The 455,727-nt window shown below is 61.3% G+C and carries 421 protein-coding genes, 8 tRNA genes, 1 other RNA gene, 2 pseudogenes and 1 riboswitch (2 of these 433 only partly in view); of the genes and pseudogenes, 200 read left to right on the forward strand and 232 right to left on the reverse strand.

The genetic code is table 11. The features are described 5' to 3' along the window. The 7 genes from rsmD to DVU_RS07245 all read left to right on the forward strand — a co-directional run. On the forward strand, positions 1 to 275 hold the final stretch of the coding sequence (gene rsmD / locus DVU_RS07215) for a 16S rRNA (guanine(966)-N(2))-methyltransferase RsmD (RefSeq protein ID WP_010938823.1). 298 nt of this gene lie to the left of the window's left edge; 275 of the gene's 573 nt are visible here — the last part of the coding sequence; its start codon lies beyond the left edge, outside the window; its stop codon occupies positions 273 to 275. Then, entirely contained in the window at positions 251 to 811 is a 561-nt protein-coding gene (gene coaD, locus DVU_RS07220) for a pantetheine-phosphate adenylyltransferase (protein WP_010938824.1), read from the forward strand. The genes rsmD and coaD overlap by 25 nt, the downstream gene beginning before the upstream one ends. Beyond that, positions 808 to 1,737: a tRNA (adenosine(37)-N6)-dimethylallyltransferase MiaA gene (miaA, locus tag DVU_RS07225; protein ID WP_010938825.1), complete on the forward strand. Its 930-nt coding sequence runs from the start codon at positions 808 to 810 to the stop codon at positions 1,735 to 1,737. Before coaD ends, miaA begins: the two co-directional genes overlap by 4 nt. A gap of 149 nt (positions 1,738 to 1,886) precedes the next feature. After that, positions 1,887 to 2,399: a YeeE/YedE thiosulfate transporter family protein gene (locus DVU_RS07230; RefSeq protein WP_010938826.1), complete on the forward strand. Its 513-nt coding sequence runs from the start codon at positions 1,887 to 1,889 to the stop codon at positions 2,397 to 2,399. Continuing rightward, a complete protein-coding gene (locus DVU_RS07235) occupies positions 2,399 to 2,920 on the forward strand; it encodes a YeeE/YedE thiosulfate transporter family protein (protein WP_010938827.1) in 522 nt (173 codons plus the stop codon). Before DVU_RS07230 ends, DVU_RS07235 begins: the two co-directional genes overlap by 1 nt. 130 nt (positions 2,921 to 3,050) lie before the next feature. After that, the gene (locus tag DVU_RS07240; RefSeq protein WP_014524423.1) at positions 3,051 to 4,181 is read left to right on the forward strand and encodes a transglycosylase SLT domain-containing protein; all 1,131 of its coding nucleotides are present in this window, start codon (positions 3,051 to 3,053) and stop codon (positions 4,179 to 4,181) included. A 129-nt stretch (positions 4,182 to 4,310) separates the two neighbouring features. Beyond that, positions 4,311 to 4,877, forward strand: a complete 567-nt coding sequence (locus tag DVU_RS07245) for an OmpH family outer membrane protein (RefSeq protein WP_010938829.1) — start codon at positions 4,311 to 4,313, stop codon at positions 4,875 to 4,877. A 263-nt stretch (positions 4,878 to 5,140) separates the two neighbouring features. Here DVU_RS07245 and DVU_RS07250 read toward each other — a convergent pair whose 3' ends face one another. From DVU_RS07250 to DVU_RS07270, 5 genes are all read right to left on the reverse strand, one after another. Then, the gene (locus DVU_RS07250) at positions 5,141 to 5,665 is read right to left on the reverse strand and encodes a hypothetical protein (protein WP_010938830.1); all 525 of its coding nucleotides are present in this window, start codon (positions 5,663 to 5,665) and stop codon (positions 5,141 to 5,143) included. Positions 5,666 to 5,767: 102 nt separating this feature from the next. After that, entirely contained in the window at positions 5,768 to 6,751 is a 984-nt protein-coding gene (glpX, locus tag DVU_RS07255; RefSeq protein ID WP_010938831.1) for a class II fructose-bisphosphatase, read from the reverse strand. Positions 6,752 to 6,942: 191 nt separating this feature from the next. Next, positions 6,943 to 7,797 (reverse strand): formyltetrahydrofolate deformylase, encoded by an 855-nt coding sequence (gene purU / locus DVU_RS07260; RefSeq protein ID WP_010938832.1) that lies wholly within the window; start codon positions 7,795 to 7,797, stop codon positions 6,943 to 6,945. Positions 7,798 to 7,902: 105 nt separating this feature from the next. After that, a complete protein-coding gene (locus DVU_RS07265) occupies positions 7,903 to 8,304 on the reverse strand; it encodes a hypothetical protein (RefSeq protein ID WP_010938833.1) in 402 nt (133 codons plus the stop codon). A 177-nt stretch (positions 8,305 to 8,481) separates the two neighbouring features. Further along, positions 8,482 to 8,709, reverse strand: a complete 228-nt coding sequence (locus DVU_RS07270) for a hypothetical protein (protein ID WP_010938834.1) — start codon at positions 8,707 to 8,709, stop codon at positions 8,482 to 8,484. Between the two features lie 208 nt (positions 8,710 to 8,917). Between DVU_RS07270 and hrpB the strand changes: the two genes are divergently transcribed. Further along, a complete protein-coding gene (hrpB, locus tag DVU_RS07275) occupies positions 8,918 to 11,461 on the forward strand; it encodes an ATP-dependent helicase HrpB (protein ID WP_010938835.1) in 2,544 nt (847 codons plus the stop codon). 304 nt (positions 11,462 to 11,765) lie between these two features. On the opposite strand, the gene DVU_RS07280 is transcribed toward hrpB, so the two are convergent. The 3 genes from DVU_RS07280 to DVU_RS07290 form a co-directional block, all read right to left on the reverse strand. Further along, entirely contained in the window at positions 11,766 to 14,189 is a 2,424-nt protein-coding gene (locus tag DVU_RS07280) for a mechanosensitive ion channel family protein (RefSeq protein ID WP_014524422.1), read from the reverse strand. Positions 14,190 to 14,428: 239 nt separating this feature from the next. Beyond that, a complete protein-coding gene (locus DVU_RS07285; RefSeq protein WP_014524421.1) occupies positions 14,429 to 21,745 on the reverse strand; it encodes a DVU1545 family biofilm structural adhesin in 7,317 nt (2,438 codons plus the stop codon). 394 nt (positions 21,746 to 22,139) lie between these two features. Continuing rightward, positions 22,140 to 23,765: a PAS domain-containing protein gene (locus tag DVU_RS07290; RefSeq protein ID WP_010938839.1), complete on the reverse strand. Its 1,626-nt coding sequence runs from the start codon at positions 23,763 to 23,765 to the stop codon at positions 22,140 to 22,142. A 150-nt stretch (positions 23,766 to 23,915) separates the two neighbouring features. Between DVU_RS07290 and DVU_RS07295 the strand changes: the two genes are divergently transcribed. Continuing rightward, positions 23,916 to 25,130, forward strand: a complete 1,215-nt coding sequence (locus tag DVU_RS07295) for an OmpP1/FadL family transporter (RefSeq protein WP_010938840.1) — start codon at positions 23,916 to 23,918, stop codon at positions 25,128 to 25,130. A gap of 308 nt (positions 25,131 to 25,438) precedes the next feature. Further along, complete coding sequence (locus tag DVU_RS07300) at positions 25,439 to 26,182, forward strand: class I SAM-dependent methyltransferase (RefSeq protein ID WP_223294685.1); 744 nt, start codon at positions 25,439 to 25,441, stop codon at positions 26,180 to 26,182. An 81-nt stretch (positions 26,183 to 26,263) separates the two neighbouring features. Here the strand turns inward: DVU_RS07300 and DVU_RS07305 are convergent, their stop codons facing one another. The 11 genes from DVU_RS07305 to DVU_RS07355 form a co-directional block, all read right to left on the reverse strand. After that, complete coding sequence (locus DVU_RS07305) at positions 26,264 to 26,920, reverse strand: histidine phosphatase family protein (RefSeq protein ID WP_010938842.1); 657 nt, start codon at positions 26,918 to 26,920, stop codon at positions 26,264 to 26,266. 57 nt (positions 26,921 to 26,977) lie between these two features. Beyond that, the gene (locus tag DVU_RS07310; protein WP_014524418.1) at positions 26,978 to 28,405 is read right to left on the reverse strand and encodes an NTP transferase domain-containing protein; all 1,428 of its coding nucleotides are present in this window, start codon (positions 28,403 to 28,405) and stop codon (positions 26,978 to 26,980) included. A 137-nt stretch (positions 28,406 to 28,542) separates the two neighbouring features. Further along, complete coding sequence (locus DVU_RS07315) at positions 28,543 to 29,673, reverse strand: XdhC family aldehyde oxidoreductase maturation factor (RefSeq protein WP_010938844.1); 1,131 nt, start codon at positions 29,671 to 29,673, stop codon at positions 28,543 to 28,545. Between the two features lie 17 nt (positions 29,674 to 29,690). Continuing rightward, positions 29,691 to 31,040: a DVU_1553 family AMP-dependent CoA ligase gene (locus DVU_RS07320; RefSeq protein ID WP_010938845.1), complete on the reverse strand. Its 1,350-nt coding sequence runs from the start codon at positions 31,038 to 31,040 to the stop codon at positions 29,691 to 29,693. After that, positions 31,037 to 32,671 carry a radical SAM (seleno)protein TrsS gene (gene trsS, locus DVU_RS07325; RefSeq protein ID WP_405083358.1) on the reverse strand — a complete coding sequence of 545 codons (1,635 nt, stop codon included), beginning with the start codon at positions 32,669 to 32,671 and terminating at the stop codon, positions 31,037 to 31,039. Before trsS ends, DVU_RS07320 begins: the two co-directional genes overlap by 4 nt. Beyond that, positions 32,668 to 33,120 carry a DVU_1555 family C-GCAxxG-C-C protein gene (locus tag DVU_RS07330; RefSeq protein ID WP_010938847.1) on the reverse strand — a complete coding sequence of 151 codons (453 nt, stop codon included), beginning with the start codon at positions 33,118 to 33,120 and terminating at the stop codon, positions 32,668 to 32,670. Before DVU_RS07330 ends, trsS begins: the two co-directional genes overlap by 4 nt. A gap of 4 nt (positions 33,121 to 33,124) precedes the next feature. Next, a complete protein-coding gene (trsM, locus tag DVU_RS07335; RefSeq protein ID WP_223295084.1) occupies positions 33,125 to 33,976 on the reverse strand; it encodes a DVU_1556 family methyltransferase in 852 nt (283 codons plus the stop codon). 50 nt (positions 33,977 to 34,026) lie between these two features. Then, the gene (locus tag DVU_RS07340) at positions 34,027 to 34,242 is read right to left on the reverse strand and encodes a DVU_1557 family redox protein (RefSeq protein ID WP_010938849.1); all 216 of its coding nucleotides are present in this window, start codon (positions 34,240 to 34,242) and stop codon (positions 34,027 to 34,029) included. Further along, entirely contained in the window at positions 34,239 to 36,632 is a 2,394-nt protein-coding gene (locus DVU_RS07345; protein ID WP_010938850.1) for a pyridine nucleotide-disulfide oxidoreductase/dicluster-binding protein, read from the reverse strand. The genes DVU_RS07340 and DVU_RS07345 overlap by 4 nt, the downstream gene beginning before the upstream one ends. Positions 36,633 to 36,702: 70 nt before the next feature. Beyond that, the gene (locus DVU_RS07350; protein WP_010938851.1) at positions 36,703 to 39,423 is read right to left on the reverse strand and encodes a molybdopterin-dependent aldehyde oxidoreductase; all 2,721 of its coding nucleotides are present in this window, start codon (positions 39,421 to 39,423) and stop codon (positions 36,703 to 36,705) included. Between the two features lie 118 nt (positions 39,424 to 39,541). Then, positions 39,542 to 40,561 (reverse strand): molybdopterin-binding protein, encoded by a 1,020-nt coding sequence (locus DVU_RS07355; protein ID WP_010938852.1) that lies wholly within the window; start codon positions 40,559 to 40,561, stop codon positions 39,542 to 39,544. A 230-nt stretch (positions 40,562 to 40,791) separates the two neighbouring features. Here DVU_RS07355 and DVU_RS07360 point away from each other — a divergent pair, with 230 nt between their 5' ends. Further along, positions 40,792 to 41,163 (forward strand): winged helix-turn-helix domain-containing protein, encoded by a 372-nt coding sequence (locus DVU_RS07360; protein ID WP_010938853.1) that lies wholly within the window; start codon positions 40,792 to 40,794, stop codon positions 41,161 to 41,163. A 58-nt stretch (positions 41,164 to 41,221) separates the two neighbouring features. On the opposite strand, the gene DVU_RS07365 is transcribed toward DVU_RS07360, so the two are convergent. Continuing rightward, positions 41,222 to 44,116: an HD domain-containing phosphohydrolase gene (locus DVU_RS07365; protein ID WP_010938854.1), complete on the reverse strand. Its 2,895-nt coding sequence runs from the start codon at positions 44,114 to 44,116 to the stop codon at positions 41,222 to 41,224. 254 nt (positions 44,117 to 44,370) lie between these two features. On the opposite strand from DVU_RS07365, the gene DVU_RS07370 reads away from it, so the two are divergent. Then, complete coding sequence (locus DVU_RS07370; protein WP_010938855.1) at positions 44,371 to 47,490, forward strand: ATP-binding protein; 3,120 nt, start codon at positions 44,371 to 44,373, stop codon at positions 47,488 to 47,490. Positions 47,491 to 47,740: 250 nt separating this feature from the next. Beyond that, complete coding sequence (locus tag DVU_RS07375; RefSeq protein WP_164561458.1) at positions 47,741 to 48,058, forward strand: NifB/NifX family molybdenum-iron cluster-binding protein; 318 nt, start codon at positions 47,741 to 47,743, stop codon at positions 48,056 to 48,058. 114 nt (positions 48,059 to 48,172) lie between these two features. Here the strand turns inward: DVU_RS07375 and DVU_RS07380 are convergent. The 4 genes from DVU_RS07380 to DVU_RS07395 form a co-directional block, all read right to left on the reverse strand. Then, positions 48,173 to 48,249 (reverse strand) — tRNA-Arg (locus tag DVU_RS07380). A 19-nt stretch (positions 48,250 to 48,268) separates the two neighbouring features. Beyond that, a tRNA-Arg gene (locus DVU_RS07385) sits at positions 48,269 to 48,345 on the reverse strand. A gap of 32 nt (positions 48,346 to 48,377) precedes the next feature. After that, positions 48,378 to 48,454, reverse strand: a tRNA-Arg gene (locus DVU_RS07390). 47 nt (positions 48,455 to 48,501) lie between these two features. Further along, positions 48,502 to 48,939, reverse strand: a complete 438-nt coding sequence (locus tag DVU_RS07395) for a pyridoxamine 5'-phosphate oxidase family protein (protein WP_014524415.1) — start codon at positions 48,937 to 48,939, stop codon at positions 48,502 to 48,504. A 76-nt stretch (positions 48,940 to 49,015) separates the two neighbouring features. Here DVU_RS07395 and DVU_RS07400 point away from each other — a divergent pair, with 76 nt between their 5' ends. Continuing rightward, a complete protein-coding gene (locus DVU_RS07400) occupies positions 49,016 to 49,690 on the forward strand; it encodes a phosphoadenosine phosphosulfate reductase family protein (protein WP_014524414.1) in 675 nt (224 codons plus the stop codon). Between the two features lie 9 nt (positions 49,691 to 49,699). On the opposite strand, the gene DVU_RS07405 is transcribed toward DVU_RS07400, so the two are convergent. Next, positions 49,700 to 49,912, reverse strand: a complete 213-nt coding sequence (locus tag DVU_RS07405; protein ID WP_010938858.1) for a dual CXXC motif small (seleno)protein — start codon at positions 49,910 to 49,912, stop codon at positions 49,700 to 49,702. Positions 49,913 to 50,075: 163 nt separating this feature from the next. Here DVU_RS07405 and DVU_RS07410 point away from each other — a divergent pair, with 163 nt between their 5' ends. From DVU_RS07410 to DVU_RS07420, 3 genes are all read left to right on the forward strand, one after another. Beyond that, positions 50,076 to 50,585: a ferritin gene (locus DVU_RS07410; protein ID WP_010938859.1), complete on the forward strand. Its 510-nt coding sequence runs from the start codon at positions 50,076 to 50,078 to the stop codon at positions 50,583 to 50,585. 72 nt (positions 50,586 to 50,657) lie between these two features. Beyond that, positions 50,658 to 52,394: a 2-oxoacid:acceptor oxidoreductase subunit alpha gene (locus tag DVU_RS07415; RefSeq protein ID WP_010938860.1), complete on the forward strand. Its 1,737-nt coding sequence runs from the start codon at positions 50,658 to 50,660 to the stop codon at positions 52,392 to 52,394. Continuing rightward, on the forward strand, positions 52,391 to 53,245 hold the full coding sequence (locus DVU_RS07420) for a 2-oxoacid:ferredoxin oxidoreductase subunit beta (RefSeq protein WP_010938861.1): 855 nt from the start codon (positions 52,391 to 52,393) through the stop codon (positions 53,243 to 53,245). The genes DVU_RS07415 and DVU_RS07420 overlap by 4 nt, the downstream gene beginning before the upstream one ends. A gap of 454 nt (positions 53,246 to 53,699) precedes the next feature. Here DVU_RS07420 and rho read toward each other — a convergent pair whose 3' ends face one another. The 8 genes from rho to hslV all read right to left on the reverse strand — a co-directional run bounded on the left by rho (position 53,700) and on the right by hslV (position 59,711). Continuing rightward, positions 53,700 to 54,989, reverse strand: coding sequence for a transcription termination factor Rho (rho, locus tag DVU_RS07425; RefSeq protein WP_010938862.1), 1,290 nt, complete (start codon positions 54,987 to 54,989; stop codon positions 53,700 to 53,702). A gap of 287 nt (positions 54,990 to 55,276) precedes the next feature. Then, entirely contained in the window at positions 55,277 to 55,792 is a 516-nt protein-coding gene (locus DVU_RS07430; protein ID WP_010938863.1) for a CarD family transcriptional regulator, read from the reverse strand. 114 nt (positions 55,793 to 55,906) lie between these two features. After that, positions 55,907 to 56,512 carry an aminoacyl-tRNA hydrolase gene (gene pth, locus DVU_RS07435; protein WP_010938864.1) on the reverse strand — a complete coding sequence of 202 codons (606 nt, stop codon included), beginning with the start codon at positions 56,510 to 56,512 and terminating at the stop codon, positions 55,907 to 55,909. Between the two features lie 114 nt (positions 56,513 to 56,626). Continuing rightward, positions 56,627 to 57,199: a 50S ribosomal protein L25/general stress protein Ctc gene (locus DVU_RS07440; RefSeq protein ID WP_010938865.1), complete on the reverse strand. Its 573-nt coding sequence runs from the start codon at positions 57,197 to 57,199 to the stop codon at positions 56,627 to 56,629. 49 nt (positions 57,200 to 57,248) lie between these two features. Continuing rightward, positions 57,249 to 58,187 (reverse strand): ribose-phosphate pyrophosphokinase, encoded by a 939-nt coding sequence (locus DVU_RS07445; protein ID WP_010938866.1) that lies wholly within the window; start codon positions 58,185 to 58,187, stop codon positions 57,249 to 57,251. A 42-nt stretch (positions 58,188 to 58,229) separates the two neighbouring features. Then, a tRNA-Gln gene (locus tag DVU_RS07450) sits at positions 58,230 to 58,305 on the reverse strand. Positions 58,306 to 58,308: 3 nt separating this feature from the next. After that, complete coding sequence (gene ispE, locus DVU_RS07455; RefSeq protein ID WP_010938867.1) at positions 58,309 to 59,169, reverse strand: 4-(cytidine 5'-diphospho)-2-C-methyl-D-erythritol kinase; 861 nt, start codon at positions 59,167 to 59,169, stop codon at positions 58,309 to 58,311. Beyond that, positions 59,166 to 59,711, reverse strand: a complete 546-nt coding sequence (gene hslV / locus DVU_RS07460) for an ATP-dependent protease subunit HslV (protein WP_010938868.1) — start codon at positions 59,709 to 59,711, stop codon at positions 59,166 to 59,168. The genes ispE and hslV overlap by 4 nt, the downstream gene beginning before the upstream one ends. Before the next feature lie 36 nt (positions 59,712 to 59,747). On the opposite strand from hslV, the gene DVU_RS07465 reads away from it, so the two are divergent. After that, entirely contained in the window at positions 59,748 to 59,897 is a 150-nt protein-coding gene (locus DVU_RS07465) for a hypothetical protein (protein ID WP_014524412.1), read from the forward strand. Here the strand turns inward: DVU_RS07465 and DVU_RS07470 are convergent. The 7 genes from DVU_RS07470 to DVU_RS07500 are packed head-to-tail and all read right to left on the reverse strand — an operon-like array spanning position 59,873 to position 67,229. Next, positions 59,873 to 61,318: a beta-barrel assembly-enhancing protease gene (locus DVU_RS07470; RefSeq protein WP_010938869.1), complete on the reverse strand. Its 1,446-nt coding sequence runs from the start codon at positions 61,316 to 61,318 to the stop codon at positions 59,873 to 59,875. The genes DVU_RS07465 and DVU_RS07470 overlap by 25 nt on opposite strands. A 5-nt stretch (positions 61,319 to 61,323) precedes the next feature. Continuing rightward, positions 61,324 to 62,781 (reverse strand): cysteine--tRNA ligase, encoded by a 1,458-nt coding sequence (gene cysS, locus DVU_RS07475; protein WP_010938870.1) that lies wholly within the window; start codon positions 62,779 to 62,781, stop codon positions 61,324 to 61,326. A 16-nt stretch (positions 62,782 to 62,797) separates the two neighbouring features. Next, on the reverse strand, positions 62,798 to 63,241 hold the full coding sequence (gene rpiB, locus DVU_RS07480) for a ribose 5-phosphate isomerase B (RefSeq protein ID WP_010938871.1): 444 nt from the start codon (positions 63,239 to 63,241) through the stop codon (positions 62,798 to 62,800). A 13-nt stretch (positions 63,242 to 63,254) separates the two neighbouring features. Further along, positions 63,255 to 63,605: a hypothetical protein gene (locus DVU_RS07485; protein ID WP_010938872.1), complete on the reverse strand. Its 351-nt coding sequence runs from the start codon at positions 63,603 to 63,605 to the stop codon at positions 63,255 to 63,257. A gap of 14 nt (positions 63,606 to 63,619) precedes the next feature. Then, on the reverse strand, positions 63,620 to 64,459 hold the full coding sequence (locus tag DVU_RS07490) for a hypothetical protein (RefSeq protein WP_010938873.1): 840 nt from the start codon (positions 64,457 to 64,459) through the stop codon (positions 63,620 to 63,622). Continuing rightward, positions 64,456 to 66,144, reverse strand: coding sequence for a tetratricopeptide repeat protein (locus DVU_RS07495; RefSeq protein ID WP_010938874.1), 1,689 nt, complete (start codon positions 66,142 to 66,144; stop codon positions 64,456 to 64,458). Before DVU_RS07495 ends, DVU_RS07490 begins: the two co-directional genes overlap by 4 nt. 14 nt (positions 66,145 to 66,158) lie before the next feature. Beyond that, positions 66,159 to 67,229: a sigma-70 family RNA polymerase sigma factor gene (locus tag DVU_RS07500; protein ID WP_010938875.1), complete on the reverse strand. Its 1,071-nt coding sequence runs from the start codon at positions 67,227 to 67,229 to the stop codon at positions 66,159 to 66,161. A gap of 205 nt (positions 67,230 to 67,434) precedes the next feature. On the opposite strand from DVU_RS07500, the gene DVU_RS07505 reads away from it, so the two are divergent. The 12 genes from DVU_RS07505 (at position 67,435) to DVU_RS07560 (ending at position 80,917) form a co-directional block, all read left to right on the forward strand. Next, positions 67,435 to 69,849, forward strand: a complete 2,415-nt coding sequence (locus DVU_RS07505; RefSeq protein ID WP_010938876.1) for a homocysteine S-methyltransferase family protein — start codon at positions 67,435 to 67,437, stop codon at positions 69,847 to 69,849. A 26-nt stretch (positions 69,850 to 69,875) separates the two neighbouring features. Continuing rightward, on the forward strand, positions 69,876 to 70,343 hold the full coding sequence (locus DVU_RS07510) for a TlpA family protein disulfide reductase (RefSeq protein WP_010938877.1): 468 nt from the start codon (positions 69,876 to 69,878) through the stop codon (positions 70,341 to 70,343). After that, a complete protein-coding gene (locus DVU_RS07515) occupies positions 70,343 to 70,807 on the forward strand; it encodes an N-acetyltransferase (RefSeq protein ID WP_010938878.1) in 465 nt (154 codons plus the stop codon). Before DVU_RS07510 ends, DVU_RS07515 begins: the two co-directional genes overlap by 1 nt. Before the next feature lie 80 nt (positions 70,808 to 70,887). Beyond that, on the forward strand, positions 70,888 to 71,418 hold the full coding sequence (hpt, locus tag DVU_RS07520; RefSeq protein WP_010938879.1) for a hypoxanthine phosphoribosyltransferase: 531 nt from the start codon (positions 70,888 to 70,890) through the stop codon (positions 71,416 to 71,418). Between the two features lie 30 nt (positions 71,419 to 71,448). Then, positions 71,449 to 72,237: a zinc-ribbon and DUF3426 domain-containing protein gene (locus DVU_RS07525; RefSeq protein WP_010938880.1), complete on the forward strand. Its 789-nt coding sequence runs from the start codon at positions 71,449 to 71,451 to the stop codon at positions 72,235 to 72,237. Positions 72,238 to 72,249: 12 nt separating this feature from the next. After that, positions 72,250 to 73,620 carry a DNA repair protein RadA gene (gene radA, locus DVU_RS07530; RefSeq protein WP_010938881.1) on the forward strand — a complete coding sequence of 457 codons (1,371 nt, stop codon included), beginning with the start codon at positions 72,250 to 72,252 and terminating at the stop codon, positions 73,618 to 73,620. A 316-nt stretch (positions 73,621 to 73,936) separates the two neighbouring features. Next, positions 73,937 to 75,679 carry a methyl-accepting chemotaxis domain-containing protein gene (locus DVU_RS07535; RefSeq protein ID WP_010938883.1) on the forward strand — a complete coding sequence of 581 codons (1,743 nt, stop codon included), beginning with the start codon at positions 73,937 to 73,939 and terminating at the stop codon, positions 75,677 to 75,679. A 26-nt stretch (positions 75,680 to 75,705) separates the two neighbouring features. Further along, positions 75,706 to 76,068 carry a response regulator gene (locus tag DVU_RS07540; RefSeq protein WP_010938884.1) on the forward strand — a complete coding sequence of 121 codons (363 nt, stop codon included), beginning with the start codon at positions 75,706 to 75,708 and terminating at the stop codon, positions 76,066 to 76,068. Between the two features lie 67 nt (positions 76,069 to 76,135). After that, positions 76,136 to 78,262: a chemotaxis protein CheA gene (locus DVU_RS07545; RefSeq protein WP_010938885.1), complete on the forward strand. Its 2,127-nt coding sequence runs from the start codon at positions 76,136 to 76,138 to the stop codon at positions 78,260 to 78,262. A 23-nt stretch (positions 78,263 to 78,285) separates the two neighbouring features. Next, positions 78,286 to 79,161 carry a CheR family methyltransferase gene (locus DVU_RS07550; RefSeq protein WP_010938886.1) on the forward strand — a complete coding sequence of 292 codons (876 nt, stop codon included), beginning with the start codon at positions 78,286 to 78,288 and terminating at the stop codon, positions 79,159 to 79,161. Positions 79,162 to 79,163: 2 nt separating this feature from the next. Continuing rightward, entirely contained in the window at positions 79,164 to 80,237 is a 1,074-nt protein-coding gene (locus DVU_RS07555) for a protein-glutamate methylesterase/protein-glutamine glutaminase (RefSeq protein ID WP_010938887.1), read from the forward strand. Between the two features lie 23 nt (positions 80,238 to 80,260). Continuing rightward, complete coding sequence (locus tag DVU_RS07560; RefSeq protein WP_010938888.1) at positions 80,261 to 80,917, forward strand: nitrite/sulfite reductase domain-containing protein; 657 nt, start codon at positions 80,261 to 80,263, stop codon at positions 80,915 to 80,917. A 395-nt stretch (positions 80,918 to 81,312) separates the two neighbouring features. Here the strand turns inward: DVU_RS07560 and DVU_RS07565 are convergent, their stop codons facing one another. Beyond that, positions 81,313 to 81,657, reverse strand: coding sequence for a DUF190 domain-containing protein (locus DVU_RS07565; protein WP_010938889.1), 345 nt, complete (start codon positions 81,655 to 81,657; stop codon positions 81,313 to 81,315). Between the two features lie 44 nt (positions 81,658 to 81,701). Beyond that, on the reverse strand, positions 81,702 to 82,076 hold the full coding sequence (crcB, locus tag DVU_RS07570; protein ID WP_010938890.1) for a fluoride efflux transporter CrcB: 375 nt from the start codon (positions 82,074 to 82,076) through the stop codon (positions 81,702 to 81,704). Between the two features lie 38 nt (positions 82,077 to 82,114). Between crcB and DVU_RS07575 the strand changes: the two genes are divergently transcribed. The 4 genes from DVU_RS07575 (at position 82,115) to aat (ending at position 86,162) form a co-directional block, all read left to right on the forward strand. Continuing rightward, the gene (locus DVU_RS07575; protein WP_010938891.1) at positions 82,115 to 82,726 is read left to right on the forward strand and encodes a class IV adenylate cyclase; all 612 of its coding nucleotides are present in this window, start codon (positions 82,115 to 82,117) and stop codon (positions 82,724 to 82,726) included. Between the two features lie 90 nt (positions 82,727 to 82,816). After that, positions 82,817 to 83,131 (forward strand): ATP-dependent Clp protease adaptor ClpS, encoded by a 315-nt coding sequence (locus DVU_RS07580; RefSeq protein ID WP_010938892.1) that lies wholly within the window; start codon positions 82,817 to 82,819, stop codon positions 83,129 to 83,131. Further along, positions 83,131 to 85,461 (forward strand): ATP-dependent Clp protease ATP-binding subunit ClpA, encoded by a 2,331-nt coding sequence (gene clpA / locus DVU_RS07585; RefSeq protein WP_010938893.1) that lies wholly within the window; start codon positions 83,131 to 83,133, stop codon positions 85,459 to 85,461. The genes DVU_RS07580 and clpA overlap by 1 nt, the downstream gene beginning before the upstream one ends. After that, positions 85,458 to 86,162, forward strand: coding sequence for a leucyl/phenylalanyl-tRNA--protein transferase (gene aat, locus DVU_RS07590; RefSeq protein ID WP_010938894.1), 705 nt, complete (start codon positions 85,458 to 85,460; stop codon positions 86,160 to 86,162). The genes clpA and aat overlap by 4 nt, the downstream gene beginning before the upstream one ends. Before the next feature lie 6 nt (positions 86,163 to 86,168). On the opposite strand, the gene DVU_RS07595 is transcribed toward aat, so the two are convergent. Next, a complete protein-coding gene (locus DVU_RS07595) occupies positions 86,169 to 86,654 on the reverse strand; it encodes a hypothetical protein (protein ID WP_011792331.1) in 486 nt (161 codons plus the stop codon). A 92-nt stretch (positions 86,655 to 86,746) separates the two neighbouring features. Between DVU_RS07595 and uvrB the strand changes: the two genes are divergently transcribed. From uvrB to DVU_RS07625, 6 genes are all read left to right on the forward strand, one after another. Continuing rightward, positions 86,747 to 88,780, forward strand: coding sequence for an excinuclease ABC subunit UvrB (gene uvrB / locus DVU_RS07600; RefSeq protein ID WP_010938896.1), 2,034 nt, complete (start codon positions 86,747 to 86,749; stop codon positions 88,778 to 88,780). 5 nt (positions 88,781 to 88,785) lie between these two features. Continuing rightward, positions 88,786 to 89,829: a potassium channel family protein gene (locus DVU_RS07605; RefSeq protein WP_011792329.1), complete on the forward strand. Its 1,044-nt coding sequence runs from the start codon at positions 88,786 to 88,788 to the stop codon at positions 89,827 to 89,829. Continuing rightward, positions 89,830 to 90,576 (forward strand): glycosyltransferase family 2 protein, encoded by a 747-nt coding sequence (locus DVU_RS07610; protein WP_010938898.1) that lies wholly within the window; start codon positions 89,830 to 89,832, stop codon positions 90,574 to 90,576. It begins immediately after the preceding gene. 53 nt (positions 90,577 to 90,629) lie between these two features. Then, a complete protein-coding gene (gene ligA / locus DVU_RS07615) occupies positions 90,630 to 93,029 on the forward strand; it encodes an NAD-dependent DNA ligase LigA (protein WP_010938899.1) in 2,400 nt (799 codons plus the stop codon). A 161-nt stretch (positions 93,030 to 93,190) separates the two neighbouring features. After that, on the forward strand, positions 93,191 to 93,970 hold the full coding sequence (dapB, locus tag DVU_RS07620; RefSeq protein ID WP_010938900.1) for a 4-hydroxy-tetrahydrodipicolinate reductase: 780 nt from the start codon (positions 93,191 to 93,193) through the stop codon (positions 93,968 to 93,970). Beyond that, entirely contained in the window at positions 93,971 to 95,650 is a 1,680-nt protein-coding gene (locus DVU_RS07625) for an NAD+ synthase (protein ID WP_010938901.1), read from the forward strand. A 176-nt stretch (positions 95,651 to 95,826) separates the two neighbouring features. Here DVU_RS07625 and DVU_RS07630 read toward each other — a convergent pair whose 3' ends face one another. Then, positions 95,827 to 97,755 carry a molybdopterin-dependent oxidoreductase gene (locus DVU_RS07630; RefSeq protein WP_010938902.1) on the reverse strand — a complete coding sequence of 643 codons (1,929 nt, stop codon included), beginning with the start codon at positions 97,753 to 97,755 and terminating at the stop codon, positions 95,827 to 95,829. A gap of 280 nt (positions 97,756 to 98,035) precedes the next feature. After that, complete coding sequence (locus tag DVU_RS07635; protein ID WP_010938903.1) at positions 98,036 to 98,467, reverse strand: ACT domain-containing protein; 432 nt, start codon at positions 98,465 to 98,467, stop codon at positions 98,036 to 98,038. 221 nt (positions 98,468 to 98,688) lie between these two features. Here DVU_RS07635 and DVU_RS07640 point away from each other — a divergent pair, with 221 nt between their 5' ends. Then, positions 98,689 to 99,747, forward strand: coding sequence for an FAD-dependent oxidoreductase (locus tag DVU_RS07640; protein ID WP_010938904.1), 1,059 nt, complete (start codon positions 98,689 to 98,691; stop codon positions 99,745 to 99,747). Between the two features lie 13 nt (positions 99,748 to 99,760). After that, entirely contained in the window at positions 99,761 to 100,291 is a 531-nt protein-coding gene (locus DVU_RS07645) for a 4Fe-4S dicluster domain-containing protein (protein ID WP_010938905.1), read from the forward strand. Positions 100,292 to 100,702: 411 nt separating this feature from the next. Here the strand turns inward: DVU_RS07645 and DVU_RS07650 are convergent, their stop codons facing one another. Then, on the reverse strand, positions 100,703 to 102,010 hold the full coding sequence (locus DVU_RS07650; protein ID WP_010938906.1) for a phenylacetate--CoA ligase family protein: 1,308 nt from the start codon (positions 102,008 to 102,010) through the stop codon (positions 100,703 to 100,705). A gap of 185 nt (positions 102,011 to 102,195) precedes the next feature. Between DVU_RS07650 and DVU_RS07655 the strand changes: the two genes are divergently transcribed. From DVU_RS07655 to DVU_RS07670, 4 genes are read left to right on the forward strand one after another with little or no spacing between them, the layout of a single operon-like run. Continuing rightward, positions 102,196 to 102,789, forward strand: a complete 594-nt coding sequence (locus DVU_RS07655) for a nitroreductase family protein (protein ID WP_010938908.1) — start codon at positions 102,196 to 102,198, stop codon at positions 102,787 to 102,789. Positions 102,790 to 102,801: 12 nt separating this feature from the next. Continuing rightward, on the forward strand, positions 102,802 to 103,206 hold the full coding sequence (gene rsfS, locus DVU_RS07660) for a ribosome silencing factor (RefSeq protein ID WP_010938909.1): 405 nt from the start codon (positions 102,802 to 102,804) through the stop codon (positions 103,204 to 103,206). Next, a complete protein-coding gene (gpmI, locus tag DVU_RS07665; protein WP_010938910.1) occupies positions 103,203 to 104,738 on the forward strand; it encodes a 2,3-bisphosphoglycerate-independent phosphoglycerate mutase in 1,536 nt (511 codons plus the stop codon). Before rsfS ends, gpmI begins: the two co-directional genes overlap by 4 nt. Positions 104,739 to 104,742: 4 nt before the next feature. Then, positions 104,743 to 104,985, forward strand: coding sequence for a hypothetical protein (locus DVU_RS07670; RefSeq protein WP_010938911.1), 243 nt, complete (start codon positions 104,743 to 104,745; stop codon positions 104,983 to 104,985). Positions 104,986 to 105,086: 101 nt separating this feature from the next. Here DVU_RS07670 and DVU_RS07675 read toward each other — a convergent pair whose 3' ends face one another. The 3 genes from DVU_RS07675 to DVU_RS07685 form a co-directional block, all read right to left on the reverse strand. Next, on the reverse strand, positions 105,087 to 105,509 hold the full coding sequence (locus DVU_RS07675) for a hypothetical protein (protein WP_010938912.1): 423 nt from the start codon (positions 105,507 to 105,509) through the stop codon (positions 105,087 to 105,089). A gap of 145 nt (positions 105,510 to 105,654) precedes the next feature. Further along, a complete protein-coding gene (locus DVU_RS07680; RefSeq protein WP_011792318.1) occupies positions 105,655 to 106,128 on the reverse strand; it encodes a hypothetical protein in 474 nt (157 codons plus the stop codon). 52 nt (positions 106,129 to 106,180) lie between these two features. Beyond that, positions 106,181 to 106,990 carry a phosphoribosylformylglycinamidine synthase subunit PurQ gene (locus DVU_RS07685; protein ID WP_010938913.1) on the reverse strand — a complete coding sequence of 270 codons (810 nt, stop codon included), beginning with the start codon at positions 106,988 to 106,990 and terminating at the stop codon, positions 106,181 to 106,183. Positions 106,991 to 107,246: 256 nt separating this feature from the next. Between DVU_RS07685 and DVU_RS07690 the strand changes: the two genes are divergently transcribed. From DVU_RS07690 to DVU_RS07755, 14 genes are all read left to right on the forward strand, one after another. After that, entirely contained in the window at positions 107,247 to 108,890 is a 1,644-nt protein-coding gene (locus DVU_RS07690; RefSeq protein ID WP_010938914.1) for a CTP synthase, read from the forward strand. 69 nt (positions 108,891 to 108,959) lie between these two features. After that, entirely contained in the window at positions 108,960 to 109,781 is an 822-nt protein-coding gene (kdsA, locus tag DVU_RS07695; RefSeq protein WP_010938915.1) for a 3-deoxy-8-phosphooctulonate synthase, read from the forward strand. Next, entirely contained in the window at positions 109,771 to 110,298 is a 528-nt protein-coding gene (locus tag DVU_RS07700; protein WP_010938916.1) for a KdsC family phosphatase, read from the forward strand. The genes kdsA and DVU_RS07700 overlap by 11 nt, the downstream gene beginning before the upstream one ends. Beyond that, complete coding sequence (gene lptC / locus DVU_RS07705) at positions 110,295 to 110,939, forward strand: LPS export ABC transporter periplasmic protein LptC (RefSeq protein ID WP_010938917.1); 645 nt, start codon at positions 110,295 to 110,297, stop codon at positions 110,937 to 110,939. Before DVU_RS07700 ends, lptC begins: the two co-directional genes overlap by 4 nt. A gap of 9 nt (positions 110,940 to 110,948) precedes the next feature. Then, positions 110,949 to 111,539: an LptA/OstA family protein gene (locus DVU_RS07710; protein ID WP_011792315.1), complete on the forward strand. Its 591-nt coding sequence runs from the start codon at positions 110,949 to 110,951 to the stop codon at positions 111,537 to 111,539. Then, entirely contained in the window at positions 111,536 to 112,261 is a 726-nt protein-coding gene (gene lptB / locus DVU_RS07715; RefSeq protein WP_010938918.1) for an LPS export ABC transporter ATP-binding protein, read from the forward strand. The genes DVU_RS07710 and lptB overlap by 4 nt, the downstream gene beginning before the upstream one ends. Positions 112,262 to 112,404: 143 nt before the next feature. After that, on the forward strand, positions 112,405 to 113,835 hold the full coding sequence (rpoN, locus tag DVU_RS07720; RefSeq protein ID WP_010938919.1) for an RNA polymerase factor sigma-54: 1,431 nt from the start codon (positions 112,405 to 112,407) through the stop codon (positions 113,833 to 113,835). A gap of 58 nt (positions 113,836 to 113,893) precedes the next feature. After that, positions 113,894 to 114,433 carry a ribosome hibernation-promoting factor, HPF/YfiA family gene (hpf, locus tag DVU_RS07725; protein WP_010938920.1) on the forward strand — a complete coding sequence of 180 codons (540 nt, stop codon included), beginning with the start codon at positions 113,894 to 113,896 and terminating at the stop codon, positions 114,431 to 114,433. A 9-nt stretch (positions 114,434 to 114,442) separates the two neighbouring features. Next, on the forward strand, positions 114,443 to 114,892 hold the full coding sequence (locus DVU_RS07730) for a PTS sugar transporter subunit IIA (RefSeq protein WP_010938921.1): 450 nt from the start codon (positions 114,443 to 114,445) through the stop codon (positions 114,890 to 114,892). 8 nt (positions 114,893 to 114,900) lie between these two features. After that, entirely contained in the window at positions 114,901 to 115,812 is a 912-nt protein-coding gene (rapZ, locus tag DVU_RS07735) for an RNase adapter RapZ (protein ID WP_010938922.1), read from the forward strand. A 28-nt stretch (positions 115,813 to 115,840) separates the two neighbouring features. Continuing rightward, positions 115,841 to 116,278 carry a PTS sugar transporter subunit IIA gene (locus DVU_RS07740; protein WP_010938923.1) on the forward strand — a complete coding sequence of 146 codons (438 nt, stop codon included), beginning with the start codon at positions 115,841 to 115,843 and terminating at the stop codon, positions 116,276 to 116,278. Position 116,279: 1 nt separating this feature from the next. Beyond that, entirely contained in the window at positions 116,280 to 116,741 is a 462-nt protein-coding gene (locus DVU_RS07745; protein WP_010938924.1) for a PTS sugar transporter subunit IIB, read from the forward strand. A gap of 25 nt (positions 116,742 to 116,766) precedes the next feature. Beyond that, the gene (locus DVU_RS07750; protein WP_010938925.1) at positions 116,767 to 117,438 is read left to right on the forward strand and encodes a PTS sugar transporter subunit IIC; all 672 of its coding nucleotides are present in this window, start codon (positions 116,767 to 116,769) and stop codon (positions 117,436 to 117,438) included. Positions 117,439 to 117,572: 134 nt separating this feature from the next. Beyond that, positions 117,573 to 118,493, forward strand: coding sequence for a manganese-dependent inorganic pyrophosphatase (locus DVU_RS07755; RefSeq protein WP_010938927.1), 921 nt, complete (start codon positions 117,573 to 117,575; stop codon positions 118,491 to 118,493). Positions 118,494 to 119,163: 670 nt separating this feature from the next. Here DVU_RS07755 and DVU_RS07760 read toward each other — a convergent pair. Further along, entirely contained in the window at positions 119,164 to 119,760 is a 597-nt protein-coding gene (locus tag DVU_RS07760; protein WP_010938929.1) for a flavodoxin family protein, read from the reverse strand. Positions 119,761 to 119,965: 205 nt separating this feature from the next. On the opposite strand from DVU_RS07760, the gene DVU_RS07765 reads away from it, so the two are divergent. Then, positions 119,966 to 120,898, forward strand: coding sequence for a phage tail tape measure protein (locus tag DVU_RS07765; protein WP_014524408.1), 933 nt, complete (start codon positions 119,966 to 119,968; stop codon positions 120,896 to 120,898). 95 nt (positions 120,899 to 120,993) lie between these two features. Here DVU_RS07765 and brnA read toward each other — a convergent pair whose 3' ends face one another. Together brnA and DVU_RS07775 are read right to left on the reverse strand one after the other, a co-directional pair. Beyond that, entirely contained in the window at positions 120,994 to 121,236 is a 243-nt protein-coding gene (gene brnA, locus DVU_RS07770; RefSeq protein WP_010940650.1) for a type II toxin-antitoxin system BrnA family antitoxin, read from the reverse strand. After that, positions 121,214 to 121,486: a BrnT family toxin gene (locus DVU_RS07775; protein ID WP_014524407.1), complete on the reverse strand. Its 273-nt coding sequence runs from the start codon at positions 121,484 to 121,486 to the stop codon at positions 121,214 to 121,216. Before DVU_RS07775 ends, brnA begins: the two co-directional genes overlap by 23 nt. A 44-nt stretch (positions 121,487 to 121,530) precedes the next feature. Between DVU_RS07775 and DVU_RS07780 the strand changes: the two genes are divergently transcribed. Then, positions 121,531 to 121,854: a DUF2590 family protein gene (locus DVU_RS07780; protein ID WP_010938931.1), complete on the forward strand. Its 324-nt coding sequence runs from the start codon at positions 121,531 to 121,533 to the stop codon at positions 121,852 to 121,854. A gap of 20 nt (positions 121,855 to 121,874) precedes the next feature. On the opposite strand, the gene DVU_RS07785 is transcribed toward DVU_RS07780, so the two are convergent. The 3 genes from DVU_RS07785 to DVU_RS16820 are packed head-to-tail and all read right to left on the reverse strand — an operon-like array spanning position 121,875 to position 122,688. Next, the gene (locus DVU_RS07785; RefSeq protein ID WP_014524406.1) at positions 121,875 to 122,177 is read right to left on the reverse strand and encodes a HigA family addiction module antitoxin; all 303 of its coding nucleotides are present in this window, start codon (positions 122,175 to 122,177) and stop codon (positions 121,875 to 121,877) included. Positions 122,178 to 122,216: 39 nt separating this feature from the next. Next, positions 122,217 to 122,534 (reverse strand): BrnA antitoxin family protein, encoded by a 318-nt coding sequence (locus DVU_RS07790; RefSeq protein ID WP_014524405.1) that lies wholly within the window; start codon positions 122,532 to 122,534, stop codon positions 122,217 to 122,219. Further along, positions 122,521 to 122,688, reverse strand: a complete 168-nt coding sequence (locus DVU_RS16820; RefSeq protein WP_223295082.1) for a BrnT family toxin — start codon at positions 122,686 to 122,688, stop codon at positions 122,521 to 122,523. The genes DVU_RS07790 and DVU_RS16820 overlap by 14 nt, the downstream gene beginning before the upstream one ends. Before the next feature lie 155 nt (positions 122,689 to 122,843). On the opposite strand from DVU_RS16820, the gene DVU_RS07800 reads away from it, so the two are divergent. Then, on the forward strand, positions 122,844 to 123,032 hold the full coding sequence (locus DVU_RS07800) for a hypothetical protein (protein ID WP_041722636.1): 189 nt from the start codon (positions 122,844 to 122,846) through the stop codon (positions 123,030 to 123,032). Positions 123,033 to 123,497: 465 nt separating this feature from the next. Here the strand turns inward: DVU_RS07800 and DVU_RS07805 are convergent. The 3 genes from DVU_RS07805 to DVU_RS07815 form a co-directional block, all read right to left on the reverse strand. After that, positions 123,498 to 123,574 (reverse strand) — tRNA-Pro (locus tag DVU_RS07805). Positions 123,575 to 123,659: 85 nt separating this feature from the next. Further along, entirely contained in the window at positions 123,660 to 124,775 is a 1,116-nt protein-coding gene (locus tag DVU_RS07810; protein WP_010938933.1) for a permease, read from the reverse strand. Between the two features lie 5 nt (positions 124,776 to 124,780). Continuing rightward, a complete protein-coding gene (locus tag DVU_RS07815) occupies positions 124,781 to 125,125 on the reverse strand; it encodes an ArsR/SmtB family transcription factor (RefSeq protein WP_010938934.1) in 345 nt (114 codons plus the stop codon). Between the two features lie 158 nt (positions 125,126 to 125,283). On the opposite strand from DVU_RS07815, the gene DVU_RS07820 reads away from it, so the two are divergent. Continuing rightward, positions 125,284 to 125,727: an arsenate reductase ArsC gene (locus tag DVU_RS07820; RefSeq protein WP_010938935.1), complete on the forward strand. Its 444-nt coding sequence runs from the start codon at positions 125,284 to 125,286 to the stop codon at positions 125,725 to 125,727. Positions 125,728 to 125,952: 225 nt separating this feature from the next. On the opposite strand, the gene lysA is transcribed toward DVU_RS07820, so the two are convergent. The 8 genes from lysA to xerD all read right to left on the reverse strand — a co-directional run bounded on the left by lysA (position 125,953) and on the right by xerD (position 136,273). Continuing rightward, complete coding sequence (lysA, locus tag DVU_RS07825) at positions 125,953 to 127,191, reverse strand: diaminopimelate decarboxylase (protein ID WP_010938936.1); 1,239 nt, start codon at positions 127,189 to 127,191, stop codon at positions 125,953 to 125,955. A 73-nt stretch (positions 127,192 to 127,264) separates the two neighbouring features. Next, positions 127,265 to 127,705 carry a lipoprotein gene (locus tag DVU_RS07830; RefSeq protein ID WP_010938937.1) on the reverse strand — a complete coding sequence of 147 codons (441 nt, stop codon included), beginning with the start codon at positions 127,703 to 127,705 and terminating at the stop codon, positions 127,265 to 127,267. Then, positions 127,689 to 130,406 carry a DNA mismatch repair protein MutS gene (gene mutS / locus DVU_RS07835; protein WP_010938938.1) on the reverse strand — a complete coding sequence of 906 codons (2,718 nt, stop codon included), beginning with the start codon at positions 130,404 to 130,406 and terminating at the stop codon, positions 127,689 to 127,691. The genes DVU_RS07830 and mutS overlap by 17 nt, the downstream gene beginning before the upstream one ends. A 163-nt stretch (positions 130,407 to 130,569) precedes the next feature. After that, positions 130,570 to 131,694, reverse strand: a complete 1,125-nt coding sequence (locus DVU_RS07840) for a tetratricopeptide repeat protein (protein WP_010938939.1) — start codon at positions 131,692 to 131,694, stop codon at positions 130,570 to 130,572. Between the two features lie 14 nt (positions 131,695 to 131,708). Next, a complete protein-coding gene (locus DVU_RS07845) occupies positions 131,709 to 132,080 on the reverse strand; it encodes a LapA family protein (RefSeq protein WP_010938940.1) in 372 nt (123 codons plus the stop codon). Positions 132,081 to 132,090: 10 nt separating this feature from the next. After that, entirely contained in the window at positions 132,091 to 132,591 is a 501-nt protein-coding gene (locus tag DVU_RS07850; RefSeq protein WP_014524404.1) for an HIT family protein, read from the reverse strand. Positions 132,592 to 132,677: 86 nt separating this feature from the next. Further along, positions 132,678 to 135,392, reverse strand: coding sequence for a CBS domain-containing protein (locus tag DVU_RS07855; protein ID WP_010938942.1), 2,715 nt, complete (start codon positions 135,390 to 135,392; stop codon positions 132,678 to 132,680). After that, positions 135,389 to 136,273 carry a site-specific tyrosine recombinase XerD gene (gene xerD / locus DVU_RS07860; RefSeq protein WP_010938943.1) on the reverse strand — a complete coding sequence of 295 codons (885 nt, stop codon included), beginning with the start codon at positions 136,271 to 136,273 and terminating at the stop codon, positions 135,389 to 135,391. Before xerD ends, DVU_RS07855 begins: the two co-directional genes overlap by 4 nt. Positions 136,274 to 136,546: 273 nt before the next feature. Here xerD and DVU_RS07865 point away from each other — a divergent pair, with 273 nt between their 5' ends. From DVU_RS07865 to fsa, 4 genes are all read left to right on the forward strand, one after another. Further along, positions 136,547 to 137,713 carry an LL-diaminopimelate aminotransferase gene (locus DVU_RS07865; RefSeq protein WP_010938944.1) on the forward strand — a complete coding sequence of 389 codons (1,167 nt, stop codon included), beginning with the start codon at positions 136,547 to 136,549 and terminating at the stop codon, positions 137,711 to 137,713. A gap of 20 nt (positions 137,714 to 137,733) precedes the next feature. Then, a complete protein-coding gene (gene folK, locus DVU_RS07870; protein WP_081428870.1) occupies positions 137,734 to 138,213 on the forward strand; it encodes a 2-amino-4-hydroxy-6-hydroxymethyldihydropteridine diphosphokinase in 480 nt (159 codons plus the stop codon). Positions 138,214 to 138,237: 24 nt separating this feature from the next. After that, entirely contained in the window at positions 138,238 to 138,537 is a 300-nt protein-coding gene (locus tag DVU_RS07875) for a hypothetical protein (protein ID WP_010938946.1), read from the forward strand. A 257-nt stretch (positions 138,538 to 138,794) separates the two neighbouring features. Next, a complete protein-coding gene (gene fsa / locus DVU_RS07880) occupies positions 138,795 to 139,442 on the forward strand; it encodes a fructose-6-phosphate aldolase (protein WP_010938947.1) in 648 nt (215 codons plus the stop codon). Positions 139,443 to 140,104: 662 nt separating this feature from the next. On the opposite strand, the gene DVU_RS07885 is transcribed toward fsa, so the two are convergent. After that, positions 140,105 to 140,181: transfer RNA gene (locus DVU_RS07885), tRNA-Met, on the reverse strand. Between the two features lie 97 nt (positions 140,182 to 140,278). Beyond that, positions 140,279 to 141,076 carry an undecaprenyl-diphosphate phosphatase gene (locus DVU_RS07890; RefSeq protein ID WP_010938949.1) on the reverse strand — a complete coding sequence of 266 codons (798 nt, stop codon included), beginning with the start codon at positions 141,074 to 141,076 and terminating at the stop codon, positions 140,279 to 140,281. A gap of 209 nt (positions 141,077 to 141,285) precedes the next feature. Here DVU_RS07890 and DVU_RS07895 point away from each other — a divergent pair, with 209 nt between their 5' ends. The 3 genes from DVU_RS07895 to DVU_RS07905 are packed head-to-tail and all read left to right on the forward strand — an operon-like array spanning position 141,286 to position 143,744. Then, the gene (locus tag DVU_RS07895; RefSeq protein ID WP_010938950.1) at positions 141,286 to 141,480 is read left to right on the forward strand and encodes a hypothetical protein; all 195 of its coding nucleotides are present in this window, start codon (positions 141,286 to 141,288) and stop codon (positions 141,478 to 141,480) included. A 30-nt stretch (positions 141,481 to 141,510) separates the two neighbouring features. Further along, positions 141,511 to 142,665 carry an LPS export ABC transporter permease LptF gene (gene lptF / locus DVU_RS07900; protein WP_258312757.1) on the forward strand — a complete coding sequence of 385 codons (1,155 nt, stop codon included), beginning with the start codon at positions 141,511 to 141,513 and terminating at the stop codon, positions 142,663 to 142,665. Continuing rightward, positions 142,662 to 143,744 carry an LptF/LptG family permease gene (locus DVU_RS07905; protein ID WP_010938952.1) on the forward strand — a complete coding sequence of 361 codons (1,083 nt, stop codon included), beginning with the start codon at positions 142,662 to 142,664 and terminating at the stop codon, positions 143,742 to 143,744. Before lptF ends, DVU_RS07905 begins: the two co-directional genes overlap by 4 nt. A 118-nt stretch (positions 143,745 to 143,862) precedes the next feature. On the opposite strand, the gene yihA is transcribed toward DVU_RS07905, so the two are convergent. Continuing rightward, entirely contained in the window at positions 143,863 to 144,513 is a 651-nt protein-coding gene (yihA, locus tag DVU_RS07910; RefSeq protein ID WP_010938953.1) for a ribosome biogenesis GTP-binding protein YihA/YsxC, read from the reverse strand. 144 nt (positions 144,514 to 144,657) lie between these two features. On the opposite strand from yihA, the gene DVU_RS07915 reads away from it, so the two are divergent. From DVU_RS07915 to lolA, 4 genes are all read left to right on the forward strand, one after another. After that, positions 144,658 to 145,125, forward strand: a complete 468-nt coding sequence (locus DVU_RS07915) for a type II 3-dehydroquinate dehydratase (protein WP_010938954.1) — start codon at positions 144,658 to 144,660, stop codon at positions 145,123 to 145,125. Between the two features lie 40 nt (positions 145,126 to 145,165). Continuing rightward, positions 145,166 to 145,723: an elongation factor P gene (gene efp, locus DVU_RS07920; RefSeq protein WP_010938955.1), complete on the forward strand. Its 558-nt coding sequence runs from the start codon at positions 145,166 to 145,168 to the stop codon at positions 145,721 to 145,723. 72 nt (positions 145,724 to 145,795) lie between these two features. Beyond that, complete coding sequence (locus DVU_RS07925; protein ID WP_396897306.1) at positions 145,796 to 148,183, forward strand: DNA translocase FtsK; 2,388 nt, start codon at positions 145,796 to 145,798, stop codon at positions 148,181 to 148,183. 17 nt (positions 148,184 to 148,200) lie between these two features. Beyond that, positions 148,201 to 148,878 carry an outer membrane lipoprotein chaperone LolA gene (lolA, locus tag DVU_RS07930; RefSeq protein ID WP_010938957.1) on the forward strand — a complete coding sequence of 226 codons (678 nt, stop codon included), beginning with the start codon at positions 148,201 to 148,203 and terminating at the stop codon, positions 148,876 to 148,878. Between the two features lie 179 nt (positions 148,879 to 149,057). Here lolA and DVU_RS07935 read toward each other — a convergent pair whose 3' ends face one another. After that, a complete protein-coding gene (locus DVU_RS07935) occupies positions 149,058 to 149,936 on the reverse strand; it encodes a pseudouridine synthase (RefSeq protein WP_010938958.1) in 879 nt (292 codons plus the stop codon). Beyond that, entirely contained in the window at positions 149,933 to 150,571 is a 639-nt protein-coding gene (gene yedF, locus DVU_RS07940; RefSeq protein ID WP_010938959.1) for a sulfurtransferase-like selenium metabolism protein YedF, read from the reverse strand. Before yedF ends, DVU_RS07935 begins: the two co-directional genes overlap by 4 nt. A 111-nt stretch (positions 150,572 to 150,682) precedes the next feature. On the opposite strand from yedF, the gene DVU_RS07945 reads away from it, so the two are divergent. From DVU_RS07945 to DVU_RS16700, 5 genes are all read left to right on the forward strand, one after another. Beyond that, on the forward strand, positions 150,683 to 152,488 hold the full coding sequence (locus DVU_RS07945; RefSeq protein WP_010938960.1) for an ABC transporter ATP-binding protein: 1,806 nt from the start codon (positions 150,683 to 150,685) through the stop codon (positions 152,486 to 152,488). Continuing rightward, entirely contained in the window at positions 152,485 to 153,111 is a 627-nt protein-coding gene (locus DVU_RS07950; RefSeq protein WP_010938961.1) for a lysophospholipid acyltransferase family protein, read from the forward strand. Before DVU_RS07945 ends, DVU_RS07950 begins: the two co-directional genes overlap by 4 nt. Then, complete coding sequence (locus DVU_RS07955) at positions 153,108 to 154,052, forward strand: lysophospholipid acyltransferase family protein (protein ID WP_010938962.1); 945 nt, start codon at positions 153,108 to 153,110, stop codon at positions 154,050 to 154,052. The genes DVU_RS07950 and DVU_RS07955 overlap by 4 nt, the downstream gene beginning before the upstream one ends. A 579-nt stretch (positions 154,053 to 154,631) precedes the next feature. Beyond that, positions 154,632 to 155,282 (forward strand): LexA family transcriptional regulator, encoded by a 651-nt coding sequence (locus DVU_RS07960; protein ID WP_011792241.1) that lies wholly within the window; start codon positions 154,632 to 154,634, stop codon positions 155,280 to 155,282. A gap of 58 nt (positions 155,283 to 155,340) precedes the next feature. Then, positions 155,341 to 155,505, forward strand: coding sequence for a hypothetical protein (locus DVU_RS16700; protein WP_010938964.1), 165 nt, complete (start codon positions 155,341 to 155,343; stop codon positions 155,503 to 155,505). Positions 155,506 to 155,745: 240 nt separating this feature from the next. Here the strand turns inward: DVU_RS16700 and DVU_RS07965 are convergent. The 4 genes from DVU_RS07965 to rimI form a co-directional block, all read right to left on the reverse strand. Further along, positions 155,746 to 155,832, reverse strand: a tRNA-Leu gene (locus DVU_RS07965). A gap of 12 nt (positions 155,833 to 155,844) precedes the next feature. After that, a complete protein-coding gene (secG, locus tag DVU_RS07970) occupies positions 155,845 to 156,195 on the reverse strand; it encodes a preprotein translocase subunit SecG (protein ID WP_010938965.1) in 351 nt (116 codons plus the stop codon). 37 nt (positions 156,196 to 156,232) lie between these two features. Further along, a complete protein-coding gene (gene tpiA, locus DVU_RS07975; protein ID WP_010938966.1) occupies positions 156,233 to 156,988 on the reverse strand; it encodes a triose-phosphate isomerase in 756 nt (251 codons plus the stop codon). Between the two features lie 19 nt (positions 156,989 to 157,007). Then, positions 157,008 to 157,502 (reverse strand): ribosomal protein S18-alanine N-acetyltransferase, encoded by a 495-nt coding sequence (gene rimI, locus DVU_RS07980; protein WP_010938967.1) that lies wholly within the window; start codon positions 157,500 to 157,502, stop codon positions 157,008 to 157,010. Positions 157,503 to 157,524: 22 nt separating this feature from the next. Here rimI and DVU_RS07985 point away from each other — a divergent pair, with 22 nt between their 5' ends. Beyond that, a complete protein-coding gene (locus DVU_RS07985; protein ID WP_010938968.1) occupies positions 157,525 to 158,061 on the forward strand; it encodes an NUDIX hydrolase in 537 nt (178 codons plus the stop codon). Here the strand turns inward: DVU_RS07985 and DVU_RS07990 are convergent. From DVU_RS07990 to DVU_RS08000, 3 genes are read right to left on the reverse strand one after another with little or no spacing between them, the layout of a single operon-like run. After that, the gene (locus DVU_RS07990) at positions 158,019 to 158,810 is read right to left on the reverse strand and encodes an inositol monophosphatase family protein (RefSeq protein ID WP_010938969.1); all 792 of its coding nucleotides are present in this window, start codon (positions 158,808 to 158,810) and stop codon (positions 158,019 to 158,021) included. The genes DVU_RS07985 and DVU_RS07990 overlap by 43 nt on opposite strands. 18 nt (positions 158,811 to 158,828) lie before the next feature. After that, on the reverse strand, positions 158,829 to 159,851 hold the full coding sequence (gene mreB / locus DVU_RS07995; RefSeq protein ID WP_010938970.1) for a rod shape-determining protein: 1,023 nt from the start codon (positions 159,849 to 159,851) through the stop codon (positions 158,829 to 158,831). Next, complete coding sequence (locus tag DVU_RS08000; RefSeq protein ID WP_010938971.1) at positions 159,851 to 160,885, reverse strand: GAF domain-containing protein; 1,035 nt, start codon at positions 160,883 to 160,885, stop codon at positions 159,851 to 159,853. The genes mreB and DVU_RS08000 overlap by 1 nt, the downstream gene beginning before the upstream one ends. Before the next feature lie 268 nt (positions 160,886 to 161,153). Here DVU_RS08000 and DVU_RS08005 point away from each other — a divergent pair, with 268 nt between their 5' ends. The 7 genes from DVU_RS08005 to DVU_RS08035 all read left to right on the forward strand — a co-directional run bounded on the left by DVU_RS08005 (position 161,154) and on the right by DVU_RS08035 (position 168,697). Continuing rightward, positions 161,154 to 162,890 carry a hypothetical protein gene (locus tag DVU_RS08005; RefSeq protein WP_010938972.1) on the forward strand — a complete coding sequence of 579 codons (1,737 nt, stop codon included), beginning with the start codon at positions 161,154 to 161,156 and terminating at the stop codon, positions 162,888 to 162,890. Between the two features lie 38 nt (positions 162,891 to 162,928). Beyond that, positions 162,929 to 164,017, forward strand: a complete 1,089-nt coding sequence (gene gcvT, locus DVU_RS08010) for a glycine cleavage system aminomethyltransferase GcvT (protein WP_443678324.1) — start codon at positions 162,929 to 162,931, stop codon at positions 164,015 to 164,017. Positions 164,018 to 164,068: 51 nt separating this feature from the next. Beyond that, a complete protein-coding gene (locus tag DVU_RS08015; RefSeq protein WP_010938974.1) occupies positions 164,069 to 164,818 on the forward strand; it encodes a 16S rRNA (uracil(1498)-N(3))-methyltransferase in 750 nt (249 codons plus the stop codon). Further along, the gene (locus tag DVU_RS08020) at positions 164,815 to 166,050 is read left to right on the forward strand and encodes a replication-associated recombination protein A (protein WP_010938975.1); all 1,236 of its coding nucleotides are present in this window, start codon (positions 164,815 to 164,817) and stop codon (positions 166,048 to 166,050) included. The genes DVU_RS08015 and DVU_RS08020 overlap by 4 nt, the downstream gene beginning before the upstream one ends. After that, positions 166,047 to 166,754: a glycosyltransferase family 2 protein gene (locus tag DVU_RS08025; protein WP_010938976.1), complete on the forward strand. Its 708-nt coding sequence runs from the start codon at positions 166,047 to 166,049 to the stop codon at positions 166,752 to 166,754. The genes DVU_RS08020 and DVU_RS08025 overlap by 4 nt, the downstream gene beginning before the upstream one ends. Continuing rightward, complete coding sequence (locus DVU_RS08030) at positions 166,751 to 167,560, forward strand: lysophospholipid acyltransferase family protein (RefSeq protein WP_010938977.1); 810 nt, start codon at positions 166,751 to 166,753, stop codon at positions 167,558 to 167,560. Before DVU_RS08025 ends, DVU_RS08030 begins: the two co-directional genes overlap by 4 nt. A gap of 561 nt (positions 167,561 to 168,121) precedes the next feature. Next, the gene (locus DVU_RS08035; protein WP_011792236.1) at positions 168,122 to 168,697 is read left to right on the forward strand and encodes a TetR/AcrR family transcriptional regulator; all 576 of its coding nucleotides are present in this window, start codon (positions 168,122 to 168,124) and stop codon (positions 168,695 to 168,697) included. A gap of 299 nt (positions 168,698 to 168,996) precedes the next feature. On the opposite strand, the gene DVU_RS08040 is transcribed toward DVU_RS08035, so the two are convergent. Next, positions 168,997 to 169,392 (reverse strand): hypothetical protein, encoded by a 396-nt coding sequence (locus DVU_RS08040; RefSeq protein WP_010938981.1) that lies wholly within the window; start codon positions 169,390 to 169,392, stop codon positions 168,997 to 168,999. Positions 169,393 to 169,562: 170 nt separating this feature from the next. Continuing rightward, on the reverse strand, positions 169,563 to 170,567 hold the full coding sequence (gluQRS, locus tag DVU_RS08045) for a tRNA glutamyl-Q(34) synthetase GluQRS (protein WP_014524403.1): 1,005 nt from the start codon (positions 170,565 to 170,567) through the stop codon (positions 169,563 to 169,565). An 88-nt stretch (positions 170,568 to 170,655) separates the two neighbouring features. Here gluQRS and DVU_RS08050 point away from each other — a divergent pair. Further along, positions 170,656 to 170,732, forward strand: a tRNA-Arg gene (locus tag DVU_RS08050). A 98-nt stretch (positions 170,733 to 170,830) separates the two neighbouring features. On the opposite strand, the gene DVU_RS08055 is transcribed toward DVU_RS08050, so the two are convergent. Genes DVU_RS08055 through DVU_RS08080 form a run of 6 tightly spaced genes read right to left on the reverse strand, consistent with a single transcriptional unit; the run spans position 170,831 to position 173,289 of the window. Next, positions 170,831 to 171,040 (reverse strand): TraR/DksA C4-type zinc finger protein, encoded by a 210-nt coding sequence (locus DVU_RS08055; protein ID WP_010938983.1) that lies wholly within the window; start codon positions 171,038 to 171,040, stop codon positions 170,831 to 170,833. Positions 171,041 to 171,055: 15 nt separating this feature from the next. Further along, the gene (locus DVU_RS08060) at positions 171,056 to 171,565 is read right to left on the reverse strand and encodes a tail assembly protein (protein ID WP_010938984.1); all 510 of its coding nucleotides are present in this window, start codon (positions 171,563 to 171,565) and stop codon (positions 171,056 to 171,058) included. After that, positions 171,558 to 171,926, reverse strand: coding sequence for a hypothetical protein (locus DVU_RS08065; protein ID WP_010938985.1), 369 nt, complete (start codon positions 171,924 to 171,926; stop codon positions 171,558 to 171,560). Before DVU_RS08065 ends, DVU_RS08060 begins: the two co-directional genes overlap by 8 nt. A 2-nt stretch (positions 171,927 to 171,928) precedes the next feature. Then, positions 171,929 to 172,186: a hypothetical protein gene (locus DVU_RS16825; RefSeq protein ID WP_223295081.1), complete on the reverse strand. Its 258-nt coding sequence runs from the start codon at positions 172,184 to 172,186 to the stop codon at positions 171,929 to 171,931. Positions 172,187 to 172,193: 7 nt separating this feature from the next. Beyond that, positions 172,194 to 173,003: a hypothetical protein gene (locus DVU_RS16830; RefSeq protein ID WP_223295080.1), complete on the reverse strand. Its 810-nt coding sequence runs from the start codon at positions 173,001 to 173,003 to the stop codon at positions 172,194 to 172,196. 34 nt (positions 173,004 to 173,037) lie between these two features. Further along, complete coding sequence (locus DVU_RS08080) at positions 173,038 to 173,289, reverse strand: hypothetical protein (protein WP_164928129.1); 252 nt, start codon at positions 173,287 to 173,289, stop codon at positions 173,038 to 173,040. 987 nt (positions 173,290 to 174,276) lie between these two features. Between DVU_RS08080 and DVU_RS08085 the strand changes: the two genes are divergently transcribed. Both DVU_RS08085 and DVU_RS08090 read left to right on the forward strand, forming a co-directional pair. Continuing rightward, positions 174,277 to 175,524 (forward strand): MBL fold metallo-hydrolase, encoded by a 1,248-nt coding sequence (locus tag DVU_RS08085; protein WP_010938989.1) that lies wholly within the window; start codon positions 174,277 to 174,279, stop codon positions 175,522 to 175,524. Between the two features lie 80 nt (positions 175,525 to 175,604). After that, positions 175,605 to 176,591 carry a hypothetical protein gene (locus DVU_RS08090; protein WP_014524401.1) on the forward strand — a complete coding sequence of 329 codons (987 nt, stop codon included), beginning with the start codon at positions 175,605 to 175,607 and terminating at the stop codon, positions 176,589 to 176,591. A 358-nt stretch (positions 176,592 to 176,949) separates the two neighbouring features. Here DVU_RS08090 and DVU_RS08095 read toward each other — a convergent pair whose 3' ends face one another. The 8 genes from DVU_RS08095 to DVU_RS16835 all read right to left on the reverse strand — a co-directional run bounded on the left by DVU_RS08095 (position 176,950) and on the right by DVU_RS16835 (position 185,718). After that, entirely contained in the window at positions 176,950 to 177,672 is a 723-nt protein-coding gene (locus DVU_RS08095; RefSeq protein WP_223295079.1) for a M48 family metallopeptidase, read from the reverse strand. Positions 177,673 to 177,679: 7 nt separating this feature from the next. Beyond that, a complete protein-coding gene (locus DVU_RS08100) occupies positions 177,680 to 180,979 on the reverse strand; it encodes a type I restriction endonuclease subunit R (RefSeq protein WP_010938992.1) in 3,300 nt (1,099 codons plus the stop codon). Between the two features lie 178 nt (positions 180,980 to 181,157). After that, positions 181,158 to 181,391, reverse strand: a complete 234-nt coding sequence (locus DVU_RS08105; RefSeq protein WP_319417547.1) for a DUF2188 domain-containing protein — start codon at positions 181,389 to 181,391, stop codon at positions 181,158 to 181,160. Positions 181,392 to 181,411: 20 nt separating this feature from the next. Continuing rightward, positions 181,412 to 182,662, reverse strand: coding sequence for a restriction endonuclease subunit S (locus DVU_RS08110; RefSeq protein ID WP_010938994.1), 1,251 nt, complete (start codon positions 182,660 to 182,662; stop codon positions 181,412 to 181,414). Positions 182,663 to 182,711: 49 nt separating this feature from the next. Continuing rightward, the gene (locus tag DVU_RS08115) at positions 182,712 to 182,879 is read right to left on the reverse strand and encodes a hypothetical protein (RefSeq protein ID WP_206215570.1); all 168 of its coding nucleotides are present in this window, start codon (positions 182,877 to 182,879) and stop codon (positions 182,712 to 182,714) included. A 44-nt stretch (positions 182,880 to 182,923) separates the two neighbouring features. Then, on the reverse strand, positions 182,924 to 183,937 hold the full coding sequence (locus tag DVU_RS08120) for a virulence RhuM family protein (protein WP_010938996.1): 1,014 nt from the start codon (positions 183,935 to 183,937) through the stop codon (positions 182,924 to 182,926). A gap of 2 nt (positions 183,938 to 183,939) precedes the next feature. Beyond that, positions 183,940 to 185,460 (reverse strand): type I restriction-modification system subunit M, encoded by a 1,521-nt coding sequence (locus DVU_RS08125; RefSeq protein ID WP_010938997.1) that lies wholly within the window; start codon positions 185,458 to 185,460, stop codon positions 183,940 to 183,942. 12 nt (positions 185,461 to 185,472) lie between these two features. Further along, positions 185,473 to 185,718: a restriction endonuclease subunit S gene (locus DVU_RS16835; protein WP_223295078.1), complete on the reverse strand. Its 246-nt coding sequence runs from the start codon at positions 185,716 to 185,718 to the stop codon at positions 185,473 to 185,475. A gap of 60 nt (positions 185,719 to 185,778) precedes the next feature. On the opposite strand from DVU_RS16835, the gene DVU_RS16840 reads away from it, so the two are divergent. After that, positions 185,779 to 186,255, forward strand: coding sequence for a hypothetical protein (locus DVU_RS16840; RefSeq protein ID WP_223295077.1), 477 nt, complete (start codon positions 185,779 to 185,781; stop codon positions 186,253 to 186,255). Between the two features lie 442 nt (positions 186,256 to 186,697). Here DVU_RS16840 and DVU_RS08135 read toward each other — a convergent pair whose 3' ends face one another. The 17 genes from DVU_RS08135 to DVU_RS08215 all read right to left on the reverse strand — a co-directional run bounded on the left by DVU_RS08135 (position 186,698) and on the right by DVU_RS08215 (position 200,627). Then, positions 186,698 to 188,110, reverse strand: a complete 1,413-nt coding sequence (locus DVU_RS08135; protein ID WP_014524400.1) for a hypothetical protein — start codon at positions 188,108 to 188,110, stop codon at positions 186,698 to 186,700. Positions 188,111 to 188,268: 158 nt separating this feature from the next. Then, on the reverse strand, positions 188,269 to 188,904 hold the full coding sequence (locus DVU_RS08140; protein WP_010939001.1) for a hypothetical protein: 636 nt from the start codon (positions 188,902 to 188,904) through the stop codon (positions 188,269 to 188,271). A gap of 8 nt (positions 188,905 to 188,912) precedes the next feature. Beyond that, positions 188,913 to 191,006, reverse strand: a complete 2,094-nt coding sequence (locus tag DVU_RS08145) for a hypothetical protein (RefSeq protein WP_010939002.1) — start codon at positions 191,004 to 191,006, stop codon at positions 188,913 to 188,915. 172 nt (positions 191,007 to 191,178) lie between these two features. Further along, positions 191,179 to 191,766, reverse strand: a complete 588-nt coding sequence (locus DVU_RS08150) for a hypothetical protein (RefSeq protein ID WP_010939003.1) — start codon at positions 191,764 to 191,766, stop codon at positions 191,179 to 191,181. A gap of 41 nt (positions 191,767 to 191,807) precedes the next feature. Beyond that, the gene (locus DVU_RS08155; RefSeq protein WP_010939004.1) at positions 191,808 to 192,152 is read right to left on the reverse strand and encodes a hypothetical protein; all 345 of its coding nucleotides are present in this window, start codon (positions 192,150 to 192,152) and stop codon (positions 191,808 to 191,810) included. Positions 192,153 to 192,163: 11 nt separating this feature from the next. After that, complete coding sequence (locus DVU_RS08160; protein ID WP_010939005.1) at positions 192,164 to 192,565, reverse strand: hypothetical protein; 402 nt, start codon at positions 192,563 to 192,565, stop codon at positions 192,164 to 192,166. Between the two features lie 56 nt (positions 192,566 to 192,621). Then, a complete protein-coding gene (locus tag DVU_RS08165; RefSeq protein WP_010939006.1) occupies positions 192,622 to 193,554 on the reverse strand; it encodes a major capsid protein in 933 nt (310 codons plus the stop codon). Between the two features lie 4 nt (positions 193,555 to 193,558). Then, positions 193,559 to 194,398, reverse strand: a complete 840-nt coding sequence (locus DVU_RS08170; RefSeq protein WP_010939007.1) for a hypothetical protein — start codon at positions 194,396 to 194,398, stop codon at positions 193,559 to 193,561. Then, positions 194,395 to 194,727: a hypothetical protein gene (locus DVU_RS08175; RefSeq protein WP_010939008.1), complete on the reverse strand. Its 333-nt coding sequence runs from the start codon at positions 194,725 to 194,727 to the stop codon at positions 194,395 to 194,397. The genes DVU_RS08170 and DVU_RS08175 overlap by 4 nt, the downstream gene beginning before the upstream one ends. Then, positions 194,727 to 196,379, reverse strand: coding sequence for a portal protein (locus tag DVU_RS08180; protein ID WP_010939009.1), 1,653 nt, complete (start codon positions 196,377 to 196,379; stop codon positions 194,727 to 194,729). Before DVU_RS08180 ends, DVU_RS08175 begins: the two co-directional genes overlap by 1 nt. Then, positions 196,380 to 196,733, reverse strand: coding sequence for a hypothetical protein (locus tag DVU_RS08185; RefSeq protein ID WP_010939010.1), 354 nt, complete (start codon positions 196,731 to 196,733; stop codon positions 196,380 to 196,382). Continuing rightward, the gene (locus DVU_RS08190) at positions 196,730 to 197,284 is read right to left on the reverse strand and encodes a hypothetical protein (protein ID WP_010939011.1); all 555 of its coding nucleotides are present in this window, start codon (positions 197,282 to 197,284) and stop codon (positions 196,730 to 196,732) included. The genes DVU_RS08185 and DVU_RS08190 overlap by 4 nt, the downstream gene beginning before the upstream one ends. Next, positions 197,281 to 198,885: a hypothetical protein gene (locus tag DVU_RS08195; RefSeq protein WP_010939012.1), complete on the reverse strand. Its 1,605-nt coding sequence runs from the start codon at positions 198,883 to 198,885 to the stop codon at positions 197,281 to 197,283. Before DVU_RS08195 ends, DVU_RS08190 begins: the two co-directional genes overlap by 4 nt. Continuing rightward, positions 198,872 to 199,480, reverse strand: a complete 609-nt coding sequence (locus DVU_RS08200; RefSeq protein WP_010939013.1) for a hypothetical protein — start codon at positions 199,478 to 199,480, stop codon at positions 198,872 to 198,874. The genes DVU_RS08195 and DVU_RS08200 overlap by 14 nt, the downstream gene beginning before the upstream one ends. A 135-nt stretch (positions 199,481 to 199,615) precedes the next feature. Then, positions 199,616 to 199,864 carry a hypothetical protein gene (locus DVU_RS08205; protein ID WP_010939014.1) on the reverse strand — a complete coding sequence of 83 codons (249 nt, stop codon included), beginning with the start codon at positions 199,862 to 199,864 and terminating at the stop codon, positions 199,616 to 199,618. Next, positions 199,861 to 200,211, reverse strand: a complete 351-nt coding sequence (locus tag DVU_RS08210; protein ID WP_010939015.1) for a hypothetical protein — start codon at positions 200,209 to 200,211, stop codon at positions 199,861 to 199,863. The genes DVU_RS08205 and DVU_RS08210 overlap by 4 nt, the downstream gene beginning before the upstream one ends. After that, a complete protein-coding gene (locus DVU_RS08215; RefSeq protein WP_010939016.1) occupies positions 200,211 to 200,627 on the reverse strand; it encodes a hypothetical protein in 417 nt (138 codons plus the stop codon). Before DVU_RS08215 ends, DVU_RS08210 begins: the two co-directional genes overlap by 1 nt. 270 nt (positions 200,628 to 200,897) lie before the next feature. On the opposite strand from DVU_RS08215, the gene DVU_RS08220 reads away from it, so the two are divergent. From DVU_RS08220 to DVU_RS08240, 4 genes are all read left to right on the forward strand, one after another. Further along, positions 200,898 to 201,176, forward strand: a complete 279-nt coding sequence (locus DVU_RS08220; protein ID WP_010939017.1) for a type II toxin-antitoxin system RelE/ParE family toxin — start codon at positions 200,898 to 200,900, stop codon at positions 201,174 to 201,176. 9 nt (positions 201,177 to 201,185) lie between these two features. After that, entirely contained in the window at positions 201,186 to 201,491 is a 306-nt protein-coding gene (locus tag DVU_RS08225) for a HigA family addiction module antitoxin (protein ID WP_010939018.1), read from the forward strand. Between the two features lie 601 nt (positions 201,492 to 202,092). Beyond that, entirely contained in the window at positions 202,093 to 205,893 is a 3,801-nt protein-coding gene (locus DVU_RS08230; RefSeq protein ID WP_014524399.1) for a hypothetical protein, read from the forward strand. Between the two features lie 147 nt (positions 205,894 to 206,040). After that, positions 206,041 to 206,235 carry a hypothetical protein gene (locus DVU_RS08240; protein ID WP_010939024.1) on the forward strand — a complete coding sequence of 65 codons (195 nt, stop codon included), beginning with the start codon at positions 206,041 to 206,043 and terminating at the stop codon, positions 206,233 to 206,235. Positions 206,236 to 206,341: 106 nt separating this feature from the next. Here DVU_RS08240 and DVU_RS08245 read toward each other — a convergent pair whose 3' ends face one another. The 3 genes from DVU_RS08245 to DVU_RS08255 are packed head-to-tail and all read right to left on the reverse strand — an operon-like array spanning position 206,342 to position 207,382. Further along, positions 206,342 to 206,560 carry a hypothetical protein gene (locus tag DVU_RS08245; RefSeq protein WP_010939025.1) on the reverse strand — a complete coding sequence of 73 codons (219 nt, stop codon included), beginning with the start codon at positions 206,558 to 206,560 and terminating at the stop codon, positions 206,342 to 206,344. Between the two features lie 2 nt (positions 206,561 to 206,562). Beyond that, a complete protein-coding gene (locus DVU_RS08250; protein WP_150103621.1) occupies positions 206,563 to 206,751 on the reverse strand; it encodes a helix-turn-helix domain-containing protein in 189 nt (62 codons plus the stop codon). Beyond that, positions 206,738 to 207,382, reverse strand: coding sequence for a tyrosine-type recombinase/integrase (locus tag DVU_RS08255; protein ID WP_010939026.1), 645 nt, complete (start codon positions 207,380 to 207,382; stop codon positions 206,738 to 206,740). Before DVU_RS08255 ends, DVU_RS08250 begins: the two co-directional genes overlap by 14 nt. A gap of 83 nt (positions 207,383 to 207,465) precedes the next feature. On the opposite strand from DVU_RS08255, the gene DVU_RS17045 reads away from it, so the two are divergent. After that, a complete protein-coding gene (locus tag DVU_RS17045) occupies positions 207,466 to 208,515 on the forward strand; it encodes a putative phage abortive infection protein (RefSeq protein ID WP_241158699.1) in 1,050 nt (349 codons plus the stop codon). 14 nt (positions 208,516 to 208,529) lie between these two features. On the opposite strand, the gene DVU_RS08270 is transcribed toward DVU_RS17045, so the two are convergent. Further along, positions 208,530 to 208,931, reverse strand: coding sequence for a hypothetical protein (locus DVU_RS08270; protein ID WP_010939028.1), 402 nt, complete (start codon positions 208,929 to 208,931; stop codon positions 208,530 to 208,532). Beyond that, on the reverse strand, positions 208,928 to 209,404 hold the full coding sequence (locus tag DVU_RS16845; RefSeq protein ID WP_223295076.1) for a hypothetical protein: 477 nt from the start codon (positions 209,402 to 209,404) through the stop codon (positions 208,928 to 208,930). The genes DVU_RS08270 and DVU_RS16845 overlap by 4 nt, the downstream gene beginning before the upstream one ends. A 964-nt stretch (positions 209,405 to 210,368) precedes the next feature. On the opposite strand from DVU_RS16845, the gene DVU_RS08280 reads away from it, so the two are divergent. Then, positions 210,369 to 210,608, forward strand: coding sequence for a type II toxin-antitoxin system Phd/YefM family antitoxin (locus tag DVU_RS08280; RefSeq protein WP_010939030.1), 240 nt, complete (start codon positions 210,369 to 210,371; stop codon positions 210,606 to 210,608). A 5-nt stretch (positions 210,609 to 210,613) separates the two neighbouring features. Here the strand turns inward: DVU_RS08280 and DVU_RS08285 are convergent, their stop codons facing one another. Together DVU_RS08285 and DVU_RS08290 are read right to left on the reverse strand one after the other, a co-directional pair. Then, positions 210,614 to 211,087, reverse strand: coding sequence for a hypothetical protein (locus tag DVU_RS08285; protein WP_164561408.1), 474 nt, complete (start codon positions 211,085 to 211,087; stop codon positions 210,614 to 210,616). 47 nt (positions 211,088 to 211,134) lie between these two features. Beyond that, complete coding sequence (locus DVU_RS08290) at positions 211,135 to 211,407, reverse strand: helix-turn-helix domain-containing protein (RefSeq protein WP_319417548.1); 273 nt, start codon at positions 211,405 to 211,407, stop codon at positions 211,135 to 211,137. A 36-nt stretch (positions 211,408 to 211,443) separates the two neighbouring features. Between DVU_RS08290 and DVU_RS08295 the strand changes: the two genes are divergently transcribed. From DVU_RS08295 to DVU_RS08350, 12 genes are all read left to right on the forward strand, one after another. Further along, the gene (locus tag DVU_RS08295) at positions 211,444 to 211,983 is read left to right on the forward strand and encodes a helix-turn-helix domain-containing protein (RefSeq protein ID WP_010939033.1); all 540 of its coding nucleotides are present in this window, start codon (positions 211,444 to 211,446) and stop codon (positions 211,981 to 211,983) included. A gap of 234 nt (positions 211,984 to 212,217) precedes the next feature. Continuing rightward, positions 212,218 to 213,327 carry a DNA cytosine methyltransferase gene (locus DVU_RS08300; RefSeq protein ID WP_010939034.1) on the forward strand — a complete coding sequence of 370 codons (1,110 nt, stop codon included), beginning with the start codon at positions 212,218 to 212,220 and terminating at the stop codon, positions 213,325 to 213,327. 40 nt (positions 213,328 to 213,367) lie between these two features. Next, on the forward strand, positions 213,368 to 216,313 hold the full coding sequence (locus DVU_RS08305) for a sensor histidine kinase (RefSeq protein ID WP_010939035.1): 2,946 nt from the start codon (positions 213,368 to 213,370) through the stop codon (positions 216,311 to 216,313). After that, complete coding sequence (locus DVU_RS08310; protein ID WP_014524394.1) at positions 216,300 to 218,066, forward strand: response regulator receiver domain; 1,767 nt, start codon at positions 216,300 to 216,302, stop codon at positions 218,064 to 218,066. The genes DVU_RS08305 and DVU_RS08310 overlap by 14 nt, the downstream gene beginning before the upstream one ends. A 437-nt stretch (positions 218,067 to 218,503) precedes the next feature. Beyond that, a complete protein-coding gene (locus DVU_RS08315; protein WP_164928131.1) occupies positions 218,504 to 219,070 on the forward strand; it encodes a GIY-YIG nuclease family protein in 567 nt (188 codons plus the stop codon). Between the two features lie 28 nt (positions 219,071 to 219,098). Beyond that, the gene (locus DVU_RS08320) at positions 219,099 to 219,419 is read left to right on the forward strand and encodes a hypothetical protein (protein WP_014524392.1); all 321 of its coding nucleotides are present in this window, start codon (positions 219,099 to 219,101) and stop codon (positions 219,417 to 219,419) included. A 370-nt stretch (positions 219,420 to 219,789) separates the two neighbouring features. Further along, positions 219,790 to 220,029, forward strand: coding sequence for a hypothetical protein (locus DVU_RS08325; RefSeq protein ID WP_010939040.1), 240 nt, complete (start codon positions 219,790 to 219,792; stop codon positions 220,027 to 220,029). Next, positions 220,016 to 220,192 (forward strand): hypothetical protein, encoded by a 177-nt coding sequence (locus DVU_RS08330; protein ID WP_014524391.1) that lies wholly within the window; start codon positions 220,016 to 220,018, stop codon positions 220,190 to 220,192. The genes DVU_RS08325 and DVU_RS08330 overlap by 14 nt, the downstream gene beginning before the upstream one ends. A 90-nt stretch (positions 220,193 to 220,282) precedes the next feature. Then, complete coding sequence (locus DVU_RS08335) at positions 220,283 to 220,690, forward strand: helix-turn-helix domain-containing protein (protein WP_010939042.1); 408 nt, start codon at positions 220,283 to 220,285, stop codon at positions 220,688 to 220,690. Further along, on the forward strand, positions 220,687 to 220,929 hold the full coding sequence (locus tag DVU_RS08340) for a hypothetical protein (protein ID WP_010939043.1): 243 nt from the start codon (positions 220,687 to 220,689) through the stop codon (positions 220,927 to 220,929). The genes DVU_RS08335 and DVU_RS08340 overlap by 4 nt, the downstream gene beginning before the upstream one ends. 10 nt (positions 220,930 to 220,939) lie before the next feature. Continuing rightward, positions 220,940 to 221,182: a hypothetical protein gene (locus DVU_RS08345; RefSeq protein ID WP_014524389.1), complete on the forward strand. Its 243-nt coding sequence runs from the start codon at positions 220,940 to 220,942 to the stop codon at positions 221,180 to 221,182. Positions 221,183 to 221,323: 141 nt separating this feature from the next. Further along, a complete protein-coding gene (locus tag DVU_RS08350) occupies positions 221,324 to 221,587 on the forward strand; it encodes a hypothetical protein (RefSeq protein WP_010939044.1) in 264 nt (87 codons plus the stop codon). Here DVU_RS08350 and DVU_RS08355 read toward each other — a convergent pair. After that, positions 221,559 to 222,680, reverse strand: coding sequence for a tyrosine-type recombinase/integrase (locus tag DVU_RS08355; protein WP_010939045.1), 1,122 nt, complete (start codon positions 222,678 to 222,680; stop codon positions 221,559 to 221,561). The genes DVU_RS08350 and DVU_RS08355 overlap by 29 nt on opposite strands. A 345-nt stretch (positions 222,681 to 223,025) precedes the next feature. Between DVU_RS08355 and DVU_RS08360 the strand changes: the two genes are divergently transcribed. Next, positions 223,026 to 223,733 (forward strand): DUF4851 domain-containing protein, encoded by a 708-nt coding sequence (locus DVU_RS08360; protein ID WP_010939046.1) that lies wholly within the window; start codon positions 223,026 to 223,028, stop codon positions 223,731 to 223,733. 164 nt (positions 223,734 to 223,897) lie between these two features. On the opposite strand, the gene DVU_RS08365 is transcribed toward DVU_RS08360, so the two are convergent. Beyond that, the gene (locus DVU_RS08365; RefSeq protein WP_010939047.1) at positions 223,898 to 224,266 is read right to left on the reverse strand and encodes a winged helix-turn-helix domain-containing protein; all 369 of its coding nucleotides are present in this window, start codon (positions 224,264 to 224,266) and stop codon (positions 223,898 to 223,900) included. A gap of 638 nt (positions 224,267 to 224,904) precedes the next feature. Continuing rightward, a complete protein-coding gene (locus tag DVU_RS08370; RefSeq protein ID WP_010939048.1) occupies positions 224,905 to 225,489 on the reverse strand; it encodes a TetR/AcrR family transcriptional regulator in 585 nt (194 codons plus the stop codon). Positions 225,490 to 225,737: 248 nt separating this feature from the next. Between DVU_RS08370 and DVU_RS08375 the strand changes: the two genes are divergently transcribed. From DVU_RS08375 to DVU_RS08410, 8 genes are all read left to right on the forward strand, one after another. Next, positions 225,738 to 226,196, forward strand: a complete 459-nt coding sequence (locus tag DVU_RS08375; RefSeq protein ID WP_010939050.1) for a YccF domain-containing protein — start codon at positions 225,738 to 225,740, stop codon at positions 226,194 to 226,196. Positions 226,197 to 226,989: 793 nt separating this feature from the next. Beyond that, positions 226,990 to 227,259 (forward strand): TM1266 family iron-only hydrogenase system putative regulator, encoded by a 270-nt coding sequence (locus tag DVU_RS08380; RefSeq protein ID WP_010939052.1) that lies wholly within the window; start codon positions 226,990 to 226,992, stop codon positions 227,257 to 227,259. Between the two features lie 27 nt (positions 227,260 to 227,286). After that, positions 227,287 to 228,681: a [FeFe] hydrogenase H-cluster radical SAM maturase HydG gene (hydG, locus tag DVU_RS08385; RefSeq protein ID WP_010939053.1), complete on the forward strand. Its 1,395-nt coding sequence runs from the start codon at positions 227,287 to 227,289 to the stop codon at positions 228,679 to 228,681. Further along, positions 228,668 to 230,080, forward strand: coding sequence for an aspartate ammonia-lyase (locus DVU_RS08390; protein WP_010939054.1), 1,413 nt, complete (start codon positions 228,668 to 228,670; stop codon positions 230,078 to 230,080). Before hydG ends, DVU_RS08390 begins: the two co-directional genes overlap by 14 nt. Positions 230,081 to 230,085: 5 nt before the next feature. Next, the gene (hydE, locus tag DVU_RS08395) at positions 230,086 to 231,045 is read left to right on the forward strand and encodes a [FeFe] hydrogenase H-cluster radical SAM maturase HydE (protein ID WP_014524386.1); all 960 of its coding nucleotides are present in this window, start codon (positions 230,086 to 230,088) and stop codon (positions 231,043 to 231,045) included. A gap of 4 nt (positions 231,046 to 231,049) precedes the next feature. Next, positions 231,050 to 232,282: a [FeFe] hydrogenase H-cluster maturation GTPase HydF gene (gene hydF / locus DVU_RS08400; RefSeq protein ID WP_010939056.1), complete on the forward strand. Its 1,233-nt coding sequence runs from the start codon at positions 231,050 to 231,052 to the stop codon at positions 232,280 to 232,282. 152 nt (positions 232,283 to 232,434) lie between these two features. Continuing rightward, positions 232,435 to 233,700: a [FeFe] hydrogenase, group A gene (locus DVU_RS08405; RefSeq protein ID WP_010939057.1), complete on the forward strand. Its 1,266-nt coding sequence runs from the start codon at positions 232,435 to 232,437 to the stop codon at positions 233,698 to 233,700. A gap of 11 nt (positions 233,701 to 233,711) precedes the next feature. After that, on the forward strand, positions 233,712 to 234,083 hold the full coding sequence (locus DVU_RS08410; protein WP_010939058.1) for an iron hydrogenase small subunit: 372 nt from the start codon (positions 233,712 to 233,714) through the stop codon (positions 234,081 to 234,083). A 252-nt stretch (positions 234,084 to 234,335) separates the two neighbouring features. On the opposite strand, the gene DVU_RS08415 is transcribed toward DVU_RS08410, so the two are convergent. Continuing rightward, positions 234,336 to 236,156: a 2Fe-2S iron-sulfur cluster binding domain-containing protein gene (locus tag DVU_RS08415; protein ID WP_010939059.1), complete on the reverse strand. Its 1,821-nt coding sequence runs from the start codon at positions 236,154 to 236,156 to the stop codon at positions 234,336 to 234,338. A gap of 23 nt (positions 236,157 to 236,179) precedes the next feature. Continuing rightward, positions 236,180 to 238,201, reverse strand: coding sequence for an FAD-dependent oxidoreductase (locus DVU_RS08420; protein WP_010939060.1), 2,022 nt, complete (start codon positions 238,199 to 238,201; stop codon positions 236,180 to 236,182). A gap of 498 nt (positions 238,202 to 238,699) precedes the next feature. Between DVU_RS08420 and DVU_RS08425 the strand changes: the two genes are divergently transcribed. Then, a complete protein-coding gene (locus DVU_RS08425) occupies positions 238,700 to 239,581 on the forward strand; it encodes a PilZ domain-containing protein (RefSeq protein WP_010939062.1) in 882 nt (293 codons plus the stop codon). A 262-nt stretch (positions 239,582 to 239,843) separates the two neighbouring features. Here the strand turns inward: DVU_RS08425 and ribB are convergent, their stop codons facing one another. The 7 genes from ribB to DVU_RS08460 form a co-directional block, all read right to left on the reverse strand. Beyond that, positions 239,844 to 240,488, reverse strand: coding sequence for a 3,4-dihydroxy-2-butanone-4-phosphate synthase (gene ribB / locus DVU_RS08430; protein WP_010939063.1), 645 nt, complete (start codon positions 240,486 to 240,488; stop codon positions 239,844 to 239,846). Between the two features lie 94 nt (positions 240,489 to 240,582). Then, a riboswitch (FMN riboswitch) is annotated at positions 240,583 to 240,730 on the reverse strand. A gap of 231 nt (positions 240,731 to 240,961) precedes the next feature. Next, positions 240,962 to 241,606 (reverse strand): carbonic anhydrase, encoded by a 645-nt coding sequence (locus tag DVU_RS08435; protein ID WP_011792222.1) that lies wholly within the window; start codon positions 241,604 to 241,606, stop codon positions 240,962 to 240,964. Between the two features lie 22 nt (positions 241,607 to 241,628). Further along, entirely contained in the window at positions 241,629 to 243,074 is a 1,446-nt protein-coding gene (locus tag DVU_RS08440; protein WP_010939066.1) for a cation-efflux pump, read from the reverse strand. 315 nt (positions 243,075 to 243,389) lie between these two features. After that, positions 243,390 to 243,662, reverse strand: coding sequence for a DUF1653 domain-containing protein (locus tag DVU_RS08445; protein ID WP_223295152.1), 273 nt, complete (start codon positions 243,660 to 243,662; stop codon positions 243,390 to 243,392). A gap of 217 nt (positions 243,663 to 243,879) precedes the next feature. Next, positions 243,880 to 244,545 carry a LutC/YkgG family protein gene (locus DVU_RS08450; protein ID WP_010939069.1) on the reverse strand — a complete coding sequence of 222 codons (666 nt, stop codon included), beginning with the start codon at positions 244,543 to 244,545 and terminating at the stop codon, positions 243,880 to 243,882. Then, positions 244,538 to 245,965, reverse strand: a complete 1,428-nt coding sequence (locus DVU_RS08455) for a LutB/LldF family L-lactate oxidation iron-sulfur protein (protein WP_010939070.1) — start codon at positions 245,963 to 245,965, stop codon at positions 244,538 to 244,540. The genes DVU_RS08450 and DVU_RS08455 overlap by 8 nt, the downstream gene beginning before the upstream one ends. Further along, the gene (locus DVU_RS08460) at positions 245,958 to 246,710 is read right to left on the reverse strand and encodes a (Fe-S)-binding protein (protein ID WP_010939071.1); all 753 of its coding nucleotides are present in this window, start codon (positions 246,708 to 246,710) and stop codon (positions 245,958 to 245,960) included. The genes DVU_RS08455 and DVU_RS08460 overlap by 8 nt, the downstream gene beginning before the upstream one ends. Before the next feature lie 171 nt (positions 246,711 to 246,881). Here DVU_RS08460 and DVU_RS08465 point away from each other — a divergent pair, with 171 nt between their 5' ends. Next, complete coding sequence (locus DVU_RS08465; protein WP_010939072.1) at positions 246,882 to 247,643, forward strand: SDR family oxidoreductase; 762 nt, start codon at positions 246,882 to 246,884, stop codon at positions 247,641 to 247,643. Positions 247,644 to 247,846: 203 nt separating this feature from the next. Beyond that, positions 247,847 to 248,449, forward strand: coding sequence for a MarC family protein (locus DVU_RS08470; RefSeq protein ID WP_010939073.1), 603 nt, complete (start codon positions 247,847 to 247,849; stop codon positions 248,447 to 248,449). 559 nt (positions 248,450 to 249,008) lie between these two features. Here DVU_RS08470 and DVU_RS08475 read toward each other — a convergent pair. From DVU_RS08475 to DVU_RS08545, 15 genes are all read right to left on the reverse strand, one after another. After that, a complete protein-coding gene (locus tag DVU_RS08475) occupies positions 249,009 to 250,067 on the reverse strand; it encodes a GGDEF domain-containing protein (RefSeq protein ID WP_010939074.1) in 1,059 nt (352 codons plus the stop codon). Between the two features lie 32 nt (positions 250,068 to 250,099). Next, positions 250,100 to 250,795, reverse strand: coding sequence for a thermonuclease family protein (locus DVU_RS08480; RefSeq protein WP_041722621.1), 696 nt, complete (start codon positions 250,793 to 250,795; stop codon positions 250,100 to 250,102). 158 nt (positions 250,796 to 250,953) lie between these two features. Next, positions 250,954 to 252,726 (reverse strand): RNA polymerase sigma factor RpoD, encoded by a 1,773-nt coding sequence (gene rpoD, locus DVU_RS08485; protein ID WP_010939076.1) that lies wholly within the window; start codon positions 252,724 to 252,726, stop codon positions 250,954 to 250,956. Next, positions 252,719 to 254,437 carry a DNA primase gene (dnaG, locus tag DVU_RS08490; protein ID WP_010939077.1) on the reverse strand — a complete coding sequence of 573 codons (1,719 nt, stop codon included), beginning with the start codon at positions 254,435 to 254,437 and terminating at the stop codon, positions 252,719 to 252,721. Before dnaG ends, rpoD begins: the two co-directional genes overlap by 8 nt. Positions 254,438 to 254,469: 32 nt before the next feature. Next, positions 254,470 to 256,785, reverse strand: coding sequence for an endonuclease MutS2 (locus DVU_RS08495; protein ID WP_010939078.1), 2,316 nt, complete (start codon positions 256,783 to 256,785; stop codon positions 254,470 to 254,472). Positions 256,786 to 256,791: 6 nt separating this feature from the next. Continuing rightward, a complete protein-coding gene (locus DVU_RS08500) occupies positions 256,792 to 257,241 on the reverse strand; it encodes a GatB/YqeY domain-containing protein (RefSeq protein ID WP_010939079.1) in 450 nt (149 codons plus the stop codon). Positions 257,242 to 257,356: 115 nt separating this feature from the next. Beyond that, positions 257,357 to 257,560, reverse strand: coding sequence for a 30S ribosomal protein S21 (gene rpsU, locus DVU_RS08505; RefSeq protein ID WP_010939080.1), 204 nt, complete (start codon positions 257,558 to 257,560; stop codon positions 257,357 to 257,359). Positions 257,561 to 257,676: 116 nt separating this feature from the next. After that, on the reverse strand, positions 257,677 to 257,880 hold the full coding sequence (locus DVU_RS08510; RefSeq protein ID WP_010939082.1) for a hypothetical protein: 204 nt from the start codon (positions 257,878 to 257,880) through the stop codon (positions 257,677 to 257,679). A gap of 10 nt (positions 257,881 to 257,890) precedes the next feature. Next, positions 257,891 to 258,163: an HU family DNA-binding protein gene (locus tag DVU_RS08515; RefSeq protein ID WP_010939083.1), complete on the reverse strand. Its 273-nt coding sequence runs from the start codon at positions 258,161 to 258,163 to the stop codon at positions 257,891 to 257,893. A 201-nt stretch (positions 258,164 to 258,364) separates the two neighbouring features. Continuing rightward, a complete protein-coding gene (rsmA, locus tag DVU_RS08520; protein WP_041722933.1) occupies positions 258,365 to 259,165 on the reverse strand; it encodes a 16S rRNA (adenine(1518)-N(6)/adenine(1519)-N(6))-dimethyltransferase RsmA in 801 nt (266 codons plus the stop codon). A 91-nt stretch (positions 259,166 to 259,256) separates the two neighbouring features. Next, positions 259,257 to 259,772: a DUF2062 domain-containing protein gene (locus tag DVU_RS08525; protein ID WP_010939086.1), complete on the reverse strand. Its 516-nt coding sequence runs from the start codon at positions 259,770 to 259,772 to the stop codon at positions 259,257 to 259,259. Positions 259,773 to 259,778: 6 nt separating this feature from the next. Continuing rightward, on the reverse strand, positions 259,779 to 261,827 hold the full coding sequence (gene fusA / locus DVU_RS08530) for an elongation factor G (protein WP_010939087.1): 2,049 nt from the start codon (positions 261,825 to 261,827) through the stop codon (positions 259,779 to 259,781). After that, complete coding sequence (locus DVU_RS08535) at positions 261,820 to 262,767, reverse strand: hypothetical protein (protein WP_010940655.1); 948 nt, start codon at positions 262,765 to 262,767, stop codon at positions 261,820 to 261,822. The genes fusA and DVU_RS08535 overlap by 8 nt, the downstream gene beginning before the upstream one ends. Positions 262,768 to 262,807: 40 nt before the next feature. Further along, entirely contained in the window at positions 262,808 to 263,011 is a 204-nt protein-coding gene (locus tag DVU_RS08540; protein WP_150103619.1) for a hypothetical protein, read from the reverse strand. Between the two features lie 22 nt (positions 263,012 to 263,033). Next, positions 263,034 to 264,203 (reverse strand): hypothetical protein, encoded by a 1,170-nt coding sequence (locus DVU_RS08545; RefSeq protein ID WP_014524383.1) that lies wholly within the window; start codon positions 264,201 to 264,203, stop codon positions 263,034 to 263,036. 227 nt (positions 264,204 to 264,430) lie between these two features. Between DVU_RS08545 and DVU_RS08550 the strand changes: the two genes are divergently transcribed. After that, positions 264,431 to 265,291 carry an esterase/lipase family protein gene (locus tag DVU_RS08550; RefSeq protein WP_010939089.1) on the forward strand — a complete coding sequence of 287 codons (861 nt, stop codon included), beginning with the start codon at positions 264,431 to 264,433 and terminating at the stop codon, positions 265,289 to 265,291. A 30-nt stretch (positions 265,292 to 265,321) separates the two neighbouring features. On the opposite strand, the gene DVU_RS08555 is transcribed toward DVU_RS08550, so the two are convergent. Both DVU_RS08555 and DVU_RS08560 read right to left on the reverse strand, forming a co-directional pair. Beyond that, positions 265,322 to 266,410, reverse strand: coding sequence for a glycosyltransferase family 4 protein (locus tag DVU_RS08555; RefSeq protein ID WP_010939090.1), 1,089 nt, complete (start codon positions 266,408 to 266,410; stop codon positions 265,322 to 265,324). Next, a complete protein-coding gene (locus tag DVU_RS08560) occupies positions 266,410 to 268,239 on the reverse strand; it encodes a glycosyltransferase family 4 protein (protein WP_010939091.1) in 1,830 nt (609 codons plus the stop codon). The genes DVU_RS08555 and DVU_RS08560 overlap by 1 nt, the downstream gene beginning before the upstream one ends. A gap of 169 nt (positions 268,240 to 268,408) precedes the next feature. On the opposite strand from DVU_RS08560, the gene DVU_RS08565 reads away from it, so the two are divergent. Next, the gene (locus DVU_RS08565) at positions 268,409 to 269,872 is read left to right on the forward strand and encodes a GGDEF domain-containing protein (RefSeq protein WP_010939092.1); all 1,464 of its coding nucleotides are present in this window, start codon (positions 268,409 to 268,411) and stop codon (positions 269,870 to 269,872) included. A gap of 235 nt (positions 269,873 to 270,107) precedes the next feature. On the opposite strand, the gene mgtE is transcribed toward DVU_RS08565, so the two are convergent. Next, entirely contained in the window at positions 270,108 to 271,478 is a 1,371-nt protein-coding gene (gene mgtE / locus DVU_RS08570) for a magnesium transporter (protein ID WP_010939093.1), read from the reverse strand. A 143-nt stretch (positions 271,479 to 271,621) separates the two neighbouring features. Here mgtE and nadC point away from each other — a divergent pair, with 143 nt between their 5' ends. The 3 genes from nadC to nadB are packed head-to-tail and all read left to right on the forward strand — an operon-like array spanning position 271,622 to position 275,181. Then, positions 271,622 to 272,509 carry a carboxylating nicotinate-nucleotide diphosphorylase gene (gene nadC / locus DVU_RS08575; RefSeq protein WP_010939094.1) on the forward strand — a complete coding sequence of 296 codons (888 nt, stop codon included), beginning with the start codon at positions 271,622 to 271,624 and terminating at the stop codon, positions 272,507 to 272,509. Beyond that, positions 272,506 to 273,582, forward strand: coding sequence for a quinolinate synthase NadA (gene nadA, locus DVU_RS08580; protein WP_010939095.1), 1,077 nt, complete (start codon positions 272,506 to 272,508; stop codon positions 273,580 to 273,582). Before nadC ends, nadA begins: the two co-directional genes overlap by 4 nt. A gap of 12 nt (positions 273,583 to 273,594) precedes the next feature. After that, a complete protein-coding gene (nadB, locus tag DVU_RS08585; RefSeq protein WP_010939096.1) occupies positions 273,595 to 275,181 on the forward strand; it encodes an L-aspartate oxidase in 1,587 nt (528 codons plus the stop codon). Between the two features lie 110 nt (positions 275,182 to 275,291). On the opposite strand, the gene DVU_RS08590 is transcribed toward nadB, so the two are convergent. The 15 genes from DVU_RS08590 to DVU_RS08660 all read right to left on the reverse strand — a co-directional run bounded on the left by DVU_RS08590 (position 275,292) and on the right by DVU_RS08660 (position 290,261). Beyond that, positions 275,292 to 275,714, reverse strand: coding sequence for a DUF4079 family protein (locus tag DVU_RS08590; RefSeq protein ID WP_010939097.1), 423 nt, complete (start codon positions 275,712 to 275,714; stop codon positions 275,292 to 275,294). A 17-nt stretch (positions 275,715 to 275,731) separates the two neighbouring features. After that, entirely contained in the window at positions 275,732 to 276,595 is an 864-nt protein-coding gene (locus DVU_RS08595; RefSeq protein ID WP_010939098.1) for a UbiA family prenyltransferase, read from the reverse strand. Positions 276,596 to 276,638: 43 nt separating this feature from the next. Further along, positions 276,639 to 277,919 carry a cytochrome c oxidase subunit II gene (gene coxB, locus DVU_RS08600; RefSeq protein ID WP_010939099.1) on the reverse strand — a complete coding sequence of 427 codons (1,281 nt, stop codon included), beginning with the start codon at positions 277,917 to 277,919 and terminating at the stop codon, positions 276,639 to 276,641. A 9-nt stretch (positions 277,920 to 277,928) separates the two neighbouring features. After that, positions 277,929 to 278,222, reverse strand: a complete 294-nt coding sequence (locus DVU_RS08605; RefSeq protein ID WP_010939100.1) for a cytochrome C oxidase subunit IV family protein — start codon at positions 278,220 to 278,222, stop codon at positions 277,929 to 277,931. A gap of 8 nt (positions 278,223 to 278,230) precedes the next feature. Beyond that, positions 278,231 to 278,860: a cytochrome c oxidase subunit 3 family protein gene (locus DVU_RS08610; RefSeq protein WP_011792207.1), complete on the reverse strand. Its 630-nt coding sequence runs from the start codon at positions 278,858 to 278,860 to the stop codon at positions 278,231 to 278,233. Next, entirely contained in the window at positions 278,853 to 280,478 is a 1,626-nt protein-coding gene (gene ctaD / locus DVU_RS08615) for a cytochrome c oxidase subunit I (protein WP_010939102.1), read from the reverse strand. The genes DVU_RS08610 and ctaD overlap by 8 nt, the downstream gene beginning before the upstream one ends. A gap of 23 nt (positions 280,479 to 280,501) precedes the next feature. Then, entirely contained in the window at positions 280,502 to 281,524 is a 1,023-nt protein-coding gene (locus DVU_RS08620; RefSeq protein WP_223295151.1) for an SCO family protein, read from the reverse strand. A 174-nt stretch (positions 281,525 to 281,698) separates the two neighbouring features. Then, positions 281,699 to 282,010 carry a c-type cytochrome gene (locus tag DVU_RS08625; RefSeq protein WP_010939104.1) on the reverse strand — a complete coding sequence of 104 codons (312 nt, stop codon included), beginning with the start codon at positions 282,008 to 282,010 and terminating at the stop codon, positions 281,699 to 281,701. A gap of 151 nt (positions 282,011 to 282,161) precedes the next feature. Then, positions 282,162 to 283,250, reverse strand: a complete 1,089-nt coding sequence (gene secF / locus DVU_RS08630) for a protein translocase subunit SecF (protein ID WP_010939105.1) — start codon at positions 283,248 to 283,250, stop codon at positions 282,162 to 282,164. Between the two features lie 12 nt (positions 283,251 to 283,262). After that, entirely contained in the window at positions 283,263 to 284,861 is a 1,599-nt protein-coding gene (gene secD / locus DVU_RS08635; protein WP_010939106.1) for a protein translocase subunit SecD, read from the reverse strand. A gap of 130 nt (positions 284,862 to 284,991) precedes the next feature. Next, positions 284,992 to 285,357 carry a preprotein translocase subunit YajC gene (gene yajC, locus DVU_RS08640; RefSeq protein WP_010939107.1) on the reverse strand — a complete coding sequence of 122 codons (366 nt, stop codon included), beginning with the start codon at positions 285,355 to 285,357 and terminating at the stop codon, positions 284,992 to 284,994. Between the two features lie 500 nt (positions 285,358 to 285,857). Further along, a complete protein-coding gene (locus DVU_RS08645; RefSeq protein WP_010939108.1) occupies positions 285,858 to 286,613 on the reverse strand; it encodes a GltB/FmdC/FwdC-like GXGXG domain-containing protein in 756 nt (251 codons plus the stop codon). A 2-nt stretch (positions 286,614 to 286,615) separates the two neighbouring features. Further along, the gene (locus DVU_RS08650) at positions 286,616 to 287,710 is read right to left on the reverse strand and encodes a class II glutamine amidotransferase (protein WP_010939109.1); all 1,095 of its coding nucleotides are present in this window, start codon (positions 287,708 to 287,710) and stop codon (positions 286,616 to 286,618) included. Between the two features lie 14 nt (positions 287,711 to 287,724). Further along, positions 287,725 to 289,248, reverse strand: coding sequence for a glutamate synthase-related protein (locus tag DVU_RS08655; protein ID WP_010939110.1), 1,524 nt, complete (start codon positions 289,246 to 289,248; stop codon positions 287,725 to 287,727). Positions 289,249 to 289,466: 218 nt separating this feature from the next. Then, positions 289,467 to 290,261 carry an alpha/beta hydrolase gene (locus DVU_RS08660; protein ID WP_011792203.1) on the reverse strand — a complete coding sequence of 265 codons (795 nt, stop codon included), beginning with the start codon at positions 290,259 to 290,261 and terminating at the stop codon, positions 289,467 to 289,469. Between the two features lie 152 nt (positions 290,262 to 290,413). On the opposite strand from DVU_RS08660, the gene DVU_RS08665 reads away from it, so the two are divergent. The 6 genes and pseudogenes from DVU_RS08665 (at position 290,414) to DVU_RS08690 (ending at position 297,643) form a co-directional block, all read left to right on the forward strand. Continuing rightward, on the forward strand, positions 290,414 to 291,742 hold the full coding sequence (locus DVU_RS08665) for an amidohydrolase (protein WP_010939112.1): 1,329 nt from the start codon (positions 290,414 to 290,416) through the stop codon (positions 291,740 to 291,742). Between the two features lie 139 nt (positions 291,743 to 291,881). Further along, positions 291,882 to 292,154, forward strand: coding sequence for a PxxKW family cysteine-rich protein (locus DVU_RS08670; RefSeq protein WP_010939113.1), 273 nt, complete (start codon positions 291,882 to 291,884; stop codon positions 292,152 to 292,154). Positions 292,155 to 292,281: 127 nt separating this feature from the next. Beyond that, a complete protein-coding gene (locus DVU_RS08675; RefSeq protein WP_010939114.1) occupies positions 292,282 to 293,505 on the forward strand; it encodes a M20 family metallo-hydrolase in 1,224 nt (407 codons plus the stop codon). A gap of 2 nt (positions 293,506 to 293,507) precedes the next feature. Next, positions 293,508 to 295,397 (forward strand): tRNA uridine-5-carboxymethylaminomethyl(34) synthesis enzyme MnmG, encoded by a 1,890-nt coding sequence (gene mnmG, locus DVU_RS08680; RefSeq protein ID WP_010939115.1) that lies wholly within the window; start codon positions 293,508 to 293,510, stop codon positions 295,395 to 295,397. 260 nt (positions 295,398 to 295,657) lie between these two features. Next, entirely contained in the window at positions 295,658 to 296,722 is a 1,065-nt protein-coding gene (locus DVU_RS08685) for a PilZ domain-containing protein (RefSeq protein WP_010939117.1), read from the forward strand. Positions 296,723 to 296,816: 94 nt separating this feature from the next. Beyond that, positions 296,817 to 297,643 (forward strand): annotated as a pseudogene (locus tag DVU_RS08690) (hemolysin family protein). Positions 297,644 to 298,437: 794 nt separating this feature from the next. Here the strand turns inward: DVU_RS08690 and DVU_RS08695 are convergent. From DVU_RS08695 to DVU_RS08705, 3 genes are all read right to left on the reverse strand, one after another. Beyond that, complete coding sequence (locus DVU_RS08695; RefSeq protein ID WP_010939119.1) at positions 298,438 to 302,013, reverse strand: PEP/pyruvate-binding domain-containing protein; 3,576 nt, start codon at positions 302,011 to 302,013, stop codon at positions 298,438 to 298,440. Between the two features lie 143 nt (positions 302,014 to 302,156). Continuing rightward, complete coding sequence (locus tag DVU_RS08700) at positions 302,157 to 305,861, reverse strand: pyruvate carboxylase (protein ID WP_010939120.1); 3,705 nt, start codon at positions 305,859 to 305,861, stop codon at positions 302,157 to 302,159. Positions 305,862 to 305,945: 84 nt separating this feature from the next. After that, the gene (locus DVU_RS08705) at positions 305,946 to 306,878 is read right to left on the reverse strand and encodes a biotin--[acetyl-CoA-carboxylase] ligase (RefSeq protein ID WP_010939121.1); all 933 of its coding nucleotides are present in this window, start codon (positions 306,876 to 306,878) and stop codon (positions 305,946 to 305,948) included. 49 nt (positions 306,879 to 306,927) lie between these two features. Between DVU_RS08705 and DVU_RS08710 the strand changes: the two genes are divergently transcribed. Continuing rightward, positions 306,928 to 308,079, forward strand: a complete 1,152-nt coding sequence (locus tag DVU_RS08710) for a tRNA nucleotidyltransferase (RefSeq protein ID WP_010939122.1) — start codon at positions 306,928 to 306,930, stop codon at positions 308,077 to 308,079. A gap of 100 nt (positions 308,080 to 308,179) precedes the next feature. Here the strand turns inward: DVU_RS08710 and DVU_RS08715 are convergent, their stop codons facing one another. The 13 genes from DVU_RS08715 to DVU_RS08775 all read right to left on the reverse strand — a co-directional run bounded on the left by DVU_RS08715 (position 308,180) and on the right by DVU_RS08775 (position 318,054). Continuing rightward, positions 308,180 to 308,911 (reverse strand): outer membrane protein assembly factor BamD, encoded by a 732-nt coding sequence (locus DVU_RS08715; RefSeq protein ID WP_011792195.1) that lies wholly within the window; start codon positions 308,909 to 308,911, stop codon positions 308,180 to 308,182. Continuing rightward, a complete protein-coding gene (locus DVU_RS08720; protein ID WP_010939124.1) occupies positions 308,904 to 309,827 on the reverse strand; it encodes an NAD(P)/FAD-dependent oxidoreductase in 924 nt (307 codons plus the stop codon). Before DVU_RS08720 ends, DVU_RS08715 begins: the two co-directional genes overlap by 8 nt. Then, a complete protein-coding gene (trxA, locus tag DVU_RS08725) occupies positions 309,827 to 310,150 on the reverse strand; it encodes a thioredoxin (protein WP_010939125.1) in 324 nt (107 codons plus the stop codon). The genes DVU_RS08720 and trxA overlap by 1 nt, the downstream gene beginning before the upstream one ends. 112 nt (positions 310,151 to 310,262) lie before the next feature. After that, on the reverse strand, positions 310,263 to 311,348 hold the full coding sequence (gene tsaD, locus DVU_RS08730; RefSeq protein WP_010939126.1) for a tRNA (adenosine(37)-N6)-threonylcarbamoyltransferase complex transferase subunit TsaD: 1,086 nt from the start codon (positions 311,346 to 311,348) through the stop codon (positions 310,263 to 310,265). Positions 311,349 to 311,389: 41 nt separating this feature from the next. Further along, entirely contained in the window at positions 311,390 to 312,403 is a 1,014-nt protein-coding gene (gene fbp, locus DVU_RS08735; protein WP_010939127.1) for a class 1 fructose-bisphosphatase, read from the reverse strand. A 92-nt stretch (positions 312,404 to 312,495) separates the two neighbouring features. Continuing rightward, positions 312,496 to 313,452 carry a lipoprotein gene (locus DVU_RS08740; RefSeq protein WP_010939128.1) on the reverse strand — a complete coding sequence of 319 codons (957 nt, stop codon included), beginning with the start codon at positions 313,450 to 313,452 and terminating at the stop codon, positions 312,496 to 312,498. Between the two features lie 45 nt (positions 313,453 to 313,497). After that, positions 313,498 to 314,451 (reverse strand): tetratricopeptide repeat protein, encoded by a 954-nt coding sequence (locus DVU_RS08745; RefSeq protein WP_010939129.1) that lies wholly within the window; start codon positions 314,449 to 314,451, stop codon positions 313,498 to 313,500. After that, a complete protein-coding gene (locus DVU_RS08750; protein WP_010939130.1) occupies positions 314,435 to 314,764 on the reverse strand; it encodes an FtsB family cell division protein in 330 nt (109 codons plus the stop codon). The genes DVU_RS08745 and DVU_RS08750 overlap by 17 nt, the downstream gene beginning before the upstream one ends. Next, positions 314,761 to 315,033 (reverse strand): hypothetical protein, encoded by a 273-nt coding sequence (locus DVU_RS08755; RefSeq protein WP_010939131.1) that lies wholly within the window; start codon positions 315,031 to 315,033, stop codon positions 314,761 to 314,763. Before DVU_RS08755 ends, DVU_RS08750 begins: the two co-directional genes overlap by 4 nt. A 29-nt stretch (positions 315,034 to 315,062) precedes the next feature. Continuing rightward, positions 315,063 to 315,620 (reverse strand): CDP-diacylglycerol--glycerol-3-phosphate 3-phosphatidyltransferase, encoded by a 558-nt coding sequence (gene pgsA, locus DVU_RS08760; protein ID WP_010939132.1) that lies wholly within the window; start codon positions 315,618 to 315,620, stop codon positions 315,063 to 315,065. Positions 315,621 to 315,738: 118 nt separating this feature from the next. Beyond that, positions 315,739 to 316,632, reverse strand: coding sequence for an Mrp/NBP35 family ATP-binding protein (locus DVU_RS08765; protein ID WP_010939133.1), 894 nt, complete (start codon positions 316,630 to 316,632; stop codon positions 315,739 to 315,741). Between the two features lie 162 nt (positions 316,633 to 316,794). Then, positions 316,795 to 317,388 (reverse strand): YqaA family protein, encoded by a 594-nt coding sequence (locus DVU_RS08770; RefSeq protein WP_010939134.1) that lies wholly within the window; start codon positions 317,386 to 317,388, stop codon positions 316,795 to 316,797. A 3-nt stretch (positions 317,389 to 317,391) separates the two neighbouring features. After that, positions 317,392 to 318,054, reverse strand: a complete 663-nt coding sequence (locus tag DVU_RS08775) for a protein-L-isoaspartate(D-aspartate) O-methyltransferase (RefSeq protein WP_014524381.1) — start codon at positions 318,052 to 318,054, stop codon at positions 317,392 to 317,394. A 194-nt stretch (positions 318,055 to 318,248) separates the two neighbouring features. On the opposite strand from DVU_RS08775, the gene DVU_RS08780 reads away from it, so the two are divergent. From DVU_RS08780 to DVU_RS08790, 3 genes are all read left to right on the forward strand, one after another. Continuing rightward, positions 318,249 to 318,677 (forward strand): CBS domain-containing protein, encoded by a 429-nt coding sequence (locus tag DVU_RS08780; RefSeq protein ID WP_010939136.1) that lies wholly within the window; start codon positions 318,249 to 318,251, stop codon positions 318,675 to 318,677. Between the two features lie 80 nt (positions 318,678 to 318,757). Continuing rightward, positions 318,758 to 320,080, forward strand: coding sequence for a M23 family metallopeptidase (locus tag DVU_RS08785; protein WP_010939137.1), 1,323 nt, complete (start codon positions 318,758 to 318,760; stop codon positions 320,078 to 320,080). 154 nt (positions 320,081 to 320,234) lie between these two features. Beyond that, entirely contained in the window at positions 320,235 to 320,846 is a 612-nt protein-coding gene (locus DVU_RS08790; protein WP_010939138.1) for a lysozyme inhibitor LprI family protein, read from the forward strand. A 181-nt stretch (positions 320,847 to 321,027) separates the two neighbouring features. Here DVU_RS08790 and DVU_RS08795 read toward each other — a convergent pair whose 3' ends face one another. Then, positions 321,028 to 321,324, reverse strand: a complete 297-nt coding sequence (locus tag DVU_RS08795) for a hypothetical protein (protein ID WP_010939139.1) — start codon at positions 321,322 to 321,324, stop codon at positions 321,028 to 321,030. 178 nt (positions 321,325 to 321,502) lie between these two features. Between DVU_RS08795 and DVU_RS08800 the strand changes: the two genes are divergently transcribed. The 3 genes from DVU_RS08800 (at position 321,503) to DVU_RS08810 (ending at position 323,068) form a co-directional block, all read left to right on the forward strand. Continuing rightward, on the forward strand, positions 321,503 to 322,093 hold the full coding sequence (locus DVU_RS08800; protein WP_223295150.1) for a hypothetical protein: 591 nt from the start codon (positions 321,503 to 321,505) through the stop codon (positions 322,091 to 322,093). Between the two features lie 128 nt (positions 322,094 to 322,221). Beyond that, positions 322,222 to 322,573, forward strand: a transfer-messenger RNA (tmRNA) gene (ssrA, locus tag DVU_RS08805). Positions 322,574 to 322,747: 174 nt separating this feature from the next. Further along, positions 322,748 to 323,068: an Arm DNA-binding domain-containing protein gene (locus DVU_RS08810; RefSeq protein ID WP_010939141.1), complete on the forward strand. Its 321-nt coding sequence runs from the start codon at positions 322,748 to 322,750 to the stop codon at positions 323,066 to 323,068. 358 nt (positions 323,069 to 323,426) lie between these two features. Here the strand turns inward: DVU_RS08810 and DVU_RS08815 are convergent, their stop codons facing one another. Both DVU_RS08815 and DVU_RS08820 read right to left on the reverse strand, forming a co-directional pair. After that, the gene (locus DVU_RS08815; protein ID WP_010939143.1) at positions 323,427 to 325,514 is read right to left on the reverse strand and encodes a methyl-accepting chemotaxis protein; all 2,088 of its coding nucleotides are present in this window, start codon (positions 325,512 to 325,514) and stop codon (positions 323,427 to 323,429) included. Positions 325,515 to 325,768: 254 nt separating this feature from the next. Next, positions 325,769 to 326,383: a cold shock domain-containing protein gene (locus DVU_RS08820; RefSeq protein WP_319417549.1), complete on the reverse strand. Its 615-nt coding sequence runs from the start codon at positions 326,381 to 326,383 to the stop codon at positions 325,769 to 325,771. A gap of 387 nt (positions 326,384 to 326,770) precedes the next feature. Here DVU_RS08820 and lnt point away from each other — a divergent pair, with 387 nt between their 5' ends. The 10 genes and pseudogenes from lnt (at position 326,771) to DVU_RS08865 (ending at position 336,942) form a co-directional block, all read left to right on the forward strand. Next, complete coding sequence (gene lnt, locus DVU_RS08825) at positions 326,771 to 328,279, forward strand: apolipoprotein N-acyltransferase (protein ID WP_010939146.1); 1,509 nt, start codon at positions 326,771 to 326,773, stop codon at positions 328,277 to 328,279. A gap of 23 nt (positions 328,280 to 328,302) precedes the next feature. Beyond that, positions 328,303 to 329,419 (forward strand): peptide chain release factor 2 gene (gene prfB, locus DVU_RS08830; RefSeq protein WP_010939147.1). Its coding sequence is split into 2 segments (ribosomal slippage): positions 328,303 to 328,377 and positions 328,379 to 329,419, totalling 1,116 coding nucleotides; the frame shifts between segments, so codons are not numbered across the junction. Continuing rightward, positions 329,400 to 330,395, forward strand: coding sequence for a GGDEF domain-containing protein (locus DVU_RS08835; RefSeq protein ID WP_010939148.1), 996 nt, complete (start codon positions 329,400 to 329,402; stop codon positions 330,393 to 330,395). The genes prfB and DVU_RS08835 overlap by 20 nt, the downstream gene beginning before the upstream one ends. Next, positions 330,392 to 331,210: a MinD/ParA family protein gene (locus DVU_RS08840; protein WP_010939149.1), complete on the forward strand. Its 819-nt coding sequence runs from the start codon at positions 330,392 to 330,394 to the stop codon at positions 331,208 to 331,210. The genes DVU_RS08835 and DVU_RS08840 overlap by 4 nt, the downstream gene beginning before the upstream one ends. 74 nt (positions 331,211 to 331,284) lie before the next feature. Then, a complete protein-coding gene (locus tag DVU_RS08845; protein WP_010939150.1) occupies positions 331,285 to 331,566 on the forward strand; it encodes an HU family DNA-binding protein in 282 nt (93 codons plus the stop codon). Beyond that, positions 331,553 to 331,693, forward strand: coding sequence for a hypothetical protein (locus DVU_RS16705; RefSeq protein WP_010939151.1), 141 nt, complete (start codon positions 331,553 to 331,555; stop codon positions 331,691 to 331,693). The genes DVU_RS08845 and DVU_RS16705 overlap by 14 nt, the downstream gene beginning before the upstream one ends. A gap of 12 nt (positions 331,694 to 331,705) precedes the next feature. Next, a pseudogene (locus tag DVU_RS08850) lies at positions 331,706 to 332,446 on the forward strand (UshA-like (seleno)protein family 2); the annotation flags it as partial. 25 nt (positions 332,447 to 332,471) lie between these two features. After that, positions 332,472 to 333,320, forward strand: coding sequence for a diaminopimelate epimerase (dapF, locus tag DVU_RS08855; RefSeq protein ID WP_010939153.1), 849 nt, complete (start codon positions 332,472 to 332,474; stop codon positions 333,318 to 333,320). Positions 333,321 to 333,375: 55 nt separating this feature from the next. Beyond that, positions 333,376 to 334,254 carry a 4-hydroxy-tetrahydrodipicolinate synthase gene (gene dapA, locus DVU_RS08860; protein WP_010939154.1) on the forward strand — a complete coding sequence of 293 codons (879 nt, stop codon included), beginning with the start codon at positions 333,376 to 333,378 and terminating at the stop codon, positions 334,252 to 334,254. A gap of 372 nt (positions 334,255 to 334,626) precedes the next feature. After that, complete coding sequence (locus DVU_RS08865) at positions 334,627 to 336,942, forward strand: methyl-accepting chemotaxis protein (protein ID WP_010939155.1); 2,316 nt, start codon at positions 334,627 to 334,629, stop codon at positions 336,940 to 336,942. A gap of 109 nt (positions 336,943 to 337,051) precedes the next feature. On the opposite strand, the gene DVU_RS08870 is transcribed toward DVU_RS08865, so the two are convergent. The 6 genes from DVU_RS08870 to DVU_RS08895 form a co-directional block, all read right to left on the reverse strand. Continuing rightward, positions 337,052 to 337,732: a cyclase family protein gene (locus tag DVU_RS08870; RefSeq protein ID WP_223295155.1), complete on the reverse strand. Its 681-nt coding sequence runs from the start codon at positions 337,730 to 337,732 to the stop codon at positions 337,052 to 337,054. Positions 337,733 to 338,103: 371 nt separating this feature from the next. After that, positions 338,104 to 339,510: an aspartate ammonia-lyase gene (locus DVU_RS08875; protein WP_010939157.1), complete on the reverse strand. Its 1,407-nt coding sequence runs from the start codon at positions 339,508 to 339,510 to the stop codon at positions 338,104 to 338,106. 515 nt (positions 339,511 to 340,025) lie between these two features. Beyond that, positions 340,026 to 340,613, reverse strand: a complete 588-nt coding sequence (locus DVU_RS08880) for a peptidylprolyl isomerase (RefSeq protein ID WP_014524377.1) — start codon at positions 340,611 to 340,613, stop codon at positions 340,026 to 340,028. A gap of 209 nt (positions 340,614 to 340,822) precedes the next feature. Next, the gene (clpB, locus tag DVU_RS08885; protein ID WP_010939160.1) at positions 340,823 to 343,420 is read right to left on the reverse strand and encodes an ATP-dependent chaperone ClpB; all 2,598 of its coding nucleotides are present in this window, start codon (positions 343,418 to 343,420) and stop codon (positions 340,823 to 340,825) included. 24 nt (positions 343,421 to 343,444) lie between these two features. Further along, on the reverse strand, positions 343,445 to 343,762 hold the full coding sequence (locus tag DVU_RS08890; protein WP_010939161.1) for a chaperone modulator CbpM: 318 nt from the start codon (positions 343,760 to 343,762) through the stop codon (positions 343,445 to 343,447). 32 nt (positions 343,763 to 343,794) lie between these two features. Continuing rightward, the gene (locus DVU_RS08895; protein WP_010939162.1) at positions 343,795 to 344,745 is read right to left on the reverse strand and encodes a DnaJ C-terminal domain-containing protein; all 951 of its coding nucleotides are present in this window, start codon (positions 344,743 to 344,745) and stop codon (positions 343,795 to 343,797) included. Positions 344,746 to 344,887: 142 nt separating this feature from the next. Here DVU_RS08895 and DVU_RS08900 point away from each other — a divergent pair, with 142 nt between their 5' ends. After that, entirely contained in the window at positions 344,888 to 345,988 is a 1,101-nt protein-coding gene (locus DVU_RS08900) for a polysaccharide deacetylase family protein (RefSeq protein ID WP_010939163.1), read from the forward strand. 198 nt (positions 345,989 to 346,186) lie between these two features. Here the strand turns inward: DVU_RS08900 and DVU_RS08905 are convergent, their stop codons facing one another. From DVU_RS08905 to DVU_RS08915, 3 genes are all read right to left on the reverse strand, one after another. Then, a complete protein-coding gene (locus tag DVU_RS08905) occupies positions 346,187 to 347,209 on the reverse strand; it encodes a threonine aldolase family protein (protein WP_010939164.1) in 1,023 nt (340 codons plus the stop codon). A gap of 11 nt (positions 347,210 to 347,220) precedes the next feature. After that, on the reverse strand, positions 347,221 to 348,345 hold the full coding sequence (locus DVU_RS08910) for a glycosyltransferase (RefSeq protein WP_372341103.1): 1,125 nt from the start codon (positions 348,343 to 348,345) through the stop codon (positions 347,221 to 347,223). A 370-nt stretch (positions 348,346 to 348,715) separates the two neighbouring features. Beyond that, positions 348,716 to 349,357 carry a hypothetical protein gene (locus DVU_RS08915; RefSeq protein ID WP_010939166.1) on the reverse strand — a complete coding sequence of 214 codons (642 nt, stop codon included), beginning with the start codon at positions 349,355 to 349,357 and terminating at the stop codon, positions 348,716 to 348,718. A gap of 176 nt (positions 349,358 to 349,533) precedes the next feature. Here DVU_RS08915 and DVU_RS08920 point away from each other — a divergent pair, with 176 nt between their 5' ends. The 3 genes from DVU_RS08920 to ybeY are packed head-to-tail and all read left to right on the forward strand — an operon-like array spanning position 349,534 to position 353,475. Further along, positions 349,534 to 350,535, forward strand: coding sequence for a PhoH family protein (locus tag DVU_RS08920; RefSeq protein WP_014524376.1), 1,002 nt, complete (start codon positions 349,534 to 349,536; stop codon positions 350,533 to 350,535). Further along, complete coding sequence (locus DVU_RS08925; protein WP_014524375.1) at positions 350,507 to 352,990, forward strand: HD family phosphohydrolase; 2,484 nt, start codon at positions 350,507 to 350,509, stop codon at positions 352,988 to 352,990. The genes DVU_RS08920 and DVU_RS08925 overlap by 29 nt, the downstream gene beginning before the upstream one ends. After that, positions 352,987 to 353,475 carry an rRNA maturation RNase YbeY gene (gene ybeY / locus DVU_RS08930; protein WP_010939169.1) on the forward strand — a complete coding sequence of 163 codons (489 nt, stop codon included), beginning with the start codon at positions 352,987 to 352,989 and terminating at the stop codon, positions 353,473 to 353,475. Before DVU_RS08925 ends, ybeY begins: the two co-directional genes overlap by 4 nt. 226 nt (positions 353,476 to 353,701) lie before the next feature. Here the strand turns inward: ybeY and DVU_RS08935 are convergent, their stop codons facing one another. The 5 genes from DVU_RS08935 to DVU_RS08955 form a co-directional block, all read right to left on the reverse strand. Beyond that, entirely contained in the window at positions 353,702 to 356,104 is a 2,403-nt protein-coding gene (locus DVU_RS08935; RefSeq protein ID WP_010939170.1) for a methyl-accepting chemotaxis protein, read from the reverse strand. Between the two features lie 324 nt (positions 356,105 to 356,428). Then, on the reverse strand, positions 356,429 to 357,859 hold the full coding sequence (gene gatB / locus DVU_RS08940; protein ID WP_010939171.1) for an Asp-tRNA(Asn)/Glu-tRNA(Gln) amidotransferase subunit GatB: 1,431 nt from the start codon (positions 357,857 to 357,859) through the stop codon (positions 356,429 to 356,431). A 2-nt stretch (positions 357,860 to 357,861) separates the two neighbouring features. Then, positions 357,862 to 358,539: a DUF4254 domain-containing protein gene (locus DVU_RS08945; protein ID WP_010939172.1), complete on the reverse strand. Its 678-nt coding sequence runs from the start codon at positions 358,537 to 358,539 to the stop codon at positions 357,862 to 357,864. A gap of 21 nt (positions 358,540 to 358,560) precedes the next feature. Further along, positions 358,561 to 360,303 carry an ARMT1-like domain-containing protein gene (locus tag DVU_RS08950; RefSeq protein WP_010939173.1) on the reverse strand — a complete coding sequence of 581 codons (1,743 nt, stop codon included), beginning with the start codon at positions 360,301 to 360,303 and terminating at the stop codon, positions 358,561 to 358,563. An 81-nt stretch (positions 360,304 to 360,384) separates the two neighbouring features. After that, complete coding sequence (locus tag DVU_RS08955) at positions 360,385 to 361,284, reverse strand: NAD(+)/NADH kinase (protein WP_010939174.1); 900 nt, start codon at positions 361,282 to 361,284, stop codon at positions 360,385 to 360,387. A 135-nt stretch (positions 361,285 to 361,419) separates the two neighbouring features. On the opposite strand from DVU_RS08955, the gene DVU_RS08960 reads away from it, so the two are divergent. From DVU_RS08960 to hemC, 3 genes are read left to right on the forward strand one after another with little or no spacing between them, the layout of a single operon-like run. Next, a complete protein-coding gene (locus DVU_RS08960) occupies positions 361,420 to 362,046 on the forward strand; it encodes a D-sedoheptulose 7-phosphate isomerase (RefSeq protein ID WP_010939175.1) in 627 nt (208 codons plus the stop codon). A gap of 53 nt (positions 362,047 to 362,099) precedes the next feature. Beyond that, complete coding sequence (locus tag DVU_RS08965; protein WP_014524374.1) at positions 362,100 to 362,324, forward strand: FmdB family zinc ribbon protein; 225 nt, start codon at positions 362,100 to 362,102, stop codon at positions 362,322 to 362,324. Positions 362,325 to 362,360: 36 nt separating this feature from the next. Continuing rightward, complete coding sequence (hemC, locus tag DVU_RS08970) at positions 362,361 to 363,308, forward strand: hydroxymethylbilane synthase (RefSeq protein WP_010939176.1); 948 nt, start codon at positions 362,361 to 362,363, stop codon at positions 363,306 to 363,308. A 342-nt stretch (positions 363,309 to 363,650) separates the two neighbouring features. Here the strand turns inward: hemC and DVU_RS08975 are convergent, their stop codons facing one another. Together DVU_RS08975 and DVU_RS08980 are read right to left on the reverse strand one after the other, a co-directional pair. Beyond that, complete coding sequence (locus tag DVU_RS08975; RefSeq protein ID WP_014524373.1) at positions 363,651 to 364,385, reverse strand: TIGR04282 family arsenosugar biosynthesis glycosyltransferase; 735 nt, start codon at positions 364,383 to 364,385, stop codon at positions 363,651 to 363,653. Then, positions 364,382 to 365,131, reverse strand: coding sequence for a TIGR04283 family arsenosugar biosynthesis glycosyltransferase (locus tag DVU_RS08980; RefSeq protein WP_010939178.1), 750 nt, complete (start codon positions 365,129 to 365,131; stop codon positions 364,382 to 364,384). The genes DVU_RS08975 and DVU_RS08980 overlap by 4 nt, the downstream gene beginning before the upstream one ends. Positions 365,132 to 365,258: 127 nt before the next feature. Between DVU_RS08980 and DVU_RS08985 the strand changes: the two genes are divergently transcribed. Then, positions 365,259 to 367,679: a Lon protease family protein gene (locus DVU_RS08985; RefSeq protein ID WP_010939179.1), complete on the forward strand. Its 2,421-nt coding sequence runs from the start codon at positions 365,259 to 365,261 to the stop codon at positions 367,677 to 367,679. Positions 367,680 to 367,889: 210 nt separating this feature from the next. On the opposite strand, the gene DVU_RS08990 is transcribed toward DVU_RS08985, so the two are convergent. After that, the gene (locus tag DVU_RS08990; protein WP_014524372.1) at positions 367,890 to 368,084 is read right to left on the reverse strand and encodes a hypothetical protein; all 195 of its coding nucleotides are present in this window, start codon (positions 368,082 to 368,084) and stop codon (positions 367,890 to 367,892) included. A gap of 231 nt (positions 368,085 to 368,315) precedes the next feature. Between DVU_RS08990 and DVU_RS08995 the strand changes: the two genes are divergently transcribed. After that, positions 368,316 to 369,482 (forward strand): MFS transporter, encoded by a 1,167-nt coding sequence (locus DVU_RS08995; RefSeq protein ID WP_010939181.1) that lies wholly within the window; start codon positions 368,316 to 368,318, stop codon positions 369,480 to 369,482. Positions 369,483 to 370,047: 565 nt separating this feature from the next. On the opposite strand, the gene rpsT is transcribed toward DVU_RS08995, so the two are convergent. From rpsT to DVU_RS09040, 9 genes are all read right to left on the reverse strand, one after another. Continuing rightward, the gene (rpsT, locus tag DVU_RS09000; protein WP_010939182.1) at positions 370,048 to 370,311 is read right to left on the reverse strand and encodes a 30S ribosomal protein S20; all 264 of its coding nucleotides are present in this window, start codon (positions 370,309 to 370,311) and stop codon (positions 370,048 to 370,050) included. A gap of 115 nt (positions 370,312 to 370,426) precedes the next feature. Next, a complete protein-coding gene (glyS, locus tag DVU_RS09005; RefSeq protein WP_010939183.1) occupies positions 370,427 to 372,517 on the reverse strand; it encodes a glycine--tRNA ligase subunit beta in 2,091 nt (696 codons plus the stop codon). A gap of 17 nt (positions 372,518 to 372,534) precedes the next feature. Next, positions 372,535 to 373,404, reverse strand: a complete 870-nt coding sequence (glyQ, locus tag DVU_RS09010) for a glycine--tRNA ligase subunit alpha (protein ID WP_010939184.1) — start codon at positions 373,402 to 373,404, stop codon at positions 372,535 to 372,537. A gap of 49 nt (positions 373,405 to 373,453) precedes the next feature. After that, complete coding sequence (recO, locus tag DVU_RS09015) at positions 373,454 to 374,209, reverse strand: DNA repair protein RecO (RefSeq protein ID WP_010939185.1); 756 nt, start codon at positions 374,207 to 374,209, stop codon at positions 373,454 to 373,456. A 2-nt stretch (positions 374,210 to 374,211) separates the two neighbouring features. Then, positions 374,212 to 375,153: a RodZ domain-containing protein gene (locus tag DVU_RS09020; protein WP_010939186.1), complete on the reverse strand. Its 942-nt coding sequence runs from the start codon at positions 375,151 to 375,153 to the stop codon at positions 374,212 to 374,214. Between the two features lie 96 nt (positions 375,154 to 375,249). After that, the gene (locus tag DVU_RS09025) at positions 375,250 to 376,185 is read right to left on the reverse strand and encodes a SurA N-terminal domain-containing protein (protein ID WP_223294672.1); all 936 of its coding nucleotides are present in this window, start codon (positions 376,183 to 376,185) and stop codon (positions 375,250 to 375,252) included. Between the two features lie 148 nt (positions 376,186 to 376,333). Next, the gene (locus DVU_RS09030) at positions 376,334 to 377,320 is read right to left on the reverse strand and encodes a peptidylprolyl isomerase (protein ID WP_014524370.1); all 987 of its coding nucleotides are present in this window, start codon (positions 377,318 to 377,320) and stop codon (positions 376,334 to 376,336) included. 10 nt (positions 377,321 to 377,330) lie between these two features. Then, entirely contained in the window at positions 377,331 to 380,813 is a 3,483-nt protein-coding gene (gene mfd / locus DVU_RS09035) for a transcription-repair coupling factor (protein WP_010939189.1), read from the reverse strand. Positions 380,814 to 380,891: 78 nt separating this feature from the next. Further along, positions 380,892 to 381,368, reverse strand: coding sequence for a chemotaxis protein CheW (locus DVU_RS09040; RefSeq protein WP_010939190.1), 477 nt, complete (start codon positions 381,366 to 381,368; stop codon positions 380,892 to 380,894). A 224-nt stretch (positions 381,369 to 381,592) separates the two neighbouring features. Between DVU_RS09040 and DVU_RS09045 the strand changes: the two genes are divergently transcribed. Further along, positions 381,593 to 381,817: a hypothetical protein gene (locus DVU_RS09045; RefSeq protein ID WP_011792157.1), complete on the forward strand. Its 225-nt coding sequence runs from the start codon at positions 381,593 to 381,595 to the stop codon at positions 381,815 to 381,817. 374 nt (positions 381,818 to 382,191) lie between these two features. On the opposite strand, the gene DVU_RS09050 is transcribed toward DVU_RS09045, so the two are convergent. Continuing rightward, positions 382,192 to 383,529, reverse strand: a complete 1,338-nt coding sequence (locus tag DVU_RS09050) for a UDP-glucose dehydrogenase family protein (RefSeq protein ID WP_010939193.1) — start codon at positions 383,527 to 383,529, stop codon at positions 382,192 to 382,194. 151 nt (positions 383,530 to 383,680) lie between these two features. On the opposite strand from DVU_RS09050, the gene DVU_RS09055 reads away from it, so the two are divergent. The 22 genes from DVU_RS09055 (at position 383,681) to DVU_RS09160 (ending at position 405,966) form a co-directional block, all read left to right on the forward strand. Then, entirely contained in the window at positions 383,681 to 384,406 is a 726-nt protein-coding gene (locus DVU_RS09055) for a pyridoxine 5'-phosphate synthase (protein ID WP_010939194.1), read from the forward strand. Between the two features lie 10 nt (positions 384,407 to 384,416). Continuing rightward, positions 384,417 to 384,791: a holo-[acyl-carrier-protein] synthase gene (locus DVU_RS09060; protein ID WP_010939195.1), complete on the forward strand. Its 375-nt coding sequence runs from the start codon at positions 384,417 to 384,419 to the stop codon at positions 384,789 to 384,791. Between the two features lie 121 nt (positions 384,792 to 384,912). Continuing rightward, a complete protein-coding gene (locus DVU_RS09065) occupies positions 384,913 to 386,637 on the forward strand; it encodes an NAD(P)H-hydrate dehydratase (RefSeq protein WP_010939196.1) in 1,725 nt (574 codons plus the stop codon). Further along, positions 386,630 to 387,082: a CBS domain-containing protein gene (locus DVU_RS09070; RefSeq protein ID WP_010939197.1), complete on the forward strand. Its 453-nt coding sequence runs from the start codon at positions 386,630 to 386,632 to the stop codon at positions 387,080 to 387,082. The genes DVU_RS09065 and DVU_RS09070 overlap by 8 nt, the downstream gene beginning before the upstream one ends. Positions 387,083 to 387,094: 12 nt before the next feature. Continuing rightward, positions 387,095 to 387,583, forward strand: a complete 489-nt coding sequence (tsaE, locus tag DVU_RS09075; RefSeq protein WP_010939198.1) for a tRNA (adenosine(37)-N6)-threonylcarbamoyltransferase complex ATPase subunit type 1 TsaE — start codon at positions 387,095 to 387,097, stop codon at positions 387,581 to 387,583. A 58-nt stretch (positions 387,584 to 387,641) separates the two neighbouring features. Further along, on the forward strand, positions 387,642 to 388,868 hold the full coding sequence (locus DVU_RS09080; protein ID WP_010939199.1) for an aspartate kinase: 1,227 nt from the start codon (positions 387,642 to 387,644) through the stop codon (positions 388,866 to 388,868). Between the two features lie 14 nt (positions 388,869 to 388,882). Beyond that, positions 388,883 to 390,499, forward strand: a complete 1,617-nt coding sequence (gene cimA / locus DVU_RS09085; RefSeq protein WP_010939200.1) for a citramalate synthase — start codon at positions 388,883 to 388,885, stop codon at positions 390,497 to 390,499. A 519-nt stretch (positions 390,500 to 391,018) separates the two neighbouring features. Then, positions 391,019 to 391,972 carry a NiFeSe hydrogenase small subunit gene (gene hysB / locus DVU_RS09090; protein WP_010939203.1) on the forward strand — a complete coding sequence of 318 codons (954 nt, stop codon included), beginning with the start codon at positions 391,019 to 391,021 and terminating at the stop codon, positions 391,970 to 391,972. 33 nt (positions 391,973 to 392,005) lie between these two features. After that, positions 392,006 to 393,538 carry a NiFeSe hydrogenase large subunit HysA gene (gene hysA / locus DVU_RS09095; protein WP_010939204.1) on the forward strand — a complete coding sequence of 511 codons (1,533 nt, stop codon included), beginning with the start codon at positions 392,006 to 392,008 and terminating at the stop codon, positions 393,536 to 393,538. 268 nt (positions 393,539 to 393,806) lie between these two features. Continuing rightward, a complete protein-coding gene (gene hysD, locus DVU_RS09100; RefSeq protein ID WP_010939205.1) occupies positions 393,807 to 394,277 on the forward strand; it encodes a NiFeSe hydrogenase maturation protease in 471 nt (156 codons plus the stop codon). A gap of 317 nt (positions 394,278 to 394,594) precedes the next feature. Continuing rightward, entirely contained in the window at positions 394,595 to 395,548 is a 954-nt protein-coding gene (locus tag DVU_RS09105; RefSeq protein ID WP_010939207.1) for a hydrogenase small subunit, read from the forward strand. Between the two features lie 51 nt (positions 395,549 to 395,599). Further along, on the forward strand, positions 395,600 to 397,300 hold the full coding sequence (locus DVU_RS09110) for a nickel-dependent hydrogenase large subunit (RefSeq protein WP_010939208.1): 1,701 nt from the start codon (positions 395,600 to 395,602) through the stop codon (positions 397,298 to 397,300). 368 nt (positions 397,301 to 397,668) lie between these two features. Beyond that, complete coding sequence (locus tag DVU_RS09115) at positions 397,669 to 398,166, forward strand: HyaD/HybD family hydrogenase maturation endopeptidase (protein ID WP_010939209.1); 498 nt, start codon at positions 397,669 to 397,671, stop codon at positions 398,164 to 398,166. Between the two features lie 11 nt (positions 398,167 to 398,177). After that, positions 398,178 to 398,429, forward strand: a complete 252-nt coding sequence (locus DVU_RS09120; RefSeq protein WP_010939210.1) for a HypC/HybG/HupF family hydrogenase formation chaperone — start codon at positions 398,178 to 398,180, stop codon at positions 398,427 to 398,429. Between the two features lie 17 nt (positions 398,430 to 398,446). Continuing rightward, entirely contained in the window at positions 398,447 to 399,088 is a 642-nt protein-coding gene (locus DVU_RS09125; protein WP_010939211.1) for an arylesterase, read from the forward strand. After that, positions 399,070 to 399,558, forward strand: coding sequence for a gamma-glutamylcyclotransferase family protein (locus tag DVU_RS09130; protein ID WP_010939212.1), 489 nt, complete (start codon positions 399,070 to 399,072; stop codon positions 399,556 to 399,558). The genes DVU_RS09125 and DVU_RS09130 overlap by 19 nt, the downstream gene beginning before the upstream one ends. A 233-nt stretch (positions 399,559 to 399,791) precedes the next feature. Further along, entirely contained in the window at positions 399,792 to 402,608 is a 2,817-nt protein-coding gene (gene ileS / locus DVU_RS09135) for an isoleucine--tRNA ligase (protein ID WP_010939213.1), read from the forward strand. Between the two features lie 63 nt (positions 402,609 to 402,671). Next, positions 402,672 to 403,169, forward strand: coding sequence for a signal peptidase II (gene lspA / locus DVU_RS09140; protein ID WP_010939214.1), 498 nt, complete (start codon positions 402,672 to 402,674; stop codon positions 403,167 to 403,169). Between the two features lie 2 nt (positions 403,170 to 403,171). Then, the gene (locus tag DVU_RS09145) at positions 403,172 to 403,369 is read left to right on the forward strand and encodes a PLD nuclease N-terminal domain-containing protein (RefSeq protein WP_010939215.1); all 198 of its coding nucleotides are present in this window, start codon (positions 403,172 to 403,174) and stop codon (positions 403,367 to 403,369) included. Positions 403,370 to 403,403: 34 nt separating this feature from the next. Further along, positions 403,404 to 404,342 carry a tol-pal system protein YbgF gene (ybgF, locus tag DVU_RS09150; RefSeq protein WP_010939216.1) on the forward strand — a complete coding sequence of 313 codons (939 nt, stop codon included), beginning with the start codon at positions 403,404 to 403,406 and terminating at the stop codon, positions 404,340 to 404,342. A 25-nt stretch (positions 404,343 to 404,367) separates the two neighbouring features. Beyond that, the gene (locus DVU_RS09155) at positions 404,368 to 404,811 is read left to right on the forward strand and encodes an NIL domain-containing protein (protein WP_010939217.1); all 444 of its coding nucleotides are present in this window, start codon (positions 404,368 to 404,370) and stop codon (positions 404,809 to 404,811) included. Positions 404,812 to 405,294: 483 nt separating this feature from the next. Further along, on the forward strand, positions 405,295 to 405,966 hold the full coding sequence (locus tag DVU_RS09160; protein WP_010939218.1) for an adenylate kinase: 672 nt from the start codon (positions 405,295 to 405,297) through the stop codon (positions 405,964 to 405,966). Between the two features lie 520 nt (positions 405,967 to 406,486). On the opposite strand, the gene DVU_RS09165 is transcribed toward DVU_RS09160, so the two are convergent. The 8 genes from DVU_RS09165 to DVU_RS09200 form a co-directional block, all read right to left on the reverse strand. Next, entirely contained in the window at positions 406,487 to 407,008 is a 522-nt protein-coding gene (locus tag DVU_RS09165) for a type 1 glutamine amidotransferase domain-containing protein (protein ID WP_010939219.1), read from the reverse strand. A 92-nt stretch (positions 407,009 to 407,100) separates the two neighbouring features. Next, the gene (gene phnE, locus DVU_RS09170) at positions 407,101 to 407,901 is read right to left on the reverse strand and encodes a phosphonate ABC transporter, permease protein PhnE (protein ID WP_010939220.1); all 801 of its coding nucleotides are present in this window, start codon (positions 407,899 to 407,901) and stop codon (positions 407,101 to 407,103) included. After that, positions 407,898 to 408,695 carry a phosphonate ABC transporter, permease protein PhnE gene (gene phnE / locus DVU_RS09175; RefSeq protein WP_010939221.1) on the reverse strand — a complete coding sequence of 266 codons (798 nt, stop codon included), beginning with the start codon at positions 408,693 to 408,695 and terminating at the stop codon, positions 407,898 to 407,900. The genes phnE (DVU_RS09170) and phnE (DVU_RS09175) overlap by 4 nt, the downstream gene beginning before the upstream one ends. After that, positions 408,683 to 409,480 carry a phosphonate ABC transporter ATP-binding protein gene (phnC, locus tag DVU_RS09180; RefSeq protein ID WP_010939222.1) on the reverse strand — a complete coding sequence of 266 codons (798 nt, stop codon included), beginning with the start codon at positions 409,478 to 409,480 and terminating at the stop codon, positions 408,683 to 408,685. The genes phnE (DVU_RS09175) and phnC overlap by 13 nt, the downstream gene beginning before the upstream one ends. A gap of 76 nt (positions 409,481 to 409,556) precedes the next feature. Further along, complete coding sequence (gene phnD, locus DVU_RS09185) at positions 409,557 to 410,570, reverse strand: phosphate/phosphite/phosphonate ABC transporter substrate-binding protein (RefSeq protein WP_010939223.1); 1,014 nt, start codon at positions 410,568 to 410,570, stop codon at positions 409,557 to 409,559. Between the two features lie 602 nt (positions 410,571 to 411,172). Next, positions 411,173 to 412,456, reverse strand: a complete 1,284-nt coding sequence (glpB, locus tag DVU_RS09190; protein WP_010939225.1) for a glycerol-3-phosphate dehydrogenase subunit GlpB — start codon at positions 412,454 to 412,456, stop codon at positions 411,173 to 411,175. An 8-nt stretch (positions 412,457 to 412,464) separates the two neighbouring features. Next, positions 412,465 to 414,015, reverse strand: coding sequence for an anaerobic glycerol-3-phosphate dehydrogenase subunit GlpA (gene glpA, locus DVU_RS09195; RefSeq protein WP_010939226.1), 1,551 nt, complete (start codon positions 414,013 to 414,015; stop codon positions 412,465 to 412,467). A 35-nt stretch (positions 414,016 to 414,050) separates the two neighbouring features. Then, the gene (locus DVU_RS09200; protein WP_010939227.1) at positions 414,051 to 414,818 is read right to left on the reverse strand and encodes an HAD-IIA family hydrolase; all 768 of its coding nucleotides are present in this window, start codon (positions 414,816 to 414,818) and stop codon (positions 414,051 to 414,053) included. Positions 414,819 to 415,082: 264 nt separating this feature from the next. Between DVU_RS09200 and DVU_RS09205 the strand changes: the two genes are divergently transcribed. The 7 genes from DVU_RS09205 (at position 415,083) to DVU_RS09235 (ending at position 420,770) form a co-directional block, all read left to right on the forward strand. Beyond that, positions 415,083 to 416,996, forward strand: a complete 1,914-nt coding sequence (locus DVU_RS09205) for a DAK2 domain-containing protein (RefSeq protein WP_010939228.1) — start codon at positions 415,083 to 415,085, stop codon at positions 416,994 to 416,996. 86 nt (positions 416,997 to 417,082) lie between these two features. After that, positions 417,083 to 417,316 (forward strand): hypothetical protein, encoded by a 234-nt coding sequence (locus tag DVU_RS09210; protein ID WP_010939229.1) that lies wholly within the window; start codon positions 417,083 to 417,085, stop codon positions 417,314 to 417,316. A 272-nt stretch (positions 417,317 to 417,588) separates the two neighbouring features. Then, positions 417,589 to 417,861 (forward strand): 4Fe-4S dicluster domain-containing protein, encoded by a 273-nt coding sequence (locus DVU_RS09215; RefSeq protein WP_010939230.1) that lies wholly within the window; start codon positions 417,589 to 417,591, stop codon positions 417,859 to 417,861. A gap of 1 nt (position 417,862) precedes the next feature. Then, on the forward strand, positions 417,863 to 419,011 hold the full coding sequence (locus DVU_RS09220; protein WP_010939231.1) for a 2-oxoacid:acceptor oxidoreductase subunit alpha: 1,149 nt from the start codon (positions 417,863 to 417,865) through the stop codon (positions 419,009 to 419,011). Between the two features lie 7 nt (positions 419,012 to 419,018). Next, positions 419,019 to 419,849: a 2-oxoacid:ferredoxin oxidoreductase subunit beta gene (locus tag DVU_RS09225; protein WP_010939232.1), complete on the forward strand. Its 831-nt coding sequence runs from the start codon at positions 419,019 to 419,021 to the stop codon at positions 419,847 to 419,849. After that, positions 419,846 to 420,469, forward strand: a complete 624-nt coding sequence (locus tag DVU_RS09230) for a 2-oxoacid:acceptor oxidoreductase family protein (protein WP_010939233.1) — start codon at positions 419,846 to 419,848, stop codon at positions 420,467 to 420,469. The genes DVU_RS09225 and DVU_RS09230 overlap by 4 nt, the downstream gene beginning before the upstream one ends. Before the next feature lie 10 nt (positions 420,470 to 420,479). Further along, a complete protein-coding gene (locus DVU_RS09235) occupies positions 420,480 to 420,770 on the forward strand; it encodes a hypothetical protein (protein WP_010939234.1) in 291 nt (96 codons plus the stop codon). Between the two features lie 264 nt (positions 420,771 to 421,034). On the opposite strand, the gene DVU_RS09240 is transcribed toward DVU_RS09235, so the two are convergent. Genes DVU_RS09240 through DVU_RS09255 form a run of 4 tightly spaced genes read right to left on the reverse strand, consistent with a single transcriptional unit; the run spans position 421,035 to position 425,818 of the window. Beyond that, the gene (locus DVU_RS09240; protein ID WP_010939235.1) at positions 421,035 to 422,624 is read right to left on the reverse strand and encodes a sigma-54-dependent Fis family transcriptional regulator; all 1,590 of its coding nucleotides are present in this window, start codon (positions 422,622 to 422,624) and stop codon (positions 421,035 to 421,037) included. Between the two features lie 3 nt (positions 422,625 to 422,627). Continuing rightward, positions 422,628 to 423,224 (reverse strand): indolepyruvate oxidoreductase subunit beta, encoded by a 597-nt coding sequence (locus tag DVU_RS09245; protein ID WP_010939236.1) that lies wholly within the window; start codon positions 423,222 to 423,224, stop codon positions 422,628 to 422,630. Next, on the reverse strand, positions 423,224 to 425,074 hold the full coding sequence (gene iorA / locus DVU_RS09250; protein WP_010939237.1) for an indolepyruvate ferredoxin oxidoreductase subunit alpha: 1,851 nt from the start codon (positions 425,072 to 425,074) through the stop codon (positions 423,224 to 423,226). Before iorA ends, DVU_RS09245 begins: the two co-directional genes overlap by 1 nt. Before the next feature lie 48 nt (positions 425,075 to 425,122). Next, entirely contained in the window at positions 425,123 to 425,818 is a 696-nt protein-coding gene (locus tag DVU_RS09255) for a tetratricopeptide repeat protein (protein ID WP_010939238.1), read from the reverse strand. Between the two features lie 360 nt (positions 425,819 to 426,178). Here DVU_RS09255 and DVU_RS09260 point away from each other — a divergent pair, with 360 nt between their 5' ends. From DVU_RS09260 to DVU_RS09270, 3 genes are read left to right on the forward strand one after another with little or no spacing between them, the layout of a single operon-like run. Continuing rightward, complete coding sequence (locus DVU_RS09260; protein ID WP_010939239.1) at positions 426,179 to 427,438, forward strand: glutamate-5-semialdehyde dehydrogenase; 1,260 nt, start codon at positions 426,179 to 426,181, stop codon at positions 427,436 to 427,438. Positions 427,439 to 427,463: 25 nt separating this feature from the next. Continuing rightward, on the forward strand, positions 427,464 to 428,168 hold the full coding sequence (gene nadD, locus DVU_RS09265) for a nicotinate (nicotinamide) nucleotide adenylyltransferase (RefSeq protein ID WP_010939240.1): 705 nt from the start codon (positions 427,464 to 427,466) through the stop codon (positions 428,166 to 428,168). Continuing rightward, the gene (locus DVU_RS09270; RefSeq protein ID WP_010939241.1) at positions 428,165 to 428,998 is read left to right on the forward strand and encodes a tetratricopeptide repeat protein; all 834 of its coding nucleotides are present in this window, start codon (positions 428,165 to 428,167) and stop codon (positions 428,996 to 428,998) included. Before nadD ends, DVU_RS09270 begins: the two co-directional genes overlap by 4 nt. Before the next feature lie 141 nt (positions 428,999 to 429,139). Here DVU_RS09270 and DVU_RS09275 read toward each other — a convergent pair whose 3' ends face one another. After that, the gene (locus DVU_RS09275; protein WP_010939242.1) at positions 429,140 to 430,195 is read right to left on the reverse strand and encodes a glycosyltransferase family 9 protein; all 1,056 of its coding nucleotides are present in this window, start codon (positions 430,193 to 430,195) and stop codon (positions 429,140 to 429,142) included. Between the two features lie 86 nt (positions 430,196 to 430,281). On the opposite strand from DVU_RS09275, the gene DVU_RS09280 reads away from it, so the two are divergent. After that, positions 430,282 to 432,954, forward strand: coding sequence for a PAS domain-containing sensor histidine kinase (locus tag DVU_RS09280; protein ID WP_014524366.1), 2,673 nt, complete (start codon positions 430,282 to 430,284; stop codon positions 432,952 to 432,954). A gap of 323 nt (positions 432,955 to 433,277) precedes the next feature. After that, entirely contained in the window at positions 433,278 to 435,671 is a 2,394-nt protein-coding gene (locus DVU_RS09285) for a bifunctional diguanylate cyclase/phosphodiesterase (protein WP_010939245.1), read from the forward strand. A 221-nt stretch (positions 435,672 to 435,892) separates the two neighbouring features. Here DVU_RS09285 and DVU_RS09290 read toward each other — a convergent pair whose 3' ends face one another. The 4 genes from DVU_RS09290 to DVU_RS09310 all read right to left on the reverse strand — a co-directional run bounded on the left by DVU_RS09290 (position 435,893) and on the right by DVU_RS09310 (position 441,926). After that, the gene (locus DVU_RS09290; protein ID WP_010939246.1) at positions 435,893 to 437,986 is read right to left on the reverse strand and encodes a chemotaxis protein CheA; all 2,094 of its coding nucleotides are present in this window, start codon (positions 437,984 to 437,986) and stop codon (positions 435,893 to 435,895) included. Between the two features lie 4 nt (positions 437,987 to 437,990). Further along, entirely contained in the window at positions 437,991 to 438,497 is a 507-nt protein-coding gene (locus DVU_RS09295) for a chemotaxis protein CheW (protein ID WP_223294670.1), read from the reverse strand. A 5-nt stretch (positions 438,498 to 438,502) separates the two neighbouring features. After that, on the reverse strand, positions 438,503 to 440,665 hold the full coding sequence (locus DVU_RS09300; protein WP_010939248.1) for a methyl-accepting chemotaxis protein: 2,163 nt from the start codon (positions 440,663 to 440,665) through the stop codon (positions 438,503 to 438,505). A gap of 694 nt (positions 440,666 to 441,359) precedes the next feature. Continuing rightward, positions 441,360 to 441,926, reverse strand: coding sequence for an RrF2 family transcriptional regulator (locus DVU_RS09310; protein ID WP_011792131.1), 567 nt, complete (start codon positions 441,924 to 441,926; stop codon positions 441,360 to 441,362). 551 nt (positions 441,927 to 442,477) lie between these two features. Here DVU_RS09310 and DVU_RS09315 point away from each other — a divergent pair. The 4 genes from DVU_RS09315 to DVU_RS09330 all read left to right on the forward strand — a co-directional run bounded on the left by DVU_RS09315 (position 442,478) and on the right by DVU_RS09330 (position 445,381). Beyond that, positions 442,478 to 442,999, forward strand: coding sequence for an RrF2 family transcriptional regulator (locus tag DVU_RS09315; protein WP_010939253.1), 522 nt, complete (start codon positions 442,478 to 442,480; stop codon positions 442,997 to 442,999). Between the two features lie 15 nt (positions 443,000 to 443,014). Then, positions 443,015 to 444,256, forward strand: coding sequence for a type III sulfide quinone reductase, selenoprotein subtype (gene sqr, locus DVU_RS09320; protein WP_010939254.1), 1,242 nt, complete (start codon positions 443,015 to 443,017; stop codon positions 444,254 to 444,256). A 13-nt stretch (positions 444,257 to 444,269) separates the two neighbouring features. Further along, positions 444,270 to 444,965, forward strand: coding sequence for a DUF1641 domain-containing protein (locus DVU_RS09325; protein ID WP_010939255.1), 696 nt, complete (start codon positions 444,270 to 444,272; stop codon positions 444,963 to 444,965). A 71-nt stretch (positions 444,966 to 445,036) separates the two neighbouring features. Further along, entirely contained in the window at positions 445,037 to 445,381 is a 345-nt protein-coding gene (locus DVU_RS09330; protein ID WP_223294669.1) for a response regulator, read from the forward strand. A 464-nt stretch (positions 445,382 to 445,845) separates the two neighbouring features. Here DVU_RS09330 and DVU_RS09335 read toward each other — a convergent pair whose 3' ends face one another. Continuing rightward, complete coding sequence (locus DVU_RS09335) at positions 445,846 to 446,544, reverse strand: tetratricopeptide repeat protein (RefSeq protein WP_011792130.1); 699 nt, start codon at positions 446,542 to 446,544, stop codon at positions 445,846 to 445,848. 406 nt (positions 446,545 to 446,950) lie between these two features. Here DVU_RS09335 and DVU_RS09340 point away from each other — a divergent pair, with 406 nt between their 5' ends. After that, positions 446,951 to 447,799, forward strand: a complete 849-nt coding sequence (locus DVU_RS09340; RefSeq protein ID WP_010939259.1) for a rhodanese-like domain-containing protein — start codon at positions 446,951 to 446,953, stop codon at positions 447,797 to 447,799. Beyond that, positions 447,792 to 448,895, forward strand: coding sequence for an NAD(P)/FAD-dependent oxidoreductase (locus DVU_RS09345; RefSeq protein ID WP_010939260.1), 1,104 nt, complete (start codon positions 447,792 to 447,794; stop codon positions 448,893 to 448,895). Before DVU_RS09340 ends, DVU_RS09345 begins: the two co-directional genes overlap by 8 nt. A 71-nt stretch (positions 448,896 to 448,966) precedes the next feature. Here DVU_RS09345 and DVU_RS09350 read toward each other — a convergent pair whose 3' ends face one another. From DVU_RS09350 to DVU_RS09370, 5 genes are all read right to left on the reverse strand, one after another. Continuing rightward, positions 448,967 to 450,781 carry a HAMP domain-containing methyl-accepting chemotaxis protein gene (locus DVU_RS09350; protein WP_010939261.1) on the reverse strand — a complete coding sequence of 605 codons (1,815 nt, stop codon included), beginning with the start codon at positions 450,779 to 450,781 and terminating at the stop codon, positions 448,967 to 448,969. 128 nt (positions 450,782 to 450,909) lie between these two features. Continuing rightward, a complete protein-coding gene (gene groL / locus DVU_RS09355; RefSeq protein WP_010939262.1) occupies positions 450,910 to 452,553 on the reverse strand; it encodes a chaperonin GroEL in 1,644 nt (547 codons plus the stop codon). A 39-nt stretch (positions 452,554 to 452,592) separates the two neighbouring features. Beyond that, positions 452,593 to 452,880 carry a co-chaperone GroES gene (gene groES / locus DVU_RS09360; protein WP_010939263.1) on the reverse strand — a complete coding sequence of 96 codons (288 nt, stop codon included), beginning with the start codon at positions 452,878 to 452,880 and terminating at the stop codon, positions 452,593 to 452,595. A 284-nt stretch (positions 452,881 to 453,164) separates the two neighbouring features. Next, positions 453,165 to 454,487 carry a Na+/H+ antiporter NhaC family protein gene (locus tag DVU_RS09365; protein WP_010939264.1) on the reverse strand — a complete coding sequence of 441 codons (1,323 nt, stop codon included), beginning with the start codon at positions 454,485 to 454,487 and terminating at the stop codon, positions 453,165 to 453,167. 536 nt (positions 454,488 to 455,023) lie between these two features. Next, positions 455,024 to 455,727, reverse strand: partial view of an ATP-binding cassette domain-containing protein gene (locus DVU_RS09370; RefSeq protein WP_010939265.1) — the final stretch only. It continues 1,222 nt past the right edge of the window; 704 of the gene's 1,926 nt are visible here — the last part of the coding sequence; its start codon lies off the right edge, out of view — the gene reads right to left on this strand; its stop codon occupies positions 455,024 to 455,026.

Consider the following 455,727-nt stretch of genomic DNA (forward strand, 5'->3'; position numbering starts at 1 on the left):
TCGCCGAGGACATCACGAAAGTGCTCGGCAGGCGGGCCGCTGCGCCGTTCGATGTGGTCTTCATAGACCCCCCCTATGGCGAGGGGCGGCTCGCGCCGACCATCAGACTCATGATGCGCAGCCGCTGGCTGGCCCCGGAAGGGGTCGTCGTCGCAGAGGTGGAGGCGGGGCTGGCGTTCGACGCCGAAACCGTCCACGACGGTCTTGAGGTCATCGCCGACAGAACCTACGGACAGACGAGGATCGTCATATGGACGACGAAAGAGGCAAGCTAGCCGTCTACCCCGGCACCTTCGACCCGCTGACCATGGGGCATGTGAGCCTCATCCGGCGCGGACGGCAGATTTTCGACAGGGTCATCGTGGCTGTGGCCATGGACACCCCCAAGACGCCGCTATTCTCGCTCGACGAGCGGGTGCGCATGGCGGAGGAGGTGTTCGCCGACCACGAGGGCATCACCGTCGAGCCTTTCTCCGGCCTTCTGGTGGACTATGCCGAACGGCGCGGGGCCAACGTCATCCTGCGCGGGCTGCGGGCCGTATCCGACTTCGAATACGAATTCCAGCTTGCGCTGATGAATCGCAAGCTCAAGCGGCATGTACAGACCGTCTTTCTCATGACGGACTACCAGTGGCTGTACATCAGTTCGACCATCATCAAGGCTGCTGCCAGTCTTGGCGGAGACATCAAGGGGCTGGTTCCCGACAACGTGTACCGGCGTCTGCGTGAGAAGTACGGCTATCCGTATCCTTTGAACCCCGGCCTCGCCCTGTCCACAGAGGCAGACGAAGACCTGCCGCCTTCGCTATGAGCAACGAGCTTCCGGCCGTCATCTGTCTGGTCGGCCCCACGGGGGCTGGCAAGACGGCGGCGGCGCTGCATCTGGCCGAGCGTTTCGCCGGGACGGTCATCAATGCCGACTCGCGGCAGGTGTACCGCGACTTTCCCATCATCACTGCGCAGCCGACAGCGGAAGAGCAGGCCCAATGCCCGCATCGCCTGTACGGCTTTCTGGAGACGGAGGCGCGCATGTCTGCCGGGGTGTGGGGAGACCATGCCACGGCAGCCATCGACGAGGCCCTCGCCCAAGGGCGGCTGCCATTGCTGGTGGGGGGAACGGGCATGTATGTGCGCGCGTTGCTCGATGGCATCGCCGCCATACCCGCCATCCCCCGCGACATTCATGTGCGTTGGCAGGAACGGTGTGCTGCGGAGGGCCCGCAACGGCTTCATGCCATGCTCTGCGATATCGATGCCGAGTACGCGGCGCGCATCCATCCCAACGACAGGCAGCGTGTCACGCGGGCGCTTGAGGTCCATGAGCATACAGGACGAACCTTTTCGGAATGGCATCGTTCGGCAATGCCCGCACCGCGTTACCGGGCCTTGCGCATCGGTTTCGCTGCCACTCTGGATGCCCTGACGCCAAGACTTGCCCATCGGATAGACCTCATGCTGGCAGCAGGGGCGCTTGATGAGGCGCGTCGCGCCCGTGTGCACTGTGACGACCCCTCTGCACCGGGGTGGTCGGGCATAGGCTGTGCCGAAACGTACGCCCACCTTGTCGGAAGCCTCGACTACGAAGCCATGCGCCACGTGTGGCTGCACAACACCCGTGCCTACGCCAAACGGCAGCTCACATGGTTCCGCGCCGACACCCGCCTGACCTGGTACGCGCCTGACGATGTCGAGGGCATCGCCCTTGGTGTCGCCTCTTTTTTGCGAGGCGGTGCATAGGGCGTTCTTTACGCCATAACACAGGCGGTGCCTTGCCAGACCCTTCGCTTCGACAGGTAGATGTATACTGAAGCGGAGGGTTTTCGCTTTCTCTTGTCCCTCCCACAGCTAAAGTGTAAGAATAGAGGTGAAACTGTAAGGGGGTAGACATGTCTGACTCCGGAAGATGGAATCCGTATGTCGCGGGCGGCCTGAGCGGGCTTGTCATGGTCGGTTCGGTCGCCTTGTCGAATGCCTATTTCGGTGCATCGACCACGTTCGTCCGTATGGCCGGGATGATAGAGAAGGCCTTTGCACCGGAACATGTGGCAGGTCTGGCCTATTTCACCAAAGAGGCCCCCATTGTCGACTGGCAGTGGATGTTCGTCGTCGGCATCCTGTTGGGGGCGTTCGTTGCAGCCATGCTTTCCGGCACATACCGGGTGCAGGCTGTCCCCGACATGTGGCGCGAGCGTTTCGGGACGTCTGCAGGGCTTCGGGGTGTCGCCGCGTTCGTCGGGGGCTTCCTTGCGCTGTTCGGTGCCCGCCTTGCCGGGGGGTGTCCCAGCGGGCACGGGCTTAGTGGAGTGGCCCAGCTTGCAGGCAGCGGGCTTGTATCGCTGGTCTGTTTCTTTGTGGGCGGGCTCATCGTTGCACGTCTGTTGTACGGAGGTCGTCGCTGATGCTCATCAACGGTCTGGTGACGGGTGTCCTTTTCGGCATCCTGCTGCAACGGGCTGAAGTGCTTCGCTATGACAGGCAACTTGGCGCGTTGCGGTTGCAGGACATGACCATCATCAAGTTCATGTTGTCGGCCATCATCGTGTCCATGGTGGGCATCCATGCGCTGGTCGACCTCGAACTTGCCAAACTGTCCGTCAAACCGCTGGTGCTGGGCGCGAACATCGGCGGAGGTCTGCTGTTCGGCCTGGGGTGGGGCATCCTGGGGTATTGCCCCGGAACGGCCGCCGGCGCACTCGGCGAGGGTAGACTGGATGCCCTGTGGGGCATCATGGGCGGCCTTGCCGGGGCGGCAGCCTATGCCGAACTCTATCCAGCGATGAAGGCGACCCTGCTTTCCATGGGAGATGTCGGCAAGGTGACCTTGCCCCAGTTGCTCGGTCTGGGGCACTGGCCTGTGATTGTCATCTTCATCGTCGTCGTTGTGGCTGTCATGCGCCTTGTCGAACGAAAGGGGCTGTAGCCGCTCCCTTTCATCAACTGGCTTTCTGCACCGGACTGGCCCGGATGTTGCTTCCAGCCTTGGGTATGGCTTGCGTGATGTCGTTTTTCCGTCGTCACGCTGACCACATGGAGTCGCTGGAAGCATGCATATGAACATCAGACATCGGAAAGCCTGTGTGCGGGCTTCACTGGTCACCTCGGCGGTGGCGGCGGTCTTGGGTCTCGTCATGGGGTTCGTGCCTGAACAGGGAACCAACTCGGTGCGTCGTAGCCTTGACCGGTCGGTGCTTCGTGTTGCGGCTGATGCCGCACCTGTCCCTGTGCCCCACGATAGCGATACGGGCTGGCAATGGCGTGGCGAAGTGGATTCGTCGGCAGGTGCGAACACCACTCGGCGTGATGTCAGGCCCATGGCGGGTGACGGGCTTGTCAGGTTCGAGAATGGAGGCGTCCTTGTCGCCACTGTCGACGGTGGACGTGTTCTTTCTCCCGCGATGTCACAAGGTTCCTTGAACGATGTTTCGCCTGTCCTTGGCATGGACGGCAGCAGGCTGTCGCCATTACTCGCGGTCGCGGTGCCGGAACAGTACGGCGAACCGCTGGATGTGGCAGGCAGACCTGTGCGGTGGCTTGTGAGTGCCGAGGAGTACGCTTCGCGTCTTGGCAGGGAGTGCCGTCAGCCACGTTCGCCTTCCATCGGCGGCGTGATGCGCATCAACAGGCGGGCTTTCGCCGGAGGGGGCGATGTCTCCGGACTTGCCGGAGTCTACAAGGCGCAGGTTGAACGCTTCGCACGCAAGTTCGGAGTGCGGTCACGGCTTGTCTACGCCATCATGCATGCTGAAAGCGGTTTCGACCCTGCCGCGTTGAGCCATGCCTCTGCCCACGGGCTCATGCAGGTCGTCCCCGGCACCGCCGGTGAAGAGGTGAGTGCCTTTCTCGCGCGTCGTGGCGAGTCTCCGGCTGATGTCGACCTGTTCGACCCCGAGGACAATATCAGGTACGGGATAGCGTATCTGCATCTTCTGCTGAACCGTCATTTTGCCGACATCCGGCAACCCAATTCGCGTGAACTCTGCGCCATCGCAGCCTACAATGGCGGCCCTACACGTGTTCTGCGCGTCTTCGGCGCAGACAGGGCGCAGGCTGTGGATGCCATCAACGCCCTGCGGCCCCAGCAGGTCTATGAACGTCTTATCAGGTTCCTTCCCGCAGCCGAATCTCGCGCGTATGTCGACAAGGTGCTGGCCTCGCTCGAAAGTTTTTCCGATGTCAGGTAGAGTGCGGCATTGTGCATGAAGCCGAACTCGCGTATGTGAGTGGGCCGTGCCCGGACGATTTCGGGTGCATGACTTCTTGTCCCCGGAACGAAGATCTTTCATCCCCAATATCCATACCCGGAGTGACCGATGCGTAAATCCGTACTCTCCATGCTGGCTGTGCTGGCACTGTCGTTTGCCCTCACCGGCTGCAACCAGCCCAAGACCGGCAGCGTAGCCGTCGTGAACACCGCCCGCATCTATCAGGAGAGCGAGGCTGGCAAAGCTGGCGTCAAGCATCTCGAATCGCTGCACAATGATATGCAGGCCCAGCTCAACAAGATGCAGGCGGAACTGCAGAAGAACCCCGGCGAGGAAACCTCGCGCAAGTTCCAGCAGCTGTATGCCGACCTGCAGCAGCGCATGGGTGCCGAACAGCAGCAGGTCATCACCGTGCTGAACGAGAACCTTCAGCGCGTGCTTGATGCCTACCGCGAACAGAAGGGCCTCGATCTCATCGTTGCCAATGAAGGCGTTCTTTCCGTCAACGCCCGCGCTGACGTGACCGCCGATATCGTGGCCGAACTCAACAAGACCCAGATCACCTTCAAGCCCATCGAAGCGGAAGCCCCCAAGGCTGAACCAGCCAAGGAAGAGGCGGCCAAGGTGGAAGCCGACAAGGCTGCTCCTGCTGCCAACGCCACTGCAAAGCAGTAAGCGGTCAGATTCGCCACGTTCTGGCAACTCTGTACACGGCAAGGCCCACGTCGAACGACGTGGGCCTTTTCTATCGCAGGCTGTTCAGAACAATCGAGCGAGGCGCAGTTGCCGGGGGGAGTGCGGCCTCATGGCCGATCAACTCCGCAGCACGACGAGGCGGCACTGTGGCTTTGCCCGGTGGTGGGCACAGATGAATGTGGTGCAGCCCATCTGCCGCACAGATGGACTGTGAGTCCCCTGACTGGCAGGGATTTCTCGCGTTATTCGCTGGTCGCCCGCAGCAGGCTGACCAGATGGCGTTGTACCAGTGCCACCTCTTCCTTGCTGACTGCGGGCATGTCGGGCGGGCGAGCTTTTGCGGAGTAGTCTTCATCGTTCTCGATGACCGCAAGGCACGCTGCCGCCTTGCCGAGGACGAAGAAGAAACGTTCGGGCTGCCAGCCAAGTTCGCGTGCCTTGGCTGCGGCACCATCAGACCATGTGAACCCGGGGGTGCCTGTCGCGTCGATGGATGGGGCAGGGCGGTCACCTGTCTTCCGCGACCATGCCTTGAACGCGGGAAAACCGTCGATGAACCGGGCCAGTTCCTCTTCACGCATCGAAGGCTGAGCGTAGAAGCCCGCCTCTGCGGCGTGGGCGCTATCGACGCAGGGCCACAGCGTTGCCACGGGCGCGGGGGATGTCTCGCGTGTCGGGTCGCCAGGCAGGAATGCGGAAAAGGCGACGCCCGATGTGAGGGCAAGAACCAGGGCCGTTGTGCGGCCCGTGCGGAACGGTGACAGCATGTGCACTCCGTTGGGGGGCGAGGCGGCACGGGCCGACACATGGTGCCGGCCCGTGATGAACGCATGTATGGTACGGCGGGGCTGTGGACCCGCCTTGGGAGACTAGTCGTACTTGACGGAACTGATCTTCATGAGCCGATCCCAGTTATGGTACGACTCGATATAGCGCAGGGTGCCCGTCTTGCCACGGATGACCATGGAGTGGGTGACGGCACCGTTGCCGAGGTACTGCACGCCGCGCAGGAACGTGCCGCCCGAGATGCCGGTGGCGGCGAAGAAGACTTCATCGCTGCGAACGAGCGTGTCGACGGTGAGTATGTCGCGGGTATCGATTCCGGCTTCGCGGATGGCTTCCTTCTCGACATAGGACTGGGGGTCGAGTCGTGCCAGCATCTGCCCGCCGATGCCCTTGATGGCGCAAGCCGCCAGTACGCCTTCGGGGGTGCCGCCCGTGCCCATCATGACGTCCACTTCAGAGCGCGGGTCGACAGCCATGAGCGCTCCTGCCACGTCGCCGTCGGTGTGCAACTGGATGCGCGCACCGGCTTCGCGAATCTTGTGGATGAGCTTCTCGTGGCGGGGCTTGTCGAGGACGAACACCACGAGGTCGTCCACATCCTTGCCAAGGCTCTTCGCGATGTTCTTGAGGTTCTCCTTCACGGGTGCGTCGATGTCGACCACGTCACGGGCCGCCGGGGGGACGACCAGCTTCTGCATGTAGAAGCTGGGGCCGGGGTTGTACATGGTCCCCGCAGGGGCGATACCCACGACAGAGATGGCGTTGGGGCGGCCATAGGCCAGAAGCTTGGTGCCTTCGACGGGGTCGACAGCCACGTCGAGGGCGGGGCCGTGCCCGGTGCCCACTTCCTCGCCGTTGAACAGCATGGGGGCGTTGTCCTTCTCGCCTTCACCGATGATGACGCGGCCCTTCACATGCAGCGAATTGAAGCTGAGGCGCAGGGCGTCGACAGCGGCCTGGTCGCCAGCGTCGTTGTTGCCCTTGCCCAGCCAGCGGGCGGAAGCGAGCGCTGCGGCTTCGGTGACGCGAACAAGGTCGAGAGCGAGGTTTTTTTCCGGGGCTTCCATTCTATCCTCCAACGGGGGGTATACTATGTCGACGGCGTCTGCGCCGCCGTGAAATGCAGTCGATCGGCCGTGGTGCATTCCCGCAGGACATGCCGCTTCATCGGCGCGCAAGGACTGTAGCGCAGCCATCATGCGGCTTCAAGATAAAACCCGTTCGCCTGTCTGCCTGTCTCTATGGTCGCCCTTCGGGGTCACCGGAATACGACGGTCCTGTGTCCGTTGAGCAGCACCCGGTGCTCGACGTGGTAGCGCACCGCACGCGACAGGACGAGGCTTTCGACGTCGCGCCCCACGTTGACCAGTGCGTCCGGCAGGTGGGCATGGTCGACGCGCGACACCTCCTGCTCGATGATGGGCCCTTCGTCCAGATTCTCTGTGACGTAGTGCGCAGTGGCGCCGATGAGCTTCACCCCGCGTGCGTATGCCTGATGGTAGGGCGAAGCCCCTTTGAAGCTGGGCAGGAACGAGTGGTGGATGTTGATGATGCGACCGGGGTAGCGGGAGCAGAATTCTGCCGAGAGCACCTGCATGTAGCGTGCGAGCACCACGACATCGCTTCGGGTGTCTTCGATGACCTGTGCGACGGCCGCCTCCTGCTCACGCTTGGTGTCTTTCGTGACCGGCAGGTGGTGGAAGGGGATGCCGTGCATCTCGGCGATACGTTCGAAGTCTGCGTGGTTCGAGACGATGGCGGTGATCTCGGCCTGCAGCGTGCCCGTGCTGCAACGGAACAGCAGGTCGTTGAGGCAGTGGCCGAAGCGTGAGACCATGATCATGAGCCGCGATTTGCGCCCTGCGTCATGAAGCTCCCACTGCATGTCGAAGGTGGCGGCGACTCCTGCGAAGAGCCTTTCAAGCTCGGGCCTGCCGGGGCCGTCGTCTGGCATTTCGAAATGGATGCGCAGGAAGAAGCGTCGCGTGTCGGGGTCGCCGAACTGCGCACTGTCGATGATGTTGCATTGCTGGACGGCGAGAAATGTCGAAACCGTGGCGACGATGCCTATGCGGTCGGGACAGGCGATGGTGAGTATGTAGGCGCTGGGCATGCGGACTCCAGAGGCTTGTCTCCCGGGATGCTTGCGGAAGGAGTGGTCGGCCTTCCGCGAAGGCATGGTCTACGTCAGAACCAGCCCGGGTTCAAGTCCGCGGGTCTACAGGCAGCCCATGTTGTCGCCGTAGCAGCGGCACAGCAATGTGTTCACAGACTCGCATCCGGTCCTTTCGCGGGCGAAACGCCTGCGGAATACGCGGGCGGCCTTGCGGAACTTGCGACTTTCGACCCGGAGTACGTCAAGGGCCGTCACCGCGTCGTCGAGAGACAGCATGCCGCGTTCGACAAGGGCCTCGAAGTGCCGGCAGACGGTGTAGAAACAGCTCAGGCGTCGGCTCGGTGAAAAGAAACCGATGCCGGGCATCCTCTTGATGATGCCGTCGACAGCGGCGCGCAACGCCTGGAAATCGTCCACCGCAAAGAACGGGTCGTCACGCCCGGTGCAGCGTTCGCCGAAAAAGTCGAGCAGGTCTTGAAGACTTGATAAACGACGTCTAGCCATATCGGTTCCCCCTTTGTCGCTAGAAGCGATTCTTACCGGAAACCGCACTTCCGGCAAGCACGGAATGCACAGGAAAGCGCTTGGGGGCATCTGGAGATGAAAGGAATCCGGGCTTGGGAAAAGGTGGGCGCGGTAGCCTGCAGGCTGCCGCGCCCGTTTCAGACAGGGAAGGACGAATCAGTTTGCAGGGGCGAGAGAGGCGGCAGGGGCGCCCTGTGCCATCTTCTTGCTCTTGGCCTTCTTGTGCTGCGTCTTCTTCACAGCCTTCTTGTGTTCCTTCTTCGCCTGCTTGTGTACGGCGACCTTCTGGGTCGGAGTGGCGGTCTTCGCTTCGCCTATGGCAGGCAGTGCGGCAACGGAAAAGCAAAGGGCCATGATGGTAGCGGCGATGGAAAGGCGTTTCATGAGCGTGTCCTCCAGTAGGGATGCTGTATGAACAGGCTTGTCCGCCTGAAAGACCTTGCGGTCAAATTAAATACAGATACTTAAGCGCAGTTAATGAATGCGGCGCCTTGCACTTTCGTATGGTTGCGGAATCGTGTACTCAACGTGTTCCCGTGACACAATACTGCCAAGGGTCGATCCCATTCACAGCATAATCGCCATGCCTGCCATGCCTCCTGAACAGACATCCTTCCGGCGTCTCGCGACGCCCTCTCTCGTCTCCGCCCTGCCACGCCTCACGGATGCGCTGCTTTCGGCCGGGCGCTGCGTTTTTGTTGCCCCACCGGGGGCAGGCAAGACCACGGTTGTGCCTCTTCATCTGCTTGATGCCCCGTGGTTGCGGTCGCGGCGCATTGTCATGCTGGAGCCACGTCGCCTCGCCGCGCGGGCTGCTGCCCGTTTCATGGCGCGGCTTCTCGGTGAGCAGGTGGGCGAGACGGTAGGCTACCGGATGCGTCTGGACAGCCGTGTCGGGCCACGTACCCGCATGGAGGTCGTCACAGAAGGGGTTCTCGGGCGCATGCTGCACGACGACCCGACCCTCGAAGAGTATGGCCTTGTCATCTTCGACGAGTACCATGAGCGCAGTCTCCAGGCCGACCTCGGTCTGGCCCTCTGCCTCGATGTGGCGGATGCCTTGCGCGACGATTTGCGGCTTCTCGCCATGTCGGCGACACTCGACGCCGCCCCGTTGGGCTCGCTGATGGGCGGGTGTCCCGTCATCGAGTGCGAAGGACGCCAATGGCCCGTCGAGGTTCGCTACGCGCCTCCAGTTAACAGGGCGGGGTATCCCTCCAGCTTCGAGGACAATGTCGCCGCCTGCGTTCACCGTGCGCTTGCAGAGACCGAAGGCGACGTGCTTGTCTTCCTGCCGGGGGGCGGTGAGATACGGCGTACCGCACGGCGGCTTGAAGGGCTCGATGCTCATGGCGTCGGCGTGCACATGCTCTATGGCGACCTTGCCCCGGCGTTGCAGGATGCAGCCCTTGCGCCGGACGTGTCCGGAGCGCGCAAGGTCGTTCTTGCCACCGCGCTTGCCGAGACCAGTCTGACCATAGAGGGCGTACGGGTCGTCGTTGACGGCGGGCTGGCCCGTTTCTCACGTTTCGACCCGCAAAGCGGCATGAGTCGTCTTGTGACTGAACGTATTTCGCTTGCCGGGGCGACGCAACGCGTTGGGCGTGCAGGACGCACCGGGCCCGGTGTCTGCTACCGCCTCTGGCATGAGGGCGAGACCGCTTCCCTGCGTCCGTTCGCACGTCCGGAAGTGCTCGATGCCGACCTCGCCCCTCTGATGTTGCAACTGTCTGCATGGGGCGTGCTCGACCCCTCGAAACTCAGGTGGCTCGACGCTCCGCCAGAGGTCAACGTCAATCAGGCACGCATCCTGTTGCAATCGCTCGGTGCGATTGATGCTTCCGGTCGTATCACCGGTCATGGCAAGTCCATGAACGCCCTGCCGCTGCACCCGCGCCTCGCGCATATGGTGCTCTCTGCCTGCCGCAGTGGCTCTGCTTCTCTTGCCTGTGTTCTTGCCTGCCTGCTTGAACAGCGCGGAGTTGCAGAGCGGATGCCCGGTTGCGACATCCGTCCATCGGTCGAAGATGCCGTCAGGCGCATGAGGCACAAGCCCCGAGGCGCCTCCCGTGAAGGATGGGAGGTGCGTCTGGCATCGTCGGTCGACCGCATCGCCGCGCTCGCCGGAGTCCGGCTCGATGCTGGCAGGGCCCTGTCAGACGTGGCACGGTGTGGCGTTCTTCTCGGCTTCGCCTTCCCTGACAGGGTGGCGATGAACACGGGGGAGGGCACGTTTCGCCTTTCGTGCGGGCGTGGGGCAGCCGTGCCTGCCGACGATGCGCTGGCACGTGAGCCTTTTCTCGTTGCCGCCGAACTCGACGGTGACGTCACCCGTGCGCGTATCTGGCGGGCTGCACCTCTCGCGGCGGAAGAGGTGGCGATGCTCGCCGGGGGTGCCATCACGGAACAGCGCGAGGTCGGATGGGACGACAGGCAGGGCGTAGCGGTCGCCCATGTCGAACGCAGGTTCGGAGCACTCGTGCTGGAGCGCCGCCGCATCGACGACGTCGATGATACGCTTCTGGCTCATGCCGTCATGAGGGGGATTCGTACGCGCGGGTTGCGGTGTCTTCCGTGGACGCAGGAACTGCGGCAATGGCAGGCAAGGGTCGAGCTCATGCGGCGTCACGACACTCCTGGAGGGCAATGGCCCGAGGTCGCAGACACAAGACTTGAAGCTGAACTTGAAGAATGGTTGATCCCCTTTCTGTCAGGCATACGGCGTGCCGAGCATTTCGCGCGCATCGACCTGCAGAGTGCCTTGAAAAACCTGCTCTCATGGGAACAGGCACGCCGTCTGGATGCCGAAGCCCCGACGCATGTGGTGGTCCCTTCCGGTTCACGTGTGCCCCTCGACTATACGGCGGAGGGCGGACCCGTGCTTGCGGTCAAGCTGCAAGAGCTTTTCGGCATGGCCGAATCTCCGGTTGTGGCGGGTGGTGTCTCTGTCGTCGTGCATCTGCTGTCTCCGGCTGGTCGGCCCTTGCAGGTGACACGCGACCTCGCAGGTTTCTGGCGCACGGGCTACGCTTCTGTCCGCGCAGAGATGCGGGGGCGGTACCCCAAGCATCCATGGCCGGAAGACCCGCTCACGGCGATGGCGACCCGCCATACGCGAAAACGGGCAGGGCTGTGACTGTGGCTCAAGTTGTCTGTGACAAGGCGAGATGCGCCATTGTCATGCCATCCTCACGTCCGTGATTGTGTCGTTTCGGCCCACAGCGGTCGTCGTATGGTTCCTGTCCGGTCCGATTCTCATGCGGGCGGTCGCACTGCCGTATAGCCATTTCACAGCATGTCCTTCATGATATGCACGCCCCCGCCTTCGTGATGGAAGACGGGGGCGTCGTTTCATGATTCAGTCAGAACCGTACCGGGCATCCGGCCCCTGTCCGTGTGTGGCTGCTGACCGTTCGTCACTGCCGTGCAGGTGGTCGGGGCTACGCCTCGCCGGATGCACTGGGCGCCGTGGGTGTCGTTGCACCGGGCGTGAGCGGTTGCAACCCTTCGGCGCTTCGTACATGCAGGTCGAGCTGCGGGAAGGATATCTCCACGTTGTTCTCGCGGAACACTCGGTCTATCTCCACGCGCAGGTCGGAGGCCGTGGAGACGCCCACTGCGATGTCATCGACCCACACCCGCAGGATGAAGTCGAGGCTGCTCGGGCCAAAGTTGTCGAAGAGCACCACGGGGCCGGGATGGTGGAGGACACGCTTGTGTGCTTTCGCCACCTCGAGCAACAGTCTGGTCACGAGTTCCACATCCGAGCCATAGGCGACGCCCACCGCCACGTCGCGGCGTATGGTGAGGCTGTTGCGGGTCCAGTTGGTGAGGCGGTTCGACACGAGGTCGGCGTTGGGGACGAAGATGACGGCGTTGTCGAAGGTCTCCACCGTGGTGGCCCGGATGCTCACCTTGCGGACTGTGCCCATCGTACCGCCAAGGTCGATGATGTCGCCCTCCTGCAAGGTGCGTCCGAAGATGAGGATGAGCCCGCTGATGAAGTTGTTGACGATGGTCTGAAGGCCGAAACCGATACCGACACTGAGACCACCGGCGATGACGGCGAGGTTGGTCAGGCTCACGCCCAGCGCGTTCAGCACATACAGGCCGAAGAGCGCCCACAGCAGGTAGGTGAAGGCCGTCTGCATGGGTTGCACCATGCTGCGGTCGAAGCGGTGCATCCGTTGCGGCAACCGCACGAGAAAGGTCGACCCCACCGCCACCAGTGAGCGGGTGACGTAGAACGCGGTCAGGATGAACAGGATGCGCAGACCGTCGAACGAGACCTCACCGACCTTGAAGTTGAATTCGATGGCGTGTCGCAGGATGTACGAACCGCCTGGGTAGGCGATGACCCACAGCACCAGCGCACCCGCCACCAGCAGGAGTACCAGCGGCGCGGCGATGCCGAGAATGACACCGCCGAGGATGGCGCTGGCCCCTTCACGGGGAAGCCGCGCGGAGGCGTCATCGAGCAGCCGCATGAGCGCAAGGCCAAGCTGAAGGCTGACGGCGATGGCCAGATAGGCCATGTACAGCAGAATGGCGAGGCGGCCCCACCCGAAGAGCGTCACCAGCAGCGAAAGCCACAACATGAACGGTTCGATGAGAACCATGTTGGCTTCAAGGGGGGGGATGGTCCCATGGCGCTGGCGTTTACGGCTGTGCCACAGGGCGATGAGCAGTACCAGCGACCACACGGGGCCGAGAAGCACGAGAGGCGGGTTGAGGAAGAGCAGCAACAGGCTCGCCAGCACAGGGGCGAAGAGCGGCTGGAACGGAGAGCGCCGGGGAGAACCGGGACGATGCAGGGCCCTTAGTTCCCACGCGAGGGTGAGCTGTCCCCAGATGAGGAAGATGTTGGCCGGTACGACGATGGCACGGAACACCTCGCCGCTGTTCCACGAGGCGAAGTGCAGGGCGAGGCCTATGCCTATCCATACCATGGAGCGGTTCGTGAGGCGCTTCCACCGGTTGTCGGGCAGAGCCTGACGCAACGTCTCGCGTCGCGCCAGCATCCGGCCGAAGATGAGCACTGGCACGAAGATGAAGAGAAAGCGCAGGGCGCAGCCTATCCATACCTTCGGGGTCGTGGGCATCTCCGTGGCGAGGCGAAGCGGGGCGTTCTGGATGAACGTCTCGACACTCATCTGCAGACCGTTCCACGTACCCACATCGAACAGGTTGCTCGAAGGTTCGAGGTAGTGGCGACGCCACAGGTCGGGCAGCATGGTCTCTATCTGCCTCCTTGTGGTGGCGATGCGGCCAAGCAGCACCTTGCCCGGTTCGATGACGCCCGAGAGGCGGCTACGAAGGCTTGCGAGCTTGCGTTTACCCTGTGAAAGGTTGTTCAGGTAGGTCGTCAGTTCTGCGGCGAGGTCGCTTCGGTCGCGGGGCAGTTGGGCGACGAGTTCCTTCTCGGCCGATTCCAGTTCGCCGAACTTCGCCTCAAGCCCTTCATGGATGGTTTGCAGCGGTGAGAGCGACTTCTGTAGCCCCCGTTCGAGGGCGAGCAGATGGCCGTTGATGGCGACAAGTTCGGAAGGCAGCGATCGGCTGGCCTGAAAGAGGGCGAAAAGGCGCTGGTATTCGCGTTGTGCGCCGGAGATGTCCGCATCGAGCTTGCGCGCCGTGGCAGGCAGGTCTTTGCGGAGTGCTTCGCTCTCTTCGAGTAGCGAGACAAGCTCTTGCGTCCTGTCCTGCCAGATGAGCCCCCATGCGTCAGAGGTGGGAATCTCTGCGGGGGGCTGTGTCTCATCGTCCGCCCGGGCAATGCCCGGCATGAGCAGGGCGATGAGCAGGAGCAATGTCGCAAGGCTGGCCAGCGATATGCGGAGGGGGCTGTGGTGGTGCTTTTGCATGGGAACCTTATGCCACAAGTCGGCACTGGTGTGAACGGTTGTGTGGCGAAAAGGGGGGCAACGTCACGCAGCGTGTGGCCTCTCGAAGAGCCCGTCATGGATGCGTGAGAACAGTTCGCGTTGCGCAGTCGCCGGGGCGCGCATGTGCCGCACGGCAGCAGAGGTGTTGTTCGGTGGACGCACCCGGAAAGAGGTCATCACGTTCGGATGACCTCTTTCCGGGTGTGAGCAGTGTATGCCTATGAGGTGGACACGATGGTCTGCACCATCAGGTGTACCTGTTCTTCATGTCCTGCCGCGTTAACGGTGGCGGCAAAGACATTGTAGGTCATTCCGTCGATGGTCTGCGTGCCCTCGGCCGTCCACGTTCCGGCGTCGGCAAGGTGGACGGCGTCGGCTTCGGTACCGCTGATGATCAGTTCGCCGCCCATGTGCAGCACGTCGTTGGCCGAGAGATACACCTCCTGCTTTCCGGCGGCTGTCAGGTCGATGTTCTCCACGCCAGTCACGATGCCTGCCGCGAAGGCGGTGAAGTCGATGATCGTGCCATCACCCTCGACGAGGATGGTATCAACCCCTTCACCTCCATGCAGTCCGGCGAAGTCGTCACCCGTAATGCGTCCGTCGCCCGTGGTGTCGTGCACGTGCAGGGTGTCGTTGCCGGTGCCCCCGTCAAGCACGTCATGGCCGTTGCCTCCCCGCAGGATGTCGTCTCCAGCGTTGCCGTAGAGGTGGTCGTCGCCATCTGTGCCGGTGATGGTATCATCCTGTGCCGAACCGGAAACGACGACTCCAGTCCCATGCTCGCCCGAGGATCCGTCGAAGACGACCCCCTGCACCACGTGCACGTCGAGGTGGGCCGTATCGTGGTCTGCGGTGTTGCCGAGGTCGACTGTCTTGAAGGTGAATCTGTCGCCGTCTTCAAGGCCGCTGAAGCTCAGGGTTCCGTCATTGCCGACCACCCAGCCCGAACCTGCGTGCCCGATACCGGAGGCCGATGTTGTGTCGGCATTGAAGCCAATCCCCTGTGCGTGTGGTGATGGGTCGACGGCCCCGGCAAGGAGCGCATCATGATGGATAGCCCCGCTTGCCGAAGTGTCGCCTCCATCGCCTGCGAGGGCGAAGAGGCTGACATCGGCGGCCGTGATGTGGGCCGTCGTGTCGACGATTTCGACGAGGCCGCTGACGGTCACCACGCCGGAGACGGACAGGTTGGCCTTGTTCGACGTGAGGTTGGCATTCTCCACGAACGTGACGGTGATGCGGTCGGAGATGCTGCTTCCCGCGTTGCTGGTGACGGTGAATATGGTCTTGCCCGCCGCATTCTGGCTGATGGAGACCACTGCCCCGTCGACACGCACGGAACGCACATCGGCGAAGGATACACCGTTCAGCGTGTAGGTTGTCGTCGCCTTGCCGTCGGGGACGGCGTTGCCGGTGGTCTGGTACGTGATGGAACCGTAAGTCTCTTCAGCGAACGTCGAAGAGACCGAGACGCCTCCCCGCTGGGTCGCCTCCCCGCCTGACACGGTCACAAGGCCGACCTCCAGCGGGGCATGGGGGCCCACGATGCCGTCGTCGGCAGTGCGAAACACCACCTTCGCGTCGGATGTCCCGGCGGGGATGGTGAGCGTAAGCCTGCCGTCCTGGCCGATGTCCACCCCTGTCGTATGGGCGACGAATTCTCCGCCGGGGGTCTTGATCATCAGCACGGCATGTGAACCGGGCACGAGGACAGACGGGTCGAGCACCTTGAGCGTCACATCGAAGTCGGCCACGGCGGTCTTCGTCATGCCGAGATGCACGGCCGCCTCGCCGCCTTCGGGGGCGGTGGCGTAGTCTCCCTTGGTATCAAGGTAGACAGCAGGGCCGTCGTTGGTGTTGTTCACCGTGACCGTGTGCGTACCCGTGACGGACTGGACTTCCCCCCCCTGCACGCCGGAGACGGAGACGGTGAAACGTTCGGCCCCCTCCGACTCGTAGTCGTTTCGGGTGACGATGCTGAAGGCCCCGCCGCCAGCACTGCCCTTGGGAACGGTCACGTCGAACTGCCAGCCCACGACCCGCCCGCTGGCGTCGGTGATGCGGGTGACGCCGTCGGTGCCCGCCACTCCGTTGCCGATACGCACTCCCTCAAGGTCGGCCTCGGTGAGACCCGGGCCGAAGTCGACCCTCACCGTGGCGGTGGTGTCCTCTTCGACGGCCTTGTTGAGCGTGAACCTGAAATCCGCCGCCTGACCGTTCTCGTTGATGGTCGTGGACGAGGCAGGCGTCAGTGACATCGTCGGGCCGTTATCGTGCTCGTGTATGGTCACGACCTCGCTGGTGCCGCTTCCGATGAACCCTGCCGGATAGCCGTTGTACGGGTCGTTCGCCACCGGAGTCGCCTTGACGGTGAAGGTACGGTCGCCGTCGCTGACGAAGTCGTCGGGCAACGAGACCCTGATGTCGCTGAACGTTCCGCCTTGCGGGATGGTCACTGTCGTCGTGAAGGGGACATAGTCCTTTCCCTGCACGCCGGTGCCGGTGAACGTGAGCTGGAAGGTCACCGGGCCGTCGTCGAGGGAGAGGGGCTGCCCGATGGCATCGTGCAGGCTCACACGGACGGTGAGATGCTCCGCCTGGCCTTCGGTAGCATCGGTGACGGGGGTGCCTGACTGGTCGAGCACCGTCACCGCGACCTGCGGTCTGTCGTCGTCGGTGATGGTGGTCTGCGCCGAGGTTCCGCTTCCGTCGGCGGCGACGGTGACATTGCCCCCCAGCCCGGTCAGCAACGTCGTGAAACTCTCGTCGCCTTCTACACCCCTGTCGTCTATGCCTGTCGGAAGTGAGCCGAGGACATGGAGGCTTCCGGCCGGCACGTTGTCCAGAGGGGCTCCGCTGCCGTCGCAGACGACGGGCTTTACACCACCGCTGCCATCGGGGACGAGCCTGATGGTGAATCTGCCGTCGGTGACGTTGGAGATGTGTTCCAGCAGGGTGCCGTCGAGCGTGACCGAGACCTCGCCGGAAGAGAAGTCGCTGCCCTTGGTCGCACTGCCGCCGAAGGTCTTCAGGCTGAATGTCAGCCCCTGTCCATCGGGAGTGTAGCCGTCGGGGAGTTTGCCCGTCACGGTGTATTCGACCTGTCCGCCGTCTTCGGCGATGGCATCGGAAGCCGTGAAGGCCAGCACGACGGGGCCGTGGCCGCTGCCACCGCCACCTATGCCGTGCACGTCGACGAATCTGAACGCGTCGTCGTGCCCCGTTTCACCTCCGGTGCTTTCCGTTACGCGGATATGGTAGTGCCCCGTCCGGGGCGTCTGCAAGGACAGCGTGCCGGAGGTCTCACCCGCACGGATGACCAGGGTGTGGTCTTCCGTGCTGCCGTCGCTCAGCACCAGTTGCAGCTTTACCGTGACGTCTTCGTTGACCGGCACGCCGCCACGCAGCCCCACGACGACATCGGATGTGGAACCGGCGGCCTGTGAGGTCTGCAATGTCGTTATCTCCACCGTGGGGCCGCGCATGTCGTCTGCGATGACGTCTCCCGTGCTCACGGGGTGTGCAGGGTCGTAGACGGCTTCGCTGCCGTGCATGTCGACGATGGTGATGTTCACGGCGTCGGTCGCGGCATCCTGCCCTGAACCGTCTCCTGCCGTGTCGTGGTCATGGAGGATGTCGATGGAGAAGTGGGCCGAAGCCTCTCCTCCACGCACGACGACATAGTAGTTGGCCCCGTCCGGGCGGTGCGCGTAACCGGGCAGTGCGGATGCCTCATCGGCGGAGTGGATGCCGTTGCCGAGGCGAAAATCCTTGCCGAGCGCGGCGGTATCGAGTTTGAGCCAGACGATGACGTCTTCGGCGGCGACCTGCGTGAGCGCGATGGTGTACCCTACGGTGTTGGCGGGGGCGTCCGGCGTCCCGTGGGTTCCATCAGGATTGAACGAGACCCCCGTATCGGGTGCCACGGGTTCACGCAGGACGGTGTCGGCCCCGAAATGGGCGAGCTTGGGCCCGTCGAGATGTGCGGTATGACCGGGGGCCGTGTCGTCGACGATGGTAACCTGTGCCGTGTCGCGTCCTGCAAGCCCCATAGCCTCGTGGCCTGTCACCCCGGTGAGGCGCACGGTGAAGGTCTCGTCCGTTTCGGAATTGCGGTCATCGGCGAGGTTGACCGAGACTTTGGCCTCCCAGCGCCAGTGTCCGTCCTGCCCCTGCACCCGTATCCATTCGCCGGGGGTGACCCAGCGCGACGTGGCTGCGAAGTAGTCGGCATCCACATGGGCCGTGCCGTCGGATGAGGCGAGATAGACCCCTATGTTCTGTATGGGGGGCTCATTGCCCTCGTAGACGTTGCCGTCCCGGTCGTAGAGCACGAGAGTTATCCTGGCGGCGCCGTCGCTTTCCTGCGCGGAGGTGGGCGATTCGAGGCCGATGCGGAATCCGTCGGACTCTGAACTGTTGCCTTCATCGATGATGGAGGTGGACACGTTGCGGTTGCCCGAGATGGCCACATCGAACGAAGACGGCGTCCCTTCGGCGGGGCGCAGGTTGCCGAGTTGCAGCGAGTAGCGTTCGCCACTGTCGCCCAGCCGGTCGTCGATGGCAGCGACGTGGATGGGCAGGGGGGCGTCCAGAGGGCAACCATCGGAGACGGTGAAGGTGAGTCTGCCATCGGCACTCACGTCTGTGACCTTCAGCTTCCCTCCGTAGATGTCATCGAGGGCCTCGTTGAGCGCGCTCTTGAGGGCGGCCTTGCCTGCATCGGTGGTCAGGTCGAGATGCATGGGGCGCCAGCCGCCGTTGCCGTCGGGGACGGCCCACGTGACATCGCCTGTCTTCGCCATCGTGTCGTTGTCGGTGGTGTCCCCGTCGAAGAACACTCCCGATGCGCCGACGCTGCTCCCCACCTGCCGGACTCCGGTGATGGTGACGTCGAAACTGAACGCGCCGGATGTGGTCATGCCAGCCACGGGTGCCCCGTTGGCGTTGTTCCACTGCACGAGATAGGTGGCGATGTCGTGGCTGCCGTCGTTGCTGACGTTCCAGCCGTCACTGCCGCCTGCATTGCCAGCCTGGTTGACCCGTTGGCCGTGGGCTGCGTCCTCGTACACCTGCGTGTCGCCGGTGAGTGAAAGATGGAGTGCGGGCGCTGGCTTGAGGGCGATGTCGAGTCGTCCTGTGGCGGTGTCTCCGTCACCGTCCTTCACGGTGTAGTCGACCCTGACCGTGAACGTGCCGTCGATGTCCTGCCCCGGTGCGCGGGTGAAGACATAGCTGCCGTCGGCGTTCAGGGTGAACGTCCCGGCAGGGACGCCGGTTCCCGGATTCATGACGACGATGGAGTCGCCCGGTACCAGTCCTGAATGGGTTATGCCCCCGGCGGTGACGGAGAACCCGACCACGCCGCCCCCTTCGGCATAGCCATCGCTTCCGGCGCTGTCGTTGGCGAGCACGTTACCATCCACGCCTGTGGTGCGGGCCTCGTCGAAGACGACGCTGTCGGGCGCTGTCGTTGGCCCGTCGTCGTGCAGGGTGAGCAATACCGATGAGGAGGCGGTATCGCCTTCGTCGTCGGTCACGGTGAACCGGAAGGGCAGGTTGAGAGCCTCATCGGCTGAAGAACCGTCGGGGTGTGCGAGGGCTTCGAACTGGATGAACGATACGGTCGCACTGCCGCTACCGGCGAGGTCGTCCGCCACGAGGGTGGCGATGAACGCTACACGCGTCGTTCCGGCATCGTCCACATAGGTTCCCTGCAATACACTGTGACCATCGGCAGACGTCACGACGCCGACGGTGACGGGATGCCCCCCACGGGATGTCGAGAGTGTCGCACCGCCAAGAGGCTGGCTTGCGTCCCATGCGATGCCGGCGAGAGGCGATGCGACGGGGGTTGCGTCGTTCACTCCGTCGGAGTGCAGGTCGAAACGCACCTGCCCCGTCGTGGCTGACAGGGCATCGTCGGCAGAGAGGCCGAACCCGGTCATGATGCCAAGGACAGTGGCGGAGAGGCCCGCAGCAGCGACATCACCGGTCTGGAGGCCGGGCGTCTCGTCAACTTCGAGGTGCGCGGCGTGTCCCGGAACGTCTGCCGAGGTTTCGATAACCGGCCTGTCTTCAGTGCGGGAGACCGTGATGGTGGTGGTCGTCTCTGCACGGTTGTTGCCCGTGGTCAACTCGCCGTCAGTGGCGGAAGACTCTTCGGCGATGGCTGCCACGGTGATGGTCGTGCCCGAGGCCCCGTCGGGGCGGGGTGTGCCGTCGCCGTGGCGCGTGTCAGACCAGTCGCGGGTGGCGAAGGTGAGGTCGGCCTCCACTGCCCACGAATCGCCGGAGTTGACTCCGCCGGCATGTGCCGTGGTATCGCCCGTGACCTCGATGCAGAGCGTGTATGTGGTGTTCTCTCCCAGTGCATGGGCGGGCGTGGCGATGGGCAGATGTGTCGCAGGGTCGACGATGATCCAGCCTTGCGGCAGGGTGCCTCCGAGAACCCAGTCGGTCGGGATGTCGCGGACTTCGATGAAGTGGCGCTCCGACCCGTCGAGGTCGGTGAACGTCCCGGACACGTGGATGGCGACGGGCGTCTCCTCTGTCGCTACGGGGGTGGGGGTCTCTGCTTCGAGTACGGGCCTGTCGGCAACGGCGTCCACGACCAGTTGCACGGTGGTGGAGAGCGTGTCCGTGAGACCGGAATCGGGGTCGGTGATGACGGCGTTCGCCGTGAGGGTCATGTCCCGTGAACTGTCTTCGGGCGGGCGGATGAAGATGCCTTCGGCAAGCTGCCCCGGGGTCAGGGTGACGGACTGGTCGGGTGCGGTGATGACGATGAGCGCACCGCCGAATGACGGGTCGCCGATGCTGAGGCTGGTGCCCACATCGAACCCGGACAGCGTCAGGCTGACCAGTTCTTCGTTGTCTGCGGGCGTGAAGGCGACATCAAGCTGTATGGGCGTCGTGGTCGCATCGCCGAGGTGTTGCCCCGGCTGGTTGTCCTCGAAACCGCCCAGAGTGCCGGATATCGTGCCATCCGGCAGAGTCGTATTGATGGTGATGGAGAGTGCGCCCCCGGCAGGGTCGATCACGCCTTCGTCCTCGATGCGTGGTTCTGTCGTCCTGTCCCAGTATGTGGTCGTCAGGGGGTCGAGTCTGTCGACAGAGTCGACGAGTCGTCCGGCATCGTCGTCGTACTCGCCCACGCCGCCACCGGCACCGCTGCCACCGCCGGCACCCGGCCCCGCAGCGGGGAGCAATTCTGCGTCTATGGCTGCCAGAAAGTCGTATCCCGGGAAGGAGGTGCCGTCAGGAAGAATGAAGTCGGGCAGTTCTGCTCCGTCAGTCACCGTATAGAATCCGTCTAGAACGAGTCTTGCCCCATCAGGGAAGTTGAATACGAGCGCATCGCCCTCTCGCTCAATGGTCGCGGCATCAGTCGGAAAATCAAGCAGGATGCGTGCAGCCCCGGCGACACTGTGATGTTGCTCGACAGTCCTTGCGGGCACAGACAGTGTGATGGTGTTTCCATTATCCGCAGCGGCCTGATGCAGGGGGGATTGAGGGCGGATGTTGCTCATGGGTTTTCCGTTATTTTGTTTTGTGTGAGCTTCTCTGTGTCAGTGTCAAAGCGCATTTCCGGAACTGTGCAGGGTATCACCATGGTGTTCTGCAAGAGGATTGAAATATGCATGGTGAGAGCCTTGTTTCAACACTGCGATATAAATGCAGCTGACAATTGTGGCAATGCAATTGGTGGATGGCGTAGTGAAATACGGCATGGGAGTATGAAGAGCCCCCATACAGTCGAGTAGGGAGCTTTAGAAAAAGCCGTGTAAAATCATGGAAAAAATCTGGGGAGGGGGCTTGGCTCCCTGAATCTGAAGGTAGGGAGCGTAACCTGTGCCGAGTACAGGAAAGGGAGGGTGAATACCCTAAGCCGGGGGAGTGTGCAAGCCGTTGACGATGGGGGCCTCAGCGGCAGCCTCCGTCCTGTTGCATGCCACGTACCAGCCAGTCGATGGAACGGCCTGTGCGAAGGCCTGTATCGATGATCCAGTCGGGGGGGACCCGGTCGTTTTTGCGGGCGTTGGAAATGGACGCGGCAGAGACATTGAGGAAGCGGGCCAGTTCCCTGTCTGTTTTCGCTCTTGCAGCTTCTTTCAGGCGTTCGATGACCATCGAGGCTTGGCGCAGTTCCATCTCGCCGCCGATGTCGCGGGCAACGACATACATCCGTGGTTCGCCATAGATGGTGTCGTTGAATACGAGTCTTGCGAGCACGGTCGTATATGAACCCGTCAGATTGCGAATCCGGCATTCGATGTGCTGTTCGCGATGTTCACGCAAGGCGGCATGGAGCGCCTGCCGCACCTTGGGCAGGTCGTCGACGTCGAGCAGGTCGAGAACGGGGCGCATGTCGAGGGTGTACGCCTCGAAGGGTTCGCGCTTGCCGAAAATGGATGGCGAGAGGGTCTGCAATGATCGACGCAGGATGCGTCCCTGGTCGTCGGTGACCACCACCACGTCGGACTCCGTCGCGCGTAGTTGCTCCATGAATACGTTCTCCTGCCGCACCTTGCCGGAGATGTCCTGTGCGATGCCAAGCAACCCGATGACCTCTTGCCGGGCATCATCGAAGATGGGGCGGCGTACCGTGCGGAACCATACTGCGGGGTCGAGCAGGTGGGGTACGGCAGGGTGCAGCAACTCCTGTTTCTCTTCGAACACTCGCAACGCCGCCTCCACCAGATAGCGAGCCTGTTCTGCAGGCAGAAAGTCATGCTCGGTGCGCCCAATGACGTCGTTGCGGTTACGGTTGTAGGCTTCGAGGTAGCTGTCGTTGACGGCGACGATGCGCAGGTCGCGTCCGCACACCCACGCCACGCCTGGCAGGGCATCGACGATGCGTGCGAAGTCGTTGGCAAGCTTGGACGAGAACACGAAGGGGCGTTGCTGGAAATAACCGCTGTAGGCGACCATCGACCCCGAAGCGTCCCGGATGGATTCGGCACTGTACCAGAGGATGAGCGGTGAACCGTCCTTGCGGCGCAACGTCACCTCGCCGTTCTCCACTTCCTTCTTCTCGAGCAATTGGCTGACGACGCGCCGCCGTGCGGTATCCGTGTAATAGAACTGTCGCGCCGGTCTGCCGATGAGTTCGTCGGGGGCATAGCCGCAGATGGCGCTCAGCATGGGGCTGACAGCGCTGATGTTGCCATTGGGCAGGATGGTGAAGCCCATCTCCCGCCCCCCCTCGGTGGTGCGCAATCTGCCCCACGCCAGCAGAAGCCGTCCTTCCGCAGCGGGAATGGTCAGGGTCTTCCAGTCCACCTGCCTGATGCCGGCACCGTCGGGTAGCGCCATGCGCAGCCGTGTTTCATGCACGGGGGCGGCAGTGTCGCGCTCCGAGGTCCTCATGTTGTCGAGCAATTGCCGCGCCACGCCTTCAGGCTGTGCGCTCGTGTATCCCTCATCGAACAGGCTGCGAAGAGGCCCGTTCGCGTGCAGCACGTTGCCGTGCCCGTCGAGAAGCAATCCAAGGTCAGGCGAGGCATCGAGGCGCGGCCTGTAGAAGTCGACGAGTTCGTTCAGGGTCATGGTTCATCCGCATTGAACAGCAGGGCTTGGCATTCATCAGATATGAATGAAAAATGAAAAGACATTCATTGACGTTTTATTTCTGACTGCTACAGTCCTCTCGCCCTGTCAACCCTGACAGGAAAAATCACGTTCTTACAGGAAGATGTCATGCGGAAAGTTCTTCTCGTGTTGTGTCTGGCCTTGTGTCCGTTGCAGGCATGGGCTGCCGGCTACGGCGTCTATGAGTGGAGTGCACGTGGCAACGCGCTTGGCGGTGCCATGGTCGCCCGGGACGCCGACCCCTCGTCTGTCGCCTACAACCCTGCCGCCATCACCGACCTTGAGGGTGCGCAGATCCAGATGGGGGCCACAGCCATCGCCCCTACGGCGAAGATGACCTCCAATACGCCCGGCAAGCGTGATGCCGAGTTCTCCGACTCCATCTGGGGGCTGCCCACCTTCTACTACACGCAGCAGCTTTCGGATAACTACTGGTTCGGTTTCGGCATGTTCTCGCGTGTTGGCCTCGGCACCGACTACAAGGACACCGATACATGGCCGGGGCGCTATAACTGTTCATACGCCGCCATCCATTCGGTGTCGCTCAACCCCAACCTTGCCATGAAACTCACTGATGAGCTTTCCGTGGCATTCGGCCTTGATGCGACCTACCTGCGATTCATGTACGACACCACTATTTCTCCTGTCGATGTCATGCAGCAGATAGACGCCGACGGTTGGGCCTACGGCCTCAACCTCGGTGCCCGCTACAAGCCCTACGACTGGCTGGCTTTCGGTGTGGCGTGGCGTAGCGAGATGCAACTCACGGTCAACGGCAACGTCGACTTCACGCAAAAGGGCGCTGTTCCCGCTCCTGCCGCTCGCGACGTACGCGGTACGGAACCCATACCCGAAAGCATCACCTTTGGTGTGATGGTGAAGCCTTTCGACAAGCTGAGCCTTGAAGTCGACGCCGTGTGGACGCGCTGGAGTGCCTACAACACACTCGTCATCAATTATGATCCCGCCCTGTACGGCAAATCGAGTGTTTCGGCGGAGAAGAACTGGAAGAACACATGGCGTTTGCAGTTCGGTGCCGAATATGCCCTCACCGACAGCATCGACCTGCGCGCAGGCTACGTGTACGACCAGACCCCTGTCGATGACGCGCATGAGGATTACGCCGTGCCCTGTTCCGACAGGCAGATTGCCACCACCGGTATCGGCTGGAAGATCAACGAAGCATGGGTGCTCGACGCCTCCTACAGCTATCTCTGGATGACCGACCGAGAGTACGAGGCCCGTTCCGGTGGCATCTACGACTCCACCCGCGAGGATGCGCATGCGCACATGGCGGGGTTGAGCCTTACCTACAAGTTCTAGCCCCGAGAGTGTGAAGGCGCGCGCGAAGTATTCTCCCGCGCCACTCTCGCCACGAGGGGAAGGCTTATGTCAGAAAAGAGCCGGGACATCGTTCCCGGCTCTTTTCGCGTGAGAGTGGGGGACTTGTGGGCTTGTAAATCTCCGCCTGTCCGTGCAGAGACAAAGAGGAGAAAGGCAGCCGGAATGGCTGTCGTGTTCGCCGCGTGCGGTGCGCTTTGGTCTCTGGCGCATGACGTGTGGCGGTTGGTGGGGCTTCATCTCCGGAGCGGGTGTTCACGTCCTTACGACAGGAGTTCGACTTGGACCTCATGTTCAGGCTTTACGAGGGGCTCGAAAGGCTCGGCCCCGGAAGCGCTGCGTCCACCGCCCGTGCCCTTGCGCTGGCGGGCGCGTTGCCAGCAGGTGCCCGGATTCTGGATATCGGTTGCGGAACGGGCGCGCAGACGCTCGACCTGCTGCGCCAGTGCGACTGCCACGTCACCGCAGTGGACATGCATCAGCCGTTTCTGGATTCTCTTATGGCGAGGGCGGAAGGGGCAGGGCTGGCGTCGCGGGTGCGCACGCTTTGTGCCGACATGAACGCGCTGGAACTTCCCGACGGCGCATATGACGTGCTGTGGTCGGAGGGTGCCATCTACCACATGGGGTTCGATGTCGGGCTTACGCAGTGGCGCCGCCTGTTGCGGCCGGAAGGTGTTCTTGTCGTTTCCGAGATGTCGTGGTTTGTGGACAGCCCCCCACAAGACGCGCTGGACTTCTGGCGGGAGGGATACCCGCAGATGCGGCACGAGAATGCCAATGCCGAAGCCATGGAACGACACGGGTATGAACTTCTCGGTTCATTCCGGCTGCCGGTGGCGGACTGGTGGGACGTGTACTACGCTGACCTGACCGTAAGGCTTGAGGCGTTCGAGACACTGTATGGCTCAACAGAGGAGGGGCGTGCCATCATCGATGAACAGCGGCGGGAGTTCGACGTCATGCGCCGAGGTGGCGATAGTTGCGGATATGTCTTCTATGTCGCCCGAAAGCATGGTCAAGGCGTCTGCTAGTCGGTGCTCAAGCCACATCTGGGAGACGATGCTCGTATGCGCATCGGCATCTCTCTCCCCTTCCGTGGGGCGGTTTCAGGTTCATAACAGTGAAGGCAGGTCTTCAAGCGTCACATCAGCTTTTTCAAGATGCAAGGCTGACGACGGCCCGGTCATCGCCAGACCATGCAAGTGGCTGAAGCGAAAGGACATGAGGTCTTCGAGCCGTGTTCGTGTCAGGGTACAGGCAACGACCCGCAGGCAGCCCGCGTGGGTGATGCACACTGCTGGGCGTGGCCCTTGGGCCATGTGACGCACTGCCGTCATGACACGTCGCTGGACATCGGCGAAGGTCTCGCCGCCCGGAATCTTGAAGTGGGCCATATCGCGCCCGCGTCGGTTGTATTGCTCAGGTTCCCGCTGGCGTATGGAATCGAAGGTGCGCCCATCCCACTGCCCCATGTCGATTTCGTCCATGTCGTCGATGAGGTGGACGGTGCATTCGTCGAGGAGGGGGCCTAGCGTGTCGCGGGCGCGGCTGGCCGGGCTTGCATAGAGGGCGGCGGGTCGACATTGTCGCATGACTTTGCACAGGGCGGCAGCCTGCCGCAGGCCTTCGGGCGACAGGGGTAACGGGGTACGCCCGATGGCACGCCCTTCTCCGCCTGTGGTGGCGGCGTGGCGCAGCAGGATGACGGCGCGGCTGGCATTCTTTTCCGGGGTGTCAGTCGTCTCGAAGGCTGGAACGCCCACAGTCATGCTCCTTGATAGGGCTAGTGTCTTCCGGTGGCTGGGGGCCGGAGGTTCAGACCCTTGTCAGAACGTTCCCCGTCGGACTTTCCGTTGCAGCAGGGGAAAAAGCTCCGTAGCCGTCTCCGATTCGAAGAGGTCGCGCACCATGAGCACCCGTGCCTTGCGGGCTGCGATGTCACAAGCCACATCGGGCCTGTGGGCCCACTCCCGAAGCCGTTCGTCGAAGCGTTCCTCTACAGGAATGAGAGATACCCCCCGCACGTATTTGTCTGCCAGCATGACCAGCGCAGCCTCGTCAATCTCCGGTCCCGCCTGTGGTGCGATGTCGCGGTGCGCCGCGATGATGCTTCCGACTTCGGGAAAACCATGGCGCGTCAGCAGTGCACCTCCGGCGGCTTCATGGCGCTGTGTGCCCTTGCAGATGTCGTGCAGCGTGGCGGCAGCGTGGATGAGTGGCCTGTCGAGGCGTTGAGGCGAGGCGGTGGCGGCGGGGGCTTGCTGTGCGGCATCCCGCGCTGTTCCCGGCATGTGGTCCGGCATGTGCCCCGGCTGGCACGTGGGCATGGGGCCCGTTGTCACGTCAGGGGGGGGGCATGCCACATGGGCTGTGGCGGTGTGCGGCAGGGTGGTGTTGCCTTCGGCATGCACCGCATGAGTCGTCGTGGACGCTGGTACGGAACGTGGTTCGGCGTGTGCCCCGGAAGTCGAGATGCCGTGCGGGGCGGACTGTCTAGCGAACGGGCTGATGAAGCCGCGTCGTGTGGCTTCGAGGTGTGCCGCCATGGCCAGTGCGGCGCGGGCCACCATGCGGCAGTGCGCCCGGACTCTCGCAGGGGTGCCAGCCATCTCCAGCAACGCCTCTCGTTCCCGCGGAGTGGGAATGTGGCGCAGGGGATGGCGGGCAACCAGTTGCGCGTGGTCAGCCGGGGTGTCCATGTCGGTCACGATGCCTTCATCCGCAACGGCTACGTCGTGGGTGGTTCCGCCCTGACGCTCAAGGGCCAGAAGCACTCCGCGAAGCCCTCCATCACCGGAAGAGGCCAGCACGGCGCGCATGGTGTCTGCGTCGAGAAGCGGGGGGTGCCCACGTTCACCGCACAGCGTAGGGTACGTGACGGCGGCCCTGTGCCTGCGGAAAGCCTCGACCACGAGGGCACAGGTGGCCGTGCGCACGAATGGGATGTCGGCCGGCAGCACCAGTACGCCGTCCACCCGTCCGACGATATGAGCAATACCGGTTCGTACGGACGAGAACATGCCGTCCTGCGGGGTGGTGTTCTCTGCCGTCTCCAGTGAGAGGCGAAGTGCCTCTGCCGTGACGGCATCGCCATGGTGCCCGGTCACGACAACCAAAGGGCCGTTGATGGCCGGTAGAAGGGTCTTTGCCACATGGGCTAGAACGGTCGATGCGCCTAGCGGAAGAAGGGGTTTGCAGGCCCCCATGCGCTTGCCCTCACCCGCGGCGAGCACGATTGCACCTATCCGTAACATGTAACCTTCTTCAGTAAAGATGGCGGGTTGCTGCATCTGCCGGTGGTCGTCGTGCCGATGTCCTGCTGCCACGACTGCCGCTGTCTGGTCATGGCTGTCTCCGGCGGGCCATAAGGTGCGTGACGCGGTATGACGCCTTACGCCGACGCGCGGTGCATCACAAGCTCCGCCATGATGCTGATGCCAATCTCCTCAGGGGTTTGTGCCTGTATGTCAAGGCCGATGGGGCAATGACAGCGGGCGAGGGTGGCATCATCCAACCCTTGCTCTTGCAGTTCGGCATACAGTGCGTCCCGCTTGCGACGGCTGCCAATCATGCCGATGTAGCGTGCCGGAGTCTTGAGGGCCTGTTCGAGGATTTCACCGTCGTGCAGGTGTCCGCGTGTCATGATGACAAGATAGGTGTCGGGGGTGACATGCAGCCCGTCGAAGGCTTCGGCGAACGAGGGGGGGATGCGAAGGTGGGCGTCGGGGAAACGTTCGGGGGTCGCGAAGTCGGGACGGTCGTCGATGACGGTGACGGAGAATCCCACGGCATGGCCGAAGTGCGCCGTGGGCACCGCCACATGCCCTGCGCCGAAGATGACAAGGCGTGGCGGTGGCACCAACATGACGTCAAGGCGGCAGCCGGACTCGGAGAGGGCAAGCCCCGTAGACGCACCGGACAGGCGTTGCCCATCGCTGTCCTCACCGGTTGTATGGACGGCGGCGCGCATGGGGCGAAAGGTCTGGCGCGTGGTCGCCCTGCCTGAAATGTCTGCCTTGTCCAGCGCGTTCGCCCCATCCTGTCCGGATGGGGAGTCCCATACGTACTCCACACCGAATGACGCGGACAAGCCATCAGCAACGCGGTCACATGCGTGCAGGAGAATGTCTGCCAGCCCCTTGCCATGCCCTGCGCTGCATCCTGTCTGTTCTCCGGTGTGGCATCCGTTCACGTTGTCGTGGCAAGCCCCGGCATGTTCGATGATCACCGTGAGATGACCTCCGCAGACCATGGCTGCTTCGGCTGCCGTGGTGTTGTCGAGGGCGAAGGCGCAGAACAGGGCGCTACCGGGTGGTCTCTGCAGGAGGTCTCTTCCGGCTTCGATGCAACGGGCTTCGACCAGACCACCGCCGATGGTGCCGAGGATGGAACCGTCGGGGCGAATCACCATCTGCGCGCCATCGCCACGGGGGGTGGAACCGCTGTGGTTGGCGATGGTCGCCATGGCGATGCTCTCGCCTGCTGAGAGGATGTCGCGAAGGGATTCAAGGAACGTGCTCATGGGGTTGCCTCTTGCTGTCAGGAAGAAGCCTGACAACGGGTTGCGATACGTCGTTTTGCAAAAAGCGTTTCGGGTGGAAGATGGTCGCGCGCTGCCACGCGAAGTTCGAGCGTGCCAAGGCGCATGGCGCGGGCTATGGGGCTGGCGGTCGAGAGAAGGCGTGTCAGTATGGCGACCGACTCTTCCCGGGCGGTCATGGTCGGGCCGAGGCGGGGGATGTCACCACGAAGCAGCACGTCAACGGCAAGCACTGCGGGGGCGTCTTCGTGCAGGCAGGCCCGGTATTCGACCACATCGGGCAGGCCAAGCAGGCATTCGTCAAGGTCTATGAGTCGTAGGGGCGTACCATCCGGCAACAGGCGTTCGTCGGCCAGTCGGCCGGGTACGAGGTCTATGCGGCGCTGAGGGCTTCCACATGGGCATGTGCCCGGCAGGATGCGCCCACGGTCTCCCGTGCGGTAGCGTATGAGGGGCATGGCACGCCTGTCGAGCGTGGTCACGACCAGTTCCCCCCATGTGCCATCCGGGAGCGGAACCCCGCTTACGGGGTCGGTGACCTCGACCAGCAGATCGTTTTCGCGTAGGTGCATTCCCGCTTCGCCGCAAGAGAGGGCCCCCCCCATGCCGGTTTCGGTCATGCCCCAGTGGTGGCGTACTTCGCAGCCGAGGGTCTCGGCAAGGAGCGCACGGAGTGCGCGTGGTGCCGCGTCCCAGCACAGGAGTACGGTCGAGATGGCTCCCGATGGGAACCCTGCCCGGTGCCATGCGAGGGCGAACTCCCTGACATGCAACGGTGAGCCTACCACCGCCCGCACACCCTCGCGGTGTGCCATGTCTGCGATGCTGTCCCATCCATGTTCCGGTGATGCGGAGAGGGGGCGCACACCGACGCGACCTGCCGCCTCGCCCAGAAGACGTCCCACGCTGGCAGGGCGTTCGGCAGGCAGAAGTGCCAGTAGCGCCTCTCCGCGCTGCATGAACGAGAGCAGCCCGTGCGAGAAGAACGTGATGGTGTTCTCGATATCTTCTGCGGTGCAGAAGACGCGCTTGGGCGGCCCCGTACTGCCGGAGGTGTCGAAGGTCACCGCCCGCGCCACGTCATCCTGTGAGACGCAGAGCAGCTTGAGAGGCGCTTCGCGAAGAATGTCTGCCTCCATGAAGGGCAGACGGGCGAGGTCGTGACGGCTGTACAGCGAGGATGCAGCGATGCCCGCCAGCCTTTCAGCATGATAGGGCGAGTGCCGGGCATGTTCGAGGGTAGCCCGCAATCGCTCCATCTGCCAGCGTTCCAGTGCCGCCGCATCGGGAGGGCTGTCGCACTTCATGCGTTCGGCAAGAAGGGCGTCGAGGGGTGCGAAACGGCTCATGTGCGCCCCCTGTACAGCGGGGTTCCATCAGCTGCGGTGCAGTTCCATGCGCAGAACGGTATGAGCGCGCCGTCCGTTGTCACGGCATGGATGCAGCACCCTTGCAGCCGTTCAAGGTCGAGGTTCCATGCATCCTGAAAGGCCATGGCCGAAATGGCGAACAGGTGCGTCGCCGCGCGTGCGAGAAAGCGGTCGAGGTCGTCACCAGCATGGTCGGGCCGTGGCTGGCCCGCAATTGCCGGAGACACGACGTCTGACGTGTCAGGCGAGATGTTTCGTGACGTGCCTGATGATACAGCCGTGGACGGCGCTGATGCGGCGTTGCCAGAGGGGGAGGGCGAATGTCCGCAGGGTGCTGCCGGGCACGAAGAGGATACGTCGGCATTCACGGAGGAAATGGGAGCGGTCATGGCGGCTGATGTCGTGCCGTCCGTGCCACATCCGCAGGCATCATGTACGGGGGCACCATGTCCGGGGGCTGCCCATTGCCGCCTGACGAAGGCACGGGCGGCAATGGCACCGTCGAGTGCCGGGTGTGCCGGTGGCGCAGACTCCGCGCGCGGGGCGGATACGCGCATCAGGGTTCCATCTTCACGGACGAGATAGTTGGCATGGAACGAACACAGGGAATGCTCGCAACCGGGGGGAAGAAAGTCGACAACCTGTACCATGCCCGCCGTCTGTTCTTCGAGGCGATGCATCAGTTCAGGCAGGGTGATGCGGGCCGAGGGAGACGGGGCCCCCTGACATGAAGGGTGTCGACCGAAATGGCTCACAGGCTGGAAGTGCACCCCGCGTACAGCAGGGGCCAGCGACATGCCAAGACGGATGATGGCGCCCACGTCGTGGTCGTTGACGCCGGGAACGACCGTGGGAACGAGCACCACCCCCACTCCGGCTTCTCCCAGCGCGTCGATGGCCCTGCGTTTGTCGTCCAGCAGCGGGGCACCCCGCAGTGCCTCGTGGATATCCTGTGATGTTCCGTCGAACTGCAGGAACACCGAATCGAGCCCCGCCCTTGCAAGGTCATGCGCCAGAGAGGGCTGACGGCCCAGCAGAATGCCGTTGGTGTTCAGCTGTACGAACGGAAAGAGACGCCTGGCATGGGATACGATGTCGCAAAGGTCATGGCGCAGGGTGGGTTCACCCCCGGAAAGCTGGATGTTGCACGGGCCTGTCTTCTGCCGCACGGCTTCGAGAAGGGCTACGAGAGTGTGGAGGGGCGGGTCGCCTACATGCGCAGATGGCTGCAAGGTCTGCGTCTCGTCGTCCTGCGCTGCGGCGAAGCAATAGCGGCACCGGAGGTTGCAGCGGGTGGTCACTTCGAAGACGGCGGTGCAGGTGTGCTGATTGTGCTGCGGGCATAGGCCGCAGTCGAAGGGGCAGCCCCTGTCTACTGTCCCAAGGGGCGCAGGGGGCGTCGGGAGTTTGGGCCGAAGCCATGTCGACATGTCCGGCCCGCCGCGCCAGACCGGCGTCTCTGTCCGGCCGTGTTCCGGGCATTCCTTGACCAGCCACACCTCATGGGATCGCTGCTCATATCGGGCGGGTATGCGTGCGAGGCATCGCGGGCAGAGGCTTTGCGTGTGGTGGACGACCCGGTATGGCTTCATCTCTGTGTGCGCCATCATTCCCCCTTCGGTATGGCGGGGTCGAAACCGTGTTCGATGAGGATGGCGTTGATGCGTTGATGTGATTCGGCAAGCAGCACGCCGCAGCGCGAAGGGTCGGGGGTGCGGCAGTCACCCCCCATGATGACGCCGCAGGTGATGCCCCCGTAGGGTGTCGTGGCATCATGGAACCAGTCGCGAAATGCTTCCAGCAGCAGCGGTAGCCTCTCATCGACGGTGTCTCCGGCAAAGCCCTGCGCCGTGTGCAATGCAAGGACACACGCGCCGCCGGAGAGAATGCCGCATGGCCCTGAACAGTCGCCCATGCCGTTGCACAGCCCTGCCATGGCCCTTGTCAGGGGCGGGTCATCAAGTCCCATGCCTTGCAGCGAAAGCAAGACGAGAATCTGGCTGCAGCAGAAGCCTTGCCCTGCCAGTTCCATGATGGCGAGTGTGGAGTCGTTCAGCATGTGTTCAGTCCTCTCGGGTACCTTTGAGGCTTTGGGCCAGAAGAAGGAAGTAGCCGGGACGCGCAACCTGTTCCGTGACTGCCCGGGTTGCTGGCGGCGAAAAGGAGCATTCCGTCATGCTGCAAGGCGTCGCCTGTGGTGGGGCCGCAATACCTTCAGGGGAGCATCTGCGACACGCGTCCCGAGATGGGAAAGCACGTTCACCGCAGTTCATGGCCCCACCGTGCAATGCCCCCGAAAGCGCCAGTCGGGCGGCGGTTTCACGGAGAAGGGGGGAATGGTCTTCGAAGGTGTGCAGGGCGAACCCCGCCTCGTGCAGGAGGCTTTCGATTCTCATCCGTGTAGCCTGCCACGCGAGGCATGAACCTTCGGTGACGCGGGCATGCCCTTCACCCCGAAGATACAGGTCGCTGACACCTAACAGCCCTCCGGGCACCAGCAGCCGGCGCAAGCCACGCAGTACCTCTAACGGCTTCACGAGAAGCGAAAGAACGCATTCGCAGAACACCATCTTCATGCTTCCATCGGCAAAGGGGAGATTTGCAGCGTCTGCCGCGATGACAGGTAATCCCTTATGATTATTGGATCCCGGCGTCAGTGAGGTGCTGCGGTCGCACCCGAAGGCCGATGCCCCGTACCGCTGTCGCAGGTGCAGCACGGTGGCACCCGTGCCGCAGCCCACGTCCAGCACGCGCCAGCCGGGATGGACACCTGCCAGCGTGGCGAGTCTGTCGGTGAGTGAGAACCCTCCGGGGCGCAAGGTATCTCCCAGCGCCGTCCGCGCTTCCGGACGCGCCCATAACGGAAGGCCCGGCGCACACGTCGTTTCGGCAACAGGCAGTCCCTCGCGGTCCATGGTGTTCGTGCTACCGCTTGCTGTATGCGCAACCTCTGTCACGACGGACGTCACTTGTCCTCCAGCAGGTGCTCCACCTGTGCCATCTTGCCCATGGCGAGTTCTTCAGGAATGAAGACGGCGCCGCATGATGGACAGGCGGGAAGTTCCACGTTGAACCGGCTTCCCATGTATTCGAGTTCGACGGCGCACGGTTGGAGAGATTTCCCGCAGGGGGCGCAGCGTAGTCCGGAATAGGAGCCTTCAAGAACCTTCATGCTGCTCATTGTCGCCCTCCTGCATCAATGACGTGCATACGGTGGCACCATACGTTGCGGACAAGCGGCACACCGTCTGCGTCGATGGTGTAAGCGACCCAGTAGGTAACGACGACCGGACGGAAGCAGGCGATACGCACCCCTTCGTCGTTTGTATCGTCAATCCAGCGACCCGACTGCATGGCGTGATGCAGCACCTTGCGGACGTCACTGTCGAGGATGCGCCTTTCCTCCATGAGGGCTGCGGCCTTTTCGGTGTAGTGAACGGGAATCGACGCCCATGCAGGCGCGGGTTGGGCATCGGCGCTACGGCCTTTCAGACGTTCGCAGAGTGCGACCCTGTTCTCACGGCGTTGCGAATAGCCGGGTGCCGGGGGCGTGCAGTCCTCCAGCGTAGTGTCGGGCGTCGAGAAGAAGAGGTTCAGCATGTGCGCTGTGGGTGTACCGGCCTTGACCAGCCTGTCACGGCACATGGCGCAGTAAGTGACAGCGTGCGTTCCCATGGCGGAGAGACGTTCTGCCCGACCGCGGGTCAGCTTGTCGGCAAGGGGAGGGTTGGCCTCTGCGACCAGCCCGCCGAAGCCGCAGCATTCGGTGCGTTCCCGTGTAAGGGCCGGTTCGCGGTACTCCACGCCGAGGGCTACCAGTAGCGCCCGGACGGCATTGCGCAGGGGCTCGTCTTCACGAGTGCCGCACGGGTCGTGCAGGACGAGGTCCCCCTTCCACGGATGGGGAGTGCCGAAGGGCTCAAGACCGTGCTTGTCTGCCACTTCGGCCATCTTCTCCCAGAGAGTCTCGACGGGGATGTGCGGCAGTCCGTTACGCAGTGTCGTCGCGCAGGAGGGACATGCCGTGACCAGTATGGGGCGGCCCAGTTCTTCCCAGTGCGATTCGACGGTGTGCAGTGTGTCCTGATGCAGTTGTTCGCGCCCTGCCCAGTGCGCCGGGGCTCCGCAACAGTGGGCGAGCAGACCCACACCGCTACGCTTCGCATCGTCGATGGCGGGAAGCCATCGTTGCAGCCAGCACCACGTTGATTCGACAAGACCCGGTGCAGAGGCGGTAAGCTGGCATCCGGGAAAGAAGAGCCATGTGCTGTTCTGTTTCTCGGCTTCGTGGCGGGCGACGACGCAGGTCCCGCTGTTGGCGAAGGCCATGTCGCGCAAGGCGAATTCATGCGCCGAGGGGGGCATCTTGTCGCGGTGCACCATGCTGCGGCGCGCATCGAGGCAGAGTGCCCCCATGTCGAAACCTTCCGGGCATACGGTCGCGCAAAGGCCGCACATCATGCATGAGTCGATCATGGTGTTCGCCTGACGCGTACCCATGACGATGGATTCGTTGTTGTAGATGCGTCTGGCGTATTGCTTGGGATAGCCGCCGTACTCCGCCAGATAGGCGCAGTGACGGACGCATTCCATACATTCGCAACGGATGCACCGTGCCGCCTCCCGGCGTGCTTCGTCAGCCGTGTACCCTTCGGGAGGTTCGACGACGGGAGACAGCGGTACGACATCGGCGAGACTTGTGAACAATCTGGCCGAGAAGACCCCTTCGCGTTCGCGTCCCGCGACGAGAGACACCTTCTGGAGAAAGCGTTCCATCGAGGTCGCGGCGCGTCGACCGAGTGCCGCCATCTCCACGGGGGAATGACCCGGTGCGGTTTCGTCCGGCCTCTCCGAATCCCCCGGTCGTGCCGGGGGTATTGCCGCGAAGACGCCGGGGGTGGCGGTGCCGAGAGTCACGACGTCGGGTGGCTGGTCTTCTTCGCAATAGAGAGGATAGGCCACCGGGGCGATGAATACCGCATGTCCAGATGCGCCCCACTCGTCGATGGCTTGGGAGGGCGGAAGGGGGCCCTCATGGATGGTGACGCCCATGCGCCGGAGGGTGTCGACCTCTTCTGCGAGGTGGGCTGAGAGCGTGTCGAGTATGGCATGCCCGGCTGGACGCCGTAACCCGTCCAGAATCGCTTCAGCGGTGGAGAGGGTGTGAAGTGCCACGGTGATGCCCTTGCGGGACAGGTCCCACGCGGCAGCCAGCCCTGCAAGGTCGCCGCCGAGGATGACGGCATCAAGACCGCGACGGGGCATGGGCGGCGCGGGCGCAGGTCGCCCCGATGCCTCGGCGCAGGCGCGCTCAAGTCCCGCGATATGCAGACCGCCTCCAGCCTCGTTCCGCAGGCAGGCGTTGCGGCATGGCTGGTCGCAGATACGTGCCAGCAGCGTGGGAAGCGGCAGCGTGCGGCAGAGTACGCCCCACGCCTTGCGGAGGTCGCCTTCCGCCATGTGTGTGCAGAAGGCCCGCACGTCGACATGCAAAGGACAGGCTGCACGGCACCGGGGCGGTTCCTCCTGCGTGCAGCGTGATTCCCACTGGCGTAGTTCGGACTGGTCCATGCCTTCTCCCCACGGTGTGCGGGCGGCACACCCGATGGATGTGCCGCCCGCTTCATCTTTACGTGTCAGATCATTTGCCCTGCAGACCTGCGAGCACCTTCTCGGGCAGCGCGGGCAGCCGCGTCACCCTCACCCCGCAGGCGTTGTGGATGGCGTTGATGATGGCCGCATGGGGGCAGGTGAGTGGCAGTTCGCCGACACCGCCCGCGCCGAAGGGGCCTTCGGGACGGGGCACTTCGACGTAGACGAGGTCGATCTCGTCCGGAATCTGCTTGATGTAGGGGAACCCGGCTCCCGGCATGGTCGAGTGCTTCTTGATGTCCTCGAAGTCCTCCGAAAGGGCGAGCCCTATGCCCTGCGCGATGCCGCCATACAACTGCCCGTCGACAGTCAGCCTGTTCACGATCTTGCCGATGTCGGCCACCAGGGTCATCTTGTCCACTGTGGTCTTGCCGGTGGCCAGTTCCACCGAGACCTCGGCAAGGAACACGCCGTACATGTACACGGCGAAGGGGCTGCCCTGACCCTCTGCGTTGCAGTCGGTGCAAGGGGCGGACCACTTGCCGCTGTACCGGGTGGCTATCTTCTCATCACGCATCTCGGCATAGGTGCGGAAGGTTCCGTCGGCTTTCCGCATCCCGCCCAGAAGGAGTTCGCAACCCGCCTTGATGGCGCGTCCGACAACGACCTGCGAACGGCTGCCTCCGGCAGGGCCTGCATTGGGGCAGACCGCCGTATCGTTGAGGACAAGCCTGATGTTCTCGGGGGCGATGCCGAGGGGGCGCAGGGCTTCGTGGGCGGTACCCAGCGTACCCATGTCCGCACCCTGTCCGTGGTCGTGCCACGTGGCGAAGATGGTCACCGTGCCATCTTCGTTGAGTTCGACGGCGATCTCGGCCGTGTCCGGCCCGTCGAGACCGCAGCCGTATACGCCCACCGAGATGCCCACGCCCTTTTTCACCTCCGCCGTGGATTCACGCGCGGCCTTCTCCTTGGCGGCAAGGTAGCGCGGGCGGGCGGTGTCCAGCAACTCGGGCAGGCTCAAGACTTCGGGGACCTGTCCGGTGGGAGTGGTGGCACCTTCGCGGTAGACGTTGCGGTAACGCAGTTCAAGCGGGTCGATGCCCAGCTTCTCGGCGAGTTCGTCCATCAGCACTTCAGAGGCGAACTCGCTCTGTGGGGAACCATAGCCGCGGAAGGCCGACCCCCATGCATGGTTGGTGCACACCGTGCGGCCCAGACCGCGTATGCTCGGGATGTCGTAGCCGGCACCGATGAACTGCGCCCCGCGCAGCGTGAGCAGGTCGCCGAATTCCGAATACGGGCCGTGGTCGACCGACCAGTCGCTTTCCATGGCCAGCAGTTTGCCCTCACGGGTGGCCGCATAGCGCAGGTTGATGAAGAAGGGCGAGCGTTTGCCCGTGTATGTCTGTTGCTGGTACCACGAGTAGTTGAGGAACACCGGTCGCCCGGTCGCCATGGCCGCAGCACCGACGAGTGCCTCCATGGTGGGGCTGAACTTGTAGCCGAAGGTGCCGCCCGTGGGGTTCTGCACCATGATGATGTTGTCGGGTTCGATGCCGAGACCTGGGGCGATCATGTACAGATGCAGGTGAAGGCCGATGGACTTGGAGTGGATGCACAGCTTGCCATCTTCATTGAAGAAGGCGAAGCCCACGTCGGGTTCGATGGGCATGTGCGGCTGGCGGCCCACATAGAAGTCGTCCTCGACCACGACATCCGCCTTGTCGAAGATGGGCTTCGTTTCCGGGCCCTTGACGAGGTGCTGCTCGAAATAGACGTTGGGTGTGCCGGGGTGGATTTCCATGGCGTCGTCGGCCATGGCTGCTGGCGCGCTCATGTAGGCGGGTAGTACTTCAAGGTCTACTTTAACTGCCGCGGCTGCCGCCTTGGCGTGCTCTTCGGTGTCGGCGCAGACGATGGCGATGGCGTCCCCGTACTGGAACACCTTCTCATCGCAGAGGATGGGACGGTCCCACCCGTCGCCCTTGTTGGACGGGAAGGTGATAAGGCCGGTGATGCGGTTCTTGCCCTTGATGTCCTTGTGCGTGACGACCTTGAAGACACCGGGCATCTTCTCGGCTTCGCTGGTGTCGATGCCGAGTATCTTCGCGTGGGAGGCTTCGGCCTGAACAAGCGCGCAACGCAAGGTCTCCTCCGGCATCTTGATGCCAAGGTCGGCCCCGAAGTCGAGCGTGCCCGTAACCTTGGCGAGGGCGGACGGGCGGGGGTATTTGGTGCCCCAGATGCGACCATCGGCAGGGATGCGGTACAGCAGGTCGTCCACCTTCATTTCGCCCCGCACGACGGCGGCTGCGTCCATGACGGCGTCCACCAGAGGTTTGTAACCGGTGCAGCGGCAGGCATTACGGTGTTTCTGGAACCAGTCGCGGACATCGTCGCGGCTGGGCTTGGGGTTGGTGTCGATAAGAGCCTTGGCCGAGACGATGAACCCCGGCGAACAGAAGCCGCATTGCGCCGCACCATGGGCCATCCATGCCACCTGAAGCGGATGCAGGTTGTCCGGGGTGCCGATGCCCTCGAGCGTGGTGATGGTGGCACCCTCGGTGAGACGGCTCATCTTGTAGCTGCATGAGCGGACGAGCTTGCCGTCGACGATGACGTTGCAACTGCCGCAATGACCTTGCCCGCAGCCCACCTTCACACTGGTGAGGCCCAGGCTCTCGCGCAGGTAGGTTGCCAGTGTCGTGTCGGGGCGGGTGATTGCCATCCGGGGTGCTCCGTTGATCGTGACCATGCGTTTGATCATCAGGATCCTCCTGTAAGGAATGGTGGGCATTCTCTGTCGGCCCGGAGAGTCGCACGACTCGGAGGGCCACCGGTATGACGCTGTAGACCTCGCCCCGTGGGGCGTTTGCGGCGGGTGACTACTTTCCGAACGGGCACACCGGGTGGTGGCAGGTTTCGCAGCCTGCGCAGAATCCACCGTGTCCCAGGCTGGTGATGTCTCGCCTTGCCAGACGTTCCCCTGCCAGCAATCGGGGGACGACAAGGTCGAAGATGCTCGCCCGGTAGTACATGACGCATCCGGGCAGACCGAGAACAGGGATGTCGTTCAGGTACGCCAGCATGAACATGACCCCCGGAAAGGTCGGGGAACCGTAGGTGACCACCTCGGCACCCGTGGCGCGAATGGACGCCGGGGTCTGGTCGTCAGGGTCGACACTCATGCCGCCCGTCACCACGACCATGTCCGCCCCTTCACCGATGAAGGAGAGGATGGCGTCCCGTGTGGCTTCCGGCGCATCACCGACGAGGCGTTGCCCCATGACCGACGACCCCAGCGCTGCGAACTTGTCACGCATGACGGGGCCGAACTTGTCCTTGATGCGGCCATGGAAGATTTCCGAACCGGTGGTGACGACGCCTATGCTGTGCGAACGCAGAGGTTTCACCTGTACGACAGGGTAGCTGGCGGCGCAGATACGCTCTACCTGCCGAATCTTCGATTCGTCGATGACAAGCGGTACGACCCGGGTGCCTGCCACGGCACGCCGCGCCGCGATGAACTGACCGCTGTGCATGGTGGCGAGGGCCACCTCATCGATGGCGTTGATGGCGTTCAACGCCTCGACGTCGACGCAGAGAAGCCCCGGCGATGCCATGAAGTTGATACGCCCCTCGGAGACCTCGGACAGCGATATGCCCGGTCCCGCCGCCGCAGTTGCTATCCGGAGGGCTGCTTCGTCCTCGTGTAGCTGGTGGGCTTCGAGGTTGAGCACATAGAGATGTTCTTTTCCGATGGAGAGAAGGAGGGGGATGTCCGCCTCGGTGACGATGTGTCCCTTGCGGAAAGCGCGCCCCTTGTGTTCGCCCGGAACGATGCGGGTCAGGTCGTGGCAGAGGACGGTACCGACGGCTTGTTCGACAGGAATCGCTTTCATCATGAGTGGGGGCTCCGAGGCTGTTTCGCTGTCGTGGGTGAACGTTCGAACAATAAAGGTGCGTCAATCATGGATATAGGATGATTATTTTTCTTATGCACAGACTTGCATAACAAGTCAACGAACATTCCCATGAGATGGAAATAATGCGAAGGAGTATGCTATAAAACGTGAATGTGCGGTGAGTTGCACCAACGTGTGTGATGATGTCATGCGACAACAACGGAGATGGCATGAAGCAGGAACGGTTCAAGCTTCGCCTCAAGCTATGGATTGACGCCGATGGCGAGAACGCCTTCGGCCCGGGCAGTGCCGCATTGCTCAAAGGTGTGGAGGAAACGGGGTCTCTGGCGGGCGCCGCCCGGGCGCTCGGGATGTCATACCGTGCCGCCTGGGGCAGGGTGCGCAAGATAGAAGCCCGCCTCGGCGAGGCGGTTCTACGGAAGCGAGGCGGAAACAAGGCGGGCTACGAGTTGACTGCCCGCGGGCATGCCATGCTCGTTGCCTATGAGGCGCTGTTCGAGGAAATGGATACCCTTGCTCAGGCGAGATTCCAGGAGCTTTTCGCCAGTCCAGAATCTGCCGGCAGGGTTAGGGACGAGTGAAAAACGTGGAGTGGAACAGGGGCATGACCAAGGTCGCCGTCTCTCAACCCGGCTGTCTTCAGCCGAGGTCGCGTAGCAGTGCCTCAGCGTCTACGGCGTCACGTTGCCATTCCGGCAGATGGTTTTCTGCGTAGGCGCGATAGACTTCTTCACGGATGAAGATGCAGAGCAATTCCCTGTCGATGTGGCCGCTTTTGGCCATGCCCACCATGATGTTCATGGCCTGTGAGAGGGTTTTTGCCTTCTTGTAGGGTCTGTCGGGTGCTGTCAGCGCCTCGAAGATGTCTGCCACTGCCATGATGCGCGCCAGAGGATGGAGCAGCTCTCCTTTGATTCTGCGCGGATATCCAGTGCCATCCATGCGTTCATGATGCCCACCGGCGATTTCCGGGACATTCTCGAGATGCGCCGGAAACGGAAGTTCGGAGAGCATCATGATGGTCTGGATGATGTGCTCGTTGATCTTGTAACGCTCCTCGCTGGTGAGCGTTCCCCACGGAATGGACAGGTTGTGCAGTTCTCCCCTGTCGTACAGCACTTCGGGGCGGGGCATGTCGAAGCCCCACCTGTCCTCCGTCTCTTGTGACACTGCATCAGGCTTAACGACGAAGGCGCTCGAGTCACACAAGAGCTTTTCCATGACGGGAGGCAGGGGATGGTCGGGCTCTTTCCGTTCACGTTCCGCCCATGAGATTCCCAGCGTGTCGTCGAGTGTCCTTTCCCATGTCCTTTCCGCGATGTTTCGCAAACGCTGGCGCGCCGCATCGTCTACAGGTGCCTCTCCGGTGTTGCACGCCGCGACGAAGGCGAAATCGTCATCAAGTGTGCGCAACTCGTCTTGCAGCGTTTTCTGTAGTGCCGCCCTGTCACCCTCCTCGGACACTCCTTTCCAGTAGGCGATATGCGCATCACGCTTGATGACCTCGAAGCGCGTTCTGATTTCATGGATGCGGTTGTGGATGGTTTCCAGTTTCGTCGCCTTGTCCACCACGAATTCCGGGGTGGTGACCTTGCCGCAGTCATGCAGCCATGAGGCAAGGTACAACTCTTCCCACGACTCATTTGTCATGCCGAAGCTGGCGTAGGCACCCTGTCGGGTGTCGCTGGCGGCTTCCGCAAGCAGGCGCGAGAGTATGGGAACCCGTGTGCAATGCCCGCCGGTGTATGGGCTTTTGGCGTCGATGGCTTGTGCCAGAAGCCGGATGAACGCCGAGAAGAGTTCCTTCTGGGTCTTGACCATGCGGTCGTTGTCCAGCGCCACCTCTACAACTCCTGAAGTGGCGCGGAGAAAGGCAAGGCGTTCCTGACTGAAAGGTACCTGGTCGATGACGAGCAATTCGCCGAGTACAGCGTCTCGCTTGTCCCGGAGGGTGACGGCTGCGAACCAGTGCTGGTGCTGCGCGTCCGTGCCGTTCAACAGTGTGCTGATATGACGATGGCAGGCGTCTTCGGGAGGAAGTCCCCCGGTGCGGATGGGAATCTTGCCTTGGGGGACGACTGTTGTCGGCGGCAGGGCTTCACTTTCGTCATGTCCAAGGCATTCACCACCGATGCCGCAGCCGGACCAGAGATGAAGCGTATGGTCCTTGTCCGGCATGTAAAGAAGAACCGCCTGGGTCGCGGTCGCCTGCTGCATTTCCTGTGTGAGAAGGGGCACCAGCCTGTCGAAATCACGAATGCGCGAGACGCTCTTCGCCAGTTGCATGAACTTGCGGATGGTATGCTGCATGTGGTCGACCGAAAGTGCGAGATCATTGATCTCGGTGACCACGGAGTGCGTGGACTCGCCAGCCGTGAAGTCGAACTTTCGTCCGCGTTCGGCTTCTCTGGCGACACATTGCAGTGGGGATGTCACTAGATGCGCTCCGTAGAAAAGGGCGGGCAGCAGCAGGATGAATCCCCCTGCCAGCAAGAGGAGCGTGTCGTTCCGGGTCGTGCGCAGCCCGGCGACAAGGGCGTCTTCAGGGACAGCCAGCACCATGGAGACGCCGTTTGCTCCCAGTTCCGGAAGGCTTTCACCTCCCGCAACCCATGCCCCGTCGTCGGTGACGATTCGCCTGAACCTCGGCGACTGGGGGGCCGTCTTCCCTGCCATGACCAACTCGTCAGCCGTAGCCTTCGAGAGAGGGCCACACGACAGGGGATGCTGCTCACTGCGTCTGGCAAGCCCTTTTGCGTCACTACAGGCAAGGATGTTCCCTGTTGCATCAATGAGGGCGATGCTCGCCTCGGGCGTCGGCTTCAGTGTGGCGAGGGCACCTATCAGTGATTCTAGGTTGATATCGGCCCCCGCGACCCCGTCCAGATTCTGAAGGCGGCGCGATAATGAAATGCCGAATTCTCCTGAGGAAGCAAAACGGTATGGCATGGTCACATGCAGAGCATCATCTTGCGTCGCCGTACCGTACCACGGTCGCTCTCTGGGGTCGAAAACAGGAGCTCTGTCTGATATGTCACTTGTTTTTATGAGATTAAGATCCTTGTCAAAGAATCTTAAAAGTCTTTTGTAATCGTGTTCTTCAATCGTTACAGTGTGAAGTATGTATGCGGTGTCGTCAGGAGCCATTTTATGGAGGTCGTCTTGCTTGTTGCTGCGAAGTATCATGAAATACTGCCCGTCATCATATCCCGTGTATATTGACGTGATGAAACGTGCGCTATCGAGTGTCTTCGTCAGAGATGTCGGAATCGTCGTTGCATCTGTTTTTAAAAAGTAAGGTTTTTCAGAATGTATGGTTACGAGCTGCAACGTTGTGTCGGCCGGTGTGAAGAGAAGGTCGAGGCGTGCATGGGCCTCTCCCATTGTCGGAGTGAATATGCTGTTGCGCGCTTCCGTGATGGTCTTGTCCGAGCGCATGAAATACATGCCCGTTGTGAACAAACCAGCGAGGGCAAGAATAAGAAAGCCAGCTGCTACGATGAGATGTTGCAGGCGGAATGAAGGTCGTGACATGTGGCAGACTCCGACTTGGAGATACAGCTTCCATGTAACAGGCTTTGGGAAATGATGATACCATTTGATAGCGGGGGCCTCGCCATGGCGCAGACACGTCTGGATTCATGGCGTCTTGGCTTGACGTTGTTTCTTCACGTTGCCCATGGCAGGCTCAAAGGTGTATTCTGTGACGGACATGCGTAACCAACAGCTGGTGTGAGTCTTTGTAACGACGACAGCCGAGACCTTGGACAAGGCATGGAGGGTGCAGAATGGTCAACCTTTCGCTCGGGCGTTTCAGCTGGCGTGGCCAGCGCCGCGAAGCCTGCCGCGGGTTGACCTTCATTCTGCGATGTCATCTCCTTCTCTTGTTCCTTGCGTTGTCGATGGCGGGTGCAGCGTGGGGCGCAAGCCCCAGAGTGCTGCTACTGAGTTCGTATGGTCCTGCTTTTCCGACTTTCTTCCAGCAGGTTGAGGGCGTCCGTGCTGTGCTTGCGTCTGCGGGCGTGGTCCTCGATGTCGAGTTCATGGACAGCAAGCGGTTCACCGATGAATCCAGCGTCGATCATTTTGAAAGCTATCTCAGGTACAAGCTTGCAAGGCTTCCTGCGTATGACGTGGTCATCACGTCTGACGATAATGCCCTTGCCTTCGTCATGGAGCGTCATGGCGGATTACTGGGCAAGAGTCCGGTGGTCTTCTGCGGTGTCAACAACGTGGGGCTTGCACGCTCATTGTCGGGAAGCGAGACCTACACCGGAGTCATCGAAGCCGTTTCGATGCATGAGACCATCAAGCTTGTCTGGAGTCTGAAGCCCTCTACGCAGACCCTCTATGTCATCTCGGATGTCATGCCCGCAGGTAAGGCCGACCTCGAAACATTTCATGACGTGGTGCGAGGGATTGCTTCCGTTCGCTATCAGGAGTTGTCCCTTGAAAACATGGGGTGGGAAGAGTTGGGAAGACGCTTGCAACGTGTCGGTGCCAACGATGCCATACTTCTTCTGTCCGCCTATAAGGACCAGCGGGGCGTAGTTCGGAATTTCGAGGAAGGGCTAGCCTTCATTCTGCAAAACACACGTTCCCCGGTATATCATCTTTGGGAACATGGCATGGGCAAGGGGCTGCTTGGGGGAAAGCTCATCTCTCACTATGAACAGGGCCGTCTTGCGGCAGATATGGCCCTGAAGATTCTCGCAGGTGCCTCCCCAGCCTCACTGCCTGTGATCGAGGGAAACGATGCCAATGCCTACCTCTTTGACTATGAGGTGTTGCGACGACATGGCATCTCGACGCATCGCATACCTCAGGGTAGCAGGGTCATCAATGAACCTGAATCGATATGGCGAGACTACTGGCGCGAGTTGCTTGTTGCGGTTGCGTTCGTTGCTGTTCTCTGCGTGCTTGTTGTCGTTCTTCTTAAACACGTGCTGCGCCTGCGTGAGGCAAGGACGGAAATCAAAAGGAGTGAAACACGCTACAGACTCGTCTTCGACCAGTCTCCGCTTGGGCTGGTGCAGTATGATGGAGACGGCATCATCATAGATGTCAATGAAAGGTTTGCCGAACTCTGCGGCGCATCAAGGGGTCAGATCATAGGTTTCAACTATATCAATCAGATGCATGATGCGCGAATGCTAGGTGCCGTACTCGCCTCGTTGCGTGGCGGGATTGGCGGTTTCGAGGGCGTCTACACGTCGCCGCTGGGGAAGAAGACGGCATTCATCCGTTGCCTGTTCAAAGGTGTGAAGGCACCGGCGGGAGACGTCTTCATCGGTATCGGCATCATCGAGGATGTCTCTGACCGCAAACAGGCCGAAGAGGCGTTGCGCGAGAGGGAACTGTTTCTTCTCGAGACGCAGCGCATCGCCAAGATAGGGGGCTGGAAGGCCAACATCAGGACGGACTATCTCTTCTGGTCGGAGGAAGTGAACCGTATCCTCGATTTACCCGAAGACTACAAGCCGGGGCTTGCTGAATGGCTCACCTCCTTTATGCCGGAGTATCTGCCCCGGATACGTGCCATGCTTGAAGATGTACTCCATCATGGCGGCACCGCCGATATCGAGTGTGAAGCCATGACAAGGCTCGGGCGGCGTAAGTGGACGCACCTTCGGGCGGTGGGGCGTGTGGATGAAGGGAGCGGGGCCTTGGTCGTCGGTACGTTTCAGGATGTGGACGAAAGGAAGCGTACCGAACTCGAGCTCGTCGAGGCAAAGACGAAGGCGGTTGCCGCTAATCGCGCGAAGGATGAGTTCCTGGCTAACATGAGCCATGAAATCAGGACACCGCTGAACGGTATATTCGGAATGCTCAGGATGCTTGCGGACGCGTCACTGGCTCCTCGTCAGCAGGAACTAGCAGAGATGGCGATGCGCTCGTGCCGCAGGCTGGCGGACCTGCTTACCGATGTCCTTGATATTTCCCGGATCGACGCGGGAAAGCTTGAGATTGTCAGCATTCCATTTGATTTGTCGCGTTCCATACGGCAGGTGAGAGAGCTCTTCATACCTTCAGCCATGCAGGCGGGAGTGAGTCTGCATGTCCATATCGATGCAGCCATCCCGTCCCGCGTGGTCGGAGATGCCTCACGATTGCAGCAGGTGCTCACAAACCTTCTTGGCAATGCCTTCAAGTTCACGGAGAAGGGCAGCGTCACCCTGCGTGCCGAACATCTTTCGCCAGTTCTGGCGAATAGTTGCAGAGTGCTTTTCTCTGTTGAAGATACAGGATGCGGGATCCCTGACGAGAAGCATGGCAAGTTGTTCACGCCTTTCACGCAGGCGTGCGAGGGGTTCAAGAGGTCGCATCAGGGGGCGGGGTTGGGGCTTTCAATCTGTCGGCGTATCATCCGGGTCATGGGGGGGCATCTAGCCTTCGAGAGTGAGGCTGGCACGGGGACGACAGTCTATTTCACGCTCAACTTCGGGCTTCCGGATGGCGATGAAGTACAGCCTGAAGCTGCCGCGGCGTCCTCCGCTGAACCGATACCCCCTTTGCGTGTTCTCGTCACAGAGGATGACGCTGTGACGCGCCGCTACATCACGTATCAACTGGACAGGGATGGACACACGGTTGCCGTCGCCGAGGATGGAAGGCAGGCGTTGGAACAGCTTTCCACAGGAGATTTCGACATGGTGCTGATGGATATCCAGATGCCAGTCATGGACGGGGCAGAGGCTATCCTGCGAATCAGAAAAGGAGAAGCCGGTTCACGCAATACTGACATTCCGGTCATCGCACTGACTGCATACGCCCTCAGTGGCGACCGTGAGAGGCTTCTGCAAATAGGGGCCGACGATTATGTGGCAAAACCTGCAGAGGTCGCACAGCTTCATGCCGCCATAGCACGGCATGTCTCGCGCATGCAGTTGCGCCGTGCTGATGCGTAGTGGTATATCGTTAGATGCCGAACGCCATGTCTTGTCGTGGTTATGCCTTCAGTATGGCCTTATGATATATCGATTTGATATTTCAGTTTGCATTGCCTTCTGATGGAACAGGTCGAAGTAGCCGTCGATGGATGACCGACTGGGAGAAGGGAACATATGGCTCTCCATATGATCTGAATCCCTTCCCGAAACGCCTTCAAGGAAAGGATGCAGCAGCAAGATGCTTTTTGCAGTGGCAGCACAGGGCCCCATGCCTGATTGTCTCGTTGAACCCGTTTTCGGCAGGGCCGACTGGTTCATTCTCGTGGCGGAAGACGGTCATATCTCCGGGGCGTTCCGAAATCCTCACCGGGACGACAGGGAAGCCGCAGGGCAACGCCTTGTGGCATTGCTGGCGGCCCATGGTGTGACACATGTCCTTTGCGGTGAGTGCGGTTCGAAGGCGCGCATCGTACTGGCTGATGCCGGTATGACTCTTGCCGTCGGAGTCGGAGGAACAGTGCGGGATGCCATACTGCGACAGGGGGTCGTTGTGGCTGGCGGGCAAGTCGGTGCCTTCTCGGGCTGACAGCTGCGGCTGGCTGGGGGCATCAGGGACGCATACCCACGATGGCTCGTTATCGTTGAAAAAAAGCCCATCAACGACAAGACCCCCCGGTTTTCACCGGGGGGTTTGCTTTCGTGGCGCGCTGGGAAGGATTCGAACCTCCGACCTACAGGTTCGTAGCCTGTTGCTCTATCCAACTGAGCTACCAGCGCATGCACGCCATTCGCCTTGTGGCGCGCCGGGAAGGATTCGAACCTCCGACCTACAGGTTCGTAGCCTGTTGCTCTATCCAGCTGGGCTACCGGCGCGTGTCGTATAACTGTGGCGAATGCCCTTTCAATGGTGCGCCGGGAAGGATTCGAACCTCCGACCTACAGGTTCGTAGCCTGTTGCTCTATCCAACTGAGCTACCGGCGCAGCGAGAAGCGGTATAGGTTGAGTCGCCCCTTCCGTCAAGAAAATTCTCAAGGTATTTTCAGGAAAACAGCATCCTCGACATCCCGCAGCCACTGAAACCCTTGGGGCTGTATGGCTACTGGTGTGGTGTCTTCCTGGCTGGCAAACGGGATGAGGTGGGGCAGGCGGCGCAAGAGCATACCATGTGCCCTCTGCTTGTCGCCATCTTCCCGAAAGGGCACATGCACTCCATGAACAGTCAGGGCCTGTGTTCCTTCATGAGGGTTCTCCGCATGGCGGATTCTGTCGTCCACCAGCAGGGAAACGCGAGGGTCGGAACACATGTTGCCGTATTTCAGCGACCCCTTGCGCAGCATGAGGTAGATGCGTAATTGCTCCTCGTCCCACACATACCCCATGAGCGAAGTATGTGGCCCTTTGGGGCCTGTCGTGGCAAGCACGCACATGTCGTGGGCTGCCAGTATGTTCATGACGGTATCCAGCATGGCTTCTCCCTCTGGTCGAGTCTGGCAGGTCGGGGGATGCGGTGCAAGACGTTTCATCAGATTGAGGAGACCATCTGTGGAAGGACTCGAGTTGAAGGTCGCACGGGCGAGGCGAGTGTTGCTGGAGGTGGCCCACACGTGGAAGCCGCAGGATGTCGCTGTGGCGTGGACTGGTGGAAAAGACTCCACGGTCGCCCTCAGTCTCTGGCAGCGTGTCCTTGATGAGGCGCATCCCGGTATGCGTGCGAAGGCATTGAGCCTCGATACGGGCTGCAAATTCCCGGAGGTGGTGGCCTTTCGTGACAGGATGGCACAGGAGTGGAGCATCGACCTCACGGTCGTGCGCCCTGATGTCGGCCCGGACTACCCGGTGGCTGTCGACCGTGTCGCCTGTTGTCGCGACCTCAAGGTCGAACCGTTGTTGAGGGCCTTGAAAGAGAGAGAAATAGCGGTGCTTCTGACGGGCGTGCGTGCGGACGAAAACCCTGAACGTGCGTCGCGTCCGCAGACGGAGACGTTCGATGCGCCATCGCATGTGCGCGTACACCCCGTCCTTGAATTCAGCGAGATGGATATCTGGGCCTATACGATGGCACAGGGTCTTCCGTACTGTACCCTCTACGCACAGGGGTATCGTTCGCTGGGGTGTGTACCCTGCACCTCGCTGGTGGTGGGGGGCGATGAACGGGCGGGGCGGGACGCCACCAAGGAGGCGTCGATGGATGCCCTGCACGCCCTCGGCTATTTTTAGCGTGAGGCCCTATACCCTGTCGCAGTAGACCCCTTCCATGAAACGTTCCATGGCGTCATCCATTTCCGCGACGTAGTCGGCGATGTCGTAGATTCTGTCACAGCTTTCGCAGCGCATGAACACTTCGTGGCAACTGCGCTGTATCTTCAATTGTGCCCCGCATTCATGGCAGGGGACGGTTGTCTGTTCCGAACGCGAACGGTTGAACGTGGTTCCCCACATGTGTTGTCTCCTTGTGCCTTGGCGGCAAGGGCGGGGATAAACCATGCGTAGGCGTCAGGCAAGAGGCTTCTGTTCGAGGCTTGCAGAAAGCCCCGCGTGGTGTACAGTAGGCCATTGATTTCAATCCCTCGTTTGATTCAACCATTGGAGCAAGGAGACCGACATGCTCAGCCAGCGTATGAACGATGCCCTCAACGAACAGGTGAAATGGGAGCTCTATTCGAGCTATATGTATCTGTCGATGTCCTCCTATTTCCTGGATAAGGGCCTCGCCGGGTTTGCCAACTGGATGCGTATCCAGGCGCAGGAGGAACTTTTCCACGCCATGCGGTTCTTCGATTTCATCGGCGAAAGAGGCGGGCGGGCAGTCCTTCATCCTGTCGACGCGCCCCCCGCAGAATGGAAGAATCCGCTGGATGCCTTCACTCATACCCTTGAACATGAAAGGCTTGTCACCTCGCGTATCAACGACCTCGTCAACGTCGCCATTGAAGAGAAAGACCACGCCACGAACATCTTCCTTCAGTGGTTCGTGACCGAACAGGTCGAGGAAGAGGATAGCGTCAACGACGTCCTTAACAAGCTTCGCCTCATCAATGGCGAGGGGCAGGGCATGCTGATGCTCGACAAGGACCTTGCGACGCGCGTGTTCACTCCGCCGACGACGGCGTAGCGGCAGACAGGGCGCGCCCTTCATTCAGGGCGCGCCGTCCGACCCGGAACGGTCTTTACCCGGAGGGATTCCATGCAGCAGGCGCCTCGGAGCATTGTCATCGGTGGCGAAGCGGGGCAGGGGCTTGTGACCATCGGCGACATGCTGGTGCGCACACTTATCCGTAGTGGTTATGGAGTGCTGGTAGCCCAGCATTACATGTCGCGGGTGCGGGGAGGGCACAACACCTACAACATCCGGGTCGGTGCCGGAGATGTCCTTGCACCCACGGATGATGTGCATGTGCTCGTCGCGCTCGACCAGCGCACAGTCACGGAACAGGGACCCCGGCTGGGCGATGGGCTGCTCATCCTTGATGAACGTCTCGACCCGGGCTCCCTCAACGCCTTGCGTGTTCCGTTTGCGGCGCTTGCCGGGCGTCCCCTGTATGAGAATATTGCCGCTCTCGGCGTGCTCGCAGCCCTGCTGGGGCTGGAACGTGCCCCGGTCGACCGTCTGGTCGGGGAGGCTTTCCACAAGAAGGGCGATGACGTCATCACGCGCAACCTCGAGGTGCTTGAGGCCGCATGGCGATGGGCATCTGACCATCGTGCCGCATCCGAACCGTTATCCGCGCCGGAAGGGCCGACAGGTCGGATGATGCTGCAAGGGAATGAGGCCATCGCACTGGGGGCACTGGCAGCGGGCGTGAAGTTCTGCGCTTTCTATCCCATGACGCCAGCCACATCGGTCGCCCAGAATCTCATCCTTCATGCGGAGCGCATGGGAGTTGTCGTAGAGCAGGCCGAGGATGAAATCGCCGCCATGAACATGGTGCTCGGGGCCAGCTATGCTGGCGCGAGGGCGCTCGTGCCCACATCGGGCGGAGGGTTTGCGCTCATGACCGAGGGGGTGAGCCTTGCGGGTGTCATGGAACAGCCCGTGGTCATCGTGCTGGCGCAGCGGCCCGGCCCCGCGACGGGGTTGCCGACGCGCACCGAACAGGCAGACCTCGACCTCGCACTCTATGCGGGACACGGAGAGTTCCCCCGTGTCATCTTCGCCCCTGCGACGCCCGAAGATTGCTTCCACCTCACGTACGCGGCCTTCGACCTGGCAGAGCGCTTCCAGATTCCGGCCTTTGTGCTGACCGACCAGTATCTCGCTGATTCCTACAGGCCCGTTGCGCCCTTCGACCTTGACGCGCTGCCGCCGCTTGCCGAGCCTGATTTCTCCACGGACAAGGGGCCGGAGGGCGACAGGTACAAACGGTACGAATTGACCAAAAGCGGTATCTCTCCTCGTAGGATTCCGGGGTTCTCGAAATCCCTGGTACTGGCAGACTGTCATGAGCACACGGAACAGGGATACATCACGGAAGACGCCGGCTTGCGGATTGCCATGAGCGACAAGAGGCTTCGCAAAGGCGATGGACTGCGTTCCATGGCGCTGCCCCCAAGGTGTTTCGGGGATGAAGCGCCTGACTTGCTGCTCGCCTGCTGGGGTTCCAGTGAAGGTGCCGTGGTCGAGGCTGCACAGCGCTTGCGTGCCCGCGGGCGCAAGGTCGGGGTGCTTTCGTTCACACAGGTGTGGCCACTCGAACCTTCGCAGTTTCTTTCCCGGTGCGGGGAGGCCTCCGAGGTCGTGTGCATCGAGGGCAACGCCATAGGGCAGTTCTCTCGCCTGTTACGGCTTGGCGGAGTAACCGTCGGGCGTACGCTCCTTCGCTATGACGGCAGGCCGTTCACACCGGAATGGATCGTCGCGCATCTTACGGCAGGGGATTCGGGAACGTCACACATGCAGACCGCCAAAGGAGCCTCCGCATGACCACCACCATCGAATCTCTTGGGACGTTCGAGACCTCATGGTGCCCCGGATGCGGCAATCATGACATCATGAAGGCCCTGCGGCAGGCCATCGTCGGACTGGGACTCGAAGCGCACAAGGTGGCGCATGTCTCGGGCATAGGGCAGGCCGCGAAGGCGCCGCACTATATCCGCCTCAACGGCTTCAACGGGTTGCATGGTCGCAGTCTGCCCCCTGCGCAAGCCATACGTCTGTGCAACAGCGAGCTCACCGTCATTGCCCAGAGTGGTGACGGATGCAATTACGGCGAAGGCGGCAACCACTTCCTTGCCGCTATCAGGCGGAATGTGGATATGACCTTGCTGGTGCACGACAACCAGATATACGGGCTCACGAAGGGACAAGCCAGCCCCACGACCGGGGAGGGACAAGTCACCAAAAGCCAGCCCGGTGGGGTCACAAGTGCACCGTTCAACCCTGTTGCCGTGGCTGTGGCCATGCGTTGCGGGTTCGTCGCCCGCTCGTTCTCCGGCAATGTCGAGCACTTGCAGGCCATGATCGAGGCGGCGGTGCGACACCGGGGCTTTTCGCTGGTCGACATCTTCTCGCCGTGCGTGTCGTTCAACAAGGTGAATACGTTCGGATGGTATCGGCAACGATGCCGGGAGATTGACGCCAGCCACGACCCTACGGACTGGAACGCTGCGATGCGGATTGCCGACACCTTCGGGGACGTGTTGCCCATAGGGGTCATCTACAGGAATGAGCGTCCGCCACTGGATGAACGCGTATCACATGTCGCAAAGGGGCCGCTGGGTCGGCAGGCGGTACGTCATGACGTGCTGCGCGACATCATGGCGTCGTATATGTGACCCGTTGCGGTGCGAGATGCCCGGCGGCTGCCATAGCCGATGTTTGCCATAGTCGGTGGTTGCCATAGTCGGCGCCGGGGGATGGAGAGTATCAGGTCTGTGACGCAAGGGGGCACCCCGCCGTCTGCACGGCTGCGGAGTGCCTGCGGTGCGCAGACAGCTGCGCACCATCAAGGCGTCGGAGGTTGTCGTCGGACACGTTTGGGTACTCGCCCCGTGAACGGCATGAGCAACACAGTGTGCCCGCGATGCATCGTGGCGAGAGTTCATTCGCAGCCGTCACGTTCCTTATGCCTTCCGTTTACGGCGTGTCCTCGCATCCGCTGTGAGTGGCACAGGATTGCTGGCAATTGCCGGGCCTCGACATCGTCGTGGAGAGTCCGCGTCCTAGCGCAGAATGTGAAAGGCCCGCTTTCGGTCGAAAGCGGGCCTTTGAAGTCGGGTCGGGGCGTGGCTACTTGTTCATGCAGTTCATGAAATCGCGGTTGCTCTTGGTGCCACGCATCTTGTCGAGAAGGAATTCCATGCTGTCGATGGAACTCATGGGGGCGAGAATCTTGCGCAGTATCCACACGCGGTTGAGCACTTCGTCGGAAAGAAGCAGGTCTTCCTTGCGGGTGCCGGTGCGGTTGATGTCGATGGCGGGGAACACGCGCTTTTCGGAGAGATGGCGATCGAGATAGATCTCCATGTTGCCGGTTCCCTTGAACTCTTCGAAGATGACCTCGTCCATGCGAGAGCCGGTGTCGATGAGGGCGGTGGCGATGATGGTGAGGCTGCCGCCTTCTTCGATGTTACGTGCAGCACCGAAGAATCGCTTCGGGCGTTGCAGTGCGTTGGCATCGAGACCGCCCGAAAGCACCCTGCCGGAAGAGGGCGTGACGGCGTTGTAGGCGCGACCGAGGCGGGTGATGGAGTCGAGCAGGATGACAACGTCGCGCTTGCGCTCGACAAGGCGCTTGGCTTTTTCGAGAACCATCTCACAGACCTGCACATGGCGCTGTGGCGGTTCGTCGAATGTCGAGCTCACCACTTCGGCGTTCTTGACGGTGCGCTCCATGTCGGTGACTTCTTCGGGGCGCTCGTCAATCAGCAGGACGATGAGATAGGTGTCGGGGCTGTTGGCATTGATGGAGTTGGCGATGGTCTGAAGCAGCATGGTCTTGCCGGTGCGCGGCGGGGCCACGATGAGGCCGCGTTGCCCGCATCCGATGGGGGCCATGATGTCGATGATCCTGCTCGAATAGTTCTTGTCCCCGTTCTCCATGATGAACTGGCGGTCGGGGTAGATGGGCGTGAGGTTGTCGAACAGGACGAGATTCTTTGCGTTTTCGGGGGGCTCGAAGCCGATTTCCGTGACCTTGAGAAGGGCGAAATAGCGTTCACCCTCTTTGGGGGGGCGTATCTGCCCGGAGACGACATCGCCTTTTCGCAGTGCGAACCGACGAATCTGGGAGGGGGAGACGTAGATGTCGTCGGGGCCGGGCATGTAGCTGCAGAGCGGAGATCGAAGGAAGCCGAAGCCGTCGGGCAGGATTTCAAGCACCCCGTCGCCGTATATGGCTCCATTCTGGGATGCGCAGGCTTGCAGAAGGGCGAATATGAGCTCCTGCTTTCGCATGCCGCTGGCGTTTTCGACCTTGAACTGCTCGGCAAGCTCCATGAGCTCCTGCATGCTTTTGATCTTCAGCTCGGAAAGGTTCATGGCACTTTCCGGGTTCGGAGCGCTTTTCTTTTTCCTCATAGGGTACCGGAGTGAGTAATGAAAGAGAGTTGCTGGAAGGGATGCCCCGTGCGGGAACATGTCTTCGGGCCGCAGAACTGGCTGCGTACACGTAGATGAAAGAAGGCTGCGGGGGTACTGAAGTGCGAATCGAATGCTGGATGCGTGTAAAAGACCGCGAATGAGCCTTGCTACACACGCGTAAACGACAACGAAGTCGATGCGATGCAGGGAAAGCTACAGGCTCTTGACCAGTATGTGTGGGAACAGAGAGAACCTAGCCCAATACCGTCATGTTGGCAAGGGGGCTATTCTACGTTCTCGCGTGGCTGGAGAACATCCTGGAATAACGCTTCGATATTGGCCCGAACTTCTTCCTGCGTGAGACCCTGCACATGGGAAAGTTCGACGACCAGCAAGGACATGGCCTGTTCAAGGAGTCGCCGTTCGCCGAAGGAGAGTTCCTTGTCTTTGCCGATGAGCAGAAGCTCGCGCAGAACGTAGGCGACATCACCAAGGTCGGGGCTCTTGAGCTTTTCGGAGTATTCGCGGTAGCGTCTGTTCCAGTTCTGTCCGGTGTACCCGGTAAAACCACTGCGGTCTTCGAGCGAAAGCATGATCTCGTTTGCCCGTTCGGTCGAACAGAGCGGGCGCAGCCCCACATTGGCCGCATTCTTCACCGGCACCATGAGAGTGACGTTGTTGGTGAGGATGCGTACGATGTAGAACTCGGCTGTGACGCCCCCAACTTCTTGGCGTTCGATACGTTCGACTTTGCCGACGCCTTGCGCGGGGTACACTACCAGTTCATCCGGGCTGAACACTATCTGCTCCTGGGATTCGTGAGAAAGTTCTATGAGCGTGAAAAAACATAATACACAATAGCCGCAACGGCGTCCACTCCCGATGCGGCTACCCTGCTGGCAATGTGAACGCGGTCAGGGCCTGAAGGCGTTGATGTACTGGGTGGCCGCGACATCCCCCTCTGTGGCGAATGTCCTGATGCCTTGTATGGCCGCCTCAAGCACCGCGTCGACCATGGCAGTGTCGGACTGGGAGAAGCGACCGAGCACCCACCCTGTGGTTTCTCCACCTGCCGGAGGTTTGCCAATGCCGAGGCGGAGTCGATGAAAGTCAGGCGTCCCAAGGCATTGTGTGATGGATTTCAGCCCGTTATGTCCTGCGTTGCCTCCCCCCATCTTGAAGCGCATCCTTCCGAGGGGCAGGTCGAGTTCGTCGTGCGCCACGACCATGGCGGCGGGCTTGACCCGATAGAACGAGGCTATCGCAAGCACGGCCTCGCCGCTGAGGTTCATGAAGGTCTGCGGCTTGGCAAGAAGCCATGGGGCTTGTCCTTCGACGATGTCGCATCGCCAGAGGTCGTATTTCTTCTTGCCGCCGCTGAGTTGTTCACAGCGCGCAAAAGGATTGCGCTGGGCTTCTTCCAGCAGGGCGTCGATGAACATGAATCCGAAATTATGGCGGGTACGGTCGTACTCGCGTCCCGGATTGCCGAGGCCGATGATGAGTCCGGATATGTTCATGTGCGCATCGGGGCGATAGGGTGGGCTACATGCCGTACCGGAAATGACCGGCCAACACGGGAAAAAGCCGGCTCCGCAAGCGGAGCCGGCCTGAAGCGGCGGAGAAACGCGGAACTATTCGCTCTTGGGGGTGAGCACGCTGAGAATAGCGAAGTTCTCGTTGGTTGCCGGACGCACACCCTCGGGCATGGCGACATCCTTCAGCATGATGGTGCTGTTGATGTCGAGTTCGGTCAGGTCCAGCGTGATCTTCTTGGGCAGCGTGAGCGGCTTGCTCATGACGTCTATGAATTCGCGGTAGACTTCGAGCTTGCCACCAAGCTTGACGCCACGCGAGGTGCCGACGAATTCCAGAGGAACGCGGATCTTGATCTCGCGATCAAGGTCGACACCGAAGAAGTCGATATGCGTGAACTTCTTCTTGTAGGGGTGGAAAAGAGCGTCCCAGATGAGAACGGGATGCGTGCTCTTCTTGCCCTCTTCTTCGATTTCAAGCTGGAATACGGTGGTGCGACCCACTTCTTCGAACAGCTTCTGAAGGGGCTTGGCGGGCATCTGGACGGCGACGTTGTTGCCCTTGGTGTCGTAGAACACGCCGGGAACGACTTCTTCGGAACGGAGCCTGCGGTTGGCACCCTTGCCCAGGTTGTCGCGCTTCTGGACGCTCAGTGTCTTCTGCTCGGACATGCTGTTTCTCCTTTACATTCCTGCGGCAAGCGGCCACGGAACGAGATTGCTATACGAAAAGAACGCTCACCGACGATTCGGTGTGGATATTGTGTATGGCCTTGGCCAGAAGCCCGGCAACGGAAAGGACATGCAGTTTCGGGCAAGCGTTGAGCTTGTCGCCCAAGGGCACGGTATCGGTGACGATAACCTGCTTGAAGGGCGAGTTGCAAAGACGTTCGATGGCAGGCCCGGAAAGTACGGGGTGTGTGGCGCATGCCATGACCTCGCGCGCACCGTTCTTGAGCAGGACTTCGCCTGCTGCACAGAGGGTGCCTGCGGTGTCGATCATGTCGTCAACGACGATGGCGACCTTGTCGCGTACGTCGCCGATGACGTGCATCGCCTGCGCCTGGTTGGGCTTGTCGCGGCGCTTGTCGACGATGGCAAGCCCTGCGTTGAGCCGCTTGGCGTAGGCGCGGGCGCGTTCGACACCACCGGCGTCGGGCGACACGATGACGATTTCACCTTCGACCTGCCGCAGGTAGTCGAGAATGACCGGGGCGGCGTACAGGTTGTCGACAGGGGAGTTGAAGAAGCCCTGTATCTGACCCGCATGGAGGTCGACGGTGACGACGCGGTCAGTGCCAGCGGTTGTCAGGAAGTCGGCAACCAGTTTTGCGCTGATAGGAGCGCGGGGAGAGACTTTGCGATCCTGACGTGCATAGCCGTAGTACGGCATGACGGCGGTAACGCGGCCTGCGCTGGCACGCTTGAGGGCGTCCAGCATCAGGAACAGCTGCATCAGATTGAAGTTGACCGGGGCACACGTGGCCTGAACGACGAATACGTCGTCACCGCGCACGTTGTCGCCGATCTCGATGCGGATTTCGCCGTCACTGAAGGTTTCACACAGAGCGGGCGTGATCTGGCAACCAAGATGGTTGCAGATGGCCTTGGCCAGCTCGGGGTTGGAAGTGCCGGTCAGGATCTTGAGATCGCCTTGCATGGTCTGACATCCGGCTAGAGTTGGGGAACTTGCGTTCTGAAATGGCTGGGGCGGAAGGACTCGAACCCTCGAATGACGGGACCAAAACCCGTTGCCTTACCAACTTGGCGACACCCCAGCGTCACAAAAGATGCTGATATACCCGTATGCCATGACCCTTCAGCTGTTCGAAGGCCGCTTCGGCATCTTCACGCCTCCTGAAGAGGGCGAAGACGCTCGCGCCGCTACCGCTCATGAGGGCGGCTGCCGCGCCATGTCGCAACAAGGCTTCCTTGAGCGACCGCAGCTCCGGGTGAGACGCGAAGACCACCGGTTCGAAGCTGTTATGGAGCCATGACTCGCGGGAGAACGAGTTTCTATCCGCAACCCCCCCCGTTGTCAAGCAACCACGCACGCGGAGTTGTTTTTCTTCGGCAGCATCCAGCGCGCCGTAGGCCCATGCCGTGGAGACCTGTACCTGCGGGCAGGCGAGAAGCAGGGTGAATCCCTTGTACGGCCATGCCACAGGGGTGATGATCTCGCCAATGCCGCTGGCACGGCACGGGACCGCATGGATGAAGAACGGCACGTCGGCTCCGATGCGGGCCGCCAGTCTGCATAGCGTCTCTCTTCCGAGGGGATGCGGGGCGATGGATTCGAGGTGGTTCAGGATTGCAGCGGCGTTGGCACTGCCGCCTCCCAGTCCTGCCCCATGCGGAACGCCTTTTCGCAACTCGACGCGAAGAGGCGGGCGGAATCCGGAGGCTTCGGCATAGGCGTCGTAGGCGCGGGTGACCGTGTTCCGTGTCGGGTCGATGCCCTGAATGGCACACGTCACAGTTATTCCGGGAGCATCGCCAACCGTCACCACCAGTTCGTCGTGCGGTTCCTCCAGCGGAAGGAAGAGGCTGTCGATTTCGTGATAGCCGTCGTCACGGCGCGACGTGATATGGAGGTCGAGATTGACCTTGCACCCGGAACGGAGCGTCACCGCGTCGTTCATGCCTGTGTCTCCGCCGATTCGACGGTGAGGTGGTCGTTGGTGAAGACGCATATCTCGCCTGCGATGCGCATGGCTTCACGGGCGATGGTCTCCGCATCGAGTTGCGTGTGGCGGGCGAGTGCGCGGGCTGCGGCAAGGGCATAGGGGCCGCCGCTACCTATGGCGGCGATGCCGTCATCCGGTTCGATGACATCCCCGTTGCCCGAGAGCACGAGGATGTGTTCGTTGTCGGCCACAAGCAGCATGGCTTCGAGTCGGCGCAGATACTTGTCCTTGCGCCACGACTTGGCCATCTCCACGGCGGCGCGGACAAGGTTGCCCCTGTGTTCTTCAAGCTTGGCCTCGAAATGTTCGAACAGCGTGAAGGCATCGGCCGTGGAACCCGCAAAGCCTGCGACCACCCGTCCGTTGTAGAGACGGCGCACCTTGCGCGCCGAGTGCTTCATGACGATGCTCTGGCCCATGGTCACCTGACCGTCACCTGCGATGGTGACACCCTGGGCACCCCGCACTGCGAGAATGGTCGTTCCCTTGAGTTCCATGAATACTCCCGTATATCGTACGCCTGAAAGGGCGTGATGTCTGTCCGCACCACAAGAGGGCAGGGGGCTGCCCTCTTGTGGTGTTCTGGGCAGTACTGCCCCATTCAGGGCTATTCCGTGGTGTTCAGTCTCAGTGCCGTGACCTTTGAGGGGCGCGTGCTCTACCAGAACGCCTTTCTCTCCTGATAGGTGGCGGCGAACCGTTCGAGTTCGGCCATCTCTTCAGGTGTGCGCGCCTGTGCCCTGGCCTGTTCCTCGAATGATTCGGTCTTGTGCTTGTCGTTGCTGTACAGCGAACTGTAGGCAAGGTGGAGGTACGCCTTGAAAGGTTGCCCGGAAGCACCCAGCACCCGCCCGTAGTAGTAGTGCACCTCGGCATCTTCGGGCAGTCGGCGAAGCACCTCGTCGAAATACTGGTACGACTTCTGGGGCTGCCCCGAATCGGCAAGAAGCCGGGCATAGAAGAAGAGTGCCATGTAGTCGTCGGGGTTCATGAGCGTGGCGCGTTGCAGCATGGCTGCGGCCCGCCCCTTGTCACCCTTGGTGTAGTGGAACCTGCCGGCCTCGCGCCATATGAGCTGGTCTTTCGGGCTGCACTGCAATGCCTTGTCGAAGGCGGCAGTCGCTTCGGCGACCCTGTTCTGACGTGAAAAGAGTATGGCCTTGCCGAGTTGCGCGAGGCAATCCCCGGCGGGGGCATCGGCGAAAAGCCGTTCCGAGACCGCGGGGTCTCCATAGCGGGCCCTGCAAATGGTGCGCACCCTGAGGAACCGTGCGTCGTCATTGGGACGCGACCGGATATCTGCCGGAAGTGCGGCGATGCGCGCAGAAAGCGAGTTGATGCGCTCGTTCACGGCCGGGTGGGTGCTCAGGTATGAGGGGATGTCGGTACCCATGGCCCATTGCTTCTTGCGAATCTTCTCGAAGGCGCCGACCATGCCTTCAGGACGGAAACCGGCGGCGATGAGATAGCGCAGGCCGATTTCGTCTGCCTCGGTTTCGTCCACACGGCTGTAGTTGAGCATGGCCGACTGCCCGGCGGCGATGGAACCCGCCATGGCCGCGCCCTTGCCCGACCCGCCGCCCAGAAACGCTCCGGCGAGTGCCCCCGCCATCGACAGGATGCTGGTGGTCTGCATCTTTTCGATGCGGCCCGCGATGTGCCGTTGCGTTGCGTGGGCGAGTTCATGGGCTAGCACTCCCGCCACCTCTGCTTCGTGGTCCATCTGCATGACAAGACCGGTATGGACGAAGATGAACCCGCCGGGGCTGGCGAAGGCGTTCAGCGAATTGTGCAGCAGGACATTGGTCTTGAAGTCGAAGGGCTGCGGCGGTGCCTGTTCAAGAAGGCGTGCAACGATGTCCTGAACGTAGACTTTGACTTCCGGGTCTTCGACCAGCGGCATCCGGGACTTGATGAGGACATCGAACTTCCTGCCGAGTTCCACTTCATCCTTGATGGTGAAACCGCCAAGCCCAAGAAACGCCCACGCCGGGGCAACCCCTTGAATGGTGAGCGCAAGTGCCAGCACAAAGGCCAGAATGCCCCGCGCACCGCGCCAGAAGGCGCAGCGGCGGGGCGTTTCGTTGCGAAGAAGTGTCGTCATGGGCGTTACAGGACGTCCCAGACCGCTCCGGAAGGGGTGTCGCGCACTTCTATGCCAAGGGCGGCGAGTTCGTCGCGTATGGCATCGGCACGGGCGAAATCCTTCGCGGCACGGACGGACTTGCGTTCTTCCAGCAGGGCGTCGACCTTGGTCGTGTCGATGCCCTTGCGCCGGATGCGGCATTCCTTCAAATCACTCAGGAAGGCTTCGGGTTCACGCCCGAATACCCCGAGGACCTTCATCCATTTTGCGACCAGACCATCCAGACGTTCGAGCAGGGCAAGGGTTTCTGCGCTCTTGCGAAGATTCTTGTCTTCAAGCAGGCGGTTCACCAGTCTGATGGTGCCGAACACGTGACCGAGGGCCGCAGCCGTGTTGAGGTCGTCTTCAAGCGCTTCGTCGAAGGCACGGTCGAGCGTGTCGAACTCTGCCGTCACGTCGGCAGGCAGAGGCGTGGCACTCCATTTGGAACGGCTGCGTTCGGTGCGGGCGAGCGAAAGGGCCTCGTAGATGCGCTTGAGGCTCTTTTCGGCCTCGTCCATGCTGTCGAAGGTGAAGTCGATGGGGCTGCGGTAGTGCTTGGTGAGCAGGAAGAAGCGCAGCACTTCCGGGAGATAGCCTTCGAGGATGTCACGTATGGTCTTGAAGTTGCCGAGCGACTTGGACATCTTCTCCGCATCGACCTGCACGAAGCCATTGTGCATCCAGTAACGCACGAAAGGCTTGTCCAGCGCGGCTTCCGTTTGTGCTATCTCGTTCTCGTGGTGCGGGAAGATGAGGTCCTGCCCGCCGCCATGGATGTCCAGCGGCAGGGGCATGTGCTTTTCGCTCATGGCCGAGCATTCGATGTGCCAGCCCGGGCGTCCTTCGCCCCACGGGCTAGTCCAGCTCGGTTCGCCGGGTTTTGCAGCTTTCCACAATGCGAAATCAAGCGGGTCTTCCTTTTCCTCGCCGGGGGCGACGCGGGCGCCTGAACGCATGTCGTCGATGTCGCGTCCGGAGAGCTTGCCGTACTCGGGGAAGGAACGGACGCGGAAATAGACGTCGCCGGAAGGGGTGGCATAGGCCTTGCCCTTGGCGATGAGCTTTTCGCACAGCGCGATCATTTCGAGGATGTGGCCGGTAGCCTTGGGTTCGATGTCGGCGCGCAGCACGTTGAGGCGGTCCATGTCCTCATAGAAGGTGTCGATGTACTTCTCGGCGACCTGCTGGCTGGTGAGTCCCTCTTCATTGGCACGCTTGATGATCTTGTCGTCGACGTCGGTGAAGTTGCGGGCGAACGTCACATCAAGTCCGGTATGCCGCAGGTAGCGCACCAGCACGTCGAACACGACGGCTGAACGGGCATGACCGATGTGGCAGAGGTCATAGGCGGTGATGCCGCACACGTACATGTTGACCTTGCCGGGTACGGCGGGCGTGAAAAGCTCTTTGCGGCGCGAGAGCGAGTTGTAGATCTGCATGGCGTCTCCGGAAAAACTAGCGGCAACCGTTGAGGTCGAAAAGGTCGATGCGGCGCTGGTGGCGCCCGCCTTCGAAGTCGGTGTCAAGGAAGAGGCGTGCCAGTTCAAGAGCCACACCGGGCCCTGTCACGCGTTCGCCAAGACAGAGGACATTGGCGTTGTTGTGCTGGCGCGTGGCGCGGGCGTGGAATTCGCAGGTGCAGAGTGCCGCGCGGATGCCGGGGATGCGGTTGGCAGCCATCGACATGCCGATGCCCGTGCCACAGATGAGGATGCCAAGGGCCTCTTCGGCGAGAACACGGTCGCAGACTTTCTGGGCGTAGTGCGGGTAGTCGCAGCTGACGGCGCTTTCAGGGCCGAGGTCTTCGACGTCGTGTCCTGCGTTGCGAAGGCTGTCGACGATGCTCTGCTTGAGGGCGAAACCCGCATGGTCCGAACCGACGAATACTTTGCGTGCCATGATGATGCTCTTGTTAAGCCTGTACGGTTTCGTTGCCGTTTCCGAAGCGCTCGCGCAGGCGCGTCACATGACGCTCTCGCGCGGCTTCGCGCATGGTGGCGAAGCGTTCGGTCTCGTCATGCAGAAAGGTTATACGCTTTCTGATGGCGTCAAGGGTCGATGCGTCGGCATCTTCAAGCAGTGCCCTGCCGAGAGATGCCTCCTCCTGAGTGATGCGCTTGCGCAGCTGGCGGGTCTCGATGGCGTGCAACACGCCGCCCGCCATCCAGCCGAGTTCCGCACCGAGAACGTTGAGCCCGGTGCGCATGACGTTGAAGACTGCCGTGCAGCGCGAAACCGAAGACGCGGAAGAGGGAGAAGACATGGTGGACTCCATGATCATTTGCGGCCGAGAGAGCGCAACGGCAGTAGCGTGGTGCCCTCGGGCAGTTCAAGGCCGAGCTGTTCAGGGCTGAAGGGAGTGTCGAGCCTGACGCGTTCCTTGACGAGTATGATGGCGTTGTAGCCCTTGCCGTGCTGGAAGACCAGCTTGCGGGGCATGGGCGTTGCCGTAGCGTCCGCGTCCTCGGCATATGAGACATCGAGATTCCAGCCGTCAGCCGTGCCATCGGTCCAGCGCACCGGAAGCCCGGCTTCGGAGATGACCAGCGAGCCGCCGGGGCGCTTGCCTTCGAGAGTGTAGGCGATTCCCATGCCGGGAACAAGGGTGGCCTCTCCTGCCGACCGCAGGCCGAAGACGCTGCCGAAGCGACCATCGAGCATGGCAGTGAGGTCGCTCACCGAGAAGGGTACGGGAACACCGAACGAGAAGAGGGCCTTGCCGTCGCCGTAATGATGGTATGCCTTCTGTTCGTTGGGCGAATAGGCGAGGAAGGTGTCGTCGGTTTCGCGTATCTTCGCGACCGTTGCCCCTATTCCGGCCATGATGTCGAGGCGCAACGGGGCCTTGCCATTGCCCCATATGAGGGCAATGACACGGTGTCCGTCATCGCCAGCGTTGTATCGAAGGCTGGTTTCGAGCCTGAACGGCCCTGTATCGCGTTCTGTCGCGGCACTGTAGGCCTTGTAGGCGTTCCAGACCGTCGCCGCCGTATCGGCCGGGGCCAAGGCCCCTCTGGGGGCTTTCGAGGCGCAGCCTCCCGCAAGGGCGACGCATACCACCGCCCACAGCATCATGAGGGCGGGGCGGATTCTGTTTGCAGAGGATGTGTGTATCATTTTTTGTCGAGTTTGGCCTTGATGGCGTCGGGATTCTGCGGGTTCATGGACAGGGCCTTGCGGTAGGCGCGCCGCGCCGTGTTCTTCTGCCCCATGGCCGTGGCGATGTCTCCGTAATGCTCCCAGATGATGGGGTCGGGCGCATTGAGTTCGATGGCGCGGCTGATGGCCTTCCATGCTTCGGGAATGCGGCCCGCCTTGAAGTAGGCCCATGCCAGCGAGTCGAGGATGAAGGGGTTGTCGGGCGAAAGGGTATTGGCGCGTTCGAGAAGGGAGACGGCCCGGGTAAGGTCGCGCTCCTGTTCCGCAAGGGTGTAGCCCACATAGTTCAGGGCCTGTGCATGGTTGGGAGAGGCCTTGATGACCTCTTCCATGGCGGCGAAGGCAGCGTCCTTCGCACCCCTGTCGTCGAGGATGAGGGCGCGCATGAACAGCAGGCCGCTGTCATCGGGCCAGCGGTCGGCGGCCTTATCGATGACCCGGAGTGCCTCTTCGGAGCGCCCCATGTTGACGAGAAGTTGCGCCTCCATCTCGCGGAAGTCCCTTTGCTCGGGGAATGTCTCACGGCCTTCGCGGGCTGTCCGCAGCGCCGCTTCGAGGTCGCCCTTCTCATAGAGCAGCTGGCTACGCAGGCGCAGGGCGCGGTCGTAGTACTTATTGGTGGGGCGCACTTCTAGCAGCCACGACAGGGTGGCGTCCGTATCGCGCTGTCCCTCGTAGGCCAGCACGGCGAGGAAGAAGTAGACTTCTTCCGGAGCCCCGGGCGAATCCTTCACGGCCAGAAGCAGACCTTCGGCCTGTTCGAAGAACCTGTCATCGAGGAATAGCGTTGCGGCCGTGAGCATGAAGCCGAAGGTCTCCGGCCCTTGCCGTGCCAGCTCATAGGCCTTGACGGGGTTGTTGAGCTTGATGTTGATGGCCACCAGTCGTAGCCAGACGTCCTGATTGCCCTCGTCGAGAGCCAGAATCTGTTCGTAGATCTTTTCCGCTTCGACGTAGTTCTTGCGAAGCTCATACACATAGGCCAGTTCGGCCCATGCCTCGAGGAAGTCGGGAGATGCCTTGACCGCCTTGCGGAGTTGCGCCGTGGCCTCTGTGAGGCGGTTGAGCCCCATGAGGGCGCGCGCGTGGTAGTACCGCAGGAGCGACGTGCGCGAGGTCTCCCCGATGGACAGGATGAGCTTGTCGGCCTCTTCGTAACGGCGGGTCTTCACAAGAAGTTGTGCCAGTTCCTGCCGTGCCTCGTCGTCCTTGGGGTGCTTGGCGTTATAGGCGCGCAGCAGGGCGATGGCCTCGTCGTTGCGGTCGAGGTCGAGGTAGCTTTCGGCGAGAAGCAGGGTCAGGCCGAGGTCGTCCGGGTGGGCTGCGACGCCGCGCGTGAGGATGTCACGGGCGAGGTCGGGCTCCTTGCGTGACAGCAGGAAGCTGCCGGAGTCGTTGTAGACACGGGCCGTGGGAGACAGCCGGATGAGGTTCTCGATGGCTTCGATGGCGTCGCGGGTGTTGTCGCTGCGGGCCGCCTGATCAAGCATGAGGTAGTAGAAGGTCGTTTCGGCACCATCGGAGAGGTTCCACTGTACGGCCTCTGGCGAGGCCGTTTCGACAGCGGGGCGATGGGCGCATCCACCTGCGATGAGGGGCAGGGCGGTGACGACGGCGGCAACGGAACGGCGGAAGGATGGCATGAGACGCCTCTGACCTACTGGTTGATCCAGTCGGATGAAAAGTCCTTGATTTCCTTGAACAGGTGGTCGCGTATCTTTTGCAGCAGACGCGCCTCTATCTGGCGGACGCGTTCACGGGTGATGTCGTATTTCTCGCCAATCTCGCGCAAGGTGACTGGTTCTTCAGAAAGAAGCCTGTTCTGCAGGATGTCCACTTCCTTGTCGGAAAGCTTGGGAATGATGGATTGCAGACGGTTTTGCACCATGCTGGCAATCTCATGGTTCGACAGTGCGTCCTCGATGCCGGGGCCGAGTGCGGGCAGGAAGTCCATGCGCGAAGCCCCGCCGCCCTCGTCACCCACCGGGATGTCGAGTGACACGTCGGAAGCGTCGAGGCGCTGTTCCATCTCCACGACCTGTTCCTTGGTCACGTTCAGGCGTTCCGACAGGGTGGCTGCGTCCGGGTCGTAGCCCTGCAGGATGAGCTTCTGTCGTTCCTTGTTGAGATTGTAGAACAGCTTGCGTTGCGCCTGCGTGGTGCCGATCTTGACCATCCGCCAGTTGTCCATGATGAACTTGAGGATGTAGGCCTTGATCCAGAAGGCGGCGTAATACGAGAACTTGATGCCCTTTTCGGGATCGAACTTGTTCACCGCGCGCATGAGGCCGACGTTGCCCTCCTGGATGAGGTCGAGCACGTTCTGCATCCAGCGCCGCTGGAAGTCCATGGCGATCTTCACCACGAGACGCAGGTGCGACGAGACGAGGCGAAAGGCCGCATCACCGTCGCCCGTTTCGCGGACACGCTTCGCCAGCTCATACTCCTCTTCGGGCTTGAGCATGGGAAAGCGGCTTATCTCGCGCAGGTAGAGGTGCAGGCTGTCCTTCCCGGTGGATACCGTGGCAGGAGCGTTGAGGTGGAACGTGTCGGGCGCGTGGTCGTCGTCGCCGATGTCTATGACATCGTCTTCGTCGACGAAATCTTCGGTATCTTCGGTGTCGTCAGCCGAATCGTCCGGGCCGTCGATGATCTCGACGTCGTCGACTACGGTGACGTGCTTCTCATCGGCGATGTCTTCGTGCTGCGCTTTCGGGCGTTTGGTCATGGCGTATCTGATTGCAACCTGTTGTCCGGCCTCGGGCCGGGTAGTGCGAAGCGCCGTGAATCAAGGCGCGAAGCGTTGCGAATGGTATAGTTTATGTTTGTCCTTTTCAATGTTTTTCAGTACACCGGAGCGGGCGTTCCAGCCCCGGAACTCCACTTGGAGCTCGTCATCCGGTGGCTTTCGCAATCTTTCAGGAGTACACGTCGTGCCAGATTTCCGTCAAGCCTTGCGCGCAGGGCGCAGACTTCTTTTCGATGGTGGCCTCGGAACCATGTTGCAGGCCCGTGGCCTGCCCGCCGGGGTAAGCCCCGAGCAGTTCTGCCTTGATCGTCCCGATGTCCTTCGTGGCATCCATGCCGACTATGTGCGTGCAGGGGCCGACATCCTGACCACCAACACCTTCGGCGGAAGCCGCTTCAAGCTCGGCGACGGGTTCGACGTGGTCGACTTCAACCGTCGCATGGCCGCCATCGCCCGTGAAGCTGCAGACGCATCTGGCAGGCAGGCTTTCGTCGCAGGCAGCATAGGCCCGACGGGGCATTTCGTGAAACCACTCGGAGAGGTGGAGCCTGCCGCGCTAGTCGCCGCCTTTCGGGAGCAGGTGCGCGGGCTTGTCGCAGGTGGTGCCGATCTCCTGATGATCGAGACACAGTTCGACCTTGCCGAGGCGCGTGCCGCTGTCGTCGCAGCCCGTGCGGAGTGTTCGCTTCCCATCGCCGTCTCCATGACGTTCGAGAATGGTGTCAGCCTCACGGGCAGCACACCCGAGGTGTTCGTCGCCACCATGCTCAACCTCGGGGTGGACCTGCTGGGCACCAATTGCAGTGCAGGGCCCGACCAGATGCATGATGTGGTGGCCTCGCTGCTGGCGTCCGCTTCCGTGCCGGTGCTCGTCGAGCCCAATGCCGGATTGCCCGAACTCATCGACGGCAAGACTGTGTTCAGGCTGCCCCCCGCCCCGTTCGCCGAGAAGACGGCTGCCTTCGCCGCCATGGGGGCGCGTGTGCTTGGCGGCTGCTGTGGCACGACACCCGACCATATCGCAGCCCTGCGGCAGGCAGTGGCCGATATTCCCGCCACGCTTCCGGTGGACAGTGGCGTGGGCATTGTCCTCACCACGAGGTCGCACCTCGTGCGGGTGGGTGGTGACGCCCCGGTGCGCATCATCGGTGAACGCATCAACCCCACAGGCAAGAAGCAGCTCATAGCCGAATTGCAGGCGGGCGACTTCTCGCTGGCGTTGCGCTTCTCCGACGAACAGGTCGAGGCGGGGGCGCCCATTCTCGACGTGAACGTGGGCGCGCCCATGGTGGATGAGGAAGTGCTGCTGCCCGACCTCGTGCAGCGACTCATCACCCGGCACGGGGTGCCGCTATCCATCGACTCGTCCAATGCCGCTGCCATCGAACGTGCGCTGCCCTATTGCCCCGGTTCGACGCTCGTCAACTCCATCAGCGGCGAACCGGGCCGCATGGAACGCCTCGGCCCCTTGTGCCGCGACCACGGTGCCCCCTTCATCCTGCTGCCTCTCAAGGGACGCAAGCTGCCCGTGGCTGCCACGGAGCGCATCGCCATCATCGAGGAACTCCTCGTTCAGGCCGAAGGTCTCGGCATCCCGCGCCGTCTTGTCATGGTCGACGTGCTGGCGCTTGCCGTATCCTCCAAGGCGGAGGCTGCGCGGCAGTGTCTCGAGACCATCCGCTGGTGTACGGCCAACGGCTTCGCCACGACCATAGGTCTGTCGAACATCTCGTTCGGCCTGCCCGCCCGGGAACTGCTCAACGGCACGTTCCTCGCCATGGCGGCGGGGGCAGGTCTGAGTTCGTGCATCGCCCACCCCGGCAACGGGCGCATCCGCGAGACGGTGGCATGTGCCGACGTCCTGCTGGCGCGAGATGCCAACGCCGAACGGTTCATCGACGCCTACGCGGCGTGGACGCCCGCGACACAGGGCGGCCCCGTGGCCAGCGGCCCCGGCCTTGCGTCCCAGCCGCCGGCGACCACACTTGAAGAGGCGGTCGTGAAAGGCGACCGTGATGGTGTCACGGCCATCGTGGAGAGTGAGCTTGCTGCCGGGGCAGACCCCTTCGACCTTGTGCAGACCAAGCTCATTCCGGCCATCAACGAGGTCGGCGTCAAATACGAGCGCCGCGAATACTTCCTGCCCCAGCTCATCCGTTCGGCAGAGACCATGCAGACGGCCTTCAGGCGATTGCAACCCCTGCTGGAGGAGATGCGCGGGGCCGAGGTGCGCCCGGTCATCATCATGGCTACTGTCGAGGGTGATATCCACGACATCGGCAAGAACATCGTCTCGCTCATGCTGGGCAACCATGGCTTCGAGGTCGTCGACCTCGGCAAGGATGTGAAGGCCGAGACCATCGTCGACGCGGCAGAGACCCACGGTGCACGTATCATCGGGCTCTCCGCCCTCATGACGACCACCATGGTGCGCATGGAGGATACGGTGAAGCTTGTGCGTGCCCGCGGGCTGGATGTGAAAGTCATCGTGGGCGGGGCCGTCGTGACCAAGGCCTTCGCCGACGCCATCGGGGCGGACGGTTATTCGGCCGATGCCGTCGAAGCCGTCAGACTTGCAAAATCGCTTCTCGCCGGGTAATCGGCGCGTCTTTCGACGAGGTGTATATGAAGTTCCGTTCAGCCCTGTTTACGGTCCTGTGCCTGATCGTCTTGACCCTTCCCGCTTTTGCGGCCCCCCGGGAGATTGGTTCCGGAGACCTGCTGAAGCTCGTGGGCGAGTCCCGCGGCAAGGTGGTCGTGGTCAACTTCTTCGCCTCATGGTGCCCGCCGTGCCTTGAGGAGATTCCCGGACTCATCCGTCTGCGTGGTCATTACAAGCCTTCGCAGGTGGAGTTCATAGGTGTGTCGGTCGATGAAAGCCGCGACCAGCTTGTGGCACTCATGGGCAAGACCCCGTTCAACTATCCGGTTTTCCTCGCACGTGAAGAGCTTTCGCGGTTCTTCGGCATCTCATCGATTCCCCGCCTGCTGGTCTATGACAAGGCTGGCAAGCTGGTCATCGACAATGTCGGCCTCGTCGAGGCGGATGAACTTGCGAAGGCCATCGACACGCTGCTTGGTGGCGGCAAATAATGGCACCATTCATACGCAAGGCCACTGTTCCAGACGTCAAGCGCATCCACGCCATACTCATGGAGTGCGCCGGGCAGCGACTGCTGCTGCCCCGGTCGCTGAATGACCTCTACAGCCGCATTCGCGACTTCGTGGTCGTCGATGCGGATGAAGGCGGGGCGATACTCGGCTGTTGTGCCCTTTCCATCACATGGGAGGACATCGCCGAAATACGCTCGCTGGTCGTCCTTGAATCGCTGCGGGGTCAGGGATGGGGGCGCAGGCTTGTGGAGGCATGCATGAGCGATGCCGTGACGTTGGGCCTTTATCGCGTTTTCACGCTCACCTATCAGGTCGAGTTCTTCAACAAGCTCGGGTATTCTGTTGTAGGCAAGGAGGTGCTCCCCCAGAAGGTGTGGGCCGACTGCATCCATTGCCCCCAGTTCCCCGAATGCGACGAAACGGCCATGCTCATCGAGCTGTAGCGCTTCCTGCCGCAGACCCGGCAGATGCAGCGGTATATTCCGGCCCGCAAGAGGGCCGATGAAACAGGAGAGAGAGTCACATGATCATCAAGGACCTCAAGGTCGTCTACAGCGAAGAACAGATTGCAGCCCGCGTGCGTGAGCTGGCGCAGGAGATAAACAGACTCTACAAGGGCGAACCCCTTGTGGTCGTCTGCGTGCTCAAGGGGGCGTTCATGTTCTTCACCGACCTCGTGCGTCACCTCGACATGCACCCCGAACTCGATTTCGTGCGCCTTGCCAGCTATGGCGACGCCACACATCGCGGTTCGACCATCAGCTTCCTCAAGGATGTTGAAGTGAAGCTTGAAGGCAAGCATGTCCTCATCGTGGAAGACATCGTCGATACCGGGCACACCATGGACTTCCTCTTCCGGCAGCTTGCTGCGCGGGGGGCGAAGAGCATGCGCCTTGCGGTGCTGGTCGACAAGACCGAACGGCGCGAGGTGCCGGTGCGCGCCGATTTCGTGGGATTTGCCTTGCCGCGGGGCTTCATAGTAGGGTACGGACTCGACTATGCCCAGAAGTACCGCGAACTTGGGGCCATCTACGAGGCTATCGTGGATGCCTAGGGGCGGGACTTCACGTCCGCGAGGTGCCAGATGATCGTTACCTGCCCCAAATGTTCGACGCGCTATAACCTGCCCGACGCTGCTGCCAAGCCCGATGCCAAGGCGCGGTGCACGGTCTGCAAGCATGTCTTCTCGTTGGCTGAAGTCGTTGCCCCCTCTGTCGGGGGGCAGACTCCCGGTCATGACGCCGCTTCGGCGTCGGGTTCCGACGTGAGTGACATCATCGGTGAGGTGAAAGGCTATAATCTCGACGCCACGCCTCCGAAACCCGAAGAGAAGAAGCGCAAGCGCACGTCTCTGGTCGTTGCGCTTGTCATGCTGCTGCTCGTGGGCGCGGGTGCAGGGGCATGGAAGTTCTGGCCGCGCGGTGCGGACAAGGCGGTTGATGAGGCGGCACAGAAGCTTGCCGCCAGTGAACAGATCAAGAACATCGCCTTGCGTAACGTGCGACAGTACTACATCAACAACGAGAAGCTGGGTCAGGTCTCGGTCATCGAAGGGCGTGTGGTGAACAACTTCACCTCTCCGCGAGAACTCATCAAGGTCGAGGCATCGCTCTATGACAAGAACGGTGCCACTGTCGTGTCGAAGACCCAGCTTTGCGGTACTACCGTGTCGCTCTTCCACCTTCAGGTACTGGGTGAGCAGGAGCTCGAGACGGCACTCAACAACAAGATCGACATCCTCACGAACAACACCAGCATCCCTTCCGCTGGCGAAGTGCCCTTCATGGTGGTGTTCTACAATCCGCCGTCGACGGTGACCGAGTTCGGGGTGAAGGTCGTCGAGGCGCGGACGCCTCCTGAAAAGAAGCAGTAGCAGGGCGGATGCGTGGCCAAGGTCCGAGAGACGTACGTTTGCAGTGCATGTGGTGCCAATACCCCGCAATGGCGAGGGCAATGTCCCACCTGCAAGGCATGGAACACTCTTGACGCAGTGACCGTCGCGCGTGAAACGCGCAGCGGCGTGCGGCGACAGGGGGCACCTGATTCGGTGCGCCCACGGCCTTTGCGCGACGTGAGCGATGAGGGCGGAAGCCCCTTCGGTACCGGGCTTGAAGCCCTCGACCGTGTGCTCGGTTCCGGCCTTGTGCCGGGTGCCGCCATCCTTTTCGGTGGTGAGCCGGGGATAGGCAAGTCGACGCTTCTTCTGCAGGTCGCCGGGGCTGTGGCAGCCAGCGGGCGCGATGTGCTCTACCTGTCAGGTGAGGAGTCGCTCACACAGCTCAAGGGACGTGCAGAACGTCTCGGGGTGCTGCACGAAAGGCTTCTCGCCGTGGCGACATCGCGTGTCGAGGACGTCTTCTCCGTTCTTGAGAGTGGCACCCCGCCAGCCCTTCTCGTACTCGACTCGGTGCAGACGCTCACATCCGACCTCGCCGAGGGACTGCCCGGCAACGTCAGTCAGGTGCGCGCCGTCGCCACCGAGGTCGTCGACCGTTGCAAGCGCGCCGGGACAGCCGTCCTGCTGGTCGGGCATGTGACCAAGGATGGCAATCTCGCCGGCCCCCGTCTGCTGGAGCATATGGTCGATACCGTCGTTTCTCTGGAAGGTGACCGACGCCAGATGTTCCGCCTGTTGCGGGTGCTCAAGAACCGCTTCGGCCCCAATCAGGAGTTGCTCGTCTTCCAGATGGCACAGCGGGGGCTCGAGGTCGTTGAAGACCCCTCCACGTTCTTCCTTGGAGCACGCGACCCGGCCCTCAGTGGTACCGCCGTGGTGATGGCGGTTGACGGGCAACGCCCCTTCGCCGTCGAGGTGCAGGCACTTGTCACCCGCAGCTATCTCGCCATACCCCGCCGTACCGGACTCGGCTTCGACGTCAACAGGCTGCACCTGCTGCTTGCCGTGCTTGAGAAGCGGCTTCGCCTCAACTTCGGGCAGGTCGATATCTATGCCAAAATCGGCGGGGGGATGCGGCTTCAAGACCCCGGCATGGACCTCGCGCTTGTGGCTGCCGTGCTTTCATCCTTCTATGATGTTGCGCTTCCTGAACGCGCTGTCCTGTGGGGGGAAGTCGACCTCAACGGGCAGGTGCGCCCCGTCGCGGCGCACGACATCCGCCTCGGGCAGGCTGCCCGCCTTGGCTATGGCCCTGTTCTTCATCCCGGCGAGGGGAGGGGGGCCGTGCCGACCGTGGTCGAACTTCAGGCAAGGCTCTTCGGCAAGTCTGGCGCCCCCCGGCATAATCCCTCCGAGTAGAGATTCTTCCGCCCTCCGTATCTTTTGCCTGTAAGCATCCGTGAACGTCGCCCCTTTGCACACTGCTGAAGTGCATGTGTTGTCCCGGGCTGACTTCAGCGGATGCGGCTGTCTTCCGTGTGCGCCGTGGTGGGGTCCTCGATAATGATGCATGAGGATATGGCGCAGTATATTCCGTCCATGTATCCTTGCGTACGCGGCTATGGTATGATTGGATGTAATGGGATGGCGTGACGGGGCCATCGGGGCGCATGCCGAAACCGTCACATGTCGTCATTCTTTGCCGCGTACATCGCGCATAAGGTCCGGGGGGTCCATGAGCGCAGTCGTAGAAATCGCCCGCGATGTCAGCACGCATCTTGTCGAAATCGGCAAGGGGCTTGCACGTGTGGTGCATGAACAGGAACAGACCTTCCTCGACCTTGGAGATGCCGTTCAGCGGATTGCCATGCAGGTTGGCGGCATCGGCGACGAGGCACGAGACCTTGTCAGGGTCACGTCGGGCGAGGCCATGTCACACATCCTCGAAGCGCTGGAGGGCGAGTTCGGTCGCATGGCCGAATTGTGCGCCACCGGTGTTCATGGTGGAGAACAGGCCCTGCTCGCCCGTACACGGGAACTCGTCCAGAACCTTGGCGTCTCTGTCCGTGAGTACGCACGCATCGTGCGGACCCTTCAGATGCTCGGCATCGCCACCCGCATAGAGAGTGCGCGTCTCGGTGCCGACGGACGTGGGTTCAGTACTCTGGCGGATGACGTCGAGAAGCTTGCGGGAAAGATCATCGAGTATTCGTCGAGCCTGCTTGAACAGGGGCGCGCACTCGATGTCACCATCGCCGAGGCGGAGGGGCGGAGTCTTGAGATGGGGGCGAAACAGGATTCGTGTTCGCTTGCCGTTTCAGTAGGGCTGCTCGACGGACTCGACAACCTCAAACGCACGATGGCTTCGAGCAGGGCGTCGTCGTTGCAGGTCGAGGGATTGCTGGCAGACATCAACAAATCCATGCAAGGCCTCGTGGGGTCGCTCCAGTTTCACGACATCGTCCGGCAGCAGGTCGAGCATGTCGTCGAAGCCGTCGATGATGTCCTTGCCGGGCTGGCAAGGAACGCTGCCGCAGAATCCACTTCTGGTGCCGAGGAACTGGCTTTCGCCGCAGAGGTGTGCACCCTGCAGGAGTCCCAGACCCGTGCGGCTTCAGAGAGTCTCTCCACGGCTGTCGCCTCGTTGCGTTCCGAAATGCGCACCATCGCCAGCAGCGTCCGGCAGGTCGTTCTGGATGCCGGCGGAGGCTCGGGCGAGGGTGCGTCGGAATCGACAGCAGCAAAGGTCCTGGACGCCCTAGAGAACGAAGTCCGGGCAGCCGCGACCAGTATGCGCGAACTTGCCGTGCAGGGCGAAGACATGGGTCGCACCATGGAGATGGTCGCGTCCACGGTTTCGGACATGACGGCGTTTCTCGCCGACATCGAGGATGTCGGATCGGAAATCGAGCTCATCGCCCTCAATGCGAGCATCAGTGCGGCGCATACGGGTGACAAGGGGAAGGCGCTCGGTGTGCTCGCAACGTCCATCCAGCGTCTTTCGCAGGATGCGGGGACACAGACGGTCGCCCTTGCAGACCTGCTGAGGAGCATCGACACCGCAGCCGGGGAACTGAAGGCTCTGGCCCTGTCCTACCTTGACATGAGCAGGGTTTCTGCCGTCAAGGAGGAACTCGAGCGGCTGACGCTCGCCTTGCGCGAAGCAAGTGGCGAGGCTGAACGCCACTTCAGGGGCGTTGCCAGCAGTTGCGATGTGCTCGCGCGTGACATGGAAAGACGCGTGCAGGACATCGCAGTGGACAGGCTCGTCTGCGCTGCGCTCGACAAGGGGGCTGAACGGTTCGCCGTGGTGGCCGCCAAGGCGCGGCGAGGGGTTCCGGCCGGGACGCAGGTGCCGCGCGAGCGCATGAAGCATATGCATCAACGTTACACCATGCAGCAGGAACGCGTGCTGCATGGCAGGCATGTCGGCGAGTCGACCGACGATGGCATGGGCGACAACATCGAACTGTTCTGAACGGGCTTCGGACGCCCGGAGGCACTATGAGCAAACTGATCATGTCCGTCGATGATTCTGCTAGTATCCGTCAGATGGTGGGCTTCACACTCCGGAATGCCGGTTACGAGGTCATAGAGGCCTCGGACGGCAAGGACGCGCTGGGCAAGCTCTCCGGCCCGGTGAAGATGGTCATCACCGACCTGAATATGCCCAACATGGATGGTATCGAGCTCATAAGGCGCATACGGGCCACGCCTGCCTACAAGTTCATTCCCGTGGTCATGCTCACCACCGAATCCCAGGCGGCACGTAAACAGGAAGGCAAGGCAGCCGGGGCCACGGGGTGGATAGTCAAGCCGTTCAAACCCGAGCAGTTGCTGGCTGTCGTGCAGAAGCTGCTAGGCTAGCGCATGGCTGTCGCTGCCGTATGTCTGCCGTGATGCGTCAGAGGCGGCAGCACAATACCACGGGGGAATGATCGTGCAGGATGAACTCAACCGTCAGGCGTTCGTCGAAGAGGCGCAAGACCTGCTGGCCGAACTTGAGACGGCGTTGCTTGAAATCGAGGAACGTCCCGAAGACAGGTCGCTCGTCGACCGCATTTTCCGGGCCATGCACACGATCAAGGGGTCGGGGGCGATGTTCGGCTTCGACGACATCGCGTCCTTCACCCATGATGTGGAGAGTGTCTTCGACAAGGTTCGCAATGGTGAGATGGAGTTGTCTCCGGAACTGCTCGATCTTACGCTGAAGTCGCGTGACCATATCGCCTACCTTCTGCAGTGTGCCACGAAAGGCCTCGCCGTCGACGTCTCCATGTCCGCCGACCTCACGCAGGCTCTCCGGGCCCTGCTGCCGGGTGATGACCACGCGTCCGCGTCCCCTGCCGATGAGATGCCGTCGTCCGGTGAGGTCGAAGGTCCCCGGCGGACCTACCGTGTGCGCTTCAAGCCGCATCCGCAACTCTTCCTCTCGGGCACGAACCCTCTGGGGCTGGTGCGCGAGATACAGGACCTGGGGCGTTCGAAGCTCTTCGTCCATTTCGGTGACGTGCCAGCCCTCGATGAACTCGACCCGGAGCAATGCCATGTGTGGTGGGATGTGTTGCTCACCACCGATAGTGATGAAGCCGCCATCCGTGACATCTTCCTCTTTGTCGAGGACGATGCGACCGTTGATGTGCGGCTCATCGACGAGGCGAACCTGCTTGAACAGGACGGTGCCTACAAGCGGCTTGGCGAGATTCTGCTTGAACGGGGCGATGTGGCGACCGAAGACCTGCGGCGGGTGCTGGAGGAGCAGCGTCCCATTGGCGAACTGCTCGCCGAGGCAGGCATCGTCACCCCTGATCAGGTCGCTTCCGCGCTGGCGGAGCAGAAGACGGTGCGCGAACTGCGCCGCAGCCGCACCGAAGACGGGGACAAGCCCGCCGAAAAGGCGGGAGACGCCGGGGCGAGCATTCGCGTCTCTGCTGCCAAGCTCGACTATCTAGTCGATCTCGTAGGTGAACTTGTCATCGTGCAGTCCCAGATCGCGCGTATGGCGCACGAGCATCCCGCCCCCGGCATGTTGAGCCTCGTCGAAGCCCTCGAAAGGCTCAGCGACGACCTGCGCGACACGACGCTGGGTGTGCGCATGCTGCCCATAGGAACCACGTTCAGCCGTTTCAGACGGCTGGTGCGCGACCTCGCCGGAGAATTGGGCAAGAGCGTCGAACTCGTCACGCTCGGAGGCGAGACGGAACTGGACAAGACCGTCATAGAGCGACTGGGCGACCCGCTGGTGCATTGCCTGCGCAACAGCCTCGACCATGGTGTGGAATCGCCGGAACGCCGTCTGGCAGCCGGGAAGAGCGCCACGGGGCGCATCACGCTGGCAGCCGCTCACGCTGGCGGCGAGGTGCTGGTGACCATTTCGGATGATGGTGCGGGCATCGATGCCGAAAGAATCTATCAGGCTGCCCTGCGCAAGGGCATCATTGCCCCCGAGGTCGACCTTTCCACCCGGCAGAAGCTGGAACTCATCTTCGCGGCAGGCTTCTCCACTGCGGAGAAGGTGACCAGCGTCTCGGGGCGCGGCGTCGGCATGGATGTGGTGAAGCGAGCCATCGAGAGCCTGCGCGGGCGTATCGAACTGGAGAGCACGCCGGGCAAGGGGACAGTCATCACCATACGGCTGCCGCTCACGCTTGCCATCATCGACGGGCTTCAGGTTCGCGTGGGGGACGAGTCCTACATCATTCCGTTGCCCCATGTGGAAGAGTGCGCCGAACACAATACGCCCGACCATGTCGACGGGCGACAGCGCATCATCAACCTGCGGGGTGACATCGTGCCGTTCATACGCTTGCGCGATGTCTTCCGGGTTCCGGGTGTCTCTCCGGGCATGGAACAGCTTGTGGTGGTGAACGCGCTCGGAAGCCGATTCGGGCTGGTTGTCGACTGCGTCATCGGAGAGCACCAGACGGTCATCAAGAGTCTTGGCAAGGTCTACAAGGACATTCCGGGCATTTCCGGCGCGACCATTCAGGGGGACGGCAGCATGGCACTGATCATCGACGTGCCGGGACTCGTCCATACCGCAGCGCTTGAGGCCGCATGATGGGACAGGGGGTATCGGAAGGTATGATACAGGGGCCGCCGGAAAGGGGAGGGGGCGATGGCGCGCCTTTCAGACCGAAGAGCATGACGCCCAAGGTGTTCGAGCGTATGAGTCGCTACGTGTATGAACAGGTCGGCATCAAGCTCACCCCTGCCAAGCGCATCATGCTCGAGGCGCGTTTGCAGAAGCGCCTTCGTACTCTCGGGTTCGATTCCTATGAGCAGTACGCCGAGTACCTCTTCACTGCGCGAGGGCAGCAGGAGGAGTTGCAGCAGTTCATCGATGTGGTGACCACGAACACCACCGAGTTCTTCCGCGAGGGCAGGCACTTCGAGTTGCTGGCGCAGAAGGTGCTGCCCCGCTGGCGTTCGCAGTTCGGTACCTCGCGTGCCATGCAGATATGGAGCGCGGGCTGCTCGTTCGGCATGGAACCCTATACACTGGCCATGGTGCTTGCTGACTTTGCCGAGCGCAATTCGGGGTTCGTCTTCTCTGTGCTTGCCACCGACATCTCCGCCCGGGCGCTGCAACATGCCCAGCGTGGCATCTATGACGAAGAGCGGGTGGAGAGTATCCCGGAATCGTTCCGCAAGCGTTTTCTGCTGCGCAGCCGAGAAAGGGCCAGAAAACTGGTACGCATCGCCCCGGAGATACGGCATCTGGTCACCTTCCAGCGGCTGAACTTCATGGAGGACTTCTCGTTCAGAACCCCCATGGACGTCATCTTCTGCCGCAACGTGATCATCTATTTCGACAAGCCGACGCAAGAGCGGTTGTTCTCGCGTTTCTGCGAAAGCCTGCGACCGGGGGGGTATCTTTTCATCGGTCATTCCGAGAGCCTGACGGGCATGTCACTGCCCCTCGAAGCCCAGGCTCCCACCGTATACAGGAAGGTGTAGCCGTGGCGCGCCCTTGCCGTGTCCTCATCGTCGACGATTCCGCCCTTGTCAGGCAGACTCTGGCCGACCTCCTTTCCGCAGACCCCGGCATCGAGGTGGTGGGCACCGCCTCCGACCCATTCGTGGCTGCCAAGCGCATGGAGGCGGTGGTGCCCGACGTCATCCTGCTCGATATCGAAATGCCACGGATGGACGGGCTTACATTCCTGCGAAAGATCATGACCCAGCATCCCCTACCGGTGGTCATCTGCTCTTCGGTGACGGAGCAGGGGGCCGAGGCCACGTTCAAGGCCATGGAATACGGCGCGGTGGAGGTCATCACCAAACCTCGCCTCGGCACCAAGAGGTTTCTGGAGGAGTCGAGCATCCGCATCTGTGATGCCGTGAAGGCCGCGGCGCGGGCACGCCTGCACAGGCTTGGGCACCGTACGCGCGATGTCGCCCCCAAACTGACGGCAGATGCCATGTTGCCGGGCCCCACCAACTTCACGCGGGTGCAGACCACTGAGAAGGTCGTGGTCGTAGGCGCTTCGACAGGTGGCACGGAGGCCCTTCAAGTGTTCCTTGAAGCCATGCCGCCGGATGCGCCTCCCATAGCCATCGTCCAGCATATGCCGGAACACTTCACCGGAGCCTTTTCGCGCCGCCTTGACGGCATCTGCCGTATCCGGGTGCGCGAAGCGGAGGACGGAGACATCATGGCGCGGGGTCAGGCACTCATCGCCCCCGGTAGCAGCCACATGTTGCTCAAGCGCAACGGCTCGCGCTATACGGTGGAGGTCAAGGACGGCCCCCTCGTGAGACGGCACCGTCCCTCTGTCGATGTGCTGTTCCGGTCGGCTGCGCGCTATGCCGGGGCCAATGCGGTCGCCGCCATCCTCACGGGGATGGGCGATGACGGCGCGGCGGGCATGAAGGAACTGCACGACATGGGGGCCCATACCATCGCGCAGGATGAGGCGACGTGCATCGTCTTTGGCATGCCCCATGAGGCCATCAGGCTGGGTGGCGTCGACAGGGTGCTGCCCCTTGACGCCATCGCACCCGCCGTGCTCAAGGCCTGCGCGGGTTCATAGATACGCAAGAACAGGAGACCATGATGAGTGACGAACCTAAGGGCGCGATACTGCAGCGCGACAAGCTCACCTACGCCATCGTACCCCGCACCCCGTGCGGTCTTCTCACCCCCGACGTGCTTGATGCCGTGTCGCGGGTCTGCAGGAAGTACGAAGTGCCGATCATCAAGATCACATCCGGGCAGCGTCTGGCCCTTGTCGGCATGAAGAAGGAAGCCGTCGAACCCATGTGGGAAGAGCTTCGCCTTGACGTCGGACGTGCCGTAGAACTTTGCGTGCACTATGTGCAGGCGTGCCCCGGTACGGCGGTCTGCCGGTTCGGCCTTCAGGATTCCCTCGGCATCGGCGTGGCCATAGAAGAGGAATATGTCGGGCACGACTTCCCAGCCAAGGTCAAGTTCGGCATTTCGGGCTGTCCCTTCTGCTGTGGCGAAAGCTACCTGCGAGATGTAGGTCTCGTGGGCACCAAGAAGGGCTGGACGCTCATCGTGGGTGGCAATTCCGGCGGGCATCCGCGCATCGGCGATGTGCTTGCAGAAGAGCTTTCCACTGATGAGGCCAAGGGGCTGATACGTAAGTTCATGGAGTTCTATCGCGATAACTCGGGTAAACGGCTGCGTGTCTCCAAGTTCGTCGAGAAGACGGGCATCGAGGCCATACGGCAGGCGGTACTCGGTTAGAATCAGGGGGGCTGCGGCCCCCTTCCTTTTTGATGCCCCCTCGTGGGAGGGCCCCATGTCTGCGTGCCGTTTCCGCCAACCCGGCATCCCGTGCCGGTCCGTGGTCAGGATGTCATGCACTCCGGTGGACTGGCAGCTTGAGGGGTACTCGTGCATACGGTACGTCGTGCAGTCCCCATCAGTCCCCATGTAGGCCTACCCTGTGACACTGCTGGCAATCCCGTCCATGGGGGTGTGCGACCATCGCCGAAGCCGACCACGACATCGGGCACACAGGATATGAACGGGACTGTTGTACGCCCGGTCTCTGGCAGGCCAACGTTGTGAACCCGTCTGGTGTCGCGTGGATTTCGAGGCCTATGGAAGTCTGAACACGGCGGAGTCAGAACGTGAGGTCACGCCTTGGGGCGATGCCGGTAAAGCCTGACCTCGACAGGTTCGAGCGTTACAAGCCCCTCTTCGAGAATGGCCTCGACCTCTGGCATGAAAGCCTCTATACGCTCGGCACTGTCTATGATTTCGATGACAAGAGGAAGGCTTTCGGCCAGATGCAGCACACGTGCAGTGTGCAGGGTGCTGTTTGCCCCGAAACCGGCGAGGGCGCGTTGCATGGTCGCACCTGCAAGCTTCGCCTGCATGGCCTTTTCGATGATGACCGTATGCAGGGCACGGCCTTCATGCATGTCGTCCTCGGCGAAGTAGATGCGCAGACGTGTGGCTGTCCCCGATGGTGCGGGCATGATTGGCTCCTTTGTGAATGCTGTTGGCTGGTTATGCGGTGAGATCAGACCAGCCTGCCGAGTCCCGCGCCGAACCAGACGAGCATGATGCCCGCCACGGTCTGGCCGACGATGTACAGGGCCGCCTGTAGCCACATGTGCGATTGAAGCAGTACCATCCCTTCATAGGTCAGTGTCGAGAATGTGGTCAGCGAACCCATGAATCCTGTCAGCAGTAGCAGACGCGCTTCGGGGGCGAAGGTTATCCTGTTTTCGAGTATCCCCCACACGAGGCCGAAGAGGAGGCTGCCGAGAAGGTTCACCAGCACTGTCCCGTAGGGGAATGAACTGGTGGTGAGCTTCTGGGCGACTCCGGAAAGGACGTAGCGGGCGAGACTCCCGAATATGCCACCCGTGGCGACGAGAACGAATCTATGCAAGCGGCACCTCCGGGACGACCGTGAAAAGGGGAGACGATATGGCGCGAGAAGTCGAACTCAAGTTCATCGGAGCGGACTATGCCGCGTTACGGGAACGCCTGCAAGCAGAGGGGGCGCAGAGTGCGGGAAGACATCTCGAACGCAATGCCGTCTATGATACCGGGGAGGGTACGTTACGTTCAGCGAGGATGCTGCTGCGCCTTCGCAGGCGCATCTGGGCCGACCGTACACAGGCGCTGATGACACTCAAGTGCCCGCCTGCCGGGGCTGTCCCCGCCGGGGTCAAGGTATGGGATGAAGAGGAGACTGCGGTCGCCGACGGCGAAGCCATGCATGCCATCCTCACCGGACTGGGCTACAGGCCCGCCTTCCGGTATGACAAGGAGAGGGAGGACTGGTCGCTGCGAGGCGTGCATGTATCCCTCGACAGGCTGGTGTTCGGTGAGGTGGTGGAGATAGAGGGGCCGCAGGATGACATCCGCGCCGTTGCCGCCCTGCTTGGCATGACCGGTTGCGAGACCTCCACGGCGACCTATCACGACATGAATAGGGCATGGCGCAAGGCCAGCGGGGTACCCCCCTGCGATGATTTCATGTTCGACGATGAAGAGGTGGGCCGCATCCTCGACGGGCTGCGTCATCCCGCGTAAGGCATCCGGTGACTGTGGCAGGGATGCTCTCGACAACGCGCCGTAATGGCTTACCCTAGAGGCAGACACGATACCAACGGGATGGAGACGATGAGCAACGGACCACTTGCCCCCGGCTACGACAGCGACATTCTCGTCGAGGACGATGTGCGGCTGCCGCGCATGTACCGGGTGCTGCTGCATAATGATGACTATACGACCATGGAGTTCGTGGTGAGCATTCTTGTGGAAGTCTTCCGCAAGACGGCTGAACAGGCCACGGCTATCATGCTTGCCGTGCACCGTGACGGTGTGGGTGAATGTGGTGTCTATACCTTCGAAGTGGCCGAGACCAAGGCCGCCATCGTCCACGCGAGGGCCCGGCGCGAGGGGTATCCCCTGCGCTGTTCCACGGAGGAGGTCTAATGATAGGTAAGCGGCTTCAGGCAGCGCTCAATGCGGCTGTCGGAGAGGTGCGGGTGCGTAATCACGAGTACCTCACCTTGGAGCATCTGCTGTATGCCATTGCCGGTGAAGAACAGGGCAAGGGCATCCTTGAGGGGTGCGGTGCGGATGTGACGGCGTTGCGTGCACGCCTTGAGGAGTTCTTCGGGACGCATCTCGAAAGCCTGCCCGAGGACATGACCACCGAAGTGGTGCAGACCCTCGGAGTGCAGCGGGTGTTGCAGCGTGCCTTCAGGCACATCCAGTCGGCAGGGCGGCCTCTGGTGGAGATTGGCGACGTACTCGCCGCCCTTTTTGACGAGGACGACACCTACGCCGTCTATTTTCTCAAGACGCAAGGTGTTTCGCGTCTGGATGTGCTTGAATACATCTCCCACGCCATGCCCGAGGCGGACGATGACGCCATGGACGGTGACGATGAAGGCGACGGGGGGGCCTCGACGCGCGCTGACGCGCTTGCCCAGTATGCCACCGACCTCACCGCGCGGGCGCGTGAAGGACGCATCGACCCGCTCATAGGGCGGGAGGACGAACTCGAACGCACGGTGCAGGTGCTTTCGCGTCGGCGCAAGAACAACCCCCTCTTCGTGGGCGACCCCGGTGTGGGCAAGACCGCCATCGCCGAAGGGCTGGCCCTGCGCATTGCCGTGGGGGCCGTCCCCGAGAGTTTCCGCAAGGCGCGTGTCTATGCACTCGACATGGGGTCGCTGCTTGCTGGCACCAAGTACCGGGGAGACTTCGAGGCACGCCTCAAGGCCGTCATCAGCGAACTTTCACGCCAGCCCGACGCCATCCTGTTCATCGACGAGATACACACCATCGTCGGGGCGGGGGCGACCAGCGGCGGGTCGATGGATGCCTCGAACATCCTCAAGCCGGTACTTGCCTCGGGTGCCATACGGTGCATCGGGTCCACCACGCATGAGGAGTACCGCAACCATTTCGAGAAAGACCGCGCGCTCTCCCGTCGCTTCCAGAAGATAGACATCGGCGAGCCCACGCAGGAGGAATGCGTGGAGATACTCAAAGGGCTCAAGGAACACTACGAAGAGCACCACGCCGTCCGCTATACACTGCCCGCACTGCGTGCCGCGGTCGAACTCTCGGCCCGTTACGTCAACGACAGGCTTCTGCCGGACAAGGCCATCGACGTCATCGACGAAGCCGGGGCCGCCATGCGGCTGCGTGCCGGGTTCAAGCCGGGGGCGAGTGTCTCGGTGCAGGACGTGGAACGTGTCGTGGCGCGTATGGCCCATGTGCCGCCACGCTCCATCTCCTCTTCAGACCGTGACAGGTTGAAGACGCTCGAGAACGACCTTGGCAAGGCAGTCTTCGGACAGGAGGCCGCCGTGGCGGTGGTCGCCCGTTCCATCCTGCGGGCCCGTGCGGGGTTCGGGCGGGAGGACAGGCCTACGGGCAGCTTCCTCTTCTACGGGCCCACAGGCGTGGGCAAGACCGAACTGGCCCGTAGCCTCGCCAAACGGCTAGGGGTGGCCTTTCTGCGCTACGACATGAGTGAATACATGGAAAAGCATGCGGTCTCGCGGTTCATCGGCGCGCCTCCCGGCTATGTCGGATATGACCAGGGCGGCCAGCTTACCGAGGCGGTGCGCCGTACACCCTACGCGGTGGTGCTTCTTGACGAGATGGAGAAGGCGCATCCGGATATCTTCAACGTCCTGTTGCAGGTCATGGACTACGCCACGCTTACGGACAATACCGGGCGCAAGGCCGACTTCCGCAATGTCGTGCTCATCATGACCTCCAATGCGGGGGTGCGCGAGATGTCCGCCCCGAGTATCGGCTTCACGGGTGGCGGCGTCGAAGATGTGACTGCCAAGGGCCGCAAGGCCGTGGAGACGCTGTTCAGCCCCGAGTTCCGCAATCGCCTTGACGCGCTGGTGCCATTCGGCAGTCTTGCGCCGGAGGTCATGGAGCGCATCGTGGACAAGTTCGTGCGCGAGGTCGAGAACGGCCTACGTGAACGTCGCGTACGGCTCGAACTCACCGCGGCGGCGCGGCAGCGCCTTGCCGAGAAGGGCTTCGACCCGGCCTTCGGTGCACGCCCCCTGCGACGGGTCATTCGCACCGCCATCGAAGACGAACTGGCGAAGGAGATGCTGTTCGGCAGACTGCGCAAGGGAGGCACCGTGCATGTCGACGCGCTTCCGCAAGCCCCGAAGACCGCAGGCGTTGCGGGGCAGGGCGGCGCGACTCCCGATGCGGCATCACTGGGCCTTCAGTTCAGCTATCGCGAGCGGGGCGAGGGGAGCGCCGAACCTGCGGCATGAGGCTGTACCTGCTGCCTGACGATGCCTGCATCTTTCCCGATGTGGGAGAGGCGGGGCCGGATGGCCTGCTCGCCATAGGTGGTGACCTCACGCCGGAGAGGCTGCTTCGGGCCTATGAGGAAGGTATCTTTCCATGGTACGGGCCGGGTGACCCCATCCTGTGGTGGTCGCCCGACCCTCGTTGCGTGCTGCCGCTCGATGCCCTGCATGTACCGCGCAGGCTCATGAGGACTGTGCGGGCGAAGACCTTCGAAGTACGGCTGGATACGGCGTTCGCCGATGTGCTCGAACAATGCGCCGCCACCCCGCGTCCCGGACAGGGCGGGACGTGGCTGGTGCCGGAGATGCGCGCCGCCTATACCCGCCTGCATCATCTTGGGCATGCCCACAGCGTGGAGGCGTGGTACGGGGGGCGACTTGTGGGCGGGCTGTACGGGGTTGCCCTCGGGGGCGGGTTCTTCGGCGAATCGATGTTCCATGCCATGCCCGACGCTTCGAAGGTCGCGTTCGTCTGGCTTGCACGGTTGCTGGTGTCGTGGGGGTTCCGGTTCGTGGACTGTCAGCAGACGACCTCGCACATGCTGCGTTTCGGTGCCGTGGAGATGCCCCGGACCGACTTTCTCGCCTGCCTGCACGACGCCACACGGCAGCCGTCGCGCATCGGGCGCTGGCGGCTGCCGCAGGATTTCGTACCGTGGTAGACGAGGCTAGTGCTGTTCGTTCACCAGCGGTTCATGGCGGGCGAGGTCGTAGAAGCCCCGAAAACCGAAGGGCAGGTCGTAGCCGCTTACGGTATCGAAACGGATGAAGCCCATGGTCTTGCCTTCGGGTATGGCAGACAGGGGGGCAACACCTTGCGGTATGGGCAGGTCGAGAGGGCACGCCACGATGGCGGTGAACCTGTCGGCGTATTTGCGTTCGAGGTAGGCTATCACGGCATCGCACTCTTCCTTGGTGAAGGCTTCGAGCACGGCGCGCAGGGCGTCTTTCGGGTCGCCGGGGTTGGCGGGGTCGATGGGGTCGCCGACAAGGCGCATGCCCTCAAGGCTTGCCAATTCCTCTTCGCGGGTTCCGGTGCGGAACAGGTGCGCCTCGACGTTGCGGCGTCCCTTGAAGGTTCGTATCGTGGCGGAGATGACATAGGCCCTTTCGACGGGCATGTCCTCCGGTGCGGGCGTCAAACATATGTCCATGGTGTCCTCCAGCAACGACGGCAGGTTGTTCGTGGTCATCATAGAGGATAATGCGACGGGAGGAAAGCGTGCCTTTCGCGCAGGGAGAACCAATGGCCGATACGTGTTTCAGACTGCATACCGAATTCGAACCGACAGGAGACCAGCCCGAGGCCATCGGGCAGATTGTCGCAAACCTCGGGCATGGGGTGCGCGACCAGGTTCTGCTTGGCGTCACCGGGTCGGGCAAGACCTTCACCGTGGCCAATGTCATCGCCGCATGTAACAGGCCTGCCCTTATCCTCGCCCCCAACAAGACGCTGGCGGCACAACTGTACAACGAGTTCCGCGCGCTTTTCCCCGACAACGCCGTGGAGTATTTCGTAAGCTATTACGACTACTACCAGCCTGAAGCCTACGTTCCGGCCTCTGACACGTATATCGAGAAGGACTCGTCCATCAACGACAACATCGACAAGCTGCGCCACGCCGCCACACACGCGCTTCTCACGCGGCGTGACGTGGTCATCGTCGCCTCGGTGTCGTGCATCTACGGTCTTGGTTCTCCTGAATACTACGCCCGTCTTGTCATCCCGGTCGAGTGCGGTCAGCGCTTCTCAATGGACGCCCTCATGACGCGCCTTGTGGAGGTGCAGTACCAGCGCAACGACTTCGACTTTCACCGTGGTACGTTCCGTGTTCGCGGCGACGTGCTAGAGGTCATTCCCGCCTACCATCACGAGCGCGCCCTGCGGATAGAGTTCTTCGGCGACGACATCGACGCCATCAGCGAGATAGACCCGCTCACCGGCGAGGTGCTGGGCAGCGTGGGCAAGACGGTCATTTACCCGGCAAGCCACTACGTGTCAGACCGCGACAACCTCGTGCGCGCCATGAGCGACATCCGCGACGAACTGGGTGAGCGACTGCGCGAGTATCAGTCTGCGAACCGCCTTGTGGAGGCTCAGCGCCTTGAACAGCGCACCATGCTCGACCTTGAGATGATGGAAGAGCTTGGCTACTGCAACGGCATCGAGAACTATTCGCGGCATCTTGACGGACGCGCGGCGGGACAGCCCCCTTCGTGTCTGCTCGACTACTTTCCCGACGATTTCCTGCTCTTCGTCGACGAGTCGCACATCACCGTGCCGCAGGTGGGGGCCATGTACAAGGGCGACCGTTCCCGCAAGTCCACTCTGGTGGACTTCGGCTTCCGCCTGCCCTCGGCACTGGACAACAGGCCGCTGGAGTTCGCAGAGTTCCTTACGCGCATCAACCAGACGGTGTACGTCTCCGCAACCCCGGGCAAGTGGGAGCTCGACAGGTCGCAGGGTGTCATTGCCGAGCAGATCATCAGGCCCACAGGGCTTGTGGACCCTGTGGTTGAGGTGCGTCCGACCCGCGGGCAGGTGGACGACCTGCTGGCGGAATGCCGTGCCCGTGCGGCACGCGACGAGCGGGTTCTCATCACCACGCTCACCAAGCGCATGGCCGAAGACCTCACCGAACACCTCGGCAACATGGGACTCTCGGTGCGCTACCTGCATTCGGACATCGACACCATGGAGCGCATGGCCATCATACAGGCCTTGCGGCGCGGCGAGTGCGATGTGCTGGTGGGCATCAACCTGCTGCGTGAAGGTCTTGATATCCCCGAAGTCTCTCTGGTATCGATTCTCGACGCCGACAAGGAAGGCTTCCTGCGTTCCACCGGGTCGCTCATCCAGACCTTCGGTCGTGCGGCACGTAACGCCGCCGGAAGGGTCATCCTCTATGCCGACACGGTGACCGCCTCCATGCGGGCTGCCATGGATGAGACGGCGCGTCGCCGCGAACGGCAGCAGGCATGGAACGAGGCCAACGGCATAGAGCCCCGCACCATCCGCAAGAGTCTCGACACCCCCTTCGACGCCATCTACAGCGCGGCGTCTGAGGGTGGCAAGGGCAAGGGGCGCGGAAGAGGGCGTCAGGCTGCCCCGGCGGTCGAGAATGTCGCCGAATACGGCACCTCGCCAGAAGATATGGCGAAACACATCCAGAAACTGGAGCGGGAAATGCGTGAAGCTGCCAAGGAGCTTGAATTCGAGCGAGCCGCGACACTGCGCGACCGCATACGCCTGCTGCGCGAACGGCTCATCGAAGCGTGACGACCATGCGAGGCAGGTTGCCGCTTTCCACGCGCATCTACAGGCTGCGTAACCGTTTCGGCTCTGTGTGGCCGCTGCTCATCGGTCAGGTGTCGCTCCTGTGCGTCTTCATCTGTGCCACCCTCGGTTACATGTATATCGAGGGGTGGTCGGCGTTCGACAGCTTCTACATGGTGGTCATCACCCTTTCGACCATCGGCTTCGGAGAGGTGCATCCTCTCTCGTCACAGGGCAGGCTGCTGACCACGCTGGTGGTCTTCGCCGGTGTGGGCAACTTCGCCTTCATCATCGGCGCGTTCTCTCAGCTTCTCGTCGACGGCAAACTCTACAGGTACATGGGGAGGCGCAGGGTGCTCAAGGCCATAGCCAAGTTGCGCGACCACTGCATCGTCTGCGGATACGGTCGGATAGGCTCCGTGGTTGCAAAGGAACTGATGGAGGAGGGGGTCGCCCTCGTCGTCATCGAGAACGACCCCGCCATGATCGAGGCGCTGGAGACCGAAGGCATCCTGCATCTGGCGGGTGACGCCACCAACGACGAACTCTTGCAGGCGGCTGGGATAGAGCGTGCCCGCGCGCTTGTGGCGGCACTGTCGCTGGATTCGGCGAACGTCTATGTGGTTCTCAGCGCCCATCAGATCAATCCGTCCATGACCATCGTCGCCCGGGCCAGCGAACCCTCGCATATCGGCAAGCTCAAACTCGCCGGGGCCGACAGGGTGTTCCTGCCGCACCATCTGGGCGGTCTGCGCATGGCGCAGTCCATCCTGCGTCCCACCGTGACCAGCTTCATCGAACTGGCGCACACGCGCTCCGACCTCAGCATCCAGATGGAAGAACTGGAGATCGGCGACGACTCGGTACTGGTTGGCAAGACCCTCATCGAGTCGGGCATCCGCCCCCAGTACAACCTCATCATCATCGGCGTGAAGAGACCCGATGGCACGATGCATTTCAACCCCGAATCGACGTATACCCTGCAAGCGCGCGATACCCTCATAGCTGTCGGGTTTCCCGAGAATTTCAAACAGTTCCAGGAGATACTCTAGGTGGCAGAACCCGTCCGCATCCTTGCCGTGGTACTGCACTACGGAGACCCCGCCCTTGCCGCACAGGTGCAGGAACAACTTGCCGGGGCCGACAGCGGCCTTTCCGGGCGGGTACGCGTCTATGACAATGCGGCCCCCGTCTCCTACCCGGGGGCGTGGCGCAGGGCCACCGACAACCTCTATTGGGCAGGTGCGCTCGAGGACTGTGTGTCTCTCGCGCGGGAGGAGGGGTTCACCCATCTGTGGTTCCTGAACAATGACATCGAATTCGTCTCCCGCCCGCCGTTCATGGCCCGTGCCGCCGCCCATCTCTGGAGGCTAGGCGAACGTCTGGGGCATGACGTGGGCGTGTGGGCACCTGCCGTGCTGCGCAGTCCCTATCATCCCCAGATGGTGCATCGCGAGGGTGTGGCCTTCAGTCGTGTCGCCGTTGCCGATGGCATCGCGCCGGTCTATGCCCTCGACTGCATCGAGACCATCGGCGGTGTGGACGCCGGCGACAATCCCTATGGCTACGGGGTGGATGTGTGGCTTTCGCTTCGCGCCCACCATGCGGGCTGGCCTGTCATCGTCGACCACGGGGTCGTCGTGCGTCATCGCCACCACACCACGGCGCGGACCCTGGACGGATTTCTCGACACCGCAGGCCGTGCGGAAGATGCCTACATGACACAACGCCTCGGCCCCGCATGGCGTGATGCCGTGCGTACCATGCAACAGAACATCATACACGAGCGCATCCAGTGACCCGACCCGACGATAATGGCCGCGACGCCAACAAGACGCAGGCGTCATCTCCCATGACCGAAGTGAAGACGGGCCGCGTTGTCGACGATGCCCCTGTGAACGATGCCCCTGAGAACAATGCCGCAGAAGCGACGTCTCCCGCCCGGCATGACGCGATTCCCGAAGAGGCCCGCCAGCGCGCCGCACAACTTCGGGCAGACCTTGAGCGGCATAACCGCCTCTACTACGAACTTGATACGCCCGAGATAAGCGACGCCGAATACGATGCCCTCTATCGTGAACTCGTGGGCCTTGAAACTCGCTGGCCCGCATTGCGGGACGAGGCCTCGCCCACGCAGAGAGTCGGCGGTGAAGTGCTCGAAGGGCTTGAGAAACAGGCGCACACCCTGCGTATGTACAGCCTCGACAACGCCTTCTCACGCGACGAGTGGGGGGCGTTCATTCAGCGCATGTACAACGCCCTTCCTGACGCCCCTTCGGCCTTCTGGTGCGACCCCAAGATGGACGGCCTCGCGCTGGAGGTCATCTACGAGAATGGCGTCTTCACTTCGGCGTTGACACGGGGCAACGGTGAAGTGGGCGAGGTCGTCACCGCCGCCATGCGGACGGTGCGCAACCTGCCCCTTGCCCTGCGCGGAGACGACGTGCCGCGCCGTATCGAGGTGCGCGGCGAAGTGGTCATCGCAAAGGCCGACTTCGAACAACTCAACGCGCGGCAATCTGCCGCCGGGGGCAAGCTTTTCGCCAACCCGCGCAATGCGGCGGCGGGGTCGGTGCGACAACTCGATACAACCGTCACCGCCGGAAGGCCCTTGCAGTTTCTCGCCTATGGCGTGGGACAGGTGGTCCTCGAAGGCGGCACCGCGCCGTGGACGACCCATAGCGGCCTCATGGCAAGGCTTCGTGAATGGGGGTTCGATACGCCGCCGGAGGGCCGTCTGTGTGCTTCGCCGGACGAGGTGTGGGCATACTACGAGGCGCTTGGCGCACGTCGAGAGTCGCTTGCCATCGAGATAGACGGGGTCGTCGCGAAGCTTGATGACACCGAGGCGCAGGAAGCCCTCGGTTTCACGGCGCGTGCCCCACGGTGGGCACTGGCCCTCAAGTTTCCTGCGATGCAGGCGCGTACGCGTCTCGATGACATCCGTGTGCAAGTGGGGCGCACCGGGGTGCTTACACCGGTGGCGATACTCGAACCCGTGCGCGTGGGCGGTGTAGAGGTCTCGCGTGCAACGCTTCACAACGAGGACGAGATTCGCGCCAAGGGACTGATGCTGGGCGACATGGTGCTGGTACAACGCGCTGGCGATGTCATCCCCGAGGTGGTGCGCCCACTGGTCGAAGAACGCACTGGTGACGAACGGCCCTTCGTCTTTCCGGAAAACTGTCCGGAATGCGATAGCCCTGTGGTCAGACCCCAAGGCGAGGTGGCGCACCGGTGCGTCAATGTCATGTGTCCTGCGGTGCGCAGGCAGTCCATCATCCATTTCGTCTCCAAGGCGGGCCTCGATGTGCGCGGCGTGGGTGAACGATGGGTGCAGCAGCTTGTGGACGGCGGGCATGTGACCTCACCCGTCGGGCTTTTCTTGCTGACCAAGCTCGACCTGATGCGTTTCGAGCGCATGGGGCCGACTTCTGCCGCCAATTTCGTCACCGCGCTCGATGCCGCCCGCACAGGGGCGACGCTTGTCCGGCTCATCTGCGCCCTCGGCATCCGTCATGTGGGTGAACAGACGGCACGTACCCTTGCCGCGAACTTCACCGACCTTGACGCCCTGCGTGAGGCCGACGCCGAGACCTTGCAGCAGTTGCCCGACATCGGCCCTGAAGTGGCAGGTTCCATTCGCAGCTTCTTCGCCAACGAGGGCAATCTCGAACTGCTTGAACGGTTGCGTGCCATCGGCCTATGGCCGAAGCGGCAGGATGCTCCGCCGGCTTCGGAGGGCGCTGATGCCATCGTACTCCCCCTGCAAGGACTGAAGGTGCTCTTCACCGGAAGCCTCACCCGTGTGGGACGCACCGAGGCCGAAGATATGGCGCGGGCTGCGGGGGCCAATATCGCCAGCAGCGTCACCAAGTCTCTTGACCTTCTTGTCGTCGGCGGTAAGCCCGGTTCGAAACTCGAAAAGGCCCGAAAGCTTGGCATCCGGGTCATGGAAGAGGCGGATTTCTTCGCCATGCTTGCGTCGGGAGTCGCATCTGTTGATGCTTCCGAAGCCGTCGCGGAGGAGACTCCGCCCTCTCAGGAAGCCGCAGGCGCTGAGGATGCTCCTTCGCAGGGCGCGGCCCATGTCCGCACGGCTTCCGACGAAACGGGGTCCGCATCGGGCGATGATTCTCGCGGCGCGGCGGCAGAGAATGATCCTGCCCGTCCCGCACGCGGGGGCGCGATGAGCACCGCTGAAGGTGAAGACGTGCCACGGGGCAGGGCAGAGCAACTGAAGCTGTTCTGACGTTCTGCACCGAAACGGGAGGTGGACGTGGACTTGGCAAGTAGCCTATGCACGTTCAGGTCACCTGATACGCTGGTTGAACGTATCCCGCTGTCGTCGGCGGGTTGTATCTCGATTCCCGTTCCGTCATCATGACGGGCGGCAAGCTGCAAGGAGCAGGCATGAGTACTCCGATTATCGTCATGGGGGCGGGCGGGCGCATGGGGTCGACCATCTGCCGCCTCGTCCAGGAAGAGCCGCAACTGTGCCTCGCTGCCGTACTTGAACGTCCTGACCGGGCTTCGGGAGTCGCGCGTGATGGGTGCATCGCAGGGAGTGACCCTGATGTGGTGTTCCCGCAGGTGCCGGGTGGCGTGATCATCGATTTTACAGCACCCGAGGCGAGCATGGCCACGGCAAGGGCGGCTGCAAGGCACGGTAACGCCGTCGTCATCGGCACCACGGGGTTCAATGAAGAGCAGAAGGCGGAACTTGCCGAGCTTGCACGGCAGATACGGCTCTTCTGGGCACCCAACATGAGTGTGGGCGTGAACGTCCTCCTCAAGGTGCTGCCTGAACTTGTGCGTCTGCTGGGTGAGAAGTACGACCTTGAGATGGTCGAACTGCACCATAACCGCAAGAAGGACTCCCCCAGCGGTACGGCCCTGCGCCTTGCCGAATGTCTTGCCGAGGCCCGCGACTGGAATCTGCCCGATGTGGCATGCTACCACCGTGAAGGCATCATCGGCGAGCGTCCGCAGAAGGAGATCGGGGTGCAGACCATCCGCGGCGGCGATGTCGTGGGCGTGCATACCGTCTACTGCCTCGGCCCCGGCGAACGCATCGAGGTCACGCATCAGGCCCATTCGCGCGAGACCTTCGCGCAGGGGGCCCTGCGCGCTGCGGCATGGCTGGCCACGCAGAAGCCCGGCAAACTCTACAACATGGCGGACATATTCTAGGTGAAGGTAGCACTTCTGCAGATAGACACGGTCGTCGGCGACATCGTGGGCAATGCAGCCCGCATCGCCGACGCCGTGCGTGAGGCGGCCTCTCTGGGGGCCCGCCTGTGTGTCACGCCCGAACTCGCCCTGTGCGGCTATCCGCCGCGCGACCTTCTGTTGCAGGACGATTTCGTTCCCGCCTGTCGCAAGGCCCTCGAAGCCCTTGCCCAGCAACTGCGAGACCTGCCCCCCGTGCTGGTCGGGGCACCCGTCCCCAATCCTTCGCCCGTGGGCAACCCCATCCATAATTGCGCGGTCCTTCTGCGTGAGGGAAAGGTGACGGTTGCCACCCGCAAGGTGTTGCTGCCCAACTACGATGTGTTCGATGAACGGCGGTATTTCGAGTCGGGCGTGGGGTGCGGGGTCGTCACCATCGATGGCTGGCGGTTCGGGGTGACCATCTGTGAAGATGTCTGGAACGACAAGACGTTCTGGCAGGAGCACCGACATTACGAGAACGACCCCGTCGCCGACCTCATGGCGGGCGGGGCAGACGCCATCCTCAACCTTTCGGCCTCGCCGTTCACGCTGGGCAAGCAGGCGGTGCGTGAGCGGATGCTCTCGCGGGTGGCCTTCCGCTACCGGGTCTCGGTGCTGTACGCCAACCAGGTGGGCGGCAACGACGACCTCGTCTTCGCGGGCAAGAGCATCGCCTTCGACGCCACCGGGACGCTTATCGCGCGCGGACGCTCTTTCGCGGAGGACATCGTGATGGTCGATGTGGCACAGGCCACAGGAACCATCACCGCTGAACCTACGTCCGATGAAGAGCAGGTCTGGAAGGCACTGGTGCTGGGCACACGCGACTACGCCCGCAAATGCGGGTTCGACGGGGCCGTGCTGGGGCTCTCGGGCGGCATCGACTCGGCCCTTGTGGCTGCCGTCGCGGCGGAGGCGCTAGGGCCGGACAAGGTCCTCGGGGTGCTCATGCCGTCGCCGCACTCCAGCGAGGGAAGCGTGACAGATGCCCTTGCGCTGGCCTCTTCTCTGGGCATCGCAACGTGCACCATCCCCATCGGCGACCTGATGCACGGGTTCGAAGCGGCCCTTGCACAGGCCTTCGCGGGGCGTGAGGCTGACGTGACGGAGGAGAACATCCAGTCGCGCATCCGGGGCAACCTGTTGATGGCCCTCTCCAACAAGCAGCGAAGGCTGCTGCTCACCACGGGCAACAAGTCGGAACTTGCAGTGGGGTACTGCACCATCTACGGCGACATGGCGGGAGGGCTTGCCGTCATCGCCGACCTGCCGAAGACCCTCGTCTATCGCGTGGCGCACTGGCTCAACGAACGTGACACGTCTCACGGGCACGAGGGGCGTGAAGCCCGCGAGACCATACCCTCTGCCATCCTGACCAAGGAACCTTCGGCCGAACTGAGGCCCGGACAGCGCGACAGCGATTCGTTGCCACCTTATGATGTCCTTGATGGCATTCTCGAACGGCTTGTCGAATTGCGACGTAGTGCGGCGGATATCGTGGCCGAAGGCTACGATGTGGAGACCGTACGCAAGGTCTTGAGGCTGGTCTGCAATGCCGAGTTCAAGAGACGTCAGGCCCCGCCCGGACTGAAGGTCACGGACAGGGCTTTCGGCACCGGGTGGCGTATGCCGGTGGCGGCGCGCGTCAACCTCGGGTGACGCCATAGGCTGACACGTGCGGCTGATGCCCGCTACGGCGGGAGTGTGGCTGGCATGATACTGAAATGACATGACTGAAATGAAGAGGGTCGGGCATCGATGATGCCCGACCCTCTAGCGTCTGTCAGAGTCGCGTCTGCCATAAACGGTCATGCGAAATGGCTGGAGAAGAAGTCTCAGTCCATCTTCTCAAGACGTACCGTCTGGCTGTAGTAGGCAGCCCCTTCGCCGACATCGGTCAGGCGTGCGCCGATGAGCACGTTGGGGCACCACCCCGTTGCCAGCCAGCCTCCGCGCCCCATCATCACGGCATCCGGGTGCAGTCCCGGTAGCGTCTCCACGCGGACGGGCATCTCACCGTAGGGGGACACGAGTCGCGCAGGGCGCGTGATGTCGAGGTGCGCAAGGGTCGTGCAGTCAGGCGCCACATGCACTGTTGGCTGGCCCTGCTGCGCGTCTTCCGGCATCTGCGAATGGAGATGCGTGGCACGCACGACAGTCAGAAGGTAGAGGGGGTACTCTTGAGTGAGTGCTGGTTCGGGCGAAAGCCTGTCGACGAGATGGAACTTACCGTCATCGTGGGCGAAACGCATTCCCTCATAGGCGACCTGCGGGCGGTCGGCGGTGGAGAAACCCCGTTCGCGCAATTCTTCAAGTGACACTTCAAGGTTCGGGGTGTCGATGGCGCGCCGGAGGATGTCTTCACGAGGCGGAAGCGCAACGGGGGAGGACAGGCGTGCCCCGAGGTCGCGGATGATGTCGAAATCCTCGCGGGCTGCCCCCGGCGGAGGAAAGATGGCGGCGGCATACTGTACATTGTCGTGTTGATATGAGCCGAGGATGTCCTCGCGCTCAAGCAGCAGGGCGCATGGCAGCACCACGTCGGCGCGGCGTGCCGTATCGGTGAGGAATGCATCGACGACGACCTTGAAGCCGCATCGTTCGAAAGCCTTGGCGGCACGGGTCGCCTCAGGTATCTGATTGACCACGTTGGAACCGTCCACCCACACGAAGTCCACTGGCGGGTCGGCCTGTTCAAGTTCATGCGCCAGAAGCGGCAGGCACAGCGTGCGCGCGGGCGTCCCGGCTTCCTTTCCCCAGCGGGCGTCGATGTTGCGGCTGGACGAGATGCCATAGTACACGCCGCCGCCCGCATGGCCGACGTTGCCGCTGAGCATGGCAAGCGCATCGACCCAGCGGACGTTCTCGCCGCCAGCCACATGGCGTTGCATCCCCCAGCCGAGGAGGGTCGCTGTGCGCCCGCCGTTGCTGCGGAACCATCGTAGCAGGAGTTCGAGGTCGGTTGGGCGGGCGTCGCACGTATGCAAAAGGTCGCTTTCTTCGTGAGCAAGAAGCAGGGCGCGCAGGTGTTCGAACCCGGTGCAGGCGGCAATCACGGGCGGCGGTATGTCTCCGGCTATGACCATGCGCCGCAGGGCTGCTGCGGCAAGGAACCTGTCCGTACCCGGACGGATGCGTATGCGGGCATCGGTGAATGCGTCGTTGGCGTCGCCGCCCGGAGAGATGGTCAGCACCGGGATGCCCGCCTTGCGGCGTTCGCGCACGATGAGTGAAAGATGGTGCGACGAGCGCGTGAGGTCTTTCCCCCAGTTCACGATGGCGGAAGCATTGGCAAGGTCGGCTGGCGCGTGCTGGTCGTTGTCGCCAAAATCCAGTTCAGAGGCGGCAAGCCCTGCCTCGTCGCAGAGGGAACCCCGGGTGGCGCTCGCCCCCAGCGAACGGAAGAGATAGCGACTGGCTTCGGCCAGTGCCCCCCTGAAGCCGAACCCGCGGATATGCAGGATGCGCTCGGGCATGTCGCGGAGGGCGTCGATACGTGTGGCGCAGAGGCCGAGAGCTTCGTCCCAGCTTGCAGGGCGTAACGCATCGCCCTGCCTGACGAGGGGAGTGGTCACCCTGTCGGGCGCGTGCAGCCTTTCGAACATGCGCCGCCCCTTGCGACAGATGCTCCCCTGCGTGAACGGGTGGTCGGGGTTGCCGCTCACATGGGGCTTGCCTTCGGCATCCGTCGTCACGACGAGTGAGCAGCACCCCGGACAGTCGAGCGTGCAAGCCCCGATGGCGCGGAGTGGATGAGCTGCCATTGGCGTCTCCTGATTTTATGGCAAGGCCGTATGTGATGAGGCCGGTTTCCGGCTTTTCAGGAATCTTCAGGTGGTTGGCACGTCTTTCGGCGAACCTGTGTCATGCTCCAAATCCCGTTCCGGGATTTGCGCCACCAGCGGCGTCATAGTCGCCGGGTGGAAAGGCACGGCATACGGTCACTGACGGCAGGGGTGAACCCTGCCTGCTCCCTTTGCCGGACTTTCCGCCATGGGCGGAAAGCTTCAAAGGCCGGTTGCCCGGCCTTTGATTTGCACACGCCTAGCCTGCGTAGAGTTTTTCGCCCGGTACGATGGGAATGCCGTTCTGCTGCAGCACTTCGATGGCCTGTTCTGTCCGGTCGAAGCGGAAGATGAGCAGCGCGTTGCTGCCACCCGGCTGGACGTAGGCGTACATGTACTCGACATTCACGCCCTGCCCGCTGAGGGTCTGGAGGATGCCGTGCAGCCCGCCGGGATGGTCGGGCACCTCGACGGCGACGACGTTGGTGCGGCCCACGGTGAAGCCCTTGTCCTTGAGGACGGACTTGGCCTTTTCATGGTCGTTGACGATGAGGCGCAAGATGCCGAAGTCGGAGGTGTCGGCAAGCGAGAGGGCACGGATGTTTATGCCGGCTTCTGCCAGTGTTCCGGTGACTTCGGCGAGGCGACCCGCCTTGTTTTCGAGAAAAACGGATATCTGTTCCACTTTCATGGGCCGGTCCTTGTGCTTGAGGTCTCGCGGGATAAGCCCCTCTGGGCATCTGTGAACTGATAGCATCCGCCCGTAGTGCATGACAAGCGTCCCGAGGTCGCCCGCAGGGCCCTTGCGCCTGTTTACAGACTCAAGGCCGGAAGCTATAGGGAGTAGGGCTGTGGCGTCACGGCCCTACGTTCGATCACGCTCCGGACGGAGCATCCATCAGGAAGCATCGCATGTCCAACGCCATGAATTTCGCCTTCATGCGGGCCGAGCCCCTGCCGCCCAACGGACGCAAGGTCGCCATCATAGGCGCGGGGCCTTCGGGACTCGCAGCCACGGGCTACCTCGCGTGCATGGGGTATCAGGTCGAGGTGTACGACAAGCTGCCCGGCGCGGGGGGGCTCATGGTCTTCGGTATTCCGGGCCATCGCATTCCCGCCGACCGTATCCAGCGAGGCGTGCATATCCTCGAACGGCAGTACGGCACCATTTTCCATACCCGCACCAAGATATGTTGCAGTGCCCCGCTGCATGAAGAAGAGGGCGACCACTTCTCGTGCGACATCAGGGGGCTTGGCGAGCTGGTCGAAGGGTATGATGCCGTGATGATCTGCACCGGCTCATGGAAGTCGCGCAAACTCGGCATCCCCGGCGAAGCGCTTCCCGGCGTCTATTCGGGGCTTGAGTTCCTGTTCCCCATCCGTGCCGTCAGATACGCCACCACCAACGTCAGCCTGCCCGATGTGGCGGGCCGCATCGTCGCCGTGGTCGGGGCGGGGCATTCCGCTGTCGACGTCGTGCACAGTGCCCATGCCCTGGGGGCTGAGAAGGTCTATATGGTCTACCGTCGCACCCGGCGCGAAGCCCCCTGCGGCAGCTTCGAGATAGACCGCATCGAGGAGGCAGGTGGTACATGGCTTGAGCGCTGTACCCCGACCGGCATCGTCGGTGATGGAAAGGTCGAAGGGCTCGAACTTCGCGACAGTGAAACCGGCGAGACCTCCGTATTGCCTGTGGACGTCGTCGTCACAGCCATCGGCGAGATTCCCACGCCGCCCTTCCAGAAGGAACTGGGCCTTGAGAACGTCCGCAAGGGCGAAGTGCGCTGGCTGCACATGACCAGCATCGAGAACGTGTTCGTGGCAGGCGACGTCCTCACCGGGCCGAGCAAGATAGGCAAGGCCGTCTACAGCGGGCTGCGCGCCGCGCGTTCGCTGGCAAACTGGCTCGACCTCAGGGCGCAGCACCGCGAGAGCGAATACAACTACGATGCGGACGTCATCCACCGCTGAACCGGAGACGCAGATGGCCGACAACGCCGACAGGGGCAAGACCCTGTACATAGATTACAGCAAGTGCATCGGTTGCGAGACGTGCGAGGCCGTGTGCGCCTTTCTGTACGACGCGCCGCGCATCGTCATGATACGTACCGTGGACGGGTTGATGGCGCCTCTCTATTGCAAGCACTGTGAACAGGCCCACTGCATGAAGGTGTGCGCCCGTGGCGCCCTCATGCGTGACCGTGACGGGGCCGTGGTGCTGCAGCCCATGCTCTGCCGGGGCTGCGAATCGCGGAATTGCGTCCTCGCCTGTCCGTATGCGGCGTTCTTCGCCACTGACCAGGGGGTGACCGTGCGCAAGTGCGACATGTGCGCCTCGCGCCGTGACGTGGGCCTCGGGCCCGCCTGTGCAGAGATGTGTCCGTGCGGTGCCATCATGTATGTCGACCGCGAGATGATCGATACGCTTGAAACCGATGAAGCCCGTGCCGCCCGTGACCGTGTCATGGCGCATGTAAGGCCCCCCTCTCGCAAACGTGAACAGGGCGAAGGCTGAGCGGCATACGCAAGGCTTCGCTGGCATGGGATGACAGGGGGGAGGGCAGAGGCTCTTCCCCTTTTCCTTGTCGGCTGCTTACGGTCGAGCCGCTTATGAGGCTGCTTGCGGAGACGGTGACAGGCAGGCGCTAGAGTTTACCCGAATGACCGGGATAGGCTCCTCCTCCGGTCGTCATGGTTTCGGGAACGACGGGCGGGCCTCCTGCCATCACGGACGTCCGCTGTTCGCCGATGGCGACTCCGGGACGCTGTGCGGTTCTCGGACTGCGTACGCTGAAGGCCGGAAGGGGGGCTCGACTTGCGAGGGCAGAGAGTGGCAGACATCCGATACCGCCAAGTCGGCCAATGAAAAGGGCCGGAAGAGCGGCATCGCTCCTCCGGCCCCGTCAGGTCGGCGTTGGTGTTCGTGCTAGGGGTTGACCTCGCGCAGGTCGACCACCCGCTTGGCCTTTCCTTCAGAGCGCTGGATGGTGCGGGGCTCAACCAGACGCACCTTGGCAGTGACGCCGAGGAACTCCTTGATGGTCTTCTGGATGCGGGCTTCACGGCGTTGCAGGTTCTTGATGGCGTCGGAGAAGAAGTCGCCGGACACCTCGATCTGCACCTCGATGTTGTCGAGATTGCCATCGCGTGTGACCACGATCTGGTAGTGCGGTGACGTGCCCTCGGCTTCGATGATGATAGCCTCTATCTGCTGCGGGAAGACGTTCACGCCGCGGATGATGAGCATGTCGTCGCTGCGGCCCGTGATGCGGCGCATGCGCATGTGGGTGCGCCCGCAGGAACAGGGCGTGCGGTCGAGCGAGGTGATGTCGCGGGTGCGGTAGCGCACCAGCGGTATGCCTTCCTTGGTGAGGGTGGTGATGACAAGCTCGCCGGTCTCGCCGTAGGGCAGCTGTTCCCCGGTCACGGGGTCGATGATCTCGGGCAGGAAGTGGTCTTCGAAGATGTGCATGCCGCTCTTGGCGTCAGCGCATTCGATGGCGACGCCGGGGCCCATGATTTCGGAAAGACCGTAGATATTGACGGCGGAGATGCCGAGCTTCTGCTCTATCTCGGCGCGCATCTCCTCAGACCATGGTTCCGCGCCGAACACCCCGGCACGAAGCGGCAGTTCGCGCATGTCGATGCCCGCTTCAAGCGAGGCCTCGTGCAGATACAGGGCGTAGGAGGGGGTGCAGCAGATGACGGTGGCACCGAAATCGCGAAGCAGTTGCACCTGCCGCTTGGTGCCGCCCCCGGAGACGGGAATGACAGTGGCGCCCAGTCTCTCTGCACCGTAGTGCGCTCCGAGGCCGCCCGTGAACAGGCCGTAACCATAGGCGTTATGGATGAGGTCGCGGCGTGAAACGCCCGCAGCCGCAAACGCGCGGGCCATCATCTCGGCCCAGTTGTCAAGGTCGCGCTTGGTGTAGCCCACAACCGTGGCCTTGCCCGTCGTGCCGCTGGAGGCGTGCAGCCGGACGATGTTCTCCTTCGGTACGGCGAACAGTCCATAAGGATAGTTGTTGCGCAGATCCTGCTTTTCGGTGAACGGTAGATACTTGAGGTCCGAGAGCTTGCGGATGTCGGCGGGCGAAATGCCCGCTTCGTCGAAGCGGCGGCGGTAGTGCGGCACGTTGGCGTAGACACGTTCGCACAGATTGCGGAGCCGCGTGAGCTGGAGCGCTTCAAGGTCCTCTCTCGGGAGGGTTTCTCGATCCACATCGAAAATCATAGCTCGGACTCCTCGAATTGGTTGCCGGAATGCCTTTGATGAACCGCCTGTGAAAGCCCCTCGGACGGGGCGGCAGCAACCGCCAGTAGTGCCCCAATCATCCTGTCCGGTCAAGCGCACCCGCCCGTGTTTGCGGTGTGCGGGGTAATAGGGTACACCGCTCACGTCAGGAGGAGGGACCACGCATGGACTACGGCTCTCTTGTCACCACGGCGCGCAGTTGCCGCCGTTTCGATGCGGCAAGGCCCATCCCCTTGTCGATCCTTGTCTGGCTTGTCGACCTGGCGCGAATCGCCCCCTGTGGCGCGAACAGGCAAGCGCTGCGCTATGTCGTCTGCAACGACAGGACGCGCAACGACCGGGTCTTCGGCGCGTTGCGCTGGGCCGCCTACCTCACGGACTGGGACGGCCCCGCCGAGCCCGAACGGCCTGCGGGGTATGTAGGCATCCTCGCCCCGCGCGAGGGCGGCGCTGGCGTCAGGGTCGACCTCGGTATCGCGGCGCAGACCATCATGCTCGGCGCCGCTGCCCAGGGGCTCGGCTGCTGCATGATAGGGGCGTTCGACCGGGCCGTGGTCGAAGAGGCGCTCGAGGTGCCGCAGGACTATGAAGTGCAGCTCGTGCTCGCCATCGGTCACCCCGCCGAGCGTCGCGTGCTGGCCCCCCTCGGTGAAGACGAATCCATACGCTACTGGCGAGATGCCCAGGGCGTACACCATGTCCCCAAGCGGAGTCTCGACGATGTGCTCGTCGGCCGCTTCGGCGACAGTAACGAATGATACGGAACAACGATGCAGACCAAAGAGAAGAAATTCGTGACCCTGCCCACTGTGGACAAGGTCAAGGCCATCATCGGCTGGCTTGAAGAGAAGAAGGCGCGCGACATCGTGGCCTACGACCTCGCGGGGCAGAGCCCCTTCGCCGAGGCGCTCGTCATCGTCACCGCCGGTTCGGTGCGGCATGGGCAGAGCCTCGCGGACCACATGCTCGCCATGTGCAACGAGAACAACTACGAATACCTGCGCATGGAAGGCTACCAGACCGGGCAGTGGATTCTGGTCGACCTCAACGACATCATCGTCAACGTCTTCCAGCCCGAAACGCGCGGCCTGTTCAAGCTCGAAAGCCTGTGGGCCAAGGCCCCTGTGCTGCATGACGGGCGTGGCGAAGCCGCCGGAGGCGACGACGACCTATGAGCCTGAAACCCACGCTCCTGCTTATCCTCGATGGCTGGGGCAAGGCCCCTGCGGGGCCCGGCAACGCCGTGACCCTCGCCGGGATGCCTCACCTCTCCTCGTTGCTTCGACAGGCGGGCTGTACGGAACTCGCCTGTTCCGGTCGTGCCGTGGGGTTGCCTGAAGGATTCATGGGCAACTCCGAGGTCGGTCATATGAACATCGGGGCAGGGCGCGTGGTGTATCAGGACATGACCCGGATAGACATCGCCGTCGAGCGGGGCGAACTTGCCAGCAACCCCGCTTTGACGGGGTTGTTCGAAGCCGTGCGCGCCACTGGTGGCAGAGTCCATCTCATGGGGCTGCTTTCAGATGGCGGCGTGCATAGCCATATCGCCCATGTGGAGGCGTTGGCCCTTGCGGCGCGGGACGCGGGGGTCGAGGTCGTGGTGCATGCCTTCCTCGACGGGCGCGATACCGCCCCCACCTCCGGTGTCGGCTATGTGAAGCGCCTCGCCTCGTTCCTTGAAAGCAACCGTGCGGGACGCATCGGCAGTCTCGTCGGGCGCTACTACGCCATGGACCGCGACAAGCGCTGGGACCGCAACCTGCTTGCGTGGGCGATGCTGACACGCGGCGAGGGTGCGCCCGCTGACGACCCGGTCGGCGCGGTCGAAGCGGCCTATGCCGCGGGCGAGACGGACGAGTTCGTCAAGCCGCGGGTCGTGGTCGAGGGCGGTTCCCCCATCGGTACCATCCGGGATGGTGACGGGGTGTTCTTCTTCAATTTCCGGGCAGACCGGGCGCGGCAGTTGTCGCACATGTTCGTCGACGGAACGTTCGAGCATGGCGACCGGGGGCATGTTCCCTCGCTTGCGGGGTTCGCTACCATGACCTCCTACGACCCCGCCCTCGGGCTTCCAGTCGCTTTCGACAAACAACCCCTCGACGGTACGCTGGGGGAAGTCGTGGCGAATCAGGGACTGCGCCAGCTGCGTATCGCCGAGACCGAGAAGTATGCGCATGTCACCTACTTCCTCAACTGCGGGCGTGAAGAACCGTTCCCGGGCGAGGAACGCCGCCTGTTGCCGTCGCCGCGTGATGTCGCCACGTACGACCTCAAGCCCGAGATGAGCGCAGAAGCCGTCACCGATACGCTTCTCGAGGAATGGGCGGGCGGGGGCTATACGCTTGCCGTGTGCAATGTCGCCAATCTCGACATGGTCGGACACACCGGGGTCATCCCCGCTGCCGTACGCGCGTGCGAGACCGTGGATGCGTGCGTGAGGCGCATCGCTGATGCCGTACTGGCGTCGGGCGGGCGGCTGGTCATCACCGCCGACCACGGCAACGCCGAGGAGTTGCTCGATGAGTCGGGCAATCCGCAGACGGCCCACAGCATGAACCGCGTTCCTTTCACCGTGGTCGAACAGGGGCGCGTCCATACTTTTCGCGAGGGCGGTGTCCTTGGCGACATCGCACCTACCATACTCGGCTTGTGGGGTGTGCCTGCTTCGGCTGGCATGACCGGAACGAGCCTCATCACGGAGTGAGATGATGTCGCAGTCCTCCAGACCCGTAGAACCCGTCAGACCCGACGGCGTCGAACTCGTATTCTTCTACCAGTGCCCCTTCTGCAACCGTACCGTGCCGCTCATTGCGCCCACGCAGCCATCCATGGCCCAGTGCGATTCGTGCATGCAGCCTTTTCCCATCGTGCCGGTGGACGAGCGTACCGTTCGCTATCTCAAGGTCATGCTCGATAACGGCAGGGCTGCCGTCGACCCGGATTTCGTGTGAATGGGGGGGGGCGCATACGCCCCTTGCGTCTGGTCCTTGGAATGTCAAAAGGCCATCCGGGTGGGTGGCCTTTTGACATTCTTGGGTCCGGAACAGGCGGGCTAGCCTGCCGCCTTGGTGTGCGCCTCATCGAGGCGGGCTTTCACGTACTGTTCGGTGTCCGGTTCCGCATCGGCGTCGATGTTGAAGCACCGGGCGTCGCAGCCCATGAGTCCTTTGGGTACCCAGTCGCCGCGCTCTTCCGGGTCGGTGATCATGTCATCGTAGAAGCAGACCGAGAGCCAGCGGTCTGCCGGGTCGTCGTCTATGACGTCCACAAGGACGAAGAGCGGGCGTTCTGTCGGGTCGCCCGCCGTTGCACGCAGCGACCAGCTCACTCCCGGACGGGCACGGACAGCGAGTTCGGTACCGGGCAGGGCGGCGAGGTGGTCGCGCAGGGCGACGAATGCGGCGCGGGCGGGCGCATCCGCGCTCCAGTCGGCGAGCAGGGGGTTAAGACCGGAAAGGGGGAGAAGGTCAGACATGGTGGTACCTCGAAGGCTCTCTCCGTGTGGCACGGGGTTCAGGGTTTCAGGACGTCGGGCCTTTCGGCGGTGGCATGGTGGCAAGCGCTTACAGACATGGCGACCACACTGCTACGGGGACGAGACGGGCGTCATGGCAGACGGGCTACGAAGCGGTTGGCGGTGTATGCCCGTCTTCAGTCTTCGTGTCAGCCGTCTGTAGCACCGGGGGGACGTTGTCATGGCTGTTGCCGTCATCGGCAGGAGGCGGGGATGTGATTTCCCATGTGCGGATGCGCGACAGGGGGTGGAAGCGGAGAGTGCCATCGGGAAGCAGCACCCGCAACGTGTTGGTGTCAGGCGTCTCGCAAGACAGGCAGTCGGTGGTGACGCTGCCGCCCTCGACGAAGGTGACGTGCAGGCGGCGCAATCGTGGCGGCCCGGCATGGTGGGCGTTGCACGTGTTGAGGGTCGCGACCTCGCGTTCCATCAGCCGACGCCATACCGCCCTCACAACGCGCCTGTGGTCGGGGGAGTCATGTTCCGGGCAGAGGCCGACCTTGAGCCTGTCCGGCGAGGGGACGAAGCCATGTATCCAGCCGCCGACGGCATCTTTTCCGCAGAGGTGGCATGGCACCATGTGGCCCCCGTCGCAGGTCGGCGGGGCCTTTCGCAAGGCCCCGCCGATGAAGCTATTTGCCGTGCAGATAGCGGACGGCGTTGTCGAATATCACGGTACCGAGAGGTGCCGTTTCATCCCGACCACGACCGGGGTGGTTGGTCGGGTGGTTGAACGCCTCGGGGTGGGGCATCAGGCCGAGGATGTGCCCGGTGGGGTCGGTGAGTCCGGCGATGCCGAGGGGCGAACCGTTGGGGTTCCACGGGTACTCCATGGTGGGTTCCATCGTCTCGGGGTCGGCGTATTGCAAAGCCACGAGGTTTCCGGATACGAGACGGTTCATGACCTCTTCGTCGCGCGCAACGAGTTTGCCCTCGCCATGGCGCACGGGCACGTAAAGGTGTTCGATGCCCTTCGTGAAGACGCAGGGGCTTGCGGCGTTGACGCGCAGATGCACCCATCGGTCTTCGTAACGGGCCGAATCGTTGTGGCTGAGCGAGACCTGCCTGTCGAAGCGCTGACCATCCAGTGCGGGCAGCAGGCCGAGTTTCACGAGCAGCTGGAAGCCGTTGCAGATGCCCAGCACAAGACCGCCGCGCGTCACGAAGTCGCGCAGCGCTTCGAGAAGGCGGTTGCCCTGTGCATCATGGGCATGGCGCCAGCGTTGTGCTGCTGCCAGCGCCGAACCAAGGTCGTCACCGTCGAGGAAGCCCCCGGGGAAGACCAGAAAATTATAGTCGGCAAGGGTGACGCGACCGGCGACGAGGTCGGAAAAATGGGCGATATCGACACGGTCGGCACCCGCCATGCGGGCGGCGTGGGCCGACTCGACCTCGCAGTTGGTTCCATAGCCGGTGATGACCAGCGTATGCACTTGCGGCATCGACGGAATCTCCTCAGAGGGGGCACACTGTTCTTGACAGGGAAAGGGGCCTCAACTAGCTACACGGCTGACTTCATGCCGTCGTCTGGTGGCGACGGCTGCAACCGACGATCATACGTGTAGCCGCACGGTGCCGTCAACCGGCTTACCTTTTCCGAAAATCAGTGGTATGAAGGCAGGATGCCGTGCGTCCGGTGCAGGATGCGGCGGCAGCGGTCCGCTGTGAGGCCACAAAGACATCCGAGGCAGGATTTTCATGAAGACCAAATTTATTTTCATCACCGGCGGCGTTCTCTCCTCGCTGGGCAAGGGGCTTGCTGCCGCGTCCGTCGGCGCGCTTCTCAAGGCCCGTGGGCTGAAGGTCACCATCCAGAAGCTGGACCCGTACATCAACGTGGACCCCGGCACCATGAACCCCTTCCAGCACGGCGAAGTCTACGTCACCGATGACGGTGCCGAGACCGACCTCGACCTCGGGCACTACGAGCGCTACCTCGCCGAGCCCATGTCGCAGAAGAACAACTACACGTCGGGCTCCATCTACCATCGCGTCATCACCAAGGAACGCCGTGGCGACTATCTTGGCGGCACGGTGCAGGTCATCCCGCACGTCACCGACGAGATCAAGAACGCCGTGCTGAGCCTCGCCGAGGACGACCCCGACGTGGCCCTCATCGAGATCGGCGGAACCGTGGGCGACATCGAGGGACTTCCCTTCCTCGAGGCCATCCGCCAGCTTCGTGGCGACCTTGGCAAGGATCGCTGCCTCTACATCCATCTTACGCTCGTGCCGTACCTGCGCGCTGCCGGCGAACACAAGACCAAGCCCACCCAGCACAGCGTCAAGGAGCTTCGCTCCATCGGCATCCAGCCCGACATCATCCTCTGCCGTTGCGAAGAGGCCATCACCGCCGACCTCAAGCGCAAGATCGCCCTGTTCTGCAACGTCGATCAGGATGCCGTCTTCTCTGCCGTGGATGTGAAGAACATCTACGAAGTGCCGCTGCGATTCTACGAAGAGGGCTTCGACCAGAAGATCGCCATCATGCTTCGCCTGCCTGCCAAGAATCCCAACCTCGAGCCGTGGGAGACGCTGGTCGACACCTGCGCGCATCCGCAGGGCAGGGTGACCATAGGTATCGTCGGCAAGTACGTGGACCTCAAGGAGGCCTACAAGAGCCTGCATGAGGCGCTGGTGCACGGTGGCGTGGCCAACAAGGTGGCTGTCGACCTCAAGTACGTGAACTCCGAGGAGATCACCGAAGAGAACGTGGCCGAGGCCCTGAAGGGGCTCGACGGCATACTGGTTCCCGGTGGCTTCGGCTATCGCGGCGTTGAAGGCAAGATTCTCACCATCCGCTATGCCCGTGAGAACAGGGTGCCCTTCTTCGGCATCTGCCTCGGGATGCAGTGCGCCGTGATCGAATTCGCCCGCAACGTGATGGGGCTTGAAGATGCCAACTCCGAAGAGTTCAATGAACTCAGCAAGAACAAGGTCATCTACCTCATGACGGAATGGTTCGACCATCGCCGTCAGGCGGTCGAGCGCCGTGATTCGTCCAGCGACAAGGGTGGTACCATGCGCCTCGGCTCGTACCCCTGCGTCGTGGTTCCCGACACCAAGGCCCATGATGCCTACGGCGTGAAGCATATCGACGAGCGTCACCGTCATCGCTTCGAGTTCAACAAGGCATACTTCGATGCCATGGCCCAGAGTGGCATGGTCTTCAGTGGTCTTTCCCCTGATGGCGAACTGGTGGAAATCGTCGAGTTGCCCGACCATCCGTGGTTCCTCGGCTGTCAGTTCCACCCCGAATTCAAGTCCAATCCCATGCAGCCGCATCCGCTGTTCCGCGAGTTCATCCGCGCAGCGAAGACGCACCCTGCCGGGAAGCGATAATCGAACAGGCGCGGCGGTGGACGTTCTACCGCCGCCGCGCCACCGACTGGCCCATCCGGCCGGAGGCCCATGCAACATCCCACCCCCGATGCCCTCCACGCCCGTCTCGCCGCAAGGCGCTTCATTCTTGCAGGCCCGTGCGCCCTTGAAGACTTCGACGTCGCCATGGAGACAGCCCATGCCGTGCGTGAGGCTGCCGAGGCCGCCGGGCTTTTCGCCGTCTTCAAAAGCTCGTGGGACAAGGCCAACCGTACTTCCATCACCAGTTTCCGTGGCCCCGGTCTTGTGCGGGGCATGGAGTGGCTGGCCCGAATCCGTGAAGAGAGCGGTCTGCCTGTCGTCACGGACATCCATCTTCCCGAACAGGCTGCACCTGTCGCCGAAGTCGCCGACATCATCCAGATACCGGCCTTCCTCTGTCGCCAGACGGACCTGCTTGTCGCCGCTGCCGCCACCGGGCGTGTGGTGAACGTCAAGAAAGGGCAGTTCGTCGCGCCATGGGACATGAGGCCCGCCGTGGAGAAGCTCCGTGCCGCAGGCAATGAACGCATTCTGCTGACCGAGCGCGGCGCCAGTTTCGGGTACAACAACCTTGTCGTCGACTACCGGTCCATCCCCACCATGCAAGGGTTCGGCGTGCCAGTGGTATTCGATGCCACCCATTCGGTGCAGCTTCCCGGTGGTCTGGGCGGTTCCTCGGGTGGCGAACGTCGTCATGTACCCGTGCTCGCGCGGGCTGCCGTGGCAGCAGGGGTCGATGGCGTGTTCCTCGAGTGCCACCCCGACCCCGACAAGGCGTTGTGCGACGGCCCCAACAGCTGGCCTCTTGACAGGCTGCCCGCCCTGTTGAAGGAACTTTCGGCCCTCTGGAGCCTCGAACATGTCTGTTGAGTCGATGGCCCGCAAGGTCTCTCTCCTCGTGCTCGACATCGACGGAGTGATGACCGATGGCGGGCTTTATTATGACGATGAAGGCCGGGTTTCGAAGCGTTTCAATGTGCAGGACGGGCTGGGCATAAAGCTTGCCCAGTCTGTGGGACTGCATGTGGCCGTCATTACGGGACTCGCCTCCGAGGCCGTGGCGCAGAGGGTGCGCGGTCTGGGCATCGAGGACTATTACGCAGGATATCTGCGCAAGACCGAGTCGCTTGATGCCATTCGCATGAAATACGGCCTTGAGTGGGAACAGGTCGCCTATGTCGGTGACGACTGGGTCGATTTCGGCCCCATGAAGCTGGTCGGATTCCCCGTAGCCGTCGCCAATGCCCAGCCCGAGGTCAAGGCGCTTGCGAAGTACGTGACCGCGGCCCGGGGTGGAGAAGGCGCGGTGCGTGAGGTCGTGCGCCTTATCCTTGCCAGCCGGGGAGTGCTCGATGAGCTTGCCGCATCATGGATGGAACGGGCATGAGACGGCTGCTGGTCGTACTGGTCGCCCTTGCTGTTCTTGGCACTGCGGGCTATGCCGCGTGGCGTCATTTCCTTGCGCCCCCGAAGGTCCCAACGAAGGAACAGGCCCGCGACGCCCTTGAAGAGGCTGTCGGACTCGCCCTTAAAGGCGTAGAACTCGTTCAGGGCGAGAAAGGCGTAGAGTTGTGGCGGCTCAAGGCCACATGGGCCGCGTTGCGGCAAGAGAAGGGCGTCATCGACGTTGATAGCCCCGACATCATCTACAAGGTCGGCAAGACTGAAGAACCCTTGCGTGTCATCGCCCCCAAGGGCGAAGTGCGTGACAACCAGAGCTTCATCCGGTTGTGGGACAAGGTGACCTGCACCTATCGCGACTATGTGCTCGACGGTACTCTGATGACGTACAACAGCACGTCGCGTCTCATGGTCTTTCCTGAAGGGGCCGTCATCGTAGGGGCCACTTCGCGCGGAAACGCCACGCGTCTTTCATGGAATCTTGCCACGAATGTCATAGAGGGTGAGGACGGGGTTGTTGTGCACTGGTCCCGTGCCGATGCCGCTGCACCGAATGCCTCCGGTACCTCCGGGAACCCAGACCGGGCCACTCATGCCCCGGCAGAGACCGCCCCCGCTGCACGATAGGAGATTCATATGGCCAGTAGGCTTGTTCCCTTTCTTCTCTCCCTGACCATGGCTGCTGCCGTGGCGTTTCCTGTGCCGACCGCCTGCGCGCAGCCCAAGGCGACCGCGAATCCCGCCCAGAAATCTGTACCGACCACTGTCACCGCGCAGCGCATGCAGTATGATGCGAACAAGCAGAGTGTCGTGTTCGAGGGCGATGTATACGTCAAGCGTCCCGACTTCGAACTGTGGTCGGTGAAGCTGACGCTGCACCTTGGCAAGTCCAAGGAAGGCAAGAGCGGTGGAGACGTGCCGGGTGGCATGGATGCCGGTGAGATTGAACGTATCGTCGCCGAGAAGAATGTACGGATGGTGCGCGAAGGGCGTAACGGTACATGTCAGAAGGCCACCTATACCACCAATGACGGGCTCATGATCATGGAAGGCTCGCCTGTCCTCTTCGACAAGGAGAACGTGGTGAAGGGCGAGGTCATCTATTTCTACACTCGCGAGAATCGAAGCGAAGTGCATGGTGGCACCTCGCGCCCTGTAGAGGCCGTGTTCACCTCTTCGTCTTCCGCGTCGCTGCCCGGAGCGGAAAAGGCAAAGGAGTCTGAATGATGGCCGTATTGCAAGGCGAAGATCTGCGTAAGCGGTTCGGGCAGCGCGAGGTCGTGCGGGGTGTCTCCGTCTCGGTACAGCAGGGCGAGATCGTCGGGTTGCTCGGGCCCAACGGCGCGGGCAAGACCACGACGTTCTACATGCTCACAGGCATCATCAAACCCACGGCTGGCATCGTCCGACTGGACGGACAGGACATCGCCGACTGGCCTTTGCATGAGCGCGCTCGCGTGGGGTTGAGCTATCTGCCTCAGGAGAGCTCCGTATTCAAGAGGCTCACCGTTCGTGAAAACCTTGAGATCATCCTCGAGCATACCGGGCTTCCGGCTGCCAGACAGAAGGAGCGTGCCGAGGCGCTGATGGCGGACTTCGGTATCGCGCATCTTGCCAGTTCGCGTGCCATGCACCTTTCGGGCGGTGAGCGGCGCAGACTCGAGATCGCGCGGTGCATGATCCGCGAACCCAAGTTCGTGCTGCTCGATGAACCATTCGCAGGCATCGACCCGCTTGCCGTGGGTGATATTCAGGGGCTTATCCGCAAGCTGCGTGATCGCGGGATAGGGGTGCTCATCTCCGACCATAACGTGCGGGAGACGCTCACCATCTGTGACCGGGCGTACCTGGTCCATCAGGGGCAGGTCATTCTGGACGGCACACCCGAGCATATCGTAGGTGACGAACAGGCCCGTCTTGTCTATCTTGGGGCGGACTTCTGCCTCTAGTCGGCATCAAGCTTGCATCCTGCCTCGCGCTGTGTCATGATACTACGTAACGCACTGTTGCACGGTACTTTTCTTCTTTTGCTAACAGAAGGTGGATATCGCGCATCTGGTGCTTAACATGACGGCGAGAGGTTCCTTGTTCAATGGCACTCGAACTTAGACAGCAACTCAAGCTGAGTCAGCAGCTTGTCATGACGCCACAACTGCAGCAGGCCATACGCCTTTTGCAATTGTCACGTCTTGAGCTTGTCGAGACCGTTCAGCAAGAGCTTCTTGAGAATCCGTTCCTTGAAGAAGGAATGGATGAAGGCGCTGCATCTTCTGCCTCAGAAGCCTCCTCGCGTAAAGACGAATCTGCGCCGGAGGCGTATGACAGGGAATTGTCGCGTAATGCCGACTGGGAAGACTATCTTGGCGAATTCGCCAGCTCTTCGCGGCAGGCGCAGGTACGCGAAACTGAACTCCCCGAGGAGATGACCGCGTTCGAGGCGCGCTATTCTGCCCGCCCATCGCTTGAAGGGCATCTCATGTGGCAGTTGCGTCTTTCGCGTCTTACAGAAGACCAGAAGGGCATCGGTGAAACCATCATCGGCAATATCGGCTCTTCGGGATATCTTCAGGCCTCTGTCGAAGACATTGCAGAGATGTGTGGTGCCGATGCTTCCGAAGTCATTCCGGTATTGCACGCCGTCCAGCGTTTCGACCCGGTAGGTGTTGCCTCGCGGACTCCGCAGGAATGTCTGCTGATTCAGATCGAAATGCTTGGCTACGACCGCGACCGTGTTCTCGTCGAACTCGTTCGCGACCACCTCGAAGACCTTGAAACCCGCCGTTACAAGCCGCTGCTGCGCAAGTTCAAACTCGACATGGATGATCTCAAGGAATACCTTGATATCATACAGTCTCTCGACCCCATGCCAGGTTCGAGCTTCGGGGGCAGCGACCCCATGTTCGTAAGCCCCGACGTGTTCGTGTACAAATACGACGATGAATTCGTCATCGTGCTTAACGACGACGGGCTGCCCCATCTGCAACTCAGTTCGCTGTACGACCAGAGTCTTGCCGGTGTGACGGGCAAGGACAAGGACTTCGTGCAAGAGAAGGTGCGTTCCGCGTCGTGGCTCATCAAGAGCCTCTATCAACGGCAACGCACCCTGTACAAGGTCGTTGAAAGTATTATCAAGTACCAGAGGGGGTTCTTCGAGGATGGCGTGACCCGTTTACGGCCACTCATCCTCAAGGACATCGCCGACGACATCAGTATGCACGAGTCGACCGTGAGTCGCATCACGACGAACAAGTTCGTCGCCACGCCTCACGGTGTGTTCGAGCTCAAGTTCTTCTTCAACAGTGCGCTCGAACTTGATGATGGCAGCCAGGTCGGTTCAGAGAGTGTCAAGGCTCTGATCAAGAAACTCATCGGCGAGGAGAATCCCAAGGAACCTCTGAGCGATGAGCGAATCGGCGAGATACTGAAGGAACAGCTTCAGGTTAATATTGCCCGGCGTACGGTTGCGAAGTATCGTACAGCCATGAATATCCCCTCTTCGTCCAAGCGTAAGGAAGTTTTCTGACGTAGCACGAAGAGGCCCGGCCGCAAGGCACGTGTTCCATCGAACCCAGGAGGAGCTTATGAACATCGCATTCACGTTCAAGAACTTCGAGCCCTCGGAACACCTCAAGAAGTACGCCCGTCGTCGCTTCGAAAAGCTCGCCCGGTTCGTCGGCAAGTCTGCCAACCTCGAGTTGCAGGTGGCCCTTTCTCTGGACAAGTTCCGTCAGAAGGCCGAAGTCCAGCTTGTGGGCGACAGCATCAACATCGCCGCCGTCGAGCAGTCCGAAGACATGTACGCGACCATCGACCTCGTACTCGACAAGCTCGAAGCACAACTCAAGAAGCATGTCTCCCGCGTCAAGGAAAGACGGCGCTCTGCCCGGACGAATGCCAATATCGACGTGTTCACCTATCATACTGAAGGTGAGGGTGAAGACAGGGCCATCGTGGGTACCGACCAGTTCGTGCCCAAGCCTCTGCACGTTGACGAGGCTGCCATGCAGCTTGATGCGCTCGATTACGAGTTCCTCGTCTTCCTGAATGCCGAATCGGAACGGATCAACGTGATCTACCGCCGCAGGAACGGCGACTTCGGGCTCATCGACCCCGTCGTCTAGAGTGTCGTGATGCGGCTTGACGAGTATCTTAGCAAAGACCTCATAATTCACGAGATCTCCGCCAGCACCAAGGAAGAGGTGCTGGCGGAACTTGTGAATGCCGTTTGCCGGGCTCACCCTGAGGTAGACGGGCGTGCAGCGCTGAAAGTGCTGCACGAGCGCGAGCAACTCGGTACGACTGGCATCGGCGACGGCATCGCCATCCCCCACGGCAAACTGTCCGACCTCGGGCGCATCGTTCTGAGTGTCGGTCGTAGCAGTGCCGGATTCGGCTTCGACTCGCTTGACGGCAAGCCCGTGCACATCGTGTTTCTGGTGCTTGCCCCGGAACATGTGGCGGGCATGCATCTGCGCGTTCTGGCGCACATATCGCGGTTGCTGAAAGACGTCGCATTCAGAAGGGCATTGATAGAAGCCCCTGATGCGAATGCAATGTGGGAACTTCTTTCAAAGGCTTGAGGCAGCCCATGTCGAGCCCCGCGCGTTCTGCCGATGACGGCTTCGAAGCCGGATTCCCCGTCCTCATCGTCTCCGGACTCTCCGGGGCTGGCAAGAGCACTGTTCTCAACGTCTTCGAAGACCTGCGGTATTTCACTGTCGACGGTCTGCCCGTGCGTCTTGCGCCCGACATGGTTCGAGTCCTCGATGCACAGGCTCTTGAGCAGTATCAGGGCATAGTGCTTGGCATGGACCTCCGCGAGGCTGAGTTCGTACAGCAGTTCGAACAGGCCTTGGCCCGCCTTCAGGAAATGGGCGTCAGGCCTGTGTTGCTTTTCATCGAAGCGGAGCAGGGCGAGCTTATGCGGCGTTATGCGACAACGCGACGTCCGCACCCGCTTGAAAGCGAAGGTATGGGGCTGGAGTTGGCCCTTGCCGAAGAAAGGCGACGCCTTGCCCCAGTGCGTGAGGCGGCCGACCTTGTTTTCGACACCACGTCCTTTTCCATCCATGACCTGCGGCGCGTCATCCAGCGACGCTGGAGCAGCCTGAAGGGGCGCATGCGTTCGCTACGGGTGAACATCATCTCCTTCGGCTACAAATACGGCGTCCCGAAAGAGGCCGACCTGGTCTTCGACTTGCGCTTTCTGCCCAACCCCTATTTCGACACCTCCCTGCGCCCCCAGTCCGGTCTGGATGCTCCTGTCGTCGAGTATGTGTTCGGCACGGATTCAGCCCGGACGTTTCGAGACAGATTCATCGATTTCATGACCTATCTGCTCCCCCTGTATGAAGCCGAAGGAAGGTACCGCATCGCCGTTGCCATCGGCTGTACGGGGGGGCGGCATCGCTCCGTCGCCACCGCAGAGGCATTGCTCGATGTCCTGCGTAAATCCGATTATGCGGTGACGATCGAACATCGTCACCTAGAACTGGGTTGAGCAGAAGTGCAGCCCATGGTGAACCGATATGACCGAGAAGGATAACGTTGAAGCGAGGGTAGGGGTCATTATCGTTACCCACGCTGACTATGGCAGTGCCCTTCTGCGTGCCGCAGAGTTCATTCTGGGGGCACAGAGCGACTGCACGTCCATCAGTATCGACGTTTCGCAGGAGGTGGGCGAGACGGTGACCCGCCTCAAGGAGGCTGTGGGCAGGCTTGACAAGGGAAACGGGGCGATCATTCTCACCGACATGTTCGGCGGCACGCCCACGAACCTCAGCCTGTCGCTGTTGGCGACGTCCAATGTCGAGGTCGTCACCGGGGTGAACCTGCCCATGCTGCTGAAAGTCTTCGGCAGCCGCACCATGCCCCTGGCCCAGCTTGCTGCTGAAGCGGGAGAGGCGGGCGGAAAGGGTATCATCGTTGCCGGGCAGATGCTCCGCAGCAAGACCCGGAATGGCTGACATGTTCTGGTATCGCATCGACAATCGCCTCGTACATGGGCAAATCATCGAGGCGTGGCTGCCCTATACCGGGGCCACTCGTCTGCTTGTGGTCAACGATGCGCTCGCATCCGACGACTTGCAGCAGCAGATTATCTCTCTGGCTATTCCGGGCAGGGTTGAAGTGCGTTTCTTGCGTGTCGACGAACTCAAAGCCGTGGTGACTGCCGGTGGCGCGGGCAGGGTCGAGACCCTCGTGCTTGTCGCCAACTGCGGGGATGCCAGGCGCTTGCATGATGCTGGCGTGCAGATAGGCGTACTCAATGTCGGTAATCTACACTATTCTCCTGGCAAGAAACAACTTTGTGCCCATGTGGCCGTCTCGGACGAGGACGAAGGCTGTATGCGCTACCTGCAGCGCGGCGGCATAGAACTCGACTTTCGCTGTGTCCCCAACGACCCTGTAGAGATCAAGGGGTGGTGACGATGCTTGATGTCTCGTGGGTGCTGTGGGCCTTTCCCGCCGCTTTTTTTTTGCCCTGTTCGCTTTGCTCCGCTATGAGGTCAACCTCGGCTTTCTAGAGCGTCCGCTCTCGGTCGGATTCATATGGGGGGCTATCACAGGTGAGTGGCAGATGGCCCTATCACTCGCCGTATTCCATGAACTGCTCTGGCTCGACCTTTTCCCCGCCGGTACCTACATCCCGCCCAACGGTGTTCTCTCCCTGCTGCTATGCCTTGTGGTGGCAGGGCGTTTCAATCTCCCATCACCCGACCTTCTGGCTGTTCCGCTGCTGCTTGTTCTGCCTGCCGCTCTTTGCGGTGCCCAACTCGAATACCTGCTGCGCAAGCGCGAGAACAGGCAGTACAACGCCATACTGCACTGGGGCCGTCAGCCGGGGGACGATCGCGTATTGCCTGCAAAGATCGTGAGGTCGTCGCTTCTGTGGCACGGGTTTGCCCAGTTCCTTCTGTTCGTCGCGTGGTCGCTTGTGCTTGATGTCACGATTCGCATCTTTGCATCGGCATTCGGGTATATTCCGCGTGTCAGCGGGGTAATGTGGGGGCATCTGTGGTTCGTTGCGGGACTTGGTGGCATACTGTCCCTTCGCATCCGCAGGGCGTATGTCGTTTTCGGTTTTTCGTTGGCAGCCGGGGTCGCCGCGCTTGTCGTCATCTGATTTCAAGGAAAAAATTTTGCTTCAGCTGCTGCTCAGGGCTTGGCATGCGATGGTGATTGTGCTATTTGGCACAAACTTTCTTTCGGCATAAGGCGAGTCTCTCGCAGATTACAAATCCAATGGAGGACATAACAATGGCAGTTCTCGTTCTTGGTCACATGAATCCCGATACCGACTCGATCATCGCCGCCATCGGCGTTGCCGACCTGATGACCAAGCGCGGCGTCGCCGCCAAGGCCGTCGCTCAGGGTGCCCCCACCCCCGAGTCCACGTTCGTTCTCGAAAAGTTCGGTCTCACCGCTCCTGAAGTGGTGTCCTCCGTCGCCGGTCAGAAGGTGATCCTTGTCGACACCACCGAACGCGCCCAGCTTCCTGCCGACCTCGGCGACGCTGAAATCCTCGGCGTTGTCGACCACCACAAGCTTGGTGACGTGACCACCCCCAACCCGCTTGAAATGTGGGTATGGCCCGTGGGCTGCACTGGCACCGTGATCAAGGCCATGTACGACTTCTACGGCATCGAAGTGCCCAAGGGTATCGCCGGAGGCCTCCTCTGTGCCATCCTTTCCGATACCGTCATGTTCAAGTCGGTCACCTGCACCCCGCAGGACAAGAAGGCCGTCGAAGAGCTCGCCAAGATCGCCGGTGTTGCCGACGTGATGGCCCTCGGTATGGACATGTTCAAGGTGAAGTCCGCTGTTGAAGGCGCTTCCATGAAGGACCTCGTCTTCCGTGACTACAAGGACTTCGACATGAACGGCAACAAGGTCGGCATCGGCCAGCTTGAAGTCGTCGACCTGTCCATCCTTGAGCCCGTGAAGGCTGGCCTGTACGAAGAAATCACCCGCGTGAAGGGCGAAGGCCGTCACAGCGTGTTCCTGCTGCTTACCGACATCATGAAGGAAGGCTCGGAAATGCTGATCGTTTCCGACGATCCTTCGAAGGTCGAAGCCGCGTTCGGCGTGAAGCCCGAAGGCACCTCCGTGTGGCTGGACGGCGTGATGAGCCGCAAGAAGCAGGTCGTTCCCAACTTCGAAAAGGCCTTCAAGGGCTAATTCGGAACTCTTCCTCTGTGCGTTGGGGGCTGGCGGGTGACCGCCAGCCCTTTTGTGCTATCTGGCTGAAATACGATGAGCGTGGGATTTATCTTCTTCAGTTTGACTGGCAAGGTGATGTCAACAAATAGCCCTTGCCAAGAGGGGGAGTATGATGACGGAAAGCAGGCATGCTTTTCGTCGATACTGTCTGCGGTTGGATTCTATTGAGCCGTTCGAGTTCCATGGCCCGTCGGTTTGCGCGGCCGCTTGGGCACGCGGGGCAGCTGGCGATGTCGACTCTCGAGCTGATGCGTCACGCCGGGGAGGCTTGCTGGGATGCGGGCAGAGTGGCGGTCGGCGCCGGTTTGGCATGACCGGGGCGAGCGGCATTTTGTTTCTTTGAACCGCCGGATGGTCGTCTCTTCCTTTCGCATGGCTTCCGGCACCATGTACTCATGGTCATGATGGCAAAAGCCGTCACGGGTGTGGCTGTACATAATGAGCGGGTGGCTACCCTCCGCGGACTGGCTGTACTTGCCAGCTTGGGCTGTTGCGCGTCGACTGTACGGGTAGAGAAGGGCGGAGAGGTAAGCTGGCCTCCTGTGACGCCTGATGGACGTATGGCGAGTGCGGGATGCTCTGGTTGTTACCAGATTCATCAGGACAGAGCGCAGGTTTTGAAATGCGGTTAAATGAGCTTCATTGCCAATGATTTGATTTCCCGTATGTTTTTATCTGAAAGCCTAGGACTTCTTTCTTTACCCACCAGCCCCACGAAAAGTGTTCCTACAGAATCAGCCCCCACAAGTTTGGCGGCACTTTTCAGGGATTTTAAGGTGTCACTGAAATATCGTCCCATAAAACCAGGTGCAGCGCATGACGAAACAAGAATTGCCTTCTTCCTGGCATCGCCTTCCTTGCGAAATTCAGGAGCATTCTTACTCCATGGCCAGTACCCGTAAACCACCAATCGCTCGAGAAAACGTCTGAAAAGAGCAGTTGACGAGTACATGTTCGTTGGTGATGCGAAGACATAGAAGTCGGCATTTTCAATCTTTTGAATCAATGTATTCATTTCGTCTTCATGAATACAGGTCCCAGGCTTCCTCCCTGCTTCTTGTGTGCATCTTCGACAGTTTGTGCAGAATTCAATATGTAGATTTCTGAGAACAGCGGTCTCTATTTGCATGTCAAATGTATTGGCGGCATACTCAAAATGATCAAGTATCTGATCTGTTACCCCTCCTTCGCGATATGATCCATTAATTGCGAGTATCTTCTTCATTCCACACGTCCCTGTCATTATATCGTACGAACTGTTTGAAATATTAACATGATTTCGATTGAAAGAAGAATGCTAATGTTTTCGACTTATCCGGTCAAAAGAGTTCTTCTTTGGGGGGCAGTCAATAAGCAATTGTGACTCGTTGGAACATATAATTCAAGCTGCCCACTTTCTTGTCCACAGGCTGTACTACGGACGCCTCTTCATGGCGGAGACGGTGCAGGAGAAGGCCTACATATATTACCGCCGCCATCGGCGCGGGCTGTTCCTGCTCGACTTCGAGAACGCCATCTACAGCATCACGCTGGGCAAGGTGCAGGGCATGGACAAGGCCCGCCAGATGGCAGCCAGGATGACCGACGTGTGGGGCCGCCTCGGAGGCGCAATCAACGTGGTGGCCTCGTCCTTCGGGCAGGTGCTGCTGCCGCCTCTTGAGGTGTTGGACGGGCACATCGTGGAGGTGCTCGGTACGCTCAACCGCTGGATTGGCATCGCCCCCAACCTCTTCAGGTGGATAGGCTACCTCGCCGTGGCCAGCGTCACCTTCGCGGGCGTCATGGGCCTTGTGGCAGCCGTGACAGGCATCGGCAAACTGGCGCTGGTGGCCGTGGCCTTCGGCCTGCTCACCAAGGTCACAGGCTTGCAGACGGCGGCCCAGTGGCTGCTCAACTCCGCCTTCCTCGCCAACCCCATCACGTGGGTCGTGCTTGGCGTGTTGTCGCTCATCGCGGAGCTTGGCGACTGCCTCGGCTGGTGGGCCGCGCTGAAGGCCGCGCTGGGCGATACTGCATGGGGCAATGCCCTCGTGGAGACGGTGCTTGCCGTCATCGCGCCGTTCCGCGTCATGTACAACGCCATTGCAGGTGTGATGGGCCTCTTTTCAGGCTCCGCCTCTGCGCCTGCCATGCCGGACGCCGCCCCCGGAGCGCCTTCCGTCGAACCTCCCGCCCCCGTGGCCTCGCTCGAAGCCGCCCGTACACCCGTGGTGCCATCTGCCGGACTCATGCGTGAAGGGGGCAAGGTGTTCGCCAAGGGGGGCAACAGCAAGACGACGACCATCGGCACGGTCAACATCACCACAGACAAGCCGATGGATGCCACACACCTGAAAGAGCAGCTCGTGCTGGCGGCGGGGTAGGAGATGGAGCGGACGGCAACCATGTGCAAGTCACACAAAAGACCCCGCATCGCGGGGCGATACGGGGTCATGACGGGCGGTGCCAGCCTGAAAGGCTATGCTTGCCTGCGCTCGCGCAGGTGCCTGTCGACCACGGTCTTGATGAGCGCCTGCCGCGAGATGCCAAGGTTCTTGGCCTCATTGTCGAGAGCCGCGACCATCCAGAGCGGAAAGTCTACGTTGACGCTCTTCTTCTGGCGGTTGGGATGCCGGACGGCAGAAAGATCCAGAAAAGGGGTGATGTCTTCGCCATCGTCAAAGCGGCGGTCGAATTCTTCAGTTGAAATTTGCTCTTGCATACAACGCCTCCTCCTCTTTGCCTGCTCGTCGTACGGAGATGATCCTGGTCGCCTTGTCCATGTCGGTGACGACGGAAGCCCAACAGCGGTTTGCCATGTAGCCGATGACAAGCCTGCGTGGTTCTTCAGTATGGGCGCTGGGAATCTCAATCAGTTGCGGGTCGTCCCACAAGGCCGTTGCTTCTTCGAAGTCAATGCCATGTTTGACTCTGTTGCTTGCGCTCTTCGCGGGGGCGTACTCGAAAACCATATGAAAATCATATGTAAACAATGGTGATTGTCAAGGTGGATACCATGTCCAGACACATCGACCTCCGCATCACGGACGACGATCTCACCCTCGATGCGGGCGGGCAGCCCGTCATGCTCGAAGGCCGCGCGTCCATCGCGCAGGACATCGTACACATGATCCGCGAATCGGGGCTTCTGGTGGACATCATCGCCAACCGCGACGCCCGGCAGCGCCGAACCAACATCGTGCGGATTACCATCGCCGTGGACGACGACAAGCGCATCGTACCCGGCTCCACTGCCGTGGAGGAGGCGCGTCCGGGCGAATACTGGCTCACGGCCCAGACCGTGGATTACGGCGAGATCACGCTCAAGCTGGAGGCATGAGAGATGGGCAAGGGTGAAGGCTATGCGTTGGCGGCTCGAACGGGCTGCACGGCACGCCATTCGGTTCTCGTGTGGGCGGTCTCCCACAGCGTGAACGCCTGCTGCATGTTCAGCCAGAGTTCCGGGGTGGTGTTGAGGGCGCGAGAGAGTCGCAAGGCGATGTCGGGCGTGATGGCCGCGCGCTCATTCACGATAGCCGAAAGGGCCTTGCGCGAAATGCCAAGCTGCTGCGCAAGTGCCGTGATCGTCAGGCCGAGCAGCTCCATGTGCATCCTGTGCAGGATGCCGCCGGGTTGCGTGGGCTTTCTGGTGCGGGTGCGCATGGGGGATTCCTCGCAGTCCAAGAGGGTAACGGCAGGGCGCTATCGGCCCGGTCGGGATTCCTTGTACGCGCGCAGGATGGCGTTGATGGTGGTCTGGTACCCTTTGCCCTGCTGCTTGAACCATTCAAGTACTTCGGCATCAAGGCGCAACGTCACCTGCTTCTTGCGCGGAGGGGGCACACGTCGGGCACGCTCCCAGAACGTATCGTCCAGGATAGGGTTGTCGGGGTCGGTCTCGGCATTGGCCGTGAGCTGTGCGTCGGAAAAGGCCCTGCTGCGCTTGCCGTCGGTGAGCGGACGCATCTTGCTGATCTCTTCGATGTCGAAGTCGACCTTCTTGTCCTTATTCGTAGCCATAGTTCCTCCGCTCTCTGGAGTTTGCGCGGCGGGCGGAAATGATCCTGAACAGGTCTGCCCCGCGCATGGTGAAGGTGACGACCAGCACCATGCCCGCGTATTCCCCTATGGCTTGGCACCGGGGTTCGCCATAGTCCTTGCGCCTGTCGTGCACGAGTTAGAGCGCACAGGCCAGCATCTGTGCCGCCTGCACGAAGTCGATGTCGTGCTTTTCAACATTGGCCCGGCGTTTGTTTTCGTCCCACTCGAAGCGCATGCCAAGTTTGTAGTTACAAATTGCAACTACGTCAAGGGAAGGAGCATTGTCCGATGACCACCCAGACCCCTTCCGACCTCTTCACTTCCATGCTCCGGCAGGCAGGCGTTCCCGTCACCGCGCAGGACATGCAGCGCGAGTGGGATGCCATCAACACCATGCAGGACAGCCGCATCACCAACGACAGCGCATGGTCGCCGTTCTGGCGGCTCATCTCGTCCATGGTCACGGCCCCGGCGTAATGGCTGGTCTCGCTGCTGGTCGAGGACGCCTTGCCCAACACCTTTCTACGGTACGCCTCGGGCCAGTGGCTGGACGTGTTCGCGTGGGGCGTGTCATGGGGGCGCAGCCTCGCCCCGTCACCATGCTGCGCGAGAAAAACGCCAGCCCCCGAAACAAAATCACTCCTCCGCCCCAAACCTTCGGGCTGTGCGGGTGGAAAAGTTGCAACTTGAAAGGGGTGGCAAAGGAGGGGTCTGGTATGCGCTGCAAGCCTTGTCTGCGGAAACTGCCGATTGCATAGAGTGCAAGGCATTGCAACGTCGTGCAATCATGTTGCACAGGGCGCATGCATGGGATGCTATATAATGCGCTGCAAATATTGGCTTTGGTTTTTGTCGGGCAGGGCAGGGAGGGAGCTTGTTGTCCCTCTGTTGTCCCCAGAACGCAAAAAGGTTACGAGCGACACTCGTAACCTCTTGATTTCATGGTCGGAACGACTGGATTCGAACCAGCGACCCCCTGCTCCCAAGGCAGGTGCGCTACCAGGCTGCGCTACGTTCCGCAAGGCAGAAGGGACAGATAGACGAAAAGCGCCCTGTTAGGCAAGCCTGAAAATGTCCTTTGTTATGGATACATCTCGGGCTGGATTATCGCAGGATGTTTTCAACCATGTTCAGCAGCCAGCCAGCGCACGTGAACAGCACCAGTAACAGTCCGCCAAACAGGGCTAGCAACCTCCATTGCATCACCTGCTTGAGCATGATGAATTCTGGCAGGCTTGCCCCTACGGCGCTCATGCACAAGGCAAGGGTGGTTCCAATGGGCATCCCTTTGAGCAGCAAACTCTCCATGACGGGGATGATGCCAGTGACATTGGCGTAGAGGGGAATGCCAACCGCAACGGCCGCAGGAACCGACCACCATTGCCCCTTTCCGAGGGTCTCTTCCACCCATTCTTGTGGCAGATAGCCATGGAGTGCAGCTCCCAAGGCAACCCCCCCGATGACCCATTTCCATACTCTACTGAAAATCGAACTCGTTTCATTTTTCGCAAAAGAATGACGATCTCTCCATGTCATCTTCGGAGCAACCGCACTCGGCAACGGTGCAAAAGGCGTAAGGCCGCCACCTGCAGGGCGCATTGCCTGTCGGATAAACGGTTGAAGCCATCGTTCAGCCTTTACCCACGACATGCATCCCCCCCCAAACACACCTGCAAGCAGGCCGATGCCGACATAGACCAGAGTAAGCTTCCAGCCTAGCAGTCCCCACAGAAGAACGACGGCAACTTCGTTGACGAGTGGAGATGTGATGAGAAACGCCATGGTGATGCCAAGAGGAATACCCGCTGTCGAAAAACCTATGAAAAGCGGCACGCTTGAGCATGAGCAGAACGGCGTCACAGCGCCGAAGCAGGCAGCGAGCGGGTAGCCAAGCGCTTGGCGCTTTCCTGCAAGATAGGTTCGTACACGTTCGACATTCAGCCCCGCCCGCATCCAGGCAATGCCATAGACCATCATGACAAGCAGCATGAGGATCTTCACCGTGTCATACATGAAAAAGACGATAGAGCTTCCAAGGCGAGTCGAGATGTCGATTCTTAACAATTTTAGAGTGATGAACTCTGCCCACGTCTCAAGCATCATGTAACAGAAAAGCCACACTACAGAAACAACAGCGGCCTTTACAATGTATACAAGTTTAGGGTCTGCGTGGTCGCCAGATGAAGGCCCCATACTATTTTTACAAGAACATTGGGTCATTGCTTTTATCCTTCTACTTCTTGATTGCCGTTTGCGATTCCCATACTTTCAACACAGCATTTCCTTCGAAACGGCGTATCATATGTGCATTCCAGAAAAGCGGATAGGCATGGAAGGGCGAGGCTGTAGTAGACATTGGTGCCTTTCTTTTCGTCTTTTACGATCTTGGCGTTCTTGAGTACGCTCAAATGTCTCGAAACGGTGGACATATCCGACCCGATCAACTCTTGCAGTTCACAAACACACCGTGCTCCTCCTTTGAGGAAATGCACCATGCGCAATCGACTCGGATGCCCTAAAGCCTTAAACAATTGTGCTTGTTTTTCTATATGTTGCGTTGTGGTATCCATACACCCTCACCATTTAACTTGATTATTTGGCAAAATAGACAAATAACGATTGCTTGTCAACCACTGCGCGGTTCAGATCAGAAGTACGGCATGAAGGCGGTGTGAGCATAACGCGGCGGTAACGCCTTTTTCGTTCGACTATAACATAGGGTTATTATATGAAAAAAATACGCATTCTGTTTCTTTGCACAGGTAACTCCTGCCGAAGCCAGATGGCTGAAGGATGGGCACACGCGCTCAAAGGGGATGAAGTTGACGCCTATTCTGCGGGAGTTCTGGCAAAGGGTCTGGACCCGAAAGCCATGAAGGTGATGGCAGAATGCGGGGTGGACATCTCTCGTCAGCACTCCAAGACATTGGAAGCGTTCCCGAACCTCTCTTTCGATTTTGTCGTAACGTTATGCGGACATGCTGCAGAAAACTGTCCGTGGTTTCCGGGCACGGCACAGCGTATTCACAGGGGATTCGATGACCCGCCATCACTTGCCGCGAGAGCTGAATCACCGGAAGAAGCACTGGAGCATTACCGCAGGGTACGGGATGAAATCCGGCTGTTCGTATCCCGATTGCCTCATTCTCTTTTGCCGGACTGGCAAGATTGAAAGGTCGAGTGTTGCAGGCTCACAGGCAGGCTGACAGTTGATACTTGATTGGCATTGATTGCCGCATCAATCGGTCAGCGGTGCATCAAGCCGCCTGCTGCTGTCATTGCCGGGCTTGAATGCGAAAAGGGAACCCTCTGCCGATGCAGGGTTCCCTTTTCGTTCCGGGCTAGAGGCATGCCGACTCGTCGCCCATACCTCAGCGGTTTCCAGTTGTCTTTAGGGCTAGCCTTCCAGTGCGGTCAGGTCGTCGTAGGTTTCGCGACGTCTGATGCTCTTTGCCGTATCGCCACGAACGAGAACTTCCGCCGCACGTGGACGTGAGTTGTATTGTGAACTCATGGAGAATCCGTAGGCACCGGCTGAAAAGACCGCCAGCAACTCTCCTTGCTCAACAGCGGGAAGAACCCGGTCGCGGGCAAGGAAATCTCCGGACTCGCAAATGGGGCCTACCACGTCGACGGTCTGTTCTGTCCGTCCATGGGGAAGCACTTCGGCGATGCGGTGATACGACGCGTATAGCGAGGGGCGAACGAGGTCGTTCATGGCGGCATCGACAATGACAAACTGCTTGCTCGGGGTCGTTTTGGTGTAGAGCACCTCTGTGACGAGGATACCGGCGTTGCCTGCAATGACACGCCCAGGCTCAAGGACGAGAGTCAGATTCAGCCCCTTGGTGCGCTCCAGTACAGCGCGTCCGAAGTCGCGCGGATGAGGGGGGGTCTCTTCGCCATAGGTGATGCCAAGCCCGCCGCCAAGGTCGAGATATGAGATGTCCAACCCCAGAATGGACAGATGCTCGCGGAATTCCAGCACCTTGTCGAGGGCTTCAAGGAAGGGGGACAGGCTCGTCAGCTGAGAGCCTATGTGGCAATCTATGCCTATGGGGTCGATATGCGGCAGGTCACGGGCGAGCATGTAGCCCTCCAGTGCCTGTGTCATCTCGATGCCGAACTTGTTCTTCTGAAGGCCCGTCGAGATGTACGGATGGGTGTGCGGGTCGACGTCGGGATTGATGCGCAGGCTGACCCGCGCCGTCGTCCCCATCGACGCCGCGACCTCTTCAATGGTGCGCAACTCTTGCAACGATTCGACATTGAACATCAGAATGTCCGCTTCGAGGGCGGAACGGATTTCATCGGGACGCTTTCCGACGCCGCTGTACACGATACGTCTGCCCGGTATCCCAGCCAGCAGCGCCCGGTGCAATTCACCACCCGAAACAATGTCCACTCCCGCACCAAGGCTACCCAACAACTTCAGGATATGGATGTTCGAACAGGCCTTCACTGAAAAGCAGGTGAGATGCGCCGCCTTGCCGAAGGCACTGTCGAAGGCCCTGTAATGACGTTCGAGGGTACCCGCAGAGTATACATACAGCGGAGTCCCGTAGGTCGAGGCGAGATCGATGATGGAGACGTCTTCCGCAAACAGCGAGCCTTCTCGATACTGGAAGAGGTGCATGTGTCCTCCGTTCTTGGCTGTCCGGACTATGTTCAAAGCATGTCGCGTGTGCCCGCCGGATTGGGGAAAGCAGCTATTTGCGCGGCATGACCACCGTCTGCACCTGTGTCAGCTGATAGGGGAATGTACGGTATACATTGCGCCCTACAAGACGCCATCTGTAGGCCGGTGCCTCGACCGTGGGGCAGTAGTCGAGGGTTATGCGGCCGGACTTTCCCTGCGCAGAGAGGTTGTCGATGGCGAATTCCTTGCGTTCGACGGGCAGGAACGGGCAGTTGGCACACTGTTCGCCCGTATCAGCGGCTTCAAGCTCAAGAACCACGCCCGCTACGTTACGAAGGTTCCCGACAAGCTGTGCGTCGATGCTGAGGCAGTCGGACTTGGCTGTCGCCTTCGCACCTGTCCAGCGGAACATCTCCCTTTCATCCTGCGGCTGGGGCAGGGCCTTCTTGCCGCAGCCCAGAGCGAGAGCAGAAAGCAACGCCAGCAATATCAGGCTATGAGCGATCTTCACGGGTTGTCCCCCAGAGTTGTTTCCATTCAGTGATACGCTTGAGGGCTTCAAGCGGGGTCATGTCGTCAGTGTCGATGTCACGCAATGCCACAAGCAGCGGGTGCTCCACACCAGAGCATGGAGGAGGGGCGACGATGGTGTCGACCTGTTCCTGTTTCGAGGGCAGGTCGAGACCGGGCAGCGTCTGGCGAGAGGGGGCACTGTTCGTCCCTCTCGCAGCATCCCGCGTGCGCTCGAGGTCTGCCAGCAGTTCACGCGCCCGCTGTACCACGGAATGGGGCACTCCCGCTAGGCGCGCGACCTCGATGCCATAGCTCTTGTCTGCAGGGCCTGGGACAAGGCGACGCAGGAACACGATGTCGCCGTTCCATTCGCGGATGGCGATGTTCATGTTGTGCACCCCCGGAATGCGGCCTTCGAGCGACGTTATCTCATGGTAATGGGTGGCGAAGAGCGTACGGATGCCTCCCCCTGCGCGCCGGGTGAGTTCCTCAACCACAGCCCACGCAAGGGCCATGCCGTCGAAGGTGCTCGTGCCCCTGCCAATCTCATCGAGGATGACAAGGCTTCGCTTCGAAGCCTGACGGAGGATGCGCGCCGTCTCCATCATCTCCACCATGAAGGTGCTCTGCCCCTGTGCCAGATTGTCCGAGGCCCCCACGCGCGAGAATATCCGGTCGGCAATGCCGATGGACGCTTCACGGGCGGGCACGAAAGCCCCCATCTGGGCCAGAAGGCATATGATGGCAGTCTGCCGCAGGACGGTGGACTTGCCTGCCATGTTAGGGCCGGTGATGAGCAGCAGGCGGCGCTTCTCGTCCATGCGAAGGTCGTTGGGCACGAACGAGGCTGAACCCTGCATCGCCTCGACGACGGGGTGCCGTCCTTCACGGATGACGATGTCATGGCCCGTGTGCACGTCCGGGCGCACCCAGCCGTTGCGTCGGGCCACATCGGCGAGACTCTGCCAGAAATCGAGGTGGGCGAGCATGTCCGCCATGAACAGGACACGTGGCCGTGCCTCGGCCACGGTGTCGCGCAGCGACTGGAATAACCGGTATTCCAGCGTCTTGCGTCTGTCTGTCGCGGAGACGAGCTTCTCTTCAAGCTCCTTGAGGCGTTCCGTCGTGAAACGTTCGGCGTTGGCCAGCGTCTGGCGGCGGACGAAATGCTCCGGAACGGAGTCGGCCCCGGCCCGGGAAAGCTCGAAGAAATAGCCGAACACCCTGTTGTAGCCGAGCTTGAGTTTGGGAAGCCCGCTCACCGTCTGTTCTTCGGCCAGAAGCTCCTGAAGCCTTGCTTCGCCGTGTTCCGCAAGGTCGAGCAGTTCATCAAGGTCGGGGTCGAAGCCGGGACGGAAGAGACCTCCCTCGGTGACGAGGTGCGGCGGGTTGTCGGTGAGCGCGCGTCGCAGCAGGTCGGCATAGTCGGCAAGGTCGTCCCACGCCGAGAGCATGTCCGACAGGGGTTTGGGCAGTGTGTCGCCGGAGGTCTCCGCATCGGTGGGGTATGTCCCTTCCGGGTTTGCCGGACGCTCGAGCGTCGCACGCACAGCAGGCAAGGCGGAAAGACTCTGGCGAAGGGCGATGAAATCCTTGGGTGTGGCCCGATTGAGGAAGATGCGGGTCGAGAGACGCTCAAGGTCGTAGACGAGGTCGAGCGCGGTGCGCAAGGCTTCACGGCGGACATCGTCCTGAAACAGCCATTCCACGACCTGCTGCGTTTCACGGATGGGGCTGGCTTCACGCCATGGGTGGTGCATCCGCTCTTCGAGAAGACGGCCGCCCATCGGAGTGAGCGTCCGGTCGAGGATATGCCAGAGCGTTCCCGGCCCTTTCCGGCCATCCAGCCTATGAAAGAGTTCGAGGTTGCGCTCGGTGACTTCGTCGATGATGAGGTGGCGGCCGAGATTCAGGGGCTTGAAGGGTGCAAGATGCGAGAGTTCCTGTTTCTGGGTCTGGGCGAGGTAGGCAAGTAGCGCCGCACACGCGCGAACGAGTTCCGGTTTCCCTTCAAGGCCGAGCGAGCCGAGGTCTGCCACCCCCTGAGCGCGCATGACGCGTTCCGTGCCGCTTTTGAGGTCGAAATGCGACCGTGCCGGGACTCGCACCGTCTGCGTCGTACCCAGAGTCGCCATGGCGGGCGTGTCGACGCCCTCGGGCAGCAGAAGTTCGCGCGGGGCCATCTTCTGCGCCCACTGCCACAACTCGGCCAGTTTGCGCGAGTAGAGTCCTGACCATTCCCCGGTCGATACATCGACCCATGCGAAGGCTCCGGCTTCGGCATCCTGATTCCAGAACAGCGCCCCGAGATAGTTGTGTTCCTTGGCGTCGAGATTGGCGTCATCGATGACCGTACCGGGAGTGAGCACCCGGGTCACGGCACGCTTGACGAGGCCCTTGGCTTCCTTGGGGTCTTCTATCTGTTCGCAGATGGCGACGCGGTAGCCCTTGTCGAGAAGCTGGCTGATATACCCTTCGACGGCGTGATAGGGCACACCGCACATGGGGGCCTTGAGTTCGGCATTGGGGTTGCGGCAGGTGAGGGCTATCTGGAGTTCGCGGGCTGTGGTCTCTGCGTCGTCGAAGAAGAGTTCGTAGAAGTCGCCCATGCGATAGAAGAGCAGGGCATCAGGATAGTCCTCCTTGATGCGCAGGTACTGCTCGAACATGGGGGTCAGTTTCGGCGAAGGGTTGGTCATCGGAATCCGTCGGTGTGGAAGTGCAATAGGACTGAAAGCGACACATGCGATGTGCTGCCGTCAGGCATTGTGCGGGTAGCCGTGCCCATGGAGGATGCAAGGAACCTACCCGTGGTCTGGCGGGCAGGCAATACCCTGCCGGGGCAGGGGCGGGGCGTACACCTCAATCCTGAAGGGATAGCCTGAATGTCGCGCTGTGCCAGCTGCGACAGCGGGGGCACAGGTAGAAGGCCTGTTCACGGCGCAGCCCGCAATTCTGGCATACGAAACGCTTCACGTGACGCGCCTGCGAGACGAAATATTCGAGCTGTCCCTTGAAGACAGGAGAAAGCTGCTGCCTGTCCATGGAGATGCCGAGCAGTTCAAGGCGCGCGGCCCAGAAATCGGGGCGCAGTACCATGGCCTTGGCAAGCCAGTTGCCAGCCTGTTCCCGCTCGCCGCAGCGCAACAGGAAAAGAGCGCCATAGTAATGCAGCAGGAGTTCGGGCTCCTGTTCGCTGATGACCGGCAACACGCATTCGCACCGGTTCTGTTCGAATTGCTGCACGCTGTCAGGCGCGTTCTCGGGCGGCGTTATGGCAAGGATGCCGTCGAAGACAAGAAAACGGCGGTCGGGGCTGACGCTCTGCATGGCCTCGCGAAGCATCGACTTGGCCTTGCGCCATTCTCCGGAACGGATGTGCATTGCGATGCGGGTCGTCCACGCCTCGATGGAACCGGGGTAGACCTTGACGGCACGCGTGAGCGTCTTGACGGCTTCGGCGAATTCGCCTTGCCCGCAGAGGTCTTCTGCATGGCGGACGAGATAGTGCGCCTGGGCGGGCTTGTGCCCGACACGCCCGAATTGTTCTGCCGCCAGGTCGAAGCTGCCAGAGTCGGCGTGCAAATGGGCCAGTTCGAGGATGATGGCGTCACGTTCGGCACCGAGGCGCTGAGCTTCGTCGAAAGCCTGAAGGGCCCTGTCGACGAAACCGCCGCGCCGGTAGTCCCTGCCAAGTTCAAGGTAGGCCCGGGCGCGGAACCTGTTGTCCAGCCCGGGCCGTACGATGAGACTGCTGCGAATCTGGACGGCCCGGTCGATGTCACCACGAAGCCGGTACAGGTTGCCGAGAGCGAGGTATATTTCCACGGCGTCCGGGTCGTTGCGCACGGCCCGGCTCAACTCCTCGATGGCGAAGAGCGCGTCGCGAGAACCGGGAGTGGATTCGGCATCCTGTGAGGCGAGGATATCGGAACGGGGCTGGAACACAGCCTTCATCCGATCCTTGAGGTTGGCGAAAATCGACACGAGGCCCTCCGGCGTTACTTGTCGGTCTTGGCTTCGGCTGCCGCAGCGACAGGGGCGGATTCGGCGCGGGGTGCCTCTTTGAGGGGCAGGGTGCGCAGGGAGTTCACTTCCTTTTCAAGGGTGCGGACGCGCTTGTTGGCCTTGCGAAGATTGTTGGCAAGGCGAAGACGGTCGTAGACCAGTACGAACAGCGTACACAGCGCACCCAGGAGAAATGCTGCCAGAATCATGAAATAGAAGGGCAGCGGAATGGAACTCCACGCCGGGTTCAGGAAAAAGTCGAGCTTGAGCGTGACGGTCTGTTGCAGGACTTCATTGTTCTGCACAAAGAACATCATCGTGATGAAAAAGATCAGAACCGAAACCAGAACCTTGATGTAACGCATGCAGTCCTCCTCATGCATCCCCGTCCGCGGCGAGACGGTCGAAGTGGGGTTTAAGGGCCTTGTATGTCGATGAAAGGTGCTCGGGTATGACACGGGTTTCGTTCATGACTGCCATGAACGAAGAGTCGCCGTTCCAGCGGGGGACGAGGTGAAAATGCAGGTGTTCCCGGATGCCGGCCCCCGCGGCTTCACCGAGGTTCAAGCCGACATTGATGCCCTGCGGGTTGAAGCGCCCCTTGAGGATGCGCACGCATGACTGGATGAGGTCCATGCATTCGTGTGCCTCTTCGGGGGCGAGTGCGGCAAGGTCCATCACATGCCTGTAGGGGGTGACCATGAGATGCCCGTTGTTGTAGGGGAACTTGTTCATGATCACGAAGTTGTACCTGCCCCTGTACAGAATGAGCCGTGCCTCGTCCTCGCCGGTATGTTCCGGGAGGCAGAATACGCAGCTGTCGGGTTTGGGGCCGAGAATATAGTCGATACGCCAAGGGGCCCAGAGCGTTTCCATGAAAGCGAATCCTCTGATCGCCATGTTTCGCGGTGCCCTTGGCGGGCTGGCGCAACATGCCGTTTTCGTGGTGTATTCACGCTGGTCTACACGGAGCGCCCGACTTGGGCAACCCCCTCTTCCATCGCCTGAGCCAATTCGCCCTGCACAAGGGTGTAGGCACACTCCAGCTGCACCGTACGTGTGGGTGCGTGCCCGTCGAGTTTGGCGGCCAGCACATGCTGCAACACACGCCCGTATGCGGGGCCGGGGGGGAGGCCCATGGCACGCAGGTCATCACCGTTGATATCGAGCTTCTCATGCTGGAGTCTGGTCAGAAACTGCGAGACATGTCGACGCAAATCTTCGCTCTTCGACCGGGCCATCATATGGAGCACGCCTTCAAGGGCCAATGGTTTGAGCAGTGCGTACAGTTCGCTTAGGGGGCCTTCCTCGCGCATCCACTTTTCCACCTTAGGGCCGGTGCTGCGCAACGTTTCGCGGGTGGAGAGGAACGCATTGCGGGCAGACGGCGGCAGGGCCAGCCGATCAGCGATGGACGCCGATTCCTTGTATTTCATGTTCAGGCACAGGGCCAGCAGATAGATGAGCCAGCGCTGGGGTTCTTCATCAAGGTAGAGCAAACGGTACCAGTTGAGAACCTGTTCCGTCGATTCGAGCAGGTTCGTCCTGGAGGGCGTAAGCTTGAAAAGAGGATGGATGGCCTCGAGAACGCCGAAATGCTCCAGACGGGCCAGACACTCCACGGGAGCCTGCTCTTCGAGAATGAGACGCAGCTCATGAAAGATGCGCGGGCCCGACAGGCGCCCCATGAGACCGAGGCCGAGGGCGTTCTTGATGAGGCGTTGCGTCTGCGGGCCGATGGAGAAGTCGTAGCGAACGGCGAAGCGGACGGCGCGGAGGATGCGGGTGGGGTCTTCGACGAAACTCAACGAGTGGAGCACCCGTATGCCCTTGTCCTTCATGTCGCGTTGCGAGCCGAAGAAGTCGACCAGCCTGCCGAACTGTGCGCCATCCAGCTGGACAGCGAGCGCGTTGATGGTGAAATCGCGCCTGAAAAGGTCCATTTTGATCGACGACAGTTCCACGGTGGGCAACGCCGCCGGATACTCGTAGTATTCGAGTCTTGCCGTGGCCACGTCTACACGCTGCTCTGCGCCGTTTTCATCGGTGAAGATCACAAGGGCGGTCTTGAATTTGGCATGTTCACGCAACCTGCCGCCGACTTCGGCGGCGAAGACGCGGGCGAATGCTACACCATCACCTTCGATGACAAGGTCGAGGTCGTAATTCGGCCTGTCGAGCAGAAGGTCACGCACGAAGCCCCCCACGGCATACACGCTGACCCCGAGCCGTTCGCCGAGGCGCCCGGCCCGCTGCAACAGGGCGAGTAGGGAAGGGGGCAGCTTCTCCGCGATCAACGGGGCGATGTTACGTTCCTTGCGGCTTTCCGGAAGCAGCGCCTCGGGAATGCGCGCAGGTTCGTCGACAATGGCGTTGATGAGGTCGGTACGCGTGACGACCCCCACGACATTGTCGTCTTCGACCACCGGGACCAGCCGCTGCCGATGGCCTACGATGATATCCATCACCTCTTGCAGTGCCGTATCCCGTCCGACGACGCGAACCTTGCGCTGCATGTATTCGGTGACGGGCATGTCGCCGAGGCCGTGTGTGAGGGCGCGGGTGGCCGTCTGGTATTCGAGGTACCCCACGCACGCTCTGGTGCCCGAGGCGAAGACGGGCACGGCCTTGAGTCCGAAGCGGTTCATGACCTCTTCGGCGTCGCGGATGCTGCGGTCCTCTTCGACACCGACCACGGGGGCAGACATGAGGTCGCGCGCGCTGACCTCCGGGTTGATGGCGAGGTAGAGCAGGCCGAACAATTCATCCCGCACCTCCTGCGGCGTCTTGTCCTTGACCGAGGCAGACGCGGCGTAGGCATGACCGCCGCCCCCCAGGGCCTTGCAGATGGCACCCACATCCACATCGGGCAATCGGCTGCGGGCCACGACCTGCACCCTGTCACCCATGCGTGCGAGAGTGAAGAGCACCTTGATGCTCTCCATGTCCATCATCTTGTGCGCGAGGACGGCGAAGTCGCCCATATACGCATCCATCGACGCCTCGGCGATGACGACGGGAATGCCGCGGATTTCGTGCGTGGTCGCCGTCTCCAGAAGGGTGTTGAGCGTCTGCACCTGTTCGCTGGTGAGGTTGCGGGTGATGAGCTCGGCGATGGTGTTGAGTTCCATGCCCTGTTCACGCAACCATGCCGCAGCGGAAAAATCGTGGGGTGTCGTGGAGTTGAACGTGAACGACCCAGTGTCTTCGTAGATGCCGAGGCCCAGCATGGTGGCCTCGTCTTCGGTGAGCGAGATGCCCCGTTCCCGGAGTTCGTGCACGATGATGCTCGTCGTCGCGCCCCATGACAGGACGCGGCTGAACGTGGCAGGCAGGTCGTCGTCGGTGTCGGGGTGGTGGTCCCACAGGTGGATTTCGAGACCGGGGTTGTCGAGGGCCGCTTCGACATGGGGAATGCGTGAACGTTGTCGCGTATCCACGACGACAAGAAGACGGACGGTGGCAAGGTCGATGTCGCGTGCCTGCCTGACGCCGAACATGTACGTGGCGCTTTCGATGAAGAAATTACGCAGATTGCGTTCCTGCGCCCCCGGAAAGACGAGCACCGCGTCGGGGTAGAGTCGCCCCGCCGCGACGATGGCGGCAAGCGCGTCGAAATCGGCATTGGCGTGGGCCGTGATGAGTGTGGGGGCGGCTATGCGTGGGGATTGGCTCATGGCGTTCGGGGCCTGCGGGTGCGGGGGTGGTGCGCGTTGTGGATGCGTCGAAGCCTGTCAGCCTGCACATGCGTATATATCTCGGTTGCGCTGATGTCGGCGTGCCCAAGCAGAAGCTGTACCGAGCGCAGGTCGGCGCCGCCTTCAAGCAGGTGCGTGGCAAAGGAATGCCTGAAGGTATGGGGAGAGATGTCCTTGTGGATGCCAGCCTCTGCCACATGGCGCTTGACGACCTTCCACACTGCCTGCCGTGACAGCCCCTTGCCGGAACGGTTCAGGAACATCGCAGGTTCGACGGGAGAAAAGGCCGGACGCCAATCCCGGAGATAGGCCGTGACGAGCGCGCATGAGACATGATGCACCGGGACGATGCGCTCTTTGGCTCCCTTCCCGAAGACGCGCACCACGCCAGCCTGCGCGTCGAAATCGAGCGGGCGCAGGGCACAAAGCTCTGACACGCGCAATCCCGCGGCATACATGAGTTCGAGCATCGTCCGGTCACGGAAGCCAAGCCTGTCAGAGAGGTCCGGACGGGCGAGGATGGTGGCCATCTCGTCACGGGTGAGCACATCCGGCAAGTTGCGCGCCAGCTTCGGATTTTCAAGGAACAATGCCGGATCGGCTTCAAGTTCACCTTCACCGACGGCAAAGGCGAAAAAGCCCCGAAGCGTGGCAAGATGCCGGGCCAGCGTCCGGCCAGCCATGCCCCGGCGACGCAAGTCGACCACGTGCATGAAAAGGGTCTGCTCATCGACTTCGGCAAGTAGGCACCCTCGTTCTTCAAGGAAGACTTGAAGTTCGATCAGGTCTGCGCTGTAGGCCGCGAGCGTATTCTCGGCAAGGCCACGTTCGACGAGCAGATGTTCCAGCCACCTGTCCATTACCGGTGCGAGGCGGACCTGACGTGCCGGTTGCGCGGTGGAAGAACTACGTGATGTAGGCTGTGCGTTGGTTCTTTTCATGGCTGTTCCGGTTGCCGGAACATGCTACACGCGGGTGACGCGCGCTACAAGGGGAAAGAAATTGACAGCATGTCAGGGCGGAAGGTAGGCTCCGACCATACCCATCATCCGGGAACCGCAACGGTCTCCGGGCTGATGGCACAGCCCGAACTGTTGCTCTGGGATCGAAACTTTCAAGGAGACTTGTTGCCAATGGCTGCATTCAAGCTTGCTGACAGGCTGGCCACGTTGCCCCCGTACCTCTTCGCCGGCATCGACAAGGTGAAGGCCGAAGTTGCCGCGCGCGGCGTCGACATCATCAGCCTCGGCATCGGCGACCCCGACATGGCCACGCCCGGCTTCATCATCGAAGCCATGAAAGAGGCCATCGCACGTCCTGCCAACCACCAGTACCCTTCGTATGTGGGGATGCTCGCCTTCAGGCAGGAAGTGGCGAACTGGTATGACAGGCGGTTCGGGGTCTCTCTCGATCCCGCCACCGAGGTCATCGGCCTCATCGGTTCGAAAGAGGGCATCGCCCATTTCCCGTTCGCCTTCATCAACCCCGGCGACCTCGTGCTGGTGTGCACGCCCAACTACCCCGTCTACCATATCGCCACGGGCTTTGCGGGCGGTGAAGTGCAGTTCGTGCCGCTGCTTGAAGAGAACGACTTCCTCCCCGACCTCGACGCCATTCCGGAAGATACGTGGAAGAGGGCGAAGATGATCTTCGTCAACTACCCCAACAACCCCACGGCGGCGACTGCGCCTCTCGGCTTCTATGAAAAGCTGGTCGACATCTGCCGCCGCTTCGACGTCATCATCGCCCACGACACAGCGTACACCGAAATCTACTACGATGAAGACAACCGGCCCCCGAGCATCCTTTCCGTGCCCGGTGCCAAGGATGTCGCCATCGAATTCCATTCCCTCTCCAAGACCTACAACATGACGGGCTGGCGCGTAGGGATGGCCGTGGGCAATCCGACGCTCGTCGCCGGACTTGGCAAGATCAAGGAGAACATGGACTCCGGCATCTTCCAGGCTGTGCAGGAAGCGTCCATCGTGGCACTGCGTGACGGTGACGACTTCTGCCGCGAACTTCGCGGCATCTACCGCCAACGGAGAGACACCGTCATCAACGCCCTGCACAAGGCTGGCATCCAGTGCCGCGTACCGCAGGCCACCTTCTATGTCTGGGCGCGCGTACCGCAGGGCCACACCTCTGCCGATTTCGTCACCAGAGTACTGCAGGAGACCGGCGTTGTGGTCACCCCCGGCAACGGTTTCGGCACTCCCGGCGAGGGGTTCTTCCGCATCTCGCTGACAGTGGACAACGCCCGACTTGAGGAGGCCGTGTCACGGATAGCCAAGCTGTAGTCGAAGAGGCGTTCGTCTGCCTGGGCTCCAATATCGGTGATACCGATGGCCATCTCGACGCTGCCGTCGAGGCCATGCGCGATATCCCCGGAGTGCGGGTGGTGGATGTCTCTCCGTCCTACTATACAGAACCGCAAGAGAAGCGTGACCAGCCGTGGTTCGCCAACCGGGTAGCCCGTTTGCTGTGCTCGTCCGGCGTGACACCGGAAGGCCTGCTCGCTTCTTTGCTGGATATCGAAGCCCGTCTGGGGCGTCGGCGTGAAGCCGATGCCCCGCGCTTCGGGCCGCGGGTCATCGATATCGACCTGCTCGTCTTCGGTGGCGAACAGCGCGATGGCGATGTGCTGACGCTGCCACACCCTCGCATGGCAGGCAGGGCGTTCGTTCTCGTCCCGCTTCGCGATGTGGCCCCGGACTTCTCCTTCCCTGACGGTGTGTCGCTGCATGAAAGGCTGGCGGCACTGCCCCATCGCGTCGAGGGCCGACGCATCTGGCAGTAACCATCCCCAAAGCAAGGAAGTGCCATGCTCAAATGGATAGTTCTCGTTCTCGCCGGCTATGTCCTCTACCGCCTTTTCGTCAATGACGCCCGCAAGAAGAAGAAAGACGACAAGAAACAGAAGGACCATCTTGTCGCGACCGGTGAGATGGTCAAAGACCCCGTGTGCGGGGCGTATGTCGCCGTCGATGGTGGCGTGACCGTGCGTGATGGAGACACCGTTCACCGCTTCTGCAGCTACGAGTGCCGCGACGCCTTCATCAAACGTTTGCAGGAAGGCGGCCGGGAGATTCCCGAATTGCCCCGCGAAAAGGAAGAGGAGTAGAGCGTGCCCCTTTCCGGAGACGCAATCCCGCGTGCGGGATGCGTTGCCGGGAAGACTTCGGACGCATGACACATCTGGTTCCTCTCTCTGGCTGGCACAGGGGGAATCCGATTGTTCTTCCGGGGGTGTGGTTGTATGCGTCGCTGAGGGGAGCTGGTTCTGTTTGGCCTATCCTCTCCAGCTGGACCTGCCACGTACAGTTTGTCCGTCACCGTCTTTCTCCGGTCGCAACGATGACCGATTTGTAGGGAGATGCCGTGCAGTTCTTCATAGATACCGCAAACCTCGATGAAATACGCGAGGCCGCCCGCCTTGGGCTTGTCGATGGTGTGACCACCAATCCAACGCTCATGTCCCGCGAGGGGCACGACTGGCGCGATGTCGCTGCCGCCATTTGCCGCGAGGTGGATGGCCCGGTCAGTCTGGAAGCGGTCGGCAATACCGCAGACGAACTTGTCGCTATGGGGCTTGAGCTTGTGCGATTCGGTCCCAATGTCGTCGTCAAGGTGCCCATGACGACCGAAGGACTCAAGGCTGTTCGTATTTTGAGCGGGCAGGGGGTAGACTGCAATGTCACTCTCGTCTTTTCCCCCATGCAGGCCCTTCTTGCCGCCAAAGCCGGGGCAGCCTTCGTTTCTCCCTTCGTGGGTCGCCTCGATGCCCTGTCGGAAGACGGCATGCAGCTGGTAGCGGAGACGCTCACCATTTTCCGGAATTATGCCATGCCTACACGGGTCATCGTCGCCAGCATCAGGCATCCCATGCACGTCTCCCGTGCGGCCTTGCTTGGGGCACATATCGCCACGATACCATTCGGAGTGCTTGGACAACTGGCGGCACATCCGCTCACTGACGCCGGGCTTGCGGCTTTCGACCGGGATTGGGCCCGGTTGAACGGCAAGTAGCGGCTGTCTGCGGCATATCATCGCGCGAAGGCGACACAGGCATTGGTCCTGCGTCGCCTTCGTGTTTTGCATGCGGTTGCCCGCATAACACACGCCCCGCCACCCTTGATAAGACTGGACCCATCATACGGGCTGACACTCAAACGTAGCCGCAAAGACCACCACGTATTGCATCGTCGCGTCATATTGCTACGTCCGGGCGTCACTTCGACCGGGAGGCACCAAGGGATATGACCAATCAGCCAGACTGAGATGGCCGATTCCGCCCGACACGCCGCGATGCCTTCTCCCACTTCATCACCATGTGCTTTTATGCGATGGGGAGACGAAAACCCGAAAAAACCGCACTGGCAGGGTGTGGATGCGTTTCAGTATCAAGGTCAGGTCGTCGTACCTTCCTGTCCAGCCTCTGTCACTGACGGAGAAACACCATTGTGGGGCACCACCAAAGCCAGCGACTCGTTAACGAACGACAAACCTCGTGACGCTGGGGGGCACCAGCCTTTACCCATGGTGGGAAGAGGATGAGTTACTCGCATGACATGCCGGTCTCAAGCGAACCTGTTTGGCCCTCCACGGACGCCAACATACACATAACTACGCAAAAAGACCGGGGTTCGTGGATGCCTGCGGACATCTGCGAACCCCGGTTCATTTGCTAGTGGTAGCGAGGGAGGGAATTGAACCCCCGACACTGCGGATATGAGCCGCATGCTCTGACCAACTGAGCTACCTCGCCAAACCTGTCGTGACGTCTTCTCCGTCGCGACGGGTGACTCTTTACCCAAGCCACCCGACCTTTGCAAGCGTTTTTTCGGAGAATCCCCCCAAAATGTTCAGTAGGCCATAAAATAGTAGACCAGCGGGGCGATGGCGAGGCGATACCAGGCGAAAGGCCTGAAGGTCATGCGTCCGACCAGCGCAATGAAGAGTTTCACCGCCGCCCACGCGGAGAGGAACGACACGACAAAGCCCGTCGCGAAGAAAGGCAGGTCGGCCGGAGTGAAAAGAGTCCAGCTCTTCAGCAGGTCGTAACCGGTTGCGGCGAACATGATGGGAACGGCGGCGATGAACGAGTACTCTGCGGCCAGCCCCCGGCGAGCCCCGAGAAGCATGCCGCCCATGATAGTGGCCGCCGAACGCGAGAATCCGGGCCACAGGGCAAGGCATTGAAAGCAGCCTATGCCCAACGCAAGCGCAGGTGACATCTCATCAAGGGTCATGTAGCGGGGCCGTTCCGTACGTCGTTCGACCAGCAGCATGAAGATTGCCCCCACAGCCAGGGCGATGGCAACGGTGGAGGGGGTGAAAAGATGCGCCTTGATGGTAGAGTGGGCAGCGAGTCCGAGTACGCTCGCGGGCAGGCTGGTCAGCAACAGAAGCATGATGCCCCGTAGCCCTGCGAAGCGGACATAGGGCTGGGGGCGCAGCAGGCCCCAGAACCTGTCCCAGTACAGGACGACCACGGCGAGGATGGCTCCAAGCTGAATGGCGACTTCGAAGGTCGTGGCCTTGGGACCGGTGAACCCCAGCAACTCGCCCGTGATGATGAGGTGACCTGTCGAGGAGACGGGAAGGAACTCTGTCAGTCCTTCGACGAGGCCAAGAATCGCAGCGGTGATCATGTCTGACATGGTGGATGCTCCGTATGCCGGAAGTGCGGGATGAGCAGGGAGGGCATTGTGACAGGAACGAGTCGTTCCGCAGATGCCGATGGAGGAAGGCATGTCGGCTTCTCGCCGTTTGCGGGGGATAGCGTATGCCGCCGCGAGTTGCAAGGGGGGGGGCGTTCATGTAGATTGTCGCGTCGCAATGCCGCGGCAACCCACACAGGAGACAGGCCATGACCACCATCGTAGGACACAACGAGCTCGTGCGCCGTGCCGCCTCTTTCGTTCTTGACGAGCACAGGGAACACCCCGACCGCTCGTTCGATAGCCTCAGTGAAGAGGCGTCCATGCGTTTCAACCTCGGCCCGCTCGACAGCGAGGCACTGCGTCGCATCCTCTGCGATGAGAAGGCCGAAGAAGCCCACTAGGGGGCCACTCTGCGCTCGTTCACGACTCTTCTGCAGAGGCAGGTGTTCAAGGAGCTTGTCTCCATCTTCCTGCTTTGTCTTGGTGCGTTGCTATCGCTCATCCTTATAGGACGGGGCCTGCAACTGCGCGAACTGTTTCTGGGGCTCGACCTTGGCCTCACAGACGCCACGCTGCTGTTTCTCTACCTTGTGCCCTTCTTCATGCTGCTGGTCGTTCCCGTGGCATGCATGTTGAGCGTGTTCCTGACCTTCCTGCGCATGAGCACCGACCGCGAACTCGTGGCGCTCAAGGCGGGGGGGGTGAGCATCTACCAGATGATGGCGGCACCGCTCGTTTTCTGCGTTCTCTGCGCGGGCCTCTCCCTCAGCATCTCGCTACACTGGCTGTCGTGGGGCATGGGCAATTTCCGCGCTACCATCATGGAAATCGCCAATACCCGCGCCCGCATCGTCATACAGCCCGGAGTCTTCAACCAGGACATCCCCGGGCTGACACTTTTCGCGCGGCAGGTAGACCCGGCGACCGGCAACTTGCGTCAGGTCATCGTCGAGGACAGGTCGCGCCCGGGTTCTACGCTTACCATCGTCGCCCCGGAGGGGACGACCGCCACCGACGAAGTGCGCGGAGAGATACTGTTCCACCTGCGTGACGGTCGCATCTACAAGGCCGATGGCGAGAACGTGAGTGTGCTGGGCTTTTCCGAATACAGCGTCCGTCTTGACCTCGACAAACTGTTCAAGGGCCTCGAGCTTGGCGAGATCAAGCCCAAGGAAATGTCGTGGAGGCAGCTGGCGGGGCTCGACCTCAATAGATACGAGGCCGAGATGGGCGAACGCTATGTCCGCAAGGTTCTGGTAGAGGTGCATAAACGATGGGCGCTTCCGGCAGCCTGCATCGTGCTGGGCATCTTCGCTCTGCCTCTCGCCTGCGCCTTCGAAGGGCTGCGCAGACAACTCGGCGTGGCGCTCGCGCTTGTGATGTTCCTTGTGTACTACAGCATGCTTTCGCTTGGGCTGAGCACCGGTGAAGCGGGAACGGTTCCTCCGGTCGTGGGGCTATGGGCTCCCAACGTCCTGTTCCTTGTGGCAGGGCTCTATGGTCTGCGGCTGACGGCACGTGAGCGTGCGCCCTCCATCACCAGCCTTGTCGGCCACTTCATCAGCCAGAAGAGGAACAGACCGTGACCCTGCTTTTCAGATACCTTTTCCGGAACAACCTGCAGGTCATCCTGCCTACGCTTGCCGTGGGCACCGGACTGTATCTTCTCTCGGACCTGTTCGACAGGCTGGACGACATCCTCGAAGCGGGCGTGCCCGGCAACGTTGCCATATGGTATTTCGTGGCCAAGACGCCGCTCATTATCTCGCAGATTCTGCCGGCAGTGTTCCTGCTGGCTGCACTCATCCAGCTGTGCCTCATGTCCCGTGACCGGGAGTTGATGGCCCTGCAGGCGGGCGGCGTCTCGTTTGGAGCCATAGCCCGCTTCTTCGTCGTCTACGGGCTCCTATGGGCGGTGTTGCAGCTTGGCTTCTCCCAGGTGCTAGGCGTTGCCGGAGAGCGTGAATCTGCGCGCATCTGGCAAGAACAGGTGAGGGGACGCACCCCTGGAACCCGCGACCTGACCAATGTATGGTTTACCGATGACAACCATGTCATCCATCTGGAAGTGGTCACGCCAGCCCTGCGCAAGGGGCAGGGCTTTGCCGCCTACGGCCTCGCTGCGGACGGCATCCATATAGATACCGTCATCCGGGCCAAAGCCTTCACAGGCACGGCCGGGACATGGAAACTGCAAGATGTCGAGGTCTTCTCCACGCGCGACTTCGGTCATGCAAAGCTTCCTGAGATGTCCATCGCCATAGGGCAGGACCCGCAGGACTTTGCCGTCATCGACCCCGGTGCCGACCCGCAGCGCCTGCCGCTGTGGCAGTTGGGTGACGCCGTAGAGAAATTGCGCACGGCGGGTTCCAACGTCGAGGGGCTGCGGACTGCATGGCATATGAAACTCGCCTACGCCGCTTCGCTTGTCGTCATGGGCTTGCTTGCGGTCGCCATGGTCACATGGCGCGACAACATCTACCTCGCCACCGGACTCGCCCTCGTCTTCACCTTCCTGTTCTATACGATGTTCACCATCGGCAGCACGCTCGGGCAGAAGGGCATAGTCTCTCCTCCGATTGCCGCGTGGGGAGCGGACATTCTGGTGGGCGTCGTCGCTTCGGCGCGGCTACTGCTCGTACTGCGCCCCCGGTCATTACGGTGAGAGTCCCCCCTGACAACCGAAAGGCCGTGGTCTCCCACGGCCTTTTCCTTTGAAAGCGAACGGTGCATCACTGAAAAGCCCCGTGGTGTGACCACGCCAGCCCCTTTTGTGATGTGAGCTATGCTGTCACGTCGTCGATGGCATCACTGGTATCCGAAGGGGCATCTTCCGCTTCGTCGTCGGCAGATAGTCCGCCAGCGGCAAGGGCACGCAGTTCGCGCCACAGGTCGGCGATGCCGAGCCCCGTCATGGACGCGGTGACGAGGGGCTTTCTGCCCCCCAGAAGCACCGCCCACTGCTTCTGCCTGTCGGAACGTTCACGCAGCTTGCACTTGTCACCCTTGGTCAGCACGGGCAGCAACGGAATGTTGTTGGCACGGGCGTAGCTGGTGAGGTCGACATCCAGCCGTTGCGGGTCGAGACGGCAATCGAGAAGTACGGCAAGACCCCGCAGGCTCTTGCATGAGACGATGTACTTCTCGATGAGCTTTGCCCACTTTTTGCGTTCTTCCTTGCTGCACTGGGCATAGCCGTATCCCGGAAGGTCTACGATGTAGAATCCTTCCGGTTCGACTCTGTAGTAGTTGACGCTGCGGGTCTTGCCAGGTGTCGAACTCGTCTTCGCCAGTTGCTTGCGACGGGCAAGAGCGTTGACGAGTGACGACTTGCCGACATTGGATCGTCCGGCAAGGGCTATCTGTGGCGCGTCCAGATGTATGAGTTGTTCCAGCGTATAGGCTGTGGTTTCAAGCACAAGGGTCGATGACATGGGGTATCCTGCTGTTTTATCAGGGAGCGGGCAGGGCGCATCTTGACAACGCCCCCCGTCTTGGAAGACAATGTTAGCTTGCCCAAGTTGGGCATAGCAAACCCACCTTAAAGCATTACAGCAGGAAACTCAAACGAGGACACCATGCCAAGTTATAGGCTGCTCATCATGAACGGCCCCAATCTCGGTGCGCTTGGTGAACGCCAGCCCGAGATATACGGAACGACAGGCATGGATACCGTGCCTGCCCTTGTGAAGAGCCTTCTTGGTCCCGCCGCATCCGACATCGAACTGACGTTCTTCCAGTCGAACCATGAGGGCGCGCTCATCGACCGTCTTGAGCAGGCACGCCGCGACGGGGTGGATGGTGTCATCCTCAACGCGGGTGCGTTCACGCACACCAGCCTTGCCTTGGCAGACTGCCTTGCGTGGATTGGCATCCCGTGTGTCGAGGTCCACCTCAGCAATGTCATGGCGCGGCAAGAGCCCATGCGTCACAAGAGCCTCATCGGCAGACACGTTATCGGCATTATCGCGGGTTTTGGCATCATGGGCTACGCCCTCGCCGTACAGGCGATGGTGCAGCATTCGAGAAAGAGCGGCGACGCTTAGGCGGGCGCCACATTCATACGACCAGCATACCGGAGGATTCATGTATTCGACCACCGACTTCAGGAAGGGCCTGAAGATTGAACTGGACGGCACCCCGTTCGAAATCGTCGATTTCCAGCATTTCAAGCCGGGCAAGGGCGGCGCCATGGTGCGCACCAAGCTTCGCAACATCCTGAACGGCCGGGTTGTCGACAATACCTTCCGTTCCGGCGAAAAGGTGGGGCGTCCCGACCTTGAAAGTCGCGACATGCAGTACCTCTACCATGAGGGCGACGACCTCGTGCTCATGGACCTCACGACCTATGAGCAACTGTACATGCATGAAGACCTCACCGACGGCAAGGCCGGCTTCCTGAAGGACGGCCAGCAGGTGCGCGTGCTGCTGTACAACGGCAAGCCCCTTGACCTTGAACTGCCGGTGTCTCTCGTCCTTGAAGTGGTCGAAACCGAACCCGGCGCCAAGGGTGACACGGTCAGCAACGTCACCAAGCCCGCCAAGCTGGAGACCGGCATCGTCGTGCAGGTGCCCATCTTTGTGAACCAGGGCGACCGCATCAAGGTCGACACCCGTTCACGCGAATACCTCGGTCGCGAATAGCCACCCGCGTCCTCTGTGGACGACTTGGCCCTGTTCATGTAAGGGATATGGTCGATTGCGGCCGTATCCCTTATCATTTCCAACGCCCCGGAGGGTACCGCCACGGAAGGCAACAAGCTGGCCCGCGAATTGCTCGGGCTGTTCCTCATTTTCTGGGGGCTGCTGCTTCTGCTCAGCCTTGCCACGTTCGACCTGCGTGACCCGAGTCTCAATCATGTCGTAAGCAACCCGACCGAAATCCGCAACGGTGCCGGGATGTTCGGCTCATATCTCGGGGGAATGCTCGCCGACGCCTTCGGCATTGCCGCCTTCCTGTGGCCTGTCGGCTTCATCGGCCTTGGTGCGCGTTACATCATCGTCAGCTTCGACATCGCATGGTGGCGATGGGCGGGCCTGCTGGCGCTTTCTCTGTGCATGGTGACAGCAGGGGCCGCGTGGGAGTTGTCCCTCGGTGATGTCAACGCTGGAGGCGTCCTTGGCGACCTGCTCTACCGTTTCTCGTGGAAGGCCCTCAGTCCGCGAGGCTCCACCCTTGTGTGGCTGTTCCTGTGCATCATCGGGTTGCAACTCACCTTCGACATTTCGTGGACGGCGCTTTTCAGACGCATCGTGGACAAGGTCCGCGCAGACCTTGAAGCGCACCCCGTTTCACGTCCCCAGTTGCCCGAACTCAAGTTGCCACGTCTCGGCCTGCCTTCCGGGTTGCACCTTCCCGGCCGCAAGGGCGCCGAGGGCAATGCGCCTGCGACACTGGCTGTCGTCGATGTCACCCCCGACGGCAGCGACAGCACGAACGGCGCACCGAGCGTTGTAGCCCGAGAGGCTTCAACGCCACGCGGCATGCCTGTCGAAACCGACGACTTCGTGCTCTCCGAAGACCGTCTGCAACCCCCTGCAAGCGAATTGCCGTTCGAGGTGGTTCTGGATGCCGACACCGACGGTGTTGCCGACCTCACGGCCGATGTAGAGAGCGACATTTCAGAAGGGGCCGGCCGCCCGAAGGCCAAGATGCGTCGCAAGTCGCAGTTGCCCCCGCTTGACCTGTTGCACAGCGCCCTCAACGAAGACAGCCGGCCCGATCGTGAGGTGCTTGAAGGCAAGGGGCTCAGTCTCACCAACTGTCTTTCCGACTTCGGGGTTCAGGGCGAGCTGACCCGCATCACCCCCGGACCCGTCGTCACCATGTTCGAGTTTCGCCCCGCGCCCGGCGTGAAGGTGAGCCGTATCGCCAATCTCAGCGACGACCTGGCCCTTGCGCTCAAGGCCATAGCCGTGCGCATTCAGGCTCCCATTCCCGGCACGGACACGGTGGGCATCGAGATCCCCAATGAGACACGCGAGACGGTGTGCTTCAAGGAGTTGCTGTCGTCCGACACCTTCAAGGGGGCAAGCTCGCTGCTCACACTCGCCATCGGCAAGGATATCGCCGGACGTCCGACAGTGGCCGACCTTTCGAAGATGCCCCACCTTCTTGTGGCAGGGGCCACGGGTGCGGGCAAGAGCGTATGTCTCAACTCCATCCTGCTCAGCATCCTGTACAAGGCGCGCCCCGAAGACGTGAAGCTGCTCCTCGTGGACCCCAAGCGCATCGAACTTGCCGTCTATGCCGACCTGCCGCATCTTGTGCACCCTGTGGTCACGGAGATGGCCCACGCCAAGAACGCCCTCGACTGGGCCGTGCACGAGATGGACAAGCGCTATGAGGGGATGGCCCGGCTGGGAGTCCGTAACATCGCGGGGTACAACCAGAAGCTTGAGGACATGGGCAAGGAGCGTCCGGCAGACCTTGCCGACCTTGAGGCCATGCCATATCTCGTCATCATCATCGACGAACTGGCAGACCTCATGCTCACTGCCGCCAAAGAGGTGGAGACCAGCATCGTGCGTCTGGCACAGCTTGCCCGCGCTGCAGGCATTCACCTCATCCTCGCCACGCAGCGGCCCAGCGTGGATGTCGTCACGGGACTCATCAAGGCGAACTTCCCGTGTCGCATATCGTTCCAGGTCACTTCGAAGCACGATTCGCGGACGATTCTCGATACCGTAGGGGCCGAATTCCTTCTCGGAAAGGGCGACATGCTCTTCAAGCCTAGCGGCGGCAAGCTTCAGCGCCTCCACGGTGCGTTCGTCAGCGACGATGACGTGAACGGCGTGGTCGCCTTCTGGAAAAAACAGCAGCCGCCTTCCTACAAGGTGGATTTCGCCGAGTGGGGCAATGAGGGAACCCTTGATGGCAACGGAGGCAGCGGGGGGGCTGGCGACCTTGCCGACGACCCTGTATACGCCGAAGCCGTCGAATTCGTCATGGGACAGGGCAGGGCGTCCATATCGCTCATCCAGCGCCGGTTCCGCATCGGTTTCAACAGGGCGGCCCGCTACGTGGAACAGATGGAACAGGACGGCATCATAGGCCCGGCTGACGGCAGCAAACCGCGCTCCGTCATCCGGGGTAAAGAATGATACAAAGGAGTCGGTTCATGAACCGTAAGACCCTTCGCGCCATCGCGCTCTCGGCGTTGCTGCTGCTTGGCGGCACGGCGTCCGCCCTCGCCGGGACTGCCGCGCAGGACATCCAGAAGCGTTACGATACGGTGACCACCCTCAAGGCGGCATTCACCCAGAAACTGCTGCATCGTGAGAGCGGTTCGACCGAGACGCGCAACGGCACCCTGCTTTTCCGCAAGCCCCTTCTCGTACGATGGGAGACCGGTGGAAAGAATCCGGAGGTGCTGGTCATCTCATCGCAGGACATCTGGAACTTCCTGCCCGATGAGGAACTCGCCTACCGTTACCCGCTAGACCTCGTGCAGGACTCGAAGTCCATCATCAAGGTCATCACGGGACAGGCGAAGCTCGATCAGGACTTCAATGTCGTCGAAGAAGGACAAGAGGAAGGGCTCACCCGGCTGCACCTCTACCCGAAGGAGCCTGTGCAGCAGTTGACTGAAGCCATCCTGTGGGTCGACCCGCAGGAGCACCTCATCCGCCGCGTTCGCGTCTACGACTTCTACGGGAACGAGAACGAGATAGACTTCACGAGCCTTGAAGCCAACGCGACCGTGGCGGACAAGGCATTCACCTTCACGCCGCCCAAGGGCACTGAAGTGCAGGACAGGCTGAAGGAAGGGGCTCCAGAAAAACAGCTATTCAACTGATGCTTTAAGTATTCGCTCAAGCGAAGACACAACAAGAGGCAGCCGTCCTTCGGGAAGGCTGCCTCTTGCTTATATCGATGAAACCTCATGGATGATGCGCTGGTGTCGCTACCCATCCCCTCGAATTCGTATCGCAATGCCCTGTCATCATCCAAGACAAGCCGGAACCACCAGTGTGTTCAGGAGAGTCCGGCGGCCTTGCGAAGCGCCTTCACCTCATGGTCTTCCAGTCGGCGACACGCACCACGAGACAGGTTGCCGAGTTCTACGGGACCTTGCTGGATGCGCAAAAGGCGAAGCACGGTAAGCCCGAGGTCGCGGCACATGCGGCGAATCTGCCGGTTGATTCCCTGATGGAGCACCATTTCAAGTTCCACCCCATACTCCGACCGGTCGATGATGTATGCCTCTACAGGCGCCACGCGGTCGCCCTCGGCAAGAGTCATCCCGGAACGCATGGCGGTCAACGCTGCGGGTGGGATGTCTTCACGAACCAGCACCCTGTAATATTTGGGAAGATGCCATTTGGGATGGGTCAGGCGATGCGTGAGGTCTCCGTCGTCCGTGAGCAGAAGCAACCCTTCCGAGAAGAAGTCGAGCCGCCCCACAGGATAGAGTCGTACGGTCTTCAGGTCGTCGGGGAGGATGTCGAGGATGGTTGTCCGCCCCTGCGGGTCGCGCACGGTGGAGACGACCTGAACGGGCTTGTTGAGCATCACATAGGTATGGCGATGCCGGTTCAGCGCTTCGCCGCAAGCCAGCAGACGTCCTTCGACCTCGATACGGTCTGTGGCGGGGAAAACACGGCGGCCCATCTCCGTGACCACCTCGCCGTTCACGCGCACTTTCCCGCCCGCGATGAGGGTGTCAGCCTGCCTGCGCGAGCAGACACCAGCCCCGGAGAGGGCCTTGTTAAGCCTCGTCCCGCCATCCTCCACTTCGTCGGGGGAAGTGCCCGCTTGCGGGGCAGGGACGTGGGGCACGGCAGCCCGCTTGCGGGGAGACGTGTGCTGTCGGGTGCTCCGGGAATCACCTTGACGGGGGGAATCATGCTTCACGGACGGATGACCTTGGTTGCGAGTTGCAGGCTCGTTACGACGTCAAGCATGTTCGTCGTCTGGCCCACTGCCTTTTCGGACAGAAGCCCGAAATGGTCAAGGCACGTTCCGCATACGAGAATGTCGACCCCCATCGCTTCAAGCTTGTTCAGATGCGTAACGGCAGGGTGCTCGCGTGTGGCGAGCCTGACGCCGCCATTGACGCAGACGATGCGCCAGAGTTCGTCACCGAGTTCGGGCAGTGTCGCGAGGAAATTGGCCATGAGCTTGCCCCCGAGTACGTCATCTCCGGAACCGAGCGTTTCGGAGGTGATGAAGACGGTCACCTTCTGGGGCATCTCTGCCGTACCAGCGATGGCGGCAATGCCACGGGCATCCATGACTTCGCAATCGCAGGAAGGCGCCACTGCGGAGTCCTTGCGTACAGCTATGATATTCCAGAGGCCTTCCGGATCGGCATGGACGCTGGTATCGTACCCCCGGCTTGTCAGAAAGCGGGCTACGTTTTCGCTGGCGGGCGCGTTGTCGACCGTGACGGTGCAACGGGCGGGGGCTTCAGTGTCGAGAAGGGCCTTGCACCGCAGGACAGGCTGGGGGCAGGGAAGTTTCTGGCAGTTCAGAGTGATTTCTGGCATAGGTACCTCCACGTGCCTGATGACCACCACACAGGCTAAACGTCAAATCGAAAAGCTTCGCCTTTTTTGCCGCCAACCATAGATTGAATCTATACAACCTCAGGTATCTTCATGGGTGAACCTTCGACAACGCAAAGGGCAAGCCTGCCCCTGTTGCGCCGCATCGGCCGTTATTTTCTCCCTCACAAGGTTTCGATCGCCCTTTCCATGGGCTGCATGGCTATCGTTTCTGCCACCACTGCGGGAACCGCCTACCTGATCAAGCCCGCTCTTGACGACATCTTCATCAACAAGGATGAGCAGGCGCTCTTGCTTGTGCCGGCCTTTTTCATCGTGCTCACCGCGCTCAAGGGCTTCGGCAGATATTTCCAGAACTACTTCATGAACTACGCTGGCTTGCGTGTCATTGAAAGCCTGCGGGATCAGCTCTTCACCAAGATCATCCACTTGCCGATGCGATTCTACGAGGATTCGCAGATCGGCTTGCTCATGTCGCGCATCATCAACGACGTATCCATGATCCGCGACAGCCTGCCGTCGACCGTCATGATCGTCCGGCAGATACTGACCATGGTGGGGCTCATCGGCGTGGTCTTCTACCAGAACGCCGAACTGGCCACATGGGCGGTTCTCGTGTTGCCGCTGGCTCTCTATCCGTTCATCTACTTCGGGCGCAAGCTGCGCAAGCTGGGACGACGCAATCAGGAGAAGCTGGCCGACATTTCCGTCATCCTTCAGGAGGTGTTCAGCGGCATCCGGGTTGTGAAGGCTTTCGCCACCGAAAAGGAAGAAGCCCATCGCTTCGATGCCGAGAACCAGAGACTCGTGAAGCTCACCCTCAAGCAGATTTGCGTCTCTGAGCTTTCATCTCCTGTCATGGAACTCATAGGCGCTCTCGGCATCGGTCTCGTCATCCTTTACGGAGGACATGAAGTCATATCCGGCAAGACCACGCCCGGTACGTTCTTCTCGTTCATGGCTGCACTGGTCATGCTCTACGACCCCATCAAATCGCTGAGCATGGCCAACCGCGAGGTGCAACGTGCCCTTGTCGGGGCTGAACGTGTCTTTGAAATCCTCGATGCAGAGGACCTTTGCATCGAAACCTCGGGTGACCTGAAGTTCAACCGCGACTTCAAGGAAGTGTGCATCAAGGATGTGAGCTTCGCCTATGCCGACGGGTCGCCAGCCCTGAGGGACATCAACCTGTGCGTTCGTGCAGGAGAACGGGTGGCCATCGTCGGGCCAAGCGGCGCCGGCAAGACCACACTGGTGAACCTCATCCCCCGTTTCTATGAACCCTCATCGGGATGCATCGAGATTGACGGGGTACCGTTGCAGGACTTCGACCTTGCCGACCTCAGGCGTTCCATATCCGTGGTGTCGCAAGACGCTTTTCTCTTCAACCTGAGCGTCTCGGACAACATCACCTACGGCACGCCGAATGTCGGCGCCGGACGGATAGAGGCCGCAGCACATGCGGCGTTCGCTCACGAGTTCGTACAACAACTCGCCCAAGGGTACGATACCGTCCTCGGTGAACGGGGCGTCAAACTCTCCGGGGGTCAGAAGCAACGGCTCACCATCGCCCGGGCACTTCTCAAGGACGCACCGCTCCTTATCCTTGATGAAGCGACCAGTGCACTCGACTCGCAAGCCGAGCGTATCGTGCAGAAGGCTCTCGACAATCTGATGGAGAACAGGACGAGCATCGTCATCGCGCACCGTCTTTCCACGGTGCTCAATGCCGACCGCATCGTAGTCATGGAAGACGGTCGCGTCGTCGACCAGGGCCCTCATGCCGAGCTTCTCGGCCGGTGCGAGCTTTATACCCGACTGTATTCCATTCAGTTCGGGCAGGAGAAGGCCGACGCAGACCGGATAGACGGAACCTCCGAAGAGAAGCTTGAAGCATGAAGCTGCCCCCATCGCTTATCTGCCCGCCGTTACTGGCTCTTTACAGAGTATGGTGTCGCACCCTCAACTTCGAAGAAGAGGGGAGAGCGGCAGTAGACGTCTTGTGGCAGGAACGAAAGCCGATGGTGTTCGCGCTCTGGCACGACGAACTGTTTCCACTCATGCATGTACGGCGTGAACTTGAAATAGTGACCGTGGTCAGTCAGAGTCGCGACGGCGAGTACCTTGCACGGGTACTGCAGGGGCTCGGTCTGCATACGGCCCGCGGGTCGAGTTCGCGTGGTGGTGTAAAGGCACTGTTACAGGCCGCGCGCATGATGCAGAAGCAGAACCTGTGCGGCTGCGTCACCGTTGACGGGCCGAGAGGCCCCCGGCACCGTGTGAAGGAAGGAGCCATCTTTCTGGCGCATCGTGCAAAAGCGCCGATTGTCCCTATACGTCTCTTCATGAGCAGGACGAAGGTCTTTGCAAAGGCGTGGGATAAGTTCCAGCTTCCTCTTCCGGGAAGCGATGTACGCGTCGTCTTCGGAGCGCCATACCACACTGCAGAGAACGCGCTCGAAAGCCCCCGGCTAGAAGACGAGCGGCAAAGACTTGAAGCCAAGCTTGAGGCTCTCGCATGAACCGGAGCGCATCCTCTTTCGTCCTTTCAGCCCTTTCAGGATTCGCGTCACTCGCCGGCAAGGCAAGCTTCGAAGGGCTTGCCACTTTCGGAGACCGGATGGGCGACCTCATGTGGTACGCCATGCCCGGGCGAAGGCAGTATACGACACAAACCATCATCGAACGGCTCGGGGTGCCCGCCGACAGGGCTGAACAACTCGCCCGCGCCAGCTTCAGACACAATGCCCGCTCTTTTCTCGAAATCCTGCACGTCCATCGCTTCGGGTTCGAGGACAGAGGAGGGCGACTGCATATCGCACAGCCAGATCTCTTCGATGCCCTGTTGCGCAGCAACCGGCCCATCGTCGGCGTGACCGCCCATCTCGGTGCATGGGAGCTCTTCTCGGGGCTCCTCGGGCAATTTGATGCATCCCGTCCGCGGATTGTGGTCGTCCGGCGGCAGGGCAATCCCACACTCAACGCCCTCATCATGCGCCTTCGCAGCGCCCGGGGGGCTGAGGTCATCGAACATCGCGATGCCGCACGCAAGGTGTTGCGGGGATTGAAGCACAACGGCATGGCGGGCTTTCTCGTCGACCACAATTGCAACAGGCGCGAAGCCGTCTTCCTGCCTTTTCTCGGCAAGCAGGCTGCGGTCAATGTTGGCCCGGCATTGCTCGCCTTGCGGGCTGAAGCCGAAGTCTGGCCCATCTTCCTTGTCCGGGAAGATGACCGCTATGTGCTGCGTTTCAGTTCGCCTCTGGATACCAGACTCGTATCCGGAGAAAGAGCACAACGAATCGAGACAGTGGCGGCATTCTACACTCAGGCTGTCGAAGAGCATGTCCGAGCCTTTCCCGAACAGTGGTTCTGGATGCATAAACGGTGGAAGACAAGGCCCGTAGCCTCTGAAGCCCCGAAAGGGGCTAAAGCCCCAGAAGAGAAAGACCTCTCGGTCTAGCCCTTGATTGGCATCGGGCGCACACGAGGCAAAGAGCCCTTTGGCTGCCTTGCTAGTGCCCGGTGCCTGTCCTTCAGTATTTCCAAGTACTAGCCGCCCCTGTAGCAAATACGACATGAAACCCATGATTGCAGTAGGTTAGCGATGTCGGCGTTCCGCAAAAGTTAACATAATTTACATTATGGGACATGCAGGGGCCTGTCTCGGGCTCGCCTGCACCGGAAACTTGTCGGCAATCCGATGCGATCCAATCGCTTGTTCGGATTCAAAAAATACGAGGCGAACTCCCCGCAGCGGATTGTCACGCTTTCGCATACAGAATCTCCACGCGCTTTGCCTTGGCAGCCAGAACATGTGTCTCCGTGAGTCTGCACCGCGGACACTTCTGGACATGCGAGTGCACGTCAATCCGCCCATGCCGCACTCTGCCGCCGACCATACCAAGCCCCCCGCACGACTTTCGGGGGCACAAGAGACCAAGCCTGCGGCGGAGGCCTCTTCTGGAGACACCGTTGCCTCGCGATAAGGGACTTGCGTTCTTTTCCGCTCTGTGTTTATAAAAGTGAACAAAGAGGTCGTATGGGAACCAATTTCGACAGATTCTATGCCCGCGTCATGCAGGCGACTGACATAGCAACACAACAGGCGCTGGCAGCGGCACTTGGTGTGAATCGTTCCGCCGTGACCCAAGCCAAGAATCGAGACGCGATACCACAGAAATGGATACTCCAGCTGGCACGAGCCTATCACCTCGCCCCCGACTGGCTTGAATTCGGCAAGGGCAGGCAGCACCAGCCCCCCACCAGTTTGCACGACCCCGAAACGGTCCTCGTTCCCAGAGTCAAGGCTGTTCTCAGTGCAGGGGGCGGCTCACTCGATGTTTCCGGGGGTGTCGTTGAAAACCTGCCATTCCGGTACGATTGGCTGGCAAGGCGCGGACACCCGGCGCACATGGTCCTCATGAACGTCACAGGCGACAGCATGGAACCAGGCATCAGGCACGGTGACACCCTGCTCATCGACCAGTCGCATGTCACAGCCCAGACAGGTGGTGTCTACGCTTTCGGGTATGAAGACTCCATTCTCGTCAAACGCTTTGGCAGAGACGCAGACGCCATCCTTCTACTGAGTGACAACACGGCGTATGCGCCCATACGCATCCGGGGCGATGAGGCAGACCTGCTCCATGTCATCGGCAAGATCGTATGGCTTTGCCGCGCGGTGCAGTGAGGCCTTTTTTCAGGCCCACCATGTTAACTTTTAGCAACACGAGATACAGGAGAACATCATGCAACAGCGCTTCTGCCCTTGTGGCCAACCGGTATGGGTTCTGTACATCACCCGCGAACGCGGCTGGCGCTCATTCTTCTACGCCAGAGGCCTTCAGACGGGACGCCGTGTCGAAACCTGCCCCCATTGCGGCGCCCCCCTCGACATCCACCGTCTGCGCTAGGTGCGCAATGGATGTTGCAACCGCCACGGCGTATGACCGCTTGAGTCTGCGCCGTGGTCTTTCTCTCGCCAATCCTCTTGAGTCCCCCCTGCCCCGCCAGGCGTCCCAGTGCAAGGCACCAGTGCTGCTGCCCATGCGCGGGGCGACGACATCGGATTTCGAGCCTTTTTACTTCTCTGCGACGAGTCCACAAAAAGAAAAAGGATTGCAGCGGCCAGCTACAATCCTTTCATCTTTCATTGGTGCCGAAGGAGGGACTCGAACCCTCACGGGATTTCTCCCACTACCCCCTCAAGATAGCGTGTCTACCAATTCCACCACCTCGGCACTGTTACAACACTAATTGGCCTTGGGAGCCTCCGTTGCCGGGGCTTCAGGCTGCGCAGCAGGTGCCGCAGGCGCGGCGGACTTCTGCGGGGCGACTTCTTCGAACTTCACGTCGATGATGCTGGACTCGTCGGACTTGTGCGAGCTGGTCATGTAGTTGTAGCTCAACGACGTGATGATGAAGAGAACTGCGAGAAAGGCGGTAAGCTTTGCCAGCAGGCCACCAGCACCGGTGCTGCCGAACACGGAAGCGTTGCCGCCGCCGAAGATGACGCCCATACCCTCTTTGCCGGACTGGAGAAGAACCAGAACGACAAGAATCAGACAGGCAATCACATGAAGGGTCAGAACAAGATTCTGCACCGTACTTTCCTCCTCGGACGGAACGCGCGGCTACGCGTCATGCCAGAATGATGCGGCTGAAGCTGACAGCCTGCAAAGAAGCGCCTCCTACCAGCAGACCGTCGACATTGTCAAGAGAAAGTAGTTCTGCGGCGTTGTCAGGCTTCACGCTGCCCCCGTACAGGATGCGTATGGCGGCACCGTCGCGACCGTAACGGGCTTCGAGTAGCGAACGGACAAGAGCGTGAGCCTCGACGACTTCGGCAGGCCCCGCCACCTTGCCCGTACCGATAGCCCATACGGGTTCGTAGGCCACCACAAGCGACTGGGGTACATAGGTCGCGTCGACATCTGCAAGCCCGACCTGCAGCTGATGCGCCAGCACGTCTTCAAGCCTGCCAGCCTCACGTTCATCAAGCTTTTCGCCGATGCACAGTACCACACGCAGTCCGGCCTTCAGGCTGAAAGCCGTCTTGCGCGCGACCGTCTCGTCGTCCTCACCGAGAATATGACGCCGTTCAGAGTGCCCGGTGAGCACCCATCCGCATCCGGCATCGAGCAACATGCCGGGTGCGATTTCGCCGGTGTAGGCCCCTTCGGTAGCCGGGTAGACATCCTGCCCGCCGATGGCAAACCCCTCGACGTCCTTGAAGGTGTCATGAAGGGCATGGAGCGCCGTGAAGGGGGGGCACACGAGCACCTCACGGTCTGCGGGCAGTGACCCGGCGACGGCGGACACAAGTTCGCGTCCCGTAGCCCTAGCCTCGTCGATGGTCTTGTACATTTTCCAATTGGCGGCGATGAGCTTCTTCATGGCTACGGCTCCGTTTCTGTTATGCGGTGCAGGCATCGCTGCCGTCCGCAAGGTCACACTCGAAGATGAGAGCGTCTTCTCCGGTATCCTGATAGTAGTGCGGGCGCACCCCGATACGTCTGAAGCCGAGGGCTTCGTAAAGTCCGATGGCAGGAGTGTTGCCCGTGCGAACCTCAAGGACGGCCCTCGTTATGCCCATTTTGACAGCCACCTGCAACAGGATGCCGAGCAGCCGACGCCCCAGCCCGTGCCTGCGCCGGTCCGGATGCACCGCGATGTTGAGTATTTCAAGTTCTCCTGCGGCGTGGTACACGGCAGCATAGGCCACGATACGCTCTTGGTCGCGCAGGGCGAACACCGAGAATATACGCTGTTCGAAAGCGAGAAGAAACTGTTCTTCGCTCCACGGGGTGCTGAAGCACGCCTGTTCAAGGGCCGCCACCTCCCCCATGTCTTCACGGCCCAGCCGGACGAACGTTGCGGACTGCGCGCCACGAGACGTGTCACCAACCATATCCCTTTCCTTGCGTGTGCTCATGTCCGACACCACTGAATACATCGAAGTCACGGATGATCAGGACAGACCCCTTGTCATCATGCCCACGAACGAAGCCGGCAGGCAACGTCTGCGCCGCCGGGTCGTGCTGGTGGCACTCTATGACAGCCGGGGAAGGCTGTGCCTGCAACGCCGTTCGCCGCACAAGCTCATCCATCCCGGATGTTGGGACCTTTCAGCCACCGGGCATGTCAGGGCGGGCGAGTCACGAGACGAAGCCGCCCTGCGTGAGTTGTCCGAAGAACTGGCCGTGACTGGGGTACGGTTGAGGCATATCGCGACTCTCGCGGCTTCGCAGGCGACAGCCAACACCCACGTCACCCTCTTCGAGGCTTCAGGCTATCGAGGGCTGCCGATTCCGTGCACCGACGAGGTCACCGAAGTGACCTTTACAGACGCCGACGAACTTCAGGGCCTTATCACCCATTTCCCCGACCTGCTCACCCCCGCCCTTCTATGGGCGGCACAGCACGGTCATCTCTTCCCTTCCGTCACCAGAAGCGACACCATGTCCTGATGCACCAGACCGTTGGTGGCAAGCAACGCCCTGCCGAAGCCATAGGCCGTGCCGTCGAATGACGTGACGGCCCCTCCCGCCTCCTCGACCAGCAACCACCCGGCTGCCGTGTCCCACGGCTTGAGGTCGTCTTCGTAGAAGGCTTCGTAGCGTCCGGCGGCCACATAGGCGAGGTCCACAGCCGCGGCACCGCAGCGGCGCACGCCACGCGCCTCGACGAGCACACGCCGTAACCTGTCGACGACCTCATCGACCTTCTCCGAGATGGTGTACGGAAAACCGGTAGCCACCAGCGATTCGGCAAGGGGCATCCTGCGCGAGACGTGCACCGGTTCCCCGTTGCACCACGCGCCGCCCCCTCGTGTGGCCCAGAAGGTCTCACCCATGACGGGGATGTCGACGACGCCGAGGGCGACCCCGCCGTTGCGCCACAACCCGATGGACGTGGCGACGAAGGGCACCCCATGCGCGAAGTTGGTGGTGCCGTCGATGGGGTCGATGATCCAGCAGTCTTCACCGGGGGTGAGGCTGCTTGCGCTTTCTTCGGCAACGAAGGTCGACCCCGGCAGAACCTGTTCGAGACGAGCCTTGAGAAAGGCCTCGACGGCCATGTCGGTATCGGTGACGAGGTCTATGCGCCCCTTGAGGCGTACATTGCGGGGGCGCTTCCAGTGCTCGCGGACAAGGTCGCCACTTTCGCGGACGACGTCAAGCACACGGTGCAGAAGCTCCGTTTCGGGGATGGACATGATCCGCTCCGGGGGAAATCAGTTGATATAGACGCGGCTGAAGAACTTGCGGTCGTCCAGTGTGCGTCCTGTACCCCGCACCACGGTGGTGAGGGGGTCTTCGTCGATGATGACCTTGAGCCGGGTCTCGCGTGCGACGAGGGCGTCAAGCCCCTTGAGCAGCGAACCGCCTCCTGCGAGCAGCAGGCCGTTGCGGGCGATGTCACCTGCGAGTTCGGGAGGGGTCTTCTCAAGGGCGCGCCGTATGGCCGTGAGGATGACACGCACGGGTTCACGCAGTGCCTCGCGGATATGTCCGTCGCTCACACGCACGACCTTGGGCGTGCCCGTCAGCATGTCCTTGCCGGAGACCTCCATCAGAAGCTGTTCCGGCAACGGAAAGGCCGAACCGATGGACATCTTGATGCGCTCGGACATGTTCTCGCCGATGAGGAGTTGGAACTCCTCCTGAAAATACCGCTGAATGGCATGATTCATGGCGTCGCCCGCCATGCGCACCGATTCGGCATATGCAATGGCGGACAGGGAGATGACCGCAACTTCGGTCGTGCCACCGCCGATGTCCACGACCATGCTGCCCAGAGGCTCATGGATGGGCAGGTTGGCACCGATGGCAGCCGCCATGGGTTCTTCGACAAGACGCACGTCACGCGCCCCGGCTTGCGTCGCCGATTCGATGACAGCACGCTTCTCGACCTGAGTGATGCCCGTGGGCACACAGATGACGATGCCCGGCTTGACGATATTGAAGCCCTTGATGACCTTGCGGATGAAGAACTCGATCATCTGCCGGGTCACCTCGAAATCGGCGATGACCCCATCCTTCATGGGGCGTATGGCCCTGATGCGCTGCGGCGTACGACCAAGATATTCCTTGGCTTCACGTCCGACAGCCAGCACCGAGTTGCGTTCGGTCTCGATGGCGACCACAGACGGTTCGTTGAGGACGATACCGTCGGCACGGGTGAACAGCAGCGTGTTCGCCGTGCCAAGGTCCATGGCGAGGTCCTTGCCCAGAAAACCGAACAGCTTGCGCAGCATCAGGCATCCTCACCCGTGTCGACAGGCTCTGCAGGGGCGGCGAACACGGGAATGCGCCGCTCTACCTGTGCCTGCGGCAAGGTCTGGCGCAGGCGGTTGCGAAGATACAGGTTCTCGAGGAACAGTGCGAGATGATCGACGCACATGCGCACGAAGTCGCGCATCTCGTCCGGCATGCGACGAGGTTCGGTCTGGGCAAGGCACAGGACACCGCGCGTGACCTTGTGGATGATGACAGGCAGACACATCACCGAGGAGAAGACGGGCATGTGCACCCCCTTGCCGAACAGCGCGGCGACGGGGGAACCGTCGGTACCTTCCGAGAAGACAGGGGCGTCGTTGCGGAACACCCAGCCGACGATGCCGTTGCCCATGGGGAACGTCGGCACGTCCCCATCGCCAAGCAGCATCTGACGGCTTTCGCCTTCGATGGCGTAGTTTTCGCCCGTACCGTCCCGTGATGCGAAGACACAATATTCGAAACCGGTGGTTCCGGCGACGATCTTCAGGAAATGATGCAGAAAAAGAGGCCATTTGGTGTAACGGCCCCGCAGTTCATGGACGAGTGACAGGCTGGCGAAGTATTGTGCTACAGACTCCTGACGGCACTCGCGACTACCTTCGAGATGGATGCCCGCGAGCAGTTCGGTGAACAGGTGCAGCACCTTCTGGTCCTTGTCGGAGAAGGAGTACTGGCGCTTGCTGTCGATGCACAGCGCACCGCCCCCCCGCACCGGGCACCCCATGAAAGCCTTGATGGTCGCCTCTTCGTTGCTACGGTAGTAGCCGAGGTGGCTCTGGCGCTGATCGAAGTTGTTGACCAGCAGGGGTTGGCGATTACGGAGTATCCAGCCGACAAGCCCCTTGCCCGGGGCTATGGAGGTTCCTTCCGCGACCATGTCGCCAAGGCTGAACGAGGCGGCTATGGGATAGACCTCCGCATCGTCACCGGGAAGGAAGAGGACAGCCGAATAGGCATCAAAGACACTGCAGACGATACCGAGAATATGTTCGTAGCACTGGCGGGTGTTCATATCCATTTCCCTGCCGCGACCGGGTCGGGCGGGTCTATGTTATCGGATAACGGTGGTCTTGCCACCGGGTGGTGCGCTTCGTCCATTGCTTTAACAAAGCCATACGTTCTACCGCAACAGGCTTTTCAGCCGTCCCGACGTCGGAATGCCAACAATGCCAAGCCAGCACTGCACGACCGGGTATTCTGTTTACGGTAGAATTTTTCACGAAAAAAAAATAGGCTTTATGTCCGGGGGGCGAAGTTTCGTCCGGAACATAAGGAGCGTCATGAAAACCACGTGGAAGAGCCTCTTCAGCAAAAGCGACTTTCCCTGCCGGGAGGACGGCAGTGTGCCGACTCCCCTGCAGTTGGGCACACTCGGGGAATTGCGGCGCTTTCTCGACGTGGTCCACATACGGCACTGCCTTGTCCGCCCCTACTTTGAAACCGAGGACTATCCGCTCGTCGAAGCACGCGAACTGTTGCCATCGTTCGAATCCGACATGTGGGAATACAAGCAACTGCCGGGATTCAGCCTCGTGGCGCTGGCTCGCCCCCTCAGCTATTTTCAGGAGATATTCCAGTTCGACATCCTGCACCCGGTTCTCGACTCGGCCAGCGTAGCCGAAGGGGCCTCGTGCCCCCTTGAATCACATGTCATCGCCCGCAACGTGCAGACCATGCAGATGCGCCTTCCCAAGGCGATGCAGGAGTCTTTCAGGCAGCGCTTCTCGCGCATGGACACCTCCGTCCCCGACTACTATGGCACGCTCACGCCCTACCTGCTTGCCATGGACAGGGGGCAGGTCTTCGCCCATGACGGATTCGGGCACTTCCATCTCGCCGGTGTGTACGCCTCCTTCCCCTCCGACCTCGACAATGAGATCAAGAGATTCGGTCTGCGTATCGGAAAATTCGCCGTGGGCGACGATGACATGTACGAACGCAACAGGCTGTTCGTATACCAGTACCTGATGGAACTGTATGGTTTTCCCATCGTTTCGGAACGGCGAACGTCAAGCGCCCTCTTCGCCCGCCGACTCCACAAGATGGGCGAGAAGTTCCTCATACGGGTGCTTGGCCAGTCCGACCGCACCATCACCACCATCAGCAACGAGGGCGGCACAAGCCACTATCCGCGTCTCGACAAGATTGCGCTCGTCCGAATCGACAGCGACCAGGAAGACGCGTTGCAAGCCATCGACGAGATGGGAGCCTTCCTCGACCGGGAGAGGCGTGTTGTCATCATGCGCGTCTCCTACAAGCAGCACCGCTTCAACCCGGACAACGTAAGGCAGGACAGAGCCCTTTCGGTGGACAGGCAGGAGATCATCCACCCGCTCACCGGTGAGCCGTTGCCCAACATGAACATCATCAAGGACACCTCGAACATGTTCCTTCGCCTCAACGACATCGTCCGGGGCGAATACACGGGGCGCATCGTCTACAAACGTACCGAGATCGTCGAGAACACGGATACCGACGAGAAGCGCCTGAAGTTCCTCTTCTCATGGCTCTCGAAGCATCAGCGGCGGATGATCGGCTACAGCGACGAATTCTTCTCCAACGTCAGCAAGGTGCTCGACAACTACCTGCTCACGCCGGACAACTATGAATCGTTCGGGCAACTGCACGACCTCTATCAGGAGGTCTGGGCCAAATACAGCTACATCCAGCAGGCCCGCAAGGTGCGCTTCCTCGAAGACATCCAGAATCGCCTCTACCGTGGCGAACGCATAGGCTACAGGCGCATGCTGGCCGAAGCCGTGGCCTTGCTGCACGGGCTGAAATTCGAGATCGTCAGCTATTTCGATACGCTCGTGGCAAGCGTGATTCGCATTGGAGAGGCCATTCTCAATGACAGGTATCTTCTGCGCACCTACATCGAACGCCGCGACGAGGAACTTACGCGCGGCGGGCAGGAGATACGCAAGAACTATGGCAGACTCGTCTCGCTCATAGACGAATTCAAGGCCATACGCCGCTCACGTCACGGCAAGCACTCCACGATGACCACCACATGACCCATACAACCCTGCAACCCAGCGACAAGGAGACGGAGTTGTCTGACCTTCTGCTGACCCCACTCAATGCATGGCATCGCGCCCAAGGTGCGAAGATGGCCCCCTTCGCCGGTTGGGACATGCCCATCCAGTATGAGGGCATCCTCGCCGAACATCAGCACACCCGCACCCATGCGGCCCTGTTCGACATATGCCACATGGGCGAATTCGCCCTGCGCGGCCCCGGCGCGAAGCAGGCCCTCGCAAGGGCCGTCACCCACAATCTCGAGACGCTCAAGCCCGGACGCTGCCGCTACGGATTCCTTCTCAATGAGGCAGGCTGCGTGCTTGACGACCTCATCGTCTACTGTCTGGCCGAAGACGACTACATGCTCGTCGTCAACGGGGCCTGCATAGCGTCAGACTTCGCCGCCTTGCGCGAACGCCTTCCCGCATCGCTGCACTTCGAGGACATCTCCGCAGCCACCGCAAAACTCGACCTGCAGGGGCCGAAATCCATCGACGCACTGGAGGGGCTTCTGGGGAGGAGTTTCCGCGAACTCGGCTACTTCGCCTTCACGCACACCACCTTCGACGGTGCCAATCTCATGGTGAGCCGTACCGGATACACCGGAGAACTCGGTTACGAGCTCTATCTCCCATGGGACAAGGCAGAGACCCTGTGGACGCGCCTTCTCGAGAATGCCGACGTCAAGCCTGCGGGCCTTGGCGCACGCGACACTCTGCGACTCGAAGTCGGACTTCCCCTCTACGGGCAGGACCTCGACACGACCCACACACCAGCGGAAGCAGGCTACGAAGGCATGCTGACGAACACCGTCGACTATGTGGGCAAAGGGCGTGACCGTGAGGTGCGCGAGGTACTCGTCCCCCTCGCCATTCCGGGCAGGCGTGCGGCGCGGCATGGCGACGCGGTGGCCCTTCCCGACGGCACTGTCGTCGGCGTCGTCACCAGCGGTTCGTTCGCCCCCAGTGTCGGACATGCCGTCGCCCTCGCCTACGTCAAGAAGCCCCATGCCGAAGAGGACTCGTTCATCATCAAGGCCGCAAGGGTTGAGCTCGAAGCGAAGCGGGCACCCCTGCCCTTCTACGCTGGCGGCACCGCCCGCATGAAGCTGCAGGGTTGAACCAGAAAACCGGGGGGCTCTGCCGACGGCGGCCCCCCTTTTGAGGATAGAGTGCGCACGTTCTTTCTGCCTTCCGAACAGTGGTCGCCTCCCTATGCCCTCACCGGGCAGGAGGCGAGACATCTCACAAAGGTCGTACGCGTACATGCGGGCGACCTCATACGTCTGCTCGACGGGGCCGGACGCGAAGGCGTCTTTCGTGTGACCGGCACCAGTCGCAACAGCGTCGAGCTCACGCCCGAATCCATCACGACCCACCCCGAACCTGTTTCACGCGCCGTGCTGGCGGTGGGATGGGGAAAGGCGGTACGACGCAGCTGGCTCATGGAGAAGGCTGTCGAACTTGAGGCTTCCGCCATCTGGCTATGGCAGGCCGAACACAGCCAGTCCCCCGTGCCGGATGACATCAAGGAGTCGTGGCTCGCCCAGATGGTCGCCGGAGCGAAACAGAGCGCCAACCCGTGGCTGCCCGCGCTCCAGACACTTCCGGGCGGCATCGAGGAATTGCTGCGGGCATCGTCGGACTTCGAGCGCCGTTTCATGCTCTGGGAGGGCGAAACCCCGGAAGCCCTTCTTGAAGCCAAGGATGTGGGCGGGGTCGGAACCACCCTTTATGTCGTCGGCCCTGAAGGAGGATTCTCCGCCCGCGAGGTGAAGGCCCTGCGAGAAGGCGGCATGATGCCCGTCAGCTTGGGGCAACGTGTCCTGCGATGGGAGACAGCCGCCTTGCTGTGTCTCGGACTGCACTGGTGGGGAAGACAAAAGCCCACAGCAGGGGCTACCGTCGAGGAGCATCCATGAGCGTACGCCAGCCGCTTCCCGAACGCCTGCGCCCCACTGTGCTTGAAGGTTTCGTGGGGCAGACGCACCTCACGCAGCGCATCGAGGCGCTGTTGCGTGCCAACAGGTTGCCCAGTCTGCTGCTGTTCGGCCCGCCGGGGTGCGGCAAGTCGACACTCGCCCTGCTGCTGGCGAAGGCCCGAAGCGCCAATGTGCTTCGCCTCAGCGCCCCCGAGGCTGGACTTCAACACCTTCGCAAACAATTGCACGGCGTGGACATTCTTGTTCTTGATGAGCTGCACCGTTTTTCGAAGGCACAGCAGGACTTCTTTCTGCCTTTGCTCGAGTCGGGCGACATCACCATGCTCGCCACCACGACCGAGAACCCATCCTTCAGTGTCACGCGGCAGCTTCTTTCCCGGCTGCACGTCCTGAGACTGCGCCCGCTTGGCAGGGCCGAACTTCTTGAGTTGGGACGCCGTGGGGCCGTGGCGCAAGAGGTACAGATTGAAGATGACGTGCTCGACCTTCTGGCCAGCATGTCGCACGGTGATGCCAGAACCATGCTCAATCTGCTTGAGTATGTGGCTGCACTTCCGGAAGACAAGCGCGACATCGAAGGTGTCCGCAGCGCCATGCCGGAAATCGTCAGCCGCCACGACAAGGATGGCGACAACCATTATGAGCTGGCATCGGCCCTCATCAAATCCATCCGTGGCAGCGACCCGGACGCCGCTCTCTACTACCTTGCCTGCCTGCTCGAAGGTGGCGAAGACCCGCGTTTCGTCTGCCGCAGGCTCATCCTCTCCGCTTCGGAGGACGTAGGCCTTGCCGACCCGCAGGCTCTTCCCCTTGCGGTGGCCTGTATGCAGGCAGTGGAGTATGTCGGCATGCCCGAAGGGTTCATTCCCATGGCGCAGACCACTGTGCATCTGGCCCTTGCCCGCAAGAGCAACTCGACCTACGCCGCCTACATCAACGCAGCACGGGAACTGAAAACGCAAGGCCGTAAGGGTGTTCCGTTGCATCTGCGCAATCCTTCCACACGGCTGCAAAAGGAATGGGGCTATGGCAAAGGGTACAGGTATCCCCATAGCTACCCCGAAGGCTGGATAGAGCAGGAATATCTCCCAGAAGGGCTGGAGGACAGACGATTCTACGCACCCCGCGAAAATGGCGAAGAGCCCAGACTCTCGGCATGGTGGCGCAAGCTTCAGCGGCAGCGCCCACCCCGCAGGGGTTCCGGAGAATGACCCGCACGCCGCGCTATTCCGTCATCACCCCCAGCACTGGACGGCGCCCGAAAGCCTTGTCGTTTGCCATAGCAAGCGTCGAGAGGGCGTTCTGTCATGCAGGCCTTGACATGGGTGCGGTCGAAATGCTCGTGGGATTCGACGGAGTGAGGGGCGAAAGGGTATCGGCAGCCTCATTCATTCGCTGGTTCGATATCCCCGCTGACGGAGATTTCGGAAATGGCATACGCAACGCCCTTCTCAAGGCAGCCCGCGGCGAACGTCTTCTTTTCCTGGACGATGACAACGCCCTCACACCGGAAGCCTTCTCCCTATACGACGCCCACGCGGGTATCGAAATGGTCGTAGGGCGCATCGACACCTCCGCCTCCTTCGACATCCCTTTCCTGCCGCGTCCGGATGTACACCCCATCACTCCCGGCAATGTAGACCCCCTATGTCTTTGTGTGACACGTGAACTTGCCGTGACCCGTTGCGGTGGCTGGCAGGGAAGCCCGGTAATGCCTCAGGCACATGAACGCCACTTCCGCTATGAATCTGATTTCCTCAATATCCACAAATATTGGCGCAGGGCCATGAGCACCCTGCTCATAGACGCATTTGTCGGCATCTACGATGCGGGTTGCGGGCTGGACCCGCAGGGCATGAATACGCGACAGACCAGACGCGCATTACGCGACAGAGACTCGACGGAGAAGTCATGAACGACATCACATCCACCACTGCTGTTTCCTATAGTTCGCCTGCAACACAGCCGGGGCTGTGGGCTCGCCTTTTTCCTTCGCTGGCATTCTACCCTTCCATATTCGGCATTGTGGCTGACGCCGCACGCAAGGCGAAAGCCGGGAAGTACGACGGTGCTGAATGGGTCCATGACAGTCTGCGCGTGGTGCGCCTCTTCGAAAGGGTCGGGACACGATTCCGCATCGAAGGCATGGAACACTTCAAGAATCTACATGGGCCATGCGTGTTCGTGGGCAACCATATGAGCACGCTCGAGACTTTCGTCCTGCCGTGCCTCATCCAGCCTGTGAAAGACGTCAACTTCGTGGTCAAGAAGAGTCTCGCCGACTACCCCGTGTTCAAGCATGTGCTTCACGCACGCAACCCCATCATCGTATCGCGTGCCAACCCCCGTGAAGACCTCGCAGCGGTGCTTGAAGGTGGCGAAGAACGTTTGCGTGCGGGAACGTCAGTCATCGTATTTCCTCAGAGTACCCGTTCTGCAACGTTCGACGAGAAGCTGTTCAACACCATCGGCGTCAAGCTTGCGCGACGTGCGGGGGTCCCGGTCGTTCCTGTCGCACTCAAGACGGACGCATGGGGCTGTGGTGGTCTCATCAAGGATTTCGGGCCGATAGACCCGGCAAAAACCGTCCACTTCCGATTCGGTGAACCACTTAGTGTGACTGGTAACGGCAAGGATGAACACGCCAGAATATGTGCCTTCATTGCCAGCGCCATGAAAGAGTGGGAGACTGAACCCGCTGACAACGGGCTGATTGAATAAACAATTTGCTTGCAAATTGGCTATCCACGCCATTTTCTCAAAAAGAGGGGTTGACGTGTCATTGGTTGAGACCTATATTGCTTGAGCAATCAGTCAACAAAGCTTTCCGGCGCATCCTAGCCGCAATATGGATTCGCCAGTGTTACGCCTCCACGCACTGCTTGCAACGGAACACTCCTCATAAGTGGCCCTCATCCCGGAGGGCCACTTGTCTTTTGTGCCTCCCCCTTGCCGCGCCCCTACCGGAAACGCCCTGCTGCTCACCGACTGCATACCCAGCGGCGACGCCGCCACGCTCTTCATCACGTTCCCACTGCATCGGCAGACAAAGCAGTATCCCCTCATGGCTCACGATTGCTCTAAAGAGTAACACTCTTTGGAAGAAAGGCGAGCAACCGCTCGTTTTCCCGATTGCCAGACTTTAATTGTTTGCACAGACGACATTGACGCATGCGAGGAATGTGGGCTACACAAGTCGAGGCGAATCAGGCCTAACATCTTGCCGTTGCGGGGTTTCGGCAAGGTGTTCTCTATGTTTCAATCACCAATCAGGGCACTGCTATGAGCATGACAAAGAAGGAAGCCTTACTGCAGGCTGCGAAAGAATTGTTCGGCGAATACGGTTACGCGGACACGACCTTCAAGAAGATCTCAGAGCGGGCGGGGGTTGCCCTCGGGCTGCTTACCCACCACTACGGCAACAAAGAGAAGCTCTTTCTTGCCGCCGGTCTTGACGTGCTCGACCGCTTTCTCGCCGGTCTTCGTGAAGCTACGGCCAAGGCAACCTCAGGTCACGACGCCGTTCTGGCCTTCTCCAAGGCATATCTCGACTTTTCCATCGACAGAACGAGCAACTGGCTTGTTCTCGTTCGCTGTTCCCCATACAGCGACATGAAAACCAAGACCGACCGGGACATCATGTACGAAAAGTTCAACATGGTTCCCAAGGAACTTGAGCAACAGATCATTCGCGGCATCGCTGATGGCAGCATCCGTGATGTGCCGCCTCATGAGACGGCACAGGTCATCATCTCGATGATGGTCGGCGTCAACCGTACGCGTCTACTTACGCCGTATGCACCTCCCCGGCTTTATGAAGAGGCCATAGAATTCATTTCGCGCAGCATCCGGGCCTGATTTGCCCCCTGCGCCCGCTACAAAGGTCACGACAAGCCTCTTCACTGAATGAAGGGGAACCATGAAACAAAAGGCCCACCTCCAAACGGAGGCGGGCCTTTTATACGGTTGACTTAGCAGACAACGTCAGGGCTGCGCCATGGACATGCGCCCCTGACACAGGCAGCGGCAGCTTATGTCTTCTGCCCTGCTTCAACGCGCGAAGGGCAGTCCTTGCCGTTGCCCAAGATTCGTGAAGATATCCCGCTCAATACCGCTAGGCGTGATGTAACTTCGGTACACTTCGCCAACTGGAAAATTCAGCCTTTCACGACAAAATGAAGAGGCACGCTATGCAGACTGCGTGAATGTTCCTGAGTCTGCCCCAGCGTCCACTCGATGGCATCCGCACTTATCCCCAGAATGGATGCGATGTCGCCTGCGAGTCTTCCTATACCAATGACTGGGTGCCTCGCAAAGACTGGAGGCAAGCCATACGTGAGGTTGCACGCGAGGCACTTTCCGGGACGCTGGTGCAATTCAAAGGCGAAGGTCAACCTGTTCTTCTCTTGGGTGACGAACACTAGGCGAATGTCGTAGGCGCCATCTTCGGCATCACCATACAGGGCTTCAAAAAAGGCATCGGCCCTTTCAGCCGGGAACAGGTCCGCGAGGACGGTGCTACTGAACAATCGGGCGCAATCTGTCGTCTTCATGCTCTACTCCCTTAAGATAACAGGACACAGCTGCCCCTAGCATAGCGGTCATGCCCGTGCAAGAGGAGGTGTACCATGTTCCTGAATTTTCGTCAGGCTATCCGGTGATGCATATCCGGAGAAGAAAAACGTAAAAACTGCCTCTGCGCATCCCCCAGAAGATGTCACGTCTAGCGACTCGTGCCCTTCTTGAGCCTGTCGAGGATATCGGCGGGCGTGACGAGTGGCCGGGTAGGCAGGGTCGCCGTGGAAAGAAGCCCGACGCAGTCTTTCGGGGCACGCGGCACAAAATCCGGTATCATTCCCGCCAGCATCGCAAGATATCCGGTTATGTTCGCCGCAGGCACCCCCGCATTCCGCAACGCGCGAATCTCGAGTGATTGATGCCTTTTCGCAAGCCTCTCGCCTGTGGCGTCCAGCAGAAGGGGGACATGAAGGTAGGCTGGCGGCTGCGCACCCAACAGGGAATACAGGGCAAGCTGGCGCGGAGTGCACGAAAGAAGGTCGGCACCGCGCACCACCTGTGTCACGCCCATGGCGATGTCATCGACAACGACGGCAAGCTGGTAGGCAAAAACGCCATCGGAACGGCGAAGCGCAAAATCGCCACCACAAGACTCCCCGCCCGCCTGTTGTGGGCCGAACAATCCGTCGTCGAAGGCAAAGACACCATCCGGCCACCGCAGACGCATGGCTGGCCTACGTCCTTCCTTCTCCTTGCGGCTGCACTCTTCGATGGTAAGGTTGCGACATGTACCCGGATACGGGGCCCCGAGGTCGCCGGGATGGGGAGCCCCGGCCAGCGTTCGCAACTCCTTGCGTGTGCAGTAGCAGGGGTACACTGCCCCAAGGGTGGCAAGAACATCAAGGACTCTCGCGTAGTCCTGTACACGGCGACTCTGCACGTAAGGACCGCATGGTCCCCCGATATCAGGCCCTTCGTCCCAATCAAGCCCGAGCCATCTCAAATCGGCCATGATGCCTTCTGCGTATTCGGGCCGTGCCCTGTCCGGGTCGATATCCTCCATGCGCAGGAGGACCTTCCCGCCCGCCTGACGGGCGGCCAGCCATGCGAGCATGAATGCCCAGGCATTGCCGAGATGGATGTTCCCCGTGGGACTCGGGGCAAGGCGCCCCCTGATCACGCCGTCACGAGACAAAACTGAAAGTGACATGGCAAAGGGCAAACACCAACCACGGAAAATGTCAATCGAAGGCACAGACTTGACACTGACAGAGGCTTGGAATAGAAGAATCACCCTCGCGCCTGTAGCTCAGTTGGATAGAGCGAGCGCCTCCTAAGCGCTAGGCCACAAGTTCGATTCTTGTCAGGCGCACCATAGAAAACAACGGGTTACGCGAAATGCGCAGCCCGTTATTTTTTGTTGTGCTACCATTTTGCTACCACAACAGTTTTTCGCCTTCTCCTCCCCTTGGTCTATTCGGCGCAGTCCACACACAGCCCCACACCCGGCAAAGCCTTTAGCCTCGCCTCGGGCAGGGGTTCCCCACACTCGGCGCAGCAGGGTACGCCGTCGATGATATCAGGTGATGGCCCAGACCATGTTGCCCGTCCCGCCGCAGCGCTGATGGCGGCCTCACGGTCTTTGGCTTCGTAGTCCGAGGCTTGGTCGAAGATGTCTGCCATACCGCTGCCCTCCCCCTACACCGGATAGCTCACGACCACGGCATCCAGCACCTCGACGGTAGTCGCGGCTTCAACCATCGCTTCAAGCTCTGCCCTGCGCGTGGCCAGCTTCTGCCGGGCATATTCAAGCCCGGTGAGGTCGGTCGCAGCGAGCAACGCGGCCTCCACGGCCACCGTGGTGGGGGTGGGGTCGGAGATGGCGACCACTCCAGCAAGGGCCGCATCGTGCCCTGCCCGGATGGCAGCCAGCTTCGCAGCCTTGGCCTGTTCCAGCGTCAGGGGCGGGGGCGGTGCATCGGCAGCGGCACGGGCCGACTCCCACGCGGCGAGGGCTGGCACCACCAGTGCGTCGTACTCGGCTTGGGTCATCGGAGTGTTCGGCGTGCCGTCGCTGTGTTCCACCCATCCGGTGAGGCCGTCCCACTGGATGGCGTGTACGTGTCCCGGCAGGGTGAGGCTCACGTTGAGGCCCCGTCCGTCCACGATGACGAGGCTGTCGGCGGGAACGATGGTCACTCTAGGCATGGGGCCCTCCTATGGAGTTCTTGAACGCGCCAGCCTTCACGCTGGCGGCAATGTCGTCCTGCTCAATCTGCGCCTTTGTGCGTGACGCGAGTGCAACGATTGTTCCCAGCCGAGCCGCTGTTTCCTCTGTCGTGCGCACCATCTCATTGCGAAGAGACTCGGTAGCCGCCGCGCCCTGCCGCACCTGCTGTGCGTTCTCGATGAGCAGCACGGGCAGCCACGCCAGCGAGCATCCCCACTCGTCGATATCCGCCCCGGTCTGCGGGTGCGTGCCGCGCAACTGTGTGAACAGGGCGCAGTCAAGTTGTCTGCATTCAGCAAAGCCCGCGAAGGGGCACAGGTTCTTGCGTTGCATCTGCATGGCTAGGCCTTTGTTGCGATGATGATGTCGACGTAGGCGAGGCGCAGGTCGAGGCCGTGGGTGTGTGAACCGTTGCTACCCTGCGTGCCGGTGACGAGTTGCGTCGAGTTGGTGGCCCCGGTGCCGTTGTCGGTGGTGCGGATGACCTGAATGCCGCCGCCTGCGTTACCGGCCCTCCTCACATAGGTGCCTACAGAGTCGATGACCTCGTGTGCGTGCCCCGGCATCTGCGAGGCGACCAGCGTCGTCGAGTCGACCATCGTACGGCTAAAAATTGAAGAGAAACCCGTGATGCCACCGCTCCCCACAGCCCCGGAAACCACGCGCAACGCCCTGTCGTTCATGGTCGTGTCCTTCGTCCATCCCGTGGGGGCCGTCGACTGCTGAAACAGCAGGCGAGTTCCGGCAGGAAAGGGCTTCACGCCTTCCAGCCCGTACCCGCCGCCCACCGATACAACCACGGCCTTGCCTGCGGCCTCGGCGACAGGGATGGGCAGGATGCGGCTTGCCGCCTTGTCCCGTGCTGCCTCCGCCCCCCGCCTTCGCCGCTTCCGCCCCAGCCCGCGCAACCTCTGCGCCATCCTTGGCGACACCTGCCGCCGTCGCGCTTCCTGCCGCAGCCCCGACAGACGCCTGCGCTACGGCCAGCGCGGAGTTGATGTCATCCATTATCTGGTCGGGCCGCGTGGTCGAATCCATGCGCACCTGCACGCAGCGGCCCACGGCCTCGCGCAGTTGCTGCGCCATGACGGTGAGCCTGTCCATGCCACGTTCCACCACGCGCACGTCGAACAGCCCCGTATTGGTGTACCTGTCGAGTTGCTCGAAGGGCACGTCGCGCCAGATGAGCAGCTTCGCACCCGCCGCCAGCGGCGCGGTAAGGGTCAGCGTGCCGCCCACGTCCACGCCCTGCTGCAGGGTGTAGTCCGTGCCGTTGGCAAGGTCGGTCGCCACACCGTCGACGATGCGCTGTGCCCGCACCCACGCCGGGTCGTGGAACACCCACCGCACCGGAAACGCCGTCTGCGCCCCGTCGCCGCTGTAGGTATGCGGCGTGTAGTCTCGTGATACGCTCATGTTGCCTCCTGCTTACGGGCCTGTGTCGGCCCGCCTATCTGGAAAGACTCTTCGGACGAGGAGCGATGGGCGACAGGAAGTTGCCCTCGCCTGTTTCGAACTGCTCGTAGCCCCTGATGAAATCGCGCGTCACACGCGAGGCCGGCACATGCACCCACAGCGAGATGATGTCGGCCACAGACCCTGCAAGGCGAGCCTGTGCCTGTGCGTCATCAAGGCCGTATTCGTGTGCGGTGCGCACCGCCTTGGCGAAGCCCAGCGTCACCTTCGAGACAGGCTCGAACACGGTACGGAAAGCCGCGTGTGGTGAACTCGTTACCGAAATCCCCACCAAGCACAGAGGCCGCCACCTCCATGCCCATGTCACCCACGACAGGCGCCAAGGGCGAAAGCGAGAACGCAACGCACCGCCGTAATGCGGACGGCATCTCACCTTCAGCAAAGACATGGCCTCGCATAGGCAATGTAGCGATGGATTGTGTAGCGGATGACATCGCGCCCGTGCTCTGTGATAACGCATGTATCCAGCTACAGAACAAAATGGACACACCTTGCGCCATACCCTTGGGCATCAAGCTTTGCGCGCTCGCACAACGTTATGGGATACCAACCAAATACAGTATTACAATAAACATATCCGGCCTACTATTTCAAAATTCAAGATATACATTGCATCATGCCACAACTTGACGCCTATATAAAACGATACAAGTCTATTTTTGCAAGACACAAAAATACTTTTGTTCATAGCAATATGTAAAAATACAGACATAATGGTGCCAAAGAAAACAAGGTACGAAAGAAAAGTTTCGATCTTTGATAATAATTGATCACGCAAAGAAAGAGTATATATCAGTGTAAAACCAGCAATGCTGCTTCTGGAAAGATGCAAAATCGCATGAGCAAAGATAAGACAACGGTGTTGTGTTGCGTGAAGAATAAGACGGTAACGACGATGAGGAATATGTTGACGCTATCAACAGCCCAAACCCAGGGGGGGCATTGAGAAAGCCGTATCAGTCGCGTTGGCCTATTCCAAACCTACGCTTCATAGAGTATGTGATATTCCAAATGCAGTGGCCGACTAGGCAGAAGACCACCGGGCGACGGCAGAATAGATAGCCTCTGTTTTCATCTGTCATTGAGCGGAGAATGCGAAATGTCTTACGCGTGCAAGCAGGTTCCGTTGCCCTGTGTCTGATGCCCCCACTACACAACATCAGCAACCGAGACAGACCAACTGCGCGGATGATTGGCAAAAAGGGGTAGCTGCATGGAAATAACCATCCACCGTGGAACGCAAGAAATCGGCGGAAGCTGTGTGCAGCTTTCTTCAGGGGGCCGATCAATATTGATTGATGCTGGCTCCCCCCTCAGAGAAAGCCAATGCGAGGTCAAGCTTTCTGATATCAGCTTTGAAGCAGTGTTGGTGAGCCACCCGCATCAGGATCATTACGGACTGATCGACAGCCTTGATCCTGCCACGCCGGTCTATATTGGCGAAATCGCCTGTAAGATGATTGCCGCAGCCAGAACCTTTACGTCCAGACCTCCCCTTGCAAACAACTTCAGGCATTTCAAGGCATGGACCCAGTTTGAAATAGGCCCTTTCCGTATCACTCCGTATCTGATGGATCATTCATCTACCGACGCCTTTGGCTTTCTGGTCGAAGCCGAAGGTAAAAGACTTTTCTACAGCGGAGATTTCAGAGCGCATGGCAGCAAAGAAAAAACATTCGATGCCCTTCTTGCAAGACCCCCTCAAAAGGTCGATGTATTGCTGATGGAAGGCACCATGCTGGGCCGTGAAAGTGCAGCATACAGGCGGGAAAAAAATATTGAAAACGAAATGCTAGAGGTACTGAGCGAAGAAAAAGGACCAGCTTTTCTGATTTGTTCAGGACAACATGTTGATCGTTTGTGTGCCGCCTTCAGAGCATGTAGAAAAGCTGGGCGAATCTATGTCGTTGACATCTATACAGCCTGGATTCTGCAAATTCTATCCGAGCACTTCGACACGACACCTCACTTCCGCCTGAAAGACATCCGCGTATTGGCGCATGGCCCCACCGCAAAAAACCACTACATGGCCATCAAGAACAACGCAAAGTTCACAAGATTCATACGGGAAATCTACAAAACCGATACGGCCATTAAAGAGTCTCAAATCGCCGAATCCCCAAGCCGCTATTTCATCAAAAATACTCGGATTGATCATTTGCTGAATGCGCTAAATCCACCACAGTGCAGTCTCATATATTCACAATGGAGTGGATATCTTGAAAGCCAATACAACCCTCAAAGCTGGAAACTGACGAATCTCAGAGATGACCCGAGAGTCTCATTCCATGAAATCCACACCAGTGGACATGCTTTCCGGCAAGACCTTAAGCGTTATGCCAACGCAATTAACCCAAAGCTTCTGGTGCCGATTCATACAGAAAAAAAACAAGACTATGCAAAGCACTTCCAGCCCATTCAGGTGAAGGCCGTTGCAGACGGCGAGTTGTTTGAAGTTTGAAAAGTGCGTACAGCATAAGGCAAATTAGCATTTGCTACAACACTCTGCCCCATTCGCACAAATACTCAGGAGGTAGAAAGGTGTCCGATAACATGTTGCGCACATTCAAACGAGGAATACGCGATACGCAAACGCTCGAAGCTGCGAAATCCTTTTTCTGTTCCCCCTTGGGACAGCTCATACTCAATGGAAATTCAAACAACAGAAGCCCATTCCAAATCTGCATAAGAGACAACTACTTCAATGTTTATTGGAATGGCTGTTCCGTAATGAAGTATCGCCCAAAGGCAACACATAATGAATTTACAATTCATCACAAGTATATTCATGGAAAAGAAGGGAAAAAAGACTATCTGAATATGCTTCCTCAAAGAGATACAAACGTCTGCGACCTGAAAACGAATACAGATTATGCCTGGTCTTTCAGAAAAAACATTGTCGAACCAGCAATAAATGGATGCCATGTACCCGTGCTCAGCGAGTATGTAGACAGCAGCAAAGGCAACATGCAAAAAGAGAAAGCCTTGCTCAAGAGGTATATTGAAAGCTCAGAAAGCTTTCTTTTGATAGACCTTGAAGTAGCTTTTTCACGGCTGAACGAAAACAATAAACACGCTGCCCACCGCATCGACATGGCAGAGATTGACTATGATGACAATAATACTCCTACCTTGCGCCTTGTCGAGGTCAAGGCATCCAGCGACAACAGACTAAGAGCGCAACTCAAGAGCGCGCTAATGGAACACAGCGATAAAATCATGTATCAAATGAATATATATCAAAACTTTTTAAACAATGAGATTGCTGGCATTACTGAAAGCTACAGGCTCATTGCATCTAACATGCTTGAACTGGGCTTCGATCGGCACATGAAAGGCACGGCTGGCAAGTCGGCAACTGAGGTTCTTCAAGATTTCGCAGCAAGAGGCATTGTCGACCCACAACCGCACCTGCTTGTGTTGTATTCCGAGCAAAACAGATACGTTGAAGACGATCATTTCCGGCTACTGCAAGACGTAATCGCTCAAATGTATCCACGGCTAAGGCTTGTTCGTGTTGCTGGATAGCAGTTGCTACGCGTTCGCCCTACCCCGCACGGCTAGGCTTGCCGAGACAACAGCGCGACACACGGTTGTGGGACGTTGCATCGTAAAGTCCTTGACACGCACGCTCACCGGTATATGACAGCCAACGAGTGTTACCTGTCGCTGTCAAGTCGCGAGCACATCTCGACAACCACGCCCCAAATCTCGAAGCCCTTTATGCGCTACTGGTTTCTTTCCAGCTTGGCAGCATGGCGGGTGCGCAGGGCACCCCGAACAAAGCCGCTTTCAAAGCGGCTTTTTTTGTCTATACCTCCAGAGGCTCCATATTTATCATCACATACGCAACATGGCAGGATACTTGAATATAATGCCGCCCCAGCTATTCATTCAGCAGCAGCTCCGACATACCGTCCAGCTTCGCCTTGACGGACTTCCAGTCCGGCATCCGGTCCGCCAGCAGGCGGTAGAAGCGGGGGCTGTGGTTGTGCTCCTGAAGGTGGCACAGCTCATGCGTCAGCACGTAATCGATACACTCTCGCGGCGCTTTGATAAGGTGCGGATTTATGGAGAGTGTGCCGTTTGGTGAGCAGCTTCCCCATTGCTTTTTCATGGTCAGCAGTTGCCACGGTGGCACATCATCCTTCCACGGGGTTCTCTCCACAATGGCTTCCAGACGCTGCGTAAAGTATTCCTTGGCGCGTTGCCTATACCAGTCCTGCAAGAGGCTTCTGACGCGTTCCGGTAAGCTGTCTTCCGTGCTTACTTCCAGCCTTCCGCGATAGAGCCGCACCTGCGCCTTTTGCCCCTGTGTCTTGATGACTTTGAGCTGGTGGCGGCGGCCTTGATAGAAGTAGCTTTCGCCGCTCACGTATTCGCGTGGCAGTACGTACCTGCGAAGCTCCCGCGCGCGGAGCATGTGGTCCAGAACCCATCTGGCGCGTTTCTGCACGGCCTCTTTTATTTGCACGAGGTCGGCGTCCTGCGGCGCATCGACCTGAACGGAACCGTCCGGATGCACATGGATGGCGACTTTCGCCTTCCGCCCCGGCACGTGACACACTTGATAGCGAATGCGTTCATCGCCATAGGTGAGTGTTTGCATGATTGTCTTATCTGTTTCCATGGGCCAGACGCACTCTGGTAATCTGAATAACGTGTTCGATGACATCCTTTGCTTTTTCAAGCCCGATGAGCTTGAACAGACGCGGCAGGATGCCCTTGTGAATGGTGGATTCCATCGCCTGCGGACTTAGTGAGTGCTCTACAACGGCGGTGCCGACGATGGAGTCGATGGCCTTGGCTTCCTCAATGAGCTTCTTTTCTTCATCCGGCGGGATGGCTTTGAAGTGGTCTTCGCCCAGCACCAGCCGGAATGTGCCGTAGTACGCCTTGGCAGTCTCGCTGCCATCAAGCTCGTCCGGTATGCCTGACACGGCGCGGTTGTTCAGCTGGTCCTCGAATTCCTTGAAAAGGGCGTATTGCTTGAAGGGATGTTCGAACATCTTTTCGGCTTGCGAAATGGCGTCCTTCAGCAGTTCGGAAAAGACCTTCTGGGCATACGGGTCGTCGCTGAGTTCCTGCTCGATGGTCTTTCGGACGCGTGTGCGGATGATGTCCGTCTCGTTACGCGTCTTCTCCTTTGACCAGTCTTCCGGCTTTTCCTTGCCGATATCGTCCACCAGCACAACGCCCTCTGGGTCTTCGATGGATTCTCCGACCACGTGCTTGTCCACGAGTCGGCGTATCTGCTCCTCGTAGGCGCTGTAGTCAACCGTTTCCTGTGCGTCCTGACGCGCTATCTTGCGCAGGTTCGTGAAGAATCGCAGATCGCTTTTGTACTTGGCGATGTCCTTTTCGCTGAAGCTGCCATCCTCAAAGAACGAGCGTGACGAAAGCGCCACCTTGAGACACAGGCCGAACTCCGTGAGCGCCTGGTAGAAGTCCTCTCGCACCTTCTGGCGCAGGTCGATGCTGGTTCCGTCGTCATCCTCCGTGTACTGCGGCATGAGGATTTGTCGGTACTGCTCAAGGTCCTGCCTGTTCTTGACGTCCCTGAATATTCCCCACAGGCGTTTGTGCTGCTCCGGCAGGCGTTTGTATTCGGTGCCGACCTGATGATACAGCCCCTCGATGTCGTCCACGTCAAAGCCGCTTTGCGTGCGTTCCTGAAGGTCCTGATATTCCTTGAGTGTCGTATCCAGTTCCTTGAGGATGCCGCGATAGTCGATGAGCAGGCCGTATTCCTTGGCCTCGTGCAGGCGGTTCACGCGTGCGATTGCCTGAAGCAGGTTGTGCTCTTTCAGCGGCTTGTCGATGTACAGAACCGTGTTCCTCGGTTCGTCAAAGCCCGTCAGCAGTTTGTCCACTACGATAAGGATGTCCACGCCGTCGTCGGTGGCAAAGTCCTCGATGACGCGTTGCTCGTATTGCTTGTACTGTTCGGCGCTGGCGCTCTTGCCCACGGTCTTCTCGGCCCACTGCTGCACCTCCGGCAAAGCGGATTCGTCCACGTCTGCGTGGCCTTCGCGAGTGTCCGGCGGCGAGATGACCACGGCACTTGTTACCAGTCCTGTGGCATCGAGATGCTTCTTGTAGCGGACTGCGGAGAGCTTGGAATCTGCGGCGAGTTGGCCCTTGAGTCCCATGCCGAGGGTTTTGATGTGGTCCGAGAAATGGGTGGCAATGTCCCACGCGATGAGTTCAATGCGGTTCTCGGAGCCGTACACCGCGCCCTTGTTGGCGAATTTCTTTTTGAGGTCGGTCTTCTGCTCTTCGGTCAGCCGCGCCGTGATCTTGTCGAACCAGTTGTCAATGGCGGCTTCGTTCACGGCCAGTTCAGGGCGGCGCTCTTCGTAGAGCAGTGGCGTGACCGTTCCATCCTCCACGGCGCGCTGCATGGTGTAGGCGTGAATGATGGGACCGAACTTGTTCTGCGTCTTGTCGTCCTTGAGAAGCGGCGTTCCGGTAAAGGCGATGTACGCCGCATTGGGCAGCGCCTTGCGCATACGCTCGTGGGTTTCACCGCCGTGGCTGCGGTGGCCCTCGTCTACCAGCACGATGATCTTGTCGCTGGGGTTGTAGCACTCCGGCAGCTTGGACGCTGTGTTGAACTTGTCGATGATGGAAAAGATGATGCGGTCATCGCCCTTGCCGATGCGCTGGGCGAGGTCACGACCGGACCCCGCTCTTGCCCGTTCGCCTTCCTTCTTGGTGGCAACGGCAGAGCCGAACGCGCCACCCGTGAGGAACGTTCTGGAGAGCTGTTTTTCAAGGTCAACGCGGTCCGTGACGATGATGACGCGGCAGTCCCTGAGGTCCGGTTCCAGCAGAAGCGCCTTGCTAAGGAAGACCATGGTGAAGGACTTGCCGGAACCTGTGGTGTGCCAGATAACGCCGCCCTCGCGGCTTCCGGCCTTGTCCAGCCGCTTCACGCGCTCCAGCATGGCTCTGATGCCGAATGCCTGCTGATACCGCGCCACAATCTTGCCGACGCGCTTATCGAAGAGAATGTAATACTGCACCAGCTTCAGCAGGCGGTCCTTTCGCAATAGGCTGACAAGCAGCTTGTCCTGCTGTGTGGGCAGAACGTCGCCGGACCACAGCGATTCAAAGTAGTTCCGCATGGCCTTGGGGCGGTCCTGAAAAAGCGCGTCCTTGGCATCCGCTGAAAGCGGCGTGTTCTTGATGGTGTGGAAGGTGACGTCGTCGAAGATTTCCTCGCGCCACGTGGCCCAGAACTTCTTGGGCGTCTTGGTGGTGGCGTAGCGTCCTTCGGTGTTGCTGATGGCCATGAGCAGTTGCGCATAGCAGAAGAGGTGCGGAATTTCGTCCTTCTTCTGATTGCGGATGGACTGGCTGACGCCTTCCTCCAGCATGGACTTGTTCGGATTGCCGGATTCAGGCCGCTTTGCCTCGATGACCACAAAAGGGATGCCGTTGACGAAGCACACAATGTCAGGGATGCGCCTATGCGTGCCAGCCGAAGACAGCACGTCCATCTCTTCGGTGACGTGGAACAGGTTGTTTTCGGGGTGCTCCCAGTCGATGATGGGGATGGTCGGCTGAACGGGCTTGCCGTCAATGAATTCCTTGACCGTGATGCCGAGGGTCAGCTTGTCGTAGATGCGCTCGTTGGCGGTGAGTAGCCCCTCGTGCAGCCCCGGCGATGACAGTTCGCGCACAATATGCTCGATGGCATTGGGCGAAAGCGCGTGCCCCCTGCCGTCCCATTCAAAGCGCCGTGCCTGGAGTGAACGGATGAGTTCATCCTTCAGCAAAACCTCACGGTTCGTGCCGCGCTTGGTCAGGCACTGCGAAGGCGATATATACGTCCAGCCGAGATTCATGAGAACCTGCAAGGCCGGAATCTTGGCGCTGTATTCTTCCTTGGTTTCTGGTAGGTGGTGCATGATACTCTTCTAATGGGAGTCGCCTTGAAATCGAGGGCGTTTTCGCATAAGTCGCGACGACTTGTTGGCCCCTTGCGCCTGCAACGACTCCCGTTGGCAGGCTGGCTACAAAGCACGGTTTGATGTTGCAGCATCGAGCCGTGTTTTTCTTTGTGCCCTCAACTTGGTTTGTCTGCCACTAACCTTTCGGTGGGTGGGGATCATTGCCGTGGCTGTCAGATTGGCGAATCTGTCCGTTTGGACGATGAATCTGAAGCTCGGTCCCTTGGTTCCGGCTGATCTCCCGTGCGGTGTCGATAAGCCCGCTTTGTGTATCCCCTCTGTGGGAAGCGCGCTGGTCGCCATCACGTTTGATCTGCCAACCACCGTCTGGATGTGGCATTACGCGGTGAGTGTCCCTGCTCATGGGCATCACCTCCTCTGCCGCTGTATTTATCCGACCTGAGCCGGAGAGCGGTCATCATCAACCTTCACGCGGCGTTTTCCTGTAAGGAGTTGTTGCATGAGGGCTTGTTTCTCTTTGACCAAAAAAATACGCGTTTTTAAATAGTCCTCTTGTTGCAAGTCGAAGGCTTCAATTCGTTGGGCTATTGCTATCTGTTCAAGGAGATTGGGGAGTTTAGTCCTAATCTTCATTATTTTTGATTTGTTAATAGTTTTTCCTTTTACGGCTTGGTCAACATCTTGAACTAAGTCAATGATGCCAAGATGGTGATAAAAGAAGTTTGTATCTATCTCATTTTTATGCTTAGGTATGAACGCACATATTGCTTCGTTTGTGTAGCATTGTGTTTTTGTTATGGCTCGTTTGCCGATAGTCAATTTAAAACTCATTATAACAGTAAGTCTTGGTATTAATTTAACGTTGCTGTTGGCTGCGCCAGCATCTGTAATATACTCATTTGTTTCTACGAGAAATTTATTTTTTAAATCAGAAATCGCTACCCATTTATTGCCACTTGCTTTTAGCTGGTCCCAGTAGGCGTTGTTTTTTCTGGATGGCGTGCCTCCAATGGTAACTTGAAATAGATCCCCCAGCCGAACCTCTTTCCACTCCCCACTGAACCCCGGCAGGCGTTTTTTGCCTGTCAGCAGTTGCTGCATGAGCGCCTTTTTCTGCTGTTTGCTGTTTTCTATCAGCTTGTCCACGGTCTCTATCGCCTTGTCCCACGTGGACAGGATGCGGGCGATTTTCTTTTGTTCGGTGAGAGGGGGGAGAAGGATAGGGAACTCTTTAATTTGCTGCGCGCTAATGTGCGGAACTGCTGTTTCTGTTTGAACACTTTTAACATACTGCTCAAATCGAAAAGAATTGAATATTTGCTTTAATAATTCTTGCACAAAGCTATCTTTAGATCTTAGGCGAGAGACACGTTGAACTAAAAGACTTGGGCAGTCTTCGTGTCTGATTTCTGAGATTTTAAGACCACTGGAAACCCATGTGCGGTCCATTGCAATAACCAGATCGGCTGGTTTTAAAGCAAAACGTTCTACATTTATTTTGTCCTTATTGATCCATCTTTTGCATCCAGACCACCTAATATAACCCTGAGCAATGTTGTCGCCACGTAGAAGCCGAATCCCATCGGAATTGTCTGTGTATTCATGGCTCTTAAAAGGGTAACCAGATACTATTGAGATGTGATTGCCAATAATATCCGCCCTCCACCCCTCAGGCACCATAACCCCACCCCAGCACAATATATTTCATCATCGTTGTATACCCTGTTCGCTACTTTCCGGCGCGTTTCAGCGCCTTCACCTGTCGGTCAAAGTCCGACTCGATGTGTTGCGTGCGATTGAATTTTTCGTATTCGGCATACGCCTTGGCTTCGGCCTGCTTGCGCGAGATGAAGCCGTAGCCTTTAAGAATGCGGTATTCGGAGCGAGTTGTTTCCATAATGGAAAGAACTCCACAGGACGCATCCTGTTGAGCCTTCACCGCTAGTGTTCATTTTTGCTGACTTGCTTTTCCATTTCTTCCAACGCCTTAAGATCAGCGGCATCGGCCTCAAGCGCGTCCTGAGCTTTGCGTTTTTGGTCGAATGCAGAGAAGCGTTCGTGTGCGATAGTCTCCATCGCCTTGTGGCTCATCGCTCCTCGCCCATTAAGAAGAGGGCGTTCATTGAAGGTGATAAACCTGTCAACGTTAGCCCGCCAGTCTGTAAGCGTCAGGTGCTTACGCTGAGAAACGCGGTCTTCGGCATAGTCGAGGAACATGGTTACAAAGCGATTGAGGTGGGCAACCTCGTCTTGCGCAAGGTAGTTCTTGGCCACAATGACATCACTTTTGCGGACCACGTTCCCTTTCCAGCTTGTCAGGCCCATATTGGGCTGATCAGGATTTGCACGTTCCACGACGAGTTCGGCGGCTGTATGTCCTGTTACGGCATGAAGCAGCTTGTTTTGCACTTCTGCAAAGAAGCTCTGGGCGAGCTTTGGGTCGTCTTTGTAATCCTGAGACAGGGCAAAAAGGTCGCGTACCTTCTGATAGAACCGCTTCTCCGAAGCTCGAATGTCGCGTATGCGTTCAAGCAGTTCATCAAAGTAGTCCCACGCGGGTTCTTTCAGGCGTTCATCATTCATCACGAACCCTTTTACGAGGTATTCGCGAAGCGTTGTAGATGCCCACTGCCTGAACTCGACGCCGCGCGGAGAGCGCACCCGGTAGCCGACCGCGAGGATGGCATCAAGGTTGTAATGCTTGGTTTTGTAGTTTTTCCCATCGGCGGCAGTTATTAAGAAATCCTTAATAACTGAATCGGGAAGGAGTTCGCCTTCTTCGAATATCTTTTTCAGGTGCTGGTTGATATTGGCCGGAGTTACCTGAAACAACTCGGCCATTTCCTTTTGACTCAGCCACGCGGTGTCGCCGTGAATCTTGAGGTCGAGCTTGCTTCTGCCGTCTTCGGTTGAATACAGGACAATATCTGTTTTGGGCGCCAGTTCATCGCTCACAGCTATTCCTCTCCGGTCAGGTAGCCCAGTTCCTTCAGGTAGCCTTCCATCTCCACTTCGAGCTTGGCGAGGTCTGCCTTCAGTTCCTTGCGCTCTTTCAGAACGGCCTCAAGGTCGATTTCTTCTTCTTCCTCGAAGGTATCCACGTAGCGGGGAATGTTCAGGTTGAAGTCGTTTTCGCGGATTTCCTCAAGAGTTGCGAGGTAGGCGTACTTGTCTACGCTTTCGCGTGCCTTGGCGGTATCCAGAACCTTCTGGATGTCTTCGTCACGAAGGAAGTTCTGGTTCTTGCCGTCCTGATACTCGCGCGAGGCGTCGATGAAGAGAACGTTGTTGTCCTTCTTGTTTTTGCGGAACACGAGGATGGCGGCGGGGATGCCCGTGCCGTAGAAGAGCTTTTCTGGCAGGCCGATGACCATATCCAGCAGGTTTTCCTTGATGAGCTGCTTGCGGATTTCCCCTTCGGAGGATGCGCGGAACAGGACGCCATGCGGAACAACAACGCCCATGCGTCCGGTTCCTGGCTTCAGGGTCTCGATCATGTGCAGGATGAACGCGTAGTCGCCCTTGGTCTTGGGCGGAATGCCGCGACGAAAACGCCCGAAACGGTCGGCCTCTGCTGCCTCATGCCCCCACTTGTCCAGAGAAAAAGGCGGGTTGGCCACCACTATATCAAAGTGCTTGAGATGGTCGTCACCGTCCAGAAGTAGCGGGTTGCGCAGTGTGTCGCCCCATTCAATGCGGTGGTTGTCCTCGCTGTGCAGGAACATGTTCATCTTGGCGAGCGACCACGTCGAGCCGATGGCTTCCTGTCCGTACAGGGCATATTTCCGGTTGCCGAAGCGGTCCTTGATAAGCTTGGCGCATTTCATCAAAAGGGATGCGGAGCCGCACGCAGGGTCGCAGATTTCATCTCCTTCCTGCGGATTCACAAGCTCAGCGATGAGCTGGGAGACCTCGGGCGGAGTGTAGAATTCGCCAGCCTTCTTGCCGGAAGAGGCGGCAAAGTGCTTGATGAGAAATTCGTAGGCGTTGCCGATGATATCCAGATTGCCGATGCGCGAGGGGCGCAGGTTCAATTCCGGCTTGCTGAAGTCCTCCAGCATGTGGCGCAGGATGTCGTTCTTCTGCTTGTCGTCACCGAGCTTCGTGGAGTTGAAGCTGATGTCCTGAAAGACGTCGTTCAGCTTGCCCATGTTGGCTTCTTCAATGGCGTGCAGAGCCTTGTCGATGCGCTCGCCGTTGCCTGCCTCGAAACGGCGTTCGTAGAGAGCATAGAAGCTGGCATCCTTTGGGAGCACAAAGCGCTCGTTCTTCATCATTTCTTCGATGAGTTCTGGCGCGTCGCCGTATTCGGCCTTGTAGGTGTCGTAATTGTCCTGCCATACGTCGCTGATGTATTTCAGGAAGAGCATGGTCAGCACATAATCCTTATAGGCACTGGCATCGACCACGCCTCGGAACGTATCGCAGGCGTTCCATACGGCGTCGTTGACTTCTTTTTGACTTATGCGGGGTGTCACGTTGTTACCTCATTAAAGGGCTTTCCGGTTGAGTATCGTTGATGCCACGGCGCGAAGCTCCTGCTCGCGGTTGGCAATGAGTTTCCTGTAGGTCTCGGCTTCCTGCCGTGCTGCGGCGGCAAGGCGGACAACGGCGTGCTGTGTGCTTTTGGGCGGGATAACAAGCGGCAGGTCCGCGAGTACCGCCTTGCGGATGCTTCGCTGTACGGAACCTTCTGCCGACGCCTCGAAGTAGCGCTGTGCGGGAAGCTGATTCATCTGCCACGCCACAAACGCAGGCAGGACGCCTGCACCGGGCGCGACTCTCAGAAGCAGAAAATGGGGAGAGATGACGGCGGGGAATGGGACGGAATCGAGGAGCACGGCAATGTTTCTGCTGCCACGGACCAGAAACAGAATGTCCTGCGGCTGAAGCCAGTTCGGTTCACGCCGTCCGGAAAGCTCCGTCCGGACCAGCGAATGCCACGCAACGGCTCCGTCGTCCTCAATGTCCTTCATCTGGACAGCTCTGGCCGTGCCGTCGGCAACTTCCTCAATGCTTCCACGAAAGGGGTGGGCTGGGAGTATGTTGACAACATCGGACAGCTTCATGATTTTGTCTCCATTGGGCATGATGAAGACAGTATCGGATTGCCTAAGAAGGTCAAGAGAAAACGATGCTCATCATTACAAATGATGCAGAAAAAATTAGAGGAAACAGGCTCCGACCGTGAGGCCAAAGCCAACCCCCTCAAGAGATCAGGGCGTTGTCTTTCATATTTCGCTTTTAAGGCGCGCTTTGCCTCGCCCATATGAAATCCATCATGACGACCTCAAAAAGACGCTCTAACGGCTTTTAATCGATTGCTTTCAATGCGGCGCTAGGGCGTCAAGCGTGATTTCCCTGTCCCAGTCCACAGGCTGGATGACATCGCGGAAGAGCGTGGATGCTGGGTAGCTGCCTTCATAGATTGACGCTGTTTACTGTCGGTTTGTGGCCCAGACGTTCGCCGGGTTGAAGACATCACGGAAGTGGTGCAGAAACTGCGCACCATGCGGCTTGAAAAGGCATCCCGGCTTCGGCCTGCTTGAGAATCCCAATGATCTTTTCCTCGGTGAACCTGCTCATTCTCATGACGATGGACTCCTTGGCCTGCGTCACGAACTAATAGCTGGGATACCTAGAGGGGAAAAGATCCCCCCCCCTGCTCCCGCCGGATTCGCTCTCCCATACGCCCGCATCCCCCCTCCCGCACCTTCAACCCCTCCGCGGCTTTGGCCCGATGCTGCGCCGCCATGCAAGGGCGAATTGCCGAGTCGTCCTCTTCCATCGCGTCCTCATGTGGTCTTTCTCGGCATCACCGCCAAACTGCATGCCCCTGCCCACCACCTTGCGGCCCAGCGTACCGAACAGCCATGCGTCGACCTGCTCACGGGTCTTGGTCGCGGGGTCGAGCATGAACTCCGTGAACTCTGCCTCTGCCCGCTCCGAGAAGGCCTTGCGTTCCTCCGCAGTACCCCGCAACTTGGCGTCGGCCATGTACTGGTCGAACCTCTTCTTGCTCCATGCACCAAGACGCTTACGGTCGAGATTCCCAGAAAGCTCATGTAACACTTCAAGGTCTGCATCGTTGATGAACGGCCTGTAGTCGTCGAAGTCCACCGCATCCCCTTCCACGATGCGTCGGTGCGCCTCCCTCACCTTCGCCTTGCCCGAAATGAAGAACTCGTCGGCACTGCGACGGCTTGCGGCCATGAGCCAGCCCTGATTCTCCGGCGAGGCCGAGGCGATGATGCGAGCCTTGTCCTGCGGCGTCTGGGCGGCATCGAGCGCGGTCTTCAGCGTCGTGCGTTCCGCCTTCAGGGCCTCACGTTCCGCACGCGCCTCCATCGACTCGCGGAACGACCATTCGCTCTTCACATAGCTTTCAAGGGCCTGCCTCCTGTCGGTGTCTGCCTCCGTCTCGCGGATGTGGCGCACAGCCCCTACGATGTCGCCACCGAACCGTTGTGCCAGCGTCTGGCCATGCTCCAGCACATAGAGCTTGTCGGCCTGCTGTCGCACCTGCCCTGCGACCTCGTCGTACCTGTCGCCCAGCTGGGCACGGTACTCGGTGAGCAGCCCTTCCGCCCCGGCCACATCGCCATTGACGATGCGGGTGCGTATGGCGTTCTCCGCAAGGCTCCTGTCCACCCCGGCGAGATGCGCGGAGAGGTCGCGCCCCGGCATCAGGGCATGGGCTTCGCGGGCATACTCGTCGCGCCGGGCACGCACCGCGCCCATGTCGTCGGTAGAGGCGGCGAACTGCACAAGCTCCGTCTCTCGCGCCGCGAGGGTGTCCTTGCGGTACAGTTCGTCCTGCTGCTGCCCATAGGCGAACCCGCGTGCGATGCTGCCTTCAGCCGCCCGCCCCGAATACCGGTCGAACATGAACAGGGCCTTGTCGTTGCCCGCGAACCGTTCGCGGTAGCGGCCCCGGTTCTCGTTGTGCCACTGCTCGAAGGCAGCCCCGGCTTCGCGGGCGTCTGCGCCCTTGTTCTTCTCGGTGAACTCGCGCTCGAAGGCGCGGGCCTCGCGTTCGTACTGGTCAGACGCGGCAAGGACGTCGGTGGCCAGCCGCAGTTCGCTGCGTTCGCGCTCCTCGCGGGCGGCCTGTTCACCAAGCTGCATCCCGCCACGCAGGGCGGATGCCGCAAGCGAGTGCCCGCCGTGCGCGTGGTGTCGAGGCTGGCGCGCTGCAAGGCCGGGCCGCCGATGTCGGGCACGCCCCCCTGTGCCTTCTGGGTGTAGATGACGAGTTGCGGCATGGTGCTCCCTCCTGGTTCTGACTAGCGGGTGCCGAGGGCTACCCGGTTCCATCCGCCCCCGACGCCGCCCGAGCGGTTGCCGTCGAAGACGTGGCCCATGCCCCCGCCTCCCTGCGCACCGCCGAACCCGCCCGCCATGGCGTAGGTGCTGAGTCCGGCCATCGTGCCCGTCACGGCCCCGGTGAGCAGACTGGTGCCAAGGCTCCCCGCCGTGCGTTTCAGCCAGTTCGCCTGCGAGTCCTGCACGTCGGCCTGCCAGTTCGAGAGTTGCGCCTTGCGTCGCGCCTCCCACCCCACCACCTCGTGGCGGTAGCGGTTCTCGCCCATGTCGTCGGCGAAGAGGTCGGCGTTGCCCAGAAGCGTGTCGAGCGCGCTGCCGCTGTCCAAGGCCACATTGCCCGACGAGAGCAGCGAGCGGTTCCGGCCTGACGTGGCCTCGTAATCGCGGCGCAGACGCGCACGCTCGCGGTCGACCTCCTCCTGTGCGGCGATGCCCTGCCTCTTCTCAAGGTCGGCCTGCTGGCGCATGGCTTCGGCATTGGCGCGGGCGACCTTGGCCTCGTAGTTCTTCTGGCCGCGTTCGGCCTCTGCCCCCATGAACGATTGCGCCCCGGCGAGAGCACCCACGGTCAGGGCGATGACGGTTGCTGCACCCATCTTGCCTCCTAGATTTGCCCGCCCGAGGTCGCGCTCGGGTCTACGTCGTAGACGATGGCCAGCATGGTCATGGGCGTGGGGTCTGCCACACGCACCAGAACCGTGGCCTCGTCAGTCCATCCGCCGTCGATGGTCACGTCCCTGTCTCCGGTCACGAAGGCAGGGCGCGTGGGGTCTGCCGCGTCGTGGGCCAGCACGTCCCACAGGTGGTCGGGGTCTGCCCCGGCGAGCACACCCATGCTTCGGTACAGGCGCAGACGCGCCCCCACGATCTTGCGCACGCGCGTGAGCGTCGAACCGTTCTGGGCCGGAATCTCGGGTCGGGTCGGGATGATGTCGGTGATGTACGGCAAGCCCACATGGATGACGGAGGCCGCCCGGTCGAGGGTGATGCCCCCGCCCGTGACCGTGCGCGGTGGCATGACGTAGCCGTCGGCGAGGATGGCGACCTCGCGCCCTTCGAGGTGTTCAAGCCCCGTCACCTGCGTGACCGGTGCGCCAGCATACGAAAGGCCGGCGTCCACGAAGAAGGCGTTCCCGGGCGTGGCCTCGTCGAAGAAAGGGGCCATGCGTTCGACGTAACGCCTCTCCTGACCGCCCACGGTACGCCGCACGAGCATCCACACGGTGTCCGTGCCGCCTGCCGTGGCATCGCCGCCGGGAATGACGGTCACGTCCTCCACGACGCCGTCGGTATCGTGCCGGTGCCAGCCCACCACGTCGTGCTCACGCAAGAAGGTGAGCGCCGCTAGCGTGCCGTCGTCGAGCACGCACCACACGATGGAATGCGGCGACTGCTGATAGGCCCACGCACGAACCTTGCGCCCGCGCAATACGCCCGTGAGCAGCGTGAGGTCGGGGGCCACATAGCCGTCACGCTCGAAGCTGTAGGTGAACTCGCGCACCACGCCGCCCCCGCGCTGCACATACAGCAGCGAATCGCCCGCACGTACGGCGGGCACGCCCTCGCTACCGCGCACCCCGTGCGACTGGAATTGCAGCGACGTGGGCGTGACAGGCCCGCCCTCCTGTCCGGAGAGTGTCCACTCGCCACCCTCCGTGCCAAGGCAGAGGGTGCGGTCGCCCTCTATCCACACGAAGCGGTTCTGGCGCTGCCCGGCGAGGGTGGCCTCGATGCCGTCGTCATCCTGCGGCGGACGCGAGGCCGCGAGGTTCTCGAACGCCGCCGACTGCGAAAGCCACACCGTGAGCGGTCGCTTGTCAGACCCGGCGAAGCCTAGCCGCTGTTGCCAGAAGAAGACCAGGCCGGGGTACTCGCCCGCAGCCGTGAACGGGTTCTTCGCTTCGGGCACGGTGTCTTCGGTGTCGGCCCCTATGTTGCGGTCGTCGAAGAAGGTGTCGCCCCCCACGGCCCGCCCGATGAAGCCGAAGACGCCATAACGCCGCTTGTACACCCGGTATTCGACGGCCCCCGGCACGGCGGCCCATGAGACACGCACCCAATAGGTCGAACTCATGGCCGTGGTGGTGATGGTGCCTTCAGGCGAGGCAAGCGACTCCTCGCCCGTGGTGGCGGAGACGGCGGTCACCTTGTAGCTGTAGGTCTCGTTGCCGGGGCCGGGCGTCGTGCCCAACGTGCCCAGCGTCAACGCGCCGGGCGCGGCCTGCGTGGGCATGAAGGTGGGCGTGATGAAACGCCAGTCGTCGTCGGCATGACGCGAGAGCTTGCGCGGCGGATGGTTGCGGCTGGCGATGTAGATGACGTCCGCCGACTGCGCGAACCGAAGCCCCGCGATGTCCGCTGCCCCGTAGGGTGAGGCGACTTCATAGGGCTGACCGTTCTTGCTCACCAGTCCGGCGTCCATCCACACCCGCACATAGCCGGGGCCGAACTCCAGCGCGCGCGACTGCGCAGCGGAGAAGACGAACGACACAAGGCGCACCGGCCCTGCGCCCTGCTCCTTGGCTGCCCCCATGAAGCGCAGCCCCGGCCTGCGGGTGACCGGCCCCTGTGCCAGCGGCACGGCGTTGCGCATGGTGAGCGCACCGGTCTGGTAGCGTATCTGGTCGGCCCGCGCCGTGAGCAAGGGCGAAATCTCGCCGCCGTTGAAGGCTTGCTGGACAGGATAGATGGTGCCCATGGTTCTTTTCCTGAATGCGGTGGTTTGAGGTTGTGTTCATCCACCCACGGCGCGGAAGTTTGTGTTCCGGCAAGGAAGCAGGCGTCGTTCGCGACGGGAGCGTACTCTCACGGTACGTGACCGGAGCGAACGGAACGGCTGACGCAGCCCGAAGGCGAAATCCCGCGCCGTGCTACCCTCGCGCATTGATGAAGCAGCACTCGGCCCCCTCATCCAGTTCCACTTCACGACTCGTAGCCGCGTCATTGAGGCGTGCGGCGTCAACCACCCACTGGTACCGGTCGAGCATGGCGCGCATCATGGCCCCGCCATCGCGGGCCAGCGGCAACGCCACTTCGGCAGCCAGCTTCGCGGCCACAGCGTCGTAGAAGTCAGGGGGCCAGAAGGTGGGGTCGGCATCGCGGGCCACGTAACGGGTGTTGCAGGGGGCGGCATCGGTGTAGATGTTCCCGCGCACCACCTCGAAGGGCAGCCCCTGTCGTGCAAGGTTCCCGTCTGCCCGCACGTCGATGACGCGCACGCAGTCGGCAGGCAGCACATAGGCGTGGGCGAAACCGAACGGGGGCGGCGTGTCACTCTTCGAAAGTGCGGCCCACACCGTGGCGTGCGCCCACGGGTGCGCCCGTAGCACCTCGTCCACCACGTCGCGCCACGCTGCGGAACAGCGCACGGCGGAGGGTGTCTGCTGCTCGGGGCTGGCTATCTCCGTCTGACCGATGAGCCGCAGGGCCTTGTTCATGATGCCGACGATGCTGGGCATGTCTTCTCCGAAAGGGCCGGGTCACCCCGGCCCCGTTGCTGTTACTTCTTGCTGGAACCCTTGGGCCCGGACTTGCCGCCCTTGTCTGCGGCTTCCTGCCCGGCGTCCTGTCCTGCGTCGGGCTTGCCAGCGTCGTCGCCAGCCCCGGCGTCGTTTCCGGCATCGGGCACGGTGGCTGCCCCGTCTTCGGCCAGCTTCAAGGCAGCGGTCACGGGGTCGGCGGCATCGCCAACCGCATCGGCCTCCGGCACCACCACGGGCGGGCCGTCCACGAGTTCGAACAGTGCAGGGTCGAGCGTTTCGGTGTCCGAGGTCTGGATGTCGCTACCGCGCAGCACGAACGTGCCGTGGCGCGTGGTGTCGACACGTGCTTTCCATATGCGCATGTCGGCCTCCCCTAGCGCGGCAGGTAGGTGGTGAACACGTCCACGGTGCCCGTGGGCGCGGTGTCGTCGGTGGTCAGCTTCACCTTGACGAAAGGCCGCACGTCAGAGGCCAGAGGCAGTACGCCGATGACCTCCCCGGCCTTGATGGTGGTCGCCCCGGCGAAGGTCTTCTTGAAGAGGACGGGCACATCGGCATAGCTGCCGTTCTGCGTGTCGCAGTCCTGCACGGTGACGGTGAGGCTCTTGCCCGACGAGAAGCTCACCTGCGTGGCGGCCACGATGGCAAGCTCAAGCGCGCCCTGCGTGTTGTGGGCGCGGATGGGGCCGCCGTTGCCGGGGGCCGAGGTGTTCACCGGAACGGCCTGCGCCTTGGCGAGGTATTCACCGTTCACGCGGAGGATGTTCTTGTACATGGTTGCTCCTTTACTGCCCCGGCGCGGCGTCCCCGCACACGCCGGGGCGTTGCGGGTTAGGCGTAGGCGGGCAGGCCCGTGACGACAGCGTCGGTGCCGTCATTGAAGTTGTACGAGGTGACGATTTCGATGCCGTTCCAGTGGGTGAAGGTGCGGTCGATGTCCTTGTCCTTGGTGCCCACCTGCAGCGAGTTGCCCTTGTACTGGTGGTTGAGCAGGTTCTTGCAGCGTTCGTGGCAGAAGAGCAGCGTGTTGCCGTTGCTCGACCCGCGCACCATGGCGATGAGGTCGTCCACCATGGCCTCGGTGGGCTTCTTGCCCTTCTGGATGTTGACGATGGCGCCCACGGTGTTGGGGTTGGCAATCTGGATGCCGAGATAGGCCTTGAGGCGCAGCCCGTAGACCAGCACGCCCTGATAGGTGCCGCCGCTGGCCTTGTAGAGGGTGCCACCGGCAATGGGCTGCACGTCGAGCATGGTGCCCTGCTTGAAGCCCTCGGGGCTGTAGAGGCCGCAGGTCTCGCCCTTCACGAAGCGCACGGCCACGAGGGAGTAGCTCCCGCCGGAGGTTCCGCCCGCGTCGATGGCCTTGCCCTTGTCGAGGGCGTAGCGCAGGAAGTTGTCATAGATGATGCGCTGTTCGGCGGTCTGTCCGCTCTTGCGCAGCACCTTGTCGATCTTCTTGGCGAAGTACTTCTCCTTGCCGCCGAACATCTGGGCGGTGTCTTCAGGGCATTCGATTTCACCGCCGAGAATGCCGAGGTCGACCTTCGTCAGCTTGGTCGCGGCATCGACCACGGGCAGGGGGGCGTTCATCTCCACAAAGCCCGCGCCCTGCACGTCCACCACTTCCTCGTAGTTGTTCCACATGGCGTGGGATGCCGCGTCGAACGGGATGCGCTTCATGATGGGGGCTTCCTCGGTGAGGGCGTCCACCTGATGCGGCTGCTTCCTGGCGAACTGCTGCGAGAGTTCATGCAACGTCTTCATGCGATTACTCCTTGCCTCCGAACACTTCCTTCATCAGGAACTGTTCAGTGCTCATGGGTTTGGTTCCACCGCCCGACGGAGAGGCCCCGCCGAGCGAATCCTCGGAGACCAGCGTGGAGAGCGCGTGCAACGCCTCGATGATGACGGGGTCGTCCGCCGCACCTATGGCGGCGAAGGCCGGGGCCAGACGTCCCTCCATCTTGCGGTCGAGCATGGTCAGCGCGCCCAGTGCGGCGTTGCGGTTGGCTTCGAAGCGGTTGCCCCATCGCCCGCGAAGGTCGGCTTCACCTGTGCGGATGAGGTCCGCCTTGGCGTCAGCCACTTCCTTCAGTTGCCAGTGGGCCAGAGCCTTCGCCTGTTCCGCCGTGACGCCAAGGCGCACGCACTCCTGCTTGAAGCGGCCCTCCTGCGCGGTGTCCACCTGCATCCCTTCAGGCCAGCCGAGGTCGATGTCCTCGGGCTTCGCCGCCGGGTTGATGCCGCTACCGCGCTGGAGTGCCTGCAACGCCTCTTCCGGAGTGCCGAACCCCTTCACCGCCTCGCGCCATGCCTCGGGCATGGACTGCGACCAATGCGCCCCCTGCCCTTCGGCCCCTGCTGCCTCCGTCCCTGCTGCTTGGGCCCCGGCCTGTGTCCCGGTCGCCTGCTGTCCGCCTGCGGCCTCGCCAGATGCGGGTGTGCCAGATGCTCCCGCGCCAGCCCCGGCCCCTGCGCCAGTCTCCGTTCCGGTGCCTTGTGCACCAGACTGTCCGGCAGCCATTGCCACCTGTTCCGTCTGGCTCGTCTCAACGCCCTGCGCACCGGTGTCGGTGGTTCCCTGCCCGGCTGCTGCGTTCATGGTCATGGTCTGTCCTCCGTGGCCACGGCACGCATGGCCCGTGAAAGGTTCAAGAAGGCATCCTCGTCCGCGAGGGCGAGGTCATTCAGCACGTCGTCGGCAAAATCCTTGAGGGCACACTCGCGATGGATGGAACTGTTGCCGCGCCACGCGGGGCGATGCGCACCCAACCTGTCGAGCAGCACCACCAGCACCCGCTTGCCCGCCGGGGTACGCGCCACGTCGCGCAGGTCTTCGAGGTACTGGCGCTCCCGCTGGTCGGCCATGCGCCGTGCGCGAAGCTCGTCAGGGTCGGCCAACAGGTCGCCAAAGGGCGAGATGTCATCCAAAGGCATCAGGCTCCACCTCCTGCAAGGTCATGGGCCAGCGTCCCCGGCCCGGTTCGCGTGCCCGCGACCTTGGCAAGGCCCTGCATGGCGGTGATGGCCTCTTGCGCCTGCGCCTCGCGAGCCTTGGCCTCGTCGCGCTGCTGGCGCATGGCGGCCACGTCCTCGTCACTGCGCACCACGCGGCCCGGTGCGCCGATGCCCTTCGCCAGTTCATCCACGGCCTGGTCCATATCCACCTTGTCGAGAACGCCGGGGTCGGCCTCGGCCAGCTGCATCACGTCCATCAGCAAGGCGCGGGTGCTCTCGGCCCCGGTCTGCCGCAACGCCTGCGCCAACGGGCTGATGTAGGAGATGTCCACCACGGCCACCTCACCAAGGGCGTCGGGCGGTGGCGGCAGCATCCCCGCCCTGTCCAGCAGGGCGAAGGTGCGGAAGATGACAGGGGTCAGCACCTTGGCCTCGTAGGCTTCGAGACTCGGCCCCATGAGTTGCAGCCGTTCGCGCTTGCGTTCGAGGTATTCGCCGTAGGTCATGTCCTTGGGGCGCAGTTCCAGCGGCATGTCGGCGAAGTAGCTGGCCATGGTCGTCTGCCTGATGCGGTCGACCACGGTCGCTATCTCCTCGCGCACCTGATTCAGGTCGATGCGCACCTCGTACAGCGGCCCTATGCCGTGCGGGTCGCCCCCCGAGACGGCGTTCTCGCCGCCGGGGTTGACGTTCAAGCGTTGCTTGAAGGATGCAGGTTTGCGCGTGGGCGGGTTGATGACCTTCTGAAGGCCCACCAGCTTCTGTTTCTCCAGTTCCTGCAACTGCTTCACGTCGGGCAGGCAGTCGTCACCGGGGGCAGAACCGTAGAGGTCGAGCGTGTCGTCATAGGCCGCGAAGAAGTACGGCATCTCGTGGTAGCCGCTCTCCGAGAGCACGTCGTCGGCCCCGGTCGCCTCGTACATGTATGAGGCGAAGGGCATGTTCCGCGCGTCGATGCGCCCGTGCTGGCGTTCCGTGCGGGGCCGCACCACATGCACCACCTCCACGCGCTCGTGCCCCTTGTTCGTTTCGAGCAACTTCACCGTGGCGGGTGTCAGCCTGTCGCGCCCGAAGCGTTGCTCCATCTGGCGGGCGGTCAGCTTGAGGCGACGCACCACGGTATCCAGCCCTCCGTCGGCATCGAGTGCCACGGCCCATGTGCCCACAGTGCAACTCTCGAAGCGGCACAGCGCCCCCTGCGAGTTGTCCTGAAAGAGCAAGAGCGGCCCGAAGGCGAGAAACTCCATGTTGCAGGCGTGGATGGCCTGATAGAAGCCGCAGGCACGCAACACGCTGTTGATGCTGGCCTCCACCGTGTCGAGCCATGCCCGCGCCCCGGTGCGTTCGTTCTGCACGTCGTCGCGCAGACTCCAGCGGAACCACGGCAGAGCCGCAGGCGTCATGCCACCGGTCATGCCAGTGGCAGCCACCTTGAGGGCGCGTGTCCCTTCGCGGTTGAGCAGCCCCTTGCCGCGCGAAGCTATGACGTCCGCACCATCCTGCCCCTCGTAGATGCCGCGCATGGGCATCAGCCATTCCGAGATGTCGCGCCATTGCGCCTCACGGCGCTTGCGCAACCCCTCGACGTGCTCCGCCACCTCGGAAAGTTCCTTGAGCAGTGCCGAGCGCATCTAGCCCCCCACCCGACCGAGCAGGCTGTTGCCGATGGTCGATGTGCTCCCCGTGGCCCCGAGGGGCGAGGTCAGCACCGTGCCCCCCGAACCCATGCGGGCACGCAGACGCCGCGCCTCATCGTCGCGCACGCGCTTCGATTCGGGTTCGGCCTCCTTCTCGCGGATGGGCGTAGGTTCCGGTGTCGGCACGTCGGGAACCGAGGGCTTGGCTTTGCCTATGCCTCCGGTCTTCCCCCCCGCGCGACAGAGGCGCACGGGGCCGAGGATGCAGACGAACAGCAGCACGCCAAGCATGGCGCAGACCATGACGAGACGCCCGAACAGGCGACGCAACGAACGGAGCACCTTCATGCGGTCTCCTCCTGTGTGAGGTCGTGAGGTGTGATGACGGAGATGATGCCGGGCACGCACCGCCCGCCGGGATGTGCGGCATTGGCCCTGTTCACAAGGCGGCACGCCCCCGGCAGACGCCCCTGCACCGTGAAGCCCAGCGCGGTGATGTACCGCAGCGCATGGCGGTAGGTCGCCGGGGTGATGCCCGCCAGCGAATCGAAGTGCCCCGTGTCGAAGGCCCAACGCACGAAGGCCAGCCCGATGCGCACGGCATCCGGCTGCCCGGCGCGGAACACACAGAAATGGGTAAGGGCACAACGCCCCGTGAATCCGGTGAGCCATGCCACGGCCACAAGGTCGCCCGCTTCGGTCTCGATGCGCACCAGCCACGCCACATCCGGCCCGGTCACGGCGTGCCAGTGGACGATGGCCGGGGCTGCCACGTCATAGAAGACCGTGGTGGCCAGCCCTTCGTCCTGCATCCGCCAGAAGGGTTCGGCGCGCAGCGCGGGCGGGTCGTCCCGCGTGACGACGCGGCAACGGTAGGAGCCAGTCATAAGGCCGGTCACGACGAGGCCCTCATGTGCCCGAGCGGGTCGTAGTCGTCGAAGCCGAGCGAGGTGAGCGCGCCCGCATGGGGGTCGTTGGGCATCCCGCCCACGCTGGCGGCGTAGTCGTCCTCGTCGGGGAAGACGGCCCCGAGCGCCTCGTCCACCTGCCGGGCGAGGCAGTCGAGCATGTCGTCATGCCCGCACACCGGAAAGGCGAGATACTCCTCCTGCACGAACTCCCCGGTCAGGTCACGCCACCGCCCTTCCACATCGCGGTACGACATGCGCCCCGGCAGGAAGATGCGCCCCTGTTCGAACAGAGGCACCAGACGCCGGATGCGGTCGGCCTTGGGCATGGCCCCGCCAAGTTCCACGATGTCGAAGTGGTAGCCCGTCCTGTCCTGCTCACCCCTGATGTGCTCCACGTCTGCCTGAAGGCCGTACCGCTCGTACCCCACGCACAGCGGACGATGCGCCCGCACCAGCCGGAACAGTTCGCGCGTGCGTTCGGCGAGGTTCAGCCTGTCGCGCACCCCTTCGATGACGTAGCGGTACCCGTCCGCGCCGAAGCCCACTACCCACATGACGGTGTAGTCCGCAGCGGCCTTCTTGCTGTGGGCCGGGTCGACGATGATGTAGCGGTTCATGCGCTCGCACAGGTCGCGCGAAGGCTCCCAGTAGCGCAGCCATTCGGCCTTGAAGCCTGCCGCATCGTCGGCCTTGGGGTTCTGGAGCATCTGGCAGCCGAAGATGTACGGCCCCATGTCGCGCCGTTTCGCCGCCAATGCTTCCGGAGAGAGAAAGTGAGGTAGCCCCGTGACCGAACCGTCCACGGTGGCGGGATAGATACGCGGCACCGCCGTCTCGCGGTCGAGGATGTCCTTGTAGGTGTCGCTGAAGTGGTAGCGCGTGCCGATGAAACGCCTGCGGCCGCCATGCGCCCCGAGGTTGTACGACACCGCAAGGGCGTCTGTGGTCTTCCTTATCTGGTCAGGCGTGGTCACGGACTCGGGCGTCACCACGTCGTCATAGACCAGCAGCGAGAAGTGCTTGCCGATGGGCTGCCCGTCCACCAGCCCCCACGCCTCGACGGTGGCCTCCTTGGGGTTGCTCGCACGCTTCACCACGATGCCGCCGTCCAGCGACCATTGCGGTGCATCGGTGCGCGGGTTGTCCCACAGCACGTCGGGGTAGGCAGCGCGAAGCACCGGGTTCTCTTCGAACTCGCGCTTTATCTGCTGCAAGAAGGCCTTCGCCCCTGGCCTGCTATGCGAGAAGATGCCCACCGTGATGTCCGGCGTGCAGAGGATGTCCTGAATGGTCAGGGCGAAGGTGATGATGGTCGACTTGTAGTGCTCGCGTGCCCACAGGTCGAGATGCCCGTCGGGCGAGGCCGCCACCTCGCGGCATCGGGCGAAGCACCAGTCGTTGTCAGCGTCCTTGCGCTTGAGAAGCACCACAAGCAGAAAGAACAGGTCTAGCCTGCCCAACTCCGCCAGCGTGGCAAGCACCACCTGTGCCCCATGCCTGTTGGCTTCGGTCAGTATGGCGCCATACCGGGCATGTGCTTCGGCCCTGCTGGCGAATGGCACCCGTCTCCTGTGCTTATCGCCCTGCATCGTCTCCCTCCGACACGCCCTCGCTGGGCATATACCCGCTGATGGCCTCCACCACGGCAGGCGGCAGGGTGTGGCGCACGTCCACCTCTCCTGTGTGACGCACCTCCTGCCTGTCGCGCCAGCGTTCCGGGTCGCGGTTGGCAAGCCAGTAGCGGGCGGCCCCGGTGTCGGGGGCCACATGCTTCGTCACCGCCTTGGTCACACGCAGTTCAGGCCCCACCAGACGCGGGGCACCCTCTCCAGGCACCACCACGAGCACAGGTTCCTTCGTCACCTCCACCACCTTGTAGCCCTTGGCCCGCTTGAGTAACGCGGCCTCCACCTCGCACGAGTCGTAGGCATCGCGCCCCTTGCGGCACGCCTCCGCGAACTCCGGGTGTTCCTTGCGCCACCGCGTGAGGGTCGAACCGTCCACGCCGAAGAGCCGCGCCAGCTGGCGGTCGGTCATGCCGCTCATGGCGATGGCCTCGCGTGCCTGCATGGCATAGGCGGCGTTGTAGCGACTGGGCCGACCACGACGCACCGCGACACGCGCAGAAGCCTGCGCCCCTGCCGTGTCTGCCTTGGTCTTGCGTGTGGTCTTGGTGGTGGTCATGGTCTCCTCGTTTCATCCCGTGCCCCGCACCGGGGGCCACTGAAAGTCCGGTTGCCGCCGCCCGCCGTGGAGCGGACGAGGCGGGAGCTACCCGCCGGGTGAACCGGCCCCGGCAACCGAGGTTCGACTATCGGGCTACCGTGCCCCCATGAAGGGAAGGAGTTTCGCAGCAAGCCCACCGGCGACTCCGGCGGCTGCCATGAGCGCGGTCAGCACCAGCTTGCCGCCCTTGCGCTGCTGTTCGGCGTCTTCGAGGGCACTCACGCGCACGTCCAGCGCATCGAGCCGCTGGCCCCTGATGACGCACCGCTCGGCAAGCATGGCCTTGATGACGGCGATGTCGGCCTCTATGCGGGCCAGCCTCTGCTCGTCGGTCACGTTCATATCCCCAGCCCGAGCATCCCCAGCAGGATGCGGCCGATGAGGGCCATCTCCTCCGAGGCGTAGCCGAACCAGCCCACCGAGGGGAAAAGGGCCACGAGAATGGGGCGCACGATGACCTGCCACGCCAGCGCCACGCCGCACAGAAGCCCCACCACCGACCGCCACGAACGGACGAAGCCGATGACGCCGCCTTGCGACGACTGCACTTCGGCGGTGTTGGTCGCCTGCTGGCCCATGAGCCGCTCGTGCTCCTGCTGCCGTTCGGCGCGGCGATTGGGCAGCATGTCGGCCACACGGTCGACCACGCGGCCCGCAAACCCTCCGGTGAGAATGTCGAGCCAGCCCATCACGCCCGCCCGAGGGCCATGTCGCAGCCCCGGCCCACCGTCGCGGAGTCGTAGGGGTGCTGCCCGTTCTCGTGCCTGATGATGCAGGCCACCAGCGCAGGCAGCACACGTGCCACGTCCACGGCTTCGTCAGGTCGCACGCCAAGCCTGTCGGCCACGTGCATGACGTAGGCGTCGGTGTCGTTCTCGGAAGGTGGTGCCCAGCGCGTGATGATCTGGCGTATGGTCTTGAGACCGTGCTTGCGCTGGTAGTTCAGCAGAATGACGCCCATGGCACGGATGCCGTACTCAGGGGTCGAGAAGGTGCAGAAGTCGGGGTCTTGCTGCTCCGGCGTCAGTCCCTTCCACGAGTCGCCGTGTCGGATGTTGCCGGGGTTGTTGTTCCTGATGCCTCTGGGGATTCGCTGGATGGCCATGCGCACTGCTCCGCGTTGTCCCCTCCGGCGCGGGAGGCCGCCGCCCGGCCCACCCGGTAAGCGACCTCCCACGCACTGCCTTGGCGCATCTGAGGGGAGGACTCCGATACGCGAACACCCTACCCCCGGCTTTTCTGCCAATCCGTCAGGGGATAGGCAGGGCACGTCTGGGGATAGGCAGGGCACGCCTACAGCTACTTGACAGGGTTCGACCGACCGCCTAGTTTAACGGATAACAGTAGATGCAAAACGGTAAACGCAGGACGGTAGATGATAGCGTCATTCCGCTGTAAGGAGACCCGCAGCCTTTTCGACGGCGGCACGAGCCGTCGCTTTCAGGCGTTCTCCGCAGTGGCCCTGCGCAAGCTCGACATGCTCGATGCGGCGGTAAGCCTGGACGACCTGCGCATTCCCCCCGCGAACCGGCTCGAAGCCCTCAAGGGCGACAGGCAAGGGCAACACAGCATCCGCATCAACGACCAGTGGCGTGTGTGCTTTGTCTGGCGCGATGGCGCACCGCATGACGTGGAAATCGTCGACTACCACTAGGAGGCCCCCATGCGCATTCGCACCCACCCGGGCGAAGTCCTGAACGAAGAGTTCCTCAAGCCGCTTGGCGTCACCGCCCATGCTCTGGCAGTGGCCCTTGGCGTACCGGCCACCCGCATCGCAGACATCGTGCACCAGCGGCGCGGCGTCTCTGCGGATACGGCAGCCCGCCTCGCGCGCTTCTTCGGCACCAGTGCGGCATTCTGGATGAACCTTCAGTCGGCCTATGACCTTTCCATCGTCGAGCGCGACAAGGGGGCCGACCTCTCGCACATCCGCCCGCACGCCAGCGTGGGCACTTCCCTCTCGTGCTGAGGCCTCTCTTCCACGCCCTCTGCTGACGCCTCGTGCTGGCGCTCCCGACGCCCGCCTTTCTCCCCGTTCCAATGCCCCGTCTCCACGGGGCTTTTCTTCACCCGCCCTCATCCCCCTAGATTTCCATTTTGCACGCAATACAGCGCAACAGTCTGAAATAATTGAAATAAAACCGCAGAAAAATTGCTGAATAATTGCATATCACAACAGCTTGATATGCTTGGCCCTCGTGCCTCTTTGTCACCCTTCAAGCGGTCGCGTCGTCCTTCCAGCCTCACGAGCGTGAACTTTCCGTGGAATGTGGCCCTCGCAGTCCCTGACCGCTACGCGCCTCCTGCCCCTTCACGCCGGGCACAACGCATCCCCAGACTCACGCCACAAACACAAAACCATCCGCATGGCGGATGGTTTCTTTTGGCGAAGGCCTTCACCTTGACGGCGCACAGCCCATCTATATAGAAATTCAACAAGCCAGAACGGCTTGAAATGATGAAAGACTGCCAGCCCTGTGCCCGAGCCTTCGCCTGCGATGCCGAGCTAGGCGTGGTCACGTCAACTCGCTGCGTTCCTTTGTGCTCACCTTCTTCTGAATGGGGCAGCCATGTTCGAACTCACTGGCGAAGACATCTCCCGCCTGAACGACAAAGACCTCCGAACCCTTGTGGCCAAGCTTTGTGAGGCAGAGTTGCGGCGTGTCGGGCTTCCGGTATCAGCGCTGACAGCCGGAGGCGACCAGAACGCCCCGGATGGTGGCATTGATGTGCGAATAGCCCTCCCCCACCACGACAAGGCGACGGACTTCATCCCCAGACCAGACACGGGGTTTCAGGTCAAAGTCCCGGATATGCCGGAAGGCGCTATCACCGCAGAGATGTGCCCCAAGGGTGTTCTCCGCCCTGTGATTCAGGAGTTGGCCCGCAAACACGGGGCATACGTCATCGTCAGTTCGCATGGATCAACAGCGGATGCGCCTCTTAGAAACCGCATTACTGCGATGCAGGATGCGGCCAAGAGCGTTCCTGCTTTGCCAGACCTCCACGTTGATTTTTATGACAGAAATCGTCTGGCGACTTGGGTCAATCAGTATGCTGGGGTCGCGGCGTGGGTGCAGAAGCAGCTTGGCAAGCCGATGTCGGGGTGGCAATCCTATGGCAACTGGTCCGGTCACCCCAACCAGATAGACACGGGCTACATATCCGACGCAACGTGCCGCATGTACGATACTCGAAGTGCAAAAGCGGGAAGCCTCACCGTTGAGACAGGCATAGCCCGTATTCGCGAAGTACTCGCCAATCCGGGCGGTGTTGTCCGTCTCATCGGCCTATCTGGGGTGGGCAAGACACGGCTTGTCGAAGCCCTGTTCGATGACAGGGTGTTGAAAAATGCACTTAGCCAAGCATGGGTTGTCTACACCGATATAGCACACGAACCCACCCCGCCTCCTCGCGACCGCATCCATCGCTTCATCCAAGAGCGTCAAAGAGCGATTGTAGTCGTGGATAACTGTCCGCCTGCTGCCCATCGGAACCTCGTTCAAGTCACTTCAGTCCCTGACAGCCCGGTAAGTCTACTCACCGTGGAGTACGATGTTGGAGAAGATGAACCTGAAGGAACCGAAGTCTTCCGTCTTGAGGCCGCATCCGAGGAAGTCATTGAGCAACTTGTCGAGCGAGTCGCACCCGGTATATCCCAAGTAGACCGCCGCAGGATATCTGAATTCTCTGGCGGAAATGCGCGCATCGCACTCGCGTTGATCCGGACGATCGACCGCCACGAAAGTGTAGCCCACCTTTCAGATAAGGATCTGTTTGAGCGTCTCTTTCATCAGCGCCATTCAGAAAGTGACACCCTGCTTCGTGCTGGCGAAGCATGTGCACTGGTCTACTCCTTCGATGGGGAAACAACGGAAGGTCCAGATGCCGAACTCCCCATTCTGGCTCAACTGGCCGACCTTTCCGTCAACCAACTGCATCGACATGTCCAGGAACTCAAGAAACGGGAATTGATCCAGCAACGCAGCACATGGAGGGCATTGCTGCCACATGCCTTGGCGAACAAACTCGCTCAGAGCGCCCTTGAACACATCCCGCCAGCAACTCTCACAAAAGTCATGGTGGATACTGCCCCAGAGCGCTTGCTCCGATCCTTTTCCCGCAGGCTAGGCTACCTGCACAACTGCCACGAAGCACAACGCATCGTTGGCACATGGCTCGCTGAAGGCGGCCTCTTGGGAAACGTCGCCACCCTATCTCCTCTGCAATGGGACATGTTTCACAACGTTGCGCCTGTGCTTCCTGAAGCAGCCTTGGCAGCCATGGAACGGGCCTTCGCATCTCATGACGCCCTCATGATAGTAGACCTTCACAACCCATACCGGCACGAATGGACATCCCTGCTTTCTAAGCTTGCCTTCGATGCCGCGTTATTTGACAGGGCTGCGGGTCTGCTTGCACGTTTTGTCATTGCTGAACCGCAAGGGCACAACAATTCATCTAATGAGCAGTTCACGGGGCTTTTCAAACTCCACCTCTCCGGAACATATGCCTCTGTGCAACAGCGCTTACAGGTCGTCGACACCCTATTGCGTGCAACGAAAATCCGGACAAAACAGGTCGGTCTCGACGCGTTGAATTCTATGTTAGAGGCTTGGCACTTCTCTTCTATTTGTCTCTTCGAATTCGGTGCTCGCCCCCGTGACTTCGGTTGGCATCCAAAGAATTACAGTGAGGCCGCAGGCTGGTACCACGCCGTACTCAGTTTCATCTCAGAGAGAATGGTCGCTGACGACAACCTTGCCGGTCAACTCGCTTCCATTGTAGCCAATCGTTTTCGTGGACTTTGGGTCAAGGCCCGTATGTACGATGAACTTGAATCGTTGGCCACGAAACTAGCGGAAAAGGGAAGCTGGATAGAGGGGTGGGTTAGCATTCGAAGAACACTGAAATATCATGCCTCGAAAATGCCAGAAGATACCCTGAAACGACTACAGCACCTCGAAGCAACGCTGCGACCGACGGAGTTGCTGGAGCAAGCCAGGGCCTATGTGTTGCTTCCACAATCCTTAGCATTCGACATCGTGGAAGCCGAAGGAGAGGATGGGGAAGAGTACGATTACGATGCGCTTCGAAAAGCCGATGATAGAGCTGAAGAGCTTGGGCGTATAATCGCGTCAAGGCCTGAAGTCCTTGGCCAACTTCTCGTCGACCTCGTGCGGGGGCGCGAAGCCGGGCGACGTTGGCATTTCGGTGTTGGTCTCGCAACAGCTTCAGCAGATATGGATGCGATGTGGCAAACCCTGACATCGGCTTTTAGGTCTGTTCCCGAACAAGAGCGAAACACATTTGTACTGCGGGGCTTCCTTGCCGGGGCGTCCCGCCATGCAGCCGACAAGGTCGCTGCATTTCTCGACGCCGCTGTCACCGACCCCGTACTTGGTCAACATTTCCTTTATCTACAGTGTGCCGTTACGATTGATGAGCAGGGACTCCAACGCCTATTTGAGGCACTACGAGTGAATCTCGCTCCTATCGAAACGTTCCGGTGTCTTCCGGAAAACATGATGACCAACACGATATCCCCTACCAATCTCCAGCGATTCCTCCTTGAGTTAGCAGCACGTCCAGATGGAACGGTAATCGCCATCCATATTTGGAGTATGCAGTTCTGCATTCTGGATGGGAAAAAAAGGATCGTCACACCAGAGCTTATACGCTGCGGGCGTGACCTCCTCATGCGATACGACTTTAAAAATGTGAATACCCATGACGAGTGCGATTTTGCAGCGATTTTTCGAGAATGTTTAACTGAAATCGACAGTGATACGTTTGTTCAAGCAATGTGCCACACACTCAATGAGGCAATCTCTAATGAAGTGGAGTCTTCATACTACTATTCAGAAATAATTGAAGAACTTTTCATCACTTCACCATCGATTGCGCTGAACACATTCATGCTGCAAGGAAATGAAAAGATTGCAGAGATAGTTGTGCACTGCCGGTGGGAACATGACGCCTATCCTCTTGAGAAGGTGCCACTGAATACCTTGCTTGACTGGGCCAGTGAAGAGCCACAAGCGCGATTCCCTGCTATGGCATCCGCGACGCCTCTTTTTACGAACCCGCCTGACCAAGCCGCGAAACTTTCCCCCCTTGCTCTTAGCCTGATTGATGCCGCGCCAGACAAAGGCACCATGCTTGATTGTTTCCAGCGCAATTCAACCCCAGACAATTGGCTCAACCCCTTCGCTCCATCTCTGGACGAGTGCAGGGCAGCCCTAGCCCCGCTCATGAATCATCCCGAACCTGTTGTCGCCTCGCGTGCGCGTGAGTGGAGTCAAGAACTGGCAAGAGAGGCTGAACAGGAACGCTTACGGGAACGCAAGAGAGATGAGCGCTTCGAGTAGGTTCCGGGCTATCCCGCAGGATGCATAGGCATAGCCACTCCATGGGAGAGGTCAACGGTTTCATCCTTCACGTCACCTTCACCATGCGCGGCCAGACGTTCCGCATCATTTCCGCACGGCGCGCCAATGCTCGCGAAAGGAGGAGCTATGAAGAAAAAGCCTGATGAGACCTCCACCCGGCTTTCCCTGGCTGCACTGCGCAAGCAGTCCTCCCGCACCGACTGGCAGCGCGTTGCAGCCCTCACCGATGCAGAGATTACCGCAGCCGCCGAAAGCGACCCCGACGCCCTCCCCCTCGACGACACCTTCTTCGATGTGGCGCGCCGTATGCCGCACGACTAGGCGGCACGAAGCCCCCCTCCCCCCAAAAACAGAAAGCCCCGCTCAAGCGGGGCTTCTTCATGACCGACACACGCGTTACCGTAAGCCTCACCGCCACACCGCCCGCCTACACCCCAACTCCCGCAGCCACCCAGCGTTCAAGCTGCGTCGCCGTGGTCACGGGTCTACCGCCGATGTAGCGCACCGGAAGGGCCGCCTCGGTGATGAGCGGCTTCAGCACCTTGCGGGTCATGCCCGTGGCCTGTTCAATCTCTTCCCAACCCACCAGCCACACCCGTGGCAAGCGCGCCTCTCGTGCGTCGTGCGTCGCCGTCGTCTCATACATGGCTAGCCTTCCTCGATGCCCACGACCCGCGTCGCCTCGATGAACGCGCGCAACTGTTCGGCCTCCACGCGGTAAAGCGGCTTGCGCACCGTCCCCACGTTGCTGGCCACCAGTTGCCCGGTGCGGATGAGTGCCCGCACTCGCTTGGCGTCCAGCGCCAGTGCGCGCCCCACCTGCCTAACCGTGAGCATGGTCTCCATGCAGCACCTCCCCGATGTGCAGTACGGCGGCCCGCACCCTTTCGTTGCGGAACGCGAGATAGGCCGTGGTGCTCTTGGGGTCTGCGTGCCCCAGCGCCTTGACCACCTCGTAGAACGGGTCGACGGGTTCGCCCGACGCCACCCGCGCCAGCATGAACTCGTAGACCATGTTGGCGAAGGTCTTGCGCAGGGCATGGCACCCCACCTTGCCCACGATGCCCACCGACCCGAACGCCTCCTGCAGGATGCGCCACGCCGTCTCGCGGCGTATGGGCCGGTTGCGGGCGTTGCGCGACCGAAAGAGAAAGGTGTCCACATGCCACGACCCGGCAGCGTGCAGCGCGTCAATCTGCCGCCAAATGGCCTGACGCGCCACGGGCGCGAGATACACGGTGCGGCCCTCGCGCTTGCCCTTCATGGCCCTGCGCGGCACAGCCACCTCACGCACTACCAGCCTGCCGCGCACTACATCGCGAATGCGAAGCGACAGCATCTCCGAGATGCGGAACCCCGCGTTCACGCCCAGCACGAACAGGCAGTGGTTGCGTACGGCGTGGTAGCCACCAAAGGCACGGGATGCCCGGCGCACCTCGTCCAGCGTCAGCGGTCGGCAGCCCTTCATGCGTTCCCCTGCTGCGATTCTTGACCCACAATATGCAAAAGACTATGAATCCTGTTCATTTTCATATCGCCTTCAAGGAAGTCATGATGGACACGCAGACGCAGCAGCCCCCCGCAGCGAACAGCGGCGACGCGAAGAACACTAGCACCCCCAAGAGAATAAAAGCCTTGGTAGCGTGGTGGAAAAGCATCGCCAAACTGGTAGCCATTACGATTGTCGTCATCTTTTTAGCCACTATCATCTGGCTCTGCGGAGCACTCGCCACGCACCACGGCATCTTCAATTCTAAGGTCAGCTTCGGTGAGTTGGAACAACTCGAAAACACCTTCTCCCCCGTGAATGCCTTCTTCGCTGGTCTCAGCGGCATAGGCATCATCGTGACCCTCTTCCTGCAACAGACTCAGATATCTGGAGCCAAGAAAGATGCGGAAGAGAATAACGGTAGACTTGAAAAACAACTCACAATTACGCAAGAACAATTTAAATTAGAAAGATTTGAAAGCATTTTTTTTAACCTACTATCAATACACAACGAAAATTCTAGAGAAATAAGGAATAGTAATTTTAGTTTTATCAGCCTCGTAAACGATTTAGGAAGTGCAAAAAAAGGACACAATTCACTTTATCAGCAGATCAAAAGCCTAGATGATGCAATAAATTTTATTCCATTATCAAAAAAAGAAGCAGCAAAATTCGAATTTGATGAATATTTCAACACAACTGACTACACGATATGCATATTTGCAAGGATATACAAGCAGCACAAGAATTCAATTATGCACTACTACAGACACCTCTACCACCTCATCAAATACACTAACAAAACGTTCGACGACGCCCCCGAAAAACGTCGACTCTACATGCGTATCATCAGGGCACAATTCACGGCTGCGGAGCACGTAGCTCTCTTTTACAATGCCCTCTACTATGCCGACCCAGAAGACAGAAACGAAGCCCAAGCAGCCGGACAGCCCGCCCCCGAAGGGCAGCAAGAGAGCACGACGACGCCAGCCAGCAAATTCAAGCGGCTCATTGAACGAAATGAGCTACTGCACGAGATGGACAAGTCCATGCTCATCTACCCAGAAATACACGAACATTTTTACGACAAAAAAGCCTATGGCGACGATTAACACCCCGCCCTGCCTCACTGCACCCACGACGGCCTCCGGCCCTCGTTCAGCGCAGCCCGCAACTCGCGCACCCGCGCAAGGTTGCGTTCGCGCATCTCGTCGGTGATTTCCATCGGCTCATCCCCGGTACGCTGCTGGTCGAGTTGCGCCCGCACCACCGCCATACGCCGCGCCTCCTGCAATCGCTCGTGCGCCGTGCGAATGTCCGCGCTCGTGGGCCAGAACCGCGAATGTGCCCGCGCCTCGTCCACCGCGTCGTCGAACTCGCCGCAGGTCATGGCCCGGCAGTCCTTGGCGTAGTCTTCCGCTAGCACATCGATGCTCTCTATCTGCCGCGACCGCGGATAATGCAGCGCCAGTCGCACCAGCGCGGCCCGCACATGTGCGGCGGTCAGTTTCAGGTCTCTGGCGTTCATGCGCGCACCTCCTTCTGCTTGCGGGCCTCCTCCAGCAACCGCGAATACGTATCCGGCTCTCGCCCGGCGTCAGATGCCGCTCCCTGCACGTCGTCCACGTCCGGCGACTTGAGCCACCACCGTTCGGCAAGGAACCGCTTCAGCCCCGGCGCATAGCCACGCTTCCAGCGCGGTGTCTCGCCCCACTCCTCGATGGCCTGTGTGATGCGTGCCAGCCCCGGCCACACCCGCCCGGCGCGGAGCATCTTGTACGCATCATGCCCGGCAAGCGGAGCCTCGCAGCGGGCAAGACGGTCGTACAACTCGCGCAGTTCGAGAAACTCCATGCTCGCGTCCAGCGCACCGTCGAGCACGTCGGGCGCTTCCGGCTCCACCCTGTCGCCCGACCACTCTTCGGCCTCATGGTGTTCAGGGCAAAGCCCGTCCCCACCCTCGGGCACGTCTACACGCGCCCGCGCGCGACCTTCGTTCACTGTACTACCTTGGGGTGTAGTATTCTTACTTCTTAACTTCTTAGGAGAAGGAAGAGGGGTTGACGAACCGTTCCACGCTTTTTCCACGCAATCCAACGCTTCGTTGCGATTCGTTTCCGTGCGGTTGAGCTTGCGCTGCCTACGTGCTTCGGCTGAGGCCTTCCCTGCTACCGAAGCCGCGACCCTCCGCGCCTCACTGCCTGAAACCCACGGGTTGTGCTCCTCCCAGTCATGCAGGCGAAGCCCCTCCGCATCTTCGTCAATCCACAGGCCAAAGCAGGTGGCAAAGAACCTCCCCTCTTCCCCCTCCCATCCAGCGGCTAGCTCCACGTCTTCACCATCCATACCCCGCAAGTTGCCATCAGGCCGATTCTGCGCCGCCCATATCCAAAGGACTTGAAGAGCCATCACGCCCTCAAGACCTAACCGCCTGATTGTCTTCTTTGTCTTCGGGTGTTGCCAGAAACCGACGGAAATGCGTATGTCCGTATTCACTGTTTTGAACTCCTCGCCATAACTCAACACCAAGGAAATCTCATGCCGGAAACAAAACTCGAACTGCCACACAGACCCGCAACGACCATCACCTACGAAGATGACTGGGTGTACATCCAGCAAACGGGCGCATCAGGAGACGTTGATCGCGTCGCACTGCATTCGGATGACCTTCAAACCATCATTGATTTTCTATGCGACATAGCTGGATTGGAGACTCTCGCCCCTAGCTGGCACTCTCCTTGCGTTGCCGTTGCTGGCCCTGCCTGTCCGCAGGGCCTTTTTGCTGGCCTACTTCACAGTCCCCCCGGCACGGCCTGTTGCCCCACGCCCACCCGCGCGGGCATCGGCCTAGCCCCTCCGGGCTTGTGGCCTGTCTGAAATGCGGGCAGTCACGATGCCTCATGCCCAATCCGCCTTTGACGCCACACATCGACCACGGTATCTGCACATAGAAAGAGGACTCTCCATGCTACAGGCCGTCACCTATGCCGAGGCCCGCCAGAGGCTTGCGGCCATTATGGACAACGTGTCCGACTCCCATCAGCCAACCATCATCACGCGCTACAAGGCGCGACCAGTAGTCTTGATGTCGTTCGACGACTACAACAGCATCATGGAGACGGCACATCTGCTTCAGTCTCCCGCCAACGCCGCACGTCTCCGCGCATCTCTCGAAGCTGTCAGCACAGTTGATAAGCAGAGCTGACGCTTCTACCCCCGCCCTTCCCGGCTCGCCGTGTCCCCATGTAACCGCACCCACTCCGTGCGGTACTTGGCGCACGTCTGTTCGCATTCGCGCATGTGGTCTTCCATGAGGGCCGCAACCGTGCGCGGGTGCGCCGGGTGCCTGCCTTCCAGTGTTCGCACCGCTTCGTGCAGCCGTAGCAACGTAGGGTAGTCGTCCAGGCATTCGGCCTCGCACGTCTCCCGGTCGGGGGGCGCTTCGCCCACGGGCACAGCCTTCATGCCCAGCGGTTCCAGCAGATAGCCCACCGCCATACGCACCGCCTCTTCCGCCCCTGCCTCCACCCCACGCGCCAACAGCAGACGCACCCGGTCTAGCGGGTTGCGTTCTGCATCGTCAGAGATGTCGGGGTTGCGGCAGTAACGGCCTATCTGGTTGTGGCCCACAGAGAAGATGCGCTGCATTCCCGCAAGGCCGAGGGCCTCGCGCAGCGCAGCCATCACCTCCCACGACCGCGCCGGAGGCAGAACTGGGGGGCGAGGCGAGATCATTTCACCCTCGCCACAGAGGGCATGGTGGGTGATGATGGAGGGGACGGGGGCCACAGGTCGGGACGGATAAGCGAAAAAGTGAGGCCAAGCCGTTGCATATAGCGAGCAACAGATTCAACATCTGGCTCTGCCACACCCCGACAGTGTTTCCAAACAGAGGCTTTAGTCACCCCTGAAAGGTTTGCCATCTGCTCGTAGGTAAGCCCCTTCTCGACTCTGAATTTCTCCAGTGCGTTCATCATGGCTAAACTGTTTACTACGGTAAACATAAGGTCAAACAAAAACACATCCCAAAGGAAACGACTATGCGCTACCCAGAGGGTATGGCTTTACAAAACAAATTTCCGATACTTTGGGATTGTTTCCTTCAGCGCATCAATGACGCGCTCAAGGCGACCACGCAGGAAGAGCTTGGCCGTCGTCTTGGCGTTGGAAAGAGCGCAATCACCAAATGGCGTCATGGCAGCACCAGAGGGGCCGACCTTCAGGACTTCCTCAGGTATTGCGATGTACTCGGAATTGATTTTTGTGGAATCATCAACGGCACTCCGACACCGACGTATTCACCGTCACCGTTCGAGATAGCCCTTACCGGAGTGCTGGACAGCTTTCTCTCCGTCCACAACCTCACGCACGAAAAAGCCGCTTCAAGCCTCTGGCCTGAAACGGCGAACGGTGCAGCCAAACTAGGGAGCATACTCACTGCGAAAGAGCCACTCACCCCTGAAGTGCTCATGCAGCTGTGCTTGCTGATGGAAGAAGACCCCGGCAAACTGCTGCGCCTTGCCCGTGAACGCGTCCAGCCGGAAGGTGAGCAAATATCCGGCAACGCCAAGTCCGCTTAGCGCTCATCAAGGGCGGAGCAAAGGCAAAGCCACATCGGAAACGCCCTGTGCTGCGCTTGATGAAGCGAACATCAGAACCAGATTGAACCAATGCCCTCGTAGGCAACAGAACGCTTACAAGGCTTCAAATTACCACCGTAACGCCCCCGTCAGGGGGGCTATTTTTTTACCTGCCCTCTGGGTATACTCCCCCCGGTTCAACAACGTTCATAGCAGCCCACACATTCCCATCGCATGAAGCAGCACACGCCCAAACATACGCCCGCCAAAGCGGTCGACCTCTTCTGCGGTGCGGGGGGGTTCAGTCTTGCCGCCCGCAATCTGGGTATAGAGGTCGTTGCCGCACTTGAGAACAACCACTATGCTGCCGCGACATACCGCCATAACTTCATAGAAGGCTCCCGCCGCCCCCCCCTGCTCTTTGAGGGCGACATTCTGGCCATATCGCCAGAAGCCTTCATGCAGGCTGCAAACCTCACTCCCGGCGGAGTCGATATCATCATGGGCGGCCCTCCCTGTCAGGGTTTTTCCACGCATCGCATCAAAGGGGCAGGGATAGACGACCCCCGCAACACGCTGCTTCTGCGTTACTTCGAATATGTGCAGGCCATTCGCCCGCGCTATTTTCTTGTCGAGAATGTGCCCGGCCTACTTTGGCCTAGGCACGAAGAGTACCTGCAAAGATTCTACAAACTGGCTACAGAGGCAGGCTACCATGTCTCTCCACCGCAGGTGCTCAACGCACGCGATTATGGCGTTCCGCAAAACCGAAAGCGCGTTTTCATTCTCGGCACAGCTGGGGGGCACACTCTGCCAGATTGGCCCCCACGCCCCACACACTTCGCCCCTGAAAGCTCTCAGGTTCGTGCAGAGGGTCTCCCTGCTTGGTGTACAGCAGCACAAGTTTTCGCCACTGAACTGGCAAACGACGACCCAAACGCCATACACCTCAACCATCGTCCAGAAATGGTAGAGGTGTTCCGCAGCACCCCGCTCAATGGTGGCAGCCGGCAGCAATCATGCCGCGTTCTTCCCTGCCACCGGAATCATAACGGTCATAAGGATGTATACGGCCGCATCAACCCCGACGCTCCCGGCCCGACCATGACCACAGCTTGCACCAATCCTTCCAAGGGGCGCTTTCTTCACCCTACGCAGCACCACGGCATCACAGTGCGTCACGCTGCTCGCTTTCAAACCTTTCCGGAGACGTTCACCTTCAAAGGTGGCATCATGGCTGCCAGCGCACAGGTGGGCAATGCTGTGCCCATAGACCTTGGCATGGCTGTCATACGCCCGCTACTAAGCGCTTTACCCGCCTGCATAGCACGCCAAAGTCAGTAGACGCTTTTCTTTTTTATCGTGCCTTGATACAGGACTGGCTATGTTGAACACAGCCAGCTTCCAGACACGCGCCCGGGCCATAGACCACCTAGGCCGTGGGCAGATAGCAGACGCCCCCACCGCCATCAGCGAACTATGGAAGAACGCCTACGACGCATACGCCCGAGGCGTTGAACTACACATTCACTCTGGCAACGTCGTCGTCGCCTCTATCTGCGACAATGGGCACGGCATGGATGCCGAGACCCTTAGCTCGAAATGGCTTGTGGTTGGCACAGAGAGTAAAGTCGCCTCTCCCGTCCCTGTAGAAGACCGCTTCGGTCTGCCAGAACGTGCCCGACTTGGTGAAAAGGGCATCGGCCGGCTTTCCGCTGCTTTTCTGTCTCCCGTCACACTTGTTGTCAGCAAACGCGTAGGGCAGCCCTATGCTGCCCTGCTTGTAGACTGGCGCTTCTTCGAGAACCCATACCTGTTCATCAACGACGTTAGGTTCCCCCTTGTCGAATTCGGAGAACTTAAAGAGTTTCCTGCGTTGTTTGCGCAGATGTTCGAAGAACTCAAAGCCAATCTGCAATGGGGCTCAGCCTCACCCCATACCGCCCACCTCGCTGCCGCATGGGACAGGTTCGACGCCATAGAACGCGAACAAAACCCCAATGCCCCCACAACCCGAGAAGCCATTCTGTCACTCTCCCCTGAAGGGCTCATCAAATGGGACCACTTCTCTCCTTGGTGGCAGTTGATGCACAAGGCAGTAGAGGGTGACGACGTACACGGCACCGCACTTTTTACTATCGGCGCGAATACCGAACTTGCATGCTGGGTCACTGACGACGAATATGAAAGCCCAGATATACAAAAGGTCAAAGAAACTCTGACCGAAACACTGGTCAGTTTCGTCGACCCGTTTGAAGACACTCCCATCGCCTTCGACTATGCCGTAGTCGTTCACAAACCCGGCAAAGCTGACTTCATTCCCGTTTCTTCCGAAGAAGTTTTTGACATCCAAGAGCTTCGTAGCCTCGAACATGTCATCGAAGGCGAATTTGACACCGCTGGCAACTTTCAGGGCAGAATAACGGCTTTCGGCAAAGACCGTGGCGAATGCTTTCTGCCATCTCCATCAGTTTTCACACAACGTGGCAAGGATAGCGTCGGGCCATTCAGGTTTTGCCTTGGCACGTTTGAGCAAGACAAAAAGAACACTACACACTCAGACGAAGAATTCGAGTATCACTCGAGTCAAGTTAATAAATATGGCGGGATATGCATCCACCGTGATGGTCTCCGGGTCATGCCCTATGGGCGTGAGGATGGGGACTTATTTAGGATGGAATTCCGCCGTTCAAAACATGCTGGACGAGAGTTTTTTGTCTATCGCCGCAGCTTCGGTCGTTTGGCGATTACCAGTCAGCACAACCCCAACCTCAAAGATAAGGCTGGCCGTGAAGGACTGGTTGTCAACAAAGCCCGCCGTGAATTCGAACGACTTGTCATCAATCTGTTGATGTATGTTGCACGCGAATATTTTGGAACGGCATCCACTATCCGCAATCAAGAACTCCCTGGCATTCAGAAGGCACGCCAAAGGCAGATGCGGGCAGCAGAAACGGCCCGCAAGCGCAACCAGAAGAATTTCGTCCGGGCACTCAAAGAGAAGTTACCCTTGGCGCTTGAAGCCAGCACGCGGGCAGAAGCCGGGGCTGACAAACTGGAACAGACCCTAGCATGCAAAGCGTACGACGACCTGCCTGCCATCAAGATGGAACTCGACGCATTGCAGGGGCTGCGCGACGACCTGCGCATCCCCAACCGCCCAGATGAGCTTGGTAGCCAAGAAGAAGACTATAGAAGATACCGCGATGCCTATGCCTTGTTCTGCGCCACCATTGACAAGCTCAAGTCCATGCTCGCCCGGTGTGAGGCAGAAGGTCTGCTAGGCGACCCTAAACGTATCGCCACATCAAAGTTCTATAGCAACGAAGCGCGCATCTCCAGCCAGATAGGCAAAGCCCTGTCTACCATCACCTCTAGCCTAGATGCGCTACGCACCACATGGGAAGAGAACGCCAGAGAAGACAGAACGGCGTACCGGCGCAAGTCCACGGAATTCGTCAGCATGCTCGAAGCTGGGCAAGGCTTGACCCCGGTACTCGACTACCTAGACAAAGTACACACCGAACTCAGTGACGAACTGAACCTCAAATACGACGGCATCATCCATAGCCTAGAACAACTCGTCGAAGGTGTAGACCTTGAAGGTGCCTTCTTTCATGTAGATGAGGTGAACCGGTCGCTTGAAGAAAAAGTATCCATGCTCAACTCTGTGGCACAACTCGGCATCAGTGTCGAAATCATCGGCCATGAGTTAGAAGCACTCGAATCTCAGGTCACGCGCTACCTCAAACTTATGCCCAAAGAGGTGCGCGCCCTCAAAAGTTACACCCTTGCGTTCGAAGCGCACCGTGCCCTTGTAGACCGACTGCGATTTCTGGCACCTCTGCGAAAAACTTCGTACCGCAGCCGCATCGCCATCTCGGGTAAAGAGATTGCCAAGTACGTCAAAGAGTTCTTCGGCACCACATTCGAGCAATGCCGCATCCAGTTCGAAGTTACCCCTGCGTTTGAAGGTTTCTCCATCAGAGACCTACCATCCCGCATCTACCCCACCTTCATCAACCTTGTGAACAATGCTCTCTACTGGGTGCAACGTGGTGAAAGAAGGATAATCCGCCTCGACTTTGTGCAAGGCAAAGCCATTGTCGCAGATAGCGGACCGGGTGTTGATGAAGACGACCAGAAGCACCTGTTCGAATTGTTCTTCACAAAACGAACCAACGGGCGCGGTGTGGGGTTATACCTCTGTCGCGAAAACCTTGCAGTTGCCCGCCACAGCATCCGCTACGCAACAGATAATGACCCCGAAGTCCTCGAAGGGGCTAACTTCATCATCGAATTCCACGAGGTTGAACATGTCTCCCGCTAATGCTGCAATCATCGATGAAGCCTACATATCCCCCATCAAAAGCATACTTTTTATAGACGACAAATTTCCAACTCACGCAGACTTGCTCAAGAAATCGCTCACCACCGACACAGAAGAAGAGCATATTGAAGCAAACCTGCGCGATATTGCTACTGAAAACCAATTTGACCATGAAGAAGACAACACTCACAATGGAAATATAGACATCGAAGAAATACAAGAAGAACATGACCGTAGTATAGATGAGCATGTCCTACGATTAACACAATCTTGCAGGGAAAATGGCTACATATTTGACGTAGAAAACAACCTCGAATGCATCGAAAGAGATGAATATGCTTTTATAAACAAATCAGACCTTGTTGTGCTAGACTACTTCCTAACAGAAGGTGAAGATTCATCTCACGCTCTTAAAATAATACATAGCCTTGCACAATCAAAAAGATACAATCTAATTATCGTCCATTCTACAAAAGAAAAACAAGACGTTGCATCTGAGATTTTATTCTCAATGAAGAATATTACGTATGAAAATACCGAACGCGAAGAACTCGCGAATGCCGCTGCTATAGAAGCTATTGTCAATGAAAACATACGTCATATACTAGACGGCTCAGAAGAACATATAAAAACGATATGCAGCCTTGCTGGTTCAGCATCAAAAGAAAAGGTCATTTATTTCACAAATCAAATAATTAGTAATAATTTTCGGAGTACAACAAAATCTAAATCTGACCTCGTCTTACAAAGCGATATCGCTTCAAGCACCACTCCATGGATAGCTGCAAAAAATGCTTTTATTGTTGTCACACAAAAAGATATAGCTTCTGAACAAGACATCAATAACCTCATACAAGAGCTGAAAACTGCGCTTACGGAATACGACCCGGGAATCATCACAAAGGCACTACATAAATTTGCAAATATATCAAAAGAAAACATTTACGAGATTCTTAACTCATCATTCTCAACACCAGAAATCCGTGCTGCGGCACTATTAACAGCCCTTAACGGAATTTCAAGCATAGAGACACATCCTCACAAGGCTAACATTATCGCAAATAGAATCACACATGCCATACTTTCTGCAGCAAGCACAGGCATTGCATCTAAAGCAGACCAGTTTTGCATAAACTGCATTGACTCGCTACAAATAGAAAATGAAGCCACAATCCATAGAGCTTGCACTACTGCTGAGAACGCAAACTGCACCATGGATAAAATCTTCCTTCATGCAAACGCCATGGCTTGTTGCGAACAAAAACCTCACCACTACATAACTACAGGCAGTATCTTTACGCAGGAAGACAAATCATGGATGTGCGTAACACCATCGTGCGACCTGGCTCGAGGTGAAGACTTTAACGCAAGCAAAATAATATTTATAGAAGCCATTAAGCTTACTAAAATTACTGATAGCAACAGAATAGCAAAGGCACTCAAAGATGCTCATAAAGGGTTATATATTTTTGTAAAGACTACGACAGGCGTAGATGTGTACTCTCCATACAACGATAGTAAACCGAATCTACACATTGATAACTTTTTTATTCGTGGAACAACATTTCTCACCATTGACGACACTATAAGGCTATACACGGTTGAAGCTGACGAAGTGGGATATTCCGTCATGTCTCAACAAAGCAACGTCATTGCTCAACTCAGGCCAGACTACGCAAGCAGATTCCTGTCAGAAAAAGGCGCGTGGAAATCCCGCATCGGGGTCGACTTCTTTCAGTATAAACCAGAGTAGCACATACCCCTCGAATCGATTCCTGCCCCGCTCCGGCGGGGCTTTCTTCTTCCTATTCCTGCTGCAATTTTACTAAATCGTCTTTCTTGTATATCCATATCTGCACACCATCTATGACAGGTGCTCCTATGGGTATTTCCGCACTCTTCCTGTTCTGTCTCATTCTTGGTGGCGGCTTCTACGCCGGGGTTCAGTGGCAACAACAGCGCACACCTCCCCGTGTGCCTCCCGCGCAGCCCGCGCCCCCTTCATACTCACCCCCACCCTACCTCGAAGACCAACCGCCCCCGCGCCGACAGCCAGCCCGACGCAAGGCAGACTGGCCATCCTCTTCTAGCCGTCAAACAGAACCAGAACGCTACGAGGCCAAGCTGCGAAGCGACCCGGTGTTGCTCAACACACTTAAGGCCGAACTTATGGCACGAGAGCACCACCTCATGCGGGTGCTCAACAACTTCATCGAGGGCAACACAGGCCAGCACATGCAGGCCGACCCGTTCTACCTCTACCCAGAGATTGCCAGCACCAGCCCGGAAGAATTCCTCAACACGCTGGGCACACGCCTTCAGCACACCAACTTCCCCGACCTAGCCGACGACGGTAAGGGGTGGGTCTATGTTCTTGCAAACTATGCCATGCCCGGTGTGGTCAAAATCGGCTATTCCACAAAGCCAGCCCTACGCGCCGCAGAGCTATCCGTCTTGCGCACCGTAGATGAGAACGGGCTTAGCGTGACCAACCGGACATCACTCCCCCGCCCCTTCAAGCTCCAATTCTGTGTGTTGCGCCCTAACGCTCGCGCTTCAGAGCAGTACATCCATGAACTGCTCGCCCCCTACAACATACGGGAAGAAGGAGGTATGGCAGGTACGGAGTTCTTCGCCCTGTCAGTAGAGCAAGCTTACGACGCGCCCTACTACACCTTCCCAGATGAAACCTTCCACTTTGCCGCCTTTCACGACTCATGTTTCTTCTTCGGTAGAAAGGACGACACATTACAGTGAATCTTTAAATATGAATTAGGAGGTGCTTATGAATCTTTATGATCGTTTTTTTAACGGAGAAATTCAATTGTGGAAAACGTATTGGATTGGATTAGTTGCCGTCAACGTCATCACCCAACTCATTATTAAAATATTGTCCAACGCAAATGCTAATTTTATGCTGATATTGATCATGAGCATATCACTGCTCCTATGGTCAGCAGCAGCCTTAATTGCCACATGGAGAAGCGCAAAAAAGTATACAGGTTCTATTTATTTCAAATCATTAGCACAAATCGCTGTTGTATTTGGGTGGATATCTCTTTTCGCAAACTGCAGCGCAGTGCTTGTATATTTTAAAAATCAGTAGCGCACGCTGAAACGATAAAGGCAAACTCAGTCTCCCGCTGCCCCGCTCCGGCGGGGCTTTCTTTCGCCCACTCTGTTTACTCCATGAAACTTTTTCTGCCTTTTTTTGTTTACTATAAGAAACAATCTCCACATCAGCCACTCACCACGAGCCGAACACGGCGCGCCTGCGGGCCGCCAAGTAGGGGGAACCGGGGCGGGGCGGTTGGTACCGTCGGGCGACAGGGAAACAGGTAACGCCGGGCAAGCGGTCGCGGGCTCACCCTCCCAATGAGGATGCGGGGGCACCGGGCAACCCAACCGGGCCAGAACCTGAAACGAACGAGGCCCACACAGACGGTCGGCACGATGAAACGCCAAGGAGGACTCTCATGGACGCGTATGCCTACAGCATCAGAGACAAGGCAAAGACCCTCGCTTACGAAGCAAGACGCTTCCCTGCGGCAGCGGAGACAGCCCTAGCGTGGCTCGACAGGGCAGAGGCTTTTGCAGAACGGCGTGGCCTTTTCCAGTTGGCGGACGAAATCCGCCTCGCCGCAGCAGAAGCGGCAACGGCGGGAGCGTCTGGCTGGTTCGACGTACCACAGGAGCAAAGCCATGCAGCAGCGTAGCATTGCCCCTAGCACCACCTACGCGCCCGCCCCCGTTGCGATAGCAGCCCACATCATTCGCTACCGCAGCGCCCACACGGGCCGTGTCTACACAGGCGCATCCCTTACCGAAATCTTCAAGGCCGTGCGGGCCGATATGGAGAAGCGCCATGCAACAGCATAGCCTCACGCGCCGCACGCTCTGCGCCGTCGCCATGCTCGCGGCCCTGTTCTGCCTCTATGCCGCTGGCGACGCTCTCTCGGGGAATGCGCTGTGACCCGCGAAGAGTTCGACGCTGCGTTCGACCGCATCTACAGCATCACAGAGACGACAACACAGGTCGCGTTGTCAGAGGTGCTCGGCATCCGGCAATCCAGCGTGTCTGATGCACGCAAGCGCAACTCCATCCCTGGGGCATGGCTCGTCACGCTGGTCGACCGTTTCTCCGCAAACCCGGCGTGGATCCTCACAGGCGAGGGGCCACGCTACCTGCTGCCCAGCGACTCGCGCGACGAGATGACCCTCTCAGAAGAGACAGTCGCGAAGATACGCGCCGAAGCCATCGCAGAGGGCCGACGTGCCGCCATCAACGACCTGAATACGGATGACGTCTTTACGCTTGTGCGCGAGCGCCTGCCGCAGGGCACGGTGCTACGCTACTCAGGCGAGGTTACGGCATGAAGACCGCCCCACGCGGGGCGGATGTGGCCCTCGTCGTCACCTTCCCCCTTGGGGTGGTCGGCCTGTTGCGAACAGAAGCGGCCCTTATCGGTGGCAGCGTGGCCGAAGTCATCGCCCTGCGTGTCATGTCCAGCCTCGCTGCAGAAGACCTGCTCGGCAAATGCGAGCAGTGCGGCGCGCCACTCATACCCGGTTATCCGGGCAGCATATGCCCGGCGTGCGACCCCGCATCCACATAGCGAGGCCGCCATGCTGAAACTCGGGCAGGTCGTCGAAACCCGTAAGAGGCGGTGCGTCATCACCGCAAAGAACGGAAGCCATCCGTGGATGTTCACGGCTTCCCCTCTGCGCGAAGACGGCACGGTCAACGACGAGCGATGCGTCATCGTCGATGCGCGCCGCCCCGTCTACACCGAAACGGAGTGCGGCATGCAAGCCATGCTCCCCGTGTGGGGCGAAGCGACCACCCAAGAGGAATGTAGCCCCGCCTAGCCCTCCCACCACCTGCGGCGACCAGCGCGCCTCCTTCCTGCGCGCTGCAACCTCCACCGGTCGCCGCAGGTATAGGCGAGAAGGCGACATGGCCAGCGGGCGTGGCGTACACGATTAACGCTCAAAGACGAGGAACGAACCATGCAACAGACGCAAGACCAGTTCGACGAAGCAGTCACCAAGGCATTCCGCGATGCGGCGGAAACACAGCGCATCCTGTCCTTGCCCTACATCACTGCCACAGAGGCAGCCAAGGTCTACCCCATCGGCAAGTCCACGCTCGACAAGATGCGCGCCAAGAGGACGGGCCCCGTGTACTTCCATGTCTCCGGCAAGGCCAACGCCTTTTATACCCACGAAGACATCCGCACGTGGCTCAACAAGCATCGTCAGCGGGTGATGTAGGCAACTCGGGCAGCAACGCCATCGCGTCGTGTTTCGTGTCCGGAGATAGCTTCGAATACCGCTTCGTCATCTCAAGCGATGAGTGCCCCATCAATACGGCTATCGTATAGAGGGGCACTCCTCGTTGGGCGAGCCACGAACCGAACGTGTGCCGCAACGTGTGAAAGACGACCTTGTGCCGGGCATCTGTCACGCCGTCGTTGAAAAGCTCATCAGCAACGCGCGAGAACACGGACGAGATGTATCGAACCCTTCCGCCACCTCTCTGTACGAAGACGAATTCCTTCGCATCCCGGCCAGCGCATCTGGCAGCGAGTATCTCTTTCACACCAGCCGTCATATAGGCGGCCCTCGTGCCCGCCTTCGCGTCCATGACGTCGATGACCCCGTCCGCCACGTTCACATGCCCCACCTGTAGGCCCAGCACCTCGCCAAGCCGCATGCCGGTGTAAAGAGACAGGTACGCGATGTCGTGCCACTGACGGCTGCGCCTGTGGAGTGCGTGCAGCAGGCTCGCCGCCTCCGCCTCGGTCAGAAAGCGGAGACGCGCCGCATCGACCTTGGGCATCTCCACCCCGTCGGTCGGGCTCGTGCCGGTGTAGATGCCCCACGCCACGCACTTCCTGTAGACCTGCCGCACCAGCGCGATTGCATGTCGTATCGTCTGTGGCGACCGCCCCTTCTCCGCCATCGACCGCTTGAGCTCCTCGATGTGGATGGGCTTGATCCTGTCCATCTTCGCATCCCCGAAGAGAGGGGCGATGTGGTGCTCGAAGTACCCTCGCATGTGACTTTCAGACGACTTGCCTTTGGCATGAACCGTCAAGTATCGCTCCAGGGCATCGCGAAAGACAGGCATCTCGTCGCGTGCGATGAACCGCCCGGCCTCGACCTCCTTGACCCGCTCAGCCCGCACACGAGCGGCATACGCGGCGTTGACGCCTTCGCTCTTACGCCCTATTGTCTCCCACACTTTCTTGCCGCCATGGCGGTAGGCTATGTCGAAGGCGATGTCCTGCTTGCCAGACACCCGGTGAATCACGAGTCTTTCGTATACTCCCGGATACTTAGTAGAGCTTCGCTGACTGGCCATAGGTTCCTCCCGTGCTACCACCCTGCTACCACACGATGGAATTCCGGGGCAATGCGGGGAACCGCAAGAAAACGTAACAACCTGTTATCAAAAGAATTGAACACACGAAGACGGTACAGGAATCAGCTGAAAACGGCCTTTAAGCGCCTCCTAAGCGCTAGGCCACAAGTTCGATTCTTGTCAGGCGCACCATGACTCCAAAAGGCCGTCTCCTCGCGCAGGCGGCCTTTTTTCTTTGCAGCACGGACACGCTCCCGTATTGCCGAGCATGAGTATGCCGTTGCTTCGGCTATTCTGGTGCGTTAGAGTCCACAAGCGAACACATCCACAACGTGCGAGGCCTTCATGCCCCATCTCCGCTATCTCATCTGCCTTCTCGGCACTCTACTCCTCACCGCATGTGCGCCGGCCCAGCGCGGTGTTTCAGGCAACACATTCATGTCCCGGTCGCCCGAGTTCACCTTTGTCACACCGAAACTCGAGCCGAGGTATTCCGCAACGATTGATGCCATCCTCGCGCAGACGGGCTTCAACAAGGCACCACTCACCTACATGGTCAGCGAGGGCGAGGTCGAAGGTACACGCGCCGCTGCCATCGTCATCGTAGCCGAGTCCCCCGGAGGCTGGCGCTGGAAACAACTCACCCCCTCGGCAGCACATCTCCTTGGCGTCTCACACCGGGTGACCATCGCGGGAAAAAGCTTCAACGCCATCAGCTTCAGATATGAGAAAGGGCAGGACTGCTTCGGCATATCCAAAGGACGAGACTGGATAGTCAGACGATTCACGCGCCTTGAACGACACGACAGCCAGCAATTGTTCATCGAATACCGGGAATACTCCCCCGGCCACGCCACAGCCGACCGGCTGCACGACTTCGAAGAAAGGGCACAGCAGGCATTTGAGCTTTCGTTCAACGCCCCTTCAAGCAAACTCGTGTTCGACTCCCTTGCCGCAATGCCGGGGCTTTCCCCGCTTCATATCGGAACGCTGATGGGGCCGATGGAGAGAATTCCCCTCCCGTTGTACACACCGAAAACAACGCAGAGATAGCACCGCATGAAACGCGCCGATGAAGGTCCTCGGCGCGTTTCATGTATGAATCCGCAGGGCACTCTGCCCAACACCACGCAGACATTTAGGATGACGGCCACGCAGATAAAGACGCTACGGCGTGCCCTTAACAAGGGAGGCTTTAACGCGCCATGCGAGGCTTATTACTCGGTCTTACTCACATCACACTGCGACGGTTCAACTGTCTCTCCACACCCTCCGACCGGGGTGCCCCCAAACGCACCGACCTTCCATGGAAGAAGCTCACGGGCAGCCTCAAGCGCATGACGTTCCACAGACTGGAACCATGCCTCATAGCCTTCAGTGATGCGACGCCCCTCGTCGGTCAGGCGATAGCCATCGCGATTGCTCCCCTGCTTCTCGACCAGCTTGCAGCCCAACGCCTCTTCGGAATGCTTGAGCTTTCCCCATGCGGCCCGGTATGACATGCCCAGCGATTCTGCGGCTTTCTTGAGGGAACCGCACTCCTCCACCTTACGCAGCAGAAGAACGCGCCCCATGCCGAACAGCATGCCCCCCTCCCTCTCAAGCCAGAGATGGAGACGAATTGTGACATCCGTTGACGAGGTGTCCTGGCTGAATAACGATGATGTTCTAACAACACCAGATTGCGGTGGGGGCATAGCGCCTTGCCTCTCGATCGATGTCTTTTGTGACATAATGAGCACCTCAAAAAAACCGCCTCCCGAAAATGACGGAACGCGGCTACAAACCGACGCGTAACCACGCCCCCCAGCACAGGAGGTAGCGTGGACGCCTCATTGCATACACCAAACGATGCAGCCTGAACAGCGTTGCCACAGCTGCTTGCGAGGACACTGCCCAGTCAAAAACAAGTAGTTATCGCAGAGTTTTGACGGAGAAAATGAAAGCCATCCCCGCTGACTTGGAATCCAGTGGCGGACAAAAAGAAGAAAACGGGGCCCCCCCGCTGCTGCGAAGGGGCCTCATGGTCAATGCTTGAGACTCTTTGTGTAAAGAAAGAAACCGATGACTCCGAGAATCACGACTGCTGCGACGATACAACCAAGGTCAGCGAGACTCATGACTACCTCCGCGGAATTTCCGCAGGTTCCGGCAGGCGGCTTATGTCGTCCACCATGTTCGCCCTGTGCCAGGGCAACGACCGGCCATATGCCGGTTCACCGTATTACGCATGATGTCCTAGTGCCTTCCCGTAGAATGCCACGAGGTGGGACACGACATCATAGTCACGTCTGAACCCTGAAAGCTTCAATCTGGCCAATCCATGGATTGCACCGAGAATCATGAATGCCATTTCATCTGTATCGCTGCAGATAAAATCGCCTGATCTCACGCCAGATTCGAGAGTATCGAGAATCGCCATGAACAGGTGTTCATAGAAACCTAGCGACGGCCCCCCCCGTCCACCTACGACTTCCACACCTCCCGCCACGCAATCGACACTGACGGCATGCAGAAACAGTGCATCCTGCTGGCATTCATCGATGAACCGGAAGTGATGGACGAAGATTGCCGCAAGACGCTCAGGCGGCGGGGCAAGACCTGCCGCCGATTCGAGACCCTGCATGTAACTGCCTTCGATTTCGGAGGTAATGGCAGAGAGAGCGGCGTCTTTTGATTTGAAATAATAGAAGAAAAGCCCCTTGGCCAAACCCGCTTCGGCAGTGATGCGCGCAACGGTGGTAGCGCGTGCACCTTCGGCGGCAACGAGTCGTTTCGTGGCATCAAGAAGATCCTGACGGCTTTGCATGACGGCTCCTTGACCAAGTGGTCAATCTTGACCGTATGGTCAACAAAAATGACGCCCGACGTCAAGTGAAAAATAGAACAATAGGACTGCGCCGATCGAAGTGCTTGCATCTCTTGGCAGGTACAACCTTTCGGGTTATCCATCAGATACTGGGTGAACACGTACCCGCACTGCACTACAAATCCTGCTACGCCAGCGGTGACGCCTGACGTATGTGACGTTGGTCAGCACACGAACAAGGAGCAATCATGCGCGCCATCGGCAATCTCATCTGGTTTCTTTTTGGTGGAGTATTCATGGGGCTGGCATGGTGGCTGGCGGGGCTGCTTGCGCTCATTTCCATCGTGGGCATTCCTTGGGCACGAGCCTGTTTCGTTATCGGCGGTTTCACCTTCTTTCCTTTCGGCAAGGAAGCCATAGACCGTGAAGACCTCACGGGCAGAGGGGACATCGGAACCGGGGTGCTTGGAACCATCGGCAACGTCATCTGGTTCCTCTTTGCCGGGTTATGGCTCGCACTCGGCCATGTCGCCTCCGCCATTGCCTGCGCCCTGACCATCATCGGCATCCCCTTTGCGTGGCAGCACCTCAAGCTTGCAGGCATCGCACTTGCCCCTGTCGGAAAGACCGTGGTTCCTGTGGAAGTCGCAGATGCCGCTTATCGCTCCAATGCCGAACGCACCATCTACGACATGCGCCGCCGCTGATGGATGAAGTCCCCATCTCCGGCTGATCGAGGCCTCGCCTTATCATTGCCCGGACATGCAGACGCACGCTCATCTCCTGATGGGCGTGCGTCTGCACGATAGTGGCAGGTGACCGGTGGGAACAAAGCGCCCTCTCCGAGGCAGGCTTGTCGTTCATGTTCCTGCAGGTCGCTGACCGTACAGCCCCCCCACGTACCCTCTTTACCCTGCCCATATGGCTTGGTTGCAGCCATCCGATTGCCGCATACCAATTCTCCAACACATTGAATCGTCTCGCTACGATAGATAAAACCTCTACGTATAAAGCCCTCACATTGGTAACACGTATTTGACAAATGTGACACGCAAGACTAAAAGAACCGTGGGCGAACCCGCCCTACCTCGTAACACACAGCCCGAACAGACAATCCACGGGCACAGGATGCGGCGATGGATGTGCTGGTTATCACGGGGCTGAGACAAAGACGCGTAGCAACGCATTCACAGCTGAAAGCCGACCATCCCGACGACAGCATTCTGGCGAATGTGGGGGGCATGGCAATCCATGCCTCACCGGGTGATGATGCACACCCTGGCCCTGCGGCTGGCTTGTACGCACGGTCGCCCTCCCCTCACTCCATGACTGCCCCGTCCATTCTTACTCCCTCTTGCTTTTCTGGAAGAACCGTTCCATACCGCCCGGTTCCGGACACCAGCTCTTCGCACTCGTGCAGAAAACCGGCTGAGCACAATCCCGGTTCCAGAGGCACGTTGCCGGGTGTCCGCACGACAGCAGACCCATGCGGAGGACACCATGTCCAGTGAACGGTGCAAGCGCGTCGGTGTCGTCGCCATTCTCGTGCGCGACCCGGCGAATAACGCTGGGGCGGTCAACACCATCATCAGCGACTTCGGCAGGCTGGTCATCGGCAGGATGGGAGTGCCCTACCGCGAACGCGGCGTGAGCATCATCTCCCTGCTTGTCGATGGCGATACGGATGAACTGGGAGCGATGACCGGCAGGCTGGGCAATCTGCCTGGTGTCCGGCTACGTACGCTCCTGCTGACCGACGACGCGGCTTAGCCCCGCCGTCGCGGTGAGGAGACCCGCATGGCAGAGATGAAGGCTACCTGGCTGGACGACGCCGCACTGGAAGCGACGCTCGAGCGCAACGCTCAAGAAGATGCGGTGAAGGCCCGCGAGGTCATCGCCAAGGCAAGGCTACTCGGCGGACTCGACCTTGACGACGTGGCAACGCTCATCGCCCTCCGCGACCCCGAACTCGTAGAGGAGATGTTCCAGACCGCCCGCGACGTGAAGGAAGAGATCTACGGTAACCGCCTCGTGCTCTTTGCGCCGCTCTACATCTCGAACCTGTGCTCCAACGAATGTCTCTACTGTGCCTTCAGACGATCGAACACCGAACTCGATCGCAAGGCGCTGGACATGGATGCCATAGCCGACGAGACACGACTCATCGTCCAGCAGGGCCACAAGCGCATCCTGCTTGTAGCGGGCGAATCGTACCCGCGCGAGGGCTTCGACTACGTGCTGCGCGCCATTGATGCCGTCTATTCGGTACACGAGGGCACAGGCGAGATACGCCGACTCAACGTCAACGTCGCCCCTCTCACCGTCGAGCAGTTCCGCAACCTCAAGGCCCGCGACATCGGGACATATCAGCTCTTTCAGGAGACGTACCACCGGGGCACCTACGCGAAGGTGCATCTGGCCGGCCCGAAGAAGGACTTCGACTGGCGCGCCACCGCCATGGACCGTGCCATGGAAGCGGGTATCGACGACGTGGGTATCGGACCGTTGTTCGGCCTGTACGACTGGCGCTTCGAGGTACTCGCCACCCTGCGCCACGCACAGCACCTTGAAGAGGCCTTCGGCGTGGGATGTCACACCATCAGCGTGCCTCGTCTCGAACCCGCCTGCGGTTCGGACATGGCGTCGAACCCGCCAAGGCCCGTCTCCAACGCCGACTTCATGCGCCTTGTCGCCATCCTTCGGCTTGCCGTGCCGTATACCGGCATCATCATGTCCACGCGCGAAAGCGCCGAGATGCGTACACAGACGCTGGCCCTCGGCGTTTCACAGATATCTGCCGGCAGCCGCACGAACCCCGGCGGCTATGCCGAGAACGAACGCGAAGAGGCAGCCCAATTCCAGCTGGGCGACCACAGGTCGCTTTCGGAAGTGATCGCCGATGTGGGCAGCATGGGGTACATCCCCTCGTTCTGTACCGCCTGCTATCGCATGGGCCGCACTGGGCACGACTTCATGGACCTCGCCAAACCGGGGCTCATCAAGCAGAAGTGCGGGCCCAACGCCCTCGCCACCTTCAAGGAGTACCTGCTCGACTACGGCACTCCCGAGGCGCGGGCCGTGGGCGAATCGGTCATCGCAGCCGACCTCGGCAAACTCGACGAGAAGACGCGCCGTGTGGCTGAACGACTCATCGCCCGTGTGGACGAGGGCCGTCGGGATGTCTTTGTCTGATCAGGACGCCATCCGCATCGAGCACGACTTGCTCGGCGACTGTGCGGTTCCCCGCACGGCCTTGCACGGTGCGCATACGCAACGGGCGCTCTCCAATGTCGCCCTCAGCGGCCGCCCGTTGCACCCGGAAATCATCAGGGCATTCGGGGCCGTGAAGCGTGCCTGTGCACGTACCAACATGAACCTCGGCCACCTCTCCCGTGAGGTGGCCGAGGCCATCATCATGGCATGTGATGAGCTTGAAGATGGCGGGTTGGGCGAGCACATCGTGGTCGACGCACTGCAAGGCGGCGCTGGCACCTCCGCCAACATGAACGTCAACGAAGTGCTGGCGAACCGCGCCGAAGAGATGCTGGGCGGCACGCGAGGCCAGTACCAGCTTGTCGACCCGCTGGCGCACGTCAATCTGCATCAGTCCACCAACGATGTGTTCCCCACGGCAGTGCGGATTGCGGCATTGCGTCTGCTGGCGCGACTCGAACCGGCGATTGCCGCACTCCAGTCCGCATTCCAGACGCACGAGGCATCGTTCGCGCAGGTGGTGCGGCTGGGGCGCACCCAGTTGCAGGATGCCGTGCCCATGACATTCGGGGCAGCCTGTGGCGCGTGGGCCGAAGCCCTTTCGCGGGACAGGTGGCGCGTGTTCAAGTGTTCGGAGAGACTGCGCGTCGTCAATCTGGGAGGAACCGCCATCGGCACCGGCATCGCAGCCCCCCGAAGCTACATCCTCTCTGTCGTGGACAGGTTGCGTGAAGACACGGGCCTGCCTCTCGCAAGAGCAGAAAACCTCATGGACGCCACACAGAATGTCGATGCGTTCGTCGAGGTGTCTGGCATACTCAAGGCCCACGCCTCGAATCTGCTCAAGCTTTCCTCCGACCTGCGCCTGCTGGCGTCGGGGCCGGGTGGCGGCATCGGCGAGGTCGTACTCCCGCCCGTCCAGGCCGGGTCGAGCATCATGCCCGGCAAGGTCAACCCGGTCGTGTGCGAGACCGTGGCACAGGCGGCCATGCAGGCAACGGCCAACGACCTTGCCATCACCCTGTCCGCCCAGCACGGTCAGCTTGAACTGAACGCCTTCATGCCGCTCATCGCTGATGCGCTGCTGCATGGCATCGAGCTTCTCACGAATGCCTGCGACCTGTTCCGTACGCGCTGTGTCGAAGGGTTACACCCTGATACGGAAACCTGCGCCCGGCACGTTTCCACATCGACAGCCACGCTTACGGCACTCGTTCCTGAAATCGGCTACGCCGCCGCCTCTGAAATGGCCCGCCACATGCGCGAACACGGCACGGACGTCTTCGGGGCTGCCAAAGCGACAGGACTCATCGACGAAGACCGGCTTGCAAGGCTGCTTTCTCCTGAACGTCTCGTGGCACTGGGGTACAGAGGATGACCGCCATGCAGCGCGATGAACTTCTGTATCTGCTCTACGAAGCCCCAGAACAAGAGCTTTTCGCACGGGCCGACGCTGTCCGGCGCACTCACAAGGGTGAACATGTCTTCGTACGCGGGCTGATCGAATTCTCCAGCCATTGTGTACGCGACTGTCGCTACTGTGGCCTTCGGCGCTCCAACTCCGCAGCGCACCGCTACAGGCTCACCCCGCGTGAAGTCATCGACGCGGCCCGTCTCGCCGTCGCAGGTGGCGCAGACACCATCGTCCTGCAATCAGGAGACGACCTCGCCTGCGAGGCGTCGACCATCGCTGCGATGATTCGCGGCATCCGGGAGGAACTCGGAGTGGTCGTCACCCTCGGTTGCGGCGAACGCCCCCCACGCGACTATGCCCTGTGGCGTGAAGCCGGGGCCTCGCGATACCTCATGAAGCATGAGACCGCAGATGCGGCCCTCTACGCAAGACTGCATCCCGGCAGGACACTGGAACAACGGCTAGAAGCGCTCCGCACGCTGCATGGACTCGGCTACGAGATAGGCTCCGGCTTCATCATCGGCATACCGGGGCAGATGCCCGAAGTGCTCGCCGATGACATCCTTCTGGCGCGTGAACTCGGTGTGGAGATGTGCGGTGCCGGGCCGTTCATCCCACAGGCGCAGACACCGCTGGGTGGCGAGCCTCAAGGGTCCACCGCCCTGGCGTTGCGGGTACTGGCCGCGCTGCGCATCGCCCTGCCCGACGCGAACCTTCCGGCGACGACGGCACTAGCCACGCTCGACCCCATCGGCGGGCAACGTGACGGACTGCGCGCCGGGGCCAACGTACTCATGCCGGGTTTCACTCCTGACACACACCGGGCTCACTACCGCATCTACGACAACAAACACCGCGTGGGTATGGACGAGGCACGCGCAGCCATCGAAGCTGCGGGCCGCACACATAGCCTGCGACGCGAGGCATGACCCCATGCAGGACACCCCCAAGGGACTGCGACTGCACATAGGCATCTACGGACGCCGCAATGTCGGCAAGTCGTCGTTACTCAACGCGCTGACCCGGCAGACCGTGTCCATCGTCTCCGCCACTCCCGGCACCACGACAGACCCCGTGGAGAAGACCATGGAAATGGCCCCCATCGGGCCTGTGGTCTTCATCGACACGGCTGGCATCGACGATACGGGCGACCTCGGCCTCATGCGCAGCGACAGGACGAGGCAGATGTTCGACCGCACCGACCTTGCGCTGGTTGCCAGCGAGGGCGATGTATGGGGAGACTATGAACGCGACCTCGTCGCGGCATTCCGGGAACGCAAGATACCCGTCATCGCAGTGCTGACAAAAGGCGATGAGACTCCTGTCGCGCAGACCGTTCGCCAATCACTTCTGGCCGAAGGCATCGAATCGGCGGCGGTGTGTTCCACAGATGGTCGCGGCATCGACGCGCTGCGTGCCCTCATGGCCCGCATGGCCCCGGAACATGCCATCAGCCAGCCAGCCCTTCTTGCCGACCTCGTGCCTGCTGGCGGGCTTGTCATCTTCGTCGTCCCCATCGACCTCGGAGCCCCCAAGGGAAGGCTCATCCTGCCGCAGGTGCAGGCCATTCGCGACATTCTCGACGGCGACGCCATGTGCATGGTCGTCAAGGAGCGCGAACTCCGCCCTGCCCTCGACCGTCTCACGCAACCGCCCGACCTCGTGGTGTGCGACTCGCAGGTGGTGCTGAAGGCCGCAGCCGACACCCCGCCCGGCATCCCCCTGACGACCTTCTCCATTCTCATGGCACGGTTCAAGGGTGAACTTGAGACACTTGCACGCGGGGCAGCGGTCATCGAGACGCTCGCCCCCGGTGACCGGGTGCTTGTGGCAGAGGCGTGTACCCACCATCCACTCGCCGACGACATCGGCAGGGTGAAGATACCCCGCTGGCTGCGCCAGTACGCCGGGGGCAACATCCACATCGACACCTTCGCAGGCAAGGACATGCCTGCCGACCTTTCCGGCTACCGCCTCATCATCCATTGCGGTGGCTGCGTCATCACACGCGGGCACATGCTGGGGCGAATGCACGCCGCGGCTGCGGCGGGAGTACCCATGACCAACTACGGACTCGCCATATCACTCACGCAAGGGGTGCTGCACCGCGCCCTTGGCCCCTTCCCTGCGGCACAGGAGGCATTCGACTCCATACCGCGGGGCTGACAGGATGCTGCAACACATAGGGCAGAATCTCCGCAGGCAGAGCAATGCCCTTCTGATATTACAGACAGATACAAGCCGGGACATGCTCCCGGCAACGGCAGCGAGGCATACCGCCCGCGCCTGCCAGAACCTGTAACGACGGAGGATTGCAGATGAGCCGTACCGTCATGGAGCGCATCGAATATGAGATGCACACTCCGGACCCCAAGGCCGATCCGGACAAGCTCCACTTCGTCCAGATCGACGAGGCAAAGTGCATAGGCTGCGACACCTGTTCGCAGTACTGCCCCACCGCCGCCATCTTCGGCGAAATGGGCGAACCGCACTCCATTCCCCACATCGAGGCGTGCATCAACTGCGGCCAGTGCCTCACGCACTGCCCCGAGAACGCCATCTACGAGGCACAGTCGTGGGTGCCTGAAGTCGAGAAGAAGCTGAAGGACGGCAAGGTGAAATGCATCGCCATGCCCGCCCCCGCCGTGCGCTATGCACTGGGCGACGCCTTCGGCATGCCCGTCGGTTCCGTCACCACCGGCAAGATGCTCGCGGCCCTGCAGAAGCTCGGCTTCGCTCATTGCTGGGACACCGAGTTCACCGCTGACGTGACCATCTGGGAAGAGGGGTCCGAGTTCGTGGAACGCCTCACCAAGAAGAGCGACATGCCGCTGCCGCAGTTCACCTCGTGCTGCCCCGGCTGGCAGAAGTATGCCGAGACCTACTACCCCGAACTGCTGCCGCACTTCTCCACGTGCAAGTCGCCCATCGGCATGAACGGCGCACTGGCGAAGACCTACGGCGCAGAGCGGATGAAGTACGACCCCAAGCAGGTCTACACCGTCTCCATCATGCCCTGCATCGCAAAGAAGTACGAAGGGTTGCGTCCCGAACTGAAGTCCAGCGGCATGCGCGACATCGACGCCACGCTGACCACCCGTGAGCTGGCCTACATGATCAAGAAGGCCGGTATCGACTTCGCGAAACTCCCCGACGGCAAGCGTGACAGCCTCATGGGTGAATCCACCGGCGGTGCCACCATCTTCGGCGTCACCGGCGGCGTCATGGAAGCGGCACTCCGCTTCGCCTACGAAGCCGTCACCGGCAAGAAGCCCGACAGCTGGGACTTCAAGGCCGTGCGCGGTCTTGATGGCATCAAGGAAGCCACCGTCAACGTCGGCGGTACCGACGTCAAGGTCGCCGTGGTGCACGGGGCCAAGCGGTTCAAGCAGGTCTGCGACGATGTGAAGGCGGGCAAGTCGCCCTATCACTTCATCGAATACATGGCCTGCCCCGGCGGCTGCGTCTGTGGCGGCGGTCAGCCCGTCATGCCCGGCGTGCTCGAAGCCATGGACCGCACCACCACCCGCCTTTACGCGGGCCTGAAGAAGCGCCTCGCCATGGCGAGCGCCAACAAGGCATAGGAGGAAACGCCATGCAGATAGCCAGCATCACCCGGCGCGGCTTCCTCAAGGTCGCCTGCGTCACGACGGGCGCAGCCCTCATCGGCATTCGCATGACCGGAAAGGCCGTTGCCGCCGTCAAGCAGATCAAGGACTACATGCTTGACCGCATCAACGGCGTCTACGGGGCGGATGCCAAGTTCCCCGTTCGCGCCTCGCAGGACAACACGCAGGTCAAGGCTCTCTACAAGAGCTACCTTGAGAAGCCTCTCGGTCACAAGTCGCACGACCTGCTGCACACGCACTGGTTCGACAAGTCCAAGGGCGTCAAGGAACTCACCACGGCAGGCAAGTTGCCCAACCCGCGTGCTTCCGAGTTCGAAGGTCCGTACCCCTACGAATAGCGCCAGAACGTATACGGAAGGCATAAACGCACATCCGTGATGCCGGAACCGCCTGCGGCGAGGGCCTCTTGGCCTGACCTCAGGGCGATTCCTCCGGCAACGCAGATGCATCTGCCCCACGATCTCATGACACGAAGACACTTAAAGTAATACATTACTGTTTTCGTGAAGCCTGTCCCTTGTGGCGCGGCGACAGAAAAGCCCCCCGACGCGCAGCGCAGGGGGGCGGAAAACGTCAGCACCTGTCCACGATCAATCAGAGTCGCCCCGTACCCGCCTGCCAAGGGTCATCTCATGCCAGATGTCGCGCATGGTGTAGGCGACTTCGCTCTTGCGGTCGCCATACCGGGTGTGCAGCAGACGGTGAGACAAATTCGAACAGGGCTCGCCAAGGAATGATTCGTAGACCTTGCCGATGAGCGGATTGTTGTGCGACTGCCGCAGTGCGTTTTCCGCATCGAGCGAGAAAAGGGCGGCACGTCGCGCCTGCGCGTTGGGGTTGTAGGCGCGCTTCGACCTCGGCTGACCGCCTCCGTCCATGCATCCACCCGGGCATGCCATGACCTCCACGAACACATGGTCGGCCTTCCCTGCAAGAACCGCCTCGACCATCTGCCGGGCAGCCTTGAGCCCATGCACCACGGCGACCTTCACGGAACCGTTACCCTCACCAAGCGGGACGACAGCCTCACGCACGTTCTCGTATCCGCGCAGGGCATGCAGTTCTACTGGGGCGAGTTCCTTGCCGTTCAGCACATGGTAGACCGTACGCAGTGCCGCCTCCATTACCCCGCCTGTCGTACCGAAGATGACAGCCGCCCCGGTTGCCCGCCCCATCAGGGGGTCGTCGCAGGGCGAGGGTTCGAGTCCGGCGAGGTCTATGCCCTCACGCCGGAGAAGACGGGCGAACTCACGCGTGGTGAGCACTGCGTCCACATCCCGGACACCGTCGCGCCTGAATTCGGGCCGTGCGGCCTCTTCCTTCTTCGCCGTGCAGGGCATCAACGATACGACGCGCATCCTCTCCGGTGCGACGTTCATGGTGCGCGCAAGATAGGTCTTGGCCAATGCGCCAAGGCACTGCTGAGGCGAGCGTGTGGTCGAGACATGCGGCAGGATGTCGGGGAGGTGCTTCTCGGCGAAATTCACCCAGCCGGGGCAGCAGGAGGTGAAGAGCGGCAGCTTCGCCCCGCCCCGAAGACGTTGCAGGAGTTCGGTGCCCTCCTCCATGATGACGAGGTCGGCTGCGAAGTTGGTATCGAGTACCACGTCTGCCCCGAGAAGGCGCAAGGCCGTGGGCACCTGCCCTTCCACGCTTGAACCGGGAGGCAGCCCGAACTCCTCACCGAGGCCCACCCGCACCGCCGGGGCGAACTGGAACACGGTGACGATTTCGGGGTCGTAGAGATAGTCGATGACACGCTCCACGTCGTCCCGTCCAGCCAATGCCCCCACAGGGCAGACCAATGTGCACTGGCCACAGCCCACACAGTCGGACGCACTCTGGCTACGATTGTGCCGCAGCCCGATTTCGGTGCCGATGCCGTTTCCCGTCACCACGAGGGCATCGACGCCCTGTACGTTGCGGCACACGGCGACACAGCGCAGGCACCTGATGCACTTGCCCATGTCGCGCACGACGGACGGCGAAGAGACATCACGGGTGCGGCTGCGGGCATAGTCCGGAAAATGGTGACGCGTACCGGTAAGACCCACGAATTGTGCCACATCCTGCAACTCGCAGTCTCCATGACGGGCGCAGGCTGCGCAGTCATGGTCATGGTCGGCCAGCAGCAGTTCGACCTGTAGCCGCTGCATCCTGCGTACTTCAGGGGTACGCGTGAAGATGCGCATTCCCTCCTCGACGGGGGTCGTACAGGAGGTGACAATCTGCGGCCCGGCCTCCTTGTCACGCCATATCTCGACCAGACAGACCCGGCACGTCCCGGGTGCATGACCGATGTCGGCAAGTTCGCACAACGTGGGAATGAAGTGCCCGTTCTCGCGTGCGGCCTCAAGTATCGTCCTGCCCGGTTCACACCGGACTTCCTTGCCATTGATGAACGCGTTCATGTGCTCTCCGCTTCGTCGGCCCGTCAGTCGTCGCACTGCGGGATGGCGGCCTCGGTGATGACAGAATAGACGCGGTAGCAACGCAGACAGCGTCCGGCCTCGTGATAGGCGTCCTCTGCGGAGATGGGACATTCCACCTCGTCGAACAACTGCCTGCGGTAGGCGGGGTCGAGTTCCTGTGCATGGATGCGGTACAGATGACGAACCGGAGTATCGACCCACTGTTGCGACAGCGGTTTGAAATCACGGATGATACGGCGCATCCGGCTTCTGGGAAAGAAGCGGACCCTGCCGTAGCGCAGATAGTCGTCGATGCTCCGCGCCCCCTTGAGGCCGGTCGCCATGGCCTGGATGAGCGTTGAGGGGCCCAAGGCGCAGTCGCCCCCGGCAAAGACACCGGGCCGCGTCGTGGCGAGAGTGGTCTGGTCGGAGACGACGCGACCTCGCGCGTCGACATCGACGCCGTCCTCCGGCGAAAGCGCGGTGCTGTCCATCTGCTGGCCGATGGCGGGGATGAGGGTATCGCAGGGTATGACGCGCCCCGACCCCGACACCGCGACGACGCCGCGCCTTCCTCGCGCATCGGGCTCGCCCTCGCGCATGTCCACGACCTCGACACCGACGACACGGTCACGGGTCACGCCTGCGGAGTCCACCATCTGTCTGGTGATGATGCGCACCGGGTTGGTGAGGTAGTGGAAGACCACGCCCTCCTTCTCTGCGGCCTCTATCTCCTCATGGTCGGCAGGCATGGCGTCGCGTGTGCGACGGTAGACAAGGTGCACCTCACGTGCGCCGAGGCGCAATGCGGAACGGACACAGTCCATGGCGACGTTGCCGCCCCCCACGACCACGACCACCCCTGACAGCGAAGCGTCGGCTTGCGATTCGACATGGTCGTGCACTCGCAAGAGAAAGTCGATGCCGGGCTGGTATCCTTCAAGCGATGTATCCTCCCCCTCAATGCCCAGAAGGCGTCCTTCCGGGCAACCAAGGGCGAGAAACACGGCCTTGTATCCCTGCTCACGGAGTCCATCGAGCGAGACATCGTGCCCGAGACGCTGTCCATAGAAGAACCGCCCTCCGAGACGTTCGACGATGTCGGTCTCCGTACGGAGGACATCCTTGGGCAACCTGTAACTGGGAATGCCGCATGCAGCCATGCCCCCCGCCTCGTTACGCGCCTCGAACACGTCGACGGGGTAGCCGTTGAGAAGCAGGTGATAGGCGCAGGATATGCCGGCAGGTCCGGCCCCCACCACTGCCACCTTGAGGTGGCCGGGTTTTCTGTCACGTACGATATCAGGAGAGAACCAGCCCTGCGCAAGGTGACTCTCATGGTCGGCGACGTAGCGTTTGAGAATCTTGATGCCAACGGGCTCATCGACCAGCCCGCGTCGGCATGCCTGTTCGCAGAACCGCACGCACACACGGCCACAGGTCGCCGCCATGGGATACTTCTGCAGGATGACCCCGAGCGAATGCGAGGGCATGCCGTCACGTATGTAATCGATATAGCGGGGGACATTCACTCTGGCGGGACAGGCTTCGATGCACGGTGCCGTGACATAGCTCATGCCGTGCTGCTGTCCGCTCGCCGTGCGCGCCCCTTCAACGAGCATATCCTGAAAGTGCTCAAGCGCGCCGCACAGTGCCACAGTGCACGTGCGCCCGAGGCCGCACAATGAAGTAGAGCGTACCTGTTCAGCGAGTTCGACCAAAGTGCCCAGACCGCCAGAACCGACACCATCACGCAGCAGGGCGGCGAGGCTGTCGCGGATGATACCCGTGCCGACACGGCATGGCGTACACTTGCCGCATGACTCGCGGGCGGCCCTTTCCATATACTGCCACAAGGCATCGAGCAGATTCACACCCGGTTCGAAGACGAAGAACCCTCTATCTCCGACAAAGGCGCGAATGGAGTTGCCCTGATTGAACGTATCGAACCCTTCGAACCCCGGCGCATCCGGTATCTCGAAAAGCGCCTTTCCCCTGTTGTCGTGGACGGTACCGTCCCAGATTCCGTAGATGACACGTGCCATGCAGCTTCCGTAAAACCCCTCGCGGGTATGAGTATGGATACGGCAAAAGACGAGACAGGTACGTCGCAAAACCCCGAAACCGACTTCTACCTATGAGCAGGGAAGAAAGAAAGCCTGAAAACCTGCCATGGAAACCCTTTGCTTACTCCACATCAGATATGTGGCTGTGCTATGCTGCACTGAAAAGAATCGTCACCCGCCACCGCCATGCCGGGACGCCTCTCATCTGGCGCATGGCGAGAGGCACCAACGCCTGCGCATCTGTAAAGAAATGCTTCGACGTATAACGATGGCAGAATATCCACTGCAGCCCCAAAGGTGACGAAAACAGGGTGCCAACAGAACATGCGGCATCCCACCTGTTGGCTTCCGGCCCGCAACGTGGCATAGGGGGAACGCCCCATTGACGGCCTGCACGCCGCGGGTACTGCCGCTTCAGACAGGCAATACCACCATGTCGGTCCGACACGGGCAAATAGCCCCACAGACGGAGAGAGAATGCTTTTCCGATTCGGCAAAAAGGACGACCTGCCCGAAGCGCAGGACACCGTAAACGACCTGCTTGGACAGGCCATCGATACCCGTGCGAAGTTCATCGTCGTAGTCCCGGAAAGAGACACCAAGCCTCATTCGGTGACGTGTTCAGTCGAACATGTCTCACGGGAGAGCATCCTTCTCGACGTCTCGCGCGCCACGGCCCTCAGCACCGGCTGGAAAGGCCGCAAGGTGCAGTGTTTCTTCAGCATCGTCAGGCTTCAGCCGAATCGTTCCGAAACGTTCTACAACTTCTCCGCGACGTTGCTCGACCTGCGCCGTACGAGCAAGGGTGTGCTCATCGAGCTTTCCATGCCCCGCAGCATCGAACCGGGACAGCGACGCAAGAGCCTGAGGATACGCCCGCTGCCATCACTCGTACTGTCCCTTTCCATGTGGCAGAATCCCGAACTTGCGGGCATGATGCAGGAACCGGCAACGGTGCAGGTGCTTCCATCCATCCCCTACCCCAACCTGCTCAAAGTCGGGGGCATCCGCGTTGCCGACATCTCCGCCGGGGGAATGCGTCTTGCCGTTCTGGGAAGTGCCTTGCAGGCACAGACATGGCTGGGCGAAGAGGGGCGACGCCTCATGCACTGTGTTCTCGGTTCTGTGGCCGACCAGCCTGTCCACGAATACTGGTTCAGCGTGACCCGTGCCAACGTCACCCCGGCCCCCTCACTCTCGGATGAAGCCTTCATCGGATTCGAGTTCACTCATGAAGGCAAACCCAACAAGGCCAAAGGACTCGACTGGCTTCCGGTGAAGGATGGCCATGTCCATCGGCTGAGCCGTTGGACGAACGCCGTATACATGCAATACATCCGCAAGGTTGCCACAGACTGAACACACCTGCGCGGGGAGTGGCATTGCCCGACAGGCAATCACCTCCGCAGGGCGGGCGGTTTCTGTTTATGCCGCTTCGCTCCCTCAGTTGGCTTGGGCCATACATGAAAAGGGGCGCCCGCAGGACGCCCCTTCATTTTCCCTTCATTCTGGAGATGGAACGGCGCCGATGCGGGCGTTCCATACGGAGGCTGCGACAGGAACACGGTATGCAGCGTCCTGCCGCTAGAGTCGCGCACCCTTCCCGACGGGGCACACGGCATCAGAGCCCTTTGTCTTGCCTGTACGCGACAAGGTCTTCGACCGTAAGCACAGTCATCCTGTTCCGTTGGGCGAAGTCCACCAGTTGAGGCAAGCGGGCCATCGTGCCGTCGGGGTTCGTCAATTCGCAGAGAACACCATAAGGCTTGAGCCCTGCCAGACGCATGAGGTCGACTGTGGCTTCGGTATGACCGCGTCGTTCCAGCACCCCGCCGGGGCTTGCCCGCAACGGGAACACATGCCCCGGAGAACGCAGGCAGCCGGGACAGGCTGCGTCGTCGATGGCGGCCTTGACCGTACGAACACGGTCTGCGGCCGAAACACCTGTGGTGACGCCCTCTGCGGCTTCGATGCTGATGGTGAACGCCGTTCCCATGCTGCTGGTATTGTGAGCGACCATCATGGGCAGGCCAAGTCTGCTGACGCGCTCTTCGGGAAGGCACAGGCACACGATTCCGCTACATTCGCGTATCATCATGGCCATCTGTGCGGGAGTGAGGGTCTCAGCCGCGAAGATGAGGTCGCCCTCGTTCTCGCGGTCTGCGTCGTCGGCCACGAGAACGCCCTGACCCGTGCGAAGGGCGGCAAGCCCGCGCTCCACACGCTCGTGCGTCGTACCGAACTGTTCAAGGAGATGCTGATTCATGGAATCCCTCCAGTGAGGCATGAACCAGGGCGTAGGGACAGAGGCTCCGTCTATGCGCAAAGCATGAGCCTTTCGCACGGCACGGATGCCACCGCCGCATTCTCTTTCATCCGGACTGTCACCGTCGGCTCTGGTCTCTCACCAGATCTGCTGACCCTCTCCCCGTGGAGAGGCGCTCGTGGGCTTACCGGCATACGCCGGATACCACCGGTGGGGAATTGCACCCCGCCCTGAGAATTGGCGGACTGAACCTACAGCCTGTTCCGCAATCGTGTCAAGCATAGACTTATAGATAAAATATACATCGAGCTATTTTTCGACAACCAGCGCGCGTCATCCACCAAGCCAGCTATCTGAATACACAAATATTGTACGTATCATGGCTTGACTGCACGATTTTGGGAATAGCAACGAACAGACGAAAAAAAGGCCGGACTAATCCGGCCCTGAAGTCCATGCAAGGCATGAAAGGCTCATGCGCAAGCGGTGACAAGTTCGACGAAACTGTCCTCGTCACCGTCATACCTGAGCAATTTGCCTTTCTCCATGTCGAAGAACCAGCCATGCAGCGCAAGAGTCCCCTCCTCCACCCTCTTCGCTATCCACGGGAAGGTAAGCAGGTTCTCAAGCGAGACGAGCAACGCCGCCTGTTCGCAGGCGCGTTCCTGTACTTCCGGCGTTGCATGCGGCAACGATTCGAGTACTTGCATACGCGCCCTTCGGGCTATCCCCATCCATGGCCCTATGAACTCGCCCTGCCCTTCAGCCTGTTGCATGAGCGAATGGATGCCCCCGCAACACGCATGCCCGAGCACGATGATGTGTTCGACGTCAAGGCACGTCACCGCATATTCTATGGCGGCGCTGACCCCGTGGAAATTGGCGTCAGGGCCATAGGGAGGAACGAGGTTGGCGACGTTGCGGATGACGAACAGGTCGCCCGGATTGCAGTCGGTCAGGTGAGCAGGGTCGACACGCGAGTCGCTGCACGCGATGACGAGAGCCCGTGGTGCCTGCCCTTCACGCAAGGATTCGAACAGATTGTGGTCGTGGCAAAAATAGTTACGCTGAAACCGGCGAAAACCGGCGATGAACCTGTCGAGATCCCTCTGTGGCATCGAATGTCCTCTGTCCTGATCGTTAAGCCTGATGGTTTCGCGGCGTCGGCTCCATATGAATGGCCACCCGAGAGATATCACCCAACCTTGCACGCAGGGACTTCTCAAGTCGCGTAGCGGCCTCATGGGCGACCGACACCGGGGTTTCGGGAGACATGCGGCAATGAAAGCTCAACGAAAGCTCATCACCTAGCCGGTGAAGCCGCATGTTGTGACAATCGTCGACGTCAGGCTCTGCGTCAAGCAGGGAGTGCACCACCCCTTCCACAGCAGTGAGCGCCTCATTACTTGCCTCCGGCAGGGCATCCTCGCGAACAGCGACCGGTTCGATATGCGTCACCACCGTGGCTTTGCCCAGCGTTCTCGCAAGGTCGGCTTCGAACGCACTCACCCGCTCATGCGCGACTTCAAGCCGTTCCTCTCCGGCGACCTCTGCATGCAGGTCGACATGCTGTTCTCCGTCGACCAGCATGAACGAAACGGCATGCACGGCAAGCCCGTGTGAAGCGGCAACACCACGGATACGTTCGAGCATCCCCACCTCGTCGGGACTGGCGGGTTCCATGTGTACGATAACGTCGGCTTGGGGAAGCACCGCCTGGAGACGGCGTTCGGCCTGTTCGGAAAGAGTATGAGACGCTTCAAAGCTCATCCCTTGCGGCACGCAAAGCAACAGGTCGACAAATGTGCGAGGCCCACTCTGGCGTACCCGAAGTCGCTCGATGCGGACGATACCCGGCAAATCCTTCAGGGCATCCGCAGCACGCTCGACCTGTTCCTGCGCCCCGCCGTCGAGCAGCACGTCGACAGCGCGTCGACCAAGTTGCAGGCTCACGAAAACGACGATGCACGACACGACGAGTGCCGCGAAGGCATCAGCCCGTTGCAGCACGGCGAACATGAACGAGTCCTGCGGAAAGAACATGGCGGCGCGCAACGCCAGAAGCCCCGCGATGACCACCGCCGAAGACCATACGTCCGTCGAGAAATGCAGGGCGTCGGCTTCCAGTGCCTGACTGTTGTGCTTGCGGGCGACCCGGCGCAGCATGCGTGCACGGGAAATGTCGACGACGATTGAGACGCCCATGACGGCAAGCCCCCATACCGAAGGTTCCACATGAACGGCTTCGAAGAAGAGTCTGTCGACGGCTTCACGCACAATCCAGCCGCAGGTGAGCAACAGCAGTAACGTCTCCACAAGCGCGGAGAGGTTCTCCACCTTGCCGTGCCCGTAGGGATGGTCGGCATCGGCGGGGCGCGACGCCGCACGAACAGCCCAGTAGGTCACGACCGCGGCAACAAGGTCGAGACCGCTATGGGCCGCTTCGGAGAGGATGCCCAGACTGTTGGTGGCGAACCCCACTCCCAGTTTGAGTCCCGTAAGCAGCAAAGCCGCCCCGACGGATGAAAGCGCAGCGATGCGCTTCTCCCTGTCGGCCTCGGCGATATAGGTATAATCGTCTGACATGCTCACTCCGGTAGAATCTGGCATCCGGCGGCGGCGCGCACGAGGCAAGCCGCTCACCCCCATGTCGCGGCTACGAGGCCAATGCCTGCGGGCAGTTCACCTGCTGATGGCATCGACATCGCGTCACGCAATCCTGTAGCACCGGATTCTCTACCACCGGAGAATTTCCATGCAACCTGTGATAATGCATTGCATATTCCATGCACATCGACGACAGGCGCGGCAACACGATACACCGATCGCACCGGAACCTTGCGCATTCGCCATCACACTCGGCTGAACGGTCGCGTGAGGGCGGATACAGGCACGGCAGGACTACCCGTCGGTGGCCAGCACAATCTGTCGCAGCACCATGCCCCGCGCCTCGTCGGGGAGTTCGTCATACGTCACCGGTTGAAACCTGCGGACCTCGATACCTTGAGGTATGCTGACCATGCCGAGGAATTCATCGCGCGGCCGCGTGAAAAGCTCGTAGCCAGACACATAAAGCGTACGGTAGACGATGACCGGTCCGTCATCCCGCGTATCGAGGGCCTCTCCCACAACCTGATAGAAGCGCCCTTTGTAGTGCCTGTAGAACGGGTTCATACACTCCCCATCTTCTGCAACAGTTGTGGTCATCCTGCCCGCTGCTACAGGCAGACCGACAGCCTCATCGCGTCAGCATGGCTTTACGGCACAGGCTCTCACGGTACCCCATGAGATGAAAAGGCATCATCGAACATTCCTGCACCGCAGCTGTGCCATCTTCACCTCGTACCGTCAAAAAAAGGCCGGGACCATTCGGTCCCGGCCCGGTCTGCCATCACTCCAGCACAAGAACGATGAGTTCACGTGGCCCGTGTACGCCGAAGGCCAGTGTCATCTCGATATCTGCCGTCTTCGACGGGCCGGAGATGAGCAGGGCGTTGGTGGGCATGTTCTTTGCCCAGCCCATGTCACGCAAGGCCGAGGCGAATGTGGCGTGTATGGAGTCCGCCTTCAGCAAGGCGATATGGATGGACGGCACCAGCGACAGCAACCTCGGTTCGACGGCGTCGGGCCACAGTATGAGCGTACCGTTTTCGGCAATGCCACCCAACGTGCCGGTGATACCCGCATCCGTATCGAAGAGGGTATCGCGGAACGCCTCGACATCCCCCTCGTACGGGACAAGGGAAGGTGCCGCCTTCCCTTTGAACTTCTTGCGCAAGGCCGCCCCGAACCATGCCTCCGGCCCATAGGCGAGCGTCTTCACATCACGTTCCGAGAGCTTTCCTGCAAGACGGTTGGGCCATTCGGCCTCAGGCATGACATGCACCTCTGCCCGAACGGTCTCCATGCGTTTTTTGAGCAACGGTATCCGTTCCTCGACTGGAATGTCAGCAGCCTGCCATACATCGCCGCACCCGGGCAGCGGCATCGCGGCACGGGCGCAGGCCGCATGAAGCCGCCCAAGAATCCGCTCGCGCGAGGTTGTCGTGCTACTCATGACGGATGCCCTCCTGTCGGGTAAGCTCATGAAGACTCGTGGAAGCGAACCGGGGGGCGGTGCGGACACTCGTCCACGCCTTGAGCGGTCCCACCTTGGGCAGCCGATGCCCGAACCGTCCCAGCACCTTCAAGACGAAGGAATACAGGGCAGGATGGCTGTAGACCATCTCCCACCCTTTCCATACGGCCTTCTCGAACAGGGTGCGCTTGCTTCCTGCGCCTTTCACGACGCCCTCGCCGGGGGGCGCATAACTCTCGCGGCGCAAGCGGCGCAACAGGGCGGGAATGGGAATCCGTACCGGACAGACCTCTTCACACGCGTTGCACAGACTGGATGCCGTGGCGAGCACACCCTTTCGGGCAAGCCCGTCTATCTGCGGGGTGAGAATCTTGCCGATGGGCCCCGGATACACCGAGTCATAGGCATGCCCGCCGATGCGGACATACACCGGGCAATGGTTCAGGCAGGTGCCACAACGGATGCATTGCAGCGTTCTGGACAGCTGCGGGTCGGCCAGCATCCGCGAGCGACCGTTGTCGAGGATGACAAGGTGCACCTCTCGGGGGCCGTCCTTCTCGCCGGGCTTGCGCGGAGAGGTGATGCAGTTCACATAGGTCGTCACCAGCTGACCTGTGGCGGAACCTGTGAGCAACCGGAGAAGGGGCGGCACATCCTCCAGCCTCTCGACCACCTTCTCCAGTCCCATGAGGGCGATATGAACGGGCGGCACCGTTGTGCACATGCGCCCGTTGCCCTCGTTCTCCACCAGCAGCAGCGTCCCTGTCTCGGCGATGGCGAAGTTCACCCCGGAAAGGCCCACCTGCGCGGTACGGAACTTCTCACGTAGCGTCCTGCGGGCGATGGCGTTGAGCTTCTCCACCTCGTCCACATACGGTTCCCCGAGCTTTTCATGGAAGATGCGCGCCACCTGTTGCCTGTTCTTGTGCACGGCGGGCACGATGATGTGAGACGGGGGCTCGTGGTTCAGCTGGATGATGAACTCGCCAAGGTCGGTCTCCAGCGCCTCTATGCCGTGGCGTTCGAGATAGGCATTGAGATGCATCTCTTCGGACACCATGGATTTGCCTTTGACCAGCGTTGTGGCGTCATGGCTGCGCATGATGTCGAGGACTATACGGTTTGCCTCGTCGGTGGTTTCCGCCCAGTGGACGATGATGCCGTTCGCCGTGCACCGGTGTTCAAGCTGTTCAAGAAGGGCTGGCAGCTGCGCGAGAGCACGGCGCTTGTTCGCCTCACCCTGCACTCGCATCCTGTCCAGTTCTTCGGCGTCGGAAAAAACGTTGAGACGCTTGGCCCGGAGACCGTCGAGCGCCGAACGGAAATTGGCCCGCAGTTGCCTGTCGGCCAGAGCGCCCGTGACATTGCCCTTGAAGTCGATGGATGTGCTGCTAGCCATTGATGCGCTCCCACAAGAACGACGCGAGATGCTGCCCCTGTACAGGCACACTCTGCTTCTCCATCGCGCCATTGATGTTCATGAGGCAGCCACAGTCGCCCGAAAGCACTCTGGCAGCCCCGGTAGAACGGATGTTGGCAACCTTGTCCGACACCATCGCACCGGAAAGTTCCGGCTGCTTGATGGAGAACGTGCCGCCAAAGCCGCAACATTCATACTCGTACGGCAGGTCGACCAGTTCCACGTTGGCGAGTTGCCCGATGAGCGTCTTCGCCGCGGCCACGGCACCCATTTCGCGCATGGCATGGCACGACGAATGCCATGTGACCTTGATGGGGGCACCCTTGTCCTCATAGGTCTGGTGCAGGGCATTGCAGAGAAAGTCGCCGAGTTCGAAGACCCGTTCACTGAAGCGCCGTACTTCGAAATAGTCGGGCGCCTCGGCGAAAAGCTCGGGGTAATGGAAGCGCATCATGCCCGCGCATGAGCCAGAGGGAACGACAATGGGCCAATCGTGTGCCGAAAAGGCCTCGACCTGCCGCAAGGCAACGGTTCGAGCCTCGTCGAAGAACCCCGAATTATAGGCAGGTTGCCCACAACAACTCTGGGCGGCAGGAAACACGACCTCCACCCCGGCACGTTGTAGCAGGCGTATCCCTGCCATGCCCGCGTCGGGGAACGACATGTCCACGAGGCAGGTACCGAAGAAATAGACTGTCTTGATGTCTTCAGGGTAGGTATACATGGCTCCTCACTGCGTGCATGGTTCCTCTGTCCACCGTCGGCAACGGATATTCGCCTCATCATACCACGCACACACGGGGGTGTCATCTCGCACGCGCAGCACATGTTGCACGCACAGGCAACTGGCGGTACTACACCGCAGCCCCTTCAATCGCTAATCAAGGAGTACTCCATGCAAGCCACCATATGCATCACCGGAGCAACCGCAGGGTTCGGCGAAGCCTGCGCCCGTCGTTTCGCCGCCGAGGGCTGCCGCCTTATCATCACCGGACGCCGCAAGGAACGCCTTGAAAAACTCGCCGCCGAACTCGGTGAAGACAGGTGCTTGCCGCTGGTCTTCGACGTGCGTGACCGCAAGGCTGTGGAAGCGGCCTTTGCCGCCCTGCCCGAGGCGTTCGCCAACGTGGACGTACTCATCAACAATGCCGGGCTCGCCCTCGGACTCGAACCGGCGCATCGCGCCTCTCTCGAAGACTGGGAGACGATGATAGACACCAACCTCAAGGGGCTCATGTACTGCACCCGCGCCCTGCTACCGGGCATGGTGGAACGCGGCAAGGGACACGTGGTCAACCTCGGTTCCATTGCGGGGTCGTATCCGTACCCCGGCGGGAACACCTACGGAGCGACTAAAGCCTTCGTGATGCAATTCTCCCGCAACCTGCGGGCAGACCTGCACGGAACGGGCGTACGAGTCACCAACATCGAACCGGGACTCGCCGAAAGCGAATTCTCCGTGATACGCTTCAAGGGCGATGCCTCGAAGGCGGCTGGCGTCTACAAGGGCACGGAACCGCTGCGCCCTGTCGACATCGCCGACATCATCCATTTTGCGGTCACATGTCCGGCGCATGTGAACATCAATCGCATCGAAGTCATGCCCACGTGCCAATCCTTCGGTGCACTGCCGGTACACCGGACAGAAGCCGACTAGGCCGCCTGTCGAAGCTAGAAAACAGGCGGGGGAGCGTACATAGTGGCTGCCCCGCCTGACCGTGACGCCCTTTCCCGGTGCCAGCGAATTGCGCCTGTACGGGGGATGAGCATCCGCCCAGACGTCCATGAACGGCGGACGGCGAGGCATTGCAACCGAATGAATCAAGTCCAACGCAACACGAACCCGTCGCCGGAGTCGAGATGGATAACGCCCTCAATATACTCATCAGCACTTGGATCAAGCTTTTCTTCGTTCTCGCACCGTTCTTCGTGCTGACGATGTTTCTTGCGCTGACGCGTTCGTTCACCCCGCAACAGCAACGCCGCACCGCCGTGAAGGTAACCGTCGCCGTCTATGTCATCTGCATGTGTCTCTACTTCTTCGGTGATACCATTTTCGCCATCTTCGGTATCACACTCGATGCCTTCCGCATCGGTGCAGGGGCGTTGCTGTTCCTCTCGGCCGTGAGCCTCGTGCGGGGTCCGCAGCCCGCGCAAGAACCGCTTGCGGAAGGTGACATCAGCGTCGTGCCGCTTGCCATCCCCATCACGGTCGGCCCTGCGACGACGGGTGCACTGATGGTCATGGGGGCGACCGTCCGCACGCCCATGGAACGCGTCATGGGAAGCGTCTCGCTGCTGGCGGCAGTGCTCACCGTGGGAGGACTCCTCTACCTCGCCAACCCCATAGAAAGGATGCTGGGGCGCATTGGCATCTCCATCCTCACCAAACTGACGGGGCTCATTCTGGCTGCACTCGCCGCGCAAATCATCTTCACGGGAATCCGCAACTTTCTCGGCTAGCCGTACCCTGCCTCGGGCGACAATGGATGACATACGGCGCTCAAGCGATGCCGGTCTGTTGCAGAAGACCGTCAGGTGACGTGATACGGGCTCAATGCTCGTGGAACATGGGACGTTGTGTCTTCTGCCCGCGCCCCCTGTCCTGCCGTGCAAGAAGCCTTGCCCTCGCGGGAGACGTGAACACAGTGGCATTGGCATGAATCGGGTACCGAAGCGCCATGAAAAAGCCCCCGGCATGTTGTCATGCCGGGGGCTTCATTCTACCGAATCATCCGGGAGACCCCTGAAGGAAAAACCGCAAGCGGTAACCGTCTCCTCGATTCAGGCCGACTCGGTCAGTGTGACACCAACGGTCTGCGCGTCATCAGTCTCCTGCCAGCTGAAGCGGAGGCAGGCTCGTGGCCTCACCCCGTGGGGCACGTGCCTACCAAGGCGTCGGCCTCCGCAGGGGGCATGAAGAACGCACACAAGGCAATACGCAGACAAACAGCTGAAAGACGGATTCAAGCCGCATCACGTCTGTCTGCAACGGGGTACCGCGACAAACGGGGTGCTGCCATCAACCTCGCGGCAGCGGCCACACGCGGATGCGATTCCGTCCGGCGTCCTTGGCGGCGTAGAGGGCATCGTCGGCGGCATCGACAAGGTTGTCACGAATAGTGGAAGGTGCCCAGTCGGGAGAGATGACCGCAACACCTCCGCTCACTGTAATGGACAGGTCGCGCTGAAGCACGTTGCCGTCTCCGTCGCGTATGGAGAAGAGGTTTCTCTCCAGCGATGCACGCACGTCTTCTGCGACATCTGCTGCACGCAACGCCACCGCCCCTGCGAGCACCACGGCGAACTCCTCGCCACCGTACCGTGCAGGAAAGACAGATCCCGCCGGGTCATCGGCGGAAGTGGCCACACGTGCCAGAGCCTGCCCGACAGTCTGAAGGGCCTGGTCACCGATACGATGCCCATAGACGTCGTTGAAGGTCTTGAAGTGGTCGATATCGAGCATGATGAGCGCCAGAGGACGCCGCATCACATTCCAGTCATCGATGCACTGCAACAGGTGACCGTCAAATGCCCTGCGGTTTGCTATGCCGGTCAGAAAGTCACGGCTCAACAGTTCGTTCATCGACGACGCATCGGCATGGAGAAGATTCTCGACCTCGCGGAACGTGTTGCGCAACACACTGACAATGGTTTCCGGGTCGCCACCGTGCAAGACGGCATCCACGCTTGCCTGCTCAAGACCTTTGACGACACCCTTGCGTTGCTGCAACAATCGTCTGAAATCTTCGACAAGCGTACCGGCTTCGGAGAGTGCCTGCCGCAAACGCTGTTCATACGGGGCGACAAGTATCTCCCTGTCACGCAGAAGAACCTCTTCGAAACGCCTGTCGGAAAAATCACGGTCACGCAGGACGGAAACAAGCAAGTCCTGCACAGCCGCCTTCTGGTTTTCCGTAAGATACGAAAAGTCGGCAAGCCCGCGCATGTAAAGGATAAGCGTGCGCCACTTCTGGTGTCTTGGAACACCGGCCTTGTCGAGGGCCTCGCAGAAGCGCCCCTCCGTGAAAAAATCGCATGAATCCCGGTCGCAACATCCGAAGGACGTAACATCACGCATTATGGCCTCGCAAACATACACTATGCATGGCCCTATACCCCACCCGTTCTCACATTACGCACAGCCGGCCAGATATTGCAAGGCCTTGCCGGAGAAAAGCCAGCCCTGAAAGCATCTTCCGCAGTGGAAAAGTACACCCTGTTACGACTGGCGACCCTACGCCCCTCGGCGCACCCCGGCGAAAAGAACCTGTGACTGTTCCGGTTGCCGACATACTCCCCTGCCGGGAACGATTCGAGCACGACCTTCCAGAATCCTGCCCGCGCATCCATGGCACGACGCTGCGCTGCCAGCAACCGCGCCTGTAGGGCCTGCGGCACATCATCATGGTAGTAGACATACGCGGAGCCCTTCTCCACAAGCACCTCGTTCAGCGAACGCCCGTCAGGCAACCGGACATCGCACAGCCCCCTGCCGTGCCTGTCCTTGCCTGCCCCAACAGGTACGAGAACCAGCGTTGCTTTCCCGGCAATCTCGGCGGCAATCTTTCGGGATGCCTCGGCGTAATACTGGTCCGGGGCCCCATCATGCCCGATTTCCGGGGTATCGATGCCAGCCAGACGCACCTTGCTCGCCCTGTTATAGACGAAGGTATCGCCATCCAGGAACGTCGCCCCGGAAACAACAAGGTTCTGTGCTTCGACTTGCGCGCACAGCACGACAAGCAGCGACACAAGCACATGTGACAGGAATGCAACGATAGTACGTGAACAGATGCTTCGGCGCATATCCTGCCCCGTCTTGGGCCGCACATGCGGCAAGATGCTCGAAATGATGTATTCAGACCTTCAAGGGGCACGATACCTGCCGAAGCCCCCTCCGCAGAATACCCGCACCGATGCTGCCATGTACAAATGGGGCGACCCGAAGGCCGCCCCGAAGTCGATCAGCTCTCGTAGTAGGAACGCAATGTCTGGCTACGGACAGGATGACGGAGCTTGCGCAACGCCTTCGCTTCGATCTGGCGGATACGTTCACGAGTGACGTTGAACAGTTTTCCGACCTCTTCAAGGGTATGGTCTGACTTCTCCCCGATGCCGAAGCGCTTGCGCAGAACCTGTTCCTCGCGGGGGGTCAGGTCGGCCAGCACAGAGGCTATCTGCTCGCCAAGCTTGGTGTTGACCACTTCCTCGGCAGGCGCGACAGCCTTCTTGTCCTCGATGAAATCGCCAAGGCTCGAATCCTCTTCATCGCCGATGGGGGTCTCGAGGGAGATGGGCTCTTTGGCGATCTTCAGCACCTTCTTGACCTTGTCGATGGGGTAGTCCATCCGTTCGGCGATTTCTTCAGGCGTCGGGTCTCGCCCCAGTTCCTGAACGAGATACCGCGAGGTGCGAATGAGCTTGTTGATCGTCTCGATCATGTGGACAGGGATGCGTATGGTACGCGCCTGGTCGGCGATGGCGCGGGTGATGGCCTGCCGTATCCACCATGTGGCGTAGGTGGAGAACTTGTAACCGCGCTGGTATTCGAACTTGTCGACAGCCTTCATGAGGCCGATGTTGCCTTCCTGAATGAGGTCGAGGAACTGCAGACCGCGGTTGGTGTACTTCTTGGCGATGCTCACCACGAGACGCAGGTTCGAGCGGATGAGCTCCTGCTTTGCCCGCATGGCGATGGAGTTGCCACGCTTGATACGCCAAAGCACCTCTTCGAGGTCGTTGACGTTGTGACAGCATTTATCCTGCAGACGGGAAAGGATCTCGATCTTGCCGAGGATCATCTCCTTGAACGAGAACAGTTCTTCGACGGTCATGTTCAGGGCTGCCGAAGCCGCGACCGGGCTGACCTCACGAGCTTCGAGCCCGCTGAACAGCGCCTGTATCTCGGCCTGCGTCTTGCCGGTGGAGAGGATGTACGCAGAGAGGTCGCGCTGGCAGTTGTGCATCTGCCGCACGTAGTCCTCGACAGTCTCGATGATGCGGTCGATGAGCGTCTTCTCGAGCTTGATGTCGCGCAGGCGCGAGACGATGTCTTCCTTGTAGTTCATAATCTCTCGCTGCACAGAAGCCACACGCCGTTCAAGGGTGCAGCATTCATCGAGCTTCGAGTAGACCTTGCGCTTCTTCTTGAACGTGGTGCGAATCTCTTCAAGCAGGAGGATGACGCGCTGCCGCTGGTTCATCTCGTCTTCGCTGGGGTCGTCCTCTTCGATGGTCTTGACGACGTCTTTCAGCTTGATGCGGTTCTGCTTGAGGTCTTCACCGACGTTGACGAGTTCCTCGACGGCGACAGGCACCTCGACAAGGGCGTACAGCACGTCCTGCTCGCCCATTTCGATCTTCTTGGCGATGACGACTTCGCCGTCGCGGTCGAGCAACGGCACCGAACCCATCTCGCGCAGGTACATCCGCACGGGGTCGGTGCTGCGCGACGAATAGTCGACGGTCTCTTCGTCGTCGGAAAGGTCAAGCCCACCCTCCGAAGGTGCCTCCTCCTCCGACTCGCCCGGGGACATGCTGATCTTCTTGCCGTCCTTCTCGGAGTCGACGATGGCGATGTCGAGCTGGTCGAAGATGCCGATGATCTCTTCGATCTGTTCCGGAGTGTTGACCTCAGCAGGCAGGGCCTTGTTGACCTCATCGAAGGTCAAGAAGCCGCTCACCTTACCTTTGGCGATAAGGCTTTTGATCTGCTGAATTTCCTTGATATTACTCATGGGACCTCCCCAACGTTTCCTGCAACGCCCGCAGCAGTTCGATGTCTGCCGCCGGGTCGGACACTCCGCCCATCTGCTGGCGCAGCGCTGCCATGCACGACGCGCTCTGCACCTTCAGTTGCATGTCGGCCAACATATGCCGCACAGCCGCGAGTTCGCCCTCTTCATTGTCGAGAGGGGGTACCTCGCCAGTGCGGCAGCGAATCCAGAACGTCTTTTCCCGTTCCGAGAGGTGGTCGACCACCTCTTCGGCACCATGACGCTCGATCTTGTCCCATAACGTCCGCGCCCATTCGGTACCCAGCACGAGGTCTGCCCCCGCCTCCTGCAACTGCGGCAGGCAATGGGGATACCGCACGGCGAACGTCATTATTTCGCGGTCACGTGATGCATGACCGCGCGCAACCGGCTTCTTCGCCGGGGCGGCTGCGTGCGCTTTGACGCGCTCGGCAAGGCTGTCACGCAACTCTGCCTCGTTGAGGCCGAGTCCGCCCGCAAGCCGCGTTATGTAATACGAAAGCAATTCGGGCTGCTCGACCTGCGCGAGAAACCCTTTCGTCCAGTCAAGCATATCTCGCGGGGCCTGTGCCGCCAGACTCCGCATGCAGAAATCCAGTCCATCAGGGGCCTCGTTCCGTATGCTTTCGAAAGCATCACGCCCGGCCCCGTGCAACAGGCTGTCGATGTCCTCTCCCTGTGGCAGGAGAACGACCTTGCAACGCATCCCGCGCACCAGAAGCATCTCGCAACTGCGCAAGGCTGCCTTGCGCCCCGCGTTGTCGCCGTCGAACAACAATTCAACCGTCGAACAGAAGCCAGAAAGCCGCTTCACCTGTTCGGGCGTGAGCGCCGTACCAAGCACCCCGACGGCGTTGTTGTAGCCGAACTGGTGCAGGGTGAGCACATCCATGTAGCCTTCTGTCAGCATGGCTACCTTGTGCTGCGAGATGGCGCGCCGCGCCTGATACAGTCCGTACAGGTGGTCGCCCTTCTTGTAGATGGGCGAATCGCTACTGTTGATATATTTGGCCTGATCATCCTCGGCGATGATACGCCCGCCGAATGCGATGACCTGTCCGGCAAGACTCTTTATGGGAAAGATCAATCGCCCACGAAACCTGTCATAGGCTCTTCCGCTGTCACTGGTGGCAAGCAGACCCGCCTTGACGGCAAGCCCCTGCGCAAAACCGGCACGCCGCAACGTGTCTGCCAGCGACTGCCATTCGCGCAGACTCCAGCCGAGTTCGAAACTCTCGATGATTTCCGGGGCGATGGCACGCCGCTGCATATAATCGCGACATTCCTGCCCTTCCCGCTTCGCGAGGTTGCCGACGAAATGCGCACGCGCCACGTCATACATCCGCAGACATTGCCGCCGTAGCGACTGTTCCTGCTGCGCCCGCGGGTCGGGCTTCCAGTCGTCGAGTGCCACCCCCGCCTCTTCGGCGAGTTGTTCAAGCGTCTCGCGAAAGTCGAGTCCGTTTATGCGCCCGTAGAAATCGAAGAGGTCACCGGACGCCTGACAACCGAAACAGTAGAAGAACCCCTCCTCCTCGTTGATCGAAAATGAAGGCTTCGTCTCCTGATGGAAAGGACAGGGCGCCATCCAGCGACCACCTGCCCTTCTGAGCTCGACATATCTTCTCGCGATATCGACAAGATTGAGCCGACTCTTTATGGCCTGAACGACACTACCGTCCCTGCGCTTCATGCCAACCTCGCGCCCGAATGAAGCAGCATGGCCTAGCGGAATTCAACAAGCGTCACACCGTCACCGCCCTGGTCCTCCGGAGCGAGGGAGAACGTGGCGATCGCTGGAGACTGGCGCAGATAGGCATGCACCTCCTTGCGAAGCGCACCCGTTCCACGCCCGTGGATGATCTCAAGCACACTTCTGCCCGCAAGCAGCGCATTGTCCACACCCTTTTCCAGTTCGCTCAACGCAACATCAGCACGCATTCCACGCAAGTCAAGACGCATGGGCACAGGCGATGCAGAAACTGTCTGCGTGACGGATGCGCGCGTCTCGGGTCTGGCGTCGCTAGGGGCAAGGTCGCGGGCTTCGGCCCACAGGAACACCCCGCTCATGTCGATGCGAACCCGCGACTTGCGCAGGTCGACCTCAGCCACGACAGCCTTCTTGCCCCACGGACGATGGAACACCGGCTGCCCCTGACGGAGTGTGGCCACATCGACGGAGACGGGCTGTTCCTGTTCGGCTTGGGATTCTGCGGGCTGGGTCGAAAGGGTCTCGCGTACTTTCGAAAGTGCCTTGAGGGTCTGCTTGTGGCTCACCTTTCCGTCTTTCCAGTCGCGCAGCACGCTCTGCGCCTGCGCCTGAATATCCCGGAAGAGGGTCTCGCGCTCACGCGCGAAGCGTTCTTCAAGCTTCATGCGTTTTGCGCGGTACTTCTCCTCTTCGGCACGGAGGGCGTCGAGTTCACGCTCGCGGTCGACCGCAAGGCTATTCAGTCGTGCAACCAGCGCCGAGGTGTCTTCACCGTCAAGCAGCAGATAGTTCTCTGCCCTGCGGAGGACGCTTTCCGGCAGTCCGTGCTCGCGCGCCACGTCAAGGGCCTGACTTGCCCCGACCTGATCGTAGGCGAGTGTGTACAGAGGCTTGCGTGATTTGGGATCGAAGAGCACCGAAGCGGCACGCACCCCTTCGCGGGAGAGCGCATAGGCCTTCAGTGCCGGGAAGTGCGTGGCGGCGATGACCGAGGCACCATGCGCCATGAGTTCATCAAGTACCGCCTGTGCGAGCGCGGCACCCTGCGCAGGGTCGGTGCCCGCACCGAATTCATCGAGGATGACGAGCGTGCTGTCATCGAGCCCGTCCCACACCCGCCCGAGATGGGTTATCTGGGCCGTGAAGGTGCTCACATGGTCTTCGAGACTCTGTTCATCGCCGATGAAGGCATGCACAGTCGTCCATGCGGGCAGTGAACTGCCGGGGGCTGCGGGCACGGGAAGAGCGGACAGGGCCATCAGCGTGATGAGTCCGGCGGTCTTCAGCGACACCGTCTTGCCGCCCGCGTTGCCACCGCTGATGACGAGGCAGCGCTGTCCGTCGCCGAGGGCGATGTCCACGGGCTGCACAGCGTGACCGGCGAGCACGAGAAGCGGATGCCGGGCCTTGCGCAGGTCGAGTGTCCGCCCCGACTCCATGCGCACCACGCTGCCATCGAAGGCAGCCGCGAGGGCACATTTGGCAAGCAGCACATCGGCAGTCACAAGCAGGTCGAAGGCAGCACGCACGCCAGCGAGTTCGCCGCGAACGAGGTCGGTGAGATAGGTGAGCACCTTGCGCTCTTCGGCCCTCTCCTCACGCTTGAGTTCCTGCAACCTGTTGTTGACCTCGACGAGGAACATGGGCTCGAAGTAGCAGGTCTCACCCGTCTGCGAATAGTCGTGGATGATGCCCTGCAGCCGTCCCTTGAAGTTCGACTTGAGAGGCAGCACGTACCTGTCGGACGAGAGGGTCATGAACTCGTCCTGAAGGTAATGGAGGATGTTGTACTGTTGGGCGTAGTCCTTGACCTTGCGCGTGCACTGCTGGTGCAACCTGCGAATCTCCTGCCTTGCGAGCAGAAGTTCTGGCGAGCTTTCATCGCGCAGCAGGCCGTCTTCGGAGACACAACGCTCAAGACCGGACACGGACCGCAAGGGTAGCGGGGTACGCAGAGTGAGCGTCGAAAGGGTCTCCCAACGCCCTGCGGTGGCAGCGCCTTCGGCTACCGAAGTCACAAGGGCGCGCGCCTGCGTGAGCATCTGCCGGAGAGCCCATAGCGCCTCAAGGTCGAGAACGGCACTCTGCCCTTCCAGGTAGCGGAAGACCCCGCCCAGCGGAGGAAAGACCGACAGACGGAAGCCGGTATGCTCACTCCAGCGGCGTGCATCCTCAAGCAGAGCGGTAGCGTCGGCAAGCGCATCGGAACCGGGGCACGGTGCAAGGGCCAGACAGGCCTCGCGACCGGCTTCGGAGACGCAGTATCGCGCCAGATGGTGCAATACCTTGTCGTATTCGAGTGCACGCAGGGTGCGGGCTTCAAGTGTCACTGACTGCTAGCCCGCCTGCAGACGTGCGCGAACGGCCGAACTGAGTTCCTTGCCGTCTACGCGCCCCTTGTGCTCATCCATGATGGCGCTCATCACACGCCCCATGTCCTTCATGGAGGTCGCACCAGAGGCGGCAACGGCGGATTCGATGGCTGCGGAAAGCTCTTCGCCGGTGAGCGGCTGGGGCAGATACTCGCGAATGACCCCAAGCTCCGCATCTTCCTTGTCAGCGAGGTCATCCCGTCCTGCGGCACGGAACTGCTCGATGGAGTCGACCCGCTGCTTGGCCTGCTTGGTGAGCAGGTCGAGCATTTCGGCCTCTTCCACAGGGCGGCGCAACTCGACCTGAAGGTTCTTGGCGGCGGTCTTGAGCAGTCGCAACACGCCAAGGCGAAGGGCATCCTTGGCCTTGTAGGCGACAACGTAGTCTTTTTCCAGACGTTCGATGAGTGTCATGTGGCACCTGGGTGGTTGGATGAAACGAGACACGGGAAACCCGGATGGATCCGGGCTTCCCGTTCAATGCGTGCGTCAAGCCCGACCCCAGGCCGGAACCGGGAGACGGGACGGCTTACGCCATGTTCATCTTCCTGATCTTCTTGAGGAGGCGCTTGCGGGCCGCAGCCTTCTTCTTCTTGCGCATCACGCTGGGCTTCTCGTAGTGCTGGCGCTTCTTCATTTCAGAAAGAATGCCAGCCTTCTCGACCTGCTTCTTGAAGCGGCGCAGAGCGATGTCGAAGTTGTAGTCGTCCTCATTGAGGTAGACACCGGGCAAAGAAATCACCTCCCATCACAGAAAATCGGCCCCACAAGGGGCAAGAGGGTTACATAGTGCACCCTCGAAAAAAAGGCAAGCCCCGGATGGCGGGGCCTGCCCACTCGTCGTGTCGCCTAATGATGGCTACCGTGACAGTCCTTGGCGCAATCGCGCATGGACTTGAGCATGACGTAACCGACGCCGCTCAGGATAACAAAGAGCACGGCATACAGCACACCGAAGAAGATGGCGTGGTCGGGCATCCACCAGGGGATGTCCTGCGGAAGGGGGCTCTGGATCGTTTCGCCATGAATGGCCCACTGCAGAGGTTCGAGCATCGGCTTCTCCTTACTTCACCGCGTCCTTGAGCGTCTTGCCGGGGCGGAACTTGACGACCTTGGAAGCGGGGATCTTGATTTCTGCGCCGGTGCGGGGGTTGCGTCCCTTGCGCTCCTGACGCGATTCGACGGCGAACGTGCCGAAGCCGGTGAGCGTCAGCTTGCCTTCACTGGCCAGAACATCCTTCACCGCGTCGAGGAACGCATTGAGGGAACGCTCGGCACTGGCTTTCGTCAGATTGGCCTTCGCTGCAATCTTGTCAACCAGGTCAGCCTTTGTCATCTGCCTTGTCCTCCTCTCCTTCGGGGGGTTACTTCAGCCATGAACATAGCGAGGCAGAGGTGACAGACGGTCGGGCCTGCCGCCAGCCGCGCCCTTGCGCTTTTTTTCCCAAACCACAAATGGGCTTACCAGATGCGGCCACGCCGCGCAACAACCACAATCAACGGAACAATCATCGAAAACACGATTCTACCAATCAAGTCAAGCGATAGCCGACATGGCAACGGCTTCTCCCAATGCGATGAAACGCTCCGGAGACAGCGTCTCGGGACGCGCGGCGGGGTCGATGCCAAGCCCTGCGAGAAGGGCAGAGGCATCACCACCCACATGAGGCCTCAATATCCCCTGCAACTGCTTGCGGCGCTGCTGGAAACAGAGGCGCAACACACGGGCCAGGCGCTTCGACTGGACGGCATCGGGCCTGTCGGTACGCGGGGTGAAGGCAAGCACCGCCGAATCGACCTTGGGACGGGGCGTGAAGACATGCGGCGGCACAACGAAGCACCACTCCGGCTTCGTGAAGCACTGCAGCCACACGGAAAGCGCCCCGTACTGCCGGCTGCCCGGTGCGGCAACGATACGCTCACCCACCTCCTTCTGGATCATGAACGAGGCGCGGAGGAGACCGGGCGCACGACTGCATATGTCCCACATGAGCGGTGAGGCGACATTGTAGGGCAGATTGCCGATGACCTTCCACGGATGCGCCGCATCGAGCCTTTCCCATGGGAAGAGCAAGGCATCCGTCAAGACCACCTGTGCTTCGGGAGTACCCGCCAATGGATGAAGGCGATGCTCGCGTGCCCAGTGATGGTCCTTCTCAAGCAGAAAGAGACGGGCGGGCCCGGCGGCATGGATATGCCGTGTCAACGCCCCCGGCCCGGGGCCGATTTCGATCACCCAGTCATCGGGCCCAATATGCAACTGCGCGGCGATGCGTGCGGCGATGTTCCTGTCCTTGAGGAAGTTCTGGCCAAGGCTCTTCTTCGCACGAGGGGGCATGGCAGGACCTCTTCCCCCCTCGGACGTGCCCTGCCCTTCTGCGGCTGCCACGCCTTCTTCCTCCGCATCGCGCACCGCCCGGGGGCTTCTCTCACGCCGCATCGTCACCTCCGTTGCGGGTTTCCACATGCTTTCGCAGCAGCTTGATCATGCGCCGCTGCCTGTAGGCGTTCACGCCCTTGAATGTAAGTACGTACGCGACGAACGCCGCAGGAATGCCTAGGATGACACCGCCGATGGTCATGACGGCCACAAGTTCCGCACCCTGCTGGAGCATCTGTGCCAGTTCAAGCTTGGCAGGGTCGAACACGATGTCCGTATGCCACACGTGATGGCCCACCCAGTAGAGCATCCCGTAGAACGGGATGACATTGACGGGATTCGATATCCATGTTCCGGCGACAGCCACCACCTTGCTGCCCCTTACGAGAAACGCAAGGGCGATGGCGACCACCGACTGAAAGGGTATGATGGGCAGAAAGCCGACAAAAATCCCAGCAGCCATCCCCATGGCGATGGAATGCGTCGAGCCGGGCTGGCGCAGTATCCGCAGATACTGAAGCCGCAGGGCCCGCTTGAACCTCTGCCACCAGTCGAGACAGGACACGAGCGGCTACTCCATGCAGTCAAAACGTTCGAATCGCATAACCAGCCCGGCACGCCCCTGCGTTGCAGAGCGCAGTGCCGTCGAAAACCCGAAAAGCCCGGCAAGCGGTGCAAGCCCTTGCACGACCTTCTGCCCGCCCCTGTCGAACATGTTCTCCACCTTGCCGCCCCGTGAGCCCAGTTGCCCGATGGACGCACCAAGATGCGCCTCGGGTACGGAAATCTCCACAGCCATGATGGGTTCCAGCAAGACCGGGCCTGCGGACTGCATGGCCGCCTTCACGGCTGCCACCGCCGCCATGTGGTAGCCAGCAGGCGACGAGGCCCCGTCACGACGTTGCATGGACACGACCTCGACATCCACATCCTGCACGGGATACCCTTTGACGACGCCGCTTTGCAGACTATCGACGACACCTTGGGCCACCGAGTCAACCCATGCCTGCGGCCACCCTTCCGTCGCCATGCCGAAACGCACCCGGTTGCCCTTGTCACGCTCGCGGGCCGTCACGCGCAAAGAGACCTGCCCGTAGTGCGGCTGGTCACCCAGTTCACGGTCGAACTCGCCTGCGCCCTCGCCCGTGCCGGACACGGTCTCCTGAAAGACGACCTGCGGGTTGCCCACACGCGGACTCACCCCGTACTCACGCCGGATACGTTCAAGTACCACTTCAAGGTGCAACTCGCCCATGCCGGAGAGGATGCGCTGCCCAGTGCCCTCGTCCTGTTCGACGGCAAGCGTGGGGTCTTCAAGGCACAGGCGCTCGAGAACCTCGTCGAGCTTCTCGCCCTCTTCGGTGTTGCGCGGTTCCATGGCAAGCGAGATGACGGGACGGTAGGCCGCGATATTCTCGAGCAGCACGGGCCGTTCCGCGGCGGCGATGGTGTCGCCCGTGCGGGCGGCGCGCAATCCCATGACGCCGACGATGTCGCCGGCGAACGCCTCTTCGATCTGTTCGCGGCGTCCGGCGTGCAGCCGGAACAGCTTCGAGACGCGCTCGTCCACTTCACGCGTGACATTGCGACAGGTATCGCCCTCGCACAGCGTCCCGGCATAAAGCCGTACCAGAGCCACCTTGCGGCTTCCTTCCATGACGACCTTGAAGACCAGCGCAGCCAATGGTGCCTTCGGTTCAGGCGAGACGACCACCCGCCTGCCCTCGCTCCGGTCGAGCCCGCGAACCGGTGCCGCGTCGACAGGCGACGGCAGATAGGCACACACGCCGTCGAGAAGGGGCTGCACGCCGGTATTGTGCAAGGCAGACCCCGCAAAGACGGGGACAAGGCTGCGCGCCAGCGTCACACGCCTGATGGCGGCACGGATTTCCTCGGGCGCAAGCTCTTCGCCTCCAAGGTACCGGTCGACGATGCCCTCGTCGTTCTCGGCGAGCGTCTCAAGCATCCTCTCGCGCCACACCTCGCAGAGGCGGGCACTCTCCCCTTCGACCGGCGCACGGGCATAGCTGCGGTCGTGCGCATCGGCGGGGAAGGTGAGCACTTCACGGGTGACGACATCGACAAGTCCTTCGAATGTCTCACCCTGCCCCATCGGCACGACCAGCGGCAAGGGCACGGCACCCAGCCGGGTGCGCATGGCGTCGAGGGTGGCTTCGAAATCCGCCCCAAGCCTGTCCATCTTGTTCACGAAGGCGAGTTTGGGGACGCCGAACTTCTCGGACTGCCGCCACACCGTCTCGGACTGGGGTTCGACACCTCCGACGGCGCAGAAGACCCCCACCGCCCCGTCAAGCACACGCAAAGAGCGCTCGACCTCGATGGTGAAGTCGACGTGCCCCGGCGTGTCGATGATGTTCACCGTATGCCGTCCCCATGTGCAGGTCGTGCAGGCAGAGGCGATGGTGATGCCACGCTCCTGTTCTTCGGGCATGAAGTCCATGGTCGCGGTGCCGTCATGCACTTCGCCCATGCGGTGAATCTTCTGGGTGTAAAAGAGAATACGCTCGGAAAGAGTGGTCTTGCCCGCGTCGATGTGGGCGATGATGCCGATGTTCCGCAAAAGTTCGAGACGGGGGGCGGGGCCATGAGAACTAGCCATGGAGCATCTCCGGCGGGAAGGAAGTGGCGGGAACGTGCCGTCCTATGGTCAGGGAGCGTTCGATGAAAAAATCTGGCGTCAGGTCCGGGAAGGCCCAGCACCCTTCACGGGACGATGTCAGCACAAGCCGCGCGCGCATTGCCCAGAAGGATGCCGACGCAGCCCCGCAAAAAGCGGCATCGCAGGCGTATTCGCCGCCCGGGATGCCGTCGGCAGGCGTAGCGGACGGACTCATATCCGCAGCAGGGGCAACGCCGGCATCGGGGGAACCCTCGCAAGCCGTCGGCCCTCCGGCCGCAACGTTTGTCGCAAGGGCATCACCGTGCGCCCAGCGCACAAGTGCGGCATCGACCCCTTCGTCCTCGACGATGACGACGCGTGGCGTCCCCCCGTCATGCCAGACCGGGGTGTCAGCCTCGATGGCGGCCCGGCACAGCACAGCGAAGCTTGCCGCCCCTCCGAGGCACAGCAACCGCCCACGTCCCGCTTCTCTCAATCCTGCCACGAATCGCCCGATGTCTACGGTGTCCAATGAACCGGCGACCTCCTGTCCTGCAAGTTCAAGGGCCACGAGAAGCTGGTCGGGCCACGGCGTTGTCGCCGGGGCGAGTCGAATCACACGCACATCGGGCACGGCGGCGCAAAGTGCAGGCATGAGCGCAGCAAGGAGGCGGGGGGCGGAACGGAACGACTCGTCGATGACGACAAGTGTCCATGGTGCGACCCGTTCTGCACGCGCATAGGCCATGCCGGACCGGGGCAACGCGAAGGACTCGCTTCGGGGCAACAGAGGCTCGCCGTACAGCACATGAAGGGCCGCTATGCAGGTCTTGAGTGCCGCGCGATACCCATCGGGCGCGGCATCATAGGCGCGGGCGAAATCCTCATCCGGTACTTGAAGGACTGACGGCATCGGGGCATCGAAGTCAGCAGGGTGCATGAGGTGTTCCGGTCGGTTGTGATGTCTTATGGCACGGGCACTATACGTCGCCACCAGCGGCATGGCAACGCACCCGTGACAGCTGCACCATTCGGCCTATGGGGAGCACGGGAGCCGACAGCGGGGCAGTGGCAGCCTCACCGCAGGCGACACAGGGGGCAAGCCGGTGCGGCACGCTGGACATGCCTGTCATCTCCAGCAATACCAAGGCGCAACCGGAGAAGATCCGATTGCGCCTGTCCATGTCCTTTCGGGTACTGGTATCGTCAGCCGTCTATGCCGGGTTTGCCCAGCTTGCGTTTCATGTAGTTCTTGATGTGCACGCTCACGAGTTCGTCGCGTGACAGCGTCTCGGCGTACCCGGCGTCCTTGAGAATCGACCAGAAATCCGAACCGGAGAGCACCGAGTCCTTCTCGCCGAGTTGCATCAGATGCTCACTGTAGGTGGCAAGAGCCTTGCGCAACTCGGTCTCGGGGGTGCGACGCAGGTTGCGCCCCAACGTGGCGAGTTCTTCGGCAGGCGGCAACTTGTCCGACTCGAGCACCTGCTTGAAGCCGGAAAGGAAACGTGTGGAACCGGCAAGGATGTGGCTGCGTTTGACCACGTTCAGATTGCTCCACCCGGCCTTCACCCATTTGAACAGGGCATAGCCCGTCGTATTGCCGCCGGGCGTCTCCTCGTAGAAGACCGCAATGGTCGACGAGTCGTACATGTAGGTGTTCACCCATCCGAGGCCACGCATGGTCGACCCTGTGACGGGCGAATAGACGTATTCCCAGTTACGGTCGTCTCCCACGATGGCACCCTTGCGGCCCACCGTGGAGGGTGCCTGCTGGCGCGACACGGAGATGAGCACCGCCCTCCCCTGATGGCGCGTGAGGATGAGAAGCCTGTCCAGTTTGTATGAGTAATAGCAGCCGCTGAACGAATCGGGGGTGATTTCCTCGAACTCGGCACCGCGCAACACAACAGGCTCGCCTTTTTCGGCCATCTTGTCCCACAGGGCCACGCGCTGCTTGAGAAGGTCGCTTCCGGGCAACCAGAAGCCCCGCCGCAGCGCAGAGGGATATACGGCCTCTGCCGGGATGTCCGGGTCGTAGCAGTAGCGCAGGATGCGCGCCAGAGGGGCCTTGATGGTGTCTCGCGTGAAGGCACCGAAGCCCTGTTCCGTCTTGCCGGGACGGGCCGTGGCCGTTTCGGCGGCGGGACGGAAAACGAAGTCCAGAACGGCGGCATACCCTGCCGGGTCGGGCACTGGCCCTTGCCGGGGCACCGAGGCGAGAAGGCCTTCCAGCCCCGCCTCCACATCTGCGGGAAGTGTACCGCTCTCGACCTCTTCGGCGCGGGCGGGGACGGACAGCAGGCAACAAAGAATGAAAAACGCACACAACGTACGCACAACGATGCCGTATCGGCTAAAAAAACGCTCGGGCATGGACGGAAGCGACCTCATGAAGGGAAATACTGGCACGGCAGGACACCGACCATCTTGTTCCCCTCAAGGTACTGGGCTATCGTCGGCGCGTCAAGAACGCCCGCGGCCCTGCCTGCCAGACGTCGGCGGAGTCATGCAAGCCCCGCATCAACGAATATGGACGCCCACGTTCAAGCAAGTCGGACCGGCTGCGGAATGCAGCGGTCAAGCCCGCACACCGGGGGAGCATGTCCTTCCTGAACGCCCTGTTTGCAACGATCGCCGCCACGGTGGCAACCATACCTGTCGTCACTTACGGGGCCTTTCTCCTCCACAACGGCCTGCCCCTGCCGGGGCGGCACACCGCAAGGCGTCTCGCAGCACTTGCCGAGGGAATGTGTCAGAGCGTGGGCGCGTTCTGCATGGTCGTTGCAGCCCTCCCCTTCCGGCGACGTTGCCGCCTGCCGTTGCAGCCCGAAGCTTCGGCCGGAGATGCAGGGCCTCACGTCCCCGTCCTGTTCGTCCACGGTCTCTATCACAACCCGAGCGCGTGGCTTCTCTATCGACCGACGTTCGCGAGGCAGGGCATTGGCCCGGTGCATACGTTCGGCTATGACAGTTTCAGCAACGATTTCGCGACGCTGGTGCACCAGCTGGATGCGGCGGTCGACGCCCTCATCCAAGCGCACCCCGCCACGCCGCCCATCCTCATCGGCCACAGTCTCGGCGGGCTTATCATCAGGGCGTGGCTTTCTCGCCATGATGGCGCCCGCCGCTGTTCCGGCGTCGTGACACTGGGTACGCCCCATCAGGGCAGTGCACTGGCAAGGCTTGGTATCGGCAATCTGGCACGCAGCCTTCTCTTCAGGGGGACGCTCGTCCAGACCGTCGAACGACACGAAGCCGCACCCGGCGTGCCCTGTGTCGCCATCCGTTCCCCGCTGGACAACATGGTCATCCCGGCGGAGGGGCTTCGGATTCGCGCACACGGCTGGACCGAGGTCGAAGGCCCTGCCGTCAGTCATGTCTGGATGCTCTGGGATGCACGGACACGGACATTGGTGCTGGAGACGGCTCGACGCATCCGTGACGGGCTGCCTGTTACCTAACCAGCGCACCTCTAGAGAGGACAACCGCGGTCACGCCCCCTCCAGGGTACCATAGACGCGCAGGTAGTCCCGGGCCATGCGGCGTTCGTCGAAGCATCGGGTCGCAAGGTCGCGAGCGGCCTTGCCGAACCCCCGCCGTACATGCGGCTGCGCGGCGAATTCGGCGCACACGAGAGCCAGCGTCGCCGCATCACCCACCGGGACGAGTCGTCCCGTCACACCGTCACGCACGATTTCGGGAACCCCGCCCACGTCGAAGGCGCAGACGGGCAGTCCCGCAGCCATCGCTTCCAGAATGCCGAGCGGATGATTGTCCGCAAGGGATGGATGGATGAAGACATCCGCCGCGGCACGGACGATGTGGAGATGCGCCTGGTCAAGGTACGGCAGACGCAGCAGGTCGCCATCCCGCCGCATGGCATCGCCCCCGACGAACACACCCAACGCGTTCGGCACAGCCTGTTTGACCGCATCCCATATGGTGGTCCAGAGTCCGCCTCCCTTGAGTTGCGAGGTCTCTCCGCCATGGGCGAGACACAGCACCACGAAGGCTTCAGCACCGATGCCCAGCGCCCTCCGGGCGGCCCCGGCATCGATGGTCTCCGGTATGGAAACGCCATTAGGCACCACTGCGCACGACAGTCCCGGCAAAGCCTGCCTGACCATCCGCGCCAACCACCCCGAGGGGCTTACCAGATACGGAGCGAGTTCATACAGCAACTCTCGCAGGTGCCTCTGTCTTTCTTCCGCATTCGCATAGCCACGCGGACATGGCGAAAGACAGCCCTGATGCCAGCCCGGACAGTCGAAGGGCTGAATGCACCCACCGGTGAGCAGCGCGGCGTCGTGCAGAGTGATAACCACACGCGGATGCCCCCGCAAGGCAGATAAGGCCAGTAGCCAGTCCGCAGTGGCATGGAGATGGATGAGGGCGCCTCGCGCTACGGCGGCAACGGCATCAGGCGACACCAGCGTGCAACCGGTAGCCGCATCCGCCACTTCTGCGGTACGCCGCGAATCGACCCCTTCAGCGCCAAGCCGTTGGTGCAACAGGTTCGCCACACGCGCAGCCCCGCCCCTGTGGGCGAAAAAGGTATGGTGAACGACGGCAAGGCCCATCAGTACACTTCCAGCAGGTCGTGCTTGAGGGCCCATAGCACGAGAAAATGGAGACCTTCCAAGGTCAGGTCGCCGTTCCCCGGAAGCGACCAGAGACTGCCGCCCGGAACGGCATCTTCGCTGGCACCGGCCCCGCGGGGACTCGTCGGAGGCGAATCCGGCATGAGCGATGTCGACCGTCCAGCGGCACTCGGAACAGACGCAGACATGTCGGGGGCAGCATCGCCCCCCCTGTCCGCACCCGATAGCAGGTGGCCGCAAATCTCACGTAGCGAAGCCCCCTTCCTGGTCCGGAAAAGCAGCCTGTGCAACGCCTCATCAGGAACCATGAACGCCACGCCGGGATACGGCGTCGCCTGTTCGCGCCCGCCATAAACGGCCAACCCCGCCGGAGTCGCCCTGACACGCAGGTTGGCGTCGAGCCTTGCAGAGGGATACCCCCCGAAGACATCCGCATAGGACATCGCCATGGGGTGCGCGTGCATCCGGCACTGTTCATCGACGGGTTCCTGCCACAACGCGTCCCACAGCCCCACCCATCGGGAGACGACAGACTCCCAAGCGAACCGTGCAAGCACCCGTTCGCGTCCGGCACGCCCCATCTCTTCGCGCAACGCCGCAGAGACGGCAAGTCGGGCGATGGAAGCGCCGAAAGCCTCCACATCGACGGCGACCTGCTGCGCAAGGAGCAGATGGTACTGATTGTCGTAGAGTAGCGGCGCGGCGACATCCACCCCAGCCGACACGGCGGGACCGAGGGTCGACACCAGAAAACCGGTCACGCCATCCTCGACAAGGTCACGGTAGCCGTCCCAGTCGGAAGCGACCACGGGCAACCCCGCAGCAGCAGCCTCAAGAAGCGTCAGACCGAACGTCTCCTGCACATTGTCGGAAGGCGAGAGAAAGATGTCGGCAGCGGCGTACAGACCATTACGCGTTGCGTCATCCGGCGACCGCACGACACGGACCCGCACACCGTACAGTGCCCCCATCCGCTCGAGAATGCCGGGCATTCCGTCATCCGCATCAGCCTGTCCGGCAATGACGAGCAGGTACTCCCCACGGGGCAGCCCGCACGATTCGGCCCGTTGCAGCATCCTGAAGAGTGGCAGCAAATCCATCTTGGCATAGTGGGCGATACGCCCCACCACAAGAAGCACCAGTTCATCACCGACGCCAAGACGTCCGCGTTCACGCGCCCTCGCCTTCGGGTCGGGGGCGGGCAGCGACACCGGGTCTACACCGAGGGGCATCCGCAGCACCTGCGGTTGCGGATGAGCCTCTGGGGTCAAGCCATAGCCCCGCCGCAGGTTGGCGAACATGCGTCCAACGACGGCACAACCGGCATGCGACGTTGAGACGATGGCGTCGCGTCGTGTGCAACCGGGCCACATATGCGCCAGCAGCGAGGCACCGTAACGGGTGTAGCTGAGCGAGTGCGTCACCCCGGTCACCGGAAAGACCTGCGGCGCAAGATGGTTGCGTAGTGCAGAAAGCCATGGCTGTTCCGTCATCGGGTCGGAGAGATGAAAGCAATGGAAGGGCTGCCGCACAAGGGCTGCCGGCAGTTCAAGGCGCGTAGCCACCTTCAGTGCACCGCGCCGCACCGCCGGTGTATCACACAGCGCTTGGGCGAGATGCGCCCCGGCATCGCGGGTGGGAAGAAAGAAGTGATAGCCGTCGTAAGGGTCGAGGTGCAGCAGGGCACGAAGAAACCCCTCATTGGCTACACAACGTCCCATCACCACAGAGTGTTCAAGAAAGGGGTGAAGCGTTCCCCACAGGCGAGTGTGCTGCATGTTGGAGCAAAGCCACAGATACCCCTGCATGTCAAATCTCCGCCCGGAAAAAACTGCCCTTTCGTCTCTTCGTTTCACCAGCAGCGGGGATGACGGCTCTCCACGCCTAGAGCCATGGGCTCAGAACCGTAATGGCCCGCATATTGCTTCAAGTCTGGAGACAACCAATCCCGGGGGAAAAGGGATGGGGGGAGACAGGATGAAGCACCAGCACCTCATGTGGAACATCGGCCTCAGCGACCTCGACGCGGCCCGCATCAGCGAGTTCGCAGGCGCAGGCTACACCATGCAGACCGTCCCTGCCGACGCCCTGCCAAGCCCGGACGACCTCGAACGCGAGGCGCCATGCATCATATGGGTGGCGGCGTCTGTACAGGCGGCCCTTGCCGCACATCCACGCCAACTGCGCCAGCATCTCGAACTCGTGCCGCGAGCGCTTGTTCTCGACGTCAGCTACACGCAAAACGACCTCGAACAGGCTCTCGACCTCGACTTCTCGGAAATCGTACGCCATCCCATCTCGCGCAAGCGAGTGCTCACCGTGTTGCGCCGCGCCGTCGAGACCCGCAATGTCCATCAGGACATTCTGCGCATGACGCGGGAGATTCTCCTCGAACGCGAATTGCTCGCACGGAAGAACGACCTGCTCTCCTTTGTCGTCACTTTTCTGACAAGAACGACAGAGAGCCTCGACATCGCAGACATTCTCATCAACGCTCGCGAAGGATTCGGCAAACTCCTGCCCGTGACGGGTCTTCATGCCATTCTGTGGCCGCCCTCGCCCACGGAGGGCGCACATGACGCCGAACTCTTCATCGGCGCCTACAGGCAGACAGAAGCCCATGCGGCATGGACACGCCTGCTTCTGGAGTCTGCACACAGACTCGCCCGACACGACGTGGCAGAATACCGCACGACGGCATTGACGCACGACGAACCGTCGCCCCTGCCCGAAGCAGGACGAGTGATGATGCTGCCCCTTGGCAACGGCAAGAACACCTTCGGGGCCATAGCCATGGCTCTCGCCGAGACACCGGCGCTGGGCAAGGACCAGGCACAGGCCCTCGACTCTGTCATGCGTCACCTCACGCTCGCGCTCCGCAATGCCGTCGTATACCGTGAAATCAAGCTTCAGGCCGACCATGACGCGCTCACGCAGTTGCACAACAGGCGCAGCTTCGATCATCGGCTGGCCGAAGAAGTCGACCGCCATCAGCGTTACGGGATGCCCATGACGCTGCTCATGCTCGACATCGACCATTTCAAGGCCGTCAACGACACCTACGGACACCCGGCAGGAGATGCCGTCCTGCGCGAAGTCGCGCAGACCATGCGTAACGCCTGTCGCACGACAGACTTCGCGGCCCGCTACGGCGGCGAAGAGTTCTGCGTCATCCTTCCGCATACCGACGGCAAATGCGGACGCATCTTTGCCGAACGGTTACGCAAACGCCTCGCTTCCAGCAGGGTCGAAGTGGACGGCAAGACCATCGCCGTCACCGTGAGCATAGGCCTTGCCACGCTTTCCGCGGCAGCACCGCTCTCCCCGGAAAGGCTCGTCTGTGAAGCGGATGGAGCCCTCTACGCAGCCAAGGCCGCCGGGCGCAACATCGTCTGCGAGGCGCAGGAACCCTGCCAGAGAGCGAATGCGTTACGCGCGTGACCTGCAACGACGCATGGATTCGATTATGCAAAGAGGCCGGAATGGATCCGGCCTCTTTGCGTAGCATGACATGAGCTTCGCGGGCTTGCAGCATCAACGGGGTTCGCTCATCGAACGCACGACGCCACGGCGCTTACCCGCGCCAGTAGCAAGCCCTCCTGTTCGCACCTCTCGACGGGGCCCGCACATGCCGTGACTGGACACAACGCGGCAGGAGGCAGACGCCCCGCGCATGTCAGAGAAGCAGAAGCGAGGCAAGCCCCAGAAAGATGAAGAACCCCGCACCATCGGTGATAGCCGTCAGGAAAATGCTCGAAGCCTGCGCCGGGTCGCGTCCCAGTGCCCTGAAGATAAGGGGAATGGAACCGCCAGCCACGGCCCCGAGCAGCATGTCGCAAAGCAGCGCGAGGCCCATGACGGCCGCAAGCGCACCCTTTCCGGAGATGGCCCAGATGACCGCGCAGACGAGAACAGCCATGATGACACCCGAAGCGAGGCCTATCTTGCCCTCTCGTGCCACGGCCCGCCACGACTTGCGGCTGTCGAACCTGTCCACCGCCAGCTGCCTGATCATCACCGCCAGCGCCTGCTGCCCAGTGTTGCCCGCCTGATTCGCGACCATGGGCATGAGCACGGCGAGTATGGCCATCTGGGCGATGCTGCCCTCGAACATGTAGACCACCGACGCGGAAAGCGCCGAATTGAGCATGTTGACCACCAGCCACGGCAGGCGCTTGACCAGCGACTCGAACCACGGCGTATCCACCGTCTCGTCCTGCGCTGCACCCACCATGCCCAGCATGTCTTCGCTGGCCTCTTCCTGAATGATGTCGAAGATGTCGTCGTAGGTGACGACGCCAAGGATGCGCCCTTCGTAGTCAACAACGGGCATGGCCATGAAATTGTAGTGCCCCAGCAGGTGGGCCACCTCTTCCTTGTCCTGGTCGAACAATACGGAGATGACGTTCTGGTTGCCCACCTCATCGCGCAGACGAACTCCCGGACGGCTGAGAAGCAGGTCGCGCAACGAAAGGACGCCTATGAGGCGGTCGTCGATATCGACCACATAGGCATAATAGGGGTTTTCCTTGTCCTCGATCTCGCGGCGAATCTGAAGTATCGCCTGATCCGCAGTGAGTTGTTCGTCAAGGATGACGATCTCGGTGTTCATGACCCCGCCCGCGGTGTCGGGGTCGAAAGCCATGAGGTGACGAATCTCGTCGGCGTCCTCGGTATCGAGGTTGTTCAGCAGGACATCGCGGTGGTCTTCGTCGAGTTCGTCGAGCACGTCCGCCGCGTCGTCGGGGGACATCTCGGCGAGAATCTGCGCGGCCACATCGGCGTCGAGGTTCTCAAGAAGGTCGACGCGGACGTGTTCATCAAGCTCGGCAAGGGCTTCAGCCGCATCTTCGGCTGGCAGGTTCCTGAGGACGCAGACCTGCTTTTCCAGCGAGAGGTTCTCGATGTGCTCTGCAACGTCGGCCGGGTGCGCGTACTCCGTATCGGTGTCGACAAGCCCCGCGCACGGGTCGCCCGCGGGCATGTCTTCGTGCGGGGCATGCCGCCTTCCACGGCCTTCGGAGATACCGCTCTCTTCATCTTTCATGGTGATTCCCCCGCACGGATTGAGGCTTGCGGCCCCGCAGCAGGCGGCACCGACGGCTTGACCAAAGCACTGCCGTCACCTAGTACACTCGCACGGGGCGACCGGCGCCCGTCCTGTAGCATCCGACGCCCCGAGGAACAAGTATGCCACATCCTGATTTCACAGCATTCTTCTCCGGCACGGCCCTCGACCGTCTTACCGCCGCCATAGACCTTGCCCTCGTCGAGGACGGCCCCGACCTCACCTCCGATGCCGTCTTCTCACCCGAAGACAGACTCGAAGCCGTGGTCGTGGCCAAGCAACACACGCTCGTGGCGGGCCTGCCCATCGCCCCCATCATTCTCGACCGCTGCCCGGAAGTCCATCCCTATACCCTTGAGATGCCTGTACGCGATGGCGACAGACTCGCCCCCGGCGATACGGCCCTCCGCGTAGCCGGAAGCGCACGGCACATCCTCAAGGCTGAACGGGTCATCCTCAACTTCATGACCCATCTTTCAGGCATAGCCAACCTGACGCACGACTATGTGACGGCCCTTGAGGGAACCCATACGCGCCTTCTCGACACGCGCAAGACCCTCCCCGGCCTGCGGCATGTCGAGAAATACGCCGTGCTCGTTGGCGGCGGCCTCAACCACCGCATCGACCTTGCAGAGATGCTCATGCTCAAGGACAACCATATCGATGCGGCAGGTTCCATCACCGCAGCCGTCACACGTCTGCGCACGGCGTATGCCCCCTGCCCCCCCATCGAAGTGGAATGCCGCACCATGGAAGAGGTCGCCGAAGCCGTTGCCTGCCACGTCGACCGCATCATGCTGGACAACATGACGCCAGAGGCCATGCGTGCCGCGCTGGGCATCATCCCGCGTACCATCGAGACGGAGACAAGCGGCGGCGTCACCCTCGAAACCATCCGCAGTCTGGCACTCGTGGGCGACCGCGGCCCGGATTTCATAAGCGTGGGTCGCCTTACCCATTCGGCACCCGCTGCGGACTTCAGCATGCGCATCAGCAAGGAGCATCCATGACCCTCCATCGCCCCACGCCCGCATCCTCCGGTGAAACGCCACAAGACGTGGCACGTCGTATCGACGCCCTGCGGGGGCAGCTTGGCGACGACGTGCTCGTCATGGGGCACCATTACCAGCACGATTCGGTCATCCGCCACACCGACCTGCGCGGCGATTCGCTGGAACTTGCACGCAAGGTGGATGCCATCAGCGCGAAGCACATCGTCTTCTGCGGTGTCTATTTCATGGCCGAATCGGCAGCCTTGCTCGCGCGTGACGGGCAGTCCGTGCACATCCCGGAAAGCGACGCCAACTGCGTCATGTCGCAGATGGCCCCCGCACAGCGCGTGGATGCGGTGCTGCGAAATCTCTCCGGGACCGGACGCAATGTCATACCACTGGCCTACGTGAACACTTCGCTGGCGGTCAAAGCCGTCGTCGGACGGCACGGCGGTGCCGTGTGCACCTCTGCCAATGCGAAGACGATGCTGACGTGGGCGCGCGAACGGGCTGACGCAGTGGTCTTCCTGCCGGACAAGAACCTTGCCCGGAACACGGCAGACCTTCTCGGCATCGCCGAAGACCGGAGACATATCCTCGACATCCGGGACGGAGGCGCGGCTGTGGACATGGACGCCGCATCAGGGGCCGAACTTCTGATGTGGCCCGGCTGTTGCGCCATCCACGCCCGGTTCAACCTGCGCCAGATGGAACGCATGAGGGACGAGCACCCCGGGTGCCGCATCGCCGTCCACCCCGAATGTTCGCCCGAGGTGGTTCGCGCCGCCGACGCCGCAGGATCAACGTCGTTCCTCATCCGTTACGCCGAAGAACAGAAGCCCGGTACGACGCTCGTCATCGGCACTGAAATCAACCTCGTCGAACGCCTTGCGGCGCAACACGCCGGACGCATCACCGTATTGCCGCTCCTTGAGAGCGGCTGTTCCCACATGGCGCGTGTGACAGCACCCAAGCTTCTCGCCACGCTCGAATCCATCGCCAGCGGCACGGCCTCACCCGTAGCCATCCCCCTCGACCTGCAGGACGACGCGCACGCCGCCCTCCAACGCATGCTAGAAGCATGTGCCTAAAACGGTAACGCCATGAGCACCAACAGGTTTCACACGCCCGTCCTCGTCATCGGCAGCGGTATCGCCGGTTGCACCGCCGCCCTCACCCTCGCCGACCTCGGGGCCGAGGTCACCCTCATCTCCACCGGCACACGCCTCGACACCGGCAATTCGCCGCTTGCGCAGGGAGGCATCGTCTTCAAGGCAGTGGACGGCGACCCGCGTCTTCTCGAACACGACATCATGGTCGCCGGGCACCATATCAACTACCGCCGCGCTGTACGACAGATCAGCGTGAAAGGCCCGCAGGCGGTACAGGGCATTCTCGTCGACAGGCTCGGCATTCCCTTCGCACGAAGCGGAAAACCCCAGTGCGAATGGGACCTCACCATGGAAGGTGGGCACGCGGCGCACCGCATCATGCACTGTGCCGACTACACGGGCCGCGCCATCATGGATGGCCTCATCGCCGCCATCGAAGAGGCACCCAACGTACGAGTCCTCTCCGGAAGGACGGCGGTCGACCTGCTCACCACGCACCATCAGGCCCGCAGCAACGAATTCCGCTATCAGATCAACAACCAGTGCGTCGGAGCCTATGTCCTCAACGAGCATACCCGCTCGGTGGAGACCATGCTGGCGGACGTCACTGTCCTTGCCACCGGCGGGGTCGGTCAGGTCTACCTGCACACGACCAACAGCCCCAATGCCATCGGGTCGGGCGTATCCATGGCACAGCGCGCGGGGGTACGCATCGAGAACGCCGAGTTCGTGCAGTTCCACCCCACGGCCCTCTTCCACCGCTCGCAACGTCGCTTCCTCATCTCGGAGGCGTTGCGAGGCGAAGGCGGGAGACTGGTCAACGGGTCTGGCGAAGCCTTCATGCACAACTACGACCGCCGGGGCGACCTCGCGCCCCGCGACATCGTGGCGCGTGCCATCGTCGAAGAGATGCTCCGTACCGGTGAGGACTGCGTCTACCTTGATGCATCGCAGGTCGAACAGGACCTTGAACAGCGGTTCCCGACCATCTACCAGCACTGTCAGGACATGGGCATCGACATCAGGGTCGAACCCATTCCCGTCGTTCCCGCCGCCCATTACTTCTGCGGCGGCATCCTCACCGACCTCACAGGGCGCACCACCCTGGACAGGCTCTATGCCGTGGGGGAATGCGCCTGTACCGGGGTGCACGGGGCGAACCGCCTCGCCAGCACGTCACTTCTGGAAGCCCTGCTATGGGGCCGCACGGCGGGTGAAGACATCGCACGCAGGCTGCACAGGCAACGCCCCATGAGCAAACGGCTTCATGCCGCCATCCCCGACTGGCAGCCGCTTGGTGACGAACGCAACGACGACCCGGCACTGGTCGCACAGGATTGGGCCACCATCAGGCACACCATGTGGAACTATGTCGGCATCACCCGCAGCACGGGCAGACTTCGCCGTGCGTTCGAAGACCTGCGCGACCTGTCGCGCCACCTGCACGACTTCTACAAGCGCACGACGCTCTCAAAACCGCTGGTCGACCTCTTCCATGGCTGCCACACGGCCTATACCATAACGCAGGCGGCACTCCGCAACCGCCAGAGTCTGGGCTGCCATTATCGCATAGATTGATGGTATCCCCGCAACATCGACGCAAAAGGGCCCCCCGAGAGGGGTGGCCCTTTTGCGTCTGCCCATTACAGCGCATGCATCACGCAGTGCACGCTGCCGTATTGCGACGTTCACATCAGGTAAAGCCGCACCAGCGAGACGCCCGTCCACAGTTGCCATAGAGCAAGCGCCACAAGCACCAGGTTGTTCACGCCATGCACCAGCGGCAGCCACTTGCGACGTCTCTTCTCCTTGTCCAGTCTGTAGCCCGTCATATAGCCGATGACGCATAGCGGCAGCATGACCAGACCGACATACGCGTGCACACCGGTAAGAAAAAGATTGCGCCAGTAGAACCACACCAGCAGCGACCCCAGAAGCCCACCGCCCAGCCATAGGGCGATGGCGTAGGTCCCCCATCGCACATGCTGTTTCCAAGGAAAGACGCACTTCTGCCCGCAATGGACGGCAAGAAAACGTTTCCAGCCGAACAGCACGGCAGGGACGGAGAGGACCAGGGCAATCACCTGCACAAGAGGATGCGACCAGAGCATGTACGCCTCCGAAGGAGTCAGAACAACGATACGGGAATGGCGAGCCTGTCGATGAGGAGTACCACCATTACAGCACAAAGTACCGCGTCGGCAATATGGAGTGCCACGCGCCGTTTGCGAACCGCCAGCATGGCGGCGAAGAGAAGCGCAATCCCGCACAGGGTTACCATGATGCGCATGCCCACCCACTCCAGCAACGGAAAGGCTGGCACCATCAGCACCGCTACGGCATAGGCGTGAAACCAGACCTTCAGCAGTCTGGCATAGCGTTCGTGCGGCAATGAGAGCAGCGGCAGAGGCAGGCGCGCCTTGCGATAGGCTTCCCGGTCACGCGCCGCGTGCAGCCAGAAATGGGGAATCTGCCATAGCAGATACAACGTATAGACGACCACCAGCATAGGAGATGCCGGGTGCCCCCCCACAGCCAGCCATCCGACCACAGGCGGCATGGCACCGGCTGCCGCCCCCACCAGCAACGCGAAGGAGGTCCGTCTTTTCAGCGGGGTATACAACCCGTTGTAGACCGCCACGATGCCGATTCCGACCAGTAGCGACGTAAGTCCCCCCGCGAGACACAGCACCATCCAGCCGACAGTGACAAGGGCAAGCCCCATGAGTGAACCGTACATGTGGCCGATACGCCCGCAGGGTATGGGGCGTGAGGCCGTACGGGGAATGACGGCGTCGAGGTCTGCCTCCTGCACCTGATTGATAGCGGAACACCCCCCGGCCAGAAGAAACGTGGCAAGAGAGGCGAGAAGGTGCGTTATCGTCACGTGGGGGACAGCCAGCATGGCACCGAAGAAGGTCGCCCCGGCTACCATGAGGCTCACCCTCCACCGGATGAGCATGGCGACGTCTGCAATGGTACAGCGCCCCATCACGAGACTCCTGAAACCGTCATGACAGTCATGTCGTCGCCTGTCACTGAGTCTTGCCCGCGGGGGATGTGCCTCCATGCAGTCCCGGTGACGACGCGTCTGCAGGAGCCTTATCGGGCGTGCCGGACAATGAGCGCATATAGTCCATCATGGCTTCCATCTGCTCTGGTGTGAAACTATCGTATCCGGGCATCAACGGGTCCCACCCTTTCGACAGCTTCTTCTGCGGCGCGACAATGGACTCGCGCACATAGTCGGCATCGACCTTCACCCGCTTCGGAACGCCATCGACCAGCACATCGACCTCGCTACCCCACAGGTTCTTGAACGTGGGACCGGCTACGACCGACCCATCTGTCGAGTGACACGACAGGCAGCCCTCCTGTTCCATGAGCCGTCTGCCCTCTTCGCGCGTGAGGCCGTTACCGTGCATGAACCAGGCGATCATATCCTCGAAATCCTGCTCGGGAACGACCCCCTCCGTTGAAGGCATGATGGGGTCGAAACCTTCCACAAGCTCGGCATTGGGGTCTTTCAGCGCCCGGCGCAGATAGGCTTCGTCGACGATGATCTTGCGCTTGCTTCCATCACCGAGAACGACCACCCGTTCTGCTCCGTACAGCCCCTTGAACGTGGTGCCCGGGCCGGGACTTCCGTCCAGAGAATGGCACGAGATGCAACCATAGGCGTCGAGAAGAGCCCGCCCCTTGCCCCCCGGCGCTTCGGACGATTCAAGCCATTTACGGAACTCATCCGGCTCGACGGCCTTTACGACAGAAAGCATGTTCGCATGTTTGAGACCACAGTATTCGGCGCACAGGATGTCGAACTCTCCGGGACCATCCGTCTTGAACCATGCGTAGGTCTGCATGCCCGGCACCGTGTCCATCTTGATACGGAAGGCGGGTATATACAGGCTGTGGATGACATCCACGGACGTCATGTCGAGCTTCACGGGCTTTCCGGCGGGAACATAGAGGACGCTGCTGCGTTTGCCGTTGGGATACTCGAATATCCACGACCACATCCGCGCCTTGACGCCCACCTCCAGCGCATCGGCGGGCACGGTTCGCAACGCCTTGTAGCCAGCCCATCCGTAATAGAACAGGGCCATCACGATGAGGGTGGGTATGAGCGTCCACGCCGTTTCGGCAAGAACGCTACCCGGAATCTCTGTGGCGACGGGGTTGCGCCTGTGGTCATACCGCCACACGAACCAGAGCATCGTGGCGGTGATGCCGAGAAGCATGATCGCAGAGACCCCGAAGATGACATAGAAGGCAAGGTCGACCTGCTGCACCGGTGAAAGCGACTGCGGATACATGCCCACCTCCTAGCGGTACGCCAGGTCGAAGAATGTGAACCCGATGGCGATGGCGAGAATGAAGAAGGCCAGAAACACCAGCGACCGCAAAAGCCAGCCTTCATACCGCAGGTGCATGAAGTACAGCACCACAAGCCCCGCCTTGGTCGTCGCTACAGTAAGGGCCACAACGACATTGAGGAAGCCGAAATCCAGACTTGCCACGTACACCGTCAACGCCGTGAGAAGAAGCAACAGACACCATATCAGGGTGTTCGTGCCATAACTTATGATGTGATGCGCATCGTCGTGACCGCTACCCATGACTCCCCCTAGGCGACGAGGTAGAAAAGCGGAAAGAGGTATATCCACACCAGGTCGACGAGGTGCCAGTACAGACCGGAGTTCTCCAGTAGCACATAGTCGTCGGCATTCACATGACCCTTCCGGATGCCCCTCAACGCATACAGCAGCACTGCGGCACCGATGATGACGTGGATGCCATGCAGCCCCGTCATCACGTAATACAGGCTGAAAAAGATGCCCAATCCGTCTTGTGCCTCGAGAAGGTGTGCACTTCCCGGATAGATGTCGTGGGCGATCTTGGCACTCCACTCGAAGAACTTGTTCACCATGAACATGCCAGCAAGGGCGACAGTGGCGTACAGAAGCTTGCAGGCTCGGTCAGGATTACCCAGGCGCAATGCCGTGATGGATTGTGCCACAGTGACACTGCTTGTGATGAGCACCACCGTGTTCACAGTGCCGAAGACCTTGTCCAGCATCTTGCCACCCGCATGAAAGGCTTCCGGGTAACGATGCAGGTAGGCGGCATAGAGCAGAAACAACCCGCCAAAGAGGAGTATTTCGGTGAAGAGGAACAACCACATCCCAAGACGTGAAGCATAGTCATCACGGGGCAGACCATGCCCGCCCGCAGACATTGTCGGGTGCTCATCCATCGGCCTTCACTCCCGTAAAGTCGTAGGGCCCCTTGGTGACGACGGGTTCACTGACGAAGGTGTGATGCGGGGGCGGCGACGAAACAGACCACTCGAGCGTAGCACCGCCCCATGGGTTGTCTCCCGCTGCCGGGCCGTTTCGGCTTCCGCGCCAGAGATTCCAGAACATCAACAGAATCCCGGCTGCCAGCACCCACGACCCCATCGTCGAGATGAAATGCCCCGTCGTATACTGCGGCAGATAGTCGTAGTACCGACGCGGCATTCCCTGCATCCCTATGACGAACATCGGGAAATACAGGACGTTGAAACCGACGAAGGTGATGAAGCACGCGAGCGTGGCAGTCCTCTTGTCGTACATCCTGCCGAATATCTTGGGGAACCAGTAGTGCATGGCCCCGAACAGACCGAAACCGAGCCCCCCGAAGATGACATAATGGAAATGCGCCACTACGAAATACGTGTCGTGCACATGTATGTCCGTCCCTGCCGACCCGAGCACAAGCCCCGTCAGTCCGCCTATGGAGAAAAGAAAGATGAATGCCAGCGCATACCAGAGGGGCGGTTCGATGCGAATCGACCCCTTGTACAGCGTCGACACCCAGTTGAAGACCTTGATGGCGGAAGGGATGGCGACCACGAACGTCAGGAACGAGAAGACGAGCACGGCTGTATCACTCATGCCGCTGGTGAACATGTGGTGCGCCCATACAAGTGAACCGGCAAAGGCTATGGCAAGACTGGAAAGGGCTATCATCTTGTAGCCGAAGATGTTCTTGCGGGCGAACACCGGCAGGATGTCCGAGATGACGCCCATGGCGGGCAGAATCATGATGTAGACCGCCGGGTGCGAGTATATCCAGAAGAGATGCTGGTACAACAGGGGGTCGCCCCCCCGCGACGGGTCGAAGAGTCCGACACCGAGAACGCGTTCCGCGAAGATGAGCAGCACGGTGATGCCAAGCACAGGCGTGGCCAGAACCTGTATCCACCCGGTCGCATAGAGCGACCAGACGAAAAGGGGCAGCCTGTCCCAGGTCATGCCGGGAGCGCGCAGCCGGTGGATGGTGGTGATGAAATTGAGCCCGGTGAGGATGGAAGAGAACCCCAGCACGAACACGGCGAGCACTGCCGCACTCACGTTGGTGCTGGTGGTCTGGCTGAAGGGGACATAGAACGTCCAGCCCGTATCAGGCCCGCCCTTGCCGGTGAAGAGCGACGAAAGCGCCATCAACGCCCCGATGACGTACAGCCAGAACGAGAAGTTGTTGAGCTTCGGAAACGATACGTCCTCTGCACCTATCTGAATGGGCAGGATGATGTTGCCGAACGCAGCAGGGATGCTGGGGATGACCACGAGAAAGATCATGATCACGCCATGCAGCGTGAACACCGTATTGTAGGTCTGGGCGTCCATGATTGTAGGGCCCGGTGCGATGAGTTCCAGACGCACGAGAAAGCCGAGCAGCAGACCGACCAGAAAGAACCCCATGATACCGCAAAGATACATGATACCGATGCGCTTGTGGTCCGTGGAGAACAACCAGGAGGCGATGCCCCCCTTCGTGCCTGCCATGGGCCGCAAGAAACTGACGGATGTGTGTGCCGCTTCGCTCATCGCAACCTCGTTTGTCGTATCTGTCAGTTGCGGCGACGTCCGCCGCGTAGAAGCACGAACAACAGGACGCCCGCCCCGAAAAGAATGACCACGCCAGCCACCTTCATCACATCGAAGACGTACTTGCGCCCCTTGGGGTCGTAGGTGAAGCAGTACGAGACGGCACGCCGTAGCGACAGGCCCACCTTCTCCTCGGCTGCTTCATGCAGTGCCATGGTCACGTCGAACGGAAGAAACCCGTTGCCATACAGGTACCGGGTGATGCGCCCTTCGGGGGACACCGCCACCAGGACCACCGGATGCACGAAGTCGCGCCCCTGTCGTGTGAACCGGAAGCCGATGGCATCCATGAATCGCTGGACATTGGGCAGGTCGGCGGTCAGGAAGCGCCACCCGTCGGGGGGGTAGTCTCCACCCACGGCGGCCAGATAGTTCTTCTTCTTGTGCGACGCCAACTCGGGCGTGTCGAGTTCGTCGAAACTCACCGACAGCACCCGGTACTCTGTCCCCGCCTTCATGTTGAGGGCAGGCAGTACGCGCGCGATGGAACTCTGCAACATGTTGCAGACGGTGGGGCAGGAATAATAGACCGGGGCTACGAGGGTCGGCACGGTCATGAGGCTGCGGGCATCGACCAGATTGCCAGCTTCATCACGAAGCATGATGCCTTCAGGAATGATGGTGCCAAGCTTCTCATCCACACCGGCTACGGGGGTGCCATCCTGCTTCGCCCTCTGCAGCAGCGAGGACGGTTCGCCGGCTGGCGCCGCAGGATGCACATGGGGGGCCTCGGCGGCATCATGCCCGTGCCCTGCGGTCGCGTTCGCCGCTGCCCCAGCAGCGGGGGCAGTATCATGCGTGGCATGTGCACTGTCACCACCTGAACTGCCGCCAGTGGCACTCGCGCGAGTGTCGCTTGCGGGATGTGACGAAGACACAGCCGCTGGCCCCACACCATGGGCGCCCGTGTGCCCTTCGGCGGCATTGGCATCATGCCCGTCAGGGGCGACCTGACGCTGTTCGGTCTGATGCTCTCCGTGCGTCATTCCCGCCGGAGTGGAGGCAAGTCCATGCCCTTCAGCTCCTCGATGTTGCGTCTGCGTCCCCTCAGGGGTGGCCGGAGCGGCAAGACCCGCTCCGGCCACAGAAAGGACACAGGCCGCAAACAACATCACGCACGCACGGTGTGCAACACGATGCAGCCCAGACATACGACCTCGCTAGAGCTTGCTCATGTAGTCGGCGAGCGCCTTCAATTCCTCATCAGAGTATTTCTTGACGGCGTTGGTCATCATGGCCTTGCGCTCGCCACCGTAGGAACCGTCTGCATAGCCTTTCATCTTCTTGTACAGTTCCTCGGCCCCCTGCCCCTTCACGGGCTTGGCCGAACCCATGGCAGCCTTGGAACCATCGGCACCGTGGCATCCGATGCATGACTTGTAGAGTGCGGCGCCATCGGCAGCGACACCGGACACGGCAAGTCCGAAAGAAAGGGCGGCACACAGGCTGGACAAAAGCAGAACTCGTTTCATGGCATCCTCCAGAGATGAACTGATAGTGGACAATACTCCATACATACCGCATCACACGGAACAAAGGCAATCCCCTCGCGCGGTTTACGATAAAAAAGGGGGCGGTGGCGCGTGGCCACCGCCCCCTGTCAGGGCTGAAGTGAGCAGACGGCTAGACGACGCCATGCTCTCCGGGCTTTTCGTAGTCGGCATCGACAGCGGCCATGACCGGCTTGCCGAAGGCGAGAAGCACCGGGCTTGCCACGAAGATGGACGACAGCGTTCCGATGAACACGCCGAAGAACATCGTCAGGGCGAAGTCATGGATGACGCCACCGCCGAGGAAGAACAGGCTGACGATGACCATCAGCGTCGTGCCACCGGTGAGAATGGTACGGCTGAGGGTCTGGTTGATGCTGCGGTTGATGATGACGTCGAACGGGTCATCCGGGTTCGTGCGGAGCGTCTCGCGGATACGGTCGTAGACGATGATGGTGTCGTTCAGCGAGTAGCCGATGAGTGTCAGCAGCGCGGCGATGATGTTCAGGTCGAACTCCTTGCCGAGAAGCGACAGCAGACCGATGGAGATGAGCACGTCGTGCAACAGTGCTATGATGGCACCCAGCGCGAAGTTGAGCTTCAACTTCCAGCACAGCGCTACGGTCACCAGCAGGGAGACGAACACCAGCCATTCACGTCCAAGCCCTATGGCCGACAACAGGTACATGCCACCCCAGAGGGTTGCCGCCATCACCGCAGAGGCCATCCATCGCTGTTCGAAACGACCGGAGATGTACACGGCAATGAGCAACACGGCATAGTACAGGGCCTCGACGGCCTTGCTGCGCAGGTCCGCCCCGACCTTGGGGCCGACCATCTCAAGCCGCTGCACCGTGAAGGACACGTCCTTGAGGTTCTGTTGCAACGCGGTCGACACGGTCTGGCGGATGCTGTCAGCAGACGACCCGGTATCGGAGATGCGGATGAGATAGTCTTCGTCACCCTCACCGAAACGCTGGATGGAAAGCCCCGGCAGGTCGGCGTCGGCGAGACTCTTCTTGATGGCCTCGTCTTCGACCGGCTTGTCGAACTTGACCTGCACCACGGCACCGCCAGCAAAGTCGATACCGTAGCGAAGTCCGCCATTCATGGCGATGGAGGCGAAGCCGATGAGAATGACGACGATCGAAAGCACGTAGGCGATGCGGCGCATGCCCACGAAGTCTATCTTCGTGTCATATTTGATGAATGAAAGTCCCATGATGTTCCTCCGCTAGATGCTGAGCCGCTTTGAGGGCGACAGGCGCATCCACAGGTCGAAGACGGCGCGCGAGACGAAAATGGCCGTGAACATCGAGGCGAGGATGCCGAGGGTGAGGGTCACGGCGAAGCCGCGCACCGGGCCGGTGCCGAACTGGTACAGGATGGCTGCAGCAATCACCGTGGTGAGGTTCGAGTCGGTGATGGAGAGCATGGCCCTGTCGAATCCGGCGTGAATGGCCGCCAGCGGGGTGAGACCGCGCCGCAGTTCTTCGCGGATGCGCTCGTAGATGAGCACGTTGGCGTCGACGCCCATGCCGATGGTCAGCGCAATACCCGCAAGGCCCGGCAACGTCAGCGTAGCGCCGAAGCCAGCCATGCCAGCAAGGATGAGCAGGATGGTGAAGCACAGCATCCCGACGGCGATGGCGCCGCTGGCCCCGTAATAGAGGATGGTGAAGACGACGACGGCAGCCCCGCCCACCTGACCGGCGAGAATACCGCTGTCGATGGACTCCTGACCGAGCGAGGGACCAACCGTGCGCTCTTCGAGCACGTTGACCGGAGCGGGCAGCGAGCCTGCGCGCAGCACGATGGCAAGGTCCTGTGCCTCTTCAGTGGTGAAATGACCGGTGATGCTGGCGCGGCCGCCCGCTATCTTCTCCTGGATGGAAGGCGCGGAATAGACCTTGCCGTCAAGGACGATGGCAAGACGCTTGCGCACGTTCTCGCCCGTCACACGCTCGAAGATGGCGGCACCGCGGCTGTTGAACGTGAGCATGACATACGCCTGATTGAACTGGTCGAAGCCGGGTCTGGCGTCGGCCACGTTCTCGCCGGTGAGGAGAATCTCCTTGTCGAGGGCCACGGGCACTTCGCCCGCCGACCCGTCGCCGCCACGGCGCATCATGGGAAGCACATCCACACCGGGGGGCACAAGGCCCTTGGCGAGTTTCTCGGGATCGACGTCGTCCCTGACGATACGGAATTCGAGGTGCGCCGTCTTGCCGATGATCTGAATGGCGCGTGCGGGGTCGGCAAGGCCGGGCAACTGGACCTGAATGCGATGGTCCTGCTGCTTGCGGATATCCGGTTCAGCCACACCGAACTGGTCGATGCGGTTGCGTATGGTCTTCACAGCCTGATCGAGGGCCATGTCCTCGATATGTGTGCGCTGCTCTTTCTTGAGCGTCGCCACATAACGCAGCTGCCCGCCGTCGATCTCGACAGGGGCGCCCACGGCTAGCTGCGGGAACTGCTTGGCGAGCATCTCGCCCAGCTGGTCGCGTTGCGCAGCCTTGGCGAGAACGAACTCGACCCTGTCACCCGGCAAAATGCGGGGACGGAGGATGAAGATGTCCTTCTCACGGGCCGAGGAGCGGATGTCCTGCCCCATCTGCGAAAGGGAATTCTCGACAGCCTTGTCCACGTCGACGCCCAGCGTGAGGTGGATGCCCCCCATGAGGTCGAGGCCGAGGCTGATGCGGTTGTCGGGCAGGAATCTGCCCATCGGGGAAGATTTGACGGCGGGAATGCTCGGCAGCACATAGGCCACGGCAGCCAGAAAGACCACCAGCGACAGGGCCAGCCGCCAACGGAGACCCTCGTTCATTGCCACTCCTCAGGTCACACGAGTTCAGCCCCGCAACGCGGGGCCACCCCGAACCGGGGTGCTGTTCAACGGCGAAAGGGCAAGCACGCACCGCGTTGGCCCGTGCTTGCCCCAGGGCGTGACGCCTTGATTACTTGGAGTCCTTAGCGTCGGACTTCTTGGGGGCGGCCTTCTTGGAAGGATCGACGACACCGGTGATGAAGCCGCGACCGATCTTGACCTTGGTCTCGCCAAGGTCGAGGGTCACCGTATCAGCATCGATATCCACGATACGACCGTACAGACCGCCTGCGGTCAGCACGTGCTCGCCCTTGCCGAGGGCATCGAGCATGGCCTTGTGTTCCTTGGCGCGCTTCTGCTGCGGACGGATGAGCAGGAAGTAGAAGATGGCGAACATCAGGATCAGCGGGACGAAGCTGGTGAGAGCGGCGGCTCCGCCTTCTGCGCCGGCCTGCTGGCCTGCGCCCATGGCGTACGCTGCGGTAGTCCAGAGCATGGTGCCTCCTTATGGCGGTTGCGCCCGGATGCCCGGGCGTAATCATCGTTAAACCTGACCTACCTAACCGCTCATGCCCCGTCTTGCAACGCCTTTTCTGGTCACAACGGCACACAGCGCAGATGCGAAGGCCCAGCGACAACGCGGCGAAGGAGCGCATTCCCGCACCGCCGTTACGCCCATCGGTGGAAATGTGGCACCATTAGCAATTCACAATGCGTGCGAGCCCCCGGCATGATGCGTCTGCGCCACGCATGACTACCCTTCAGGCTCATGCTTGCGGGACAGTCACTTCCGACAACATGCAGCCGCGCATGGCAGCCACGTCCGCTCACGTCCTTGCAGCGCCTACCTGCAACCATGCCGAAAGCCCCCGCCCTTCGAAGAAGGAACGGGGGCGATCCCGCAAGTCACAACATGCGCTCTATCCGGTCGTTCACGCGGACATCGCACTCGAAGCGGAACGACTGAAGCCGGACAGGTGCCCCGCCGCAACACGGTCAGTTCGTTCCGACGTACATATTGCCGTAGGGTCTGTGCGAGCGCGGATGCACCTTGACGAATGACGCGCCGAGTATCTCTGCGGCGTCCTTGCCGAAGGCATCGGCGTACGCCTGCACATGCCGTGCGAGCGCAGCCCCGTCCTCCTCATCCAGAGGCGACAGTGCAAGCCCCGGTCCCAGCAGATGTTCCGGCACCTCACCACGGATGTAGATGACCCCGCCGTGCATCCCGGTACCGAGGCTACGCCCCGCAACGGGCGCCTCCGGCTTGCCGGTGTCCATTCCAAGCAGCACGATGACCCCGCCAGCCATGTATTCTCCGAGAAAGTCGCCCGCCTTGCCGCCCACCACGATGACCGGCACCCTGTCGAGATACGACTTCATGTGGATGCCCACCCGGTAGCCCACGTCACCACGCACGAGGATGCTACCATCGCGCATGGCATAGCCGAGGACATCGCCCGCCATGCCGTCGATGACGATGTGCCCGCCATCCATGGTATTGCCCACGCCATCCTGCGCGTTGCCCTGTACCCTGATGTGCGGACCGCGCATGAAGGCACCGAGGTCCTGCCCCGGCACGCCGAGGATGTTGATGCTCACGTCGCCCTCGACGGCGTTGCCGATGAAACGCTGCCCCCGCACCCCGTGCAGGTCGATGACCTGCGTTCCGGCGGCGACCGCCTCGCGGATTCGGACATTGAGTTCGCGATAGGGCATTCCGTCGGCGTCGATGATGATCCTGTCTGCCATTGTCATGCCTCCAGTTCGACGATGACGGGTTCTCCGGCCTTGGGTGCCCATACCCTGTCAAGGTCGCGGCAGACCTCGCGTATGGAGCTTTCCTCGCTGGACATGAAGGTCATGGTGTCCTTTTCCGCCACGACGAGAGGACGCAACTTCACGCGGTCGTTGAGCCCCATCATACCCCTGGAGTCGGTCACGAGGATGGCGAAGGGGCCATTGAGCAGGGCCGCGCCATAGACCGCCCGCAACGCCGTGAAAGCCTTGCGCTGCTCTTCGGGCATACGGTCGACCTCATCCCAGAAGGGCGGCGCGAACACCCAGCTGGCCATGCGCTTCGAAAGCCCGTGCTTGCGCACCATGAGGTCAAGCAGGTAGGCCACGACTTCGGTGTCGGTCATGAGTGTGCACTCGTAATCGTGCTCACACAGATAGCGCCGATTGATGCCGTACGAGGATATTTCGCCGTTATGCACGATGGCCCAGTCCAGCAACGTGAACGGATGCGCCCCGCCCCACCAGCCGGGCGTGTTGGTCGGAAAACGGTTGTGTGCCGTCCACATGTAGGCGCGATACTCGTCAAGCCGGAAGAAGTCGGCGATGTCCTCGGGGTAGCCGACCCCCTTGAACGTGCCCATGTTCTTGCCGCTTGAGAAGACGAACGCACCGGGAATGCGCGTGTTGACGTGCATCACCGCCCCGACCACGTAATCCGACTCGCCCATATGCTGCCACTGTGGTCGCACGGCCTTGGGTGCGAGGAAGTAGCGCCGTACCAGGGGCGGGTTCTTCACCGTGAGCACGTCGCGGGTGGGAATGGGTTCGGCGTGGTGCACGTCGAACAGCCCGGCGAGGTAGGTCTCTGCCCGTTCGAGGGCGGCCGCGTCGTCACCCATGATATGGAAGGCGTAGTCGTCCGCCCTGTCCGGATAGATGCCGTAGGCGGCGAAACCGCCCCCAAGCCCGTTGCCCCTGTCGTGCATGGTGCACATGGCGTCGATGGGCATGGTGCCGGGTATGAGGTTGCGCTTGCGGTCGATGACACCGAAGACGCCGCACCCCGCGATGTCCTTGTCGAATTTCCAGAAGTCCTTGGGAGCCTTCATGACGTGTCTCCGGCCTAACGGCCCGCGTGCTTGATGCCGAGGATGTCGAGTTCAGTGTCGCCAAGGCCGATGCCTCGAAGCTTGTCACGGTTGCCCCGCAGACTCTCGATGGAATTGAGCCCCATGCCGCCCAGCATCTCCTGAATCTCATGGCCCCACGCCCTGACGAGATTGGTCAGCCTGCGCGCCGCTTCGTCGGGGTTCTGGCGTTTCTTGAGGCGCGACTCGTTGGTTGCGATACCCCACGGGCATTTGCCCGTGTAGCAGCGCCCGCACAGCGTGCACCCTACTGCGATGAGCGCGGCGGTGCCAATGTAGACGGCGTCGGCCCCAAGCGCGATGGCCTTCACCACGTCGGCGCTGCACCGGACGCCGCCGGCGGCCACGATGGATGCGCGGTTGCGGATGCCCTCGTCACGCAGCCTGTCGTCAACGGCGGCCAGCGCAAGCTCGATGGGAATGCCCACGTTGTCGCGGATCATGGTCGGGGCTGCCCCCGTGCCTCCCCGGAAGCCGTCGATGACCACGATATCGGCCCCTGCGCGCACGATGCCCGAGGCGATGGCGGGGGCGTTGTGCACTGCCGCTATCTTCACGGACACAGGCACGCGGTACTGCGTAGCCTCCTTGATGGCGCAGATGAGCTGAAGCAGGTCTTCGATGGAGTAGATGTCGTGGTGCGGCGCAGGCGAGATGGCATCAGACCCCTTGGGTACCATGCGCGTTCGCGAGACCTCTTCGTCGATCTTCTCACCGGGCAGATGTCCGCCGATGCCGGGCTTTGCGCCCTGCCCGACCTTGATTTCGACCGCTGAGCCCGCATTGAGGTAGTCCTTGTGCACCCCGAAACGCCCGGAGGCCACCTGCACGATGGTGTTGGCACCATAAGGATAGAGGTCGGGGTGCAGGCCGCCTTCTCCCGTATTGTAGAACGTGCCCAGTTCGGTCGCCGCCTTGGCCATGGCCTCGTGAAGATTGTAATTGATGGCCCCGAACGACATGGCGGCGAACATGATGGGATATTCAAGCTGCAACTGTGGCCCGATTTCCGTCTGAAGCTTCGGCCCCTGCGGCGTTTCCTCGAACACGAGCCTGTCGGGCCTTCCTCCGAGGAACGTGCGGAGTTCCATGGGTTCGCGAAGCGGGTCTATGGATGGATTCGTCACCTGACTGGCGTCGAGCAACATGTTGTCCCAGTAGACGGGCTTGGGAGACGGACACCCCATGCCCGAAAGAAGCACACCACCCGTGTCGCTCTGCTTGTAGATGTTCTTGATGAACGCCGGGGTCCAGAGTGCGTTCTCGCGAAAGTCGGAAGGCTTGCGACGTATGGTCAGGCAGTCGGTGGGGCACATGGCCGCGCACCTATGGCAGCCCACACATTTGCTGCTGTCATGCTCTACCCGCTTACGTGCCTCATCCCAGAAGTGTACGCCGTAGGAGCACTGCCGGACGCACACTTCGCAGTCGATGCAGCGGGCCCGTTCGCGCTCCACGACGAAATCGTTGAAATGCTGACTGATGGGCTTGGAACGCACGTTGCTATCCTCGATGCGTGAAAAGGGTTCTTCCGCCTTGCGCGGAGTGACGCACCCGATGGGGGCTCACAGCACTACTTTTAACGATGCTGTCGAAACCGGTCAATCGTTCAATTGAAGAATGCCCGCTCAAAGCGCCAATTAAAACTCATAAATAACCGAAATAAAAGAATATTTATAAAAAATACGCTCTCTGATCCAATGGGGGTCTAAAACGACTATTTTTTACAATTTTGAGACAATGCTCTTTGCGTAAACGAAACGACCTCACGAGCGACAAAGCTCCGACTCTCGCGATGGGTCGTGATGAGATGATGCCCTGCCACCCTGTCGGCGAGCCCGAACAACCGTACACAGACATCATCCGACGTCACGCGTCGGGCGATGTGAAGGGCATTCTCCACAGGCACGGTACGGTCGCCGCGGGCGTGCATCAGAAGAAGCGGGGCCACCAGCAGTGGCAACTCCCGCTCAACCTGCCCCATCCCCTTGATGAGGCTGTGCAGCTGCGGCAAGGCCATGACCCCGTCATAACCGCGCCACGGCGCCACGGCTGTGGCCTCGGGCTTGCGACACGGCACAGGCCATCGACGCCGCACCCGCTTGAGCAACCCTACGAAGGGTAGGCGCCAGTCCTGCATGACGAACGGTACGGCACGGTACAGGAAGACAGGCGCGGCAAGGGCGACAACCCCGGCGGGCCGGAAGCGGCAGCCCAGGTGCAGGGCAAGCGTTCCGCCCATGGAAAGACCGACGACCACAACGCGCCCAGCGCGTGCCTCAAGGTCCCGGTAGCACTCGTCGGCATGGCGCGCCCAGTCGTCGAAACAGGTGGCCTCGAAATCTTCAAGTGTCGCATCATGCCCGGGCAGGGTGATGACGTGTGCCTCGACCCCGGCCTCGGACAACGCAACGGCCAGCGGTTCCATCTCGAACGGCGCCCCGCCGAAACCGTGAATGAGCAGACATGCCCCTCCGGTCATTGTTCCTCCAGTGCCCCCGACCTCGCCCATGACCGACCTCCGGCTCCTGTTGCAGGTTCATCCTGTTTTCCGGTAGCATACACCTAGCGCCCCTCTCGGGGAAAGAGCCTGCCGCCCCGGACCGCCGGAGTTCAAAGGCCCACTTCGCGCCTCACCGAAACCACGCCACGGAGCGACAGAACATGCCCCTTCCCTGTGACACTATCCTGCAAGCTGCCCTCATTGTCACCCAGGACGACGCCCGCACGGTCATCGAAGACGGTGCCATAGCCATACACGAAGGACGGATTGCAGCCGTCGGGCAACGTGATGCGATCGTCGGCAACTGGCATGGCGTAACCGTCATCGACATGGGTGAGAGCCTCATCATGCCCGGTCTCGTCAATGCGCATACGCATGCGTCCATGACACTTCTGCGCGGCCTTGCCGACGACCTTCCCCTCATGGACTGGCTCACGGGCCATATCTTTCCCGTGGAAAAAGGGCTGACAGGGGAACTGGTCGAACTGGGAGCCTTGCTAGGCTGTGCGGAGATGCTGCGGACGGGAACGACGGCCTTCAGCGACATGTACCTCATCGAAGACGCCACGCTGCGTGCGGTCGACCGCGCCGGACTGCGCTGCCTCGCCGGTGAAGCCATCTTCGCCTTCCCCTCGCCCGCCTACGCAGACCCGGAGACGGCCTTCGACCTCGTCCGCGCCCAGCACGACCGCTGGAAGCACCATGCCCGCGCGGCGTTGGCTGTGGCCCCTCACGCAGTATACACCAGCACACCTGCGATACTCGCCCGCTGCCGCGACCTCGCCGAAGAGCTTGGCCTGCCGATACACCTGCACCTTGCGGAAACCGCCACCGAGACGGCGCAATGCATCGAACAGCACGGGGCACGCCCCGTGCCCTATTGCGACGGACTGGGGTTGCTCACGCCCCGCACGACACTGGCCCATTGCGTCGACCTCACCGAAGGGGAGATTGACCTGCTGGCAGAACGCGGTGTCACCGTGGCGCACTGCCCTGAGAGCAACATGAAGCTCGCCTCCGGCATCGCACCGGCCACGGCCATGCTTGGGCGGGGCATGACGCTTGGACTTGGGACCGACGGGGCAGCCAGCAACAACAGCCTGAACATGTTCACCGAAATGACCTCATGCGCGTTGCTGCACAAAGTGCATCACATGGACCCCACCTGCGCTCCCGCCTCCGCCGTCCTTGACATGGCCACACGTGGCGGGGCACATGCCCTGCACATGCAGGGAATAGGACGCATCGAAGCCGGGTGCCCAGCCGACATCATAGCCCTCGACCTGCGCGCCCCCAACATGCAGCCCATCTTCAACCCGGCATCGCACCTCGTCTACGCGGCGACGGGCCACGAGACCCGACTGACCATGGTCGGCGGGGAGGTGCTCTACCTCGATGGATGCTACACCCGCTTCGACATGGACGACCTGCTGAAGGAAGTGCGCAAGGCCCGCACATGGGCCATGGAACAGGTACGCGCTGCGCGGTAGCCCCTGAAACCGGGCCCGCCAGAACGACAGTCGGACGAAAACCGTACTTTCCCGTTGACAAGTGCGGCAATCTGTATAATTGAGACCTGCTTTCTGACAACACACACGCGCCCTGCGCGCGAGATGGAGGAACATCACAATGAGCGCCAACAACGTCCTTGAAGGTGCCGTGAAGACGGCCGAAGGCGTAATGCTTAACGGTTTCGTCCTCCAGCCCATCGTCGACAAGTGCGAGGGCTGTGAACGCATCCGTACCTTCGAAGAGCAGAGCTTCTGCTCCAGCTACCCCGCCCCCGAACGCAAGTGGGCCGGTGGTCGCTGCAATTTCGCCACCCACGTCAAGGCCGCTGCTGCCGCTGCTGCCAAGGTCAACCCCCTCAAGGCCTCCAAGCGCGCCGCGAAGGGCCGTTAGTCTTTCGCCCCCGCAGGGAAAGGGTACCTTGCGTACCCTTTCCCTTTTTCTTCCTCCGGCGAGCCGGTAGGTCTTCCGCCCGCAGCCGCGACAATGACGGCGGCAGCAAGGCCGCCGGGAGCTTGCCATGTCTTCACAACTCCTCTCCCGCCTCGACAACCTGCGTGACAGGGTCATCGAACTCCAGCGCAACATGACGGCCCTGCCCGCCCTCGGCCCCGAAAGCGGCGGCGAAGGCGAACGCGCCAAGGCCGACTATCTTCTTTCCGTCCTGCGTGACATGGGAATGCCCCTCATCGAGGAGATAGACGCCCCCGACCCGCGTGTCCCCTGCGGTCACAGGCCGAACATCGCGGCACGCATACCCGGCCGTACGGGGCGCACCCTGTGGGTCATAGGCCATATGGATGTCGTGCCCCCCGGCGAGGCGGCCCTGTGGGATACCGACCCGTGGCAACTCAAGGTCGATGGCGACATCATCTTCGGGCGCGGCGTCGAGGACAACCAGCAAGGCATCGTCACCGGCCTGCTGGTGGCACAGGAACTTCTTGCCTCCGGCACGGTGCCCGACATGGGTTTCGGCCTTCTCCTCGTCGCCGATGAGGAGACTGGCAACAACTACGGCATGGCGCATGTCGCCACGGCCCGCCCCGACCTTTTCGGCGACGACGACCTTGTCATCGTGCCCGACTTCGGCACCGAAGACGGCGCGATGATCGAAATCGCGGAAAAGAGCATGCTCTGGCTCAAAGTGCAGGTTGCAGGCAAACAGTGCCATGCGTCCACACCCGACGAGGGCATCAACTCGCTGGTTGCCGCCTCTGCCATGATACTGCGCGTGCATGAGCTTGACGCGCGTTTCGATGCGGTAGACCCGCTTTTCAACCCGCCCGCCTCCACCTTCGTCCCCACGAAGAAGGAAGCCAACGTGCCCAACGTCAACACGGTCCCCGGTAACGATGTGTTCTACATCGACTGCCGTGTCCTGCCCTGCTACCTACTCACCGATGTGCGGCAGGCCGTACGGGAAATCGCCGACGATATCGAACGGGCCTACGGTGTCACCGTGACTCTCTCCGATGTACAGGCCGAACAGGCCGCGCCCGCGACCTCCTCCGACAGCGACGTCGTGCATCGCCTGACCCGTGCCATCCGTGCCGAATACGGCGTGGAAGCCCGCCCCATGGGCGTGGGCGGAGGCACAGTGGGCGCCATCCTGCGCAAGCGGGGACTCCCTGTGGCCGTATGGTCGACGCTCGTACCCAATCCTCACACTCCCAACGAGGCTTCACGCATCTCGCGCACCATCGGTGACGCCAAGGTCGTCGCCCGTATGCTCTTCGACGCCTGACCATGAGCACCATCCGTAAACCATCGCCTCCCGACATGTACGACTGCATCGTCGTCGGTGCCGGGCACGCCGGGTGCGAGGCAGCAATGGCCCTTGCCCGCATGGGCCATGCCACCCTGCTGCTCACCGGCAATGCCGATCGCATCGGACATCTCTCGTGCAACCCCGCCATCGGCGGGCTTGCCAAGGGCCACATGGTCAAGGAGATCGACGCCCTCGGGGGCATGATGGGCCTGTGGGCCGACGAAGCCGGCATCCAGTTTCGCACGCTCAACAGCAGCAAGGGGCCAGCAGTCCGTGCCACACGCGCACAGATAGACCGCGACGCCTACCTGCGCGTCGTACGCCGTGACATCTTCGCACAGCCGAATCTGCGGGTGTGGCAGGACATGGCGGAGTCCATCATCGTCGAAGAGGGCAGGGCCGCTGGCGTACGTACAGCCTATGGGCAGGAGTTCAGGGCACACCATGTGCTGCTGACAACGGGTACGTTCCTGCAGGGACGCATCCATGTGGGACTGAGCAACTTTCCCGGCGGTCGCCTTGGCGACGCCCCCGCCACGGGGCTTTCAGCGTCGCTGCGGGCTATCGGCCTCGAACTCGGCAGGCTCAAGACGGGCACCACGCCGCGACTCCTTCGCGACAGCATCGACTTCTCGATGATGGAGGTACAGCCTCCCGACGACCCGCCACGGCCGTTCAGCTTCAGGGGCCCCGGCGTCCGTCTGCCCCAGTTGCCATGCCATGTGACGTGGACCAACGAACGGACGCATGAGGCCATTCGCGCCGGATTCGACAGGTCGCCCATGTTCACTGGTGTCATCAAGGGCACCGGGGCGCGCTATTGCCCCTCCATCGAGGACAAGGTGGCGCGATTCCCTGAAAAGGAACGGCATCAGGTCTTCGTGGAACCGGAAGGTCTCGAAAGCCCTGAATGCTACCCGAACGGCATCCCGACAAGCCTTCCGCTGGAAGTGCAGAAGGCGATGATCGCCACCATTCCCGGCCTTGAGAATGCACAGATCGTACGCCCCGGCTATGCCATCGAATACGACTACGCCGACCCGGTGCAGTTGCGTTCCACGCTTGAGACCAAAGCCCTTCGCGGACTCTGGCTCGCAGGGCAGATCAATGGCACATCGGGGTACGAAGAGGCGGCGGCACAGGGACTCTGGGCAGCGCTTAACGTATCGTGCACCCTGCGTTCGATGCCTCCCTTCCTCCCCGGACGAGATACGGCCTACATGGCTGTTCTCGTCGACGACCTCGTCACCAAGGGCACCAGAGAGCCGTATCGCATGTTCACCTCGCGGGCGGAGCACAGGCTGCTGCTGCGCGAGAACAACGCCGACGCGCGCCTCACCGAAACCGGTCGCGCACTCGGGCTTGTCGACGATACCCACTGGCAGCTGTTCTCGACCAAGCGTGCCGCCCTGCACAGCTTGCTGGACGAACTGGAGAACCGGCGTATCACCCCCGATGCCGCCGCCCGCGACATCTTCTCGCGCCTCGGTGAACCCGCCCCCACCAAGGGTGTGAGTCTTGCCGACATCCTGCGCAGACCCTCGCTGACGCTCCCCGACCTCGCCCCCTTCTGGGAGGGCGTCACCCGGTTTGCCGACGACGTACGAGAAGAGGCCGAGACCATCGTCAAGTATTCAGGCTACCTCGCCCGTCAGCAGGAACTCGTCGCGCGCTCTGCACGCATGGAGGATACGGTACTGCCTGAAGACATGGACTACACCGTCATTCCCGGTCTCACCCGTGAGATAGTCGAGAAGCTGGGCAAGGTTCGCCCCCATACTCTGGGACAGGCTGCCCGTATATCCGGCGTCACGCCAGCGGCACTCACCTGTCTGGAGATACAACTACGCAAGATGGGACAACGCTAGCCACTCTACACGAGGTGTGAAAGCGACGACCGGGCACCATTGCCACGGTCGTCGCTTCTTTCCTGTCCTGCGTGCATACACTGCGAACAAGCACGGCAGATGTGCTTGCGTCCGCCAGCTTTCGGCATCCGCACTGCCCCCGTCTTTCGACAGACAATCACGTTGCAACGCCGGTGGATAGTCCTTATCGTATCAATCTGGTCTCTTCACGAATAGCCAGCCCGACACTGCCCGGCACTACAACCACCCATCGAGGGGGCATGTACCAACCTCTGTTCTCTGCCATCGACAGCACCTCAACGGGACGAGGTTTCCTGTATGAGGTGTCGCGAAGCTTTGTAGAGCGTAGCGTCGATCTCAGCACCGTTTCCGGCGTCGCCACCGCAACCGGCGCCATTCTGGGAACGCTTCTGCTCATCTACCTCGTCCGGCGCCATTTCGAGTCGCGACACAAACCTGTGGCCATCGATATGGTCGCAGGAGATGACAGTATACGCCACATCCTCGAGAGAACGGTCACCGAACGCTCGCGCTACGAGTTGCAGTTCACCTCCGCCGACGGAAAACGACGGGCCACGGCACTGTGCACATGTGTACACATCGATGATGCGAATCTCACCCTTGAATGCTCAAGCGTGGCCCCGCCGCGGACTTCGTGGGCCGGACGCAGGGTAGACCTGCTCTTCCGACTTCAGGAGGGGGCTTGTGAAGTGTTCTACGGCTTCCACACCACCATCAGCGGAACATCCCTCAATGACGAAGGGATAGTCCTCGTTCATGTCTCCCTTCCCCCCATGCTCGAACGCAAGCAGAAACGAGCGTTCCTCCGTCTCACCCCTCCCCCCCATCTCATACGGGGAATAGACATGTGGGAGTTGCCACCCGGGGTATCAGACAAGGGAGAGTGGTCGCCGCACAGACTCCCTCCGCCCATGGCGACAGCGTCACCGGACGGGGGAGACGCCCTGAACCTGATCAACATCTCCGGCGGGGGGCTACGTCTTCAGATAAGCCGCGACATCACGAAGAAAGGTGGACTGCGCTACGATGCGGACCTGCGGCTGCTGCTGCGACTTGCGCTGTACGACCCAGACGAGGGACGGGTTCTCTATTACTGGCTCAAGTGCTCGCACCGCAACCATTTCACCGAGACGGAGACGCAACACACCGAAACGGGTCTGCAGTACAGGGAATGGGGAGTGACCACCGCCCCGATGGCAAGCGTCACGTGGACGCCAGCCCGCCCTGATGGCGAGGTCGAACCGTTGACCCGCTGGGCGCTCAGGCGCCATCTCGAGCTTTACAGGTCCATTTGCGTATCGTAATGTCTCCTTTTCTGTCGTACGATCGGCATTCAGACCGTCGGCGCACCCGCCCTGCAACCGGCGGCCCAACACCCCCCAGCAAGGAGACCCCATCTTGGACGGAGGCCCGGACAGTACCAGTTCCATCTGGTCCAGACTCACACGCCTTTTTCAGAACCGTAACGGCGACACCGTCGAAAAGGCCATCATGGAGGCCCGGGAAGACGGCGAACTCGAAGCCGAAGAAGGTTCAATGCTTTTGAGCATCCTGCGACTTGATGAACTTCAGGTTCAGGACATCATGACGCCCCGTACCGATATGGACTGCGCAGAAAGCGGCACTCCCCTGTGGAGGTTGCCGGGCTCATCATCAGTTCGGGGCATTCGCGTATTCCCATCTATCAGGAAACACGTGACAACATCGTTGGCATTGCCTATGCCAAAGACCTGCTGCCCTATCTGCTCGACCCCGCAAAGCACCAGTCGCCCATCGACACTCTGATGCGTCCGCCCTTCTTCGTTCCCGAAACGAAGATCGCCAGCGACCTGCTTCAAGAGTTCCGCACCCGCAAGACCCACCTCGCCATAGCCCTCGACGAATACGGCGGCACTTCGGGGCTTGCGACGATCGAGAACATCCTCGAAGAGATCGTGGGAGACATCGAAGACGAACACGACGCGCCCCGCGAAGACGACATCCGGGTACTCGACAGCGAGCGCTACATGCTGTCAGGAAGAGCGCTACTTGAAGACCTCGAAGAACTCGGCATCATCCTCAACTCCGACGAAGTCGACACCATCGGTGGTTACCTCAGTCAACTGGCGGGACATGTTCCGCAACAGGGCGAGAGCTTCACCCTTGCAGGAAGGATGTTCACTGTCATGGAAGCAGACGCCAAGCAGATTCGAACCATCCGCGTGGAACCCGAACCCGACGCCTGAGCCGACCTTTCGTCCTAGGGCCCATCAGGCATGGCCTATGGCTGGCATAGCCTTTACCTACGTTTGTGAAGCGTGGGTCTGGCGTAGTACAGTCTCTTCAGCAAACGGATGCCACATGTGCGTGGCACTCGAAGCTGCACCTTTTCCGGTACCCTTCTGCATTGAGGGGCTTACCACCTTGAAAGGGACTGGAATAGCCCTGCACAGAACCGAAGCAACAGTAGAGACCGAGAGGAAGAAGTCCGAATAGCGACAGGTGAAGTGAAGGAACTCCTGCCCAGAAAGATTCGAGCTCGCATCATTCTCCTGTCGGCAAGCTTGCCTCACACTGTGAAAACAACGCGACTCTCATCTTGAACCTGAACAGGCAAACCATTCACACTGGATCAAGTGGCTTATGCCTTTCAGATAGCACGCAAAGCGATGGCGAGCTCATTTTCGAAGGGCTTCCATGAAGCGTATTGATGTGGTGAGACCACTATTCTTCGACGATCCATTCATCAGCCCCGGTCGCAGCCTTCGCATAATTCATCCTTCAGCTCACACCTCTTCGCTTAACAACATCTTGCGGCGATTCTCTTGCCAAAAAAACCTGAGTCTTGCAGTTCAACATGACGTGAACCATGACTCCGGCGGGATGGTATTCGCCCATAGTTTGATAATGGCGGCCCCATACCAGTTTTCGCTGCACGCCATAACGATATTCTCGCCCCCCCTGTGTCATGGGAAGCTGAATACGAAAAGGCGGTCTTTCGACCGCCTTCTCGTATTCAGCAATTGTGCAGAGAGTGAACCTAGAACTTCTTGGCGCGCTGTGCAGCCAATGCCTCCGCCTGTTCGGCGAATGAGGCGAAACCGGCTTGACGCATGGCGTCCTCGACCGTTCTGTTCCAGTCCCAGGTCGCATAGATCACAGGCTTGTGGAATGCAGCCCTGAACTGAGCCAGTTCCTGCCTGTAGAACTTCTCCTTGGGTGTATCCATGCTCTCGCGAAGCTGTTCGTGCAGGCGACGCAGTTCACCTTCGTACCAGTCGCTCAGGTCTTCTGCCTGCGTGTGCTTCTTGAGGATATGACCGTATCCCTTGGTGTCGAGCAACTGACGCAGCTTGCCGAAGTGCTGTTCACGCAGCCATGCACCGAGTTTCTCTGTCGGGATGTTGTGCGACTCGACTTCAGCCATGTCCAGCTTGGTCTGGTAGTAGGTGTCGGGCACAACCGAAGCGGACACGATACCCGCGATGGCGACCAGACCACGCAGGATGACGCTGTTGGATACGCCCTGCCCGCAGAAGCCCACCTTGCGACCGTATTTCTGACCGGTGAAGATGGTCACGAGAATGGCCCAGACCACTGCCGGGTCTTCTTCGTCATAGATGTGGCCAAGGCTGGCATTGTCACGGTCGGTGGCAAGCACCATCTGCGTCATGTCGTTGGAACCGATGGAGAAACCATCGAATTCCTCGATGAACTGCTTGGCAAGGACAGCGTTGGCAGGAATCTCGGACATGAGGATGACCTTGAGACCGTCCACGCCGCTCTTCAGACGATGCACCTGCTCAAGGTAGCGCTTCATGCTACGCGCTTCCTCAAGGGTTCGCACAAAGGGGAGCATTATCTGAAGGTTCACACCGCCGTAGACACCGCGAGCCAGCTTGAAGGCCTCGACTTCCCAGTCGTGGATGTTACGCGACACGCCACGGTAGCCGAGCATGGGGTTGTCTTCGTGCTGCTCGAACAGGTTACCGCCCAGCAGGTTACGGTACTCGTTCGACTTGAAGTCGGTGGTACGGTAGACGATGTCCTTTCCGTAGAACGCCATGGCGAACAGGGCGAGTCCCTGTGCCAGCGTCTGCACATAATGCTCCTTGCCGGTGCGAAAACCGCGTGAACGGATGAGCAGACGGATCTTCTCGGGAACAGCCCGGACGTCGTCCATGGCGGTCTGCAGACCACTCCGCAGGCCGACCTCGTGACGCAACGAAGCGATCTTGGCGAGGGCCTCCTGCACGGCGGGAATCTGCTCGGCACGTTCCACGTGTGCACGGACATTGGCTTCGATCTCGGCGCGACGCTTGAGAATATCCGGGTCGGTACCCGCAAGCAGGGCCAATTCGTCGTCGTAGCCCATGATGACACGCACATGGTCGGCAAGGTCGACGCTGGTCTTGAGAATATCCATGCGGCGGGTGGCAAGTTCCACATGCTCGTCGAGCTTGTGGTCGAGTTCACGCATCCGGCGGTGGACAGCCAGCACCTCTTCGGTGCCGCGCAGGTTGTCACGCGAAGCGAGTTCTTCGATTTCAGCTGCAAGCCCTGTCACATGGCCCACGTATTCACGCAGCTTCATGTCGATGCCGATAAGGCCCGCCGAGAGTTGTTCACGCAGGAGCTTCGACAGGTTGACGTCGAGTTCCTTGAGCTTGGCGTGGACGACATGCTCGAGTTCGCCGTTGTCGTAGGCTTCAAGGGCACGCGGGTGCACACCGATGTTGCCAAGCATGAACTCGGCACGCAGAAGGCCGACTTCGAAGTCCTCCACCTCACGCAGACGCGACAGGAACATGGCCTGTCCCACGTCGGCGAGGATGAGCCCGACCTTGGTCTTGGTGGCGGGCAGCTTCGAAAGGTCCATCTCGCCACCGACTTCGCGCAACGGCAGCATCCCGCGGTAGACACGACCGCGCGTGCCGTCGACGGTGACGTCCTGTCCATCGAGGGCACGAAGGATTTCGAGGCGCTGGATGCCGATGATGGCCGGAATGCCAAGTTCACGCGAGGTGATGGCCGCGTGGCTGGTGTCACCGCCCACGTCGGCAAGGATGGCGGATGCCACGCGCATACCGGGAACCATGTCAGGGTCGGTACGCTCTGCGGCGAGGATGTCACCCTTGTTGATCTTGTTCAGTTCAAGGGCCGAACGCAGGTACTTGACCCTGCCCTGCCCCGCACCCCGCGAAGCACCGTTGCCTTCGACGATGATTTCGGCACCGGCAGCGGCCTTGGGGTCGACTTCAAGACGACGCATGAAGATGGTGTGCGGATGGGTCTCGAATTCTTCGTTCCAGCGGGTCTCGGGACGAGCCTGCACGAACCACAGGCGCTCGCCGGAGTCGATGCAGAACTCGGTGTCCATGATCATGCTGCCATAGGCGACGCTGATGTTACGCACACCCCGGGCGACCTGTTCGGCCTGCGCCAGTGAAAGCGACCAGCGGTACGCCTCGAGGTCGGGAACGGGAACCTTCTTGGTACCGCCCTTCTCGTCGTAGACGATCTTCTTGTCCTTGCAGCCCATCTGGCGCACGACAACTTCTGCACCGTCGTCGCGCTGGAACACATAGAACTTGTCGGGGGTGACCATGCCGCCCACGACAGCCTCGCCAAGACCGTAGCTGGCATCGATGGACACGAGGTCGCGACGGCTGGTGCCGCGGCACCCGGTGGCCGTGTCTGCGCTGAAGGCGGTACCCGAAATGACCGGGTTGATCATGCGCATCATGCAGACCGAAAGAGACGTGTTCTCGATGGCCCATTCCTGCTTGGCCTTGATCGCGATGGATTCGTCACCGGTGGCTTCGGCACGGGCAAGGGCGTCGAGAATGGCCTCGCGGCGGTAGGTCATGGAACGCAGGTTGTACGCCGAAGCGCAGTCCCAGTGGTAGGCGCGGGCCACGCGGGCTTCACCCACCATGTTGAGGTAGGTGTCCTGCAGGCCGGCAAAGGCCTTCTTGCGCGAGTCTTCGCCCGCAGCGGACGAACGCACGGCCACGGGCACGTCGTCGGCCCCGGCCTCCTTGCAGATATCGCGGTAGGCGCGCTTGACCTCGTCCTCGACCTCCTTGGGCAGGTCGACGGACAGAATGCCCGCCTGCACAAGCACCGAACGCTTGCGAAGCTGGTCGATGCCCTCCGGCGAGGTGGCGAACCCTTCAACGACGTTGTTCACAAAGGTACGCAGCTTGATGAGCGTACCCGGATTGGCCTGCACCTCGGCATGGATGTCCTTGGCGAGGTTGCGCACGAACTTCTGGAGGAACTCGGGATCACGGTTGATCTCGGTGTCGTTCCAGTCGATCCTGTTGAATTCCTTGTCAACAATGGCACGGATGAGCGAGGCGTTGACCTTGGTCTCATCAAGAAGCCTGTGGAAGGCCACAGACGAGATGGCCCGGAACTGCGGGGTTCTTATGCCTTCGACCTGACTGATGAGCGCAGTGTTGTAGTTCTTGCCGCCCACAAGGAGCTCGGCGTCTTCACCGATGCGCACGATGTCGGCACCGTTGAGGATAAGCTTCTTGGTCAGTTCGGCGATGTCGGCTTCCGCCGGACGCCCCTTGGCTGCGGGCTTCTCAGCCTGAGTTTTGCCCATTGTGACTCCTCCTCTAGGGGGATGCTGGAGTGGCTTGCGCCGTGATTCTCCGAGAACCGGAACAGTCATTCGCACGGTTGCCGACAGGCTCCGTCACCGGACACCGGCCGACAACCGTGCGCGTTCGTTGAACGGGTCTTCCGCTACGCGTCGAGACGTTCTCCGCAGTAGGGGCAGAAATCGATTCCGTCAAGCGTTATGGGATGTCCACACGCATGATTAGGGCACATTTTGGGGATGGGGCAGAGCTCGACGACGAGTTCACCTTCGCGGACGGCCACCATCTGCTTGCTCTCGCGGTAGTCGGCGGTCTTGAGCACGCGCTTGACCATGGCGTCCATGGGGGCAAGTACCGCCTTCTCCTGCTTCATGATGGACACGTTGAACAACTCTTCGCCCTTCTTTACCACATCACCGGGGTGGACGTACATCACCCACAGGTCTCCGTTGCTCGGCGCAGCCACATGCATGGGATTGGCCCTGTCGGCCATCTCAACGCCCTTGATGTCGGCGACGCTGGACTGCTTCACCTGCGCCTCGCAACTCATGATCTCGGAGTCGAGCACATAGCGGATGACGCTGTACCCTGCGTCGTTGGGACGCGAGATGCTGAGGATGACGAGATGATGCGGCTTGCCGCTGCTGTCGGTGAAGTTGAGTTCCTCGCCGGGCTGAAGGCCTTCGAACCAGACATCAAGGGGCAGGTTGTTGGCATTGCCGAACCGTGCCTTGAACTGGATGGTCTTGATGGCGTCACCGGGGTGGTTCAGGTACATGACGAACTCTTCCTCGGTGGGCTTGCGCCGCACGATGTCGATGAACCCGCGTTCTTCCAGTGCGAGATCGACAGGGGCAAGCGAGTCAAGCGGAGAGGCTTCGGTTCTGCTTGCCATGGCCTTGCGCCATTCATTGCCGAAGGCGCTGCGGTACACCCACTCGTCGGGGAAGCCGAGAGGCAGCCTGCCGAACTTGCCGAGCAGAAGGTCGCGGAAGGCGTCGTTGCAGTCCTGATAGATGGCGAGACGCGCCTTCTTCATGTCTTCAGACAGGTCGCTCTCGGGATGCCGCGTCACGTTGTCGAGGACTTCAAGAAGGTAGCGAACCTCATCTTCGCCACCGCGCTTGTGGGCACCGGTGACGGCAAGGAACGCCGTATTCCAGGTAATCTGGGAACCGGGCGTCACGTCGTGGTAGCGCACGATCTTGCGCGTACCCGCAAGGAACTTGAGCATGTAGGGCAACAGGTGGATGTAGCCCTGCTTCATGGCCCCTGCCTGTGACGACGACGTCGCCCCGCCGGGCATGCCGTGCTCGACCACGTCGTAATCGATGCCCTGGAAGTAGGGTGCGCAGTACCTGTCGTAGAAGGGCATCACCTGCTTGAGCACGAAGTTGCAGTCGCGGATCATGGTCTTGTTGAGGTTGGTCCGCAGGCCGAGTTCATCCTCAAGGTAGGCAGCCATGGAAAGCACATCGCCCTGCCCGTACCAGCGGACCGACGCACCTATGGCCGTGTCGACGATGTGGGCCCCGGCCTTGGCAGCCGCCCCCACCGCGGGCACGAACAGTCCGTCCGTGTAGTGGCGATGACAATGCAGGACAAGGGACGGCCAACGCTTGCGAAGCGTGCTGACCAGTTCGGTCATGAACCGGGGGGGGCACACACCCGCCATGTCCTTGAGGCCGAGGATGATGGAACGGGATGCCTGTTCGGGACCGAAGCCCGCGACATCGCCCACCATGCGCAGAATCGCCTCCGTCACGCCCACGTAATGCGCCACATCGAAGCCACGCGCCCATGAGAGCGAGAGCGCAGGCTCGAACACCACGTCGTTCCGGTTGAGTGCGACCTCGGCGAAGGGGCGCATATTCTCAACGTGGTTGAGGAAGTCGAAACAGCGGATGACCTGGTAATGTTCACAGATCATCTCGCCGGTGATGCGCATGAGGTTGCGGGGCTGGGGCTTGTAGCCCAGCACGTTGGTCGAGCGGATGAGTATCTGCTTGAGCGTCTTGGGGGCGAACTTGTTCCATTCGGCGGCTTCACTGAACGGATAGGTCATGTTCGCCATCATGGCGACATGGAAGTGTGCTCCGCCACCGTTCTCAAGCGAGAAGAAGTTGCAGTTGTCGAGATACGGCCCCATGAGCGCATCTTCGGCAAGGCGGAAGCGGTTGCCGCTGTTCGACTGGGTGATGTCACGCGCCGTGGTGTCGGTGAAATGCACATGTCCGGCGTCACGCAGGTAGTCGAGCAAAGCTCCCCGGTCACCATGCGGATACGGCGAAGGGTTGCGTCGAACCTGTCCGGGAATGTGCGGCAACACCGGCTCGAACTTGGGCATCCGAGGGGTTTCACGGGTGCGGTACTCGCCCAGCTGGACATAGGGGTTGAAGCCCTTGGCGGATATCTCCGCCACAAGACGCGCAAGCCGTTCGCCTTCGGGGGCGAGGTCGGTGTAGCACATCAGTTCAGGGGTCTCGGCGATGAAGTTGGTGTCGAAGTCGCCAGCGCGGAAACGCGGGTGCTTCATCACCTGCTTGTAGAACGGGATGGTCGTCTTGAGTCCGCCGATGATGTATTCGGACAGACAACGCTCCATGATGCCCAGGACCTTCTGCCAGCCCTGCCCGTACGTGATGAGCAGCGAGCCCGCCGAGTCGTAGTTGGGCGGAAACTCGTAGCCAGCGCACATGTTCGAGTCGAGGCGCACACCGGGGCCGCCGGGCGAAACATAGCGGCTGACAAGCCCGGAGTTGGGCGAGAAGCCCGCCTGCGGGTCTTCGCAGTTGATGCGAACCTGCATGGCGTGGTGGACGGGCTTGGTGTTCTCTTCCGTGAGGCGCAGCTGTGCACCGAAGGCCACGGCAATCTGCTCTTCCACAAGGTCGATGCCGTAGCGGCATTCGGTGATGCCATGCTCGACCTGAAGCCGGGTATTGACCTCGATGAGATAGGCCTCGCCAGAGGCGGTGACCAGGAACTCGACCGTCGCCAGCGAGTGGTAGCCGACCTCACGGACGAGCATCTTCGAGTATTCCTTGAGCTTTTCGCGCAGCTCCGGGGTGATGCCCGGCCACGGCGAAGGCGTGATCTCGATGAGCTTCTGGTGATTGCGCTGGATGGAACAGTCGCGTTCGTCAAAGGCGAAGGCATTGCCGTACATGTCGGCAATGACCTGAATCTCGATATGGCGCACCGATTCGAGATACTTCTCGACGAAGAGCCGCGGATTGCCGAACGACGCCTGCGCCATGGTGGACGCCTTGAAGAAGGCATCGTCGAGTTCGCTCTCGTCACGGATGGCGAAAATACCACGACCGCCACCGCCCCCTTCCGCCTTGAGCATGATGGGGAGGCCGATCTCGTCGATGAGCTTGCGGGCCGTGGGGATGTCGACTGCACCTTCAGACCCCGGTACGACAGGCACACCGAGCTTGCGGGCGAGTTTGCGAACCTGCACCTTGTTGCCGAGCAGGTTCATGGCCTCGGCGGTGGAACCGATGAAGGTCAGCCCCGCCTCGTGGCACTTGGAGGGAAAACGGTCGTCTTCGGAGGCGAAACCCCAACCGGGATGGATAGCGACCACGCCACGCTGCTTTGCGAGGCTGATGATGCGGTCGATATCGAGATACGCTCTGGGGTCGGCACCGAGCAGCAGGAGTTCCTGAGCGGCGGAGGCGGCCGGAGAGGTCTTGTCGACATCAGTGGCGGTCATGACAGCCACGGCGTCGAAACGTTCGCGTATGGAGCGGCATATACGGCGTGCCGGGATGCCCCGGTTTGCAACCAGAATAGCCTTGCCCCGAACCTCTTCCATCACCTGTTCAAACGTCTTGATGGCCATTCACTCCTCGTAGTCAGGGCTGACCGGCAAGCCTTTCGGCCCCCGGGTTGTCTGTACGCGTTGCAGAAGGAATGAAGCAGACAGTCACGAACCCGGCACAATACTGCCGGAAAGGATGACACGCTCCCCGTCCGGGAAACGCACCCGCAGGCCACCTTCGGACGAAAGCCCCGCTATCCTGCCCGGTTTGTCGTCTACATCCCCGCCGTGCACAACGATGCCACGGCCCATCCAGGCAAGATGCCGTTCGGCGCAGGAGGGAAACGCCCCGTGACCTGCGCGTCGAATCTCGTTCAAGTACCAGAAACGCCCGTTCTTCACAAGACTGGCAAACAGGGCCAGCGGGGTAAGATCATATCCCTTTTCAAGCAGGCTGGCGGCACGGACTGCCCACCCGTCACGCAGCTGTGCAACGGGCGGGGCGAAAGTGCAGTTTATGCCGATTCCGGCAATGATGATGCCTGCACGCTCTTCAAGGAGTATGCCCCCGACCTTGCAGTCGTCCAGCAAGATATCGTTGGGCCATTTGAGCTGCACGGGAATGCCTAGCGTACGGAACCCCTCTGCGAGCATGCAGCCCACTGACAGTGCGGCGTAGTCGGCTGTGAAGGGCGGGTCAGCCGGAAGGCGGAGGGCGGCATACACATTGCCCCGCGGCGAGACCCACGGGCGCCTCAACTGCCCTCGCCCCGCACTCTGGCTGAGTACGAGCACCATGCCCCATTCGGGCAACGCCCCCCTATCAGTCAGGATGCGTGCGACGTCGAGGCTTGAGGTGGCGTCACCACACAGGAACAGGGTCTCGTTGCCGGCTGCGAGTTCAAGGACATCCCACTCGCCATCATGGGAACAGCCAACACCCTGCCCTGCGGAGAAAGCCCGCGGCTGGGCCCCGGCGGGGCAGCCGAATGATTCGAATAATGGCCCCAGAAAGCCTGACCTATCAAGCTCATCCAGCGACAGAGGGGCTGCGACGTCAGCCAGCCCCGCCGTGAGCATATGAAGCGCCGTCGGCATCGTATTCTCCGACCTTTTGCGAACCATCGTTCTTTGCTAGGGTTCGGCCATGAAAACCTATCTCGTGGGCGGCGCAGTTCGCGACATTCTGATCGGGCGGACACCCCGTGAACACGACATCGCCTTCGAGGCATCCGTGGCGCATTTCTTACAGGCGAATCCTTCCGCCCGCAAGGTGGGCAAACGTATCGACGTCTACCTGATAGGGAATGTCGAGCATCGCCCGGTGCAGGGGGGCGACATCCGCGCCGACCTGCTACAACGCGATTTCACCATCAATGCACTGGCACTCGAGGCTGACGGAACACTCCATGCCCACCCTGATGCACTCGCCGACCTGAGGGCTAGCATCATACGGCCCGCCTCGCCGGGGGCCCTCATGGCCGACCCCGTAAGAGTGTTGAGGGCGGCGAGGTTCGCTGCACAACTGCCGGAAATGTCCCTTGCACAGGAGACGCTGGAGGCCATGCGCGCCGTCGCGGCAGCAGGGTACCTCGCGGAGATGCCATGTGAACAGGTGTGCCGCGAGACGTTGAAGGCCCTTGGCAGCCCTGCACCGGAGCGTTTTTTCATATCGCTGGCAAAGGGTGGATGCCTTCAACCGTGGTTCGCTGAAGTCGCAGACCTTACAGGGGTGCCAGCCGGGCCGCCAGCCTACCATACGGGAAGCGCGTTCGACCATACGATTGACATCATGCGTCGCCTCGCGGGAGACGCCTTCGATGTATGGCTTGGCCTTTGCCACGACCTCGGCAAGGGAACGACACCGGCAGACATTCTTCCGAGACATCTCGGCCATGAACATCGTGGCGAGGAAGCCGCCACGGCCCTCGGGCAGCGACTTGGCATGAGCAACCGCTTCATCCGCGGCGGCGCACTGGCAGCCCGGATGCATATGAAGGCCGGGCGCTACGACACCCTGCGCCCGCACACGCGGGTCGACCTCCTGCTGGTCTTGCACCATGCCGGAATCATCAGGAACGTCTGGAATCTGGTCACGGCAGACAGCGGAATCGACCATACGGCCACCGCCATGGCGGAACTTGAAACGATACTTGCCGTGAAACTCCCGCCGTCCCTGCGGGGCAAGGGGCCAGAGTCCGGCAGGATGCTTCGCGAGATGCAGTGCATGGCCCTTGCCGCACGAAGGACAGAACCGGATGGGGCCTCAGGAGAAAGGTGCCCCGGAGGCCCGGCATAGCAGGGCCTTTTCCTCCAGTCGACCGGCGCAAAGGGTCACAGCATACAACGCAAAAAGCCCCGGATTCCTCCGGGGCTCATGGCAGTATTCGTCGGGCCGGCTACAGCCACTTGAACCATTGCTTCCACGATCCTTCGCGGGCTTCGCGAATATTCTCGGACTGTGCTTCGCGATGGCGCAGATAGGCCACGTTCGCCTTCTCGGTGGCGTACTCCACAGCGTGGGGGACATCCTTGAAGTTGTCTCGCACGAAGGAGTAACGCTGCCATGCGGCTCCATATTTTCCGGTGCGCCAGTACACGTCGGCGATGAAGAGTTCGCGTTCGGCCAGCAGACGGCGGCATTCCTTCATATGCTCTTCGGCCTTGGCCGCATACTCGGTGCCGGGGTACGATTCACGCAGCCGCTGGAAGTACTGGTAGGCCTCCTGAACATTGTTCACGGGCCTGTCGACCGAGATGAAGCTCTTCAGACGTGCCATGCCCACCTGGTACAGGACATATGGGATGGCCTGATGACGGGGATGCAGCGTCTCGAACTCCTTGTACGCCTCGGCAGCAGCCGGATATTCCTCGTCGAGGAAGTAGGCGTCCGCAAGGGAGAGTTCAGCTTCTATGGTGTAGGGGCTGAAGGGATAGTTGTCCTTGAGTCTGGTATAGGCCTGCGCGGCGGCGACGTAGTCCTTCTCACGCATGGCGTCGTTACCAGACTCGTAGAGTTCCTGCGCCGTGTCCTCTGGGGGGGGCAGGTAGAAATAGTCGATAATACCGCAACCGGACAACATGAAGGTGAGAGCCGCCATGCAGGCTGCGCGAAGGAGTGTCTTACGCATCGAGCTGTTCCAGATAGACGAATGCGGCGTTGGCCGCCGTTGCGCCGTCACCCACGGCGGTGGTCACCTGACGGCACATCTTTGACCTGATGTCGCCTGCGGCGAAGATGCCGGGCAGGTTGGTTCGCATTTCGCCATCAGTGATGACGAAGCCCTGCTCGTCCCGCTCGATACCGCCGGGCAGAAAACCGCCGACAGGCTCGAACCCAATGAAGATGAACAGACCATCGAGTTCGAGGAACGATGTCTCGCCGGTCTTCACATTGCGCACCGTCACGCCCGTGAGCCTGTCATCGCCATGAATGGCCTCGACGACAGAACTCCTCACCACATCGATGTCGGGCATGATGCACACCTTGTCCTGATAGCACTTGGCGGCCCGGAAGTCGTCGCGGCGGTGGATGAGGTGCAACTTCTTGACAAGCTTGGAAAGATACAGCGACTCTTCGAGGGCCGAGTTCCCTCCGCCTACCACGCCCACGACCTGCCCGCGAAAGAAGTTGCCATCGCAAAGGGCGCAGTAAGAAACACCCTTTCCGGTCAACCGCTCCTCGTCAGGCAAGCCAAGGCGCTTGTACCGCGCTCCGGAGCACAGTATGAGCGTGCGGCCCGAAATCCAGTCATCCCCTACCCGCACCCTGTTGTCTGCGGGGGCGGGGACGATTTCCCTGACCTCGTCATTGAAACGGGTAATGGCATAGCCTTCGAGATGAGCCGCAAAGAGGTCTGCAAGCTCCCAGCCCTGAATCCCTTTCGGGAAACCGGGGTAGTTCTCGATTTCGGAGGTCATGAGCACCTGGCCACCGGGCGAAAGCCTTTCGACCATGGCCACGGAAACGCCCGACCTCGCAAGATACAGGGCGGCCGTCATGCCTGCGGGGCCGCCCCCAATGACGATGGCGTCGAACTGCTGCATTACCCGAGTGCCTTCTGGGCGATCATATCCTTGATGCTGCTCTTGGAAACGGCCCCGGTCACCTGTTCCACCACTTCACCATTCTTGAAGAGGATGAGCGTGGGAATGGCGCGGATGCCGTACTTGCTGGGAGTGGCGGGATTGTCGTCGACGTTCATTTTCACGATGAGCACCTTGCCCTCGTATTCGGCGGCAAGTTCATCGATGACGGGCCCCATGGCACGGCACGGCCCACACCAGGGAGCCCAGAAGTCGATCAGCACGGGAATGGCGGACTTGAGAACAGAGGCTTCGAAAGTGGCATCGGTGATCTGAGCAGCCATGGTGAGCTCCTTGAGTCTAGGTGTGACACCGGAAACCGGCTTGGATGGACGGTAGCCTGCACCGCCCCGATTCTCGGCAACTTTAGAGAGATATTAGCGGTGCCCTGCCGTGTCAAGAGCACCCGGCAGGTCCCTGACGGTAGTCATCAGGGATGGCACGCCCGCGGGGTACGGCCTCAAGGTCGAGGCTGTGCGAAAGCCCCCCCTGACGTAACAGCCACCCCGCATACGCGATCATCGACCCGTTGTCGGTGCAAAGTGGTGGAGACGGGACGATAAGCTCAAGCCCCCGGGATACAGCCAAGCGGGCCGTGTGCTCTCGCACATAGCTGTTGGCGGCGACGCCTCCGGCGACGATGAGCGCCCGCACCCCCACTCCGTCGTCGCCATCAAGGGCACGCCCCAGCTTGATGCATAACGTCTCTGCCACCGCCTCGTTGAATGAGGCGCACATGTTCCGCAGCCCTTCAGGTGCATCATGTCCTCCGGCGACGGCTTGAGCGGCATCGGGGGATGGTACAAGCTCCGGGTGGCGCGACAAGTGGGTCTGCACAGCGGTCTTGAGCCCGCTGAAACTGAAATCGAGGTTGTCATTGTCCGTATACGGACGAGGAAACAGGCGTGGGTCAGCTATGCCACGACGTCCCTGCTGGTCGAGAATACGCCCCCCAGGATAGGGAAGACGCAACATCTTCGCAACCTTGTCGTAGGCCTCCCCAGCGGCATCATCGAGCGTCCGCCCCAGCAGACGGAACGAGACCGGCGACTCGATGCGATAGATATGCGTATGCCCCCCGGAAACAAGCAATCCGAGGGCAGGGAACACCAGTTCGCGTTCCAGCCCCGCGGCAAGGAGGTGCGCATGGAGATGGTTCACGCCCACGAGCGGAATATCGAACCCGAGTGCGAGCCCCTTGGCGAAGGCCATCCCCACGAGCAGGCTGCCCAGCAGCCCCGGGCCACGGGCCACCGCAACCGCGTCGAGTTCAGTAGGCCCGACGCCCGCTTCCCGAAGAAGCAGGTCGTACAAGGGGCCTATGAGCCTGTAGTGCTCGCGCGACGCGATCTCTGGCACGACACCACCGAACAGCGCATGGATGTCTGCCTGACTGGACATGACGGCATGCACAAGCCTGCCGTCACGTACAAGCGCAAGGCCCGTCTCATCGCACGAGGTCTCTATTCCGATACAGAGCATAGTTTACCGTAACCGCGAAGGTAGCTCCCTGAGCGGTCTCCTCAGGCCCTGTGACGGGCGTAGATCTCTTCGACCTTGTCGACATCGCGGGCCGAACCGATGAAGAGCGGAATGCGCTCATGCAGCGTTCCGGGGCATACATCGAGAATACGCCGCGAACCGTCGATGGCGCGCCCCCCGGCCTGCTCAGCGAGAAATGCCAGCGGAGACGCCTCGCACATGAGGCGCAGCTTGCCCTGAGGCTTGTCGGGATGGCGATAGTCCATGGGGTACATGAAGATGCCGCCATAGAGCAGCGTACGGTGAAAGTCCGCCACGAGCGAGCCCACATAACGCAACGAATAGGGCTTGCCGCGTTCGTTGTGATCACCCTTGAAGTAGGAGACTATCTCTCTCGTAGGTTCGTCCCAGTAGTTCCAGTACGACTCGTTGATGGAGTAGATACGCCCTCTTTCGGGGATGCTCATGTCGGGATGCGACAGAAGGAACTCGCCCACGCTGGGGTCCAGCGTGAACCCGTGAACGCCCTGCCCGGTACTGAACACGAGCATGGTCGACGGCCCGTAGAGGATGTAGCCAGCGGCCACCTGCTCATAGCCGGGCTGCAGGACATCATCGATACACACGTCGTCCGAGGCAGGAGACTTGCGGCGCAGGATCGAGAAGATGGTGCCGACATTGATGTTGACGTCAATGTTGGAGGAACCGTCCAGCGGGTCGAAGATGAGCACATAATCACCACGGTGCAGCTTCTCGGGCACCTTGATGATGTCAGCGTTCTCTTCGGAGGCCATGGCGCATACGGCACCGGAGCGCTCCATTCTGTAGATGAGCACACGGTTCGCGAACTCGTCGAGTTTCTGCACAAGTTCGCCTTGCACATTCACTTCGCCGGTGCCCCCAAGGACATCGAGCAATCCGGCCTTCGTCACACTGCGGGAGATGATCTTGGCGGAAAGGACGAGGTCGTTAAGCAGGGTCGTAAACTGGCCCGTAGCTGCAGGAGACTTTTTCTGATGCAGCAGAAGATGTTCGGTAACGGTAACTTCGGGCATGACTATGCTCCTTCTTGCGGCAATGCCGCCTGCAAAACACGAAACCGGAACCCGCAACAGGAAAAGGCTGCGGGTTCCGGCACGAAAAGAAACTATCGGACGGTCGATTCCTCGATGGGGGAACCGGGCAGTTCTGGAGCCGGCGAGACCAGAAGGCTGGGGTCGTCCTCGCCAAGGGCGGGAGACGGTTCGACAGGTGCGGGGGTCTGCACCCGGCCCCCGGTACCGAGTTCACGTGCCTTGGCAAGCACGGCGAGCTGTTCTGGCTTCTCGGGGAAGCTCCCTTCGACAGGCACTGCGAAGACCAGCGGGATATTGCCGATGTAGCGGGTAACCCAGAAGAACTCACCCTGTGCGTTGGAGAGCGTTCCGAACGCGTCCTTCGCTACGAGCTTGGCCCAGTCGGCGTCATGCAGGGGGGTTGCGGTGATGTCGTACTTGCCCGGCCACAGGATGCCGGAGGGCGCGGCGATGACGATATCGGCAGGCGCGGCGGAGTACGGCAGCAGCGCACGGACGTCGAAATGCACTGCGATGACGCCCTTGAAGTCCATACCAGCGTAAAGCGGGACGGCCACAACGATTTCTGGGCCAAGAGGCGTATCCACGATCACGCTACGCAACATGCGCATCTTCTGCTTGGGGTCGGCCTCGAGAACACCGGAGAAGTCGATATTCTTGATGTCGAACGAAGGCATACGGGCAAGCACTTCACCCGAGGCATCGATGGCGGCGGCACCTGCCATCCACGGATAGGAACGAAGGAACGCCTCGACCCAACTACGGTCAGGGCGCCTGTCCGCGTTGTCGAGACCACGTTCCAGGGCGCGAAGCTGGAGGTCTATCCCGACGAAGCCGTTGGCCAGACGAACCTCTTCTGGGGTCGAATAGCCTGCTTCACCGAAATCGACCTGGGCTGGCGGATTCAGGTATTCTCGATAATAGCGCTTGGTGTCCTTCCACATGGAATGGGAAGTCTGACCGCAACCGAAAGCGAAAGCCATCGATGCGGCAAGCATGACGCCGACCAGCCTGGAGTGTCGATACACTAGATGTCTCCTGAAATGGGGTTGACGCACCACACGCGAAATGCCTCAGCTGTGCGCGCGCGTTTCAAGACGTTCGGCCAGCATCTCGAGCATGTGGAGGAGTTTGTGCTTGCCCTGTAGGGGGGCCTCTTCGACGGCTGCCGGGGCTTCATCTGCCACGACTGTCGATGTGGCACCAGAACGCAATTCATCGATGCGCAACTGGATGGCCGCCCGACTTTCCGGCGAATCGGCAGAAGCTAGAAGTTCCTGATAGATGTCAAGGGCACCCTGGGTGTCGCCCTGTTCGGCAAGGACTTCAGCCATGGAACGCGTACGAAGGGAGAAGGGCTCGTCCTCTTCCTCGGCCTCGGCTTGCAGAAGGCCCGGGCTTGGTATCGAACCCGATGCCCCTTCACCGGGAAGTCCGTCATCCGACGCTCCCCTGTCACCTATCAGCGTCCGCAGCGCGGTATCGTCGAGGGATACGAAGGGAGAAGCCGAGGGAGTCTCATCCGCCATCGCGCCAGAGTCGGCAGGTTCATCCGCCACAGGCTCTTTCCGCCTCGGGGAGTCTTCAGCCCTTACGGTCTGGGCCGCAGTGGCGGGCAAGCCTGTCAGCGATGAAAGCCCAGCCTCCATCACGGACGCAAAAGAAAGGCCAGGAGACGACTCGCTGGCGGCGATGAAGCGCAGGGCCACGGAGACATCCCGCCCGCCCTTGCCGGATGCGGTGCAGGCACTCCATGCGTCCCAGAAGCGGGGATAGGAGGAAAGCACACGCGAGAGGGAATAGACTTCCGTATCCCTGTCCAGATTCTGCCCGAGCGTGTGCAGCAGTTCGATGAGAAGCAGACGGGCTTCGAAAAACTCCGGATGCCTTTCAAGACCGGTACGGAGCGTCTTCACCGCATCGGCGGGCTGTCCGTTCTCGGCAAGAAGTCGAGCGAGAGGAAAGAACACCTTGGAGCTGGGCTCAAGCTCAAGGACCTCCTGATACCACTCAATTTTTGCCTTCATCGGATCCGACTCCTGACCGTGCTTCCGGAGCATCAGGGAAGAGGTAGACAATTTCGTTGTCGCGCACGAAGTTCAGACGCTTTCGAATCATCTTTTCAACATACCGGTCGTCGGACTGCAACAGCCGTATTTCTCGACTGAGAGACAGATTGACGGCATCTGCCTTTTTCACGGCATCCTCAAGGGCAAGATGCTGCGCCTTGAGTTCCCTGTATGCAACGATCCCCTGCTCGCTGAACAGCAACCGGCCAAGAAGTATCGCGTTCAAGCCCAGCGCCAGCCCGAGGAACAAAAGCCGTGGGAAGACCTTCACTGCAACAGCCTGCCTCGTCCGGTTCGCTGCTGCATTGTCGCCATGGACCCACGGAGTTCTTCGAGAAAATGTGTCGTTGCACGCTCGATGCGCCGCACGTCATCCTCGGCCAACAGCATATCCTCAAGGCGCTCCATGAATGCCTTGAGCATCGTGAACTCGCGCATGAGGCTGCGGCTGGCGTCGTAGCGCCCGATGTCGGGCTCAAGGTCGAGAATGGTCTGCAGGCAATTCTTGAGCCTGCTGTGCAGTTCGCCGTCATTCCGCATAAAATCTTCCGTGCACGGAGGAGGACCACCTAGCCTGCTGCCGCGTCCTTGTCGAGCCAGTTCCTGTAGAAACCATTAAGGTAGTTGAACCCTGAAAATACAGTCAAAACCAAAGCCATGTAAAGCACAAACTGGCCCAGGGGTTGAGGGTCGAAGCCGAACCACGGGTAGTGCAGCATGAGGGGGACGAGCGCCACCATCTGAAGCACCGTCTTGATCTTTCCGTACTTGTCTGCTGCGATGACGATACCCTCGTCTGCCGCCATGGCGCGCAATCCGGTGACCATCAGTTCACGGCAGATGATGATGATGGAGACCCACGCAGGTATCCAGTTCAACTCCACCAGCATGACGAGAATCGAGCAGATGAGAAGCTTGTCTGCCAGCGGGTCGAGAAACTTCCCGAAGCTCGTCACCATGTTCTCCTTGCGGGCTATATGCCCGTCGAGGAGGTCAGTGAGCGAGGCGATGATGAAGAACACCACGGCCAGAAGACAGGTGATACGTCCCGGAAAATACAGAAGGACGATGATGAGCGGGACAAGAAGCACCCGGGCCATCGTGATGCGATTGGCTAGATTGAACATCGGACACCTGTCATGGCTGGTCGGTCATAAGGATGTGCTACCGGTACCACACTTCGCCGGACGAGCAAAGCCGCAAAAGGACGCGGCGGCGCCCGCAAGGGACACCGCCGCACTGGAATCAGGCATGGCTGCTGGAAATAGCCTCGAGGCTGTTGCCGACAGCAGCGGCGATATTGTCGGCAAGGGCAAGAAAGCCCTGCTTCGCGTGCGAGTCACCCTCCAGTAGAACAACCGGAACCCCCGTATCGGCAGCAACCACGGTCGCCGGGTCAAGCGGAATGGCTCCAAGGAACGGCAACGCGTACTTCTCTGCCAGTTCGCGCCCTCCCCCCTTCTTGAAGAGGTTGATCTCCTTGCCACAGTGGGGGCAGCACAGTCCGCTCATGTTCTCCACCACGCCCAGCACGTTGGCCTGCGCGTACTGGAGAAAGTTGATGGCCTTGCGGACGTCGGCCAGCGAAATCTCTTGCGGGGTCGTCACGACGACGCAAAGTGCATCGGGAATGGTCTTGAGCACGGTCATATGCTCGTCGCCGGTGCCGGGAGGGGAGTCGATGAGCAGGAAATCAAGATCCCCCCAGTTGACGTCGGCGACGAACTGCCTGATGGCAGCCGTCTTCTTGGGGCCACGCCACAGCACGGCGGTGTCACGATCACGGAGCAACGAGTCCATGGAGACGACATACAGGTTCTCGTTGCACTTCGCAGGGTTGATGAGCCCGCCCCGCTCATCGGCCTCCAGCGTGGCATGAAGGCCGAGAAGGTTGGGCACGCTCGGGCCGTGGATGTCGACATCAAGGATGCCCACCTTGAAACCGCGAGCGGCAAGAGCCGCGGCAGTGTTCACGGTGACGGAGCTCTTGCCCACGCCACCCTTGCCGCTCATGATGAAAAGCTTGTATTTGATCCTTCCGAGCGTCGAGGAGATGAGCTGGTCCTGAATGGCGGTTGCGGCGTCCACGCCGCCCTCGCCGCCCTTGCGACCGGAAGAACACGAACTACAGGATGACATGCGAAACTCCTTGAAGGGATTGGCGCGTTGCCCGTAAAAACGCACCGGGCGTGCCTGCGCGTAAGGTAATGAAAAACACGGCAGCGTCAAGCCAGAGCATGCCAGGGCAGGTCTCGAGACCAAGATGTTCCCGCGAAGCCACCCCATGTACGCCGTGCGCTCTCACCCCGCAAGGTGCCGGACGAGAAGAAACACCGCCACGAAGAGCAGCACCCCGGTGACGAGTAGCCCCCGACGCCCCTCGAGCAGGGTCAGCATCCGGTCGCCATAGTACCGGATGGGCAAGGCAACGAGATAGAAACGGAGCCCCCGATTGACCACGGATGCGAGGAGGAACGAGGGCACGTCCATATGCAGGGCCCCCGCGGTGAGCGCGAAAACCTTGTACGGGGCCGGCGTGAACCCCGCAAGCGCAACGGCCCATCCCCCCCACTCCTCGAACCACCGTCTCATGAGCGAGAACTCGTTCTCCACCCCGTACAGGTGAATCAGCGGCGACCCGAGGGTATCCATGAAATAGCGCCCCACCACGAATCCAAGCAGACCGCCTGCAACGGCACTCACGAGGCAGATGTGGGCAAGACGCATGGCACGCCCCCTGTTCGCAAGGGCCATCGGCACCAGAAGGACCGTGGGGGTGACCGGAAAAAGCGAAGAGTTCGCGAAGGATATGAGCGCGAGGCATGGCAGGGCCCAACGTGTCTCCGAGACACGCGCCACCCAGTCCAGTACGCGCCGCTGAAGTCCGGAAGACATCGACTACCAGCCGTGACAGCCGACAAGGTCGACGAAACTCACCCCACCGCGATTGGAACGGAAGAGCTTTCCGTCACGTTTGCGCACGACGACAAGCTCCTGCGAACGTCGCGACACGCCGACAGGGAGCACCATCACGCCGGGGTCTGCCAGTTGTTCGACCAGAGGGACGGGGATTTCGGGGCCTCCCGCGGTGACGATGATGCGGTCGAAAGGTGCAGATTCGGGCCATCCGAGCGTTCCGTCATCAAGCCTGCACCGGATGCGCGTGTAACGCAGGGCACGCAGCAGGTCGCGGGTTGTCTGGTAGATTTCACGGATGCGTTCGACCGTATAGACATCAAGGCCCATCTCTGCGAGCACCGCAGCCTGGTAGCCTGAGCCCGTGCCTATCTCCAGCACACGCATCCCCGGCTTGGCTTCGAGCAACTGCGACATGAACGCCACGATGAACGGTTGGGAGATGGTCTGTCCGTTGCCGATGGGGAGCGGATGATCTTCATATGCCTGAGCCCGAAGGGCCTCTTGCACGAAAAGATGTCTCGGAACGCACCCCATGGCAGCCAGCACGGCCTCGTCGGAAATGCCACGAGGCATGAGCTGCTGCCGCACCATGCGCTCTCGGTTGCGACGCATGTCCGGTAGGGGCTTCGGATTGCCGCTCATCAGGATGATCTCTCGGAAACAGATAATTAAAAGCAAGTAAGCCACGCTGCGAGTCGTGACGCTCTTGGAGAACAGATTTCAACGCCGAAGTCAACGCCACGCGGGGCTGGCAGGACCAGATGCGTCCACTCGACCACCCTTGACATATGATTCAGGTATGCCACACTGCATCAACATCATTCGAGGGAGTCCGCATGATCTACATTGCCGATCTCATGACGACCAACCTCTTCACGCTCAAGAGGTCCGACTCGTTACGCGATGCCCGTTCTCTCATGCAACTCGCCCGCATCCGCCATATCCCCATCGTCGATGGGCGCGGAGGCTTTGTGGGCCTGCTTACGCACCGTGACATCCTCTCGGCCACCATATCCCGGTTCGCCGACGTGGATGAGCACATCCAGGGAGAAATCGACGCGGGCATTCCCGTCGGAGAAATCATGCAGACGGACGTGGTCACCGTCCCCCCCTCGATGATGCTGCGTGACGCTGCGGAAATCCTGCTTCACAACAAGTACGGCTGTCTGCCGGTTCTCGAAGGGGAACGGCTGGTGGGCATCGTTACCGAAGCGGACTTCCTCAAGCTCACCATCAGTCTGCTGGACGCTGTCGCAGAATCGTGAAGTTCTGTGCCGGTACCTGTCGTCGCTAGCCGTCCGGGACCCAACGGACGGCTTTCATGTTGAAGTAAAAGGATAGATTCATGGCTGCCGCAAAAAACATCTCCGCTCTACTCCTCTCTGTCATCGTCATCGGCCTGCTTGCCGTCGGCGGATACGTCACATTTCAGGACATGAGCGGGCCTGAAGTCACCCTCTCTCCCGCCACCGACCGGGTGTCACCCAAGCTGGATATGGTGCTCGACCTCAAAGACGCCAAGTCGGGCATCCGGGCAGTGACGGTGACCGTCAAGAAGAACTCCAACACCTATGTCGTCTTCGAGAAACATTTTCCCGATGTGCAGTTCCACCAGCGTGTGACCTTCAACCTGAAGGACGCCGGATTGCGCGAAGGGGCCTTCGAGCTTGAAATCAAGGCATCCGACGCATCGCTTGCGGGGTTCGGCAAGGGTAACACCACCACGCGCCGCATGGAGATGCGCATGGACAGTCTGCCCCCGCGCATTTCCGTGAAGACCATGCCCCCCTATGTACGGCGCGGCGGGGTCGGCACGATCGCCTATACCGTTTCCGAAGATGTGCGCACCAGCGGCGTCAAGGTCGGCGACCTGTTCTTTCCCGGTTTCAGGCAGCCCAACGGGGACTACTACTGCTTCTTCGCCTTCCCGCACTTCCTTACAGTGCAGCAGTATGCCCCCGACATCATGGCCGAGGACATGGCTGGCAACGTGACTTCGAGCCGCCTCGCCTTCCGCCCCATCGACAAGCAGTTCCGGCATGACAACATCCCGCTCTCGGACAACTTCCTGAACAGCAAGATGCCGGACTTCCAGGCAGACTTCCCCGATGCCACGAGCATGCTCGACCTGTTCCTCAAGGTGAACAGCGTGATGCGAAAGTCCAACGAGGAAAAACTCCTTGAAGTCGGTCGCAACACGGCATCCAACATGCTCTGGAAGGGAGAGTTCCTGCGCCTGCCCAATTCGGCCAATCGCGCAGGTTTCGCCGACCACCGCAGCTACATCTATGGTGGACGCGTGGTAGACGAACAGACCCACCTCGGACTCGACCTCGCTTCGCTCGCCATGGCCCCCATCCCTGCCGCCAATTCCGGGCGCGTGGTCTTCGCCGGCAATCTGGGCATCTACGGCCAGCTGGTCATCGTCGACCACGGCCTCGGCCTCATGTCGCTCTACTCGCACATGAGCGAGATTGCCGTGAACGTCGGCACCGAAGTCAAAAAGGGGGACATCCTTGGCCGCACCGGGACGACCGGCATGGCAGGAGGCGACCATCTCCACTTCGGCATGCTGGTTTCGGGAGTGCAGGTGCAGCCCATCGAGTGGCTCGATTCGCACTGGATCAAGGACAATGTCATCGACAGGCTCGAGCCCAAAGCCCAATAGCCTGCTTGTGATAGCAATGAAAAAGGCCGCCCCCAGCGGCCTTTTTCATTGTCCCGCGGGTTCACCCGCCGCTGTGCCCCCTTCTCAGACTCTTGCCTTACGCTGCTGGCATGGTACACCTTCCAGCGAAAACCATAACACCAGAGCGAGCCCCATGACTGTTCTATTTTCATACCGGACGGTGTGCAAACGGCTGCTACTCGCAATCGCGACGCTTGGCATACCGGCACATGTGCATGCCGGAGTCGCCCCATCGTTCGATTGCACCCATGTAGAAGCGGGAAGCATCGAAGCCGACATCTGCGCGTCAGACGACCTTGCGATTCTCGATCGGCAAATGGACGAAGTGTACCGGCAGGCCAGACAAAAGGCGACCGACCAGCACCCGCCGACGCTCGCAGCGGAACAGCGAGGATGGATCAAGGGACGTAACGAGTGCTGGAAAAGCCCTGATCGTATGGCCTGCATCCGTGACCAGTACCAGCTGCGCATTGCGGAGCTTCAGGCTCTATACAGGCTTGTCGCAAGCGATGGACCGCATGTGTACGGATGCGACGACGCCCCCGGGAGTGAAGTCGTCATTACCCGTTTCAAGACGACGCCACCGACGCTCGTCGCAGAACGAGGCGATAGCGTCTCACTCATGTATCTCTTTGATGGAGGTGGCGTGTATCAGGGAAGGAATGAGACATTCATTGAAAGAGAAGATGCAGCCACGGTCACGTGGGGTTATGGAGCCACGCCCATGCAGTGCAGAAAACGATAGAGCATCAAGTCACACGACGTCAGCCGGCAGGGAACATGGGTAGCCTTTGCAGACATGAGCCCCGGCAACCTTGCACATCAAAATGGTGAAGAAGTCCCTGACTCCTTGAAACGACCGTGGCCGCGACGAGGACTCTCGCGGTACCCGAGCCAAGACATCTCTTGATCCAGATTGCGCGCTCTCAAGGCATCCCGGCTTCACGGTTGTAGTCGCGTACAGCGCGGTCGACCTGACGCTGGATGCGCTGCATATCTTCACGTGCCGTCCGCACGTATGCCTCTACGCATGCCCTGTAACGCAACATCTCGTTGCGGTAATGCATCCACTCGGAATGCCGGTCGCCCGCCAACGGACGCAAGGGAGAACGGCAGTCAGCCTCCGGGTACTCCCCGCTTGGCAACAGGCTTCCCTCGGCATGGGCTGGAAGCTGTGCCAGCAGAAGACATCCCCCCACCAGTAGGGCAAGTAGTAAACGCATCGTTCCTCCGGGTGTATTCTCGCGTCATTTCCACGGCTACCGTCTGGATGTTTCTCCGTCAATCCCGCGACAGCAGATGGGGGACGACGGCGGCCCCCATCGGTTCAGGATTAGGCACGCATATTGCTTAACTCCCGACCTAACAGGACAAGGGAAAAAAATGCACCCGGAGGGCGTCGTGACTGTCGACGGCATTGCCAACAACATCAACCTGATGATGAATCTCAGCGCGACACGCGAAGGAGAGGCATCCTCACGGGCTACAGCCGGGGCGGAAACCGCGAATCTGGGTAGCATCATCGATGAAGCCCGCCTCTCATCCCTCAGCCCTCGCTTGCGTAACGTCCTTGGTCAGATATCCGAACAAGGCGGAAGCGCTATCGAAGCCCTCGAAAACAACGTCTCATCCCTCCAGGGCGGCTTCATCTCCACCCTTCATGCAAAGCTTGAAGAAGCGGGGATAGACCTGTCCGAAAAGCTGACACTGCGGCTTGACGAGCCTTCTCAGCTTGTGGTCGCATCTTCGCATCCGCAAGCTGAAGCCGTGCAGAAGATACTCGACGCTTCTCCCGAGTTGGGGGAAGCGTTCGGAGAGATTGCGAGCCAGTCCGAGATCATTCGTGACATCGGCAACATCCAGAGGGTGCTGTCCACCCGAGGTGGCGTGGCACAGTATGCACAGGAAGACGCCCGCGATACCGGTCCGTCGTCATATCAGGTGAGCCTTAAGGGTGCGATGTCCCATTTCTGTTTCACACGCAACAGTTGAAGCCCTTGCGCACTTCGTGCTTTCGGGCTAAAGACTTATCTCTTCCGCGTGGCCCTTGCCAACGGTAGGAAAGGATTTATATTTCTTGCAGGCGACAGTTTGAGCGGCTGTTGTCAACGCAAAGCCATGGGGGCGCACTGGTTTCGACGGGGACGTAGAAGCCGGAGTTGCAGGCCGAGGCGCCGCTGGCCTCGTAAAAAGCGGCACAAAAGTAATTGCCAACAATTACGACTACGCTCTGGCTGCTTAATTGACGGCCACGTCGAACCGGTTCACGCCTGATAGACCGGTGAGACGTAACTTCATCAGGCTGGCATCTGACGGCGCTCGCCGCGAAGGGTGCGAGAAAAACAGGTGAGCTGGTCGAAGGTTGCCTGGTCGGGGGCGAAACCTGAGATGACGATTGTACTCGACCTAAGCCTGTAGACGCTTCGTGTGGAACATTCTCGGACGCGGGTTCGATTCCCGCCGCCTCCACCAAGCACACAGCCCCTCAGAAAGCCCGGACGCCTCCAAACGTCCGGGCTTTCTTGATTCTTCAGGGCTTCTCGCGCCCCAGCACATCCGCCAGCAGACGCCATTGTGCGGGGTCATGTATGCGATGATGTGAGTAGAAATGTGAGAAGAAAGCATCCGGGGTGACTCTCTACTCACATGGCGCTCACAGATATTCAGGTAACAGCCTTACAACCATGGACAAAGGCCTATCGCATCGCTGACGCGTCAGGACTATGCCTTGAGGCATCGCCCAATGGTCACAAGCTCTGGCGCTTCCGCTATCGTCTCCAGGCCAAGGCCAATATGCTGGTGCGTGGCGTCTATCCGCAAGTCAGCCTCAAGCAGGCACGGCTTGCCCGGGACGAGGCACATTTGAAGCTCGCGCAGGGCGTCAATCTGTCTTCTCGCGTCTTCACGCGGTTCCGCCCGCAACACCTGGTCTCCAGCCCCGCAGACGTTCAAGTCCCTCGCCTATAATGGCTCGACGCAAAAAAGCCCTGTGCCCCCCTTCCTGCTCAAGGCGCATTGTCCTTGATTCGAGCGTTACAACGCAAGACCAAGGAGAGAGCCATGCACAACGCACCAAGACAGACTACGGCTCAATGCGCCCGTCAGAGGTGCTTGCTGTCTTCCGCATATCGCGCACGCAATTCTGCATGAGCTCCATGCCAAGCCCACAAAGACAGCCGCAGCGCGTTCTTGACGCGCGAAGTGGCCAAGGCGGCATGCGACAAGCTGACCCGGCGGAACAGACAGGAAAACAACACGGCAGATGAAAACAGAACAGGCAGGGAGTTCATCCCTGCCTGTTCTCGTTTGTGGCTATGTGATGCGACTAGGCGTTGTCGCGCTGCATGGTCTCGATGATGTTCTTCAGCCGCTGGGCCTGTTCGGCAAGCTCGGTCACAGCCTGTGCCGACTGCCGCATGGCGTCGCTGGTCTCGGCAGTGATGCGGTTTATCTCGTCCACGGCATGGGCGATTTCTTCAGAGGCGGCAGACTGCTCTTCACTCGCGGTCGCGATAGAGCGCACCTGGTCTGAAGACTTGTCCGACAGCTGCACGATGGTAGCCAGCGAGTTGCCCGCCTTCTCGGCCATGGTCGTCACGGTGACCACTTCCTTCACCGTCTGCTGCACCTGCTCGAAGCTCTCACGCGTTCCGGACTGTATACCGCCGATGGCGTCGCTCACCTCCTTGGTGGCAGCCATGGTCTTCTCAGCCAGCTTGCGCACCTCGTCAGCGACCACGGCAAAACCGCGTCCGGCCTCGCCAGCACGGGCCGCTTCGATGGCGGCGTTCAACGCGAGCAGGTTCGTCTGGTCGGCGATGTCATTGATGACGTTGATGATGCGGCCTATGTCCTCGGCCCTGCGGCCCAGTACGTCCATGTCCTGCTGCAACCGCTCGGCATACTGATTCACGGAGTTGATACCCTTCACCATGTCGCGCACGATGCCCGCCCCGACCTCTGCATTGTCCCGGGCATTGGCAGATGTCTCAGCGGCACTGCCAGCACTACGGGCCACCTCGAGCACGGTGGCGTTCATCTCTTCCATGGCCGTGGCGGTCTCTCCGGTGCGCTGACTCTGGAACTCCGCCCCGCGCGAGGCCTGTTCTATCTGTGCGGCAAGCTCTTCAGAGGCCGCGGAGATGACCTCGACAATGCCCTGAAGGTCACGCGCCGCCTGCAACATGCCGTTCCGCTTGGCTTGTTCGGCGGCCTTGCGGGCTTCTTCGGCCTCTTCAAGGGCTGTCTTTGCCAGCGCAGTCTGCTGTTCGGCCTCCTGCGATTTGGCTTCAGCAGTCTTGATGAGCTCGCCAAGGCTTTCCACCATGCGCTTCAGGCTGCCATGCAGCGTCAGCAGTTCACCAGAGAACCGTGAACTCTCGGGCAACGCATTGAAGTTCCCTGCGGCGATGTCCCCAGATGCACGCACGAGCAGGTCGATGGGGTTGGCTATCGTGCGGGAGATGAACCACGCACAGACCACAAGGATGAGGGCTATCACGGCACCCACTCCGACGATCTTCAGCACGATGGCCCGCGACTCTGCGAATATCTCATCGGTGTCGATGATGACGACAAGCTTCCAGCCTTCAAAACCCGTCAGCACAGAGACCAGACGCTCCTTGCCGCCAAGCTTCGCCTCGAACACGCCTTCACGCATGGCGAATGCATCGCGGAAGAGGTTGTCCTGAATCTCTGTGACTTTCTTGAAGAGGTTGGCCGGGTCTTTCGAGTCTGAAAGCACCACGCCCGAATCTTCGATGAGCACCACATAACCGGTCTCGCCGATGCGAATGTTGGCAATCACCTTGGTCAGGGTAGAGAGGTTGATGTCGATGCCCGCGGCACCGATGGTGCGCCCCGAAGCGTCGACGATGCGCCCCACGGCACTGGTGACAGCCTCGCCCGTGGTCGACTTGTAGGCGTCTGTCATCTGAATACCATCACCGGACACCGCAGCCTGATACCAGCCCCTTTTGCGGGGGTCATACCCGGCAGGCATCTGCATCTCCGATCCGGCAAGAAAACCGCCGTCATCAAACGCTACGAAGGTTTCGTCGTAGTAGGGGTTCGTCTTCTTCAGCGGGGCAAGTACCTCGTAGGCACGCTTGGCGGCTTCCGACATTTCGCCGTAGCGCACGACCTTGGAAGACGACTCATTCACATAACTGGGTACGGTACCCTTCGCCATCTTCATGGCGCTCAAGCTTGAAATGTAGGCTACCCCGTGCTCAGACTCGGAAAAGAATGTGACCAGGAACTCGTTGACACGCTTCAACTGACCAAGAGAACTCTCCTTGAAGTCCTTTTCGGCGTAACTACGCACTTGGTACGAGACGAGAAGGGAGATGCTGCCGATGGCGACCACGATAGCTGCAAGAAACGACAAGATGAGTTTGGCACGAATGGTCATGAGTCACCCCTTGAACGACGCGGTGAAGTGAGGAATAACCCCGGTAAGCCCGAAGGCCGCATTAGAAAAACAAATACAAGAAAATAAAGATCAATCGTTGCCATTTTTCTAACATACTGTATCGGCTCACGTCGATAGTGCTTTACCCACCGCAGAAAATTCAAGTCTACGTGAACCGACTTACGCGAGGTTCGCGCATGCACCATGGCATCTTCAAAGCAGAACAGGCAGGGATTCTCTCCCTGCCTGTTCTGCTACCAGCCCCTGCACAACGTCATCTCACAAGGTATCCCATCATCGTCGCCGTCGATGGCAACGCCGGGACAATGCCGAAGGTAGTATTTCGCCTCTGCACACGAAGTCATCTGGTCGCACCGTGTCTTGCCAGCACACTTGAACTGCGGGTCTGCCTTTGCTGGCGCAGGCAGGTTCACCTCCCTCTGGTGGGAACTCTCTCCCTCAAACTGCGACCACAGAACCGCCAAAACGACAAGGACCATGACCACCACAAGCGCAGCCACCTTTTGTGCGAAGACATCAAGGGCAGAATGACGCCCCCTCCATGCCGCAGGTCTCTGTACCCTGTCGATATAACGCACGACACTGGCGCGAGACCCCTTGGGTGACGGGGGCCCGAGATAGTAGAGCACGCGCTCGCCGACTTCCGGCAGCGGGTGACGCGAACGAAACGCCGAGATATGGGCGAAAACACGCGGCGACCCGTCATCCGGAGAGATGAAGCCAAAACCGCGCTCGTCATTCCACTGTGCAATTTTGCCTTGATCGAACATACGCCCTCGCAACGACCAGCCGCCCCCCTTGTTTTCCCTTTTTGCTCGATCCCCCTCACGCTCAACACATAGCCGCATCACTGTTGCGAGTATGCCAACGAGTATAACACATCATGCAGCGAATAAAGTTCTTTATTGCAGTCGGATGGACAAGTAGCACCCTTCCCGCAACGTCAACCGGACACCCTGCCCCAGAAAACCATGACGCCTCAAAACATCTTTTCTCTATCGATTTCTAAAAGTTTTTTGCCAGCACACGCTCACCTCGTAACGCCATCGTGCGATTGCATGCACAAGGTGATGTGAGTAGAGATGTACGTATAATCAGGGATGTCATAGCCGGTGTTCATGCGACATGACCGGGACGACCCCACTGCCGGACGCCTTCCAACACATCGCACCGGGCATGGCCTTGCAGGTAGCCATTTCCCTTGACTTTTCCCCACCAGAGGTTTTTCTGGCCCGATGCACCAGTTTCTAACACCCCTTGTCGCCATCCTCGGCCTTTGGCTTGGGTTTCCCAATCCACTGGGGCAGGTCCCACTGCTCGCGCTGTTGTACCCGGCAGCCCTCTACGCCTGTGCCCTGCGCGCCTCCACATGGCAGACTGCCCTTCGTTCCGGCTGGCTCACGGGCATGACTGCGGCCTCGGCCTGTCTCTACTGGCTTGCGGTGCCCGTACATGATTTCGGCGACCTTCCGTGGGTGCTGGCCGTGCCTTGCGCCGTGGTCATAGGAGCCTATGTGGGGCTGTATGCCGGGCTGTTCTGCATGGCCACACATCTGTTCCGTGACCGCACGTCCCCGCTTCGGCGAGCGCTGCTTGCGGGGGTGCTGTGGTTTCTTCTGGAATGGCTGCGCGGAGTGCTGTTCACCGGCTTCCCATGGTTGTCGCTCTCTTCGGCGTTCGTGCCCTGGCCCGTTGCAGTGCAATTCGCATCGGTCGTAGGAGGCTATGGTCTTTCTGGCATCATGGCTGCCATAGCCTGTCTCGCCTATGAAAGCCTTCACGGCAGACAGACATCCCTTTGCGCGGCCACGCTGTCCGGGTTCACTCTCGTGATATGCGCATGGGGTATCATGACGCTGTCCACCCCCCTGCCGCAAAGTTCTCCGTTTGGCGCGCTCATGATTCAGGGCAACATCAATCAGGACCAGAAATGGGAAGCGGCCTTTCAGAAGGGAACCGTTGACAAGTATCTGGCCCTGACCCGCCAAGCCCTCGGCGGCGAGCGCCCGCGGCTGGTCATCTGGCCCGAAACGTCGATGCCGTTCTATTTTCAGGAACACAAGACCTACGGCCCGGTCGTCCGTGACTTCGTAAAAGAAAACAACATCGCACTACTGATCGGCACCCCCGGTTATGACCGGAAGACCGGCGCGGGCTACGCCCTTTTCAACCGCGCCTATCTCCTCGGTGCCGATGGCGAGACACTGGGGCATTACGACAAGGAACACCTCGTCCCCTTCGGCGAATACCTCCCCCCCGGCCTGAACCTGCCCTTTCTTGCCAAGCTGCTGCAAGGCGTAGGCGACTTCACCCCGGGAACACGGACACAGCCGCTCAAATTGGGCGACCTTGCCCTCGGTATGCTCATCTGCTATGAAAGTATCTTTCCGGAGTTGGCCTTGCAGCGTGTCGCCGATGGCGCGAATGTTCTCGTCAACATCAGCAACGACGCATGGTTCGGTTTTACGGCAGCCCCCGAGCAGCATATACAGCTGTCGGCCATGCGCGCCGTGGAACAGGGACGCTTTCTGTTGCGTGGGACAAACACCGGCATCACGGCAGCTATAGACCCGCACGGCCGCATCATTGGCCGCAGTAACGTGTTCGTCGACGCGGCCGTTTTTGTCACCGCATCCCCCCTGTCATCGCGGACGGTGTATTTCCACATCGCCGCATGGCTGCCTCTGGCGGGGGTGGCACTGGCGCTGCTGCTTCTGCTTCGCCCTGTCCGGCCTTCGGCATAACATCAATCACATACGAACAGACAATGCTCCACCTACCCGAATTGCGTACACGCAGCACAACCCTTTTCGAACAATTCTCCACGCTATGGGGGCGTCTTTGACCTCGCGGGCAACAGACACCGCCTCTCCGAGATAGAGAAGCAGCTTTCCACGCCGGACGCGTGGAACAATCCCGAAAAGCTCACCCCCGTCCTGCAGGAGAAGAGCATGCTCGAAGGCGAGATCAATCGCCTTGAAGCGCTCGAGACCTGCCGTAACGATGTCTCCGAATGGCTGCTGCTCGCCGAAGAGGACGAAAGCGCAGAGGCCCTCGAATCGCTCGAAGAGCAGATCATCCGCCTCGAGCAGCTCATCGAGGAGACCGAGATGAACCTGCTGCTCTCCGGCAAGGAGGACAGGTTCGCCGCCCTGCTCGAAATCCATCCCGGAGCGGGTGGCACCGAAGCGCAGGACTGGGCCGAGATGCTGCTGCGCATGTACCTGCGCTGGGCCGATACACACGGCTACAAGACGGAATACCTCGACTATCTCGACGGTGACGAGGCGGGCATCAAGAGCGTCACGCTGCGCATTGCCGGCCCCAACGCCTACGGCCTTCTCAAGGGCGAACGGGGCATCCACAGACTCATCCGCATTTCGCCGTTCGACGCTTCGGGGCGCAGGCATACGTCGTTCGCCTCGGTGGACGTCATCCCCGACGTAGGGCAGGATATCAAGATCGAGATCAAGGATACCGACCTGCGCATCGACGTCTTCCGTTCAAGCGGCCCCGGCGGGCAGAGCGTCAACACCACAAGTTCCGCAGTGCGTGTGACGCACATCCCCACCGGTATCGTGGCCCAGTGCCAGAACGAGAAGTCGCAGCACCACAACAAGGATTCCGCCCTTCAGATTCTTCGCGGTCGACTCTATGAGCTCGAATTGAGGAAACTCGAAGAAGAGAAGAAGGCGCAGTACGGAGCGAAGGACGCCATCGGCTTCGGCAGCCAGATACGCACCTATACCCTCCAGCCCTATCGGCTTGTGAAAGACCACAGAACCAACACCGAAGTGGGCGATGTCGAAGCGGTGCTCGACGGCAGACTCGACAAACTGTTGCGGGACTACCTGCTGTACCTGCATGGACAAAAGACGAACTGACCCCGGCAACGGTCATGAGCGTGAAAAGCTCATCGCCGAACTTGAACGCCTTCGGGCGGCCATCGCCGCCATGGACGAGACCGTCCACGAAGGCGGCGGTACGGTTGTGTCTTCACGGCCGAACGCGGACATAGACGCCGTCAGCCTCCCCGTGCAGCCTTGCGTGATGGACAGCCCAGAGGAAGCAATGACCAACTCTTCCGGCGTGTCAGACGCCCCTCCCATTCTGGCCGTCACCCGTCTCTTTCAGGGACTCGATGCGGACACATGGCGCGACATCGCCGAACGCCACCAGCTTGAAGGCTGGTTGCCTGTGGAATTGTCGCGCGACAGCTGCACCAACCTGCGAGAATGGCAGCGCACCATCGAGGAGATGGCACGCCAGCGCGACACCGACCCGCTTACGGGCCTGCCCAACCGCAGGGCTTTCGCAAGGCACCTCGAAGCTGAACTTGAAAGGACGCGCAGAGGACGTGGCGACCTCAGTCTGGTCATTCTCGACATCGACCATTTCAAGTCGGTCAACGACAACTACGGGCACCCCTGCGGCGACGAGGTGCTTTTACGCCTTGCCTCCCAGTTGCAGACCTCCGTGCGCCTCTACGACCTTGCAGCGCGAATCGGCGGCGAAGAGTTCGCCATCGTCCTGCCCGGCGCCTCGGCGTTGAAGGCCCAGGCCCTTTGCGAACGCATCCTGCAACGTTTCGCATCCACCGGAATGGACTGCCCGGGCGTTCCGCCCTTCCATGTCACCTTCTCCGGCGGCATCGCCACCTGTACCACCGGCGTGACCTGCCCGGCGTCCCTTCTGGTGGACAGGGCCGACAAGGCCCTCTACGAGGCCAAGCAGGCAGGGCGCAATCGCATCTACGTCCACCGGGAACCCGGCATCACACATCCTGAACGCAGCACTCTGGTCGAATCCAGCGAAAAACAGTTTCTGTTCTCGGGCAACACAGGGCAGACCAAGCCATGACGACGAACCACACGCTCAGCGTATCCATACTCAGCGGCAAAGGCGGCGTGGGCAAGACCAACATCGCCCTCAATCTGGGCTATTGCCTGCATCGTGGCGGTCATCCGCTACTGCTCATGGACTGCGACCTCGGTCTGGCCAACCTTGACGTGCTGCTGGGCCTCGCGCCTGAACGCACGCTTCACGACCTGCTTCTGGGAGGCGCCAGCATCGATGACGTAGCCGTTCCCATCGAACAGGGCGGGTTCGATTTCATCCCGGCAGCCTCCGGGGGGCCTGAACTTGTCGAACTCGATTCGGACATGCGCTCGCTGTTGCTGCAACGCCTCTCCCCGGCCTTTGCCCGCTACGACTACCTCTTTCTCGACCTTGGTGCGGGCCTTTCACCGACAGTGCTCGCCTTTGCGGCCATGACACGTGTCCGTCTCGTGATCATCACTCCCGAGCCCACGTCCCTCACGGACAGCTATGCCCTCATGAAGGTACTGGCGACACAGCACGGAGTCCGCGATTTCCACGTGATCGTCAATCAGGCCGAAGACCGCGCCGAAGAGCAGACGGCCTACCGCCGACTTGCCGCCGCCTGTGACAAATTCCTCGGCTTCACCCCGGAGTTTCTCGGTGGTATACGGCTCGACAAGGCCCTGCCCGAAGCGGTGCGTCGTCAGAAACCGCTGATGCAGACAAACCCCCGTGCCCTTGCGGCACAAGACATTTTCGCCATCGCCGTGAAGCTGCAACGGCTCCGCACGGCGTTGTTGCCCCAACTGGCTGAAGAACCCGTCTTGCGGGCGCTTCCGGCCGATGACTACTAACCCGTTGATACTTCGCACTTCCTGACATATGCAGTGACTGCGGCATCCACTCAGCGCGCACTACGGAGACTCGAATGAACAAGAGCGAACTCATCAGAACCCTTTCGGAAGAGACCAACATCCCCATCGAAGAAGCCACCATCGTAGTCAACACCTTCATCGACAACATGAAGGATTCGTTGCTGGCAGGCGACCGTGTCGAGATTCGCGGTTTCGGCAGCTTCAAGATCAAGGATTACGGCGGTTATTCCGGTCGCAACCCCAAAACCGGCAAGATGGTCGACGTCGAACCCAAGCGACTGCCCTTCTTCCGCGCAGGCAAGGAACTCAAAGAGTTCCTCAATGAGCAGCAGTAGCCGTATCGCGGGGCTGCTGATAGCCATCACGGCGCTTCTGGCAGCGGATTCCGCGCTGGCGGCCCCGCTTCTTCGCATCCTCTACAACGCCGAAACACGCGGGGCCCTGTACCCCTGCCCATCTTGAGGTGGTGCCACCTATGGCGGGCTGGCCCGGAGGGCTGGCGTACTCGGAGAGTTGCGAAAAGATACGGGCATTCCCACGCTCTTCATCGTCGGTCCCGGCGAATTCGCCCCGGACAACGGTGAAGACGGGGCCGGGAGACTGGCGGGGCTGACCCGTAAGGGATACGACCTGCTGAAGGTCGATGACGGCTACCTGTCGCCGAAGGCGGCCCAGTGGTTCATGACGCACGCCGGTGGCACTCCCGACGGTTTTCGTAGCGTCGACGGGCCACCGCAGACGCGAATACATACGGTGAACGCCCTGCGTGTCGCCGTGGTCTTCTTCCCTCCGCTGCCACAGGGCGTGGACGACCCGACACCCGAAATGGTGCGGGACGCCCTTTCAGCGGGACGCAAGGCACGCTCCGGGGCCGACCTCGTCATCGGGGTCAGTGCATGGGGCAGCCTGAACGAACGCGACATGCTCCCCCGTTGCGAGGGTGTCTTCGACATCCTCTTCGGGTCGGGTACGGGGTCTGCGTTCGATGGTACAGTGGACGGCGTCGCGCCGGGTGTGCTGTGGGCGCGCCCCGAACGTGACGGCAAAGGCGTCAATGTGGTCGAGGTGCTGGCCCTCCCGCAACCGGGACAACCCAACGACTGGGTTCCGGGCATCACCATCGCCACGCGGTACATCATGCTCTCCGACACCGTCGCGCACGACCCTGCCATGGAGGCGGTCATCGGCTCGGTCCCGCCCGTAACGGCGGAATAGACGGCAAGGAGCAAGGAGCAACGACATGAGCGGCAAGAAGGCCACTGTGCCCTTCCACAAGCTGCACGGCTGCGGCAACGATTTCGTCTTCATCGACAACCGCCACCTCAAACTGTCCGTCGAAGCCATGCCCGACTGGGCCCGCAGTATCTGCCGACGCGCCTTCGGCGTGGGGGCCGACGGACTCGTCTTTCTCGATACCGCACCGCAAGGGCATGAAGCCGACTACATCTGGCATTTCTACAATGCCGACGGCTCCCGTGCCGAGATGTGCGGCAACGCCTCGCGCTGTGCCGCCGTCCTTGCCGTCGATCTAGGCTTTGCCGGACCGCGCCACGCCTTCGGCACCGATGCCGGCATCGTGCACGCCGTCGCCGATGTCGAAGCCGGATACGCCAAGGTTGAACTCACCCGGCCGCGCGACCTCGCAGCGGGGACGACTCTCGAACTGGAAGGGACGCCGTTCACAGTGCATTTCGTCAACACCGGCGTCCCGCATGCCGTAGTGTTCTCCGACTCCGTGGATGGCCTCGACCTGCGCAGGCTTGGTGCTGCCCTGCGCTATCACCCCCACTTCTCACCCGCAGGCACCAACGCCAACTTCGCCTCCATCATAGACCGCCGCACCATTCATCTGCGCACCTACGAACGCGGCGTCGAAGACGAGACCTACGCCTGCGGAACGGGTGCCGCAGCCACGGCTTTCATCGCCCATACGCTGGGATTGACTGATGCCAGCGTGGGTGTAAGAACGTCAGGAGGCGAAGTGCTTGGCATCGACATCGAAGATGGTTCCATTTTCCTCTCCGGCAAGGCGGTCAGGGTGTTCTCGGGCGAGATGCACCCTGAAGGGCTGGGGCTGACGCTGCCCTAGGCGGCGGAACATGGACGGGGACCGGCAGCCCCGTCGCAAGCAGCAAGGAGTCACCATGCAGTTCACTGGAGCCTTTACCGCCATCGTCACTCCGTTCCGCAATGGTCGCGTCGATGAAGAGCGATTTCGCGAACTCATCGAATGGCAGATAGAACAGGGCATCAACGGCCTTGTTCCCTGCGGGACTACGGGCGAATCCGCCACTCTCAGCCATGACGAGCATCGCGACGTCATCCGCATCTGTGTCGAGCAGGTCAAGGGCCGCATTCCCGTACTGGCAGGCGCGGGTTCGAACAACACGCGCGAGGCCATCGACCTCACCCGCTTCGCCAAGGAAGCCGGTGCCGACGGCGCGCTGCTCATCACCCCCTATTACAACAAGCCCACACAGGAAGGACTGTACCTGCACTTCAAGGCCATCGCCTCCGAGGTGTCGATGCCCTTCATCGTGTACAACGTCCCAAGCCGGACGGGCACGAACATCTGCCCCGAGACTCTGGCGCGCCTCAACCGTGACATTCCTGAAGTTGTGGGCGTGAAAGAGGCCACGGGCAACCTCATTCAGGTCTCCGAGATTCTCGAATACTGCGGAACCGACTTCCAGGTACTCTCCGGCGACGACTTCACCGTGCTGCCCCTGCTTTCCGTTGGCGGCTGCGGGGTCATCTCCGTCACGTCCAACGTCGTTCCCGCCAAGATGTCGGACATGTGCCGGGCCTTCAAGGCGGGCGACCTTGCCACTGCACGGCGGCTGCACTTCGAGCTTTCGCCCATCAATCGCGCCATGTTCCTCGAAACCAACCCCATCCCGGTCAAGACGGCCCTTGCACTCATGGGCCGCATCGACCTCGAGATGAGGCTCCCCCTCTGCCCCCTGCAACAGGTCAACCAGTCGCGTCTGCGGGACATCCTTGCGGCAGCGGGCATCCTGTAACGGTGCAGTGCTTCGACCACGAAAAGCCACCCTCCGGGTGGCTTTTTTTACGCCCTGCCCCGAGACTGTCTCATCCCCCGAAGGCGCACTCCGCATCGAGACAGACGACGTCATCGCGTTCGAGGCCTGCCACCCGTCGCCCTCCGCCCAATCGGCACCTCGCACCCTGCCGTCGTGCACCGAGTAGCCCACCTGCGCCACGGCAACACAGACACCAGTCGACGCAGGCAGCAGCACCGGCAATGCGCATCAGGCCATAGCTTGTGCCACACATCATATGAGGAGCACACCGCAACACACCTAAAGGTTGCGGAAGGACGTCCGTTACATCTAGAATATGGCAAACAGGAACCATCCTATCCGGGGGACATCATGAAATTCCGCAGTGCTGGTGCCCAGCTGGCAGCCTTCTCCTCACTACTCATCCTCGTCGTCATGCTCGCATTCATCGGCATTGCAATGTACTCTGCCTATTCCGGCGTTCTCGCCACCGAGACGCACAATATGGCCCAGTCCACCCGCCAGATAGAGACGTCCCTTGACGACTTCATCTCGGGGCACGCCCTCACCGCGAAAGGGCTGGCCCAACAGAAGACAGTTGCCAGCACCCTCGCCCTCGGAAGCGCCAGCCTTGTCGTCCGTGACCAGATTTCCCAGACGATCAAAGGCAATGCCGCCTATGCAGCCGTCATGGCATTCAACGACAAGGGCATCATCCTTGCCGGACTCACGTCAACCGGTGCCGACCTCACAGGCAAAACGCTTCCGGCTTCGGATATTTTGCCCAGCATCATGGGTGGCAAGGACTTCATCGGACGCGAAGCCTTCAGGGACAAGGACACGGGACGCGTCGTCATCACCGTGGCTTCACCCATTCTCACCGTCACCGGCGTTGCCGCAGGCGGCATCTGTATCGCCCTCGACATCGACACCTTCTCGAAGCGCTTCATCCAGCCCATGCGGTACGGCGCGGACGGCTATCCCTTTGTTCTTGATGCCAAGGGCATCATCGTTGCCCACCCTGACAGCAGCCTGCTGCTGAGTGATGTTTCACAACAGGCCTTCGTGCAGCGCGTCCTTTCAAACAGTGAGGGCGTGTTCGACTACGACTGGAAGGGGCGCACCAAAGTGCTTGCCAGTGTCACCTCGAAGGTCACCGGATGGAAAATCTGCGCCAGTGCCTATGAAGACGACATAGCAAGCATCGCCCGCAAGCAGCGCGACATCCTCGCCGTTGTAGGCGTCATCGCCCTTGGCATCATGGCTGCTGCCATCGCCCTAATGAGCCGCAGCATGGTCACGCGCCCCACGGCCCTGCTTTGCGAATACGCCAACGCCATCGCGGGGGGGAATCTCAACGCGCGCCTTGAGGGAACGTTCCGGCACGAACTTGGCACACTCGCCGACGCCATGGGACGAATGGTCGAAGACCTGAAGCACCGCCTCGGATTCGCGCAGGGGGTGCTTAACGGCATGGTCGTTCCCGTGCTCATCGTCGACCGCGAAGAACGCACCCTCTTCATCAACCAGCCCTGTCTGGACATGCTGCAACTGGACGGCACGCCCGAACAACAGCACGGCCGGACACTGGCAGAGGTGTTCTACAACGACCCCGGCCGCCAGACCGCCGTCGGACGCGCCATGAACGAGCGCAAGGCCATCACCAACATCGACGTGACCATAAAAGGCCACAAGGGTGGTGAAGTGCAGGTGCTGGCCAACGTGACCTACCTGGCAGACACCGACGGCAACATCTTCGGCGGTTTCTGCCTGTACCTTGACGTGACGGAAGCGCGTCGCCAGCAGGCCTTCATTGCGGAACAGAACAAGCGAATCGGCGAGGCCGCGACACAGGCCGAGACTGTCTCGCAAAACCTCTCAGAAGCGGCTGCGACCCTTGAAGGGCAGATTGATCAGGCGGCACGCGGTTCCGACATCCAGCGGCAGCGCACCGCCGAAGCGGCAACGGCCATGGAGCAGATGAACGCCTCTGTGATGGAGGTGGCCCGCAATGCGGCCGGTGCCGCCGAACAGGCCGAGACAGCACGTCACAAGGCGCAGGAAGGCGCCTCGGCACTCGACGATTCGGTTCGCACCATACGCGAAGCCAAGCAGCTGGCCGACACCTTGCGCGAACACATGGGCGAACTCGGCAAACAGGCTGAGGACATCGGCCGCGTCCTCGATGTCATCGCCGACATTGCCGACCAGACCAACCTGCTGGCACTGAACGCCGCCATCGAAGCTGCACGCGCCGGGGAAGCCGGACGGGGCTTTGCCGTTGTCGCCGACGAAGTACGCAAACTGGCCGAGAAGACCATGAACGCGACCCGGGAGGTCGACACCGCGATCAAGGGTATCCAGACGAGCGCAAGGTCGAACATCGACAACACCCGCAAGGCCACCGACGCCATCGAAGTCGGCACGGGCATGGTGGGGAAGTCGGGCGAGATTCTGCGCGAGATAGTGCGGCTGGTGGAGACGACAGCCGACTCCGTGCGCAACATCGCCACGGCTTCAGAGGAACAGTCCGCTGCCAGCGAGCAGATTACCCGTTCCACCGACGAGATAAACCGTATCGCGTCTGAGACGGCAGACGCCATGCAGCAGTCCGCACGGGCCGTGCAGGACGTGGCGAGCCTTGCCGATGAACTGCACGGTGTCATTGAGGAGATGCGCCGCCAGTGACCCCGCACGGACGTAGAAGCTGAAAGCTGCGACGACACGGGGCCCGCCATCCATCCGGATGGCGGGCCTTGACTCATCTGCTCGGGAAATCGTCAGGAGACAGGGGGGACTACGGCACAAGCACTGTGACGGTGGCGGGTGCCCCGGTACCCCCGACAAGAGGAAGCGGTGCCACGATGATCAACGCCCCAGAAAGCGGCGCGGCATCGAGCGACCCCAGACATTCCACGACGGCACACCCCCGAGAGAGCGCCGTCCTGTTGCACGAGAACGACGCATCGTCGGGAGCATCCACCCCGTGCGTGTCGATACCGATGCCACCGACATGACGCTCGGCGCACAACCACTGCACAGCACCGGGTGCGAACGAAGGAAAGCGTATCGCATCCGAGTCGCCCGTCCTGCCGAAGTAGGCTCGCGGGTCATCCCAGTGGCGATGCCAGCCCGTATTGCAGGCCACGAAGGCGCCCCGTGGAATACGCCCGAAACGGTTTTCCCACGCTTCAAGGTCATCCATGCCGCAAGTGCACCCGCTATCCAGCCCCGCGCGCTTGCGCAAGTCGATAATGACAAGCGGTGCCACCAGCGGCCATGATGCCGCATCCTCCAGTGACACGCCATCGGGCAGGAAGGATGAGGGCGCGTTGACGTGGGTTCCGCTGTGCTCACCCATGCGAAAGGCCCGCAACCTGTACCCTTCGGTAGAGAACGTGGCCACTGTCTCTGCCACCATGGAAGGATCGTCGGGCCAGAGTGGCATGGCAGGGGTTATGGGCTGCGTCGCGTCGATGACACGCCGCCACCTAGCCCATCCGGCCCTGTCACACGCACGCCGCCCCGTATTCTCGGCAGGCCTGCGCTCAACGGGACAAGCGACGGAGGCATCAGGCGCAACATCACACTTCAAATCAACGCGTTCTGCACTGCCCTGAAGGGCCGGGCTGGCTTTCGAGGCGACCAGAGTCTCAGCGTCTGCGCATTCCTCAGGGAAGGCCATGACACGTCCGCCCGCTACACTTTCAGAACCACGTCCATGACCAGCTTCGCCCCCTGCAGCATGAAGGGCGCCGGTTGCCGACGATTCCTCTGCAGAACGGACCGTTCCATGACCAGCCTGTACAGCGGCAGCCGCGTCCGGTGCCTTTGATGGCTTATACACTGTCACCTCCGGCGAACATCGCGTGGGGAGAGCATCTTGGCAGGGTCCAGAAGCTCTTCGAACTCCTCCGGCGTCATGATGCCCTCGGCCTGCAGCACCTCGGGCACGGAACGCCCGCTCTCCTGCGCCTCCTTGGCCAGTCGGGCGGCGGTCTCATAGCCTATCACCGGAGCAAGCGCCGTGACGACCCCGAGAGAATGCCGCACAAGCTCGAGGCACCGTTCGGGGTTGGCGGTGATGCCGACAACACACCGCTCGCGCAGGGTGCGCGACGCCTTCGTGAGCATCTGCAACGACTGGAAGAGGTTGAGGGCGATGACAGGCAGAAAGACATTGAGTTCAAGCTGCCCCCCCTCGGCGGCGAAGGTCACCGTGAGGTCGTTGCCGATCACCTGATAGCAGACCTGATTGACCACTTCGGGAATGACGGGGTTGACCTTGCCCGGCATGATGCTCGACCCCGGCTGCATGGGTGGCAGGTTGATTTCATGCAGACCGGTGAACGGCCCGGAAGCAAGCAGCCGCAGGTCGTTGCATATCTTCGACAGCTTCACGGCCACGCGTTTGAGCAGACCGGACAGCATGACATAGGCACCTGCGTCACTGGTCGCCTCCACGAGGTTGGCGGCGGTGACCAGAGGCAGACCGCATATATCCGCGAGACGTTCACGTACCAGCGAGGCATATCCCGGCACACTGTTGATGCCGGTGCCGACGGCCGTGGCACCTATGTTCACCTCGCACAGCAGACGCGCAGCGTCATCAAGCCTGTCGATGTCCTCGCCGATGGTGACGCCCCATGCCGCGAATTCGGCACCCAGCGTGATGGGGACCGCGTCCTGCAACTGGGTGCGCGCCATCTTGATGACCCCGGCAAACTCGTCACCTTTCGCGTCGAAGGCGGCCCGCAGGTCGCGCAGCGCCGTTGACAACTCGCGTGCATACCAGACGAGGGCGATGCGTAGCGCCGTCGGATAGACATCGTTGGTCGACTGCGAGAGGTTCACGTGATTGAGAGGGCTTATGACCTCATAGCGCCCTTTCGGGTGCCCCAGGAGTTCCAGCGCCCGGTTGGCGATGACCTCGTTGGCGTTCATGTTCACCGAGGTTCCCGCCCCGCCCTGGATGACATCCACGGGAAACTGGTCGTCGAACCTGCCCGCGCGCACGTCGCGGCAGGCATTGACGATGGCTTCACCGACGCCCGCATCAAGCAGACCGAGTTCCATGTTGGCGAGGGCCGCAGCCTTCTTGACGGCGGCGAGTGCCTGTATGAACCGCGGAAACGTCGCCACCGGCATGGCCGTTATCTGGAAATTCTCCAAGGCACGCAATGTCTGCACGCCGTAGTAGACACCGGCAGGAACCCGTTTTTCTCCGAGGCTGTCACGTTCTGTCCTGTATTCCATCTCGCGCTCCGTATGCTTCCGATATTCCGTATGAAGCTCCGCGGTTGTGACAAGACACGCTTGTTCTTGCGTGTTCAGCAACAGCCTCGCACGAGGTCATCAAGAGTGCAACCATGCGCATCAAAACAGGAACGCCCCGCACCGTTTCCGGGGCGGGGCGCGACAGGCACACGACAACCCCGTTCGGGGTTGCGCCACCTGCGGCGGCCTGGCCGCCGGGTGGAAAGGCGCGGGGAACCCGTGCCTGCTCCCTTTGCCGGGTTGCAGACCACAGTCTGCAACATGAGACGCCCCGCACCGTTTCCGGGGCGGGGCGCGACAGGCGCACGACAACCCCGTTCGGGGTTGCGCCACCTGCGGCGGACAGGCCGCCGGGTGGAAAGGCACGGCACGCGGTCGCTCACGGCGCGGGGAACCCGCGCCTGCTCCCTTTGCCGGGTTGCAGACCACAGTCTGCAACATGAGACGCCCCGCACCGTTTCCGGGGCGGGGCGTCTCATGACAAACCTGCAGGGCTATTTCAGTACGGTAGCCTTGGTGATGACCACAGGAGTACGCGGAACATTCTCATGGAAGCCATAGCTGCCAGTGGGAACGCCCTTGATCTTGTCGACAACGTCAGTGCCTTCAACCACACGCCCGAAGACGGCGTAGCCCCAACCCTGCCCCGCAGGTGCACGGAAGTTGAGGAAGTCGTTGTCCTTCACGTTGATGAAGAACTGGGCCGTGGCGGAATGAGGGTCGTTGGTGCGCGCCATGGCCAGCGTGTACTTCTTGTTGCCAAGACCGTTGGACGCCTCGTTTTCGATAGGGGCGCGGGTCTTCTTCTCGACCATGTTGGCGTCGTAGCCACCACCCTGAATCATGAAGCCATCCATGACGCGATGGAAGATGGTGCCGTCATAGTGACCTTCTTCCACGTACTGGCGGAAGTTAGCGGCGGTCTTGGGAGCCTTTTCATCGTCGAGTTCGATGACGATGTCACCCATGCTGGTTTCGAGCTTGATCATTGTATGGCCTCCATTGACCGGTGCGGCATACCCCTGCGGTGAAACACAGAGAATGCCCGCGACCAGTGCGATGATCATGAGAATGTCACGCATGGCACTGCTCACTTCGTTGAGGTTGATGCGTTGCCGTGCGGGGTTCTACCAGAAGCGTTGCTCAAGGGCAAACACTGACGCACACGCCCGACACGCATGGCACTACCATCAGCTGCAGAGCGACCCCGCAGAACAGGAGCAGCACCACAGAGTCATGCCGCTACCGACCACGACCTCAAGCAGTCGTGGTCGGCAGCGGGCAGAGAGTCTTATTCGATTCGGAACGACAGGGCATCATCGACCACGTCCACTTCCACCGTCGTGCCATCGCGCAATTCACCGGCGATGAGCTTGCGGGCAAGGGGAGTTTCGATGTTGTGTTGCAGGTAGCGCCGCAACGGCCGGGCACCGTACACGGGGTCGTAGGCGGCCTTGGCGATGAAGTCGCGCGCCACATCACCGAGACGGATGTCGATCTTGCGCTCGGCAAGGCGCCCGCGCAACCTGCCAAGAAGAAGCTCGACGATGCGGGCTATCTGGGCGGGCAGCAACGGCTTGAAGAGCACGGTCTCATCCACGCGGTTCAGGAACTCGGGCCGGAAGTGCCTGCGCAACTCCTCCATCACCTTCTCACGAACGCCGGAAAGGAACTCGCCCCCTTCGCTGATGCCGTCCAGCATGTAGGGTGAGCCGATGTTCGAGGTCATGATGATGATGGTGTTGCGAAAGTCCACTGTCCGCCCGTGGCTGTCTGTCAGCCGCCCGTCGTCCAGTATCTGGAGAAGGGTGTTGAACACATCAGGGTGGGCCTTCTCTACCTCGTCGAACAGCACCACGCTGTAGGGCTTGCGCCGCACCGCCTCGGTGAGTTGCCCGCCCTCGTCGTAGCCCACATAGCCGGGAGGGGCTCCGATGAGCCGCGCCACCGCGTGCTTCTCCATGTACTCGCTCATGTCGAGGCGAACGATGTTCTCTTCGGTATCGAACAGGGCCTCCGCCAGGGTCTTGCAAAGCTCAGTCTTGCCGACGCCCGTGGGGCCAAGGAAAATGAACGAACCGATGGGCCGCGAAGGGTCTGAGAGCCCGGCACGTGCACGAAGCACAGCTTCGGATACGGCGTCTACGGCCTCTTCCTGCCCGACCACGCGCTCATGCAGCACATCGGCTAGGCGCAACAGCTTCTCGCGCTCCGATTCGAGCAGGCGTGTCACCGGGATACCCGTCCACCGCGCGACGATTTCGGCGATGTCGTCGGGACGCACCTCCTCCTTGAGCAGCCGCGTCTCGTCATGCCCGCCCTTCTCGGCGGATTCGAGTTGCCGCTCGAGTTCGAGCAGGCGCGAATACTTCAACTCCGCCGCCCGGTTGAGGTCGTAGGCGCGCTCGGCCTCCTCGATGGCGTGACGGGTGCGCTCGATATCCTCCTTGATGCTCCGCACGTGGTCGATGGAACCCTTCTCGCGCTCCCATTGCGAAAGCAGGGCCGTCTGCTCTGCCCGCAGGTCGGCGAGTTCGTTCTCCAGCCGTTCCAGGCGTTCTCGAGAGGCGACATCAGTCTCGCGCCGCAAGGCTTCACGCTCGATCTCAAGCTGCATGATCTTGCGGTTGGCCTCGTCAAGGTCGGCGGGCAGCGAATCTATCTCGGTACGGATGAGGGCGGCAGCCTCGTCGATGAGGTCGATGGCCTTGTCCGGCAGTTGCCTGTCGGTGATGTACCGATGCGAGAGCGTCACCGCTTCGACGATGGCCGAGTCGCTGATGCGCACGCCGTGGTGCACCTCGAAACGCTCCTTCAGGCCACGCAGGATGGAGATGGCGTCCTCTATGGTCGGCTCGTCGACGAGCACAGGCTGGAAGCGCCGTTCAAGGGCCGGGTCCTTCTCGATGTACTTGCGGTATTCGTCGAGGGTGGTCGCGCCGATGCAATGCAACTCGCCCCGCGCCAGCATGGGCTTGAGCAGGTTGCTGGCATCCATGGCGCCGTCGGTCTTGCCCGCACCGACGATGGTGTGCAACTCGTCGATGAACATGATGATGCGGCCCTCGGACTTCTCGACCTCCTTGAGCACCGCCTTGAGGCGTTCCTCGAATTCGCCGCGGTACTTGGCCCCGGCGATGAGTGCCCCCATGTCCAGCGCGAACAGGCCACGCTCCTTCAGGCCTTCGGGCACGTCGCCCTTGAGGATGCGGTGGGCCAGACCTTCGACGATGGCCGTCTTGCCCACGCCAGCCTCGCCGATGAGCACGGGGTTGTTCTTGGTGCGCCTTGAAAGGATGCGGATGACCCGGCGAATCTCGGCGTCACGCCCGATGACGGGGTCGAGTTTGCCCTTGCGCGCCTCCTCCACGAGGTCGCGACCATACTTCTGAAGCGCCTCGTAGGTGTCTTCAGGGTTGGCGGACGTGACGCGCTGCGAACCGCGCACATCCTCCAGCACACCGAGCACCTTCTCGCGGCTGAGCGAGAACTCGCGGGCGATGCGCCCCATGATGGTGGAAGCGGGTTCTTCGAGAAGCACACAGAAGATATGCTCTACGCTGACATATTCGTCCTTCAGCTGCCGCGCGAAGTCCTGCGCCTTCACCAGTACGGCGTTGAGTCGCTTCGAGACGAATATCTGCCCCGGTGCCGCCCCCGGCCCGCTGACGGCGGGACGCTTGCCGAGTTCGCGCTCGAGCGCCTCGGCAAAGGCTTCGGGCTTCTGCCCCATGCGGTCGAGCAATCTGGGCACAAGCCCCTGCTCCTGCCTGACGAGGGCGTCGGCAAGGTGTTCGGCATCCACTTCCTGATGACCGAAGCGGACGGCGATGTTCTGGGCCTCTGCCAGTGCCTGCTGTGACTTCTCGGTGAACTTTCCGATATCCATGGCGCGTTCCTCCTTGTACGTCCGCTACCTGCGGATCGAGACCTCGAGTTCGCGAATTCTGCTGTTGAGGGTGTCTATGCGGTCGAGCAGGTCGACGATGATGATGCCGCCGACGCTCGGCAACTCGAAATCAGCGCAGATGCGTTCGAGCTTGCGAATGCGATAGACGTCGATCTGCCTGAAGAGCATGGCCTCTACCGGTGTCATCACCGGCTCTATCCACCCGAGTTCTATGAGCTCGTTGAGACGGGCTGGAAGAATGGCCGCAAGTTCCAGAAACTCGGCCCTTGCGATCAGTTCCGAACGGATGGGCAGACCGGCTACGCTGTGCTTACCTTCCATGTTGTTCTCCTCGTCGGGCCGGAGTTGAGGCGTTACCGCCCTTCACGCGCCCGGAACGACGATTCGCGGGCCAGGGTTTCCCAGAGTTCACGCTCTCGCGGCGTCAGCGTGTCGGGCACGCGCACCACGATGCGCACGAATTGATCGCCACGCTTGCCCACCGGGCCAAGACCGCGCCCCTTGAGCCGCAGCTTGCGGCCGCTGCCGGTGCCGGGAGGCACGGCGATGTCCACCTCGCCATCCAGCGTGGGCACGCGCACCGTGGTTCCCAGTGTCGCCTCCCATGGTGCGAGGGGCAAGTCGTAGACGAGGTTCGACTCCTCGACGGCGAAAAGCGGATGCTGCGCGAGGCGCACCTTGAGGTACAGGTCGCCCGCAGGGGCTCCACCCATGCCCGGGTCGCCCTGTCCGGCAAGGCGTATCCGGGCGCCATCGCGAACGCCTGCGGGGATGTTCACCTCGAGCGTACGCGGCCCGGTCTGCCCTTGCAGGGTGATGGCGCGCCTTCCACCCCCGTGCACCTCTTCGAGGGTCAGGGCTATCTCGGCCTCCACGTCACGCCCCTTGCGCTGACGCCCGGAGAAACCGCCGAAGGGGTCTGGGCCGAAGCCTCCCCCACCCCGCCTGCCAGCGCCTGCGCCACCGAAGAGCGTCTCGAAGAAGTCGCTGAAGCCCGCCCCGCCGAAGCCCTGCCCGCCGCCGAAGTCGAAGCGGACGTTCTCGAAGTCCGGTGCCCCCTGAAAGTTCTGTCCGTGCTGCCAGTTGGGCCCGAGTTGATCGTAGAGCTTGCGCTTCTCGTCGTCCTTGAGCACTTCGTAGGCCTCGTTGATCTCCTTGAAGCTCTCCTCGGCCTTCTTGTCTCCCGGATTGAGGTCGGGATGGTACTTGCGGGCCAGCTTCTTGTAGGCCTTGGCAATCTCATCCCGTGAGGCGGTGCGGCTCACGCCCAGCAGCTTGTAGTAGTCCTTGAACTCGACACCCATCTCGTATAGCTCTCCTGTTGACGGTGCCAGTTTCTGCACTCGTCGATTTCGTCCTTTTAGATAAGCCGCCCTAACCGGCAGTCAAGAAAGGGGTACGCATCGGGATGCATTCATCCCGCGCCGCCCCGTCAGGATATGCAACATGCTCCGCAGCCTTCCGGTACTCATGTACCACTACATCAGCCGCGTCCACGATTCCATCGCCGTACACCCCGACCAGTTCGAAGACCATTGCCGGGGCATGGCCGCCGAGGGCTGGCGCGGCGTGAGCCTTGCCGAGGCTGAAGCGTTCCTTGCCGAGGGCACGCCACTGCCCGAACGTTCCGTGCTCATCACCTTCGACGACGGCTTTCTCGACAACTACGTCCACGCCCTGCCCATTCTCGAAAAGTACGGGCACTGCGGCACGGTGTTCGCCACGGCGGGCAAACTCGAAACCGCAGCCGGGCTGCGCCCCACCCTCGCCGACGTATGGTCGGGGCGCATCCCCGCCGAGGGGTTGCCCCGTGTGGACGCCCCCTTCGTGAAGCACAGGCTTGGCTTCGATGAACGGCACGACCTGTTCCTCAACTGGGACGAGGCCCGTCATGCCGAATCGACAGGCACCCTCGCGGTGGCGGCCCACTCCATGTGGCATCGCAGCGTCTTCACCTCGGCTTCGTATGAGGGCTTCTACGCCCCGCAACGCCGGGGGCGCACCTTCGACCGCGTGGAGGGCGACGTGCCGTGGGGGCTGCCGCGCTTCAAGGTGGGTCCGGCACTGCGCGAACGCGCCTTCCTGCCTTCGGCCGAACTTCTGCACGCCATCCGCGAGACCGTACCGCAGGACAAGGACGGAGCCTACGCCTTTTTCTCCGACACCGCCGCGACAGAGCGCCTGATGCATACGGTGGAGGCATTCGGCGCGGACGGTCTCGGCAGGTTCGAGACCGACGCGGAACGGACAGAACGCATGTACCGCGAGATGCGTGACTGCAAGCAGCTTCTCGAGAACGAACTGGGGCATCCCGTCACCACCTTCTGCTGGCCTTGGGGGGCCTTCTGCGACGAGGCCCTCGCCATAGGGCGTGAGCTTGGCTTCAGGGTCTTCCTGACCACGCTCATGGGGTCCAACCCGCCATCAGCACCGCTTGCCGTGCACCGGTTCAAGGCCAAGGCGAAACCGTGGTCTTGGCTTCGCCTTCGTCTGCATGTCTATTCCCGCCCGCTGCTTGCGAACCTGTATGCGAGGATGCGCCTGTGACCGCGCAGGGCACGTGAACGACACCCGCCAGACAACGCCAAGCCGGGCGACGCTAGGCCGGGCGCCGTATGCACGGAAACGCACAGACGCCCGGGATGACCAGAGGTGCCGCGTCCGCCCCGACCATCCCGGTGACCTGAGCGCAAAAGAAACAGGCCGGAAGCTCTGCTCCCGGCCTGTTGTCATCACGTGAGGCTGCTATGCCAGCCGTTTGATGGCGTGCACGAACTCCATGACCTGTTCCTCGGTGGAGTCGAAGCTGGTCATCCAGCGCACCTCGTGCAGCACCGGGTCCCACTCATAGAAATAGAAGTCCTTCTGCAGTGCCGCGATATGTTCCGGCGAAAGCCGGGCGAACACGGCGTTTGCCTCAACGGGCCGGGTGATGGTCACATGGGGCAGACCGCGCAGGCTTTCAGCCATGAGCCGTGCCATGCTGTTGGCGTTACGGGCGTTCTCAAGCCACAGACCATCACGCAGAAGTTCGATGAACTGCGCCGCGATGAAGCGCATCTTCGAGACCAGTTGCATCCCCTGCTTGCGGATGAACTTGAATTCGCTTGCCAGTTCACGATTGAAGAAGATGACGGCTTCACCGAACATCATGCCGTTCTTGGTGCCGCCGAACGAGAGCACATCGACCCCCGTGTCACGGGTGAGGGCCGCCAGCCCGGTATCGAGTGCCGCCGCCGCGTTGCACAGCCGTGCACCATCCATGTGCAGCAGCATGCCGTTGGCGTGGGCGAAATCGGCCAGCGCGCGTATCTGCGCCGGCGAGTACACCGTGCCGAGTTCAGTCGTCTGGGTGATGGAGATGACACGGGGCTGGCTGTGGTGGAAATTACCCAGCGAGTGCATGAGGGGCACGATGTCCATGACCCGGATGCGACCGTCGTGCGACGGGATGACCTGCAACTTCGACCCGGTCACCGACTCCGGCGCGCCGCATTCATCGACATTGATATGGGCCACATCGGCGCAGACCACCGAATGCCAGGGGCGCGTGACGGATTTGAGTCCCAGCACGTTCGCAGCGGTGCCCAGAAAGACGAAATACAGGTCGATGTCATCACCGAAGTGTCCGCGGAAGACATCCGCAGCCTCACTTGTCCACGGGTCCATGCCGTAGGCCTTGGCGTGGCCTTCGTTGGCGGAGGCCATGGCGGCGAGGATGCGCGGATGCACCCCTGCTGTGTTGTCGCTGGCGAAACTCTTGAGCATCCTGTTCCTCCTCATACGCGCGGCGGGCATTGCCGCCGTGAGAGTGCCTCGTTGTAGACGCGTAACGTCGCGTCCCTGAAATCTTCGCTTCGCAATGAAGCCATGCGACGCACACAGGCTGCGCGAAGCCCCTCGCGCCATGATGCGTCGTCGTGCACGCGGGCAAGCAAGGCTGCCAATGCCTGTACGTCACCGGGCGGACACATGGCATCGCCGGGAAGCAGGTCGGGCATGACGCCCACGGTACTCGACACCAGCGGTACGCCACAGGCCATAATCTCCAGTGCGGCGCGGGCGATGGCCTCCGACCACAGCGAGGGCACCACCCCCGCATCCATGGCGGAGATGCAGCCGACCACATCAGGGTGTCGCCCGGTGATGGCGGTGATGTCACCGACCCCCGCGTCGCGTATCCACCCTTCGACCTCGGCCTGCGTGGTGGCGGTCTCGAAACCTGCCAGCATGAGCCGCAGGTTGTGATACCCCTGTGAACGGAGACGTGCCACGGCCTCTATGGTCTCCTTCTGCGCCTTCACCCTGTCGAAGCGCCCAAGCAGCCCTATCACGAAGGCATCATCACCCCATCCGTATCCCTGTCTGACAGCAACGCGCCCTGCGGGGTCGAAGCGGAACCTGTCCGCATCCACACCACCGATGATGGTATGCACCCGGTCGGAAGCGACCCCCATGTTATCAGCCATATGGCGCGCCATGACGGAATTGGTGGCAATGACGGCGTCGACCACGCGGGAGTGCAGCAGTCTGTTGGGCAGATTGCCCTTGGGCAGGCGCTGGTCGCCGCGTGTACGGACAAGGGCGAACCCTGCCTCCCGCCGCAGCACGGCCCAGAGAGGCACCCCTTCGCCCCTGTGACAGTTGACCACATGGGGCCGGAACGCCTGCACCAGCCGACGCATGGAGACGTAGAGACCGGGCCAGTGCAGAGGATTGCCCGTGTTGAGTGGCAGAGGGACAGGGTCTAGCCCCAGAGACACGGCCTTCTCGAACGAAGCTGTGCCCGCAAGACCTATGACGAGCGTCTCATGCCCGGAAGCGCGCAGCAGACGCGCCAGTTCAATGCCGTACCATGCGGTGGCATTGAACCAGCGCACGTTGACGACCTGAATGGTACGCAAACCCCCGGCTGCCGGGGCGGAAGGGACGGGATGGCGAACGTTCACGCGGGAGTCATGCCAGCATCGACCACGGATGACAAGAGCGGGCTGCGATTACTGCCAACGTTCCATGCCCTCCCGCCGGTCAGTATGGAACGCCAACGGACGGAGGCCGTCTGGCGCCCCTGCCCTCAGGACGACAGAGTATTGACGATGCATCCTACCGGCCAGATGGCTGGACGGCGGATGACAGGAGGAAGTGACAGGGTGACGGAGGCATCAGGGCGGCACACATGAATGCGGGCAAGCGTCGCAACAGGTGCAACTGTGTCAGCCGACGCAACTATGGCAACTGCGCAACTGGCGTAATCGGTGCAACTGGCGTGTAAGGCTAGACCCGCCGGTTGATGCTTGCAAGGAAGTTGGATGCCTGCATGTTGAAATCGAGAATGGACGAACCGCCTCCGTTGGATGTGGAGTCGAACCAGAGTGCCATGCTCTCCATCTGAATGCGGGTTCGCAGGGCGGCAGGAGAAATCTGCTGTGCCTTGCGTGCCTGATCAAGCCCGGTAAGGGCCTGAATGTCATTGAACTTGGCGACCATGTCGGGATTGTCCTTGAAATACTTCTCGACCTTGGCCTTGTCTGCATGGTTGCTGACGACAGAGACACCCCCCTGACCGTCGGACGCAAGGCGGAATTCGATGTCCTTGTCGACACCGAGGGCCAGCAAGTCCTTACGGACCGTTTCCGAGAACGAGGCTTCAAGCCCTTCACGATACTTCTGCAATGAGGCGAACGAAACCTGACTGCCGCCCGAGAGTTTCATGCCTTCGAACAGCGAACGCAACTGAAGCGCAAGCGTCCCGCTTGTGGCCCCTGCATACGCCCCGGTGGCCGAGGTCTTTCCGCCTGATGTGCCGGACGTCTTGTCCGAAGCAGTGGCATCCTTCGTGTTCGACTGCTTGAGATTGGCGAAGTCGATACCATTACCGTAAGCCATCGTGTAGCTGCCTATTCCCGTCGTACGCATCGTGCCTCCCGGCGGCAGTGGTTGCCGCCTCATGTCAGTGCCGACTTCCAAGCATGAATCATGCCAATACAGCAAAGAAAAAGCTTGGACGCTCCCGGCAAAAAGGGCTATCGAGGCATTACGGGGGCTGGTGACCACAGGGTCGCCTAGGTTGTATCCTTTTGCCAAAGCAAGGCATGACACAGACACAAACGGTCGAAACACTCTCCTTCGACGACGCCGGACTGGCCAATCAACTCTTCGGCGCACAGAACGGCAATCTCGACATCATTGCCGAACGTTCCGGCACGTCCATAGATACATGCGGCAACGCCGTCACTGTCAGCGGTGAGAATGCCATTGCCGTGGAGACCGTGCTGAGGCTTCTCACGCAACTCTACGGCCTGCTCAAGGCAGGGCACCCTCTCTATGCCCGTGATGTGACCCATGCCTACTCCATGCTCGAACGCGAACCCGCAACGGAGTTGCGCAAGGTCTTTCGTGAAGCCGTGTTCGTCGTCTCTCCGCGCAAGACGGTGACGGCCAAGACGCTCTCGCAGCGAGACTATGTAGACGCCTTGCGTGACAACGACATGGTGTTCGCCGTGGGCCCTGCGGGCACGGGAAAAACCTACCTCGCCGTGGCGACGGCCCTTGCATTGCTGCAAGCCCGCCGCGTCAAGCGCATCATACTCACCCGCCCCGCCGTCGAAGCGGGCGAGAAGCTGGGCTTCCTGCCCGGCGACCTCGTCGAAAAGGTCAACCCCTACCTGCGCCCACTCTACGACGCCCTGCACGACATGCTCGACTTCCAGAAGGTTACGGACATGCTCGAGACAGGGGTCATCGAGATTGCGCCTCTGGCCTTCATGCGCGGACGCACCCTGAACGATGCGTTCATCATCCTTGACGAAGCACAGAACACGACCCCCGAACAGATGAAGATGTTCCTCACCCGGCTGGGTTTCGGGTCGCGCGCCGTCATCACGGGCGATGTAACCCAGATAGACCTGCCCACATCCGGAAGGGGCGATGCCCTCTCCCGGTCAGGCCTCGTACAGGCCATGCGCATCCTCGACGGCGTCAAGGGCATACGCATCATCCGCTTCCATGAAGCCGACGTCATAAGGCATCCACTGGTCGGACGCATCGTACAGGCCTATGAAAGACATGAATCCGTCAAAAACAACCATACGTAACCTGCTGCGTCGACTCGCGCTCGTGACCGACGCCGGCGGCCTCGTCGCCCTCGCCTGTGTCATCATCGCGCTCTCGTTCCTTGCAGGGAGCGACATGAAGGCTCCTGCACGCGTTCTCGTCGCCGGAGAGATTGCTCCTCATGACATCGTGGCCGACCGCGACCTGCTTGTCGAAGACCAGCAGGCGACACGGGCCCGCCGTGAACAGGCCGGAATGCTGCAACCGGCCGTCTTCGAGTTGAGCACCGAACCCCTTCTGCACCTGCGCGAAAGGGTTCACGAAGTGTTCCAGTCGCTCAACAACGCCGAAATCGGCGACCTCGAACCGTTGCGTCTAGCCCTCTCCGACCAGTTGGGCACCGATATTTCCATGCGTACGCTCACGGTCTGGTCGAGCGAATCGTTCCAGTCGTATGTCACCACCAATGTCCTGCCATGGACCGAAGCCCGGCTGTCCGACGGCGTATCCTCCGACATGCGCATCCTGCTTCAGTTCAAGGGAGGCATCCTCGTACGCGACCTGACCACCGGAACCGAAACGCTACGCACCAACCTGCATGCCATCCCCGACATACGCACCGTCACCTCCGAATTGACGCAGACACTCAAGAACGACGGACAATTGCAACTCGCCACCCGCAGGGCCATCCTGTCGCTCATCGAGCCTCTGCTGGTGCCCACGCTCACCCTCAACCGCGAGGCGACCGCAGCCCGTTCAGCCGAGGTCACGGACGCCATAGAGCCTGTGCTGTACAGGCTTCAACGGGGAGAGGTCATCGTCCGGCAGGGCGAACGTGTCGGACGTGAACAGCAACTGAAAATCCAGAGTCTCTACAGCGTTCGCAGCAAGCGGCTGCATTCGCTCACCGTCGTCGGCACGGCGGTTTCAGCGGCCATTCTCGCCTTCGGCCTCTTCTTCGCCCCCAGCGGCAGACCGGGCCGCCCGCTGCAACGCAAGGACCTGCTCTTCATCTCCCTCCTGCTGCTGGGCTTCGCCCTCGCAGCCAAGGGGCTCAACCAGCTTGCCCCGGGCATCACCGACGGCATCGCCACCGAACGGCTTGCCTACTGCTTTCCAGTGGCCGGGGCCGCAGGCCTTTCGGCACTCATATTCTCCGCCCGCCGCTACTGCGTGACAGGACTTCTGCTGGCCTTCTTCTGCACCGTCCTGCTACAGGGGGGCTTGCCGCTCTTCCTGTTCTTCTTCGTGGGAGCCATGCTCAACACATGGCTGGTCACAAGGGCCCAGACCCGGCAGGATGTGGTGTGGAGCTTCTTCCCGCTTCTGGGGGGACTGCTGGTATGCGGCCTTGCATCGGCGCTGCTTGAAGGATTGCGCGGTACGCCACTTGTGCACACCCTGCTGCTGGTCGGGGCCAACGCCATGATTTCGATGCTGCTGCTCTTTGCCCTGAGCCCCTTCCTCGAAATGGCGTTCCGCTACACCACGCGTTTCCGCCTCATGGAACTCATGAGCCTTGAACAGCCGCTGCTACAAGACCTCATGGTGACGGTACCGGGCACGTACCACCACTCCCTCATCGTCGCCAACATGGTCGAAGCCGGGGCCAAGAACATCGGTGCCAACAGCCTGCTGTGCAAGGTGGCAGCCCTCTACCACGACATCGGCAAACTCTCGAAGCCAGAGTACTTCATCGAGAACCAGTTCGGCAGTCGCAACAAGCACGACAAACTGGCTCCCTCCATGAGTGCGCTCATCATCACCTCGCATGTGAAGAAGGGCGTGGAACTGGCGGAGAAGCACAGACTGGGGCAGGAAATCGTGGATATCCTGCGGCAGCATCACGGAACCCGCGTCATCCGCTACTTCTTCCAGAAGGCTGTCGACCTTGGCGAAAAGCCGCGTGAAGAGGACTACAGCTACCCCGGTCCGCGTCCCCAGAGCCGTGAAGCCGCCATCGTCATGCTCGCCGACGCTGTCGAGGCGTCAAGCCGTACGCTTGTCGACCCTACGCCCGCGCGCATCAAGGGGCACATCGACACCATCGTGAAGGGCATCTTCGCCGAGGGGCAACTCGACGAATCCGAACTCACGTTCAAGGACCTGCATAAGCTCTCGCAGAGCTTCCACCGCATCCTCACCGGCATCTTCCATCAACGCATCGAATACCCGGATGCGAACAAGGACAAGAAGCCCAGAAACGAGCAGAACGATAAGGCGCCTGCCGTGCAGGAGCAGCCTTCGCAGTCGGACAGTGCGGAGACGGCATCCGTGCAGACTACAGAACTCTCCAGACAGACCGGCGGCAAGAACGGCAACGGCAAGGGCAATGCCACCATCTCCGGGCAGCCACGTACCGAGGGTAAGACTGACAGCGGAAACCCCGCCCCGGACACCGAGGTGGACAACGACGTGGAGTCCGCCGCCGCTGGTTCAGAGAATGCGCTGCCCGCAGCAACTGCACGCCGAGGAGAGCGGGACGGGACGGCATGAGTCGGCTTCTTGTTGACGACCCCTGCCGGGCAGCATGGCGGCTGCCCATCGCCCTTCGCGACATTTCAGGGGTGTTCGCCGCCATGCAGTGCGCCACGGGGCTGGAGGGCTTCGAGGTGGAACTGACCATCGCAGACGACGCCCTCATCGCCATGATCAACGAAGAGCAGTTGGGCTGCATCGGCCCCACCAACATCCTCTCGTTTCCGGCGTATGGAGCCCCCCCGGATTACCCTGCCGACGGCATGGAATGCGGCACGGGGCAGGATGCCCACACCAGCCTGCCGCTTCTGGGTTCGCTGGTTCTCTCCGTGGATACGCTGCGACGGGAGGCCTTCCTGTACGGTCAGCCCGTTCAGGAGCATTGTCTGCGACTGCTGGCCCATGGACTCGGGCATATCGCCGGATACGACCACGGGGCGGAGATGGAAGCCTTCGAAGAGGCGGCCCGCGAGGCTGCCCTCGCGACGCGCACAGCCCGTTGACGACACGCCAGACACCAGCGCATCCTTCTCTCGCCTACCTTCGCCACTCCCGTTCCCGGAATCATGCAGACCGGCACTTCAAGGCCGACATGAAGCCCCTGAAATGAGCATCCTGCCCGGCACACCCCGGTGCAGACCGATGCGTTATGGTCTGATTCGATACGCCTCCGGAGATTGCCACCGATACGTTCCAGCCAGACGACCATTGCCCGCCTTCTCGTGCTGGTCAGCCTCGCAGCCTCGCGATGAGTTGCAACAATTCCGAAGAACTGCGCGAAAGGTCGCGCACAACGCCGCCAGAGTGCCGCATGCCACTCTCCGTGGCATTGGCGATGCCGCGCACCTCTTCGACCGCATCGTTGATGGCGTCGTGTGCCCTTTCATGTTCCTGCGACAAGGTGGCTATGCTACGAATCTGTTCTCCCATGTGCATGGAGATGGAGACGATATCACCCAGTGCCGCACCGGAGGCCTCCACAAGCCGCGTTCCTTCCCTGACGGCGTCCACAGCCTCTTCCGTGCGTTTGAGATTCTCGCGCGTCGTCTCCTGGATGTTCCGGATGCTGTTGCGCACTTCCCCCGTTGCGGCGACGGTTCGTTCGGCAAGCTTGCGCACCTCGTCCGCGACCACCGCAAAACCTCGTCCACTCTCGCCCGCGCGTGCGGCTTCAATGGCCGCGTTCAACGCGAGCAGATTGGTCTGGTCGGCGATGTCATTGATGACCCCCAGAATGGAGCCGATGGACTCTGTCTGTTCACCGAGTTGATGCATGGAAGAACTGAGCGACATGGACAGGCCGTGCATACGCTGCATGGCTGCCGCCGAGCGTTCCATGATCTCCGTTCCCTGTCGTGCCTTCTCACCGGCCTCTCCGGCACTGTTGACCGCCTCGTCGGCATGTTGTGCCGCAGCCTCAAGAAGCTCGGCAAGTTGCCTTACGGCAGCCCCCGTGTTCTCGAGGCATGAGACCTGCTGACGTGCCCCGTCGGCGCCATGCTCGACCTGTCGTGCCAGTTCCTCCGTCTCGTCGGCGACACCGGTGGCAATCTGCTCGGCTTGCGCCGCCACCTCGAGCATCATGGCGTTCTGGCTTCGCACACGCTCTTCCTGTTCGCGGATGACCGTGAGGTCGGCAATGAGCGCAATGGCTCCGATGAGGCTTCCATCGAGATCGTTGAGCGGGGCTGCATCCAGACGCACGCGACGCACATGCCCCGAAGTATCGCGCATCTCGCGTTCGATAGCCTCGACGCACTCGCCAGTTTCAAGGCAGCGCGAGGTGGAACCGGAACCATCCCCCTTGCCCTGGAGCACTTCGGTGGCAGAACGCCCGAGCAGTGCCGAAGGGGGCACCTGCAAGTCCAGAAGCTCGATGAACGGCTGGTTGACGAACGTGACCCGGTTGTCCCTTCCGGTGACGACGCACGGTACCGTAAGGCTATGGAGCACCCCTTGCGCGAAACCGAGCTTCTCTTTCAACTCGGCGACCATATGATTGACACCTGAAGCCAGACGACCGAGTTCGCCTCTGAACTCCCCGCGCAACATCCCCGAAAGGTCGCCGTCTGCCACGGAAGCGACATAGCCTTCGATGCTGGCGAGAGGACGCAGCAACTCCCGTCGCAAGAACAAGAGCGCCCCCCCTATGGCAACGAACATGGTCACAACGCCGAGTACTCCCACGGTGTTCCGCAGACGGCTCACAGCGGCAAGGGCCGTTACCGCCGGGACTTCGCATACGAGGGCCCATGTGGCCCCAGCCACCTGCACACGGTCGAACGCAACGAGAATGCCACCCCGGTCTGACGTACTGATGACGCGCTCTCCCGCACCTCCATCGAATGCGGCACGCACGGCCTCTTCACTGGCAGAAATGGGTTTGCCACCATCGACCGCTGACGACATGTCCGTGCGCAGGATGCCATCCGCACCGACAAGATAGGAAAGCCCCGCCATCGCCTGCGTCCCGGAAGCCTGTGTCATGAGGTCGTTCAGTGCGGCACGCGGCACACGCAGCATGGCCACTCCGAGGATATCGCCGGTATAGCTTTTCACCGGGGCGGCGACAAAGGCGACCAGACGCCCTCCGGCAGGGCCGAAGGCGAAGAAATCCGTGAACACCACCTCGCCCTTGAGTCCCTTCTGCCACGCTTCAGCCAACGGGGTTCCTGACAAGACGCCTGTCTTGAGGTCTTCGCCAAGGTCGGTCCCCCGCTTCACCGAAAACAGGATGCGGCCGTAGTCATCGACAAGAAGGGCATCCTCGTAGCCGAGATGCTGGACGAAGGGTGTGAACGCCCCGGCAACGTAGCCGTAGACCTCGTTGTAGGCGTCCGTATCGACGGGCATCCGTACCCCGGGACGCGCCTCGGTCATGGCATAGTCCCGTAACATGCCGATGGCGTTGTAGACCTCCTTGATGGCCCCGAACATGGCGGCATCCGCCAGCCAGCGCCGCCCGGCCTTTTCCGTGGCGGTATGCTGTATATCGCGGACAGATGCCAGCCGTGCAAAGGCGGCACCCTCCAGTCCACGCGAGGCAAGGTCGAGGCTGATGCCTCCCATGAGTGCAAGAGGCAGAAGACCGATGGCGATGCAGAAGGCGAGGATTCTGGTGCGTAGCGACATGTGTCCCCCCGGACAGAGTGCTCTCGTTGGAAAACCCACACTCTGTAACCGTGGCACATGACGAATAGGCGTGAGTATCTTGTCGATACGGTTACGTCATAGACCATCGTGGCACACAACCGACACCATCCCCCCCCCCGAGACAGGTGCCAGCAAACCGTTCGGCACATGCCACGGAAGACCCGCAGCATTGCGCCGTCAGCCTCGAGGCATGACAAAAGCGGGGGGAGGTCTCCCTCCCCCCGCATCATGGGCTGCATGAATCGGCGCTACGTGCCGCTACACCGCCGGAATCCGCATGGGCATATCGCTTCCGCGCCCGGACTAGCCAAGCTTGGAAGCAAGAAGTTCGTTGACGAGCGCAGGATTGGCCTTGCCGCGCGTCTTGCGCATGACCTGCCCCACGAAGAAGCTCACGAGTTTGGTCTTGCCGCCCCTGTAGGCTTCGACTTCGGCAGGATTCTCGGCGATGACCTCATCCACCGCCTGTTCGATGGCCGACGTATCGGAAATCTGCACAAGACCGCGCTCACGCACGAACGCTTCCGGCATGGCACCGTTCTCGAACAGTTCGCCGAACACGTCGTTGCCTATCTTGGCACTGATGAGCCCCGCATCGATGATGCGCACAAGTTCGGCAAGTGCCTCGGGACGCATGGCAGAGACGGCGAGCGAGGTGCCGCGCTGATTGAGTTCACGCTGCAACGGCCCGAGCATCATGTTGGCGATCTTGCGGGGCTGGTCGTACAGCTTCACGGCGGCCTCGAAGAACTCGGCGTGGTCACGTTCCGCCGTGAGCACCTCGGCATCCTGCGCCGAAAGGCCGAACGACGACATGAACCGCTCAAGCCGTGCCTGCGGCAGTTCGGGCAACGTGGCCTGCCATTCGGCCAGACGCGCCTCGTCGATGTGGATGGGGATGAGGTCGGGGTCGGGGAAGTAGCGGTAGTCGTGCGCCTCTTCCTTGCCACGCATGGAGACGGTGATGTTCTTGACGCTGTCGTACAGGCGCGTCTCCTGCACGACCTTGTCGCCATCGTCCAGCAGGTCGGCCTGACGGGATATCTCGTACTCGATGGCACGCTGCACATGCCTGAACGAGTTCAGGTTCTTCAGTTCGGCGCGTGTACCGAACTCGGCGGCACCACGCGGACGCAACGACACGTTGGCGTCGCACCTGAAGCTGCCCTCCTCCATGTTGCCGTCGCAGATGCCAAGATGCACCACGATGGCACGCAGGGCCTTGAGATAGGCCACCGCCTCCTCCGCACTTCGCAGGTCGGGTTCGCTCACGATTTCGATGAGCGGAACCCCTGTACGGTTGAGGTCGACGTAGCTCACGTTCTCGCCTGCGGAGTGGATGTTCTTGCCCGCGTCGTCCTCGAGATGGATGCGCGTGATGCCGATGCGCTTCACCGCGTCGCCCACGGAGATGTCGAGATGCCCATGCTCGCAGATGGGCTGCTCGTACTGCGAAATCTGATACCCCTTGGGCAGGTCGGGATAGAAGTAGTTCTTGCGGGCGAAGACCGAGGTGCGATTCACGGTGCACCCCACGGCAATCCCCATACGTGCGGCGAACTCCACGGCCTTCTCGTTGAGCACGGGCAGCACACCGGGCATACCGGCGCACACCTCGCAGACATGGGCGTTGGGGTCGGCCCCGAAGGCCGTCGAACACGAACAGAACAGCTTCGACCGGGTACGCAACTGGGCGTGGACTTCAAGACCGATGACGGCTTCGTACGAGGCCATGGCTACTCCTTGCCGGACACGGGCTGCGCCACGGGGGCGGCGGCGTACAATTCGGGGTTGAGGCTGGGGTCGTTGTACATCTTGAACTGGAAGTAGACCTTGGGGCGCTTGCGCCCTGCCACGAAGTCGCCCACAAGCTCATGGACGGCCCACGCGAGGTCGTCGCGCTGTTCATGCAACACGGCCAGCTTCTCGCGACAACGTCCGATATGCTCGGGGTCGGCATCTGTGCGCACGGTCTGTTCGTGCATGTGGAATATCTTGAGGCTGAGGATGGACAGCCTGTCGATGGCCATGCCGAGCGATTCCGTATTGTGGCGCGGGGCCGCGTCTGCGGGCAGATAGGGAGCCAGCAGTGCCAACAGGCAGGCGTCGACCTTCTCCATGAGGTCGTTACGGCGCTGGTTGTAGCCGTCTATCTCACGCTTGCATTCGGCGATGACGGTATCATCCACATCGCGCCTGCGCGCCACGTCTTCGACGTGCCACAGGCTGAAGTTCATGAGGTGCTGTTGCAGCACCAGCGCCCGCAGGGTTTCGGGCGAGGCTTCGCCGCCCGCATCGGGGGCGGATGGCGTCTCGGCGTGCCAGCGTGCAGTGGCTTCCGTCTGGGCTTCGAAGCACGACCCCAGTATGGCTTCCATGTCGGCGGGGATTCCCGCTACGGTTCTCGAGGACATGTCTTTGCTTTTCCTTGCGTGTTATCCGCTTATGCCCACGTCGAAGTACTTGCCGACACCATACTCGCGGCGGCGGAAGAACTTGTCCGGCGAAGGGCCGATGATCTGTAGTTCACGATACTTCTTCTGCAGGTCGAGGGCGATATGCATCTCCTTGGTGCACCCGGTCGAAAAGGTCGAGTCCTTGCCCGACCACGCCGAGGGCACCTTGCGCCCCATGAGCGCGAAGCTCGTCTCTATATCCTCGACGGTCTGGAAACGCCAGACGTCCAGCAGGCCGCTGCGCTGCACACGTTCCCACATGAACATGAGGTCGTCGCCGTCCATCCCCTCTTCGAAATGCTCGGCGGGGTTGATGATGAACGTGTTGTCGAGACGTTCGCGCAGGTCGCGTACGAAGGCGTCCACCACGCCGATGGCGGTCTTGGTCTGCCCCGGCACACTGCCGATGATACAGCTGTAGAACATGACAGAGCGCCCGGCGCGGCGCGCCTCACGCATCTGCTGGATGATGTCCTCCGCCTTCTGCAACAGGTCATGTTCGGTGAACTTGCGTACGCCTTTCGCGCGGGGCTTGCACTCCATGTGGTATTGCCCCTGCTGGTCGAACCAGCACATGACGATGTCACGGGTGAACTGGTGGCTGCTGAGACCGAACGTGTGGTGGTTGCGCCACCCTCGTGCGATGACCACGTCGCACTCCTTCCATGCACGGGCGAACGTGACGCTGACACGATGCAGGTTGGTGCGCTCGCGCGTTCCGTCGGAGATGACCACAAAGCGATGCTCACGCAGATGGCGCAGCAGGTCGTTCTTGGTCACCACGTTGTCATGCAGGACGAAAGCCCCTTCCAGCGCGGACTTGAGGGAGGGGTCGTGCTCGTGGTCCCATATGCGCGGTGCATAGAAGTAGAACCCTTCCTTGAGGGCGAACACCACCTGATGCCCCATGCGCAGCAACGTCTTGATGACGGCGACGTCGAAGATGCCGCCCCCGTCGGGGTCGCACAGGTAGAGCACCTTCTTGCGCGGTTCCGTCTCCGGGCCGAAAAGCAGCCCCAGCGAACCTGAGGCGGCGCAGCCCGTGGCGAACTCCTTCTCGATGTCCAGTGGCGAGGGCGGCGTGTCTATCCACGCCCTGCCTGCATTGGCGAGGTAGAGCAGCCGCTGCAGTTCGGCAAGGTCGAGACGCCAGCGCAGGTCGACGATGTCTCCATGCGTATCGAACCCGTCGGGCACCTGCCGCAAGGCACGGCGCACCGTGAAGCTGTCCAGAAGGTCGGCGGCACGACGGTTGGCCTGCTGCTTGCGCTCGGCCCACGGGTCTTCCTGCCCGCTTTGCGTGAGTACGATGCTGGTCAGGCGTTTGACGAGACGCGAAGGGATGATGATGTGCTGGTTGATGTGCAGCCTGAAACGATGCCTGCAATACTGCATGATGCGACGACGAACCGAACGTTCGAGCGACCGCGTCCGGGCGATGCGCATGATGATGCGCCACGCACGGTTGTACTGCTCTTGCAGTTCGCGTGTCTTCTCCGGCTGCATGAGCAGAGAGAACGTCTGGTCGGAACAGGGCATGTAGATCTGGTCTTCATCGAGGGCCACCATGAACCGGAGCTGCTCGGGCGTCGCTATGAGCGTAGGGTTGAGCAGATGCTCGATGTTGTTCTCGGTCATGAGGTTGTAGACCCATGCGTCGAGATAGGGGTCCTTGCGAAGGCGTATGTCGCTCACGGCATCGAACTGCGGCAGTCTTTTCATGGCGGCTCCGTTCAGCGTGCAGGAGATGGAGTGACGGGGGCTGCCAGGCCCCCTGGACGGCAACAACAATAGGCGGACGCATCACACGTCCGTCGATGTCCCCCCCTCATCGGGCAACATATCGGGCAACGTACAGGCATGGTCGCGGACGAAGCCACATGCGCGCAGCCGCGCACAGTATCCGCCACCACCCAGCGTGGCGAAGCACAGACCGTCGCGCAGACCGGTGAGGGTTATCCTGTCGCCCGAACGCAGGGCAATGCCCTCCTGTCCGTCGATGGTGGCATGGACTTCGGTTCCCTGTTCCCGGATGCGGACGGAACAGACAGAACCGCCCCCGAGAACCAGTGGCGGAAAATTGCCGAGGAACGGACATATGGGTGTGACCGTGAAGGCATCGAGAGCGGGGTCCATGAGCGGCCCGCGCGCAGAGACGGCATAGCCGGTCGCACCGGTCGGGGTCGATATGATGAGCCCGTCGGCACGCAACCCGGCGAGGCGCTCGCCGTCGACATCGATGTCGAGCGTGATGACCCTCGCCAGCGCGCCACGGTTGATGACGACATCGTTGACGGCATCTCCCTGAAAGATCTCGACGCCTCCGCGTTCGACGCCGAAACGAAGTGCCAGCCTGCGTTCGACACGAAGCGGTGCGGCAAGGAGCCGTTCAAGCGTGGCTGCCCACTCACCGGCGGGCACTTCTGCGAGAAAGCCCACCCGGCCGAGGTTGATGCCCAGCAGGGGCACGCCTGTTCCGGCAAGACGACGCGCCACGCCAAGCATGGTGCCGTCGCCACCGAGGACGAGGACGAGCCCCGCATCGGCTGCCAGTTGGCGCAGGGGCAGGGCCTCACCCGGCCCTTCGAGGATACGGCAGGATACGCCGCGACGCGTCAGCCACACGCCGATGTCCTGCGCGAGGTCGAGGGCCGTGGGGTGACCGGGCTTGGTGACGATGAGTACAGAACGAATGGGATGCATGGATGTTCCCTAGTAGAATACGGCCCCGGCTTCAAGGCGAAACCCCGGCCAATCGTGCGGAGTTGTCACCAGAGGGCATTTGGTATACTGCCTTGGGGTTCCGTTCCCGGTCGGGGACAGTAGATGGAGGGATACATGACCGAAGAAGCACGCCGCATCGTCATCGAACACGCCGTGGAAGGCACTCGCCTGCGCGAGTCCTATTTCAATGGCAATGCCGACAAGGTGGTCGACGGTGCGCGACGTATGGCCGTGACACTGGCAAAGGGCCACAAACTGCTCTTCTGCGGCAACGGCGGCAGCGCGGCAGACGCGCAGCATCTCGCTGCAGAATTCGTCAACCGCTTCCAGATGGAACGCCCTCCCCTGCCTGCCATCGCCCTGACCACCGACACCTCCATCATCACGGCCATCGGCAACGACTACAGCTTCGACCAGATTTTCGAGAAGCAGGTGCAGGCACTCGGCAACGAAGGCGACATGCTCGTGGGCATTTCGACTTCGGGCAACAGCCCCAACGTGGTTCGGGCCATGCATGCCGCCCGCGAACGCGGCCTTGCGACCATGGGCCTCACCGGTCGCGGCGGTGGCGAGATGGCGGGGCTGTGCGACATCCTCTTCGATGTCGACCACGGTCGCACCGCCCTCGTTCAGGAGGTGCACATCACCATTGGGCACCTTCTCTGCGGCCTCACCGATCATTTTCTCTTCGAGAACGTACTCGCCCTCCAGCCGTGGCTGAAGGACGCGACCAACGCATAGGCATCGCAGGTGTTCCGTCCATGCGACGGAACCGCCATGCCGGAGGAGACACCATGCCCATCTACGAATATGAATGTCCCAAGTGCGGCAAGCGCTTCGAAGAGATCGTCTTCGGTAGCGATGTGCCCGCCTGCCCTGCCTGCGGTAGCGCAGACACCCGCAAGCTGCTCTCGTGTGCCAGCTTCCATGTGCCCGGCGGCGCGCCTTCGGGTGCATCGTCGTCCGGCGGCAAGAGCTGCTCCGGATGCTCCGGCGGCAACTGCTCCTCCTGCGGCTAGCACCCTTTTCCTGCCACCCCAACCCGCCCGAGCACCATGAAGCACCTCGTCATCGCAACCCGCGGCAGCAAGCTCGCCCTCTGGCAGGCCGAACACATCAAGTCCCTCATCGAGACCGAACACGCCGGCAAGGTCGACGTCTCGCTCAAGATCATCAAGACCAAGGGCGACATCATCCTCGACGTGCCTTTGGCCAAGGTCGGAGGCAAGGGGCTGTTCGTCAAGGAGATCGAAGAGGCTCTGCTTGACGGCAGTGCCGACCTCGCCGTGCACAGCATGAAGGACGTGCCCATGGAATTGCCGGAAGGCCTGTTCCTAGGCTGCATCCCCGAACGGGAGGAACCGTCCGACACGCTGCTTTCCGTCCGGTACGCAAGCCTCGACGCCCTGCCCCACGGCGCACGGGTAGGCACCAGCAGCCTGCGCCGCCAGTCGCAGCTACTCGCACTGCGCCCCGACCTCGACATCATCTCGTTGCGCGGCAACGTCGACACACGCCTGCGCAAGCTCATGGATGGCGAATTCGACGCCATCGTCATGGCCACTGCCGGTCTCAAGCGCCTTGGCCTTGCGGCACCGCATCACGAGGTGCTTGCCCCGCCCCGCTTCCTCCCCGCTGTGGGTCAGGGGGCACTGGGCATCGAATTCCGCGAGGACAGGGCAGACCTGCGTGACATGCTGGCCTTCCTCGACCACAGGCCCACACGCATCCGCGTCGAAGCCGAACGGGGATTCCTCGCCGGGCTTGAAGGCGGCTGTCAGGTGCCCATCGCCGGACATGCCGTCATGACGGGCGACGACAACTTCCGCATCGAAGGCCTTGTCGCCGACCTGAAGGGTGAACGGGTCATCCGCCGCACGCTTGAAGGAACCGGCGCCAACGCCCGCAACCGGGGGCTTGAACTGGCGTCGCAGGTGCTGGCCGACGGCGCAGCCGAAATCCTCGACGAGGTGTACGCCTCCGGCGCAGCCGACAGGCAGTAGCCCCGAAGCAGCCCGGCGCACCCGCGGCCCATCCCATCATCGTAGCGTGGCGGTGACAGCTGCCCCGCGTGGTGTGGTGGCCGTAGGAAGATGACCACCTGCATCCGCAGCTTCCGGTGTGCACTGGTGCATGGGACAGCATATTGGGGTTTAAAAGGCTACATCAGGGGTGCGCCAGCCCCTTCGCCCCAGTACGCCACGCACGGTGCGCCATGCACGGTACCACAGCGGATGACGTATGCACACAAAGGCCCTTCCCTGTGATATACAGGGAAGGGCCTTCTTCGTATTCGCTAACCCGGTGTGGTGCAGGGTATCAAGCCACACAGCCGCAGCCGTGGTCTACCCCGCAACCTCGCGACTGCTGCGGTCGACGCGTGGCAGGTCGATGTCGTAACGGCGCAACAACTCGTCGTGCTCGCGCAATGCGGCATACGATGCCGTCAGACGGAAGGAACTGTTGCGGTTGTTGCGGTAGAGCACGTTGAGGTCCCACATGGTGTCCACGTCATTCCAGTCGGGCAGGCGCAGGGTGTCGCACCGTGCCTCCTGTAGCCGTTCGCGCGTCACCTCGAAGACCTCGGGGGTGCTCCATGCGATGCCATCGAAGACATCAGGCCTGTAGGTATCGCGGCGGAAGCCGATGAGGTAGTAGCCCCCGTCATTGGCAGGGCCTATCACCACATCGTGCTGGTGCAGGTCGTCAAGCGCCTTCTGCACAAGCTCATGCGGGTAGTCGGGCACGTCACTGCCCATCAACACCACCCGCTCATACCCGGCGGCGAACGCCTCGTCGAAGGCGTGGCGCATCCGCACGCCCAGGTCGCTGCCGACTTGCGGCAGGTAACGGTGTTGCGGCCCCAGCCATTCCTTGAAACGACGCGCCGTGGCCTCGTCGCCGGGGGCATGCATCACCCGCAGGTCGGCCTGCACCCGGCCCAGTTCCAGCATGAGGTCCTGTACGAAATGGCGGTACAGCGCCGCGGCATTCTCATGCCCGAGCACCTCGCCAAGGCGCGTCTTGACGGTTCCGGGGTCGGGATACTTCACGAAGAACAGCACACAGGTGTCACTCATGGTCGTTCCTTGTGGGCGCGATACCATCGCGAGAGCGCGTGCGCCGGTACGCCCAGGGCATACAGCAGGCGCAGGCAGAGGTTACGCAGGGTACATCGCAGGGGCCCTTCGACGAACCATCGCCGGGCCGACGTCTCCACCCTGCCGGGCAGGATGACGATGCGCTCGCCCGCCTTGCGCAGACGCCGCATCACCTCCACATCTTCCATCAACGGCTGGTCGGGATAGCCACCGACAGCCCTGAACAGTGCTGCATCGAAAAACTGGGCCTGATCACCATATGGTGTACGCACAAGGCGGTTGCGCCAGCAGGCCAGGCGCTCGACAAGACGAAACCAGAGGCCCGTCGCGGCGATACCCAGCCTGAATGCCCCGGCGCGAATCCCCGCTTGTCGCGCGCGGCGCAACAGCGTGAAGGCCTCGGGCGGCAAGTGCGTATCCGCGTGCAGGAAAAGCAGTGTCTCCCCCCGCGCCTTGCCAGCCCCGGCATTCATCTGCCGGGCACGCCCCGGACATGAGGCGACCGCCGTGCAACATCCTTCGGGCAACGCCGCGAGGGTATCGCGCTCTTTCGCGCCGTCGGCGACGACGACCTCCACCTCCATACCGCACCGTGCCGCCACGTGGCGCACATGTGCGACCTGCGCCGCTATCGTCACGGCCTCGTGCAATACGGGAATGACCACGCTGCACCAGGGACGGGCCGTGGAGTCTGGGCCATCAGGATGAGGAAGCACGTCCGGCATGGGGCATCATAGCCAACCTCGGCCCTCAAGACAAACGGTGCACGGCTGGTGACAACCGGGCTTCAAAAAGCTAAAGTCTGCGGTCGGTCTGTCTTGACAGGCCCAGTACAGAGCACATAGGAGCATCATGGCCAGGCTATCCCCCCTTCCGGCACGACGTCTGCGGGCGACTCTCGACCCTGCCCGCATCCACTGGGAAACCAGCGACGGCATCCCCCGCAACGGACACAGGCGACCGCCGCAACCCCGCGCCCTGCAGGCACTCGAACTTGCCCTGCACATCCGCGATGGTGGCTACAACGTCTATCTGTCGGGTGAGCCCAATCTGGGACGCACCTACATGCTGCGCGAGTTTCTCGCACCGCGTACCAGAAAGTCGCCGACCCCGCCCGACCTTGTCTATGTGAACAATTTCGACGACCCCGACAGGCCGCGCCTCATCGAGTTGCCAGCGGGGCAGGGGCGCAAGTTGCGTGCGGCGCTCATCCAGGCACTCTCGCGCATCCGCAAGGAAATCCCCTCGCGGTTCGAGAACCACGCCGTGGTGAAGAAGCGTGCGGCATTGCTCGACAAATTCCAGACCGTGCGCTCGCGCCTGTTCAAGAAGATGGACGACGTGGCCACCACGCAGGGCTTCAACCTCGACATGGACGACCAGGGCAGCCTCACGCTGTATCCCGTCATCGAGGGAAAGCGGCTGAGTGAAGAGGAGTTCGACAAGCTCGACAACGGGTTGCGTCAATCCCTCAAGCTCAAGGGCGACAAGCTGCTGCAGGCCATGACCGGCCTGATGCGCCAGCTTACGCGTGCCGAACAGGACTTCATCGAAGACGAACGTTCCCTCGAACGCGAGGTCGCCCGCAACGTCCTCGACGCGGTGCTCACCCCCGTTGCGGAACGGTTCGCCAAGGCGTGCCCGGGCAAGGACCTTCCCGCCTTCTTCGCCGCCCTGCGTGACGACATCATCGAGAACCTCGAAGGCTTCGTGCACCGTGATGCAGGCCTGCCCCATCAGGCGGCATCGGGTGGGGACACACCGCCGTCCCCGTTCGACGAATACCGCTACGACGTCAACCTCTTCGTGGACAACAGCGCCACCACCGGGGCGCCCATCATCGTTGACGACCACCCCACGCCCTCCAATCTTCTGGGCTGCGTCGAGCGCGAATCGGAAATGGGGGCACTGGTCACCGATTTCACCCTCATCAAGGCAGGGTCGATACACAAGGCCAATGGCGGCTTTCTCGTGCTGCACATGGAGGACATCCTCCAGCATCCGGCTGCGTGGGAAGGGCTGCTGCGCGCCCTGCGTTCGGGAAGCGCACGCATCGAAGACCCGGGTGACGGTCAGGACACCACCAAGACCAAAGGTATCGAACCTGAACCGCTCACGTTGCGACTCAAGGTCGTACTCATCGGCACCGAAGACCTCTACGAGGCCCTGCTTGAAAGCGACGACCGCTTCCCCAAGCTCTTCAAGCTCAAGGCGCACCTCAACGACGCCACGGAACGCAACGCCGAGGGCATCCGCATCTATACCCACCGCATGGCCCGCATCATCGACGAGGCCGGTCTCCTGCCCTTCGACCGTGAGGCGATGGCTGGCCTCGTGGACTTCGGGTCACGCATCATCGAAGACCAGCGCAAGCTTTCGCTGAAGTTTCCCCTCGTGCGGGAACTCATGCTGGAAGCCTCGGCCCATGCCGCCATGCGCGGCAAGAAGCTGGTCGACAGAGCTGTCCTCGATGAAGCCCTGCAGGGGCGCGTATACCGCGCGAACCTCTACGAAGAGCACTTCATGGAGGAATACGACCGCGAACTCATCAAGGTGAAGACCGACGGTGAGGCCGTGGGACGCGTCAACGGCCTTTCGGTCACGTGGTACGGCAACTTCGAATTCGGTCTGCCGCACCAGATTTCGGGCACCGTGGGCGTCGGGCACGGGGGTATCATCGACCTCGAACGCGAGGCGGAACTTGGCGGCCCCATCCACACCAAGGCCATGATGATCCTGAAGAGCTACCTCGTAGACCAGTTCGCGCGCAACAAGCCGCTGGTGCTCACGGGCAGCCTGTGCTTCGAACAGAGCTACGCGGGCATCGAAGGCGACTCCGCCTCCGGCGCCGAGCTTGCGGCCCTGCTCTCGGCCATATCGGGGGTGCCCATAAAGCTCTCGCTGGCGTTCACCGGCGCGGTGAGCCAGTCCGGCCAGATCATGGCCGTTGGCGGCGTCACCCGCAAGATCGAAGGGTTCTTCGAGGTCTGTTGCAGACGCGGTCTCACCGGTAGCCAAGGGGTCATCATCCCGCAGGACAACGTCGACCACCTCATGCTCAAGCAGGATATCGTCGACGCCGTGGAGCAAGGGCGCTTCGCCATCTACCCCGTCGGGCATATCACCGACGCGCTTGAGCTGCTGACCGGGCTACAGGCCGGAAGGCTCCGCAAGAACGGCAAGTTCACACCCGGTTCGCTCTATGACCGGGTAGACCGGCGGCTGGACGAACTCGGCAGACAGGCCGAGCACGCGTTCAAGAAACGTCGCTAGCGTAGAAGAGAAGCAGTTCATCGCGCCATCCCCTTTCCTGCCCCGGAGACAGACAAAACGGCAGCCCATGCAGATGGGCTGCCGTCTACGTATATGGACTCAAGCCGATGGTCGGCAAGAAAACGACGTGTTCCCGGACAAGACGCCCTTGTAGCCACAGCGCCTCCGGCACGAGAGGACCACGTCCGTGAGGATTGCCGTGACGGATGCCTACAACTGTTCTGAGGAAGGAGTCGATGGCGTACACAGCGCCTTTCTGGGCAGGGCGATGGTCTCCGCACAATGGGGGCATACCAGCGAAACAGTCCCGGCTGTGCCCTGAACGCCCTTTGAACGATAGAGAAAGACCTTGCTACAGTAGGGGCAGCGCACCTTCTTCGCGTCAGCGCCGGTGGGGTTGGGCATCAGTGACATCCTCCATTCGCACACCCTACATCCTCTGACACACGACTAGCAAGAGGCACGGTCGCCCACCAATGGCTGGCAGGGCTCAAGTCCCTCCACCAACGCAAGGCCACACCGGTTCATCGGTGCAGGAAACAGCCTTGCAGGATGTGGCTGACCGCCTCTTTCGCACACGGCCCACCCGGTCTCGCGCCTTGACGCACTGCCCAGCGAAGCCTACAACCTCCGGACATGCCAGAAAAAGCCCCCACCCTGCGCATAGGCCGCCATCTTCTGCTCGTGTTCGGCATCACCCTCATGGTCGTGATGGGCGTATCAAGCATCATGCCCATCCTGCCCGACCTTGCGCGCACCTTCGACATGCCCATGAGTTCGGTGGGGATGGTGTTCATGGCGTTCACCCTACCCGGTGTAGTGCTCACGCCTCTGGGGGGCATCCTCGCCGACCGCATCGGTCGCAAGAAGGTTCTCATCCCCTCGCTGCTGCTCTTCGCTGCGGGCGGCGTCGCCTGTGCCTTTGCCCCGTCACTCCCCGTACTGCTCGCCTGCCGCTTCGTTCAGGGCATCGGTGCCGCGCCTCTGGGGGTGCTCTACACCACCATCATCGGCGACCTGTACGACGGCAACCAGCGCATGCAGGCGATGGGCTTCAACGCCGGAGTACTCAGTCTCGGCACTGCCATCTATCCCGCTGTGGGTGGTCTGCTCGGCGAGTTGGGGTGGCGCGTCCCCTTCCTGCTGCCTTTGCTTGCACTCCCGCTCTGTTTTGCCATCGCGCGCACGACCTTCCCCGAACCCCGCAGCAGCCAGGGGATGGGCGAGTACTTCCGGTCGACATGGGGCATCATCAGCTCCCCCCGGGCCATCACGCTGTTCCTGCTCACGCTGTTCACCTTTCTGATTCTCTACGGCCCCATGGTGACGTTCTTTCCGGTTCTCGCCGACCAGCAGTTCCACGCCACACCGTCACAGATAGGGTTCGTGTTCTCCATCGCCTCGGCGGGCACGGTTCTCACTGCCGTAAGGCTGGGCACTCTCGCGCGTCTCATCCGCCCCGTGCGCCTCTTGCTCGCCAGCCATGGCCTCTACGCCCTTGCCATGGTGACCATGCCCTTCGTGCCCTCTCTGTGGTGGGCACTGGCACCTGTCTTCATCTTCGGCCTAGCGCAGGGGCTCAACATCCCCAATACGGCTACGCTGCTCACCGACCTCGCCCCCATGGAGGGACGGGCTGCCATCATGGCAGTTAACGGCACGGTGTTGCGTCTGGCACAGACCATAGGCCCCGTGCTGGCAGGAATCGCCTTCGCCACCGGGGGTCTCTCCGGAGTATACACCTTCGGAGCATTCATGGCTGCCAGCATGGCGGCACTCATTCTTGCACGCGGCCTCCGCTGACGCCCTCCCCTTCACCCTGCACCGCGGCGCATGGGTTTTCGTTCATGGCTTCACCACAGCCTATGCGTATCCCGGAATCCGAATCCATCGGCGGTCACGCCTTATAAACCGAAGTCAGCAGTTCATGCGTTCACTCGACGCAGCATACCGGAAGCGGTGTTTGCAGGGCGGGCCTAGTGTCATGCATCCGCAAGAAGGCAGGCGCCCACAGGAGACCGGGAGGTCGACCGATTGACGCGCAAGAGGCAGGCGACGCAAGGGGCAGTGGACGAATCGGGTGCCACTCGCGCACCGCGCATGAAGAGAGGCGGATGAGGCTGCTTTCCGCCGCAAGCTGGCGACTCAACGTGTGCGCAGCTGAACGTTGTTCTCATGAAAAGAACGAAGGGTACCCGGACACTGTCCATGCCGCGGCAGTCAAACACGTTGCGCCATCCGGCGAAGACGCGCATGCGAATCATCGAACCAGCCTGGACGCACCGATGCAACGACCAGAGCCACGACACAAGCACGAAAAGCCCGCCGACATCTGTCAGCGGGCTTCTGGTATCGATAGGTGCTAGACCTAGGCGACCTGATTGACGGCCTTGGTCAGGCGGGAGATCTTGCGTGCAGCGGTCTTCCAGTGAACAACGCCCTTGCTGGCAGCCTTGTCGAGCACGGCAGAAGCCTGAACCAGCGCAGTGGCGGCCTGCTCCTTGTCCTGCTGCTGCAGGGCGATGCGCACGTCCTTGATGACGTTCTTGATACGGGTCCGCACCGCACGGTTACGGGCGGCGCGCTTCAGGCTCTGCTTGTGCCGCTTCAGGGCAGACTTGTGGTTAGCCAAGGTAATTCCTCCAAAAGGCTTCTATATCTTGTAGTGCTATGACTCACTGGAACACGGAGAACAAAGTCCATAGCCCCGGCTCCTTCCTCTGTCAAGCGTAAAGGGCCCGATGGGCCTACATCTGCAACGCGCCGAAATCGGCAAGGCGGCTGAGACGGCCCACCAGCGCCTGTAACAGGTTGAGCCTGTTGGTACGAAGCGCGGCATCATCGCTCATGACCATGACGCCTTCGAAGAAGCCATCGACCACGGGCCGCAATTCACCAAGCAGGCCGAACAATGCGGGGTAGTCCCCCTCGGCCCACAGCCCGTCGAAACGGGGGAACATGGCTTCGAGGCTGGCCGCCAGTTGCCTTTCGGCGTCTTCCACAAGCAAGTCGGCCTTCCATGCGCCATCGAGGGCCACATCGGAGTCGCCCCCCTGCTTGCGGATGATGTTCGCCGCACGCTTGAATGTCAGAACAGCCGACGCGAAATCATCCCTCCGGCTGAAGGCGGCAAGGGCTTCAAGGCGTGCCCCGGCGCTGCGCACATCATCGCAACCTGCGGCAAGTACGGCCTCGACCAGAAGCGTCTCATACCCGTTGGCAATGAAGAGGTTACGCAGGCGCGCCATGAAGAACTCGTCAAGCTTGACCAGTGCGTCTTCAGGGGCAAGCTTCCACGCACGCTCTCCGTACAGGGCGAAGGCCTTGGCGAACAGGCCTCTCACATCAAGCTGCAGCCCGTGCTCGAGAATGATGCGTGCGATACCGAGAACGCAGCGGCGGAGGGCGTACGGGTCGGCGGCCCCGGTGGGAATCATGCCCAGACCGAAACACCCCGCCAGTGTATCGGCCTTGTCGGCAATGGACAGCAACGCGCCGCACATCGACGACGGGACAGGGCTGTCCGGGCCGGCGGGGAGGTACTGTTCGGCAATGGCGGCGGCGACGGCCTCGGCCTCGCCCATGCGGCGGGCATAGATGCCGCCCATGATGCCTTGCAGGGTATCGAACTCGCCCACCATGCCCGACACGAGGTCTCCCTTCGACAGGCGTCCGGCACGCGCGGCAGCCGTGGCATCATCAAAGCCGACTTCGGCGGCCAGCCATGCGCAAAGCTGTTCGAGGCGGCGCGTCTTGTCGCCCATCGACCCCAACGGGCCGAGGAAGATGACATTGTCGAGCGAGGCGAGCCACGCATCGAAGCTTGAAGCGAGGTCGGTCTTCCAGAAGAACCGGGCGTCCTCAAGCCGCGCACGAAGGACGCGCTCCCACCCCTTGCGCACGAGGTCGCCATCAAGGGGGGTAAGGTTGAGCACGGTGAGGAAATGCGGCATCAGTCGCCCCTCGGCATCCTCGACACCGAAGCTCTTCTGATGGCTTTCCATGCTGGTGAGCAGCACCTCGCGCGGCAATTCGAGGAAGGAAGGGTCGATGTTGCCAAGGCAGGGAACAGGATGTTCCACAAGTCCCTGTACCTCATCCAGCAGACTGTCCTTCCAGATGACCTTGCCACCCGCTGCGACGGCTAGGGCGTTGCCGCCCTTCACGACTGCGTTACGGCGCTCTTCGCCGACAGGTGTGACCCCGCCCTGCTCGCGGATGACCCGCTCATAGTCGCCTGCACGCGCCACCGTCAGAGGCCCTGCACCATGAATGCGATGCCCGTAGGTGATGTTGCCGGAACGCACGCCGCCGACCTCGAAATCGACGACGCTCTCATCGAAGAGGGCCAGCAGCCACCGCATGGGACGGGCGTAGGTGAAGTCGCCGCTCCCCCAGCGCATCCGCTTCGGGAAAGGCAGAGCCCCGATGATGGCGGGGCAGATGTCCCGTAACAGGTCGATGCTGCGAGCGCCTCCCATATGCTTGCGGACGGCGATGTACTCGCCCTTGTCGGTGGTCAGCCTGAAGATGTCGGCGACCTCGACGCCCTGCGTGCGGGCGAAGCCTTCAGCGGCCTTGGTCAGCCCGCCTTCGGGGGTGAAGGCGATGCGCGCCGGCGGCCCGGTGACGACCTCTTCGGATTCACTCTGGACAGGGTTCACCGCATCCATGCGCACGACGGCACGCCGGGGGGTGGACATGACGCGCACGGGGTCGCACTCGATGCCCGCATCGGCGAGGGCACGGGTGAAGCGTTCTGCAAGCTCCCTCTCAAGCGCGGGCAAAAAACGGGCAGGAAGCTCTTCGGTTCCGATTTCAAGGACGAACTGTGACATGCTCTTGCTCCCTCTCCTCATTTCCGCAGCATGGGATAGCCGAGTTGCTCTCTCTGGGCGGCGTACAGCCTGGCCACACCCGAGGCGAGATAGCGCACGCGCCCGATGTAGCCGGTACGCTCGGTGATGGAAATGGCGCCTCGTGCATCGAGCAGGTTGAACGTATGCGAGCACTTGAGGCAGTAGTCATAGGCGGGCCAGAGCAACCCTTCCTCCGTCAGGCGGCGGCACTCCGTCTCATAGGCATTGAAGGCGTGCAGCAACATGGCGGCATCGCTACGCTCGAAGTTGTACTTCGACTGTTCGACCTCGTTCTGGTGGTAGATGTCCCCGTAGGTGACATGCTCGTTCCAGTCGAGGTCGTACACCGATTCCTTGCCTTGCAGATACATGCACAGGCGTTCGAGGCCATAGGTTATCTCGACGCTGGTGGGCGCGAGGTCGATGCCCCCGACCTGCTGGAAATACGTGAACTGTGTCACTTCCATGCCGTTGAGCCATACTTCCCAGCCAAGACCCCACGCGCCCAGAGTGGGCGATTCCCAGTCATCCTCGACGAAGCGGATATCATGGGCGGCAGGGTCGATGCCAAGGGCGCGCAGGCTGCCAAGATAAAGCTCCTGCACGTTGTCGGGGGAGGGCTTCAGGATGACCTGAAACTGGAAGTAGTGTTGCAGCCTGTTGGGGTTCTCGCCGTAGCGCCCGTCGGTGGGACGGCGTGAGGGTTCGACATAGGCCACGTTCCACGGTTCGGGTCCGATGACGCGCAGGAAGGTGGACGGGTTGAACGTACCCGCGCCGCACTCGACGTCGATGGGCTGCGTGATGACACAACCGCGGCTTGCCCAGTAGTTCTGCAACGTGAGAATGACATTCTGAAAATGCATAGTGTTCCCCTGAACGGTTCTGCCGACGCGCGACGGCGCGCGGGGCCGCCTAGAGACGACGGAAGGTGCCGTTCTCCCAGGTCAGACCGATATGGTACTGGATGAAGCCATCCACGGCGCGCGAACACTCGCGACGCCCTGTCGGCGAGAAGCAGAGCTCCGACCACCGAAGCGGTGAATTGTCCTGCACAAAGCGCAAAGCGTCAAGCGTTTCACGAGAGATGGCGACGGTCGCCCCGGTGGGTGCCGAACATCGTCCGCAATAGAGCACGCCGTCACGGACATGGAACCGGGCGCCTCCATCCTTCGCAGTCCCGTCGAACGGTTCGCCGCAACTGGCGCAGCTTTCAAAACGGGGGGCATACCCCTGTTCGAAAGCGAACCGCGCCCGAAAGAGAAGGGGCAGCAAAGGCGGCACGACATCAACCGTCTCAAGGAGTTCGAGCATCTCAAGGGTCAGTGTGAAGGCGGAATCCGCCCCATCAGGCCCTGCCCCCAGTGCTTCGATGAAGCGAAGACAATTGACGGCTACGCCGTACCTGCGCCAGTCACGCCGCAGCCTGTCGGGCCCCTTGAGCAGGGTCGCCTCCTGCAACGACTGGTACAGGCCTCCCCGTGTGCCCTGCACACGCATGAGCACCACGTTGAAGATGTCGAGACAACCGCAAAAACGTCGCCTGCTACGGCAACCGCCGAAGGCGAAAGCCGAGATGATCCCCCGCTGACGACAAAGGAAGCGGACCCACAGATCCGCTTCCCTGAATCGTCCAACACGAAGGACCAGTGCCTGGTCGGTGAAATCCATTCCTACTCGCTGGGCGGGAACGTCAGCGTCTTCACCTGCCCCGGCTCGCCCGGTGCGCCCATGTCCTTTCCGTCAAAGCGCACGTTGACGCCACCGGCATTGCCGAGTTTGAGGGACAGCGACCTGGAGAAGGTCAGGGCGAAGGTCTCGCCCTTGCGCAACGAGAACTGCCGGACATCGGCATTGTCAGCGGTGGAATGCACCCAGCATTCGGCGACCGCAGTCACGATGATACGATGCTTCCCGGCGGGGGGCAGGGCCCCTGCGTCATCACCCTGCTGGGGGACGAGGACTTCTTTCGCCTTCTGTTCCGGCGTGGGGGAACCGAGCAATTTGTCTGCCATGGCAGAGGAAGATGCATTGCTTGCAGTGACCGGCTGTTCAGGTGCTACGGGTTTTGCCCCGTCGGCAGCCCCTGCAGCCGGGACAGCAGGAACAGCACCATCCACAGTGGGAGGAACGCTCTCTTCGGTCGACGTGGGCGGCGCAGGTACGACCTGTTGCGGTGCCGGTTCCACGAAAGGCGCCGTCCCGGTCACTGCCGGCATCTGCTCACGCGCACTTTTCTGCTTGTAGTACCAGTACCCGGCGAACATGAGGCCGCAGGCAACCAGACCGAGTGTCAGCAACACCCCGGCCCGTCTACCCCGCCCGCTCACGGGTTCTACCACACCGGGATTCTCGACAAGATCTTCCTGAATCTCGCATGGGTAGACAGAATCGACCACCTCTGCGACGATACCCGGAGTGATACCGAGCATCGAAGCGTAGGCCTTGATGAAACCACGGGCATAGACCGCATGCGGCAGGTCGTCCACATCGCCCTGTTCTATGGCACGCAGAATACGCGCAGAGACTTTGAGGCGAGTCGCCACCAGGTCGAGAGAAAAACCTCTCGCCTCACGCTCCTCGCGGAGCATGAGGCCGAGTTCTTGTAGCGTCATTTCGCGTCCTTACAATTCGAATCCACGTTCATCCGCAACCGACCGCGACCGTCATCGCAGCCATCGGAGCAGCGGACTTTTTTCGTGCCTTTCCAACTAGATACGGATGTCGATGACCGCGCGCGACCGCAGCTGGCCAATGTACTCCTGCAAACGCTCCTGCATCTTCGGCTCACGGAGGATGTTCTCGATTTCCTCGGCAACATCGTCAAGCGCCTGCCCCTTGCCCTCGTTCGAAGCTACGAGTTGCAGCACCGCCTTGCGCCCTTCTACGAGAAACACCCTGGAGACATCACCGGGCTTGAGTTCCGAGAGGGTGTCGCGCCATTCCATGGAAAGGTCGCTCCAGAGCAGGTCCCCGATGACCCCGCCGTTCTGCGGGTTGGGGCCGATGGAGTGGCGGGCGGCGAGGTCGGCGAAGGTCATGGCTCCGCTCTTGACCTGTGCGGCAAGCGCGTCCGCGTCATCACGCGGGGGGAAGATGACGAGGCCAAGACGCACCTTGCGCCCGGACACGAACTGCCCCTTGTGCGCCTCATAGTATTTGGCGATTTCGTCGCGAGTGACAACCACCTTACGGGCAATCATGAGACCCAGCAACCTGTGACGCAGAATCCCGCGGCGGATGCGCTCTCGCATGAGGTCTGCGGAAAGCCCCTGCTGCGCGAGCTGCCGTTCGAACTGCTCAGGCGCAAGCTGGCTGCGCTGGACGATCTTGCGATATTCGTTGTCGACTTCCGAGTCCTGCACAGTGATCTTGAGGCGCTCGGCCTCCTGCGAGATGAGAATGTCGGAGATCATGCTGTCGAGCACGTTCCGGGTGATGCGGCGCACGGGCTCGGCGTCTGCATCTCGCACGGGGTCGAGTCCGGCCCGGAGAATCTCCGGCGCGGCCTGAGCCTGCACGTCGAAGTATGTGATCATCTCGCCGTTGACGACGGCGGCTATCCTGTTGAGCGAATCGGCTGCCGCGCCGGTGGCCGAAAGGCAGAGCACAAGGGCGGCAAGAAGGAGACTGCGTATAGAGGACAAGGAGGACTCCTGTACGTTGGCGAAAAAGAACCCCCGGCCCCGGTGGCACGGGAAGACCCTAGGTAGGCCACCATGTAATCCCTTTTCGGGAAACATGCAACGCAACCCCATAATCTGTTTTAATTCAGACAAGATACGCAAATCGAGACTAGCGTTGTGCGGCCCCGCCGCCACCCGGGACAGCCTCCTTGGTACCGGCAAGGTGCTGTGAAACCCGCACCTTCGCCCCGGCAAGGTTGCGCTCCACCCAGACATCGAACGCGGCATCGAGCTTCTCTTCCAGCAAACGCCGCTCGATGACCGGGTACGCATCGACGACTGACATGTCCTGCGCGGGCAACGATTCGATGAGCCTGAAGGCCACCCAGCGCCCTTCAAAGGCGATGGGAGGCGACACGCCACCCGGCTTGAGAGCAGCCAACGCTTTCTGCCACGCAGCCGGAATCCTGTCGCGGCGTATGAGCAGTTCGTTCCCTGACATGCCGGGAAACGCCTTTTCCACCTCTTCTGGCGCAGCCCCCGAGGCGACAGCACCCGCAGCGGCTTCGACCCCCTCTCGGGTATCGCCCTCGACCATGATAAACCGTACCCGGGCAGCCAGCCTGAACTCCCCCTGATGCCCCCGGTACCATGACTCCACCTCCTCGAGGGATATAGCCACTTCGGAGCGGAGGACGACCTGTGCGAACTTGGTCAGCGCCAGCCTGCGGCGGAGCATCTCACGCCAGACCTCGAGGTCGAGGTAGTCCTCCACGAGGGCGGCCTCGAACATGCCCTCCGGATAGTCGCCGCGCACCTCGGCTTCTGCAGCCCCGAGTTCGGCATCCGTGACGGAAGCCCCGACAGCCGCCAGCTTCTGCAACACGAGTTCCTGCACCACAAGGTCGGCTAGCACAGCCCCGTACTGGCTTCGCAGGGCCTCCACCGAAGGTCCCTCGGCCCCGGTCCACGACTGGGCATAGGCATCATGCGTGGCCTGCAACAGCTTCATGTTGACCGGATGCCCGTTGACGGTGGCGACCACACCGGGTGGAAGCGCATCATCTGCGCAGCCGCCAGCAGACAGCAGCAGGGTGACCGCCAGCACCTGCAGGACGGCAAGGACACCGCGACGGGAACAACAGCACAAGCCCATGGGCACCGCCTTATGCCGACGAAGGGGTTGAATCGGGGACAAGCCGGAAGAGTTCGCCGCGCATCGCGTCAAGTCGTGCCCCGGCTGCAAGCCCGGTGTCAAGCCGCCATTCGAGAGTTGCAGGGGGCTGGAGTCTCGCCCTGTCCGCATGCTGGCCGACCCACTCGATGAGCCTGCCGATATCCACGGCGGTCTGACGTTCGTCCCAGACGAGGCGCACCTTGTCGGGGTAGATGTCCGCCCGCTGGACCTGCATGCGACGCAATTGCCGCTTGAGAACGAGCAACGCGAGAAACGTCTCCAACTCGGGGGGGAACACACCGTACCGGTCGCGCATCTCCATCTCGATGTCCTGCTGGGCTGCGGCATCGGTCGCCGAAGACAGCGCCTTGTAGAACCGGAGACGGTCACGGGCGTCTTCGATGTAGCCTTCAGGGATATGCGCGGGGATGCCGATGTTGAGTTCCGTCTCGACGCTTTCGCGCGGCGGGTCACCCTTGAGGCGAGTCACGGCCTCTTCGAGCATCTCAAGGAACAGTTCAAGCCCCACGCGCGTCATGTGCCCGGACTGGGCCTCGCCGAGGATGTTCCCCGCACCACGGATACGAAGGTCCTCCATGGCGACCTGAAAGCCCGCGCCGAGATAGTCCATATCGAGGATGACACGCATGCGCTCGCGTGCGATGTCGGACAGGTTGTCCGCATCAGGCACGACGAAGATGGCATACGCCTGCCTGTCAGACCGCCCGACGCGTCCGCGCAACTGGTACAGCTGGCCGAGGCCGAACATCTGCGCCTGGTCGACGATGAGGGTGTTGGCACGCGGGAAGTCCAGCCCGGATTCGACGATGGCGGTGCACACCAGCACATCGAGTTCGCCATGCCAGAAACGGTGCATGGTCTCTTCCAGCGCGCGTTCGGTCATCTGGCCGTGGGCCATACCCACCCGTGCGTCCGGCACGAGCTTGCGTACGTATTCCGTCGTGCGTTCAAGCCCTTGCACCCTGTTGTGCACCCAGAAGACCTGCCCTTCTCGGGCGATCTCCCGCTCAAGTATGGACTTGAGGGCCGCATCATCACGTTCGATGAGCGCGGTTGCCACGGGCTTTCGTTCCGGGGGCGCGGTCTCGATGACGGAAAGCTCGCGAATGCCCGACATGGACAACTGAAGCGTACGGGGAATGGGTGTCGCCGTCAGGGTCAGCGCATCGACGTTGCGCCTGAACTGCTTGAGCTTCTCCTTGTGCCGCACGCCGAAGCGCTGTTCTTCGTCGAGAACGAGCAGGCCGAGGTTGGGCAGTCGCACGTCATCGGACAGCAGCCTGTGCGTTCCGATGAGGATGTCGACATGCCCCTTGGCGGCAGCCGCAAGCACTTCGGTCTGCTTCTGCTTGCTCACGAAACGGCTCAACATCCCGACATTGACGGGAAAACCCGCGAGCCTGCTGCGAAAGGTCTGGTAATGCTGCTCTGCAAGCACCGTCGTCGGACAGAGCAAGGCCACCTGCCGTCCCTCGGAGGCGGCACGGAAGGCGGCGCGCAACGCGACCTCGGTCTTGCCGAAGCCCACGTCGCCACATACGAGGCGGTCCATGGGCACGGGCTTGTCCATATCCTCGAGCACGTCCTGTATGGCGCGCGCCTGGTCGGGGGTCTCCTCGAAGCCGAACGACGCCTCGAACTCGCGGTACAACTCCCCGATGGGGCCATAGGTGTAGCCCTTGGCAATCTTGCGGTAGGCGTACATCTCGACGAGGTCGGCGGCGATCTTTTCGATGGCCTTGCGGGCCTTGTCCTTGCTGGACTGCCACGCCCCGCCGCCAAGCCTGTCAAGCGAGGGCTTCGTGTCATCGGCCCCCTTGAAACGCTGCACCAGTGAAAGCCGGTCGACCGGAAGATAGAGCCTGTCGTCACCTGCATACTCGAGCAGCAGGAAATCGTTACCGACCCCGCCAAGGTCCATGCGCTCAAGACCAACGAAACGGGCCACACCATAATCACGGTGTACGAGCAGGTCGCCCGGCTGAAGCCCTTCATGCTTGTCGAGTCCACGGAAGGCACCGGAGGCGACACGTGCCGAGCGGTCGGTCTTGGGCTGGAGGACATCCTCACCGATGACAAGCGTCCCGTCCCACGCGAGTTCGACGCCCGCACGGTACGGGGCCACGACCGCCATCAGCCCCCTGCCCTTGGGGTCGTAGCGCAACGTCGGCGTGATACCGTCCTGCTCGGCTAGCTTCAGGAACTTGCGCCTGCCACGTTCATTGCCGAAGCAGAGCAGCACACGGGCATGTGTCGCCACGAACCTGTGGAGTCCCGCGACAAGCGCTTGCCATGGGCGGTCTCGTGCATCAGGGGCCGGGAACAGGTCGACAAACCCGTGGAGTTTGCGCTCCGGCATGTCCACGCCAGTGCGCTCGACCCCCATCACCAGCGGCTCGAATCCCGCAGAGTCCTTCTCTTCGTACAACTGGCGCACGGGTGCCGCGTCACGCAGGACGAGTCCCCGGGGCTGTCTTGCCCCGCCCTCCTCGGCCTGCTTGTCGAAAAGGGCCTCCCAATTCTGCTGCGCCGCCTCGACAGCGTCGACCAGTTCCTTCCGGCCAGGCAGTATCCATGCGGCATCGCGCGGTAGCCATTCCTCGACGACCGTAGGTGCCTCGTAATAGGCACCGGGCATGAGCCCTTCGCCATGGCGCTCGATACCGCGAAGCAGCCCGGCGTACTGTTCTTCGGTGAGCATGCCCTTGGAGAAAAGTCGCTTCCACCGCGCTGTGGCCTTGCTGCGCAGTTCGGCACTGAGCACGACGGGCGACACGGGCAGGAGCACCATCTCGTCCAGCTTGCCGAGAGAGCGCTGGTTCGACGCATCGAAAAGGCGAATCTCCTCCAGCGTCTCGCCGAAGAACTCCAAACGGAGAGGACGTTCGTAGCCTGGGGGGTAGATATCGACGATATCGCCACGCACGGCGATTTCGCCGGGACGCGAAACCATCTGCACCCTGTCGAATCCCCAGTCCACCGCCTGTTCGAGCACCAACTCGGGCGCCATCTCGTCGCCGCAGGCAAGCGTCAGCTCATGCGAGGCGAAAAGGTCTGCCGGGGGCAATTTCGAGAGGAAGTTATCGACCGTGATGAGCACGCCTTGCGGCACACGTTTCTGCCCAAGGGCAAAGAGGGCTGCCATGCGGCTTGCCCACGCATCACGGTTGCGCGCCCCGAGTGGGTGCTGCGGCATGACCACCCAGCGCGATTCCCAGCGGGGCTTCACCAGCGGGGAGTCACCAGCCGAGGCGTCAGGCGAGAACAAGGTGAGCAGACCGCGGGCGAGGGCAAGTTCTTCCGCATCGCGGACGACCATGACGGCACTGCGACCGGCGTCGAGCACGGCGTTGCCCAGACGCGCTGCCGTCGCCATCCCGCTACGTGTTACTTCGATGTGTCCACAGCCCTTGCTGGCCAACTTGCGGACGAGTGCGGCGAAATCCAACATGAACTCCTGCGGCGCATGTACGGCAAAAAGCCGCCGAAGCTGAAGCCCGGCGGCGTATTGCCAGAAGACATCCTGTTGCTACAACTGGCTTATGGCTCCGATATCGTCGTTGGAAAGGAGCCTGTCGAGGTCGAGCAGGATAAGCAGCCTGTCCTGCAACTTCCCGACGCCGCTGATGTATTCGGATTCGAGGCCCGCAACGACTGGTGGCGGCGGCTCGACCGTGCTGGCGGGAATGCGCAGCACCTCCGACACGGAGTCGACCACAAAACCGACGATCATGTTATTGATCTCGATGACAATGATACGCGTATGCTTGTCATGGGTCTTCGAGTCGAGCCCGAAGCGCCTGCGCAGGTCGATGATGGGTATGACCTTGCCCCGCAGGTTGATGACACCCTCGACGAACTCGGGGGCGCGCGGGACCTTGGTGATTTCCATCGTGCGGATGATTTCCTGAACCTTCAGGATATCCACACCGAACTCCTCTTCACCGATGCTGAACGTCACCAGTTGGAGAAGTTCGTCATCCTGTCTCTTCTGGGTAGCTTCCATACCCTAATCCTCCTTGCTAGGTGCGCAACGCCGATGGCGATGCGGCATCAGGCCTACTGATTACACATGTTAGGCGTAACGTGCGCCCTTGGCAACAGGTTTGCCCACAAAACACGCAAACTACGGGGCTTGCCAAAGGGCTGCCCCCCGGCTACAACGCAGGGGTCGACGGGGTTCCCCCGTCACGTGCGACCTTCCACCGCAGCCTTTCAGGAGTGCCGCAGATGGCCCGACTCTTCCCGTTCCCGGACGACCTTCCACTTTCCATGCAAATCCGGTCGCTCGGCGACGAAGAACTGCTCGACTTCTGGGAGGAAACCCAGTTCGTGAGCAGATTCCTCGAAGAGGATCAAATGCACGAGGTGACCCTCACCCCCGATTATGAACGCCTCATCCTGCAGGAGTTGCAATTGCGCTCCTGCAAGCGATGTGCTGAGCGTCGCCCCTAGCCCTTTTCCGAATCGACCGACTGCAAGAGCCCCGCACTGCGGGGCTTCTGTTTTATGTCTCGAATAACGGCGATGGTCACATGGTCGGCAAGCCCGCCCTTCGCTACCACCACTCCATCCTTCCTTCACGCATCGCGTCACGAAAACAGCGGCTGAAGCCTGCGAACGCCCCGGAGACGCAGCCCAAGGGGTCGTAAGGACTCTTTCAGCAGCCGCCTGTGCCACGCGCGGCGGGACGGCAGGCAGACAATACATGCTGAAAGCCCCTCCGCCTGTCGGCGGAGGGGCTTTGCGTCAAACTGTCCGGGCGGCGGATGCCGTCGACGGGGCGAGGCAGGTCACACGGGCTCCAGCCCGCCCAGAGTCAATGCCAGCTAGACGACATCCTTGCGCCCCACGCAGAAGTAGGCGAAGCCAGCCTCTGCCATGTTGCGGGGAGCATACAGATTGCGCCCGTCGAAAAGGATGGGGGCGGTGAGCGACGCCTTCACCCTGTCGAAGTCGGGATTGCGGAACTGGTTCCACTCCGTGATGACGAGCAGCGCCTGTGCGCCTTCGCACGCGGCGTACTGGTCGCCGACGATCTCGACGAGGTCGTTGCCTTCAAGCAGACGGCGGGCATTGTCGGCAGCCACAGGGTCGTAGGCGCGCACACGCATACCGAGGGCCGTAAGCTCTTCGATGACCGACAGCGAGGCGGCTTCGCGCATGTCGTCGGTGTTGGCCTTGAACGCGAGGCCCCACAGTGCGAGCGTCTTCCCGGCAACGCCCCCCTGCGGCTCGAAATAGGCTGCGATGCGCTTCGCCATGGAACGCTTCTGGCGGGCGTTGACGCTCTCCACGGCCTCGAGGAGTTCCGGTTTGAAGTCCGCATCATGGGCCGTGTGGATGAGTGCCTTCACGTCCTTGGGGAAGCATGAACCGCCATAGCCAACACCGGGATAGATGAAATGATAGCCGATGCGGTGGTCGGAACCGATGCCGACGCGCACATCACGCACATCCGCCCCCACCTTCTCGCAGATACCAGCGATTTCGTTGATGAACGAGATCTTGGTGGCAAGCATGCAGTTGGCGGCGTACTTGGTCATCTCCGCGCTACGGATGCTCATGACGATGAGCTTGTCACGGCTGCGGGCGAACGGGGCATAGAGCTCCTTGAGCTTCTCGGCGGTACGCTCGGAATCGGTGCCGACGATCACGCGGTCGGGCTTCATGAAGTCGCTGACCGCGTCGCCCTCTTTCAGGAACTCGGGGTTCGACACCACATCGAAGGCGATATCAGCGCCACGCGACGCGAGTTCCTCGGCGATGAGGCTGCGCACACGGTCGGCGGTGCCCACCGGCACGGTGGACTTGTCGACCACGATGAGCGGTGCCTGCATGTGACGCCCTATCTGGCGTGCCACCTCCTCGACGAAGCACAGGTCGCAGGAACCGTCGTCGCGCGAGGGCGTGCCCACGGTGATGAATGCGAACTGCGCACCGGCAAGCCCTTCGGCAAGATTCGTGGTGAAGGTAAGGCGACCGTCGGCATAGTTACGCTGCACAAGGGTCTCAAGCCCCGGCTCGTAGATATGCACCTTGCCTGCGCGCAACGTGGCGACCACTTCGGGGTTCACGTCGACGCAACGCACGTCGTTGCCCATTTCGGCGAAGCACGCCGCACTCACAAGACCGACATAACCAGTACCGACAATACAAACCTTCATGGTATCCTCTTCAATAAGTTAGGGGGACGCAGTCAGGCGTCCGAGGGTGCAATTACCCGCCACATCCGGCTTCGTCAACGCCGCGAGTATTGACTTCTCGCCGCGCGGGCGAGAACATCGCGCCAAACAACGCACTTTCAGGAGAAACTCCATGCCCATACTCGTAGTCAACGTCGACCATGTGGCCACCCTGCGGCAGCAACGCCTCGGCATCGAACCAGACCCCGTAACCGCCGCGCACATGGCCGAACTTGCAGGCGCACGGGGCATCATAGTGCACCTGCGCGAAGACCGCCGCCACATACAGGACAGGGACGTGTCGCTCTTGCGGCAGACGCTGAAGACCCGCCTGCACCTCGAAATGGCAGCTACCGAAGAGATGCAGGGCATCGCCCTTGCCGAGAAGCCGCACATGGTCTGCCTCGTCCCTGAAAAACGGGAAGAACTCACCACCGAAGGCGGCCTCGTGGTGGCTGGGCGCGTGGACTTCCTTCAGGCATATGTAAAGCCGTTCCACGAAATCGGTATCGCCACCAGCCTGTTCATAGAGGCCGACCCCGACCAGATTCGCGCAGCCGCACGCGTCGGGGTCACCCATGTGGAACTGCATACAGGGCACTTCGCCGACGCGCCCGACGCCGCAGAACGCAAGCGCCAGCGTGACGCCATCGTCGCCGGCATCGGCCTTGCCCGCACACTGGGGCTCAAGGTCAACCTCGGGCACGGCCTCAACTACGATAACATCTTCGACTTCGAAGCCGTACCCGGCATCTGCGAATTCTCCATCGGACACTCCATCGTCTCGCGCGCCGTGCTCACGGGCTTCGGCCCGGCGGTGCGCGACATGGTCGACATCATCAACCGCTTCCCCGGGTAATGGCAAAGGGATGATCGTCGGCATAGGCATCGACATCACCGAAATCGACCGTATAGCCAAGGGCTGGGGCCGCTTCGGAGACAGGTTCGCCCGACGGATCCTGCATCCGCATGAAGTGGTGCGCATGCCCGCGGCGAACCCTGTCGCCTTCCTTGCCGGACGCTTCGCCGTCAAGGAAGCGGCAGTGAAGGCCCTCGGCACCGGATTCAGTGGCGGTATCGGGCCACGCGACATCGAAGTCGGCGTGGCCCCCGCAGGGGCACCGCAACTGGTCTTGCATGGCAAGGCGGCTGCCCGCATGGAGGCACTCGGCGCGACGCGGACCCACGTTTCGCTGACCCACGGCAGGGACACGGCAGCCGCTGTCGTCATACTGGAGTCCTGAACCGGGGACGACGGGCCGCCGTCCCGCATAGAGACAGCCCTCGCTCGCAAGCCGACGGATTCGAGGTCACCTATCGGACGCGACATGCGACGTGCAGCACCATCACGCTGTCGGAGGACACATGTTCACCCCCCTGCCCACGCCCGAAGAGATGTCCGCATGGGACGCCGCGACCATACGGCTTGGCCTTCCGGCCATGGTACTCATGGAGAACGCCGCACGTGAAGCGCTGGACGTGCTGCGCACGTCTTGCGGCCCGCTGCGGCACAGGCGCGTCATCCTGTTCATGGGGGGCGGCAACAACGGCGGAGACGCCGCCGCCGTGGCCCGCGGCCTGCACGACCTCGGGGCCTGCACCCTGCTTGTGCACACCAGACCGTTACGCGCCTACAGGGGCGAAACGGCAGCCCACCTGCGCCTCGCACTGCGTTGCGGCGTTCCGGCGATTGATGCCTCGTCATGGCTGAAACTCGCCGTCAGGGCCAATGCCCCCTTTGCGCCGTGGCACAACGCCATGGCCGCGGCGCGAAAGCAAAAGGCGCAGACGGCGCACGACGGCGCGCAAGGGAATCCCCCCGCCAGACTGTATGGGACAGTGCAAGACGATACCGCGCCTGCGCCCCCCCGGCGTAGAGACGCGACAATCGACTACACGCAAGCACCACTCCCTCCCGTCATCGTCGACGGATTGCTGGGCACGGGCTTGCGCGGGCCCGTACGTGAGCGGGAGAGGGCCCTCATCCGTGCCATCAACGCCTTGCGTGATGAGGGTGCCCATGTGTTCTCGCTCGACATCCCTTCCGGGGTTGACGGTCTTACGGGGAGACCTGCGCCTGAAGCGGTCCATGCCCACGTCACCGTCACCTTCGAGGCACCCAAGACAGGAATCGTACTCCCTGAAGCACGCTGCCATGTCGGCGCACTCCACGTGCGCCCCATCGGCATACCCCGCACGGTGCGTTCCACCCCGACGCGCTTCCGCCTGATGACCGACGACTGCACGAAGGTGATGCCCGTCCCGCGCGACGACATGCACAAAGGCACGGCAGGCCATGTGCTCATCATCGGCGGTTCACCGGGGTTGACCGGGGCACCGCATCTCGCGGCGCGCGCGGCACTCCGGGGCGGGGCGGGCTTCGCCACCATCGCCACCCCCGGCAGTCTCGCCACCGAAGCCAAGTGCGCCTCGCCGGATGTCATGACCCTGCCCCTCGGCGTTGCCGCCACATGGCCTGACACACCCGATGAAGCCCTGATGTCGCTGATACGCCGCTGTTCCGTGCTGGTCGTCGGCCCCGGCATGGGGCGGACACCGCAAGCCGCCGCATTCGCGTCACGCCTGCTGGCAGTCCGGCACCGCCCGCCCGCCATCGTCGACGCCGACGCACTGCATGCACTCGCAACGGGAGGCATCGCACTTGATTTGATAGCTGAAACGGATATTGTGACTCCTCATCCCGGTGAGGCAGCACTGCTTCTCGGGTGGGAGACGGCCGACATCCAACGCGACAGGCCCGCGGCACTGGCCGCACTCATGTCGCGTCTGCACTGCACGGTCATCCTCAAGGGAGCCTGTACGCTCACAGGTTCCCCGGGGCTGCCTGTCACCGTCTCCCCGCGTATGGCGTCCACCCTTGCCGTTGCCGGTTCAGGCGACGTGCTCGCCGGTCTTGCCGGTGCACTGGTGGCGCAAGGCGCAACGTCGCCCATTGCGGCCTGTTTGAGTGTCAACATCCACGGCAAGGCAGGAGAGATGCTGCTCGAAGGCCATCCGCAACGCGGATGCCTCGCCTCCGACATAGCAGACGCCCTGCCCCGTGCGCGCAAGGAGCTTTGCCATGCTTAAAGCCAGAGACATCATGACCGCTTCGCCCGTGACGGTAGCTCCCGACACCGAAATCGCCAAGGCCGCCCGCATCCTCGTCGAACGCAAGTTCAACGGTCTGCCTGTCGTTGACGATTCGGGACGCCTTGTCGGCGTCATCTGCCAGAGCGACCTCATCACCCAGCACAAGAAGCTCAACATCCCCTCGTTCTTCACCGTGCTCGACGGCTTCATCCCCCTGACCTCCATGTCGGAACTGGATGAGCAGATGCGCCGCATCTCCGCGACCATCGTCAAGCACGCCATGACCGCCGACCCCGTCACCGTGACGCCCGAGACCGCCATCGACGAGATCGCCTCGCTGATGGTCGACTCGAAGCTCCACACCCTGCCTGTCGTCGAGAACGGCAAGCTCGTCGGCGTCATCGGCAAGGAAGACCTGCTACGCACCCTCGCGGGAGCCTAGCGGAGACGCACCGTGCGTTTCCATCTTCCCGGCCCTGAAGATACGGTAAGGCTCGGCAGGGCGCTGGCGAAAGCGCTGCTGCAAATCGACGGCCTGCGCGTGGTACTGCTTGCCGGAACCCTCGGTTCCGGCAAGACGACCATGACGCGCGGGCTTGTGGCTGAACTCCCCGGTGGCGGCATGGCCGAGGTGAGCAGCCCGAGCTTCAACATCTGCAACCTCTATCCCACCACTCCGCCAACGGCCCACTTCGATCTGTACAGGCTCGAAGGCAACGAGCCGGATGACGCACTGCTCGACCTCATCGACGAGGGCGAGAGCATCATCCTCATCGAATGGGCCGAACACCTGCCGGAGTATGCCCTGCCTCCCGTATGGCTGCGCCTTGCATGGCACGCCGCGGGAGAAGGACGCATCGTCGAGGCACACGGCAACGGTGCCCCGGCGCTGGTGGCTCTGGACATGGTGGCCGCCGGGGTTCCAGACCTCGTGCAGCCTTGAGGGATCGGGCGGGCGGGCCGTCCACTCCCGGTTTCCCTACCAACGCAAAGGATTCGGTATGCGTATTCTGGTGCAGAAGTTCGGCGGAACCTCCGTCGCCAACCTCGAATGCATGAAGCAGGTGCGCGCGAAGGTGCTGGCGGCGCGTGAGCGCGGCTACAAGGTCGTAGTAGTACTCTCCGCCATGTCCGGCGAGACCAACAGATTGCTCGCCCTCGCCGACGAGTGGTCGTCCGAGCCCGACCCGGCCGAGACGGACGCGCTCGTGGTCACCGGCGAACAGGTCTCCATCGCGCTGTTCTCCATGTTGCTCAAGGACTCGGGCATAAAGGCCCGGTCGTTCCTCGGCTTCCAGATTCCCATCGTCACCTCCGACACCTTCGGCAGTGCGCGCATCCTGTCCATCGACGACAGCCGCCTGCGGGCCGAACTCGAGACCCACGACGTACTCGTCGTGGCGGGCTTTCAGGGCTGCACCGCAGATGGAAGGCTCACCACGCTGGGGCGCGGCGGGTCAGACACCTCAGCCGTGGCCCTCGCGGCAGCGCTGGGGTCGGTCGAGTGCGAAATATACACCGACGTCGACGGGGTCTACACCACCGACCCCAATCTCTGCTCCACGGCGCGCAAGCTCGATCGCATCACCTATGACGAGATGCTCGAAATGGCGAGCATGGGCGCCAAGGTGCTTCAGATTCGCTCCGTCGAGTTCGCCAAGAAATACAACGTGCCCGTGCACGTTCGCTCAACCTTCACCGACACCACAGGAACCCTGGTCACACAGGAGGACTCCAGCATGGAAGCCGTACTCGTCTCCGGCATCGCATATGACAAGGATCAGGCACGCATCACCCTGCGCAGCGTCCCCGACAGGCCGGGCGTGGCTGCCGCCATCTTCGTACCGCTGTCCACCAACGGCGTCGTCGTGGACATGATCGTGCAGAACCCCAGCCGAGAAGGCGTGACCGACATGACCTTCACCGTCCCGCGCAAGGACCTCAAGAAGACCCTCACCCTCATGGAGGGCATCAGGGAAGAGACCGAGGCCCTTGAAGTGCTGCATGACGTGAGCGTCGCCAAGGTGTCCGCCATCGGCGTGGGAATGCGCAACCATTCGGGCGTGGCAGCCAAGGCCTTCGCCGCCCTGCGCAAGGAGAACATCAACATTCTCATGATCAGTACGTCCGAGATCAAGATCACCTGCCTCATCGAGGAGAAGTACACCGAACTCGCCGTTCGCGTCCTGCATGACGCCTTCGGCCTTTCCAGCAACACGGAGCATTGATCACGGAGCAGACCATGAGGCGACAGATCCACCTTTACGACACGACACTGCGGGATGGCTCGCAGTCCGAGGACATCAACCTCAATACCCCGGACAAGCTCAAGATTGCGCTGCGCCTTGATGAACTGGGCATCGCGTACATCGAGGGCGGCTGGCCGGGGTCCAATCCGGTGGACGTCGCCTTCTTCAAGGAAATTCGCAACTACAACCTCAAGCAGGCGAAGATCAGCGCCTTCGGCAGTACGCACCATCCGTCGCATACCGCCGAGAACGACCCCAACCTGAAGGCCATCGCGGCGGCACGCACCGACGCCGCCGCGATCTTCGGCAAGTCGTGCGAGCGCCATGCGCGTGAGGCCCTGCGCCTTGACGGACGACGCAACCTCGACATCATCCACGACTCCATCGCCTTCCTGAAGAAGCAGGTCGCCGAGGTGTTCTTCGATGCCGAGCACTTCTTCGACGGGTACAGACACAATGCCGCCTACGCCCTCGAAGTGCTGCGACGCGCCCATGAAGCCGGAGGCGACGTGCTGGTACTGTGCGACACCAACGGCGGAACCCTGCCCCACGAGGTGCACGACATCGTCACCGCCGTGCGCGAGCAGCTGCCGGAGGCGAAACTCGGCATCCATGCCCATAACGACTGTGAAGTCGCCGTCGCCAACAGCATCGCGGCCGTCCAGGCAGGGGCCGTTCAGGTACAGGGCACCATGAACGGCGTGGGTGAACGCTGCGGCAACGCCAACCTCTCGTCGGTCATCCCCATTCTCGAACTCAAGAGCGCCGGGGCGTACGCCTGCCTGCCGGAAGGCAGGTTACAGCAACTCACCGCCGTGTCCTCCTATGTCTCGGAGGTGACCAACCTGCCGCCCTTCAGCCGGCAGCCCTTCGTGGGGCGTTCTGCCTTCGCCCACAAGGGGGGGGTGCATGTGAGTGCGGTGAACCGCAATGCCACACTCTACGAACACATCACCCCCGAGTCGGTGGGCAACCACCAGAGAGTGCTCATCACCGAACTTGCGGGACGCAGCAACATCGTCTCGCTGGCGCGTCGCTTCGGGTTCCATCTGGACAAGGATGAGCCCGTTGTGAAGGGCCTCATGAACGAGCTGAAGAAGAAGGCCAGCCTCGGCTACGACTACGCAGCGGCGGAAGCCAGCGTGGAGTTGCTCCTGCTGCGCAAGCTGGCACGGCGCGGGGTTCGCGAGTTCTTCAAGCTCATCCAGTTCAGGGTACTCGAATCGAAGCAGGAGAACGACCTCGAGCCCATGTCCGAAGCCTCGGTCATGGTCGAGGTCGAGGGCATCATCGAACACACGGCAGCCACCGGGCGCGGCCCGGTGAACGCCCTCGACAACGCCTTGCGCAAGGCGCTGTCGAGCTTCTACCCGCGCATCCGCGAGATGCGCCTGCTGGACTTCAAGGTACGGGTGCTCACCGGGACGGAGACCGACGGTGGTACCGCCTCCACCGTGCGGGTGCTCATCGAATCGGGTGACGCAGACAGCCGTTGGGTGACAGTGGGCGTGTCCTACAACATCATCGAAGCCAGCTGGCAGGCCCTTGCCGACTCGATGACGTACAAACTCTACAAAGACGAACATGTCCAACGGGGCATGACAGATTGACCACGGGGCCGTAGGCGGGCGCATCGGTCCGCTTACGGCCTTCACATCCCCACCAGTGCATCTTCGGATGCCCCCCCACATTCCTGACTCATCCATGACACGGCCGTGTTCGTGGATGTCGATGCTTCATCCACCATGCCCCACCCGCAGATGGACATGCCTCCCACTAAGACGAAAGCGGACGGGGGGCTACGCGGTGGTTGCCCGTCCTCTCTCGCAGCACCACCAATGCGAGCTATATATTTCACAAATAGCTTGCCCCATCTATCACAAGCCTTCTTCGCACCAACCTTTCTAGAATGACACAAATCGGACATAATGTAGCACGAAGCATCCCGTTTGCGCGCCCAATCGTCGCTTGCAATGCTGTTGCATCACCTTTTTCGATGAAAAGCTGCTCTCGCTATCGGCATTCCGTTGACACATCTTTTTGAGGGCAGGTATTCCAGAAGAGCAAGCACGTTACGTTGCATTCACTCTATTGGCTGGCACTGCAAACGCCAAACGAAGGAGGCAGGGATGAGTCTCACAAGGCGTGATTTCGTCAAACTGTGCACGGGCACGGTAGCAGGGTTCGGGATATCCCAGATGTTCCACCCCGCTGTCCATGAAGCCCTTGCCGGTACCCTCACCGGCGAACGCCCCCCGGTCTTCTGGCTTCAAGGCCAGGGCTGCACAGGCTGTTCGGTGACTCTACTCAACAGCGTTCACCCCAGCATCGCCGATGTCCTGCTCAAGGTCATCAGCCTTGAATTCCACCCCACCGTCATGGCTTGGGAAGGTGAACACGCCATCGAGCACATGCGCAAGGTGGCTGAAAAGTTCAAGGGTAAGTTCTTCCTCGTCATCGAAGGCTCCGTGCCTGTCGAAGCCGACGGCAAGTACTGCATCATCGGCGAAGCGAACCACCATGAAATCTCCATGGTCGACGCGCTCAAGGAATTCGGTCCCAACGCAGCCGCCGTCCTCGCTGTCGGCACCTGCGCAGCCTACGGGGGCATTCCCGCCGCCGAAGGCAGTGAGACCGGTGCGACCGCAGTCTCCAAGTTCCTTGGTGACAACGGCATCAAGACTCCCGTCGTCAACATTCCCGGTTGCCCGCCCCACCCCGACTGGATTGTCGGCACCGTGGTGCTGGCACTCGATGCCATCAAGAAGAACGGCCTCGAAGGTGGTCTCGCCGAAGTGGTGAAGGTTCTCGACTCTGACGGTCGCCCCACCCCGTTCTTCGGCCGTAACATCCACGAGAACTGTCCGTACCTCGACAAGTACGACGAAGGTGTGATGTCCGCCACGTTCACCGACAAGGTCGGATGCCGCTACGACCTCGGCTGCAAGGGTCCCATGACCATGGCCGACTGTTTCGAGCGCAAGTGGAACGGTGGCGTCAACTGGTGCGTACAGAACGCTGTGTGCATCGGCTGCGTCGAGCCCGACTTCCCCGACGGCAAGTCGCCCTTCTACCAGGCATAAGCCCAGCGCCGTCAGTCGCTTCAGGAGGATATCATGTCCGGATGCACTCCCAAGGCCGCACCCGCCGGGGCCACCGGCAGGACGACCATCGCCATCGACCCGGTAACCCGAATCGAAGGCCACCTCAAAGCAGAGGTCGTCGTCGAGAACGGTAAGGTCGTCGACGCCCGTCTCTCGGGCGGCATGTACCGTGGTTTCGAGACCATCCTGCGCGGGCGCGACCCGCGCGACGCTTCGCAGATCGTACAGCGCATCTGCGGCGTGTGCCCCACTGCGCACTCCACCGCCTCCGTCCTCGCACTCGACGAGGCCTTCGGCGCCAAGGTGCCCAACAACGGGCGCATCACGCGTAACCTCATCTTCGGTGCCAACTACCTGCAGTCGCACATCCTGCACTTCTACCACCTCTCCGCGCAGGACTTCGTGCAGGGCCCGGATACGGCTCCTTTCGTTCCGCGCTTCCCCAAGTCGGACCTGCGCCTTTCGAAGGAACTGAACAAGGCCGGTGTCGACCAGTACATCGAAGCCCTCGAAGTTCGTCGCATCTGCCACGAGATGGTCGCCCTCTTCGGTGGCCGTATGCCTCACGTACAGGGGCAGGTCGTCGGTGGTGCCACCGAAATCCCCACCAAGGAGAAGCTGGTCGAATACGCTGCCCGCTTCAAGAAGGTGCGCGATTTCGTTGAGCAGAAGTACGTGCCCGTGGTGTACACCATCGGCAGCAAGTACAAGGACATGTTCAAGGTCGGCCAGGGCTTCAAGGCTGCGCTCTGCGTGGGTGCCTTCCCGCTCGACAACAGCGGCAAGAAGCACCTGTTCATGCCCGGCGTGTACGCCAAGGGCAAGGACATGCCTTTCGATCCCTCGAAGATCAAGGAATACGTCAAGTACTCCTGGTTCGCTGAAGAGACGACCGGCCTCAATTACAAGGAAGGCAAGACCATTCCTGCCCCTGACAAGGCCGGTGCGTACAGCTTCGTCAAGGCTCCCCGCTACGACGGTCTGTCTCTCGAAGTGGGCCCGCTGGCACGCATGTGGGTCAACAACCCCGAGCTTTCGCCCGTGGGTAAGAAGCTGCTGAAGGACCTGTTCGGCATCTCCGCCAAGAAGTTCCGCGACCTTGGTGAAGAAGCGGCCTTCTCGCTGATGGGCCGCCACGTGGCCCGCGCCGAAGAGACCTACTACATGCTTGGCGCCATCGAAGGCTGGCTCAAGGAAATCAAGGCTGGCGAAGATACCGTCGTCATGCCCGCAGTTCCCGCCTCTGCCGAAGGCACCGGCTTCACCGAAGCGCCGCGCGGCTCTCTGCTGCACTACGTGAAGGTGAAGGACTCGAAGATCGACAACTACCAGATCGTCTCCGCATCGCTGTGGAACTGCAACCCGCGCGACGATATGGGACAGCGTGGTGCTGTCGAGGAAGCCCTCATCGGCATCCCCGTCGACGACATCCAGAACCCGGTGAACGTGGCGCGTCTCATACGCGCCTTCGACCCGTGACTGGGCTGTGCCGTGCACGTGCTGCACGCTGAGTCCGGCAAGGTCGCCGTCATCGAAGTGAAGTAGACGAAAAGACCCGATCATGAAGGGGAGGGGCCGCGAGCCTCTCCCCTTTTCTATGCCGCACTGATGGCATCTTTGCTGCCGACGCCCATGATGTTAGGGTTCCAACGGCACGGCGACGGCAACAGATAGGGGGTAGCAACCTCCCTTGCATCGCACAGGCGCCGCAAGCGGCAGTATCGCCTCTCAGCCCCGGATGCCGGAAGCCTTCCTGTCACCCTTCTGCGACTCTTTCACCCCGCGACCCTACCGTCGCATAACGGAGCCTGAAATGAAGAAACTGCTTGTGCTCGGCATCGGAAACATGTTGCTCACCGATGACGGGGTCGGTGTTTTCGCGGCCCAGGAACTGATGAAAGAGACGTGGCCCGACAACGTCAACATCATGGAAGCAGGCACCTTCACACAGGATATCTTCTATCTTTTCGAAGGGTATGATGCCCTGCTCGTGCTCGATATCATCCACACCGGCGCAGAGCCCGGCACGATATACCGTCTTTCTGAAGAAGACCTCGTGCAGAAGGAGAGCCAGCGCCTCTCCATCCACGACATCGACCTGATAGACTCTCTTCGCATGGCAGAGATGCTGGGTGGCAAGAAGCCCACCATGCATGTGCTAGGCATGGAACCCTTCGACTACACGACATGGAACATCGGTCTGTCCGCACCTCTTTCGGAACGGTACCCGGCATTCCTTCAGCTTGCCCGCGAAGAGATACAGGCGATACTCGCTTCGTTCTGACGGCGCGGTAACACGATTTCGGCAACTGTAACAAGACCGTCTGAACAATCAACACCTGATAGAATCCATACGCCCCCATGTATGACAAGGGCCGGAGGCATATCTAATGCCTCCGGCCCTTTCTGCATCATCAAAGGCTATTATTTTCCGTATCGAAATAGTCATTATCGATTGGATACACCCCATCCACCATGCTACCACAATGATACGTGCGTAATGCGTACGCCGCAGGTGCGGGCCTCGGCTTGATGCGCACGGCCCCACAACGTCACCTGCCCACAGGGTTACAGGGCAGGCGCAGCGCAAGGAGGATGCGAATGCGATTCTCAGTCGGTCTTGGCAAGGAAGGCGCGGAAGAACGTCTGGCGCGGCGTGGCGTCAGCCGACGCGACTTCCTCAAATTCTGTACGGCGATAGCCGTGACGATGGGCATGGGGCCCGCGTTTGCGCCAGAAGTGGCGCGTGCGCTGACCGGAAGCCGCCGGCCATCGGTGGTGTATCTGCACAACGCCGAATGCACAGGCTGTTCAGAGTCCGTCCTGCGTGCCTTTCAGCCGTACCTCGACGAACTCATTCTCGACACCATCTCTCTCGACTACCACGAAACCATCATGGCAGCGGCAGGCGATGCCGCTGAAGCAGCCCTGCATCAGGCCGTCGCCAACCCCGACGGCTTCATCTGCATCGTCGAAGGTGCCATACCCACGGCCGACAACGGCATCTATGGCAAGGTCGCCAACCACACGATGCTCTCCATCTGCAGTGACATCGTCCCCAAGGCCAAAGCCGTCATCGCGTACGGTACGTGCGCGACCTTCGGTGGCGTGCAGGCAGCCAAGCCCAACCCAACCGGGGCAAAGGGGCTCAACGACGCCCTCAAGCATCTTGGCGTGAACGCCATAAACCTCGCGGGGTGCCCGCCCAACCCCTACAATCTCGTGGGAACCCTCGTCTACTATCTCAAGAACAACGCCGCACCTGAAATGGACGAGTTCAACCGTCCGCTCATGTTCTTCGGCCAGTCCGTTCACGACAACTGCCCCCGCCTCAAGCACTTCGACGCTGGCGAATTCGCGCCGTCGTTCGAGTCCGAAGAGGCACGCAAGGGCTGGTGTCTGTACGAACTGGGCTGCAAGGGGCCTTCAACCATGAACAACTGCCCCAAGATCAAGTTCAATCAGACGAACTGGCCCGTCGAAGCGGGGCACCCCTGCATCGGCTGCAGCGAACCCGACTTCTGGGACGAAAAGAGCCCGTTCTACGAAAGCTAGGTCGCCAGTCACTGAACCGAAGAACCAACTCTTCCAAGAAGGAGGAAGCCCATGGGCGGCTGCAAAGCCAAGACAGCTCCGGGTGTGCCCGTCACGCCACAGAGCAGCTATACCGGCCCCATCACCATCGACCCTGTGACCCGAATCGAAGGCCACCTTCGCATCGAAGTCGAGGTCGAAAACGGCAAGGTGAAGCGCGCATACAGCAGTTCGACGCTCTTCAGGGGGCTTGAGATCATCCTGAAGGGACGCGACCCGCGCGATGCGCAGCACTTCACTCAGCGCACCTGCGGCGTGTGCACCTACACGCATGCGCTGGCTTCCACGCGCTGCGTCGACAACGCGGTGGGCGTGCATATCCCCAAGAATGCCACATACATCCGCAACCTCGTTCTGGGTGCGCAGTATCTGCACGACCACATCGTGCACTTCTACCACCTGCACGCGCTCGACTTCGTCGACGTGACCAACGCCCTCAAGGCCGACCCGGCCAAGGCTGCGAAGATCGCGTCATCCATATCGCCCCGCAAGACAACGGCGGCCGACCTCAAGGCCGTACAGGACAAGCTCAAGGCGTTCGTGGCCAGCGGGCAACTCGGCCCCTTCACCAACGCCTACTTCCTCGGCGGTCACCCCGCCTACTATCTCGAACCCGAACTCGACCTCATCGCCACGGCCCACTACCTCGAAGCGCTTCGGCTTCAGGTCAAGGCCGCCCGCGCCATGGCCGTCTTCGGTGCCAAGAACCCGCATACCCAGTTCACCGTGGTGGGTGGGGTCACCTGCTACGACGCGCTCACGCCCAAGCGCATCCAGGAATTCACCGACCTCTGGAAAGAGACGAAGGCCTTCGTCGATGAGGTGTACATCCCCGACCTGCTGGCGGTGGCATCGCGCTACAAGGACTGGACACAGTACGGTGGCACCACCAACTTCATCACCTTCGGCGAGTTCCCCAAGGACGAATACGACCTGAACAGCCGTTTCTTCAAGCCCGGCGCGGTGTTCAAGCGCGACTTCCAGAACATCAAGCCGTTCGACCCCATGCAGATTCGCGAACACGTGCGGCACAGCTGGTACGAAGGTGCCGAAGCGCGCCACCCGTGGAAGGGTGCGACAGAACCCAAGTACACCGACCTGCACGGAGAGGACCGCTACTCGTGGATGAAGGCCCCGCGCTACATGGACGACCCCATGGAGACCGGCCCCCTCGCGCAGGTGCTGGTGGCCTATGCGCAGGGCCACAAGCAGGTGAAGGCGGTCACCGACACCGTACTCGGCGCTCTTGGCGTCGGTCCCGAAGCCCTGTTCTCCACACTGGGACGCACGGCGGCGCGCGGCATCGAGACCGCGGTCATCGCCGCCCAGATGGAACAGTGGCTGAACGAGTACAAGGACAACATCGCCAGCGGCGACAACAAGATCGTCGAGCCATGGGAGATGCCCAAGCAGGCTGAGGGTGTCGGCTTCGTCACCGCACCACGCGGCGGCCTCTCGCACTGGATACGCATCGAGGACGGACGCATCGGCAACTTCCAGCTTGTCGTTCCCTCGACGTGGACGCTTGGCCCCCGCTGTGCGAACAACAAGCCCAGCCCCGTCGAAGAGGCACTGGTGGGAACCCCGGTCGCGGACGCGAAGCGCCCCGTCGAGATTCTGCGCACCGTCCACTCCTTCGACCCGTGCATAGCCTGTGGCGTACACGTCATCGACTCACAGACCAACGAAGTACACAAGTTCCGCATCCTGTAGCGGACAGCGCAAGACAACGGGGCTGGCCTTGGGCCAGCCCCTCGCTCTTCCAACGGGTCATTGCCAACGCCCGACGCTATGAAGACAGCAGACGAGATACTGCCCGGCATCGCCAATGCCAGACGACGCACGCAGGCATGATGACATGCAGCTATTACGCCCATGGCGATGCGGCGACCTGCCCGAACGGATACGACGTTCTTGGCAGACTGCCGCTGTGAAGACGAACCGCACGTCTAGAACCCGGTATGGGACGGCATGAGACCTCGATCCCCGTTTCCGCGCTGGCAACGGGTTGCATCCCGACCGACCGTATCCACGATTCCGGCCTTGCGCCGGGTCCCTACACACCCTATAGTCTCGAGCACATGAGCGAAAACACCTCCATCCTCGTCCTTGGCGTGGGCAACATCCTCTACACTGACGAAGGCATAGGCGTTCGCGCCGTCGAAAGACTCAGCGCCGGCTACACCTTCACGCCGAACGTCCGACTCATGGACGGCGGGACGTTGGGGATGCGTCTCATGGACGCCATCATGGACTGCGACAGGCTCATCGTCGTGGATGCCGTCCTCGGCGGCGACGAACCGGGGGCCGTCTACCGGCTCACCGGCGAAGACCTGCGCAAGAGCCTGGGCTTCAACGACTCCATGCACCAGACCGACCTCGTAGACACGCTCATATTCTGCGAGCTTGCGGGCCACAGGCCCGATGCGGTGGTCATCGGCATGGAACCGCAGGACTACCAGACGCTCTGCCCCGAAGTCTCTGCCCGTTCCGCAGAGAGGATGCCGTTGCTGTGCGACGCCGTCCTCAAGGAGATTCGGGACGCTGGCGGCGACTGGACGACCGTTCCTTCAGACTAACGGAGAAACACATGTGCCTCGCCATCCCCGCTGAGATTGTGGAAATGATGGACAACGACATGGTTCGCGCCCGTGTCGGCAAGAGCGAGACCTTCCTCACGGTTTCAGCCATGCTCCTGCCTGAACCCGCGGCCCTTGGCGATTACATCATCGTCCATGCCGGATTCGCCCTGCGCAAGCTCGACAAGGCCGACGCCGAAGAGACGTTGCGTCTGCTGCGTGAAGTGGCCGAAGCAGCTGAAGGCGCCCCCGCGGCCTTCTGACATCGCGTCATTGCGACATGCATCGCACCTGCCTCCTGCTTGCCCTCGGTGACAGCCTCACCGAGGGTTACGGTCTGCCGCCGGGCCGCGCCATGCCTGACGTGCTGCAGGAGATGCTCCGCGACGCCGGTCTGCCCGTGACATGCCTCAACCTTGGCCTCTCGGGCGACACTTCGGCAGGCGGACTGCGCCGTCTTCGGGCATGGCTGGCACGCAATGCCGAGAAGTTTCAGGCACACGCGACGGGAACAGCACCCATCGTCGCCATCGTGGAATTGGGGGCCAACGACAGTTTCATCGGCATCGAACCGGATGAGGTCGCCGCGAATCTCGACGCCATCCTCTCTCTGCTTGCCGGTCACGGCATTCCCGCGCTGCTCATGGGATGGCAGGCGACCATGGCGGACACCCCCGACTACGCCGATGACTTCGAAGACCTGTACGCCGACCTTGCGGCGAAGCATGGCACGCCTCTCTATGCTGACACGCTTGCCGGTATCTGGGGTGAAGACAGGATGACCCTGCATGACGGGCTGCATCCCTCTATCGAGGGGGTACGCCACATGGCTACGTCGATACTGCCCCTTGTCCGCACGCTTGTCGAAACCGCCCTCGCTGGCGAAGACCACGCCACGCCGCCATGCCCCCCACGACACTGAGGGTCTTCGTCTATGGCACACTGAAGCGCGGGGGCAGACACCATGCAGCCCATTGTGCCGATGCCCTTCGCGTCCGAACAGGATGCACTCGGGGCAGACTCGTCGACCTTCCGGCAGGATATCCCACGTTGCACGTCCCGGGGTCGTCCGTGCTTGCCATCGGCACCTCCGACCTCGCCGCCGACGCATGGCGGGGAATGCACTGCACCCTTCCGGGAACACCTACGTCTGAAGATTTCATCGCCCCGGCCCTGCCATGCGCCCTTGTCAGGGGAGAAGTCATCGACTTCGCCGACGCACCGGCGGCGCTGCACCGGCTGGACAAGCTCGAAGAGTTCGCCCCCGGCGGCATCAGTCTCTACCTGCGCGTATTACTGCCCGTACTCGTGGACGACGTGCTGCTGCCATGCTGGACATACGTCTCACCTATTGCGTCGGCCATGATGCCCCCTGATTGCTGCCACCACTGAAGCACCATGACATCTGAAGACACCGCGCCACCACGCGCGTCTTGACTTCCATCCGCTCTTGAACCAATTACATCCCTTTGCATCCGTGGTGCCGTTGCGCCCGGTCACTTTTGATCGCGACATCACCACCTGCGTGACCCGCCAACGCGGAGCGCATTTTTTCGATATGTCCACAGGGCACGGCCAGCGAAGCCATGACCTGCCCATACCGCCTCACCGGAGGGCCTTCGACCATGAGCGATTACAAGAAGACGCTGCAACTGCCCGAAACCAAGTTCCCCATGAAGGCGAACCTGACCCAGCGCGAGCCGGAAATGCTGCGCAAATGGGAAAAGGACGACGCCTACGGAGCCATGGTCCGGGCATCGGGACAGCAGGGCACCTATGTGCTCCACGACGGTCCTCCCTACGCCAACGGCAACATCCACATGGGCCATGCGCTCAACAAGATCCTGAAGGACATCATCGTCAAGTCGCGCAACCTTCAGGGCTTCAAGGCCGAATACGTCCCCGGCTGGGACTGTCACGGCCTGCCCATCGAACTCAAGGTCGAACACGAACTGGGCGAGAAGAAGCGCACCATGCCCGCCCATGCCGTACGCAAGCGCTGCCGCCAGTACGCCGAAAAGTATCTCGACATCCAGCGCAAGGAATTCAAGCGCCTCGGCGTCTTCGGCGCATGGGACAAGCCATACGTCACCATGCACCCTTCCTATGAAGCGGCCACGGCACGCGAGCTTGGCAACTTCGCAGCCAAGGGCGGACTCGTCCGCAGCAAGAAGCCCATCTACTGGTGCTGTTCCTGCCAGACCGCCCTCGCCGAAGCCGAGGTCGAGTATCACGACCACACATCGCCCTCGGTGCACGTGCGCTTCCCGCTGCGTGACCCGCGCGTGGCCGAAGTGCTGCCCGGCGTCGACCCTGCCCACGCCTACATCGTCATCTGGACGACGACGCCGTGGACCCTGCCTGACAACATGGCTGTGGCCGTCCATCCCGATTTCGACTACGTGGTCGTCCGCCATGGAGGCGACTTCCACATCGTCGCCGAAGGACTGCTTGAAGCCTGCCTCAAGGCGTTCAAGTGGGACGAACACGAGGTGGTCGCCCGCATCGGCGGTCGCGCACTCGAAGGACTCAAGGCGACCCACCCCTTCTACGACCGCCCCTCGCCCATCGTACTTGCCGACTACGTGACCCTCGAATCCGGTACCGGCTGCGTTCACACGGCCCCCGGGCACGGTCGCGAAGACTATGAGACGGGCCTGCGCTACGGCCTCGACATCTATTCTCCTCTCACCGATGAAGGGCGCTACCTCGACTGCGTGGAATTCTTCGCGGGCATGACCATCTTCGAGGCCAACCCCAAGGTCATCGAGAAGCTGCGCGAAGTGGGCAACCTGCTGGCCGAAGGCCGCATCACCCACTCCTACCCGCACTGCTGGCGCTGCAAGAAGCCCGTCATCTTCAGGGCCACCACCCAGTGGTTCATCGCCATGGAACGCAACGACCTGCGCCAGAAGGCACTCGACGCCATCCGCGACGACGTGCGCTGGATTCCCTCATGGGGGCAGGAACGCATCCATAACATGATCGAATTCCGCCCCGACTGGTGCATCTCGCGTCAGCGCATGTGGGGTGTGCCCATCGTTGCCCTTCTCTGCGAAGATTGCGGCGAGGCGTGGAACGACGCCGACTGGATGCGCGACATCGCAGAGCGCTTCGCCAAGCACGCCACAGGGTGCGACTACTGGTACGAGACGGACCTCTCCGACATCGTTCCCGCCGGTCTGCGCTGCCCAAAGTGTGGCGGCGACCACTGGAAGAAGGAGACGGACATCCTCGACGTATGGTTCGACTCGGGCACCAGCTTCGCCGCCGTGGTCGAGCAGCGCGAAGAGTGCGGCTTCCCGGCCGACCTCTACCTTGAAGGCTCCGACCAGCATCGCGGCTGGTTCCACAGCTCGCTGCTCGCCTCCATCGGCACCCGTGGCGTTCCGCCCTACCGTTCTGTCCTGACCCATGGCTACGTGGTGGACGGCGACGGTCGCAAGATGTCCAAATCGGTCGGCAACGTGGTCGCACCGCAGGAGATCATCGACAAGCACGGCGCCGAAGTGCTGCGCCTGTGGGTGGCATCCGTCGACTACCGCGAAGACATCCGCATCTCCGAGGAGATCCTCAACCGGCTCGTGGACGCCTACCGCCGCATCCGTAACACCTGCCGTTACCTGCTCGGCAACATCAGCGACCTCACGCCCGAGACCATGGTCCCCTTCGAAGCGATGGACCCGCTCGACCGCTTCGCCCTCGACCTCGCCTCAAGGGCCCACGAGCGCATTCAGGACGCCTACACGGAATACGAGTTCCACAAGGTTTTCCACACGCTGCACAACCTCTGCGTGACGGACCTCAGCGCCTTCTATCTCGACATCCTCAAGGACCGTCTCTACTCCTCCGCTGCCGACAGCCACGCGCGGCGCTCGGCCCAGACGGCCCTGTACCGCATCCTCATGCTGATGGTCCGCGACATGGCACCGGTGTTGAGCTTCACCGCAGAAGAGGTGTTCGGCTACGTGCCTGCCGCCCTGCGCCCTGATGTCATCAGCGTCTTCGCGCTGCCCGCAACCGATGCCCCGGCCTTCACCCTCGATACGACCTCCCGTGCTGCGTGGGAAAAACTGCTGGCCGTACGTTCCGAAACGACCAAGGCCATCGAACCGCTACGCAAGTCGGGCGAGGTGGGACATTCTCTCGACACCCATGTGACCCTCTTCGCCGACCCGTCGCTCAAGGCGACGCTGGAAGGCCTCGGTAGCGACCTGCGCGCCATGTTCATCGTGTCGCGCCTCGAAGTCATGGACCTCGCCGATGCCCCTGCCGATGCGTGGACATCCGAGGAACTGCCCGAACTCAAGGTCACCGTCCGCAAGGCCGAAGGCGAGAAGTGCGAACGGTGCTGGATCATCAGTGCCGACCTCGGCACCGATGCCGCGCACCCCACACTGTGCCCCCGCTGTACCGCAGTGCTCACAGGCACCGGGGCCTAACCCGGAGCAAGCAACGACGCCGCCCCTTCACAGCGAAGGGGCGGCATACACCGCAGGAATGGTATGCTGTCCCTCAAATACCGTATAGTTCTCGGGCTTGCAGCCGTGGTCATGCTCATCGATCAAGGCACGAAGTGGCTCGTCGAGGCGACCATCCCCTTCCACGGCACCGTGCCCGTCATCCACGGAGTCTTCGACCTCGTGAACATACGCAACCGGGGCGCGGCCTTCGGTTTTCTCAACCGTTCCGACATCGAGTGGCAGTTCTGGCTTTTTCTGGTTGCGACCGTTCTTGCCGTATGGGCCATTCTGTCGCTCACGCGCGCCTCGAAGAACGAGCCGGTGCTCTACACCGCCTTCGGCCTCATCATGGGCGGCGCACTTGGCAACCTCGTCGACCGCATCCGCTATCGCGCCGTGGTCGACTTTCTTGATTTCTACTGGGGCGAATGGCACTGGCCAGCCTTTAACGTGGCGGATATCGCCATCTGCATCGGGGCCTTTCTCGCCTTTGTCGCCATGTACAGGCAGCCCTCCCCGGAGCGGGGAAACAAGGAGTAACGATGGATCCCGTCTATCTGCCCCTTCTGGCACTCCCCATCTTGCCCAACCTGTGGTGCATCTGGCATGCATACAGGAGCGAGTTCGACAATCCCGCCACCAAAGTGCTGTGGATGGCCGCCGGGGTCTTCCTTCCCGTCATCGGCGGTCTCATGTATCTCATCTTCGGAATGCGCCGCGCCCGCAAGAACGTGGCCTGACCTTTCAACCTCCATCAACACAGGCAGTCACGCCATGAAGAAGCATCTCGCCACCGGAATCATCCTGCCCGTCTGCGCCGTCACCGCCCTGACCGCCTGCGTTCGGCAAGGCGACTTCGACGCGCTTCAGTCCCGCGTGCTCCGTCAGGAACAGCAGCAGCAACAGCTGAACATGCAGCTTTCCGGAGTACAGCCGGCACAGGCAGATACGTGGTCGCAGGTACAGTCCATGCGGCAGGAACTCGCCACCATGCGAGGTCAGATCGACGACATGCGCTACAAGCTCGACTCGTTCGGCAAGAGCGGTGACGTAGCAGCCATGCGCGACCAGCTGTCGAAGCATGATGCGGCATTGCGCCAGATAGCCTCACAGTTCGATGTGGAGCTCAAGCTCGACCAGCCGCAGGCGGACGCCGCCGGTGCGCTCGCCCCGAGTACCGAACCCGGTCATGACGGCGCCTCGCGCTTCGTGGTCGCTGCCGAAACGAAGACGAGCGGCCCGGTCACCGTACCGCCCACGCAGAGCGGCACCCTCGCCGTCTCCAACGGCACGCCCGCCCAGCAGCCTGCTGCCGCGAAACCTGCCGCCCCTGCTGCGGATACGGCGACGGCGCTCTATGACACCGGCATCAGCTCCTTCAACAGCCGCAACTACAAGGACGCCCTGAAGTCGTTCAAGGATTTCACAGACACCTTCCCGAACCACAAGCTCACATCCAACGCGTGGTTCTGGCAGGGTGAGACGAACTTCCAGATGAACAACTTCCCTGCCGCCGCCCTCGCCTACGAGCAGGTCATCTCCAAGTTCCCCAAGAGCAGCAAGCTTCCGTCCGCACTTCTCAAGCAGGGCATCTGCTTCTACAAGACGGGCAAGAAGGATGCCGGCAAAATCCGGCTCGAAGAACTCATCAAGAAGCATCCCGATTCGCCCGAAGCGAAGCGCGCACAGCAGTACATCAAGGATAACAAGTAACACAGGGCGCAGCCCGGGTCATGCCATGAGCGCACAGCCACAAAAGCCGTACAGGAAGAACGTACACCTCACGTTCCCGCCCGAGATCTCGGGCAACCCTCTTGTCTGCAACCTTACGCGGCTCTTCGATCTGACCTTCAACATCCTGAAGGCCCAGATCACTCCTCGCAAGGAAGGCTATCTCACCCTTGAACTCATGGGAGACGAAGCCAACTGCACCAAGGCGATGGAGTATCTGCGCGAGCACGACGTCGTTGTCACGCCCGTGGCCCAGCGCATCTCACGCGATGAGGAAGGCTGTATGCACTGCGGCATGTGCACCGCCATCTGCCCCACCAGCGCACTGCGCATGAACCTCGAGAACCGTACGGTCACCTTCGAACTTGACCGGTGCACCGCATGTGGCCTTTGCACCAGGGTCTGTCCTGTCGCAGCCATGCACGTGGAACTCGAGAACGGACACTACTAGTCTGCCTCGAACGGATGAGAAATGGAAAGGGAGCCTCGTGCTCCCTTTTTCACGAGCAGGAATCTTCCGGGCAAGGCTCCCGGGTGAAGGGGCGATAGCCCCGTTTTCGCACCCGGTGGCACTTCTGAGCCTGACAGCGGTGGCACGCCACAACCCCGCCCACAAGTCAGCGATTGCCCCTTACAGGCCCGCCTGAGGCCCGCAACGCCCCACGCAGCCCCTCGCGCCCTCCAGCAACGGTCTCGCGCCCCGCAGCACCAGCAGCAAAACAGCAAGTTCCACATCCCTCCACGCGTCCATGCACGCCAATTCCGGTCACCCCAGAACAGCTGTCTTCCACCATAACACCATCTCGCATCCCCCGATTGCGCCGCCACGCCCGCCGATGCCCACCGCCCATATTGCGCCCCGCGGTCTTCTGCGTTGACAGGTGGTTGCCCTTCACGCTATGTGCTCGTGAAATTAATGACAAGGAGGCTTCAGGTGAACATACTCATCTTCGGACCCAACGGCAGCGGTAAGGGCACGCAGGGCGCGCTCGTGAAGAAGAAGTACGACCTCGCCCACATCGAGTCCGGCGCCATCTTCCGCGAACACATCGGCGGCGGCACCGAACTCGGCAAGCAGGCCAAGGCCTTCATCGAACGTGGCGACCTGGTGCCTGACGACATCACCATCCCCATGGTGCTCGAGACCCTGAAGAGCAAGGGTGCCAACGGCTGGCTGCTCGACGGTTTCCCGCGCAACATGGTTCAGGCCCAGAAGCTGTGGGACGCCCTTCAGGCCGAAGGCATGAAGCTCGACTACGTCATCGAGATCCTCCTTCCCCGTGAAGTCGCCAAGAACCGCATCATGGGTCGTCGTCTCTGCAAGAACGACAACAACCACCCCAACAACATCTTCATCGACGCCATCAAGCCCAATGGCGACGTGTGCCGCGTGTGTGGCGGCGAGCTTTCCGCCCGTTCTGACGACCAGGACGAAGGCGCCATCGGCAAGCGCCACGACATCTACTACAACACCGTCGACGGCACCCTCGCTGCCGCCTACTTCTACAAGGACCTGGCTGCCAAGGGCATGACCAAGTACATCGAACTCGACGGCGAAGGCGCCATCGATGCCATCAAGGACAAGCTCCTCGCACAGCTTTCCTAGTCTTTCGTTCTTCTGACGACACGAGGCCCCACTGTCACCAGACGTGGGGCCTTTCTCATGTCCCGCAACGTCTCGCACAGGGTGAGTGGCCGTTGGGACCTTCGCTGGGTGTCTCCGGGATTCTGCATGAGACCAGGCGACATGCCACGGATGGACGCAGCAGATGCAACGTTGCTTCACGCAGCACAGGCACAGCGCGAGTCACGTTACGACACGTCCAGTTATGCCGGTATCGCGCGGGAACGAGCGACCTGCCTTTTTCCGTGCTCACTGACAGGCTGCCTGAAGACCTGAACTCTGGAATCGACCTGCACAAGCATGGCCGTTTCTGTCTGCGCGTTGCCACAAGTGACAACGGATGGGTACTAACCAGCCGTACTGCCATCTCCGTCGGATGTGGCGGGTGGTGAGACGCGTCATCCATGGTGCCCAAAGACGAGGACCCCGCCATGCGGGGTCCTCGTTGACACTGACAGTTATCGGGAAGGACACGCCAGCGAGAGGTGCAGGGTGTGTGCACCTACACGGCGTGCTCGATGATGGCACGGCAGAATGCAGGCAGGTCTCCCGGCTTGCGGCTGGAAATCTGGTTACGGTCGACCACGACTTCGCTGTTCTCCCATAATGCTCCGGCATTGATGAGGTCGTCCTTGATGCCGGGGGTCGACGTGCAACGGTAGCCGCGCATGATGCCTGCCGAGATGGGAATCCACCCCGCGTGGCATATGTGGGCGACAATCTTGCCCGCATGATGCATCTGCCGGGTGAGTTCAAGCACCTTGGGGTCACGGCGCAGCTTGTCAGGGGCAAAGCCGCCGGGAATCACGAGCAGGTCGAAATCCGCAGCATTCATGTCAGCGATGGCGGCATCAGCCACACACGGGTAGCTGTGCTTTCCGGCGTAACTACGCCCCTTTTCAGGCCCGGCGACCACCACAGTGGCACCTTCCTCTTCAAGGCGCAGCCGGGGATACCAGAGTTCAAGGTCTTCATAGATGTCGTCAACAAACATGAGCACACGCTTACCTGCGAGACGCTGCATGATTCCCTCTCCCGGCCGAAGGCCGATCTCGCCCCGTTCAGCGGGGCAACCCACAAAAAAGCGGGGCGGCAAAGCCGCCCCGCGTGCCTGCATCAGATGATGCGCTTTCGTATCTGCGTCACAAGAATCTCGGCAGCGATGACCACCGCGAATATGCACAGCAGAATCAGCGCGACACGATCCCAATGGAACAGGTTGAGCGATTCGTCAAGCGCCATGCCTATGCCACCAGCCCCGACAAGGCCGATGACCGAGGATTCACGGACGTTGATGTCCCACCTGAAGAGCGAGATACCCCAGAATGCGGGCGAGACCTGCGGCCAGTAGCCCTTGAGGAACACACTCAACCATGGGGCCCCGGCTGCACGCAAGGCCTCTACAGGGCCCTGACTCGCCTCCTCCAGTGCCTCACCGAACAACTTGCCGACGAAGCCGATGGAACGCACGGCGATGGTTATCGTACCCGCAAGCGTTCCGGGACCGAAAATAGCCACGAACAGCAGCGCCCACACCAGCGAGTTGACCGTACGCGTGGAGACGAGGATGAACGTGGCGACGAGGTTGAGCAAAGGCACCCGGCACACGTTACGGGCAGCCATGATACCCACTGGCACAGCCATCAGCAGCGTGAGCAGCGTCCCCAGTGTGGCGATGTTCAGCGTTTCGATGAGAACCGCATGGACGCCTTCGGGGTAGTAGCCGTAGTTGATGGGCCACATACGCCGGAACAGGTCGGCCATTTGCGTGGGAGCATCCATGAGGAACTCGGGGATGATCTCCACCGTCCGGAACGACCACGCAAGGGCGATGGCGCATCCCAGAAAAATGGTGAACCGTGCAAACCGCTCTGCCGGGGTGAAGCGAATCCATTCACGTTTGACCGCATCACTCATCGGAAGACCCCCTTAACGCGCTGGGCAAGCAACTCTGAAACCATGATGAGCGCGATGATCGAGATGAGGATGGCACAAACGAAACCGTAGTCGAAACGCTGGAAGGCGGCTGCCAGCGTACCGCCGATGCCACCGGCACCGACGATGCCGATCATCGTCGAGTTACGAAGGTTGGCGTCGGTCTGGTAGGTGGCGAACCCGATGAAGCGGTTGAGCACCTGCGGCAGCACCGAATAGACCAGCACAGACATGAACGGAGCACCGGCGGCGCGCATCGCCTCGACCGGCTTGAGCGAAATCTCTTCGATAGCTTCCGCGAACAGCTTGGCGACGAAGCCGATGGAAGCGAAGATGAGTGTGAGAATGCCGGCAAGAGGCCCGAACCCGACAGCCTTCACGAAGAGAATGGCGAAGATGACCGGATGGAACGAGCGGCACACGGCGATGAACGCACGGCTGGGCCATGTGAGCCAGTCGGGCATGAGGTTGCGCGCGGCGCACAGGCCGACGGGCAACGAGATGGCCACACCGAAGGCCGATGAAATGATGGCTATCTGCACCGTCTCGATGAGGTTGTCTATCAGCAATGCCCACCGCTTGAACACCGGTGGGAACATGCTGCCGAGGAACTTCGCCCCGTTGTCGAGACCGATGATGATACGATCGAACGAGATGTCGAGGGCGTTGACGGCATAGACGCAGTAGAGGGCCACCAGCAGGTAGCCTGCCCGCGCCCACCAGTTCACCTCGAAGGGTGAGGGTCGTTTGATGGCCGAGGCACTCATTGCAGCCATTCCTCTCCACCGTAAATCTGCTTCAGGTGGTCGTCCTGCAAGGCCGACGGAACGTCGTCGAACAGCACTTCACCCTTGCACATGCCGATGACACGGTCGGAGAAACGTCGTCCGAGCGTAACGTCATGGATGTTGACCAGAACGGGGATGTCGCGCTTTTCGGCCACGGCACGCAACAGTTCCATGATTTCGACAGAGGTCTTCGGGTCAAGCGACGAGGTGGGCTCGTCGGCGAGAAGGATATGAGGCTCCTGCATGACCGCACGGGCGATGCCCACGCGCTGGCGCTGTCCCCCGGAGAGTTCGTCGGCACGGGCACGGGCGAAGTCTGCAAGCCCCACCATGTCGAGCAGGTCGAAGGCCCTGTCGATATCCTCTTGCGGGAACTTGCGCAGCCATGCGCGCCACGGCGAGATGTAGCCGAGGCGTCCACACAGGACGTTCTCCATGACAGAGAGGCGCTCAACGAGGTTGTATTCCTGAAAGACCATGCCGATACGACGACGGGCCTCGCGCAGGGCCGTCCCCTTCAGGGCACATACATCCTCCCCGCTGACGAGGATGCGTCCGGCCGTAGGCTCGATGAGTCTGTTGATGCAGCGCAGCAACGTACTCTTGCCGGTACCCGAAGGGCCGATGATGGCGGTGGTGCTCTGCCCGCTCACGGTAAAGCTGATATCCTTGAGCACGGCCTTGCCGCGAACATACTCTTTTCTGAGGTGCTCCACCACGAGCGACTTGTCGCCGTGGGCACCTGCTTTCTTGGGATCGGATGCGTGGGACACGGTTAGTCTTCCGGTTCGTTTGGAACGTTAGACAAAAAACGGGTGCCGGAACGACTCCGGCACCCGCAACGGTCTGCTACTGCTTCTTCTTGGCAGCGGCTTCGGCTTCCTTCTTCGCAACGGCTTCGAGGCCAGCCTGGTTGAAGGTCTCGCCATTGGCTTCGGCGATATCGCGTATGATGGCCCAGTCCTTCTGATAGGTGACGGTAAAGAAGCGGTCGGCACCACCGAAGGTCTTCTGCATTTCCGGCGTGAAGCGGTACTCGGCGAAGGCTTCCTTGATCTTCTGGACAAGTTCGGGCTTCAGGTCGTGGGCATAGCCGAACGACGAAGTGGGGAACACGTCGCTCTGCCAGATGACGCGGAAGTCGTCCTTGTTGATACGACCGGCTTCGGCCATACGCTTGAACACGTCGCCAGCAACCGGGGCGGCGTCGTAGTCGCCGTAGCCGACGCCGAGAATGGACTGGTCATGCTTGCCCGAGTAGACCACGGTGTAGTCCTTGTCGGGGGTAAGACCAAGCTTGGGGAAGATGGCGCGGGGGGCGAGGTTGCCGGAGTTGGAAGAAGCGGAGGTATGCGCCACGCGCTTGCCCTTAAGGTCTTCCAGCTTCTGGTAGGGGCTGTCCTTGCGCACGATGAGCAGCAGACGGTAGCCCTGGAACTCGTCGGCGTTGCCCTTCACGGCGATGGGCACATAGCCCGCGAGGTTGACGGCGTAGCAGGTGGGGCCGGTAGAGAAGCCTGCGATGTGCAGACGACCCGAGCGCATGGCCTCCACCTCGGCAGCGTTGGACTGCACGGTGTAGTAGATGACCTTCTTACCGGTCTTCTTTTCGAGAAATGCCTGAAAATCGGCGAAAGCGTCCTTGTAGACCGCCGGGTCCTCGACGGGGGTGTAGGTAAACACCAGCGTGCTGGGGTCCTTCTGCTTCGCGGCATCCTTGGGCGTGTCGGCCACAAGGTCCTTGTTCTCGTCGCAGTAGTTCGAGTCGAGCGCACCGCGGTTGGTGCAGTCGTCAGCGAAGGCAACGGACGCGGTGAACATGGTTGCGGCCATGCAGAGCGCAGCCAGCCATTTCTTGGACATGTGTTCCTCCTCGGAAAGTTTGCGTCGGTACGGTGAACACTCCCTGAAGGCCACGCCGTCACAGGACGGCGTAACCTCAAATCCGCTCGACATTAGTAAAAACCAAAGAAGTGCAAAAGCACTATTTTGCGCATCAATCACTATACATTTTTGACAAACAAAGCGCAGGCAGGGCAAGGCTGGCCTGCTTTCCCGGGAGAGGCCCCCTCGCAACGACCAAGCACGCGCATCAAACCACAAAAACGCTTAAAAATCAAACCACTATGACATGCATAGCCTTTTTACAAAATGATTAGATTCACTATGGAGCATGTCGAAGACGTCGCACGTCCTCCCACCAGCCGCACCCCGGTGCCGCCGCTGCCCCCGGACAGGAAGGCGTGATCCCCCCTGCCATACGGACTCGCCCCCGCCGCCGCATCCCCTATGCCGGGTACCACCAGCCGGTCGTAAGGCAGACCACAGCCAGTTGGTCGCGCAGGGCCACAGGTGCCGCCTTTCACATCGCGCCATGTCAGACACGCAGAGCACATCGGACGACCTTGGAGCATACGCAAAGGGCCGGTCTTGGACCGGCCCTTTGCGTATGAAACCGAAAGACTCTAGCCTGCGGAAAACTGCGCGACGAAGGCATCGACAGCCACGGCAGAAGACCCGACAGCAAGACCGACACCGCACTTCTGGCGCATCCAGTCCTGATGGGCCAACAACGTTCCCACACAACGCACGTCTTCATGAAGCACGCGCCCTTCCTCATCCACCGGACGGAACGAGGAATCGGTCACCACCCCGGCGCGACTCACCGGATGCCCTGCGGGGTCGAAGAGGTCAAGGCTATGCCACTGCGACCGACCGGCGGGCTGGTGCACAGGCAGGTCGAGCACGGTCTCGCGTATCCGGTCGCGCTCAGCGAACAGCCCATGCCCGAGGAAACGCCCCGTGGCGAGTATCATGCCCCGCGCACGGACGACACGTTCGACGCTCCCCTGCCCGATGGAGACCTGGAGCGCCCCGTCCTGCCGGTGGACATCAAGCACCTTGCGCTGGAGCATGAGGTCCACACCCTCTGTCCCGATATGCCCCTCGAACACGTTCTTGAGGCGCAGCCCCGGTACCGATGCGGGCAGCGTGGGAATCTCGAAGACCGGTACGCCAAGCATGGCTTCCATCTCGGCCAGAACCGTCCCGGGATGGAAGATACCGAGGATGGCGGGCAAGCCGACGCACGCGCAATCACCAAGATGTGGGCGGATGACTTCGGCAAGTTGCTCGCGTGTCACCCGCAACTCGAGAGCCTGCCCCATGATGCCTGTCAGAAGCGGGCGCATGGGGGTGCCGGGAAACTCGACCCGCACCGTACGCAGACCGGGCCATGCCCCGCCCACGGTATCGGCAATCTGGCGTGCGCTGTATTCGCGCAGGCCCTCGAAGTCGACCAGCAGGCACGGCTTCTTCTCCGCAAGGGCCTCGACGCCCGCCCACATGGTCGACGGCACGGCCCACGAGGTCTTGACGGTGCCCATGGGCGACAGCACACGGACGTTGGAGTCCCCGCCATTACGGTACGGCAGCCCGTGGGCCTCCAGCCAGCCGGTGAATTCGGCCAGGGCATCCTTCATCCGAGACGGGGCGATGACACCATAGGGATGCTTCGGTTCATCGGCCGCAAGACGCGCCATCCCCTCCCAGGGGGATGCGAGGCGGCGCCCCTCGGCCATGGGGTGCACCCCAAGGACATCGAACAGGCCACTGGCGAAGACGATCTCGCCGGTGCTCCCGGCCTGCACCACGGAAAGCCCGCGTCTGGCGGCGAAAAGCGCGGCAGCCATGCCCGCCATGCCCGTTCCGGCGACGACAAGGTCGCAATCATATGTTCTGTCGCTCATGTCGTCCCCTACTCCAGTTCCATACCCACAAGCCCGAAATACAGGGCTTCCTTGAGCTCGGCCTGATTGAACTGTGCCCCCCACAGGATGGGCCGCTGCCCCTTCCAGCGGGCACCGAGGAATTCGCGCAGGCCATCCAGCCCCTCGCGCCCTTCGATGATGCGCCTGTCATGCATGTGCGCCGTGATGCGCGCCCCGCAGAATGCTCCCTGACACGACCCCTTGCCCACGCGACTACGCAACCCGATGGCGAGCAGCCGGGGAGGTTCGGCCTCATCCTTGAACGTGGCGATGATGCTGTCCACGCCCGACTTCGGTACGATCTCGCATTCGCACAGCAGATAGTCGTCACGATCATGGTTCCGCCACCAGTTCTGCTTCTGCAGCACACCTGGTTCCGCCCACTCCGCTTCGTCGGAAGGAGAGATGGGGCGTACGGCGGTGAGGCACGGGGCCGAAACGCCCAGACGTTCGCAGACGAGGTCTGCGGCGCGCTCGGCCATGAGACGGTAGGTCGTGAGCTTGCCGCCCGCGATGGTCACGAGGTTGTGTACGCCGTCCTCCTCGTGGTCGAGCAGCACGAAGCCGCGGCTTGCGGCGCGGTCGCTGCCCGAAGGCTTGCCGGAACGCACCAGAGGGCGCACCCCGGCGTAGGCACGGATGAAACGGGCATCGGCGAGGGAGGGCACCATACCCATGCCCTCGTTGATGTTCACATCGACTTCAGCCACCGTGGGCCGTACGTCGTCGGGGCTTTCGACGCGCAAGGACGTGGTGCCGAGCACCGACACCGTACCGCCGGGAACGAGAATGTCGCCGTCACCCGGTGTGCGCAACCGGTTGATGACCCGGTGGGCCATGCGCGTCTGCGTCACCAGAAGCGTACCCTTGGCGTAGACGATATCCACGTGGCATCCGGCCATGGCGGTGATGCCGCCCGACCACGCCCCGGCGGCGACCACATATTCATCGGCCACGATGCGGTATTCACGGCCGGAACGCATGTCCTCCACGCGCGCCGCGACGATACGACCGCGTTCCATGTCGAAACCGAGCACACGGGTGTAGCGCAGGTAACGTCCGCCGTGGCGTCCGGCGTCGGCCACGTTCTCCAGAGACAGCTTGAACGGGTCGACGGAGGCGTCTTCGACCTCATAGACCGCGAAGGTGCTCTCGGCGATTGCCGGTTCGTTGCGGCGGGCCTCATGGGCGTCGACCTCGCGGCACGGTACGCCTGCCTTGGCGCAGTAACCGGGGAAATCGGACGCGTAGGCAGGGTCGTCGCCTTCCACTGCCACGAAGTAGCCGCCGGTCTCCTCGATGCACTGCGGGGCTATGCGCTTGAGGATGTCGCCCTCGGCCTTGCACTCCGCAGCGGCGTGCGGGTCGGTGAAGACGTAGCGACCACCGCTGTGCAGAAGCCCGTGGTTGCCCCCGGAGGCTCCTGCGTTCACGTCACGCTGGTCGATGAGGATGCAATCGACCCCGCGCAGGGCGAGGTCGCGCGCCACGCCCGTGCCCGTGGCCCCGGCGCCGATGATGAGAACCTGAGTCTGCAAGACGAACCTCCGATTACAGCGGTGTTCGAGCACCGCTACAGCGACCCGAGGTCGTCCAGCACGAGGGTGGGCTGGCGTTCGAGGTCGGCTAGCTGCTCACGGCGCGTCTCGCCGCTGAGCACGAGTATGAAATCCATGCCGGCATTCTCGGCCAGCACCTTGTCAGTATAGACCCTGTCACCCACCATGACCATCTCTTCAGGGGTGAAGTGCTTGAGGAGAGGTTTCAGGAGAATGGTGTTGGGCTTGCCGAAGACGAGGTCGGGGGTGCGCCCGGTGGCCGTCTCGTACAAGGCCATGAAGCTGCCCGCATCCGGCAGCGGCCCGCGGGGCGAGGGGCACACCTTGTCGGCATGCGTGGCAAGAAAGAGCACCTCGGGGCGCTGCAACAGAAGGCACGACGTCTCGAGCTTGCGGTAGGTGAGTTCGGTGTCGTAGCCGAGCACCACCGCCTGACAGTCGTCACCATCGGTGAAGACAAGTTCGGGCATCCGTTCACGCAGGAAGGCGGTGAAGTTGGCGTTCCCCACGGGGTAGATGCGGGTGATGCCCTCGTCGCGCAGGTGGTCGACCAGCGGCAGAAGCGGCGAGAGCATCCGGTCAAGGCCGATATCGATGCCGAGACGCGCCAGCTTGGCCGTGTAGTCGGCGAGATTCTTCGATGTGTTGTTGGTGAGGAAGAATATCTCGCGCTTGCCGAGATTGCGGCGGATGAAATCCACCGTACCGGGAATGGGGTCATCGCCGAGATACACCGTACCGTCGAGGTCGAATATGAAACAGGTCTTGCCGTCGAGTTGCATGACGTCTCCGCTGTCGTTGAAGTGGTGCCCATGTCGACGGGCTTGGTCTTTAGTGGACGAGAGGCCTGCTGTCCAGCGGCAGGCAAGTCGGCACGAAGCCTCGCGTGCAGCCGCCACGACGCAGGGACGGGCGGCCAGATTATGCGAGAAGGCATCGGGGCCGGCCTTCAGCGCCCGCCGTGCCATACGGGAAAAGGGTTCTCCCACGACTTGCGCCCGTGGCTTGCGTGCCTTATAGCAGGGGCCGCATATCATCGGAGGTTCATGCCTTTGTCCCAGACTCCCGCCAGAATCCGCTACCTCGACGGCATCCGCTTCAAGCGTGTCGTCCAGGCGGCAGCCACGCGTCTCATCGAACGACACGACCATCTCAATGCCATCAACGTCTTTCCCGTACCCGACGGCGACACCGGAAGCAATATGGCAGGAACGATGCGCAGCATCGTATCCTCCACGGGTGACGCCATCGAACAGTCCATCGGGCGCATGAGCAAGGTCGTAGCCGAATCGGCACTCATGGGTGCGCGCGGCAATTCCGGGGTCATCCTCGCGCAATTCCTGTGCGGGTTCTCCGAAGGGGTGAAGGGCCTCAGCCGCATCTCTCCGCAGGACTTCGCCAAAGCGGCTTCACTGGCGGCGACGCGGGCGCGCGAATCCATCGCCAATCCCAAAGAGGGCACCATCCTCTCGGTCATCCACGACTGGGCTGCGCACCTTCATGACAACCGGCACAGCTACGACGATTTCCACCAGTTGCTGCGCGACTCCATAGAAAGGGCGCGTACGTCGCTGGCAGAGACCCGCGAGAAGCTTGCTTCGCTGCGCGCCGCCGACGTGGTCGACGCGGGCGGACAGGGTTTCGTCTATCTTCTTGAAGGCATCCTCGAATTCACGGAACGCGGCACCATCACAGCGCGCAAGGAAGGAGACGACGCCGAAGATACGGAAGCCGGACTCGCCCAGGAGAGGGTCTCCGTGGAGGAACTCACTTACGGTTACTGCACCGAATGCCTGCTGTCGGGCGACGACATCGACCGCGAGACCCTGAGGGTACGCCTCGAACCCATGGGGGACAGCCTCGTGGTGGCAGGCACGGCGTCCCTTGTCCGCGTCCACATCCACACCGACGAACCGGATACCGTCTTCGGCATCGCCGCCGAATACGGGGAGGTGCGCCACCGCAAGGTCGAGGACATGCTACGCCAGCACCGCGACCTGCTGGGACTCACCACACAGCCGGTGGGCATCGTCACTGACTCCACCTGCGACCTGCCCCGCGACCTTCTCGATGAATACGGTATCGCCACCGTGCCGCTGCGCCTCTTCCTCGATGACGAGGAGTACGCCGACAAGGTCGACATCACCGCCGAGGAATTCAACCGCCGACTGCCCACGTCGCGGTCGGCGCGCACCTCGCAGCCCGCCCCTGCCGACTTCGCCACCGCATACCGGGGACAGTTGGCGCGACACCGCGACATCGTCTCGTTGCACGTCATGGCCATGTACAGCGGCACATGCCAGTCGGCCACGGCCGTGGGACGTACCTTCGACGGGCATGTCCATGTGCTCGACACGCGCACCCTGTCATGCGGTCTGGGTCTCGTCGTCCTTGAAGCCGCCAGGCGCGCCCGTGAGGGCATGGCTGCCGACGAGATACTCCGCCTCGCCCAGCAGGATGCCGACAACCTGCGTGTCTTCGTCTCCATGGACACGCTCGACTTCGCCGTGCGCGGCGGGCGCATGAGTCGCGGCACCGGCATGGTGGCGAAGCTTCTGAACATCAAGCCCGTGGTCGAGTTTGCCGTGCGCAACGAGGGCAAGGTCGACGTGGTGGCCAAAGCCATCGGCGTTCGCCGGTCCGAAGCGCGCCTGATAGACCTGCTGCGCCGTGATGCGGAGGGTATGACCAACCTGCGCTTCGCCATCGCGCATGTCGGTGCCCCGCAGACCGCCCTTCGCTACGCCGAGGTGCTCAAGACCACCTTCGGTGTCGCCCCCGACTATATCATGCCCGCGTCGGCGGTGCTGGGCACACACAGCGGCCCCGGCGCATGTGCCGTCGCCATGCTCGGCGACCGGCCCTCGACAGAGGACGCGAACACCACCACGGGCGGTGCCACAGACATCACCCCAGACGCCACCGAGAGCCCGAGCGCACAACATTCTGCGACCGCATGATGCGAAACATGCTGTGAAGGCTTGCCAGCAGAACCGACTGCCGTTACTTTGATGCTGTGGTGCGACACTGCATCAAGGGAGGCTTCATGGCCTACATCTATTCGGACATATCCACGTTCAGCGGGCGAGCCATGCTGACCGAGCTCATCGGCAGGGAACTCAGTTCCGGCGGTGGGCTCACGGTCGCAGACGAGATCATCAGCCTCTACCTGCTCTCATTGCGTGTGGCAGAACAGTACCCCAACAGGGTACAGACTGTAGTGCGTCCGAGGGCGGTGCCTGAAATCCTGCGAGGGCTATTCACCAACCTGCCCGTCTGATGTCCTCCGGATGCACCGTGTTCGCGTGGAGCCTGAATGTTACGAGCCATCGTCAGGGCCGGATCGTATCCGGCCCTTTTCTTTGGCCCGTTGCCTGCCAGCACGACGGCTCTTGTTTGTGCAACCGCGCAGCATAGCGCACTCTTTTGGGCTTGCCGTCCGCGACGCTTGGGTTTAATGGTGGCGCAATGCGTACTCCCCCTCCGTGCCGTGTCACGAGGGGCTCCCCTTGCGGCAAGGCCGCACAATCTTCAGCGATGCCGGAAACACACATGGCCAAAATCAGCAAAGGGCAGACCCTCGTCTGCGTGTACCCGGACTGGTGCAAGGGCTGCGGTCTCTGCGTGGCCTTCTGCCCGGGCAAGGTTCTCGAACTCAACCCCCTTGGCAAGGCGGAGGTGGCGCACCCCGAAGAATGCATCAACTGCGGCTTCTGCGAATTGCACTGTCCCGATTTCGCCATAGCCATCAAGCCCAAGGCCAGCGGACAGTCCTGCCCTTCACATGGCAAGGCCGAACCCAACCCCAACTCCGACGAGTACTGATATGGCCCTGCAACTGAAACGACGCAAAAGACGCGAGTTGTTCGCCCTCGGAAACGAGGCTGTGGCCGAAGGCGCCCTGCTGGCCGGGTGTACGTTCTATGCCGGGTATCCCATCACCCCCTCCACTGAAATCATGGAAGTGATGGCCGCCCGCCTGCCCCGCATGGAAGATGGCGTGTTCATCCAGATGGAGGACGAAATCGCCAGTATGGGTGCCGCCATCGGAGCCTCTCTTGCTGGCCGCAAGGCCATGACGGCCACATCCGGGCCGGGCTTCTCGCTCATGCAGGAGCACATCGGCTATGCGTGCATGGTCGAGGCACCGCTGGTCATCGTCAACGTCATGCGCGGCGGCCCCAGCACGGGCCTGCCCACCTGCCCTGCACAGGGCGACGTGCAGATGGCACGGTGGGGTACGCACGGCGACCACCCCATCATCGTCCTTTCGGCATCCAACGTGCAGGAATGCCTTGAGATGACGGTGACGGCCTTCAACTACGCAGAGAAGTACCGCACCCCTGTCATCCTGCTCATCGACGAGGTCACGGCGCACACCCGCGAGAAGATCATCGTCCCCCATGCCGAAGAACTCGAGATCATTTCCCGGGTCGAGCCTACAGTGCCCCCGGAGTGGTTCAAGCCCTACGCCGATACGGTGCGTGGCGTGCCCGCCATGCCCGCCATCGGTTCCGGCTACAGGATGCATGTCACCGGACTGACCCACGACGTGATGGGCTATCCCACGCAGCGCCCCGATGAAGTGAAGGACATGATGCTGCGCCTCTTCCGCAAGATCGACCAGTTCTACGGCGACATACAGCTCACCGACAGCTTTGCCCTCGAAGATGCCGAAGTGGCCGTCATCGCCTACGGCAGCGTGGCCCGTTCTGCCCATCTCGCCGTCGAACAGGCGCGGGAACGCGGCGCGAAAGCCGGTCTCCTCACACTGAAGACGCTCTTCCCCTTCCCGCGCCCCGCCGTCGAGACGCTGGCCCGCCGGTGCTCCATCCTCGTCGTGCCGGAGATGAACATGGGGCAGATGTCGCGTGAAGTGAAACGCGTCAACAACGGTCATGCGCGCGTCCGCACCATCAACAGGGTCGACGGACAGATCATCACGCCTTCCGAAATCCTCAAAATGCTCCTGTAGGTGCGGCATGTCGGACGTAACACAACTCATCCACGAGTATCTGCGCCACAACAAGAAGTTCCCCCATGTCTTCTGCGCCGGGTGCGGGCATGGCATCGTTCTCGGTTCACTCATCCGTAGCGTGCATGCCCTCGGCCTGCCCAAGGACGACGTGGTCGTCGTGGCGGGCATCGGCTGTTCCGGCAGACTTGCCGTCTACGTCGACTTCAACACCGTGCACACCACGCACGGCAGGGCACTGACCTTCGCCACCGGCATCAAGATGGCCAATCCGCGCCTCAAGGTCATCTGCGTCATGGGCGACGGCGATGCGATGTCCATCGGCGGCAACCATCTCATCCATGCCGCACGGCGTAACATCGGCGTGACGGCACTGGTGCTGAACAACCACATCTACGGCATGACGGGCGGACAGTGTTCTTCCGCCACCCCGCAAGGCGACATCTCCATGACCACCCCTTACGGTGCACTCGAAGACTCCTTCGACTTCGTGGAGATGGCGAAGGCCGCAGGTGCCAACTATGTTGCCCGTGGCACGTCGTTCCATGCGCTCATGCTGGACAAGCTCATCACCTCCGCCATCATGCATCCCGGCTTCTCCATGGTCGAAGTGTTCAGCCCCTGCCCCACGCAGTACGGTCGCAAGAACAAGTTCCGCTCCGCCGTGGACATGTACAAATGGCTCAAGAAGAACACGGTGAAGATCGAGACGCTCAAAGAGGGCGAGAAGCCCGAAGACGGTCGCATCCCCATCGGCGTCTTCCGCGACAGGCAAACGCCCGGACTCGAAGAACGCTACGCCGACATGCAACGCAAACTCATGGGGACAGGGCGATGAAGAAGCCGCAAGAGATCAAACGCTTCGAGATAAGGCTTTCCGGTTTCGGCGGGCAGGGGCTCATCACGCTGGGGCGCCTTCTCGGCAGCGCGCTCGCACTTGGGCACGGCTACTATGTGACGCAGACCCAGAGCTACGGACCCGAAGCGCGCGGCGGCTCGAGCCGTGCCGACCTCGTTGTCAGTTCACAGCCCATAAGCTACCCCAAGACGGAACAGCTTGACCTTCTCGTCGCACTCAGTCAGGAAGCCTGCAACGGCTACTACCCCTATCTCAAGCGCACAGGTCTGCTGGTTGTCGACACGACGCTGGTGAAGCATACCCCCACCAACGTCTTTCTCGGCCTTCCCTTCACGCAGATGGCACGCGACCAGATAGGCAACCCGCTCACCATCAACACGCTGGTGATGGGCGCGGTGAGCCATCTTCTGGATTTCGCCGACGTGAAGCTCATGCGCAAGGGGCTTGAGGCGAACATGCCTGCGAAGATCGTCGACGTGAACGTCAAGGCGTTCACGCTGGGACTCAAGCAGGCGAAGAAACACTTCGGCGATGCGCACGGTCTGTGGGCCGCCGCAGAGGTCAACGGCTCTGCCGAAGTGGAAACCGACCACGAATAGCGGAGAGACAATGAGCACGACCATCGACGAACTCACCGTCGACTACGAAGAGGACGGCAAACTCGTCGTCAAACAGCTGGACAAGGCCGTCCTTTCCAAAGGCGCATGGACGACCATCCTCTTCCGCTACAAGCAGTGGGAAGAGAAGCTTGCCGATTACGGCCCGGACAAATACGTCGTCAAGCGCTACAAGAAGATGAACGGCGAGTACCGGGCGCAATCCAAGTTCAACATCTCCAGTGCCGACCAGGCACAGAAGATCGTAGACACCCTCCAAGGGTGGTTGCAGGAACAGGCGTAATCGCCACCCGGCACGCAGAACGGCCCGTCGCACAAGCGACGGGCCGTTTCAGCGTACACCGGAGTGCTCTCGGCGTCTGCAGGTGGCAGGAGCCCCCAAAGTCCTTCGACCAAGGCGAGAGAACACCGCCTGTTCATCTATCAGGCCCTCCAGACGGGGCAGACGGCTGCCGACACCATATGGAAACGGCCCGCCGCATGAGCGACGGGCCGTTGCATTTTCACAAGGGCAGACAGACGAAGCAGCTAGCACCTTCATGCAGTGCTATTTCATGCCGCGCGCCTTCGCCACGGCGAACTTCTTGGCATCGAGACCGTACTTCTTCACCTTGTAGTTCACGATACGGTAGCTGACGCGCAAGTCGCGTGCCGCCTGCAACATGTTGCCGCGGGCCTTCTTGAGCGCATCCACCAGAAGCTCTTGCTCGAACTTGGCCACAGCCTCGCAGAATGAGAGATTGGTGTCTGTGGCCGTGCTTTCGGCTGTCTGCAACGAAGGTGGCATATGATAGGTGCGGATGACCTGTTCGTCGCACACCAGCACCGCCCGTTCGATGCAGTTCTTGAGTTCCCGGATGTTGCCGGGCCAGTGGTACTGCGTCAGCAGGTCGATGGCAGGCGTCGAGATGCGCTTGATGCTCTTCGAGTACTCTTCCGCGTACATGCGCAAGAAGTGCTCGGCGATGGGCAGGATGTCTTCACGCCGCTCACGCAGGGGCGGTATGAAGATGGGGAAGACGTTGATGCGATAGTAGAGGTCTTCGCGGAACAGCCCCTTCTCCACCAGTTCTTCCAGAGGCTGGTGCGTGGCGCAGATGAGGCGCACGTCGACAAGGATGGTCTGCTCGCTGCCGAGACGCTGAATCTCCTGCTCCTGAATGGCACGCAACACCTTCGCCTGCGCCGAGGGACTGAGTTCGCCAACCTCATCAAGGAAGAGCGTACCCTTGTGCGCCAGTTCGAACAGGCCCTTCTTGGTCTGTATCGCCCCGGTGAACGCCCCCTTCTGGTAGCCGAAGAGCTCACTCTCGACCAGTTCCGAAGGAAGGGCCGCGCAATTGAGCTTGATGAGCGGCATATCACGACGGGGGCTGGCCTGATGAATGGCCTCGGCCAGAAGCTCCTTGCCTGTGCCCGACTCACCGCGCAGAAGCGCGGTGGCCCTGCTGGGCCCGACCTGCGCAGCCTGATTGAGCACCAGCCGCATGGTCTTGGACGCCACGACGATATTGGCGGGGTTGAACGTACCCTCGCCCGTATCCCCGACGATGAGCCCCTGCGTCATGAGGTGCTTCTGGCGCGCCATTTCCTCTTGCATGTAGGCGGCATGGTTGGCGATCATACCCGCCACCACTTCAAGGAAACGGCAATGCGCCTCAAGCTGCGCGTGCGACGTGTTGGGCGTATCCACACTCAGTGTGCCGATGACTTCGCGCCCTTCGCGAGGTTCGTCGCTGGGGCCGAGCACGGGAACGCAGATGAACGCCAACGTCGCCAGCTCCTCTTCGGAACGGCCGAACATCTTGTTCAGGAACGCCGGATGCTCCTTCATGCAGGGCACGACGACAGGCTGGCCCGAGGCGAACACCTGCCCCGTGACACCGACACCGGGCTCATACTCGGCATTCTGTGCCTTGGCAGGGGTATCGGTGAGGCTCAACTTCAGCGTCCGCGTCTCAGGGTCGAAGATGACGATGTGCGGACGCTTGAAATCGTGGTTCTCGGCAAGGGTGTGCAGCAACGACTTCAGGGTCGACTGGAAGGGCCGTTGCGGGCCCATCTCCGATACGATCTTCTGAAGCGTTCCCAGATAGGGTTGCAGACGCCTGTCGTCGGTCTGAATCGATTGGGTCATGTATCAGCTCGCGTCAGCTACGGCCTGAACGCCGAGTTCAACGGCCCTCAGGTTCATGTCCACAAGTTTCGGGGCAAGATGACGCCGAATGGCGGCTTCAAGGGCGTCTACGCCGAAGGGCAAGAGCCCCGTGGCACATAGCGCGCCAAGCAACACGCTGTTTCCGCTCTGCACCGAACCGGCCTTGAGGCCAAGAGTGCGGCACGGCAGGAACCATGCCCTGCCCGAGCAGCCCGTCACCTTCTCGCGAATGCCGTCGAGGCACGGGTAGCTTTCACGCCCCATGGAAACGCCCACGGGAGGCAGGGTCTCGGCGTTGCTGAGCACCGCCCCTCCTGCGGTCAGGTACGGCAAGCCTCGCAAGGTCTCAAGGGGCTCGAAGCCGAGCACGATGTCAGCTTCGCCATGGCTGAGCTTGGGGCTTTGCCAGCCCCCCAGCAGCACGGTGGATTCGACCACACCGCCACGCTGGGCCATGCCGTGAATCTCGCCTGCCACGACCTCGCAACCGGCATCGAGCGCGGTACGGGCCAGAAGCGTCGTCGCGGTGAGCGTGCCCTGCCCGCCCACACCTGTCATGTAGATACGGATACGGCTCATCACGCGCTCCTCTTTCGGGCCTTGATCTTGCTGGACACTTGCAGGCACACCATGCAACCGCTGCACTGCTCGCTGTCGATGGCGATGTCCTGCCCGTCACGCCTGAATGCGGGGCACGCCAGTTCGGCAAGGCACGCTTCGACTTCCGGCCCCTGTTCGGCGACATAGGCGGTCTGGCGCGCAGCCTTCTTGAGGGTGCGACGGGCGTAGAGCACGCAAGGCTCCTGTGCGATGATGACACGCACACCCGTGCGCTGCTTCATGTCCTCAAGGGCGGCCATGGTCGCCTTGAGGTTGTAGGGGTGCACCGTGGCAACCTGTTCGACCCCGCAACCACGCACGATGGCCTCGATGTCGAGATGCAGACAGGCGTCGCCGAGCACAGCGGCATCCACACCGGGGTTGGGCTGATGCCCCGTCATGGCGGTCGTACCGTTGTCGAGGATGACCACGAGCACGTCGTGCTTGTTGAACAGCGCGTTGGCCAGTCCGGTGATGCCGGAATGGAAGAACGTGGAGTCGCCGATGTACGCCACCACAGGCCGTCCCGAGGCCGCGGCGAAACCGGACCCCGACGAGATGGAAGACCCCATGCAGAACAGGAAGTCGGCCATGCTCAAGGGAGGCAGCAGCCCGAGGGTGTAGCAACCGATGTCACTGGAATAGTAGGCATCATCGCCGAACACCTTACGTACCGCATAGTAGACGGCACGGTGCGAACAACCGGCGCAGAGGTTCGGCGGACGCATGGGGAGTTCCATCGACGCCGCATCGGGAGAACACTGCACCGGGGCGGCAGGTGTCTCTCCGAGGAAGGCGGAGAGAGCATCGCCCACGATGGTGGTGGAATACTCGCCGAAGACCGTCAGCACGCCACCCTTGCCCGTCACATCGACGCCAAGGCCAAGACGCTGCACCAGGGCCCGCACATCGCGTTCCAGCAACGGTTCGAGCTCTTCAAGCACGAGAACCTTGTCGCAGCCGGAGAGGAAGTCGACGAGCAGGCGTTCGGGCAGGGGCCATGTGAAGCCAAGTTCGAGAACCTTGACCCGGCCTTCAAGGCCGCGTTCATGCAAGGCGTCGGCAAGGTAGGCGCGGGAGATGCCGGAGGCGATGACGCCGATGCGCCCCTCACCGTGCACCGTGTTCCACGGCGATGCGGAGGCGAGTTCGGCCACGCGACCGAGCACGTCGGCCTGTGCGAAATGCCGCGCCCGCGCCACGGCGGGAACGGGGACGAAACGCCGGGGGTTGCGCTCGAAGGGCACTACCGCCGCAGGTTCGGGCAGTGCGCCGTAGGTCACGCCACCCCGCAGGTGGTTGACGCGGGTGGTGGTGCGCAGCAGCACAGGCTGCTGCGTCTCACGCGAAAGCAGCAGGGCCTCGCGGGCCATGTCCTTCGCTTCTTGCGCGGTGGCAGGCTCGAAGCACGGCATTCCGGCGAAGCGGGCGTAGGTCCTGTTGTCCTGCTCGTTCTGGCTGGAATGGCAGCCCGGGTCGTCGGCCGAAAGCAGGACAAGCCCGCCGGGCAGCCCGGTGTAGGTCATGGTCAGCAGCGGGTCGGCAGCCACATTGACGCCCACATGCTTCATGGTGACCAGCGTGAGGGCACCGGCCAATGCCGCGCCCGCACCCACTTCAAGGGCGACTTTCTCGTTGACGGAATACTCGAGTCGGTAGCGACCGTCGCCGCCGATACGTCTGAACGTATCCGGCACTTCGGAGGAAGGCGTGCCCGGATAGCAGGTCACAACATTGATGCCTGCTTCGAGCGCGCCGCGGACGATGGCCTCGTTCCCGAGAAGCAGGTGGCGTTCTCCGGGGGTGTCGGCCAGCAGCGGATGCGACATGATTCACTACTCCTTACGGCGTTGAGGTACGTTCGTCCCTGATGATGATTAGCCCTTGGCGGCGATGCGCGCCTTCAGGTCCTGTACCTTGAACCGCAGATAGTCGGACTCGGCCGTGTTGCCGGAGGCCAGAACAGCCTCACAGGCGGCGAGTGCCCTTGCGGGCTGCCCGGCAGCCTCGGCCGCCACGGCAAGTTGCATACGCACGAGATTGCGCGCCGCTTCAGGCGCGGCGGTCTCTGTCTTTTCAAGAACGGCGAGAGCTTCGGCAGCCTTGCCGGACGCCACAAGCGCCCCGGCTTGCGAGATGCCTGCCACGACACCGGCCCCGCCGTCGTCACCCGAGAGTGCGGCGTAGGCGGCGGCGGCCCTCTGGTAGTCGCCCAGTTCCATGGCGGTGGCGGCCTCTTCAAGGCGCACGGCATTCTTCAACGATGATGGACTGTTGTCGGCGAAGGCCGTCAGGGCGTCGAGACGGTCCTTGCCTTGCATCGTGACAACGATACGGCCAAGTTCCGTCTGTGCGGATTCGAGCGTGTTCCGCGTGTACATGCGCCATCCACCGGCAATCACGACGACAAGAACGAACAGGCCGACCGCCCCGGCGATGATACGCACGTGATCGAGGACGAACTGCAACATGGGCGCGGCTTCGGTTCCCACCTCTCCCTGAAGTGACCCGAGAAGTGTATTCGAGGGAAGGTTGGTATGCTGAAGATTGGGCCGCAGGGGAGTTTCAGCCATTGATATCGGCTCCTTGCAGGGTTAGCATGATACATCGGCGCTAGGGTGTGCGCAGACCGGACAGTTTTACGCACCGCTTACAGAAATGTCAAAAGGAATCCGCCCCCCTGCCCCACGCCCGGCAGCCGAAGAGCGTCACAGGTGGAGGCATGCAGAAGGTTCGGATTGGCGTCGTCTGCACACGCTCGAGACAGACGTGGCAGACAGTGCCCTCCCTGGACCGTCTGTCACCGTCCGTCCCGGAACGCCTTCGCCCACACCACGACGGCACAATGCCCCAAGGGGTGCCCCGCTTGCAAAGCGCCCCTCAAGACGCCTATACTCCGTGACCGAAAATACGACGCCACTCCGGAGGTTCCAATGAATATCGCCAGCCAGATCGAGGACATGGGGCGCCGCGCCCGGGCAGCAGGCCGCAGGCTGGCCGCCGCGTCCCCCGCCGCCAAGGCCGGTGCGCTCGACCACCTCGCCACACTTCTAGAGCAGCGTCAGGATGCCATTCTCGCGGCCAACGCCGCCGACCTTGCCGCCGCCGCTGAGGCGGGCATGGACGCCCCCCGCATGGACAGGCTGCGACTCACACCCGCCACCATCGCCGAAATGGCTGCCGCCTGCCGCCATGTCGCCGCGCTGCCCGACCCTGTCGGTGCCATCGAAACGCAATGGCAACGCCCCAATGGTCTCCTCGTCGGGAAGATGCGCATCCCGCTGGGCGTCATCGCCATGATCTATGAATCACGCCCCAATGTGACCATCGATTCGGCCATCCTGTGCCTCAAGGCAGGCAACGCCGTCATCCTGCGCGGCGGTTCAGAGGCCATCCATTCGAACCTCGCACTGGCGGCACTCATCACCGAGGCCCTCTCCAGCGTGGGGTTGCCTGCCGAGGCGGTGCAAGTGGTATCCACCACCGACCGCGCCGTCATCGCCGAGCTCTGCAAACTTGAAGAACATATCGACGTCATCATCCCGCGCGGGGGCGAGACGCTCATCCGCGCCGTCGTGGACATGGCCCGCATGCCCGTGCTCAAGCACTACAAGGGCGTATGCCACGCCTACATCGATAGTGGGGCCGACCTCGCGCAGGCCGTGGAGATCATCCACAACGCCAAGGTGCAGCGGCCCGGCGTGTGCAACGCCCTTGAGGGACTGCTCGTACACCGGGACGAAGCTGCTGCCTTCCTTCCCGCCATCGCGGAACGTCTGGGCAACGACGGCGTCGAGTTCAGGGCCTGTCCGGCATCGCTGCCGTTGCTCGGAGACTCTGCCATCCCCATGAAGGATGAGGACAACGGACAGGAGTTCCATGACCTCATCCTGCTGGTGCGCATCGTCGACGACATGGATGAGGCGCTGGCGCACATCGCGGCCTATGGTTCGAACCACACCGAGATCATCTGCACCCGTGATCATGGCAACGCCATGCGCTTCCTGCGCGAGGCCGATGCCTCCATGGTGGCGGTCAACGCCTCTTCACGCTTCAACGATGGCGGGCAACTCGGCCTCGGCGCAGAGATAGGCATCAGCACGTCGAAGCTGCATTCCTACGGGCCCATGGGGGTACAGGAACTCACTACGACCAAGTTCGTCGTCTTCGGCGCCGGGCAGATACGTCAGTAACGCCATAACGCCGAAGGGTGGCAGGATGCATCATATAGGTCTGCTTGGGGGCAGCTTCAACCCCGTGCACATAGGACATGTGCGTCTGGCCGTGGAGATTGCAGAGACCTTGCGCCCGCAGCGCCTCGACCTCGTGCCGTGCGCCATTCCCCCGCACAAGCCGCACCGCAGCCTGCTGCCCTTCGACCTGCGCTACGAAATGCTCACTGCGGCTACGCGGGCGTTTCCGACGTTGCAGGTCAACCCCATCGAACGCTCGCGCCCGGGGCCGTCCTACACATGGGACACCCTCGCAGCCTATGCACAGGTCGAGCCCGAGGCCCGACTCTTCTTCGTGCTGGGCGGCGAAGACTTCCACACACTGCCCCACTGGCACCGGGGACGCGAGTTGCCACTGCTGGCCGACATGGTCGTTGTGCCTCGCGCCGGGGCCGACCGGGGGGCCTTCATGACCACCACCCGCGAGTACTGGCCAGAAGCCCGCCCCGACGACGCCTGCACCGCCCCCGGAAGCATCGCCTACAGCCTGCCGGGGGGCACAAGGCTCATCTACCTGCCCCTGCCACGTCTCGACATCAGCGCGTCGCTGGTACGTGACAAATGGATGGCGGGACGAGACATTTCGCTGCTCGTACCGGATGCCGTGAAAGCCATCATGCGCGACAATGCGGAAACGCTCGCAGCATGCTGGGGGGGCGACGACAGCGCGATGCCGGAGGCCACCAGATGATGACATCCGCCGCCCCGAAACCTGTTCGGGAGAACATCGCCCGCGCCAAGGCGTACCTCCGGCGCGACGACCTTCCACGCTCGATGGCGGCCATGGCCACCGCCCTGCGCGAACTCAAGGGGACCCGCCTCATCGGACAGGCGCGCTTCGAGACCGAAGTGAACATTCATGAGTACGTCACCGAGTTGAACAGGCATCAGGCTGTGCGTCGCTTCTTCGAAGCGCAGGGAGTGCTGTCCACCCCCTTTGTCACCTATGCCAAGGGTGCCGAGACCGAACTTGCCGAAAGACTGGAGAGCATCCGCGCCGGCTTCGAAAAGGATGTGGCGGCACATGCCGCACAACATGCCGCCAAGGTCGCCCACCGCAAAGAGGCGCTTCTGCGCAGCGGGCAGGAGAAACTCGACGCCGGGGATGCACCCCGGGGCCGCAGCTTTCTCAAACGGGCAGCGGATGAATTCGGTCACGAGGCCGGGGTTCTCACCGACATCGGGCAACGGCTTCAGCGGGCGGGTCTGCTTTTCGAGGCGGCGGAGATGTTCGAAAACGCCATCGCCGCCTTCCCCAAGGACGGACATGCCCACGCCGGGGTCGTGGCAGCCTACATGGGGCTGCAGGAATACCCGAAAGCCGAGATGGCCTACACCAGAGCCCTCAAGCAATTCGGAACCCACCCCAAGACCCTCGTCAACATGGCGCGCATGTACCTTGCATGGCGCAAGCGCGACGAAGCGTGGACGCACATCCAGCGTGCCTTGCAGCTGGCCCCCGGGGATGCCGAGGCGAAAGCCCTGCTGGCTGAAATCGAGGGGCGGGGCAGCCGCCGATAGCCGTCCCCCTGCGCACACTGTTCCGACAGACGGACGTATCGACCGGGCACACGACTGCCAGCGCATCAAAAAGCAGCCTGGGCGGCTACCACCCAGGCTTTTATATGTGGCGGCCCATCATGCGGACATTACACCTGCCCGCTAACGCCCCGCTGCCCCCTTCGCCACCGCCGCGACATCGTCTGCAGCATCACGTCCCAGCACGCCCATGACCGCCGCGACGACTGTTTCGGGGCTAAGGCGCGCCATACAGCCCACCGTCTCGCGACATCGCCTGCTGCCGTGCAACGAACATGGGCGACAGGGCATATCCGGTTCGAGGACGACATCGTGCGGGCCTTCCGGGAAGAAACCCCACTCCCGCGTCGTGGGCCCGAACAAGGCGACGACCGGCGTGCCCACAGCACCCGCAAGATGCATGGGGCCCGAATCGCCCGTCACCAGCACGTCTGCCGCCGCAAGCAGGGCGCAGCTTTCCCGCAGGCTCGTTTTACCGGTGAAATCGACCACATCCGGCCCAAGGGACGAAGGGGTACCCTGCCCGATGACGCAGCACCGCACCCCCCTCTCACGCAAGGCGGCGGCCAACTTCGTCCAGCTATCGGGAATCCACGCCTTGTCCGGGTGTGTCGCGTAAGGGTGCAAGGCCACAAGCGGACCTTGTCCCGGTACCTGCGACGCGAACCGGGCACCTGCCGAGACCTCGGCATCCGTCAGATAGATGCGAGGCAGCAGTGCCGACCGGGCAGGGGCCTCGGATTCCACAGCGAGCGCATACCGTTGCGTGACGTTCCAGCGACGCAGCGTATCACCGCAGAGCCTTCCGCCAGACCGCAGGAACAGCCTTCGGGCTACCGGGAGTTTCGGGTACCGCCTCACCGGACCACGCCATAGCATGGCGAGAAGGCGAGAGCGGAGCGTACCGTGCAGGTCGAGCAACCCCTTCCCCGCATGGCGGGCGGCGCTTTCAAGGTAGATACGAAGCAACCGGGGCAGGGCAAGGTCGGCATTCTCGAGTCCGACGACACCATCGATGGCGGGATGACCTTCGAACACCCCCACCCATGCCTTGCGCGTCACCACGGTGAAACGCCATCCGCGCCGCCTGTGCCAGTAGTCGAGCACACCGGTCGTGAGGACGACGTCACCAAGGGCGCTCAGACGGAACACGACCCATGAATCGGTAGTCACGTTCATGCCCATGCCACAACAATACGGTTCTCGCCCACGCGAAAAGATGCTAGCGTTTTCATGTGTGCGACACCTAACAGCAGCGGAACCGAATGAAAAGCACCTTCGAACATGAAGCGCGCGTAGCGGATGCCCCCTCTGCTTCGCATGACACCGGAGTTCCGGAGGTGAACGCGGGACGCGCCAGCGCAATACTGCTGACCCTTGGCGTGGCGGTCACGCTTGTCCTCGCACTTGCCGCCTACCACCGCTACGACAACGAACTGCAAACGACACAGCGCCGACTGTCGGCCATCGTGACAAGCGCGGCCGAACTTCACGCGCATCAAGACGCTCACACTGCCGTCGCGCACCTTGCGGAGACTGTCACGCGGACAGGGTATGCCCTCTTCATGGTTGATGCAAAGACCTACCGGGCGTCCTCGTCTCCCGAAGGGATGTATGGCGTACAAGGTCCCCCCCCGCTGTCCCCGCGCCCCCCCCTTTCAGAGACGGTTCTTGCCCGTCTCCAGCATTCCCTCAAGCCCGGAACAGGCACCACCGTCATAGACGTGACAGCCGCGAACGGCACGGCTGGTGCGCCCACCCTGTTCTCGTGCACGGCACTGACGCAAGACGACCTGCTCATCTGCGCCACGGCGGATATGACAGGCACCACAGACAGCTTCCACATGAGCCTTTTCACTGCGGTCTTCGCCACGTTGCTGTTGACCGGAGGAGCACTCTATACGCTGACCGCGTGGCATGGCAGAGTCAGAAAGCGTCTTGCCGAACTCAAAGATACCATCGCCACGCTACAAGGTCAGAATAACGCCTGTGCGACAACGGCTGCGCGTTTCGCCGCACTCTTCGACCTCGCCGAAGAAGCCATGTACGTCATGGCCGGTGGACACATCGTCAAATACAACCAGACCTTCGCGAACATGATAAGGGGGGGGAACACCCCCGGTTCCGACGACGGGATTCTCCATGCCGTACACCCCGACGACTCCCTGTACGTATCCAGAATACAGGCGATGCGACAGCGCGGTGAACCCACTCCCACCCGTATCGTCTTCAGGCTACGCGACACCGGACAGGGAGTGCGATGGGTTCAGTGCACCAGCAGCGTGATTCCCTGGGATGAGGGCAGGGCACATCTGTCGGTGCTTTCGGACATTACGGATTTCAAACAGTCCACCCTGCTCGTCGAACAACGCGAACAGGCCTTGCTGCGCGTCGTGGAACAGCTGCCCTACGCGCTCGCTGTTCTCGCCCCCGACGGGAGCATCCTCCAGACGAATGGCGCGTGGCGCGACCTCATGCACACGTATACAGCCCCCGGAATGACGGCCGCGTCCATATTCGAGAACCCGCTCGTCATGCAGAACGGGCACGAGAACGCTGTGCAAGAGGCCCTCACGGGTGCCCCAGTCGAAACCGAGGCACATCCCGTTCCATCTGTCCACGGCGAAGCGCGGCGCTGGCTACGGTTGCGTTTCTCACCGGTGCGCGACCATCATGACAGGCTGCAGAGCATTATCGCCCTTTACAGCGATGAGACCCCACACGTGATGGACACTCTCCAGCTGTCGGAATTGCAGCACGAAATCACCCGGCTGCATGAAACCTCCAGCGCGGCCCATGGCCGCCTACATGCCGTGCTTGACGCTCTGCCGTGGGCAATCGTGACGGTCGACGGCGCAGGCCGTGTCACCTTCATCAACGGCAGGGCCGCCGTATTTGCCGACACCGATGCGGAAGCGGTGCATGGCCTGACCGTGGAGGCGCTTCCCCCTGTTCTTGCCCGCTACGCCCCGATGTTGCGTGCCAGCCTTCGCTCTGGAACCCCCCAACCTTCCATCAGGAATGAAGAGTACATCAGCGGACGCATGAGACATCTCGAAGCCGCCAGCTACCCCATCGACGCTGGCGGGCAAGAGGCCGACAAGGCCGCCTTCCTGTGCATCGAGGACGTCACGGAACGGGTGGCGCTGGAAGACATGATGGTACAGTCGGAAAAGATGGTCTCGGTCGGTGCGCTTGCCGCAGGCATGGCCCATGAGATCAACAATCCGCTGGGAGCCATCCTTCAAGGCGTCCAGAACCTGCGGCGCAGGCTCACAGCCGACCTGCCCGCCAACGTCAACGCCACATCGGAAGTCGGACTCACCATGGAACAGTTAAGGGCCTATGTCGAGTCCCGGCAGATTCCCATGCTGCTGGACGGCATCAGGGAAGCCGGAGAACGCGCTGGGCGCATCGTAAGCCACATGCTGACGTTCAGCCGCCGCAGTCAGGGGTTGCACAGGCCCGCGCACCTCGGCCCCCTCATCGACAAGGCCCTTGAGCTGGTGGAGACGGATTACGACCTGCTCAAGGCCTACGACTTCAAACAGATAGAGGTCTTCCGCGACGAAGAACCCGACCTGCCCCCCTTCAACTGCTCTTCTTCGGAAATCGAACAGGTCATCCTCAACCTGCTCAAGAATGCCGCCCATGCCGTCAGTGTGCGTACCGACGACGCACCTCCACGCATCCGCATCACCACCCGAAGCGAAGAGAACGGCATCCGCCTCGAAATCGCAGACAACGGGCCGGGCATGACAGCGGAACAGCGGCGGCGGGCATTCGAACCGTTTTTCACCACTCGTGAGGTCGGCATGGGAACGGGGCTTGGTCTTTCCATCTGCTATTTCATCATCACCACCAAGCACCGGGGCACCATCGCCATAGACGCCGCCCCTGAGGGCGGGGTGCAGTTCACCATACGTCTCCCCTTCTAGCTGGCGCCCCCGCTGTACCGTGCCCTTCGGGCGTGACATCACCGGACGCAGGGCACACCAGCCACGGCAGGACACGACGCCCCATCCGCCACCGACACGGTCTCCCCCATGCGCGTGCCCCGCGCCCTGCCCGGTACTCGCCCCCTCGTGGGCGTTCGGCCCCCCTCATCGAAATCCTCGACCAGAAGAGGGACTCCTCCCCCACGACCGGCCACAGCCATATGTTCGAAACCGCATTGTCACCCTGCCGTCACCCGTGAAACCCTGCGGGGGTATACATCTCGCGTGCCTTCTTTTCATGCATGCACACCGGGGGAGGTGGAATGCGTATCCGCGAAGCATTATTGGATGTCCTGAAAGGGCTGTTAAAGACGACACCACGCGAAGAACCTCTGGCCGACACGTCGGTGACAGAAGAAGGAAGGTCACGGACGCAGCGCCCCGGCACCATGAGGCAACCGTGGGAAGAATCGCCTCTTGAGATGTTACGGGCATATGACGCGCTGCATATCGTCGTGCTTCGCCTTGTCGACCACGCCCTGCTGCATGAACTCTACGGCAGTGAGCTTCTGTCGGGTGTCGAACGCAGCATCGCCGCAAGCATTGGTGAACATCTGCCACAATTGGGGCATCTCCCGGATGGCACGTTGCAACTCTTTCCCGCGGAAGGTGGCGAATTCGTGGCTGTCTGGCCCGCACAGCGCCAGCGCACGAGACGCCTCGCCGACATCGCCTACACGCTCAAGCACTCCGTCCGCCATGCCGTGAAAGACAGCCCGCTGCTGTGGTCGGGCCGCGACCTCCAGATAGACACGGGTTGCGCCGTCTTCCGCAAACGTCCGGACAGGCCGGTCGAAGATGACTTTCTGCGTTCGCTAGACGATGCGCGCATGATGGCCCACCGCAACATGGACCTCACCGACCTGCGCATGGCCCGTGACTTCAAGACGATACTTCAGGAGAACGCCTTGCGCACACTCTACCAGCCCATCGTCCACTTCCCCACGGGTCGCATCATGGCCTGGGAGGCTCTCACCCGTGGGCCTGCCGATTCGCCCCTGCATTCTCCGGCCATGCTCTTCGACGTGGCCGAGGAGATGGGTATGCTCTTCGCCCTTGAGCGCAATTGCCGCGAACATGCCATCGCCGATGCCGGGACACTGGCCGCAGGGCAGAAGCTCTTTCTCAACATCCACCCCCGCACGTTGTCCGACCCCGAGTTCACACCGGGCAGCACACTCCGTGCGTTACGTGACACGGGGCTGCGTCCCGAGGATGTCGTCTTCGAAATCACCGAACGACACGCCATCAAAGACCTGACCACGTTCTACAAGACGCTGGAGCATTATCGCGGGCAGGGATTCGGCATCGCCATCGACGACGCAGGCACAGGCTATTCCGGCCTCGCCAGCATCGCCGAACTCAAACCCGACTTCATCAAGATAGACATGTCGCTGGTGCGAGGCATCCATCGCGACCCCGTCCGTCAGGCTCTCATCGAGACGTTCATCGACTTTGCGGAGAAAATCGGCGCACGGGTCATCGCGGAGGGCATCGAGTGCAGAGAAGAGGCGAGCATCCTGCTGCGGATGGGGGCGCACTACGGGCAAGGGTACTACCTTGGGCGACCGTCGTACCCGAAGCACGAGGAGTACATCGACCTCAGCGGACTGCGCCCCGCGCTGGATATCGGAACATCGGGCATGGCGTGTTCCATGCCTGTGGGCGACCTTGCCGAGGAGGCACAGACCGTCGCGCCCGACGCCCTCGTCGACGACATCCGCAAGCGCTTCGAGGACGGACAGCAGCATAACGGACTTGCCGTGGTCGACGCCAACACCCACCCCATGGGTCTGGTGATGGACTACCACCTGAACCGCCAGCTTTCGGCGCAGTACGGAGTCGCTCTCTATTCCAGAAGGGCTGTCACGTGCGTCATGGACCCCGCACCGACCATCCTCGACGAGAGTACCCCTGCCGAAGAGGCCGCACGCATCGCCATGGCCCGCCCCCGGCTTCAGGCCTATGACGACCTTCTGGTCACACGCGAGGGAAGACTCACCGGTATCGTCCCCGTCCAGAAACTGCTGCACACCATCGCAGAGGTGCAGGTCGAACTTGCAAAGGGCACGAACCCCCTTTCGGGGCTTCCCGGCAACGTCGCCATCGAGAAGGAGATAGAGACGCGGCTCGCCTCGGCACGGCGTTTCGCACTCATCTACGCCGACCTCGACAACTTCAAGAGCTACAACGACACCTACGGATTCAAGAACGGGGACCGCATCATCCTGCTACTGGCGCGCATTCTCGCATGGGCCATACGGCGGCACGGGAGGAAGGGCGACCTTGTAGGGCACATCGGCGGCGACGACTTCGTGTGCATCACCACACCCGAACTCGCATCCCGGGTCTGCAAGGGCATAACCCGTTGTTTCGGCAGGCTCGTCCGCCACTGCTATTCTGCCGAAGACAGAGAGAGGGGCTGGATAATGGCGCGAGGGCGTGATGGCGTGGAACGGAACTTCCCCCTCGTTTCGGTCTCACTGGCTGTGCTCGACTGCGGTATGGAGAACAACCTTCTGGAAATCGGAGAACGGGCGGCCCATGTGAAACACCTGGCGAAAGCCATCGCGGGCAACGCCTACGTCCTCGAGACCGGGAACGTAGGCGGAAGCGGAGACTGCGTATGCCGCAGTGGTACGCAAAGTGCGTTTTGACGGTAGGATGCAAGGGCCGCGTACGGGATGCTGCGCAGACGAAACGCCGATTCCATGCGCCATGCCGGTCAGATGCCCTGAGTCACCCGACACCTGCGGTCCGTCCACACCGGCGTGAAGCGGGCACCCCCCGACAGTGGACACGGAAGGTGCGTCTTGCCCCTCCCCGAAGCAGTCGGACTGTCAGCCTGTGAGCGAATGTACCTGCCCACACTCATTTGTCAGGCATGGGCTTCGGGACCGACGCTGCCGACCGCGAAACGTATCAACTGCACCACATCGAGAATGAGCGAGATGCCGCCATCGGCATCGACCGTCGTCCCTGAAATCCATGCGACGTTGCGGCACAGATTCCCCACACCCTTGATGACCGCCTGTTGCAGCCCGACCACGGCATCCACGGCGAAACCGACTTCATGTCCTTCCTTACCCGCGACGATGACACGTTCGTAACCGGGTTGTTCGCCCGGCACACCGAGAAGAAGCCGCAGGCTGACGCACGGAATCAGGCGACCGCGGTATTCGATGCACTCCACGGTACGGACGGCCCCGTCCACGAAGCGTTCGAGGCAGGCTTCGACCATGGTCAGGGGCACGATGTACGAATCACCGCCCACAAGGACGCGCATGCCGTCGATGATGGCTAGCGTCAGCGGAAGCCTGATATGGCATGTGGTGCCTCGTCCCGGCGTCGTCTCCATGTCCAGCGAACCTCGCAACGCGGCGATGGCGCTGTGGACGACATCCATGCCCACGCCACGACCGGATATCTCCGAGACGCCCGGTGCTGTCGTGAAGCCTGGAACATACAGCAGCGCAAGCAAGGTGGCGGTATCCGGTTCGGTCTCGGGCGGTATGAGCCCCATGGCGACGGCACGGAGTCGCACCTTCTCAAGGTCTACCCCGGCACCGTCGTCGGAAACATAGATATGCACCTCTCCACCGGAATGTGAGGCCCCGAGTCGCACCACGCCTTCTTCCGGTTTTCCGGTCGCCAGCCGCACCTCGGGAGGTTCGATGCCGTGGTCCATGGCGTTACGCAGAAGATGCAGCAACGGGTCGCGCAACTGGTCGATGAGTGTCTTGTCCAGTTCGGTATCTCCGCCCTCGGCCTCGAAGAGCACCTTCTTGCCCAGCTGCGCGGCAAGGTCGCGGACAAGCCGTCTGAAGCTGTGGAACGTAGACCCCATGGGCACCATGCGCATGGACATGGCACTGTCACGCAACGAGCCAGCCAACCGTTCCAGCCCCTCTGCCACTTCACGCATGGCATCATCGGGAACGCCACGCACAAGCTGCGAGAGGCGCGATTGCAGGATGACCAGTTCGCCCACGAAGCCCACGAGCCTGTCGAGTTTGGCACTCTCGACCCGGATACTGGAGGATGACGCCTCGGCAGCCTGGGCGACCTCCGACGCCACAGACTGGACATCCATGCAGTTGCAGATGTCCTCCCTCTCCATGGCGCGGGCAGCGGCCATCAGGGCCAAGGGGTCATTCACGCGCCCCCCCACGGCTGCGGAAAGCAAGGCTCGCACCGGAGGACAGTCACTGCGCTTGCCAAGGGACATGATCGACAGGTTCTCGCTATCCAGAAGCCACGCATAGTCCTGCCGCAAGACGTCAGCAGAGACCCGGCCGGTGAGTACGCCCTCCCAGCGCACGGGGAACGGCACCTCGCCCACATGTTCCAGTCCGCCGTCGGCGAACACCGGAACGACCTCGAATGGCCCGTACCCGCGAAACGAATCGAGCAGGCGCAACGGGTCAAGCCCTCGCCACATCCAGTCGTCTGCTGGCGTAAGGCGTACCCAGAGGCAGACCTCGGCCTCGCCCGTCGCATCACCTGAGATGGTCATGTGTTCGGGAACACCAGTATCATATGGCTTGGCGGCATGAACGGCCTGCCCATCGTCGACATCGGCTTCATCATGCTCAAAGGCTGCGATACGAAGCATGAGTGCATCCGAGGCCTCGCGCACCGCAACAGGCACATCGGCGGGGTCGCCTTCCAGCAGGGTCTGAAGATGGTCCTTCGCCTCGAGGCAGAGGCCGAGCAGTTCGGATGTCAGCGGAAGCCGCCCATGCCGTACCCTGTCAAAGACATCCTCAAGGGCATGGGCGACGCGCGCAGCTTCGGTATAGCCGAACATCGCCCCGCTTCCCTTGAGCGTGTGCATCGTCCGGAAGACACGGGCCACCAGTGCCCTGTCGTCCGGAGTCTGTTCCAGTTCGAGGAACAACGACTCCATGTCGATGAGCAACTCGCGTGCCTCATCCCCGAAGAGGCGCATCACGGCCGGGCGGTCTATCATGCCGTCATCTCCTGTCCAGCAGACTCGGCGTAGAGAGGGCCATGCCTGTTATCTCATCCATCGTGAGAAGGCGTTCGTGGTCGAGCACGAGCACGAAGCGGTTGTCGATGCGCACGATGCCCCGCAGATAGGGCTGCGGAACAGCCGCCCCCATGGACGGCGGAGGAAGCAGCTGGTCGGTGGCGACCTCCACCACGCCGCGAACGCTGTCGGCGAACACGCCCATGAGCTGCAACTCTCCCGCTCCGGGCAGGTCGAGAATGACGATGCGCGTGGCTGGCGTATGCGCGACACGCCCCATGCCGAGCTTGTGCCGGAGGTCGATCACCGGAACGGCATAGCCGCGCAGGTTGATGACCCCCAGAAAGTAGTCGGGCATCTGCGGAATGCGCGTGATATCTCCGGGGTCGAGCACCTCGCGCACGCAGAGGATGTCCATCGCCACCGTCTCGTCACCAAGGCGGAAGGCCAGCATGTGCAAGGCAGGGGATGCCGTATGCGGATCCATCATGCCACCTAGAACCTTTCGAAATCGCCGTCTTCATCGTCGGAGAGGTCGAGCCGCAACCGGGGGGTAGCCGGTGCCTTCGGCACGTCAACCTCGACCCGGGTCTGCCCCGGCTTCTTCTCCTGTCCGGCGATGAACGGTGCGGAACGGGGACGCGTCCCCCCTCCGGGGATACGGAAGAAGGCGACAGTCCGTTGCAGATGTCCGGCCTGCGCCGAAAGCTCTTCGGATGTTGAGGCGACCTCTTCCGATGCCGCGGCATTCTGCTGAATGACCTGATCCAGCATGTGCAAGGCGTCGTTGACCTGCTCGGCACCTTCACGCTGTTCGATGCTCGCGGCTGCGATCTCCTGCACGAGTTCCGCTGTGCGCGCGATGTCGGGAACAAGCTTGTGTAGCAGCGACCCGGCCCGTTCCGAAACGTCGAGGCTCGCGGCCGAAAGTCTGTTGATCTCCGCAGCGGCGGCCTGACTGCGTTCGGCCAGTTTGCGCACTTCGGCGGCGACAACCGCGAAGCCGCGGCCCTGTTCGCCGGCGCGGGCGGCCTCGATGGCCGCGTTGAGCGCCAGGAGGTCGGTCTGTCGCGCAATCTCCTCGATGATGGAGATACGGCTTGCGATATCGCGCATGGCGACCAGCGTCTCTTCGACGGCGAGCCCCGATTGACGTGCGTCCTCGGCCGCACGCAGGGCGATGGTCTCGGTGGTCTTGGCGTTCTCGGCATTCTGCGCGATGCGGGTGGCCATCTCCTCCATCGAAGCGGAGCACTGCTCGACAGAGGCCGCCTGCTCCGTCGCCCCCTGGGAAAGCGCTTCGGCGGTGGCGCTCAACTCTTCACTTCCGGCCGCCACGTTCTCTGCACCGAGTTGCACGTCTCGCACGACACAGCTGATGCGTTCGACCATGTCCATGAGCGAGCGAAGCAACTTGTCCTCTTCGCTACGTGGTGCGATGCGCCGCGTCAGGTCGCCAGACGCCATGGTGACGGCAAGTTCTGCGATGTTGCGTTCCACCGCGACCATCTCGGCAAGAGCACGCGTCAGGGTGTCACGAGGGCCGCGCGGTTCTGGCTGGGTCACCGCCTGCCCACGGGCGAGTTCCGTTGCGGCAGTCGCCACCTTGCGCTCGGCTTCGAGCATTCTGTTCATCGACGTGAGCAGTGTGCCAATCTCGTCACGCGAGTCGACTTCAAGCACCACATCGACATTGCCCTCTGCGACGGATTCCGCAGCCGCAACAGCCCTGCCCAGCCCCTTCTTGATCATGCGAGTGGTCAGCACGGTGAACACGATACCGAACAACAGCGCCGTCAGACTTATGGCTAGGACAGTGGCTGCCGAGAAGCGCACCGACTCCTGCGTGTGCGCATCCTGACGTTCAAGCAGGATTCTTGCGCTGTCGGCCAGCACCGTTGCGCTGGCGACCATCTTCTCCATGAGGGCTCGACGCCGGGGCTCGAACTCCGTGAACGCCCCGACCATGGCCTCGTACTGGCGCACGCTGGAGACGGCAGAATCGAGGGCTGTACCGAACCGTGCCCGCAGTGCCGACTGCTGCAAGGGTTCTACACCCTTACGCACCTTGTCCAGATACTCGCGCACCCGCATCAGGTCATCGGGCTTGCCCCGCCACAGATAGTACAGGATATGGACACGGGAGAGCAGGAACAACTTCTGCATCTCCTGCACCCGGTCGGCCACGTCGGTGGCACTTGCGGCCATCGAGGCCTCGAACAGCGCATCGAACGCGTCCGTAACCTGACTGGCAGCGGCGATTGCCTGTTGCAACGTCTTGTCCCGCTCGACACCCACGCTTTGGAGTTCCCGGAACAGCAGCTGATATTCTGAACTCTTCTGCGCTATCGCCTGAAGGTCACCGCCTTCCTGTCCCCCCAGAGTGCCGCGAATCCGCTCCACAGAAGCGAGAATCCGCTTCACCTTGGCATCGACTTCACCGGCGCTCTCTTCATGCCCGTTGAGCAGATAGTAGAGGACGTCGATACGCGCCCGTTCGGAAGTCGTGACCATGTCACCAACCACGCGCGCGGTCTCCATCTCGCCGATGAGCTTGTGCTGTGTCCGCCAGCCCATGGTGGCGACTACGGCGCCCAGCAAAAGCAACGCGGTGAAGGCCATAAGCAACCGTGTTGCCAGCGAATAGTTTCTGAACATAGTACAACCTTTCTGTCAGTCCTGCGGAGATGATACCGAGGGCGTCATGATACGCCCGGTCTGCCACAGTCGCATGAAGTTTCCATTGCATCCGGATGCCTGTTCGGCATGGCGGCAAAAAATGCAGGGGGAGGTCCGTAATCCATGAAGGAAGACAAGACAGCCACAAGCCCCTGCGACACGAGGCACCCCCCTCCGTTCTGTTGTGGCTGGCGACCACGAGGGTTGGCGCGGAACGTCGCCCCGCACCTGCGCCATGTCAGTAACCGGACAGGGCAATAGTATGACGCACGATGACAAGCAAGAGGCAGGCCAAACCCCTGCACGATTTAATGGAACAGCCCCATGAGAAAACGAGAAACGTCCTCCGCCCCCTCCCGGCCCTAAGAGACCTACCGGAGGATGGGCAGGGGCGGGCACGTGGACGCTATCAGCGACGAGTGAGAAAGGAGTCCATGGAGAGACGATGCTGGCACTCCTGCGGCAAACGACCGGGAACAACGCAACGCGTCACGTGATTCCGGGCGGCCTGGACACCTATGCTGTCATCGGGAAGGGCTTTTGCCATGACCCAGTGTCCACCCGCTATGAGGGCGGATTTCTGCATCAGCGGCGTCGGTCCTCAACCCGGCTTGAAGTTGCAATGAAAAAACGCCCCCGGTGGGGGCGTCTGAAGCGACAAGGCGATGCGCGGTCAAATCTCGTAGGAAAGGTCTGAGCGTTCCCGTTTGGTGTTGCGTCCGACCACATCAGCCAGCCCTGTGCGGGCGAGTGAACGACACGCGCGCTCGTCATGCGTCACCTCACCTGACATCAGGGCAGTGAGCGACGTTTCATCAAGAGCGGCTTCCAGAGCCTGAGAGGCCTTGATCCACGCACTACGGGTAAGGCAATCGGATTTCCGGGAACAGGCGTTGGGCTCACCGGTACAGCAGACTGTCAGCTGAATGCCCCCTTCCATCAGGCGAACGATGTCGCCGAGAGAAATGTCGTCCGGTTTTCGGGCAAGCGTATGCCCCCCTGCTGCCCCCCGGGTGCTACGTGTGAGTCCCCCACGCTTCAGGGTCTTGAGAATCTGTTCGATGAACTGAACAGTGACCCCTGTGCGTTCGGACAGGGATGTGGTGGTCATGGGTGCGCCTTCTCCGTGCATGGCGAGAGCAAGAAGAATACGCGCCGCGTAGCGAGTTTTGGCAGCAAGCTTCATGACAACGTTCCGATGAGTGTTGGCAACGGTGGCCTCCCCAAAGCCTGCAGACATTGTGCTTTTCAATTCCTCCCTTGTCAATAGGAATTAAAAAAATCAACGATTTCTTGAGCCCTTATTCACAAAAAGACGTTCTCTGCCTTCAGAACGCCACCTCTCTCCCCTGCATTTCCCTACGCCCTCAATCCCCGATGTCAGGCCGAGGCGTTGCACCTGTCGGGGGACGCCCACGGGTCTTTGACGTACACCGTCATGCCCTTCCCCCCCCCACGCAGGCATAGGCCACCTCACTCGCCCGGACAAGACAGGCAGACTGCGTTTCTCGTTCAAAAAATCACAAACGCAACGTCCACGCGGACTTCTGGGCGACAGGCCGACACACACAGCTCAAGCACTCGAATTGATAAAACAAATAAAACAGCGACTTGCAAGAACAGTCTGCACAGGTGCGTTTTGAAACACGCGGACGGTTCAGCTTGACACAAAATCCGGATTACTCTAATTCAGACCAACTCAATCTGATACAGATTAATTAAGATTGAAAAGCCATCATATGCCCCCGACATCGCAAGGAAGCGATTCGGGGCAGGCAGTAGGAGGCCTCCATGCGGATTTCCTCGACAGTCCACTATGCCTCTCGACTTCTCGTCAATCTCGCGCAGCACACGCCTGCCGCGGGCCCCGTGTCTGCCTCCGAGCTTGCAGACCGCACTGGCATCTCCGTGAAATTCATCGAAAAGATCATTCGCCAACTCCGTACGGCGGGGATGGTGCGTAGCGTACGAGGAGCAACGGGAGGGCATCTGCTTTCCATGCGCCCCGAGGACGTCACACTTGGAGATGTCCTGCGTGTGGTCGAAGGCGGTGTCCAGCCTCCCAACTGCTGCGTCGGCGACGACTGCGAAGACACCCCCTGCCGCTGCAAGACCGCATGGATATCCGCCGCCAAGGCTCTTGAAGCCACGCTCGACCAGTACACGCTGGCTGACATCATGAGCACCCAGCCCACCGCGAACGAACGCTCGACCAAGCGGCCTGCCGCCCGGATGAGCAACCCCCAATACGACAGGACGACACCCGGAACACCATACGCGCATGGTCGCTCCTGCGCACACCAAAGCCAATAGTCAAGGAGACCTGGCATGAAGAAGCTGCTCATTCTCGGGGCCGGTGCCGGCGGCACCATGGTCGCGACAAAGATGAGAAAAAAGCTCGATGAACGCGAGTGGGAAATCACCGTCATCGACCGCGACCTCAAGCACCACTATCAGGCCGGTTGGCTGTTCATTCCGTTCGGCATCTACAGCCTCGACGACTGCATCAAGCCCAAGAAGGATTTCATGCCCCGCGGCGTGAAGTTCGTGCAGGACACCATCGTCAACGTCGACCCCGAAGCCAAGGTGGTCAAGACCGAAAACGGTTCCTACGACTACGACTGGCTTGTGGTGGGCACGGGCTGCCGCATCGCACCTGAAGAAGTGGACGGTCTTCTCGACGACTGGCGTGGCAACATCCACGACTTCTACTCCCCCGACGGCGCAGTGGCCCTTCGCAAGAAGATGCTGCACATGAAGGAAGGCCGCCTCGTCCACCACATCTGCGAGACCCCCATCAAGTGCCCGGTGGCCCCGCTCGAATTCGTGTACATGGCCGACTGGTACTTCACCAAGATGGGTGTGCGCCAGAACATCGAAATCGAACTGGTGACGCCCCTCACCGGCGCATTCACCAAGCCCGTTGCGGCGAAGATTCTCGGTGACCTGTGCGACTCGAAGAACATCAAGGTCACGCCCAACTTCGTGGTGGACAGCGTCGACCCGGGCAGCAAGACCATCAACTCCGTCACCGGCGACGAAGTACCCTACGACCTTCTGGTCTCCATTCCGCCGAACATGGGGCAGGAATTCCTCATCGAAAGCGACATAGCCGACCCCATGGGCTACATGGACACCGACAAGCAGACGCTCAAGTCCAAGAAGTACGAGAACATCTACGTCATCGGCGACACCACGAACGTGCCGACCTCCAAGGCCGGTTCAGTGGCCCACTATGAGGCCGACATCATCGCCGAGAACCTTCTCGCCGACATCGAAGGCACAGGGCACTACCACCACTTCGACGGTCACTCCACCTGCTTCATCCTCACCGGTTACGAGAAGGCCTCGCTCATCGACTTCAGCTACGAGGTCGAACCGCTGCCCGGCATGTTCCCCTTCCCCGGCCTCGGCCCGTGCGAGTTGCTCGGCGAAAGCCACATGAACTACTGGGGCAAGCTCATGTTCAAGTGGGTCTACTTCAACCTTATGCTCAAGGGCCACGAACTGCCGTTCGAACCGAACCTGTACCTGCACGGCAAGGACACCTCGCTGCTCAGGAAGAAGTAGGCCGGAGGAAGAAATGACCAACGAAGAACGTATACTCGAACGCCTTGAGCGCATGGAAGAGCAGATTGCCTTCCTGCATGAACGCGCACAGGGCACGAAGGAACTCATACAGGACCTTACCCCCATCTCGAACCATGCCTTCAGGCTGATGGTGTCGGAACTGCAGGACGTGCACGGGCATGTGCATCTCGACGACGTGTTCGAGTTGCTGCGCCGTGGACTGCGAGGGGTGCCGAATCTCAACTACTGCCTCGACCAGCTTGAGAACCTCATCGACCTGTGGCGTACCATCCATCCCGCCATCGCTCCCACGTGGCCGCACATCATCGCCACCATGGGTGAATGGCATCGGGACGGGGTATTCGACAAGCTTGGGGCCCTCAAGGGCGTGGGCGGCAAGATGCTCGACACCACGACCCCCGACGACATCGCGCGCCTTGGCGAGTCGCTGGTGTTCCTGCTGGCCCTGCTGCAGAAGCTGGCAGACCCGAAGGTGCAGACGTTCCTCATGCGGGCTGTCGACATGCTGGGTGCTGTCGACCTCGACAACGCCAAGCCCGTCGGCATGTTCGGCATGGTCGGCGCGATGGGTGCGAAGGAGACCAAGGAAGGCCTTGGTGTCGCACTCGAGGTGCTCAAGGCCCTTGGCAAGCTCAGGGGTGACGGCACCCCCGCCGCCTGCGGCTGTTGCTGCTCCTCCAAAGGATAGCATGATGCATGGCCCCGCCACCCGTTGAGGGTGCGGGGCCTTTTCTTCAACTCCTCCGCTTGCGAGGCACCATGAACAGACAGCACATCCTGCTCGTGGATAAGGACCCGGAAGTACGCGCCCTGCTGTCGCAGATGCTCGCCGAAGCCGGTTACAGCGTAAGTACCGCCCACGATGCTCTTTCCGCACTCGACACCGCTCGAAAAAGCCGCCCCGACTGCATCTCGCTGGACATGGACCTCCCCACGCCCGGCGGAACAATCCTCTATGCGCGACTGCGCCGCGACGAAACATTGCGGCACACTCCTGTCGTCGTGCATAATGGGTGCGCGAGACTCCCCAACAGTGTTCCCACCATCGCCCGGGCCTGCTGCCCCGCTTCGCTGCTTGAAACCGTAACCCGCATCCTCACCTAGACATCTTTCACGCACTCCGGATGGGCCGTCCGCTTCGCTGCCCGCAACACCCGCATGGACGGCCCATCCGTCTTATCCGGCAGAGTCCGGCCTTTCCCATACGTAGCGCAGATGACGCGCCCAGCAAGACTGCCATGTCAGAGGTCCGCCCTGCCCACGCAGTGACATGACACGCACATTGCTCAACAGCCCCTCGTTCACCCGGTCTGCATGCGCGGCCATGGGCCCCTCCGAAAACTGGCAAACGGACGTGACGAGACTTCAGACTGTTCGCGCCTCGCACGGCACCACATGCCAAGCGTTATGTCCACGCCGCAAGTCGTCTCTGTTTACCCCTGCAGCCCCTGTGCCTGTTGCCGCAAGAAAGCCCTACAGTGAACACGAAGGGCCACGGTCACCCGTGGCCCTCATGCGCCCGCCTTCTTGCAGGCATTCAGCAGCGGCACCGTGCCGCAGTATCGTTGCTAGCAGACTGGTGCGAGATACTGGCGCCGCCAACGGGCCGCCAGCTGCATCGCGCGGGTGCGTCCCGCATCATCAAGCTTGCCCTCGGCATTGACGCGCTCGGATTCGGCCTTCGCGAAACCACAGGATGCGGCTAGCGAGAACCACATGAACGCCCGTTCTGCATTGGCTGCAACGCCCTTTCCGTCCCTGCACAGCACGCCGAGAAGATACATCGCCTTGCCACTGCCGAGGGTGGCGGCGCTGGTCAGAAGCTCACGTCCCGTTCGCAGCGAATCGGCATCGCCCTGTCCGATGAACGCCTCCCCAACTGTGCAACGCGCCTCGGCCGTCTCGGGGCGCAATGCCTTGAGGAATGCACGCTTGCTGGAGACGAGTTCCATACCGAAAGCCTTGTCGCGGAAGTCGTTGACCATGTCGTCGTACACGGGTTCGCAGTTGAAACCGCATCTGTCGGCGCGCCTGAACAGGCTCGCGGCACGTGCGAAGTCCTGCTTCACGCCCTCGCCACGCGCAACGCGGACAGCGTAGAGGTTGAGTGCCTCGTGATGTTCAGACGCCACAGCCCTCTCCAGCCATTCCAGAGCCTTGGCTTCATTCCGGGGTACGCCACGACCTTCGTCATAGATCATTGCAAGATTGAACTGGGCACTGGGTTCGCCCGACTCTGCCGAAAGAAACATATCCTGAAGTTGCATCGACCTACCCGCCTATGATTGAGGTTGGGAAATCCTCCACTTACCGACCCCTCGCCGTGTGGCACCGCGAGTTCCGCCGTGGGCAGCATCGGCGGTCGAAGAGGACATGCGTGGCTGCCCGCGCGGCATGTCCTACCTCGATGGTATGGATTATTTCCTACCTTCAAGGTGTGATATTGTCAATGTAGCCGGAGCTAATTCTTCAAGATTCCGTCAATCCAGATACAAATGCCAGCATAACATACCAAAAGAATGATAAAAACGCTGACGAATCACACAGGACATAGACGTCGTCACACCCGGGCCATACATGTCGCATGCTTCTGAAAAATGATATAACCCTACATGGAAACATCCACGTCGGGCGAACAGGGTCGCCCGCACTCCCCATACCCCAGGAGGCTCCATGCGCTGGCGGCAATTCCTGACTCCCGTGATTTCGCTGTCTCCGGAACAGGCACGTAACCTCGTCGCGGAATCCGGCACGAATCTTACCATCCTCGACGTACGCCAACCAGCCGAATATGCCGAAGGTCATATTCCAGGTGCGATGCTCATGCCCCTTGCCGACCTTGCGGACGGCATGAGGCAACTCCCCGCAGAAAATCCCTTGCTCGTCTACTGTGCCATAGGCGGACGTAGCCGCATCGCTGCGCAACTGCTTGCCGGTAACGGGTTCAGCAAGGTGATGAATCTCTCCGGGGGCTTCAAGGCATGGAACGGGGCGACGGGCTTCGGTTCCTACGACAGTGGGCTTGAACTCTTTCCCCAGACACTGGGGCTTGAGCAGGCCATTGTCACGGCTTGGGGGCTTGAGAACGCGCTTGAGGCGTTCTACGCCACACAGATGGGTCAAGCGGTGCAGGGCGATGTCGCGGATGTGTTCGGAACACTTGCAAAGATGGAAAGCAGCCATAAACGCCGACTTCAGCGGCAGTACGCCGATATCGTCGATGCTCCCATCGACGGGACGGGGGTCGAAGCGGCCATGGCCCGCAACCTCGTGGAAGGCGGCCTGACAACAGAGGAGTACCTTGCCCGTGCCAAGGTCGACACCAACGACGTCATGGAGGTTCTGCAGTTTGCCATGATGCTGGAGGCGCAGGCCATGGACCTTTACGCACGCGCCGCACGCAGGGCCGACGATGTCGAGACGCGGGCCTTTCTGGACGCCATGACCCGCGAAGAGAAGTCCCACCTAGCGCAACTGGCGACTCTCCTCGACAGGCACCTCGAAGGTGAGTCCCATGCCTAGCCTGCTGCTGCTTGGTGCCGGACACGCGCACATGACCGTGATGGAGGCCATCCCCCGTCTCATCGAACGCGGTCATTCCGTGACCGTGGTGGGTCCGGGTGAAAGGCATTACTATTCCGGCATGGGGCCGGGAATGCTTGGTGGACACTACTCACCAGAGGACATCAGCTTTCCGGTGCGCCAGATGGTAACGCAGCGCGGTGGCACGTTCATCACCGCAAGAGCGACCCGCATCGACCCGCAGCGCAAGCACGTCGTTCTCGATTCCGGGCAGGAACTTGCCTATGATGTCTGCTCTTGCAACACCGGGTCGCACGTGCCTTCCTCCATCGTCGACGGCGACGCAACGGACGTCTTTCCCGTCAAGCCCATAGAGAACCTGCTGGCAGGACGTGAAAGCATCCGGCGACGCGCATCCCGAGGCCCCGTGCGCATTGCCGTCGTAGGGGGCGGGCCAGCTGCACTGGAAGTCGCAGGCAATGCCGCGGCGGCACTGACGCAGACAGGGGCCCAAGGCAACGTTGCCATGTACGCTGGCAGTTCGTTCCTGCGCCGCTTTCCGGCACGCGTGCGGGAGTTGGCACGAAAGGAGTTGCAAAAGGCACGGGTGAAGCTTCATGAAGGGGCCTATGCATCTGCCGTTCACACGGGAGAAGTCGTACTCGACAACGGCGAAAGGTACGAGGCCGACATCATCTTCACCGCGCTGGGAGTGGTTCCCTCCCCCCTCTTCGCGGCCTCCGGCCTTCCTGTCGGTAAGGACGGCGGCCTTGCCGTGGATGCCCACCTGCGCTGTACGGAGTATGACGACATCTTCGGAGGCGGTGACTGCATATGGTTCACGCCGCAACCACTCGCCAAGGTCGGCGTCTACGCGGTGCGCCAGAATCCGGTGCTACTGCACAACCTCGCCGCACGCCTTGAAGGCGGGCCATTACTGACTTTCTCACCCGGTGGCGAGTATCTGCTCATCTTCAATACAGGTTCCGGACGCGGCATCCTGCACAAGGCGGGGTTCACCTTCGCCGGTCGTCTGGCATTCATGGTCAAGGACTGGATAGACCGGCGCTTCATACGCCGCTTCCAGCCGCACTGAGGCGTTACAAGACACGAAAGTGCCCGCCTGCGAAAGGAAGGCGGGCACTTCTCATCCATGTCCTACGATGTTCAGGCCCGCTTGAGGTCGTCCACGAGGCGCTTGAGGACCTGCGACTGGTTCGCCAACTCCTGAACCGCCGTAGCAGCCTCACGCATGGCCTGTGCCGTTTCGGCAGAGATGGCGCTCACCTGCTCCACCGACTTGTTGATCTCTTCGCTGGCGGCCGACTGCTGCTCCGAAGCCGTGGCGATGCCACGCACCTGATCGCTCACCGTGTCGACCATCTTCACGATCTCACGCAGGGCCTCGCCTGAGAGGCGAGCAGCCTGTGTCGCCTCTTCGATGGTCTTCACCGACCTGTCGACGTTGTCCATGTTCTTGCGGGTTCCGCCCTGAACACCCCGTATGGCGTTGCCGACCTCCGTAGTGGCCTGCATGGTCTTCTCGGCCAGCTTGCGCACCTCATCGGCAACGACCGCGAACCCTCGTCCGGCCTCACCCGCGCGGGCCGCCTCGATGGCTGCGTTGAGGGCGAGCAGGTTCGTCTGGTCCGCAATGTCGGAGATGACGTTCATGATCTGCCCGATGGCCTCTGCCTGCCTGCCCAGGTCTTCCATGTCATGCTTGAGCGCGACAGATTGCGACTGTACTTCGCTTATCCCAGTCACGACCCTTCCGACAATCTCCGCGCCACTTTCAGCCTTTCTGCGTGTGTTCTCCGCGATGTCAGCGGCCTGTCCGGCATTTCGGGCGACCTCCAGAACCGTTGCGTTCATCTCCTCCATGGCGGTGGCCGTCTCACCCACGCGCCGGGCCTGTTCTTCGGCCCCGCGGTCGGATTGTTCGATTTGCGCCGAAAGCTCTTCCGATGCCGATGAGAGCACCTCGACCACACCCTCAAGCTTGACCGCAGCCTGCAACATGCCTTCGGCCTTTGCCCGTTCAGCCTGTCTGCGTGCCTCTTCAGCCTCAAGTGTGGCCTGTTGCGCTTCCTGTTCCTTGCGGCGAGCCTGTTCAGACTTCTCATCCGCTTCTGCAATCTTGGCCTTGAGGGTTGTCACCATGTCCTGAACGGCACTGTACACCCCTTGCCTATGGCTACTCTCGCGAAAGTGGATATCGAGATTTCCGGAAGCTATCTCGCGCGACACATCGTAGAGATAACCCGGGTCTTCGCCCAGTTGCGCCATGGTTCCCCGCACGATGTAGACACCTGCCCCGGCACCTATCGCGATGGCAACAAGAACGAGGACGATGCTGAACGTGCGGGCGGATGACACGACGTTCGTGGCTTCCGCTGCCGACTGCGCCGACCCCTTGTCGTTGATTTCCACCGCCGCATACAGTGCGTCCATAGCTGCCTGAAAATGCCCTCGAATCTCTGACCTGTCCAAAGCTGCAGCTTCGACGTTCTTGTTCACACGAGACAACTCCATCCCCTTGTCCATAGCTCTGTAATACTGTCGTGTATGGTCAAGGAATTTCTCGAAATTACCCCTCTCTGACGGGTCAGATACCAGTTTTTCATATATTCTTGCGCTATCCTGCAACTGTTGCTTTAGCTTTTCAATGTTACTCTCAATAGAAGCGATTGCAGAAGCGTCTGTAGCGATTATATGCTGCAATTGCTGCCTTCTGATACGGTTCATATCCCCCTGCATCTTGGCGAGTATCTTGATACTCGGTATCCAGTTACTGGCGATCTCCTGCACATCGTCGTGAATCAGGCCTAGCCTGTTCACGGAAAAGCCACCGACAACTATGATCACGAGGACAAGGGAACCGAAGGCTATGGCAAGTTTATGGGTCAGTTTCATGGCTGCAACCTCGCTATGCGGGTGTCTGGGATATTCGAGAATAGCACAGGGACGCCACTCCGCCATTAGTTTTGTTCCTCGACTCGAACTTGCATCACGTCGCAGCCGTTCTGCCCAACATACCGAACACCAATGACAAAAGGGCCGGCATCCGAAGATGCCGACCCTTGCAAGTCTCAAAGCGGGGCTGGAGGCTAGTACATGCCGCCCATGCCGCCCATGCCACCCATGCCGCCGGGCATGGGCATATCCTTCTTGGGTTCGGGCTTCTCGGCGATGGCGCACTCGGTGGTGAGCAGCAGCGAAGCGACCGAAGCTGCGTTCTGCAGGGCGATGCGGGTCACCTTCTTCGGGTCGATGACGCCGACGCCGATGAGGTCTTCGTATTCGCCGGTGGCAGCGTTGAAGCCGAAGCCGTCCTTGCCTTCACGCACTCTTTCGACCACGATCGAGCCTTCGAAACCGGCGTTGGAAGCGATCTGGCGCAGCGGTTCTTCGATGGCGCGGCGGATGATGTTCACGCCAGCGGTCTCGTCGTCGTCAGCGGGCTTGATGTCGTCGAGAACCTTGGCGACGCGCACGAGCGCGGTACCGCCACCGGGGACGATGCCTTCTTCGACGGCTGCGCGGGTCGCGTTGAGGGCGTCCTCGACGCGGTCCTTCTTCTCCTTCATCTCGGTCTCGGTGGCAGCACCGACGTGGATGACGGCAACGCCGCCCACGAGCTTGGCAAGACGCTCCTGCAGCTTCTCGCGGTCGTAGTCGGAGGTGGTCTCTTCGATCTGGGCGCGAATCTGCTTCACACGGGCCTTGATGTCGTCACCCTTGCCAGCGCCGTCGACGATGGTGGTGTTCTCCTTGTCGATGACAACGCGCTTGGCGGTGCCGAGATCGGCCACGGAGATGTTCTCGAGCTTGATGCCCATGTCTTCGGAGACGACCTGGCCACCGGTGAGGACAGCGATATCCTGCAGCATGGCCTTGCGGCGCTCGCCGAAGCCGGGAGCCTTGATGGCGACGACCTGAAGGGCGCCACGCAGCTTGTTCACCACGAGGGTGGCAAGGGCTTCGCCGTCGACGTCTTCAGCGATGATGACGAGAGGACGCTGCATCTTGGCCACCTGCTCGAGAACGGGCAGCATGTCCTTCATGGTGGAGATCTTCTTCTCGTTGCAGAGAATGAAGGGCTCATCCAGTTCGCAGACCATCTTCTCGGGGTCGGTCACGAAATAGGGGGAGAGGTAACCGCGGTCGAACTGCATCCCCTCGACGACTTCGAGGGTGGTCTCAAGGCCCTTGGCCTCTTCGACGGTGATGACGCCTTCCTTGCCCACCTTGCTCATGGCCTCGGCAATGATGTTGCCGATGGTGGAGTCGGAGTTGGCAGAGATGGTACCGACCTGGGCGATTTCCTTCTGGTCGCGGGTGGGCTTGGCAAGGTTGCCGAGTTCACGCACCAGGGATTCGACGGCCTTGTCCACGCCACGCTTGATGGCCATGGGGTTGCGGCCGGCAGCCACAAGCTTCACGCCTTCGCGGTAGATGGCCTGGGCGAGGATGGTGGCGGTGGTGGTGCCGTCACCGGCGATGTCGCTGGTCTTGGAAGCGACTTCCTTGACCATCTGGGCACCCATGTTCTCGAACTTGTCTTCGAGTTCGATTTCCTTGGCGACGGAGACGCCGTCCTTGGTGATGACAGGGGAACCGAACGACTTCTCGATGACAACGTTACGACCCTTGGGGCCGAGGGTGACCTTTACGGCGTTGGCAAGTTTGTCGACGCCACGGGAAAGCTTTTCACGAGCCTTGGTATCAAAAAGGATTTCCTTGGAAGCCATGTGAATTTCCTCCTCAGGGAAGCGGGATGGTACGGGGAATTACTCGATGATGGCGAGGATGTCGTCTTCGCGCATGACCAGATGCTCGACGCCGTCGATCTTGATTTCGGTACCGGCGTACTTGTTGAACAGCACCATGTCGCCAGCCTTCACCGTCATGGCGACGAGCTTGCCGTCATCGGCGGTCTTGCCGGGGCCGGCAGCCACGACTTCACCGCGCGAGGGCTTTTCCTTCGCGGTGTCGGGGATGTAGAGGCCGCCAGCAGTCTTTTCTTCGGACTCGAGGCGCTTGACGAGAACGCGGTCGTTGAGGGGCTTCAGATTCATGCGATCAATCCTCCACAATGGTTGATGACGTTATGCCCGCTGTTGGCACTCTCTTGTGATGAGTGCCAGACGGGGTACCAGCGATAGCTAGGAGGCTTTTGCCCCCTTGCAGCCCTCTTGGGCCTCGCTTTCACCGGGGATTTCAAAGTGCGCTTCCGGCATCCGGTCTTGGTCACCTTCAGCGCAAACAAACTAATGCCCTATTCGGCCTTGAAAAGGGGCGAAACGCATTTTTTTATGATTTTTACCACAACACACTGCCATAAAAGACTATTTTTCTCTCCTCAGGCGACCTTCCGGCCCCCCTTGGGCAACCCGAGGGCGATGGACGCGAGTGCAGCCACGCACAGCAGATAGCAGTACATGTTCGACAGCGACACATCCACGGGGGAGATGCCAGCTATCGACCCGGCAAGCAGCACCTGAGCACCGTAGGGAATGAGCCCCTGCACCACGCACGAAAAGATGTCGAGCATACTGGCACTACGCCGCGGGTCGACACCGTTGGTTTCGGCAAGCCCGCGTGCCATTCCCCCTGTGAGTATAATGGCAACGGTGTTGTTGGCCGTGCAGAGGTTGGCAAGACTCACCAGCAGCGAAATACCCGCCTCTCCGAGACGACGGGTGCGACCGTCTCGCCTGTCGCTTGTCATGCGACCGATACGCTCAAGAAGCCAAGCAAGCCCGCCCTGATACCGGATAAGCTCACCGAGTCCGCCCATGAGCATGGAGAGGACGAGAATCTCGTGCATCCCCGAAAAACCTGCATAGATGTCCTTGGCCCATTGCAGCACCGAATACCCCGGCACGACAGCCACGCCAACGCCCCCGGCAAGCACGATGCCCGTGAAGAGCACCACGAAGACGTTCATGCCCGCCAGCGCCATGGCAAGAATGACCACGTACGGCAGAACGCGCGCCATCTCCCATGCCCCGACACGTGCAGCCTGACCGCTGTCGCCCATGAGCCAGAAAAGGAGCGTAGCACCCACGGCGGCAGGCAGTGCGATGAGCAGGTTCATGCGGAACTTGTCACCCATCTCGCACCCTTGCGTCCGCGTAGCGGCGATGGTCGTATCGGATATCATCGAAAGGTTGTCGCCGAACATGGCACCACCGACTACAGAGCCCATGAGCATGGCAAGCCCGATGTCGGTCTGCTGCCCGATGCCCACAGCAATGGGTCCTACGGCGGCGATGGTTCCCATGGAGGTGCCCATGGCGGTGGATACGAAGGCGGCGATGAGAAAGAGACCGGGCAGAATGAACTCGGCAGGAATGAGCGACAGGCCGAGGTTCACCGTGGCGTCGACCCCGCCGATGGCCTTGGCGACACTGGCAAAACCACCAGCCAGCAGGTAGATGACGCACATGGTGATGATGTTGATCTCACCGGCACCTGCAAGCATGATGTTGATCTTCTTCGACAAGCCGCCATGCCCCATGATGAGGGCGAGTGCGAGCGCGGGAAGGATGGCGACAGCGGGCGAAAGCTCATAGAAGGCCATCTTCACGCCAGTGAAACTCAGAATGCTGCCTGTCCCGATGAAGAGTACGAGAAAAAGCGCAAGCGGCAGCAACGCCAGCCCGTTGGTTTTCTGTTCCATGTCTTATCTCCTTGCGCTGTGAGCGCTTTCTTGTCGTACCGCGCTCCCCGTGGTGCAGCCGCGGCAAGGCGTCGTTCGTGCGAACATACCCGGAGGCCGCGAATATACCACATGAGAAAGGCTGGTTGCATCGTATCGACGAGGCACATTCACAAACAGCGGGCTTCCTCACCTTTCTGCCGTGCCGCGGTCAGAGGTACCGCCATGGGAAGGCATCCGGAGGCAGCACGTGCTGAAGCCGCCACTGCCCGACGTGTTGCGCCGTCGCGGGCAGTCTCCGTCAGGCCAGAGAGTAGAAGCTCCTGTGAACGGGTCTTGGAGTATCTCACCCGCTGTCCTTGTCAGGCTGCATATGGCGTCAGCCGCAACTATCCGACATGCATCGGTAAACGGCGGTCGAACGTCACGCGGCCACAGGGCATGGCGAGCAGCAGGCCCGGAGGGATGCGCCCGTACTGCGGCTGGACAGCCCACCGGCAGACCGCAGCGTACACGCCATAGAGCCCTGAAGATGAGAGAGAAACACTTCAGGCCCGTCAACTGCGGCACATCTCCAGTTCTGCAATGCGGGCTTCAAGCTCTTCCCACCGTTCCAGCAGTGTCAGCTGCTGCTCTTCCAGAGAGGCAAGGCGTTCTCCCGTTTCAGTGAGGGCGGACATGTCGCTGCCGAACGACGCGGGGTCGGCGAGTCGCCGTTCCAGAACCGCCTGCTCGGTCTCAAGGGCTTCAAGCCTTGCCGGAAGCTGCTCCAGTTCGTCACGCGCCTCGGCAAGTTCTCGCTGTTCCTTGAATGTGAGCTTGCGGGGACGGGTGTCGACCGCGCGGCGCTCGGCTGGCTGTGTCGCAGTCGCCACATCACGCGCCTCACGCGCCGGGCGTTGCGGTTCGTCGCGCTGACGCAGCCAGTCTTCGTACCCGCCGATGTATTCGCGCACGATGCCCTGCCCTTCAAGGGCTATGGTGCTTGTCACCACATTGTCGAGAAAGGTTCTGTCGTGGCTGACCAGCAGCACTGTTCCGCTGTAGTCGGTGAGCAACTCCTCAAGCAGTTCCAGCGTTTCGACATCGAGGTCGTTGGTGGGTTCGTCGAGCACCAGCACATTGGAAGGGCGCAGAAAGAGACGGGCCAGCAGCAGCCTGTTACGCTCGCCGCCCGACAGGTGGCGCACCGCGATACGCATCCTGTCATCATCAAAGAGGAATTCGCGCAGGTACCCCGCCACATGGCGGTTGACGCCAT

This window comes from Nitratidesulfovibrio vulgaris str. Hildenborough, assembly GCF_000195755.1.
GTDB classification, from domain to species: domain Bacteria; phylum Desulfobacterota; class Desulfovibrionia; order Desulfovibrionales; family Desulfovibrionaceae; genus Nitratidesulfovibrio; species Nitratidesulfovibrio vulgaris.

What these genes read in the sequence shown, in the direction of transcription:
- coaD (WP_010938824.1), top strand. Translation starts at nt 251, where the DNA reads ATGGACGACGAAAGAGGCAAGCTAGCCGTCTACCCCGGCACCTTCGAC.
- miaA (WP_010938825.1), top strand. Translation starts at nt 808, where the DNA reads ATGAGCAACGAGCTTCCGGCCGTCATCTGTCTGGTCGGCCCCACGGGG.
- DVU_RS07230 (WP_010938826.1), top strand. Translation starts at nt 1,887, where the DNA reads ATGTCTGACTCCGGAAGATGGAATCCGTATGTCGCGGGCGGCCTGAGC.
- DVU_RS07235 (WP_010938827.1), top strand. Translation starts at nt 2,399, where the DNA reads ATGCTCATCAACGGTCTGGTGACGGGTGTCCTTTTCGGCATCCTGCTG.
- DVU_RS07240 (WP_014524423.1), top strand. Translation starts at nt 3,051, where the DNA reads ATGAACATCAGACATCGGAAAGCCTGTGTGCGGGCTTCACTGGTCACC.
- DVU_RS07245 (WP_010938829.1), top strand. Translation starts at nt 4,311, where the DNA reads ATGCGTAAATCCGTACTCTCCATGCTGGCTGTGCTGGCACTGTCGTTT.
- DVU_RS07250 (WP_010938830.1), bottom strand. Translation starts at nt 5,665, where the DNA reads ATGCTGTCACCGTTCCGCACGGGCCGCACAACGGCCCTGGTTCTTGCC.
- glpX (WP_010938831.1), bottom strand. Translation starts at nt 6,751, where the DNA reads ATGGAAGCCCCGGAAAAAAACCTCGCTCTCGACCTTGTTCGCGTCACC.
- purU (WP_010938832.1), bottom strand. Translation starts at nt 7,797, where the DNA reads ATGCCCAGCGCCTACATACTCACCATCGCCTGTCCCGACCGCATAGGC.
- DVU_RS07265 (WP_010938833.1), bottom strand. Translation starts at nt 8,304, where the DNA reads ATGGCTAGACGTCGTTTATCAAGTCTTCAAGACCTGCTCGACTTTTTC.
- DVU_RS07270 (WP_010938834.1), bottom strand. Translation starts at nt 8,709, where the DNA reads ATGAAACGCCTTTCCATCGCCGCTACCATCATGGCCCTTTGCTTTTCC.
- hrpB (WP_010938835.1), top strand. Translation starts at nt 8,918, where the DNA reads ATGCCTCCTGAACAGACATCCTTCCGGCGTCTCGCGACGCCCTCTCTC.
- DVU_RS07280 (WP_014524422.1), bottom strand. Translation starts at nt 14,189, where the DNA reads ATGCAAAAGCACCACCACAGCCCCCTCCGCATATCGCTGGCCAGCCTT.
- DVU_RS07285 (WP_014524421.1), bottom strand. Translation starts at nt 21,745, where the DNA reads ATGAGCAACATCCGCCCTCAATCCCCCCTGCATCAGGCCGCTGCGGAT.
- DVU_RS07290 (WP_010938839.1), bottom strand. Translation starts at nt 23,765, where the DNA reads ATGACCCTGAACGAACTCGTCGACTTCTACAGGCCGCGCCTCGATGCC.
- DVU_RS07295 (WP_010938840.1), top strand. Translation starts at nt 23,916, where the DNA reads ATGCGGAAAGTTCTTCTCGTGTTGTGTCTGGCCTTGTGTCCGTTGCAG.
- DVU_RS07300 (WP_223294685.1), top strand. Translation starts at nt 25,439, where the DNA reads ATGTTCAGGCTTTACGAGGGGCTCGAAAGGCTCGGCCCCGGAAGCGCT.
- DVU_RS07305 (WP_010938842.1), bottom strand. Translation starts at nt 26,920, where the DNA reads ATGACTGTGGGCGTTCCAGCCTTCGAGACGACTGACACCCCGGAAAAG.
- DVU_RS07310 (WP_014524418.1), bottom strand. Translation starts at nt 28,405, where the DNA reads ATGTTACGGATAGGTGCAATCGTGCTCGCCGCGGGTGAGGGCAAGCGC.
- DVU_RS07315 (WP_010938844.1), bottom strand. Translation starts at nt 29,673, where the DNA reads ATGAGCACGTTCCTTGAATCCCTTCGCGACATCCTCTCAGCAGGCGAG.
- DVU_RS07320 (WP_010938845.1), bottom strand. Translation starts at nt 31,040, where the DNA reads ATGAGCCGTTTCGCACCCCTCGACGCCCTTCTTGCCGAACGCATGAAG.
- trsS (WP_405083358.1), bottom strand. Translation starts at nt 32,671, where the DNA reads ATGATGGCGCACACAGAGATGAAGCCATACCGGGTCGTCCACCACACG.
- DVU_RS07330 (WP_010938847.1), bottom strand. Translation starts at nt 33,120, where the DNA reads ATGCTGAACGACTCCACACTCGCCATCATGGAACTGGCAGGGCAAGGC.
- trsM (WP_223295084.1), bottom strand. Translation starts at nt 33,976, where the DNA reads ATGGACCGCGAGGGACTGCCTGTTGCCGAAACGACGTGTGCGCCGGGC.
- DVU_RS07340 (WP_010938849.1), bottom strand. Translation starts at nt 34,242, where the DNA reads ATGAGCAGCATGAAGGTTCTTGAAGGCTCCTATTCCGGACTACGCTGC.
- DVU_RS07345 (WP_010938850.1), bottom strand. Translation starts at nt 36,632, where the DNA reads ATGGACCAGTCCGAACTACGCCAGTGGGAATCACGCTGCACGCAGGAG.
- DVU_RS07350 (WP_010938851.1), bottom strand. Translation starts at nt 39,423, where the DNA reads ATGATCAAACGCATGGTCACGATCAACGGAGCACCCCGGATGGCAATC.
- DVU_RS07355 (WP_010938852.1), bottom strand. Translation starts at nt 40,561, where the DNA reads ATGATGAAAGCGATTCCTGTCGAACAAGCCGTCGGTACCGTCCTCTGC.
- DVU_RS07360 (WP_010938853.1), top strand. Translation starts at nt 40,792, where the DNA reads ATGAAGCAGGAACGGTTCAAGCTTCGCCTCAAGCTATGGATTGACGCC.
- DVU_RS07365 (WP_010938854.1), bottom strand. Translation starts at nt 44,116, where the DNA reads ATGTCACGACCTTCATTCCGCCTGCAACATCTCATCGTAGCAGCTGGC.
- DVU_RS07370 (WP_010938855.1), top strand. Translation starts at nt 44,371, where the DNA reads ATGGTCAACCTTTCGCTCGGGCGTTTCAGCTGGCGTGGCCAGCGCCGC.
- DVU_RS07375 (WP_164561458.1), top strand. Translation starts at nt 47,741, where the DNA reads ATGCCTGATTGTCTCGTTGAACCCGTTTTCGGCAGGGCCGACTGGTTC.
- DVU_RS07395 (WP_014524415.1), bottom strand. Translation starts at nt 48,939, where the DNA reads ATGCTGGATACCGTCATGAACATACTGGCAGCCCACGACATGTGCGTG.
- DVU_RS07405 (WP_010938858.1), bottom strand. Translation starts at nt 49,912, where the DNA reads ATGTGGGGAACCACGTTCAACCGTTCGCGTTCGGAACAGACAACCGTC.
- DVU_RS07410 (WP_010938859.1), top strand. Translation starts at nt 50,076, where the DNA reads ATGCTCAGCCAGCGTATGAACGATGCCCTCAACGAACAGGTGAAATGG.
- DVU_RS07415 (WP_010938860.1), top strand. Translation starts at nt 50,658, where the DNA reads ATGCAGCAGGCGCCTCGGAGCATTGTCATCGGTGGCGAAGCGGGGCAG.
- DVU_RS07420 (WP_010938861.1), top strand. Translation starts at nt 52,391, where the DNA reads ATGACCACCACCATCGAATCTCTTGGGACGTTCGAGACCTCATGGTGC.
- rho (WP_010938862.1), bottom strand. Translation starts at nt 54,989, where the DNA reads ATGAGGAAAAAGAAAAGCGCTCCGAACCCGGAAAGTGCCATGAACCTT.
- pth (WP_010938864.1), bottom strand. Translation starts at nt 56,512, where the DNA reads ATGAACATATCCGGACTCATCATCGGCCTCGGCAATCCGGGACGCGAG.
- DVU_RS07440 (WP_010938865.1), bottom strand. Translation starts at nt 57,199, where the DNA reads ATGTCCGAGCAGAAGACACTGAGCGTCCAGAAGCGCGACAACCTGGGC.
- DVU_RS07445 (WP_010938866.1), bottom strand. Translation starts at nt 58,187, where the DNA reads ATGCAAGGCGATCTCAAGATCCTGACCGGCACTTCCAACCCCGAGCTG.
- ispE (WP_010938867.1), bottom strand. Translation starts at nt 59,169, where the DNA reads ATGAACGACGCGGTGACGCTCCGTTCCGGGTGCAAGGTCAATCTCGAC.
- hslV (WP_010938868.1), bottom strand. Translation starts at nt 59,711, where the DNA reads ATGGAACTCAAGGGAACGACCATTCTCGCAGTGCGGGGTGCCCAGGGT.
- DVU_RS07465 (WP_014524412.1), top strand. Translation starts at nt 59,748, where the DNA reads ATGTCTGTCCGCACCACAAGAGGGCAGGGGGCTGCCCTCTTGTGGTGT.
- DVU_RS07470 (WP_010938869.1), bottom strand. Translation starts at nt 61,318, where the DNA reads ATGACGACACTTCTTCGCAACGAAACGCCCCGCCGCTGCGCCTTCTGG.
- cysS (WP_010938870.1), bottom strand. Translation starts at nt 62,781, where the DNA reads ATGCAGATCTACAACTCGCTCTCGCGCCGCAAAGAGCTTTTCACGCCC.
- rpiB (WP_010938871.1), bottom strand. Translation starts at nt 63,241, where the DNA reads ATGGCACGCAAAGTATTCGTCGGTTCGGACCATGCGGGTTTCGCCCTC.
- DVU_RS07485 (WP_010938872.1), bottom strand. Translation starts at nt 63,605, where the DNA reads ATGTCTTCTCCCTCTTCCGCGTCTTCGGTTTCGCGCTGCACGGCAGTC.
- DVU_RS07490 (WP_010938873.1), bottom strand. Translation starts at nt 64,459, where the DNA reads ATGATACACACATCCTCTGCAAACAGAATCCGCCCCGCCCTCATGATG.
- DVU_RS07495 (WP_010938874.1), bottom strand. Translation starts at nt 66,144, where the DNA reads ATGCCATCCTTCCGCCGTTCCGTTGCCGCCGTCGTCACCGCCCTGCCC.
- DVU_RS07500 (WP_010938875.1), bottom strand. Translation starts at nt 67,229, where the DNA reads ATGACCAAACGCCCGAAAGCGCAGCACGAAGACATCGCCGATGAGAAG.
- DVU_RS07510 (WP_010938877.1), top strand. Translation starts at nt 69,876, where the DNA reads ATGAAGTTCCGTTCAGCCCTGTTTACGGTCCTGTGCCTGATCGTCTTG.
- DVU_RS07515 (WP_010938878.1), top strand. Translation starts at nt 70,343, where the DNA reads ATGGCACCATTCATACGCAAGGCCACTGTTCCAGACGTCAAGCGCATC.
- hpt (WP_010938879.1), top strand. Translation starts at nt 70,888, where the DNA reads ATGATCATCAAGGACCTCAAGGTCGTCTACAGCGAAGAACAGATTGCA.
- DVU_RS07525 (WP_010938880.1), top strand. Translation starts at nt 71,449, where the DNA reads ATGATCGTTACCTGCCCCAAATGTTCGACGCGCTATAACCTGCCCGAC.
- DVU_RS07535 (WP_010938883.1), top strand. Translation starts at nt 73,937, where the DNA reads ATGAGCGCAGTCGTAGAAATCGCCCGCGATGTCAGCACGCATCTTGTC.
- DVU_RS07540 (WP_010938884.1), top strand. Translation starts at nt 75,706, where the DNA reads ATGAGCAAACTGATCATGTCCGTCGATGATTCTGCTAGTATCCGTCAG.
- DVU_RS07545 (WP_010938885.1), top strand. Translation starts at nt 76,136, where the DNA reads ATGATCGTGCAGGATGAACTCAACCGTCAGGCGTTCGTCGAAGAGGCG.
- DVU_RS07550 (WP_010938886.1), top strand. Translation starts at nt 78,286, where the DNA reads ATGATACAGGGGCCGCCGGAAAGGGGAGGGGGCGATGGCGCGCCTTTC.
- DVU_RS07560 (WP_010938888.1), top strand. Translation starts at nt 80,261, where the DNA reads ATGAGTGACGAACCTAAGGGCGCGATACTGCAGCGCGACAAGCTCACC.
- DVU_RS07565 (WP_010938889.1), bottom strand. Translation starts at nt 81,657, where the DNA reads ATGCCCGCACCATCGGGGACAGCCACACGTCTGCGCATCTACTTCGCC.
- DVU_RS07575 (WP_010938891.1), top strand. Translation starts at nt 82,115, where the DNA reads ATGGCGCGAGAAGTCGAACTCAAGTTCATCGGAGCGGACTATGCCGCG.
- DVU_RS07580 (WP_010938892.1), top strand. Translation starts at nt 82,817, where the DNA reads ATGAGCAACGGACCACTTGCCCCCGGCTACGACAGCGACATTCTCGTC.
- clpA (WP_010938893.1), top strand. Translation starts at nt 83,131, where the DNA reads ATGATAGGTAAGCGGCTTCAGGCAGCGCTCAATGCGGCTGTCGGAGAG.
- aat (WP_010938894.1), top strand. Translation starts at nt 85,458, where the DNA reads ATGAGGCTGTACCTGCTGCCTGACGATGCCTGCATCTTTCCCGATGTG.
- DVU_RS07595 (WP_011792331.1), bottom strand. Translation starts at nt 86,654, where the DNA reads ATGGACATATGTTTGACGCCCGCACCGGAGGACATGCCCGTCGAAAGG.
- uvrB (WP_010938896.1), top strand. Translation starts at nt 86,747, where the DNA reads ATGGCCGATACGTGTTTCAGACTGCATACCGAATTCGAACCGACAGGA.
- DVU_RS07605 (WP_011792329.1), top strand. Translation starts at nt 88,786, where the DNA reads ATGCGAGGCAGGTTGCCGCTTTCCACGCGCATCTACAGGCTGCGTAAC.
- ligA (WP_010938899.1), top strand. Translation starts at nt 90,630, where the DNA reads ATGACCGAAGTGAAGACGGGCCGCGTTGTCGACGATGCCCCTGTGAAC.
- dapB (WP_010938900.1), top strand. Translation starts at nt 93,191, where the DNA reads ATGAGTACTCCGATTATCGTCATGGGGGCGGGCGGGCGCATGGGGTCG.
- DVU_RS07630 (WP_010938902.1), bottom strand. Translation starts at nt 97,755, where the DNA reads ATGGCAGCTCATCCACTCCGCGCCATCGGGGCTTGCACGCTCGACTGT.
- DVU_RS07635 (WP_010938903.1), bottom strand. Translation starts at nt 98,467, where the DNA reads ATGAAAGTGGAACAGATATCCGTTTTTCTCGAAAACAAGGCGGGTCGC.
- DVU_RS07640 (WP_010938904.1), top strand. Translation starts at nt 98,689, where the DNA reads ATGTCCAACGCCATGAATTTCGCCTTCATGCGGGCCGAGCCCCTGCCG.
- DVU_RS07645 (WP_010938905.1), top strand. Translation starts at nt 99,761, where the DNA reads ATGGCCGACAACGCCGACAGGGGCAAGACCCTGTACATAGATTACAGC.
- DVU_RS07650 (WP_010938906.1), bottom strand. Translation starts at nt 102,010, where the DNA reads ATGATTTTCGATGTGGATCGAGAAACCCTCCCGAGAGAGGACCTTGAA.
- DVU_RS07655 (WP_010938908.1), top strand. Translation starts at nt 102,196, where the DNA reads ATGGACTACGGCTCTCTTGTCACCACGGCGCGCAGTTGCCGCCGTTTC.
- rsfS (WP_010938909.1), top strand. Translation starts at nt 102,802, where the DNA reads ATGCAGACCAAAGAGAAGAAATTCGTGACCCTGCCCACTGTGGACAAG.
- gpmI (WP_010938910.1), top strand. Translation starts at nt 103,203, where the DNA reads ATGAGCCTGAAACCCACGCTCCTGCTTATCCTCGATGGCTGGGGCAAG.
- DVU_RS07670 (WP_010938911.1), top strand. Translation starts at nt 104,743, where the DNA reads ATGTCGCAGTCCTCCAGACCCGTAGAACCCGTCAGACCCGACGGCGTC.
- DVU_RS07675 (WP_010938912.1), bottom strand. Translation starts at nt 105,509, where the DNA reads ATGTCTGACCTTCTCCCCCTTTCCGGTCTTAACCCCCTGCTCGCCGAC.
- DVU_RS07680 (WP_011792318.1), bottom strand. Translation starts at nt 106,128, where the DNA reads ATGGTGCCATGCCACCTCTGCGGAAAAGATGCCGTCGGCGGCTGGATA.
- DVU_RS07685 (WP_010938913.1), bottom strand. Translation starts at nt 106,990, where the DNA reads ATGCCGCAAGTGCATACGCTGGTCATCACCGGCTATGGAACCAACTGC.
- DVU_RS07690 (WP_010938914.1), top strand. Translation starts at nt 107,247, where the DNA reads ATGAAGACCAAATTTATTTTCATCACCGGCGGCGTTCTCTCCTCGCTG.
- kdsA (WP_010938915.1), top strand. Translation starts at nt 108,960, where the DNA reads ATGCAACATCCCACCCCCGATGCCCTCCACGCCCGTCTCGCCGCAAGG.
- DVU_RS07700 (WP_010938916.1), top strand. Translation starts at nt 109,771, where the DNA reads ATGTCTGTTGAGTCGATGGCCCGCAAGGTCTCTCTCCTCGTGCTCGAC.
- lptC (WP_010938917.1), top strand. Translation starts at nt 110,295, where the DNA reads ATGAGACGGCTGCTGGTCGTACTGGTCGCCCTTGCTGTTCTTGGCACT.
- DVU_RS07710 (WP_011792315.1), top strand. Translation starts at nt 110,949, where the DNA reads ATGGCCAGTAGGCTTGTTCCCTTTCTTCTCTCCCTGACCATGGCTGCT.
- lptB (WP_010938918.1), top strand. Translation starts at nt 111,536, where the DNA reads ATGATGGCCGTATTGCAAGGCGAAGATCTGCGTAAGCGGTTCGGGCAG.
- rpoN (WP_010938919.1), top strand. Translation starts at nt 112,405, where the DNA reads ATGGCACTCGAACTTAGACAGCAACTCAAGCTGAGTCAGCAGCTTGTC.
- hpf (WP_010938920.1), top strand. Translation starts at nt 113,894, where the DNA reads ATGAACATCGCATTCACGTTCAAGAACTTCGAGCCCTCGGAACACCTC.
- DVU_RS07730 (WP_010938921.1), top strand. Translation starts at nt 114,443, where the DNA reads ATGCGGCTTGACGAGTATCTTAGCAAAGACCTCATAATTCACGAGATC.
- rapZ (WP_010938922.1), top strand. Translation starts at nt 114,901, where the DNA reads ATGTCGAGCCCCGCGCGTTCTGCCGATGACGGCTTCGAAGCCGGATTC.
- DVU_RS07740 (WP_010938923.1), top strand. Translation starts at nt 115,841, where the DNA reads ATGACCGAGAAGGATAACGTTGAAGCGAGGGTAGGGGTCATTATCGTT.
- DVU_RS07745 (WP_010938924.1), top strand. Translation starts at nt 116,280, where the DNA reads ATGTTCTGGTATCGCATCGACAATCGCCTCGTACATGGGCAAATCATC.
- DVU_RS07755 (WP_010938927.1), top strand. Translation starts at nt 117,573, where the DNA reads ATGGCAGTTCTCGTTCTTGGTCACATGAATCCCGATACCGACTCGATC.
- DVU_RS07760 (WP_010938929.1), bottom strand. Translation starts at nt 119,760, where the DNA reads ATGAAGAAGATACTCGCAATTAATGGATCATATCGCGAAGGAGGGGTA.
- DVU_RS07765 (WP_014524408.1), top strand. Translation starts at nt 119,966, where the DNA reads ATGGCGGAGACGGTGCAGGAGAAGGCCTACATATATTACCGCCGCCAT.
- brnA (WP_010940650.1), bottom strand. Translation starts at nt 121,236, where the DNA reads ATGCAAGAGCAAATTTCAACTGAAGAATTCGACCGCCGCTTTGACGAT.
- DVU_RS07775 (WP_014524407.1), bottom strand. Translation starts at nt 121,486, where the DNA reads ATGGTTTTCGAGTACGCCCCCGCGAAGAGCGCAAGCAACAGAGTCAAA.
- DVU_RS07780 (WP_010938931.1), top strand. Translation starts at nt 121,531, where the DNA reads ATGTCCAGACACATCGACCTCCGCATCACGGACGACGATCTCACCCTC.
- DVU_RS07785 (WP_014524406.1), bottom strand. Translation starts at nt 122,177, where the DNA reads ATGCGCACCCGCACCAGAAAGCCCACGCAACCCGGCGGCATCCTGCAC.
- DVU_RS07790 (WP_014524405.1), bottom strand. Translation starts at nt 122,534, where the DNA reads ATGGCTACGAATAAGGACAAGAAGGTCGACTTCGACATCGAAGAGATC.
- DVU_RS07800 (WP_041722636.1), top strand. Translation starts at nt 122,844, where the DNA reads ATGACCACCCAGACCCCTTCCGACCTCTTCACTTCCATGCTCCGGCAG.
- DVU_RS07810 (WP_010938933.1), bottom strand. Translation starts at nt 124,775, where the DNA reads ATGACCCAATGTTCTTGTAAAAATAGTATGGGGCCTTCATCTGGCGAC.
- DVU_RS07815 (WP_010938934.1), bottom strand. Translation starts at nt 125,125, where the DNA reads ATGGATACCACAACGCAACATATAGAAAAACAAGCACAATTGTTTAAG.
- DVU_RS07820 (WP_010938935.1), top strand. Translation starts at nt 125,284, where the DNA reads ATGAAAAAAATACGCATTCTGTTTCTTTGCACAGGTAACTCCTGCCGA.
- lysA (WP_010938936.1), bottom strand. Translation starts at nt 127,191, where the DNA reads ATGCACCTCTTCCAGTATCGAGAAGGCTCGCTGTTTGCGGAAGACGTC.
- mutS (WP_010938938.1), bottom strand. Translation starts at nt 130,406, where the DNA reads ATGACCAACCCTTCGCCGAAACTGACCCCCATGTTCGAGCAGTACCTG.
- DVU_RS07845 (WP_010938940.1), bottom strand. Translation starts at nt 132,080, where the DNA reads ATGCGTTACATCAAGGTTCTGGTTTCGGTTCTGATCTTTTTCATCACG.
- DVU_RS07850 (WP_014524404.1), bottom strand. Translation starts at nt 132,591, where the DNA reads ATGGAAACGCTCTGGGCCCCTTGGCGTATCGACTATATTCTCGGCCCC.
- DVU_RS07855 (WP_010938942.1), bottom strand. Translation starts at nt 135,392, where the DNA reads ATGAGCCAATCCCCACGCATAGCCGCCCCCACACTCATCACGGCCCAC.
- xerD (WP_010938943.1), bottom strand. Translation starts at nt 136,273, where the DNA reads ATGGACAGGTGGCTGGAACATCTGCTCGTCGAACGTGGCCTTGCCGAG.
- DVU_RS07865 (WP_010938944.1), top strand. Translation starts at nt 136,547, where the DNA reads ATGGCTGCATTCAAGCTTGCTGACAGGCTGGCCACGTTGCCCCCGTAC.
- DVU_RS07875 (WP_010938946.1), top strand. Translation starts at nt 138,238, where the DNA reads ATGCTCAAATGGATAGTTCTCGTTCTCGCCGGCTATGTCCTCTACCGC.
- DVU_RS07890 (WP_010938949.1), bottom strand. Translation starts at nt 141,076, where the DNA reads ATGTCAGACATGATCACCGCTGCGATTCTTGGCCTCGTCGAAGGACTG.
- DVU_RS07895 (WP_010938950.1), top strand. Translation starts at nt 141,286, where the DNA reads ATGACCACCATCGTAGGACACAACGAGCTCGTGCGCCGTGCCGCCTCT.
- yihA (WP_010938953.1), bottom strand. Translation starts at nt 144,513, where the DNA reads ATGTCATCGACCCTTGTGCTTGAAACCACAGCCTATACGCTGGAACAA.
- DVU_RS07915 (WP_010938954.1), top strand. Translation starts at nt 144,658, where the DNA reads ATGCCAAGTTATAGGCTGCTCATCATGAACGGCCCCAATCTCGGTGCG.
- efp (WP_010938955.1), top strand. Translation starts at nt 145,166, where the DNA reads ATGTATTCGACCACCGACTTCAGGAAGGGCCTGAAGATTGAACTGGAC.
- lolA (WP_010938957.1), top strand. Translation starts at nt 148,201, where the DNA reads ATGAACCGTAAGACCCTTCGCGCCATCGCGCTCTCGGCGTTGCTGCTG.
- yedF (WP_010938959.1), bottom strand. Translation starts at nt 150,571, where the DNA reads ATGCCAGAAATCACTCTGAACTGCCAGAAACTTCCCTGCCCCCAGCCT.
- DVU_RS07945 (WP_010938960.1), top strand. Translation starts at nt 150,683, where the DNA reads ATGGGTGAACCTTCGACAACGCAAAGGGCAAGCCTGCCCCTGTTGCGC.
- DVU_RS07950 (WP_010938961.1), top strand. Translation starts at nt 152,485, where the DNA reads ATGAAGCTGCCCCCATCGCTTATCTGCCCGCCGTTACTGGCTCTTTAC.
- DVU_RS07955 (WP_010938962.1), top strand. Translation starts at nt 153,108, where the DNA reads ATGAACCGGAGCGCATCCTCTTTCGTCCTTTCAGCCCTTTCAGGATTC.
- DVU_RS07960 (WP_011792241.1), top strand. Translation starts at nt 154,632, where the DNA reads ATGGGAACCAATTTCGACAGATTCTATGCCCGCGTCATGCAGGCGACT.
- DVU_RS16700 (WP_010938964.1), top strand. Translation starts at nt 155,341, where the DNA reads ATGCAACAGCGCTTCTGCCCTTGTGGCCAACCGGTATGGGTTCTGTAC.
- tpiA (WP_010938966.1), bottom strand. Translation starts at nt 156,988, where the DNA reads ATGAAGAAGCTCATCGCCGCCAATTGGAAAATGTACAAGACCATCGAC.
- rimI (WP_010938967.1), bottom strand. Translation starts at nt 157,502, where the DNA reads ATGGTTGGTGACACGTCTCGTGGCGCGCAGTCCGCAACGTTCGTCCGG.
- DVU_RS07985 (WP_010938968.1), top strand. Translation starts at nt 157,525, where the DNA reads ATGTCCGACACCACTGAATACATCGAAGTCACGGATGATCAGGACAGA.
- DVU_RS07990 (WP_010938969.1), bottom strand. Translation starts at nt 158,810, where the DNA reads ATGTCCATCCCCGAAACGGAGCTTCTGCACCGTGTGCTTGACGTCGTC.
- mreB (WP_010938970.1), bottom strand. Translation starts at nt 159,851, where the DNA reads ATGCTGCGCAAGCTGTTCGGTTTTCTGGGCAAGGACCTCGCCATGGAC.
- DVU_RS08000 (WP_010938971.1), bottom strand. Translation starts at nt 160,885, where the DNA reads ATGAACACCCGCCAGTGCTACGAACATATTCTCGGTATCGTCTGCAGT.
- DVU_RS08005 (WP_010938972.1), top strand. Translation starts at nt 161,154, where the DNA reads ATGAAAACCACGTGGAAGAGCCTCTTCAGCAAAAGCGACTTTCCCTGC.
- DVU_RS08020 (WP_010938975.1), top strand. Translation starts at nt 164,815, where the DNA reads ATGAGCGTACGCCAGCCGCTTCCCGAACGCCTGCGCCCCACTGTGCTT.
- DVU_RS08025 (WP_010938976.1), top strand. Translation starts at nt 166,047, where the DNA reads ATGACCCGCACGCCGCGCTATTCCGTCATCACCCCCAGCACTGGACGG.
- DVU_RS08030 (WP_010938977.1), top strand. Translation starts at nt 166,751, where the DNA reads ATGAACGACATCACATCCACCACTGCTGTTTCCTATAGTTCGCCTGCA.
- DVU_RS08035 (WP_011792236.1), top strand. Translation starts at nt 168,122, where the DNA reads ATGAGCATGACAAAGAAGGAAGCCTTACTGCAGGCTGCGAAAGAATTG.
- DVU_RS08040 (WP_010938981.1), bottom strand. Translation starts at nt 169,392, where the DNA reads ATGAAGACGACAGATTGCGCCCGATTGTTCAGTAGCACCGTCCTCGCG.
- gluQRS (WP_014524403.1), bottom strand. Translation starts at nt 170,567, where the DNA reads ATGTCACTTTCAGTTTTGTCTCGTGACGGCGTGATCAGGGGGCGCCTT.
- DVU_RS08055 (WP_010938983.1), bottom strand. Translation starts at nt 171,040, where the DNA reads ATGGCAGACATCTTCGACCAAGCCTCGGACTACGAAGCCAAAGACCGT.
- DVU_RS08060 (WP_010938984.1), bottom strand. Translation starts at nt 171,565, where the DNA reads ATGCCTAGAGTGACCATCGTTCCCGCCGACAGCCTCGTCATCGTGGAC.
- DVU_RS08065 (WP_010938985.1), bottom strand. Translation starts at nt 171,926, where the DNA reads ATGCAGATGCAACGCAAGAACCTGTGCCCCTTCGCGGGCTTTGCTGAA.
- DVU_RS16825 (WP_223295081.1), bottom strand. Translation starts at nt 172,186, where the DNA reads ATGGTCGACTCGACGACGCTGGTCGCCTCGCAGATGCCGGGGCACGCA.
- DVU_RS16830 (WP_223295080.1), bottom strand. Translation starts at nt 173,003, where the DNA reads ATGAGCGTATCACGAGACTACACGCCGCATACCTACAGCGGCGACGGG.
- DVU_RS08085 (WP_010938989.1), top strand. Translation starts at nt 174,277, where the DNA reads ATGGAAATAACCATCCACCGTGGAACGCAAGAAATCGGCGGAAGCTGT.
- DVU_RS08095 (WP_223295079.1), bottom strand. Translation starts at nt 177,672, where the DNA reads ATGCAAACACTCACCTATGGCGATGAACGCATTCGCTATCAAGTGTGT.
- DVU_RS08100 (WP_010938992.1), bottom strand. Translation starts at nt 180,979, where the DNA reads ATGCACCACCTACCAGAAACCAAGGAAGAATACAGCGCCAAGATTCCG.
- DVU_RS08105 (WP_319417547.1), bottom strand. Translation starts at nt 181,391, where the DNA reads ATGCCCATGAGCAGGGACACTCACCGCGTAATGCCACATCCAGACGGT.
- DVU_RS08110 (WP_010938994.1), bottom strand. Translation starts at nt 182,662, where the DNA reads ATGGTGCCTGAGGGGTGGAGGGCGGATATTATTGGCAATCACATCTCA.
- DVU_RS08115 (WP_206215570.1), bottom strand. Translation starts at nt 182,879, where the DNA reads ATGGAAACAACTCGCTCCGAATACCGCATTCTTAAAGGCTACGGCTTC.
- DVU_RS16835 (WP_223295078.1), bottom strand. Translation starts at nt 185,718, where the DNA reads ATGAATCAGCTTCCCGCACAGCGCTACTTCGAGGCGTCGGCAGAAGGT.
- DVU_RS16840 (WP_223295077.1), top strand. Translation starts at nt 185,779, where the DNA reads ATGGGGAGAGATGACGGCGGGGAATGGGACGGAATCGAGGAGCACGGC.
- DVU_RS08135 (WP_014524400.1), bottom strand. Translation starts at nt 188,110, where the DNA reads ATGCAGCTTGGTGAACAGGCCGCCCGCGAGGAGCGCGAACGCAGCGAA.
- DVU_RS08140 (WP_010939001.1), bottom strand. Translation starts at nt 188,904, where the DNA reads ATGGGTGCAGCAACCGTCATCGCCCTGACCGTGGGTGCTCTCGCCGGG.
- DVU_RS08145 (WP_010939002.1), bottom strand. Translation starts at nt 191,006, where the DNA reads ATGGGCACCATCTATCCTGTCCAGCAAGCCTTCAACGGCGGCGAGATT.
- DVU_RS08150 (WP_010939003.1), bottom strand. Translation starts at nt 191,766, where the DNA reads ATGCCCAGCATCGTCGGCATCATGAACAAGGCCCTGCGGCTCATCGGT.
- DVU_RS08155 (WP_010939004.1), bottom strand. Translation starts at nt 192,152, where the DNA reads ATGCGCATATGGAAAGCACGTGTCGACACCACGCGCCACGGCACGTTC.
- DVU_RS08160 (WP_010939005.1), bottom strand. Translation starts at nt 192,565, where the DNA reads ATGTACAAGAACATCCTCCGCGTGAACGGTGAATACCTCGCCAAGGCG.
- DVU_RS08165 (WP_010939006.1), bottom strand. Translation starts at nt 193,554, where the DNA reads ATGAAGACGTTGCATGAACTCTCGCAGCAGTTCGCCAGGAAGCAGCCG.
- DVU_RS08170 (WP_010939007.1), bottom strand. Translation starts at nt 194,398, where the DNA reads ATGACCATGAACGCAGCAGCCGGGCAGGGAACCACCGACACCGGTGCG.
- DVU_RS08175 (WP_010939008.1), bottom strand. Translation starts at nt 194,727, where the DNA reads ATGCCTTTGGATGACATCTCGCCCTTTGGCGACCTGTTGGCCGACCCT.
- DVU_RS08180 (WP_010939009.1), bottom strand. Translation starts at nt 196,379, where the DNA reads ATGCGCTCGGCACTGCTCAAGGAACTTTCCGAGGTGGCGGAGCACGTC.
- DVU_RS08185 (WP_010939010.1), bottom strand. Translation starts at nt 196,733, where the DNA reads ATGAAGGTGCTCCGTTCGTTGCGTCGCCTGTTCGGGCGTCTCGTCATG.
- DVU_RS08195 (WP_010939012.1), bottom strand. Translation starts at nt 198,885, where the DNA reads ATGCAGGGCGATAAGCACAGGAGACGGGTGCCATTCGCCAGCAGGGCC.
- DVU_RS08200 (WP_010939013.1), bottom strand. Translation starts at nt 199,480, where the DNA reads ATGACCACCACCAAGACCACACGCAAGACCAAGGCAGACACGGCAGGG.
- DVU_RS08205 (WP_010939014.1), bottom strand. Translation starts at nt 199,864, where the DNA reads ATGAACGTGACCGACGAGCAGAGGCTGGCCCGCATAGAGGCCGACATC.
- DVU_RS08210 (WP_010939015.1), bottom strand. Translation starts at nt 200,211, where the DNA reads ATGGGCTGGCTCGACATTCTCACCGGAGGGTTTGCGGGCCGCGTGGTC.
- DVU_RS08215 (WP_010939016.1), bottom strand. Translation starts at nt 200,627, where the DNA reads ATGGCCATCCAGCGAATCCCCAGAGGCATCAGGAACAACAACCCCGGC.
- DVU_RS08220 (WP_010939017.1), top strand. Translation starts at nt 200,898, where the DNA reads ATGATAGCGTCATTCCGCTGTAAGGAGACCCGCAGCCTTTTCGACGGC.
- DVU_RS08225 (WP_010939018.1), top strand. Translation starts at nt 201,186, where the DNA reads ATGCGCATTCGCACCCACCCGGGCGAAGTCCTGAACGAAGAGTTCCTC.
- DVU_RS08230 (WP_014524399.1), top strand. Translation starts at nt 202,093, where the DNA reads ATGTTCGAACTCACTGGCGAAGACATCTCCCGCCTGAACGACAAAGAC.
- DVU_RS08240 (WP_010939024.1), top strand. Translation starts at nt 206,041, where the DNA reads ATGAAGAAAAAGCCTGATGAGACCTCCACCCGGCTTTCCCTGGCTGCA.
- DVU_RS08245 (WP_010939025.1), bottom strand. Translation starts at nt 206,560, where the DNA reads ATGTATGAGACGACGGCGACGCACGACGCACGAGAGGCGCGCTTGCCA.
- DVU_RS08250 (WP_150103621.1), bottom strand. Translation starts at nt 206,751, where the DNA reads ATGCTCACGGTTAGGCAGGTGGGGCGCGCACTGGCGCTGGACGCCAAG.
- DVU_RS08255 (WP_010939026.1), bottom strand. Translation starts at nt 207,382, where the DNA reads ATGAAGGGCTGCCGACCGCTGACGCTGGACGAGGTGCGCCGGGCATCC.
- DVU_RS17045 (WP_241158699.1), top strand. Translation starts at nt 207,466, where the DNA reads ATGATGGACACGCAGACGCAGCAGCCCCCCGCAGCGAACAGCGGCGAC.
- DVU_RS08270 (WP_010939028.1), bottom strand. Translation starts at nt 208,931, where the DNA reads ATGAACGCCAGAGACCTGAAACTGACCGCCGCACATGTGCGGGCCGCG.
- DVU_RS08280 (WP_010939030.1), top strand. Translation starts at nt 210,369, where the DNA reads ATGCTACAGGCCGTCACCTATGCCGAGGCCCGCCAGAGGCTTGCGGCC.
- DVU_RS08285 (WP_164561408.1), bottom strand. Translation starts at nt 211,087, where the DNA reads ATGGCTGCGCTGCGCGAGGCCCTCGGCCTTGCGGGAATGCAGCGCATC.
- DVU_RS08290 (WP_319417548.1), bottom strand. Translation starts at nt 211,407, where the DNA reads ATGTTTACCGTAGTAAACAGTTTAGCCATGATGAACGCACTGGAGAAA.
- DVU_RS08295 (WP_010939033.1), top strand. Translation starts at nt 211,444, where the DNA reads ATGCGCTACCCAGAGGGTATGGCTTTACAAAACAAATTTCCGATACTT.
- DVU_RS08300 (WP_010939034.1), top strand. Translation starts at nt 212,218, where the DNA reads ATGAAGCAGCACACGCCCAAACATACGCCCGCCAAAGCGGTCGACCTC.
- DVU_RS08305 (WP_010939035.1), top strand. Translation starts at nt 213,368, where the DNA reads ATGTTGAACACAGCCAGCTTCCAGACACGCGCCCGGGCCATAGACCAC.
- DVU_RS08310 (WP_014524394.1), top strand. Translation starts at nt 216,300, where the DNA reads ATGTCTCCCGCTAATGCTGCAATCATCGATGAAGCCTACATATCCCCC.
- DVU_RS08315 (WP_164928131.1), top strand. Translation starts at nt 218,504, where the DNA reads ATGCGGGTGCTCAACAACTTCATCGAGGGCAACACAGGCCAGCACATG.
- DVU_RS08320 (WP_014524392.1), top strand. Translation starts at nt 219,099, where the DNA reads ATGAATCTTTATGATCGTTTTTTTAACGGAGAAATTCAATTGTGGAAA.
- DVU_RS08325 (WP_010939040.1), top strand. Translation starts at nt 219,790, where the DNA reads ATGGACGCGTATGCCTACAGCATCAGAGACAAGGCAAAGACCCTCGCT.
- DVU_RS08330 (WP_014524391.1), top strand. Translation starts at nt 220,016, where the DNA reads ATGCAGCAGCGTAGCATTGCCCCTAGCACCACCTACGCGCCCGCCCCC.
- DVU_RS08340 (WP_010939043.1), top strand. Translation starts at nt 220,687, where the DNA reads ATGAAGACCGCCCCACGCGGGGCGGATGTGGCCCTCGTCGTCACCTTC.
- DVU_RS08345 (WP_014524389.1), top strand. Translation starts at nt 220,940, where the DNA reads ATGCTGAAACTCGGGCAGGTCGTCGAAACCCGTAAGAGGCGGTGCGTC.
- DVU_RS08350 (WP_010939044.1), top strand. Translation starts at nt 221,324, where the DNA reads ATGCAACAGACGCAAGACCAGTTCGACGAAGCAGTCACCAAGGCATTC.
- DVU_RS08355 (WP_010939045.1), bottom strand. Translation starts at nt 222,680, where the DNA reads ATGGCCAGTCAGCGAAGCTCTACTAAGTATCCGGGAGTATACGAAAGA.
- DVU_RS08360 (WP_010939046.1), top strand. Translation starts at nt 223,026, where the DNA reads ATGCCCCATCTCCGCTATCTCATCTGCCTTCTCGGCACTCTACTCCTC.
- DVU_RS08365 (WP_010939047.1), bottom strand. Translation starts at nt 224,266, where the DNA reads ATGCTGTTCGGCATGGGGCGCGTTCTTCTGCTGCGTAAGGTGGAGGAG.
- DVU_RS08370 (WP_010939048.1), bottom strand. Translation starts at nt 225,489, where the DNA reads ATGCAAAGCCGTCAGGATCTTCTTGATGCCACGAAACGACTCGTTGCC.
- DVU_RS08375 (WP_010939050.1), top strand. Translation starts at nt 225,738, where the DNA reads ATGCGCGCCATCGGCAATCTCATCTGGTTTCTTTTTGGTGGAGTATTC.
- DVU_RS08380 (WP_010939052.1), top strand. Translation starts at nt 226,990, where the DNA reads ATGTCCAGTGAACGGTGCAAGCGCGTCGGTGTCGTCGCCATTCTCGTG.
- hydG (WP_010939053.1), top strand. Translation starts at nt 227,287, where the DNA reads ATGGCAGAGATGAAGGCTACCTGGCTGGACGACGCCGCACTGGAAGCG.
- DVU_RS08390 (WP_010939054.1), top strand. Translation starts at nt 228,668, where the DNA reads ATGTCTTTGTCTGATCAGGACGCCATCCGCATCGAGCACGACTTGCTC.
- hydE (WP_014524386.1), top strand. Translation starts at nt 230,086, where the DNA reads ATGCAGCGCGATGAACTTCTGTATCTGCTCTACGAAGCCCCAGAACAA.
- hydF (WP_010939056.1), top strand. Translation starts at nt 231,050, where the DNA reads ATGCAGGACACCCCCAAGGGACTGCGACTGCACATAGGCATCTACGGA.
- DVU_RS08405 (WP_010939057.1), top strand. Translation starts at nt 232,435, where the DNA reads ATGAGCCGTACCGTCATGGAGCGCATCGAATATGAGATGCACACTCCG.
- DVU_RS08410 (WP_010939058.1), top strand. Translation starts at nt 233,712, where the DNA reads ATGCAGATAGCCAGCATCACCCGGCGCGGCTTCCTCAAGGTCGCCTGC.
- DVU_RS08415 (WP_010939059.1), bottom strand. Translation starts at nt 236,156, where the DNA reads ATGAACGCGTTCATCAATGGCAAGGAAGTCCGGTGTGAACCGGGCAGG.
- DVU_RS08420 (WP_010939060.1), bottom strand. Translation starts at nt 238,201, where the DNA reads ATGGCACGTGTCATCTACGGAATCTGGGACGGTACCGTCCACGACAAC.
- DVU_RS08425 (WP_010939062.1), top strand. Translation starts at nt 238,700, where the DNA reads ATGCTTTTCCGATTCGGCAAAAAGGACGACCTGCCCGAAGCGCAGGAC.
- ribB (WP_010939063.1), bottom strand. Translation starts at nt 240,488, where the DNA reads ATGAATCAGCATCTCCTTGAACAGTTCGGTACGACGCACGAGCGTGTG.
- DVU_RS08435 (WP_011792222.1), bottom strand. Translation starts at nt 241,606, where the DNA reads ATGCCACAGAGGGATCTCGACAGGTTCATCGCCGGTTTTCGCCGGTTT.
- DVU_RS08440 (WP_010939066.1), bottom strand. Translation starts at nt 243,074, where the DNA reads ATGTCAGACGATTATACCTATATCGCCGAGGCCGACAGGGAGAAGCGC.
- DVU_RS08445 (WP_223295152.1), bottom strand. Translation starts at nt 243,662, where the DNA reads ATGAACCCGTTCTACAGGCACTACAAAGGGCGCTTCTATCAGGTTGTG.
- DVU_RS08450 (WP_010939069.1), bottom strand. Translation starts at nt 244,545, where the DNA reads ATGAGTAGCACGACAACCTCGCGCGAGCGGATTCTTGGGCGGCTTCAT.
- DVU_RS08455 (WP_010939070.1), bottom strand. Translation starts at nt 245,965, where the DNA reads ATGGCTAGCAGCACATCCATCGACTTCAAGGGCAATGTCACGGGCGCT.
- DVU_RS08460 (WP_010939071.1), bottom strand. Translation starts at nt 246,710, where the DNA reads ATGTATACCTACCCTGAAGACATCAAGACAGTCTATTTCTTCGGTACC.
- DVU_RS08465 (WP_010939072.1), top strand. Translation starts at nt 246,882, where the DNA reads ATGCAAGCCACCATATGCATCACCGGAGCAACCGCAGGGTTCGGCGAA.
- DVU_RS08470 (WP_010939073.1), top strand. Translation starts at nt 247,847, where the DNA reads ATGGATAACGCCCTCAATATACTCATCAGCACTTGGATCAAGCTTTTC.
- DVU_RS08475 (WP_010939074.1), bottom strand. Translation starts at nt 250,067, where the DNA reads ATGCGTGATGTTACGTCCTTCGGATGTTGCGACCGGGATTCATGCGAT.
- DVU_RS08480 (WP_041722621.1), bottom strand. Translation starts at nt 250,795, where the DNA reads ATGCGCCGAAGCATCTGTTCACGTACTATCGTTGCATTCCTGTCACAT.
- rpoD (WP_010939076.1), bottom strand. Translation starts at nt 252,726, where the DNA reads ATGAGTAATATCAAGGAAATTCAGCAGATCAAAAGCCTTATCGCCAAA.
- dnaG (WP_010939077.1), bottom strand. Translation starts at nt 254,437, where the DNA reads ATGAAGCGCAGGGACGGTAGTGTCGTTCAGGCCATAAAGAGTCGGCTC.
- DVU_RS08500 (WP_010939079.1), bottom strand. Translation starts at nt 257,241, where the DNA reads ATGACACTCATCGAACGTCTGGAAAAAGACTACGTTGTCGCCTACAAG.
- DVU_RS08510 (WP_010939082.1), bottom strand. Translation starts at nt 257,880, where the DNA reads ATGCTCGAACCTCTGCAGTGGGCCATTCATGGCGAAACGATCCAGAGC.
- DVU_RS08515 (WP_010939083.1), bottom strand. Translation starts at nt 258,163, where the DNA reads ATGACAAAGGCTGACCTGGTTGACAAGATTGCAGCGAAGGCCAATCTG.
- rsmA (WP_041722933.1), bottom strand. Translation starts at nt 259,165, where the DNA reads ATGCCCCCTCGTGCGAAGAAGAGCCTTGGCCAGAACTTCCTCAAGGAC.
- fusA (WP_010939087.1), bottom strand. Translation starts at nt 261,827, where the DNA reads ATGGCTAGTTCTCATGGCCCCGCCCCCCGTCTCGAACTTTTGCGGAAC.
- DVU_RS08535 (WP_010940655.1), bottom strand. Translation starts at nt 262,767, where the DNA reads ATGCACCCTGCTGACTTCGATGCCCCGATGCCGTCAGTCCTTCAAGTA.
- DVU_RS08540 (WP_150103619.1), bottom strand. Translation starts at nt 263,011, where the DNA reads ATGGACAGGCGCAATCGGATCTTCTCCGGTTGCGCCTTGGTATTGCTG.
- DVU_RS08545 (WP_014524383.1), bottom strand. Translation starts at nt 264,203, where the DNA reads ATGCCCGAGCGTTTTTTTAGCCGATACGGCATCGTTGTGCGTACGTTG.
- DVU_RS08550 (WP_010939089.1), top strand. Translation starts at nt 264,431, where the DNA reads ATGTCCTTCCTGAACGCCCTGTTTGCAACGATCGCCGCCACGGTGGCA.
- DVU_RS08555 (WP_010939090.1), bottom strand. Translation starts at nt 266,410, where the DNA reads ATGGGCCTTGCCGTCGTTCACCATACCTTTTTCGCCCACAGGGGCGGG.
- DVU_RS08560 (WP_010939091.1), bottom strand. Translation starts at nt 268,239, where the DNA reads ATGCAGGGGTATCTGTGGCTTTGCTCCAACATGCAGCACACTCGCCTG.
- DVU_RS08565 (WP_010939092.1), top strand. Translation starts at nt 268,409, where the DNA reads ATGAAGCACCAGCACCTCATGTGGAACATCGGCCTCAGCGACCTCGAC.
- mgtE (WP_010939093.1), bottom strand. Translation starts at nt 271,478, where the DNA reads ATGAAAGATGAAGAGAGCGGTATCTCCGAAGGCCGTGGAAGGCGGCAT.
- nadC (WP_010939094.1), top strand. Translation starts at nt 271,622, where the DNA reads ATGCCACATCCTGATTTCACAGCATTCTTCTCCGGCACGGCCCTCGAC.
- nadA (WP_010939095.1), top strand. Translation starts at nt 272,506, where the DNA reads ATGACCCTCCATCGCCCCACGCCCGCATCCTCCGGTGAAACGCCACAA.
- nadB (WP_010939096.1), top strand. Translation starts at nt 273,595, where the DNA reads ATGAGCACCAACAGGTTTCACACGCCCGTCCTCGTCATCGGCAGCGGT.
- DVU_RS08590 (WP_010939097.1), bottom strand. Translation starts at nt 275,714, where the DNA reads ATGCTCTGGTCGCATCCTCTTGTGCAGGTGATTGCCCTGGTCCTCTCC.
- DVU_RS08595 (WP_010939098.1), bottom strand. Translation starts at nt 276,595, where the DNA reads ATGGGGCGCTGTACCATTGCAGACGTCGCCATGCTCATCCGGTGGAGG.
- coxB (WP_010939099.1), bottom strand. Translation starts at nt 277,919, where the DNA reads ATGTATCCGCAGTCGCTTTCACCGGTGCAGCAGGTCGACCTTGCCTTC.
- DVU_RS08605 (WP_010939100.1), bottom strand. Translation starts at nt 278,222, where the DNA reads ATGGGTAGCGGTCACGACGATGCGCATCACATCATAAGTTATGGCACG.
- DVU_RS08610 (WP_011792207.1), bottom strand. Translation starts at nt 278,860, where the DNA reads ATGGATGAGCACCCGACAATGTCTGCGGGCGGGCATGGTCTGCCCCGT.
- ctaD (WP_010939102.1), bottom strand. Translation starts at nt 280,478, where the DNA reads ATGAGCGAAGCGGCACACACATCCGTCAGTTTCTTGCGGCCCATGGCA.
- DVU_RS08620 (WP_223295151.1), bottom strand. Translation starts at nt 281,524, where the DNA reads ATGACGCACGGAGAGCATCAGACCGAACAGCGTCAGGTCGCCCCTGAC.
- DVU_RS08625 (WP_010939104.1), bottom strand. Translation starts at nt 282,010, where the DNA reads ATGAAACGAGTTCTGCTTTTGTCCAGCCTGTGTGCCGCCCTTTCTTTC.
- secF (WP_010939105.1), bottom strand. Translation starts at nt 283,250, where the DNA reads ATGGGACTTTCATTCATCAAATATGACACGAAGATAGACTTCGTGGGC.
- secD (WP_010939106.1), bottom strand. Translation starts at nt 284,861, where the DNA reads ATGAACGAGGGTCTCCGTTGGCGGCTGGCCCTGTCGCTGGTGGTCTTT.
- yajC (WP_010939107.1), bottom strand. Translation starts at nt 285,357, where the DNA reads ATGCTCTGGACTACCGCAGCGTACGCCATGGGCGCAGGCCAGCAGGCC.
- DVU_RS08645 (WP_010939108.1), bottom strand. Translation starts at nt 286,613, where the DNA reads ATGGCAGACAGGATCATCATCGACGCCGACGGAATGCCCTATCGCGAA.
- DVU_RS08650 (WP_010939109.1), bottom strand. Translation starts at nt 287,710, where the DNA reads ATGAAGGCTCCCAAGGACTTCTGGAAATTCGACAAGGACATCGCGGGG.
- DVU_RS08660 (WP_011792203.1), bottom strand. Translation starts at nt 290,261, where the DNA reads ATGGGCGAGGTCGGGGGCACTGGAGGAACAATGACCGGAGGGGCATGT.
- DVU_RS08665 (WP_010939112.1), top strand. Translation starts at nt 290,414, where the DNA reads ATGCCCCTTCCCTGTGACACTATCCTGCAAGCTGCCCTCATTGTCACC.
- DVU_RS08670 (WP_010939113.1), top strand. Translation starts at nt 291,882, where the DNA reads ATGAGCGCCAACAACGTCCTTGAAGGTGCCGTGAAGACGGCCGAAGGC.
- DVU_RS08675 (WP_010939114.1), top strand. Translation starts at nt 292,282, where the DNA reads ATGTCTTCACAACTCCTCTCCCGCCTCGACAACCTGCGTGACAGGGTC.
- mnmG (WP_010939115.1), top strand. Translation starts at nt 293,508, where the DNA reads ATGAGCACCATCCGTAAACCATCGCCTCCCGACATGTACGACTGCATC.
- DVU_RS08685 (WP_010939117.1), top strand. Translation starts at nt 295,658, where the DNA reads ATGTACCAACCTCTGTTCTCTGCCATCGACAGCACCTCAACGGGACGA.
- DVU_RS08695 (WP_010939119.1), bottom strand. Translation starts at nt 302,013, where the DNA reads ATGGGCAAAACTCAGGCTGAGAAGCCCGCAGCCAAGGGGCGTCCGGCG.
- DVU_RS08700 (WP_010939120.1), bottom strand. Translation starts at nt 305,861, where the DNA reads ATGGCCATCAAGACGTTTGAACAGGTGATGGAAGAGGTTCGGGGCAAG.
- DVU_RS08705 (WP_010939121.1), bottom strand. Translation starts at nt 306,878, where the DNA reads ATGCCGACGGCGCTTCATATGCTCACGGCGGGGCTGGCTGACGTCGCA.
- DVU_RS08710 (WP_010939122.1), top strand. Translation starts at nt 306,928, where the DNA reads ATGAAAACCTATCTCGTGGGCGGCGCAGTTCGCGACATTCTGATCGGG.
- DVU_RS08715 (WP_011792195.1), bottom strand. Translation starts at nt 308,911, where the DNA reads ATGCGTAAGACACTCCTTCGCGCAGCCTGCATGGCGGCTCTCACCTTC.
- DVU_RS08720 (WP_010939124.1), bottom strand. Translation starts at nt 309,827, where the DNA reads ATGCAGCAGTTCGACGCCATCGTCATTGGGGGCGGCCCCGCAGGCATG.
- trxA (WP_010939125.1), bottom strand. Translation starts at nt 310,150, where the DNA reads ATGGCTGCTCAGATCACCGATGCCACTTTCGAAGCCTCTGTTCTCAAG.
- tsaD (WP_010939126.1), bottom strand. Translation starts at nt 311,348, where the DNA reads ATGCTCTGTATCGGAATAGAGACCTCGTGCGATGAGACGGGCCTTGCG.
- fbp (WP_010939127.1), bottom strand. Translation starts at nt 312,403, where the DNA reads ATGCCCGAAGTTACCGTTACCGAACATCTTCTGCTGCATCAGAAAAAG.
- DVU_RS08745 (WP_010939129.1), bottom strand. Translation starts at nt 314,451, where the DNA reads ATGAAGGCAAAAATTGAGTGGTATCAGGAGGTCCTTGAGCTTGAGCCC.
- DVU_RS08755 (WP_010939131.1), bottom strand. Translation starts at nt 315,033, where the DNA reads ATGCGGAATGACGGCGAACTGCACAGCAGGCTCAAGAATTGCCTGCAG.
- pgsA (WP_010939132.1), bottom strand. Translation starts at nt 315,620, where the DNA reads ATGTTCAATCTAGCCAATCGCATCACGATGGCCCGGGTGCTTCTTGTC.
- DVU_RS08765 (WP_010939133.1), bottom strand. Translation starts at nt 316,632, where the DNA reads ATGTCATCCTGTAGTTCGTGTTCTTCCGGTCGCAAGGGCGGCGAGGGC.
- DVU_RS08770 (WP_010939134.1), bottom strand. Translation starts at nt 317,388, where the DNA reads ATGTCTTCCGGACTTCAGCGGCGCGTACTGGACTGGGTGGCGCGTGTC.
- DVU_RS08775 (WP_014524381.1), bottom strand. Translation starts at nt 318,054, where the DNA reads ATGAGCGGCAATCCGAAGCCCCTACCGGACATGCGTCGCAACCGAGAG.
- DVU_RS08780 (WP_010939136.1), top strand. Translation starts at nt 318,249, where the DNA reads ATGATCTACATTGCCGATCTCATGACGACCAACCTCTTCACGCTCAAG.
- DVU_RS08785 (WP_010939137.1), top strand. Translation starts at nt 318,758, where the DNA reads ATGGCTGCCGCAAAAAACATCTCCGCTCTACTCCTCTCTGTCATCGTC.
- DVU_RS08790 (WP_010939138.1), top strand. Translation starts at nt 320,235, where the DNA reads ATGACTGTTCTATTTTCATACCGGACGGTGTGCAAACGGCTGCTACTC.
- DVU_RS08795 (WP_010939139.1), bottom strand. Translation starts at nt 321,324, where the DNA reads ATGCGTTTACTACTTGCCCTACTGGTGGGGGGATGTCTTCTGCTGGCA.
- DVU_RS08810 (WP_010939141.1), top strand. Translation starts at nt 322,748, where the DNA reads ATGGCGCTCACAGATATTCAGGTAACAGCCTTACAACCATGGACAAAG.
- DVU_RS08815 (WP_010939143.1), bottom strand. Translation starts at nt 325,514, where the DNA reads ATGACCATTCGTGCCAAACTCATCTTGTCGTTTCTTGCAGCTATCGTG.
- DVU_RS08820 (WP_319417549.1), bottom strand. Translation starts at nt 326,383, where the DNA reads ATGCGGCTATGTGTTGAGCGTGAGGGGGATCGAGCAAAAAGGGAAAAC.
- lnt (WP_010939146.1), top strand. Translation starts at nt 326,771, where the DNA reads ATGCACCAGTTTCTAACACCCCTTGTCGCCATCCTCGGCCTTTGGCTT.
- DVU_RS08835 (WP_010939148.1), top strand. Translation starts at nt 329,400, where the DNA reads ATGGACAAAAGACGAACTGACCCCGGCAACGGTCATGAGCGTGAAAAG.
- DVU_RS08840 (WP_010939149.1), top strand. Translation starts at nt 330,392, where the DNA reads ATGACGACGAACCACACGCTCAGCGTATCCATACTCAGCGGCAAAGGC.
- DVU_RS08845 (WP_010939150.1), top strand. Translation starts at nt 331,285, where the DNA reads ATGAACAAGAGCGAACTCATCAGAACCCTTTCGGAAGAGACCAACATC.
- DVU_RS16705 (WP_010939151.1), top strand. Translation starts at nt 331,553, where the DNA reads ATGAGCAGCAGTAGCCGTATCGCGGGGCTGCTGATAGCCATCACGGCG.
- dapF (WP_010939153.1), top strand. Translation starts at nt 332,472, where the DNA reads ATGAGCGGCAAGAAGGCCACTGTGCCCTTCCACAAGCTGCACGGCTGC.
- dapA (WP_010939154.1), top strand. Translation starts at nt 333,376, where the DNA reads ATGCAGTTCACTGGAGCCTTTACCGCCATCGTCACTCCGTTCCGCAAT.
- DVU_RS08865 (WP_010939155.1), top strand. Translation starts at nt 334,627, where the DNA reads ATGAAATTCCGCAGTGCTGGTGCCCAGCTGGCAGCCTTCTCCTCACTA.
- DVU_RS08875 (WP_010939157.1), bottom strand. Translation starts at nt 339,510, where the DNA reads ATGGAATACAGGACAGAACGTGACAGCCTCGGAGAAAAACGGGTTCCT.
- DVU_RS08880 (WP_014524377.1), bottom strand. Translation starts at nt 340,613, where the DNA reads ATGCGTGACATTCTCATGATCATCGCACTGGTCGCGGGCATTCTCTGT.
- clpB (WP_010939160.1), bottom strand. Translation starts at nt 343,420, where the DNA reads ATGGATATCGGAAAGTTCACCGAGAAGTCACAGCAGGCACTGGCAGAG.
- DVU_RS08890 (WP_010939161.1), bottom strand. Translation starts at nt 343,762, where the DNA reads ATGGAAGGTAAGCACAGCGTAGCCGGTCTGCCCATCCGTTCGGAACTG.
- DVU_RS08895 (WP_010939162.1), bottom strand. Translation starts at nt 344,745, where the DNA reads ATGGGTGTCGAGTTCAAGGACTACTACAAGCTGCTGGGCGTGAGCCGC.
- DVU_RS08900 (WP_010939163.1), top strand. Translation starts at nt 344,888, where the DNA reads ATGCTCCGCAGCCTTCCGGTACTCATGTACCACTACATCAGCCGCGTC.
- DVU_RS08905 (WP_010939164.1), bottom strand. Translation starts at nt 347,209, where the DNA reads ATGCTCAAGAGTTTCGCCAGCGACAACACAGCAGGGGTGCATCCGCGC.
- DVU_RS08915 (WP_010939166.1), bottom strand. Translation starts at nt 349,357, where the DNA reads ATGCGTACGACGGGAATAGGCAGCTACACGATGGCTTACGGTAATGGT.
- DVU_RS08920 (WP_014524376.1), top strand. Translation starts at nt 349,534, where the DNA reads ATGACACAGACACAAACGGTCGAAACACTCTCCTTCGACGACGCCGGA.
- DVU_RS08925 (WP_014524375.1), top strand. Translation starts at nt 350,507, where the DNA reads ATGAATCCGTCAAAAACAACCATACGTAACCTGCTGCGTCGACTCGCG.
- ybeY (WP_010939169.1), top strand. Translation starts at nt 352,987, where the DNA reads ATGAGTCGGCTTCTTGTTGACGACCCCTGCCGGGCAGCATGGCGGCTG.
- DVU_RS08935 (WP_010939170.1), bottom strand. Translation starts at nt 356,104, where the DNA reads ATGTCGCTACGCACCAGAATCCTCGCCTTCTGCATCGCCATCGGTCTT.
- gatB (WP_010939171.1), bottom strand. Translation starts at nt 357,859, where the DNA reads ATGGCCTCGTACGAAGCCGTCATCGGTCTTGAAGTCCACGCCCAGTTG.
- DVU_RS08945 (WP_010939172.1), bottom strand. Translation starts at nt 358,539, where the DNA reads ATGTCCTCGAGAACCGTAGCGGGAATCCCCGCCGACATGGAAGCCATA.
- DVU_RS08950 (WP_010939173.1), bottom strand. Translation starts at nt 360,303, where the DNA reads ATGAAAAGACTGCCGCAGTTCGATGCCGTGAGCGACATACGCCTTCGC.
- DVU_RS08955 (WP_010939174.1), bottom strand. Translation starts at nt 361,284, where the DNA reads ATGCATCCCATTCGTTCTGTACTCATCGTCACCAAGCCCGGTCACCCC.
- DVU_RS08960 (WP_010939175.1), top strand. Translation starts at nt 361,420, where the DNA reads ATGACCGAAGAAGCACGCCGCATCGTCATCGAACACGCCGTGGAAGGC.
- DVU_RS08965 (WP_014524374.1), top strand. Translation starts at nt 362,100, where the DNA reads ATGCCCATCTACGAATATGAATGTCCCAAGTGCGGCAAGCGCTTCGAA.
- hemC (WP_010939176.1), top strand. Translation starts at nt 362,361, where the DNA reads ATGAAGCACCTCGTCATCGCAACCCGCGGCAGCAAGCTCGCCCTCTGG.
- DVU_RS08975 (WP_014524373.1), bottom strand. Translation starts at nt 364,385, where the DNA reads ATGAGTGACACCTGTGTGCTGTTCTTCGTGAAGTATCCCGACCCCGGA.
- DVU_RS08980 (WP_010939178.1), bottom strand. Translation starts at nt 365,131, where the DNA reads ATGCCGGACGTGCTTCCTCATCCTGATGGCCCAGACTCCACGGCCCGT.
- DVU_RS08985 (WP_010939179.1), top strand. Translation starts at nt 365,259, where the DNA reads ATGGCCAGGCTATCCCCCCTTCCGGCACGACGTCTGCGGGCGACTCTC.
- DVU_RS08990 (WP_014524372.1), bottom strand. Translation starts at nt 368,084, where the DNA reads ATGCCCAACCCCACCGGCGCTGACGCGAAGAAGGTGCGCTGCCCCTAC.
- DVU_RS08995 (WP_010939181.1), top strand. Translation starts at nt 368,316, where the DNA reads ATGCCAGAAAAAGCCCCCACCCTGCGCATAGGCCGCCATCTTCTGCTC.
- glyS (WP_010939183.1), bottom strand. Translation starts at nt 372,517, where the DNA reads ATGTCACAGTTCGTCCTTGAAATCGGAACCGAAGAGCTTCCTGCCCGT.
- glyQ (WP_010939184.1), bottom strand. Translation starts at nt 373,404, where the DNA reads ATGCATTTTCAGAATGTCATTCTCACGTTGCAGAACTACTGGGCAAGC.
- recO (WP_010939185.1), bottom strand. Translation starts at nt 374,209, where the DNA reads ATGGATTTCACCGACCAGGCACTGGTCCTTCGTGTTGGACGATTCAGG.
- DVU_RS09020 (WP_010939186.1), bottom strand. Translation starts at nt 375,153, where the DNA reads ATGACGCTACAAGAACTCGGCCTCATGCTCCGCGAGGAGCGTGAGGCG.
- DVU_RS09030 (WP_014524370.1), bottom strand. Translation starts at nt 377,320, where the DNA reads ATGGGCTTGTGCTGTTGTTCCCGTCGCGGTGTCCTTGCCGTCCTGCAG.
- mfd (WP_010939189.1), bottom strand. Translation starts at nt 380,813, where the DNA reads ATGTTGGATTTCGCCGCACTCGTCCGCAAGTTGGCCAGCAAGGGCTGT.
- DVU_RS09040 (WP_010939190.1), bottom strand. Translation starts at nt 381,368, where the DNA reads ATGGAAGCTACCCAGAAGAGACAGGATGACGAACTTCTCCAACTGGTG.
- DVU_RS09045 (WP_011792157.1), top strand. Translation starts at nt 381,593, where the DNA reads ATGGCCCGACTCTTCCCGTTCCCGGACGACCTTCCACTTTCCATGCAA.
- DVU_RS09050 (WP_010939193.1), bottom strand. Translation starts at nt 383,529, where the DNA reads ATGAAGGTTTGTATTGTCGGTACTGGTTATGTCGGTCTTGTGAGTGCG.
- DVU_RS09055 (WP_010939194.1), top strand. Translation starts at nt 383,681, where the DNA reads ATGCCCATACTCGTAGTCAACGTCGACCATGTGGCCACCCTGCGGCAG.
- DVU_RS09060 (WP_010939195.1), top strand. Translation starts at nt 384,417, where the DNA reads ATGATCGTCGGCATAGGCATCGACATCACCGAAATCGACCGTATAGCC.
- DVU_RS09065 (WP_010939196.1), top strand. Translation starts at nt 384,913, where the DNA reads ATGTTCACCCCCCTGCCCACGCCCGAAGAGATGTCCGCATGGGACGCC.
- DVU_RS09070 (WP_010939197.1), top strand. Translation starts at nt 386,630, where the DNA reads ATGCTTAAAGCCAGAGACATCATGACCGCTTCGCCCGTGACGGTAGCT.
- DVU_RS09080 (WP_010939199.1), top strand. Translation starts at nt 387,642, where the DNA reads ATGCGTATTCTGGTGCAGAAGTTCGGCGGAACCTCCGTCGCCAACCTC.
- cimA (WP_010939200.1), top strand. Translation starts at nt 388,883, where the DNA reads ATGAGGCGACAGATCCACCTTTACGACACGACACTGCGGGATGGCTCG.
- hysB (WP_010939203.1), top strand. Translation starts at nt 391,019, where the DNA reads ATGAGTCTCACAAGGCGTGATTTCGTCAAACTGTGCACGGGCACGGTA.
- hysD (WP_010939205.1), top strand. Translation starts at nt 393,807, where the DNA reads ATGAAGAAACTGCTTGTGCTCGGCATCGGAAACATGTTGCTCACCGAT.
- DVU_RS09105 (WP_010939207.1), top strand. Translation starts at nt 394,595, where the DNA reads ATGCGATTCTCAGTCGGTCTTGGCAAGGAAGGCGCGGAAGAACGTCTG.
- DVU_RS09110 (WP_010939208.1), top strand. Translation starts at nt 395,600, where the DNA reads ATGGGCGGCTGCAAAGCCAAGACAGCTCCGGGTGTGCCCGTCACGCCA.
- DVU_RS09115 (WP_010939209.1), top strand. Translation starts at nt 397,669, where the DNA reads ATGAGCGAAAACACCTCCATCCTCGTCCTTGGCGTGGGCAACATCCTC.
- DVU_RS09120 (WP_010939210.1), top strand. Translation starts at nt 398,178, where the DNA reads ATGTGCCTCGCCATCCCCGCTGAGATTGTGGAAATGATGGACAACGAC.
- DVU_RS09125 (WP_010939211.1), top strand. Translation starts at nt 398,447, where the DNA reads ATGCATCGCACCTGCCTCCTGCTTGCCCTCGGTGACAGCCTCACCGAG.
- DVU_RS09130 (WP_010939212.1), top strand. Translation starts at nt 399,070, where the DNA reads ATGCCCCCCACGACACTGAGGGTCTTCGTCTATGGCACACTGAAGCGC.
- ileS (WP_010939213.1), top strand. Translation starts at nt 399,792, where the DNA reads ATGAGCGATTACAAGAAGACGCTGCAACTGCCCGAAACCAAGTTCCCC.
- lspA (WP_010939214.1), top strand. Translation starts at nt 402,672, where the DNA reads ATGCTGTCCCTCAAATACCGTATAGTTCTCGGGCTTGCAGCCGTGGTC.
- DVU_RS09145 (WP_010939215.1), top strand. Translation starts at nt 403,172, where the DNA reads ATGGATCCCGTCTATCTGCCCCTTCTGGCACTCCCCATCTTGCCCAAC.
- ybgF (WP_010939216.1), top strand. Translation starts at nt 403,404, where the DNA reads ATGAAGAAGCATCTCGCCACCGGAATCATCCTGCCCGTCTGCGCCGTC.
- DVU_RS09155 (WP_010939217.1), top strand. Translation starts at nt 404,368, where the DNA reads ATGAGCGCACAGCCACAAAAGCCGTACAGGAAGAACGTACACCTCACG.
- DVU_RS09165 (WP_010939219.1), bottom strand. Translation starts at nt 407,008, where the DNA reads ATGCAGCGTCTCGCAGGTAAGCGTGTGCTCATGTTTGTTGACGACATC.
- phnE (WP_010939220.1), bottom strand. Translation starts at nt 407,901, where the DNA reads ATGAGTGATGCGGTCAAACGTGAATGGATTCGCTTCACCCCGGCAGAG.
- phnE (WP_010939221.1), bottom strand. Translation starts at nt 408,695, where the DNA reads ATGGCTGCAATGAGTGCCTCGGCCATCAAACGACCCTCACCCTTCGAG.
- phnD (WP_010939223.1), bottom strand. Translation starts at nt 410,570, where the DNA reads ATGTCCAAGAAATGGCTGGCTGCGCTCTGCATGGCCGCAACCATGTTC.
- glpB (WP_010939225.1), bottom strand. Translation starts at nt 412,456, where the DNA reads ATGAGCGACAGAACATATGATTGCGACCTTGTCGTCGCCGGAACGGGC.
- DVU_RS09200 (WP_010939227.1), bottom strand. Translation starts at nt 414,818, where the DNA reads ATGCAACTCGACGGCAAGACCTGTTTCATATTCGACCTCGACGGTACG.
- DVU_RS09205 (WP_010939228.1), top strand. Translation starts at nt 415,083, where the DNA reads ATGCCTTTGTCCCAGACTCCCGCCAGAATCCGCTACCTCGACGGCATC.
- DVU_RS09210 (WP_010939229.1), top strand. Translation starts at nt 417,083, where the DNA reads ATGGCCTACATCTATTCGGACATATCCACGTTCAGCGGGCGAGCCATG.
- DVU_RS09215 (WP_010939230.1), top strand. Translation starts at nt 417,589, where the DNA reads ATGGCCAAAATCAGCAAAGGGCAGACCCTCGTCTGCGTGTACCCGGAC.
- DVU_RS09220 (WP_010939231.1), top strand. Translation starts at nt 417,863, where the DNA reads ATGGCCCTGCAACTGAAACGACGCAAAAGACGCGAGTTGTTCGCCCTC.
- DVU_RS09225 (WP_010939232.1), top strand. Translation starts at nt 419,019, where the DNA reads ATGTCGGACGTAACACAACTCATCCACGAGTATCTGCGCCACAACAAG.
- DVU_RS09230 (WP_010939233.1), top strand. Translation starts at nt 419,846, where the DNA reads ATGAAGAAGCCGCAAGAGATCAAACGCTTCGAGATAAGGCTTTCCGGT.
- DVU_RS09235 (WP_010939234.1), top strand. Translation starts at nt 420,480, where the DNA reads ATGAGCACGACCATCGACGAACTCACCGTCGACTACGAAGAGGACGGC.
- DVU_RS09240 (WP_010939235.1), bottom strand. Translation starts at nt 422,624, where the DNA reads ATGACCCAATCGATTCAGACCGACGACAGGCGTCTGCAACCCTATCTG.
- DVU_RS09245 (WP_010939236.1), bottom strand. Translation starts at nt 423,224, where the DNA reads ATGAGCCGTATCCGTATCTACATGACAGGTGTGGGCGGGCAGGGCACG.
- iorA (WP_010939237.1), bottom strand. Translation starts at nt 425,074, where the DNA reads ATGTCGCATCCGCTGCTGGCCGACACCCCCGGAGAACGCCACCTGCTT.
- DVU_RS09255 (WP_010939238.1), bottom strand. Translation starts at nt 425,818, where the DNA reads ATGGCTGAAACTCCCCTGCGGCCCAATCTTCAGCATACCAACCTTCCC.
- DVU_RS09260 (WP_010939239.1), top strand. Translation starts at nt 426,179, where the DNA reads ATGAATATCGCCAGCCAGATCGAGGACATGGGGCGCCGCGCCCGGGCA.
- nadD (WP_010939240.1), top strand. Translation starts at nt 427,464, where the DNA reads ATGCATCATATAGGTCTGCTTGGGGGCAGCTTCAACCCCGTGCACATA.
- DVU_RS09270 (WP_010939241.1), top strand. Translation starts at nt 428,165, where the DNA reads ATGATGACATCCGCCGCCCCGAAACCTGTTCGGGAGAACATCGCCCGC.
- DVU_RS09275 (WP_010939242.1), bottom strand. Translation starts at nt 430,195, where the DNA reads ATGAACGTGACTACCGATTCATGGGTCGTGTTCCGTCTGAGCGCCCTT.
- DVU_RS09280 (WP_014524366.1), top strand. Translation starts at nt 430,282, where the DNA reads ATGAAAAGCACCTTCGAACATGAAGCGCGCGTAGCGGATGCCCCCTCT.
- DVU_RS09285 (WP_010939245.1), top strand. Translation starts at nt 433,278, where the DNA reads ATGCGTATCCGCGAAGCATTATTGGATGTCCTGAAAGGGCTGTTAAAG.
- DVU_RS09290 (WP_010939246.1), bottom strand. Translation starts at nt 437,986, where the DNA reads ATGATAGACCGCCCGGCCGTGATGCGCCTCTTCGGGGATGAGGCACGC.
- DVU_RS09295 (WP_223294670.1), bottom strand. Translation starts at nt 438,497, where the DNA reads ATGATGGATCCGCATACGGCATCCCCTGCCTTGCACATGCTGGCCTTC.
- DVU_RS09300 (WP_010939248.1), bottom strand. Translation starts at nt 440,665, where the DNA reads ATGTTCAGAAACTATTCGCTGGCAACACGGTTGCTTATGGCCTTCACC.
- DVU_RS09310 (WP_011792131.1), bottom strand. Translation starts at nt 441,926, where the DNA reads ATGTCTGCAGGCTTTGGGGAGGCCACCGTTGCCAACACTCATCGGAAC.
- DVU_RS09315 (WP_010939253.1), top strand. Translation starts at nt 442,478, where the DNA reads ATGCGGATTTCCTCGACAGTCCACTATGCCTCTCGACTTCTCGTCAAT.
- sqr (WP_010939254.1), top strand. Translation starts at nt 443,015, where the DNA reads ATGAAGAAGCTGCTCATTCTCGGGGCCGGTGCCGGCGGCACCATGGTC.
- DVU_RS09325 (WP_010939255.1), top strand. Translation starts at nt 444,270, where the DNA reads ATGACCAACGAAGAACGTATACTCGAACGCCTTGAGCGCATGGAAGAG.
- DVU_RS09330 (WP_223294669.1), top strand. Translation starts at nt 445,037, where the DNA reads ATGAACAGACAGCACATCCTGCTCGTGGATAAGGACCCGGAAGTACGC.
- DVU_RS09335 (WP_011792130.1), bottom strand. Translation starts at nt 446,544, where the DNA reads ATGCAACTTCAGGATATGTTTCTTTCGGCAGAGTCGGGCGAACCCAGT.
- DVU_RS09340 (WP_010939259.1), top strand. Translation starts at nt 446,951, where the DNA reads ATGCGCTGGCGGCAATTCCTGACTCCCGTGATTTCGCTGTCTCCGGAA.
- DVU_RS09345 (WP_010939260.1), top strand. Translation starts at nt 447,792, where the DNA reads ATGCCTAGCCTGCTGCTGCTTGGTGCCGGACACGCGCACATGACCGTG.
- DVU_RS09350 (WP_010939261.1), bottom strand. Translation starts at nt 450,781, where the DNA reads ATGGCGGAGTGGCGTCCCTGTGCTATTCTCGAATATCCCAGACACCCG.
- groL (WP_010939262.1), bottom strand. Translation starts at nt 452,553, where the DNA reads ATGGCTTCCAAGGAAATCCTTTTTGATACCAAGGCTCGTGAAAAGCTT.
- groES (WP_010939263.1), bottom strand. Translation starts at nt 452,880, where the DNA reads ATGAATCTGAAGCCCCTCAACGACCGCGTTCTCGTCAAGCGCCTCGAG.
- DVU_RS09365 (WP_010939264.1), bottom strand. Translation starts at nt 454,487, where the DNA reads ATGGAACAGAAAACCAACGGGCTGGCGTTGCTGCCGCTTGCGCTTTTT.